Here is a 451467-nt window from a genome sequence, read left to right as displayed (position 1 = left end):
TACGCGGGCGATGAAGCGGATCTGCAACGGATCATCATCAAGCCGGTGACGGTCAAGGCGCAGCCTTGCCTGTCTTTCGTCTATCGCTACAAGACCCGTGATATCACCAAGAACCTGCCGCTGGCCGAAGGCGTGGCGAGCATTGCCGGGTTGCTGCCGGCGTCGTTCAAAAATGCGCATTTGTTGTCGTTGACCGACGAAGCTCAGCTCGAATACAGCAAAAAGGGCAAGTCATCGCTGTTCAAGAGCAAACCTCAACAATTGCGCGAAGTGCCATCGGCCGAGCACAACCGTGAGAAAAACCGTTTTCTTGACCTGAGCCGGCCGTTTCTCGCCGACCTGGGGGTCACCAACAAGCAGCATGAACTGATCCCGGCGATGTCACGCAAGTGGAAGCAGATCAACAAGTTCATCGAGGTGTTCAGCCATGCACTGACCTCGTCACCCCTGGCGCTGGACAAACCGGTGCGTGTGGCGGACTTCGGTTCGGGCAAGGGTTACCTGACCTTCGCCATCCACGATTACCTGCGCAACACCTTGAAGGCCGAAGGCGAGGTGACCGGCGTCGAGCTGCGTGAAGACATGGTCACCCTGTGCAACACCGCGGCCGCCAGGCTTGAGCACCCTGGCCTGGTGTTCAAGTGCGGTGACGTGCGCAGCGTGGCGCCGAGCGAGCTGGACGTGATGATCGCCCTGCATGCCTGCGATATCGCCACCGACTATGCGATCCACACCGGCATCCGCTCAGGCGCGTCGATCATCATGTGCTCGCCGTGCTGCCACAAACAGATCCGCCTGCAAATCCAGAGCCCGGCGCTGCTCAAGCCGATGCTGCAATACGGCTTGCACCTGGGCCAGCAGGCGGAGATGGTCACCGACAGTTTGCGCGCGTTGTTCCTTGAGGCCTGCGGCTACGAAACCAAGGTGTTCGAGTTCATCTCGCTGGACCACACCAACAAGAACAAGATGATCCTGGCGGTCAAGCGCGCCGAGCCGGTGGAACCGGCCCAGTTATTGGCGAAGATTCAGGAGCTGAAGGATTTCTACCACATCAGCGAGCATTGTCTGGAAACGTTGCTGCGCGCTGATGGTTATTTGTAAACGCCACAATCGTGTAGGAGTCCGGCTTGCCGGCGATGGCGATCTCGAAGACGCCATCGCCGGCAAGCCGGACTCCTACAGGGTTATGCCGTAGCGACCCGCGCCGGGCGCACAGCTGTCTTGCGTCCCAGCATCACCGTCACAATGACCCCACCGGCAAACAGCCAGGTAATCGGCTCCACCTGTTCGCCGAAGAACAGTGCCGAGAAGGCGATGGTGAAGAAGATCTGCAGCAACTGAATCTGGCTGACCCGGGCAATGCCGCCCATGGCCAGCCCGGCGTACCAGGCGAAGAAGCCGATGAACTGCGAAAACAGCGAGACATAACCGAAGGCCCACCAGGTCCTGGCGGAAACCTCGCCCTGGTGTTGCAGCGCCAGATACACCACCGGGCCGATCAACAGTGGCGTCGACAGCACCAGCGCCCAGCAGATCACCTGCCAGCCGCCCATCTCCCTGGCCAGTCGGCCTCCCTCGGCGTAGCCCAATCCGCCCACGGCAATGGCGCCAAGCATCAGCAGGTCACCGGCCTGAATGCTGCCGGCACCGCTGATCAGCGCATAACCGAGCACCAGCGCACTGCCCAATGCGGCGCAGGCCCAGAACGCTTTCGAAGGCCGTTCATGGGACAGCCACGCGGCGTACAGCGCCACGCACAACGGCTGCAAACCATTGACCAGCGCACCGTGGGACGCCGGCAAGGTTTGCATGGCCCAGGCCGACAACACCGGGAAACCGAGGATCACCCCGGCCATCACCAGCGTCAGGCCTTTGACCTGTTTCCAGGTCGGCCATTTTTCCCGGTGCCACAGCAACAGCAACGCCGCCGGAACCGCCGCAAACAGTGCCCGGCCCAGGCCGTTGAGCAGCGGGTGGAGTTCCTGCACGACGATCCGCGTGAAGGGCAGGGTGAGGCTGAAGATCACAACGCCGAGCAGGCCCAGGGCCATGCCGGTGTTTTCGCGCGAGGACATGATGGCAACCAGAATCGTGGGTGATGGGGTAAGGCTCCATATAGCCATAAACCATGGGTTGTCCGCTGTTACAGCTAGGCACAGACTTATCCGTACAGTTTGCGGGCCTCTTCGCGAGCAAGTCGGATCGCCGCACCGCCGCTCCCACATTGGAATGCGTTCCCCTTGTGGGAGCGGGCTTGCTCGCGAAGAACGATAACGCGGTCCATCAGGTAGTAGCCGGTTGTTACCCGCCCCGCCCGATAAGGACTACCTTGAATACTCCTGCACGCCCACTTCCAGAGGAGTCCTCCCCATGGCTGCGAAAAAAATTCTGATGCTGGTTGGTGATTACGTCGAAGACTATGAGGTGATGGTGCCGTTCCAGGCGCTGCTGATGGTCGGCCACACGGTGCACGCCGTTTGCCCGGACAAAACCGCCGGCCAGACCGTGCGCACAGCGATCCATGACTTTGAAGGCGACCAGACCTACAGCGAAAAGCCCGGTCACCTGTTTGCCCTCAACTTCGATTTCGCCAAGGTCAACGCTGCCGATTATGACGCCGTGCTGATTCCGGGCGGCCGCGCGCCGGAGTATCTGCGCCTGAACGAAAAGGTCCTGGAACTGGTGCGCGCATTCGACAAGGCCGGCAAGCCGATCGCCGCCGTGTGCCATGGTGCGCAGTTGCTGGCGGCAGCGGGTATTCTCGAAGGTCGTGAATGCAGCGCTTATCCGGCCTGCGCTCCGGAAGTGCGCCTGGCGGGCGGTACGTATATCGACATCCCGGTGACGGACGGCCATGTTCAGGGCAATCTGGCCACGGCGCCGGCCTGGCCTGCGCACCCGAACTGGCTGGCCGGTTTCCTGGGGTTGCTGGGTACCAAAATCACGCTGTAACGAGGGACATGTCGATGTGCGAGCTGTACGTCAAAGCCGACCCGATTCTTTACGAATCGCGCTCCCGCTCGCTACGCATTTGCGGGGTGGTCACCACCCTGCGGCTGGAGAATCAGTTTTGGGACATCCTCAGCGAAATCGCCGAAGTCGACGGTATGACCACCAATCAGTTGATCGCCAAGCTGTATGAAGAGGTGATGGACTATCGCGGCGAGGTGGTCAATTTCGCTTCGTTCCTGCGGGTGAGTTGTACGCGGTATCTGAGCCAGCGGCGGACGCAGGCGCCGGAGTTGTCGGTGGTACGGGCAGTGGTGAAGTAGTCAAAACTGCGTCGACCCCTTCGCGGGTAAGCCCGCTCCCACAGGGATCGCGCTGAACCTGTGGGAGCGGGCTTGCCCGCGAAGGGGCCGGTACAGGCGACAGAAACACCTGGCTGGTCTTTACTGTGAAGCGCGCAACCTCCCAATCGCCAAGGAGAAACAGCATGTCCGGATGGTATGAAGTGAGCAAAAGCAGCAATGGCCAGTTCAGGTTCGTCCTCAAGGCGGCCAACGCCGAGACCATTCTGACCAGCGAGCTGTACACCACCCACGCCGCCGCCGACAAAGGCATCGCCTCGGTCCAGGCCAACAGCCCGCTGGATGAGCGCTACGAGAAGAAAGCCACCAAGGACGGCCATCCGTATTTCAATCTCAAGGCCGGCAATCACGAAATCATCGGCAGCAGCGAGACCTATTCCTCCGATGCCGCCATGGAGAAAGGCATCGCCAGCGTGAAGGCCAATGGCCCGACCAAGGTGGTCAAGGACAAGACCTTGCCGGTGCTTTGATCCCACCACCAATCCCTTGGAGCTGGCTTGCCGGCGATAGCGATCGTAAGGGCTCAAGACCGCTTCGCCGGCAAGTTTTTGACTAAACCTCAACCGGGACCGTAAGCTTCGGGCCACCCAACGCATGGCTCTTCGAATCGAAAAACCGCAACTCAACCCCCGTCTCCTCAAACACCTTCGCGTAATGCCGCTTCTGGTGCTGGATGAAGGCCTTGCTGCGCGGGTAGATCGAGATCGCCAGCACCTGCGGTTTCGCCAGGCGCAAGGCATGGATGATGTGGCTGTCCTGCTCCCTCAGCGCATGGCCGAAGATGCACAACGCCTGGCCGTGACCGAGCAATTGCTCGTAGCAGAACGACAGATAGTCCGAACTGCGAATGGTCTTGAGCTTGTCCGCACTCGGCCCTTCGTTGACGAACAGCGGCACGTCGTCGAGGGTCTTGATCGTGTTGTTGATGGCGAAATTGCCCAGCAACGTGCCCTCGGTCGACATCAGCTTGCGCGCCGTGCCGTCCTGGTTGCGCACCAGGTGCAGACCGCCGTGCAGGTACAGCAAGCGGGTTTTGTCGGTGGCCGTGTCGCTCAGGTCAAAAGCGGGTTCGGCCCCCTGGAACAGATCGGTGATCGCCTCGGGCTGGTGTTGCACCGCCCAGTAGTTGATCAGGTCGTAATTGGTGGTGAACACCGTGCGGTAGCGGGCCAGTTCCTGATTGATCGTCGCCAGCGTCGAAGGCACCACCAGTCGCCACGGGATATGCACCGCATGCACGGTGTTGATCAGCGCTTCCTTGATCGCGTAATAGCGATTGCGCGGGGCGGCGGAGCTCACGGCCAGGGCCTTGTTGACCCGACTGGTGGTTTTCAACGCGCTCAGTACCTGCTCGAAACTGCGGGTCTGCATCGCGTCGAACACGCTCAGCTCGGATGGGCTCAGGGGTTTTTCTTCAACGGTGCGGGCATTTTCGAACAGCGACTCGTAGCCGAAATCGTCCCATACCGCGCGACTGGCACCGTTGCCCACCAGCAAACCACTGAACGAAGCGGTGCTGCGCAAGGCGTTCCAGTCTTCTAGTTGGGCATCGACATCCTGGAAATCGGTCATTGCAGTCTTCGTCTCACGGCAAAAGGTCTTTGGGCGGCGACTTTATCACGACCGGATGCCCGGCCACGGCACGACACGGGCGAAGAACGCTATGCTGCGACTTCGCCCGAGCCGACTTCGCCGAGTACCCGATGCTGCAAAAAAGCCTGATCCGCCGTCTCGACCTGATCACTCTGCAACTGTTCGTCGCCGTCCATGAAGAGGGCACGCTGACCCGTGCCGCGTCGCGCGAAGCGATTGCCGTCTCGGCGGCGAGCAAGCGCTTGATGGAGCTGGAGGAGGCGCTGGGCATCAGCCTGTTCGTGCGCCAGGCCAAGGGCATGTCCCTGACACCGGCCGGTGAAACCCTGCTGCACCATGCCCGGCAGATGCTGTTCAATGTCGAGAAAATGGGCCTCGAACTGGGCGAGCACAGCCATGGCGTGCGCGGCTATGTGCGGATGCTCGCCAACCTGTCGGCGATCATTCAGTTTTTGCCCGAGGACCTGCGGGACTTTTCCGAGCGTCACCCACAGGTCAAGACCGACCTCGAAGAACGTCCCAGCGCCGGGGTGATTCAGGGCGTGCTCGACGGGGTGGCCGACCTCGGCATCTGTTCCATCGATAGCGACATCAAGGGCCTGCACAGCGTGTTGTATCGCCAGGACAAACTGGTGGTGTTGATGCCGCCGCACCATCCCTTGGCGAGCCGGTCGAGCGTGGCGTTCGCCGATACGCTGGGCAGCGATTACGTTGGGTTGCATGCCGCCAGTTCGATCAACATGCGTACCCATGCTGCGGCCCGTGAAGCCGGCAAGGTGTTGCGGGTGCGCATTCATGTGCCGGGGTTCGATGCCATGTGCCGCATGGTCCAGGCCAACATGGGGATCGGCATCCTTCCGCAGCGAGCCTATGAATTGTTTGGCCGGGCGCTGGGTTTGCACGCGGTGCCGTTGACGGACGAATGGTCCGATCGGGCGTTGATTCTGGTGGTGCGCGATGAGGCGCTGCTGTCGCCGGTGAGCCGGATGTTGTTTGAGTATTTGCGGGGTTCAGCCTGATAGTTCTCGGCTGAATGGGTGGGCCTCATCGCTGGCAAGCCAGCTCCTACAAGGATCTGCGGCGCACACGGATCCCTGTAGGAGCTGGCTTGCCAGCGATGGCGGACTACAGATCGCGATGATCTCTCAGAGCGTTCGCATTTGGCGAACGCCCGTTGCCAACTGAAGGTTGGATTCATCAGGCATCAGTCCTCTAGCCTTGGCTCATATTCCAAGAACAAGAGGTACCCCGCGATGACGGCCCCCCTGAGTGCAATCAAGGTGATCGAGATCGGCACGCTGATCGCTGCGCCGTTTGCCGCGCGCATGCTGGCCGAATTCGGCGCCGAGGTGATCAAGATCGAAGCCATGGGGCAGGGCGATCCCCTGCGCAAATGGCGCAAGCTGCATGAAGGCACCTCGCTGTGGTGGTACCTGCAATCGCGCAACAAGAAATCCCTGGCGCTGAATCTCAAATCCCCCGAAGGCATCGAACTGGTCAAGCAATTGGCAACCAGCGCCGATGTGCTGATCGAAAACCTGCGCCCCGGCGCCCTGGAGAAACTCGGCCTTGGCTGGGACGTGTTGCACGCCCTCAACCCCAACCTGACCCTGGTGCGGATTTCCGGTTACGGCCAGACCGGCCCGTACCGCGACCGTCCGGGTTTCGGTGCCATAGGCGAGGCCATGGGCGGCATCCGCTACACCACCGGCACCCCCGGTTCGCCGCCGGCTCGGGTCGGCGTGAGCCTCGGCGATTCCCTGGCTTCATTGCATGCGGTGATCGGTGCGCTGATGTCATTGCTGCGGGTCAAGACCGGGCAGGGCGGCGGGCAGATCGTCGATGTGTCCCTGGCCGAAAGCGTGTTCAACGTCATGGAAAGCCTGGTGCCGGAATACGACATGCTCGGCCATGTGCGTGAACGCAGCGGCGGCGCTTTGCCGGGGATCGCGCCGTCCAATACCTATTTGACCGCCGACGGCGCCTACGTGGTGATTGCCGGCAACAGCGATCCGATCTACAAGCGCCTGATGCACACCATCGGTCGCGCCGATCTGGCCGAGGCGCCGGAATTCGCCCACAACGACGGGCGTGCAGCCAAAAGCAACCTGCTCGACGCCGCCATCACCCACTGGACCAGCAGCCTGCCCATCGACGAGGTGCTGGCCGCCCTGGAGGCTGCCGAAGTCCCGGCCGGGCGCATCTACTCGGTGGCCGACATCGTCGCCGATCCGCACTATCAGGCGCGAGACATGCTGCTCAATGCCGAGCTGCCCGGTGGCGCCACGGTAAAAATGCCGGGCATCGTGCCGAAACTCTCCGAGACACCTGGCGGCGTGAACTGGTCCGGCCCCGGGCTGGGCCAGCACACTGACGGCATCCTCGCGCAGTTGGGCCTCACCGCGATGGACATCGAACGCCTGAAAGTCGAAGGAGTGGTGCAATGATCACCGATTATTCCGACAGCCTGATCGTGCAGGAAGTGTCCCCGCGCGACGGTTTGCAAATCGAGCCGACCTGGGTTGAAACCCACGACAAGATTGCTCTGATCGATCAATTGTCGCTGGCCGGATTCAGCCGCATCGAAGCCGGTTCGTTCGTGTCGCCCAAGGCCATTCCTGCGCTGCGCGATGGCGAGTTGGTGTTCAAGGGCATTACCCGGCAGCCGGGGGTGATCTACGTCGCCTTGATCCCCAACCTCAAGGGTGCGCAACGGGCGCTGGCGTGCAGTGCCGATGAGCTGAACCTGGTGATGTCCGCCAGCCAGACCCACAACCTGGCGAACATGCGCATGCGCTGTGAGGATTCATTGGCAGCGTTCGGCGAGATCGTGCGGTTCGTTGGCGAAAGCCCGGTGCGTCTCAATGGCAGCATCGCCACCACCTTCGGCTGCCCGTTCGAGGGCAAGATCGACGAGGACCGCGTCGTGCAAATCGTCGAGGCCTATCAGGAACTCGGCATCCGGGGCATCACCCTGGCCGACACCACGGGCATGGCCAATCCGCGCCAGGTCGACCGACTGGTGCGCCGGGTGCTGCAGCGGGTGTCCCCGGCGGATTTGACCCTGCATTTCCACAACACCCGTGGCCTCGGTCTATGCAATGTGCTGGCCGCCTACGAGGCCGGTGCCCGACGTTTCGACGCCGCATTGGGTGGCCTCGGCGGCTGCCCGTTTGCACCGGGAGCCTCGGGCAACATCTGTACAGAAGACCTGGTGAACCTGTGCGATGAGGTCGGCATTCATACCGGCATCGATCTGCCGCTGCTGCTGAAACTGTCCCGAGGACTGCCGGCGCTGCTCGGCCACGAAGTACCGGGGCAACTGGCCAAGGCCGGGCGCAATTGTGACCTCCACCCCGTGCCTTCCTGACCCACCGAACAACCTGTAGGAGCTGGCTTGCCAGCGATGAGGCCAGCCCAATCAACATCAATGTCGACTGACACGCCGCTTCGCCGGCAAGCCGGCTCCTACAAAAAACACACCTGACCAGACAACAAAAATAATCGGACACCCACGGGAAGTCCGCCTGGAGAACCGCAATGAGCCTGAATGCACTGGAGGCGAGCGCGAGCCCGTCCGTTAGCCACGACACCGAAAAAGCCCTGGTCAGCAAAGTCGCCTGGCGCTTGATGCCGCTGATCATGGTCTGCTACCTGTTCGCCTTTTTCGACCGCATCAACATCAGCTTCGCCAAGTTTCAGCTGCAGACCGACCTGAGCCTGAGCGACACCGCATACGGCCTCGGTGCCGGGTTGTTCGTGGTCGGATACGTGATTTTCGAAGTGCCGAGCAACATGATGCTGTACAAGGTCGGCGCCCGGCGCTGGATCGCCCGGATCATGATGTCCTGGGGGCTGGCCACGGCGGCCATGGTGTTCGTCAACAGCGAATGGCAGTTCTACGTGCTGCGCTTCGTGATCGGCGCGATGGAGGCGGGTTTTGCCCCGGGCGTGCTGTATTACCTGACCCTGTGGTTCCCGCAGCACTATCGCGGACGCATCACCTCGATGCTGTTCCTGTCGTCGGCGTTCGCGGGCCTGGTGGGCGCGCCGTTCTCGGGCCTGGTGCTGCAACACCTCGACGGCTTTCTGGATATGCGCGGCTGGCACTGGCTGTTCCTGCTCGGCGGCGTGCCGTGCATCGGCCTCGGTTTGCTGGTGCTGACCCTGCTCAAGGACCGCATCGAAGACGCCCATTGGCTGACGCCTTCGGAGAAGACCATGCTGGCCAGCCGCATCGCCCGGCATGAGCCGCACAAGAGCGGTGGCTCGCTGCTCGCCGCGTTGCGGATTCCGGGTTTCCTGACCTTGGGGCTGATCTACTTTCTGATCCAGGTGGCGTCCTACGGCCTGAATTTCTGGGCGCCGCAACTGATCCGCAGCGCCGGCACCGAAAGTCCGGTGATGATCGGTCTGCTGACCGCCATCCCGTACATCTGCGGCGCCATCAGCATGGTGGTGATCGGACGCCTGTCCGATGCTTCCGGTGAGCGACGCAAGTATGTTGCCGGTCTGGTGGCCGTCGGTGCGGTCGGGTTCTTCTGTGCAGGGATCTTCGCCAGCCACACGACCTTCCTGATTGTCGCGCTGGGCCTGCTCGGTGCCGGGATCATCGCCTCCATCCCGAGCTTCTGGACCCTGCCGCCGAAACTGCTGGCCGGTGCCGGCGCGGGCGCGGCGGGCGGGATTGCGGTGATCAACACCCTGGGCCAGTTCGGCGGCATCGTCAGCCCGGTGATGGTTGGCCGGATCAAGGACCTGACCGGCAGCACCACGCCGGCGCTGTATGTCATTGGTGTTTGCGCACTGATCGCGGTGGCGCTGTTGCTGTGGGGGTTGCCGCAGAAGTTGCGGACCCTCGACAAGGCCTGAATCTACGTTGCCAGATAAACCGCTTTCGCGAGCAAGCCCGCTCCCACAGTGACCGCATATCCCCTGTGGGAGCGGGCTTGCCCGCGAAGACTGACTTAAACACGACATCGCACTTTCGGTTGACCCTTCAACTCACCGTCGCCAGGCTTTTGGCCGGTGCATCAAAAAACTGAATCAACACCACCCCGCCCATCAACAGCACCACCCCGAACACCTTGGGCAAGGTGACCTGCCGCTCCACCAGGCCAAACCAGCCGAAGTGATCCAGCAACAACGACGCCACCACTTGCCCTGCCAGCGCCAATGCCATAAACCCCGCGGCACCGAGCCTGGGCAGCAGCACCAATGCCAGGGAAATGAAGCACACCCCAAAAGCGCCACCCGCCCACATCCACAGCGGCGCCTTGCTGATAAAGGCCAGTGATGGCAACGGCAAGCGCATCGCGACGATGATCGGCAACAGCACGATAACGCTCACCAGCAACGAGGCGAGCGTCGCCCACAACGGATGACCCAACCCGCGCCCGAGGTTGACGTTGATCGCGCTCTGAAACGGCACCACCACCCCGGCAATCATTGCCAGCACCACCAGACCCGCCCAATGCAACGTACTCATGATCGTTCTCCAACAAGTTTTGCTGGACTCTAGGGTATTCGTCGCGCAGATTTAAATTCCGTTTTGTTATCCAGAACATGCAGCAGATGAATGATCTTCGACGCATCGACCTCAACCTGCTGGTGATCCTCGACGCCTTGCTCACCGAGCAACACGTGACCCGGGCGGCCGAGCGTTTGCATTTGAGCCAGCCCGCGGTCAGTCATGCGCTGGCGCGATTGCGCGACCTGCTTGGCGATCCGCTGCTGGTGCGCGCCGGAGCCGGCCTTGTACCGACGCCGCGAGCGCTGGAACTGGTGGCACCGCTGGCCGAAGCCCTGGCTCAGGTGCAAGCGCTGCTGGCGCCGAACGCGTTTGATCCGGCTATCGCCAGGCGCACCTTCCGCCTGGCGATGTCCGACTATGGCGCCGCCATTGTCCTGCCGGGACTGATCCGGACCTTGCGCCGCGAAGCGCCGGGCATCGATCTGCAAATCAGCCATGGCAGCCGTGAAAGCATGCTCGACGGGGTGCTCCATGGAGACATCGATGTCGCTGTCGGCGTATTCCCGGAAATGCCCAACGAATTGCGCAGCACGCCGCTGTTCGAAGAGCACTACGCCTGCCTGGTGGACCGCAAAAGCCTGCCCGCCGACGGTGTGCTCGATCTGCCCGCCTACCTGGCTCGACCCCATGTGCTGCTGGAAATGCGCGGCAGCGGCACCCCGGAAATCGAGCGCGCGTTGACGGCAATGCGTGAACGTCGTCGTGTGGCTGTCAGCCTGCCGCACTGGAGCGTGGCCCCGGAGTGCATCAGCGGCACTGATCTTATTCTGACGGTGGCCTCGCGTGGTCTGCGCGATATTGATGAACAGTCGTTGATCGTCGTGCCACCACCCTTTGATATTCCGTCGTTCACCTTTGTGTTGGCGTGGCATAAACGGCGGGGCGGAGACCAAGCGTTGAACTGGCTGAATCAGCGGATTGGTGCAGGCGTAGACGGGTTTTATTTTCGGGGGTAATGATTCGCTGTAATCACCAATGGATCGGGGGAAGGCGTCGAGTGTGGAAGACCCTGAGCACTTGCAGACGACCTTGGCGAACTCGATACGGAATCAGATAGGGGCGGTCGGGCAAAATCCATTCACGAGTACCGGGCAATCGACCTTCCCGGCCTGTCGCCGGAAAGCACGCAAGTTGATCGACACTGGCGAGAATGGCTTGTACGAAATCTGCTGCTGCCTTTGGATTCTCTATCGCAATGTAAGCGGCTTCTTCATCAAGGTTCTTGAGTGCAGTACGCAGCCACTCAACGCGCATTGCTTATCCACTTATCAGCAATCGCACTGACCTCGTCTGACGAGGCGAAGTCGCCGGCATCGGCTTCTTTCAGCGCTTTCTGAATTTCTTCGATTTGCCATGCTTCCCTCGCGAGATACTCACGCAAGGCATCGACTGCGAGGAACGACTTGCTTCGGCCCGTGGCCTTGGAAAGACTGGCGAGGGTATCGGCGATTTCGTCTGGCAGGCGCAAGGACATGGTGGACATGGCGGTCTCGATGTAGTGGTTTGTAATACAACATACTACAGTGTCATGCAGGGTGGAGGCCGCCCCGTTCGTCTGTCGTAACAAATGGTCTTGGGGTCGTGCTGAATGCTGCAATCTAAAGCCTGCCGGCAGCGGCCGTATGCGGGGATGAAGTTCTTCGAAGATCTGTAAGTCGATGTTGCGGGACCTGATATAGACTGGCCACCATTCACCCAGCAGTACACAAGGACTTCCCATGACCCCATCGCTACTAATGGCCGTGCTTGCCTCGGGATTCATCTATGGCATCACCCCGGGACCGGGCGTGTTGGCGGTGTTCGGCATTGGCGCAGCCCATGGGCGACGGGCCGGGGCGGGGTTTCTGTGCGGGCATTTGCTCGGCGATGTGGTGTGGTGCAGCACGGCGTTGATCGCAATTGTCGGTGCGCGGGAGATCGGCAGCACCGCGTTCGACGTGCTGGGTGTGCTCAGCGGCCTGTACCTGTTCTGGCTCGGCTGGCGTGCAGTGCGCGCCCGGCGCAGAAACGGCGATACGCCACAGGGCCCGGCGCGGCAGCCGTTCTGGCATGGCATTCTGTTCGGCCTGACCAATCCCAAGGCTTATCCGGTGGCGGTGGCGACATTCACGGCGCTGCTGTCGAGCCGCGCGGAACTGCTCCACTGGTCAATGCTGCCAGCACTGATCGGCCTGAGCTTTGTCGGTGGATTGCTTGCCTACGCTATTCTCATCGGCATCGTTGGGGCACGGCGGGTGCGCACCTTGTATCAGCGTCATGAACTGGCGATCACCCGGTTGTGCGGGGTAATGTTCATCGGCTTTGCGATCAACGCGCTGGTCCATGCGTTGCCGGGGCTGATGCCGAACAAGGCTTGAAGGTGATGACAAGGAAGCAAGGCCGACCGGGCAGGGATGATTGATGAGCGCTGCATTATCGGGACACCCACGCTGAACCATGGAAAACCGGAATTCCGCGCCATTGGCGAGCTATATCGATCTGTTGCTGGACGCCGTTTGTGCAGTGGACAAGCAGGGCCGCTTCGTCTTTGTCAGTGCGGCGTGCGAGCGCATTTTCGGCTACAGCGCCGATGAAATGATCGGTCAACTGATGATCGACATGGTGCACCCCGCAGATCGCTTGCGTACCCTCGATGCCGCCCGGGAAATCATGGGCGGCGAGCCCAAGCTCAACTTCGAAAACCGCTACCTGCGCAAGGATGGCCGGGTGGTACACATCCTCTGGTCGGCACGTTGGTCTGAGGTCGACCAGTTGCGCATTGCCGTGGCGCGCGACATCACCGAACGCAAGCAGGCCGAATCCCGGCAGGCCGCGTTGTATGCGATATCCGAAGCGGCCCACGCGGCGGAGGATCTGCTGGCGTTGTTCAGGCGTATCCACATGATCATCGGCGAGTGGCTGCCGGCGCTGAATTTTTCCGTGGCGCTGTACGACGAGCACTGTGCGCAGTTGAATTTCCCTTATCACGTCGATGACCAGGAGCCACACCCCGAACTGCCCGGGACCATGACCGGGCGGGTGTGCACCGAAGTGATCCGCACGGGGCAGCCGATCCTGTTGACCCCGGACCCGTGCGCGCCGCCTGCCGGCTTCGAAGCCCTGATGACCGGGCAGAACGCACCGTGCTGGCTGGGTGTGCCGCTGAACTCGCAGAACGGCACCATCGGCGCATTGATCGTCAAAAGCGTTCCGGGTGGCGAGCGCTACACCGAGCAAGACAAGGAACTGCTGCAATACGTCTGCGCCCAGGTTGCGACAGCCATCGAGCGCAAGCAGTTGCACGCCCGTCTGCAACACATGGCCCAGTACGACCAACTGACCCAGTTACCCAACCGTGAGCTGTTGCGCGAGCGCCTCAAGGCGTCATTGCAATTGGCCCGCATGGACGGCGGACGCATGGCCCTGTTGTACGTCGACCTCGACCGCTTCAAGCAAGTCAATGACACCCATGGCCATGCGGTCGGCGACATGCTGCTGCAAGCAGTGGCCAACCGGCTCAAGGGCTGCGTGCGGGAAACCGACACCGTGGCCCGCATTGGCGGCGATGAATTCGTGGTGTTGCTGCACAGCATTCATGCCGCAGACGATACCGACATCGTGGTCGGAAAAATCCGTCAGGTCCTGGCCCGGCCCCTGCGTCTGGACGGGCACAACCTGAGCATCCATCCAAGCATCGGCGTCGCCCGATACCCCGATCACGGCACCGAAGAGAAGCAATTATTTCGGCATGCCGATGAGGCGATGTACTGCGCCAAACGTGAGCATCACCTGCGAATGGTCTGACCACCGGGCACCGTTCGTCGTGCTATCCATGCATTTTTCTAAACCTTTTGGCACGCGCAAATTCAGATTCTATGCGGGCGCCAGCTCGCCGCGACTATCACCAAGAGGAAGAGAATCATGCCTAATTCAAGAAACTCGAACTCGGGAAACTTCGCCAACGATCGAACGAAGGCGTCTGAAGCCGGTCGCAAGGGTGGGAAAACCACCACCACGACTGTCGATAAAGAACCTGCGAAACCCGACATGGGCCGCAAACCCGGACAGAAATCCAAGTAATGGATGCAGGTGGTTTTGATTGAGAAGCGGGGGCGCAAGCTCCCGTTTGAATTTGAAAAAGGAGGGCGCGACCATGAAACGGATGGCCACCCGATTATGTAATGCCAGTTTTGCCACGTTACTGGGCCTGTTTGTCAGCAACGTCTTCGCCCAGTCCCCCGCCGAATTCATCGACGATGCGTCGGCCCAAGGCATGGCCGACATCGAGGCCAGTCGCCTGGCACACCAGAAGTCCGAGTCCAAAGAGGTCAAGGACTACACCATCGTCGTCATCAACGACCGCACCACGGCGAACCAGCACCTGGCGAAGATCGCCAGACAACTGGATTTGCCGGTAGCGCCGCGCGAAGAAATTGTCGAAAAGGCCAAAGCCCTGATGCCACAAGTCATGGAGGGGGCGACCTTCGATGAGGCCTATACGGCCAGTCAGGTGAAGACCACGCAGGAGGCCATCGAGCGGTTGCAGCAGGAAGCGCAGACCACCGACGTACCGCAAATCAAGGCGTTCGCCGAAGAAACCCTGCCCAAACTGCAAAATCATCTGCAAATGGCCAAGGCCCTGCAAGCCAGAAGCTGATCATCAGCAATTCTTCAGGTTTTGCTGACCTTTTTCCTGGACGACGGTGCCGTCCAGGTCAATGGTCAGGCCTTCGCCAAGGCTGCGATAGTGCTTTCTGAGCTTCTCCAGCTCCTTGAGGTCCAGCGCTTCAAGCCCGAGCATCGCGTTCTGCGCCTCTTTCGTCACCCGAAGCAACTCATCGACCTTCAAATGCAAAATGTCCGTGTCGCGGTTCTGTGTGTTCTGGATCAGGAACACCATCAGGAACGTGATGATCGTGGTCGAGGTATTGATGATCAGCTGCCACGTATCGTTGAAATGAAAAATCGGCCCGCTCAGCCCCCACAGACAAATCAGAGTGATCGCCCCCAGGAACGTCTTGGGGCTACCGGACCAGAGGGCGAGTTTCTGCGCGATCTTTGCGAATTTCATGACCGTGTTCCTTATTGGGAGGACGCCTGAATTTGTGACAGCGACGGTGGGATGAAAATTCGGCTGGAGTTGCAACCCATTGAAGCAGGGGAGTGGGCAAGATCTGATTTCTCGGTGGGAATCTTCCTTTGTGTCGGTTTGTGTCTAGTATCAATGGCAGTCAATTTGCCAGCATGTGTTCATACGGATCGAAACCGAAAAAGAGGCTACTCATGGAATTCTTCGAAAAGTTAGCAAGTCTCGCTGCCAAAGTTCGTTTGCAGAGCTCTGCCATTCAAACGGAGGAAGCGACCAAGAATGCTTTTGTCATGCCCTTTATCAGCACGGTACTGGGCTACGACGTCTTCGATCCGACGGAAGTGACACCAGAATTCGTTTGCGATATTGGAACGAAAAAAGGCGAGAAAATTGACTACGCAATCATGAAGGCTGGCGAGGTTCAGATCCTCATTGAGTGCAAAAAAATTGGTGAGCCGCTGCACATCAATCACGCCTCCCAGCTGTTCCGCTACTTCCATGTCACCAGCGCTCGAATCTCCATTCTCACCAATGGTCAGGTCTATAAATTTTTCACTGACTTGGACGCACCCAACAAAATGGACGAGAAGCCGTTTCTCGAGCTCGACCTGCTGGATATCGACGAGTACTCCGTCCCAGAACTGGTGAAACTCACCAAATCTGCATTCGATGTGGAGTCAATTATCAGCGCAGCAGGTGAGTTGAAGTACGTCAGCCAAATCAAAAAGGTGATTGCATCCCAGGTCAGCAAGCCTGACGACGATTTTGTGAAAGTGTTTGCTTCGCGGGTTTATGACGGGGTGATTACTCAAAAGGTCCGCGAGCAGTTCCATGAGCTGACGAGAAAGGCTGTGGTGCAGTTTCTCAATGACCAAATCAATGACAGGCTAAAGTCGGCTATGAGTGGTGCCATCCAGCCTGCGCTGGCCTCTTTACCAGTCGCTACTGGTGACACTGAACAGACGGATGTTCGAGATGAATCAGAGGACAAGGTTCTGACGACATTGGAAGAACTGGAGGGCTATCACATCGTCCGGGCCGTGGTTCGGTCGGTTGTTGATGCCAAGCGGATTGTTCAGCGCGACACACAAAGTTACTTTGGCATCCTGCTCGACGACAACAACCGTAAACCGATCTGCCGACTGCACTTCAACCGATCGCAGAAATACATCGGCATATTTGACGAAGAGAAGAACGAAACCCGGCATGCAATCAATTCCGTCGATGACATTTACGAGTACTCGGATCATTTGAAGAAAACTGTCGGGTATTACGATTAAGGCCCGTATCAAGTAAAAAAAACCGGCTAATCACGCCGGTTTTTTTTTGAAACGCTTAGCGAAGATTCCCACCAAAAGTGGAATGGAGCAGAGCTTGTCAGTCGAGGTATCGTAGCGATCCGGTTGCTGGCCTCGGCCAGGACAACGCACCGACAGGAGAACGCAATGAGTTGGTCCGCCAAACAGTACGTCGCTTTTGAAGATGAACGCACCCGTCCCGCCCGTGACCTGCTGGCGGCCATCCCCGTCGGGGATGTGCGTTCGGCCATTGATATCGGTTGTGGCCCCGGTAACTCCACCGAGTTGCTGGTCGAGCGTTTTGCCAGCGCCACGGTCCGAGGCCTGGACAGTTCGACCGACATGATCGAGGCCGCACGCAAGCGCTTGCCGCAGGTGCAGTTCGATATCGCCGGTATCGACACCTGGAACGACAACGGCCCGTTCGACGTGATTTTCGCCAACGCGGTGTTGCAGTGGCTGCCCGATCACGCGGCGCTGTTTCCTTCACTGGTGAGTAAATTGGCACCGGGTGGCAGCCTGGCGATCCAGATGCCCGACAACCTCAATGAACCTTCGCACCGCCTGATGCGTGAAGTGGCCGCTGACGGTCCTTGGGCCAGCAAACTGGCAGGCGCCGCCGGGCAGCGGACCGAGATGGCCGATGCCAGTGGTTACTACTCGATCCTCAAGGCCTGTTGCTCGCGCGTCGATGTGTGGCGCACCACCTACCATCATCCGCTCGCAGGCGGCGCATCTGGCGTGGTGGAGTGGTTCAAGGGCAGTGGCTTGCGGCCGTTTCTGGAGCCGCTGGACGAGGCGGAACGGGCGCAGTATCTGAAGCAATATCAGGCGGCTATCGAGCAGGCGTATCCAGCCTTGGCCGATGGTTCGGTGCTGTTGCCGTTCCCGCGACTGTTTATCGTCGCGACTCGCTGATGCAAAAAAGGGACAGTTGATGCGCGTCTTCCGTCCCTCCCGGGAAACATGGATAGCGCAATACCTGTAGGAGCCGGCTTGCCGGCGATGGACTCAAGTACGCCGCGTGTATCCAGTTCGCCCGCGTTATCGTTGACGACCATCGCCAGCAGGCTGGCTCCTACTTTTTTTCGAGCGTCTGGCGCTCAAGTATTCAAAAGCAAACGAGGCAAAGCCGAACAACCCGATCAATGAAATGATCATGATTCCCAACTCTGAATTGTGCATGTCGATCTCGGTGCGAAGGATGAGCCGGGAGGATAAGGGATCTATTTCCGGGCTCAACGCCGCGCTACGGTTTCTTTATTCCCGTGCCGGGATCTATACGCAAAAGATACGCGCGTGGCTCAGCGCTGAACGCCGACCAACATCATCATCGGCCGCTCCCGCTCTTCGGCCAGCGCCGGTTGCGCCGCCACCTCGGCATCGCTCGGCCCCCATTCGTTGACATGGCGGATGCTGAAACCCGCTGCAATCAGCATATTGAGCAACGTGCCAATGGTGCGATGCTGCTTGATCACACCCTCGGCCAGCCAATTGGTCACGCGCTCGCCTTCACGCTGATAACCGTCCACCGGCCAACGCTTGCGGCCCTCGGCATCGATGATCCAGCCAGGGTTACGCGGTGCCATGAAGATCGGGTGCTCGATGGAAAACACGAACGGCGAACCTGGCTTGAGCGCCGCATGGACATTGGCGAACAACCCCGGCAAGTCCTTGATGTAGTGCAGCGCGAGGGAGCTGTAGGCCAGATCGAAACTGCCGGCCGGCAGATCGAGGGCTTCCAGGTCGGCGCGCTCATAGCGGATGTTTGATGCGGCGGTGGTTTTGCGCGCCTGTTCCAGCATCTTTTGCGAAACATCCAGACCGAGCACGCTGTCAGCGCCTTGCTCACTGGCCCAACGACAAAACCAGCCGTAACCGCAACCGAGATCCACCACCTTCAGCCCCTGCATGGGTGGCAGCATGGCCTTCAGCGCCGGCCATTCCGGCGCGGCATCGAGACCGCCGATGGAACGGGCCATCTGGCTGTAGCCCTGGAAAAACTGAGGGTCGTCGTAGATGTTTTGGGTCATGTTCGGGTTGCTCTGTTGAAGTGCTCACAAGCTCCCTCGCCACAACAGCATGCCGCCCGGTGCAATCTTAGGACGGCTCTGCATCCATACGTCGAGCGATCACATCCAGTACATCGCAACCATCGCGCAACGGCACGCAGCAGAGCAATGCGAAGTCGCTCAGCACCACGGTGTCAGAGGTCAGGTCGCCGCGCATTGCGAGGTTTTCGAGGAGCTGCGTTACCGCTCGCATGCGGTAACTGGCGGTGCTAAGCAGTGAGTGCAGAGGTTGTGTGGTGTTGACGAACAGCGAGGGCAAGTCGTCGGCGTTGCTGGTTAAAGCCATATATTCATTCATGAGTGATTACCATGTTGGAGGAGGACGCACCACTCAATCGTCGCCAAACAATAGGGTGGTAGCTGTACGCGGGTTGGCGAACCGGACCATGGTAAAACCGGCAGACCCGAAGGTCTCCCACGCACAGCTACCAAAAAACAGGTAGCCAACTGCGTTCAAAAGCGCTCCGAGAAACTCTCGGAGGCTCCTGTACCACGGCATCGAGTCGCCAAACCCGATACGCCATTTGGGCGCGGTCGGACTATAGGTCTCATGACAAAGGCACAGCAATGCGCAAGTGTACGGACAATTCCCAGTGTCGTGTAGGACGTTGCTTTTTCTGGCGTTGATCGCCTGCATGCCTTTTAAAATCGGGCTTTCATTCTGACTTTGGCGAGTACTTCGCCCAATCCCGCCCACAAAAAACCGGCCACTTGGGACCGGTTTATTCATGTCAAAAGCAAGGTTTTCAGCTCTGCTGCAACACCTTGAGCGCTGCCGATGCCAGAAAACCCGAACGGCTTTTCTCTTCCGGGTGATGCAGTACGTACTCATCAATCCGGTTGAGCAGGTAGCCCGGCAACGTGATGTTCAGCTTCTGGGCCTTGCCCAGATATTTGGTGACGTCGATGTCCACCAGTGCCCATGCACACCCGGCGTATTTTGGATTGGCTGCGTGCAGGGTCACTTTGTTGGCAGGGGGAATGGGCGAACCATCTTCAGCCAGAATTTCGAAGTGGCCTTCAATGGCTTCCCGTGCCATGGCCATCGCGTCATCCAGGTCTTCCCCAGCGGAAAAGCACCCCGGAATGTCGGGGACTTCCACGCCCCAAGCGTGTTGTTCGTCACCCATTGAAATAGCGATTGGGTACAGCATGTTCATTGTCCTCCGCGGACGCTGGCGCGTCGGGCTCCTTAGAGCAGCGCCTGTTGCAAAATACTGATGGCCGTTTTCTTGAGCAGGTCTTTCTTCGGGTGAGGGACCGTCACCAGCCCGGGCTTGGTCGGATGCTTGAAGTGGTGATGGCTGCCTCTGATTCGCACCAGATACCAGCCGTCCGCAACGAGTTGGCTTATCAAAAATCGGCTATTCACATCACCTCCCTGTGGTGTGCTTGTGGTTACTATACCTACTGAAATTTTGTAATCAACACTATAACCACCAAGCCATCCTCGGCTTGGCGAACTAAGCGACAGGAATCGAGTCTAGAAGGGCCCTGCGGCATAGGCCCTGGGCAAGCCTGCAATGACCTATTTTGTGTATTTCGAGGTTTTGCCGTGAACGCGCCGTACAAATGTCGAGCACAAAAAACCGGTCACATCGGACCGGTCTTTTTGTGTATTCATATCTCCCGTCACTCAACTCTCAAACGCTGAGCGCACCGCGTCCACAACACGTTGCGCCATTCGGTCATCTTCAAGTGGTGGATAGCCTTTCTTCAGCTTTCCGGACACCACCCAGCCGTTCTCCTTGATCGAACGGATGATCCGGTTGGCATCCTGATCCGCCATCTCGAGCACTTCTTTGAGTTGTTCCTGCGCTCGCTGAAAGATCATTAAAACGCGTGCTTCATCCGCCATCTCCGTACGAATCGTGTGCTCGACGACGCGAGCGGTGTACAAGACGTGTTCGGTCAGGTCTGGGTAGCGCCAGGCAAAGCTTGCGTCTACGTATTCATCGAAGATGAAATTGCTGAGAGTTCCGTCCTCATAGGTCACGAGTTCACTAAATCGATAAGCTGCCGCGTAACGGCGCATAAACGGTCGTGAAAACACCTCGAGCGTACGGTCGTAGCCTGCCCTGAAATCGATCGAACTGGTGATAGTGGCCGACACGGGCAGGATCACGCCGTCGGGCACTGCCTTGTCCCTGATCAAGGTGTCGTTGATCAGGAAGCGATGAATCCGGCCGTTGCCGTCACGCATGGGATGGATGTACACGAAGCCGAATGCTAGCACTGCGGCGCGTGCCACTGACTCGGCACCCCGCGTTGCGATCTCGAACTCGTTGAGGCCTTCCAGTAGAGGGGCAAGTTCTTCAAAGTGCGGGGCAATGTAATGCACGACGTCCTCGCGCATTGTGGCCTGACCTACAAATACCGGGGAGCGCCGCAAGCCGAGCCCAATGGCATCTCGACCCAGAATGCCGGCTTGCAGGGAGCGCAGGCTGTCATTGCTTAATGGGGCTTCGATATGGCCGCAGTGCTGGGCAATGACATGCGCAAAACGCTGGATGCGATCAGCCTGGTCGGCCTCTTTTTCGATGAGAAAGCTGGCTCGTGACTCCTTGAACGTCAACCAACTGGCCGTACGCATCAAGATACCGGCACCAAAGGTTCGATCCAACTCCTTCAACGCCGCGCCGAGATCGAATTGCAGAGCCTCTTTGACTGCCGTCGTACGACGAACCAAAGGGCAAAAACCGGGTGTCCCGGGCAGGTTGTTTTTGACTCGCCAACGTCGAACTCGTGGTGGTTCACTACGGGTGAGGTAGTCCTGCGCAGAAAGTGCATCGACATAGCCACCGTTGGTTACGTCTGGCACATCCAGACTTTGCCCTGTCAGCCATTCGTAGAGAAACCCCGTGCGGCGAGCATATTGGCCAAAAGGCTCTCGCCGACACCAGGCTTCGACAGGTTCGGGTCCGGTCTTTGCAAACAAGCGAGCAAAGAATTCGAGATGGATCTCTTCGTACTTGAGGCCGAATTCGAAATGCCCTGAGAAATCGTCAGCAGGCCGGTAGCTGGGGGGGTACTGATTCTGCGTATGCCCGCTGCTTTCGCGACTGACACGTGTCTTGCCAATCGTCGACTCGACGCGCAGTGGCTGTGCCAGAACGATGTCGTACTGGTTTGCGAGTGCCTTTAAACCGACCTGCATTAACAAAATCCTTTACTGGGACGATAGAAACGCTAACGAATACCTGATCCTACGCGAAAACGTTAATTTTTCTAGGGAGATGAAAAGGCCAATGGGTACCGAAATTCGCTAACAAATCCCCATCCAGAGAAAAAAACGCTAACGGAAGTTTTATAGTAGTCGCTTCTGCGCAGGAGCACTCTGCGTATGGATGGATGTCAGGTAAGCCGTCTGAACAAAAAATTTGCGGAAGGTTCGGATGAAGGGAGCCCCTATGCCTGCGAGCCCCGATGGCCACGAAAACTATACGAGCGCCGGGCCTTGCGGGTCGATTCCGCGCTTTTGCGAATGCAGGGTGAGCCTCGTGGCGCTACACGCCAACTGAGCTAGTCTTTGGGCAGCAGGTGGGTATCCGACGAGAACAGCTCAACTATGAAAATATCGGTAAAGGCCATCGATTATCCAATAAGAGTATTTAAAGCGGAATGGCCGAATTTAGTGTTGTGGGCGTTTTTGTTGTCACCGCTGATAGTTAGACTGATCACAAACCATCAATACTCGAAATTTGATTTGTTGGCCATCTATACCGCTGCGATTTCAGTGTTGTGGCTTTTGGCGATTCGATTTGCTTCGTTCAATCAATTCAAAACTCACGTCGTTCTGTTTCCGTTCTATTTATTGGCGGCCGTCGATCTATTCCTTGTTCTGAATTTCAATTCGAGATTCACGGCGGCCTATGTTTCTATCGGTTTGAATAACTACAAGGAGACAAGCGATTTTTTGTCGACTTATTGGCGGCCGCTTAGCGTCGTTTTGATAATATTCGTCGCTTGCTATGGGGTAGGGCTCACAGGCCTGTATAAGCGTGAGTTATATAAAAACAAGGGTGTTTTCGTTTTGGCCATTAGTGCTTTGCTTTTGGGGTATGGCGCGTATTTTTATAAAACGGTCAAGGTCAATTCTTTCGGGAAACATGCGGTACTGGATCTCGTTGCAAAAGATCAAAGCACCCCCATCGGGTACTTGTCGCAAATAGGCCTCACGGCTCACCTGTATTTGCAATCAGAGCAATTCATCAAGCAGCGCCAGGAATCGGAGGTGAAAATAACCAGTGTTTCGAATGAGTCAAATATAGAAACTGTTGTTTTTGTAATCGGTGAGTCATCGCGGCCGCAAAATTGGTCTCTCTACGGATATGACAAGCAGACCACCCCGAATCTTGACAAGCTGGCAGGGATTTACAAGTTCAATCGCATGTGTACGACAGCCCCCTATACGTCGGTCGCAGTACCCTCAATGCTCAGCCTTGAGCCCATATCGGATTGGAATGCCATTGCGTCAAAAAAATCCTTGGTGGGTATATATCGCGCAGCCGGTTACATGACCTATTGGTTGTCAGTGCAGGAAGTCGATAGTTTCGGCGGAATCATTCCGCAAATAGCAGCAGAGGCTCAAAATTGGCAATATTTTGAAAGGAGCTATGACGGAGCATTGATGCCGGAATATATAAAAATATTAAACAAAGGCAGTGCGCAAAAACAAGCCATATTTATCCATATCAAGGGCAGTCATTTCGATTACTCGCGCCGGTATCCAGATGATTTTAAAAAATTCAAGCCGTCAACCAATAGCGCAAAAGATAAAATGACCGCGGAATATGATAATACCATCTTGTATACGGACTGGTTGTTAAGCTCAATTATTGAACAGTTGAAATTGAGCAAAAAACCATCGATATTGGTTTATTCATCGGATCATGGCGAAAATATCATGGATGATAGTCGAGGGTTGTTGGGGCATGGGATTGGCAATAAGTATGATCTGCCGGTTTCGGCGTTTGTCTGGGCATCCGATAATATTTCAGGCCAGCAAGCGCTCAAGCTTTCAAAGTTGAAGGAGAGGGAGAATCAAAGAGTTAGCATTTCGTCCTTGCCGCATACGCTTTTAAATTTTACTGGTGTTCTCACGAGTGAATATAGGAGTTCGGATGATTTGCTTAGCAATGATTTTGTGACGTCGAAATGTCCATACCTGCTCGGCACAGGGTATGTTCCAGCGTTTGATTTTGATGCACTTTAAACCGGTCAGATCGTTTTTCGGCGGGGGCAGCATGAAGTGGCGTGGCGGGTATGGCGAGGGGAGGATTGGGTCTGCCGCTTGAGGGTGAGACTGAACGTCCCCCCAATGTATCCCTCAGCTCGTTGACGCGTACAGGCGCTGCTGGAAGCTTTGAAAATAGTGGAGCGGGTGAAGGGAATCGAACCCTCGTTATCAGCTTGGGAAGCTGGAGTAATGCCATTATACGACACCCGCTCAGAGCGGCTGACTTTGTACCAGATACGCGCGAGGATTTGAAGTTTTTCTTTGCCCCAGATGGCTTTAGCGCAGGTGAAACGATGCATGGACCGCATGACGGTCGATCGCGGGCAAGCCTCGCGTCTGCAGAATACGTTTGATTCAACAGGGCGGGGCTTGCTCGCGATGACTCTGTTTCAGAGTGCCAATGCATGGTGGTCCTGGACGTAGTGGTAACGCGGTCGGCTATCGTGTTGGGCCGGTTTCAGGAATCCCATCAGTGCGTTGCGGCTGTCTCGGCAGGCGGCTTTGTGCTCCATGTCGAGAAAGTGGCCGGTGGCCTGAAGGGTCGTGAAGGTGGCGTGTTGCACGTGGTTGGCGAACAACCGAGCGCCATCGGCGGCGGTGTATTCGTCCCATTCGCCGTTCATGAACAGCACCGGCACGTTGATTTTTTCCGCCGCTTTGAAAAAGCATTGGCGATCACTGTGCAGCAGGTCGCTGATGTGGAAGTGCATCTGCCCGTATTCATGATCGGCCAGGCTGCTGACGTGCCGATAGTTGAAGCGCTTGAACAGGGTCGGCAGGTGTTTGCCGATGGTGCTGTTCACCAGGTTGCCGACCCGGTCGCCATCCCGGCTGCCGAGGTAATCGACTCCGCGCTCGAGGTAGTCGAGCATGTGCGCGTTGATCTCCGGGGAGAATGAGCTGATCACGGCTTTTTCGATGCGTCGTGGCCGTTGGGCCAAGGCGACCAGAGTCGCGGCGCCACCCCAGGAAAACGACAGCACGTGTTCGGCGGCGAAGTGGTCGATCAGTTCCAGCAGGATCTGCCCCTCGACTTCCTTGGTCAGCAATTTCTCGTGCAGGTTGTGGGCTTTTGACCGGCCCGCGTAGGGCTGGTCGTAGCAGACGACGTTGAACTGCGGATGGAGGTTTTTCACGGTTTGTGCAAACGACGCAGTCGTGGCCATCGAGCCGTTGACCAGGATAATGGTCTTCTCTGCGGCGTCTGCGCGATAGAACTCCGTGTAAACCCGATACTGACCCTGTATATCCAACACAGCGATTTCTGGCCTCATGTCATAAGACTCCTGGCAAGCGGGTATGCGCGCAATAGAGATTGCACGAGCTTTGTGACAGGTAGGCATACGCCTGGAATTTGAGAGGCCCATGTCGATCCAATGCAGTCCGGTCGACGGGTATTGTTATTGGCGGGCAGTCTGCCGGGTGAGGCCGGAACCCTTGGGTTCCTACCGGCAAAAAGTTTCTTAGAAGTATGGGGTGACTCATCGGTCACATTTCGGCCGACGTCCTGATTCAAGCAGGGGTCACGTCATCGCGCAAGTGCCATTGGTAAATTGTTCGACAACTTCTGCTCAGCGGTCGCCTGCTTAGATCAATCCGATCTCTTCATCGCTCAGTGGGCGGTATTCGCCCGGTTTCAACCTGTCGTCGAGCACCAGCGGGCCCATGCGCTCGCGGTGCAGGCGCAGCACTTTGTTGTTGAAGTGGCCGAACATGCGCTTGACCTGGTGATAGCGGCCTTCGACGATGCTCAGGCGTGCGCTTTTCGGCCCGAGCAGTTCCAGCCCGGCGGGTTGCGTGGTGAGGTCTTCGAAGGCGAAGTACAGCCCTTCGCTGAACTTGATCGCGTATTCAGGGCTGATGTCCTGTTCGGTTTCGACGTAATAGACCTTGGGCAGTTTGGTCTGCGGTTGGGTCAGGCGCCGCGACCAGCTGCCGTCGTTGGTGATCAGCATCAGGCCGGTGGTGTTGAAGTCCAGGCGTCCGGCGATGTGCAGCTCGTCCTTGTCCGGCTCGTGGATCAAATCGAGCACGGTCGGGTGCTGCGGATCCCGGGTGGCGCTGACGCATCCGGCGGGTTTGTGCAGCATGAAATGGCGCAGGGGTTTGCCGACTTGCAGCACGTCGCTGTCGACTTCGACGCGGCTGAACTCGCGGACTTCACTGTGCGGGTCGCAGACGACTTTTCCGTCGATCCTGACGCGTTTTTCCACCAGCAACAGGCGCACCTGCTTACGGTTGAAGCACGGCAGGTTGCTGAGGAATCGGTCGACACGCATGACTTAAGGATCAGTGAAGAAAGGGCCGCGCATCTTACTTGATCGATTCGGACGCTGCCTGCAACTGCGCCTCGACCTCGGCGCAGCGCGGGCACAGGCACGAGGCGTTGCGCAGTTGCGCCGGCAGCGCCTGGAGCACGGCCGGGTCGATGCTGACGCCGTAGCACCAGCAGGCGCGGTCGGCGGTTCGCGGGTCGGCCAGGGTGCAGTCGTTGGGTGCGCCGCAGGCGGGGCAGAGGTCAGGCTGGTTCATGGATGGAGTGAGCCATTTCCACGCAGGTTCGGTTACGGCCACTTTGCTTGGCCCGGTACATCGCATGATCCGCCCGTGACAGCAGGCTGTGCAAGGTGTCATCGGGCTGCAGGGTGGTCAGGCCGATGCTCACGGTCACCTGCAGGGCCTGACCGTTATAGGCATAGCGCTGTTGTTCCACGTGCTGACGAATTTTCTCGGCAATCTTCAGGCCGGTCTTGCCGTCGGTGTCCTTGAGCAGCACGATGAACTCTTCACCGCCCCAGCGGCAGACGATATCGGAGTGCCGCAGGCAACTGTCCAGATCCCGGGCGAAACCGATCAGCACCTGATCGCCGGCCAGGTGGCCGTAGGTGTCGTTCAAGGCCTTGAAGTGGTCGAGGTCCAGCAGCAAGGCGGTCAGCGGTTTGGGCTCGCGCCGGGCTTCTTGCATGGCCTGCACGGCCAGCAGGTCGAAGCCGCGACGGTTGGGCAGTTCGGTCAGGCTGTCGAGGGTGGCCTGGGCCTGGATCTTGTCCTGAAAGCGCTTGATGACCTGGTTGAGCAGAGCCAGCACGATCAGCGTGACCAGCAGGCAGATCAGCAGGTTGAGGTACAGCGACTGGCGGATTTCACCCAGGGCGCTGTCCTCGCGTTTGTCGACGAACAGGTACCAGTTCAGTTCCGGGATGAACCGCACATTGAGGAAATGTCCCTGGCCCTGCACGGAATATTCGTAGCTACCGCTGTGGGGTTTGGGCAGCCGACTGACCAGGTCCTTCATGCTGTCCAGCTCACCGAGTTTCTGCCCGATGCGCGCACCCTGCGGACCGCCTTCGGCGCCTGTCAGCACCAGGCGTCCGAAGTTGTCGACGAAATACACGCTGCGCTGATAACGCTGCTGGTACTTGTCGATCAGCTTGATCACGGCGTCGACGGTCAGGCCAACCCCGGCCGCGCCGATGAACCGGTCGTTGTAGTCGTGGACCTTGTAGTTGATGAAAAAGGTCAGGTTGTCCTTGTTGGCGAGGTCCGGGTCGACGTTGATCTCGTACGGATCCTTCATGTCCCGCACGCGGAAATACCAGGCGTCGCGGGGCTCGGTGGTCTTGACCTGCTTGAGCACACCCTTGGCGTGGTAGTAGGTCAGGCTGGTGTTGGAGACGAAGAACGCGGTGTAGGCGCCGTAGTGGGTCATGACCTCGTTGAGGTAACGGGTCATTTGCTCGGAATCCTTTTCACCATTGACCACCCAGTCGCGCATGAAGGTGTCGCGGGCCATCATCGAGGAGATCAGGATCGGCCTGACCAGGTCTTTCTGGATTTCCGAGTAGACCGTGTCCGAGGTCAGCGGCAGTTCGGTGTTGACGATGTTGTCGCGGATCGAGGCCCGGGAGGCGTAGTAACTGAGAAAGGAGGTGGCGAGGAAGCCTGCGCCCAGCAATGCGACCAGCGTGAGCACCAACGAGCGTTGAGAGTACAGCGGCGAGCGAAGCGGCATGGCAGTTCCATTGGCAGTCATCCGATGGCAAGCATTCTAAGGGTACTGCCGGGAAATAACTGCTCCATGTGCGCTGCGAATGGTCGTTCCTGCGTTCCACAGAGGTTGCACAGTACAGGGTGGGAGCGAGCTTGCTCGCGATAGCAGTCTGTCAGTCACATCCATCGTGAATGTGCTGGCGTCATCGCCGGCAAGCCGGCTCCTACAGTGCGTGTGTTCTGTAGGAGCTGGCTTGCCAGCGATCATTGCGCGAGGTACATCCGCCAGCCGCCGAAATGACTGATGTTCACCGCACCCTCCAGTCCATACGCCTCGCAGATAAACCCGCTCTCCCAGCGACCATCCGCCAGTTGCACCTTGCCCAATCCCAGCGGTGCCGGAATCCCGGTCAGGAACGAGCCCAGTTCTCGGCTGGGCAACTCCCAGACTTCCACCGCAATCGCCACGCCGCCATCCTTCACGCGGACCATGCCTGGGCGCAACGGCGGGCCGCCGGGCAGGGCATAGAGTTGATAATCCGGCGAGCTGAAGGTCGTTTCCAGCAACCGGGCGCCGCGCTGCTTGAGCTGCCAGTTCAACGCCAGCCCGTCCAGATGCGCACCGCAGACCACCAGCCGGGCCCGATCATGGCGGGCAAACGGTGCCGGTGCGGGAGCGGCCAGGCCTTGCTGGCGCTGCAAGGCATCCGCCACGCTCAACAGGTACTGATCGGTGAAGGCACGACCAAACAATGTCACGCCCCATGGCAGGCCGTTGTCCATGAACGCGCTGGGCACGGCGACGGCGGCGTAGTCGAGCAGGTTCATGAAGTTGGTGTAGTAGCCAAGCTCCGAATTGCGCAGCACCGGTTCGGCCTTGAGTTCTGCCAGCGACACCGACCGGCCAATGGTGGGCGTGACGACACAGTCGAGGCCTTCCAGCGCTGCATCGCACAGGGCCTTGAGTGCCTGTAGCCGGTATTGGGCGCGGAAGGTCTGCACGCCGTCGACGGCGGGTGCCTTGGCCAATACAGCGCGAATCACCGGCAACACGGCTTCGGGGTTTTGTGCCATCAACTCCCCGGCCACGCTGTAGCGCTCGGCCACCCACGGGCCTTCATAGAGCAAACATGCGGCCTCCAGAAACGGCGATAGATCAAGCTCCACCGCTTCGCCGCCCAAGGCCTTGAGACGGTCGATGGCATCACCGAACAATAGCGGGCCTTCAGGGCAGCCAAAGAATTGCAGGTCTTGCGCACGTGGCACGCCGAACCGGAACGGCTGTGGTGTGCCGAACGCAGAGCCGTCGTTCCACAGCGGGTTGCAGCGGCTGTATTCGTCCCGTGGGTCGAGGCGTGCGGTGAGCGCCAGCAACCGGCTGGCCTCCCGCGCCGTGGCGGTGAACGTAGTGACGCAATCGAGCGTACGACAGGCCGGTACCACGCCGGCCGTCGAGATCAGGCCCTTGGTGGCTTTCATGCCGACCAGGTTGTTCAACGCCGCCGGCACGCGCCCGGAGCCGGCGGTGTCGGTCCCCAGGGAAAAGCTCGCGACCCCGAGCGCCACGGCCAGCGACGAACCGGCGCTGGAGCCGCCCGACGGATACTCCGGCAACACGCTGTTGGGGCACACACCATAGGGTGAGCGGCTGCCGTTGAGCCCGGTGGCGAACTGGTCGAGATTGGTCTTGCCCAACGGAATCGCACCCAGGGCCAGCAGCTGTTCGACGATGGTCGCGGAACGCTCCGGCACGTAGGCAAATGCCGGACACGCCGCCGTGGTCGGAATGCCCGCCAGATCGATGTTGTCCTTGATCGCGAATGGCACGCCGTACAGCGGAAGGCTGTCGAGGTCGCGACCGTCGAGGGCGGCGAGGTACGGCTCCAGTTCATCGGCGCTGAGCAAGTGGATGAACAGGTGATAGTCCGGATTCAGCGCGGCGGCTTTGTCCCGCAGGTTCGTCAGCAATTGCCGGGGGGTGAGGCTGCCGTCGCGGTAGGCGCTGCGCAGGGCGTCGAGTTGCAGATTGATATTCATGGCATGCGTCCTTTTCAAAATGGGTTCAGTCGAGTTCCAGCACCACGACGCGCTGTCCGGCGCGCACCGCCGAACCCGGTTGCACGCGCACCTCGCGCACCACGCCGGCCATGGGGGCGAGCAGGGGGATTTCCATCTTCATCGACTCCAGGATCACCAGCACATCACCGGCCGCGACGCGCTTGCCGGCCTCGACCTGAACCTGCCAGAGGTTGCCGGCGATGTGGCTGTCGATGCTCTGTTGACCGCTGGCCAGCGGCGCCTCTTCGGTCGTCTCCGGGGCCGGTTCCTCACTGTCGAAATGCGCCTGGCCGCTGGCGATCCAGCGTTCACGCTCGGCATTGAACGCGCCTTTTTGCTGCTCGCGAAACGCGCCGATGGTCTCGGCTTCCTGCGTCAGAAACGCCTGGTAATCGGCCAGGTTCAACTGACTGTGTTCGATGTTCAGGTTGAAACGCCCGAGGGGGAAATCCTGGCGAATACGCAACAGTTCTTCGGCGCTGACCGGGTAGAAACGGATCTGGTCGAAAAACCGCAGCAACCATGGCTTGCCATCGAACGCGGCGACTTCGCGGTAGCGGTTCCACATCTGTAACGTGCGCCCGACAAACTGATAACCGCCGGGACCTTCCATGCCGTAGACGCACATGTAGGCGCCACCGATGCCCACCGAGTTCTCCGCGGTCCAGGTGCGCGCCGGGTTGTACTTGGTGGTCACCAGGCGATGGCGCGGATCGAGCGGGGTGGCGACCGGCGCGCCGAGGTAAACGTCGCCCAGGCCCATCACCAGGTAACTGGCGTCGAACACCGTGCGTTGCACTTCATCGAGGTTCGGCAGGTCGTTGATGCGGCGGATGAACTCCAGGTTGCTCGGGCACCAGGGCGCGTCCTTGCGCACCGTGGTCATGTATTTTTCGATGGCCAACTGGCACGCGGGATCATCCCAGGACAGTGGCAGATGGACGATACGCGAGGGCACTTGCAGGTCTTTGGCGGCGCACACCGCGTCCCATTCGCCGGCGATGATGCCGAGCAGGTCGGCCAGTGGCAGTTGTTCGGGTTGATAGTGGACTTGCAGTGAGCGGATGCCTGGCGTCAGGTCGATCACGCCGTGCAGGTGTTGGCTTTCCAGCGCTTGCATGAGGGCGTGGGCGCGGAAGCGCAGGACCAGGTCGAGTTCGGGGGCGCCGATTTCAAGGAGCAGATGTGTGTCACCCGACAGCCGTGCAACCAGCCGCGTATCTCCCTGACCGATATCCAGCACCACAGGCGACACAACCCCCTGTAGGAGCTGGCTTGCCAGCGATGAAGTTGATGCGGTGTCTGATCGGGCCCCATCGCTGGCAAGCCAGCTCCCACAGGTATCCCATTTGCGGGCGAGATCGCGGGCGGTCTTGATGTCGACCGGGATGAATTGCACTTTGTCCCCGGCCTTCAATTGCCCCAACTGCCAAAGATCTGCCTCGATCACCGTCACCGGGCACACGAACCCGCCAAGGCTAGGGCCATCCGGGCCGAGGATGACCGGCATGTCACCGGTGAAATCCACCGCACCAATCGCATACGGATTGTCGTGAATGTTCGACGGATGCAAACCCGCCTCCCCACCGTCGGCCCGCACCCATTCCGGCTTCGGCCCGATCAGGCGCACACCGGTGCGGCTGGAGTTGAAATGCACTTCCCACTGGGTGGCGAAGAAGGTGCCGATGTAGTTTTCGGTGAAGTATTCCGGCGCACCGTGGGGCCCGTAGATCACGCGAATCTGCCGAACCGCCGGCAACTCGGTGACCTGCTCTTCAGCCAGTTGCTGACCGGCGCTGCGGTTATTCAGCGCTGGCAGGTGCAACACGTCGCCGGCCCGCAAGGCGCGACCACCGTGTCCGCCAAATTGCCCCAGGGTGAAGGTGCTTTTGCTGCCCAGATACTCCGGTACCTGCAGGCCGCCACGCAGACACAGATAACTGCGCGCGCCAGCGCCGGCGATGGTGCCGAGGCTCAAGCTGGCGCCTGCCGGAACCACCAGCGCAGTGTTCATCGGCACGCTTTGACCGTCGAGCAGCAATGGAATCACCGCCCCGGTCACCGCCACCACCGCCTCGCAATTGAAGCGCAGCAACGGCCCGCTCATGGTGATTTCCAGCGCCGCCGCGCCTTCGTCATTGCCCAGCAAACGGTTACCCAGGCGCAGCGCCCGACTGTCCATCGGTCCTGAAGGCGGCACGCCGACCGCCCAGTAACCGAGGCGCCCCGGATAATCCTGAACACTGGTTTGCGTACCGGCGCTCAGCACTTCAAGGGTGTTGGCCTGATAGACCAGGCCTTCCAGGCAACGGGTCCACGGCTGGCCGCTGGCGAAAGGCGCATCCAGCAGGATCTGCCGCAGGTAATCGCGGTTGGTTTCCACGCCATAGAGCAAGCTGGCGTCCAGTGCCTGATGCAGATTCTCAGTAGCCTCTTCGCGCGTCGGCGCCCAGCTGATGACTTTGGCGATCATCGGGTCGAAGTAGGGCGGGATCTCGCAGCCCGCTTCGACCCAGGTGTCTATGCGTAGGTGTTTGCCATCGGCGTCAGGGAAATTCACCGCCGTGAGCAAACCGGGGCTTGGCTGGAAATCCCGCCCCGGATCCTCGGCATACAACCGCGCCTGAATCGCATGACCCTGCGGTTTCAAACCCTGCACCAGATCGCTCAGTGGCGGCAGCTCACCGGCCGCCAGTTGCACCATCCAGCGCACCAGGTCGACGCCCCACACCTGTTCGGTGACGCCGTGTTCCACCTGCAAACGGGTGTTCACTTCCAGGAAATAGAAACGCCGGGCATCGCTGTCGAAGACGAACTCCACGGTGCCGGCGCTGCGGTAGTTCACCGCTTTGGCCAGTTTGACCGCCGCCACGCACAGTTCATCGGCCATGCCCTCGGGCAGGTTCGGTGCCGGGGTTTCCTCGAGGACTTTCTGGTTGCGACGCTGCACCGAACAGTCGCGTACGCCAAGGGCGATCACTTCGCCGCGACCGTCACCGAACACCTGCACTTCCAGGTGACGGGCACGCTGGATGTACTTCTCGATGAACACCCCGGCGTCGCTGAAATTGTTCTGGCCCAGGCGTTTGACCGCTTCGAAGGATTCGCTCAACTCGGCCGCGCTGCGGCACACGCGCATGCCGATGCCGCCACCGCCGGCTGTGCTCTTGAGCATCACCGGGTAGCCGACCTGTTCACCGGCGATCAGTGCTGTGTCGAGGCTCTCGAGCAACTCGGTGCCTTCAAGCATGGGCACACTCTGTTGCCTGGCCAGGGCACGGGCGGTGTGCTTGAGGCCGAACACCCGCAGTTGTTCCGGTGTCGGGCCGATGAAGGCGATGCCGGCGGTTTCGCAGGCTTCGGCGAATGTGGCGTTTTCCGAGAGGAAGCCGTAACCGGGATGGACCGCGGTGGCACCGCTGGATTTGGCGATGGCGAGGATTTTATCGACCGCCAGGTACGTGCCGGCGGCGGCGCCTTCACCGAGGCTGTGCGCCTCGTCGGCCTGCAGGATGTGCAGGCTGGCGGCGTCGGCTTCGGAGTAAACGGCGACACCCTGTACGTGCAGGTCACGCAAGGTTCGCAGGATGCGGCAGGCAATGGCGCCACGGTTGGCAATCAGGACTTTTTCGAACATGGCATAACCCCCGGAGGCGATTGCGCATCAGCCTCGACTGGGATGCGGGCCGTCCCGCAGTTTTTCGACAGGCGCCGGGGTCGTCCCCGACGGCAGAATCAATTCGTTCCAAAACACCATTGGCCCCTTGTAGGAGCGAGCTTGCTCGCGATGGTCGTGAACGATTACGCGTAAAATCAGATGCCCAGCGGCGCTCTTGGGTTTTTCGCGAGCAAGCTCGCTCCTACAAGGGGTGGTGGTGGTTTTTACTGTTTGAGGCACTGGCCTGAACGGGCCTGGCACAAGGTGAACAGCCAACGGCGCAAGCGCGCGAGTTTCAGTTCCATACCAGCAGCTCCGCAGGGGTGGGGTTGTAGGCGTTGCACGGGTTGTTCAGTTGCGGGCAGTTGGAGATCAGCACGATCACGTCCATTTCGGCGCGCAGGTCGACGTATTTGCCCGGCGCGGAAATCCCGTCTTCGAACGTCAAGCCGCCGTCAGCGGTGACCGGCACGTTCATGAAGAAGTTGATGTTCGGCCCGATGTCGCCCTTGCCCAGGCGTCCGTCGTGGACACAGGCCCGCAGGTAGTTGTCGCGGCAGCTGTGCATGTAGCGCTTCTCCAGGGCGTAGCGCACGGTGTTGCTCTCTTGCGCACAGGCGCCGCCGAGGGTGTCGTGGCGCCCGCAAGTGTCGGCGACGATGGTCAGCATCGGTTTGCCGAGGTTGGAAAACAGCACGCTGCCGGTGCTCAGGTACACGCTGTTCTGCCGGCGCAGTGTGCGCTGCACGTCGTAGCGTTCCTTGGGATTGGCGACGCTGTAGAACAAGGTGTCGACGGCCTGATTGCCCTCAAGGTCGAGGATGCGCAGTGTCTGGCCGGCCTTGACCTCCATCAGCCAGGGTTCGCCGGCGGGGATGGTGGCGCGGTAGATCGCGGTGTCTGGTTGCCTGCTTGTGTGAACGGCAGCGGTAGCGATTGCGAGTGACATGGCAGCGATCCTCAGGCGAACAGACGGTCGGTATTGATGAAGCCGCGCTCGTTTTCCGGGCGCGAGGTGCGGCAGTGTTCGGCGACGCTGGTGTCGGCGTTCATCCAGCTGAGCTTCAGTGGTTTCGGCGCGTATTCCGGCGACGGGTCCATCGGATGCTGCAGGGCGGTGAGCACCACCAGGGTGTCCATCGGTGCGTACAACTCGATGTAGTCGCCAGCCTTGGAATTGCCCTCGACGAAATGGAAGCGCCCGGCGTCATCGACGTTCACGCGGCTGAACAGGTTGAGCGTCATCAGCAGGTCGGACAGGCCCAGTCCCCACTTGCCCAGTTCCACCAGCAGGTTGTCGGTGCCGTTGCGGAAGAAGCCGTTGCGCAGTTCCTGGTAGCGGCCCGCACCGTACTTTTCTGCCACTTCTTCGGCGCAGAGCACGCCGCCCAGGCTGTCGCTCCAGCCGCAGGTGTCGGCGGTGATGGCGGCCAGCACGCGGCCCATGTCCGAGTACAGGCAGTGGCCGGCGGTGAGCTTGGCGGTGTGTTGGCATTTGAGGCTGTCGGGCAGGTTCAGGCGCTCGGTTTTTTCATTGGCATTGAGCAGTGTCAGGCTGACGTTGGCGCCGCCGCGCAGGTCGGTCAGGCGCAGCAATTGGCCGCGCTTGAGCACGAAGGAACGATGGCCGCCGCCGGGGAGCATTTCTTCGGCGAAGGGCGGGAACAATTGGGTCGAATCAGTCATTGTGAAAAATCCTCTAAGCGATACGAAGCGTGCCCGCCACCGGCAGCGGCAGGGCGTCGACGGCTTTGCCCAGGGCGCGGCGGTCGCTGTTCAAAGGGATGTCGTAGGTGATACGCGCGCCATAGCGACCGGGCGCATGCGGGTCGAGACGGACCTTGTCGAACACCAGCAGGCGGGTGCCGAGGCTGAAACCTTCGGACAGGTCGTGGGTGACCATGAACACCGTCAGTCGGGTCTCGCGCCACAGCTCCAGGAGCAAGGCGTGCATGTCTTTGCGGATGCCCGGATCGAGGGCGCCGAAGGGTTCGTCGAGCAGCAACACCCGCGGCTTCATGATCAGCGCCTGGGCGATGGCCAGCCGTTGTTGCATGCCGCCGGAGAGCTGCGCCGGGTACTTGTCCAGTGAATGGCCGAGGCCGACCTTGTGCAACAGCACCGAGGCCTGTTCGCGGGCCTCTTTTTTCGCACTGCCGAACAGGCGCCCGAGCAAGGGCGAACGCGGCAGCTCGAGGCCGAGGGCGACGTTGTCCAGCACGCTCAGGTGCGGGAACACCGAGTAGCGCTGGAACACCACGCCACGGCTGGCATCCGGTTCACCGGCCAAGGGCTGGCCGTCGAGCAGGATCTCGCCGCGACTGGCGCGTTCCTGACCGAGCAACAGGCGCAGGAAGGTCGATTTGCCGCAGCCGGACGCACCCACCAGTGTGCAGAACTCACCCTCGTTGACGTTCAGGTTGAGGCCTTCAAGCACCACCTGATCGGCGTATTGCTGCCAGACGTTTTTAACGGTGATGAAGCTCATTTGGCGGCCCCCTCATACCAGGGGAACGCACGCCGGGTCAGGCGTTTTAGGCCCCAATCCATCAGCCAGGCGAGCAGGGTGATCCACACCACGTAGGGCAAGATCACGTCCATCGCCAGGTAGCGACGCACCAGGAAGATCCGGTAGCCGAGGCCATCAGTGGAGGCAATGGCTTCGGCGGCGATCAGGAACAGCCATGCCGAGCCGAGCATCAAGCGCAGCGAGATAAGCAGGCGCGGCAGCAACTGCGGCAGCACCACCCGCAGCATCAGGGTCCAGGTGGAGGCGCCGAGGGTCTGGGCCTTGATCAGCAGTTCCACGGGAATTTCCCGGGCACGCTGTTCCAGGTCCCGGGCCAGCGCCGGGGTGATACCGATGACGATCAGCATCACTTTCGACAATTCCCCCAGGCCGAAGACGATGAACAGGATCGGCAGGATCGCCAGCGGCGGCACCATCGACAGCACGGTCAGCAGGGGTGACAACGGCGCACCGAACAGCGGCAGGGTGCCGGCGGCGATGCCCAGGCACAGCCCGGCCAGGGCGCTGATGCCCAGGCCGATGGCCAGACGTTGCAGGCTGGAGGCCGTGTCCTGCCAGAGCAGGTAGTCGCCGGTGCGGGTATCGGCCACGAAGGCCAGGCGTTTCACCGCATCGGTCATCTGCACGGCGCTGGGCAGCAGCTTGTCGTTGGGGTTGTCCGTCAGCCGCTCGGCCGAGCCCATGAAGTAGGCGAACAGCACCAGGGCGAACGGCAGGATCACCAACAACAGGCGACTCGGGCGGTCCGGGTGACGGTTGATCAGGCGCATGGCCAAGTCCTCTGTTTACAACTTGGCGTCGGCAGCCAACTGCACGTAGCTCGGGTCGAAACGCAGCTTGAGGTTGCCTTTGTCGCCGCTGGTCACACCGTTGGCGAAGGCCATGCCGACCGCGCTGGTGTCCTTGGCGCCTTCACCCAGCAAGCCGTGCTGGAAGGAGAACTCGGCGACTTTGCGCATGGTATCCGGCAGTTGCTTGCTGGTGCTGAATGCCAGGGCTTCCTTGGGCGTGGCGAACAACTTGGTGGTGTCCAGTTGCGCCTGGAAACCGGCCAGATCGGTGCCCGAGGCTTTGGCCATGTGTTCAAGTGCGGTTTTGCCGGCGGCGTTTTTCGCGTTCATCAGCTCGACCACTTCGAACCACGCGCCGGTCAGAGCTTTGCCCAAGGCCGGGTTGTCTTTGAGGGTCTCGGAGTTGACCACCATCATGTCCATGATTTCGCCGGGGATCTGGCTGGAGTTGAACACTTCAGTCACCGCGGGCTTGGCCTTGATGTCCGAGAGCATCGGGTTCCAGGTGGTGACGGCGCTGACCTGTTCGGTGTTGAAGGCGGCCGAGATGTCGGCGTCGGAGGTGTTGACCACTTTCAGGTCTTTCTCGGTGAGGTCCACCGAGTCCAGGGCCCGGGCCAGCAGGTAATGGGAGACCGAGAGCTCCACCAGGTTGACGTCCATGCCCTTGAGGTCGGCGACCTTCTTGCCTTCGCCCTTGAGCACGATGCCGTCGTTGCCGTTGGAGAAATCGCTGACGATCAGCGCGGTGCTGTCGACGCCGCCGGCGGCCGGAATGGTCAGCGCGTCCATGTTGGTCATGGTGCAGCCGTCGAACTGGCCGGCGGTGTACTGGTTGATCGATTCGACATAGTCATTGAGCTGCACCACATCGATCTGGATGCCGTACTTTTTCGCCCATTTGTCGACGATGCCCTGGCTGCCGGCGTACTCCCACGGCATCCAGCCGGCGTAAATGGTCCAGCACACGCTGAAGTGGTCTTTCTGGGCAGCCTGGGACGAGAGGCTCACGAGGGCGGCGAACGCAGCGGCGAGCAAGGCGGGTAAACGAAGCTGGGACATGGTGGTTCTCCAGTTGATCAAGGACGCACAGGACGGCAGCGGCACCGCTAACGGTGGCTTGTCTCCCGGGCTTTTGTCCCGCCGTGTAACCTCAACTGGAGGTCGCCAACTCTCGGACCAGTCACTCGCGATTGCGAGCCGGAACCCTAGTCAGCCATTTGCAAATTGTGGTGCCGCGAACCTGTAGTGACTCCTGCACGGGGTTGTTAAAGCGAGAGGCGTGCCAAGTTGGCCCGAGCGCTCTAGCGTGGGGGACAGGGAGGTCGACGGTGTTGATGGGAGGGGCGCACTGCCTTGTGATGGTGCGCGGGTGCACCGCATTGGACCCTGTCCGCCGCTGATCAGAAGGTGGGTGCAACATCGCACTTGGCAGGGGATTGCCAGTCAAAACAGATGTCAGTCGGTGTGTGCCGACTGCTGTCACAGGTCTTTACGGAGGCCGCCATGTTACGTCGATTGTTGTTGGGGGCAGTGCTCGGTCTCGGACTGTCTGGCTGCTACTACTACGACGGTCCTGCCGACGTCTACGGGGGATCTTATTACTACCCCGGTTACTACTCGCCCTATTACTACGGTTACTACGGTCCGCGTTATTACGGTGGTTATCGCTCCTATTACTACGGTGGGCATGGTTACTACCGTGGCCACGGGTATTACGGCGGTGGACATCACGGTGGTGGATATCGCGGTGGGCACCGTTAATCAGGGCGTGAATAGATGAAAAACCTTTCATCGGGCAGATGTTTCTACTTGTTTCAGGAGCGCACCAGATTCCGAATTCGGTGTCTGATCTTTCGACAGTCAGCGAACATTTGACTGTCGCCTGCCAGCGTCGCTGGTGTGGCTCACCCGCGGTCCAGGAGGCCGCCATGCTCTGTCAAAAAATGCTGCGGCCAATTCTTCTGCTTGCTGTATTGGGATTGTCACTGGGTGGGTGCGTGCCTTACTACGATGAAGGAGGCAGTTACTACAGTTCCGAGGTCTATACCTCGCCATCGCCAACCTATTACGCCGGAGGGAGTTCCTACTACTCCAATGGTGGCGGTTACTACACACCGCCGCCCCGGTACTACATGCCTCCAGCGCGGTATTACCAGCCGACACCGCGTTATTACTCACAACCGCGGATGTATCAACCGTCGCGCCATTACCAGTCGGCCCCTCGTTATTATCAGCCGTCGCGGGGTGACTACCGCGCGCATCAGAACCATGGCTGGGACGGCCGTAACCGCGGAGGCTGGAACAATGACTATCGCGGTCACGATGGGCGCAGCAATCGTGGTGGGCGTGGCGATCACAACGGACGGGGCGGTCACCGCTAGCCCGTCGCAGTTCTAATGTGGGAGCGGGCTTGCTCGCGAAGGCGGAGTGTCAGTCAACATCAATGTTGCTGAAATGACGCCTTCGCGAGCAAGCCCGCTCCCACAGTGTTGTGTGCAGTTTTCAGTATTCGGACAAATCCGCCAGCGGATGCCGACCTTCCCAGGCCTTGTGAAAATGCGCCTCGACCACCGCATCCGGCACGTTGTTGATGTCCGGCCAGTGCCAGTGCGGCTTCTGGTCCTTGTCGATCAATCGCGCACGTACGCCTTCGCTGAATTCCGGATGACGACAGCAGTTGAGGCTCAGGGTGTATTCCATCTGGAAGACTTCGGCCAGCGACAGGTGCCGGGCCCGGATGATCTGCTCCCATACCAGATGCGCGGTCAGCGGCGCACCTTCACTCAGGGTCCTGGCCGCGCGGCTGAGCAACAGATCGCTGTGGTCGCGCAGGGCGCTGACGGCCTTCCAGGCGCAACGCACATCGCTGACATCCAGTAGCTCGTCGATCTGCCGACGGCGCGGCAGCCACTGGGCGTCAGGCATCCGCGCCACGGCTTCCTGCTGCAAGGCCTTGAGCAGGCTGTTGAGCTGCATGGGTGTCTGTTCCTGCCAGTTCAATTGCAGCAGGCCTTCGATCAACTCCGGCTGCTGTTCATCGAGCATAAAACGATCCGCCAGGTCCAGATCGATGGCGTCCCGGCCGTTCATGTGCGCGCCGGTCAGGCCCAGGAACAACCCGAGCTTGCCGGGCAGGCGTGACAGGAACCAACTGGCGCCAACATCCGGGTACAGGCCGATGCTGATCTCCGGCATGGCCAGGCGGCTGCTCGGCGTGACGATACGGGTGCTCGCTCCTTGCAACAGTCCCATGCCGCCGCCGAGCACATAGCCATGCCCCCAGCAGATCAACGGCTTGGGGTAGGTGTGCAGTTTGAAGTCCAGGCGATACTCCGCCGCAAAAAACTGCGCAGCCAGTGGCGGTACTTCACCCGGATGGACGCGACAGGCTTCCACCAGGCTGCGTACTTCACCGCCGGCGCAAAAGGCCTTGGCGCCATTGCCGCGCAACAGGACGCAGACGATCTGCGGGTCCTTGGCCCAGGTTTCCATGCGGTCGCGCAGGGCGTTGATCATCGGCAGGGACAGGGCGTTCAGGGATTTTTCGGCATCCAGGCTGGCGATGCCGATGCGCGCGCCGTCGGTGCCGGTGAGTTCTTCGAAGTGCAGATTCATCGTGACCTCGATCGGGAATTTGAGGGTTAAGTATGATCGCTGTGTGGGAAAGTGCCGGATCTGCGTCAGATCAATTGACAAGCGTGGTGAGCTTTCCTAGGGTTCGCCCCATTGTTTTTGCCGGATGTAACCATGACTGCTGACGACCGTATCAAACTCGAACCGGGCTGGAAGGAGGCACTGCGTGCCGAATTCGACCAGCCTTACATGGCAGAGTTGCGAAATTTCCTGCAACAGGAGCGGGCGGCCGGCAAGGAGATCTATCCGCCGGGGCCGATGATTTTCAACGCGCTCAATTCCACGCCGCTGGACAAGGTCAAGGTGGTGATCCTCGGCCAGGATCCTTATCACGGCCCGGGCCAGGCCCACGGTTTGTGCTTCTCGGTGCAACCCGGCGTGCCGGCGCCACCGTCGCTGGTGAACATCTATAAAGAGCTCAAGCGCGACTTGAACATCGACATCCCCAACCATGGCTACCTGCAGAGCTGGGCCGATCAGGGCGTACTGATGCTCAACACCACCATGACCGTCGAGCGCGCCAACGCCAATGCCCACAAGGACAAGGGCTGGCAGTTTTTCACCGATCGGGTCATTGAGGTGGTCAGCCAGCAGCAGCCGCACCTGGTGTTCATGCTTTGGGGCGCCCATGCGCAGAGCAAACAGAAGTTGATCGATGCGACCAAGCACCTGGTGTTGACCTCGGTGCACCCGTCACCGCTGTCCGCCTATCGCGGCTTCCTCGGTTGCGGGCACTTCAGCCGCACCAACAAGTTTCTGGAACAGAATGGCGAGACGCCGATCGAGTGGCGGTTGCCGCCGGTTTAAGCGTTAATTTCGAGGGCCTCTTCGCGAGCAAGCCCGCTCCCACAAGGATCACGCGAACCCTGTGGGAGCGGGCTTGCTCGCGAAGAAGGCGACTCGGTCCATCAGTCTGAATCCGGGTTGCGGTTCCAATACTTGAACAACGGCTCCGCCAGAAACAGCACAAACAACAACCTCATCACCTGCATCGCCGTCACCAGCGGCACCGACAATTGCAGGGTCTCCGCGGTCAGGCTCATTTCAGCAATACCGCCGGGCATCATGCCCAATGTCAGTGAGCGCAGATCCAGGTGGGTCAGCGCACTCAAACCCAAGGCCGCTGCAGTCGCAATCAGCATGGTCAGCACCGTGCCGATCAAGGTGCGGCCCATGAACGATGGGGCACGCCGGAAAAACTGCCGGTTGAAGTGACAGCCCAGGCCGCTGCCGATCAACCACTGGCCGACCTGGCTGCCGCCGTTGGGCAAGCCGATGTGCAGGTCCCAGCCGATGCTGACTGCCGCACTGACCAGCAAAGGTCCGAACAGCCAGGGGTTGGGTTGACGCAGGCGTTCCCAGATCCAGGCGGCCAATGCGCCAGCAGGAAACAGCACCGCCAGCCAGCGCCAATCGATGCTGGCCGCGTGGGCAATCGGCGCACCGTCACCCAACAAATACTTGAAGGCTGCCGGTACGCACAGCACCACCACCAACACCCGCAAACTTTGCCCCGCCGCCACACGGCTGAGTACCGCGCCATTGCGGGCGCCGAGGTTGACCATCTCCCCGGAACCGCCGGGCATGCTGGAAAAGAACGCGGTGGCGCGATCTTCACCGGTGCGGCGCATCAGCCATACGCCGACCACGGCGGACAGGCTGGTGACCAACGCCCCGAAGAAGATCAGACCGAAATGACTCAGCACCTGCTCCATCACCAGCGGGGTGAAGTGCAGGCCGATACCGATGCCGACGATCCACTGGCCGCATTTACGGCCACCAGGGATTTCGGCCAATTGCCAGGGGGTCAGGCAGCGCACGAGGATGATCGCCAGCAACGAGCCGACCATCCACGGCAAAGGCCAGCCGACCTGGCTGGCGAGGTAACCGCCCAACAGGCCGACCAGCGGGGTTCCCCACCAGGCTTTGAACGGTGTTCGATCAGACATCGGGGATGACGCGTTGCGCGGCCGAGCGTTTGCGCCAGATACGGATGAGTGGCATCAGAAGCATGAACGCCGTCAGGATCCAGCAACCGAAGGTGATCGGGCTCGACCAGAGGATTTCCAGCGCACCGTTGGAAATCGACAGGGCGCGGCGCAGGTTTTGTTCCATCAATCCCCCGAGGATGAAGCCCAGCAATACCGGCGACAGCGGGAAGTCCAGCTTGCGCAGGATATAACCGAAGATACCGATGCCGATCATCAGGAACAAATCGAACGTTGTCGCGTGCACCGCGTAGACACCGATCCCGGTGATGATCGCGATCACCGGCACCAGCGCCCAGTTCGGCACGGCGAGGATGCGGGTAAAGATGCGGATCATCGGGATATTGAGGATCACCAGCATCACGTTGGCGATGAACAACGAAGCGATCAGACCCCAGACAATGTCCGGTTGCTGCTGGAACAGCAGCGGGCCCGGGGTGATGTTGTACAGCGACAATGCACCGATCATCACCGCCGTGGTGCCGGAACCTGGAACGCCGAGGGTCAGCATCGGCACCAGCGCACCGCAAGCCGCGCCACCGATGGCGGTTTCCGGCGCTGCGAGGCCGCGCATGTCACCCTGGCCGAAAGTACCCTTGGCACCCGCCATGCGTTTTTCGGTCATGTAGGCCACGGCACTGGCCAGGGTCGCACCGGCACCCGGCAATACGCCCATGATGAAACCCAGTACACCGCAACGGATGTTCACCACGAACACCGACGCCGCTTCCTTGAAGTTGAACATCATCCGGCCGGTGGCTTTAACCGCTTCCTGGCCGTGGTGGGTTTTTTCCAGCAGCAGGAGGATTTCGCTGATAGAGAACAAGCCCAGCACCAGCACGACGAACTGGATGCCGTCGGTCAGGTGAATGTTGTCCCCGGTGAAGCGATACACACCGCTGTTGGCGTCGATGCCGACGGTCGACAGGAACAGACCGATCAGCGCCGCGATGAACGTCTTCAACGGACGGTCACCGGCCATGCCGCCGAGGCAGACAATCGCAAACACCATCAGTACAAAATATTCCGCGGGGCCGAAGGCAATCGCCCATTTCGCCAGCAGCGGGGCGAACAGCACCATGCCGCAGGTCGCGATAAAGGCACCGATGAACGAGCTCCATGCCGACAGCGACAGTGCTACCCCGGCCAGGCCTTTGCGGGCCATCGGGTAACCGTCGAGGGTGGTCATCACGGTGGACGCTTCGCCCGGAATGTTCAGCAGAATCGAGCTGATCCGGCCGCCGTATTCGCAACCCAGGTACACCGCCGCCAGCAGGATCAGTGCCGACTCCGGTGGCAGGCCGAGGGCGAATGCGATCGGAATCAGCAACGCCACGCCGTTGATTGGCCCCAGGCCCGGCAACAGGCCGACCACTGTACCGATCAGGGTTCCGCAGAGTGCAGTCACCAGGTTGTACGGGCTCAGCGCGACGCCGAAACCCTGACCCAAATAGCCAAGAGTATCCATATCAGTTCTCCAGAACGTCGAGCACGCCCAAGGGCAGCGGTACGTCCATCAACTTGTCGAACAGCAGGTAGAGGCCGACGGCCATCAAGCTGATGATCACGATGCTTGGCACCCAGCGACCGCCATACAGTCGCGCCATGGGCACGCCGATCAGGATGCTGGCGACGATGAAGCCCAGGGGTTCGAAGGTACCGGCGAACACCAGCAACAGCACCACGCAGATGCCGATCTTGGTCAGGGTTTCGCGATCCAGCGGCGGCTCGTCAGCACTGTGCTTGATCGGTGCCGGACGGAACACCATGTACAGCAGCGCTGAGCCCATCAGGCCGAGCATCAGCAATGGAAAAGCCCGAGGCCCCACCGGTTCGTAGGAAAAAGCCGCTTGGTACGGCCACGCCATCAATGCCAGGCCGAGACAGGCCAGCAACAGCACCGAAGCAAAAATGCGTTGTAAGAGCATGAGGAACTCCTGTGCTGCGACTCCCCAAACGGAGTCGCAGCCGCTAGACAGAGGCGATCACTGGATCAGGCCGAACTCTTTGGCCAGGACTTTGTAGTCCGCGACCTGCTTCTTCACATAGGTGTCCAGCTCCGGGCCGGTCATGGCGAACGGGAACAGTTCACGCTGGTCGCGCAACTTGGCGAACTCCGGTGAAGCCAGCAGTTTGTCGAAGGAGTCCTTCCACCAGGCGTAGTCCTCGTCGCTGACCTTCGGCCCCAGGTAGAAACCGCGAACCACCGGCCAGACGATGTCGTAGCCTTGTTCGCGGGCGGTCGGGATGTCCTTCATTTCCGGTTCGTCCAGACGCTTGTCGGAGAACACCGCCAGCAGGCGCATATCACCGCTCTGGATGTGTGGCATGGAGTCGGAAATGTCGGTGCTGCCAACCTGGATATGACCGCCGAGCAGGGCCGTGGCGATCTCGCCGCCACCTTCGAGGGCAACGTAACGCAGGTCACGCGGGTTGATCCCGGCGGCCTTGGCGATCAGCGCGGTCTGCATCCAGTCCTGGCTGCCGACGGTGCCGCCGGAACCGATCACCACTTTGCTCGGATCTTTCTTCAGGGCCTGGACCAGATCGTCGAGGGTCTTGTAGGGCGAATCGCTCTTCACCGCAATGGCGCCATAGCTGGTGCCAACGGCGGCCAGCCAGCGCACATTGCTTTCATCGAAACGACCGAACTTGCCTTGGGCCAGGTTCAGCAGCGAACCACTGGACCAGGCCACCAACGTACCGGCATCGGCCGGACGCTGGGCGACCACCGCGTTGTACGCCACCGCGCCGACACCGCCGGGCATGTAGGTCACCCGCATCGGTTTGGTCAGCAGTTTTTCGTTGATCAGCGCGCTTTGCGCCAGTTTGCAGGTCAGGTCGAAACCACCACCGGGCGAGGCCGGGGCGATGCATTCCGGGCGTTTAGGCTCGGCCATGAGTTGGCCGGCGAACAGCACACAGCTGGCGGCGAGGGCGAAACGGCGCATTGAACGATTCATTTTTGTCTCCAGTGGAGTTTTTGTTTTTCGGGATGATTCAGGTGCGACGATTTCGCGCGGTGCCGGCGTGTTCGGATCCGCACGGATCGAGCGACGGGCAGCCGGCTTCGGCGCGGGCAAGCGTAAACATCGGGGAGCAAGAGAAAGGGCGGGGCGGGCAAGCCTGAAGCTGTGTGGACAGCATGGTGCAGTACCTCGTTTATTGTTCTTATTGGCGAAAACGCTTCGAGGCGTTTTTCGGTAGTTACATGTCAAAGCACGTTTTCAAACTACGATTCGATGGTCGGCAGTCGAAACCATCCGTGGGGCGACTCTAACGACCCAACCTTTCGCTAACCTTTCAGTGGGCTTTCACGGTTTTTCGGGCTTCACAGCGGTGATTGCGGCTGTAAACTCCGCGCCAAAGAATGGCGTCGGCCATCCCTGAACGAGGTATAGATCCATGCGTGTCCTGCTCGTCGAAGACCATTTGCAGCTCGCCGAAAGTGTCGCCCAGGCGCTCAAGAGCACCGGGCTGACCGTGGACGTCCTGCACGATGGCGTGGCCGCCGACCTGGCGCTGGGCAGCGAGGAATACGCCATGGCGATCCTCGATGTCGGCTTGCCGCGCATGGATGGTTTCGAAGTGCTGGCGCGCCTGCGGGCGCGGGGCAAGAACCTGCCGGTGTTGATGCTGACCGCCCGCAGCGACGTCAAGGATCGGGTCCATGGCCTGAACCTCGGCGCCGACGATTACCTGGCCAAGCCGTTCGAACTGACCGAACTCGAAGCCCGGGTCAAGGCGTTGCTGCGCCGCAGTGTGCTGGGCGGTGAACGTATCCAGCGTTGTGGTGTGCTGGCCTATGACCTGGAAACCCGGCGTTTCACCCTCGGTGATGAATTGCTGACCCTGACCTCCCGCGAACAAGCGGTACTCGAAGCCCTGATCGCGCGCCCCGGTCGGGTGATGAGCAAGGAGCAACTGGCGTCGCAAGTGTTCGGTCTGGATGAAGAGGCCAGTCCCGATGCGATCGAAATCTACGTGCACCGCCTGCGTAAGAAACTTGATGGCCAGCCGGTCGCCATCGTGACCTTCCGTGGCCTTGGTTACTTGCTGGAAAGCCGCGATGCATAAGCCCAGCAGCCTGCGCTGGCGGTTGTTGTGGAACCTGGCGCTGCTGCTGGTGGTGTTAATGCTGGCCAGCGGGTTGAGCGCCTACTGGAACGGTCGTGAAGCCGCCGACACGGCCTATGACCGGACCTTGCTGGCCTCGGCGCGCACCATCGCCGCCGGCGTCTCCCAGCGCGACGGCACCCTGAGTGCCGACGTGCCCTACGTGGCCCTCGATACTTTTGCCTACGACAGTGCCGGGCGAATTTTCTACCTGGTCAACGACATCAATCAGAAGCTGATTTCCGGTTACGAAAACCTGCCCGCGCCACCGCCGGGAACGCCGCGCACCGATGACTATCCGGCGCTGGCACGTTTCTACAACGCCCAGTACCGCGGGCAGAACGTGCGCGTGGTGAGCCTGCTCAAGCCCGTGAGCGAGCCCAACATGAACGGCATGGCGGAAATCCGCGTGGCGGAGACCGATGAAGCGCGCGTCAGCATGGCCCGCAGTCTGGCGGCGGATACATTGCTGCGCCTGGGCATGCTGGCAATCGGTGCGTTGATGCTGGTGTGGTTTGCGGTGAGTGCCGCGTTGCGCCCGCTTGAGCGCCTGCGCACGGCGGTGGAAGAGCGCCAGCCGGACGATCTGCGCCCCTTGCCCTTGGTGGAAGTGCAGCGCGAATTGTGGCCGCTGGTGCGCGCCCTCAATCACTTTACCGAGCGTCTACGTGGACAGTTCGAGAAGCAGGCGCAATTCATAGCCGACGCCGCCCACGAGCTGCGCACGCCGTTGGCAGCCCTCAAGGCGCGATTGGAACTGGGCATGCGCTCGGCCGAGCCCGATACCTGGCGCAGCACGCTGGAGACCGCCGCCCAGGGCACTGACCGCTTGACCCATCTGGCCAATCAGTTGCTTTCCCTGGCACGGGTCGAAAATGGCGCCCGCGCGATTGCCGAGGGTGGCGCGCAGTTGCTCGACCTCAGTCAACTGGCTCGGGAGCTGGGCATGGCCATGGCGCCGTTGGCCCACAAGCGCGGCATCGCGCTGGCGCTGGAAGCGGATGAACCTGTCTGGTTGCGGGGCGAGCCGACGCTGTTGAACGAACTGCTGAGCAATCTGGTGGATAACGCACTGGCTCACACGCCGCCGGGCGGCAATGTGATTTTGCGCGTTTCGGCCCCCGCCGTGCTGGAAGTCGAAGATGATGGCCCCGGTATCCCTCTTGAGGAGCGCGATCGGGTATTCGAACGCTTTTACCGGCGCAATCAGCAAGTGGCCGGTTCAGGGTTGGGATTGGCGATTGTCGGCGAGATCTGCCGCGCGCATCTGGCGCAGATCAGCCTGCACGATGGAGAGCGGGCGGGGTTGAAGGTGCGGGTGAGTTTTGTTGCAGGGGAGTGATGCGGTGTCTGTTCTGGCCTCTTCGCGAGCAAGCCCGCTCCCACATTGAACCGAGTCGCCGCAGATCAAATGTGGGAGCGGGCTTGCTCGCGAAGAGGTCGACGCGGTCCTTGATCAGTAAAACATCGACCGTGTTTCTTCCAGGTCGGCGCACATCGCCTCGTCGTCGATGTCGATGCCCAGTGCATTGAAGGCCGGCACGCTCAACGGGTCAATACGAGCGAACGGATGGTCGGTGTCCTTGTGGCAATACAGGCTGGCCACCTGCACCAGATCCACATAGTCGACCTGCGCCGACTGGCGTTTGAAATTCAGGTAAAGCTGCGGCACCTGCACCAGCATGTCGGGAAAGTCCCAGACCTTGAGCAGTTTTTCGCCGATCAGCGGATGAATCTGGTCGATCACATGGTTGAGGCTGACCGGGTCGGACAGCAGTTCATAGTGATCTTCGGCGTAGGTCAGGATCGGCAGTACGCCGATCTGGTGCACCAGCCCGCCAAGGGCGGCCTGGTCGGGCTTGAGCCGGGTGTAACTGCGGCACAGGGCATAGCTGACGCCGGCGATTTCCAGGCTTTTGCGCCAGACTTCGCGCATTTTCTGTTCCACCACGTCGGAGCGGGCGTGAAAAATCTGCTCCATGACCAGGCCGATCGCCAGATTGCAGCTGTAGTTGATGCCCAGGCGAGTGATCGCGGTGTGCAGGTCGGTCACTTCCTGGGTCGCGCGCAACAGCGGGCTGTTGACCACTTTGATCAGGCGCGCCGACAGCGCGGTATCACGGCCGATCACTTTGCTCAGGGTACTGACGCTGACTTCCGGGTTTTCCGCGGCCTTGCGAATTTGCAGGGCCACTTCCGGTAACGTTGGCAGAACCAGGTCATCGTTATTGATGGCCTCAACCAAATCCTGTTGGACCTTTTCCGCCAGCTCGCTCATTGAGTCTCTCTAGGTGTTGCGCCAAGTGCTGCCGGTTATTGCTGGATTTCGCGATCGCGGTCCAGTTCATAAGGCAGGTCGAGCAGCTGCAAGGACGGCCCTTCGAGCGCCCCCAGGTGGATGTCTCCACTGTCTGCTGCTTCGGCTTGCAACACCGCCAGGAGCTCAATGCCTTGCTCGGCGCGGGCAGCCAGCACCACTTCGCCGATAGAGCTGCCATGGGTCGGGGAGAACAGCGCCATACCCGGTTCCGGCAGCTCGCCGGCAGCCAGTTGAAGGCGATACAGGCGACGCTTGAGCTTGCCCAGGTACTGCATGCGCGCGACGATTTCCTGGCCGGTGTAGCAACCTTTCTTGAAACTCACGCCACCGACCGCTTGCAGGTTGAGCATCTGCGGGATGAACAACTCGCGGGTGCCGGGCATGACCTGGCCGATCCCGGCACGGACCTGGCCCAGCAACCATTGATTCAGGTCACCTTCGCTCAGCACCGCCGACAGCTTGCCTTTGACCGCATCGGCAAGACTTGCGGCGACCCACAACTCGGCGCGTTGCGGCGAAACACGGATGGCGATCAGCCCGTCGTTGCGCACGACGCTGTCGGTTTCTGCCGGCAGGTCCAGACCGAGGCTGGCCAGTGCGGCGTCGCTATGGTCAATGCCGAAGCGGACCCAGGCGGCACTTTCGTCGGTCAGTTTCGATTTGGAAAACACCGCGTATTTTTTCAGGTCCGCCAATTGCGGTTCGAGCAATTCGCTGGCCATGGCCAGGACCACGCCGTCACCCTCGAGCAGGATGCGAAAGCTCGATTGCATCCGGCCTTTCTGTGTGCAGCGCGCACCGAGGCTGGCCCGGGAATCGCTCAGGTAGTTGAGATTGCAGGTCAGTTGGCCTTGCAGGAATTTGCTGGCGTCCGCGCCGCGGACCGCGAGAACACCTTCATGAGAAAGCGTGCAGAAAAAAGCAGAATCGGCCATGGGTCATCGCAGGGTAAAAAGTCTGGTGGACATCATAAGGGGCTGCCTTCGAAATGGGTAGTTCACAAAGGATCACCGGTGCCCGACCAAAGCCGACTGTTCGACCGGGCGCGGGCCTGTATACTTGCGGCCTATTTGAGGAGCGCTCCATGGTCGAAGATGTTGAACTGAACCGCCTCTTTTGGCACAGCCGCCGTGGCATGCTTGAGCTTGACGTGTTGCTGGTGCCGTTCACGAAAGAGGTTTACGCAACGCTCAACGAAGTGGATCGCGCGTTATACGTCCGACTGCTGACGTGTGAGGATCAGGACATGTTCGGCTGGTTCATGGAACGCAGCGAATCGGAAGATCCCGAGCTGCAACGCATGGTTCGCATGATCCTGGACCGTGTCCAGCCCAAGTAACGGGTTCGAATGCCGCTGGCATGCCTCGCGGCAGTTGCTGGCGGCGTATCTCCTGGCCCAGCTGTTCGCGTTGGGTTCGTTGTTTTTACTGTCAATTCCGGTCTGGGCCAGTTTGCTCGGTGTTTTTGGCTGTCTGCTGCATGGCTTTTGGGTGCTGCCGCGTCAGATTTTGCAGACGCACCCGCAGGCATTTTGCGGCTTGCGGCGCGATGCCGATGGCTGGCAGTTGTGGAGTCGGGCCAAGGGTTGGCAGCCCGTGCAATTGAGGCCGGACAGCCTGGCGCTGCCGTTGGTGGTGGTCTTGCGTTTCCGTCTGCGGGGCGAGCGCAGGGTCAGGGCCATTTGCGTGCCCCGGGATGCGCAGGCGGCGGATGTGCACCGACGCCTGCGGGTCCGGCTCAAATTCAGCCGACGTAGGTGGGCGGCACCAGAATAGTGTCCAGCGCGACCGGCAACAGGTCCGGGTAGTCGAGGGTGTAATGCAGGCCACGGCTTTCCTTGCGCTCCATGGCTGACAGAATCATCAGCTCGGCCACCTGGGCCAGGTTGCGCAGCTCGATCAAATCCCGGCTGACCTTGTAGTTGCTGTAGAACTCGTCGATTTCATCCAGCAACAGTTGCACGCGGTGTTGTGCCCGTTGCAGGCGTTTGTTGGTGCGCACGATGCCAACGTAGTCCCACATGAACCGCCGCAGCTCATCCCAGTTGTGCGCAATGATCACGTCCTCATCGGAATCGGTGACCTGGCTCGCATCCCAGGCGGGAAGGGGGGCGGGCATCGGAACCTGGGGCAACTGTTCGAGTATGTCCGTGGCTGCCGAGCGGGCATAGACGAAACATTCAAGCAGCGAGTTGCTGGCCATGCGGTTGGCGCCGTGCAGGCCGGTGAAGCTGGTTTCGCCAATGGCGTACAGCCCCGGCACGTCGGTGCGGCCCTGTTGATCGACCATCACGCCACCGCAGGTGTAGTGCGCCGCCGGGACCACCGGAATCGGCTGTCTGGTGATGTCGATGGAAAATTCCAGGCAGCGTTCGTACACCGTCGGGAAGTGCGTCTTGATGAAGGCTTCGGGCTTGTGGCTGATGTCCAGATAGACGCAGTCGATACCCAGGCGTTTCATTTCATGGTCGATGGCGCGGGCGACGATGTCCCGTGGCGCCAGCTCTGCCCGTGGGTCGAAGCGCTGCATGAAGCGCTCGCCGTTGGGCAGCTTGAGGTGGGCACCCTCGCCGCGCAGGGCTTCGGTGATCAGGAAGCTCTTGGCTTGCGGGTGATACAGGCAGGTGGGGTGAAACTGGTTGAATTCCAGGTTCGCCACCCGGCAGCCCGAGCGCCAGGCCATGGCGATGCCATCACCGCAGGCACCGTCAGGGTTACTGGTGTACAGGTAAACCTTGGCCGCTCCCCCGGAGGCGAGGATCACAAAGCGGGCGCCATAGGTATCGACTTCGCCGGTGCCGCGATTGAGCACATAAGCACCGAGGCAGCGGTCGCCTTCGAGTCCCAGGCGTTTCTCGGTGATCAGGTCTACCGCAACCCGCTGTTCCAGCAGTTCGATGTTCGGCCGTTTCCTGGCCTGTTCGAGCAGGGTTGTGAAAATGGCAGCGCCCGTGGCATCGGCGGCGTGGATGATGCGCCGATGGCTGTGACCGCCTTCGCGGGTCAGGTGGAATTCGAACCCGCCATCTTCAGTGCTCGACTGTTCATCGCGGGTAAAGGGCACGCCCTGGTCGATCAGCCATTGAATCGCTTCCTTGCTGTGCTCGACAGTAAAGCGCACCGCGTCTTCATGGCACAGGCCGCCGCCGGCATTGAGGGTGTCATCGACATGGGATTCAACGGTATCGGTGTCGTCCAGCACGGCGGCAACGCCACCCTGGGCCCAGAACGTCGAGCCATTGGCGAGGTTGCCTTTGCTCAATACGGCAATGCGCAAATGACCGGGCAAGGTCAGCGCAAGGCTCAAGCCGGCAGCACCGCTGCCAATTACCAGAACATCGTGTTGAAACTGTTGGCTCATTTCAGGATTCCGCTCAAAGCGACCCGGGTCGGGGGTGGCGCAGCTGGACTGGCGAGTCAAGTCAGCCGCACAGCCCACTAGTATATAGAGGGGGGGGACGGCACAATACCCGAGCCAGCATGGCATTGTGAAACTACTGTGACGCAAAATGTCGGGCGCTTCGTCGGATGTTTTTCTGCCCGTTGCGCGCGAGAATGACTGTATCGCCGATTTAACAGTCTTTTTCGCTTCAGGGTTGCACAATGTCGGTTCGGCGCAGCTATAAATATTTGGAACTTTTGCCAAAGTGCCAAGATCAATAGACCGTTGCCTGAAACAAGGGACAGCGTCGGATTCAGTACAGGATTGCAGTTCGATCCCTGGCGAAGAATCCGATGACAAGATTATTCGCGCAGCCGGGCCCACTCGCGCTGCGCTTTTCGTGCGTGCCAAATCAGAGCCCGCAGGAAACTTGCCTGGAGGGGGAGAACTTTTGCGAAAAGCCCGAGTCTATGTTTGCAAGTCTGGTGGTTTACTTCTGCAAGCCTCCTCCGAGCTCATCGAGGAGTGTTCATGCTAACCCAGGAAGAGGATCAGCAACTGGTCGAACGCGTTCAGCGCGGCGACAAGCGTGCTTTCGATCTGCTAGTGCTGAAATACCAGCACAAAATTCTCGGGTTGATCGTGCGTTTTGTGCACGACACCCATGAAGCCCAGGATGTGGCACAAGAAGCCTTTATCAAGGCATACCGTGCACTTGGAAATTTTCGCGGAGACAGCGCGTTTTATACGTGGCTTTACCGCATCGCCATCAACACGGCGAAAAACTATCTGGTTTCACGCGGCCGCCGGCCGCCGGATAGCGATGTCAGTTCCGAAGATGCAGAGTTCTACGATGGCGATCATGGCCTCAAGGATCTCGAGTCGCCAGAACGGGCTTTGCTGCGGGATGAGATCGAAGGCACCGTCCATCGAACCATTCAGCAACTGCCGGAAGATTTGCGTACGGCTTTAACTTTACGTGAGTTTGATGGTCTGAGTTACGAGGACATTGCGAGCGTCATGCAATGTCCGGTAGGCACCGTGCGCTCCCGGATTTTCCGCGCCCGGGAGGCCATCGACAAAGCCCTGCAGCCGTTGTTGCAGGAAAACTAAAGACAGCGGCGACAGCCAAGAGAGGAACGCCATGAGTCGTGAAGCCCTGCAGGAATCGCTGTCCGCAGTGATGGATAACGAAGCGGACGAATTGGAATTGCGTCGGGTATTGAATGCCTGTGACGATGTTGAAACCCGTGACACCTGGGCTCGTTATCAGATCGCTCGGGCAGTGATGCACAAGGATCTGCTGCTTCCACGCCTGGACATTGCCGCGGCTGTTTCTGCTGCTCTGGCTGACGAAGCCTCACCGGCAAAAGCGTCCCGCGGTCCATGGCGCAGCCTGGGTCGTCTGGCGGTCGCAGCTTCGGTGACCCTGGCCGTACTGGCCGGCGTGCGTCTGTACAACCAAGATGAGATCGCCGGTGCCGAACTGGCCCAGCAATCCGCCCAACCCGCACTGGCCGTTCCTCAAGTAAAAGGCCCTGCTGTTCTGGCAGGCTACAATGAGAGTTCGGAAGCTACAGGCCCAATGGCCAATGGCGTTTTGCAAGGTCAGCCAGGCTGGCACGATCAGCGTCTGCCAGGCTACTTGCGCCAACATGCACAACAGGCTGCACTGAAAGGTACTGAGAGCGCTCTGCCTTACGCTCGTGCAGCAAGTCTGGAAAACCGTTAAGGAGGATCATGCGCGCCATACCTCTACTTTCGCTTCTGCTCAGCGGCTGGTTCATCGTTCCAGCCCAAGCCGATGATGCCCAGGACTGGTTGACTCGCCTGGGCCAGGCAGAGCAGCAGCAAAGCTTTCAGGGTACTTTCGTCTACGAGCGTAACGGTAGTTTTTCTACCCATAACATCTGGCACCTGGTCCAGGATGGAAAGGTCCGCGAGCGATTGATCCAGCTCGACGGCTCCGCTCAGGAAGTCGTTCGCATTGATGGGCATACTCAATGCGTCAGCGGCACACTGATAGCAGGGCTGGGGGATTCCCCCAACTCCGCTGCCCGTGCACTCGATCCCCAAAAGCTCAAGAATTGGTATGACCTCGCCGTCATCGGCAAGTCGCGTGTCGCCGGGCGTTCGGCGGTGATCGTATCGCTGAAACCCCGCGATCAGCACCGCTATGGTTTTGAACTGCATCTGGACAAGGAAACCGGCCTGCCTCTGAAGTCTTTGTTATTGGACGACAAGGGGCGGTTGCTGGAGCGCTTCCAGTTCACGCAACTGGATACGGCCGACGTTCCTTCCGAAAAGGATCTGCAGGCCAGCAATGATTGCAGGCCGGTCAACCTTGACAGTGACAAGGCTTCTGCCGTCAAGGCTGCCCAGGTCTGGCGTTCCGACTGGTTGCCACCGGGCTTCGAGCTGACCAGCAGCACCGCTCGCAAGGATCCGCAGACCAAGACCCAGGTCAATAGCCTGATGTACGACGATGGCCTGGCGCGTTTTTCAGTGTTCCTCGAACCGTTGAATGGCGCAACCGTCACCGACACCCGTACTCAGTTGGGGCCGACCGTTGCGGTTTCCCGGCGCTTGAGCACGGCACAGGGCGACATGATGGTGACCGTCGTCGGCGAGATACCGGTCGGTACTGCTGAGCGGATAGCGCTTTCGATGCGTACCGACGCCACTGCAACCAAGCAGTGAGCTGAATTCGAAATGTTTCGTGAGCATTTCAATTTGCAAAAAACCCTTAAATTTCTTATAGGTCAGAGCCCCTCGGCTCTGGCCTTGTTTGTTGTTCCCGGAACAAAAATACCGGCGTATTGTTCCCGGTGTTCCTTGCTCCATATCGCTTAACCCTGCTCGTCGTAACGGGAGCCGTATGTCGATACCACGCTTGAAGTCCTACCTTTCCATTATTGCCACCGTGCTGGTGCTCGGTCAGGCGGTCACCGCCCAAGCGGTCGAATTGCCTGACTTTACGCAACTGGTCGAACAGGCCTCGCCCGCGGTCGTGAACATCAGTACCACGCAAAAGCTGCCGGATCGCAAAGTCAGTCAGCAAATGCCCGACCTCGAAGGCCTGCCGCCAATGCTGCGCGAGTTCTTCGAGCGGGGCATGCCGCCGCAATCGCGTTCTCCTCGCGACCGTCAGCGCGAGGCAACGTCCCTGGGCTCTGGTTTTATCATCTCGTCTGACGGCTATATCCTGACCAATAACCACGTGATCGCCGACGCAGACGAAATCCTCGTCCGTCTGGCCGATCGCAGCGAAATGAAGGCCAAGCTGGTCGGTACCGACCCACGTTCCGACGTGGCGCTGCTGAAAATCGAAGGCAAGGATCTGCCGGTGCTCAAGCTCGGTAAATCCCAGGACCTGAAGGCCGGCCAGTGGGTGGTTGCTATCGGCTCACCATTCGGCTTTGACCACACGGTGACTCAAGGCATCGTCAGCGCCGTCGGTCGCAGTCTGCCAAATGAAAACTATGTGCCGTTCATTCAGACCGACGTGCCGATCAACCCGGGTAACTCGGGCGGCCCGCTGTTCAACCTGAACGGTGAAGTGGTCGGGATCAACTCGCAGATCTATACCCGCTCCGGTGGCTTCATGGGCGTGTCGTTTGCAATCCCGATCGACGTGGCCATGGATGTGTCCAATCAGCTGAAATCCGGTGGCAAGGTCAGCCGTGGCTGGCTGGGCGTGGTGATTCAGGAAGTGAGCAAGGACCTCGCCGAGTCGTTCGGCCTGGAGAAACCGGCAGGTGCGCTGGTGGCCCAGATCCAGGATGATGGCCCGGCTGCCAAGGGTGGCCTGCAAGTGGGCGACGTGATCCTGAGCATGAACGGTCAACCAATCGTCATGTCGGCTGACCTGCCGCACCTCGTTGGCGCATTGAAGGCTGGCGCCAAGGCCGATCTGGAAGTGATTCGTGACGGCAAGCGCAAAAATGTCGAGCTGACCGTCGGTGCCATTCCGGATGAAGACAAGGAAATGGGCGCCGAGCCAAAATCCAGCATCGAACGCAGCAGCAATCGCCTGGGTGTTTCCGTGGTCGAACTGACTGACGACCAGAAGAAAACCTACGACCTCAAGGGTGGTGTGGTGATCAAGGAAGTGCAGGACGGTCCTGCCGCCATGATCGGCTTGCAGCCGGGTGATGTGATCACCCACTTGAACAACCAGGCCATCGGTTCCGCCAAGGAGTTCGCGGACATCGCCAAGGCGCTGCCAAAGAACCGCTCGGTGTCGATGCGGGTACTGCGTCAAGGTCGTGCGAGCTTCATCACCTTCAAACTGGCTGAATAACCCGGTTGATGGCTGAATAAAAAACCGCCTCGAAAGAGGCGGTTTTTTTATGTCCGGACTTATTGTCTGCGATGGCGTCAGCCCATCATGTCCTTGATCATGCGCTCTTGTTCCATCAGCTCGCGTTGCCGTGCGTCGATCCGCGAAGACAGCGGGAAGTTGCTGCCGGCCTTGCGTTTGGCGAAATCCAGTTGCTGAATGGCCTGTTTGTAGTCCCCGACCAAGGCAAAATATTCGGCGCGCGCCTGATGCAGGCCGATGATGTTGCCCGACAGGCCACGCGTCTCGGCAACCTGATACCACACGTCCGGATCATCCGGCCGTGACTTGAGCAGGCCTTCGAGGGCTTTTTCCGCATCCGCAGTACGGTTTTGCTTGAGCAGCAGGTCGACGCGCACCTGGTTCAGCGGGTAGTTGCCAGGGTACTGGGTCATCAAGCGGTCAACCCGGGACTGGGCATCCGGCAAGCGATTGTTGGTGATGTCCAGGTCGACCTGAGCCAGGTTGTAAATGATTTCGTTGGGTGCCTTGGCCAGCAACTGCTTGAGGTTTTCCCGGGCTTCATTCAGTTGGCCGCCCTTGATCTGGGCGATCGCCAGGCCGTAGCGCGCCACGTCGTTTTTCGGGTTCTCGTCGAGTTGGGCGCGGAAGCGCTTGGCGCCGAGCCCTGGGCTTTCCTCGTAGATCAGCTGTACGCGTGCGCGGATCAGTTGGTAGCGCATGCTGTCTTCAATACCGCCCGTTGGAAACTGTTCGGCGCGGTTGCGGGTGTCGGCAATACGCGATTCGGTGACCGGGTGAGTCAGCAGGAATTCCGGTGGTTTGGCATCGTAGCGGTACTGACGCCCCAGGCGCTCGAACATGGTCGGCATCGAGCGGGGATCGTAACCGGCCTTTTCCAGATTGAGGAGGCCGATACGGTCGGCTTCCTGTTCGTTCTGGCGGGAGAATCGTCGCTGTTCCTGAATGGCCGCCGCCTGTGTGCCGGCAATGGCTGCAATCCCCGCGTCACCGCCACCTGCGGCTGCTACCACGATACCCGCCAGCAATGCCGCCATCATCGGCACTTGCATGCGTTTTTGCGCTTCGATACCCCGGGCAAAGTGGCGCTGCGACAAGTGAGCCAGTTCGTGCGCCAGTACCGAGGCATATTCGCCTTCGGTCTGGGCGTTGAGGAACAAGCCACCGTTGACCCCGACGATCCCGCCCGGCGCCGCAAAGGCGTTGAGCTGCGGGCTGTTGATCAGGATGAACTCAAGGCGCCGGTCAGTAACCTGACTGGTCTCCACCAGACGGTAAACGCTGGATTCCACGTAATCCTTGAGTTGCGGATCGTTGAGCTGTGAGACCTGGCTGCGCAACATGGCCAGCCAGGCGCGACCGAGCTGGTATTCCTGTTGTGGCGAGACAATGGCAGAACTGGCGTCGCCGAGTGACGGCAGGTCGTCGGCGAAGCCCGGTGAGGCGAGCAGGCAAGCGAGCGTCAGCAGGGTAGGGCGCAAAAATGTCATGCACAAAGCCTTAGTCGACAAAGACCTTACTGTAGCCGGACACCGACGTTGCGACCAGATATTCTAGGCAACTCAACCACCTGAACCGGAGTGATGCAATGACCGATGCTGTAGAGCATGACGTTGAACTGGATGCCAGCGGCCTGAATTGCCCGTTGCCATTGCTCAAGGCCAAGATGGAGCTCAACCGGCTGGCCAGTGGCGCGGTACTCAAGGTCATCGCCACCGATGCGGGTTCGCAGCGTGACTTTCGCACCTTTGCCCGATTGGCTGGTCATACCCTGCTTCGTGAAGAGGATGAGGCGGGTGTTTACCGCTACTGGTTGAAAAAAGCCTGAAGTCTGCTGCGTTTGCTCCTAAGGAATATTGATGTTCAAAGTGTTACGCGACTGGATTCAGCGCTATTTTTCCGATGAAGAAGCGGTGGTGCTGGCTGTCCTGCTGTTTCTGGCGTTCACCGCCGTATTGACCCTGGGCGGCATGCTGGCGCCGGTGCTCGCCGGGATGGTGTTGGCGTACCTGATGCAGGGACTGGTGGTGACGCTTGAACGCCTGCGTGTGCCGGGCGGGGCCGCGGTGGGGCTGGTCTTTGCGTTGTTCATGGGGCTGTTGCTGGTGTTTATCGTGGTGGTCGTGCCGTTGCTGTGGCATCAACTGATCACCTTGTTCAACGAGTTGCCCGGCATGCTCGCCAAGTGGCAGTCACTGTTGCTGCTGCTGCCCGAGCGCTATCCGCACCTGGTGTCTGATGAGCAAGTACTGCAGGCCATTGAAGTGGCGCGCGGCGAAATCGGCAAGTTTGGTCAGTGGGCACTGACGTTCTCGCTGTCGAGCCTGCCCTTGCTGGTGAACATCATGATCTACCTGGTGCTGGTGCCGATCCTGGTGTTTTTCTTCCTCAAGGACCGGGCCATGATCGGCCAGTGGGTGCGCGGTTACCTGCCCCGTGAGCGGGCGCTGATCACCCGGGTCGCCCATGAGATGAACCGGCAGATCGCCAACTACATTCGCGGCAAGGTCATCGAGATCTTCATCTGTGGTGGCGTGACCTACATCGCCTTTGTCGTTCTTGAACTCAACTACGCGGCGTTGCTGGCACTTCTGGTGGGGATTTCGGTGGTGGTGCCTTATGTCGGCGCCGTGGTGGTGACTGTGCCCGTGTTTCTGATTGCGCTGTTCCAGTGGGGCTGGAGCGATCAGTTCATCTACCTGATGGCGGTCTACGGAATCATTCAGACACTCGATGGCAACGTGCTGGTGCCCTTGCTGTTCTCGGAGGCGGTCAACCTGCACCCGGTGGCGATCATCTGCGCAGTGCTGCTGTTTGGCGGGTTGTGGGGCTTCTGGGGGGTGTTCTTTGCGATTCCCCTGGCGACGCTGTTCAAGGCTGTGCTGGATGCCTGGCCGCGCAAGGAGCCTGTGGTGGCGCCGTTGCTTTAATTCTTCGGTGAGGCTGATGGCCTCTTCGCGGGCAAGCCCGCTCCCACAGTTGACCGAGTTGTTCAGGCGAACAAGGTCCAATGTGGGAGCGGGCTTGCTCGCGAAAGCGCCCTCACAGGCGCTGATAAAATCAGGCCTTGTTCAGTGCCTGAGCCGCAGCCAAAACCGCTTCCACATGCCCCGGCACCTTCACACCACGCCATTCCTGACGCAGCACGCCATCCTTGTCGATCAGGAACGTGCTGCGATCCACGCCCATGTATTCCTTGCCATACAGCTTTTTCAGCTTGATCACGTCGAACAGCTGGCAGATGGCTTCGTCCTTGTCGCTGATCAGCTCAAAGGGGAATTCCTGTTTGCACTTGAAGTTCTCGTGGGATTTCAGGCTGTCGCGAGACACACCGAACACTTCGGTATTGGCGGCCTTGAACGCAGCATGCTGGTCACGAAAGCCCTGGCCCTCGGTGGTGCAGCCCGGCGTGCTGTCCTTCGGATAGAAGTAGATCACCACCTGCTTGCCCTTCAGGCCTGCAAGGCTGACGGTCTGCCCGCTGGTGGCGGGGGCTTCGAAATCGGCAACCGGTTGGTCGATGGCAACGGCCATGAAAGCTTCCTTACATTGGGTTCTGTGGGCGCCAGGGTTCGATCAGGGCATCGAGGTTCAGTGCGTCGGCGAAATCCAGGAACTGATCGCGCAACCAGCTGATCTGCACACCGGCCGGCAAGGTGACGGTGAACGTGGCGTTGAGCATGGTGCCGCCGGTCTGCGGAGCCTGATAGGTGTCGCAGGTCAGGTTCTCCAGCTCGACATTGTGGTCCATGAAGAACTGGCACAGCTCGTTGATGATGTCCGAGCGGTAGGCCGAGCTGACATAAGCGACGTACGGCAGGGCCTGTGGGCGGTTTTCCAGGGCGGCGCTGCGCACCACGTTGACCGTGAACGCATGACGCTTGGCCAGCACTGGCAGGCTGCCTTCCAGGCGCGCCAGGGCATCCCAGCTACCGGAGATTTCCAGCACCAGGGCACTGCATTCGCCATGACGGGTCAGGCGAGAGGTGACAACGGCGCAGCGGTTTTCATGGCTGGCGCGGCACAGGACGTTGGTCAGCTCCATGGGGTTGGCGCCGAGGGCACTGATAACAAGGAATTGTTCGCGAACTGTGGGGGTGGACATGCAGCATTCCTAAAGCGATGAGCGGTCGGTACGTCTAAGGGCTGATTGGTCGGGAGCGAGCCTGCGGATGCGAACTCAGAAAGTCCCCAGTGACAGGTTGCGAACAGGCTCCGCCGGAGCGGGAGCGAGACGTGGCAACGCTGGATCAGGACTTGTGATGCCGAAAATGGAGGCTGAAACCCGACGGACGAGCTTGTCTGTAACGATCAAAGTCTGAAGGGTAGCGAAAACCGGCGCCAAGGGGAATGGCGGCAGCACAGTACTTCGCTTGTGCAAGCAACTTGGCGCCAGTACCATTACGGCTCTCTTTTTCCGGCAGGAGCGGTTTCATGATTGCGGGCAGTATGGTGGCACTGGTCACTCCCATGGATGCACAGGGGCGTCTTGACTGGGACAGCCTCAGCAAACTCGTGGACTTCCACCTTGAAAACGGCACCCATGCCATTGTCGCCGTCGGTACCACCGGCGAATCGGCAACCCTTGATGTCGATGAACATATCGCCGTCATCAAAGCGGTAGTCAAGCAGGTCAATGGTCGCATTCCGGTGATTGCCGGTACCGGCGCCAATTCGACCCGCGAAGCCGTCGAGTTGACCCGCAATGCCAAGGAAGCCGGCGCCGATGCCTGCCTGCTGGTCGTGCCGTACTACAACAAGCCGACCCAGGAAGGCCTGTACCTGCACTTCAAGCACATCGCCGAAGCGGTCGACATCCCGCAGATTCTCTATAACGTGCCAGGCCGCACCTCCTGCGACATGCAGGCCGAGACCGTGATCCGCCTGTCGACCGTGCCGAACATCATCGGTATCAAGGAAGCGACCGGCGACCTCAAGCGCGCCAAGGCCATCCTCGATGGCGTCAGCAAGGACTTCATCGTGCTGTCCGGCGATGATCCGACCGCGGTCGAGCTGATCCTGATGGGCGGCAAGGGCAACATCTCCGTCACCGCCAACGTCGCGCCCCGTGAAATGGCCGACCTGTGCGAGGCCGCCCTCAAGGGTGATGCCGAGACTGCACGGGCAATCAACGAAAAACTGATGCCGCTGCACAAGGACCTGTTCATCGAAGCCAACCCGATTCCGGTGAAGTGGGCTTTGGTCGAAATGGGCCTGATGCACGAAGGCATTCGCCTGCCGCTGACCTGGCTGAGCGCACCTTGTCACGAAACGCTCCGCACGGCCCTGCGCCAGTGCAGCGTCCTGGTTTAATTGAGGAAGTACAACGCATGAAGCGAATGGCCGGACTTTCCGCACTTGCCTTGATTATCTCCAGCACCAGTGGCTGCGGATGGATCTGGGGCCCGGAAGGTTATTTCCGTGACCGTGGTAGCGATTACCTGGAAGCGCAACAGACTGCACCGATGCAAATTCCGCCGGATATCCATACCGCCAAGCGTCTGGATCCGCTGTTGCCGATCCCGCGCAACGTGGCCGATGACACCGCCACGGGCGAATACGTCGTTCCTCGTCCCCAGCCGCTGACGGCGGCTGCCGATGCCAGTCCCTATTCGCTGCAGAAGAGCGGCGGCACCAGCTCGATCCTGGCGCAGAACCCACCTGCCGAAATCTGGCCTGTGGCCGTTCAGTTCTTCCAGGACAACGGTTTCCGTCTGGATGAACAGCGCCCGCAAACCGGCGAATTCACCACGACCTGGCAGCATTCCGATGAACTGTCTGCGGCCATGGCCAAGCGCCTGAGTGCGGCCGGTGTCAGCACCGACAGCGAAACCCGCGTGCGGGTGCGCATCGAGCCGGGCGTGCAGCGCAACACCAGTGAAGTCTACGTGGTCAGCGCCGAGCGTCCTGCCGGCAGCACCGCCGACGTCGAGTTCACCAACCGTTCGGTCAACACTGGCCTGGACGCGGCACTGGTCGACGACATGCTCGCGAGCATGAGCCGTATCTCGGAGAAGGGCGGTTCGGTCTCCATGCTGGCTTCGCGTGATTTCGACGCGCCCAGCCGTGTCAGCCTGAGTGAAGACGGTAGCGGCAACCCTGTACTGAACGTCGGTACCGACCTTGACCGTGCCTGGTCGAGCGTAGGTCGGGCGCTGGAGCAAGGCGAATGGCGCGTTGAAGACATCAACCGCAGCCTGGGCCTGTACTACATCAACCTGGCCGAAAAAGCCGAGAGCAAAGACGACAAGCCAGGCTTCTTCAGCAGCCTGTTCGGCAGTGCGCCGAGCAAGGAAGAGCGTGAAGCCCGTGCCGAGCGTTATCAGGTTCGCCTGAGCAAGGTTGGCGAGAACGTCCAGGTCACCGTCGAGAAGAACATCAACACCGTGGCGCCGGCAGATGTGGCGCGTAAAGTGTTGAGCAAGATTCAAGACAACCTGGGCTGATCCTATGCGTTTTGCCGTTCTCGGCAGCGGCAGTCAAGGGAACGGCACGCTGATAGCCAGCGCTGATACGTACGTGCTGGTGGATTGTGGTTTTTCCCTGCGGGAAACCGAAAAACGCCTGCTGCGACTGGGTGTGAACCCTGCGCAGCTGAGTGCGATACTCGTGACCCACGAACATGCCGACCACGTGCATGGCGTGGGTTTGCTGTCTCGGCGCTACAATCTGCCTGTCTACCTCAGTCGCGGGACCTTGCGCGGGATGCGCAAACCGATTGAACCCGCAGGCTTTCTGGCCGGCGGCGAGCAGTTGCAAATCGGCGACTTGAGCATCGGTGTCATTGCCGTGGCCCACGATGCACAGGAACCGACGCAGTATGTCTTCAGTGACGGTTTACGGCGTTTTGGCCTGTTGACCGACCTGGGCTCCTATTGCGACAAGGTGCTGGACGGTTACCGGGACCTCGATGCATTGATGATCGAGTCCAACCATTGCAGGGACATGCTGGCTCGCGGTCATTACCCGTACTTTCTCAAGCAGCGGGTGGGCGGTGAACTGGGACATTTGAACAACCATCAGGCGGCATTCCTGGTGGCCGAGCTGGGCTGGAAGGACCTGCAACACCTGGTCCTGGCCCATCTGAGCAGCAAGAACAACCTGCCGCAGCTGGCCCGGCAATGTTTTGTCGACACCCTTGGGTGCGACCCGGACTGGCTGCAACTGGCCGATCAAGATTCAGGGCTCGACTGGCGTCACATCGCCTAGCCCATCTACTTAGCAAGCGGAGCCCATCATGGAAAAACGTGAAGAACTCTACCGCGGCAAAGCCAAGTCGGTTTACAAGACCGATGACGCTAACCGTTTGATCCTGCTGTTTCGCAACGACACTTCGGCGTTCGACGGCAAGCGTATCGAACAGCTCGACCGCAAGGGCATGGTGAACAACAAGTTCAACGCCTTCATCATGCAGAAGCTCGAAGCGGCCGGCGTGCCGACCCAGTTCGACAAACTGCTGGGCGACAACGAATGCCTGGTGAAGAAGCTGGACATGATCCCGGTCGAGTGCGTCGTGCGTAACTACGCCGCTGGCAGCCTGGTCAAGCGCCTGGGTGTCGAAGAGGGCATGAAACTCAACCCTTACACCTTCGAACTGTTCCTGAAGGATGACGCCAAGGGCGACCCGTTCATCAACGAATCCCACGTTGTGGCTTTCGGTTGGGGCACCGCCGAGCAACTGGTTCGCATGAAAGAGCTGTCGCTCAAGGTCAACGAAGTCCTGAGCAAACTGTTCGACGACGCCGGCCTGCTGCTGGTCGACTTCAAACTGGAATTCGGCGTGTTCCACGATGGTTCCATCGTGCTGGGCGACGAATTCAGCCCGGACGGCTGCCGTCTGTGGGACAAGGCTACCGGCAAGAAAATGGACAAGGACCGCTTCCGTCAGGGCCTCGGTGACGTCATCGAAGCCTACGAAGAAGTCGCCAACCGTCTGGGCGTACCGCTTTAACCGACGCAAGCATCTGAAAGCACAGAAATATTTCGCTTAGGGGGTTCGCTTCCGGCGAAAGTGTTGTTATGATGCGCGCCGTTGGAGAGATGCCAGAGTGGCCGAATGGGACGGATTCGAAATCCGTTGTACCTTCACCGGTACCTAGGGTTCGAATCCCTATCTCTCCGCCATTATTGAATACGACTAAGCCCCTGTAATCGTCAGAGATTACGGGGGCTTTTTCGTTTTCGGCCTGTCGGCCAGGGTATCAACCCTGGCCATGTAAAGTCGCCGGAGCGCGACAATCCGGTTTACCCATCTCGGACGAACGGCTGCTCAGCGATCTGGAGGCATGCACAGCCACTTATCGGGCGCTACGCGAGAGATGCAGGATTTGGGTGAAGGTGCCATCGGCATTGGGCTCCGTACTCATTTCACCGCTGAACCCGGCATATTCCCCCGTAGCGCCAATTACCGCGACAATCGACTGGCCTGATTCATGCTCCTGTCCGGCCACGACGATGCTACCGGCGGTTTTGCCAGTTGCGTCGCTGAACAGAAGGGTCCATTGGCACTGGCTATGCTTTTCGGGGAGGGTATTGACGCAGTAACCGCTATTGCTGCCGATATCTTGTCGTTGCTCGTTCATCAGCGGCTGATCGAACACAAACAAGTCACCCTGCGATGGGCCGGGCGGACCAATGTCAATCGGGGTCTTGATGCCGCGGGTGCCGTCGGCATAGGTGATCAGGGTGAGTGTCTCTGGTTCATGGGCGTGCGCAATGACTGGCATGCTTATCAATATCAGGCCTAACGCGCGAAGGGTAAAGACGTTCATGTTTTTCGGCTCGGGTTTTGAAATAGTGAGCAGCCAAGAGTAACGGGCGGACTTGGGCGCGGCGACCCCTGCAATGTGAGTGCATATGACGGCGGCGTAGCTGATTCAGTGGAACCCCGACGATCAGACCCCGATCAAGGAAATCTGAATTGCAGCGGTGAAGCTGCTCGTTCGAGGCCACTTTCTTTCGAGCTGGAAACGGTCTGCATTCCTGCTCAATCCATTAAGTGTGAACCTCATCAGGCTGTTGAACTTGAGTTGGATAGACGGCAGTTGCCCCGGCTACCTAAACTGTCAGCAGATTTGGGGAATGGGGGCACTGGATGAATCGCAACGAACTTCGCAAGGCGGACATCAACCTGATGGTCGTGTTCGAAACACTGATGCTGGAGCGCAATGTCACTCGGGTGGCGGAGAAGCTGTTTCTCGGTCAGCCGACCATCAGCTCGGCGCTCAACCGCTTGCGTGCGATGTTCAATGATCCGCTGTTCATACGCGTTGGCCATCGCATGGAGCCGACGGCTCGGGCAGAGGAGATCATCAGGCACCTGTCGCCGGCGCTGGATTCCTTGTCCGTGGCCTTGAGCCTGACCCATGATTTTGACCCGGCCAGCAGCACGATGACGTTCCGCATCGGGTTGTCCGACGATGTCGAGTTCGGCCTGTTGCCGCCGTTGCTGCGAACGCTGCGGCAGGAAGCGCCAAACGTGGTGTTTGTGGTGCAGCATGTCGATTACTGGCGGATTCCCGACTTGCTGGCGTCCGGCGATATCACGGTGGGTATCAGCCAGACCCGTGGCTTGCCGGCCAATGCCAAGCGCAAGTTGCTGCGGCACATCCAGCCCAGCATTTTACGCGCCGATGCCTCCGACACTCCGCTGACGCTCGATGAATATTGCGCGCGACCGCACGTGCTGGTGTCCCATACCGCCAACGTCAGTGGCTACGCCGACGAGTGGCTGGCGGAAATCGGCCGCACGCGCCAGGTGGTGCTCTCGGTACCGCAATACAGCTCGTTGCCGGCACTGCTCGCCGGGACGGACCTGATCGCCAGCCTGCCGGACTACACCGCCGAGGCGATGGCTGCTTCGGGAATGCTGTTCAAGGAGCCCTTTCCGTTCAAGACACCGACCCTGGACTTGTCCATGGTCTGGCTCAGTCATGTCGATACCGACCCTGCCGAGCGCTGGTTACGTTCGCGCCTGGAGGCGTTCATGAGTGAGCGTGCCGTTTTGCCGCTGCCCGAATGACCAGGGCATGTTATACGTACGAGCTTTCCATCCCCTTCCAGGAGCCAACTCATGCCTCACCTGCACATGGAATACACCGCCAACCTGACTGACCTGAATGCCGATGTGGCGTTGATGCGGTTGAACAATACGCTGGTGGGTTCCGGTCAGTTTGCTGCCGAATTCGACATCAAGAGCCGCGCGGTCAGGGTCGAGACGTTCAAGGTTGGTACCGCTCTGGGTGAACGGGCATTCGTGCATGTGAAACTGGCACTGTTGAGTGGGCGTTCCGCACAGATCAAGAAACAACTCTCCGAAAGCCTGCTGGCGGTGGTTCAGGAGCTGTGTGAGTGGCCGAGCGGCGTTGAAGTCCAGTTGTGTGTGGAAATTCTCGACATCGATCGCGATTCCTACAGCAAGACCGCCATCAGCCACTGAGTATCAGGCCGTTTCCTGCGCGGCGCAGGCCTGGATCACGTGCGCTCGCAGCCAGGTGTTGGCGCTGTCCTGATCGATGCGCTGGCTCCACTGCATGTCGAGGGTGAAACCCGGCAAACCCTCGGGCGCTTCACAGTGATTGAAGGTGTCGGTACTGGCCAGCAGCCGCTGGATGCGCCGGGGCAGGGTCAAGGCATAGTCGGTGCCGGTAATCAGCTTCAGCGCTGCACTGTAACTGTTGGCGCGTGCGACGATCTGGCGCTGTGTGGCCTGCTGCGCGAGCCAGCCGTCGACCATGTTGGTGGCGGATGTCCAGGGTGTCGGGAACACGTGTCGACGTTCGACATAGGTTTGCAGGCTCAAACGTGGTTCCGCCGGGGTGGCGCGTTTGTCGAAGACACAGACCAGATCATCTTCGAGCAGCGTCCGGGATTTGAAATCGACGTGGCTGCGATGAAAGTTCGGACCGAAACACACCACCAGGTCGACGCTGCCTTCGCGTAACGCTTCGGCAGGGATGTCGGCTTCGAGCTTGAGCACATTGACCGTCACCGGAAGATCGGCGAGGGCGAAGGTTTTCAACAGGCGCGGCAGGATCAACTGCTCGAAATATTCCGGTGCGCAGAGGTTGAACGTCACGGCTTGCAGGCCTGGGTCGAACGCGGGTGAACCGGCGTGACACAAGTTGATGCTTTCCAGGATTTTCAGCACGTGAGGGTACATCGCGCTGGCTTTGCCGGTGGGTTGCATGCCGCCGGTACGGGTATTGATGAAGAGTTCGTCCTCGAAGCTGTTGCGCAGTTTTTTCAGGCAGTAACTCACTGTGGACTGGCTGACGCTAAGCGTCTCGGACACGCCGGTGACGCTGTTCTGCTCGTACACGGCGACGAACACCATGAGGTCCTGCATGTCGAGTTTTCTAAGCGAATTACTGTTCAGCATCCATTGCATCTCGCTGCGCCCCTTGCGCTTACCATGTGCAAGGGTGGGTGAATTATCCTAATGGAATGAGCGAACAGGGAAAATGCCTTGCAGGAAGTTTCGCCCTGGAGCCTTTCAACTCTGGACCATCGCCGACACGGCGCGGCGGCTGGAGATCAACAGCGCGAACATGCCGATGCCCACCAGCAGCGCACCGGCCAACTCCAGCGGCAGCGGCATCTGGCGGCCCCAAAGCCAATGAAACAAGGTGATGAACAGCGTGCTCAGGTAGATGTAGGAAATCACCGAGGATGGCGCGATCACACCGATGGCCCGATGCAGCAGCCAGAACGTCGCCAGGGTGGCGAATACCGCCAGGTACATCAGCCAATAGAAATCGTTGAGCGTCAGTAATGATGCCGAGCGCCAACCGCCACTGAATCCACAGAACACCAGTAGAAACAGCGCACCGAACAGCATGTTCCAGAACGTCATGGGCACCGGCCCGCGTCCCTTCAGACTATTGGCTTTCAGGCGTTGGCTGAGCGGAGCATAGAGCGCCATCGCCAGGCAGCCGATGCCGTACACGGTCAGCGCATACGGCGATGGCAACTCGCCGGGGCCGGCGTCTTTCATGATCAGTAACACCGCTCCGGCAGCGGCGAGCAGCATCGGCACAATGCGTTGTTTCAGGCGGCTGTCAGGTATGAGCACGGCTTCGAAAGCCAGGGTCATCAGCGGCACCAGCGTAAACATCGTCCCGGTATTGACGGCGGAGGTGTAGCGCAATGCTTCGAACAGCGATCCGAAGTACAACGCCAGCAGCAGGCCGAGCACCGCGTGACCAAGCAGCCCGCGGGCGGTCATGACGGCATTGCCTTCACGCAGCAACAGCGGCAGAAACACCAAGGCGCAGAACAACAGGCGCAAACCGGTCAGCAGGATCGGGTCGATGGCCTGGCTGACTTGCGCCGCTGCGGAAAACGATGCTGCGATCAACAAGGCCCAAAGCAGCATGCTGGCGTGAGCGGCGGCGAAGCCGGTGGTTTTCATGGCAGGCTCCGGGTCAGTGGATGTGGCGCTGTAGTGCCTTGGGTTGAAGCGCAAAACCATCAACATCATCAGCGCCATGACCGCCGTCAGCGACCACCAGGCCCATTCAAAGCTGCCGAGCCGGTCGCGGATTATCCCCGCCAGCAGAGGCGACAGGCTGGCGATCAGGTAGCCGATGCCTTGCACGAATGCGGTCAGGCCACCGGCGCGCAATGGATTGTCCAGGTGATCCAGCGATACGATCAGGCTCATCGGGAATAGCCCGCCAATGCCCAGCCCCAGCAGGCATGGCCACATCAGGCTCAAGTGCTGCGGACTCAGAATCAGCCCGCAGAAACCGGCGATGATCAGTGCCAGCAAGACCATCAGCACGACGCGGCGGTCGCGGCTGCGATTGGCGATGAAGGGCGTCAGCAGGCCCGACAGCACTTCCATTGCGGTGAGAAACCCGAGCAGCAATCCGGCGTGCTGCTCGTTCCAGCCCTTTTCCACGTAGTACGGTGCCAGCCAGGCCAGAACGCAGGTGTAGGACGCAGTGCCCAGGCCAAAGAAGATCGCGAGTAACCACGCGCGGGAATTGGCGAAGAACGAACCTTTGCGGGGTGCCCTCGAGTCCGGTGTTGGCATCCCCGCGCTTTGGCTGCGCCAGAAGAGCAATGCCAGCACGGCGAGTACGACCCAGATCGCCAGGCCCATACGCCAGCTGCCGGTAGACGCCATCACCAGTGGCGCAAAGGACGCACCCATGGCGGCACCGCCCATGATCGATGTGACGTAGAGACCCATGCACAGGGCAACGTGGTCGCTGAAGCGGGATTTGATCAGCGCAGGCATCAGGGCCTGGATCAGGGCGATGCCGATACCTGCCAGCACGGCGCTGAGGATCAATTCGGCTACCGAATCGAGAAACAGGCGCGACACCGTGGCCATGCCGATGATCAGCAACGAAAGTACGACAGTGCGCTGTTCTCCGAGACGCTCGCTGACACGCAGCCCGAAAAACATCGCCAGTCCCATGGCCATGACCGGCAACAGGGTCAGCAGTGAAGCCAGGCTGAAACTCAGCGGGATGTCCTCGCGAATCGCCGAGAGCAACGGCCCGACGGCGGCCATGGAGGGACGCAGGTTCAGGGCGACGAGAGCAATGCTGAACATCAACCAGAGGGCAGGGCGGGTAGTCGCGCGGGTGTTTTCCATGATCGGACCTTGAACGGTAGGGTTGCGATTAGGCGCGCGAGGTCGCAAGGCCGCAAATCAGAAAGTCTGGTGATGTATTTGGAAATTAAATAAGAGTGCGGTCATACGGATGCCGTTGAATGTTTAGCCATTCGACATCCAAGGTTCTTCAAATCCCGATTTAACGACTGAACCCGTCGTGTGACGCTGCGGGTCATCTGTTTTCTGCGGTTCTCTCTATGGACGGTTGGCCAGTCGCAATCCACCTCAAGGCAACCATCGGCGCTCGCGCGTCGAGCCTTGGTCGTCGATTCACGCCCGCCACCGCGCCAAGCCTCTCTGCACTTCCTTCTGAACTGGCCTTCTGGGCGCTGTGGCATTGCCGACATGCGCGCCCGCCGGATTTCCGCTTTTTCCGCTGATTGTTCCTACATATTCCGGTAGGTACCGGAATTAAAGTGCGGGTGCCTTTGCGCACCCGTCAAACACGGAAAAAAGAGAGTTCCCATGAGTACTGCCACGACCTCGTTCGCCACCCGGCTTGAAGCCCTGACTTTTCTGGAGCAGAACCCGGATATTGAAATGTTCGAGCTGTTCATCCTCGACAACAACGGTGTGCCGCGGGGCAAGCTGCTGCACCGTGACGAGCTGCTGGCGGTGTATGAAAGCGGGCGGCCATTGCCGAGCACCATCCTCGGGCTGACCATCAACGGCGATGACGTGGAAAACTCCGGACTGGTCTGGGATGTCGGCGATATCGACTGCCGGGCCTACCCTATCAGCGGCAGCCTCACGCGTATGCCGTGGCGTCTGATACCGACCGCGGCCGTGCAGGTCAGCATGCACCCGACTGAGGGGATGCCCGCTACCATTGCCGACCCCCGTCACTTACTGGCGAAAGTCATCGAAGGTTTGCAGGCTGACGGCTATTACCCGGTCATGGCGGCGGAACTGGAGTTCTATCTGCTGGATCAGCAACGCGACAGCAATGGCCGGCCGCAACCGGCTCGGGATGTCGATGGCGGGCGTCCGCGCGGCACTCAGGTCTATGGATTGCGCGAGCTTGAACAGATCGAACCCTTCCTCGCCGATCTCTACAGCGCCTGCAAGCTCCAGGGGATTCCGGCGCGCACGGCCATTTCCGAATACGCGCCGGGGCAAGTGGAAATCACCCTCGAACACCGCACCGACGCGTTGCAGGCAATGGACGAAGCGGTGCGCTACAAGCGCCTGGTCAAAGGGGTGGCCCACAAGCACGGCATGACAGCGTGCTTCATGGCCAAGCCATTCGATGATCTGGCCGGCACCGGGATGCATATGCACGTGAGTCTGGCGGACAAGGACGGCAACAATCTCTTTGCCAGCGAAGCCCCGGATGGAACGCCCCTGCTCAAGCAGGCTGTCGCCGGCATGCTCAGTACCTTGCTCGACTCGCTGTTGCTGTTCTGCCCCAACGCCAATTCCTACCGTCGATTCCAGGCCAACAGCTATGCGCCGCTGGCAGCCACTTGGGGTGTGGACAATCGCACCGTGAGTTTGCGCGTACCGGGCGGGCCGGCGTATTCCCGCCACATCGAGCATCGAATTTGTGGCGCGGATGCCAACCCCTATCTGGCGGCGGCGGCGATTCTGGCCGGTATTCATCGCGGTATCCGCGAACAGCTCGACCCGGGTACGCCGGTGGAGGGCAATGGCTACGCCCAGGCCGCGAAACTGTTGCCCACGGACTGGCTGACCACATTGCGTTCGCTGGAAGGTTCCAGTTGGGCCCGGGAAGCCTTCGGCGGCGAGTTCCTCGGTGTCTACCTGGCGGTGAAACGCGCCGAGTATCGCCAATTCATGGGGGAGGTGGGTGAGCAGGACTGGCGCTGGTACCTGCACCAGGCTTGAGCCGAAACTGAACCCGAGCTGAACCATTCTCAAATAGTCTGAAGTTTCTGGCAGGTGTTATAAGCCAACTAATTGTTGGCTTCTTTTTCACAAAAAATTGATGGTTGGCTACCTAAAATTAGAATTGTCTCGGTCAATGAAATTTTCACATTGACCGAAGGCACTTCTTTTCAGGACTCGCCGAACCTCATGTTTAAGATTAAAGCCGTGCGCCCCGAATGGGTGACACTGATTGCCAGTGCATTTTTGTTGGTTGGCTTCAACTTTGTACTCTGGCAACACCTGTTCGAAATCACCACGTCCGATGGCAAAGGCATCGTCATGCGCGTGGCCTTCGGGGCGATGATATTCGCGGCCTTCAACATCGTGCTGACCCTGCTGGCCTTCCGGCCGGTACTCAAGCCGCTCCTGACCCTGCTGTTCATGGTCAGCGCGGGCGTGGCGTATTTCATGAGCCAGTATGGTGTCCTGATCGACACCGGCATGTTGCGTAACTTCGCTGAAACCAATGCTACGGAAGTGCGCGACTTACTGTCGCTCAAGTTGTTTGTTTATATTATGCTGCTCGGTGTATTGCCGTCATGGCTATTGTGGAAGGCACCGATTAATTATCGTCGCTGGCACCGTGAACTGCTCAGTAAAGTCCTGGTGACGTTTGCTTCTGCGGCCGTTATTGGTGGAGTTGCACTGGTTAACTATCAAGGCCTGTCTTCGCTGTTTCGCAATCACCACGAGTTGCGCCTGATGGTGGTACCAAGCAACTACATTGGTGCCTCGGCTGGTTTCTTGCGCGAGAAAGTAGCGACGGCGCGGCAACCCTTTGTCAAGCTCGGTGAAGATGCCCAGCGCAATACGGTCTGGCAAACTCATGGACGCAAATCCCTGACTGTTCTTGTCGTCGGGGAAAGTGCCCGGGCAGAGAACTTCGGCATCCTTGGCTATAGCCGCGACACCACGCCGAAACTGAGTAAGGAAGATGGTCTGATCGCTTTCACCGATGTGCATTCCTGCGGGACTGAAACCGCCGTATCGGTGCCTTGCATGTTCTCCAACATGGGGCGCAAGGACTACAACGCCAGCAAGGCCAAGAACGAAGAAGGCCTGCTGGATGTGCTCAAACATGCGGGTATCGACGTGATCTGGCGTGACAACCAGTCGGGCTGCAAGGGTACGTGCGATCGCGTCACCATCCAGGACGTCAGCAATCTGAAAGACCCGGCGCTGTGCGCCAACAGTGAATGCCGCGACGAAATCCTGCTGCAGGGGCTGCAACATTTCATCGATACCCTGGACAAGGACACCGTACTGGTATTGCACCAGATGGGTAGCCACGGTCCGGAATACTTCAAGCGTTATCCGAAAGAGTTCGAGCGCTTCACCCCGGTTTGCGAGAGTAATGCCCTGAACAATTGCAGTCGCGAAAGTATCGTCAATGGTTACGACAACACCTTGGTCTATACCGACCATGTGCTGTCGACCTTGATCGATCTGCTGCGCAGTAACCAGTCCAAAGTGGACACCGCGATGCTGTATCTGTCGGACCACGGTGAATCCCTGGGCGAGTACAACTTGTTCCTCCACGGCACGCCTTACATGCTGGCACCGGAGCAGCAAAAGCATGTAGCCATGTTTGCCTGGTTCTCCGACAGCTATAAACAGTCGTTTGCGGTCGATACCCGCTGCCTGCAACAGAGTCGTGAAAAGCCCCTGAGCCAGGACAACCTGTTCCATTCGATGCTTGGACTGCTGGAGGTCAACAGCAAGGTCTACAACCAGGACCTGGACATGTTTGCCGGATGTCGTGGCCCGGTGACCGACGGCGTGCTGGCCAAGGATTGAGTGCTCCGGTTTTGCTTCACTCGGTGGCTGCCGACCTGCGGCCTGTTGAACGTTTATCAAGAGCCATTGCACATGTCCGCTCAACCCCCATCCGCCATCGAGCTTGAGATTGCCCGGCGCTACGATCAGGAACACGCGCGCGTCTGCCTTCAGCCGCAAGCGCCGGGCCTGGCCGGGCGGCTGACGCTCTGGCGTGAGGCGCGTCTGGTGCGCAATGCACTCAAGGTCGCTGGCGAACCGGGGCTGATCCTCGACGTGGCCTGCGGGGTGGGACGTTTCTGGTCGGTGCTGGCCGAACATGCCAATCGGGTGATCCTCGCGACGGACCCGTCCCAGGACATCCTCGATCATGCCCGCACACATCACCCGCAAAGCCTGCTGAAGCGGATCAAGACCTTTCAAAGCTCCGCCTTCTCGATTGGTTTGTCGGAGAACGCGGTCGACTGCATTTTTTGCATGCAACTGTTTCAGCACCTTTACAGCCCGGAACATCGTTTGGCGATGCTGAGCGAGTTTTACCGGGTCAGTCGCGATACGGTGATTGTCGCGGTGCGCCTCGACGGACGTTTCAAAGGCGCGCATTCAAGCGTGGAGGGGCCGTTACCGAGCAAGGCCGGGGTCGAAAGCGAGTTCAGGCAGGCGGGATTCCGCTTGCTCAGCCATCAGGATTTTTTTCCCGGTTGTGCGCAGATGCGGGTCTACGTGCTGGGTAAGACCAGCTAGGCTGAGCTTGTCGGACTATTCTTCATGTCACGCAGTCATTTTCGCTAACGCTCTTGTTCAGTGGATGCGCGGAAATCGCCGGGGGCGATATATACTGCGCGCCATTCTTCAAGGGAGAGCCGTGTGGCCATCGATATTCACTGGATTCGCGACAACGATAGCCTCGGTCGGTTTTGTGCCGAGTGGCAGCAACTGCCATTCGTTGCCCTCGATACCGAATTCATGCGGGTCGACACCTTCTACCCGATCGCAGGCCTGCTGCAGGTCGGCGATGGCAAACGTGCCTACCTGATTGATCCGCTGACCATCGACAACTGGCAGCCTCTGGCCGCGTTACTGGAAAACCCGGCCGTGCTCAAGGTTGTCCACGCGTGCAGCGAGGACCTCGAAGTCCTGTTACGCCTGACCGGTAGCCTGCCGGCGCCACTGTTCGATACGCAATTGGCAGCCGCTTACCTGAACCTCGGTTTCTCCATGGGCTATTCGCGCCTGGTGCAGGAAGTGCTCGGCATCGACCTGCCCAAGGGGGAAACCCGTTCCGACTGGCTGCAACGTCCGCTCTCCGACACCCAGATCAGCTATGCCGCCGAAGATGCCGTGCACCTGGCTGAAGTGTTCGTAAAGCTGCGTCCAAAGCTGTCTGACGAGAAATACGCCTGGGTTCTGGAAGACGGTGCCGAACTGGTGGCCAACCTGCGCCGCGAGATCGATCCGTACGAGGTCTATCGCGATGCCAAGCTGGCCTGGAAGCTGTCCCGTGCCCAACTCGCGGTATTGCGTGAGCTCTGTGCCTGGCGCGAAAAGGAAGCCCGTGCCCGCGACCTGCCGCGCAACCGGATCATCCGCGAGCATTCGTTGTGGCCGCTGGCGCGTACGCAACCGGATAATCTCGGCGCCCTGGCGAAAATCGAAGACATGCACCCGCGTACCGTGCGTCAGGATGGTGAGTTTCTGCTTGATCTGATCAAGCGCTCTGGCAGTGTGTCGCCAGATCAATGGCCGCCAGCCGTGCCGGAGCCGCTGCCGGTAGACGCTGCCGTATTGCTCAAGCAGCTCAAAGCCATCGGCCAGGCCGAGGCCGAGCGCCTGAACATTGCGCCGGAACTGATGCTGCGCAAGAAAACCCTGGAAGCGCTGCTCAAGAGCGGCTTCCCCAATGGTCCCTACCAATTGCCTGATTCGCTGCGTGGCTGGCGCCGCGAATTGATGGGCCAGGCGCTGCTCGACAGCCTGGTCACCGCCGGAGAACAGCCTTGAAACGTATTTGTTCCATCTACCGCAGCTCGAAGAGAAACGAAATGTACCTGTATGTGCTCAAGAGCGATGCTCTGGAGCGCGTGCCGGATCCCCTCATGGCAGCCTTCGGCAAGGCCATCCATGCGTTCGACCTGGTGCTGAGTCCCGAGCGCAAGCTGTCGCGCGAAGACATCACTGTCGTGCTGGAAAACCTCGAAAAACAGGGTTATCACCTGCAAATGCCGCCTGCCGAAGACGAGTACATCGAGCACTTGCCGGAAGAATTGTTGCGCCGCAACGATCCGGTGTGAATGGCCGACAGGCTCTGTTCAGAGTGGTTATGAAACACTGATTGATTTTAGCGATGGCAGCATCGACGGAGCACGGCTCTGTCGGCTGCCGTCTGCACCGTTTTTGAAAGGTTTGAAGCATGCGCGTCCTGATTGCTGAACACGACCACCCCGTGTACGCCCAACTGTTGCGCGAGGCGGCACCGGATCTGGAGGTGCTGACCAGCGGTGATTCTGCCGAACTGGCCAGCCAGGCCGCCGATTGTCCGGTGTGGCTCGGCCAGCCTGATCTGCTGGCGACCCTGTTACGCCAGGGCCATCAACCGCAATGGCTGCAATCGACGTGGGCTGGCATTACGCCGCTGCTGGCCGATGGCTTGCCACGGCACTATCGATTGACCCGTGCAGTCGGCATCTTCGGGCAGGTCATGGCCGAGTACGTGCTCACCTATATGCTCGGTCACGAACGTGAAGTGCTGGCGCGACTGGTCAGCCAGGTCGAACGCAAATGGGACAGCCGCCATGGCCAGAGCCTGGCGGGGCGCAAGGTGTTGATCGTCGGCACCGGTGATATCGGCCAGAGTGTCGCGCAGTTCCTCCTGCCGTTTGGTGTCGAGTTGTATGGCGTTGCCAGCAGCGCGCGGGAACAGGCGCCGTTCATCGAAGTCGGTTCACTGGCGGATCTGCCGCGGCTGGTCGGTGAGGTCGATTACGTGGTCAATCTGCTGCCGAACACGCCGGAAACCCACGATATCTACGACGCGGCGCTGTTCAAGCAATTCAAGCCGACCGGGTTGTTCATCAACGCCGGGCGCGGTGTGGCGGTGGTCGATGCGGATCTGGTGGAGGCCTTGAAGGAAGGGCATCTGGCGGGCGCGGTGATCGACGTGTGCCGTCAGGAGCCATTGCCCCAGCGGCATCCATTCTGGACCGCCTGGGGCCTGCTGCTCACGGGCCACAGCTCGGCACCGACTTCGCCGTCGATGATGGTGAAGCTGTTTGTCGAAAACCTGCGGGCGTTTCAGGCGGGAGAGGCGTTGCGTGGGGAAGTGGATTTCGATCGCGGGTATTAAATCCAATGCGATCAAAGTGTGGGAGCGGGCTTGCTCGCGAAGGCGGTGTGTCAGTCGACAATTACAGTGGCTGATACACCGCATTCGCGAGCAAGCCCGCTCCCACATTGGTTTTTCGGTGTGGCTTAGAGACTGAAGTCGCCTTCAGTCGCCAGCTCGCTCAACGGACGACGCGGGCTTGGTACTTCACGGGCCTGCAGGTATTCCGCCAGGCCGGCCTTGTCCCCCAGCTTGCCCACCGCGACGGCGGCGTGCAGGGCGTAGCCTTCAGGAATGTTCAGCTCCTTGCGGGTCAGTTCCTGGTCGAAGCCGGCCATGCCGTGGGTGTGCCAGCCGCTCAGGCTCGCTTGCAGGGCCAGGTGGCCCCAGGCGGAACCGGTGTCGAAGGTGTGCCACAGGGCCGGGGTTTCTTCAGTGGCGCCAGGCGCGACGAAGGTGGTTTTCGAAATCACGATCACCAGGGCCGAGGCATGTTGCGCCCAGCTACGGTTGAATTCGTTCAGCAGTCCCAGGTAGCGCTCCCAGTTCGGCGTGTCGCGACGAGCGTAAAGGAAACGCCAGGGTTGCGAGTTGTAGGCCGAAGGTGCCCAGCGTGCGGCTTCGAAGAAGCTCAGCAGGGTTTCTTCGGCAATGGCTTCGCCAGTGAAGGCGCGGGGCGACCAGCGATCGGTGAACTGAGGGTCAATGGTGTAATCGGCAACGCGTGGGTTGGCACTCATCAAGAGATTCCTTGCTGGTTTTGAAAGTGGGAGCGACGAAAAACCCTACTTGGCAGCGCAGAAACTGACAAGCCCGTTCTACCGACAGTCGCCAATGCTTGGCCCAAGGGGCTTCGGGCACTAGACTGGCGGCCTTTTCACCACCTGATGTCGATGCTCGAACCATGGCCGCCAAAGTAGAACCGTTCTGGATACGCAAGACCCTCGATCAACTCGATCAGGAGGAATGGGAGTCGCTGTGCGACGGCTGTGGATTGTGCTGTCTGCAAAAGCTTGAAGACGAAGACGACAACAGCGTCTATTACACGCGCATCGCCTGCAAACTGCTGGACCTGAAAACCTGCCAGTGCACGGACTATCCTAACCGTCGCGACACTGTGCCGGACTGTATCCAGCTCACGCCGGGCAAGGCCGACGAATTCAAATGGCTGCCGCCGACGTGCGGCTATCGCCTGGTCAGCGAGGGCAAGGACCTGCCGTTGTGGCATCACCTGGTGTGCGGTGATCGCGATGCCGTGCATCACGAGCGGATTTCCCAGTCCGGGCGCATGCTCGCCGAAGGCAGCGTGCCGGAAGACGACTGGGAAGATCACCTGATTTTCCGCGCGGGCTGACTGCCAGAGGCTCAACCTTTCACGAAGGAGTGTGTATGGCTGTGGGATGGCGGCAGGCGTGGGGCGTTGGATTACTGGCCGTGAGTGCGCCCGTATGGGCAGCGAACAAAGTCGATCTGGATTATCACGTGCGCCTGTTGCCGCAGAGCGATCAGGCCGAAGTGCGCCTGACGCTCGCCCAGGGCTCGGCGGTACGCAGCCTGGATTTCGACCTCGGCGACGGCAGCCACTACAGCGATTTCAAGGCCGACGGCCAATGGCAACTGACCCCTGGCAAAGCGGCGCGGGGTGTCTGGCGTCCAGCGGCCGACAAGGCCAGCCTGACGTATCGGGTGAATATCGACCACGGGCGCAAGAACGGCAGCTTTGACACGCGCATGACGCCAAACTGGGCATTGATGCGCGGCGACGATCTGGTGCCGGCTGCCAGGCTCGATCAACAGGATGGCATCGAACTGGTTTCACGCCTTGAATTCGAGCTGCCCGGTGGCTGGAAAAGCGTTGAAACCGCGTGGCCACGGATTGGTCAGAACAAGTTCCGTATCGATAACCCTTCCAGGCTGTTCGACCGGCCCACGGGCTGGATGCTCGCCGGCCAGCTTGGCAGCCGCCGGACCCGTCTGGGCGAGACTGAAGTTACCGTCGCCTCGCCGCTGGGGCAGGGCATGCGGCGTATGGATGTGCTGACGCTGCTGACCTTCGTCTGGCCGCAAGTGCAGGCGCTGTACCCGCGACACCCGGGCAAACTGCTGATCGTCGGGGCCAATGATCCGATGTGGCGTGGCAGCCGGTCGGCGCACGAGTCGATCTACCTCAACAGTCACCTGCCATTGCTCAGCGAAAGCGGCACCAGCGCCCTGGTCCGCGAGTTGGCCCAGGTATTCGGTCGGATCAACGGCACAAAGCGCAGTGACTGGATCGGCGAGGGCTTTGCCGAGTATTACGCCATCGAACTGGTGCGCCGGGCCGGCGGCATGAGCGATGAACGCTACGAGAGCCTGCACGGCAAACTGGTCAGGACCAGCCAGAAAGTCAGCACGCTGCGCAGTGATCGGGTCAACCCGGTGCAGGTGGCCAGGGCGGTGGTGTTGCTGCAGGAGCTGGATCGCGAGATTCGCCTGAAAACCCACAACAAGCGTTCACTGGACGACGTGTTGCGCGGGGCGATGCGCTTGGGGGATATCGATACCGAGGGGTTTGTTCAGCTCAGCGAGAGTGTGATTGGTGGGTCTTCGAAGGTGTTGAATACCGAGTTGATCCAGTAAAACCGCCATCGCTGGCAAGCCAGCTCCTACACCCGATTATGTGTACAACCCAGATCAAATGTGGGAGCTGGCTTGCCAGCGATGAGGCCAGTAGCCCCACCGAAACTTACGGATCAAACCCCGGCTTTCGGCGACTTCAACGAATCATTGCCGGTCACAGTGGCGGTTTTGGTCGCCGCCTCGGCATTGGCTTTCAACTGGCTCAGTTCCTCACCAGCCCGCTGGATCTTCGCCCGCACGTTGTCCATGTCCTGACGGCTTTTTTCCAGCAGGCTTTTCGCCGAGCTGTGGCCGGTAATGCCGCGCGCCAGGGCTACGCCGCCGATGGCCACCTGGATCAGGCCGAAGATCCCGCCACGACGCAGGCCCTTGCCCACCATCACCACACCGCCGGCCAGGGAGCCGATGCGTTCCCAGCCCTGCACGTTCTGCTCGGAAGGGCTCTGGAAGGGGGTGGATTCGATACGCTCGACGCGTTTGAGTTCGCTCATGGTCTGTCTCCAGGCTTCAGTGGTCGATAGTCAAGCTGACCGCCGGGGCGGGCAGCTCGTTCAATCGGATGTGCGGCGATTCAGCGGAATTTTGGCCCGGAGCGGGTATTGAGCCCCTTGGCCATGCGGTCGTAGAGCACGACGTTGACCGTGGCGGCCAGGTTCATGCAACCGGTGGTCGGAATGTAGACCACGTCTTCGCACCAGTCGCGAATCTCCTTATCCAGCGAGCCGTCTTCCGGGCCGAAGATGTAGAGCGCGCGATCCGGGTGGGTGTATTCCGGCAGAGGGCGTGCACCCTCAACCAGTTCCACGGCGACGGGCACACAGTTGAGCGGCAGGATTTTCTTCAAGTCCTCGATGCCGATCAGCGGGATGTCGTAGTGCACGCGCTTGGTATCGGTGACGAAGTCGGCGGCGCGCTCATAGCGCTTGCCGGTGTAGAACACCGATGCCACGCCATAACAGCCAGCGGCGCGCATCACCGAACCGACGTTCTCCGGTGACTTGGGGTTATACAAACCAATGCAGCTGTACCGTTTGTCTGCCACGAGCGGGGTGCCTTTCGGGAAAAAAGCGCGATTATACGGGGATTGGGCGGCAGTGGTCAGTTCGGAGATTGGCGGTGTAGCTGAGGCCGCCTTCGCGAGCAAGCCCGCTCCCACATTTGATCTGCGTCGTACACAAAACCAATGTGGGAGCGGGCTTGCTCGCGAAGGGGACAGATCAGGCGCTGAAAATATTCAGTCTTCCTTCTTCATCAACCCAGCCAACGCCGCAAACGGGTTATGCGTGGCCTTGGCGATTTTCGGCGTGCTCAGCGAGCCTTCACCGAAATACTGCTGGTCGGTATAGCGCGAGTGTTCGTTATCGTGGCAGTACAGGCACAACAGCTCCCAGTTCGAGCCGTCCTGCGGGTTGTTGTCGTGGTTGTGGTCGCGGTGGTGCACGGTCAGTTCGCTCAGGCGCTTGCCGGAGAACTCACGGGCGCAACGGCCACAGACGTGCGGGTACATCTTCAGGGCCTTGTCGCGGTAGCCCATTTCCTTGTCGCGCTGGTTGTCGGCGAGGATGCGATCCAGCTTCGAAGTGTTGGTCGGGGTGGACGAACTCATGGGTTCACCTTTGTAGAAAGACTGATGACGGTTATAGGGTGAAGTTTAGCCTAGCCCTTGAGCTTCTCGGCAATCCAGATGGTGTGGCGGGTGCCCTTGTTGCCGTGGGCGAAGACCTGGACTTCCTCGGCCTTGAAACCGGCTTTCTTCAGTTTGTCGGAAAATTGCCGATCAGCGCTGGCCGACCAGACCGCCAGCACGCCTTTGGGGCGCATGGCCCTGGCGCAGGCGTTCAGGCCGGCGGCGGAGTACAGCCAGCTGTTGGCCTTCTGGGTCAGGCCTTCGGGGCCGTTGTCGACATCGAGCATGATGGCATCGAAGCCCTGGGGTTCGGCTTGCAGGACCTTGGCCACATCTTCCATGCGAATCACCGTGCGCGGGTCGAGCAGCGGGTTGCCGGCCTTTTCGCCCAGTGGCCCACGGTTCCACTCAACCACACCGGGGACCAGTTCGGCGACCACCACTTCGGCGGTCTTGCCCAGGTGCTTGAGCGCCGAGGCGAGGGTGAATCCCATGCCCAGGCCACCGATCAGCACCCGTGAATTCGGTCGACCAGCGACTTTGCGGCAGGGGATCTCGGCCAGGGCATCTTCGGAGCCGTGCATGCGCGTGTTCATCAATTGTCCGCCGTCGCCACCCTGGATCTTGATGACGAAATCCTCGCCATATTCGAACAGGCACAGGGCACCGCCGTTTTCAGGAATGGGGGTGGTGTCCAGCAGAACGAAACGTTTCATGGGGCTCACTTGAAGAAAATTGGCAGAACTCGGGAGGGCAAACAGACGCAGTTGGGAGTAGCCTGTTCATGACGACAAGGCCAACGGAGCCATTGATGAAGCGCACCATTCTAACGGTCATTGCCCTGGCCGCGCTCTCGATAACTGCAGCGCAGGCCCAACAGTTGCAAACGATTCCCGTCAGCCCCGCGCCGATACCCGGTTCGCCTGGCACCGCCACACCCACGCCTTACCCGCAGATCAGCCCGGCGCCGTTGCCGAAAGTCGGTCCCGGCAGTAGCGGGCCGCCGTTGGTGCCGATTGAAATGCCCAGCCCGCCAACCAAGGATCAGCCCGTGCCGGGAATCGAACCGAACCCGCCGAAAGTCAAATCACCGGGTGGCTAGACCTGCTGCGAAAGCAATTGACCGTCGGCCATGCGCAGGCGTTTGGACAGGGAGACGGCGAGGGCACGGATGATCTTGGCGGCGATTTTCGGTGCATCGTTGAGCATCTTTTCCAGCGAGTCCTTTCCCAGGTTGAGCAACTGGCAGTTGCTGGCGGCCACGCAACTGGCCGAGCGCCGTTCGCCGTCGAGCACGGCCATTTCCCCGAACGAGCGGCCGCTGCGCAACGTGGCGATGGTGACTCGTTGCCCGTCAGCGGTAGTTTTCTGCACCGCCACCTGACCGGTATGGATGATACACATGAAGCTGCCGGCATCGCCCTCCTGGAAGATCTCCTCGCCCTGGGCAATGGTGCTGATACTGAAGTAACCCGAGGCTGCGGCGAAGTCCGCCGGCAACAGTTGATTGAACAGGCCGCAATCCATCAGCCAGTCGCGAATTTCGTTGTTCAGAAAGGTTGATTCAGGCATGTCGTCACGGTCTTTATTGTTGTGTCTGTTTTTTCGGGTATTGAATGGCCTTTGTAGGAGCGAGCTTGCTCGCGATTGCGGTTTCACAGTCAACGGTGAGGTTGATTGTGCAGACGTCATCGCGAGCAAGCTCGCTCCCACAGGGAGACGGGTTGTATCGGCGTCCGGCGTGCGGAATTAAGACCGGTGCCTCGGCCCAAGTTCCTCAGGCAATGGCCAACACCTTGAACAAAAATGCATATTCGAGCGCTACGTCACGCAATCCCTGATATCGACCGCTCATCCCGCCATGCCCGGCTCCCAGTTCAGTCTTGAGCAGCAGCGGATTGCTGTCGGTCTTGGTCGCGCGCAGTTTCGCCACCCACTTGGCCGCCTCCCAGTACTGCACGCGGCTGTCGTTGTAACCGGCGATCACCAGGGTCGCCGGGTAAGCTTGCGCGGTGACGTTTTCGTACGGGGCGTAGGCCTTGATCCGATCATAAACGTCCGGCTCTTCAGGGTTACCCCACTCGTCGTATTCCGTCACGGTCAATGGCAGATCGGGGTCAAGCATGGTGTTGAGGACGTCGACGAACGGCACTTCGGCGATGGCGGCGCCAAACAGCTGCGGCCGTTGATTGAGCACCGCGCCGATCAGCAAGCCGCCAGCGCTGCCGCCGCTGATTGCCAACTGCGGTGCAGTGGTGAAGCCTTGGGCGATCAGGTGTTCGGCGCAGGCGATAAAGTCGCTGAAGGTGTTGTGCTTGTGCTCCTGCTTGCCGGCGCGATACCAGGCTTCCCCCAGTTCGCCGCCGCCACGCACGTGGGCAATGGCAAACGCCATGCCGCGATCCAGCAGGCTCAGGCGCGCATGGGAAAACCATGGGTCGAGGCTTTCGCCATAGGCGCCATAACCGTAGAGGTACAGCGGCACCGGTTTGCCGAGGTCTGTGCGTTTGATCACCAGGCTGATGGGCACTTGCGTGCCGTCCGGCGCCGTGGCCCACAGGCGCTGGCTGATGTAGGCGTCGGCGTCGAACGGGCCGAGCACCGGGGTTTGCTTGAGGACTTTCTGTTCGCCGGTCGCCAGTTCAAGCTGGCGGATTTGCGCCGGACGGTTCAACGCTTCGTAGCGCAGGCGAATCCTTTCGCTTTCGAACTCCAGGCTGTTTTGCACGTGCAGGCTGTAGGCCGCATCCGGCAGTTGCACGCGATAAGGCGCCAGGCCTTGCGGGTGAACTTCAATGACCGGCAAGCCGCCGAGCCGCAGGCTGAGGGTCATGGCCCCGGTGTTCAGGCTGATGCCGTCGATCATCACCGTGTCGCTATGGGGGATCAGGTTCTGCCAGTCGGCTTCGGTGGGCGCGGCGCCGGTATCGATGGCCGTGTACAAGGCGAAATTGATGCCGTCGCGGTTGGTGCGGATGAACCAGGTCCATTGCCCGTCCAGTGCGCCGTGATCCACGTCGTACTCATGATCCTCGACCCGTGGCGCCAGGCAGGTAAACGCCTGCTGGGGCCGGGAGGCATCGAGGACCCAGACTTCGCTGGTGGTCTTGCTGCCCACGGACAGCAGCAGTTGCTGCTCGGAGCTTGAACGATAGCAATGCATGAAGAAGCGACCGTCCGGCTCATGGAACACTTCTTCGGCCGCCGTACCGTCCAGTCGATAGCGATACAGCTTGTGTGGGCGATGGGTGTCGTCCAGCTCGCCAAAGAACAGCGTCAGGCTGTCGTTGGCCCAGGTCATGCTGCCGTCACAGTCCTGGAACTCCAGCTCGCTGACGCGGCCGTCGGACAATTCCTTCACGAACAGCGTGTAAATCTCATCGCCACTGGAGTCGATGCTGTAGGCCAGGCGCTGATGGTCCGGGCTGATGCTGAACGCACCCAGGGAAAAGAAGCCGCCGTTGGCCAGTTCGTTGGGGTCCAGCAGCAGTTGTTCGCGGCTTTCGTCGAGGGTCAGGCTGTCATCGGCCGGACGCGGGCAGCGATAGTGCCGGGCATACTCATCGCCTGCGGTGGTGCGGGTGTAGTACAGATACGGTCCCCAGGGCGAGGGCAGGGACAGGTCGGTCTCGAGAATCCGCCCCTTGATCTCCTCGAACAGGGTTTCGCGCAGCCCGGCCTGGTCGGCGGTATGCGCCTCCTGATAGCTGTTTTCGGCTTTCAGGTAATCGAGCACTGCATCGGTGTCGCGCTCCTGCAGCCAGGCATACGGATCGGAGCCATCAGCCTTGTGGGCAATCGGAGCGTCGTGAATGTTGGCGGGTAGGGGCATGAAGGACTCTCGAGCAAGGGGCTTGGCAACCTGTGGGAGCGGGCTTGTGTGGCGAGGGGGCTTGCCCCCGTTCGGCTGCGAAGCAGTCGTAAAACAGGTACCGCGTTATTGACTCAATATCGCAATGACTCGTTTTAGGGCCGCTTTGCGACCCAACGGGGGCAAGCCCCCTCGCCACACAAGCCCGCTCCCACATGGACTGCACTCAACTGTCAGGCATTGATGCAGCCTGACGGGCGAAAAGCCGTTATCATAAGCGCCTCTTTGCCTGCCTTGCCATGGACACCATGACCGAGAACGACTATCTGATCGCTTGGGGCCTCTACGCCTTTGCTGCTTTGGGCTGCCTGTTGGTGTGGATGCGCTTGACCCGCTGGATGTGGCGTTGGCTGCGTGAGCCGCTGCGGCTGGTGATGGCCGTGTTGCTGTTCAGCCCGACCATCATCGACCCGGTCAAGGATAAAGTCGCACCGGCCGTCGCCATTACCGCACTCGACCTGCTGTTCAAGGTCGGCAACAACGCCTGGCGGGCGATTTCCGATCTGTTCATGTACGGCATGATCGCATTCGGCCTCTATCTGGTGCTGGTGGCGATCCGTTTCCCCATCGAACGCGCCGCCAACGCCCGCAAGGAGCGTGAGGCTGCCACCAAAGCCGCCGTCCGCGCCGAAGAGCCTGAGGATGATCAACCGTTTGGCGGTGCCGGCGATGATCGTTACGGTCGTCCGCCCGTGCCGAGCAATCCTCAGCGGATGCGAGTCGAACCCCGTCTGTAACCTTGCCCCTGCGATTGAGCGAGAGTCCGAACATGTGTGAGTTATTGGGCATGAGCGCCAATGTCCCGACCGATATCGTGTTCAGCTTTACCGGGCTGATGCAGCGCGGCGGCCGCACCGGCCCGCATCGCGATGGCTGGGGCATTGCCTTCTATGAAGGCCGTGGGCTGCGGCTGTTCCAGGACCCGGCGGCCAGCTGCGAGTCGGAAGTCGCCAACCTGGTGCAGCGCTATCCGATCAAGAGCGAGGTAGTGATCGGGCACATCCGCCAGGCCAACGTCGGCAAGGTCTGCCTGTCCAACACCCATCCGTTCGTCCGCGAGCTGTGGGGGCGCAACTGGTGTTTCGCCCATAACGGCCAGTTGGCGGATTTTCAGCCAACGGCCAGTTTCTACCGCCCCGTGGGCGATACCGACAGCGAAGCGGCATTCTGCGATTTGCTCAACCGTGTGCGTGCGGCGTTCCCCGAGCCGGTCGAGGTCGAGGCGTTGCTGCCGGATCTGGTGGCCGCTTGCGCCGAGTACCGCAGCAAAGGCGTGTTCAACTGCCTGCTCAGCGATGGCGACTGGCTGTTCTGCTATTGCTCGACCAAGTTGGCGCAGATCACCCGTCGTGCACCCTTTGGCCCGGCGCGCCTGAAAGATGTCGACGTGATCGTCGACTTTCAGGCCGAAACCACCCCCAACGATGTGGTCACCGTCATCGCCACCGAACCTTTGACCGAAAACGAAACCTGGACCCGCTACGAACCGGGTCAATGGAGCCTGTGGCGACGCGGCGAATGCGTCAGCCAGGGCATGACCGAATAAGGACTCCTTTGCATGTTGCTCAGTTATCTAAGGCTGGTGTTGTTTGCGGCGGGCCTGTTGATCGGTGTCCAGGTGCCGGGGTTCATCAACGATTACGCCAAGCGGGTCGAAGCCCATCTGATCGAGGCGCAAGCCGGGTTGAGCGGCTTCCAGAACACCGCCAATCAGTTCTTCAAGGGCGACATGCAGGCGCTGGTCGCGCATTACCGCGCCAGCGAGGACCCGATCTTTCGCAGCGACGCCGACAGCCTGAGCAACCTGCTGACCCGTCAATTGGCCTTGGATAAACAGTTCCAGGCGATGCAGGGGCCGTGGTACATCCGCTTCCTGCAAGTGGTACTGGCCGCCGATCCGGACATCCGCAAGGAAACCTGGAACGGCTACAGCTACCAGATCCTGTTGACGCCCGAAGCGATGATCTGGGGCATGAGTGGCGCCTTGCTGCTGTCGTTCGGGATCGAGTGCCTGTTCCGGCTGATCGACTGGGTGGTGCTGGGCGGCAAGCGTCTGCGCCAGAGCCGGCCGATCGAAGAGCGGGATTTGCGCGGGTTGTAAAAATGAACCTGTAGGAGCTGGCTTGCCAGCGATCCAGGCGGTGCGGTGAGTCAGGCAGGACGCCATCGCTGGCAAGCCAGCTCCTACAGGGGGCTTCAGCGATTCAGGGTGATGTAGTCCTCACCCACCTTCAACGCATACCCCTCCAGCACCTGCTGACACAACGCCACAATCTCCTCGACCCACTCCACACCTACCCGCCATGACACCACCACCTGCAAATCGGGAGGTCGCTGATCGATGTCCAGCAGGGTCAACTCCCCTCGCGCCAGCTCTTCGGCCACCAGCACCGGTGGCAACGCGCCGATACCGAAGCCGTCGCGCAACAAGCGAGTAATCGCCGACACCGAGTTCACGCAGTTCAGTCGCGGCGCCATTACGCCATTGGCCTGCATCAGGGCCAGCACTTCCTGGTGCGGATGGGAGTTTTTCGAATAGGTGATGACCCGCTCGCCTGCCAGGTCAGCGATGCCCGAGTACTCGCGGTTGTAAATGGAATTGCTGGCGACGATCCAGCCCATGGGGTGGCTGGCCAGTTCCAGGCTGCGCACGCTTTCCTGGCGCAGCAGGTCGGTTTGCAGGATCACGTCGAGAAAGCCTTTTTGCAGCTGATCGCAGAGGTTGAGCGAGGTATCGGCCACCAGCTCGATTTCCACCAGCGGGTAGTGATCGGTCATCTGCGCCACCAACGGGCTGAGCCAGGTATGGATCACCGTGTCCATCACGCCGATGCGCACCCGTCCGGCCTTGCTCGAACGGGTCTCGATCGACTGCTTGAGTGCCTGCATGGTGTCCAGCATCTGCTCGGCGTAATCGAGCACTTTGAGGCCTTCGGGCGTCAGGCTCACGCCCCGCGAATCACGCAGAAACAGCTTCACCCCGAGCTCGCCTTCAAGCACCGCAATTCGGCTGGAAATCGAAGCCTGAGTGGTGAAGAGCTTGTCGGCGGTCAGGCGGAAACTCTTGAGTCGGGCAACCCAGACAAAGGTCTCGAGAAACTTCAGGTTCATGGGATAAAGAATTCTTATGTCTAAGGCGGGTTTTTATTAGTTGGACGCAGCAGGGGCGCGCGTCCAAAAATCGGCGCATCCGGTTCCCACGATAGGCGTCGTCGGGGCTTAGAACAATACCAATAAAATCAGCGCGGAGATTTGCCATGAGTGCGCCCGACACCCCCGTCATTGCGAAAGCCACGGCTCGTCCGGGACCTTTCGACTGGTATCGCAACATCAATCAGCAGGAACGCCGCACCTTCTGGAGCTGCAAGATCGGCTATGGCCTGGACGGCATGGACACGCAGATGCTCAGCTTCGTGGTGCCGACCCTGATTGCCATGTGGGGCATCACCACCGGCCAGGCCGGGCTGATTCACACCAGCACCCTGATCGCTTCGGCCATCGGTGGCTGGGTCGCAGGGATACTCTCCGACCGCATCGGCCGGGTGCGCACCCTGCAACTGACCGTGTTGTGGTTTGCCTTCTTCACCTTCCTCTGCGGCTTTGCCCAGAGCTACGAGCAACTGCTGATTGCACGGACCCTGATGGGCTTCGGTTTCGGCGGTGAGTGGACGGCCGGCGCCGTGCTGATCGGCGAAGTGATCCGCGCCAAGGACCGCGGCAAGGCTGTGGGCATGGTGCAATCCGGTTGGGCGCTGGGTTGGGGGCTGACGGCGATCCTGTATGCGCTGCTGTTCTCGGTATTGCCACCGGAAGACGCTTGGCGCGCGCTGTTCATCCTTGGCATCGTGCCGGCAATTTTTGTGATTTTTGTCCGCCGTCTGGTCAAGGACCCGGAAATCTATCGTCAAGCCAAAGCCCGGCAGGAACCGAGCAATCCGTCGAAGTTCTATGAGATCTTCGCCCCCGGCATGCTATTCACCACGATTCGCGCTTCGTTGCTGACCACCGGCGCATTGGGCGGCTACTACGCCATCACGTCCTGGCTACCGACTTTCCTGAAAAACGAACGCGGTTTGAGCGTACTCAACACCAGCGGTTATCTGGCGATGGTGATCGTCGGTTCCTACGTGGGTTATGTCATCAGCGCCTATTTGACCGACATCCTCGGCCGCAAGAAGAACTTCATCCTGTTCGCCGTCGGCTCGTTCACCATTGTCTTGTTGTACACGCAACTGCCGGTCAGCAACGGCGTGATGCTGTGGCTGGGCTTTCCGCTGGGGTTCTTCGCCTCGGGGATTTTCAGTGGCATGGGCGCATTCCTGACCGAATTGTTCCCCACGCGCATTCGCGGTTCGGGCCAGGGTTTTTGCTACAACATCGGCCGTGCGCTCGCGGCGTTGTTCCCGCTGCTGATCGGCCTGCTCAGCCAGACCGTACCGCTGAGCGTGGGTATCGGTGCCTTCGCGGCGGTTTCCTACGGGGTGGTGATCCTTGCGGCCCTGAGCCTGCCGGAAACCCGTGGCAAGCAACTCGACGCCCAGTAACTGATAACCTGCTGGACTGTCCTATAGATATGTCCCGCAGCTGAAAAGAATAAAGCCTACAGGAGTGTTCAGTGTGAGCCGCCTGCTATTGAACTGTGACATCGGCGAGAGTTTCGGCAGCTGGACCATGGGTCTGGACGCCGAAATCATGCCCTTCATCGATTGCGCCAACATCGCCTGCGGTTTTCACGCCGGCGACCCGAGCATCATGCGCAAGACCGTCAGCCTGGCCCTCAGCCACGGTGTGCAAATCGGCGCCCATCCGGCCTATCAGGATCTGGTGGGCTTCGGTCGTCGCTCCATGGCCTATGCCACCCAGGAACTGCAAGACATCCTGCATTACCAGATCGGCGCCCTCGACGGCATCTGCCGGGCCCAGGGCGGCCGGGTCAGTTACGTCAAACCCCATGGCGCGATGTACAACGACATGATGACCAACCCGGCGCAGCTGCGCGCCGTTTTGCAAGCGGTGGCGTCCTACGACCGCACGCTGCCATTGATGCTGATGGCGACCCGCGACAACAGCGCGGCCCAACAAATGGGCGATGAATACGGCGTGACCCTGTGGTTCGAGGCTTTTGCCGATCGCGCTTACGACAGTGCCGGCAAGCTGGTCTCGCGACAACTGCCGGGCGCGGTGCATCGCGACCCGGAAAAAATCATCGAGCAGGCGCTGACCATTGCCCGTGGCGATCAGCTCACCGCCAGTGACGGCAGCGCCCTGCATTTGCAGGCCAACACCCTCTGCGTGCACGGCGACAACGCCAGTTCGGTCGCTGCCGTGCAACGCATCCGTGAAGCCTTGAACCGGCAGAGTGCGTCATGAAGCTGCGGGTGGAAGTGGTGGCACTGGATTGCCTGATGGTGCGCCTGTTCGATGAAATCGCCGAAAGCAACATGCCGTGGATGCTCGCGGCCAGTGAAAGTCTGCGCATGGCATTTGCCGGGCACCTGATCGATCTGGTGCCGTCCTACACCACATTGATGGTGCATTACGACCTGACGGCATTGAGCCCGAGCCAGGCACGGGAATTGATCGCCCAGGCACTGATCGATCTGTCGCCCAATGCGCGTACTCGCGGTACCTGTCATGTGTTGCCGGTGTGGTACGACTTGAGTGTCGGACCGGAATTGACGCTGTTGTCGCAGCGCAGCGGATTGGCGGTAGAGGAGGTGATCCGCCGCCACAGTGAGCGTGAATACCAGGTGTTCGCCCTGGGTTTTGCACCGGGTTTCGCCTTCATGGGGCTGGTGGAAGAAGCGCTCGCTGCGCCGCGTCTGAACACGCCACGCAAGAAAGTCGCGGCCGGCAGTGTCGGCATCGCCGAGCGGCAAACGGCGGCTTACCCGGTGGTGTCGCCGGGCGGCTGGAACCTGATCGGCCGCACGCCGGCAAGATTGTTCGACCGCAACCGTGACGGCTACAGCCTGATGCAACCCGGTGACACCGTACGGTTCGAAGCGGTCGGCCATGCCGAGTTCATTAACCTGGGGGGTGACGATACGCCTCTGGAGGCCCAGGCATGAGCCGTCTGATGATTGAAGCGAGTACGCCGCTGTGCCTGTTGCAGGATGCTGGTCGATTCGGTGTGCGGCATCTGGGCGTGACCCAGGGCGGAGCGGCCGATTGGCGTTCGATGTCCTGGGCCAACTGGCTATTGGGCAACGGACTGGATGCGCCGGTGATCGAAATCACCCTCGGCGGATTCACCGTGGTGGCTGAGGAAGAGTGCGTGCTGGCCTTGGCCGGGGCGGATCTTGGCGCGCGGGTGGACGGCGAGGCTTTGACCCCGTGGCGCAGTTTCAGGCTGCACAAAGGTCAGCGTTTGCAATTCACTCAGCCGTTGCTCGGAGCCCGGGCTTATCTGGCGGCGCCGGGTGGGTTTGATGCGCCGAAAGTGCTGGGCAGTAGCGCGACGGTGGTCCGGGAGGAACTCGGCGGGCTGGACGGCATGGGCCGTGCGTTGGGTAAAGGGGCGAGCTTGTGCTATTCGGGCAACCCGGTGATGTTGCTGCGCGAGTTGACCGCAGACCAACGGCCGGACCTGAACCTTGATGCGCCGTTGGACCTGGTCCTCGGTGCACAGATCGGCGAGTTCAGCGGGCAGAGCCTGTTCGACGCGTTCAACAGCGTATGGCATCTCGACAGCCGTGCCGACCGGATGGGTATTCGCCTGCTGGGTACGGCGCTGCAGTACCAGGGCAAGCCGATGATTTCCGAGGGCATACCTTTGGGTGCCGTGCAGGTGCCGCCCGACGGGCAGCCGATTGTGTTGCTCAATGATCGGCAGACCATTGGTGGTTATCCGCGATTGGGAGCGTTGACGCCGTTGGCACTGGCGCGGCTGGCGCAGTGCCTGCCGGGGACACAGGTACGGTTGAAGCCGGTGGTGCAGGATGTCGCTCATCGTGAGCATGTCGAGTATTTGCAGCGCTTCACACGCAGCTAAAAGCTTCGCGAGCAAGCCCGCTCCCACATTTGACCTGTGTCGTGCACAAAACCAATGTGGGAGCGGGCTTGCTCGCGAAGAGGCCTTCACAGGCGACGCATTTCTACTTGGACAGAAACCGCATCCCTTCTTCCAGCCCGCGAAGGGTCAGCGGATACATCTGGTCCTCGATCAAATCCCGCACAATATTGGTCGACGAGGTATAGCTCCAGGTGTCCTTCGGATACGGGTTGATCCAGATGAGTTTCTTGTACTTTTCCTTGAACCGCTGCATCCACACGTAACCGGCTTCTTCGTTCCAGTGCTCGACACTGCCGCCCGGCTGGGTGATTTCATAGGGCGCCATGGCGGCGTCGCCGATGAAGATCACTTTGTAGTCGGCGCCGTACTTGTGCAGCAGGTCCATGGTCGAGGTGCGCTCGGAGGTGCGGCGCATGTTGTTCTTCCACACCGATTCATAAATGAAGTTGTGGAAGTAGAAGTACTCCAGGTGCTTGAACTCGGTCTTGCAGGCCGAAAACAATTCCTCGCAAATCTTCACATGGGCGTCCATCGAGCCGCCGATGTCGAACAGCAGCAACAGCTTGACGGTGTTGCGCCGCTCCGGCCGCATCTGGATGTTCAGCAGTCCGGCATCCTTGGCGGTGTGGTCGATGGTGCCATCGATGTCCAGCTCTTCCGCCGCGCCCTGGCGGGCGAACTTGCGCAGGCGGCGCAGGGCGACCTTGATGTTGCGCGTGCCCAACTCCACCGAATCGTCGAGGTTCTTGTATTCGCGCTGGTCCCAGACCTTGGCCGCCTTGCCCTGGCGCTTGCCGGCATCGCCGACCCGGATGCCTTCCGGGTTGAAACCGCCGGAGCCGAACGGGCTGGTGCCGCCGGTACCGATCCATTTATTACCGCCGGCGTGACGTTCCTTCTGTTCTTCGAGGCGTTTCTTGAACTCTTCGATCAGCTTGTCCAGGCCGCCGAGGGACTGGATCGCCGCCCGTTCTTCGTCGGTCAGCGAGCGTTCGAATTCCTTGCGCAGCCAGTCTTCGGGGATCAGCGCCTGAAGATGGTCGTCGAGCTTTTCCAGGCCATTGAAGTAGGCACCGAACGCCCGGTCGAACTTGTCGAAATGCCTTTCGTCCTTCACCAGGATCGCCCGGGACAGGTAATAGAACTCGTCCATGTCGGCGAAGGTCACGCGCTGTTTCAGCGCGTTGATCAGGTCCAGCAGTTCACGCACCGAGACCGGCACCTTGGCTGCGCGCATTTCATTAAACAGGTTGAGCAGCATGGCATCAGCCTCTTAGCGGGTGCCGCGACGGCTCATGAACGCCAGACGCTCAAGCAATTGCACGTCCTGTTCGTTCTTCACCAGGGCGCCGGCCAGCGGCGGGATGGCCTTGGTCGGATCGCGTTCGCGCAGCACCGCTTCACCGATGTTGTCGGCCATCAGCAGCTTGAGCCAGTCCACCAGTTCGGAGGTCGAAGGCTTCTTCTTCAGGCCCGGCACCTTGCGCACGTCGAAGAACACGTCCAGCGCTTCGCTGACCAGGTCTTTCTTGATGTCCGGGTAGTGCACGTCAACGATCTTTTGCAGGGTGGTGCGGTCGGGGAACGCGATGTAGTGGAAGAAGCAGCGGCGCAGGAAGGCGTCCGGCAGTTCCTTTTCGTTGTTGGAGGTAATGATGATGATCGGACGCTTTTTCGCCTTGATGGTCTCGTCGATCTCGTAAACGTAGAACTCCATCTTGTCGAGTTCTTGCAGCAGGTCGTTGGGGAACTCGATGTCGGCCTTGTCGATTTCGTCGATCAGCAGGATCACCCGCTCGTCGGACTCGAAGGCTTCCCAGAGCTTGCCCTTTTTCAGGTAGTTACGAACGTCGTGGACTTTTTCGTTGCCCAGTTGCGAGTCGCGCAGGCGGCTGACCGCGTCGTACTCGTACAGGCCCTGGTGAGCCTTGGTGGTGGACTTGATGTGCCAGGTGATCAGTTTGGCGCCAAAGGATTCGGCCAGTTGCTCGGCGAGCATGGTCTTGCCGGTGCCCGGTTCGCCCTTGACCAGCAATGGCCGCTCCAGGGTGATGGCGGCGTTGACCGCCAGCTTCAGGTCATCGGTGGCGACGTAGGCCTGGGTGCCTTCGAACTTCATCTGCTAATCCTCGAACGGTAACGCCGACCTGAACGAGGCAGGGCGGGGGGGCGCAATAAAAGGGTCAGCCCCGACTATAACGCGCTGCCCGGTCGACTGTGAACGCAGACGGCTTATTCAGTCTCTGAATGGAGCGTCACATCTTGACTCAGTCTCGGCGGCTGGCCAGCATTGATATATCGCCATTTTGGCGATAGCGTGCCGGGCATGTCTACTAAATACCGATTTCGAGATACGTATCGCATTCAGTTGCGCGAAAAGGATCATCCACCACCCCACGTTCATCTGACGGGTGGCGGGCTGGACGTCATGCTGAGCCTGGAAACTGTCGAAGTGATGGTGGGCAAAGCGCTGCCGCTGATCATCAAGGAAGCGCTGGAGTGGGTCAGGGCCCATCAGGTGCAATTGCTGGAGGATTGGAAACGATGTTACCCATGAAACGACCAAGGTTATCAGCAGTGCAAGCATTGCCGGATTACCGATTGGCGCTGACGTTTATCGATGGCCAGCAACTGCTGCTCGATTTGAGCCGCGACCTGCAGGCCTATCCAGGCCTGCAACCTTTGCAGGGAGACGCTTTTGATCATGCAGCGTTGGGTGACGATGGCTGGAGTGTCGAATGGCCTGAGCTGGATATCCAGATCGGTGCAGACACGCTCTACCTGGATGCCCTGGCGCAGAATGCAGCCGACGAAAACACCCGAATCTTTATCGATTGGCGTGCTCGCACCGGATTATCGCTCAATCAGGCGGCTCAAGCGCTGGGGGTCAGTAGCCGCAGTATCAGCCGATACAGCAGTGGTCGCGAAGCGGTGCCCCGATCGTTGGCCCTGGCTTGCCTGGGTTGGGATTTCCTTCAACAGCAGTCGAATTCGCCCCGCGCGGCAGAAGACACTGGCCGGTACATCATCACGCGCAAAAATTAGCCTGCATCCGGCTTGGGCCGTTCATACCGTGCATTGAACGCCTGGATGAAACCATTGCGTAAAATCTGCAAAAAAGCCTGGAACGCGCTGACATCCTTCTGGTGAACGTTGCCGCTGAGTTCGACCTTTGTCGCAAACTGGTTTTTGCCCTGGTTTTTCAGGACCGTCTCGGTTCCACCGACGAGGGCTTCCCATATCGAGCGGAACAGCCCTTTGTCCTTGTTTTCCACGTCCTGCTGCCAGTTGAACACGTCAACATCGCGCATCAGCGGCTTGATATAGCCGGTCAGTCGGCCCTTGTTGGCCTGGGCTTCGATCACCACGTCGCCATGGCCGGCATTGAAATCGAACTTGCCGTAGGCCGCGGCGAAGTCGTTCAGGCGCTTGAGTTCGATATCCGTGGTGCGCAAGCGAAACTCGAAGTCTTCGAAATCGCTCAAGGGATCGAAAGTGGCCGAGGTTTCCAGTGGTGCATGCCCCAGCAGCAAGGCTTTACCTTCAAAACGTGCGTCGCGTTTGCCTTTGGTGTCGACCACGTTGGTCAGGTTGAAAATACGGGCATCCACCTTTGTGGCATTCATGTTCACCGGTGGTTTGGAGTTGAAGTTGCGAAAACTGATCTTGCCGTCGTTGATCCGCACTTCGTTCAGGGTAATGGGCAGCAGCTTGCCTAATTGGGCACGCCAGTCGGTGCCCTGGCCGGTCTGGGAATTTCGCTTGTTGGCCCCGCCGTCGACGAAGTTGACCTCGGGCGTGATGAACTGCACTTCGGCCACCACTGCGTGGTCGTGCCACAGTGAGTGCCAACTCACCGAGAGGTCGATCAATGGCGCGTTGACGAAAGGCACCGGAACCTTGCCATCGACCTTGACGATTTTCAGTCCGTTGATCTTGTAGGCCCCGCGCCACAGGGCCAGGTCCACGTCGGTGATCTGGCCCCGGTAGTCGCCCATGTCCGCCAACCTCTCATTCAGGTAATCGCGCACCAGATAGGGCAAGGCGATGTGCAGCGTTATCAGCAGTACAACGAGGCCGATGAGGGTCCACAGGGGCCAGCTATATCGACGTTTCATGGTGGCAAATCTCTGGCGATCTATAGCCATTGACTGCACTGACAGGCGGACGTTCGACCCGACTGGACGCCTGCGGGCAAGAGGGCTTACCTTGATGCCCTATTTCAATGCTGTCGTTAAGGACCCAGCCATGAGCCGCATTTTCGCTGACAACGCCCACTCCATCGGCAACACGCCGCTGGTGCAGATCAATCGCATTGCGCCGCGTGGTGTGACCATTCTGGCCAAGATCGAAGGGCGCAACCCCGGTTACTCGGTCAAGTGCCGGATCGGCGCGAACATGATCTGGGATGCCGAAAGCAGCGGCAAACTCAAGCCGGGCATGACCATCGTCGAACCCACCTCCGGCAATACCGGCATCGGCCTGGCGTTCGTGGCCGCCGCCCGTGGCTACAAACTGATGCTGACCATGCCGGCGTCCATGAGCATCGAACGTCGCAAGGTGCTCAAGGCACTGGGTGCCGAGCTGGTGTTGACCGAACCGGCCAAAGGCATGAAGGGCGCTATCGAAAAAGCCGGTGAAATTGTTGCCGGCGACCCGTCGAAGTACTTCATGCCGGCGCAATTCGACAACCCGGCCAACCCGGCCATCCACGAAAAAACCACCGGCCCGGAAATCTGGAACGATACCGATGGCGCGGTGGACGTGCTGGTGGCAGGCGTTGGAACCGGCGGAACCATCACCGGGGTTTCACGGTATATCAAGAATACCCAAGGCAAACCGATTCTCTCGGTGGCGGTGGAGCCGGCGGCGTCACCGGTGATCACCCAGGCTCTGGCCGGTGAAGAAATCAAGCCGAGCCCGCACAAGATCCAGGGCATTGGTGCCGGTTTTGTGCCGAAGAACCTCGATTTGTCGATCGTCGACCGGGTAGAACTGGTCAGTGACGAAGAGTCCAAGGCCATGGCCTTGCGCTTGATGCAGGAAGAAGGAATTTTGTGCGGGATCTCCTGCGGCGCTGCCATGGCGGTGGCCGTAAGATTGGCGGAGACCCCGGAAATGCAGGGCAAGACCATCGTCGTGATCCTGCCGGATTCCGGTGAACGTTATCTGTCGAGCATGTTGTTCAGTGATCTGTTTACCGAACAGGAGAACCAGCAGTAAGTGCTGAACAGGCACGGATCGTGGCTGGCGGTGATTGCTGCGGCGTGATCGCTGGTTACACCCGGTTGATGAGGGATTCGCATCAGCCGCCGTTCAGGTGTCTCGTGTTAAGAAACGCTTTGTTGCAGATCTGTTAACGTTGAATGTTGAAAAGTGCAGGTTTTTTACCGGATCGGCAGTGTTTATCATGCCGCAAGCCTCGTCGGACAATGGACCTGGTGCAAAGTCGCTTATCTTCAAAGGAGTTGTTGATGACCTTTTCGTTTGCCGCGAAAGCCTTGCTGTTGCTGCTGTTTCTCGGCAGCACCCTCTTTGTACATTTACGCGGCAAGGCGCGTCTGCCGGTTTTGCGCCAATTCGTTAACCATTCGGCACTGTTCGCACCCTATAACGCCTTGATGTACCTGTTTTCCGGCGTGCCTTCCAAACCGTATCTGGATCGCAGCAAGTTTCCCGAACTGGATGTGCTCAAGGACAACTGGGAGGTGATTCGCGACGAAGCGATGCACTTGTTCGACGAGGGGTATATTCGTGCGGCGGCAAAGAACAACGACGCCGGTTTTGGCTCGTTCTTCAAGAAGGGCTGGAAGCGTTTCTATCTCAAGTGGTATGACAAACCGCTGCCTTCTGCCGAAGTCTTGTGCCCGAGAACCGTGGCATTGGTCAGCGGCATTCCCAACGTCAAGGGCGCGATGTTTGCGCTGCTGCCGGGCGGCAGCCACCTCAACCCGCATCGCGACCCGTTTGGCGGCTCCCTGCGTTATCACCTGGGGCTGTCCACCCCCAATTCCGATGATTGCCGCATTTTTGTCGACGGTCAGGTTTACGCCTGGCGCGATGGTGAAGACGTGATGTTCGACGAGACCTACGTGCACTGGGTCAAGAATGAAACGCAAAAGACCCGGGTCATCCTGTTCTGCGATATCGAACGTCCGTTGAGCAATCGCTTCATGACCCGCATCAATCGCAGTGTCAGCGCCTGGCTGGGGCGCGCCACCGCCCCTCAGAACCTGGATGACGAGCGTGTGGGCGGGATCAACAAGGCCTACGCCTGGAGCAAGAACTCCAGCGATAGATTCAGTGGTGTGGTCAAGCAATGGAAGCGGCGCAATCCCAAGGCTTACCGTGTTCTGCGTCCGGTGCTGGCGGTGGTGGTGCTGACGTTGTTGGGGTATTGGTTGTTTGGTTGAGGCCGGATACGGCCTTTTGACCAACTCGTTGCAATCCATATCGAACGCTGGTTATAGTCGACACACGGTGAGTTTCGGACTCACTTTCTTATCCCTCGAGCAAAGATCAGCCCAATGCCTGCATCCCTCCTCAACGCGGTAGTCGATTCAGCGGTCAACGCTGGCGTCGTGCCGTGCGGGAATCAGCAGCCCGGGCAGATCAGTCATTACCCCCCACCTGTCAGTAGCACGCCGGTGTGCGCAGTCGTATCACCGCCAGGCGTTGGCATTTCGGGCTGATCAGCTGTCTTCTGCTGTTCCCGCGCCCGCCTGAAAAACTACTGGATTTCAGCTTTTGCTGAGTTGGCTTTTTGCCTGACTACAGGTGGTATTCATGTTTGTCCTTTCGAAAAAATCCGCGCTCGCGGCGGCGTCCACGAGCCTGTTCGTGCTGCTGTGGAGCAGCGGGGCGATCTTCTCCAAATGGGGGCTGGCCCACGCGTCACCCTTCGCCTTCCTGATGTTTCGTTTCGTCATTGCGCTATGCGGGCTGGTGTTGCTGGTGCCGTTGTTCAAGCTGAAGTTGCCCAAGGGCGGCAAGCCGATGCTGTATGCGATGGCCACCGGCGTGGTGTTGTTGGGGGCCTATCAGATTTTCTATCTGCTGGCCCTGGACCTGAAAGTCACCCCCGGGGTGATGGCGACCATCATGGGCGTGCAGCCGATCCTCACGGTGGTGCTGATGGAGCGTCAGCGTTCCTGGAGCCGGATGTTCGGTCTGATCCTGGGGCTGACCGGTTTGATCATGGTGGTCTATCAGGGCATCGGCCTGGCCGGGATGTCGCTGGCCGGAATGCTTTTCGGTCTGCTGGCGCTGGTGAGCATGACGTTCGGTTCGATCATGCAGAAACGCATCACTGAAAACCCTCTCGGCACGCTGCCGGTGCAGTACCTCGCCGGACTGCTGTTGTGCGGGATTTTCGTCCCTTTCCAGCCGTTTCACTTCGAGCACAGCAGCGGTTTCATCCTGCCGGTGCTATGGATGGGGCTGGTGGTGTCGGTGCTGGCGACGCTGTTGCTGTACCGCTTGATCGCCCGGGGCAACCTGGTGAACGTCACCAGTCTGTTTTACCTGGTGCCGGCGGTGACGGCGGTGATGGACTATCTGGTCTTCGGCAACCGCCTGGCGCTGTTGAGCCTGTTCGGCATGCTGTTGATCATCGTCGGGCTGGTGTTTGTGTTCCGTAAGTCGGCTTAAAACCGGAAAGGTCCGGAGCAATGCTCCGGGCCTTTTTCATTTGGCCAGCGCATGCTCGGCCCGCACCGAATTCATGAACGCCTGCATCGCCGACGATTGAATGCGATGACGCCGGGTGATCAACCCGTACGGTGGCAGCCGCGCCTCGAACTTGATCGGCAACACCGCCAGCAGATCCCGACCGGGATAGTCCTCGACCACCGACACCGGGGTGACACCGAGCATGTCGGTCTGCTGAATCAACGACAGCAAGGTCATGATCGACGTGGTTTCGACGATGCTGCTCGGGATGTCGACCCGCGCGTTGTGGAACACCTGATTGATGATTGCGCGCATCGGGCTGGGCTGCTGTTGCAGCACCCAGGTCATGTTCTGCAATTCGGCCCAGCTCAACTGCGTGGCTTTGGCCAGTGGATTCTGTGCGCCGGAAATCACGCACAGCGCTTCCTCGCCAAGGCTGTCGAACAGCAACTCCTCTGCCCGGGCACCGGCGGGAATCCGCCCCAACACGATATCCAGCTGATCTTGCAACAACGCCTGCACCAGCACGTCGCTGGTGTCGACCTGAATGCTCATCGACAAGCGTGGATGGCTTTGTTTCAAGGTGGCGATGGTGCGCGTCAGCAGCCCCGAAGCCAGTGCCGGAATGGCCCCGACCGCGACCCGGCCAAGGTTGCCGGATTCGAGGGCGACCAGCTCTTCACGCATGCCGCTGAGTTCGGCGAATACCATGCGTGCGTAATAAATGACCGTTTCCCCGAACGGGGTAGAGCGCATGCCCCGGGGCAGGCGTTCGAACAACTCGACGCCCAACAGGTCCTCGGCCTCATGCAGCATTTTGGTCGCGGCCGGTTGGGTCATGCCGATGTGATCGGCGGCGCGGCGCAACGAGCCGAATTCCTGCAACGCCAGCATCAGCCGCAGTTGGCGCAGGCGCAGTCGGCTGTGGATTACGTTGGCAGCAGGAATTCGGGTCATGGGCCGTGCTCGCAAAAAAGTCCTGCGGCAAGCCTGACAACAAATGCCAGGCGTTGCCAGCCTTGGCGTATCACAGCACCGATTTTGGCTTGGCGACCTGGGGTTTGCGCAGGCCGATCAGGGTTTGCAGCGCTTTGGAAATCAACGGCCAGAACAGCATCAGCAGCGCCGCGGTGGTCAGGCTGCCGACCAACGGGTTGGACCAGAAAATCCCCAGGTGCCCGTCGGAGAACAGCATCGACTGGCGGAACGCATCTTCTGCCTTGTCACCCAGCACCGCCGCCAACACCAGCGGCGCAATCGGGAAGCCGAGTTTCTTGAACAGATAACCCAGCGCACCGAAGCCCAGCATCAGCACCACGTCGAAGAACGAGTTGTGCACCGAGTAGGCACCGATGGCGCAGACCATGATGATGATCGGCGCGATGATCGAGAACGGGATGCGCAGGATCGAAGCGAACAGCGGCACGGTGGCCAGCACCACGATCAGGCTCACCACGTTGCCCAGGTACATGCTGGCGATCAGGCCCCAGACAAAATCGTGTTGCTCGACAAACAGCGTTGGCCCGGGGTGCAGGCCCCAGATCATCAGGCCACCGAGCATCACCGCCGCAGTCGCCGAGCCGGGAATGCCCAGGGTCAGCATCGGCAGCAGGGCACTGGTGCCGGCCGCGTGGTCAGCGGTTTCCGGGGCGATCACCCCTTCGAGTTCGCCCTTGCCGAAGTTGTCGCGGTTTTTCGAGAAGCGCCGGGCCAGGCTGTAGCTCATGAACGACGCGGCAGTCGGTCCGCCAGGGGTGATGCCCATCCAGCAGCCGACCAGGGTGCTGCGCACAATCGTCCACCAGTAACGCGGCAATTTCGCCCAGGTACGCAGGATCACCATGGGCGTGATCCGCGCATGCTCGCCGCGGAACACCAGTCCCTCTTCCACGGTGCAGAGGATTTCGCCGATGCCGAACAGGCCGATCACCGCCACTTCAAAGCTGATGCCGGTCATCAGGATCGGCTGGTCGAAGGTCAGGCGCAGGTTGCCGGACACGGTGTCCATGCCGACGGCGGCCATGGCGAAACCGATCATCATCGCCACCACGGTTTTCAGTGGCGGGTTCTTGCTCATGCCGATGAAGGTGCAGAACGCCAACAGGTACACCGCGAAGAACTCCGGCGAACTGAACGACATGGCGAACGCGGCAATTTTTGTCGAGAGAAAGGTCAGCAACAACACGCCGGCCAACGCACCCAGCAACGCCGAACTGAACGCGGCGGTCAGGGCTTCGGCGGCACGGCCTTCGCGGGCCATCGGGTAACCGTCGAAGGTGGTTGCCACCGATGAAGGCTCACCGGGGATGTTGAACAGGATCGAGGTGATCGAACCGCCGAACAGCGCGCCCCAGTACATGCACGACAGCAGGATGATCGCCGACACCGGCGACATGGTGAACGTCAGCGGCAGCAGCAACGCCACGCCATTGGGGGCCCCGAGACCGGGCAGTACGCCGACCAGAATGCCCAGCAGCACGCCGATCACCATCAGGCCGATATGGCCCGGCGTGAGGATCAGGTTCATGCCTTGCAGCAGGGAATCGAACTCGCTCATTTGAAATGTCTCCCGGCCAGGGCAATCCAGTCGCCCATTGGGCCGGCATCCAGCGGCACTTTGAACCACAGCGCGAAAATCAGGTAACTGGCCAGCACCGCGCCCAGGGACACGCTACCGATCATCCATTTGCCGTAAGGCTTGGCGCGGACCTTGTCACGCCACATGAACCAGGCAATGAAGCAGGCCGAAGCGACGTAGATGCCGGTGAACGGCATCGCACCGACGAATAGCGCAATGGGCACGAACACCGACAGCACTTGCCTGAACGCACTGCGGCTGACGAATGAGATGCCCAGGGCTTGCCAGCGCACCAGGGTCAACACGCCGTTGGCCACACTGGCGGCGCTCAACATCAGGCCGATGTAGAAGGGAAAGTAACCCGGCTCGGGGCCGGCATCACCCCAGCCGATACCCTGTTCAACGCTGCCGTACATCACCACCGCACCGATCAGCGTGGTGAAGAGTGCCAGGCCGAGTTCGACCCAGCGCGTACCGACCAGCGGTGGTGAATCCGAAGAATGGGACATGAAAGCACCTCCAGAGGTGACGGCCGTACGCAGGGCGGGCGGCCGTGAGCAACTCAGTTTTTCAGCCAGCCGGCCTCTTTGAACACCGGCGTGACGCGGGCGGTGTCTTTTTCGATGTAGGCGGTCAGCGGCTCGCCCTCGAGGAAGGTTGGCACCAGAGCGTTCTGCTTCACGTAAGCCTTGAACTCATCGGTCTGGGTGACTTTGCGCATCAACTCGACATAGAACGCACGCTGCTCGGCGGTGACATCGCCAGGCATGAACACGGTGCGCGGGAAGCGGTACTGATCGATGCCCAGGCCTTGTTCATGACAGGTCGGGACGTCGGCCCAGGATTTGTCGCCGGCGACTTTGTCGGTATAGCCCATGCGCTCCTTACTGAACACGCAGAGCGGCTCGACCTGATCACCACGCCATTGGCTGATGCTCTCGCTTGGATTGTTGACGTTGGCGGCGATGTGCTTGCCGGCCAGTTGCGTCGCGGCTTCGCTGCCGCTCTTGAACGGGATGTACACCAGTTTGCTGTTGTTGGTCTGGTTCAGCAGCAGGGTCAGGGTCTGGTCGACGTCCTTGGACTGGCTGCCGCCCATGCGCAGGTTCGACGGGTCGGCCTTGACCGCTTCGTAGAAGCTTTTAGCGTCTTTCCACGGCGCACCCTTGTAGCTCCAGAGAATGAAGTCATCCTCGGCCACGGCGGCGATCGGGGTCAGTTCCTGCCACTCGTAGCCGAGCTTGGACACCAGCGGCAACAGGTAGATGTTGTTGGTGCCGATCACCAGTTTGTCGGCATCGCCCTTGCTCATTTTCAGGTCGAGGAAGGCTTCGGCGCCGTTGCCACCGCCCTTGTTGAGGACGATGGTGTTCACGTCGAGCAGCTTGTGCGTGGTGATGATCGACTGGATCAGGCGACCGAGCTGGTCGGTACCACCACCGGGACCACCGGCGACGACGATTTCGACGTTTTTGTCCGGTTGCCAGGCGGCGTTGGCGAGAGCGGGAAGGGTACCGGCGGCGATCAATGCGCAACCAAGAAACAGACGGGAGGTGCGACGGACGAATGCATTTCGCATGATGGAAGAGCCTCGTATTTATGTTCTTGTAATTGTTATGAGCGGCTTGTTTGCGCGGTAAAGCCGCAAGCCTGGCCCGAGTGTGTGAAGGTGCGGGCACGGCGTCTAGTCAAAACAATACATACACCGATAGCCTGGGGTTATAGCTCGGCAAACAACTGACTGCTGTAGGAGCGAGCCTCCTCGCGATGGACTCAAGGGCACCGCGTTAATTCAGGAAGCACGCGTTTTCGTTCAAGACCATCGCGAGCAAGCTCGCTCCTACAGAAAAGAATGCGTGCCCACGTTGAAAGGTCGTTGAAAGCAGGGCATGACATAACCCGAGGCTATCGCCTGATTTCAAGTTTTGATTAGACGGTTATCAGCGAGCCTTCGATAGTGCTTATCAACACCTGCATCTCCACAAAAATAATAAATGAGGTATGCACCATGGTTCGTCCCAGTGCTTCCCTGCATCTGCCCGGCGCAGTTGCCCAGCCCAACGAAGCGCCCATGCCGGTGGCCGGTACCGCCAAAGCCAGCAGCGTGCGCTGGCGGATCTTCGCCATCATCTTCGCGCTGACCATGGTCAACCTGATCGACCGGGTGTCGCTGTCCATTGCGATGCCAACTATCGCCCATGAGTTTTCCCTGTCACCGAGCCTGCAAGGGCTGATCCTCAGCAGCTTTTTCTGGGCCTACGCACTGTTGCAGATTCCCGGCGGCTGGTTGATCGACCGCTTCGGCCCGCATCGGGTCATCAGTTGGTCCACCGGGTTGTGGGGCACGTTTCAGGTGCTGGCGGCGTTCGCCACCGGCGGCTTGTCGTTGTTGTTTGCCCGGGTTGCACTGGGCGCCGCCGAAGCACCGCTGTTCCCGTCGGGTGGCAAGCTGATTTCCCTGTGGCTGGCCCCGAGCGAACGCAGTCGCGGCGCGGTATTGATGGACAGCGGCAGCCCGTTGGGCGTGGCCCTTGGCGGGTTGATCATTGCCTGGCTGATTGCCTCGCTGGACTCCTGGCGCCTGGCCTTCGTGATCGCCGGTATCGCCACCCTGGTGCTGGCCTGGCTGGCACGGCGTTATCTGCGCGATGACCCGGCCGGTCACCCGCAAGTCAATGCGGCGGAGCTTGAGAGAATCAACGCTGGCCGCGCAACGCCCGCCGCCGAGGCGGCCCGGGCGCCGGTCAAGGGGTTGGGTATTGCGCCACGCTCGCTCAGCGGTTTGCTGATCGGCCGGGCGAGTTGGGCGATGGTGTATTTCGGCCTGCTGACCTGGGGCCCGAGTTACCTGGCCCAGGCCCGGGGTTTCGATATCAAGGGGATTGGTGCGGCGACCTTCGTGATTTTTGTCTGCGGTGCACTGGGTTCGTTGACCGGAGGTTTCCTCTGTGATGGCTTGATTCGCAAAGGCGTGAGTCGCGGGGTGGCGGTCAAGAGCCTGCTGGCGTTTTCCGGGCTGGTGGCCCTCGGCGCATTCCTGTTGCTGCCGACGTTGAGCCATCCTTTTGCGGCGGTGGCGCTGTTGGCCATGACCGCGTTCTTCCTGATGTGGGGCAGCCTCTACTGGAGCTTCCCGGCGCTGCTGGCGGCGCCGGCGCGGGTCGGTTTGATCGGCGGCGTGATGAACATGGCCGGTAGCAGCGGCGGCATCGTGGTGCCGATCCTGGTGGGCGTGATTCTGCAAGCGGCCGGTGGTTTTGCCCCGGTGCTCGGGTTCTTCGCGGCGTGCTCGGCAGTCTTCGTGCTCGCGACGTTGTTCATCAGCCTGGATGAGGTGCGCCATGACTAACGCGTTGTGGAACGGCCCGATCATCGACGCCCATCATCACTTCTGGGACCCGACCGTTAACGACCACCCATGGCTTGCCCCCGAGGCCAACATACCGTTTCGCTACGGAGACTACAGCGCGATCAAGCGCCGCTATTTTCCCGAGGATTACTTCGCCGATGCAGGTTCGCATAACGTCGTGCAAACGGTGTACGTCGAGACCGAGTGGAACCCGCAGGACCCGATCGGCGAAACCCGTTTCATCGAACAACTGGCCGCCCGCTACGGCGTACCCAATGCAGTCGTGGCGCAAGCCTGGCTCGATCATCCGGACGCTATCGATGTGCTCACTGAACAGGCGCGTTTCAAGCATGTGCGCAGCGTGCGCCACAAGCCCGGTGGCCCGATCGCGCCGGCGCAGGTGGGGCACCTGCGCAGCCTGATGAGTGACGAACACTGGCGCCGCAGTTACGCCGCGCTCGAAGCGCTGGGCCTGCATTTCGACTTGCAGACGCCCTGGTGGAACCTGCACGAGGCCGAACGCCTGGCGCGGGATTTTCCAGGCATCACGCTGATTCTCAACCACGCCGGTTTGCCCAATGACCGGAGCGCCGAAGGCCTGGCGGGCTGGCGTCTGGCGATGGCGCGGCTGGCGCAGTGGCCGAACGTGCAGGTGAAGATTTCCGGCCTGGGGCAGGGCGGCCAGCGCTGGCGCGCCAAGGACAACGCCTGGATCGTGCGCGAGGTGATCGCCATGTTTGGCAGCCACCGGGCGATGTTCGCCAGCAACTTCCCCGTGGACAGCCTGTGCGGCTCGTTCGATGACATCTACAGCGGTTTCAAATCCATCGTCGCCGATCTGCCGACAGCCGATCAGGAACGACTTTTCTACAGCAACGCACAGCGGGTCTATCGCTGTGAGCCTTGCGCCATTGAGCGGGCGCAGCCTGAACCCTTGAGGAGTGAAGCATGAGCAAATCCACCATCGCGATGGTCCTGGGGGACCCGGCGGGCATCGGCCCTGAGCTGATTGCGCGCCTGCTGGGCGAGCCTGAAGTGCGTGCCCAGGCCAATGTGATCCTGATTGCCGACGAAGCGGAAATGCGTCGCGGCATGCGCATTGCCGGGATGGAATTTCCCTATCGTCGCGTCGAGTCCCTGGAGCAGTTGGCATTTGTCGATGACACGCCGCTGTTCTATGACTTTCGCGGCGACACCCTCGGTGAGTTTGCGCGGAGCGAGGCCAGCGTCATCGGTGGCCGCTACAGCCTCGACACCCTGGAAAAAGCCCTGCGCCTGACCGAAGCGGGCATCACCGACGCCGTGTTGTTCGGGCCATTGAACAAGACTTCACTGCACATGGCCGGCATGGCCCACAGCGATGAGCTGCACTGGTTCGCCGAGCTGCTGGATTTCCATGGACCGTTCTGCGAATTCAACGTGCTCGACAATCTCTGGACTTCGCGGGTGACCTCCCATGTGGCCCTGGCCGATGTGCCGGGCCTGCTCAGCCAGCAACGGGTGGTGGAAGCGATTCAACTGATCGACACCGCGCTCAAGCGCAACGGGCTGGAAAAGCCGCGCATCGGCGTCTGCGGGCTGAACCCGCATAACGGTGATAACGGTTCGTTCGGTCGCGAGGAACTGGACATCATCGGCCCGGCGGTGCGTTCGGCGCAGGCACTGGGGATCGCGGCGGACGGGCCTTATCCGGCCGACACGATCTTCCTCAAGGTCCAGGGTGATGCCTGTGCCTTCGACGCGGTGGTCACCATGTACCACGACCAGGGGCAGATCGCGATCAAGTTGATGGGCTTCTCCCGTGGCGTCACGGTGCAGGGCGGACTGCCGATCCCGATCACCACCCCGGCCCATGGCACCGCGTTCGACATCGCGGGGCAGGGCAAGGCCAACGTCGGCGCGATCCGCCAGGCGTTCGAGATCGCGTGCCGGATGGGCACCCACAACCACTGACACAACACCCACCCCCTGTAGGAGCTGGCTTGCCAGCGATAACTGACTGACAGACACCCTTGAAGTGACTGTCAGGCCGCTATCGCTGGCAAGCCAGCTCCTACAGTTTTATGTGCTTCCTGATAACCCAATCTGTCGAATAACTACTTTTTGCTATCACTCCAGGTTATCGCCGGATACGCATAAGTGATTATCCGCAGCCCTTGGCCGCTGGCTAAAGTCGCTCCATCGAATGCGCAAGACCGCCGCCCGAGCGGCATTGCGCAGCGACTCACAATGACAAGAAGCCGGCAGCGCAAGGAAACTCTATTCATGAAAATCAAAGCGATCCGTACCCGCGTTTTCGAGTGGAAAGGCAAAGTCGTGCCACCCCAGGCGCACTTCTGCACCAATGCCAGCGACATCCTGTTCGAGCGCGGCGACGCCATGGGCTCGTTCCGCTTCCACGGCTGGCTGGTGGTGGAAGTCGAGACCGACACCGGCCTCGTCGGCATCGGTAACTGCGCCCTGGCGCCGCGTGTGGCCAAGGAAATCATCGACACCTACCTGGCGCCGATCGCCATTGGCGAAGACCCGTTCGACAACGAATACATCTGGCAGAAAATGTACCGCCAGAGCCACGCCTGGGGCCGCAAGGGCATCGGCATGGCGGCGATCTCGGCCATCGACATCGCGATCTGGGACATCATGGGCAAAGCGGTAAACAAACCCGTGTTCAAGCTGCTGGGCGGGCGCACCAAGGAAAAGATCTGGACCTACGCTTCCAAGCTCTACGCCAACGACAACCTCGACCTGTTCCTCGAAGAAGCCCAGGGCTATCTGAACCAGGGTTTCACCGCGCTGAAAATGCGCTTTGGCTACGGACCGAAAGACGGCCCGGCAGGCATGCGCCGCAACATCGAACAAGTGCGCGCCCTGCGTGAGTTGGCCGGCCCCGACGTCGACATCATGCTTGAATGCTACATGGGCTGGACCCTCGAGTATGCCCGGCGCATGTTGCCGAAACTGGCCGAGTTCGAGCCGCGCTGGCTCGAAGAACCGGTGATCGCCGACGACATTGAAGGCTACATCGAGCTGAAGAAGATGGGGATCATGCCGATCTCCGGCGGCGAACACGAGTTCACTTCCTACGGCTTCAAGGACCTGCTGGAACGCCGCGCCGTCGACGTGATCCAGTACGACACCAACCGCGTCGGCGGCATCACCGCCGCGCGCAAGATCAACGCCATGGCCGAGGCCTGGTCGGTGCCGGTCATCCCGCATGCCGGGCAGATGCACAACTACCACCTGACCATGTCCACCACGGCTTCGCCTATGGCCGAGTTCTTCCCGGTGTTCGACGTCGAAGTCGGCAACGAGCTCTTCTACTACGTGTTCAAGGGCGAGCCGCAACCGGTCAACGGCTACATCCAGCTGGATGACAACAAGCCGGGCCTGGGCCTGGAAATCTCCGATGAGTACCTGAGCGATTTCAACATCATCGAGTGACCGTCCGGCGCCGCTCTCTCGCGGCGCCCACCACGACTTTTCGGAGGGCCGACATGCGCCTGATTCAGTTTGAAAACACCGACGGGCAACGCCAGGTGGGAGTGGTTGAGGGCGCTCGGGTCCAGGTGCTGCGCGATACCCGCAGTACCCGTGAACTGGCCCTGGCCGCCATCCGTGCCCAGCGCAGCCTGCAGGAAGAAATCGCCCGGCGCGGCAGCGAACCCGGTCCGGATTACGCGCAGCTGTTGCAGCAGCACAAGGTCCTGCCGCCACTGGACCACGAAGACCCGGCCCATTGCCTGATCAGCGGCACCGGCCTGACCCATCTGGGCAGCGCCGCGACGCGGGACAAAATGCACCAGCACGACGGTGAAGTCGAAGCCGGCATGACCGACACCATGCGCATGTTCAAGTGGGGGTTGGAGGGCGGCAAACCGGCGGCGGAGCAGGTCGGCGCGCAACCTGAGTGGTTCTACAAGGGCGACGGCAGCATCGTCGTGCGTCCCGGTGCGGATTTCCCGGTGCCGCCCTTTGCCGAGGACGCCGGTGAGGAGCCGGAGCTGACCGGCCTGTATGTGATCGGCGACGACGGCCAACCGTACCGTGTCGGTTACGCGCTGGGTAACGAGTTCTCCGACCACGTCATGGAGCGGCGCAACTACCTGTATCTCGCGCATTCGAAGCTGCGCTGCTGCTCCTTTGGCCCGGAGCTGCGCGTCGGTGAATTGCCCAGACATCTGGTCGGCACCAGCCGCATCACGCGCAACGGCCAGACGATCTGGGAAAAAGAGTTTCTCAGCGGCGAAGACAACATGTGCCACAGCCTGGCCAATCTCGAATTTCATCACTTCAAGTACGTGCAGTTTTTGCGTCCCGGCGATGTTCACGTGCACTACTTCGGTACCGCCACGCTGTCGTTTGCCGACGGTGTGAAGACCCAGCCGGGGGATAGCTTCCAGATCAGTCTCGATGAGTTCGGTGCGCCTTTGGTCAACGGCATCGGCGAGAGCGCCCAGCCGCTGGCTATCGGTCAGGTACGCACACTCTGACTCCCGTAGGAGCCGGCTTGCCGGCGATAGCGATTTTGCGCGCGACATTGATGTTGAAGTGATTGTTCTATCGCCATCGCCGGCAAGCCGGCTCCTACAGGTCTGCAATCGATCAAGGAATCCACATGAGCCTATATCCTGGACACAACTACATCGGTGGTCGCCGCAGCGCCAACGGCACGTTGCAGTTGCAAAGCCTCGACGCCACCACCGGCGAACCCTTGCCCGGCACTTTCTTCCAGGCCAGCGAAGCCGAAGTGGATGCCGCTGCCAAAGCGGCGGCTGCGGCATACCCGACCTACCGCCACCTGAGTGCGGAAAAGCGCGCGCGGTTTCTCGACGCCATCGCCGATGAAATCGACGGGCTGGGCGATGAGTTTGTCGCCACCGTGTGTCGCGAGACAGCGTTGCCGGCCGGGCGTATCCAAGGTGAGCGTGGCCGCACCAGCGGCCAGTTGCGCCTGTTCGCCAAGGTGCTGCGTCGCGGCGACTTCTATGGTGCGCGCATCGACCGTGCCTTGCCGGATCGCCAGCCGTTGCCGCGTCCGGATCTGCGTCAGTACCGCATCGCCCTGGGGCCGGTGGCGGTGTTCGGTGCGAGCAACTTCCCCCTGGCCTTTTCCACCGCCGGTGGCGATACCGCCTCGGCACTGGCCGCCGGTTGCCCGGTGGTGTTCAAGGCCCACAGCGGGCACATGGCAACCGCACAGTGGGTGGCTGACGCGATCATCCGTGCCGCGGAAAAAACCGGTATGCCGGCCGGTGTGTTCAACATGATCTACGGAGGTGGTGTCGGCGAATGGCTGGTCAAGCATCCGGCGATTCAGGCAGTGGGCTTCACCGGTTCGCTCAAGGGCGGCAATGCCCTGAGCCACATGGCCGCAAACCGGCCGCAGCCGATCCCGGTATTCGCCGAGATGTCGAGCATCAATCCGGTGTTCCTGCTGCCGCAAGCCCTCGCAGTGCGCGGTGAGCAGATCGCGGCGCAATTGGCAGGTTCGGTGACCCTGGGCTGTGGCCAGTTCTGCACCAATCCGGGGTTGGTCATTGGTGTGCGCTCGCCGCAGTTCAGTGCTTTTCTTGAGGCGTTCTGCGCCCACATGAACCAGCAGCCGGCGCAAACCATGCTCAATGCCGGCACGCTGGCCAGCTACAACCGGGGCCTTGGCGAACTGCACGAGCATCCGGGCCTGAGCCATCTGGCGGGCCGGCCGCAACAGGGCAATCAGGCGCAGCCACAGGTGTTCAAGGCCGATGCCGGCCTGTTGCTCAAGGGCGATGAATTGCTGCAGGAGGAAGTGTTCGGGCCGACCACCATCGTCATCGAGGTCGAGGATCGGGCGCAGTTGGCGGCAGCATTGCAGGGCTTGCGCGGGCAATTGACCGCGACCTTGATTGGCGAGGCCGACGAACTGCTGGAGTACCGCTGGCTGGCGGAACTGTTGCAAGAGAAGGTCGGGCGGATCTTGCTCAACGGCTATCCGACCGGGGTCGAAGTCTGCGAGTCGATGGTGCATGGCGGGCCGTATCCGGCGACATCCGACTCACGGGGCACTTCGGTCGGCACCCTGGCGATCGATCGTTTCCTGCGGCCGGTGTGCTTCCAGAATTATCCGGACGCGCTGCTGCCCGAGGCATTGCAGAACGGCAATCCGCTGGGGATTCGGCGACTGGTGGATGGGGAGATCAGTGATTCAGCCTTGTAGTGCCTGAGCGGACCCCTTCGCGGGCAAGCCCGCTCCCACAGGGTTTGCGCGGACCTTGTGGGAGCGGGCTTGCCCGCGAAGGCGTCATCCGCCACGCAACCATTCTACCGTTCAACCACCAAACCCGGCTTCACCGCAGCCGGCTTCAACACCAGCCACAACGCCAACGCAATCAACACCCCGCCATAGATATGCGCCATCGACAGCGGCTCATCGAGAAACAGCGCCCCCCACAACACGCCAAACAGCGGGATCAGGAAGGTCGTGGTCATCGACTTCACCGGACCGATCGAACTCAGCAGCCGGAAGTAAATAATGTAGGCAAACGCCGTGCAGCCCAGCCCCAAGCCCAGCAACGACAGCCACACGCTCCAGCCGCCCCAGCTCGTCGGTGGCTGGCTGATCACGCTGTAGCCGAACAGCGGCAGCAGGAACAAAGTCGCGCCGAGCATGCTGCCCAGTGCCGACAAACGGCTATCGAGACCGCCGGCCTGATCGAGCCAGCGGCGGGCGAGGAATCCGGCAAATCCGTAGCACGTGGTGGCGAGCAGGCAGGCGACGGCCCCCATCAGCAGTGCCATATCGAACGCTACCGGACCGGCACGGGTCAGCACGCCCACGCCGAACAACCCCAGGAACACGCCACCGAGCTTGGCGCCAGTGAGCCTTTCATGGAAAAACAGGCCGCCGATCAGCACGCCCATCAAGGGGGTCGTGGCATTGAAAATCGACGAATAACCGGCAGGCAGCACCTGCGCGGCAACGGAGTACAGGGTCGCCGGGATGCCGGAGTTGATCACCCCGAGCAGCATCACGGTCTTGAGTTTGCCCTTGAAATCCCAGCTGATGCGCATCAGGCCAAGAATCACCAGCAACCCGGCGGCGGCAATCGACACGCGGAAAAACGCGGTGGGCAGGGAGCCGATCACCGGGGCGATGATGCGCATGAACAGAAAACTCGCACCCCAAATGGCCGCCAGGGACAGTAAACGGAAAATATCGACGGGGTTCACAGCGCGTTCCTTCCTTGAGGGAGGGGCGAAAGTGTTGCTGAGTGTGTGATCGATGGCAACCGAAAACCGGGCGTTGAACTCTTCAGGGCGTCGATGACGCGCGGCTGGAAAATTACGCTTCTCCTGCACCCGGTTCACTGGCTAAGCTCAAGCCTTCCGAATTCCCGCAGAGGTCTCACCATGCCGCAGCAATGGCCAGCCGCCGACATCGCCCGCTTGATCCTCGATGGCTTTGACGATTACCGCGAGCATTTCCGGCAGATCACCGACGGCGCCCGGGCCCGCTTCGAACAGGCCCGGTGGCAAGAGACGCAATCGGCGTCGGCGGCGCGGATCAATCTGTACGAAGATAAAGTCAGCGAAACGGTAGAACGACTGCGCACCGCGTTTGACGCCGACACCCTGGACGTCAGCTGCTGGCCACTGGTGAAAAGTGCCTACATCAGCCTGATCGACCTGCGCTTCGACGATGAATTGTCCGAGACCTGGTACAACTCGATCTTCTGCGGATTGTTCAGCCATGACCTGATCAGCGACGGCTGCATGTTCATCCACACCACCCGGCCGAGCCTGCGCCGGGCAAGGGCCGCGCAAACCCGCACCTACAAGCCGCAAGGCCAATTGTCGGCGATGCTTGCCAGCATCTTCGCCGACTACCGTTTCAGCGAGGATTACGCCGACCTGTCCGGTGACCTGAAGCGCCTCGAAGCGCAACTGCGCGAGAACCTGCCGGACTGGGTGTGCAAGGACCCGGAGCTGAGCGTCGAGCTGTTTTCCTCGGTGCTGTACCGCAATAAAGGTGCGTACCTGGTGGGGCGCATCTACACCGCCGACGAGCAATGGCCGCTGGCAATTCCCTTGCTGCACCTCGAAGGTCGCGGCATCCAGATCGATGCGCTGATCACCGACGAAGCGGACGTGTCGATCATTTTCTCCTTCACCCGCTCGTATTTCATGGTGGATGTGCCGGTGCCGGCGGAGTTCATCGGCTTCCTGCGGCGCATCCTGCCGGGCAAGCACATCGCCGAGCTGTACACCTCGATCGGCTTCTACAAGCACGGCAAGTCGGAGTTCTACCGGGCGCTGATCAATCACCTGGCCAATACCGACGACCAGTTCATCATGGCCCCCGGTGTGCGCGGCATGGTCATGAGCGTGTTCACCCTGCCGGGGTTCAACACCGTGTTCAAAATCATCAAGGACCGTTTCTCGCCGTCGAAAAACGTCGACCGCGCCACGGTGATCGAAAAGTACCGCCTGGTGAAAAGCGTCGACCGCGTCGGGCGCATGGCCGATACCCAGGAATTCGCCGACTTCCGTTTCCCGCTGAGCAAGTTCGACCCGGCGTGCCTTGAGGAGCTGCTGGACGTCGCGCCGTCCACGGTGTCGGTGGAAGGCGACACGGTGCTGATCCGTCACTGCTGGACCGAACGTCGCATGACTCCGCTGAACCTGTACCTGGAAAACGCCAACGAAGCGCAGGTGCGCGAAGCCCTGGAAGATTACGGCCTGGCGATCAAGCAACTGGCGGCGGCCAACATCTTTCCCGGCGACATGCTGCTGAAGAACTTCGGCGTCACCCGTCACGGCCGGGTGGTGTTCTACGACTACGACGAAATCTGCTTTCTCACCGAGGCCAACTTCCGCCACATTCCACAACCGCGCACGCCGGAAGATGAGATGGCGTCCGAGCCCTGGTACTCGATCGGGCCGCTGGATGTGTTCCCGGAAGAGTTTCCGCCGTTCCTGTTTGCCGACTCGGGGCAGCGCCGGTTGTTCGATCAACTGCATGGCGAGCTGTACAACGCCGACTACTGGAAAAGCCTGCAGGAGGCGATTCGCGCCGGCAAAGTGATCGACGTGTTCCCGTATCGGCGCAAGGGGCTGGATAACGAGTAACGCCTCAACCCCTTGTAGGAGCTGGCTTGCCAGCGATGACGGCCTGACAGCCACCCAAGAAGTGACTGTGACACCGCTATCGCCGGCAAGCCGGCTCCTACAAGGGATCTCGCTCATCCTTTAAATCTGCGACAATCCGCACCCTGCGCCACTAGACGACTGAATTGCGTACCCGATGACCGACGAATCGCCCTCCATCGACAAACTGCTGAAAAACCTCGATCACGCCATGCTCGCCGACCGCCACCGGCTGCGGCGGCAGTTGCTTGAGCTGCGCAAGAAACCCGACGAGGCCAAGCTGGGCCAGTGGGTGGCGCGCATGCAGGCGTCCTGTGACCAGGTGCTGGCGCGCCGCGCCAGCCTGCCGGTGATTCGTTACGACGACAGTTTGCCGATTGCCGCCAAGCGCGACGAAATCAAGAAGGCGCTGGAAAAACATCAGGTGCTGATCATCGCCGGTGAGACCGGCTCGGGTAAAACCACCCAGTTACCGAAGATCTGCCTGGAAATCGGGCGCGGCCAGCATGGCTTGATCGGCCATACCCAGCCACGGCGGATCGCCGCGCGCAGCGTGGCCAGCCGGGTCGCCGAAGAGCTGGGCACGCCGTTGGGTGCACTGGTCGGCTATCAGGTGCGCTTCGAGGACCAGAGCGATTCCAATACCCTGATCAAACTGATGACCGACGGCATCCTGCTGGCGGAAACCCAGAACGACCGCTATCTGGAACGCTACGACACGATCATCGTCGACGAAGCCCACGAACGCAGCCTCAACATCGACTTCCTGCTCGGCTACCTGAAAACCCTGCTGCCGCGCCGCCCGGACTTGAAGGTCATCATCACCTCGGCGACCATCGACCTGGAGCGTTTCTCCAGGCACTTCGACGATGCACCGATTGTCGAGGTGTCCGGTCGCACTTTCCCGGTGGACACCTGGTATCGCCCGCTGACCCTTGAGCAGGACGAAGAGGGTAACCGCGTCGAGGACGACCTGACGGTGGATCAGGCGATTCTCGCCACCCTCGACGAAATCGCCGCTCATGAGCGCAGTGAGCGCCGCAGTCCCGGTGACGTGCTGGTGTTCCTGCCCGGTGAGCGCGAGATTCGCGACGCCGCCGACATGCTGCGCAAGGCCCAGCTCAAGCACACCGAAATCCTGCCGTTGTACGCGCGCCTGTCGCCGGCCGAGCAGCAGCGGATTTTCCAGTCGCACCCGGGGCGTCGCGTGGTGCTGGCGACCAACGTCGCGGAAACCTCGCTGACGGTGCCGGGCATCCGTTACGTGATCGACAGCGGCACCGCGCGCATCAGCCGCTACAGCTATCGGGCCAAGGTCCAGCGCCTGCCGATCGAAGCCGTTTCCCAGGCCAGCGCCAATCAGCGCAAGGGCCGTTGCGGACGGGTCGAGCCGGGCATCTGCGTGCGCCTGTACAGCGAAGAGGATTTCCTCGGTCGCCCGGAATTTACCGATCCGGAAATCCTGCGGACCAACCTCGCGGCGGTCATTTTGCAGATGTTGCACCTGCGCCTTGGCGAGGTCAGCGCGTTCCCGTTCATCGAACCGCCGGATGGCAAGGCCATCAGCGACGGTTACAACCTGCTGCAGGAACTCTCGGCTGTGGATCGCAATAGCCAGTTGACGCCGCTCGGTCGCCAATTGGCGCGGCTGCCGGTGGACCCGCGCATGGGGCGCATGCTGCTGGAAGCGGCGAAGCTCGGCAGCTTGCAGGAAGTGCTGATCGTCGCCAGCGCCATGTCGATCCAGGACCCGCGCGAACGACCACCGGAGCGGCAGCAAGCGGCGGATCAGGCCCACGCCCAGTGGAAAGACGCCGACTCGGATTTCGCCGGTCTGGTCAACCTGTGGCGCGGATTCGAAGAGCAGCGCCAGGCGCTGACCGCCAACCCGCTGCGTAACTGGTGCCGCAAGAATTTCCTGAATTACCTGCGCCTGCGCGAATGGCGCGACTCCCATCGCCAGTTGAGCCTGATCTGCCGCGACATGCAGTTGAGCCTCAATAAAGAGCCGGCCGATTACCCGAAACTGCACAAAGCGGTGCTGGTGGGTTTGCTCAGCCAGATCGGCCAGAAAACCGAAGAGGGCGATTACCTCGGCGCGCGTCAGCGGCGGTTCTGGATTCACCCGTCGTCGGGCATCGGCAAGAAGCGTCCACAGTGGCTGATGACCGCCGAACTGGTGGAAACCACCAAGCTCTACGCGCGCATGGTGGCAAAGATCGACGCCGACTGGATCGAACCGCTCGCCGGGCACCTGATCAAGAAAAACCACTTCGAGCCCCATTGGGAGAAGAAGCGCGGCCAGGTGGTTGCGTTCGAGCAGATCACCCTGTTCGGGTTGATCGTGGTCGGCCGGCGGCCGGTGCATTATGGTCCGGTGGACCCGGTGGTTTCGCGCGAATTGTTTATCCGCGAAGCGTTGGTGCGTGGCGAGATTCAGTCCAAGGCCAAGTGCCTGACGGCCAACAAACAGTTGCTGGAGCAACTCGACGAACTGGAAGCCAAGGCCCGCCGTCGCGACATCCTGGCGGATGAAGAAACCCTGTATGCCTTCTACGACGCGCGCCTGCCGGCGGAGATTCATCAGACCGCGACCTTCGACAGCTGGTACCGGATCAACAGTCAGAAAGATCCACAGCTGTTGATCATGCGCGAAGAGGACGTGCTGGCCCGTGAAGCCAGTGAGGTCACCGCGCAGCACTACCCGGATACGCTGCACATCGGCGATCTGGAGTTGGCCCTCAGCTACCACTTCGAACCGAATCATCCACGGGACGGCGTGACCCTGCGCGTGCCGGCACCGCTGTTGCCGATGCTGCCACCGGAACGCCTGGACTGGCTGGTGCCGGGTGTCATCGAAGCCAAGTGCATTGCCCTGGTGCGCAACCTGCCCAAGGCCCTGCGCAAGAACTTCGTGCCGGTACCGGACTTCGTCAAGGCCGCCCTGCAGCGCATGACCTTTGCCGAGGGCTCGCTGCCCCAGGCCTTGGGTCGCGAGCTGCTGCGCATGACCGGCGCGCGGGTCAGCGATGAAGCCTGGGCCGAGGCGGCACAGCAGGTCGAAAGCCATCTGCGGATGAACCTGGAAATCGTCGACGGCCAGGGCAAGTTCCTCGGCGAAGGGCGCGATCTGGCTGAGTTGACGGCGCGTTTCGCCGAGGCCAGCCAGGCCGCATTGGCGGTGCCGCAAACCGCGAAGAGCCAGCTGCCGGTGGAGCCGAAAGTCTTCGCCGCCGTGGCCGAGAAGACCCAGCAGAAGATCGCCGGACTGTCGATGACGGTCTATCCGGCACTGGTGGAAGAAGCCGGCACGGTCAAGGAAGGGCGTTTCTCGACACCGGCCGAGGCCGAGTTCCAGCATCGCCGTGCCCTGCAACGCTTGCTGATGCAGCAACTGGCCGAGTCGGCAAAATTCCTGCGCGGCAAGTTGCCGGGCCTGACCGAACTGGGCCTGCTGTATCGCGACATGGGGCGTGTCGATGCGCTGGTGGAAGACATTCTGCTGGCCAGCCTCGACAGCTGCATTCTCGAAGGTGAAGACCCGCTGCCACGCGATGGCGCCGGATTGGCGTCCCTGGCCGAACGCAAGCGTGGCGCCTGGACCGAGCACGCCGAGCGTGTGGCGAAGTTGACCCTGGAAATCCTCAAGCTCTGGCACGGCTTGCAAAAGCGCTTCAAGGGCAAGATCGACCTGGCGCAGGCCGTGGCCCTGAACGACATCAAGCAGCAGCTCAGCCACCTGGTCTATCCGGGGTTTGTCCGGGAAACACCGATGCAGTGGCTCAAGGAGTTGCCGCGTTACCTCAAGGCCATTGAGCAACGCTTCGAAAAAATCGCTGCCCAGGTGCAGCGCGACCGGGTCTGGAGCGGTGAATTGAGCGGCCTGTGGACGCAATACCAGACCCGAGCCAATAAACATGCCCAGGAAGGCAAGCGCGATCCGCAGCTGGAGTTGTATCGCTGGTGGCTGGAGGAGTACCGGGTTTCGCTGTTTGCGCAACAGCTGGGAACCAAGGTGCCGATTTCCGACAAGCGCCTGAACAAGCAGTGGAGCCAGGTCGAACCGTAGACCAGAGACCACTGCATTACTCTGTGGGAGCGGGCTTGCCCGCGAAGGGGCCGTCAGTTTCAACATCAGCGTTGACTGACCCATCGCATTCGCGGGCAAGCCCGCTCCCACAGGTTGCTGTGGTGCCTGTAGCAAATGGTTCATCCAGCAAAAAGGCGCCAAAACCCAAGGATTATGGCAAACTTCGCGACCATAAATGCCGGTTTCGCGACCTGGAGCCTTCGGCCAGGTGGCGTCACGGAATAAAGCGATGCCAGGTTTGCGTCCCCAGACGGGAATAGACCCTTTGTGTGTTGGTACGACGGTGCCAATGCTTTCTGCCTGAACAGATTAGAGACACGACCATGCATAACGTCGTCATCAGTGGCACCGGCCTGTACACCCCGGCCAACAGCATTTCCAATGAAGAGCTGGTCCAGTCTTTCAATACTTACGTCGCGCAATTCAACGCCGACAACGCCGACGCCATCGCACGCGGTGAAGTGCAAGAATTGACCGAGTCCAGCGCCGCATTCATCGAAAAGGCCTCCGGCATCAAGAGCCGCTTTGTCATGGACAAGGACGGCATTCTCGACCCGCAACGCATGGCCCCACGCCTGCCGGAGCGTTCCAACGACGAGTGGTCGGTGCTGTGCCAGATGGCCATCGGCGCGGCCGAACAAGCCCTGCAGCGTGCTGGCAAGACCGCAGCGGACATCGACGGCGTGATCGTCGCCTGCTCCAACCTGCAACGTGCCTACCCGGCCATTGCCATCGAAGTCCAGGAAGCGCTGGGCATCCAGGGTTTCGGTTTCGACATGAACGTGGCGTGCTCCTCGGCGACCTTCGGTATCCAGGCCGCCGCCAACAGCGTGCAACTGGGCCAGGCCCGCGCGGTCCTGATGGTCAACCCGGAAGTCTGCACCGGCCACCTGAACTTCCGTGACCGCGACAGCCACTTCATCTTCGGCGATGCCGCCACCGCGGTGATCATCGAGCGTGCCGACCTGGCGACGTCCAGGTACCAGTTCGACATCGTCAGCACCAAGCTGCTGACCAAGTTCTCCAACAACATCCGCAACAACTTCGGCTTCCTCAACCGCGCGGCGGAAGAGGGCATCGGCGCCAAGGACAAACTGTTCGTGCAGGAAGGCCGCAAGGTGTTCAAGGAAGTCTGCCCGATGGTGGCCGAGCTGATCGCTGAGCATCTGCAAGAGAACCAGCTCAACATCAGCGACGTGAAGCGCTTCTGGCTGCACCAGGCCAACCTCAGCATGAACCACCTGATCGTCAAGAAACTGCTGGGCCGCGATGCGACCGAACAGGAAGCCCCGGTGATTCTCGACACCTACGCCAACACCAGTTCCGCCGGTTCCGTGATTGCGTTCCACAAGAACCAGGACGATCTGGCCGCCGGTTCGCTGGCGGTGCTCAGCTCGTTCGGCGCCGGTTACTCGATTGGTAGCGTGTTGCTGCGCAAGCGCTGATTCTACGATCTTTTTTTTGCGTGGGCTTTTGTGGCGAGGGGGCTTGCCCCCGTTCGGCGACGCAGTCGACGTAGAGCCGGCTGATACGGTATGTCTGTCAAATCGCAGTGAGCGGGTTTGGGATCGCTTCGCGATCCAACGGGGCGGTGCGGCGTTCCGACAAGCCCCCTCGCCACAATGAATATGTGCAGGCGGGGAATTGAAAACAGCCTGGCGTTGATGCATCGGAGGATGATGGGGACCGATACATCAACGCCAGGCTGTAAAAGGGGCCCGGGCTTCCTTGCCCGAGTCGTGTAGCGGGTTGAATCAGAACTTGGCTTCGGCATCCAGTTGCAGGGTGTTGATGTCCGAATCCTTCTTGTTGATGTTGGCGTTGGTCTGGTCCGAGGTCGCCATGTAGTAGGTCGCGCCCAGGGCAAAGTTCTTGTCCAGGTCGTAGCTCACTTTCAGCTTGCTGCCGCGCGAACCGGTGAAGCCGTTGGCGAAGTCGGAGTCGGTGAAGGCACCCACCACAGCGTTACGCTGCACGTCGCGGTAGTTGTAGTCCACGTTGAAGCCGTAGAGCTTGGACTTCACACCGGCCAGCCAGCCAGTGTCCTGGTCGTTGCTGGCATCGGTGTTGTTGACGTACTGACCGTAGATCGACAGTGGAACCGGCAGGTTGCTGAAGTCCAGCTGACCAAAGCCTTCGTACAGTTTGAACCGTTCGCCCGGGCTGTTGCCGTTGACGGCCAGTGCGCATGGTGCAGTAACGGTACCCGAGGTCGGGCAGGCGCTGCTGTCGTCGTTGTCGTAAGAGTAGAGACTGCCGCCCAAGGTCATTTTCATGCTGTCGGTGATGCCGAAGCGCGCGCCCAACTGGCCAGCGTACAGACGCAGGTCGTGCTTGAATTGCACACCTTCGCCGTCGACGTTGTCCTTGAGGGTGTAGTGACCGGCGCTACCGAACAGCTCGGTGCTGCCGCTCAGCGGGTACTTGTAGGTGACAGCCAGGCCTTCCGGGTTGATATCGCTATCCCAGATGATGTCGCCCATGCTCACCCATTGTTGCGGCATCTTGCCGCCAACCAGGTGCAGGTTCTTGATCGCGTCCGGGTGGTAGTCGATGTAACCCTGGTCCAGCCAGATCTGCTTCTTGTCGAAGTAGTTGTTCAGGTCCTGGTTGGTCGAGCGAGCGTCGTCGTTGCTGCCGGTGGCGATACGGATGCCGGTGTCGACCTGCGGGTTGATTTCGCTGTAGGCACCCAGGCGGGCACGAATGCGCTGACGATCCTGGTCCTTGTTGTTTGGCACGCCATCGTTGTGGACGTTTTCCTGACGGAAGCGCACGTCACCCTTGAACTGGGTCTTTGCTGCCCATGCAAGCTTCTGGTCGAAGGCGCTCAGTGTGTCGGTTTTCTTCGCGGTGGCCGCGATTTGCTCGTTGGTCTCTTGCTGAGCCTGACGGGCAATCTGCTGTTCTTTCTGATCCCTGGCCAGCTCGGCTTGCAGTTCGCTGTACTGCGCGTTGGTGATCGAGCCGTTAGCCTTGAGCATGTCGAGCAGTTTGGCGTCGACTGCGGCACTGGCCGGAACACTCAGGGCCAGCAACAGGCCACCGCACAAGGCCGCCGCAGTTTTCGTGGAAGCAAGACGCATATCAATCTCCGAAGATGAGAGGGGATGACAGAGCCATCCGGGGCACAACCGACCGTAAGGGGCGGAAAACTGTGGCCGGGTATAACCCGGCGCTCTAAAAACAGGCGCCAGTATCGCGATGGTTTATTACAGGGCGGTGGCAATGTGATGTCATGTCCATGACGATACAAAGCAGCCGTGAACTATTGAGTTAGAGCGCTGTCGTCGCTTTGCCCGTGTGCAATGTGGAGCGATAGGCGATACTCGCGGGGCTTTCACGCCACGAAGAGTGAGGATGGTGATGCCGTTGCAACGCCTGCAAAAACTGTCAGAAATCGCCCCGCAGACTTGGGATGCCATGGTGCCGGAGAGTCAGCCTTTTCTGCGTCACGCTTTTTTGAGCGCACTGGAAGACAGCGGCAGTGTCGGCCCCCATTCCGGCTGGCAGCCCGAGCATCTGCTGCACGTTGAAGGTGAGCGCCTGATCGCCGCGCTGCCCGCTTATCGCAAGTGGCACTCCTACGGCGAGTACGTGTTCGATCACGCCTGGGCCGATGCCTGCGAACGCGCCGGCATCGATTACTACCCCAAACTGTTGAGCGCGGTGCCGTTCAGTCCGGTCACCGGGCCGCGACTGTTGGCGGCCACGGTCGAAGACGGTTTTGAACTGTTGAACAGCCTGCCGGGCTATCTTGAACTCGAAGGGCTTTCCAGCGCCCACATCAACTTCACCGATCCATTCACCGATGCGGCATTGAGCGAGCAGCCCGGCTGGCTGCAGCGCGTTGGCTGTCAGTATCACTGGCAGAATCGCGGTTACCGGGATTTCCAGGACTTCCTCGACGTGCTCAGTTCGCGCAAGCGCAAACAGATGCGCAAGGAGCGCGAACAGGTGGCCGGCCAGGGTTTCGAGTTCGAATGGCTGGAGGGGCGGGATCTGAGTCAGGCGCAATGGGACTTCGTCTATGCCTGCTACGCCAATACGTACGCGGTGCGCCGGCAAAGGCCGTATCTGACGCGGGAGTTTTTCAGCCTGTTGGCCGAACGCATGCCGGAGTCGATTCGCGTGGTGCTGGCCAGGCAGGGTTCACGGCCGGTGGCGATGGCGTTCAGCCTGGTGGGGGGCGACAGCTTTTATGGCCGTTACTGGGGATGCCTGGCGGAGTTCGATCGCCTGCATTTCGAGACCTGTTTCTACCAGGGAATGGACTACGCCATCGCCAACGGTTTCCAGCGTTTCGATGCCGGTGCGCAAGGCGAGCACAAACTGATTCGTGGATTCGAGCCCGTCATCACCCATTCCTGGCACTACCTGCGGCATCCGGGGTTGAAGGCGGCGGTGAAAGACTTTCTGGAGCAGGAGCGGCTGGGGGTGCTGGCTTATGCAGAGGATGCGAAGTCAGCCTTGCCTTATCGACAAGGCTGATCTTCACCGCATGGCGTGTCAGTTGTCTTCCTTGCCCAGCCAGCGATACAGCACGCCGCCGACCACTGCGCCGAGCAGGGGGGCGACCCAGAACATCCACAATTGTTGAATCGCCCAGCCGCCGACGATCAGCGCCGGGCCGGTGCTGCGCGCCGGGTTGACCGAGGTGTTGGTGACCGGGATCGAGATCAGGTGGATCAGCGTCAGCCCCAGGCCGATGGCAATCGGCGCCAGTCCTGCCGGTGCACGTTTGTCGGTGGCGCCGAGGATGATCAGGATGAACATCGCGGTCATCACCAGTTCACAGACAAACCCTGCCGCCATCGAGTAGCCGCCAGGCGAGTGTTCGCCGTAGCCGTTGGATGCAAGACCTCCTGCCAGTTCGAAACCGGGTTTGCCGCTGGCAATGAAGTACAGCAGGGCGGCTGCAATCACGCCGCCAATGACCTGGGCAATGATGTAGGCCGGCAATTCCTTGGCCGGAAACCGCCCACCCACCACCAGGCCGAGGGATACCGCAGGATTGAGATGACAGCCGGAAATATGGCCGATGGCGAAGGCCATCGTCAGTACGGTCAGGCCAAACGCGAAGGACACCCCGAGCAAGCCGATCCCCACCTCTGGAAAAGCCGCCGCCAACACCGCACTGCCGCAACCACCCAATACCAGCCAGAACGTACCTACCAACTCAGTCGCCGAACGTTTTAACAGAGACATAAGAGAGTGTCCTTTCGAGATTATGCTGCCTTGAGCCTCCAGCCGATGGACTGCAGAACCACCTCCAGAACGTTGAAGTGAGTACAGCACGGTTTTTTCAGAATTCCAGCAGGCATAAAAAACCGCCAGGCCCCGTTGTTGACGGGGCCTGGCGGTTTTTTGTGATCGATCGGCTTCACTGCGTCCCCTGTAGGAGCGAGCTTGCTCGCGATGGTCGTCAACGATAATGCTGAGCACCTGACACCACGCGGTGTCCCTTCATCCATCGCGAGCAAGCCCGCTCCCACAGGTTTTGTGGCCCCTGCATGCTCAATCGATCCCGACAAACCCACCGGTCTGGTGTTGCCACAACCGCGCATACAAGCCGCCATGGGCGAGCAACTCGGCGTGGGTTCCGGTTTCGGCGATCTTGCCGTTTTCCAGCACCACCAGCCGGTCCATTCGGGCGATGGTCGAGAGCCGGTGAGCGATGGCGATCACGGTCTTGCCCTGCATCAGGGTTTCGAGACTTTCCTGGATCGCCGCTTCGACTTCCGAATCCAGCGCCGAGGTGGCCTCGTCCATGATCAGGATCGGCGCATCCTTGAGCAGCACACGGGCAATGGCGATGCGTTGGCGCTGGCCGCCGGAAAGTTTCACCCCGCGCTCACCGACATGGGCATCGAAACCGGTACGGCCTTCGGCGTCCGACAGGGCTGGAATGAAACCGTCAGCCCGGGCCTTGTGCACCGCTTCCCAGAGTTGCGCTTCGGTGGCGTCGGGTTTGCCGTACAGCAGGTTGTCACGGATCGAGCGGTGCAGCAGCGAGGTGTCCTGGGTGATCATGCCAATGCGCTCGCGCAGGCTTTCCTGACTGACGTCGGCGATGTTCTGGCCGTCGATCAGGATACGTCCGCCTTCGACGTCGTACAGGCGCAGCAGCAGGTTCACCAAAGTCGATTTGCCCGCGCCGGACGGGCCGATCAGGCCGATTTTCTCGCCAGCCTTGATGGTCAGGTTGAGGCCGCCGATGATCCCGCTCTGCTTGCCGTAGTGGAAGTCCACCTGCTCGAAACGCACTTCGCCACGGGCCACCGCCAGGGGTTTGGCCTGGTCGCGGTCGGTAACGGAGACCGGTTGCGAGATGGTCTGCAGGCCGTCCTGCACCATGCCGATGTTTTCGAAGATGCCGGTCACCACCCACATGATCCAGCCGGACATGTTGACGATGCGGATCACCAGGCCGGTGGCCAGGGCGATGGCCCCGACGCTGATCAGCGACTGCGTCCACAGCCACAGGGCCAGGCCGGTGGTGCAGACGATCAGCAGGCCGTTCATGCTGGTGATGACCACGTCCATGCTGGTGACCACGCGGCCGGCCAGTTGGGCTTTTTCGGTCTGTTCCTTGATCGCTTCGCGGGCGTATTGCTGCTCGAAGTTGGTGTGGGCGAACAGCTTCAGGGTGGTGATGTTGGTGTAGCCGTCGACAATGCGCCCCATGAGCTTGGAGCGCGCATCGGACGCCACCACCGAGCGATCCTTGACCCGTGGCACGAAGTACCAGAGGGCGCCGATGAAAGCGAAGATCCACGTCAGCAGCGGGATCATCAGGCGCCAGTCGGCTTCGGCGAACAGCACCAGCGAACTGATGGCGTAGATCAGCACATGCCACAACGCATCCACCGCTTGCACGGCGGAATCACGTAGCGAGTTGCCGGTTTGCATGATGCGCTGGGCGATGCGCCCGGCGAAGTCGTTCTGGAAGAAATTCAGGCTCTGCTTGAGCACGTAGCTGTGGTTCTGCCAGCGGATCATGCTGGTCATGCTGGGGCTCAGGGTCTGGTGTACCAGCAGGTCATGCAGGCCCACGAATATGGGGCGCAGCACCAGCGCCACCACCACCATCCAGGTCAGTTCGAGGGCGTGCTCGCGAAACAGATTGGCGTTCGGCGTGCCTTGGGCCAGGTCGATGATGCGGCTCAGGTAGCTGAACAGCGCGACTTCGATCAATGCACCAATCAGGCCGACGATCAACAGGGCGGCGAAGCTCGGCCAGACCTGCTTGAGGTAGTAGGTATAAAAAGGGAATACACGATCCGGCGGGGACGCCGTCGGTGCTTCACGGAAAACGTCGATCAGTTTTTCAAAGCGGCGATAAAGCATGGGTCGTTCGCCCGCGAGCGGGCTCTCCTTTTAACGGTTTGAGCGTTGCCGGCAAACACCGGCAACGGCTCGGACATCCTTGTCCAGCTTAGTCTCAGTCGATGCGCTTGGCCGACTTGATGAACACCGGGTCGGCCGGCACGTCCTTCATGCCGCTACGAACGGTGGTTGGCGAATTGACGATGATGTCGACCACGTCCATGCCTTTGACCACTTTGCCGAACACCGCGTAGCCGTCACCTTGGTCAAGGAAGTCGTTGTCCTTGACGTTGATGAAGAACTGGCTGGTGGCCGAGTCCGGCACCGAGGTACGGGCCATGGACAAGGTGCCGCGAACGTTGACCAAACCGTTGTTGTGCTCGTTCTTGATCGGCGCCTTGGTTTCTTTTTGCGTCATCTGTTGATTGAAACCGCCGCCCTGAACCATGAAGCCGGGGATTACGCGGTGGAAAATCGTGTTGTTGTAGAAGCCGCTGTCGACGTACTCAAGGAAGTTCTTGGTACTGATCGGCGCCTTGACCGGGTCCAGTTCGATTTCGATCTGGCCGTTGGTGGTTTCCAGCAAAACGTGCGGCGCCTTGGCGGGCGTTGCGGCCATCAGGTTGGCGGCAAACAGGACGGTGCCAGCGGCGAGGGCGATTTTTTTCAGCATGGGTCAGTGATCCTGAGTGGTGGTGTCGACTGCGGTCAGAAAATCCAGCAGCGTTTGGTTGAAGTGTTCCGGCTGGTCCAGTGGCGTGGCGTGGCGTGAATCGGCGATCACTACCAGCCGCGCATCGGGCAGCAGTTTTACGTAGTTTTCCTTCAGCGCCACCGGTGTGTAGTCACGGTCGGCACTGACGATCAGGGTTGGACAGGTGACCTTGGAAAGTCGTTCCTGGACCCCCCAGCCAACAATGGCATTGAAGCTGGCGAGATAAGCATGTTTGTCGTTTTTTGCCCAGCGCTCGGCCATTTTTTGTCGCAAGTCGGCCTGCTCGGGCTTCGGGAACAACTTGCTGCCCAATGCCTTGCCGATGGTGCGCAGGCTGAGTGCGTGCATCAGGCTCCAGCGCTTGAACCACTGCCAGTAATCGTCGCGGCTGCGCAGTTTGACCTCTGGCGCACTGTTGACGATGCACAGGCTCTTGAGCAGTTTCGGCTGGTCCACACCCAGCTGGAAGCCGATCATGCCGCCCATGGACAAGCCGACGTAGTGCGTCGGGCCGAGATTGAGGTGCTCGATCAGTGCGATCAGGTCGGCGCTGAAACCGGCAATGCTGTAGCGCTCCCGGGGTTTGTCCGAACGGCCGTGACCGCGTACATCCGGGACGATCACCCGGTAGCGGGTGGCCAGTGTCGGGATCTGCTTTTCCCAGTCCAGGGTGCTGGAACCGAGGCCGTGGACCAGCAGCAGCGGCGTGCCGTGACCATATTCCTCATAGTGCAGGTTGCAACCTTCGTGTTCGAAATAGGCCATGCATACACTCCGTGTCAGGCTTGTTCGGGGGCGGCGAACGGGGCGTCCAGTGGTGCGGTGTCAAAGGTGCGCAGCAGTTCGATGAGAATCTGCGTGGCCGGTCCCAGCGGTTTGTCCTTGTTCGAATACAGGTAAAAGCTCGGGTTGCGGCTACCGCCCTGATCCAACGGTAGCAGCTTGAGCGTACCTTCCTTGAGTTCCCGTTCGATCAGGTGCCGGGGCAACCAGGCAAAACCCAGGCCGCTGCTGACGAAGGTCGCGGCGGTGGCGAGGCTGCCGACGGTCCAGCGTTGTTCGGCCCCGAGCCAGCCGACGTCCCGTGGTTGCTGGCGGCCCGAGTCGCGGATCACCACTTGCATCTGGCTTTCCAGGTCCTGGAAGCTCAGTTCGCGGTTGAGGCGGTGCAGGGGATGCTCGGGGTGGGCGACCGCAACGAACTCGACGTCGCTCAATTCCGCGCCCAGGTAACCGGGAATACTGAAGCCCGTGATGGCCAGGTCGGCCACGCCTTCGAGCAGGACTTCCTCCACGCCCGACAGCACTTCCTCACGCAGGCGCACCCGGCAACCACGGCTTTGCGGCATGAACGCGGTCAAGGCGCGGACGAGGCGGGCGCTTGGGTAAGCGGCATCGACCACCAGGCGCACTTCGGCCTCCCAACCCTGTTCCATGTGATGGGCCAGGTCTTCGAGTTGGCTGGCCTGTTTCACCAGTTGCCGGGAGCGGCGCAACAGCACGCCGCCGGCTTCGGTCAGCACGGCTTTGCGTCCGTCGATGCGCAGCAACGGCACGCCGAGCTGATCCTGCATGCGTGCCACGGTGTAGCTGACCGATGATTGCGAGCGATGCAGCGCCTCGGCGGCCTGGGCGAAACCACCGTGATCGACCACGGCTTGCAGCGTTCGCCATTGATCAAGGGTCACGCGGGGCGCTTTCATGTTGAGCTCCTCTTGTCCTAAGCTGGCAGCCCTTACTGGAGGCTGCTGAATGAAAAAAATCTGTTGTGTGCTGCTGGCGCTGCTGCCGCTGACGGCGATGGCTTACCCGATCGATGTGAAGAAAGACCTCAACGGCATGAAGATCGACTACCAGACCTACGACACGGATAGCGACATCGGCTCCATCCAGGTGGCCAACTACGGCGACGTCGATGCAAGCTGCAAGGCCGTCTTCATCAATGGCCCGGAAGCACCGCGTACCCGCAAGATCGACGTACCGGCCGGCAAGCACAAAAATGCCACCGCCAAATTCAGCCGCAACATCATCAAGCTGCGTATCGAGCTGAGCTGCACCCCGAAATGACAGCAATCTCCTGTGGGAGCGGGCTTGCTCGCGAAAGCGGTGTGTCATTCAACGTTGATATCGACTGACACGGCCTCTTCGCGAGCAAGCCCGCTCCCACAGGGTATGTTGAGTTTATAAACGAATTTATTGATGGGTTATAGCAGTTATTTGCGCTTTTTCATCGATATGACTCTGTTTAACCTTCACTCCATCGACCTACAGCATTCTCAGATGGAGGCTACATCCCATGTCCCGCGTCCTGATCATCGAAAGCAGTGCCCGTCAGCAAGACTCGGTTTCCCGTCAATTGACCCAGACCTTCATCAGCCAGTGGAAAGCCGCTCACCCGAATGACCAGATCAACGTCCGGGACCTGGCCGTCAATCCGGTGCCGCACCTGGATAGCAACCTGCTGGGTGGCTGGATGAAACCTGCCGAGCAGCGCAGCGACATCGAGCAAGCGTCCCTGGAACGCTCCAACCAGTTGACCGATGAATTGCTCGCCGCCGATGTACTGGTCATGGCCGCGCCCATGTACAACTTTGCGATCCCCAGCACCCTGAAAGCCTGGCTCGACCACGTGCTGCGTGCCGGCGTGACTTTCAAGTACACCGAAACCGGTCCGCAAGGCCTCCTCACAGGCAAGCGCGCCTATGTGTTGACGGCTCGTGGCGGCATCTATGCCGGTAGCACCGCCGATCACCAGGAACCGTACCTGCGTCAGGTCATGGGCTTCATCGGCATCCACGACGTGACGTTCATCCACGCCGAAGGCATGAACCTGGGCGGTGACTTCCAGGAGAAAGGCCTGAACCAGGCGAACGCCAGGCTTGCGCAAGTGGCCTGACCCGTTAATCGCCAGATAATCGCTGGATGGTCTAGTGATCTGGCGCAACCCTTCAAGCCTGTACGCGCATCGAACCTCCCTTCGCACTTGTTGCTCCTGAGTGCTCTGGCCCGATTGAACGCTTTAGCGAGATCGGGCTTTTTTTTGCCCGGGATTCAATGCCCCCGCAAATCCCTGTAGGAGCTAGCTTGCTAGCGATGTCGGTGGATCAGCCAACATCATTGTTGCCTGACATTCAGCTATCGCCAGCAAGCTGGCTCCTACAGGAGATTGGGTGTTTTCCGACAGCTTTCGGGGATCGCGATTCAAGGCAAAACCCGCTATCGTCGCCGCCATTCGAAACGAGGCGAGCATGGGCTATCTACTTTTTGTCACGCTGATCCAGGCGTTTTCCTTCAGTTTGATCGGCGAATACCTGGCCGGTCATGTCGACAGTTACTTCGCGGTGCTGGTGCGTGTGCTACTGGCTGGGCTGGTGTTCATCCCGCTGACCCGCTGGCGCTCGGTGGAGCCGGCGTTCATGCGCGGCATGCTGCTGATCGGCGCCTTGCAGTTCGGCGTGACCTACGTCTGCCTGTACCTGAGCTTTCGCGTACTGTCGGTGCCGGAAGTGCTGCTGTTCACCATCCTCACGCCGCTGCACGTGACCCTGATCGAGGATGCACTGAATCGTCGCTTCAACCCCTGGGCCCTGGTCGCGGCGCTGGTGGCGGTGGCGGGGGCAGCGGTGATTCGCTTTGACCGGATCAACCCGGATTTCTTCATGGGGTTCCTGTTGCTGCAACTGGCGAACTTCACCTATGCCGCCGGGCAGGTGCTGTACAAACACCTGGTCGCCCGCCACCCGAGCGACCTGCCGCATTATCGACGCTTCGGTTACTTCTACCTCGGCGCACTGGCGGTGGCGTTGCCGGCGTTCCTGCTATTCGGCAAACAGAACTTCCTGCCCGAAGCGCCTTTGCAATGGGGCGTGCTGCTGTTCCTCGGTCTGGTCTCCACTGCACTGGGTTTGTATTGGTGGAACAAGGGGGCGTGCATGGTGAATGGCGGGACCCTGGCGGTGATGAACAACCTGCATGTGCCCGTGGGCTTGCTGATCAATCTGCTGATCTGGAACCAGCATGAAGAACTGGGGCGATTGTTGCTCGGCGGGTCGGTGATTTTACTGGCGGTGTGGATCAGTCGGTTGGGTATACGCAAGCCTTTGGCCGTTCATTGAGCCTTGTGGGAGCGAGCTTGCTCGCGATGACGGCATGACAGTCGGAAAAGATGTCGGCTGTGAAATAGCTATCGCGAGCAAGCTCGTTTCCACAGGAAGTTGTGTGAACTAATAAATCACTTCAGCGCCAGTTGCCCCACCAGAAACTCGATAAACGCCCGGGTCTTTTGCGGCACCCGCCGCGCCGACGAATACACCGCGTTGATGGTGATCGCCGGGGCCTGCCATTCGCACAGCACCGGCACCAGCCGCCCGCCCGCCAGCGCATCCTCGACGATGAAGTCCGGTAGCAGGGCGATGCCCATGCCGGCTTCGGCGGCCTGGGCGAGCAGGTCGCCGTTGTTGGCGTGCAGCGGGCCGGTGACGTTCACTCGCTGGGTTTCCTTGCCATTGCACAGTTGCAGGCTGACACCGCTCTGCAGATACCCGTAGTTCAGACATTGATGGGTGCGCAGATCCTGCGGAGTCTGCGGAACGCCCGCACGTTCGAGATAAGCCGGGGACGCCACCATGATGCGCGGTGCGGGCGCCAGTTGCCGGGCGATCATGGTCGAGTCGGGCATGCTGGCGATGCGGATGGTCACGTCAAAGCCGCCCCGCACCGGGTCGACCTGCTGGTCGCTGAGCACCAGTTGCAGTTCGATGTTCGGGTGCTGTTCATGAAACAGCGGAATCAACGGCCCCAGCCGCCGAAGACCGAACGACATCGGTGCATTGACCCGCAACACACCGCGTAACTCGCCGATGCCGTCACGGGCACGTTGCTCGGCCTCCTCCAGTGCCGCCAACACTTCCCGTGCTGCATCGAAATACTCGGCTCCGGCCTCGGTCAGGTGCAGGCTGCGGGTGGTGCGTTGCAGCAATTGCACACCGATGGCTTCTTCCAGCGCCTGAATCTGTTTGCTGACTTTCGAGCGCGGCACGTCCATGGTCCGGGCGGCTGCGGCGAAGCCGTTCTCGCCGACCGTGACGACGAAGGCGCGCATGCATTCGATGCGATCCATATTGTCCCTATTTTAGAATCAATGATTCTCGATTTTAGGTAATTGTCCCTTTTATCGCCAGCCCCTAAAGTGACATCCAAGCCGACAACAACGCCGCTGAAGGCAACGTCGACTAACCCCTTACCCATTCGAAGTCTCGACATCAAAAGGAACGCGCCATGTCTATTCGTGAACTGCTCAACCCAACCAACTCCGCCCTGATCCTGATCGACCACCAGCCGCAAATGGCTTTCGGCGTGCAGTCCATTGACCGTCAGACCCTGAAGAACAACACCGTGGGCCTGGCCAAGGCGGCGAAGATCTTCAACGTGCCGACCATCTACACCTCGGTCGAAACCGAAAGCTTCAGCGGCTACATCTGGCCCGAATTGCTGGCGGTGCACCCGGATCAGAAGCCGATCGAGCGCACTTCGATGAACTCCTGGGAAGACAAGGCACTGGTCGACGCGGTGAAAGCCACCGGCCGCAAGAAACTGATCATTGCCGCGCTGTGGACCGAGGTCTGCCTGACTTTCCCGGCATTGGAAGCCCTGGCAGAAGGCTACGAGGTGTACATCGTCACCGACGCTTCCGGTGGTACCAGCAAGGAAGCCCACGACATGTCGGTGCAACGGATGATTCAGGCCGGCGCGGTTCCGGTGACCTGGCAACAAGTGTTGCTCGAATACCAGCGTGACTGGGCACACAAGGACACTTACGAGGCGGTGATGGAACTGGTGCTCGAACACAGCGGCGCGTACGGCATGGGCGTGGATTACGCCTACACCATGGTGCACAAGGCACCGCAGCGGCAGGTCAAGTAACTCGCAATTTCTGAAAACGATGTAATTCCTGTGGGAGCGGGCTTGCTCGCGAAAGCGGACTGTCAGTCGACATCAATGTTGAATGACGCACCGCATTCGCGAGCAAGTCGGATCGCCGCACCGCCGCTCCCACATTTGTTTTTTGTGGTGTTACACCCTGCGCTTTTCAGCTTCGGGAATATGGCTCGCGCCCAGTACCGCCGGCCATATCCCCGCCCGCAAATCCGTTCCGCTCGGCTGCTGATAAAGACTCAAGCCAAATTCCGGCAGCACCGCCAGCAGGTAGTCGAAAATATCCCCCTGGATCCGCTCGTAGTCGGCCCATGCCGTGGTGCGGGTAAAGCAGTAGATTTCCAGTGGAATGCCCTGGGCGGTGGTCTGCATCTGGCGGACCATGCAGGTCATGTTCGGCTGGATCCCCGGATGACTCTTCAGGTAGGCCAGCGCATAGGCGCGCAAAGTGCCGATGTTGGTCATCCGCCGGCGGTTGGCCGACATGGCCGCGACGTTGCCCTGGGCCTCGTTCCAGGCCTTGAGTTCGGCCTGCTTGCGGGTCATGTAGTCGGTGAGCAAGTGCACCTGGGACAGCTTCTGCTCCTCGTCGTCGCGCAGGAAGCGCACGCCGCTGGCATCGATGAACAGGCTGCGCTTGATCCGGCGGCCACCGGAAGCCTGCATGCCGCGCCAGTTCTTGAACGACTCGGACATCAGGCGCCAGGTCGGAATCGAGACGATGGTCTTGTCGAAGTTCTGCACCTTGACCGTGTGCAAGGTGATGTCCACCACATCGCCGTCGGCGCCCACCTGGGGCATCTCGATCCAGTCGCCGACCCGCAGCATGTCGTTGCTGGTCAATTGCACGCTGGCGACGAACGACAGCAGCGTGTCCTTGTAGACCAACAGAATCACCGCCGACATGGCGCCCAGACCCGAGAGCAGCAACAGCGGCGAGCGGTCGATCAAGGTCGCGACGATGATGATCGCGCCCAGCACGTACAACACCAGTTTTGCCAGTTGCACATAGCCCTTTATCGAGCGGGTGCGGGCGTGCTCGGTGCGGGCGTAGATGTCCAGCAGGGCATTGAGCAGGGCGCTGACCGCCAGCAGCAGAAACAGGAAGGTGAAGGACAGCGCGACGTTGCCGAGGAAATTCAGACTGGTCTTGCTCAGGTTCGGCACCAGATTGAGACCGAACTGGATCACCAGCGAAGGGGTGATCTGCGCCAGGCGATGAAACACCTTGTTCTGCAGAAAATCATTGACCCAGTGCAAGGCCGGCTGGCGACCGAGCATTTTTGCCGCGTGCAGAGTGAGGTAACGCGCCACCCGTCCGAGGAACAACGCAATGGCCAGCAACAGCAGCAACGCCAGGCTGGAATGTACGAGCGGGTGCTGGTCGAGGGCACCCCAAAGGTCCAGGACGTTGATCCAGAGCTGTTTGATATCCATGGTCAAAACGATTCTTCTGTAGGGCGCGAGAGGCGATTAGAGCATTTAAGACGCTTTGTATTGCGTTTTGAGAAAAACAAGGCAACAAAAAACCAACTGTTTACCGCCATTTGCATAAAGAAACTCGGCCTGAGCGTTCGAAACCGTTACCCTATGCAGCTGTTTTTTTGCATTTCTTCGAGGTAGCACCCGTGTTTTCCCAATTCGCCCTGCACGAACGCCTGCTCAAAGCCGTGGCCGAGCTGAAATTTGTCGAGCCAACGCCTGTGCAAGCCGCGGCCATTCCGCTCGCGCTCCAGGGGCGTGACCTGCGGGTGACGGCGCAAACCGGTAGCGGCAAAACCGCTGCATTCGTTTTGCCGATCCTCAACCGTCTGATCGGCCCGGCGAAAATCCGCGTCAGCATCAAGACCCTGATCCTGCTGCCGACCCGCGAACTGGCCCAGCAGACGCTGAAGGAAGTTGAGCGTTTCTCGCAGTTCACCTTCATCAAGTCCGGCCTGATCACCGGCGGCGAAGACTTCAAGGTCCAGGCCGCGATGCTGCGCAAGGTGCCGGACATCCTGATCGGTACGCCGGGCCGGATGATCGAGCAACTGAACGCCGGTAACCTCGACCTCAAGGAAGTCGAAGTCCTGGTGCTCGACGAAGCCGACCGCATGCTCGACATGGGCTTTGCCGAAGACGTGCAGCGTCTGGTGGACGAATGCACCAACCGTCAGCAGACCATGCTGTTCTCCGCCACCACCGGTGGTTCGGGCTTGCGCGAGATGATCGCCAAGGTCCTGAACAACCCGGAGCACCTGCAGCTCAATGCGGTCAGCCAGCTGAACGACACCACCCGCCAGCAGATCATCACCGCTGACCACAACCAGCACAAAGAACAGATCGTCAACTGGCTGCTGGCCAACGAGACCTACCAGAAGGCCATCGTTTTCACCAACACCCGGGCCATGGCCGACCGCATCTACGGCCGTCTGGTGGCGCAGGAATACAAAGCGTTCGTGCTGCACGGCGAGAAAGACCAGAAGGATCGCAAACTGGCGATCGACCGTCTGAAGCAGGGTGGCGTGAAAATCCTCGTGGCCACCGACGTCGCCGCTCGCGGCCTGGACGTGGACGGCCTGGACCTGGTGATCAACTTCGACATGCCGCGCAGTGGCGACGAGTACGTGCACCGTATCGGTCGTACCGGCCGCGCCGGTAACGATGGCCTGGCCATCTCGCTGATCTGCCACGGCGACTGGAACCTGATGTCGAGCATCGAGCGCTACCTCAAGCAGAGCTTCGAGCGCCGCACCATCAAGGAAGTCAAAGGCACCTACGGCGGACCGAAGAAGGTCAAGGCCTCGGGCAAGGCCGTCGGCGTGAAGAAGAAAAAGACCGACGCCAAGGGCGACAAGAAGAAAACTGCCGCCAAGACCCCGACCAAGCGCAAGAGCGCCAACCGGCCGAAGAGCGATTCCCTGGTCAGCAAGGACGGCATGGCGCCGCTCAAGCGCCGCAAGCCGGAAGCGCCAGCGGCTGAGTAAGTCGTTGTAAGCGACCCAGGAAAAACCCGGACAGTGTCCGGGTTTTTTTATACCTGGCGTCTATCAGCCTTCGGTTTTCTTCTCGGCAGAGCCCAGCTCCTTCAAGCGCTGGTCGATCAACTGGCACTTGTCCGGCAAGTCTTTCGAGGCAGTGCCCAGATCCATTTTTTGCAACTCGTCATTGATCTCTTTGGCCTTGGTCGGGTTCTGCTCAGTGAGCTTGGCCACTTCCTGGGCCAGTTGTTCGCGTTTGGCGGTGGCTTCCTCGGGAGTGCAGGCCCAGGCGGGCAGGGCACAAGCGAGGGCAGCGGCGAGAGTCAGCTTCTTCAGCAGTGGTTTCATGGGCAAGGGCCTCAGCTTCGGTCAAGGCGGGTTATCCGGTTGAGCGCTGGCCCCTGGGGAAAGTTCAGTCTGTGATATTTGCGTGGGTTGTCAGGGCCCTTCGCGGGCAAGCCCGCTGCCACAGGTTTTGTGAACAGCACGGAAAACTGTGGGAGCGGGCTTGCCCGCGAAGGCCGCGCCTCGGTGTGTGGGGCTAACCACCATGGCAGCAACTCGACCTCGCCTGTTCCTCATATTTGTCATGGTGGCGCACCCACTCCATGATCTCCTCCTCGTTACGCCCCTTGGGCGTCAGGTCGAGGTAGTTGTAGGCGCCGACCAGCATGTCCAGCCCCCGGGCATAGGTGGAGTAGGTGTGGAATATTTCACCGGCTTCATTGCGATAAAACACGCTGAGACCGGGGAGTTCTTCCTCGGCGCCGTCGGTTTTTTCGTAGTTGTACGTAGCCTTTCCTGCGGCGACCTCTTCGGCCCGGGCACACACACCAAAGTCATAGTTGAAGTCGCATCCTGCCGACGACACCCAGTCGAACTTCCAGCCCATGCGTCGCTTGAACGCCTGGAATTCAGCGAAGGGTGCGTGGGAAACCGCCACCACGGCAATGTCGTGGTGGGCCAGGTGCTGGTTGGCGCCGTCGATGTGATCGCTGAGGTACGAGCAACCGGGGCAGCCCTCGTCCCAGCCCTCGGCGAACATGAAGTGGTAGATGACCAACTGACTGCGGCCGCCGAACAGGTCCGCCAGTTTCAGTTCGCCATTGGGCCCCTGGAAATGGTAGTCCTTGTCGATTTTCACCCAGGGCAGGGCGCGGCGTTCGGCGCTGAGTTTGTCCCGTTCCCGGGTGAAGGCTTTCTCGTGGATCAGGTGCTGTTTGCGGGCGGCGAGCCATTCTTCCCGCGACACGACGGGGTGATTCTGGATGTTCATGTTGTTTTCTCCTGCGTGGGGCCGGGGAGGTGACGTACACAGCCTAGTCGTTTGGCTTGGGTGGAATTCGACATGCCGCCGGTCGGTCGTCAGCGAAAGGCCGGCTGAACGGCTGTCGGGCGTACCTGTCACAACCTGTAAGGCCCGTTCAATTGCACGGGCATCCATCGAACGGACACCGGAGGTTGAATCAGGATGACGACTTACAACTGGGACTTGATTGAGCGCTTGCTGCATGAAGCGCAAAACAGTGCGGGCCATAATTTCACGCCGCGGCCTTACGCCGAACAGCATGCGGCGCAGAAGGCCGCGGAAGGCGAGTCGATTGAAAATCTTGATCATTTGAAAACGGTGGCTGGCGAGTACGAAAAGCTGCTGCTGATGCGTGGCTATATCGAGCCGCGACCGGAGGACGAAGGTGGTACGGGTGCCAATTACATTCTGACGGAGCGGGGTTCGCGTTTATTGAGCCTGCTCGATAGCAGCATTCCCGGTAATGATCACCCGCGGCAGGTACTTGATGAGCAGGAAGATGCGCTGGATGAGATGACGTTTGATGAGGTGGCGTCGAAGGCGCAGATTGCCTGAGGACTTTGTAGGAGCTGGCTTGCCAGCGATGGCGTCGTCCCATTGAACAATGACGTGAATGTGACGGCCTTATCGCCGGCAAGCCAGCTCCTACAAGGGATTCTGGCTGTCCGTTCAATCCTGCCCCGATCAGGCTTGCTTTGCCGCTTTCAGGCACTTCAGATCACTGAAGTCCTTTCTCACACCCTCGATTTTCTTCAGCAATCGCTCACGCTGGCTCGGTGTGCTTGCAGCCATGAGATCCACGAACAGCGAACGTGCCTGGGCCTCGGTGCTGGCAAAGGCCTGACGATAGGCGGGCGTCCACAAACTCTCGCGATTGATCAGAAGTGTCTCGATTCGTTGTGGGAATTGTGGACTGTGGCGTTGCGCAACGGCCGCGCTGAACTGTTTCTGCCAATGGACACGATTGGTCAGCCACTGCGTATTCTGATCACCCAAGGCGCTGGACCATGCGGTGACCCGCTGTTGCTGGGTGTTGCTCAGTGGGCCGAGCCAGTCGTTCAGGCGCTTCTCCATGCGCGCGCTGCGCTCCTTGATCTGCTGGTCGAGGGTGGGCTTGAGGTATTCCTCCTGGCGCTTGCGCCGGTCCTTGGCGAAGGCTTCATTCATATCGGCGACTTGCTTGTCATCCAGCCCTTGCAGCAACTCGATGGCTGACGGGGTGATTTCCCGCGCGGTCTCGGTGATCGCCTGTTCGGCTTCGTGGGCGCGGGCCTGCAAGGCGGCATCGGTGACCTGGTTGGTCGCGATCATGGTTTGCAAGCGGTCCAGCCAGTCGAGGTAGCCGGGCAGTTGGGTGGTGCAGTGCCAGCTCAGGTGTTCCTTCAGGCGTTCGTCCAGCCAGCTTTTCTGCTCGCCGTTCATGTCCAGGTAGTCGCTGAGCGTCCACGGGATGATCACATCGAGATTGCGGTAGGCCAGGCCCACGCGGCTGCAGGCACCGAGCGCGAGGGCAACGGTCAACACAACAGCGATATGTTTGAACCAGCGGGACATGGGCGAATCCTTGCGAAAGCCAGTCTTCGGGGTCTGATTCTCTTGTGAACCCATGAGGGGGCCGGCAGTTCAGCCGATCAATAGAATGCGTGTTCGGCCTTGAGCGTCACCAGCCCGTCGCATTGGCTGTTGTGCCCGGCATAGGCCGAGCAACCGCTGCCGCTCAGGCTGGAGTCACTGTAGATCAGGTCGAGGTCGATGCCCATGAACGGGCGGGACAGTTTCAGCGACCAATCGGTAAAACTGCCTACATATCCGCCATCCACCGCCACTGGCGTATTGAATTGGTGGGTGGTGTATTTCAGGCTGATGCCGACACCAAACGGTTGATTGCCGCTCAAGTCAGCGAACAGCGTGTTGTTCTGTTTGTCCGGGTCATTGCTGAAGGCGATGCCGAAACGGCTGCCGAGCAAGGTCAGGCCGCCGAACAGTTCCCGGCTGTCAGGGGTGGTGACTTCGGGGTAGCTGTAGCGGATCAGGCCGACTTCGTAGCCGAGGGTTTGGTCGAAGGGGTGTTTAAAGCCCGCGTAGGAGTCGATCTCGAGGTCTTTCCCCGGGCTGATGCCCATGCTGGGTGACCATTGGCCCACGTAGAAACCGTTGTCGTGGCTCAGGTCCAAGCCTCCGTGGAACGAGCCGACAGCCGAAGGTTTGACCAGGCCCTGGGCCATGCTACGGGTGGGGGTCGTGCCGAGCTTGAGGTCGAAGCTACCCAGCTCACGCTGAAAGATTTGTGCGTGTGCTGCGGAGCAAACCAACAGACCGCCGAGCAATGCCGATAAACAGAAAGGTTTGAACATGCGTCACTCCATGAACAGCGAGGGCAGGCTGGCGAGCCCGCTGAAACGCTTGATCCAGACGCGTGCAAGGATACCGGCGAATGATCGGCAGCGAAGGCCGTTCGTCGATTTCCATGGATTTGAAGGGGGGTCGGAGGGAGTGACGAGGGTTCCAGTCCAAGCGCTTCGAGGCTCAAAGCGCTTTGGGACCAGGTGACGCGAGGGGGTTACTTTTTGCCCAGGGTGATCTGCTTGGACGGGCCGAACGTCTGGCCGCTGACGCCTTTGGCAATTTGCTGGATTTCACCGCCGGATTTGAGAAACGCTGCGATCTGGCTGTTGATCGACTCGCTGGTTTCAACGGCTGGAGCTGGCTTTGCTTTGCTGGTGGATGCTTTTACGCGCATGGCGGCCATTAACCTGTAGAAAATTAACTTGGCCAGGCATCGTACAGGAATTACCTGATAATTGCTTGGCAAATATCCCCTCGCAATAATCCTGAGGTCGGGGTAATCAGCCCTCGGACAATATTCGAAATATACGTCTAAGCCGCTGTTTTAAATAAGAACATGCCTTGAAAAATGCCGAGTTACGCTTGTCTGGGCATGGCGTAAATGCCCGGATCGGTCTGACGAGCGGCCGGGCATGCGATGAAAGCCCGTGAAAATCAAGGCCTTCAGAGGATTTTCTCGCGTCACCGGGCCGGGGGCCGAACGCGGCGCTTAAAACCGGGTAGAATGCCGCCCACGCAATGAGGGTATTGGACATGGCTTTAGTCGGGCGTTACAACAGTTTGCAAGTGGTTAAACACACTAACTTCGGTTTATATCTGGACGGTGGCGCGGATGGCGAAATCCTTCTGCCAAATCGTTATATTCCAAAAGATATTCCTAGCGAAGATGAAGACTGGCTCAACGTTTTTATATATCTGGACAGCGATGACAAACTCATCGCCACTACTGAAAAACCGAAAGTTCAAGTGGGTGAATTCGCCAGTTTGAAAGTTGTTGAAGTCAACAGCATCGGCGTATTCCTGGACTGGGGCTTGCCCAAGGATCTGTTGCTGCCGTTCTCCGAAGAGAAGCGTCAGATGACGGCGGGCGAGTATGTGGTGGTACACGTCTACCTCGACAAGCACACCCGCCGCATCACCGCGACCGCGCGCCTGGACCGCTACCTGGACAAGACCCCGGCCAACTACACGGCTGGCCAGGAAGTGGACTTGCTGGTGGCCGAGGCCACGGACATGGGCTTCAAGGCCATCATCAATAACAAGCATTGGGGCCTGATCCACAAAAACGAAATCTTCAAGTTCATGCGCGCCGGTAAAGAAGAAAAGGGTTTCATCAAGGAAGTTCGCGCCGACGGCAAGATCAGCCTGAGCCTGCAGCCGGTTGGCCAGGAAGCGGCCACCAGCCTGAACTCGAAGATCCTCGCCAAGTTGCGTGAAAACAACGGCACCCTGGCCGTGAGCGACAAGAGCGATCCGGCGTTGATCAGCAGTCTGTTTGGTGTCAGCAAGGGTAACTTCAAGAAGGCCATTGGCGCGTTGTACAAGAATGGCCAGATTGTCATTCATGCCGATCGCATTGATCTCAGTTGAGGTTCTGACAATACAGAGAGCCAGGATGGCGCAGGCGGAGAAGTAGAGGTCTCTGGCAGGCGGCATTTTCTGGCCTGCTGGCTGATAATCGACAACATGATTTCTCGCCCCGGTGGTTTCTTTTCTACGAGAAGACCGGGGCTTTGCTTTTACTGCCGAGTCTTTGCCATGGATTGTGTCTTCGAGGTGTTCCGGTGAGCGCCACCCGGCGCAGTACCGACGGGTTTGCCCTGCAGGTGATGGTCGGGTTGTGCCTGATCTGGGGCGTTCAGCAGGTGATGATCAAGTGGGCGGCGGCCGATATTGCGCCGGTGATGCAGGCGGCCGGGCGTTCCGGCATGTCGGCGTTGCTGGTCGGGCTGCTGATCTGCTGGAAGGGCGGCTGGAGCCAGGTGAGTACGACCTGGCGCGGCGGCCTGCTGGCCGGTGCCTTGTTCGGCCTGGAGTTCTTCTTCATTTCCGAAGGCCTGCAACTGACCACGGCGGCGCACATGTCGGTGTTCCTCTACACCGCGCCGATCTTCACGGCATTGGGTGTGCACTGGTTATTGCCCAGTGAGCGTTTGCGACCCCTGCAATGGCTGGGGATTGTCCTGGCCTTTATCGGGATTGCCATCGCGTTTGCCGGCGGGGTGTCCTGGGACAACCTTGATTACCGCATGTTGATGGGCGATGCCTTGGGGGTGCTGGCGGGGGCCGCTTGGGGCGCGACCACGGTGGTGGTGCGCGCCTCGCGCCTGTCGGAAGCGCCGGTGACCCTGACGCTGTTCTATCAGTTGATTGTCGGTTTCTTCGGTTTGCTGTTGATCGCGCTGCTCAGCGGCCAGATCACCCATGTCAGCCTGACGCCCGTGGCAGTCACCAGTGTGCTGTTTCAGGGCGTGGTCGTGTCGTTCTTCAGTTACCTGGTCTGGTTCTGGCTGTTGCGCCGTTACCTGGCGGCGAACCTCGCGGTGTTTTCGTTCATGACGCCGTTGTTTGGCGTCACCTTTGGTGTCGTGCTGCTGGGCGAGAAACTGAGCCTGAACTTCATCCTCGGCGCAGTGCTGGTGTTGGCGGGCATCACCTTTGTCAGCGCTGAGCAGTGGCTGCGCCGTCGTTTGCGCAAAGCTCTGGGGCAGCACTGACCGGCGCGAGCAACAGACCGCCGGCGACCAGCAAGCCGCAGCCGGCCACCACCAGTGCCGGCTGCAGGCCGCCACTGAAATGACTGCTGAGCGCCGCCAGCAATGGCCCGCTGAGTTGGCCTACGGCAAAACAGGCCGTCAGCAGGCCGGCATTGCGTTGGGTGGCATGGGGGGCCAGTTCCCGGGAACGCTGGATCACCAGTTGCATGCAGGCCAGGAACGGCGTGCCGCACAGGATCACACCCAAGGCCAGCCCCGGACCGTTGGCCAGCAGGCAGGCAAACACGCCCGCAGCTTGCAGCCATAACGTTGCCATCAACCAGCGCCGCGTTGCGCCCGCTTTTTGGCGACGCAGACTCACCAGTACCACACCCGTAGCCGCCGCAAGTCCGAAGCACGGCCAGAACAGGTCGGCCTGCCATTGACCCTGGAATTGCGCATTGGCCATTTGCGACAGAAAGGTCGCCGGGATGATGTAGCCCAACCCGTACAAGCCGTAGATCAAGCCCAGGCGAGCGATGCCTTGAGTGCCCGATGCGCTGGCGCCGGGCGCAGCGGTCGCGGTTGCGCTCGCTTGTGGCAGGAACGGCAGAATCCCCAGCAGCATCGCCAGCCCTGCGCCGGCGTACACCAGCCACAAGGTGGCGGAAGTCTGGCCCAGCAGATTTGAGCCCAGGGCCAATAAACCTGTGAGAAAAATCCCCAGGCCCGGTCCGGCGAAGACCAGAGCGCCGAGCCGGGGACGACCGGCCGCTGCCGCGAGCGGCTGGCTCAGTGCGGTGATCATCACCAACACCCAGGCGCTGGCCACGCCGGTGCCGAAGCGCAGCAGCAGGTGCGACCAGAACCCGTTGGCCCAGAATGACGCCAGGGTCAGCAGCACGCAGAGCCACAACCCGCCCAGCAAGCGCCGTCGCACTTGCGGTGGACGCCGGGAAAACATGGCGTCTACCGCACCGATGAGATAACCGAGGTAGTTGGCGGCAGCAATCAGCCCGGCGGCGGTCAGGTCGATCTGACCTTCACTGAGCAGGTGTGGCAGTTGCGGCGTCAGGGCAAAACGGCCGATGCCCATGGCCATCATCAGGGCAACGAAACTGGCGGATAAACGAATCAGGGGAGACATGGTCTGGATACCGTTCAGAGGATCGATGACCGTCAGGCTAGGGCTGATTGACTTTCTTTAAAAATGAATAATAGTGAGTAACTTGTTCTTTTTTGGAGAATGTCGTGGAGTTCAGCCAATTACGCATCTTCCAGGCGGTTGCAGAAGAAGGGTCCATCACCCGGGCCGCCGAACGGCTGCATCGAGTGCCGTCGAACCTGTCGACCCGGCTCAAACAGCTGGAAGAGCAACTGGGTGTAGAACTGTTCCTGCGCGAGCGTCAGCGCTTGCAGCTGTCGCCTGCGGGAAAAGTCCTGCTGGACTACACCGCCAAGCTGTTTGCGCTGCGCGACGAAGCCAACGCGGCCGTGCAGGGCGGGCAGCCGGCGGGCGACTTCGTGCTCGGCACCATGTACAGCACGGCCGCTATTCACCTTCCGGGGCTGTTGGCGCGCTATCACCGGTTGTATCCGGCGGTGAACCTGCAAGTGCAATCCGGTCCCAGCGGTGAATTGCTCGAAGGCCTGCTCACAGGTCGACTCGATGCGGCGCTGGTGGATGGGCCTATGGAACTGGCCGGGCTCGACGGTGTGCCCTTGTGCGAGGAGCGCCTGGTGCTGATCAGCGAGGCCGATCATCCGCCCGTGCGCAACGCGCTGGATGTGGAAGGTCGTGCGGTGTTCACCTTTCGCCAGGGCTGCTCCTACCGCATGCGCCTGGAGGCCTGGTTCGCCCATGACCATGCGGCGATGGGCCGGGCGATGGAGATCGAGTCCTATCCGGGAATGCTTGCGTGTGTGATTGCCGGTTCCGGCGTGGCGCTGATGTCGGAGTCGATGCTCGCCAGCCTGCCGGGCCGCGAGAGTGTGGCCGTGCACCCGTTGGCCGAACCGTTTGCCAGCGCGACCACCTGGTTGATGTGGCGCAAGGGCATGGTCGGGGCCAACCTGAATGCCTGGATCGAGCAGCAGCAGGCGGTATTTCCGCCGACACCGGTGCAGGGGCGGGAAATTGCCTGAACGCCGGCTGATTGTGATGGATTCAGTAACAGATCATTGCGACTTTGCACGAGCATTGCGTAGGACTTCGGACTATTATCAGTGCGAAGGGGCTACAGAATTTTGGCCGCTCGGCACTACCCTGAAGGGGGCACCATGAAAGAGAAAATCCAAAACTGGCTGCATGACCTGGGCGTGGCGCTCGGCTTGATCGAACCGCCTCTGCAACCCGTGCCTGTTCGTACTGACGACGAGCAACGTCGGCGCCAGCAGCGACGCCGGTAATGGCTCCGGATCGCCAGTGAGAAGGGCTTGCTGTGGCGAGGGGGCTTGTCGGAACGCCGCACCGCCCCGTTCGGCTGCGAAGCAGTCGTAAATCGCCTGACGTGGTCTGCCAGATATAACCGGATTGTAGGGTTTTGGGGCTGCTGCGCAGCCCAGCGGGGCGATGCGGCGTTCCGACAAGCCCCCTCGCCACAGAACAGCATCCTGCCATTCAGTCCTGATTATCATTGGCAACATACTTGGCATTCAGCCTCAATGCCGCCCAATCTCCCGCAAAAACCGGCTCAAATCATTCACCGTGCTGGCGGTCTTGAGTATCCGGTCTTCCTCGGCCGTAAACGCCGTCACACCCAGTTCATCTTCCAGATGGAAGATCAGTTCTTCGATATCTTTTCTGTCCAATCCCAACTGCGCCAGGCTGGCGTTGTCGTCGAAGTCATCCCGGCCTTCCAGCAGGCGGCTGATGTAGCGATGTACGACAGCACGAAGGGCGGCTTCTTTCATGATCGTTCTTCGAGGAGGTGGGTGCAGTTCTCCCTGTCGTTGAGTACAGCAGGCTTTAGCCGTGTGAGCGCTGCCATTCGTCAATCATGCCGCGCAAATGCTCTCCGGAAAAACTGCCGAAATGCCCGCCATGCACCGTGCGGATCGGCAGCGCATGCAGGCGTTGCAGGCTGCGTGCGTAGTCCTCGAGGTTGGAATGGTAGGCGTCTTCGATCAGCGGCCCGTCGTAGATGATGTCGCCGCTGAACAAGGTCTCGGTGGCGGCTTCGTACAGGCAGATGCCACCCGGCGAGTGTCCCGGTGTGTGCACGACCTGCAAAACGCGGTTGCCCAGGTCCAGCACATCTCCATCTTCGATAAACCCCGTGGCCGGCGCGGCCTTGACCCGGTATTCGGCGTAGCACAGCGGGCAATCGGGGTGCGCCTCGAACATGTCGTCGCCGACAAAGGCTTTGCTCAAGTCGTTGTCGCCATCCGGCGCGGCCAGAATGTCCGCCTCGGCCGGGTGCACCAGGCGCTCGGCGAATTCGTGATGACCGGCGATGTGATCGAAATGGCAGTGGCTGGCCACGGCCACCAGTGGCCGCTCGGTGATCCACGGCAGTTGCTCGCGCAGGCTGACCAGGCCCGAGCCGCTGTCCAGCAGCAGGTCCTTGTCACGGCCCTGGATGTGCCAGAGGTTGCAGCGGTAGAAAGGCCGGATGTACGGCTCGTGAATCAGGCGGATGCCGTCGCTGAGATGTTTGACTTCGAACCACTGGTCGCGGCTGACGATCTTCATGAGCAGTTTCCTTCAGACGAAAAAAAACGAGTGTGGCAACCGACGCCACACTCGTCGAAGAAAGCATCGAGTCGTTATGTTTCAGCTTAGGCGGCGCTCGCCACCACAGCCGTGCGACGGGACAGCAGGCTGACCAGCACGAAGCTCACCAGGCCTACACCGAGGCTGTAGTAGATCGGGGTGTTGGCATCCAGGCCGTCCTTGAACATGAACGGCAGCGCGGTGGCGAAGCCCATGCCCATGCTGGCGATGGCGCCGGCGGTGGTGGCGCGTTTCCAGAAGATCGCGCCCATCAGCGGGATCAGCATGCCGCCCACCAACAGGTTGTAGGCCAGGGTCAGGGCGCTGATCACGTCGTTCACCACCAGGGCGATACCCAGCACCACAATACCGGTCAGCATGGTGACCAGACGGTTGAGGCCCAGGCTCGACTGTTTGCCGCCACGCAGTTTCGGCAGCAGGTCTTCGGTCAGGGTGGTGGCAGCGGCCAGCAGGCCGGCGCTGGCGGTGGACATCATGGCGGCCAGTGCGGCAGCGATCACCAGGCCACGGATTCCGTCCGGCAGGGACAGTTTGACGATGGCGGCGAAGGCGTTGTTGACGTTGTCCAGATCAGGGATCAGTACGTGCGCAGCCATGCCGATCAGGGCGCAGGCCAGGCCGTAGAGGATGCAGTAGATACCGGCAGCGGTACCGGCAACCTGAGCCACTTTGGCGGTCTTGACAGTGAACACCCGTTGCCAGATGTCCTGACCGATCAGGATGCCGAAGAAGTAGATCATGAAGTAGGTGATGATGGTGTCCCAGCCGATGGTGGTGAAGCTGAAGCTCGCCGCCGGCAGTTTCATGACCAACTCATCCCAGCCGCCGACGCGGTACATGCAGATTGGCAGCAGGATGAACATCAGGCCCACGGTCTTGATCACGAACTGGACGATATCGGTCAGGGTCAGGGACCACATGCCGCCAATGGCCGAATAGATCACCACGACGCCACCGCCCAGCAGTACCGAGACCCAGAACGGCAGGCCGAACAACACTTGCAGAACGGTGCCGATCGCCAGGATCGAGGTCACGCCGATCATCAGCGCGTAGGCCAGCATGATCACCGCGCTCGCGGAGCGGGCCATCGGGTTGTAGCGTTTTTCCAGCACCTGGGTAACGGTGTAGATCTTCAGTTTCAGCAGCGGTTTGGCAAGGAACAGGTTCAGCGCCACGATCCCGCAACCCAGCGCGGCACACAGCCAGAAGCCGGAGATGCCATGCACGTAGCCCAGACGCACGGTGCCCACGGTGGACGCGCCGCCCAGAACGGTGGCAGCCATGGTGCCCATGTACAGGCTTGGGCCGAGGTTACGACCGGCGACCAAAAAGTCTTCGTTGGTCTTGGCCTTGCGCATGCCGTAATAGCCGAGCAGCAGCATCGCGGCGGCGTAGATGAGTACAACGAATAAATCCAAAGCCATTATGGCGTGTCTCCGATTGTCTTTTTTATGTGAAACAAAGGCGTTTCTGTGGGGCAGCTCTTTGTGGGAGCGGGCTTGCTCGCGAAAGCGGTCTGTCAGTCACATCAGTTTTGAATGTGCCGCCGTCTTCGCGAGCAAGCCCGCTCCCACAGATCTTGTGTTACATCAGGCGACTTGACGCATCGCCGGTTTAGCGAGCGAGTCCGTGCTCTTGCTGCGCGAGTCGTTCGGGCCGAACACTTCGCGCGATTCCGGGAACAGGCTCAGCAGCGTCAGGTACACCAGCGAAGCCAGGCCCAAGGTCACTGGCAGGCTGATGTCGATGCCACCGGCCATTTCGCCCAGCGGCCCGACAAACTGACCCGGCAGGTTCACGAAGCACAGGCCGACGGCCGCGCTCGGGATCCAGGCACCCAGGCCACGCCAGTTCCAGCCGTGGGTGAACCAGTAACGGCCACCTTTCTCGCCGCGGGTGAACACTTGCAGGTCATCCGGGCAGTAGAAGCCGCGACGTACCAGCAGGCCGATGATCATGATCACCATCCATGGCGTAGTGCAGGTGATGATCAGCACAGCGAAAGTCGACACGCTCTGCACCAGGTTGGCCGCGAAGCGCCCGATGAAGATGAACGCAATCGACATCACACCGATCAGCAGCGTGGCCTTGACCCGCGACAGTACCCGTGGGAATACGCTGGACATGTCCAGGCCGGTGCCGTACAGCGAAGTGGTGCCGGTGGACATGCCGCCGATCACCGCGATCAGGCACACCGGCAGGAAGAACCAGCTCGGCGAGACAGCCAGCAGGCCGCCGACATAGTTGTTGGCCGCGATGTAGTCCGGTGCCTTGATCGCTACGATGGTGGCGGTGGTCAGGCCGAACAGGAACGGGATGAACGTTGCGATCTGCGAAATCACCACCGCCGCCATGATGCGGCGCTTGGAGGTGTCACGCGGGATGTAGCGCGACCAGTCGCCGAGGAACGCACCGAAGGAAATCGGGTTGCTCATGGCGACCAGTGCTGCACCGATGAAGGCTGCCCAGAAACCTGGCTGGCCCATGTTCACAGTCCCGGCGTAGTTCACGTCAAAAGGACCGGCGAAGGCGAAGATCCCCAGCAGGAACAGCAGGCTGGCACTCCACACCGCGATCTTGTTGACCCACAGCAGGAAGCGGAAGCCATAGATGCACACGGTCAGCACCAGGATCGCGAACAGACCGTAGGCCAGGCCCAGGGTCAGGTCGGTTTCCGGCAGGCCGATCAGGCGTTTGGCGCCACCGATCAGCGCATCACCCGAACTCCACACCGAGAGCGAGAAGAAAGCGATGGCGGTCAACAGCGACAGGAACGAACCGACGATCCGCCCGTGCACGCCGAAGTGCGCACCGGAAGACACGGCGTTGTTGGTGCCGTTGATCGGGCCGAACAGGCCCATTGGCGCGAGGATCAGCGAACCCAGCAACACGCCCAGCACAATCGCCCAGACGCCCGCCTGGAAAGACAGGCCGAACAGGACCGGGAAGCTGCCGAGGACAGCGGTAGCAAAGGTGTTGGAACCACCGAAGATCATCCGGAACAAGTCCGTCGGGCCTGCGGTGCGTTCGTTGTCAGGGATTTGTTCGACCCCGTAGGTTTCAATTTGCGTAAGGCTTTGGTCTTTGTTGTTGTTATTCATGATCAGCTCCGATCATAAAGGCGCGCTCATCGTGCGTGAGCGTCACCTGTGTTGGCTAAGGGGGTGGCAGCCCTTCCGGCATCGCGGACAAATGTTCGTGGCAGGCCAGCCATAGGCCTTGTTGTTCTTGGCCAGACGCTTGTTTCTTGAAAACAATCGTCTCGCGCTCCTGGCTAAAGTGCTGCTCCCCTTGCATGCGCAGCTCGGTGGCTACGTCATGGATGAAAATCGCCACGTCACCCTGCAGGCTGACGAAAGCGTTGCTCGAGGTGCACGAGAGCACCTCGAAGCCATCCTCGGCGCGCCAGCCGTCCCACATCGCCTGGTAGGCGTCGCGCGACAGCAGGGGCTTTTCGAGGGTGTAGAAGACGAAGCTGGCTTCAAAGCTGAAAGCGCCGAAGTAGGCTTCGCGATCGTTACGGGCAAAAGCGGACACCAGATCGGCGGCGGCTTTCAGAACCTGATCGCGTTCGTTCATGAACCATCCTCAGCGGTGGACTACGCCAGGCAGTACGCAGAGCATTTCGTACAGCAGGTTGGCGGCCAGCAGCGAGGTGTTGCCGGTGGTGTCGTAAGCGGGCGAGACTTCTACCAGATCGCAACCGACCAGGTCGAGGCCTTGGCAGCCACGAACGATCTCGATCGCCTGAATGGTCGTCAGACCGCCGATTTCCGGGGTGCCGGTGCCTGGTGCCCAGGCCGGGTCGATACCGTCGATGTCGAAGCTCAGGTAGACAGGACCGCCACCGACTTTCTCGCGGACTTCAGCCATCAACGGCTCCAGCGATTTGTGCCAGCACTCTTCGGCCTGAACCACACGGAAGCCCTGGTTGCGGCTCCAGTTGAAGTCGTCAGCGGTGTAGCCCTGGGCGCGCAGGCCGATCTGCACCACGCGGTCCGGGTCAATCAGGCCTTCTTCAACGGCGCGACGGAACGTGGTGCCGTGGGCGATTTTCTCGCCGAACATGTGATCGTTCACGTCAGCGTGAGCGTCGATGTGCACCAGGCCGACCTTGCCGTGCTTCTTGTGGATGGCACGCAGGATCGGCAGGGTGATGGTGTGGTCGCCGCCCAGGGTCAGGGGGATCACATCGTGTTCGAGGATGTTGTCGTAGGATTCTTCGATGATCCGTACGGCATCCAGCAGGTTGAAGGTGTTGATCGCGATGTCGCCGATGTCGGCAACCGACAGCGAGTCGAACGGCGCAGCGCCAGTGGCCATGTTGTACGGGCGGATCATCACCGATTCAGCGCGGATTTCGCGAGGCCCGAAACGGGTGCCAGGGCGCAGCGAGGTACCGATGTCCAGCGGCACGCCTACGAAGGCAGCGTCCAGGCCGGCAGCGGTATTCAAGTGGGGGAGTCGCATCATGGTGGCGATGCCGCCGAAGCGCGGCATTTCGTTGCCGCCCAGTGGTTGGTGAAGAATCTTGTCCACGGGTAGGGCCTCATCGTCGTTGTTTTATTTATAGGGTTGCGCCGTTCACGGAAGGTACGGCCACCGTTGTGGGGCAATTCTGCGAAATGTAGTGGCCGGGAAGAATCGCTACGGGCAAATACTTAGTTCAGATTTTTCTAAACTAATGGCGGGCGCGGAGATAGACTTCTCGACTTGAGGGGCGCGTTGTCTGGGCTGGCCCCTCGCCGGCAAGCCGGCTCCTACAGGTTCTGTGTTGATCTGTAGGAGCCGGCTTGCTGGCGATCGGTTGCGCAGCAACCGCCCTTCAGACAAAGCGGACTCAACTGACACTTTGTACGGAGCCCCCATGGCCAACGCTTTACCCGACCTGAAACTATTGCGCATCTTCGTCAGCGTGGTGCGTCACCAGGGCTTCGCCAACGCGCAGCAGGAGCTCAACCTCTCGACGTCGGCCATCAGCACCTATATGAGCCAGCTCGAAGCGGCCCTCGGCCTGGTGCTCTGTCATCGCGGCCGTGGCGGGTTCAGCCTGACCAGCAAGGGTGAGTTGTTCCATCAGGAAACCCTGCGTCTGTTGGGCGAACTCGAAGGCTTCGAGCAGTACGCCGCCGCGCTGAAGGGCGAGTTGCGCGGCACCTTGAACCTCGGGGTGATCGACTCCACGGTCAGCGACAAGGCCCTGCCGTTCGCCGAAGCCATCGGCGCCTACAGCCAGGAACACCCGGCCGTGCACTTGCACCTGTCGGTGATGAGCCCTTACGAACTGCAACTCGGCGTGCAGGACAACCGTCTCGACCTGGCCATCGGTGCGTTTTCCACGCGCATGAGCGGTCTGGTGTATATGCCGCTGTACCGTGAGCAACACTGGTTGTATTGCAGCACGCGGCATCCGCTGTTCAACGAGCGGCGCATTCCCGAGCAGGTCATCACCCAGCAGCGCATGGTCGGCCGTGGCTACTGGAGTCAGGCCGAGCTGGCGCGTCACGGCTTCAAGCACAGCGCTGCGACCGTGGAAAGTATGGAGGCCCAGTTGATTCTGGTGCTGTCGGGCGCCTACATCGGCTATCTGCCGGAGCACTACGCCCAGGCCTGGGCCGACAAGGGCGACTTGCGGGTGCTGCTGCCGGCGACCTTTGGTTATCAGGCGCCGTTCTCGATGATCGTGCGCCGGGGCCGTAGCCGCGAGCCACTGATCCAGACCTTCCGTGATTTGCTTAAAGCCCAACTGAATCAGGCCTGAAACGATGTCCAGAATCCAATGCCCGCGCTGCCTGCGTCCGCAATCTCACTGCCTGTGCCCGTTGATCCCGAGCCTCGACAGTCGCACCCGGGTGTTGCTGTTGCAGCATCCGAGCGAAGTGAACCATGCGCTGAATACGGCGCGGTTGGCGGCGTTGGGCTTGAACAATGCCGAGTTGATCGTGGGTGAGGTGTTCGAGAATTTGCCGGTGTTGTTGAATCAGCCGGGATATCAGGCGCGCTTGCTGTTCCCCGGAGACGGTGCGCAGCCGATGCAGGCCTATGCCCCGACAGATGAATCGATGTTGCTGGTCGTCCCGGATGGCACCTGGCGCAAGGCGCGCAAGATGCTGCACCTCAATCCGCTGCTGGCGGCATTGCCGAGGGTGACGCTGGCCGAAGGCGGTGTGTCCCGTTATCGGCTGCGCAAGGCACCGGGACCGGGGGCGTTGTCGACAGTGGAGGCGATTGTGCAGGCGCTGGAAGCCCTTGAAGCACCGACTTCGTTTGCGCCGTTGTTGAAGCCGTTCGAAGCGTTGATCGAGGGGCAGATTGCGGCGATGGGGGAGGAGGTTTACCAGCGTAATCATGCCGACAGGTGATCGGTGTATGGACCGGCCTCTTCGCGGGCAAGCCCGCACAGTGTTCGTGTTGTACATAAAATTTGCGAACGCCAATGAACCTGTGGGAGCGGGCTTGCCCGCGAAAGCGGCAGATCAGTCACAGCAGATTTTGGAGGCTGCCTACCTTTCCCGCATCGCCTCAGTCCGCGCTTTCAACACCGGCTTGAGCAAATAATCGAGCACCGTTTTCTCCCCGGTAATAATGTCCACCGTCGCCACCATCCCCGGGATGATCAGCAGCGGTTTCACATCCCCGCCCAGATGGTTTTTGTCAGTGCGCACCTGAATCAGATAAAAACTGTTGCCCTTGTCGTCAGTGATGGTGTCGGCGCCGATCAGCTCCAGCTTGGCGCTCAGGCCGCCGTAAATGGTGTAGTCGTAGGCACTGAACTTGACCATGGCTTTCTGGCCGGGATGCAGGAATGCAACGTCCTGCGGGCGGACCTTGGCTTCGATCAGCAGGTTGTCTTCCAGTGGCACGATTTCCACCATGTCACTGCCGGGCTGGACCACACCACCGATGGTGTTGACCTTCAACACCTTGATGATGCCGTGCACCGGCGAGACCACGGTGGTGCGGGTCACGCGGTCGTCGATGGCGATGCTCGACGCCGTGATTTTTGACAGGTCGGTGCGTTTCTCGTTCAGCTCTTTGGCGGCTTCGGAACGGAAGGTCTGTTCCGATTCGTCGATCTTGCTTTTGATCTCGTTGATCGCCGATTCCGCCCGGGGAATCGCCAGGGTGGTGGCGTTCAGCGAGCCGCGAATCTCCACGGCGCTGCGTTTGAGGCGCAGGATTTCCACCGGCGACACGGCGCCGGTGCTCACCAGCGGCGTGGACATGTTCATCTCTTGCTGCAACAACGCCAGGCTTGAACTGAATTGACCCTGTTTCGAGCGGAACTCTGCCAGTTCCTGGGTTTTTTGCCGAAGTTGCTCCGACAGTGTGCGCTGTTCGCTCGCGAGTCGACGTTGCCGCTGCTCGTACAGCGAGCGCTCGTCTTCGGCCACTTGCGGAGCCTTGGCGATCACTTCTTCTGACAGCTTGAACGGCCGGCCTTCGGCTTCGGCCGAGAGCCGTTCGACCTGCGCGGTCAAGGCGTAGCGATCGGCTTCGCTTTCACCCTTGTTCGACAGGTAGCGCGTGTCATCCAGGCGCAGCAGGGTGTCGCCCTTGTTCACCATCTGCCCTTCGCGCACAAAGATCTCGGTGACGATGCCGCCCTCGAGGTTCTGGATTACCTGGACCTTGCTCGACGGAATCGCCTTGCCTTCGCCCATGGTGACTTCCTGCAGCACGGCGAATTTGGCCCAGACCAGTGCGCTGATCAGCAACGCCGCCGCCAGCCACACGGTGATCCGCGACCAGCGCGGTGAGTCCTGCAACGAGGCGCCGGCGGTTTCCGGCATGAAGTCGACTTCGGCGCTTTTGCCGAAGCTGTTGAAGTAGCCTCGTCCTTTCGTTGTTGCAGGCAGGTCAGCAGACATGGCCAACTCCTAGACAGCCGCAGAGCCGACACGGCCCTTGCGCAGTGCATCGATGACTGCTTCTTTCGGCCCGTCGGCGACGATCCGTCCGTTGTCCAGCACCACCAGCCGATCCACCAGGCTCAGCATCGAGGTGCGGTGAGTCACCAGCAGCACGGTTTTGCCCTGGACCCAGCCGTGGAGTTTTTGCCGCAGGACGTCTTCGCTGCTGTTGTCCATGGCGCTGGTAGGTTCGTCGAGCAACAGGATCGGCGGGTCGAGCAACAAGGCCCGGGCCAGCAAAACCGCCTGACGCTGCCCCCCGGACAGCAACTGTCCGCGCTCGCCCACAGGCCGGTCGAAGCCTTGCGGGTGTTGCCGGGCCAGTTCGGTGACGCCGGTGAGTTCGGCCACTTCGAGCATGCGTGAGTCACTGATGTAGCGCGCGCCGAGGGTCAGGTTATCGCGCAGGCTGCCGGCCAGCAGCGGCAGGTCGTGAGCGACGTAACCGATCTGATGGCGCAGGTCGGCGACGTCCAGCTGTCGCAAGTCCAGGCCATCGAGCAATAGCTGGCCTTCTTCCGGTTCGTAGAAACCCATCACCAGCCGCGCCAGGGTGCTTTTGCCCGAGCCGCTGCGACCGATCACGCCGATTCGCTCACCGGGTTTCACACTGAAGCTGACATTGGCCAGGGCGGGAGCGTTCTGGCCGTTGTAGTGGAAAGTCACGCCGACAACATCCAGCGCGCCTTGCAGTTGGGTGCGCTCCAGAGGCCGTTGTTTGACGTCGCGCTCCTGAGGCAGGCCCATCAGCGCGTCGGTGCTTTTCATGGTCAGTTGCGCTTGTTGGTAGCGGGTGATCAGGCCGGCAATTTGTCCCAGTGGCGCCAGCACCCGACTGCCGAGCATGTAGCTGGCCACCAGGGCACCGACACTGAGGTTGCCGGCAATGATGCTGTAGACCCCGGCGACGATGGTCGCCATGCCCGACATCTGCTGGATGAACAGCGTGCCGTTGGTGGCCAGGGCCGAGAGGTTGCGCGCATGGCTGTCGAGGCGGGTGAGGGCGCCGTGGGTACTTTCCCATTTGTGCTGGCGTTCGCTTTCGGCGCTGCAGGCCTTGAGGGTTTCCAGGCCGCTGAGGGTTTCGATCAGCAATGCCTGGCGTTCGGCACCGAGGCTGAGGCTTTTCTGTACGGTGTCGCGCAGGCGTACCTGGATCACCATGGCGAATATGATGGTGATGGGAAACGCCAGAATCGGAATCACCACCAGCCAGCCACCGAGCAGGCCGATCACCAGCAGCATCAGCAGGCAGAAGGGCAGGTCGATCAGGCTGGTGAGGGTCACGGCGGTGAGAAACTCCCGCAGGCCCTGGAAGTCATGAATGCTTTGGGCAAAACCACCGATGGTCGCCGGCCGCGCTTTCATCGCCATGCCGGTGATGCGCTCGAACAGGGTGGCGGACAGGATCACGTCGGTTTTCTTGCCGGCGGTATCCAGCAAGTGCGCGCGAACGACCCGCAGCACCAGTTCGAAAGCGGTGCCGATCAGCAGACCGATCGCCAGCACCCACAAGGTCGAAGTGGCCTGGTTCGGCACCACGCGGTCGTAGGTCTGCATCACGAACAGCGGCACCATCAGCCCCAGCAGGTTGATCAGGAAACTCGCCAGGATCGCGTCGCTGTACAGCCATTTCGACAGCTTCAGCGTATCGCGGAACCAGGCCTGGACCCGAGGCACCAGCGGCGAGCGCAAGTCTTCGAGTTCGTGGCGTGGCCGGGCAAACAACGCCTGGCCACTGTAGTGTTCGGCCAGCTCTTGCGGGCTGAGCCATTGTTCGCCGCCGTCGGCTTCGCTGGGCAGGATCAGCACCTTGCCGTCCTCGGCATAACGACGCAGGACGGCCGTGCGGCCGTTGTTGAGCAACAGCAGCACGGGCAGGTTGAGCGGCGAGATGTCCTTGAGGTCACGGCGCAGCAGGCGCGCCTGCAAACCGGCCCGGGCCGCTGCTCGGGGCAGCAGGTCCAGGCTCAGGCGTTGGTGTGCCATGGGGAGCCCGGCACTGAGGCTGGCGCGACTGACCGTCGCACCGTGGAGTTTGCAGAGGATCAGCAGACCGTCCAGAAGCGGGTCATCGAAGCTCAGGCGCGGATCGACACCGGTGTTGCCGGGTTCCATGCTGGTCAAATTGATTGCTCCCGTTGCACTACGGCAACTGACAGATATCTGCATATCTCATTGTAGGAGCTGCCGCAGGCTGTGATCTTTTGACTTTGCTTTTCAGCAAACACGTTCAAAAGATCACAGCCTGCGGCAGCTCCTGCACGGGTACTTCGTTATTTCATTTCAGGCAGACGAGCTTCGTTTTTCACTTCGCTCTGGGCGATCGCGTCGGCGGGCAGTACGACCCGTTGTTTGCTCAACAACTGACCCATGTTCGCCAGGACGCGGTACATGGAAAACTCTTCGGTGTAGCGCACTTCGGTGTAGCGACGGTTGGCGTTGTAGAGTTCGTTTTCGCTGTCGAGCAGGTCAAGCAGCGTCCGCTGGCCGAGGCCGAACTGATCCTGATAGGCAATGCGTACACGCTTGCTGGTGTCGGCGTATTCACGGGCGGTCGGGGTTTGTTTCTTGGCATTGACCATGGCGTTCCAGGCCAGGTGAATATTCTCGTTGAGCTGGCGCAGGGCATTGTTGCGGATGTCCATGGCCTGGTTGATCTTGTGCGCGTCGGAGGCCAGGCGCGCCTTGTCGCTGCCGCCGCGGAACAAGTTGTAGTTCATCACCACGCCGACCCGCCACTCGTTGTCGTGGCCTTCGTCACCCTGCACGTTGTTGTTCGCGCCCACTGCCGCCTCGGCGTCAAGGCGTGGGTAGAAGGGCGACTTGGCAACTTCGTATTGGCTTTCGGCCGACTGCACATCGGCCTGGGCGGACTTCAGGTAAGGGTTGTTTTCCACCATGCTCTGCTGGGCTTCGGGCAGGGAGGTTGGGACTTCACCGCGAATCGACGGCGGGGCTTCGAGCTCATCGGGCATACGCCCGACAACGGCGTAAAAGTTCGACTCGGCGTCAGCCAGATCGACTTCGGCGGTGTCGAGGTTGTTTTCTGCCAGTGCCCGACGAGCGCTGGACTGGTCGGCATCGGCGTTGCTCCCCACGCCACGCTGGGTGCGCAGGCCGATTTGGTCGTTGACCCGCAAGTGCGCTTGCAGGTTGTTCTTGGCCAGGGTTACCAGTTCGCGGCGCTTGAGCACTTCGAGATAAACCTCGGTGGTGCGCAGGGCCAGATCCTGAGCCGTACCCTGAGCGTAATAGGCTCGCGAGTTGACCACGTCTTTGGTGCGAGCCACTTCGTTGGCGGTGTTGAACCCGTCAAAAAGCATTTGCCGCAGGCGCAATTCCGACTGGGTGTAGTTGAGGGTTTCGGTGTGGTGATTGCCGAGCGCCCGGGTATTGGTGTTATCGCTGTACCCGCGCCCGTAAGCGGCGTTCAGATCTACCGATGGATAAAAGCCCCCTTTGGCGACCTTCACGTCTTCGTCAGCCGACAGACGGCTGTCCACCCGCGATGCCAGTTCCGGGTGAGTCGCGATGGTGCTCTGGATCGCTTCGGTCAGCGTCATGGCCTGAGCCTGGGACGAGCAGGCCATGGCCAAAAGAACCGCGCTGCAGAGGGGGGTTAATAGGCGCATGTACATCTCCCTGATTCCTGATGGTGCTTATCAGTCGCCAATTATTTGACGACATTTATAGGTAAAGTTGTTTCATGACATTAACAAAAGAGCTAAGAACATTCTGAAGCGTAGCTAAGAAATTTTTTTCATAACGGCTATGCCAAAAAAAACTTATGCGCTCTGCGAAATCCAGCACATTGTTCAATTCGAAAGCCCTTGTTTTATGAGCTCTGGGGCGCTCATCGGGGGCTTGAAAAAAGTTCCAATCCACTTATCGACATAGAGCGGAGAAGTGCTGGAGGGGAGGGACGCTAACGATCCTGGGGTGACGGTTTTTTGTCACTTGAGTGATTCAAGATCGTTACGCATCGTTCACAGGCAACGTTGTTGCGCACAGGGATCCGATGCCATTGATTGCAGAGGCGTTTCCCCCAAACCGTAAACAGCGCCGTGAACGAATGGCTGGGCGAGATCGTTGCCGGGACCACGGCTTACTCAAGTAAACCGGGACCCGGAACACGATCCGCCAGACAACCCGCTTGAGCCATGAGCACGTTCTTCGCACAAACAAGGTGCCGACAGCGGTTGGCAGCGGAGGAAGTGCACATGGCTACGCTCATAGGAATCGTCAGTAAGGTCATCGGTCAGGTGTTCGCGGTTGCAAGCGACGGCACCCGGCGCGCGCTGGTCGAGGGGGACAAGCTGTTCGCCGGCGACCAACTGAGCACCGGCGCCGAAGGCGCGGTAGCGGTGCATCTGCAAAATGGCCAGGAACTGACCCTCGGGCGCGGCAGCAGCATGCAGATGACCCCGCAATTGCTCGCCAATCAGATTCCCCATGTGGACTCGTCCGAGGCGGTGACGCCGAGCCAGGCACAGCTGACGGATGTCGAACAGCTGCAAAAAGCCATTGCGGCGGGCGACGACCCGACCCAGACCGCTGAAGCCACCGCTGCCGGGCCTACCACGACTGCCGGTGTACCGGGTGGCATCGCGGGCAGCGGCCATAGTTTCGTCATGCTCGAAGAAGTGGGTGGGCGAGTCGATCCCATCATCGGTTTCCCCACTGCCGGTTTCAACGGCATTCCCGAACTTCCCGAAGAACGCCTGAACGCTAACCCGGACAATAACGCAGTAGCGGCCGATACCCCTGTGGTGCCGCCAGTGACGCCTGAGGTGCCGAACAATCCGGTCACCCTTGATGGCCTGTCGGTGGAGAATGGCGAGCTGACCGTCATTGAGGCCAACCTGGCCGACGGCTCGGCGAGCAACCCTGGTGCGCTGACCCAAAGCGGCACCTTCACCGTCAATGCACCCGATGGGCTGACCAGCCTCAGCATCGGCGGCATCAACGTGATCAGCGGCGGCGTGGCGGCAGGTTTTGCGCAGTCGATCACCACCCCGCTGGGCAGCACCCTGACCGTCACCGGCTATAACCCGGCCACGGGCGTGGTCAGTTACAGCTACACCCTCAACGGTGCCGAAACCCATGCAAGCGGTGAGGGGGGCAATACGCTCGGCGAACACTTCGCCGTGGTGGCCGGCGACAGCAATGGCGATAGCACCACCAGTTCGCTGGATATCAACATCGCCGACGACGTGCCCCAAGCGGTCGACGACAGCAATGGCATTGCCTCGGAAACCTTGCTGACGCTGAACGGCAACGTGCTGACCAACGATGTGCAAGGCGCTGACCGTGTGCCGGTCGGTGAAAACAGCGGGCCGATCACTCCCGGTACTTTCACCGGCATCTACGGCACCCTGGTGCTGAACGCCAATGGCACCTACACCTACACGCTGAACACCAGCGATGCCGATTTCAAGGCGTTGCACGGCGGTGGCGACGGCACCGACACTTTCACCTACACCCTCACCGACGCGGACGGCGATACCAGCACCGCCAACCTGGTGCTGCAGATCCACAACAACGATGATCCGGTGACGATTGGCGGCTTGAACGTAGAGGGCGGCGAACTCACCGTCTTCGAGAAAAATCTCAGCGATGGCAGCGCACCGGATGCCACCGCGCTGACTCAGAACGGCACCTTCACCGTTACTGCACTGGACGGCGTCACCAGCCTGACCGTGGGTGGCATCGCCGTGGTCACTGCGGGTGTGGCGGCGGGCTTCCCGCAGTCGATCACCACCCCGTTGGGCAGCACCCTGACCATCACCGGCTTCAACGCCGCCACCGGTGTCGTGAGCTACAGCTACACCCTGAACGACAACGAAGCGCATCCGACCGCCAACGGCGCCAACACATTGCCTGAGCAGTTCACTGTGACCGCGGTCGACGACAACGGCACTACCGCGACCGGTTCACTGGACGTCAATATCGTCGACGACCTGCCGAAGGGCGTGAACGACAGCAACGCTTCGACCGCTTCGGAAACCTTGTTGACCCTCAACGGCAACGTATTGACCAATGACGTGCAAGGCGCTGACCGGGTAACCATTGGTGAAGGCACTGGCCCGATCACCCCCGGCACTTTCACCGGTACCTACGGCACCCTGGTACTCAACGCCAACGGCACCTACACCTACACGCTGAACACCAGCGATGCCGATTTCAAGGCGTTGCACGGCGGTGGCGACGGCACCGACACTTTCACCTACACCATCACCGACGCGGACGGCGATACCAGCACCGCCAACCTGGTGCTGCAGATCCACAACAACGATGATCCGGTGACGATTGGCGGCTTGAACGTCGAGGGCGGCGAACTCACCGTCTTCGAGAAAAATCTCAGCGATGGCAGCGCACCGGATGCCACCGCGCTGACTCAGAACGGCACCTTCACCGTCACTGCCCTGGATGGCGTCACCAGCCTGACCGTCGGCGGTATTGCCGTGGTCACTGCGGGTGTGGCGGCCGGCTTCCCGCAATCGATCACCACCCCGTTGGGCAGCACGCTGACCATCACCGACTTCAACGCCGCCACCGGTGTCGTGAGCTACAGCTACACCCTGAACGACAACGAAGCGCATCTGACCGCCAACGGCGCCAACACATTGCCTGAGCAGTTTGCCGTGACCCTGGTCGATGACAACGGCACCACGGCCACCGGTTCACTGGACGTCAACATCGTCGATGACCTGCCACAAGGCGTGAGCGACAGCAACGCTTCGACCGCTTCGGAAACCTTGTTGACCCTCACCGGCAACGTGCTGAGCAATGACGTGCAAGGCGCTGACCGGGTAACCATTGGTGAAGGCACTGGCCCGATCACCCCCGGCACTTTCACCGGTACCTACGGCACCCTGGTACTCAACGCCAACGGCACCTACACCTACACGCTGAACACCAGCGATGCCGATTTCAAGGCGTTGCACGGCGGTGGCGACGGCACCGACACTTTCACCTACACCCTCACCGACGCGGACGGCGACAGCAGCACGGCCAAGTTGGTGCTGCAGATCCACAACAACGATGATCCGGTGACGATTGGCGGCTTGAACGTCGAGGGCGGCGAACTCACCGTCTTCGAGAAAAATCTCAGCGATGGCAGCGCACCGGATGCCACCGCGCTGACTCAGAACGGCACCTTCACCGTCACTGCCCTGGATGGCGTCAACAGCCTGAGCGTCGGCGGTATTGCCGTGGTCACTGCGGGTGTAGCGGCGGGCTTCCCGCAATCGATTACCACCCCGTTGGGCAGCACGCTGACCATCACCGGCTTCAACGCCGCCACCGGTGTCGTGAGCTACAGCTACACCCTGAACGACAACGAAACGCACCCTACGGCCAACGGTGCGAACACCCTGCCTGAGCAGTTCGCCGTGACCGCGGTCGACGACAACGGCACCACCGCGACCGGTTCACTGGACGTGAACATCGTCGACGACTTGCCTCAAGGCGTGAACGACAGCAACGCTTCAACCGCTTCGGAAACCCTGTTGATCCTCAACGGCAACGTGCTGAGCAACGACGTACAAGGCGCCGACCGGGTAACCATTGGTGAAGGCACTGGCCCGATCACCCCCGGCACTTTCACCGGTACCTACGGCACCCTGGTACTCAACGCCAATGGCACCTACACCTACACGCTGAACACCAGCGATGCCGATTTCAAGGCGTTGCACGGCGGTGGCGACGGCACCGACACTTTCACCTACACAATCACCGACGCGGACGGCGACAGCAGCACGGCCAAGTTGGTGCTGCAGATCCACAACAACGATGATCCGGTGACGATTGGCGGCTTGAACGTCGAGGGCGGCGAACTCACCGTCTTCGAGAAAAATCTCAGCGATGGCAGCGCACCGGATGCCACCGCGCTGACTCAGAACGGCACCTTCACCGTCACTGCCCTGGATGGCGTCACCACCTTGACTGTCGGCGGTATTGCCGTGGTCACTGCGGGTGTGGCGGCCGGCTTCCCGCAATCGATCACCACCCCGTTGGGCAGCACGCTGACTATCACCGGCTTCAACGCCGCCACCGGTGTCGTGAGCTACAGCTACACCCTCAACGACAACGAAGCGCATCCGACCGCCAACGGCGCCAACACATTGCCTGAGCAGTTCACCGTGACCGCGGTCGACGACAACGGCACCACCGCCACCGGTTCACTGGACGTCAATATCGTCGACGACCTGCCGAAGGGCGTGAACGACAGCAATGGCACCGCCTCGGAAACCCAACTGACCCTCAGTGGCAACGTGCTGAGCAACGACGTACAAGGCGCCGACCGGGTAACCATCGGTGAAGGCACTGGCCCGATCACCCCCGGCACCTTCACTGGCACTTACGGCACCCTGGTGCTGAACGCCAACGGCACTTACACCTACACGCTGAACACCAGCGATGCCGACTTCAAAGCCCTGCACGGCGGTGGCGACGGCACCGACACCTTCACCTACACCCTCACCGACGCGGACGGCGACAGCAGCACGGCCAAGTTGGTACTGCAAATCCACAACAACGACGATCCGGTAACCCTCAACGGCCTCAACGTGTACGGCGGCGAGCTCACGGTTTACGAGAAAAACCTCACTGACGGCAGCAACCCCAACACACCAGCCCTGACCCAAAGCGGCACCTTCACCGTCACCGCGCTGGACGGCGTCACCAGCTTGACCGTCGGCGGCATCGCCGTGGTCACCGGAGGCGTAGCGGCGGGCTTCCCGCAGTCGATCACTACGCCGTTGGGCAGCACGCTGACCATCACCGGCTTCAACGCCGCGACCGGTGTCGTGAGCTACAGCTACACCCTCAACGACAACGAAGCGCATCCGACCGCCAACGGCGCCAACACATTGCCTGAGCAGTTCACCGTGACCGCGGTCGACGACAACGGCACCACCGCCACCGGTTCACTGGACGTCAATATCGTCGACGACCTGCCGAAGGGCGTGAACGACAGCAATGGCACCGCCTCGGAAACCCAACTGACCCTCAGTGGCAACGTGCTGAGCAACGACGTACAAGGCGCCGACCGGGTAACCATCGGTGAAGGCACTGGCCCGATCACCCCTGGCACCTTCACTGGCACTTACGGCACCCTGGTGCTCAACGCCAACGGCACTTACACCTACACCCTCAACACCAGCGATGCCGACTTCAAAGCCCTGCACGGCGGTGGCGACGGCACCGACACCTTCACCTACACCCTCACCGACGCGGACGGCGACAGCAGCACGGCCAAGTTGGTACTGCAAATCCACAACAACGACGATCCGGTAACCCTCAACGGCCTCAACGTGTACGGCGGCGAGCTCACGGTTTACGAGAAAAACCTCACTGACGGCAGCAACCCCAGTGCATCGGCCCTGACCCAGAACGGGACCTTCACCGTCACCGCCCTCGATGGCTTGCAAACCCTGACCGTGGGCGGCATCACTGTCGTCAGCGCTGGCGTGGCCGTCGGCTTCCCGCAAACCGCCGTCACGCCGCTGGGCAGCACCCTGACCATCACCGGCTTCAACGCCGCCACCGGTGTGGTGAGCTACAGCTACACCCTCAACGACAACGAAGCGCACCCGACGGCCAACGGCGCCAACACCCTGCCTGAACAGTTCACCGTGACTGCGGTCGATGACAACGGCACCACGGCCACGGGCAGCCTCGACGTGAACATCGTCGACGATCTGCCGAAAGGCGTGAACGACAGCAATGGCACCGCCTCGGAAACCCTGCTGACCCTCAACGGCAACGTATTGACCAATGACGTGCAAGGCGCTGACCGTGTGCCGGTCGCTGAGAACAGCGGGCCGATCACCCCCGGCACCTTCACTGGCACCTACGGCACTTTGGTGCTCAATGCCAATGGCACCTACACCTACACCCTCAACACCAGCGACGCTGATTTCAAAGCCCTGCACGGCGGTGGCGACGGCACCGACACTTTCACCTACACCCTCACCGACTCGGACGGCGACAGCAGCACGGCCAACCTGGTACTGCAGATCCACAACAACGACGATCCGGTAACCCTCAACGGCCTCAACGTGTACGGCGGCGAGCTCACGGTTTACGAGAAAAACCTCACTGACGGCAGCAACCCCAACGCACCAGCCCTGACCCAGAACGGGACCTTCACGGTGACCGCCCTCGATGGCCTGCAAACCCTGACCGTGGGCGGCATCGCCGTGGTCACCGGAGGCGTAGCCGCCGGCTTCCCGCAGTCGATCACCACCCCATTGGGCAGCACGCTGACTATCACCGGCTTCAACGCCGCCACCGGTGTCGTGAGCTACAGCTACACCCTCAACGACAACGAAGCGCATCCGACCGCCAACGGCGCCAACACATTGCCTGAGCAGTTCACCGTGACCGCGGTCGACGACAACGGCACCACCGCCACCGGTTCACTGGACGTCAATATCGTCGACGACCTGCCGAAGGGCGTGAACGACAGCAATGGCACCGCCTCGGAAACCCAACTGACCCTCAGTGGCAACGTGCTGAGCAACGACGTACAAGGCGCCGACCGGGTAACCATCGGTGAAGGCACTGGCCCGATCACCCCCGGCACCTTCACTGGCACTTACGGCACCCTGGTGCTGAACGCCAACGGCACTTACACCTACACGCTGAACACCAGCGATGCCGACTTCAAAGCCCTGCACGGCGGTGGCGACGGCACCGACACCTTCACCTACACCCTCACCGACGCGGACGGCGACAGCAGCACGGCCAAGTTGGTACTGCAAATCCACAACAACGACGATCCGGTAACCCTCAACGGCCTCAACGTGTACGGCGGCGAGCTCACGGTTTACGAGAAAAACCTCACTGACGGCAGCAACCCCAACACACCAGCCCTGACCCAAAGCGGCACCTTCACCGTCACCGCGCTGGACGGCGTCACCAGCTTGACCGTCGGCGGCATCGCCGTGGTCACCGGAGGCGTAGCGGCGGGCTTCCCGCAGTCGATCACTACGCCGTTGGGCAGCACGCTGACCATCACCGGCTTCAACGCCGCGACCGGTGTGGTGAGCTACAGCTACACCCTCAACGACAACGAAGCGCACCCGAACGCCAACGGCGCCAACACCTTGCCTGAACAGTTTGCCGTGACTGCGGTCGACGACAACGGCACTACCGCGAGCGGTTCACTGGACGTCAATATCGTCGACGACCTGCCGAAGGGCGTGAACGACAGCAATGGCACCGCCTCGGAAACCCAACTGACCCTCAGCGGCAACGTGCTGAGCAACGACGTACAAGGCGCCGACCGGGTAACCATCGGTGAAGGCACTGGCCCGATCACCCCCGGCACCTTCACTGGCACTTACGGCACCCTGGTGCTGAACGCCAACGGCACTTACACCTACACGCTGAACACCAGCGATGCCGACTTCAAAGCCCTGCACGGCGGTGGCGACGGCACCGACACCTTCACCTACACCCTCACCGACGCGGACGGCGACAGCAGCACCGCCAACCTGGTGCTGCAGATCCACAACAACGACGATCCGGTAACCCTCAACGGCCTCAACGTGTACGGCGGCGAGCTCACGGTTTACGAGAAAAACCTCAGTGACGGCAGCAACCCCAACACACCAGCCCTGACCCAAAGCGGCACCTTCACCGTCACCGCGCTGGACGGCGTCACCACCTTGACTGTCGGCGGCATCGCCGTGGTCACCGGAGGCGTAGCGGCGGGCTTCCCGCAATCGATTACCACACCACTGGGCAGCACCCTGACCATCACCGGCTTCAACGCCGCCACCGGTGTCGTGAGCTACAGCTACACCCTGAACGACAACGAAGCGCATCTGACCGCCAACGGCGCCAACACCTTGCCTGAACAGTTCACCGTGACCGCGGTCGACGACAATGGCACCACGGCCACGGGCAGCCTGGACGTCAGCATCGTCGACGACCTGCCGAAAGGCGTGAATGACAGCAATGGCACCGCCTCGGAAACCCAACTGACCCTCAACGGCAACGTGCTGAGCAACGACGTGCAAGGTGCCGACCGGGTAACCATCGGTGAAGGCACTGGCCCGATCACCCCCGGCACTTTCACCGGCACCTACGGCACTTTGGTGTTGAATGCCAATGGCACTTACACCTACACGCTGAACACCAGCGATGCCGACTTCAAGGCGCTGCACGGCGGTGGCGACGGCACCGACACCTTCACCTACACCCTCACCGACGCGGACGGCGACAGCAGCACGGCCAAGTTGGTACTGCAAATCCACAACAACGACGATCCGGTAACCCTCAACGGCCTCAACGTGTACGGCGGCGAGCTCACGGTTTACGAGAAAAACCTCACTGACGGCAGCAACCCCAACACACCAGCCCTGACCCAAAGCGGCACCTTCACCGTCACCGCCCTCGATGGCTTGCAAACCCTGACCGTGGGCGGCATCACTGTCGTCAGCGCTGGCGTGGCCGTCGGCTTCCCGCAAACCGCCGTCACGCCGTTGGGCAGCACGCTGACCATCACCGGCTTCAACGCCGCGACCGGCGTGGTGAGCTACAGCTACACCCTCAACGACAACGAAGCGCATCCGACCGCCAACGGCGCCAACAGCCTCACCGAGAACTTCAACGTCGTCGCTACCGATACCGATGGCGACATCGCGAACGGGCAGATCAATGTCAACATCGTCGACGACCTGCCGAGCGCCAAACCTGACTCGTCGTTGGTAACGGAGGGCGGCACGGTCAATATCAGTGTGCTGGGCAATGACATCAACGGCGCCGATGGTCCGGCGACGGTGGTCGGCGTGCGCGCCGGCAGCAATACCTCGACCTCGGCCGTCGGCGGGCTGGGCAACCCGATCAACGGCACCTATGGTTACCTGACGCTCGATGCCAGCGGTAACGCGGTGTATCACAGCAACCCGAATTCGGTCGGCGCTGCCGGGGCCACGGATACGTTCACCTATACCGTGCGCGACTCCGATGGCGATGAAAGCACCACCACCATCACCATCGACGTGGCCAACAGCAATATCAAGGCCAACCCCGATAGCGACGTGACCGTCTACGAAAAAGCCCTCGACCTGAGCCAGGGCGGCCAGGATCTGGCCGCCGGTACGGTCACCGGCAGCGACCCGGGCAATACCGGTGAAACCGCGTCCGGCACCCTGGTCGGATCCGTCTCGGGTGCCAGCGGCGCGCTCACCTACACCCTGGTCGGCAGCGCCACCGGCGCCTACGGGCAGATCCTGCTCAACCCCGACGGCAGCTACACCTACACCCTGACCTCGGCGCCAAAAACTTCGCCGAATGCCAACGACGGGCCGAACAGCCTGAGTGAAAGCTTCACCTACAAGGCCACCGATGCGGCGGGCAACAGCAGCACCAGCACCATCGTGGTCAACATTGTCGATGACGTGCCCAAGGCGGTGGCATCGGATCGCTCGGTGGCGGCAGTGGAGATCGATTCCAACCTGCTGATCGTGCTCGACGTCTCCGGCAGCATGGCCGACGCTTCCGGCGTATTGGACGGGTCGGGCGCATCTCTGTCGCGGCTGGCTCTGGCCAAGCAGGCCATCAGTGCCTTGCTGGATAAATACGACGACCTCGGCGATGTGAAAGTGCAACTCGTCACCTTCAGCAGCAGTGCCACGGACAGGACCTCGGTGTGGGTCGATGTCGCGACCGCCAAGACACTGCTCACCGGCCTCACCGCGAACGGCGGGACCAACTACGACGCGGCCGTGGCGACCATGCAGACCGCCTTCAACACCTCGGGCAAACTGACCGGCGCGCAAAACGTCGGCTACTTCTTCTCCGACGGCAAGCCCACCTCCGGCCAGGAAATCGGCACCGCCGACGAAACCGCGCTCAAAGCCTTCCTCGATGCCAACAACATCAAGAACTACGCGATCGGCCTGGGCAGCGGCGTGAGCAACGCCAACCTCGATCCGCTGGCCTATGACGGCAGCAGCCACACCAACACCAATTCGGTGGTGGTGACCGACCTCAATCAGCTCAACTCGGTGCTGTCCGGCACTGTGATCGGCGCCCCGGTGACCGGTTCGCTGCTGGCCGAGGGCGGTACATTCGGCGCCGACGGCGGCTTCATCAAGACCATCACGGTGGACGGCATCACCTACACCTACGATCCGAGCGCCAACAGCAATCAGGGCTCGCTGAACTTCAGCGGCAGCGTCAACCACGGCACGTTCAACACCGTGGACAACACGCTGAGCATCGCGACCAACAACAGCGGTACCTTGCTGGTCAATCTCGACACCGGCGAATACACCTACATTTCGCAGAAAGCCACCTCGGTGGTGATCACCGAAAACATCGGATTCACCGTCAGCGACAACGACGGCGACCTGGCCAGCTCCATCCTGACGGTCAAAGTCATACCGAACGCACCGCCAGTGGCTGCCGATGACCATGTCATCACCAACGTGCTCTCGGGCAACATCGTGGTGCCGGGCGAGCTGTTGCTGGCCAACGACACCGATCCCAATGGCGATCAGCTCTCGGCGACTCCGACCTCCTTCAACACCGGCTGGATAGGGAGGGGGGCGGATTTCACCGGCACCAACCAGAACTTCAATTTCAACGGCAAGACTGTGACCCTGGCCCGCAGTGCCTTCGTCGCCGACGCGGCGGCCATGACCGCTATGCTGGTGGTCAGTGGCGCGCTGGGTTCGGTCGGCGGCAATAACGCTGACGATTTCATTACCGTCACCCTCAAGGATGGCGAAACCCTCAACCTGAACCACGACCTGGCGGCCGGGCGTATCAGCATGGAGTACTCGGCCAACGGCGGCGGGTTCACCTCCATTGCGGACGGCCAGACCATCACCGCGACAGGGAATACGACCTACCAGATCCACATCAGCAACATCCCCAACGGCTCGAGTGGTGGCAACGGTTCTGAAGACTATGAACTGACCATGACCGTCAACTACTCCGGGGCTCACGACATCGCCCCGGACTACCACGGCACCTACACCGCCAACGACAACCACGGCGGCAGCGACTCGGCCAACCTGACCATCAGCTATCAGGACGGCCACACCCTCACCGGCACCAGCGGGGATGACGTCATGGTGGCGGGCACGGGCAACAACGTCATCAATGCCGGCGACGGCAACGATGTGCTCACCGCCGGCTCCGGCAACAACGAGCTGCATGGCGGCGCCGGCAATGATCTGCTCTTCAGTGGACCGGGCATTGACACTCTGGATGGCGGCACGGGCATCGACACAGCCAGCTATGCCCACGCCACCGCCGGGGTCACGGTCGACCTCAGCCTGCTCGCTGCGCAGAACACCTTCGGCGCGGGCACGGACACCCTGACGGCTATCGAAAACCTCACCGGGTCGAACTTCAACGACGCCCTGAGCGGCAATAACACCAACAACGTGATCAACGGCGGCCTGGGCAACGACATCCTCAATGGCGGGGGCGGCGATGACTTGCTGATCGGCGGTCTGGGCAACAACACCCTAAGCGGCGGGGCAGGGGCCGATACCTTCCAGTGGCTGAAGGACAACAGTGGCCATGACGTGATCACCGACTTCACGCCCGGCACCGACAAGCTCGACCTGTCGCAACTGCTGCAAGGGGAAAACGGCACCACGGCTTCGCTGGACGACTACCTGCACTTCACCGTCACCGGCAGCGGGGCGTCGACGGTGACCAGCATCGACGTCAGCGCCATGGCCGGCGCCGCGCCGAACCAGACCATCGACCTGGCCGGCGTCAACCTCGCCAGTCAATACGGTGTCACGCCGGGAGCGGGTGGGGTGGTCGCGAGCGGGCATGACACGGCGACCATCATCAACGGCATGCTCAACGATCATTCGTTGAAGGTGGATACCGTGTGATCTGAAAACCTCAACGAAAAAACCCGTCATCCCTGTGCAAGTGATGGCGGGTTTTTTATTGTCCGAGACATAGACGAATATCCGACCAGTGGTAGCAAAACCTGTAATTTCTGACAGTAGCCAGCCATTTGTAACTGCCTTTTAATCGAGTCAACGATCAGTCGAATCGAGAGTTCATTTTCCTCGTACTGCGCTTCGAACAGGCGCCGATCACTCTGGATTGGGCGTTGAGTCGCTACGTGGGCTGAAGGCCCAACACTGAAAGGAGCTTTGAAATGACCGTCCCTGAAAAGCTGTCAAGCAAAGAAAAAAGACTGCTCAGTTACAGGAAAAAAACGCGTAATGGTCCTCTGGATAAATTGGGAACGCCCACACTGGAAACGATCGTATTGCTACCAGCAACGGCCGATGACCCGGGTAATCAACTTCATTCCAGGGATCAAGGTCTTGAGATGAAGCTGAAGATCCCACGGATTCCAGTGTCACTCTATCCGGAAGGCTCAAATATCACCGTACAAGCACTGTTTAATGACGACCCGGTAGGGGTCACACTGACCGGGATTACGCCGTTAGATGATGCGTGGTTCGAACAAACTCTGACGGTGCCGGCAGGCAATACGGCCACTGAGGGTGAGCACACGGTGGGGTATCGTGTTTTCTATCGACTGAACGAAGACGATTCGGATCCGCTGTTGGACATCCGGGTAGACACTACTCCCCCTGCTCCTGCCACCGAGGCCATTGTTCCTGCCAGGATCAAAGCCGAGGGCATTACGGCCGAGTACTTTGACGAGGAAAAAGTCGACCATGTCCTGGTGGGATACTTGCCGACCTACGCCGTTGCAAAAATCGGAGACGTCGTTGAGTTCATGTTCAAGGAAGTCGGGAAACCGGACGATCAGGCGACGCTCATCGAGCGCATTGAGCGCCTGAACCTTTCGGATCCGTTGAACACAAGAAAACTGACTAAATCCTTGATCGGGATAGACGAAGGAGAAATCGAGTTATTTGTCTATGTGACTGATCGCAAGGGAAACAAAAGTTCTGCTTCGCCGAAACTTAAAGTTGATGTGGCACTATTCCCTGCCCCGGCTGGAGAGGTGGTGACCGTTGCGCTGCATGATGATGACAACATCATTTTGTTCGAGGATGCACGCCGGCCAGTGAGCGCCATGCTCGACTATTTGAATTTCAAGCCTAATGATAAATGGCGGTTGGTGGTTGATCACCAAACGCCGCCATTGGAACCTGATGTGAGTGCTGTTCCGTTTTCCCATACATTGACTTATCGGTATCTTTACAATGATAACGATGGTCCGAAGGATGTTGATTTTGAATGGCAAATAAGGCGCGGCAACAAGCTCTATCCGACTGTACCCCATAGCCGTAAACTGAAGATCGACCTGAGAAAGCCGGGCGAACAGCCCGATCCCGATAATCCCGGTTTACCTGGCTCGCCTGATCCGAAGTTGCCGCTGATAACGGTTCAGGGCGTAGATGTGTTACGGCCAAACTACCTGACCAAGCTGGATGGAGAACTGGGCGCGAACGCATACGTCAATATCTATAAAGGACACAAAAAAGGCGATGTTGTACAGCTTATTTATCACGGAGCAGAAGTCGATGAAGCCGATGGTGGTGTTGTCGAACTGGACGGCAGCGAAACCGACACTACAGTTCTGAAGTTTAAAATCCCCGCTGCTTATATCAAGGCCACCCCAAACAATACGCAAATACGTGCCGAATATTTTGTCAGTCATGATCAAAATGCCACGGTGGCGCGCTCGAGAACGCAACACGTCGAGGTTTATGTTAACGAGATTCCCCTGCCACAGCCTGATTTTGCCATTACTGGCGATGCTGGCGATGGCCCGGAGTTGTATTGCGGATCTTTAAAACACAATGCGGATCTGGGCACGATGGCCGTTGAAGTCAAGTTTCCGGCAAAGGCAAATCTAAAAGACACCCTCGTTATCTTTCACGTTAAGGGGTACGAAAACACACAGGATGAGAATGGCAAAAATGTGCCGGGCCTGAGGTTGCCAGAAGCTGTGGATACCGTGACAAAAACGCCGAACGAGGCAGAAGCCGCGGCAGGTTTTAGCGTATTTTTCACTTATCACGTCTTCCAAAAAATCAAGAACGGTTGGTGTGACATCGTGTGCAGTGCCGTTCAGGAGGGGCATGACACAACGTCCGATGCTCGGTTGTTCCGGGTGGGCATGGAGCTCCCGGGGGGGGATTTCTGCCGTATTTCATGATCGAAAAAAACGAGAGGCGCTTAGGCGCCTCTCGTTTTTCATTACGTTATCCACTGTGTTGAAAGTCAGTTTAGGTAATGAGGGTTTTGCAAGTGCGATTGGAGATTAATCCTACATTTTTTTGTAGGAAGTAACGCTATCTTGCGCCCCCCTTCATAGTCCTCCAGTTGGTTTCATTCGGTGAGGACGGATTGATCAACAGGACATGAGCATGACAACTGACAACGTAACGTTACGCCGAACTTTTGTTTCAGCTTCCAATGGGATGCTGGCATTAGTGCCGGCATTTTTTTTGATGAGTTCGACAGCGTTCGCTGCCGTGATCGTCGACAACGGATCCACCCTGGATATCGATTCAACGGCTGCACCTGACAGCTATTCGGTGAAAAGCAACAGCACGCTGAAGATGACTGATGCGACCACCCGAAGTGTCAATGTCCAGACCGGTTCTACCCTGAACATCAATGGCGCGACCGTCACCGGCAATCCGGGTCAGGCGGGGATAACCATCAATACCAGCCGCGCAACCATTGATCGGGCGACGGTCAGCAGCGACACCATTGCGTTGCTGGTCAATCGCACGGCCCGAGGAACCTCAGGGTCGACGGTGACTGCAGCCAACAGCATTTTCAGTGGTGCCACCGCTGGTGCCGCGGTGACAGGTTTCAGTACCCTCGCGCTGATCAACTCCGAAGTCACCGGAACGGACGCAGGCAGCTTTGGCCTGATTGTGGCGGGAGGCTCCGTCACCGCATCCGCCGATACGCGAATCAGCGGTGAAGCCGCAGGCGTGCGATTTGAAACGGATCCGCTCGTTGGCACTGCGTCGCTGGTGCTGGACGACTCAAGCGTCGTGGGCCGCGATGGGCCGGCGATTCAAGTGGACGACGGTGTCGACGCCAGTATCGAAGTGTTGAACGGTTCCACGCTGGCGGGCGGTAACGGCAACCTGCTGGAAGTGCTGGGGGCATCGACGGCCGCCATGAGAGTGGCCGGCAGCGCCTTGCAAGGCAACGTGCAAGTCACTGACGCCAGCACCGCCAACCTGACGTTTGATCGAGGTCAGATGATTGGTGACGTGGTGGTCGAGGACGGTTCTACCGCCAATGTCACCCTGCAAAACGGTTCGCAGTTCACCGGTCGCCTGGATAACGTCACGGGCGTCACCCTCAGCCAGTCGAACTGGACCATGACCGGCAATGACACCATCGGCAGCCTGAGCATGGATGGCGGCCGGGTCGATTTCGGTGATGCCGGGGGCGCATTTCGTCAACTGAACGTGGGAACCCTCGATGGCACCGGCACGTTTGCCATGAAGGGCGATTTCTCTACCGGTGCCGGTGATTTTCTCAATGTGACCGGCGCAGCCAATGGTCAATTCGGCCTGGAAGTCGCGGCTTCCGGCACGGATGCGGTGGCCACGCAACCATTGGCACTGGTGCGCACCGCCAGTGGCACTGCACAGTTTTCGCTGGTCGGCGGGCGGGTGGATCTGGGCACCTGGTCCTATGATCTGGCGAGTGCCACCGATGGCAGCGGTGGTACAGAGTGGTTCCTCGACCCCGCCACCAAAACGGTCAGCTCCGGTGCCCAGACAGCGATGGCGCTGTTCCGCACCGCGACGACCATTTCCTATGGCGAGCTGAAATCACTGGAAAACCGCATGGGTGACTTGCAGTCGGACGGCAAGTTGCATGGCGTTTGGGTACGACCTTACGGCAACAAGTACAACGTTGGCGAGGGCGCGGGCGTGGCCTATCAACAGCGGCAACAGGGTGTTTCCATGGGCGCCGACACCCGTCTGGGCGATGGTCCGTGGAGCGTCGGGGTGCTGGCCGGTTACAGCCAGTCGGACATTGATCTAAAAGGCGGAAGCAGCGCAACGGTCGATAGCTTCTACGCCGGTCCGTACGTTGGCTGGCAGGCTCCGGACACCGGCTACTACGTCGAAGGCGCGCTGAAATTCAACCATTTCCGCAACGACTCGAAAGTCCGCTTGAGCGACGGAACCCGCGCCAAAGGCGACTACAGCAACTCGGCGGTCAGCGCCCTGGTGGAAGTCGGCCGCAACATCCGGCTGGAGGATGACTGGCGGGTCAAACCTTCCGCCCAGTTGTCGGCGGCAGTCATCGAGGGCGCGAGCTATGACCTGGACAATGGCATGGACGCCGACGGCGACCGGACACGTTCGTTGCGCGCCAAGCTGGGTGTCGCTGCCGGTCGTGACTTCAAGCTGGGCGGCGGTACCGTCGTGCAGCCATACGGGCGGGTCGCGATGGTTCATGAGTTTGCCAACAATGACAACGTGCATGTCAACGGCAACGAACTGAACAGCGATTTGTCGGGCAGTGGTGTTGAGGTGGGTGGCGGAGTGGCTTTTTCCCTGCGATCTAATGTACGGCTGAGTGCGGACCTCGACTACGGCAAAGGGAAAAACTACGAGCAGCCATGGTCGATGAGGCTGGGGGTGAGCTACGGGTTTTGATGGCCTGGTATAAAGGAATGAAAAAAACCGCGTTAAGCGGTTTTTTTCGTTTTTCAGATACTGCTTTTACAATCTGGTTTGCGAGTCACAGCTTATTAACGTGATATACGAATGTACCAGTCTCGCGAAGCCCGGCCATCCACACCTTTCAGGTAAAACTTGTAAGGGCCTCCGAGTGGATGCGAGCCAGTGTTTACATGAAATGTCCCATCTTCTTCAGCCAATTTTCTACCCGCAAAAATATCGTTGTCACGGTACAGGCTGACATAGGTGTTTGGCGGGGCCCCGCGGCCGTTGAAAGTAAACGCTTTGTTTTCAGATACACTTCCTCCATCTGGAATTTCAATTCCATTGGGGTCGGTAACATTGTCGATGGATAATTCACCTTTTGTAATGATGCTGAAACGATGAACAGCAGAGTACGGTAGGTCGCTGCCGTATAGCGGTTTGATTCTCAGGTCGTAGTTTTTAAAGCGCAATCCGCCAAGTTCAGCTTTAAAAGTATTATTGCCTTCGACCGACACCTCACGCAAAAAGTCGTCGCCGTCAAATATTTGCACTTTCTGCAGTCTGTGGGCTTGGCCTTCGACAGTCACGGTCGTTTCGTATGTGTAACCGTCCGGGTCAATATCGTTTGTGGAGTCAAAAATGCGCCTGATAGTTGGCCTGACTGCCTGTTCAATGGTGAACGTCCAGTGTTGAGTGCTTTCCGGGTTACCGGTGTACAGGCCCCTGATTTTGATGTTGTAGGCAGTTTCAGGTAATCCGAGAATAACTTTTCGGAAGTCACCCTTTTCATCGGCCGTGGCTTCACCGAGACGGGAGGTACCATTCAGTATCTCGACTGTTCCATGTGGTTTGGCTTGGCCAGTAAAAGTCAGTTTCGTATGAAGTGTGGTTCCACCTCCACTTCCTCCGACTTTGTTACCCTCAGGGTCAGTCACTTCATCAAGGATCGGCACGATGGTGGGCGCTTCGGGATTAATCGTCCAAGGATTTGACTCGGCATTGTCACCATAGTCTGCCACCGCAATGAATTGATAAGTGGTTCCGTAAATCAGATCTTGAACGAGTTTGGCCCATTTGCCCGTATCGTCGGTCGGTTCTGGCGTCAGGTCGGTGACTCCGTTGATCTGTAGCTTGATCGCCGCTAGCGGCGCCGCATCACCCCTGACAATTACATAGTTGTATGGGGTTGTACCGTTGTCCTCGATCAGGCCGTCCGAATCGAATACACGGGTATTGTGCGGCTGGATGATGGATTCCACCGTAAAGGTGCGAGGCGGATTGGTGGTTTCGTTGTCGCCATATTCCGCCCGAGCGGTCAGGCTGTAGTCACCGTCTGTCACATCGAGCAGAAATTTCCAGACGCCATCGACGAGATCGGCAGTTGCGATGGCGTCTTTTATCGGGACGTCGCTATTGAGTAGCTGAATGCTCTCACCGGGCAGAGCATGTCCCGTGATGAACAACGGACTCTTGTCGGTGGTCCCACCTTCATCGACAGGGGGGCCGTCTTCGGATTCGCGGACGTCGTCCAGGCTCAGCTTGACGTCCAGCGCCACGTGAAAGGTGCGGGCCGGGGTGGAAATCTCGCCATTGCCATAAAGCGCCTCGACGGTAAGGCGGTACTCATTGGGGGCGGACACCTCAAGTTCGATTTCCCAGTATCCGGTCTCCTCGTCGGTGGGTGTGATTGCTTCGCCGATGGGCTTGTCATGATTGCGCAATTGCACACGTCTGCCGGGCCTGGCATAGCCGTAGATCTTTACCTTTTTATCGTAGGTAGTGTCGCCGTCAGGGATCGGCCCCTTGGAGCCGACGACTTCATCCAGGCTCAGCTTGACGTCCTCCTTTACGGAAAAGGGATAGGGCGGCTCGGAAATTTCACCCTCGCCATAAAGCGCCTTGGCTCTAAGGCGGTACTCATTGAAGCCGGACACCTCAAGTTCGATTTCCCAGAGTCCGTCTTCCTCCCGAGCGGTCCCTGTTGCTCCGTCGATAAGGGTGTCGTAATTGAGCAGCTGCACCTGTTCGCCGGGCCAGGCATTGCCGCGGACCGTAACCATTTCGTCGTAGGTGGAGCCGTCTTCAGGGATCACCCTCTGGGAATCGGAGACCTCATAGAGAATCAGTTTTACATCCGATACGACACGGAAGTTGAATACATCGGACTCTTTACCATTGGCTGCCCTGATCTTGATCTTGTAGGTGCCAGCGGCGAGTCCATCGAGGGTGAGTCTGAAAAAACCGTCAGGATTAACGTTGATTTTCTTGCCCGTGGTTGTGTCGTCATTGAACGCTTCAACTTCCATACCGGGAGGTGCGAAGCCGGAGAACTCCAGCGAATCACCGGTGTAGGGATCGCCATCGTCAATCGGGCCATCCTTGCCGATGACTTTGTCGATGATCGGCGTCTCGCTCGCCAGGACGATCTCGTACGGAGTGGAGTAGTTAAAATCCGGTTGTAGCTCCATTGCGACAAGCTTGTAGCGCTTGAAGTCCGACAGTGTGTGCAATTTGCTCCAGTTTCCTGAACCTCCGCTGGTCACCGTAGTGAGTTGATCCATGTTATGGCGAATCTCGAGATCCGTATCTCGGCCGGCCGTACCCTTGAAGGTCAGGGTTTTGGAATAGGTTGCGGTGTTTCGGCCAACGGTTTGACCATCTTTGTCCAGGACTGCATCGAAGGTTACTGGTTCTGTTGTTTCACTCTGCGTGTCTGACGTAAGTGTTGAGGTATTCGGTGGTTTAGCAGTCATGATGATGACTCCGGGCATGAAAAGTGAATGTGCCCGAGTGATTTAAAACCTAGTCCGATAGCTTGCCTACTGTCATAAATAACAGGTGCGAGGTGGTTTCCGATCAATGGTCGATACGCATTGGCTGCATTGGTTTCGGCGGCCCGATCAGTTGCCTCCCGTCCCGAATACAATCAACTCCCGGATGAGACTTTGAGGTGGATTTTTATTGATGACAGCCAAGGCTGTAGTGCTGGAGGGTCGACAGGGCCGGCGGCAGTCCACCAGGCAATCTCAGTTCACCATTTTTCCGCTCGGTGTTTTTCTGGAGATATTGAACTCCATTTGCTATTGAAGGAAACGATGTCAACTAAGACTCGAAGTGTTTCGGGTGGCTACTGTGATAGTTGCCAGGTGTTTATTGTCTTTGGAGAATGAGTGGTGTTACTGGTATGGAAAGATGTTTTGTATTGCGATTTATTCTGGTGTAACTGGTATTTTTGACAGTGGCGCTTGTGTGTATGTCTTTTTAAAGTGGTGTTTCTTCTTTTGAATGCATTGATTTTAAGAGGTGGCATCATGACGGCTGTAGCTGGTTTTTCAAAAACTGAAAGTTCTCCCTGGGAACTGGCAAGTTTTCGCATTAATGGTGAGGACGTGCCGTGGAACTCGCCAGGCATCGGACTTCGTCGCGGGCAGTCAAATGAATTAACCGTCCAAGCGCCTTGGCTGAGCGGAACTAAAATCAATCTGGGATTGGTGAGTGACGAAGGGCTGGTCATCAGAGCCTCGCCTGAATTCGGTGAGTGGGTGCCGGAAGAGGGCAATACAGCAAAGTGGACACTGACGCCTGACAATATAAGCGGGCGTGTCAGGCTGGTGTTTTTTAGCCGGAAGTTTGAGCAGGTTCATAATTTTCCGTGTTGGGTGTTGTCGTCCAACCTGTCCGATGAGGGGTTCGCTACATTGGGTAGCACCGTCACACCAATACCTGCAGACTCGAAAAAGTTTTGGCCGGCCATAGGCAGAACCCTCAATTTTCAGGCTAAACCCGGTAGCCCCATCGCAGGCTTTCCACTGATGTTGAAGGTGCAAGCCAAACAGCCCGGGGCCGATCCGGTGACCAGCATCCCCCTCGTGATGGCGCCCACCACGAATCAGCAGTGGTCTGTGACCGCTGTAACGGAAGCCCGAGAGGTAGCTTTTGATCTCATCATTTCGGGTCAAGGGATGACGCCGCTTACCGTATCGGACTGCGTCAGGTTCTCCTCAAACCTTCTGGATTACGCCACGATCAAGCTGAATGACGTGGATGTTCCTGCTGACGGAGCACGGTTCAAGGGCGATACACCAGGAACGCTGAGTGTCGTTGCTAAACCGGGCAGCCCATCACTGGATTCAATGTATCTATACTGGGAAAAAGGCGGTGGACAGCTCAATGGAAATGACTTCAAGAGCGATCCTGGCTTCACTTTTCCAAACGGCAGTATGACTTGGGATATAACCTGTCCTGCGCGAACGAGTGGTGAGTTTGCATTGAGGATTAGAAAGGTTTTTGGTGCCACACAGACCAGCTTTCGTTGTTTGCTGGTGCCATAATCCATGTAGTTGATGCGTTTGGGGATGGCTCCGTTGATTGGGGCATCCCCAAATACTTCACATCGGCTGCGGCGGTCCGATCAAACGCCCCATGACGCCAAATACCCCCAGTGCCCTGATCTCCTCCAACTCCCCTTGGGTTTCTACTTGCTCCGCAATCAGCGGCAAATCAATGCTGTGGGTCGCACGAAAGATCGCGTCGATGAACAGCCGCTTGTCAGGCTGTTCGTCAATGCCGCGAATGTATGCCCCATCGATTTTCAGGTACGCCAAACCCAATTGGGTGAGGTTGCCGATCTGGCTGAAGCGCCCGCCGAAGTGTTGCAGGCCGATGCGATAACCGGTGTTCAGCAGGCTGTGGCTCAAACGCTGCAGTTCTTCGGGGGAGGGCAACTGGCGCTCGTCGATTTCCAGGGTCAGCAGCGGCGCCAGTTCCGGAAGGGAGTCGAGCAGGTCGAGGATTGTTCGCCATTGCACCGGGTCACGCAGGGTGCTCCCGTACAGGCTCAGTGCCAAGGGCCTGCGGTTGACCACCAGGTCGTCCAGCGTGGCTTCGAGCATGGCCAGGTCGAAGCGTGCCGACCAGCCGAGACGCTCGATCCATGGCAGGAAATGCCCGGCGGCAATCGCTTCGCCCTGTGGGTCGAGCAGGCGTGCGAGCACTTTGTGATGCAGCACCTGGCGGGTGTCGGCGCATTGCACGACGGGCTGGAAGTACAACTGCATTTTGCCTTCGGTCAAGGCATCGTCGATCCAGGTGCGCCAGTCGTGCTGGGAGTGATTCGGCGCGGTGTCATGGTGGCCCAGATACACCCAGGGTCGCTCGGGGCGCTGCCGGGATTCGGTCAATGCCTGATCGAGGCGCAGCAGTACGTTGCCGATCGGCTCTCCGGGGCGATAGGCGACAACGCCCAGATGGGCGACCGGCATGCAATCGCTGGCACCGGTCAGGCGCAGGTTCTCCAGGCTGATGCTGACATCGGCGGCCAGGCGCGCGGCGCTCTCGGCGTCCAGGCCCGGAGTCAGCAGGCTGAATTCACCACCGCGATTGCGCGCGGCCAGCCAGGTGCGACGTTCCGGCAATTGAGTCAGGCGCCTGAGCAGTTCGCCGGCGGCGCTGATCAGCGCGTCCGTTCGTTGGCCGCCCAGTCGCTGGTTAAGCCCGTTCAGGTCGTTGATCCGCAACATCAGCAGATGGCCATCGCGGCTCTGTTCGCACACGCTCAAGTGGTCGGCCAGTTGTTCGTCGAGCAGGCGCCGGTTGGCCAGACCGGTAAGGCTGTCCAGATAGGATTCGGCCCGCAGTTTTTCGCTGCGCGCAGCTTCTTCGACAAATAGAGCCTTGAGCTTTTCGACCATCTGGTTCATGGCCAGCACTACCCGTTTCAGCTCCGGTGTGCGTGGCAGGTTGGGCAGGCTGAGAAACTCGCGTTTACTGATGGCTTCGGCTTGTCGAACCATGCTGTCGAGTGGGCGGAACTGTCTGCGCAGCATCCATCCTCCAATCACCGCACTGAACAGCCCGCACAACAGCAGCCAGATCAGGCTGCCGAGGGTACTGTCCCAGAGCTTGGCCAGGGCGAATTGCGGATTGCTCAGCACTTCGACCCGTGCCAGCTGTTCCCAGCCGCGCATGACCAAGGCGTCGCCCCCTTCCGGGCGCAGGTTGACCAGGTTGACGAACCAGTCAGGCACACCGTCGATTTGTGTCGGTGTGCTGCGCTCCACCAGGGTGTGCTGATCCTTGAGCCTGATCACGCGGATGCTGCTGAAATAGCCGCTGTCGAAAATCGAACTGACCATCAGCTCCATCATTGCCGGGTCATCGACCTGTGCCGCCAGCGACAGTCCCAGCGCGGTGGCCGCGTCCTGGGCATGGGCACGCAGTTGACTGAGCGTTTGCTCGCGGGAGCTTTCCAGGCTGGAAAAAAAACTGCCGCTGAACGCCACCAGCAGGAACAGGCAGATGGCCAGGAACAACTGTTTACGCAGTGTCATGTCTCGCTCCTTGCCATGGCGGTTAGCCGTCGCCGATGTCGAACCCTTCGCTCTGCATCTTTTTCAACACGTCCTGCCAGCGCGACAGCTTTTTCGAGTCGCTGCTGCGTTGCCCGCCGTTCTTGCCCGGCAGGTACAGGCCTTCGGCGTTGAAGGCGTACACCGGCAGCAAGTCTTTGCGTTGGGAGGCGGGGCGGATATCGCCGATCAGGTTGTCCAGCACCAGTGGATCGGCCGTGGGGGTGCTGTAGAACGTCAACACCATGTGCGCCTGGTTCTGGCTCAGGGCCTTGACGTAGGTGATGCGCAATTTTTCGCTGGGAAAACCGAGTCGGCGCAGGCTGAAATACTTCGCCAGCGCGTAGTCTTCGCAATCGGCGGCACCCTTGATCAGGGCTTCGACGGGCGTGGCCCAGTAATCGGTCTGTTGCCAGATGCGCGTGTCGTCCTGGAAATTCAACTGCTGATTGAAGAAGCGGTTCACCGCGTTGAGCTGCTCACGTTCGGGCGCACCGCGTGCACTTTGCAGCATCTGGCTCCACGCCTCGATCCGGTTGCGTGCCGGTCCCAGCGGGCCGTAGCGTTTTTCCACGGTTTGCAGGATCTGCGCAAAATCCCAGTCGGCCCGGACGCCACTGAAAACGGTCAGTAGCAAACCGGCCAGCAGCAACCATCCGCCGAGCCGAAGTCGGAGCGCTGGCCATCCTGGACTACGCAGACTGCGGGCCATGTCTGGCTGCTCGAGTGTAGGTTCGTGGAGTTTAGGTGGAGATTGTGCAGGGGGTGGGCAGGTCGTCGGGTTGCCTACAGCACCTGTGGCGAGGGACACTTCAGGATTTGCGCAGGGTTTTTTGCCTGAGGATGTAGATCGTCACCAGCACCGCACTGGTCAGCATGAACCCCCGTGCCCAAGGCAGCGGCACCAGAAAGCAGGAAAACAGGATGCTCGCCCACATCAGGCCGATGGCGTAGACCTTGCCCTTGAGCGGAATGCCGTTGCCGTCGAGGTAATCGCGAATCCACGGACCCAGCCGCGGATGCTCGACCAGCCATTGATAGAAGCGCGGCGAACTGCGGGCAAAGCAGGCGGCTGCCAGCAGCAGGAAGGGGGTGGTGGGCAATACCGGCAGGAAAATTCCGATGACCCCCAACGCTACGCTCAGCCAGCCGATGGCCAGCAGCACGTAGCGCAACATCAGGGGGCGGTTGCCTATGGGATTGTCCATAGGCAGAACCTTAGTGGTGACGGGGTTTGAGAATCGCCGGTTTTTCGTCTGGTGCGTTGCACAGCAGGTACAGCGCAGTCAGGGCTTCCGGGATCTGCACGATCATGTCATCCATCAGGTTGGCGTCGGCGGCAATGTCGGAGAACTCCGGTTGCTCGTCGAACAGGCCCGAACCGACCATGATCGGCAGCAGCATTTCGCTGACTTCGTCTTCGGCGGTTTCAAACCAGGCTTCTTCGCGCAGGAACACGCCCTCCATGAAACCGATGCACCAGCCGCGCAGTTCGGAATCGTCCGGGTCGTCGCCCAGGTCCAGGTCGCACGGCAACTCGAATTCCTCGTCGGAGGCCAGTTGACGGGCGATGTGGGCCTTGAGGCCGATCAGCGTGGCTTCGATCTCTTCGCGCTGGGCTTCGCCACTGTAATGAGGCTCTTCGGCGAACAGCGCGTCGATCCATTCACGGTCCGGGACCACTTCGGAACAGATCGACAGCGCAGTGAGGTAGCCGTGGGCGGCCACGTAGTCCAGCGCCTCGTCATGCAGTTCATCAGCGTCGAGGAAGACTTGCAGGCGGGTTAGTTGCTCAGCGAAGGACATTAAAGGACTACCTTGGGGAATGTTCGATGCGGGAATTCTAGGCCTTCTTGAGCGCTTGGGCCAGCCGCACGGCAAATGTGGGAGCGGGCTTGCTCGCGAAAGCGGTGGGTCAGTCAACGTAAATGTTGAATTTGAAGCCGCTTTCGCGAGCAAGCCCGCTCCCACAGATTGTATTGCGTGTCTTATCAGCGGTGCCCAATGCCTGCCGGGGCTCGGGTATACTCGCGCGTTTTGTGATGCCCTGCTGGCTTCAAGGCTGAAATGTGAAGCGTCATGCAATGCGCACTTACGATTTGTCGGTGCAGCGTCGCGGGTTCTGAACCAGCCTTGCAGGGATGTTTCGGTGATTTTTGGAGTTTTTATGCTCGAACAGGCTCAACGCGTCCTCAAGGACATCTTCGGCTACGACAGTTTCCGTGGCCGCCAGGGTGCAATCATTGAGCGCGTGGCCAGCGGTGGCGATGCCCTGGTCCTGATGCCTACCGGTGGCGGCAAGTCATTGTGTTTCCAGGTCCCGGCGCTGCTGCGCGAAGGCTTGGCCGTGGTGGTCTCGCCGCTGATCGCACTGATGGACGACCAGGTCGCCACCCTGGAAGAGCTGGGCGTGGCCGCCGCCGCCTTGAACTCCACCCTCAGCGCCGAGCAGCAGCGCGACCTCGCTGCCCGCATCCGCCGCGGCGAAGTGAAAATGCTCTATCTGGCGCCGGAACGTCTGGTCCAGCCGCGAATGCTGTCCTTTCTGCAGGGGCTGAACATTTCCCTGTTCGCCATCGATGAAGCCCACTGCGTGTCGCAATGGGGACATGACTTCCGTCCGGAATACCTGCAACTGGGCCAGTTGGCGGAAATGTTCCCCGACGTGCCGCGCATCGCCCTGACCGCCACGGCCGACAAGCGCACCCGGGAAGAAATCGTCACCCGGCTGCACCTGCAAGACGCCGAGCGCTTCCTGTCGAGCTTCGACCGACCGAACATCTTTTATCGCATCGTACCCAAGGAACAGCCGCGCAAGCAGTTGCTGGCGTTCCTCGCCGAGCGCCGCAGTGATGCCGGCATCGTGTATTGCCTGTCGCGCAAGAAAGTCGAGGAAGTCGCCGCGTTCCTCAGCGAGCAGGGCTTTCCGGCGCTGCCGTACCACGCCGGTCTGCCCAACGATTTGCGGGCTTACCATCAGAAGCGCTTCCTCAACGAAGAAGGCCTGATCATGGTTGCCACCGTGGCGTTCGGCATGGGCATCGACAAGCCCAACGTGCGTTTTGTCGCGCATCTCGATTTGCCGAAATCCCTGGAGGCCTATTACCAGGAAACCGGTCGTGGCGGTCGTGACGGCCTGCCGGCAGACGCCTGGATGGCCTACGGCCTGCAAGACGTGGTGATGCTCAAGCAGATGTTGCAGAACTCCGAAGGCGACGAGCGCCACAAACGCCTGGAGCAGCACAAGCTCGACGCCATGCTTTCCCTGTGTGAAGAAACCCGCTGCCGTCGGCAAACGCTGCTGGCCTACTTCGACGAGGACATGCCCCAGCCTTGCGGTCATTGCGACAACTGCGTTGACGGCGTGCAGACCTGGGATGCCACCGAGCCCGCGCGGCAGGCGCTTTCGGCGATCTACCGCACCGGCCAGCGCTACGGCGTCGGGCACTTGGTGGATGTATTGCTGGGCAAGGACAACGAAAAGGTCCGTAACTTCGGCCATCAGCATCTTTCGGTGTTTGGTGTGGGCAAGGCGATGGCGGAAGGCGAGTGGCGCTCGTTGTTCCGCCAACTGGTGGCCCGTGGTCTGGCCGACATCGACCTCGAAGGCTACGGTGGCCTGCGCCTGAGCGACAGTTGCCGGCCGCTGCTCAAGGGCGAGGTGACCCTGGAACTGCGCCGCGATCTCAAGGCGCAAACCGTAGCGAAAAGCAGCAAGAGCCAGGCGAGCCAGCTGGTCCGGGGCGAGGAGCGCGAACAGTGGGAAGCCCTGCGTGCCCTGCGGCGCAAGCTCGCCGAAGAACATGGCGTGCCGCCGTATGTCATCTTCCCCGACTCGACCTTGCTGGAGATGCTGCGCAGCCAGCCGACCTCGCTGGCGCAAATGGCCACGGTCAGCGGCGTCGGCGCGCGCAAGCTGGAGCGTTACGGCGAGGCCTTCCTCGAAGTACTCGGCGGTCAGGTCGAGGCGCCGAAACCGGTGGCCGACGTACGTCACGAACTGATCACGCTGGCGCGGGCCGGTATGACACCGGTGCAGATCGCCGGTCAGTTGCAGTGCTCGGAAAAGAACGTCTACACCATGCTGGCCGAAGCGATCGGCAAGCAGCAGTTGTCACTGGAGCAGGCGCTGGATCTGCCTGAAGACCTGATGGGCGAAGTCCAGGACGCCTTCCTCGACGGCGAAGGCGAATTGCCGCCGGTTTCCGAGATCGCTGCGCTGTTCGCGGGCCGGGTGCCGGAAGGGGTTTTGTACTGTGTTCGCGCTGCCTTGCAATCGGAATTCGAGATTTGAGACATCCGTAGTGCTGATGTAACGATTCAGTGCAGATCAAGCCTTGCCTCGGATCGAGGCTCATGCTTAGCTGACTAATAATTAGTTTTTATTTATTTCAGTCTAATCATGAGTGTTTTATGCCGTTAACCGATCAACACCGCTTTGGCATGCAATTGGCCCAGATGTCCCGTGGCTGGCGTGCCGAACTGGACCGCCGTCTGGCGGGCATGGGGTTGTCCCAGGCGCGCTGGCTGGTGCTGCTGCACCTGGCCCGTTTCGAAGAAGCTCCGACCCAGCGGGAGCTGGCACAAAGCGTTGGCGTCGAAGGGCCGACCCTGGCCCGTTTGCTCGACAGTCTGGAAAGCCAGGGTCTGGTGCAACGCCAGGCGGTGCTGGAAGACCGTCGGGCGAAGAAAATCGTGCTCTGCGCCCCGGCGCGTCCCCTGATCGAACAAATTGAAACCATTGCCACGCAACTGCGTCACGAACTGTTCGAAGGCGTCGATGAGGCGGATTTGAAGGTGTGCATGCGGGTTCACGGGCATATCTTGGGCAACCTTGAAAAATCCTGAGGCATAACCGACGGCCAGGCTTTTGAGAGACCGCATTGCGCAGACTATAAGAACTACTCGGCAATATCGTGTTCGTAACGGATGTACGAACGCGTACGGGTAATTTTTGTAGATCTCAAGGATGCTCATGCTCAAGTGTTGGCGGTTGGTTGTGCGCGGTTGTTCACAGGGGTTGCTGGCTGGGGCGGCGATCACTTACTCGGCATGGGCTCCGGCGCTGGGCCTGGGTGAAATCACCTTGCATTCGGCGCTGAATCAACCGCTGCGTGCCGATATCGCCCTGGTGGATGCGGCTGGCCTGGAGGAGGGCGAGCTGTCGGTGAGCCTGGCATCGGCAGACGAGTTCAGCCGTGCCGGGGTCGACCGGGTCTTTTTCCTCGACAATCTGACATTCACCCCGGTCCTGCGCGGCAAGCGCAGCGTGATCCAGGTGACATCCAGCAAACCGGTCAGTGAACCCTTCCTGAATTTCCTCGTGCAGCTCGATCAGCCCGGCGCCCGATTATTGCGCGAGTACACGGTGCTGATCGATCCGCCGGGTTCGCCAGGCATTGTTGCCACCACCGATAAACCGGTTTCCAGTTCCGCCGCGTCCGCATTCCCCAAGGTTCAACCGATCGAAACGCCGCCCCCCGTGGCAAAGACGACGCCAGCAACTGACGTCTCCATGGTCGATCCCGCTGTGGAGCAACTGGCTGTCAGCACCCTGCAAAACCACATGTTGCAATCCACTGTCGATGAGCTCACTGCGAAGCTGCAAAGCCAGGATGAGCTGATCGACGGCCAGAAACAGCAGTTGGCCGAGCTGCAAACCCAGCTGGCTGAACTCAAGAAGGTAAAGGCGCAACCCATGGTTTCTGATGCAGTGGCACCGGCCCCCGCCATTGCTGAACCTCCCGGGGTTGGCTGGTTGCAGATTGCCGGCGTGTCAGCGCTGATGGCGTTGCTGGCGCTGGGCTGGTTTGTTCCTCGCCGGCGCCAGCAGCATCAGGCCACAGCTTCAGAGGTTCTGCCGTCGCCGCACGAGCCGTCGGCTGAGTTTTTTACCGAGCCAGTGATCTGGCCGCCCGTCACGCAATCGCCCACTGTGCAGCGCGACGGGGTGCCAGCCAATGATGAACTTGAGTGGGTCGATAACCGTCACTCCATCCCGGTCGCTGCTGCCGTGGCGGTGGCTCCCGGTTTGGCGATGTCCGGCGAATCCGCCATTGACGATGAGTACCGGCTCAACCTGGAGGCGCTGTCCATGGCGTCGAGTTGGGACGTGATCAGCCCAGGCGAGACCAGGCAACCGGTTGCTCTGGCCATGATCGAGCCTGCGTTCGGGTTGGAGGCACAACCTGATCAGCCGACTCGACAGGCACCGGCCGGGCTATCATAGCGGCGTCGTCAAACTCTGGAGTCAAGCCCCATCATGACCGCCCACAAACCGGAAATCGTCATCACCTATTGCACGCAATGCCAGTGGCTGTTGCGTGCCGCCTGGCTGGCCCAGGAACTGCTCAGCACCTTTGGTGACGACCTGGGCAAAGTTTCCCTGGTGCCGGGCACCGGCGGGGTCTTCCATATTTTCTGTGACGCCGTGCAGATCTGGGAGCGCAAGGCGGACGGTGGCTTCCCTGAAGCCAAAGTGCTCAAGCAGCGGGTCCGCGATCAGATCGACCCGGACCGCGACCTGGGACACAGCGACCGCACTCAGTGAGACGCAGCCTCGGCGGTTACGGCTTTCTTGCTCGAACTGCTTGAGAGCCTGCTGGATACCACTATTGCCACAATGATCAACGCACCTCCCAGCAACATGCGCAGGGTCGGGTTTTCGTTGAACAGCAGCCAGGCGACGGTGATGCCATAGACCGGCTCCAGGGCGAACACCACGGCGGCGGTGCGTGCCTTGATCACCGCCAGGCTGGCGACGAACAGACTGTGGGCGACACCGGTACAGAACACACCGAGCAGGCCGATCCACAGCCAGTCGATGGCGCGTACTTCGCTCAATTGAGGCGCCGCCACCGGCAGCAGGCACAGGGCAACCACCACGTTCTGACACAGCGCGGCCTGCACGGGCGGGACTCGCCCGGAGCCGGCACGGTTGGTCAGCGACAGCAGGGCGAACAACAAGCCGGAACCCACGGCCCACAGCAGGCCCGTGGTGGCGCCGCTGGCCAGATCAAAATCGGGCGTGACCAGCACCAGGCCGACGCTCACCAGCAGCACCAGCACAATCTCATTGGCGCGAATGCGCTCGCGGAAGATCAGCCCTTCGAGGATCACGGTGAAGGCCGGGAAACTGGCGAAGCCGAGCGTTGCAATCGCCACGCCTGCGACTTTCACCGCAATGAAGAAACTCACCCAGTGCCCGGCGAGCAACAAGCCGCTGAGCAGCAACCGACGCCAGTCCACGGCCTCGAGTTTCTGCCAGCGCGTCTGGCTGGCGAACCGCGCAAAAAACGCCAGTGCGAGCACGGCAAAAGCGGCACGGCCGAACACGATGATCGCCGGTGATGCGACAGCCAGTTTGCCGAACACGCCGGTCAGGCCGAACATCAATGCGCCGATATGCAAGGCGCCAAGCGCGGTACGGGGAGTCATTGCAATCCTTGATGACAAACGAACAGAGGCCTCATTGAAGCGCGTAATGGCCCGTCAAGTCTGTCGGCAGACTAGCGTTTTTTGTCGCCAGCCTCGCGCCGCAGTTTCCCGGGCGATGCCCCGAACTCGCGCAGCACCGCCGCCGCGAAGGCACTTTGGGAGCTGTAGCCGACGCGGCTGGCAATCTCGCCGATGGGCAGCGCCGAGTTGCGCAGCATGCCCACCGCGATATGCAGGCGTCGGCTGCGGATGTAGTCCATCGGTGTCTGCCCGCATTCAGCCACGAACCGCGCATGCAAACGGGCACTGGAAAGGCCGGCCACCCGGGCCAGGTCGGCCACCTGCAGCGGGTACGCCGCGTACTGGTCGATGTGTGCATTCAGCGCGGCATAGGGCAGGCGCCGACCGCCGACGGCGTCGGGCCTGGCGTTGTTCAGGCTGGCCAGCAACAACACCGCACCTTGTTGTGCGATCAGCGGGTCATCGACCGGACTGTTCGCCAGCCAACTGACCAATTGGCTTTGTCCCGCGTCCAGGGGCAGGCGGCCGGCGTTGTCGAGCAAGCGTCGGCTGGACTCGGCATGATCGCCCAGCGACTGTGCAACCCATTGTTCGCTGGGCACATCCAGCACCAGGCAGCGACTGCCATTGGCGCTGCCACATGCGTGATGCGCGCCTGAGGGCACCACCACGAAACTCTGCTGGACCACCTGGCTGCCACGCCCGTCGACCTCGAAATCCAGGGCGCCCGAAAGCCCGAACACCAATTGCGCGTGGTCATGGCTGTGGACGATCAGGTCGTGGCTGTATTGGCGGAGCGTGAGGATCGGTCTCATCGCGGGTCTCCCGGTTCAGGGCGTCAGTCTACACCGAGCCGGCCAACAAGCGTTGTCACAGGACTGACTTGACGCTGTCATGGACCATTAACCGGGCCGCGGCAGACTTGGCAAAACTTGCCAGAGGGTTGCCCATGACCAGCGCCGAGCTCGCCAAACCCACCCGTAAGCAACGCGTACGGACGCTATGGATTTCCGACGTGCATTTGGGCACCCGGGATTGCCAGGCTGAACACCTGTCGCAGTTTCTCAAGGGCTACCACGCGGACAAAATCTATCTGGTCGGCGACATCATCGACGGCTGGAAACTGCGCGGCGGCATGTACTGGCCGCAGGCGCACACCAACGTGATCCGTCGCCTGCTGACCATGAGCAAGCGTGGCACCGAGGTGATCTACGTCACCGGCAACCACGATGAATTCCTGCGCCGCTATTCGAAGTTGATCCTGGGCAATATCCAGTTGGTGGACGAAGCCGTACACGTCACCGCCGATGGCCGGCATCTGCTGGTGATCCATGGCGACCAGTTCGATGTGATCACCCGGTACCATCGCTGGCTGGCCTTTCTCGGTGACTCGGCCTACGAATTCACCCTGACCCTCAACCGCTGGCTCAATCATTGGCGCGCGCGATATGGCTATGGCTACTGGTCGCTGTCGGCCTACCTCAAGCACAAGGTGAAAACCGCGGTCAGCTTCATCAGCGACTTCGAGGAAGCCATCGCCCATGAATGCGTCAAACGCGAGCTGCACGGCGTGGTGTGCGGGCACATTCACCATGCCGAGATTCGCAAGGTGGGCGAGGTGGATTACCTCAATTGCGGCGACTGGGTAGAGTCGTGCACGGCGCTGATCGAGCATTGGGATGGTTCGATCGAGCTGTATCGACTGGCGGACGCCCAGGCGCGGGAGGCGCAGATGAAGGCGGTGAAGGTCGCCGAGCCTGCTTAGACTGTAGGAGCCGGCTTGCCGGCGATGGGGCTCACACGGACGCTATCGCCGGCAAGCCGGCTCCTACAAGTCCCGCTGGATCTTTCAGGCCGGCGAGTGCTCTTCCATCGCCGCCTTGTAGATCGAGTTCCTCGGCCTGGCAAACAACCGCTCCATCATCGGCTCGAAGAAACTCAATGGCAGCGTGTCATACGCCGGATCAAACGCCGCCGCATCGTATTTGGCACAGAACTCGACGGTCGCCTGGTATTGCGGATGGTCCTGGAACTGCTCGCGAAGATGCCGATCCATGCCCAGGTGATGAAAGAAGTAGTAGCCCTGGAAAATCCCGTGTTTCTCCACCATCCACAGGTTCTCGGCGCTGACGAACGGCTTGAGGATCGCTGCGGCGATGTCCGGGTGGTTGTAGGAACCCAGGGTGTCGCCGATGTCATGGAGCAGGGCGCAGACCACGTATTCTTCGTCGCGACCATCGCGAAAGGCGCGGGTGGCGGTTTGCAGGGAGTGGGTCAGGCGATCCACCGGGAATCCGCCAAAATCACCCTCCAGCAACTTCAGGTGCGCCACAATCCTTGTCGGCAATTGTCGCGCGTAGGCACTGAAGTCTGCGGCGATGATCGCCCAGTCTTCCTGCGTGCCGTCCTTCATGTGGGTGAAGCGGGCATTGGCATTCATAGGCAACTCTCTTGTGACGGATGTTCTCTAGAACGGAACGCGCCCCAGCACCATGTCCCGGTACATGACAAAATCGCCGAGCAGGCTATAGAAGGGGTGTTGGAACGTTGCCGGGCGGTTCTTCTCGAAGAAGAAGTGACCGGCCCAGGCAAAGCTGTAGCCCGCCAGAGGCAGGGCCCACAACAGCATCCAGGCTCCGCGACCAATGGTCAGCGCCAGTATCAAGATAACCAGCGTCGTGCCGATAAAGTGCAATCGGCGGCAGATACTGTTGCTGTGCTCGCTGAGGTAGTAAGGGTAAAACTCAGCAAAGCTGTTGAAGCGTTTGATGTTTTCCACGACTGCGATCTCTGTGGTTATTGTTCTGACTGCAAGTTGTTCTGCGGGTAGCTTATTTGAGTCTAGAGTGATCAATGGCATCAGCCAGTGACAATAGGCGCCACTTTAGTATCCTTCGGTCAATAGCCGTCGCATGCGGCTCACCATGTAAGAAAACGCCATGAGCGAACGAACGACTTCTGCAAGCTGGACGATGGGGATTGTCAAAGCGCTGGAGATGGACGGCCTGGATTGCCGGGTTCTGTTCAAGCAACTGGGGCTCGACTACGCGGCACTGGATGATCCGGATGCACGCTTCCCGCAAGATTCCATGACACGGCTGTGGCAACGCGCGGTCGAACTGTCCGGTAACCCGGCCATCGGCCTGAACATGGGCAAGGTGGTGCGACCGGCGCAGTTTCATGTGACCGGTTATGCCTTGATGTCCAGCCAGACACTGGCCCAAGGTTTTCAGCGTCTGGTGCGCTATCAGCGGATCATCGCCGAAAGTGCCGACCTGAGTTTCCAACTGCTGGACGAAGGCTATGCGCTGATTCTGACGGTGCATGGCGACCACCTGCCGCCGACCCGGCAGAGCGCCGAAGCTTCTCTGGCCTGCGCCCTGGCACTGTGCAGCTGGTTGACCGGGCGTACGCTGCATCCACGCAAAGTGCTGGTGCAAGGCGCCGAACCGGCCAATCCGGAACCCTATAAACAAGCCTTCCATGCCCCGCTGGTGTTCAACGCGCCTTACGATGCGCTGATTTTCGAGCGTTCGGACATGGAAGCACCCTTGCCGACGGCCAATGAAGCCATGGCGTTGCTGCATGATCGCTTTGCCGGCGAGTACCTGGCGCGCTTTTCCGAAAGCCGCGTGACGCACAAGGCGCGGCAGGTGTTGTGCCGCCTGTTGCCCCAGGGCGAGCCCAAGCGCGATACCGTGGCGCAGACGCTGCATCTTTCCCAGCGCACCTTGCAACGGCGCTTGCAGGAAGAGGGCACGAGTTTTCAGGCGCTGCTGGACGATACCCGGCGCGAACTGGCCGAGCAGTATCTGGCGCAACCGAACATGACCTTGCTGGAAATCGCTTACTTGCTGGGGTTCGCCGACCCGAGCAACTTCTTCCGCGCTTTCCGCCGCTGGTTCGATGCCACGCCCGGTGAATACCGGATGCGGCTGATGCAGGCACCTGAAGCGGTCAATGACGCCAAAATGCCGGAATACACAGTACAAACACAGTGATGATCTCCAGTCGGCCGAGCAGCATGCCGAACGACAGAATCCACTTGGCGGCATCCGGCAGGGTCGCGAAGTTGCCTGCAGGGCCGATGGTCTCGCCGAGCCCCGGGCCGACACCGGACACGGTGCTGGCCGCGCCGGTGAGGGCGGTCATCCAGTCCACGCCGAGCAGCGACAGCAGCAGCGCAATCACGCAGATGGTGATCGCAAAGAAGAACGAAAAGGTCAGGATCGAACGCACGATTTCTTCGTCGAGGCGGTGACCGTTGTACTTCTGCTTGATCACCGCGCGCGGGTGAATCAGCTGGTTCAGGTTGGCCTTGAGCAGGATATAGGCCACCTGGAAGCGGAAAATCTTGATACCGCCCGCGGTCGAGCCGGAACAACCACCGACAAACCCCAGATAGAAAAACAGCATCAGCGAGAAATTGCCCCAGAGGCTGTAGTCCCCCAGCGCGAAACCGGTGGTGGTCACCACCGACGTCACGTTCAGCGCCACATGCCGCAACGCCTCCAGCCAATGCAGCTGGGTTGTCCACCAATACCAGGTGCCGAGCACCAGCCAGGTCACCAGCAGCATGCCGAGCAGGCCTTGAACCTGTTCATCCTTGATCAGCGCCCGACGGTTGCCCCGCAATGTGGCGACATACAGGGTGAACGGCAGGGCCCCGAGAATCATGACGACGATCGCGACCCAATGCACCGCAGGCTGCGGCCACTTGGCCAAAGACTGGTCGGAGGTGGAGAAACCGCCGGTGGAAATCGCCGACATCGCGTGGTTGATCGCGTCGAACAGGCTCATCCCGGCCCACCAGAACGCCAGGCTGCCGACAATGGTAATGCCGACGTAGGTCGCCACGATCAGGCGCGCCACCATGTGCGAGCGGGGCATGACTTTTTCCGAGCGGTCCGACGATTCGGTCTGGAACAGCCGCATGCCGCCGATGCGCAGCAGCGGCAGGATCGCCACCGCCATGCCGATGAAGCCGATGCCGCCGAGCCAGTGCAGCAACGAGCGCCACATCAGGATGCCGGGGGACATGGTGTCCAGGCCGCTGAGTACGGTTGCGCCAGTGGCGGTGATGCCGGACATGCTTTCGAAGAACGAGTCGGTGTAGCTGATGTGTTGGGTCAGCAGGAACGGCAGCGCGGCGAAGATGCACACCACCAGCCAACTGCTGACGGTCAGCAGGTACATGTCCCGGGGGCGCAGGTGAATGTGTTCGGGGCGTCCGGGAATCACCAGCGCCAGCCCGGCGACAAAGGTGATCATGCTGGCCCAGAGGAACGACGGCAGATCGCTGGTGCGGTCGAAAATGACCAGCGTGGCCATCGGTATGACCATGGAGATCGCCAGCGTGATCAGGAAGATGCCGATGATGAAACCAATGATCCGTAAGGTCGGCAACGCCATGAGGTCCGCTCGGCTGATAGAGGAAAGGGCGCCATTCTACCCGTGAGGCAGGGCATGTAAACCGGCACTGCTGCGGCAGTTACAGCTAGAATAGCCGCACAAATTTTTCAGGAGGTGGCCGATGCAGGCTCTCGACGCTTTGCTCAACCGTGTTTCCGTTCCGCGACTGATTGACCCTGCACCCACTGCCGCGCAGCGTGAGGTGCTGTTCGGCGCCGCCATGCGCGCCCCGGATCACGGTCACTTGCAGCCTTGGCGCTTCCTGACGGTGGAAGGCGCGGCACGTGAGCAAATGGGCGAGCTGCTGGTCGAAGCGGCGAAGCTTTCGGACAGCGAAGTCAGCGAAGCGGCCATCGACAAGGCGCGTAACAATCCGCTGCGGGCGCCGTTGGTGGTGGTGGTGATTGCGCGGTTGCAGGATCACGTCAAGTATCCGAAGTCCGAGCAGTTGCTGGCGGCGGGCTGTGCGGCCCACGGGATCTTGCTGGCGGCCTATGCGCAGGGCATTGGCGCGGTGTGGCGTACCGGTGACCTGGCGTATTCGCCGCATGTGGCCAAGGGGTTGGGCCTGGCGGAGGGGGAAGAGGTGATTGCTTTCCTGTACCTGGGCACACCGCAGAAAGAACCGCGGGTGGCCGAGAAGGTCGACCTGGCCGAATTCGTCAGCGCCTGGCCGGGTAAGGCCTGAATCCGTCAGGACATTGAACTGTAGGAGCCGGCTTGCCGGCGATGGCGTCGGATCGATCACGATCGATGTCGGCTGTGATATCGCTATCGCTGGCAAGCCAGCTCCTACAGAGGTTGTGTCTTGGCCGGCACTCCCACATTAGGCCCCTTCTTTCAGAGCTGCACCACTGCCCCCGGCACCAACGGCAATTCCAGGCTGGCAATGAACCCGCCTTCAGGGTGATTGGCCAGCACCAGGCAGCCGCCATGGCGCTCCGCCGCTCGCCGGGCGATGGCCAGGCCCAGGCCGTGTCCGGCTGCGGTCTGCCCCGGCGCCCGATAGAACGGCTCACCGAGCTGGCTCAAATATTCGGCACTGACCCCGGGCCCGTGATCGCGCACGGTCACGACGATCCGTTCACCCTGACGCAGTGCCTGCATTTCGATCGGCAGGCCACCCACCGGATTGAAACGCTGGGCATTGCGCAGCAAGTTGTCGACGGCCCGTTCGATCATGGTCGGCCAGCCCTTCAGATTCAGTTGCGACTCGGCTTCGAGGTGTACGAGTTGCTCGGGTGAACCGAGTTGAGCATCCTTGTGCAAGGTGTTGAGCAAGGCATTCAGATCCACCTCTTCGGCGCTGGCGTTATCGGAGTCGACCCGCGCCAGCACCAGGATTTCGCTGATCAGCGCTTCCAGTCGGTCGCATTCCCGGGTCAGGCGCGGCCATAACTGTTCCCGTTCCTGTGGGCCGGCCCGTTCGGCAAGCGCCAGCGCGATACGCAGACGGGCCAGAGGCGAGCGCAGTTCGTGGGAGACATCGCGCAGCAGTTGCCGCTGGCTGCCAATCAGACTCTGCAGGCGCGCACCCATGCGGTTGAAGTCATTGGCCAGGACGCCAAACTCATCGCGACGGTTGGCCAGCTTGACCAGGCTGTTCTGTTGATACGTGGTTTGTCCCAGGTCATGCACCGCTCCGCGCAGACGGCTGAGCGGACGAGTGATGGAGAAGGTCACCAGCAGGCTGAACAGGGTCAGCACCACCAGGGCGATTCCCAGGGCACTGAGCGGCCAGAGCAGGCTCTCGCGGTGCCAGGCGTCCAGTTCCGGGTGCGGGATGCGGTAGATGAACAGGAAGGTGTCACCGGTTTTTTCGCTGGTGAACTCATCGGTCAGACGCCGCCATGGCAGGCGCCGGTCATCATTGTTCTGGCGCGCCTCAAAGGCCGCCGCACGTCTGGGGAAGGTGCCGCGCACCACCGGATCGCCGCTCTCGTTAAGCACCTGAACGTCGATGTGATACTGGCGTTTGCGCTGTTGGAGAATATCCTGGGCGGCGTCTTCGCCCTGACTTTCGTAAGTTTGCGTCCACTGTTCGGCCAGCGTGTTGAGGCCCGGGTGGCGGCTGAGAATCCAGGCGTCCTGGTTGAGCATGTGCCCGAGCAGGATGGAAAGCCCTGCAACCAGAGCGATGGCCAGCCAGAAGCTGGCCAGGATACGCCAGAACAATGAACGCACAGGAAATCCTCAAACAAACACAGAATCCCATGTAGGAGCGAGCTTGCTCGCGAAAAACGAATAGACAACACGGGCTGCCTGATGCCGCGCGTTATCGTTGACGTCCATCGCGAGCAGGCTCGCTCCTACAGTAGATCAAAAGCATCAGACCCAACGGTGTTCAGCCGTCGGGTCCGGGGTCAGCGCATTATTGCGCTTTTTGCGGTTGTTGCGCTTTCCAGGCTTTGAACTCGGCCCACTCGGCGCGACGTTCAGCCTGTTTTTTCTGGATCTCGTCGAATTTCTTCTGTTGATCCGGTTTCAGCACCGCACGCACATCGGCTTCAGCTTTCTGGTGCTTGGCGGCCATTTCGTCTTTCATGGCTTTCTGGTCGGCTGGCGAGAGTTTCTCCAGGTACATATCGACCAGTTGCTTACGCTCGTGCATCTGCTCGCCCATGATCTTGCGGATCTGCTCGCGCTGTTCACGGCTCAGGTCCAGTTCACTGTATGGGCCTTTGCCGTGCATGCCGTGCATCTGACCACCGTGGCGTGAACCGTCCATCGGCCCATCCATGGGGCCAGTGCCTTCAGGCATGGCCATGGCAACGGTCGGCAGGGCCGCCGCGAACATCAGAGCGATAAGAGTCTTGCGCATGGTGAATCTCCTTGTCTCGTTCCCGGTACGTTCCGGATGAGTACAGATTACGCAGATCAAGGTCAGCGGCGGTCAGCGGAGGGTAAAGCTTGGGTAAAGACGGTTTTGTATCTTCCTGACAAAACACAACCCTTGTAGGAGCTGGCTTGCCAGCGATGGCGTCATGGTTTACGACGCAGGACTCGCGGGCCTCATCGCTGGCAAGCCAGCTCCTACAGGGGGCGGGCTCAGAGGCTGTAGTAATAGCCGCGGCTGCGCAGGGCCACGATGCGCGGACGGCCATCGGGGTGTGGGCCGATCTTCTTGCGCAGGTTGCTGACGTGCATGTCCAGGCTGCGGTCGTACAGGGTCAGCTTGCGGCCGAGGGCAATCTGCGCCAGTTCCTGTTTGTCCAGGGGTTCGCCGGGCTGCTTGAGCAGGGCTTCCAGCAGGCGGCTTTCGGAAACGGTGAGGGTGAATTCCTGTTCGTCGATGTTGACCACCCCGCGCACCGGGCTGAAACACAGGTCGCCCAGCTCCAGCTGGCTGGATACCGCTGCCGGGTGGCTACGGCGCAGGACGGCGCGCAGGCGGGCGGTCAGTTCCCGTGGGTCGCAGGGTTTGGCCAGGTAATCATCGGCGCCCAGTTCCAGACCGAGGATACGGTCCAGGGGCTCGCCCCGGGCCGAGAGCATCAGCACCGGCAGATCCGGGTGATCGCTGCGCAACTGCTTGAGCAGCTCCAGGCCGCTGCCATCAGGCAACATCACATCCAGTACCACGGCCGCCGGAGCGGTTTCGGCCAGCGCACGGCGAGCGCTCTGGCCGTCGTGACAGGCTCGTACCTGAAACCCTTCCTGGCTCAGCCAACTGCTCAGGAGCTCACACAGCTCCTGGTCATCATCAATCAGTAACAGCTCGCTCATGACTCACTCAATTTAGCCATTGTCGACGTTTTCGACTTGCTCCACTGGCGAAGATACCGCAGAGCAGCGCCAATAGCGCTACTCCGGCGCCAATGACAAACCATTGTTGCTGGTCGGTCAGCAGGCGCGGCAGCGGACTGCTGGCCTGGGCTTCCTTGAGTTGCAGCTTCAAGCGCTGGTTCTCCTGGCGCAACCGGGCCAGCAGCGGGCTTTCGCGTTCGCCATCGGCAGTTTGCAATTGTTTGCTCAGTTCTTCCCGTTGCCGTTCGCTTTCTTTCAAGCGTTGCTGCAACTCGGTGATCTGGCTGCCGGCGCTCAAGGAAAGCGGCGTCGAGTTTCCACCCTCGGCATATTCTTCACCGTGGGCGGGCGCCACGATCGACAACGTGACCAACATCAGACACAACGGACCCTTGCGCATCGCGACTCCTGATTCCAATACGAGTATTGGGCAGGTTGTCGGCCGATAAACAGGAATAATGAGCGACTGAGAACGCGATGAACCGACAAGGTTCATCGCTTGGGGGATTTGTTACGGCAGGACTTGCTTGAACGGCTTGACCAGAACGTTGGCGTAGACACCTGCAGCGATGTACGGATCGGCGTCGGCCCAGGCCTGGGCGGCACTCAGGGAATCGAATTCGGCAACGATCAGGCTGCCGGTGAAACCCGCCGCGCCCGGATCATTGCTGTCGACGGCCGGGTGTGGGCCGGCCAATACGATGCGACCTTCGCCCTTGAGCACTTGCAGGCGCTCGAGGTGCGCAGGCCGTGCGGCCAGGCGGGCTTCCAGGGAGTTGGCGACGTCTGTGGCAATGATTGCGTAAAGCATGTCAGTCCTCGGTTTTTGGCGTAGTGGTGTCGGCATCGTGCAAATGGCGGGACAGGTAGATGCCCTGGCCGACCAGGAACAGCAAAGTCATGCCCAGGCTGCCGAAGACCTTGAAGTCGACCCAGTAGCTCTGGAAAGTGAACGCGACAAACAGGTTGGCGGCACCGCAAAACAGGAAGAAGGCGATCCAGGCGATGTTCAGGCGTGTCCAGACCGGCTCCGGCAAGGTCAGCGCGTGGCCCATGATGCGTTTGATCAGCAGGCTGTCACCGACGAAGTGGCTGCCGATGAACGCCAGGGCGAACAGCCAGTTGACCACTGGGGCTTTCCACTTCAGGAATGTCTCGCTGTGGAACGCCAGGGTCAGGCTGCCGAAGACCAGGCAGGCGATCAGGGTCAGCCACTGGCTCTTCTCCAGCTTGCGCTGCTTGATGAACAGCGTGCCGTAGACCACCAGGGAACTGACGATCAGCATCGCGGTGGCGCTGTAGATACCGCCTACAGTGACCTCATGGCCGGCGATGTCGACAACCCGTGGATCGATTTTGAAGACGATGAAAAACAGCAGGAGCGGGATGAAATCGATGAATTGTTTCACAGTGGCAGCCAGAAGCAGGATGTGGCGGCATAATAACAAACATATGGGCGCGCGATAGCGCCAGCTGATTTGAGGTTACAAAGCCCTGTGAATGTTGATTTGCACTGCCATAGCACGGCCTCCGATGGCGCCCTGGCGCCTGCGGTTCTGGTGGCGCGGGCGTTCGAGAAAGGCGTGCGAGTCCTGGCCTTGACCGATCACGACACCCTTGAGGGCCTCGACGAGGCCCGGCACGCGGCTGCCGCGCTGGGGATGCAACTGGTCAACGGCGTCGAATTGTCCTGCACCTGGGGCGGCGCGACCATTCATGTGCTGGGCTACGGTTTTGACGTGAACGCCGCGCCGTTGGTCGAGGCCATCGCCAGATTGCATGATGGCCGCTGGCTGCGCTCCGAGGAAATCAGCCGCAAACTGGCGCTCAAGGGCATGCCGGGGGCGCTGGATGGCGCCCGGGAGATCCAGCAGGCGTTGGGCGACAGCGGAAACGCGCCGGCCCGCCCGCATTTCGCCGACTGGATGGTGCGTGAAGGTTTCGTCAAGGATCGCGCCGAGGCGTTCCGCAAATGGCTGGGTGCCGGCAAGCTGGGCGACGTCAAGCAACACTGGCCGACCCTGGAAGAAACCGTCGAAACCCTGCGCGCGGCCAAGGCCTGGGTCAGCCTGGCACACCCCTGGCACTACGAATTCACTCGAAGCAAGCGACGTCGCCTGATTGCCGACTATATTCAAGCAGGGGGCCACGCCATCGAAGTGGTCAATGGTTACCAGCCTGCCGAACAAGTGGGCAGCCTGGCCATTCTGGCCCGCGAGTTCGGTCTGCTGGTCAGCGCCGGCAGTGATTTTCATGGCCCCGGAGGCTGGTCGGAGATCGGTGAATACCGGCCACTCCCCGAGGATCTGCCACCGCTATGGTGTCGATTCAAACATGACCCAGTTATTGCCGCCGTCTGAACAGGTAGAGAATGTGAGTCAATTTTTCCAGATTCATCCGGAAAACCCGCAAGCGCGCCTGATCAAACAGGCCGTCGAAATCATCCGCAAGGGCGGGGTGGTGATTTACCCCACAGACTCTTCCTACGCCATTGGTTGCCAGATCGGCGACAAGGTGGCTGTGGAGCGTGTTCGGCGTTTGCGCGGGCTGGATGAAAAGCACAACTTCGCGCTGATTTGCTGTGATCTGTCGCAACTGGGTCTGTTCGCCAAGATCGATACCGGCACTTTCCGCTTGCTCAAGGCCCATTTGCCGGGGCCTTACACTTTCATTCTCAACGCCACCCGCGAAGTACCGCGACTGTTGCTGCACCCGAAAAAACGCACCATTGGCCTGCGGGTGCCCAGCCATCCGATTGCCCTGGCATTGCTGGAGCAGCTCGGCGAGCCGTTGATGAGCGTGAGTCTGATCATGCCCGGTGAAACCGACCCGATGTATGACCCCCATGAAATGCGCCAGTTGCTCGAGCACCAGGTCGACCTGATCATCGATGGCGGCTTTGGCGGGATCAAGGCGTCCACCGTGATCAACCTCGCCGACGGCGAACCGGAAGTCATCCGCGTCGGTTGCGGCGACCCTGCGCCGTTCATGGTCGAGGCCTAGATGTCCGCTGTAGAACCCGTCGACAGTCAGGCCGGAGCCCAGCAGGAACTGCCCTTCGCCATGGTCTATGGCCAGGCGGTCATGGAAATGCCGCTGGACCTGTACATCCCGCCGGATGCCCTCGAGGTCTTCCTCGAAGCTTTCGAAGGCCCCCTCGACCTGCTGCTGTACCTGATCCGCAAACAGAACATCAACATCCTCGACATCCCGGTGGCGGAAATCACCCGCCAGTACATGGGCTACGTCGAGTTGATGCAGTCGGTGCGCCTGGAACTGGCCGCCGAGTACCTGGTGATGGCCGCGATGCTGGCCGAGATCAAGTCGCGGATGCTGCTGCCGCGGGCCGAAACCATCGAAGACGAAGAGGACGACCCGCGCGCCGAACTGATCCGCCGCTTGCAGGAATACGAGCGTTTCAAGGCCGCCGCCGAAGGCATCGATGGCTTGAGCCGCGTCGGTCGCGACGTGGTGGTGCCCAAACTCGACGCCCCGGAGGCCCGGGCTCGCAAGTTGTTGCCGGACGTGCGGCTGTCCGAGTTGCTGTTGTCCATGGCCGAGGTATTGCGCCGTGGGGACATGTTCGAAAGCCATCAGGTCAGCCGCGAGGCGCTGTCTACCCGGGAGCGCATGAGCGATGTGCTGGAGCGCCTCAAGGGCGGCGGTTTCGTGCCGTTTGTCGAGCTGTTCACCGCTGAAGAAGGGCGCCTTGGCGTGGTGGTGACCTTTATGGCGATCCTTGAACTGGTCAAGGAATCCCTGGTCGAGCTGGTGCAGAATGAGCCATTTGCCGCGATCCACGTGCGAGCCCGAGCCGAATAACGAGTCGAAACATGAACCTGACTGAACCCCGTGACCTGGCACCCTTGCTTGAAGCCTTTCTGCTGGCCTCGGGAAAGCCGCAATCCCTGGAAAGCCTGTTCGAACTCTTCGAGGAGGGCGAGCGCCCGGAACCGCCGGTCTTCAAGAAGGCCCTGACGATTCTCGCCAAGTCTTGCGATGGTCGCGCGTTTGAACTCAAGGAGGTGGCCTCGGGGTATCGCCTGCAAATTCGCGAGAAATTTGCGCCGTGGGTCGGGCGTCTGTGGGAGGAGCGCCCGCAGCGCTATTCCCGCGCCATGTTGGAAACCATGGCCCTGATCGCCTATCGCCAGCCGATCACCCGCGGCGAAATCGAAGACGTGCGGGGGGTGGCGGTCAACAGCAACATCGTCAAGACCTTGATGGAGCGCGAGTGGATCCGCATCGTCGGCTACCGCGACGTACCCGGAAAACCGGCGATGTTCGCCACCACCAAGGCGTTCCTCGATCACTTCAACCTGAAAAACCTCGACGACTTGCCACCGCTGGCGGAACTGCGCGAGCTGGAACCGGACCCGGTGCTCGATTTCGACGACGCCCCGGTACCCGCCGGGTTGCAAGCGTTGGCCGACGCCAGCGCGGAACCGGAAGAGCCGAAGGAAGAAACCAGTTTCCACACGCTGTTGCTGGAGCTGGACAGCATGGAGGAGGGGATCAAGACCGACTTCGATGACTTGTTGCGTGATGGCGCGGTGACTGAGTTTGATTCGGAGCAGCCCGACATCGAGCCTGAACCTGAGCCGGAAATGGAACCGGAGCAGGAAGACGACATCCTCGGCGTTGCCGAAGCCCGGGGAAAACTCCTGGCCGCCGTGGCAGCCCTCGAACAGCCGAAACCCGAGCCGGAACTGTCGGACGAAGAGGCCGAAGCCCTCGCTCTGGCCGAAGCCATCGAAGCCGAACGCCGTCAGTTCGAAGACTGATCTCGACCCTGTAGGAGCCGGCTTGCCGGCGATGGCATCGCAACGGCCTCCCAGATACACCGCGTTGGATGCATCGCTGGCAAGCCAGCTCCTACAGAAGGCCGACATGTCACCGGCCGGCGGAAAAACCAATAACCTTGCCTTGATCAGCTAGTCTCTGATGCGCAATCGCCCGCATGCGCGTATGATTCTCGACCCTTCGGCGATCCCTTCGCCAAAGTACCCAGATTTCAGACCACACCGGGAGGTGCCCAGATGAGTATCAAAGACCAGCAAGACGACCAGCCAATCGGCCCAGCAGGCGAAAAACTGCAGAAAGTCCTCGCCCGTATCGGCGTCGGCTCGCGCCGTGACGTGGAAGCCTGGATCAGCCACGGCCGCATCAAGGTCAACGGCAAAGACGCCACCCTTGGCCAGCGCGTCGACATGCACGACGCCATCACCATCGATGGCAAGGTGATCAAGCGCGAAGAGGCCGCCGAATCGGTGCGCCGCGTGATCATGTACAACAAACCCGACGGCGAAATCTGCACCCGTGTCGATCCGGAAGGCCGTCCGACCGTGTTCGACAAGATGCCGCGCCCTAAAGAGGGACGCTGGATCAACATCGGTCGCCTGGACATCAACACCACCGGTCTGCTGATGTTCACCACCGACGGTGAGCTGGCCAACCGCCTGATGCACCCTTCCTACGAAATGGACCGTGAATACGCGGTACGTGTGCGTGGCGAAGTCGATGACGAGATGATCGAGCGTCTGAAGGCTGGCGTTGTCCTTGAAGATGGCCCGGCCAAGTTCACCGACATCAAGCAGGCGCCAGGTGGTGAAGGTTTCAACCACTGGTACCACTGCGTGGTGATGGAAGGTCGTAACCGCGAAGTTCGTCGCCTGTGGGAATCTCAGGGCCTGGTGGTCAGCCGTCTGAAGCGCGTACGTTTCGGTCCGGTGTTCCTCAACTCCGACCTGCCGATGGGCCGCTGGCGCGAAATGAGCCAATACGAAGTCGACATTCTGAGTGCCGAGGTCGGCCTGACGCCGGTCGCCATGCCGCAGATGAACGCCAAGAGCAAAGACAAGCTTGACCGTATGCAGCGCAAGTCGTCGCGTCCGATGGCCAAGACCGAGCGTGTGCGTACCCTGCGTCCAGCCGCTGGGGCTCCTGCCGCTCCTGTCGCTCCACGTGCCAGCCGCGAGCCGCAGATCGAAGGCGAGCGTCCAGGGCGCAAGCCTGCTGCGCGCCCGGACGGCGAACGCGGTCCACGCACGCCACGTCCGGCCAATGGCCGTGCCGAGCGTGGCGAAGGTCGTGGTACGCCGGTAGCCGATCGCCCGGCCGACACCAAGCGCCCGGCCAAGCCGGCGCCGAAGCGTCCGGGGATCAAGCTGGTCGACGGTGACACGCCATCGGGCAAGCGCCGTGGCGCGCCGGCCGGATCCGGCCAGCGTCCGGGCTTTGGTCGTCGCAAGCCGGAATAATCGGCTGAGCGCTTCATAAAAAACGCCAACCTTCGGGTTGGCGTTTTTTTTGCCTGGCTTTAAGTCTGTGTCGTTTTTGAGGGCCTCTTCGCGGGCAAGCCCGCTCCCACAGGAGACCGGGTTGTTCTGGAGAAATGCGATCCACTGTGGGGGCGGGCTTGCCCGCGAAGGCGTCAGCGGCAACACCACACTCTCCCGAATGGAAACCCGATGTTACGGTCTGTAAAGAAAACCTGACGAAATTCACCGATTAGCCCCGTGGATTCGCCATTCCCAGAATGCCGTAAGAAAACGCTTACGCTTCAATGCCTTCCTTCCTTCTTCCAGCTCTCTGGCCCGCTTGTTTCACCGCTCCATGCAGGGTGTTATGCGCGCCATGCCTGTCGTGCAGGTGCATAACAAAAAGGAGGCGCAATGAACGCCGTATTCCATCTCCATCTCTCCGCGAGAGGCGGTTTTCCTGCCTTTCCCGTCGATGATCCGCAAGGATCTGACCCATTTTTTGCAGCCGCCCGGGCCTTCCGGGGCGGACACAGGCAATCCCGGCCATAGACACGCTTGTCCAGCGGGTCTGGCAGCAGGGGGTTACAGGTGTACAATGCGCCGCGTTTTACCTGTGACCTCCTGCGCATCTGCGCAACCCTCAAGGCTATCCGCCTTGTTCACTCCGCCGCGTCACGAGCGTGTCGGGTTCGATTTCGTCACAGATAAAAACAAACAGGTGACGCATGACCGTTGTAAATACGCTGAACTCCTGGTGCCTGCGCTGGGGTTTGATCGGTGCCGCTTAACGCCTTTCTTGAGCAGCAACGTCGACTGAACATCATCAAACCTTGCGTGAGACCCTTTTCATGAGTGGACAAAACCCGCAATCAGGCGAGCTGAAACGCGGCCTGAAAAATCGCCACATTCAATTGATTGCCTTAGGTGGCGCGATCGGTACCGGTCTGTTCCTCGGCTCGGCCGGGGTACTCAAGTCCGCCGGCCCGTCGATGATCCTCGGCTACGCCATCTGCGGCTTCATTGCTTTCATGATCATGCGCCAACTGGGCGAAATGATCGTCGAAGATCCGGTTGCCGGCTCCTTCAGCCACTTCGCCCACAAGTACTGGGGCGGCTTTGCCGGTTTCCTGTCGGGCTGGAACTGCTGGATTCTGTACATCCTGGTGGGCATGTCGGAGCTGACCGCGGTCGGCAAGTACATCCACTACTGGGCGCCGGACATCCCGACCTGGGTCTCCGCAGCGGGCTTCTTCGTGCTGATCAACGCCATCAACCTGGCGAACGTCAAAGTGTTTGGCGAGGCCGAGTTCTGGTTCGCGATCATCAAGGTCGTGGCGATCGTCGGCATGATTGCCCTGGGCAGCTACCTGCTGGTCAGCGGCAATGGCGGCCCGCAAGCGGCGGTGAGCAACCTGTGGTCCCACGGTGGTTTCTTCCCGAACGGTGTCAGCGGTCTGGTGATGGCCATGGCTTTCATCATGTTTTCCTTCGGCGGCCTGGAAATGCTCGGCTTCACTGCTGCCGAAGCCGACAAGCCGAAAACCGTGATCCCGAAAGCGATCAACCAGGTGATCTACCGGATCCTGATTTTCTACATCGGTGCCCTGGTGATCCTGCTGTCGTTGACACCATGGGACAGCTTGCTGACCACCCTGAACGCCTCCGGTGACTCCTACAGCGGCAGCCCGTTCGTGCAAGTGTTCTCGATGCTGGGCAGCAACACCGCGGCGCACATCCTCAACTTCGTGGTCCTGACCGCGGCGTTGTCGGTGTACAACAGCGGCACCTACTGCAACAGCCGCATGCTGCTGGGCATGGCCGAGCAGGGCGATGCGCCGAAAGGCCTGGCAAAGATCGACAAGCGCGGCGTGCCAGTGCGTTCGATCCTGGCCTCGGCCGCCGTGACCCTGATCGCGGTGCTGCTGAACTACCTGATCCCGCAAAACGCGCTGGAATTGCTGATGTCGCTGGTGGTTGCCACCCTGGTGATCAACTGGGCGATGATCAGCTATTCGCACTTCAAGTTCCGCCAGCACATGAACAAGACCAAGCAGACGCCGCTGTTCAAGGCCCTGTGGTACCCGTACGGCAACTACATCTGCCTGGCGTTCGTGTTGTTCATTCTCGGTGTGATGCTGTTGATTCCGGGGATCCAGACATCGGTGTACGCGATTCCTGTATGGCTCGTGTTCATGTGGGTCTGCTACGGCATCAAGAACAAGCGCAGTGCACAACCTGCGTTGCAGGCGGCAGTGAAGTAACTCCCCGCAGAAACGACAAACCCGGCCATGCGCCGGGTTTGTTGTTTTCAGGCTCATACAAATCCCCGGTGGGAGCGGGCTTGCTCGCGAATGCGGTGTGTCAGCTAAGTAAATGGTGACTGACACTCCCTCTTCGCGAGCAAGCCCGCTCCCACAAGGACCGCGTCTGCCCAGTCTATTCAAGGTATCCTGCACGCTCTGAATACGGACGCTTTTCCATGCTGGTGATTTCCAACAACGTGCATCTGCCGGATGCCGAGATCGAGTTGACGGCCATTCGCGCCCAGGGCGCGGGCGGGCAGAACGTCAACAAGGTGTCGAGCGCGGTGCACCTGCGCTTCGACATTCCGGCGTCGTCCTTGCCCGAGTTCTACAAGGAGCGGCTGCTGGCGCTGCGCGACAGCCGCATCACCAGCGACGGTGTGTTGATCATCAAGGCTCAGCAGTACCGGACGCAGGAGCAGAACCGCGCCGATGCGCTGTTGCGCCTGACCGAGTTGATCCAGAGTGCCGCCAAGGTCGAGAAAAAGCGCCGTCCGACCAAGCCGACCCTCGGCTCGAAAACCCGTCGCCTCGAATCCAAGAGCAAGCGCGGCAACATCAAGGCCGGGCGCGGCAAGGTCGACTTCTAGCGGGCGTCCCGCGCTTCGCGTTGCTTCGGTGCCTGCCGGTACAGGTAAAGGCTGAGTATCAATCCGCTCAACGCGGCGAGGGCCGCAAACAGGAAGATCGAAGCAAAACCAAAGCCCGCCGCAATGGCCCCGGCCAGCGGCCCGGTGATCCCCAGCGACAAATCGATGAACAGCGAATAGGCGCCGACGGCTGCGCCACGGCTGGAGGCGGGCACCAGGTTGACCGCTTCCACGCCGAGCGCCGGAAACACCAGCGAAAAGCCGAAGCCGCTCAGCGCCGCACCCGCCAGCGCCCAATGTGCATCCGGTGCCAGCCACAGCAACAGCAAGCCCAGGGTTTCCACCGACAGGCAGGCAATGGCGACCCGAAAGCCGCCGAGACGGTTGATCAGGTTGCCGAACAGCAGGCGCGCGCCGATGAAGCTGGCGCCGAACAGGCTCAGGCACAGCACCGCGTTGTCCCAGTGTTGCGTGGCGTAATACAGGGTGATGAAGGTGGCGATGGTGCCAAAGCCGATGGAGCCCAGAGCCAGGCCGCAGCCGTGTGGGAAGACGCGCCCGAGCACATGCATGAACGGCAGGCGCTCACCGGCAACGATCGGCGCGGCGGTTTTCGGCCAGGCCAGCAGCAGGCCGAGCACGGCCAGCAGCACAATGCTCACGCCCATGCTCCACAAACCCAGTTGATGGACGATCAAAACGCCCAAGGGCGCGCCGACGGCCAGTGCGCCGTAGCTGGCGATTCCGTTCCAGGAGATGACCTTGGCCGTGTTCGCCGCGCCGACCCGGCCGATGCCCCAGCCAATCGAGCCCGAGCCCACCAGGCTTTCCGCGCTGCCGAGAACCAGACGGCCGATCAACAGGCTGATCAGGCTCAAGGTCGGCAGGCTCTGGGTCCAGGCCGAGATCAACATGAACACGCCGCTCAGGCCGCAACCGGCCAGGCCATACATCACCGCCAGTTTGCTGCCCTTGTTGTCGATGATCTTCCCGGCATAGGGGCGGCTGAGCAGGGTGGCCAGGTATTGCACGCTGATCACCAGGCCCGCGACCACCGCGCCGAAGCCCAGGTCGCTGTGGACGTAACCGGGCAATACGGCCAGGGGGATGCCGATGTTCAGGTAGCCGATGAAGGTGAAAAGGACGATGGAAACGACTTGCAGCGTGACCGCCAGGGGGCGCTGGTTTTCAGGCATGGGTAAAGGGTCCACGGTAAAGCAGGATAGATAGGCTGCTTATGATAGCGGTGCGGACGGTCGTTGGTTGTGAAAAAGTAAAACTATTTGCCGGGCGGCGTCATTCAGCTTTGACGGGCGCAACCAGTTGCGTAGTGACCAGGGCGGCCAGCGCATTTTCCTGGGTGCCGAAGCGGGCGAGCAGGGCGGCTTGTTTCTCGGGGGTGAGGCGATTCCAGATCTCGATCATTTTCTCGGCGGTGCCGATCAGGACGCTTGCCTGCTTTTCATCAAAGGTTTCGCTGAGTTCATCGGTCATGGTGCGGGCTCGCGTTTCAGGCAGTGTGGAAAGCGCATGGTAGCGCTTTCCACACGGTCTGTACGGCGGGTGTTTCAGTCTTCGCTGTCAGCCTGGCGGCGGTCAGTGGCTTCTTTCGGCTCGGGCTGTTGGGCTCCGGCTTGTTGCGTGGTCGTCTGCTCAGGTACGTGCAGGCTTGGGAAGGGGAGATTAGGAATCTCGTGCATGGTTGCGCTCCTCGCTAAGTCTGTTGATAGATCTGGTAGATCCGCGCTTTAAAAAAGCCTGGGCAGGATACAGCACTGAAAATGACAAACGGACTTTTATATCCATTTGTTTCGACGGATGGGATTGTAAAGACAGGTCTAGAGGGGGCAACACACAGCAAATGTGGGAGCGGGCTTGCTCGCGAAGAGGTCTGATCAGCCGACATTTGCATCGCCTGACACACCGCATTCGCGAGCAAGCCCGCTCCCACAGGGGGGTTACTTGCAGACCTTGGCAATCGCTTCGGCCAGCAGATCCAGGCGCGTGGCATCAATCCCCGCCACGTTGGCCCGGCCCGAGCTGACCATGTACACGCTGTGATGATCCCGCAGGTTCTTCACTTGCTCAGGTGAAAGGCCGGTGTAGGAGAACATCCCGCGTTGCACGCCAATGTGCGCAAAGCGCTCGCGCAAACCGTGAGGCTCCAGTGCTTCCACCAGACCGCTGCGCAGTTGGGCGATACGCAGGCGCATGCCTTCCACTTCGTCAGCCCAGAGGTTTTTCAACTCCGGGTCGCCGAGGATGGTCGCGACCACGGCGGCACCATGATCCGGCGGCGTCGACCATAGGTTGCGGGCGATGTTGGCCAGCTGGCTGCGGATATCGGTGAGCTTGTCGGCGCTTTTCGCGCAGACAATCAGCGCGCCGGTGCGATCGCGGTACAGGCCGAAATTCTTCGAGCAAGAGCTGGTGATCAGCAGTTCCGGCAACTCGGCGGCGAACAGCCGGGTCGACCAGGCATCCTGCTCCAGGCCATCGCCGAATCCTTGATACGCGAAGTCGATCAGTGGCAGCAATTCGCGCTTGCGTACTACCTCCAGCACCCTCTGCCAGTCGTCGTGGGACAGATCGAACCCGGTCGGGTTGTGGCAGCAGGCGTGCAGCAACACCACGTCACCCTTGGGCGCTTCGTTGAGCACTGCCAGCATGCCGTCGACATCCAGGCGGTTGTCGCTGCCGACGTAGGGGTAATGGCTGACCTTGACCTTGGCGGCCGCGAAAATGCTTTCGTGGATCGGCCAGGTCGGGTTGCTCAACCAGACGCCGCGCCCCGGCAGGCACTGGGCGATGAAGTCCGCGCTCAGGCGCAAGGCCCCGGTACCGCCCGGAGTCTGGGTGGCGCCGGCGCGTTGTGCGCTGATCAGCTTCGAATCGGCGCCCAGCACCAGCTCATTGATTGCCTTGCCGAACGCCGGTTCGCCATGACCACCGATGTAGGTCTTGGTGGACTGGCCGTCCACCAGGCGCTGCTCGGCAAGTTTCACCGACTCGAGAATTGGCGTCAGGCCCTGGGCGTCTTTGTAGACTCCCACGCCCAGATCGAACTTGCGCGGGTTCGGGTCCTGCGCGTAGGCCTCCATCAGGCCCAGAATCGGGTCGCCGGGCACTCGGCCGATGGCGTCGAAGTGCATTACTTGCGCCCCTCAGCGTCCTTGGCCACTTCGTCGGTGCGCGCGGCCATGATGAAGTCGTTGCGGTGCAGGCCCTTGATCGAGTGGCTCCACCAGGTCACGGTCACTTTGCCCCACTCGGTCAGCAGGCCCGGGTGATGGCCTTCAGCCTCGGAGATCTCACCGACGGCGTTGGTGAAGGCCAGTGCATGTTTGAAGTTCTTGAACAGGAAGACCTTTTCCAGCTGCATGATGCTGTCGCGTACTTCGATGTTCCAGTCCGGGATCTGCTTGATCAGGATCGGCAGTTCTTCGTCGCTGACTTGTGGGGCGTCGGCGCGGCAGGCTTCGCAATGGGCTTGGTTCAAAGTGGACATGGTGTGTTTCCTGTAATCGAGTGTTTTTATATCGGTCGACAGTACCGTCACGCTAAACCAAAGCGACGGTGACTGACAGACTCACTTGTCAGCAAAAGTCGCGGTTCACGCAGCTTTTGGTTTTGGCGGAAATTTCGGCGTGTGCAGACCCATCTGCATCGCTTGCTTGACCATGCCCATGATGTCTTCGTGGGCCAGGTCGAACAGGCGCTTGAGGTTCGGCAGAGCGAAATACAGGGGTTGCAGGATGTCGATGCGGTACGGTGTGCGCATGCATTCCAGCGGGTCGAAGGCTTGATGTTCAGGCTCGTTCGACAGACAGTAAACGGTTTCCTTCGGTGAAGACAGAATGCCGCCGCCGTAGATGCGCTGGCCTTGCGGGGTATCGACCAGGCCGAACTCGATGGTCATCCAGTACAGGCGCGCCAGGTACACGCGTTCTTCCTTGGAAGCCTTCAGGCCGAGCTTGCCGTAGGTGTGGGTGAATTCGGCGAACCACGGATTGGTCAGCAGCGGGCAGTGACCGAAGATCTCGTGGAAAATGTCCGGCTCTTGCAGGTAGTCCAGTTCTTCGCGGGTACGAATAAAGGTCGCCACCGGAAACTGCTTGCTGGCCAGCAATTCGAAAAAGGTCTGGAAGGGAATCAGTGCGGGAACCCGGGCAACCTGCCAGCCGGTGGTTTCACCGAGGACCTTGTTGATTTCGCCGAGTTGAGGAATGCGGTCGTGGGGCAGACCGAGTTTTTCGATACCGTCCAGGTATTCCTGGCACGCACGCCCTTCGATCACTTTCAGTTGGCGAGTGATCAGCGTGTTCCACACCGCGTGTTCTTCGGCGGGGTAGTCGATAAAACCTTGCGCATCGGGCTCGCGAGCCACGTATTGCGTCTGCTTCATACTGCTCTCCTGCTAGGGGATGTCGTTCTTGTTATGTACTGCTATTGACCTAGAAATACCCCAAGGATTGCACTGTTGCAGCAGGTGTTCGGCGTCAAACGTAGGAAAATCCCCCGATAATCGTAAAGTTTTCGTTACGAAGTGACCGTGACCGCGCAGGTATTGAGATTTCTCGGTTTGAAAAACCCTTTGACTGTCACATAATCTTGACGACTATCTGAGCGCGTCGAAAGAAAAATGCGATCGAGCGCGCACCGCAAAACCCCCTGTGGGAGCGGCGGTGCGACGATTCGACTTGCTCGCGAAAGCGGTCTGTCTGATACGTCAATGTTGGCTGTGCGGACGCTTTCGCGAGCAAGCCCGCTCCCACAGGTTGCGCGCCAGGCGTCACAACCTCAATCACTGCTTTTTCAGGCCTTTTATATGCGTATCAAAGTCCACTGCCAGAACCGCATCGGCATACTGCGCGACATTCTCAACCTGCTGGTGGAGTACGGGATCAACGTGGCCCGCGGTGAAGTGGGGGGGGAGCATGGCAATGCCATCTACCTGCATTGCCCGAACCTGATCAACATTCAGTTCCAGGCCTTGCGTCCGAAATTCGAAGCGATTGCCGGGGTCTTCGGCGTCAAGCGTGTAGGGCTGATGCCCAGCGAGCGTCGGCACATGGAACTCAATGCCCTGCTCGGTGCGCTGGAGTTTCCGGTGCTGTCGATCGACATGGGCGGTTCCATCGTCGCGGCCAACCGGGCAGCGGCGCAGTTGCTGGGGGTGCGGGTCGACGAGGTGCCGGGTATTCCCCTGTCGCGCTACGCCGAAGATTTCGATTTGCCGGAGCTGGTGCGCGCCAACAAATCGCGAATCAACGGGCTGCGGGTCAAGGTCAAGGGTGACGTGTTCCTGGCCGACATCGCGCCCTTGCAGTCGGAGCACGACGACAGCGAGGCCATGGCCGGTGCTGTGCTGACGCTGCATCGCGCCGACCGGGTGGGTGAACGCATCTACAACGTGCGCAAGCAGGAATTGCGTGGCTTCGACAGCATCTTCCAGAGCTCGAGGGTGATGGCCGCAGTGGTGCGCGAAGCGCGGCGCATGGCGCCGCTGGATGCGCCGCTATTGATAGAAGGCGAAACCGGCACCGGCAAGGAATTGCTGGCGCGGGCCTGCCACTTGGCCAGTCCGCGAGGGCAGTCGCCGTTGATGGCGCTCAATTGCGCGGGGCTGCCGGAGTCCATGGCCGAGACTGAATTGTTCGGTTATGGCCCCGGTGCCTTTGAAGGGGCACGGGCCGAAGGCAAGCTCGGGCTGCTGGAGCTGACGGCGGGCGGTACGCTGTTTCTCGATGGCGTCGGGGAAATGAGCCCGCGCTTGCAGGTGAAACTGCTGCGCTTTTTGCAGGATGGCTGCTTCCGTCGTGTCGGCAGTGACGAGGAGGTCTACCTCGATGTGCGAGTGATCTGCGCGACCCAGGTCGACCTGTCCGAATTGTGCGCGCGCGGCGAGTTCCGCCAGGACCTCTATCACCGCTTGAATGTGTTGTCGCTGCACATCCCGCCGCTGCGCGAATGCCTCGACGGTTTGACGCCGCTGGTGGAGCACTTCCTCGATCAGGCCAGCCGGCAGATTGGATGCCCATTGCCCAAACTCGCCCCGGCGGCCATGGAGCGGCTCAGCCACTATCACTGGCCGGGCAACGTGCGGCAACTGGAGAACGTGCTGTTCCAGGCGGTTTCCCTGTGCGATGGCGGCACGGTCAAGGCCGAGCATATTCGCCTGCCGGATTATGGCGTGCGTCAGCCCCTTGGCGATTTTTCGCTGGAGGGTGGGTTGGACGAGATTGTCGGGCGTTTCGAAAAAGCTGTGCTGGAACGGCTGTATTCCGAGCATCCAAGCAGTCGGCAACTGGGCAAACGGTTGGGGGTTTCGCATACGACCATTGCCAACAAGTTGCGCGATTATGAGGTGGGCAAGACCGAGACCTGACTTAAGCTCGCTGTGTTTGTGCCGGCCTCTTCGCGGGCAAGCCCGCTCCCACAGGTTTTGTGAACGCCACAGATCACTGTGGGAGCGGGCTTGCCCGCGAAGGCGACAGATCAGTCACTCAAGAGGCCGGCACTTGCCACCCACCGGCATGACACCGCCGGTTTTTCGTCTTTGACACAAATCACCAATCCCCTCTGATCTCCTCAAGTCCCCTGTTTGCCGGGCCTCGCGCCGCCAAAAACAAGTTGGTCTGCAAATTGCTTATGGCTCAGCAACACAGCAGTGGGCGGCAAACGTCCGGCAGGCAGAGGAAAGAGTGTGGACAAGTACCTTTATGTGGCAATGACCGGCGCCAGCCAGAATGCACTGGCGCAAAAGGCGCATGCCAACAACCTCGCGAACATCTCCACCAATGGCTTCCAGAAAGACTTGGAGCAGGCCCGTTCGATGCCGGTGTTCGGTGACAGCTTTCCGGCGCGTGCGTTTGCCATGTCCGAACGCCCGGCCACGGATTTCTCCCCGGGCTCACTGGTGGAAACCGGGCGCGACCTCGACGTTGCCGTGCAAGGCGGCGGCTGGATTGCCGTACAGAATCCCGATGGCGGTGAAAGCTACGTGCGCACCGGCAGCCTGAACGTTGACGCCCTGGGCGTGCTGCGTGCCGGCAACGGCATGCCGGTCATGGGCAATGGCGGGCCGATTGCCGTGCCGCCAGAGCAGCAAATCGAAGTCGGCGAGGACGGCACCATCAGCATCCGCGCGATGGGCGAAGGTCCGCGGGTGATGGCTGAAGTGGACCGCATCAAGCTGGTCAATCCGGACCTGAAGAACATGACCAAGGGCCTGGATGGTTCGATCCACACCAAGGACGGCACGCCGGCGCAGGCCGATGCCAACGTCAAGCTGGTGTCCGGGTTCCTCGAGTCGAGCAACGTCAATGCCGTGGAAGAGATGACCTCGGTACTGGCCCTGTCCAAGCAGTTCGAGCTGCACATCAAGATGATGAACACCGCCAAAGACGATGACCAGGCCATGGCTCGGGTCTTGCAGATCAGCTAATTACCAGAACGTCGCGCCGTAAAACAGGCGCACGAGGAGAATCGAATGCTTCCGGCTCTATGGGTTGCCAAAACAGGTCTGTCCGCCCAGGACACCAACCTGACCACCATTTCCAACAACCTGGCGAACGTGTCGACCACGGGTTTCAAGCGTGATCGCGCCGAGTTCCAGGACCTGCTCTACCAGATCAAGCGTCAGCCAGGCGCCCAGTCGACCCAGGACAGCGAACTGCCGTCGGGTCTGCAACTGGGTACCGGTGTGCGCATCGTCGGCACCCAGAAGAACTTCACCGCCGGCAGCCTGCAAACCACCGAGCAGCCACTGGACATGGCCATCGACGGTCGCGGTTTCTTCCAGATCCTGCAACCGGACGGCACCACGTCCTACACCCGTGACGGTACCTTCCACCTGGACTCCAACGGCCAGATCGTCAACGCCAGCGGCTTTGCCCTGGAGCCGGCGATTGTCATTCCGAACGACGCGCAGACCTTCACCGTCGGCCGCGACGGCACCGTGTCCATCACCGTTGCCGGCAACCCGGCTGCCCAGGTGATCGGCAACCTGCAGACCGCCGACTTCATCAACCCGGCCGGCCTGCAGGCAGTGGGCAACAACCTGTTCCTGGAAACCGCCGCCAGTGGCGCGCCGCAAGTCGGCACACCGGGCCTGAACGGTTTCGGCACCACGCTGCAGAACACCCTGGAAACGTCCAACGTCAGCACCGTTGAGGAAATGGTCAACATGATCACCACCCAGCGCGCCTACGAGATGAACTCCAAGGTGATCTCCACCGCCGACCAGATGCTCTCGTTCGTAACGCAGAATCTGTAATCAAGTCTATGGGGCGGCCATGAGGCTGCCTGCAACACCGTGAGGTAGGGTCATGAATCGCTATGTATCTGTTCTGGCACTGAGTGGGATCACCGCGCTCGCAGGCTGCGTCCCTTCGACGCCCAAGCCTAATGACCCTTACTACGCTCCGGTGTTGCCGCGCACGCCGTTGCCGGCGGCCGCGAACAACGGCTCGATCTATCAGGCCGGTTTCGAACAGAACCTCTACAGCGACCGCAAGGCGTTCCGGGTCGGTGACATCATCACCATCACCCTGAACGAAAGGACCCAGGCCAGCAAAAACGCCAACTCGCAAATCGGCAAGAACAGCAAGGCCAACATCGGCCTGAGTTCGCTGTTCGGCAGCAGCGCCACCACCAACAACCCGTTCGGCGATGGCGACCTGAGCCTGAGTGCCAGCTACGAAGGTGACCGCGCGACCAAGGGTGACAGCAAGGCGGCGCAGGGCAACACCCTGACCGGTTCGATCACCGTGACCGTTGCCGATGTGTTGCCCAACGGCATCATCGCGGTGCGCGGCGAGAAGTGGATGACGCTCAATACCGGCGATGAACTGGTGCGGATCGCCGGCCTGGTTCGCGCCGATGACATCTCGACCGACAACACCGTGTCGTCGACCCGTGTCGCCGATGCGCGCATCACCTACTCGGGTACCGGCTCGTTTGCCGATGCGAGTCAGCCAGGCTGGTTCGACCGTTTCTTCCTCAGCCCGCTGTTCCCTTTCTAGGTGGCTTTCCAGTTGAGCATGTTGAATTTCAGAAGTCTCATGATGGCTGCGTTCATGATGTCCGCAGCGTTCAACGTTCAAGCAGAGCGCCTGAAGGACATCGCCAGCATTTCCGGCGTGCGTTCCAACCAGTTGATCGGCTACGGCCTGGTGGTCGGGCTTAACGGCACCGGCGACCAGACGACGCAGACCCCCTTCACCCTGCAGACCTTCAACAACATGCTCTCGCAGTTTGGCATCAAGGTGCCGCCGGGTTCGGGCAACGTGCAGTTGAAGAACGTGGCGGCCGTGTCGATCAGCGCCGATCTGCCGGCGTTTGCCAAGCCGGGTCAGCAGGTCGACATTACTGTTTCCTCCATCGGCAACTCCAAGAGCTTGCGCGGAGGCACCTTGCTGCTGACGCCACTCAAGGGGATCGACGGCAACGTTTATGCGGTGGCCCAGGGCAACCTGGTGGTCGGCGGTTTCGATGCGGAAGGGCGCGACGGCTCGAAGATCACCGTCAACGTTCCGTCAGCCGGCCGCATCCCCGGTGGTGCATCGGTGGAGCGCGCGGTGCCGAGCGGTTTCAACCAGGGCAACAGCCTGACGCTGAACCTCAACCGTTCCGACTTCACCACGGCCAAGCGCATCGTCGACAAGATCAACAACATGCTCGGCCCTGGCGTGGCCCAGGCCATCGACGGCGGATCGGTTCGCGTCACCGCGCCGCTCGATCCAAGCCAGCGGGTCGACTACCTGTCGATCCTGGAAAACCTCGAGATCGATCCGGGACAGGCGGTGGCGAAAGTCATCATCAACTCCCGTACCGGCACTATCGTGATCGGCCAGAACGTCAAGGTTTCTCCGGCCGCGGTGACCCACGGCAGCCTGACCGTGACCATCACCGAAGACCCGATCGTCAGCCAGCCCGGCCCTCTGTCCAATGGCACGACGGCGGTGGTGCCGCGTTCGAAGGTCAATGCCCAGCAGGAAGCCAAGCCGATGTTCAAGTTCGGCCCTGGCACCACCCTCGACGAGATCGTGCGGGCGGTGAACCAGGTCGGCGCGGCACCGGGTGACCTGATGGCTATCCTCGAAGCGCTGAAGCAGGCCGGCGCCCTGCAAGCCGACCTGATCGTGATCTGAGGACGGCCATCGTGGATATGCGCAAGAGCGGTCTGGTCAGCAGCAGCGATTCGGGTTCCTACTCGGACCTCAATCGTCTGAATCAGCTCAAGGTCGGCGACAAGAACAGCGACGGCAACCTGCGCAAGGTGGCGCAGGAGTTTGAATCACTGTTCCTCGGGGAAATGCTCAAGTCCATGCGTTCGGCCACTGAAGCGCTGGGCCAGGACAATCCGATGAACACCCCGGCAGCCAAGCAATATCAGGAAATGTACGACCAGCAACTGGCCGTTTCCATGTCCCGCGAGGGCGGTGGTATCGGCCTGGCTGACGTGCTGATGCGCCAGATGTCGAAGAACAAACCGCTGGCGCCGGGTGAAGCCGCCGCAGCGTCGCTGGCGAAGCAAGAGGCCGCGAAGGCAGCCGTGCAAACGCCGGTGGCGGCTGGCACGGTGGCAATCAACGGACCGCTGTCGCGGGTCAATGGGCAGCGTCCGTTGTGGGCTTCGCGCTCCGTCCATGCGCCGCAAGAGGCGGCTGAGGGTGGTCATCGCAATGACATGGCGCTGATCAATCAGCGACGCCTGGCATTGCCGCCGAAGCTGGCTGATCGTCTGTTGGCCGGGCTGGTACCTTCGGCGACGCCCGCTGCCACGACGATCAACAAGACACCGTTGCCTGAGCGCGCGACAAGCACCGGCACGGGACCGCTGTACAACGGCGACTGGCTGGCGACTGCGCAGCAATCCTCCTCGGGCGGCATGCAGATCTACGGTCGCGCCATGGCGCAGATTCCACTGGCGCCCCCGAAGAAAGCCTTCAGTTCCGCCGACCAGTTCGTCAACACCATGTTGCCGATGGCCAAGGAGGCAGCGGCGCGGATTGGTATCGATCCGCGTTACCTGGTGGCCCAGGCGGCCCTGGAAACCGGTTGGGGCAAATCGGTCATGCGCCAGCAGGACGGCAGCAGCAGCCACAACCTGTTCGGCATCAAGGCCGGCAACAGTTGGCAGGGAAATTCGGCGCGGGCGATCACCAGCGAATTCCGGAACGGGCAGATGGTCAAGGAGACGGCCGAGTTCCGTTCCTACGACTCCTACAAGGACAGTTTCCATGACCTTGTAACTTTGCTGCAGACCAATAATCGCTATCAAGATGTCGTGAAGTCGGCCGATAACCCGGAACAGTTTGTACGCGAGTTGCAGAAGGCCGGTTACGCAACCGACCCGGACTACGCGAGCAAGATTTCGCAGATAGCCAAGCAGATGACGAGTTACCAGAACTACGCTGCGGCGGGCGTTTCCACTACGCCTTTATAGGCACAAGGAATAAGGTCTGAACCATGAGTTTGCTCAATATCGGGATGTCGGGGCTCTCTGCTAGCCACGCTTCGTTGGTGACTACCGGTAACAACATTTCCAACGTCGATACCGTCGGGTACTCGCGCCAACAAACTGTACAGGGCACCAAAGGCTCTATTCAGTACGGCAATGTGTTCATCGGCACCGGCACGACGCTGGCCGATGTGCGTCGGGTGTACAACAGCTACCTCGATGCGCAGTTGCAGACCACTACCTCGCTCAACGGTGATGCGCAGGCTTATCTGGGGCAGGCCACTCAGGTGGACAAACTGCTGTCCGACAGTGGTACCGGCATCACCAAAACACTGCAGTCCTTCTTCTCGTCGTTGCAGACGCTGTCCGCGAACTCCAACGACAACGCTGCACGCCAGGCGCTGTTGACCAATGCCCAGGGTTTGAGCAGCCGCTTCAATGCCATGTCCCAGCAGTTGACGCAGCAGAACACCTACATCAACGATCAGTTGGGCTCGATGGCCGAACAGGTCAACAAGCTGGCGTCGACTGTCGCGGCGTACAACAAGAGAATCAGTGAAGTCAGCAGTTCGAGTGGCACGCCCAACGAACTGCTGGACCAGCGCAACGAAACCATTCGCCAGCTCAACGAGCTGGTCGGCACTCAGGTCACCGAAACCGAAGGCCGACTGGATATCTACCTGGGTAGCGGCCAGCCGTTGGTTGTCGGAGACACGGTCAATAAATTGCGCATGGCGGCAGACCCGACCGACCCGACCCGTTCCTCGATCATCATGGATCGTGGCAGTTCGTCGATCGACATCACAGGTGTGATGAGCGGCGGCCAGATGGGTGGACTGTTGCGCTATCGCTCTGAAGTGCTGACGCCGGCGGTCAATAGCCTGGGTCGCATCGCCATGGTTGTGGCGGATCAGGTCAACAAGCAGTTGGGGCAGGGCCTGGACCAGAACGGCAACTTCGGCGCCGCACTGTTCAACAACATCAACAGCGCGGCGGCCATCAGTCAGCGCAGCATCGCCAATGCGAACAACAACCCGGCCTCCGGCAACCTGAACGTCACCATCAAGGACACCAGCAAGCTGCAGGCCAGTGACTATCAGGTGACCGTCACGGCCACGGGCTACAACGTGCGTCGCTTGTCGGATAACACCGACATGGGCAACTTCGCGTTCGCTACACCTCCTGCTGCCGAACCGGTCATCGATGGCTTCAGCCTGAGCTTGAACGCAGGTTCGGTCACCGCTGGCGACAGCTTCAAGATTACCCCGACGCGCAGCTCCGCCGCGGATATGAGCACGGTCATGACCGACGCCAAAACCCTGGCCACGGCCGCTCCGCTAACCTCTTCCAAGGCCTCGGGCAATGACGGCACCGGTGCTGTCAGTCAGCCGACACTGAACACGGCCCTGGATATCTACGATCCGGTCCAGCGTCTGGAAGTGCAGACGGCGGTCAAGGCATCGATGCCGGTTCGCATGCTCATGACCAGCGCCACGGCCTATGAAGTGTTCGACGCCAAGGGCAACAGCATCGGTACCGGCAACATCGTGCCAGGCCAGAACAACGACCTGAACATTGCCGTGCCTTACACCGATGCCGGTGGCAATGCCAAAACCTTCAGCGTAGGGATGACCGTCAGCGGCAGCCCGGCTTCGGGTGACAGTTTCAACATTTCCATGACCGCGGCCGGCAGCACCGACAACCGCAATGCTTCGGCCTTGCTCGGTCTGCAAACCAAGGCAACGGTGGGGGCCACTGCCACGAGCCCGGGTGTGAGTTTTACCGAGGCTTATGGTGGCCTGGTGTCGAGCGTCGGCTCTCAGGCCAAGCAGGCTCAACTGGACGGCACAGCCACTGACACCATCCTGACCGGGGCGCGAAACGCCCGTGACTCGCTGTCGGGGGTCGATCTCGATGAAGAGGCCGGTAACCTGACCAAGTATCAGCAGTACTACACGGCGTCTTCGCAGATCATCAAGACTGCGCAGGAAATTTTCAGCACTCTGATCAATGCCCTCTAAGGAGCCGTAGAACATGCGCATTTCTACAGCACAGTATTACGCCACGACGGCTGCCAACTACTCTCGCAACCTCAATAACGTGATGAAGACCGCCGAGCAGGCCAGCAGCGGCGTCAAGCTTGAGACCGCAGCGGATGATCCGGTCGGCGCGGCCCGCCTTCTGCAACTTGAGCAGCAAAAAGCCATGTTGGGTCAGTACACCACCAACATCAATTCGTTGAACACGGCTCAAGCGCAAGAAGAGAGCGTGCTGGACAGCATCAACAACGTGCTGCAGAAAGTCAGCGAGTTGGCGGTACGTGCCGGTGGCGGTTCGTTGAACGACGATGACCGCAAATCCATTGCCGCAGAACTCAAGCAGTCCGAAGAGCAATTGCTGAGCTTGATGAACAGCAAGGACGCCAACGGCAAGTACATCTTCTCTGGCGCCAGCAACAATACCCAGCCGTTTGTGCGCAACAGTGACGGCACCTACAGCTATCAGGGTGACCAGACTCAGCTGGAGCTGAAGATCGGTGACTCGATGTCGCTGGGCCTTAACGATACCGGCTGGGACGTTTTCCAGCAGGCGATCAACGCCGCTCGTAGCTCGACCACCATGCTCACGCCGCCCGTCGATGACGGACGTGTCAGGCTGTCGCCAGGCCTGGTGAACTCCGGTCCGGCCTTCGATGCGAACTTCCGCGGCGGCGAGCCTTACAAGTTGCAGTTCACCAGCAGCACCCAGTTCGTGATCACCGATGCCACCGGCGCCGACAGGACCGCCGAGGCGACTGGCGGCGGGGTGTTCGACCCGAATGCCAAGGGCGGCTCCGACATCAACTTCCGCGGCGTGACGTTCAAACTGGACATCACCCCCCAGGCTGGCGATAACGCCACCAACATCGATGGCTTCATTGCCACGCACAGTTTCGAGTTGTCGGCCAAACCGGACAGCTTCGTCAGCAACCGTGCCCCGAGCAACGTATCGACGGTTGTGGTGAGCAATGCAGCGGTGAGCAACGCCGCTGATTACAACAGCTTTTTCCCTGAAGGCGGGGCGGTCCTGAAGTTCACCGGTCCCGGGACCTTCGATCTATACGCTCGTCCATTGACCAGCGGCAGCACGCCGGTAACCTCCGGGACCGTGGTGGCCGGCGTGGCGACAGCGGCCGGTGTCGACTTTACCCTGAGTGGCGGCACTCCTCCCGGCGTGCTCAATCCGGGTGATCAGTTCGATATCGCGGTCAATACGCACCAGACCCAGAACGTACTCGACACCATCAGTCAGCTGCGTTCGGCGCTCGACGCACCGACCCAAGGCAACCCGACCGCCCAGCGTTTTATGGAGAACACGGTAGCCTCGTCCATTGCCAACCTGAACAACGGCAAGAACCAGGTCGACCTGGCGCGTGGCGCGATCGGTGCCCGGGGTAACGTGATGGACATGCAGACCGACCAGAACTCCAGCGCCGGCCTGATCAACGAATCGACGGGCAACTCGATCAAGAACGCCGACCCGGCGGAAGTACTGACACGTCTGACCTTGCAGCAAACCATGCTGCAGGCCGCGCAACTGGCCTTCGCCAGGGTTTCCCAGTTGAGCCTGTTCAACAAGCTTTGAGTCGGTCTTGACCGCTCGCGGCCAGCCCTTGTCACAGGGGGCTGGCTTTTTTTGCTTTTTTTGGGGTAGGGCGAGGCCGGACAGGGCGGGATCCGGACCACAAAATCAAATAAAGCAGCGATGTCTGAGTGACCCGTCAGTCAAAACGCGCATCTTCACTGTATCCTGTCTGCGGGCGGTGAAGGTGGCGGGCTGTTCAAGGTGTTGTTCTTGAGCCCCGATGTTGCCTCCTCTGGGGTCCAGGCCCTGACTGTAGACGCCCTCGATTCAGCGAGCGGCGATGTTCAGCTGTTTATTATTGGGAAGCCATAATGATTGGCATAAAAAATATAGCGAGTTACGTGCCGGCAGCCGGGATTGATAATTACGCCCAGGGTGCAAAGTTCGACAAGGACGAAACCTTCATCCTTGGCAAAATCGGTTCTGCGTTTTTGCCGCGCATGGATGCCGATCAGGAAACGTCCGATCTGTGTGTCGAAGCAGCCAATGCGCTGTTCGCCGCCAGTCCAGAACTCAAGCGTGAATCCATCGACTGCTTGATCGTCGTCACCCAGAACGGTGATGAAGAAGGATTGCCGCACACCGCTGCGATCGTTCAGGACAAGCTGGGCTTGCCGACCCATGTCGCTGCTTTCGATATTTCCCTGGGCTGTTCCGGTTACGTCTACGGCATCTATGCGATCAAAGGCTTCATGGAAGCGGCAGGGCTGAAAAATGGCCTGCTGATCACTGCCGATCCTTATTCGAAGATCGTCGACCCGGAAGATCGCAACACCACGATGCTGTTCGGTGATGCCGCTACCGCCACCTGGATGGGCGAAAACGCTGTCTGGCAACTGGGCAAGTCGAAGTTCGGTACCGACGGTTCCGGCGCGCCGCACCTTAAGGTCAGCGACGGTGTGTTCTTCATGAATGGTCGCCAGGTGTTCAACTTTGCTTTGTTGAAAGTTCCTGCGCATTTGCATGAGTTGTTGGATGAGTCCAACTTGCAGGCGAGCGACATCGATGCCTTCTGCATTCACCAGGGCAGTGCGGCCATTGTCGATGCCGTGGCGCGCCGCTTCGAAGAAGGTGAACCGGAGAAGTTCGTCAAGGACATGCTCGAAACCGGTAACACGGTCTCCTCGAGCATTCCGCTGTTGTTGCAGAACCACGTCTTCGACTCCAAGTGGACCCGAGTTGCCATCAGCGGCTTTGGCGTGGGCCTCTCGTGGGGTTCGGCCATTCTCTATCGCGGTTGATTGACGGATTCGACGCTACAAAAACAACGCCCGGAAATTTAAACTTCCGGGCGTTTTGCGTTTTTTCTGACGCCGACTTTCTGGCTCTAAAGCCTTGAAAATAAAGGGCTGGCAAGCTGCCACTAAAAAATTCGAAAAAACCGCTCAAGCAAAGCCTCTTCACGACGATAACTATTACGTAGGTTCTCTAGGCCACACCAGGCGGTTGCCAGGGCCGGAAGCCGCAGTATCCATCCAACGAGGATTTCGTCATGGCTTTAACCGTAAACACCAACCTTGCTTCCTTGACCGTTCAGAACAACCTGAACAAAGCTTCCGGTAATCTGCAAACCTCCATGCAGCGCCTGTCCTCCGGCCTGCGTATCAACAGCGCTAAAGACGACGCTGCCGGCCTGCAAATTTCCAACCGTCTGACCAGCCAGATCAACGGCCTGGGCGCGGCTATCAAGAACGCCGGTGACGGTATCTCCATCGCGCAAACAGCTGAAGGCGCGATGCAGGAATCCACCAACATCCTGCAGAAAATGCGTACCCTGGCTCTGGCTTCCGCGAACGGCTCGCCAAGCGATGACGACCGTAAGTCGAACAACGCCGAATACTCTGCACTGACCGCTGAACTGACTCGTATTGCTACCACCACCACCTTCGGTGGTCGTAACCTGCTGGACGGCTCCTTCGGTACTACCCAGTTCCAGGTAGGCGCCAACGCCAACCAGACCATCAACATGACTCTGGGCGACGTATCGGCCAACAACATCGGCTCCCAGCAGCTGAAAAGCCTGGCGATCGCGCCGAGCGCAACCGGTGTAGCTGGTGGTGCTGTGACTCTCGTTGGTGGTGGCCAGACCGCAAACTTCACCATTACAGCGGGCGATTCGGCCAAGACTACCGCTTCGCAGATCAACAAAGCCGCTGTGGGTGGCGTGACCGCGACTGCCAGCACTGAAGCTCAATTCACTGTCAACAGTGCTGCGATCACTACCAGCGCCAACTTCACCATCAAAGTAGGCACGGGTGCCGCGGTGAGCATGGTGGGTGTGACCAACACCGGTGAACTGGCTGACCAACTGAAATCCAACGCCGCCAAACTGGGCATCAGCGTTAACTACGATGCCAAGGCGGGTACCCTGTCGGTTAAATCCGATACCGGTGAGAACATCACTCTGGACAACGGTGACGCAGACGCAATCGCCGGTATCTCGGTTGCAGCCAAAGACGGTTCCGGTGTCTATGGTGCTCCAGTTGCCGCCCTTGCTGGTCCTCTGCAGATCACTGGCGCTGTTTCCCTGAACTCCGCCAACAGCTACTCGATGAGCGGCGCGGGCGTGACCAACCTGTTCAACGCCGGTACTGCTGCCAGCTCGGTTAAAACCACTGTTGCGGCCACTGACGTTACCACTGCAGCCAACGCTCAGAACGCTATCGACGTGATCAGCCAGGCGATCTCGGCTATCGACTCCCAGCGTGCTGACCTCGGTGCGGTACAAAACCGTTTCGACAGCACCGTAGCCAACCTGCGCAGCATCTCGGACAACTCCACTTCTGCTCGTGGCGTGATCCAGGACGTTGACTTCGCAGCAGAAACTGCTCAACTGACCAAGCAACAAACCCTGCAACAAGCTTCCACTGCGATCCTGTCGCAAGCTAACCAGCTGCCATCGGCTGTACTGAAGCTGCTGGGTTGATTCCAGCGCTTGGTAACTGACGGAAGGGCGCGTTTACGCGCCCTTTTGTTTTTTTCATGATGAGGAGATCAGGCATGGACATGAGCGTCAAATTGAACCAGTCCTATCCCGCGGTTGCCCATCAGGGCGTAACGCCGAATGTCACTGGAAAACCGGAGCAGCCCAAGACTGAAACGCTGAAGGCCTCGAACCCCGAGCCAAAGCGTGACGAGCTGGAAAAAGCGGTTACCGATATTCAGGAGTTTGTCCAGGCTGCCCAGCGCAATCTGGATTTTTCCATTGATGACTCCACTGGCCGGGTCGTGGTCAAGGTCATCGCCACCGAAACGGGTCTGGTGATTCGTCAGATCCCGTCGGAAGCTGCACTAAAACTGGCCCAGAGCCTGTCGGACGCCAGTAGTTTGTTGTTTGACGGCAAAGTCTGAACTGGCATGAATTTTGTTGCTGTCGCTGTTTAAGACGATTCCGGTCAAGAAAACGGCAGCCACTGGATAAGGAGAGAGATGATGGCGGGTACAACGGTCAGCGGTATTGGTTCGAACATCGATACCCAGGCGATTGTTAAGTCTTTGGTGGACTCCGAAAGAGCGCCAAAACAGACGCAAATCAACAATCAGACGCTGAAAGCAACCACCTCGCTGTCGTCGATCGGCAAAATCCAGGCGGCGCTGGATGCCTTCCGTGGGGCGTTGGATAACATGAAAACCACCGCCAGCTTCAGCGGGTTGAGCGGCACGTCCTCCGATGAAAAAGTGGCCACGGTGACCACCGGAAACGGTGCGGCGGCGGGCAATTTCTCGCTGCTGGTCACCCAGTTGGCAACCGCATCGAAAATTTCCACCAAGGTTTACGCCGATGGCGCTTCCGCGGTGGTCAATGCCGGGGCGGTGCCGTCCACACTGAGCATCAAGCAGGGCACTGACACCTTCGACGTCAGCATTCCTGCGGGCGCGACGTTGCAGCAGGTGCGCGACTCGATCAACTCCCAGTACGCGAACCAGGGCTTGAGCGCCAACATCCTGACCGATGCCAATGGTTCTCGAATGGTGCTGACGTCCAACAAAACCGGGGTCGGTTCGGACCTGACCCTGTCGGGCAACTCCGGTCTGGAAACCGGCACCTCGATCCTCGCCACGCCGCAGAATGCCAAATACACGCTTGACGGCGTGGCGATGGAATCGAAGAGCAACACCGTTGCCGACGCCGTGAGCGGTATCACGCTGAAATTGACCGGGGTTTCTCCGGTCCCGTCTGGCGGCGGTGCGGCAACACCAACCACTATCACCGTGTCGGCCGACACTACGACGCTGAAGTCCTCGGTCAAGGGGTTTGTCGACACCTATAACGCGCTGATCAAGGCTGCCAACACCGAAACACAGGTCACGACCAATGCCGATGGTTCGTTGACGACAGGTGCGCTCACGGGCGACGCGTCGCTGCGTTCGTTGCTATCGTCGGTACGTACCGAATTGAACGCCATGGGTGGCACCGGTCAGATGAAATCCCTCGCCCAGTTTGGTGTCGAGACCGATCAGAAGACCGGATTGCTGTCGATCGACGATAAAGTGTTCAGTGCTGCGGCAAAGACCAATGCCGCCGATATCAACGGGATTTTTACGGGCGATACCGGTTTGCTTGCGCGCATGAAGACTGCTACCGACACCTTCGCGCAGAAAACCACCGGGGTCTTTGCCGCGCGTTCGGCGAGCTTGAGCGATAGCCTGAATGACCTGAAGAAGCAGCAGGACTCCCTCGATGCACGGATGGCCAGCCTGCAAACCAGTCTGACCGCCAAGTACACCGCGATGGACTCCCTGGTGGCCAGGCTGCGCGCCCAGAGCGACAGCATCATGACCACGCTCAATGCGCTGAACAATCCCAAAGACAGCTGATTTGGATCAGGCATGAAAAACCCGGGCCGCCTGCAAAGGCAGCGCCAGGGTTTTTTCACGGGAGCGGGTCTGCATTAAAGTTTTGTGTCGACCAGTCGACATAAAGATCAGAGCCTTCCCAATTTCAAGCTGTTGTCTGTCACGAGGTAGAAACATGAACCCCATGAGAGCCCTTCGCCAATATCAGAAGGTCAATTCCCATGCCCAGATCTCTGAAGCCAGCCCCCATCGCCTGGTGCAGATGCTGATGGAGGGCGGGCTGGACCGCATGGCCCAGGCCAAGGGCGCCATGGAGCGGGGCGATACCGCGCTCAAGGGGTTGATGATGGGCAAGGCCGTGGACATCATCATCGGCCTGCGTGACGGCTTGAACCCGGAAAAGACCGACGATCCGGCGTCGCTGCAACAGCTCGACAATTTGTACGCCTACATGATGACCCGGCTGATGGAAGCCAATCGCGATAACAACGCGGCGATCATCGACGAGGTATCGGGTTTGCTTGAAACCCTGAAAAGCGGTTGGGATGCAATTGCCAATCAATAGGCCCGAGGGTCTGAGGATGACGTCATGAGTCAAGCACTGCGGCGCATAGAAGAAACCCGCGAAGCCCTGATCGACGCCCTGGCGGCGCGTAACTGGGACGCGATCGGCGAACTGGATTCGACCTGTCGTGAATGCGTCGACGAGGTGCTCAGTGAAGCGCCGATCGATGAAGACGCGGTGCGGAGCAATCTGGAAGGGTTGTTGGCAGTGTACAAAGAGTTGCTGACGGCGACGATGGGCGAGCGTCAGGCGATAGTCGACGAGATGTCGCAGATCAACCAAGCACAAAAGGCATCAAAGGTTTACCATCTGTTTGGTTAATTGACGCCAGTTAATCCAAACATAGTGCGCCATAAATTTGACTGTGCGCGGTTTTTTGACTTAACTAGTGGCTGGTTCCAGAATTCAGTCGTCTTCAGGCATATCAGGCCTGCAAGCGTTTAGCTTGCCCCAGCATTTTGGGCATTGAGTTGACTAGGGAAGTTGCTATTGCATGTGGCGTGAAACCAAAATTCTGCTGATTGATGACGATAGCGTCCGCCGCCGCGACCTGGCGGTGATTTTAAATTTTCTCGGCGAAGAAAATTTACCCTGCGGTAGCCATGACTGGCAGCAGGCTGTCGGCTCTTTGTCGTCAAGTCGTGAAGTAATCTGTGTCCTGATCGGGACGGTCAACGCTCCTGGTGCACTTCTGGGCTTGCTTAAGACACTCTCGACCTGGGATGAGTTCCTTCCGGTTTTGTTAATGGGCGATAATTCTTCCATTGACCTGCCGGAAGACCAGCGTCGCCGGGTACTTTCGACCCTCGAAATGCCGCCCAGCTACAGCAAGCTGCTCGATTCGCTGCACCGTGCCCAGGTCTATCGCGAGATGTACGACCAGGCCCGCGAGCGCGGTCGTCATCGCGAGCCCAATCTTTTCCGCAGTCTTGTCGGCACCAGCCGGGCGATCCAGCACGTCCGCCAGATGATGCAGCAAGTCGCCGATACCGATGCCAGCGTGCTGATCCTCGGTGAGTCCGGCACCGGCAAGGAAGTGGTTGCGCGCAACCTGCATTACCATTCCAAGCGCCGCGAAGCGCCGTTCGTGCCGGTCAACTGCGGGGCGATTCCGGCCGAGTTGCTGGAAAGCGAATTGTTCGGTCATGAGAAGGGCGCCTTCACCGGGGCAATCACCAGCCGTGCCGGTCGATTCGAGCTGGCCAATGGCGGCACCCTGTTCCTCGATGAAATCGGCGACATGCCGCTGCCGATGCAGGTCAAGCTGCTGCGCGTATTGCAGGAGCGCACCTTCGAGCGCGTGGGCAGCAACAAGACCCAGAGCGTCGACGTGCGCATCATTGCCGCGACCCACAAGAATCTCGAAAGCATGATCGAGATCGGCACTTTCCGCGAAGACCTGTATTACCGCCTGAATGTGTTCCCGATCGAGATGGCGCCGCTGCGAGAGCGCGTCGAGGACATTCCGCTGCTGATGAACGAACTGATCTCGCGCATGGAGCACGAGAAGCGCGGTTCGATCCGTTTCAACTCGGCGGCGATCATGTCGCTGTGCCGCCATGGCTGGCCGGGCAACGTCCGTGAGCTGGCCAACCTGGTGGAGCGCATGGCGATCATGCATCCATACGGCGTGATTGGTGTGGTCGAGCTGCCGAAGAAATTCCGCTACGTCGACGATGAAGACGAACAAATGGTCGACAGCCTGCGCACCGATCTGGAAGAGCGCGTGGCCATCAACGGTCATACCCAGGACTTCACGGCCAACGCCATGTTGCCGCCGGAGGGCCTGGACCTGAAGGACTACCTCGGTGGCCTGGAGCAAGGGTTGATCCAGCAGGCGCTGGATGATGCCAACGGCATCGTGGCTCGCGCGGCCGAGCGCCTGCGTATTCGTCGTACCACGCTGGTGGAAAAGATGCGCAAGTACGGCATGAGCCGTCGTGATGGAGACGAACAGGCGGATGATTGACGCCTGTTTTTCAATCCATTCATTTATAAGAGGTTTTTTTTAGGCATGGGTATTGCTTTGTCCCTCGCAACGTTCCGTTTCACTGACGGTCAGCCAAGCGAGAGAGCACCATGCCCCCATCCGCCCAGATATCGCCTGCCTCAGATGCTTTTGCGGATGCTTTGCGGCAACCGTCGTCCGTAGAGCAGGCGAGCCGGCTGGGCCTTGAGCAGACATTCGCGCTGTTCAATCAGATGTCCAGTCAGTTGACCGATTCCTACAGCATGCTTGAAGCCCGGGTCACCGAGCTCAAGGGTGAACTGGCGGTGGTCAGCGCCCAGCGCATGCAGGAACTGGCGGAAAAAGAACGCCTGGCCAACCGCCTGCAAAATCTCCTTGATCTGTTACCCGGCGGTGTCATCGTCATCGACGCTCAGGGCATCGTGCGCGAAGCCAATCCGGCGGCGTGCGAGTTGCTGGGCCTGCCGCTGGAAGGTGAATTGTGGCGCCACGTCATTGCCCGCTGTTTTGCACCTCGCGAAGACGATGGCCATGAGGTCTCCCTCAAGGATGGCCGGCGCCTGTCGATCGCCACGCGCTCGCTGGACGCCGAGCCTGGCCAGTTGGTGTTGCTCAATGACCTGACTGAAACCCGCCATCTGCAGGATCAATTGGCTCGCCATGAGCGTCTGTCGTCGTTGGGGCGCATGGTCGCTTCCTTGGCTCATCAGATACGCACGCCGTTGTCCGCCGCGTTGCTGTACGCCAGTCATTTGACCGAGCAAGCGTTGCCGGTCGCTACCCAGCAGCGTTTTGCCGGACGTCTCAAGGAGCGCCTGCACGAGCTCGAGCACCAGGTGCGCGACATGCTGGTGTTTGCTCGTGGCGAGTTGCCGCTGACCGACCGCGTAACCCCAGGCCAATTGATGCAATCGCTGCAGGCGGCCGCACTGACCCACGTGCAGGATCTGCCGATCCGCTGGCAGTGCGACAGTCATTCGGGGGAGTTGCTGTGCAATCGCGACACCCTGGTCGGCGCGATCCTCAACCTGATCGAGAACGCCATTCAGGCCGGTGCCGGTCAGTTGCGCCTGAAGATTCACCTCTACACCCGCGGCAATACCCTGCGCCTGTGTGTCAGTGACAGTGGTTCGGGTATCGATACCACGGTTCTGGCGCGATTGGGCGAACCCTTTTTTACCACCAAGCCCACTGGAACAGGTCTTGGCCTGACCGTGGTCAAGGCGGTGGCCCGTGCGCATCAGGGAGAATTGCAGCTGCGTTCGCGGCTCGGTCGCGGCACTTGCGCGCAGGTGATCCTGCCGCTGTTCAGCAACGCTCAGGCAGCGGAGTGACAGAGATGGGCATCAAGGTTCTGTTGGTCGAGGACGACCGCGCGTTGCGCGAGGCACTGGCTGATACGCTGTTGCTCGCGGGGCACGATTACAAGGCGGTGGGTTCGGCGCAAGAGGCACTGGCGGTTGTCGGCGGCGAGGCCTTCAGCCTGGTGATCAGTGACGTCAACATGCCAGGCATGGACGGCCACCAATTGCTGGGCATGCTGCGAGCGCGGCAGCCACAGTTGCCGGTATTGCTGATGACGGCTCACGGTGCGGTCGAGCGTGCGGTCGATGCGATGCGCCAGGGGGCGGCGGACTACCTGGTCAAGCCATTCGAGCCCAAGGCGTTGCTCGATCTGGTGGCGCGCCATGCCCTGGGCAGTCTTGGCCTGGCCGAGGGTGAGGGGCCGGTAGCGTTCGAGCCGGCCAGCGCGCAGCTGCTCGAGCTGGCAGCGCGGGTTGCGCGCAGTGATTCCACGGTGTTGATCTCGGGTGAATCGGGCACGGGCAAGGAGGTGCTGGCGCGTTACATCCATCAGCATTCTCATCGGGCCAGTCAGCCGTTCATTGCGATCAACTGCGCCGCGATCCCGGACAACATGCTTGAAGCGACGTTGTTCGGTCACGAGAAGGGTTCCTTTACCGGCGCCATTGCCGCGCAAGCCGGCAAGTTCGAGCAGGCCGACGGCGGCACTCTTTTGCTCGACGAAATTTCCGAAATGCCCCTGGGGCTCCAGGCCAAATTGCTGCGTGTACTGCAGGAGCGGGAGGTCGAGAGGGTTGGCGCGCGTAAACCGATCACGCTGGATATTCGCGTGGTCGCAACCACCAACCGCGACCTGGCGGGTGAAGTGGCGGCGGGGCGCTTTCGCGAAGACCTCTATTATCGCCTGTCGGTGTTTCCGCTGGCCTGGCGTCCGCTGCGCGAGCGCACCGCTGACATTCTGCCGTTGGCCGAGCGTCTGTTGGCCAAGCACGTCAATAAGATGAAGCATTCGGCTGCCAGGCTGTCGCCCGAGGCTCAGGCGTGCCTGATCGGTTATCCGTGGCCAGGTAACGTGCGTGAACTGGACAACGCGATTCAGCGCGCGCTGATTCTGCAGCAGGGCGGTGTGATCCAGCCGCAGGACTTCTGCCTGGCCGGGCCGGTGGCCTGCGCTCCGTTGCCGGTGTCGGTTGCGGCGCCGGTGCGGCCTGTGGAGGTTGAGTCCGAGTCGGCCGGTGCGCTGGGTGATGACCTGCGTCGCCGTGAGTTCCAGATGATCATCGATACCCTGCGCGCGGAGCGCGGTCGGCGCAAAGAGGCGGCCGAGCGCCTGGGGATCAGCCCGCGAACCCTGCGCTACAAGCTGGCGCAGATGCGCGATGCCGGCATGGATGTGGAAGCGTATTTATTCGCCACCTGACCGCTAGCCCGTGCCCCGGCCCTGTAGGAGCGAGCCTGCTCGCGATGGTCGTTAACGATAACGCGGGGCTTCAGGATAAACACGTCGTTCTTGGGTCCATCGCGAGCGAGCTCGCTCCTACAGAAGATCGCGAGCTGATGAAGGCGTTTTGTTCGGCGTGGCCATGGAGCTGGCACCCTTGTTGCTAACACCTCATAACCCGCCGAGTGAGTGTCAAAAAATTGCGGGTCGTCAAAGAGAGAGACCATGAGCCAAGGTATTGAATTCAATCGGTTGATGCTGGATATGCGCGCCATGCAAATGGATGCCATGTCTGCGCCGAAAGCGACTGCCGTTCCTGAAGTGTCGGGCAGCAGCTTTTCCGACATGCTCGGCCAGGCCGTCAATAAAGTGAACGACACCCAACAGGCTTCCACTCAGTTGGCCAGCGCCTTCGAAATCGGCAAAAGCGGCGTCGACCTGACAGACGTGATGATTTCCTCGCAGAAGGCCAGTGTGTCATTCCAGGCGTTGACCCAGGTGCGCAACAAGCTGGTTCAGGCCTACCAAGACATCATGCAGATGCCGGTTTAAAGGACGAGATTGAGTCATGGCAGAAGCAGTCGCCGATAATGTTCCGGTCAAGGCTACTCCAATAGACGGCAAACCGCCGCTGTTCGGGTTGTCCTTCCTGGAAAACCTCTCCGAGATGACCATGTTGCGTCAGGTGGGCCTGTTGGTCGGTCTGGCGGCGAGCGTGGCGATTGGTTTTGCCGTGGTGTTGTGGTCCCAACAGCCGGACTACCGGCCTCTGTACGGCAGCCTTGCCGGCATGGACGCCAAGCAGGTCATGGATACCCTGGCCTCCGCCGATATTCCGTACACCGTCGAACCCAATTCCGGTGCCTTGCTGGTCAAGGCCGATGACCTGTCCCGTGCGCGGCTCAAGCTCGCGGGCGCTGGTGTCACTCCCAGCGACGGCAACATCGGTTTTGAAATCCTCGACAAGGAACAGGGGCTGGGCACCAGCCAGTTCATGGAGGCGACCCGCTATCGTCGCGGCCTCGAAGGCGAACTGGCCCGCACCATCTCCAGCCTGAACAACGTCAAGGGTGCCCGCGTGCACCTGGCGATCCCGAAGAGTTCGGTGTTCGTGCGCGACGAGCGCAAGCCGAGCGCTTCGGTGTTGGTCGAACTCTATTCCGGTCGCTCCCTCGAGCCAGGCCAGGTCGTGGCGATCATCAACCTGGTGGCGACCAGCGTTCCCGAACTCAGCAAGTCGCAGATCACCGTCGTCGACCAGAAGGGCAACCTGCTCTCGGATCAGGCGGAGAACTCCGAACTGACCATGGCCGGCAAGCAGTTCGACTACAGCCGCCGCATGGAAAGCATGCTCACCCAGCGCGTGCACAACATCCTGCAGCCGGTGCTGGGCAACGATCGCTACAAAGCCGAAGTGTCCGCCGATGTGGACTTCAGTGCGGTCGAGTCGACTTCCGAGCAGTTCAATCCGGATCAACCGGCGTTGCGCAGCGAGCAGTCGGTCAACGAACAACGCACCGCCAGCAACGGTCCGCAAGGCGTGCCGGGTGCCTTGAGCAACCAGCCGCCATCGCCGGCCTCCGCGCCGCAAACCACCGGTGGCGCGACTGCGTCGGCCGGCATGGTGCAGCCAGGGCAGCCTCTGATCGACGCCAACGGCCAGCAAATCATGGACCCGGCCACCGGCCAGCCGATGCTTGCTCCGTACCCTGCGGACAAGCGTCAACAATCGACCAGGAACTTCGAACTCGACCGCTCCATCAGCCATACCAAGCAGCAGCAGGGCCGGTTGAATCGCCTGTCGGTGTCGGTGGTGGTCGATGACCAGGTCAAGATCAACCCGGCCAACGGCGAAACCAGCCGTGCGCCGTGGACCGCCGATGAATTGGCGCGCTTCACCCGTCTGGTGCAGGACGCCGTCGGTTTCGACGCCAGCCGTGGCGACAGCGTCAGTGTGATCAACATGCCGTTCTCCGCCGAGCGCGGCGAGGTGATTGCCGATATTCCGTTCTACTCCCAGCCGTGGTTCTGGGACATCGTCAAGCAAGTGCTGGGTGTGCTGTTCATTCTGGTGTTGGTGTTCGGTGTCCTGCGTCCGGTGCTCAACAACATCACCGGTGGTGGCAAAGGCAAGCAGCTGGCCGGTATCGGCAGCGACGTCGAGTTGGGTGGCATGGGCGGTCTGGATGGCGAGCTGGCCAACGACCGTGTCAGCCTTGGTGGCCCGACCAGCATTCTGCTGCCGAGCCCGAGCGAAGGTTATGACGCTCAGTTGAACGCAATCAAGAGTCTGGTGGCCGAAGACCCGGGTCGTGTGGCCCAGGTCGTGAAAGAGTGGATTAACGCAGATGAGTGATAACCGAGCCGTTGCCGCCAAACTGTCCAAGGTCGACAAAGCCGCAATCCTGTTGCTGTCCCTGGGCTCCACCGACGCGGCCCAGGTGCTGCGCCACATGGGCCCCAAAGAGGTTCAGCGCGTGGGCGTGGCCATGGCCCAGATGGGTAATGTGCACCGCGAGCAGGTCGAGCAGGTGATGAGCGAGTTCGTCGATATCGTCGGCGACCAGACCAGCCTGGGCGTCGGCTCCGACGACTATGTGCGCAAAATGCTCACCCAGGCCCTGGGCGAAGACAAGGCCAACGGCCTGATCGACCGCATCCTGCTCGGTGGCAACACCAGCGGCCTCGACAGCCTGAAGTGGATGGAGCCGCGCGCCGTCGCCGACGTGATCCGTTATGAGCACCCGCAGATCCAGGCGATCGTGGTGGCCTACCTCGATCCGGACCAGGCCGGTGAAGTGCTCGGCAACTTCGACCACAAGGTGCGACTGGACATCATCCTGCGCGTGTCCTCGTTGAACACCGTGCAACCGGCGGCCCTGAAAGAACTCAACCAGATTCTCGAGAAGCAGTTCTCCGGCAACTCGAATGCCTCGCGCACCACCCTGGGTGGCATCAAGCGCGCGGCGGACATCATGAACTTCCTCGACAGCTCGATCGAAGGCCAGCTCATGGATTCGATCCGCGAAGTTGACGAAGACCTGTCCGGTCAGATCGAAGACCTCATGTTCGTGTTCAACAACCTGGCCGATGTCGATGACCGCGGCATCCAGGCGCTGCTCCGCGAGGTGTCCTCCGATGTGCTGGTGCTGGCCCTCAAGGGGTCGGACGAAAGCGTCAAGGAGAAGATCTTCAAGAACATGTCCAAGCGTGCCGCCGAACTGTTGCGCGACGACCTGGAAGCCAAGGGCCCGGTGCGCGTCAGCGACGTCGAAACCGCGCAGAAGGAAATCCTCACCATCGCCCGCCGTATGGCCGAAGCCGGAGAAATCGTTCTCGGCGGCAAGGGCGGCGAGGAAATGATCTAACACCATGGTCAAGAATGATGATGCCCCCACTGACCTGATCCGGGCCAGGGATGTCAGTGGCTTCGATACCTGGGCGCTGCCCAGTTTCGACCCGCCGGAACCCGAGCCGGAGCCTGAACCGGAACCCGAGCCGCCGGAAATGGAGGAGGTGCCGCTGGAGGAAGTCCAGCCACTGACCCTCGAAGAACTCGAAAGCATTCGCCAGGAAGCCTACAACGAAGGTTTCGCGGTGGGTGAGAAGGAAGGTTTCCACAGCACCACGCTCAAGGTCCGCCAGGAAGCCGAAGTGGCCCTGACCGCCAAGATCGCGGCGCTGGAGCAATTGATGACCCATCTGTTCGAGCCCATCGCCGAACAGGACACCCAAATCGAAAAATCCCTGGTCGACCTCGTGCAGCACATCACCCGACAGGTGATCCAGCGCGAACTGGCCATCGACTCGACGCAGATCGAACACGTCATGCGCGAGGCACTGAAGCTCTTGCCGCTGGGCGTGGACAATGTGCGGCTGTACATCAACCCGCAGGATTTCGAACAAGTCAAAGCCCTGCGCGAACGCCATGAAGAAACCTGGCGCATCGTCGAAGACGAGTCGTTGTTGCCGGGCGGTTGCCGGGTCGAGACAGAACACAGCCGTATCGATGCCACGGTGGAAACCCGCGTCGCGCGGGTGATGGACAAGCTGTTCGATCAGCTGCACGAGCAAGCCTTGCACCCGGCTGCGCCGGACCTGAGCCTGGAACTGCCGATCGAAGGCAAGCCTGCAGTCGCTCCGGCTCCGGATGTTCCCGATGCGCCTTGAACGCACCAGTTTCGCCAAACGCCTGGGCAGCTACGCCGAGGCCACGGGGCTGGAGGGCGCACCGATCCTCGAAGGCCGCCTGCTGCGCATGGTCGGCCTGACCCTCGAAGCCGAAGGCCTGCGCGCCGCCATGGGCAGCCGCTGCATGGTCATCAATGACGACAGCTATCACCCGGTGCAGGTGGAAGCCGAGGTCATGGGTTTCTCTGGCAGCAAAGTCTTTCTGATGCCGGTCGGCAGTGTCGCCGGCATCGCACCCGGTGCCCGAGTGGTGCCCCTGGCGGATACCGGTCGCCTGCCCATGGGCATGAGTATGCTCGGAAGGGTGCTCGACGGCGCCGGGCGTGCACTGGACGGCAAGGGCGGGATGAAGGCCGAAGACTGGGTGCCAATGGACGGCCCGACCATCAACCCGCTCAAGCGCGAGCCGATCAGCGAGCCGCTGGACGTGGGCATCCGTTGCATCAACGGCATGTTGACGGTCGGTCGTGGTCAGCGGCTCGGCCTGTTTGCCGGCACCGGTGTCGGTAAATCGGTGTTGCTGGGGATGATGACGCGCTTTACCGAGGCCGACATTATCGTCGTCGGTCTGATCGGTGAGCGGGGTCGTGAAGTCAAGGAATTCATCGAGCACATCCTCGGTGAAGAAGGACTCAAGCGTTCCGTGGTCGTGGCGTCCCCGGCGGACGATGCGCCGCTGATGCGACTGCGCGCCGCCATGTACTGCACGCGCATTGCCGAATATTTCCGCGACAAGGGCAAGAATGTCCTGTTGCTGATGGATTCCCTGACCCGTTTTGCCCAGGCCCAGCGGGAAATCGCCCTGGCCATCGGCGAGCCACCGGCGACCAAGGGCTATCCGCCATCGGTGTTCGCCAAACTGCCGAAACTGGTGGAGCGGGCCGGTAACGCGGAGAAGGGCGGCGGTTCGATCACCGCGTTCTACACCGTGCTGTCCGAAGGCGATGACCAGCAGGACCCGATTGCCGACTCGGCACGGGGTGTACTCGACGGGCACATCGTGTTGTCCCGGCGCCTGGCCGAGGAAGGACATTACCCGGCCATCGATATCGAAGCGTCCATCAGCCGGGTCATGCCGGCGGTGGTGTCGCCGGAGCACATGGCACGTGCGCAATATTTCAAGCAGCTGTGGTCGCGTTATCAACAGAGTCGCGACCTGATCAGCGTCGGCGCCTATGTCGCCGGCGGCGATCGCGAGACCGACCTGGCGATTTCCCTGCAACCGCAACTGGTCAAATACCTGCGCCAGGGCCTCAACGACAGCATCAGCCTGGGTGAAAGCGAAGCGTATCTCGCCTCGATCTTCGCGCCCGCGGCGGGCGGTTAAGCGGTCATGGCCCAGAGTCGGGCAGGCAGGCTGGCGCCGGTGGTGGAAATGGCCGAAAAGGCCGAGAAAACCGCGGTCCAGCGCCTGGGGCACTTTCAAGGGCAGGTTCGCCTGGCGCAAAGCAAGCTCGCCGACCTCGAAGCCTTCCGCCTCGACTATCAGGAACAATGGATCGTACGCGGCAGCGGCGGCGTCTCGGGCCAATGGTTGCTGGGGTATCAGGGCTTCCTGGCGCAACTGGGCACGGCCATCGACCAGCAGCGGCAAAGCCTGGCCTGGCATCAAAACAACCTGAACAAGGCCCGGGAAACCTGGCAGCAGGCATTTGCCCGGGTCGAAGGTCTGCGCAAACTGGTTCAGCGCTATGCCGATGAGGCGCGGGCGCTCGAAGACCGGCGCGAACAGAAATTGCTGGATGAGCTGTCCCAGCGCTTGCCACGGCAGGATCAGTATTGAATCGGGTGGACCGCGTTATCGTTCATCGCGGGCAAGCCACGCTCCCACAGGACTTGCGCCATTTCCAGCCTTGCCCCAACCTCTACCAACTGCTAAACCTTGTACAAGCAGGTTTACAAATGACAAGGAAGCCATGACATGCCAGTTGTTACAGAAGTCTCCCCCGATGGGCAAAAGCTGACGATCTCGGTCAAGGGGCGTTTCGATTTCGCCAAGCATCAGGAATTTCGTCAGTCCTACGAAGACAAGAAGCTATCGGCGGTGGTGGTCGACCTGAAAGACGCCACTTACCTCGACAGCTCGGCCTTGGGCATGCTGCTTTTGCTGCGCGATCATGCCGGTGGAGACGACTCCGATGTGCGCGTGGTCAACAGCAGTACCGACGTGCGCAAAATCCTCGCCATCTCCAACTTCGACAAACTGTTCGACATCAGTTGATTGCCATGCAGCCACTGGAGCCGCTGACGATCCTGATTGCCGAGGACAGCGCCGCCGATCGCCTGCTGTTGGCGAGCATCCTGCGCCGCCAGGGGCACGAAGTGCTGACGGCGGCCAACGGCGCCGAAGCGGTCGACGCGTTTCGCGAGCAACAGCCGCACCTGGTGTTGATGGATGCGATGATGCCGGTCATGGACGGCTTCGAGGCGGCCCGGCAAATCAAGGCCCTGGCCGGGGAAACCCTGGTGCCGATCATCTTCCTCACGTCCCTGTCTGAAAGCGAGGCGCTGGCCCGTTGTCTGGAGGTCGGCGGTGACGATTTTCTGGCGAAACCCTATAACCAAGTGATTCTCGCGGCCAAGATCAAGGCGATGGATCGCTTGCGGCGCTTGCAGGACACCGTTCTGCAGCAGCGTGACCAGATCGCCAGGCACCACGACTACCTGCTCAACGAGCAGCGCGTGGCCAAGGCGGTTTTCGACAAGGTGGCGCACGCCGGCTGCCTGAACGCCGCGCCGAATATCCGTTATCTGCAATCACCCTATGCGCTGTTCAACGGCGACCTGTTGCTGGCCGCGTTCACCCCGGCCGGCGACATGCACGTATTGCTGGGTGACTTCACCGGCCACGGTCTGCCGGCGGCCGTGGGCGCCATGCCCTTGGCCGAAGTCTTCTACGGGATGACCGCCAAGGGCTATGGCCTGGCGGAAACCCTGCGTGAAATGAATGCCAAGCTCAAGCGCATCCTGCCGGTGGACATGTTCTGCTGTGCCACGATGCTGTGCCTGAGTTTTCAGCGTCGTGCGGTGGAGGTCTGGAACGGTGGAATGCCCGACGGTTACCTGTATCGCATTGCCAGTGGCGAGCGCACCCCTCTGCCGGCGCGGCACCTGCCTTTGGGGGTGCTGAGTCCGGAATCCTTCGATGAGCGCACCGAAGTGCTTCCCATGGCGCTCGGCGATCGGGTGTTCCTCTTGTCCGATGGGGTGATCGACACCTGCGGCGCCAATGAACAGTTGTTTGGCGTGCAACGATTGCAGCAGGTGTTCGCCGCCAATCGTCAACCGGATGCGCTGTTCGAAGAGATCGAGCAGGCGCTGCGCGATTTCGGTGGTGAGGCGCGCGACGATGTCAGCATGGTCGAAATCAGCCTGCTGGAGCCGGAGCAGGTCACGCCACCGGCATTGGTCTACTCCGACAGCGGCCAGTCGTGCCCGCTGGACTGGTCGGTAAGCTTCGAGTTCCGCGCCGCCACGCTCAAGCGATTCAATCCCTTGCCCTATCTGTTGCAGTTGCTGCTTGAGGTGCATGGTCTTCGGGCTCAGAGCGGTGCCCTCTACAGTGTGTTGGCGGAGCTCTATTCCAACGCGCTGGAGCACGGCGTGCTGGGGCTGGATTCGAGCCTCAAGCGCAATGCCTCGGGTTTTGCGCGATATTATCAAGAGCGCAATGCCCGGCTTGGCGAGCTGCAGGAAGGCTATGTGCGGGTCCATTTGCAGGTGGCGCCGACAGACGACGGCGGTTGCCTGACGATACAGGTCGAAGACAGCGGTGAGGGGTTCGATATCGAGCGGGTGATGGAGAGGCCTTTGGACGCCATCCGCCTGTCGGGACGCGGGATCAGTCTGATCCGCCAGTTGGGGCGTAATGCCCGCTGGACCGACAATGGTCGAAGTGCACGCGTGGAGTTTATCTGGGAGGCTCTGGCATAATCCGCGCATTCTTGATCAAGGAGTGAGCAAGTGGACGACGACACACATGTGGATCGCAGCGTGCTGAGTGCATTGCGAGAAGTGATGGAAGAGGCTTATCCGGATCTGCTGGATATCTTTCTTGCGGACTCCGAAGAGCGCCTGAAAGTCTTGAGAGCGGCTGACAGTGCCGCACTGCTCGTTGAAACCGCCCATAGCTTCAAGGGCAGCAGCAGTAACATGGGGGCTCTCAAGCTGACCGAACTCTGCCACCAGCTTGAACAGCAGGCCGCCAGTTTGCCATGCTCGGCCGTTCTGGAACTGGTCGGCAAAATCGACCGCGAATTCGCCGGTATCCGCCCTCTGTACGAAGCTGAGCGACAGCGTTGCCCGGCGAAAATCTGAGCAAACGCTGCTTTTGGTCTCTATCGAGTGAAACTGGCTCGACCTTTGCAGTTATCTAACCCAACTGTACTTACGAGCCCTGTGCAGCGGAGACCGTTTCATGCCCGTTACCCCCAATATTCTGCTTCAGGCCTCCAGCCAGGCCAAGACTCAGGCTGCCTCCGCCAATCCCCCGGCAGTGGCCGCAGAGCCCGGGGACAAGGCCGCAAGCTTCGCCCATGTCTACGCCAATCAGGCCCAAAACAAGCCGACTGCGTCGGCAGATGCTCCGATCAAACCTGATCGTGAGACAACCTCCGGTGTCGGCGCAAAGAAAGACGCTGGCGACGACAAGTCTGCCGCCGGGGAGCCGGTGGTTGCCGATGGCGGCAAATCCTTGCCTGCCGACCAATCGGTGCAGGCTGACGACAAGACCGCCGGCGATGATGCGGCAGAGGTCGACCCGGCTCAAGTCGTCGATGCCGCGCCGGCCGATCCGGCGCTTGATCCCGCATTGCAGCAAGCCATACAGCCAGTAGTGTCGGCGCCAGTAATGCCAGCGCCAGCAGCGCCTGTCGTAGCCGATGCGGTGCCGCCAAAGGTTGAAGCGCCGGTAGCGGCGGCGATCGCGGCTACCAGCATTCCGGCGCCGACCCGCGCTGACGGCGACTTCGATCCCGAGGCCGATCCACTCGACGCCCTGCCGGCGTTACGCCTGGCGATGGAGCAGAGCGGTCACGTGTCGGCTTCCAGTCAGGCGCAGCCAAAGGCCGCACCGACACAGGCGCAAGTCCAGGCTGACGGTGAGCTGACGTCGGCGCAAAACTTTGCCGCCGGCATGTCGACCCTACTGGATGTTCAGGCCGACAAGGAGAGTGCCGGCAAAGGTGACGACAAGGCTTTCAGCGGCTTGATCGACGACGGTCTGAAAGATCTCAAGTCTGCCGTCAGCGACACCCGTGTCGATGATTTCGCCAACCGTCTGGCCGCGCTGACCCAGGCGGCCACACCGAAGACAGCCAATGCCTTGCCGGTGAACCAGCCGATCGCCATGCACCAGAGCGGCTGGACCGAAGAGGTGGTGAACCGGGTCATGTACCTGTCCAGTGCCAACCTCAAGGCCGCGGACATCCAGTTGCAGCCCGCTGAGCTGGGGCGTCTGGACATTCGGGTGAACATGGTTCCCGATCAGCAGACCCAGGTCACGTTCATGAGTGCGCATCCGGGCGTCCGTGAGGCGCTGGACAGCCAGGTCCATCGCTTGCGCGACATGTTTGCGCAGCAGGGCATGGGGCAGGTCGATGTCAACGTTTCGGACCAGTCCCGTGGTTCGCAACAAGGGCAGGAACAAGCCCGGCAAAGCCAGACCGGACGGACCAGCGCCAGCGGCGGCCGTATCGATTCAATGGATGACGACCTGACGCCGGGCGTCGCTGAAGTGGCTGCCACTACCACCAGCGTGATCGGCTCCAGCGCGGTCGACTATTACGCCTGATCCGGGGCACCGCACTTGTAGGCGCTGGCTTGCCAGCGATCGCGGTCTGTCAGTGACATTGTTCTTGCTGACACGGCCGCATCGCTGGCAAGCCAGCTCCTACGGGTCGGCGCACGTCGATCACTGGTTGTCTCCAATACCTCCCGATAGTTCTGGCATAACACTTGCTCTTGCCTTGCCGTGCGACTGTGAAACCCCGAATAGTGACGGATTATTGGCATGGCGAAGAGCGACGCAGCAGTAAAAGACCCCGCATCCAAAGGCAAACTCAAGCTGATCATCCTGATCGTGGTGGCCCTGCTGCTGGCGATCGGTGTGTCCGTGGGCGCGACCTGGTACTTCATGCACAGCGCTCAGAGCAAGCCTGCCGCCGTAGCGGACATCGCTCCCATCGGCAAACAGCCGGCGATATTCGAGCCGATGGCGCCGGCTTTCGTGGCCAACTTCAACCAGAACGGCCGCCAGCGCTACATGCAGGTGAGCATCACCATGCTCGGCCGCAACCAGGCGGATCTGGATGCACTCAAGGCCCACATGCCGGTGATCCGCAACAACCTGGTCATGCTGTTCTCCGGGCAGGACTTTGCGACCCTCGCGTCGCCGGTCGGCCAGGAAATGCTGCGTCAGAAGGCCACTGCCAGCGTCCAGGAAGTGGCGCAGAAAGAGCTCGGCAAAGTGGTGATCGAACAGTTGCTTTTCACTAATTTCGTACTGCAGTAGGAACACGACATGGCCGTGCAGGACCTGCTGTCCCAGGATGAGATCGACGCGCTGCTGCATGGCGTCGACGATGGTCTGGTACAGACCGAAAACGCTGCCGAACCCGGCACCGTCAAAAGCTACGACCTGACCAGCCAGGATCGCATCGTCCGTGGACGCATGCCGACCCTGGAGATGATCAACGAGCGTTTCGCCCGCTATACCCGCATCAGCATGTTCAACATGCTGCGTCGCTCGGCAGACGTGGCGGTCGGCGGCGTGCAGGTGATGAAGTTCGGCGAATACGTGCACTCGCTGTACGTGCCGACCAGTCTCAACCTGGTCAAGATCAAACCCTTGCGTGGCACCGCGTTGTTCATTCTCGACGCCAAGCTGGTGTTCAAGCTGGTGGACAACTTCTTCGGTGGCGACGGCCGGCACGCCAAGATCGAAGGGCGTGAATTCACCCCGACCGAACTGCGTGTGGTGCGCATGGTGCTGGAGCAGGCGTTCGTCGATCTGAAGGAAGCCTGGCAGGCGATCATGGAAGTCAACTTCGAGTACATCAACTCCGAAGTGAACCCGGCCATGGCCAACATCGTCGGCCCGAGCGAAGCCATTGTGGTGTCGACCTTCCACATCGAACTCGATGGCGGCGGCGGCGACCTGCACGTGACCATGCCGTACTCGATGATCGAGCCGGTGCGCGAGATGCTCGACGCCGGCTTCCAGTCGGACCTCGACGACCAGGACGAGCGCTGGGTCAACGCCCTGCGCCAGGACGTGCTGGACGTCGACGTGCCGATCGGTGCGACGGTGGCCCGTCGTCAACTGCGCCTGCGCGACATCCTGCACATGCAGCCGGGGGATGTGATCCCGGTCGACATGCCGGAAGAAATGATCATGCGCGCCAACGGCGTGCCGGCCTTCAAGGTCAAGATGGGTTCGCACAAGGGCAACCTGGCGTTGCAAGTGATCGAGCCGATCGAGCGCCGTTGACCGGCGCTCCTACCCATTCGCGGTTAACCGAATTCTGAACTTTTGCTCGCCGAGGACACTGACATTATGAACACGCAAGACGACCAGGCCCTGGCCGATGAGTGGGCCGCGGCCCTGGAAGAAACCGGTGATGCCGGGCAGGCCGACATCGACGCATTGCTCGCCGCCGACTCCGGCAACTCCGCGTCCAACCGCCTGCCAATGGAAGAGTTCGGCAGTGTGCCGAAAAACAACGATCCGGTGAGCCTCGAAGGCCCGAACCTGGACGTGATCCTCGATATCCCGGTGTCGATTTCCATGGAAGTGGGCAGCACCGACATCAACATCCGCAACCTGCTGCAACTGAACCAGGGCTCGGTGATCGAGCTGGATCGCCTGGCCGGCGAACCGCTGGACGTGCTGGTCAACGGCACGCTCATCGCCCACGGCGAAGTGGTGGTGGTGAACGAGAAGTTCGGCATCCGCCTGACGGACGTGATCAGCCCAAGCGAACGCATCAAGAAGCTGCGCTGAGTGAAAAAGTTTCTCGGGGCTGTGCTGGGGAGCGCGCTGGCCATGTCGTTCAGCGTGCTGGCGGCCGAACCGGTTGCAACGGCGACCACGGCTGCCGCGCCGGCGGTGAGCAGCGGGGTGGGTGGCCAACTGACGCAACTGGTGTTCGGCCTGTTGCTGGTGCTCGGGCTGATCTTTCTCCTCGCCTGGTTGCTGCGTCGGGTCCAGCAGGCCGGTCCGGCCGGCAAGGGGCAGGTGATCGAGATTGTCGGCTCCCGCGCGCTGGGGCCTCGCGACCGCCTGATGCTGGTGCAGGTCGGCAACGAGCAGATTCTGCTCGGCCTGAGCCCTGGCAGCATCACGGCGCTGCACGTCCTCAAGGACCCGGTGCAGGTGCCGAGCAGCGAGAAGCCGACGCCGGAGTTTGCGCAGCGCCTGTTGGAGATGTTGGGTAAAGATCAGAAGGATAAGAAGTAATGGGTGCGCTACGCATCGTTTTGACACTGGCCCTGATGCTGGCCGCGCCGCTGGCGTTCGCCGCCGATCCGCTGTCGATCCCGGCCATCACCCTGGGCACCAATGCGCAGGGTGCTCAGGAATACTCGGTCAGCCTGCAAATCCTGCTGATCATGACCGCGCTAAGTTTTATCCCGGCGTTTGTCATGCTGATGACCAGCTTCACCCGGATCATCATTGTCTTCTCGATCCTGCGTCAGGCGCTGGGCCTGCAGCAGACGCCGTCGAACCAGATCCTCACCGGCATGGCGCTGTTCCTGACCCTGTTCATCATGGCGCCGGTGTTCGACCGGGTGAACCAGGACGCCTTGCAACCGTATCTGGCGGAAAAACTGACGGCCCAGGATGCGGTCGCCAAGGCGCAGGTGCCGATCAAGGATTTCATGCTCGCCCAGACCCGCACCAGCGACCTGGAGCTGTTCATGCGCCTGTCCAAGCGCACTGACATCGCGACACCGGATCAGGCGCCGCTGACCATCCTGGTGCCGGCCTTCGTGACTTCCGAGCTGAAAACGGCGTTCCAGATCGGCTTCATGATCTTCATTCCGTTCCTGATCATCGACCTGGTCGTGGCCAGTGTGCTGATGGCCATGGGTATGATGATGCTCTCGCCGCTGATCATTTCCCTGCCGTTCAAGATCATGTTGTTCGTGCTGGTGGATGGCTGGGCATTGATCATCGGCACCTTGGCCAGCAGCTTCGGCGGTGTCTCGCCATGACGCCGGAAGTTGCGGTCGATATCTTTCGTGAAGCGCTGTGGCTGACCACTTTGATGGTGGCCGTGCTGGTGATTCCAAGTCTGCTGGTGGGGCTGTTGGTGGCCATGTTCCAGGCGGCCACCCAGATCAACGAACAGACCCTCAGTTTCCTGCCGCGTCTGTTGGTGATGCTGGTGACGCTGATCGTTGCCGGCCCGTGGCTGGTGCAGACCTTCATGGAATACATCCAGCAGTTGTACGGCAGTATTCCGCAGGTCATCGGCTAAGCCATGTCATCGCTGCTGCAGTTGACGGATACCCAGATCAGCACTTGGGTAGCGACGTTCATGTTGCCACTGTTCCGCGTCGGTACCTTGCTGATGGTCATGCCGGTGTTCGGCACCTCCCTGGTACCCAGGCGCATCCGACTGTATTTCGCCCTTGCCATCACCGTGGTCATCGCGCCGGGGCTGCCGCCGATGCCGCCAGTGAACGCGCTGGATTTGAGCGCGCTGCTGCTGATTGCCGAGCAGATCCTTGTCGGCGCGATACTGGGCTTCTCCCTGCTGCTGTTTTTCCAGGCGTTCGTGGTGGCGGGGCAGATTGTCGCGATCCAGATGGGCATGGGCTTTGCCTCGATGGTTGACCCTACCAACGGTGTGTCTGTCGCGGTGATCGGGCAGTTTTTCACCATGCTGGTGACACTGATGTTCCTGGCCATGAACGGTCATCTGGTCGTGTTCGAGGTGCTCACCGAAAGCTTCACTACGCTGCCCGTGGGCAGCGGCTTGATGGTCAATCATTTCTGGGAGCTGGCCGGCAAACTCGGCTGGGTGCTCGGCGCGGCGCTGTTGCTGGTGCTGCCGGCGATCACCGCGCTGCTGGTGGTCAACATCGCGTTTGGCGTGATGACCCGCGCCGCACCGCAGTTGAACATCTTCTCCATCGGCTTCCCGCTGACCCTGGTGCTCGGGCTGTTCATCGTCTGGGTCGGGCTGGCGGACATCGTTAATCAGTATCAACCGCTGGCCACCGAGGCCCTGCAGTTTTTACGCGAACTGGCAAAGGCGCGCTGAGTCATGGCTGAGAGCGAAAGCGGTCAGGACAAAACAGAAGACCCCACGGATAAAAAGAAAAAGGACGCCCGTGAAAAGGGTGAGATTGCCCGCTCCAAGGAGCTCAACACCCTGGCGATCATGCTCGCCGGTGCCGGTGCGCTGCTGGTCTTCGGTGGGGCGCTTGCCCAGGAGATGATGGACCTGATGCGCCTGAACTTTTCCCTGTCGCGCGACGTGGTGCTGGATCAGCGTGCGATGGGCACCTATCTGCTGCACTCGGGACAGATTGCCTTGCTGGCGATTCAGCCGGTGATGATCACCTTGCTCCTGGCGGCGTTGATCGGGCCGATCTCCCTCGGCGGCTGGCTGTTCTCCGCCGGCACCATGGCGCCGAAGTTCAGCCGTATGAACCCGGGTGCCGGCCTCAAGCGTATGTTCTCGGGCAAGGCTGTGGCCGAACTGCTCAAGGCGCTGGCGAAGTTCTTCATCGTCCTGTTCGTGGCCCTTGTGGTGTTGTCGGCGGATATCGACGACCTGTTGCGCATCGCCCATGAGCCACTGGACCGGGCGATCACTCACAGCCTGCAAGTGGTGGGCTGGAGCACGCTGTGGATGGCCTGCGGGCTGGCCATTATCGCCGCCGTGGATGTGCCGATACAGCTGTGGGAAAGCATCAAGAAACTGAAGATGACCAAGCAGGAAGTGCGCGACGAGCACAAGGATCAGGAGGGGCGGCCGGAGGTCAAGCAGCGGATTCGACAGCTGCAGCGCGAAATGTCCCAGCGGCGGATGATGGCCGCGATTCCCGAGGCTGACGTGGTCATCACCAACCCGACCCACTACGCCGTGGCCCTCAAATACGATCCGGAGAAGGGCAGTGCGCCGGTATTGCTGGCCAAGGGCTCCGACTTCCTGGCCCTGAAGATCCGCGAGATCGCCGCGGCCAACGAGATCCTGTTGCTGGAGTCGCCGGCTCTCGCGCGTTCGATTTATTACTCCACCGAGCTGGAGCAGGAAATCCCCGGCGGGCTCTATCTGGCGGTTGCGCAGGTACTGGCCTACGTCTATCAGATTCGACAGTACCGGGCGGGCAAGGGCAAGCGGCCTGATCCGCTCAAGGACGACCTGCCTATTCCACCGGATCTGCGCCGCGATTCCTGAGTCTAGCGCTGTCGCTGATGGCCCCTTCGCGGGCAAGCCCGCTCCCACAGGTTCGGCGAAAACCTTGTGGGAGCGTGGCTTGCCCGCGATGACGTCAGTCCCGGCAATACATATCCCCCTGAAAAAACTCTCTATTTCTCCCTTTGCAAAAGTTGGAAAGCTTCTTGCAATAGCCGCCCTGCGCCTGCTTCAGGCGTCAAAAGTTTGCTTTAAAGGAACGGGGAAAACCGGTGGATCGCTCTCAGTTAATCAACAGTGCCCGCAGCAACATTGCCGACCTCAGTCGAGGCAATCTGGGCGTGCCGCTGTTGCTGCTGGTCATGCTGGCGATGATGATGCTGCCGGTGCCGCCGTTCCTGCTCGACGTGTTCTTCACCTTCAACATTGCCCTGTCCATTGTCGTGCTGCTGGTGTGCGTCTACGCCTTGCGCCCGCTGGATTTCGCGGTGTTCCCGACCATTCTGCTGGTGGCGACGCTGTTGCGCCTGGCATTGAACGTGGCCTCCACGCGGGTGGTGATGCTCCACGGCCAGGACGGTCACGCGGCCGCCGGCAAGGTGATCCAGGCGTTCGGCGAGGTGGTGATCGGCGGTAACTACGTGGTGGGTATCGTGGTCTTCGCGATCCTGATGATCATCAACTTCGTCGTGGTGACCAAGGGTGCGGGGCGGATTTCCGAGGTGAGCGCGCGTTTCACCCTCGATGCGATGCCCGGCAAGCAAATGGCGATCGACGCCGACCTCAACGCCGGCCTGATCGATCAGGCCCAGGCCAAGGCCCGCCGCTCGGAAGTCGCCCAGGAAGCCGAGTTCTACGGTTCCATGGACGGTGCCAGCAAATTCGTCCGTGGTGACGCGATTGCCGGCCTGTTGATCCTGTTCATCAACCTGATCGGTGGCATGGCGGTCGGTATCTTCCAGCACAACATGAATTTCGCCGACGCCGGCAAGGTGTACGCACTGTTGACCATCGGTGACGGTTTGGTGGCGCAATTGCCATCACTGTTGTTATCGACAGCAGCGGCCATCATGGTGACCCGTGCGTCCGGCTCGGAAGACATGGGCAAACAGATCAATCGCCAGATGTTCGCCTCGCCCAAGGCACTGGCGGTGGCGGCAGGCTTGATGGCGGTCATGGGCCTGGTGCCCGGCATGCCGCACTTCTCGTTCCTGACCATGGCGGCCCTGGCGGCCGGTGGCGCTTACCTGTTCTGGAAAAAGCAGAACGTCGCCAAGGTTCAGGCCCTGCAAGAGGTCAAGCGCCAGCAGGAACTGCTGCCGTCGCCGGCCCGCGCCCAGGAAACCAAGGAGCTTGGCTGGGATGACGTGACGCCCATCGACATGATCGGCCTGGAAGTGGGCTATCGCCTGATTCCGCTGGTGGACCGCAACCAGGGCGGCCAGCTGCTGGCGCGGATCAAGGGGGTGCGCAAGAAGCTGTCCCAGGATCTGGGCTTCCTGATGCCGACCGTGCATATCCGCGACAACCTCGACCTGGCGCCGAGTGCCTATCGCCTGACCCTGATGGGGGTGATTCTGGCGGAGGCGGAAATTTACCCGGATCGCGAGCTGGCGATCAACCCGGGGCAGGTCTACGGTACGCTCAACGGCATTACCGCCAAAGATCCGGCTTTCGGCCTGGAGGCGGTCTGGATCGAAATCAGCCAGCGTGCCCAGGCGCAGTCCCTCGGTTACACGGTGGTGGATGCCAGCACAGTGGTGGCCACCCACTTGAACCAGATACTCTACAAGCACTCCAGTGAACTGATCGGTCACGAAGAAGTGCAGCAACTCATGCAATTGCTGGCCAAAAGCTCGCCGAAACTGGCGGAAGAGCTGGTGCCGGGCGTGGTTTCGCTGTCGCAGCTGCTCAAGGTGCTGCAAGCGCTGTTGGCCGAGCAAGTGCCTGTTCGCGATATCCGCAGCATTGCCGAGGCCATCGCCAACAATGCCGCCAAGAGTCAAGATACCGCCGCACTGGTGGCTGCTGTGCGGGTTGGCGTCTCCCGTGCAATCGTCCAAAGCATTGTAGGGACTGAGTCGGAGCTGCCAGTCATCACGCTGGAGCCAAGGTTGGAACAGATATTGCTCAATAGTCTGCAAAAGGCAGGACAAGGCTCGGAAGAGGGCGTTCTGCTGGAGCCAAGCATGGCTGAGAAGCTGCAACGCTCGTTGATCGACGCGGCGCAGCGTCAGGAGATGCAGGGTCAGCCGGTGATTCTGCTGGTGGCCGGTCCGGTTCGCGCGATGCTCTCGCGATTCGGCCGGCTCGCAGTCCCGGGTTTGCACGTGTTGGCTTACCAGGAAATCCCTGACAACAAGCAAGTGACCATCGTTGCGACAGTAGGGCCCAACGGCTGAGGTAGTGGTTTATGCAAGTTAAGCGTTTTTTCGCCGCCGATATGCGTCAGGCCATGAAGCTGGTTCGCGATGAGCTGGGCGCTGATGCAGCCATTATCGGCAACCGCCGGATTGCCGGGGGCGTCGAGCTGACGGCTGCGCTGGATTACAAGTTGTCGGCGCTGGCGCCGCGTGTTCCGAACATGGAGCTCGAAGACGAGCTGCGCAAGACTCAGTCGCGGATCGTCACCGCCCAGGCCGAATTGAGCCTGCGCAGCGATGGCGAGAGCGACAATGCGACCAACCGCCAGTTGTTCGCCGGCCTGCCGTTGACCGCCGCCGAGCCGCTGATCGAACCGACCTACGCCGAACCCCGTCGCCCCGCACCGGTTGCTGAGCCTGCGTCCAGTGGCGTGGACCCGCGTGCGTTCGACTCGATGCGCTTCGAGCTCAATAGCCTGCGCGAACTCATGGAAGTACAACTCGGGTCCCTGGCCTGGAACCAGCTGCAAGGCAGCCGTCCGGACCAGGCCAACCTCTGGCGTCGCCTGCAACGCATTGGCCTGTCCGGCCCGCTGTCGCGCGACCTGCTGGCACTGATAACCGAAATCCAGGAGCCTCGTCAGGCCTGGCGTATGTTGCTGGCGCACCTGGCGCGCATGATCGTTACCCCGGACGTCGAGCCGCTGGAAGAGGGCGGAGTCATCGCCATGGTCGGCCCTGCCGGCATGGGCAAGACCACGACCCTGGCCAAGCTGGCTGCCCGTTACGTGCTCAAGTACGGCGCGCAGAACATTGCGCTGGTGAGCATGGACAGCTTCCGCATCGGCGCCCAGGAACAACTCAAGACCCTGGGGCGCATTCTCAATGTGCCGGTGACCCACGTCGATCCGGGCCAGTCCCTGGTGCAGGCGCTGGATCCATTGCTGCGCAAGCGCGTGGTGCTGATCGATACCGCCGGCCTGCAGGCCAGCGACCCGGCCCTGCGCATGCAGCTCGAAAGCCTGGCCGGTCGTGGCATCCGCTCAAAAAATTATCTGGTCCTGGCAACCACCAGCCAGAAACAGGTTCTAACCGCCGCTTATCACAGTTACAAGCGTTGCGGGCTCGCCGGCTGCATCCTGACTAAACTGGATGAAACGGCAAGCCTGGGCGAGGTGTTGAGCCTGGCCATCAGTCATGAGCTGCCAGTGGCGTACCTGACCGATGGCCCGCGGATTCCGGATGATCTCCATCTGCCGCGCCGTCATCAGTTGGTCAGTCGCGCCGTCAGCGTGCAAATGCAGGAAGAACCCAGCGAAGAAGCCATGGCTGACATGTTCGCTGACATCTACCACAGCCCGACCAAGCAGGTCGGCTAAGGTAATAATGAATCGTTTTTGTACCTACATCGATGGTCTGCCATGCATTGTTCCGTTTGTGAACGCGCAGCCAGTAATGTGGCCTCCGTCTATGCAAGACAAGGTAAAGAAATAACATGGGCAGCATGCATCCCGTACAGGTGATCGCGGTGACCGGCGGCAAAGGTGGCGTCGGGAAAACTAACGTGTCAGTGAACTTGTCCCTGGCTTTGGCTGAGCTTGGCCGGCGCGTCATGCTGCTGGACGCCGACCTGGGACTGGCGAACGTCGACGTTCTGCTGGGGCTGACACCCAAACGTACCCTGGCCGACGTGATCGAGGGCCGCTGCGAACTGCGCGATGTACTGCTGCAGGGGCCAGGCGGCATCCGTATCGTTCCGGCCGCATCCGGCACACAGAGCATGGTGCATCTGAGTCCTGCGCAACACGCAGGCCTGATCCAGGCCTTCAGTGATATCGGCGACAACCTCGACGTATTGGTGATCGACACCGCTGCGGGCATTGGTGAGTCGGTCGTCAGCTTCGTTCGTGCAGCCCAGGAAGTGCTGCTGGTGGTGTGCGATGAGCCGACCTCGATTACCGATGCCTACGCCTTGATCAAGTTGCTCAATCGCGACTACGGCATGAACCGCTTCCGCGTCCTGGCCAACATGGCCCAGAGCCCGCAGGAAGGGCGCAACCTGTTCGCCAAGTTGACCAAGGTCACGGATCGCTTCCTCGACGTCGCCCTACAATACGTCGGCGCGGTGCCCTACGACGAAAGCGTGCGCAAGGCTGTGCAGAAGCAGCGCGCCGTCTACGAGGCCTTCCCGCGTTCCAAGTGCTCGCTGGCGTTCAAGGCCATTGCGCAGAAGGTCGATACCTGGCCGCTGCCTGCCAACCCGCGCGGGCACCTGGAGTTTTTCGTCGAGCGCCTCGTGCAGCAAACAGCAGGACCTGTGCTATGACAGCCAGCGGTTACAACCTCTACAAAAAATCGGCTCGTGATGCGCAGTACGAACTGATCGAGCGTTACGCGCCGCTGGTTAAACGCATTGCTTACCACTTGCTGGCGCGTTTGCCGGCCAGTGTCCAGGTCGAAGACCTGATCCAGGCCGGGATGATCGGCCTGCTTGAGGTATCGACCAAATATGACGCCAGCAAAGGCGCCAGTTTCGAGACGTACGCGGGCATTCGAATCCGCGGCGCCATGCTCGATGAAGTGCGCAAGGGGGACTGGGCGCCACGTTCGGTTCACCGCAATACGCGCATGGTCAGCGACGCCATTCGCTCGATTGAAGCGAAAACCGGCCGTGACGCTAAAGATCACGAAGTTGCGGCCGAACTCCAATTGAGTCTCGACGATTACTACGGAATTTTGAACGACACCCTGGGCAGCCGGTTATTCAGTTTCGACGATCTGTTGCAGGACGGCGAACACGAAGGGCTGCACGAGGATGGCGCGAGTGCTCATACCGAGCCGTCACGCGATCTGGAAGATGAACGCTTCCAGGCGGCGCTGGCGGATGCGATTGCCAATTTGCCGGAGCGTGAGCGACTGGTGTTGGCGCTGTACTACGACGAAGAGTTGAACCTCAAGGAAATCGGTGAGGTCCTGGGGGTCAGCGAATCGCGGGTCAGCCAGTTACACAGCCAGTGCGCGGCCCGCTTGCGGGGGCGTTTGGGGGAGTGGCGAGCGCGCTGAAGGCAGTGTGGGGGCACTGCGAAAGAGGCTGGTGTGGAATTGAACTGCGCCGGTCCCGATCTGTTGTGCTCCAGACAGTCATTGAGTGCTTTGCCGGATTGATTGAAATGGCGCGTCCAGGTGCTGGGCGCGTTTAAGACTGCTTGGAGGTCGAATTGGACAAGAACATGAAAATCCTCATCGTTGATGACTTCTCAACGATGCGGCGGATCATCAAGAACCTGCTGCGTGACCTTGGGTTCACCAACACCGTCGAGGCCGACGATGGCACTACCGCCATTCCGGTGCTCAACAGCGGAAGCATCGACTTTCTGGTAACGGACTGGAACATGCCGGGCATGACCGGTATCGATCTGCTGCGCCACGTGCGTGCCGATGAAAAGCTCAAGCACCTGCCGGTGCTGATGGTGACCGCTGAAGCCAAGCGTGAGCAGATCATCGAAGCGGCCCAGGCCGGCGTTAACGGCTATGTGGTCAAACCCTTCACGGCCCAGGCGTTGAAAGAAAAAATCGAGAAGATTTTCGAACGCATCGGTTGATGACTGCGCCACGGGGGAGCTATGGGCAATAACGAAACTTCATTGGGCGATTTTGAGTCGACCCTGAAAAAACACGCCGTCGAATTGGTCGAGAGCCTTGAAAAAGGCAAGTTCGGCGACGCGGTGCAATTGATCCATGAGCTCAACCAGACCCGTGACCGCGGCCTGTATCAGGAAGTGGGAAAGCTCACTCGCGAACTGCATAGCGCGATCGTCAATTTCCAGATTGACCCGCACATGCCGCAAGCCGAAGAAGTGTCGCAGATCACCGACGCCACTGAGCGTCTGGGTTATGTGGTCAAGCTGACCGAGGCCGCGGCCAACCGCACCATGGACCTGGTGGAGAGTGCCACGCCGCTGGTCAATAGCCTGGCGGATGAAGCCCAGGCCTTGAGCACGGACTGGGGGCGCTTCATGCGTCGCGAAGTCGGCGCTGAAGAGTTTCGTGAACTGGCCCGGCGGGTCGACGGCTTCCTGGTGCGCAGCGGCACGGACAATCGCGCGGTGTCGGGCAACCTCAACGACATCCTGCTCGCCCAGGATTACCAGGACCTCACGGGGCAAGTGATCAAGCGTGTGACCCAACTGGTCACCGAAGTTGAAAGCAACCTGCTCAAGCTCGTGCTGATGGCCAGTCAGGTGGACCGCTTTGCGGGCATCGAACATGACCGTGAAGCAATGCTTGCTGAAAAAGATCCACAAAAACATCTCTCTCAGGGTGAAGGTCCGCAGATTCATGCCGATAAAAGAGAAGACGTTGTGTCCGGTCAGGACGATGTGGACGATTTGCTATCCAGCCTAGGATTTTAGGTTTTTTGGGTTTTTAGACCTTTAGGAGCACCCCCCCTGATGAGCTTCGGCGCCGATGAAGAGATCCTTCAGGATTTCCTGGTTGAGGCCGGCGAGATTCTAGAGCAACTGTCCGAGCAACTGGTCGAGCTGGAAAGCCGTCCGGACGATGCGGATTTGCTCAATGCAATTTTTCGCGGTTTTCACACTGTAAAAGGGGGCGCCGGCTTCCTCCAGCTCAACGAGTTGGTGGAGTGCTGCCACATTGCCGAGAACGTGTTCGACATCCTGCGCAAGGGTGAGCGTCGCGTCGATTCGGAACTGATGGACGTGGTTCTCGAAGCGCTGGACGCGGTGAACAGCATGTTCAGCGAAGTCCGCGAGCGCAGCCCGATCACGGCAGCGACACCTGAGCTGCTGGCGGCGCTGGCCCGTCTGGCCGAGCCGCAATCGGCTGACGAAGGGGTTGCTGCGCCTGTTGCCGCCGTGGTTGAAGCGCCGGTGGCCGAAGCCGATTCAGGCGATATTACCGATAACGAATTCGAGCAATTGCTGGACTCGCTCAATGCTGTCAAGGCACAGGCCGAGGCGCCGGCGGTTGCCCACGCACCTGCAAGAGACACACCTGCCAGCGATGCGGCTGCCAGCGACGAAATCACCGATGCCGAGTTCGAGTCGTTGCTCGATCAGTTGCACGGTAAAGGCCAGTTTGCCGTCGATGCGATTGCGCAGGCTCCGGCTGCGCCAGAAGCACCGAAAGCGCCGGGCGACAGTTCCGATATTACTGACGACGAATTTGAAGCACTGCTCGACCAGTTGCATGGCAAGGGCAACTTTGCTGTCGAGGCCCTGGAGTCGGCCATTGCGTCGGTGCCTGCACCCGCGGCCCCAAGCGCGGCGGCGGCTGGCAGCGATCTGATTTCCGATCACGAGTTCGAAGCGCTGCTCGACGAATTGCACGGCAAGGGCAAGTTCAGCGAAGTTGGCACCGCGACAGCGGCCAACGGTTCGAACGCTGCGGTTGCGGCACCGGCAGCCAAGGCTGTGGCGCCCAAACCTGTGGCCAAGGCTCCCGAGCCAAAAGCCGAAGCTCCGGCAGCCGCCGCACCGGCTGCTGCCCGCGCCCCGGCCGCGCCACCGGCAGAAAAACCGACGAGCGAAGCCGAGACCACCGTACGCGTCGATACCGCGCGTCTGGACGAGATCATGAACATGGTCGGCGAGCTGGTGCTGGTGCGTAACCGCCTGGTCCGCCTGGGTCTCAACAGTGGCGACGAAGCCATGTCCAAGGCCGTGTCGAACCTCGACGTGGTCACCGCCGACCTGCAAACCGCGGTCATGAAGACCCGGATGCAACCGATCAAGAAAGTCTTCGGGCGCTTTCCGCGCCTGGTTCGCGACCTGGCTCGCCAGCTCAAGAAAGAGATCAACCTGGAACTCGTCGGCGAAGAAACCGACCTCGACAAGAACCTCGTCGAGGCTCTGGCCGACCCGCTGGTCCACTTGGTGCGCAACGCGGTCGACCACGGCATCGAGTCGCCGGAGGAGCGCGAAGCCTCGGGCAAGGCCCGTGGCGGCAAGGTGATCCTGGCGGCCGAACAGGAAGGAGATCACATCCTGCTGTCGATCTCCGATGACGGTAAAGGCATGGACCCGAATGTCCTGCGTTCCATCGCGGTCAAACGCGGCGTGATGGACAAGGACGCGGCCGATCGACTGAGCGACACCGAGTGCTACAACCTGATCTTCGCCCCGGGTTTCTCGACCAAGACCGAGATCTCCGACGTGTCGGGTCGCGGCGTGGGCATGGACGTGGTGAAAACCAAGATTTCCCAGCTCAACGGTTCGATCAACATCTACTCGGCCAAGGGCCAGGGTTCGAAGATCGTCATCAAGGTGCCGCTGACCCTGGCGATCATGCCGACGCTGATGGTCATGCTCGGCAACCAGGCGTTCGCGTTCCCGCTGGTGAACGTCAACGAGATCTTCCACCTCGACCTGTCGACCACCAACGTCGTGGACGGCCAGGAAGTGGTGATCGTGCGGGACAAGGCACTGCCATTGTTCTACCTCAAACGCTGGCTGGTCAGCTCCGCCGCTCACGAAGAGCAGCGCGAGGGCCATGTGGTGATCCTTTCGGTGGGCACGCAGCGGATCGGCTTTGTCGTCGATCAACTGGTGGGCCAGGAAGAAGTGGTCATCAAGCCATTGGGCAAAATGCTCCAGGGAACGCCGGGCATGTCCGGCGCCACCATCACCGGTGACGGCCGCATCGCGCTGATTCTCGATGTTCCGAGCATGCTCAAGCGTTACGCCACACGGCGTATTTGATTCTGGTGGAGCGGGGCGCCTGGCCTCGCTCCATCTAATGGAGTGTTTATGGCAGTCAAAGTCCTGGTGGTGGACGATTCGGGGTTTTTCCGCCGCCGCGTCTCGGAAATTCTTTCAGCGGATTCGAATATCCAGGTCGTCGGCACGGCGACCAACGGCAAAGAGGCGATCGATCAGGCGCTGGCCCTCAAGCCCGACGTGATCACCATGGATTACGAGATGCCGATGATGGACGGCATCACGGCCGTGCGGCACATCATGCAACGCTGCCCGACCCCGGTCCTGATGTTCTCCTCGCTGACCCATGAAGGCGCCCGGGTCACCCTCGATGCGCTGGATGCCGGTGCGGTGGACTTCCTGCCGAAGAATTTCGAAGACATCTCGCGCAACCCCGAGAAGGTCAAACAGTTGCTGTGCGAGAAGATTCTCAGCATCTCGCGCAGTAATCGTCGTGTCAGTCACTACAGCGCTCCGGCGCCTGTCGCTACGCCAGCACCGACGCCTGCGCCTTCCAGCGTGGGCAGTTTTACCAGCAGCGCACCCGCGCGTCCGGCACCGGCACCGATCCCGGTGCGTACGCATGCACCCGCTACGTCGTCGCCCGCGCCAAAACGCAAAAACTACAAACTGGTGGCCATTGGTACGTCCACCGGCGGCCCGGTCGCCCTGCAACGGGTCTTGACCCAGTTGCCGGCCAACTTCCCGGCCCCGATCGTGCTGGTTCAACACATGCCGGCCGCCTTCACCAAGGCCTTCGCCGAGCGCCTGGACAAGCTCTGCCGCATCCGCGTCAAGGAAGCCGAGGATGGCGACATCCTGCGTCCGGGCCTGGCGCTGCTGGCGCCGGGTGGCAAGCAGATGATGATCGACGGTCGCGGCGCGGTGAAAATCCTCCCGGGTGACGAGCGCCTCAATTACAAGCCGTGTGTGGACATCACCTTCGGTTCGGCAGCCAAGTCCTACGGTGACAAAGTTCTGGCGGTCGTCCTCACCGGCATGGGCGCCGATGGCCGTGAAGGCGCGCGCCTGCTCAAGCAGGGCGGCAGTTCTATCTGGGCACAGGACGAAGCCAGTTGCGTGATCTACGGCATGCCGATGGCCATCGTCAAAGCTGAACTCGCCGACGCGGTGTACAGCCTCGACGACATTGGCAAGCATCTGGTCGAGGCCTGTCTCTGATGGATGTTCTAAGCCTGATCGGCATCATCATGGCCTTTGTCGCCATCATCGGCGGCAACTACCTTGAAGGCGGTCACCTGGGCGCCCTGGCCAACGGCCCGGCAGCGTTGATCGTGCTCGGCGGCACCATCGGCGCGGCGCTGCTGCAATCACCGATGAGTGCCTTCAAGCGCGCCATGCAGATCCTCGCCTGGATCCTGTTCCCGCCTCGCGTCGACCTGGCCGGTGGCATCGATCGGGTGGTGAACTGGAGTCTGACCGCCCGCAAGGAAGGCTTGCTGGGTCTTGAAGGCATCGCCGACGCCGAGCCTGACAATTACGCCCGCAAAGGCCTGCAACTGCTGGTCGACGGCGCCGAGCCGGAAGCGATCCGCAGCATTCTGGAAGTGGATTTCTACACCCAGGAAAGCCGCGATATCGAAGCGGCCAAAGTGTTCGAAAGCATGGGCGGTTACGCGCCGACCATCGGCATCATCGGTGCGGTGATGGGCCTGATTCACGTCATGGGCAACCTGGGTGATCCGTCGCAACTGGGTAACGGCATTGCCGTGGCCTTCGTCGCCACCATCTACGGTGTGGCCAGTGCCAACCTGGTGCTGCTGCCGATTGCCGCCAAACTCAAAGCCATCGCGCTGCGCCAGTCGCGTTATCGCGAAATGTTGCTGGAAGGACTGCTGTCGATCGCCGAAGGTGAAAACCCTCGCTCCATCGAGTTGAAGCTTCAGGGCTTCATGGATTAAGGGAATAAGCTCATGGCTCGCCGTCGCCAGCATGAAGAACACGTCAACCACGAACGCTGGCTGGTGTCCTACGCGGACTTCATCACTTTGCTGTTCGCCTTTTTCGTGGTGATGTACTCCATCTCTTCGATCAACGAAGGCAAGTACAAGGTTATTTCCGAAGCCCTGATCGGGGTCTTTACCGATTCCGATCGCGCGCTCAAGCCGATCCCCATCGGTGACGAGCGGCCGAAGACCGTGACCCCGGCCAAGCCGCTGGTCAAGGACAGTGACCAGGTCGATGCCGGCGTCTCAGGCGCCAGCGATCCACTCAAAAGCATCGCCGACGACATCAGCGCGGCGTTCGGTGACCTGATCAGCTCCAACCAGATGACCGTGCGCGGCAACGAGCTGTGGGTCGAGATCGAGCTCAATTCCAGCCTGTTGTTCGGCAGTGGCGACGCGATGCCCAGCGACATCGCGTTCAGCATCATCGACAAGGTCGCGGCGATCCTGAAGCCGTTCGACAACCCGATTCATGTCGAAGGTTTCACCGACGATCAACCGATCCGCACCGCGCAGTACCCGACCAACTGGGAGCTGTCCTCGGCCCGCTCGGCCAGCATCGTGCGCATGCTGGCGATGCAGGGGGTGAACCCTGGTCGCCTGGCGTCGGTGGGCTACGGCGAGTTCCAGCCGGTGGCCAACAACGCCACCGCTGAAGGCCGCGCACGCAACCGTCGCGTGGTGCTGGTGGTGTCGCGCAACCTCGATGTTCGCCGCAGCCTGACCGGTACCGGAACCGCCCATGCGCAACCGGATGCCGCATTGAAGCGTGCTGGCACACAAACTGCACCGACCCCGGTCAAGTCGCCGGTACGAGAGAACGCCGTCAATTCTCCGTCACCCGCATTAACACGTTGAGCTATTTCTCGGTCGATCCGTGCGACCGGGAGGAACAATCCGAATGAGAGTCTGGGCAGTCGCCAATCAAAAGGGTGGTGTCGGTAAAACCACTTCCTCCATCGCTTTAGCCGGGTTGCTGGCCGAGGCGGGCAAGCGCGTGGTCGTGGTCGATCTCGACCCCCACGGCTCCATGACCAGCTACTTCGGCTACGATCCCGACAGCCTGGAACACAGCAACTACGATCTGTTCCTGCACAAAGGCAACGTGCCGCAAGGCCTGCCGGGCCAGCTGTTGCTGTCGACCAGCGACGAACGCATTTCCCTGTTGCCGTCCAGCACCGCGCTGGCCACCCTCGAGCGCCAGTCGCCCGGGCAGAGTGGTCTGGGCCTGGTGATTGCCAAGAGCCTGGCGCAACTGTGGCAGGACTTCGATTACGCCGTGATCGACAGCCCGCCCTTGCTCGGCGTGCTGATGGTCAATGCCTTGGCGGCGAGCCAGCAACTGGTGATCCCGGTGCAGACCGAACACCTGGCGGTCAAGGGCCTCGAGCGCATGGTCAATACCTTGGCGATGATTAACCGCTCGCGCAAACAGGCATTGCCGTTCACCATCGTGCCGACCTTGTTTGACCGCCGCACCCAGGCGTCTCTCGGAACCTTGCGCGTGCTGCGCGACAAATTCCCCGACGAAATCTGGCAAGGCTATATCCCGGTGGACACGCGCCTGCGCGATGCCAGCCGTGCCGGGCTGACGCCTTCGCAGTTCGACGGCAAGAGCCGTGGCGTTCTCGCTTACCGAGCGTTGCTCAAGCATTTGCTGGCGGCGCAACTCGTTGCGCAGGTGGCGTGAGATGAACTCGATCCCTGTAGGAGCGAGCCTGCTCGCGATGGTCGTCAACGATGACGCGGGAAACCTGGCACCCCGTGGCGCTCTCAGGTTCATCGCGAGCAAGCTCGCTCCTACAGGTGAGCGTTCATGAACCGGCCATTGAAAACCACTTCGCGCCCGCAACTGGCATTGCAGTCCTACCTGGACAGCTTGCTGCAGGACATGACCGAAGAATTGACGCTGCCGATAGAGGCAGTGGCCGAGGAGATCGCCACCGAAGCGGTGCTGGACGAGTTCCAGGCAGCGGTGCTCGAAGAGCAGGCCCGTGATGCCGCGGCGGCCGCGCCGGTGCCGGCATCCGCAGCGCCAGTGTTCAAGGCGCCGGTGATCGAAGCCCCGGTGCCGGTCATGGCGTCCGTTTCGACCATCGCTCCGCTGCTGCAAGCCTTGGTACCGCCACCTGTTGAAGCGCCGCCAGTCGCTGTCGAAGTGCCGCAAACCCTGGTGCCGCCCGTCGTCGAAGTGCATCTGCCACCGAGCAATACGCCGCCACCGGTGGACACCGAGGGTCGTCCGTCCTGGGCCGCCGAGCCTTTCGAATGCCTGCTGTTCGATGTCGCCGGCTTGACCCTGGCGGTGCCGCTGGTGTGCCTGGGATCGATCTATTCCCTGGCCGGTCACGAGCTGACGCCGTTGTTCGGCCAGCCGGAATGGTTCCTGGGCATCCTGCCGAGCCAGGCCGGCAACCTCAAGGTGCTCGATACCGCGCGTTGGGTCATGCCCGACCGTTATCGCGACGATTTCAAGCAGGGCCTGCAATACGTGATTTCGGTCCAGGGCTATGAATGGGGCCTGGCGGTGCATCAAGTCAGCCGCTCGTTGCGACTGGACCCGAATGAAATCAAATGGAGAAGTCATCGAGGTCAGCGGCCATGGCTCGCCGGCACGGTGATTGAACACATGTGCGCCTTGCTCGACGTCGCCTCGTTGGCGGAGTTGATCGCCAGTGGCGGGGCAAAGCACATGTCCGGCAGCAAGCCGAACCACAAACCGACAAACATCAAATAAACAACAGGCGACGTCACTCGATGACGTTGCACGGAACACACACCGCCAGGGCGGTTTCTTGAGGGGGCAGGGTATGAATGACAAGGCAACGGCGGCAAAAGGTTCCGAAGATCCGATCCTGCAATGGGTCACCTTCAAGCTGGACAACGAGACCTACGGCATCAACGTGATGCGCGTCCAGGAAGTCCTGCGCTACACCGAAATCGCCCCGGTCCCGGGTGCCCCGAGCTACGTGCTGGGTATCATCAACCTGCGCGGCAACGTCGTCACCGTGATCGACACCCGTCAGCGCTTCGGCCTGATGAACGCCGAGATCAGCGACAACACCCGCATCGTCATCATCGAGGCCGACAAGCAGGTTGTCGGGATCATGGTCGACAGCGTGGCCGAAGTGGTTTACCTGCGTCAGTCGGAAATTGAAACCGCGCCGAACGTGGGTAACGAAGAGTCCGCCAAGTTCATTCAAGGCGTGTGCAACAAGAACAACGAATTGCTTATCCTGGTCGAGCTGGACAAGATGATGAGCGAAGAAGAATGGTCGGAACTGGAGAGTATCTGATTGATTCTCGAGGTGGCGGTCATTGTCCTGTTCCTGTTCTGGGCAGGCACGCTGGCGATGTTCCTGGCGTACATTCGCGCCCAGAAGCAGATCGCCGCGCAACAGGCCCAGGGCGATGCGCAGCGCGACCAGCGCATCAAGGACCTGGGCAAACGCGTTGACAACTACCAGAACGGCAACGTGCGCATGGGCGAAGACCTGCATGAACTGCGGGCGATCGTTGCGCCGTTGCCGGACAAACTGGCGCAGCTGGAACAGCGCGACCCGACCAGCCTGTCGTTTGCCCAGGCAGCACGATTGGTCGGGATGGGCGCCAGCGTCGACGAACTGACCCAGTCCTGCGGCTTGACCCAGGCTGAGGCGGAGTTGATGAGCAAAGTGCACAAGAACTGATTCTTGTGATTGGCCTGAGATCCCTTTCGCGGGCAAGCCCGCTCCCACACTGGATCAATGTCGTACACAACATTTGTGTTCACAGAAGACCAAATGTGGGAGCGGGCTTGCTCGCGAAGGCGTCCTCGAATGCGCAGCAATCTTCCCCGCGATCCGACTCATTCCTCTCTATCCTCAGACAGGAATTACGCTGTCGTGGTCTCCTGCCTATAACATTCTCAGATCCCACCGTCTTGTGATCGCAACCAGCGATCAGTAGTTTGATCTGCTCAAACATACACAGTGCCAGGAAGGCTTATGATCGACATTTTGCGTGGTACACCGCTGTGGGTTTATGTGGTGTTTTTTATTCTGAGTTACTACGGCGTCATCGCCTGTTTCAGGAGCCACGTATCGAAAAGGTCATTGCAGATATCACCCGTGATATTCGTGGCTTTGTCCCTCGCATCGCTCAATCCCTCCCAGGAAATTGCAATCCAGCTTTCAGTCTATGCATTGGGATTGCTCGCGGGGTGGTTGCTGGCACTGCGTTTTTTCTCGTACAACAATGTGCAGTGCGAGGGGCAACATCTGGTTCTACCCGGTACGATCAAGGTACTGATTGTGTATTGGGGCTTTTTTGCCTGGCGTTATTACGAAGGTTACCAGGCGGCCATGTACCCGGAACTGGCCAATGAAATGTCGGCGGTTGCAGGGGCGGCGCTGGGGGCAGGGCTCATCAATGGATTGATTATTGGTCGCAGTTTCAAGCTATTGCGTTTCGTAGGTGCCGGCTTGCCAGCGAAGGCGGCTAAATGATCGCTGCAATATTCAAGTTCGTATTCGCCGGCAAGCTGGCTCCATAACGGGTTCATAAGCTCAATAATCATCCCCGCGTCCAGTGATGTCCTTCTTCACCATCAGCGCATCCGGACCCATCCCCGCCGGAAACTTCCCCTTCAAGCTCCACGCAAACGCAATAATCTCGGCAATCGTCAGATACAGCTCCTGCGCAATGCTGTCCCCCAGCTCCATGCGCGCCAGCAGTCGCACAAACTCGGCATTTTCGTAGATCGGCACTTCGCAGTTGCAGGCGATCCGTAGGATTTCCTCCGCCAGTTCTTCGTCGCCCTTGGCGGGGAAGGTAGGGACGGTTTGCCAGATGACTAATCGATTGATAGATAAAATACGTCACTTTGAGTGTTGCAGAATGATTCAAAAGTTTTCCTTTTCAGGGAATCCTAGTCCTACTTTAAGAAGTCCTGAATAGACCGTCGCGGTCAACTAAGTCCTACAGGATGAAGTATGAACATTCCTACAGCTAAATCTGTGTTTTAACGGCTTGTTTATTTTGGCGGTAATGGACTTGTCGTTTGTGCGTTGACAGGTGGAAACACAATTCTTTAAGTTTTGTTAGCGAGGGGTGATCAAAAGTAATCGATAAAGGAAAGGGTTGGATGAGGAAAATTAATATTCTGGGCGCTGGTCATATGGGTGGCGCAATATTGTTCGGGTTGAGAGAGGAGTATGGAGCTGGCCATCTAAGGGCGGTTGAAACTAACGCAGGTCGAGCTGCATATCTCACGGCCTGTGGGTTCGAGGTAAGTGAACGGATTGAACACGTTGATTGCAATGATATTGTTGTTTTAGCAGTCCCGCCACAGCGGTTTCAGATTGCAGTTCGGGATAATCAGGTACTGCTTTCTCACAAAGGTCCGGTCATATCCGTAATGGCCGGCGTTACGACTAAATCGCTTTGCAGGACTTTAGGTCATTCACGACTCATCCGTTCGATTCCAAACACGCCATCAGAAGTGCGGGAAGGAATTACTATTTACTACGCTCAAGAAAATGCTGACACTGATTTGATTGCAGCTGCGCAGATGGTTTTTGGCGCGATTGGGAGCTATACAAAGGTTGATGATGAGTGCCTGATTGATTCAGGTACTGCACTCGCGGGGGGTGGCCCCGCACTGGTCGCGTATTTTGCTAACGCATTACAGCAGTACGCGGAGAATGAGGGGTTTGACTCCGAGGTCGCTCGGCAAGTTTGTACACAGTTGTTGTATGGAACTTCATTATTGATGAGATCGACTGGTAAAGCGTCGATGCAACTATGTGAAGAGGTGCAAACGGCTGGCGGTACAACTGAGCGGGCTATCCAGATTTTCGAACGGAATGAGTTGAATAGGACTGTCGCACTGGCTTTAACAGCTGCTGCTGAGCGGTCGGTAGAGTTGGGGAACAGTGCTTTGTAAGGGAGGGGTTATGAAAAGTGAACAACTGCCGTTTAAGTTTAGTCGAGCCAGTACCCCAGGCATGGAGGGGAGTTTCTATAGTGTTTATTTTGGAATGGGGCTCAGTTTTAACCTGATTGATGAGCCTGGAGTTTTTAAAGTCAGTCGCGCCGGGTTGGCGTTTGGCTCGCTGTTGATACGTTATTTAAATAAAGAATGCATTGGTTCCAGGTTTTTGGATCTTGGAACTGGGAGTGGTGTGCATTCTTTTTTGTTGAAAGGAATGGGTGTTAAGTCCGTGACCGCGACTGATATCTGCAAGGAAGCAGTTTTTGTAGCACGGAGGAACGAGTTGTGTAATTTTGAGGTAAATACTATCGAATTTGCATCTGGTGATCTTTTTCAAGGGCTTTCAGGCGGTTCAGAAAAATACGATGTTGTCTTGTTTAATGCGCCAGGCTGGAGAACTCCTTCTGCTTCCTTTCTGAAGGCTCTCAAAAAGTCAGTCGGTGGAGAAGGGCTTCCAATTGATTCGATGTTTTATGGCGACAGAACATTGGAGAGGTTTTTTGAGGAATTGCCAGGTCATTTGAGCGATGGTGGCAAGGTCATCGTAGGGCTAAATTCATTAGTCGGTATTCGGCAGGTAATGAACAGGCTTCAAGAGTTGCATGCAGAAAAATATGTGATCGATTGTAGGCTTTTGGAACGACATGACTTTCCATTGCTTTTCTATACAGAAGAATGGGCACGGATACGAAATATTTTGGTTGATGAAGTAATGAATTGGACAAGGAAGGGCGAAGCCTATTGCAGCATGCAGGAGGGTGGCAAAATAATATGGTCGTATGAAATAGTTGAAATAACTTTGTGGAAAAGGTAGAGGGATGCTGCCTTCAAATAGAGGTCAACATTTTTTTATCGGCGCGCTCAGTGGGATATTGGCGAACGTACTATTGGGGTTGTCTTCAGTTTTTTGGAAGTATATTGGGGCTTTGAGTGCATTGGCATTGCTCAGCTATAGGGTTTACTTGTCTTTGGTCACAGTGTTTCTTGTCGTGTACGCTGGTCGGGAACTAAGGCCGCTTTTTGCTCAACTTAACATTAGGCTACTATTTTTACATGCCGTCGCAGCCATTCTGATAGCGATCAACTGGGGGGTGTTTATATGGGCATCTGTCCACGGTCGGGTACTTGAAAGCAGTCTCGGTTATTTGGTGGCGCCAATTTTAAGTATCGCGATGGGTGTCATTGTTTATAAAGAGCCAGTCACGGTGTTTAAAGCTGTGGCAGTGTTGGTTATGCTGATTAGTGTGGTGAGTCTTTTTGTGTTGAGTAACGATCTTGATATGAGAGTTTATCTAGGTATCGGCCTTGCTTGGGGTTTTTATTCGTGTCTGAAAAAAATGACATCTTTGAATGTTTTTAGCGGTTTGTTGTTGGAGTCTCTTGTGCTTTCTATTTTTTGCACTTTGATTTTTGTTTTTTTAGATCTCGGTATGACGATTCCTGATGATTTTGGTTTGTGGCGCACGCTTCTTGTTTTTAGTTGTGGGATCGTATCAATTGTTCCGTTGGCGCTGTTTTCGTTTTCAGCTAAAAGGCTTTCTGTGATGTCTATGGGGTTGTCGCAGTTTGTATTGCCACTCACGCAGTTTTTTGTGGCGACGATGATTTACAAGCAAGCTGCTTCTCCAGTAACTGTAATGGCTCTTTTAGCCGTAATAGTTGGATTGTTAGTGGTTGTGTTCGAGCCAATTCTTAAAAAGCTTTGTTTTTGTAGTGGCGGGGGGCAAGATGAAGTGTAAATACAAAGTCGTCGTAGTTGGCCTGGGTATTGTTGGAAGTGCTTCGCTTTGGAGGCTTTCGTGCTCTGAATGCGAGGTGCTTGGCGTCGATTCAGGGGCACCTGTAAACCTGTCGGCATCATCGCATGGCGCTTCCCGGATTTTTAGGCGTGCTTATTGGGAAGGTCAGTCTTACCTGCCATTGCTTTCCCAATCAGATAAATTGTGGCGTGAGCTTGACAGAACTTGTAGCAGGCATCTGATTTTTCATACTGGAGGGCTGTTTATTGGGCCGGTTACTTCAGGTGTTGTGCCAAAAAGTGCAGCCACCGCTCAGCAGGGTAATATCAATCATGCGTTGTTTTCTGCGGAGCGGACTGCTGAATTTTTCCCCGCGTTTCACATTCTTGAGGGGATGGAAGCGGTTTATGAAGACGGTGCGTACACTATTGCAGCGGATGATTCAAAGTTACATATGCTTAATTTGGCTGTGAGGAACGGTGCTGAAGTCCGATTTGGAACTTCAGTGGCGAGTATTATTAAAACCTCGCAGGGTATGGCGGTGCAGTTCGGTGGAGGGGAGCTTGTCCACACTGAACGAGTTATCTTGTCGACAGGCGCTGCTTTAGGTAATGCCCTGATTAGCGATCTCTCGGGATTGCTACAACCTAAAAGCGTACCCGTTTACTGGTTTAAACCAAAATCCAAGGAGGATTTGGATTTTTTAAAGGGATTCCCCGCTTTTTTGTATCAATTGCCAGACGGGCGCCTGCTTTATGGTACACCGGAAATCGGCACGGAAGAGCCAGGAGTAAAAATTGGGTTTCATAATTATCAACAGCTCCGATTTGATGCTGGCACGCACGCCCAGCCGGTAAAGGATAGTGATGTTGAGCAGATATCTGCCTGTGTCGAGCAGATATTTCCTGGATTGAATTCGATTCCATTTGCATCTAAAAAGTGCATATATACGATGAGTCAGGATGAGTCTTTTATAATCGGCGAGTCAGTGGATTTGTCAGGCGTATTTTACGTTTCTGCATGCTCCGGGCATGGATTTAAATTCGCCACGGGTTTGGGGGATGTGCTTGCGAGAGCTGCTTTAAATGGTTTTCTTTCAGAGGAAGTGTCGATATTTTGCGCAAGCAGGTTTTCTGTTAACAATAAGTAATGGTATTCAATAGTTACGAGGGAGTATGTGCTGGTCTCCGTTGTTGAGTGTTTCTCAGTGTTGATCAATAGTCGTCCCCACGATCCGTCACATCCTTCTCCACCATCAGCGCATCCGGACCCATCCCCACCGGAAACTTCCCCTTCAGATTCCAAGCAAACGCAATAATCTCGGCAATCGTCAGATACAGCTCCTGCGCAATGCTGTCCCCCAGTTCCATGCGCGCCAGCAGCCTCACCAATTCGGCATTTTCGTAGATCGGCACTTCGCAGTCGCGGGCGATCCGCAGGATTTCTTCCGCCAGTTCTTCGTCGCCCTTGGCGGTGAGGGTGGGGGCTTGGGTGCCGTCGTATTTGAGGGCGATGGCCTGGCGTGGGGCATTGGGGTTTTTCATGCGGTTTCGTCGACCCAGCGTTGTTCGAGGCGGGTTTGGGGGCCTTGGGGTGGTCTGCCGAGGTGGCAGTCCAGGTCGCCGACGTTCAGGCCGGCGGACAGCAGGCGGTCACGCAGCCCGGCCAGATTGCTTTCGATCAGGCTGGCGGTGTACGGCCGTTCGGCCCAGAGCTGGCCGCAGAGGCTGCCCTTGATCAGTTGTGCCTGGATTTGCAGGGGCCCCAAAGGCTCCATGGCGAAGGCCAGTTCGACTCGCCACAGCTGTTGCTTGGGTTCGCGTTCTTCGCGACGCTCCTTTGGCTGTTCTTTCTCGGGGGCGTCCTCGCGCTGGAACTTGACCTGCAAGGGCACGATGTCCTGCAGGTTGCGCATCGGGATTTCCAGTTGCCAGGTGCTCATCAGCCGTCCGTCGGCAGTGACGCCGGTTTGTTCCAGGCTCGACAGCTGATGGCTTTGCAGGCGTGAAACCGCAGCGGCGGCCAGGCGTAGCAAGTGTTCGAGGTCGTCTTCACCCTCGGCGCTTTGCAGCAGGCGTTCGGGCAGCGGGAAACCGCTCGGCGACGGTTTGGCACTGACCTGACCGAGCATGCCCAGGGCATTGCGGACAAAATTCGGCATGGCCTGGGCCAGGGTGTTGGCGGCGATGGTCGCGCCGAGGTTGGTGTGGGCCGGTAAGCCCTGACTCAACTGCGCAACCAGTTTGAGCAGGTCGCCTTTCATGTCCGGTGCGAGTGTCGGGTTTTGCCCTTTCAGCAGTTTGCTTTCGAGGAACGCACCACTGCTGGCCAGCGCCAGGGCCAGGCCCTTGGGGGTGCTCAGTTGCTGGACATCCGGCAGGCCTGCGAGCAACCGGGCAGCGGCGCTGCGCAGTTCGGTGGAGGTCTGGTCCGAGGGCGCAAGGTTCTGCAGGAGTTTGAGCAAGCCATCCAGCGAACCTTGGCGGCTTTGCTGGTCGACCAGTTGCCGGGTGACCGCGAGTTGTTCCTGGCGGCTGCTCAGTGGTACGAATTTCAATGTCTGGCTGTCTTGCACCTGCGCGCTCAACAAGGTGCCGATGCGCAAGGGCTGCGGACTGTCGATGCTCAGGGTGCTGCCGCTCAACGCGGTGTTGAGCAGGCTCACCATCGAGCGAAACACCATGGGCTGTCCGGGCACTTGCGGCAGCACTTGCGAGGTCAGCACCTTGCCCTGCAGCAGGGTGCCAACGGGCAGTTGCGCGGTGTCGAGGCGGGTGAGGGTGGCGACGCTGGAGGCGATGGCCTGTTGCACCGTCACGGCCAGGTTGCCGGCCGAGGGCTGGGTGACGAGCAGCATGGTGCCCAGGGCCAGCGGTTGATTACTGGTGGTCTGGACCGTGGTCTGGCGGCCGCTGTCGAGGGTGACCTTGAGCAGCATTTGGAAAGTCTGATCCGCCTGCTTGAGTGACAACACTTCGGCCTGGGCGGTTTGACCGACGCTGATCAGCCCCTCCACGGGCGTCAGCAGCTTGAGCAGCTCACCGCTGAGCACCTGCGGGCGTGAGGTCGCCGGGAGGGCCTGCGGCAGCGGGAGGATGTTCATTTCGCCTGTCATACGCGGTCACAACCTGAGGAAAATGCACTCTTTAGAGTAGGGCCTGGCATGTATAATGCCGCGCCGTTGTATCCAAAAATGGCGAAAACTTTGCAATTGTTTGACGCAGCTCTCTAGAACAAGACGTCATTGCAACTATGCTGCATCTCTTTAACGGCCGCGCCCGTGCCGACTTGAACCGTATAAGGCCCGTGAACCCTTGACCAGTCCTGTCCTGCAAACCGTTGCCCTTGCCTGTGAGCGAGACCTTCGGCTGCTCTTCGAAAATCTCGATTTGAGACTGGCCAGTGGCGAAATGGTGCAAATCAGTGGCCCCAACGGCAGTGGCAAGACCAGCCTGCTGCGCCTGCTCTCGGGGCTGATGCAGCCGACCGCCGGTCAGGTGCTGCTCAACGGCCAGCCGCTGAACGAGCAACGCGGCGAACTGGCGCGCAACCTGCTGTGGATCGGCCACGCGGCCGGGATCAAGGATTTGCTGACGCCGGAAGAGAATCTGAGCTGGCTGTGTGCCTTGCATCATCCGGCGACCCAGGAGGCAATCTGGCAGGCGCTGGCTGCGGTGGGGCTGCGCGGATTCGAGGATGTCCCTTGTCACACCCTGTCTGCCGGTCAACAGCGCCGCGTCGCGCTGGCGCGTCTGTATCTGGATAGCCCGCCGCTGTGGATCCTCGATGAACCCTTTACCGCCCTCGACAAGCAGGGCGTGGCGCAGCTCGAAGAACACCTGGCCGGCCACTGCGAACGCGGCGGCATGGTGGTGTTGACCACTCATCACACGCTGAGCCGGATGCCGGCCGGTTATCGCGACATCGATCTGGGGAGCTGGGCCGTATGAGTGTGTTCGGCCTGTTGGTCGCCCGCGAGGCGCGTCTGCTGTTTCGCCGTCCGGCGGAGCTGGCCAATCCGCTGGTGTTCTTTGCCATTGTCGTTTCGCTGTTCCCGCTGGCCGTCGGACCCGAGTCTCAATTGTTGCAAACCTTGTCTCCGGGGTTGGTCTGGGTGGCGGCACTTTTATCGGTTCTGCTCTCGCTGGACGGGCTTTTCCGCAGTGATTTCGAAGACGGATCCCTTGAACAGTGGGTCCTTTCGCCGCACCCCCTGCCTCTTCTGGTTTTGGCCAAGGTGCTGGCACACTGGGCTTTCTCCGGCTTGGCACTGGTTTTGCTCGCGCCCTTGCTGGCGCTGATGCTCGGTTTGCCTGCCGCCTGTCTGCCGGTGTTGCTGCTTTCGTTGCTGCTCGGTACACCGGTACTGAGCCTGCTCGGTGCGGTGGGCGCGGCGCTGACGGTCGGTTTGAAGCGCGGTGGCCTGTTGCTGGCCCTGCTGATTCTGCCGTTGTACATCCCGGTGTTGATCCTTGGCAGTGGCGCCTTGCAGGCAGCCTTGCAGGGGATGCCGGCGACCGGTTATCTCCTGTGGCTTGGTAGCCTGACCGCCCTGGCGATAACCCTGACACCTTTTGCAATAGCCGCTGGCCTGAAGATCAGCGTCGGCGAATAATGAGGTCTGGTCGTTTTTTGACCAGTAAAGGCCCTGGCTCTTCACAGTAAAGAGCAACCGTGATGGAAACAGTATGAACTGGACGTGGTTTCACAAGCTCGGCTCGCCCAAATGGTTTTACGGCATCAGCGGCAAAATGCTGCCCTGGCTGAGCGTTGCGGCCTTGCTGCTGATCAGCGTTGGCGTGGTCTGGGGCCTGGCCTTCGCGCCGCCGGACTATCAGCAGGGCAACAGCTTTCGCATCATCTATATCCACGTTCCGGCCGCCATGCTGGCGCAGTCCATCTACGTGATGCTGGCGGTGTGCGGCATCGTCGGGCTGGTGTGGAAGATGAAACTGGCCGACGTCGCCCTGCAATGCGCGGCGCCCATCGGTGCCTGGATGACAGCGGTTGCGCTGATCACCGGGGCGATCTGGGGCAAACCGACCTGGGGCTCGTGGTGGGTCTGGGATGCACGCCTGACGTCCATGCTTATCCTGCTTTTCCTGTACTTCGGTCTCATTGCGCTGGGCAACGCGATCAGCAATCGTGACAGCGCGGCCAAGGCCTGTGCGGTGCTGGCGATTGTCGGCGTGATCAACATCCCGATCATCAAGTACTCGGTGGAGTGGTGGAACACCCTGCACCAGGGCGCGACCTTCACCCTCACCGAAAAACCGGCAATGCCCGCCGAGATGTGGCTGCCATTGCTGCTGACGGCGCTGGGTTTCTACTGTTTCTTCGGTGCGGTGCTGTTGTTGCGCATGCGTCTTGAAGTGCTCAAGCGCGAAGCCCGGGCCAGTTGGGTCAAGGCCGAAGTGGAAAACAGCCTGGAGGTCGCTCGATGAGTTTTGCTTCATTCGGCGACTTCATCGCCATGGGTCATCATGGCCTGTATGTCTGGTCAGCCTATGGCATCTGCCTGGCGGTATTGGCCCTCAACGTGGCGGCGCCGATCCTGGCCCGCAAGCGGTATCTGCAACAAGAGGCGCGTCGTTTGCGCCGGGAGAACGGCAAGTGAATCCGCTGCGCAAAAAGCGTCTTATCATCATTCTCGCTATCCTGGTCGGGGTCGGCGCTGCCGTCGGCCTGGCCCTGAGCGCCCTGCAGCAGAACATCAATCTGTTTTACACCCCCACCCAGATCGCCAACGGCGAAGCCCCGCATGACACGCGCATCCGCGCCGGTGGCATGGTCGAGAAGGGCTCGCTGGAGCGCTCCAGCGATTCCCTGGATGTGAAATTCGTCGTCACCGACTTTAATAAGTCCGTAACCATCACCTATCGCGGCATCCTTCCGGACCTGTTCCGCGAAGGGCAGGGCATCGTCGCCCTGGGCAAGCTCAATGCCGATGGCGTGGTGGTGGCCGATGAAGTGCTGGCCAAGCACGACGAGAAGTACATGCCGCCGGAAGTGACCAAGGCGTTGAAAGACAGCGGTCAATCGGCTCCAACGCCCGCGAAGGAGGGTTGATCCATGACATCCGGCATCTTTATTCCCGAACTGGGTCATCTGGCGATGATCCTGGCCCTGTGCTTCGCCCTGGCCCAGGCCGTGGTGCCGCTGTTCGGTGCCTGGCGCGGTGACCGCCTGTGGATGAGCCTGGCCCAGCCGGCCGCGTGGGGGCAGTTCAGCTTTCTGTTGTTTGCCTTCGGTTGCCTGACCTACGCCTTCATGGTCGATGACTTCTCCGTGGCCTATGTGGCCAACAACTCCAACAGCGCCTTGCCGTGGTACTACAAGTTCAGCGCGGTGTGGGGCGCCCACGAAGGTTCCCTGCTGTTGTGGGCCTTGATTCTCGGTGGCTGGACCTTCGCGGTGTCGGTGTTCTCCCGGCAGTTGCCACAGGTCATGCTGGCCCGCGTGCTGGCGGTGATGGGGATGATCAGCACCGGTTTCCTGCTGTTCCTGATCATGACCTCCAACCCGTTCAAACGCATCCTGCCGCAAATGCCCAGCGACGGTGCCGACCTCAACCCGCTGCTGCAAGACATCGGCCTGATCGTGCACCCGCCGATGCTGTACATGGGCTACGTCGGCTTCTCGGTGGCCTTCGCCTTCGCCATCGCCGCGCTGATGGGCGGTCGCCTGGATGCCGCGTGGGCGCGCTGGTCGCGTCCGTGGACCATCGTGGCCTGGGCGTTCCTCGGCATCGGCATCACCCTCGGTTCGTGGTGGGCGTACTACGAACTCGGCTGGGGCGGCTGGTGGTTCTGGGACCCGGTGGAAAACGCCTCGTTCATGCCATGGCTGGTGGGTACCGCGCTGATTCACTCGCTGGCGGTCACGGAAAAACGTGGCGTGTTCAAGAGCTGGACCGTGTTGCTGGCCATCGCTGCGTTCTCGTTGAGCCTGCTGGGCACCTTCCTCGTGCGTTCCGGCGTGTTGACCTCGGTGCACGCCTTTGCCTCCGATCCGGAGCGCGGCGTGTTCATCCTGATTTTCCTGCTGTTCGTGGTCGGCGGTTCATTGACGCTGTTCGCCCTGCGCGCGCCGGTGGTCAAGAGCCAGGTCGGCTTCAATCTCTGGTCCCGGGAAACCCTGCTGCTGGGCAACAACCTGGTGCTGGTGGTGGCCGCCTCGATGATCCTGCTGGGCACCTTGTACCCACTGATTCTCGATGCCATGACCGGTGCCAAGCTGTCGGTCGGCCCGCCGTACTTCAACGCGCTGTTCATTCCGTTGATGGCGTTGTTGATGGTGGTGATGGCGGTCGGCGTGATCGTGCGCTGGAAAGACACCCCGGTGAAATGGCTGCTGAGCATGCTGACTCCGGTATTGCTCGGCAGTGCGGCCATGGCCGTGGTGGCTGGTGTCGCGTACGGCGACTTCAACTGGGCAGTGCTCGCGACCTTCATGCTCGCCGCCTGGGTGCTGTTGGCCGGTGCGCGTGACATTGTCGACAAGACCCGCCACAAAGGCCTGATCAAAGGCCTGCCGACCCTGACCCGCAGCTACTGGGGCATGCAGATCGCACACCTGGGCATTGCCGTGTGTGCGCTGGGCGTCGTGCTGTCGAGCCAGAACAGTGCCGAGCGTGACCTGCGCCTGGCGCCGGGCGAGTCCATGGACCTGGCCGGTTATCACTTCATCTTCGAAGGCGCCAAGCACTTCGAAGGCCCGAACTTCACGTCCGACAAGGGCACCGTCCGGGTGATCCGCAACGGCAAGGAAATCAGCGTGCTGCACCCGGAAAAACGCCTGTACACCGTGCAGAACTCGGTGATGACCGAAGCGGGCATCGACGCCGGTTTCACCCGCGACCTCTATGTCGCCCTCGGTGAACCGCTGGGTAACGGTGCCTGGGCTGTGCGTGTACACGTCAAACCGTTCGTGCGCTGGATCTGGTTCGGTGGTTTGCTTACGGGTTTCGGTGGTTTGCTGGCGGCGCTGGATCGGCGTTATCGGGTCAAGGTAAAAAGCCGCGTGCGCGAAGCACTGGGTATGTCGGGAGCCACTGCATGAAGCGTTGGTTGATGTTGTTGCCACTGGCGATTTTTCTGGTGGTTGCCGTATTTCTCTACCGTGGGTTGTACCTGGATCCGGCCGAGTTGCCTTCGGCCATGATCAACAAGCCGTTTCCGGAGTTTTCCCTGCCGGCGGTGCAGGGCGACAAGACCCTGACCCGTGCCGACATTCTGGGCAAGCCAGCGCTGGTCAACGTCTGGGGCACCTGGTGCATTTCCTGCCGGGTCGAGCACCCGGTGCTGAACAAGCTGGCCCAGCAGGGCGTGGTGATCTACGGCATCAACTACAAGGACGTCAACGCCGATGCCTTGAAGTGGCTGACGGACTTCCACAACCCGTATGTACTGGACATCCGTGACGACCAAGGCTCGCTGGGTTTGAACCTCGGCGTGTACGGCGCGCCGGAGACCTTCTTCATCGACGCCAGGGGCATCATCCGTGACAAGTTCGTCGGCGTGATCGACGAGCAGGTCTGGCGCGAAAAACTGGCGGGCAAGTACCAGGCGCTGGTCGACGAGGCCAAGCCATGAAGCGCTGGATCGCTGCCGCTGTCCTGGGCTTGAGTTTGGCCGGTGTGGCCCACGCGGCCATCGACACCTATGAGTTTGCCAAGGAAGGTGACCGCGAGCGTTTCCGCGAACTGACCAAGGAGCTGCGTTGCCCCAAGTGCCAGAATCAGGACATCGCCGATTCCAACGCACCGATTGCCGCCGACCTGCGCAAAGAGATTTTCCGCATGCTTGGCGAGGGCAAGGACAACCAGCAGATCATCGACTTCATGGTCGACCGCTACGGTGACTTCGTCCGCTACAAACCTGCGTTGAACGCCAAGACTGCCTTGCTCTGGTTCGGCCCCGCCGGCCTGTTGCTGGGGGGCGTCGTGATCATCGCGGTGATCGTCCGTCGTCGTCGCGTGCAACGCGCCGGCACCCCGGGCTCGCTGTCTGCCGAGGAGCGCTCGCGCCTCGACCACCTGTTGGATAAAACCAAGAATGATTGATTTCTGGCTCGCTGCAGGTCTGCTGCTTCTGGTTGCCCTGAGTTTTCTGTTGATCCCGGTGCTGCGCAGTCGTCGTGCCCAGCGTGAAGAGGATCGTACCGCCTTGAACGTCGCGCTTTATCAGGAGCGCGTGGCTGAGTTGCAGACTCAGCAGGAAGAGGGCGTGCTCGATGCGGCGCAAATGGACGCCGGTCGCGCCGAAGCCGCCCGTGAGTTGCTGGCGGACACCGAAGGCGTCGACGCGCCGCGGGTGTCACGACTGGGCAAACCCTTGCCGTTGCTGGCCGCCGTTCTGGTGCCGGTGCTGGGCCTGGGGCTGTACATGCATTACGGCGCCAGCGACAAGGTCGAACTGACCCGCGAATTCTCTCAGGCACCCAAGTCGATGGAAGAGATGACCCAACGCCTGGAGCGCGTGGTCGCCGCTCAACCGGATTCCGCCGAAGGCATGTATTTCCTCGGTCGCACCTACATGGCGCAGGATCGCCCGGCGGACGCGGCGAAGATGTTCGAGCGCACGGTGAACCTGGCTGGTCGTCAGCCCGAACTGCTCGGTCAATGGGCCCAGGCGCAGTACTTCGCCGATGGCAAGAAGTGGTCGGACAAGGTCCAGGCCCTGACCGACGAAGCGCTCAAGGCCGATCCGAAAGAAGTCACCAGCCTTGGCCTGCTCGGCATTGCCGCGTTTGAAGGCGAACATTATCAGGACGCCATCGATTACTGGAATCGCCTGTTGGCGCAGTTGCCCCCGGACGACCCGTCCCGGGAGGCGCTGCAAGGCGGGATCACCCGGGCCACGGAGAAACTGGTGGCCAGTGGTGGCAAGGTTGCGCAAGCACCGGCGCCCAAGAGCGCGGCGCTGCTCAAGGTCAGCGTCGATCTGGCGGCGGAGCTCAAAACCAAGGTCCAGCCTGGCGACAGCGTGTTCATCTTCGCCCGTGCGGTCTCCGGTCCGCCGGCCCCGCTGGCGGTCAAGCGCATGACCGTGGCCGACCTGCCGGTGACCGTCGAGCTGAGCGATGCCGACGCGATGATGCCGCAATTGAAACTGTCGAACTTCCCTGAAGTCCAACTGGTTGCGCGCATTTCCCGAGCCGGCAAACCGACCGCCGGCGAGTGGATCGGTCGCAGCCAGCCTTTGGCCAGCAGCACCACCGCGCAGCAAACACTGACTATCGACAGCCCGGACAAATAACAGGAAAACGCTACCATGACCGCCATCGCTCGTATTGCCCTGCTCAGCGTCGTTTTGGGGTTAAGCGCTTGTGCGGTCCAGCGACCACCGGAGCAAACGGCTCCGCCGCCGATACCGCCGTCGCAGCCCAGCCCCACGCCATCGACGTCGCCGGTACCGAGCAAGCCGTCTGTTCCGGTAAAACCCTCCAAGCCGCTGCCACGCACGTCTGCCAGCTTTGCGCCACCACCGGGGGGCAATAGCCATTGGGATCCGAAGCTTGGGGTTTATGTGCTTGATGATCAGCCCAATACCTTTTATCGCCAGCGCACCTATTACCGTTGGGATAACGGCTGGAGCCGGTCGATCAGTCCGAAGGGGCCGTGGGAGGAGACTGATATTCACGGTGTACCGGGTGGGCTTGGGCGGCAATTCGGGCAGTGAGGCACTAAGGCGACTTTCGGGTCGCCTTTTTTGTGCCTGCTGAAATGTGATTGTTGGGTTAGTGCTGAACCCCTGTGGGAGCGGGCTTGCCCGCGAAGGCGGCCTGATAGCCGACCTGTCTTTTGTTGACTGTGTACATATCCGGTTCTTCGGTAACGGCGGCTTATGGTTTCGCCCTTACGGCGACTCCTTTTTTTACAAGCGCCTAAAAAAGGAAGCAAAAAACGCTCGCCCCGAACGTACGGCCCCTCGCTGAGGCTCGGGGTTCCTTCGCTCCGGTGTCCATCCGGGGGCATTGCCCTCCGGTCGGCTTCGCTTCGACCTACATGCAATGAGTTCGACTGCGTCGAACGGCGCTGCGCGCCCATCCCCGGATGAACACCTGCGCTCAGCCTGCCGAGGGGGCGGGTGGATCAAGATCAAGAGCGGCAGGCGAGCTAACGCTCGGCCTGTTGAGTGGTGAAGAGCGTTTGTGTACGCCGACCAACTGTAGGAGCCGGCTTGCCGGCGATAGCGGTGTGTCAGGTGCTGCAGGGGTGGCGCCATCGCCGGCAAGCCGGGCTCCTACAGGGAGATGTGTGAAGCCTCGCGACCAGGCCGGTCGGTAGGTCGCCTCGCTTTGGCTTTAGCCAAACACCGCCCGCAACTGCGCTGCGAGCTGTGTCATCCGAACCTGAGCCTATACCGTGATCGAGTGGAAAACCTGCTGGTGCAACGGGTGCAGGTGATGGATCATTCGCCGGGCCAGCGGGCTGATCGGGTGCAAGCGCAGTCAGGATGGTTTGCCGGTGTTCCAGCAAGTGTGGCGGCAAATGAAGAGGGTGTTTTGATGGCGGGCAGGTTGATCTATCTCATCGGGCCTTCAGGTTCGGGCAAGGACAGCCTGCTGGATGCCGCGCGAACGCGGTTGGCCGAACGCGGCTGCCGGATCGTGCGCCGGGTCATTACCCGCTCGGCCGAAGCCGTGGGCGAGGCGGCGCTGGGTGTCAGTGCGCAGCAATTCACCGATATGGAAGCTCAGGGCGCGTTTGCCCTGAGCTGGCACGCCAATGGGTTGTCCTATGGCATCCCGCGGGAAATCGACGATTGGCTGGCCGCCGGCGAGGACGTGCTGGTCAATGGCTCTCGGGGGCATTTGCAGAGCACGCGCCTGCGCTATCCAGACGTATTGGTGCTGTTGTTGACTGTGGATCAAGCGGTACTGCGCCATCGCTTGCTGGAGCGCGGGCGAGAATCGTTGATCGAGATCGATCAGCGCTTGGCGCGCAATGCCCGCTTCAGCGAGCAACTTCTGGCGGACGACCCGACCGTACACGTGCTCGACAACTCTGGGTCGCTTGAGCAAACGGTCGAGCGTTTGCTGGTCTGCATTGACGAGTGACTGCCGGGATCGGACGACGAGCAATTACCTTCGTACGCCGCCAATGCAGGCAATGGCGCAGCCTGTGATCTTTTGATCTTGATTGAGCTGCCTGTCAGGCTTTCGTGCCCAACAACCCATGCACATACTCCACAAATGCCCGAGCCTTGGCGCTGGCCATTCTCCCGGTGGGGAACACAGCCCACAGGTCCTGGTTCGGCACTGTCCAGTCCTTCATCACTTCCCGGACCGAACCGTCGGCCAGTTCGGGCGCGAACATCCATTGCGAGGCCATGGTCAGTCCTTGATGGGCCAGCACGGCTTCACGCAGGCCTTCGGCGGCGTTGACACGGATCCGGCCGCTGACGGTCACCGATCGCTCCTCGCCGGCCTGGTTGAACTGCCAACTGGCACCGTCACCGAGGGTGTAGACGATTGCCTGATGCTTGCACAGGTCGGCGGGGCAGGTGGGGGCGCCGTGTTTTTCGAAGTACGCCGGTGTACCCAGTACCATGCGCCGGGATTCGGCGATCTTGCGCGCGGTCAGGCCTGAGTCGCTCAACGCGCCCATGCGCAGGGCGATATCGACGCCTTCTTCCACCAGATTGACGTTGCGATCGTCGAGCATCAGGTCGATGTTCAGCTCCGGGTGTTGCGCAAGGAAGGGGCCCAGGTGCGGAACGATGTGCAGCCGACCGAAGGTGACCGGCGCGCAGATACGCAGGTTGCCACTCAGCCCGCTGGCGCAACCGCGTGCGGCGTTGTCGGCCTCGTCGGCTTCTTCGATGGCACGCTTGGCCCGTTCGAAAAAGGCCAGCCCGGCCTCGGTGGGCGTCAGGCCCCGGGTCGAGCGCAGCAACAACCGTACCGCCAGCCGCGCCTCGAGTTGCGCGATGGTTTTCGACACGGCCGGCTGGCCGATGTTCAGGCGTCGTGCCGCGGCGGAAAACGAGCCGGTTTCCACCACGTAGACGAAGGTTTCCATTGCGCCGAGGCGGTCCATTGAGGGTCCTTGTGCAAAATCTTGAGGATGTCGCAAGTCAATGGTGTTAAGCCGTCGCCAACGATGCCTTTGGCGAAACGCTCAAGAACCGCAATAACGCCAGCAGTGGAAATGCACTACCGACGATCACGATCCACAGCCAGCCGCCCTGTTCGTACACGGCGCTGGCCACCGAAGAGCCGAAGGCGCCGCCGATGAAGATGCTGGTCATGTACAGGGCATTCAGGCGGCTGCGGCTTTTGCCGTCGAGGGCGTACACCGCACGCTGGCCGAGGACCATGTTCATCTGCACGCAGAAGTCCAGCACCACGCCAGTCACGGCCAGGCCGATGACGCTGTAGGCCGGATGGATGAACGCCGGCATAAAACTCAGGCTGGCGAACAGCAGGGCCAGCAACGACGCGATGCGGGTGTGGCCGGCATCGGCCAGGCGTCCGGCGATCGGGGCGGCAATGGCGCCGATGGCCCCCACCAGCGCGAAAACCGCGATCTCGCTTTGCGACAGTCCATGATTGCGTGCCAGCTCCAGCGGCACGGCGGTCCAGAACAGGCTGAATGTGGCAAACATGCAGCCCTGGTAAAACGCACGCTGACGCAGCACCGGTTGCTTGCGCAGCAGCGTCCATAGCGAACCCAGCAACTGGCCATAGGAAGCGCTGTGATCAGGCTCACGCTTGGGGATGGTCATGGCCAGCACGATGCTGATGGCCGCCATCAACACGGCGGCAATCACAAACATCGCGCGCCAGCCGAAGTGGTCGGCCACCACGCTGGACAACGGCCGGGCCAGCAGAATGCCGAGCAGCAAACCGCCCATGATCCCGCCCACTACACGGCCTCGGGTTTCTTCCGGCGCCAGGTGTGCGGCCAGTGGAATCAGGATCTGCACCGAAACCGAGCTGAACCCCACCAACAGCGAAATCAGCAAGAACACGTTCGGCTGATCGGTAAACGCCGCACCCAGCAGGCTGGCAATCGCCACCAGGGTGGTGATGATCATCAACCGGCGGTTCTCCAGCAGATCCCCCAGCGGCACCAGGAAAAACAGCCCCAGCGCATAGCCGATCTGGGTCAGGGAAACGATCAGGCTGGCCATGGTGTTGGTCAGGCCAATGTCCGGGGCAATCAGGCCGATGATCGGCTGGGCGTAGTAGATGTTGGCGACAATCGCGCCGCAACAGAAGGCGAACAGCAGCACCATGCCTCGGGTCATTGTCGCGGTGCCGTGGGGCACTTGGGTCGCTGGGTTCATAACGGGTCTCGCTCTACGGAAAGGAATGCGCGCAGGCTAACGGGCTGACTGAAACGGCGGAAGCGGGATTGGAGTGATAGCTATCATTCCATTGCGGAATGACTGACGAACGCATGTGTCGTGCGCCTAATGGCCTTGCGTCAAAAGGTCGAAGGTCAATGATACATTCACTACATCTTGTTCGATAGCGTGCTTATGTTCTCTCTCCACGTCTCATGACCTGAGGGCCGCTCCATGAATGTGAAGTTTCGTCAGCTGATTCGCCGGGTTTCAGTCGTCACCTTGATCAGCGTGTTCAGCGCTGGCCTGGCGCAGGCAGAAGACGCGCCAGGCACGCGCATCGGTGTGCGCGGCGAGATCACCGGTGTCAGTCCGGACGTTGTGAAGGTCCGCGCCAACAGCGGCGACAACCTGGTGATCAACCTGACCCAGGACACCAAGGTCCGCGCCGTGACCCTGGCCAATATCGAAGACATCAAGCCCGGCAGCTACATCGGCTCCGCAGCCATTCCCCAGGAGGACGGCACTCTCAAGGCCCTGGAGGTCCATGTGTTCCCGCCGGAGCTGGCCGGCAGTGGCGACGGTCATCGACCCTTCGATCTGGTCAAGGGCAGCAGCATGACCAACGGCAGCGTCGGCGACCTGGTGGTGAGCAATGGCCGGGTGCTGACCGTCAACTACAAGGGTGGCCAACAGAAGATCCTGGTGCCCGAAGACGTTCCCATCGTCAACCTGATGCCGGCCGATCGCAGTCTGTTGAAGGTGGGCGTGAAGATCGTGACCTTTGTCACGCAGGGTGCTGACGGCACGCTCACCGCTCAATCCATCTCGGCGGGCAAGGATGGCGTGACGCCGCCGATGTAGCCGACACATGGCAGAAACATACACGGAACACTGTAGGAGCGAGCCTGCTCGCGATGGAGTCACGGTCAACGCGTTTATTCAGAAAAAACGCATTATCGTTGACGTCCATCGCGAGCAGGCTCGCTCCTACAGGTGTTTATTGCGCATAAATCTGGTCGAAAATCCCGCCATCGTTGAAGTGGGTCTTCTGCACGGTACGCCAGTCACCGAAGGTCTTCTCGACGGACAGGAAGTCCACTTTCGGGAAACGGTCGGTGTACTTGGCCAGCACGGCCGGGTCACGCGGGCGCAGGTAGTTCGCTGCTGCAATCTCCTGGCCTTCCGGCGACCACAGGTACTTCAGGTATTCCTCGGCGGCGGCGCGGGTGCCTTTCTTGTCGACGGTTTTGTCGACCACCGACACCGGTGGCTCGGCTTCGGCGGAAACGCTTGGGTAGATGACTTCGAACTGATCGCGGCCGAACTCGCGGGCGATCATTTCCGCTTCGTTCTCGAAGGTCACCAGCACGTCGCCGATCTGGTTGGTCATGAAGGTGGTGGTGGCGGCGCGGCCACCGGTATCGAGTACCGGCGCTTGTTTGAACAGCTTGCCGACGAAGTCTTTGGCCTTGTTCTCGTCACCGCCGTTTTTCAGCACGTAGCCCCAGGCCGAGAGGTAGGTGTAGCGACCGTTACCGGAAGTCTTCGGGTTCGGCACGATGACTTGCACGCCGTCCTTGAGCAGGTCCGGCCAGTCTTTCAGGGCTTTCGGGTTGCCTTTGCGCACGATGAACACGGTGGCCGAGGTGAACGGCGCGCTGTTGTTCGGCAGGCGCGTGACCCAGTTGTCCGGGACCAGTTTGCCGTTGTCCGCCAGGGCGTTGATGTCAGTGGCCATGTTCATGGTGATGACATCCGCCGGCAGGCCGTCGATCACTGAGCGGGCCTGTTTGCTGGAACCGCCGAAGGACATCTGCAGGGTGATGTTTTCGTTGTGCTCGGCTTGCCAGTGTTTCTGAAACGCAGTGTTGTAGTCCTTGTAGAAATCGCGCATCACGTCGTACGAGACGTTGAGCAGCGTCGGTGCGGCTTGAGCCACGCTGGTCAGTGCCAGGCCAGCGGCCAGAAGAGAGGCGCCAAAGAGTTTTTTCACTGCGCAATCCTTGTTCTATTTAAAAGATGGGGCATTTTGCCAGCGACTATAACCGGGCTCGCATAGTCCTTTAAAGATTAAAAAACTATTTGCTTATTCCAGTTTTTTGAACAGTGCGTTGCCGCAACGGGAGCAGAATGCAGCACCCTGTTCGTGGCTGTTTTTCTTGCACACCGGGCAGTCGTGTTGAAGTTGATCGCCGCGCATGGCGTTGGCCAGTTCAGCGGTGAAAATCCCGGTTGGCACGGCGATGATCGAGTAACCGGTGATCATCACCAGCGACGAAATCACCTGGCCCAGGGGCGTCTTCGGCACGATGTCGCCGAAGCCCACGGTGGTCAGTGTCACGATAGCCCAATAGATGCCTTTGGGAATGCTGGTGAAGCCATGTTCGGGGCCTTCGATCACATACATCAGCGTGCCGAATACCGTTACCAGCGTGCAGACGCTGACCAGGAACACCACGATTTTTTGCTTGCTGCCGCGCAGCGCCGACATCAGGTAGTTGGCTTGCTTGAGATAAGGGCTGAGCTTGAGCACACGGAAGATCCGCAGCATGCGGATGATCCGGATTATCAGCAGATACTGCGCATCGGCGTAATACAGCGCGAGGATGCCGGGCACGATGGCCAGCAGGTCCACCAGTCCGTAAAAGCTGAAGGCGTAGCGCAGGGGTTTGGGCGAACAGTACAGGCGCAGGATGTACTCGCCGAGGAAGACCGCCGTGAAGCCCCACTCGATATAGGCGAGCACATCGGCGTAGTTGCGGTGAACGCTGTCGATGCTGTCGAGCATCACGATCACCAGGCTGGCGAGGATGATCAACAGCAGGATGCCGTCGAAGCGCCGACCCGCCTGGGTGTCGGTCTGGAAAATCATGACGTAAAGGTCTTCACGCCAGTGTTTGTTGCTGTCCATGGATAACGCCTGACTCGATGATCAGCGCAGCCTAGGTTGATTCTCCCCGGTAGCGCAAGGCGCGCTTTCGACCCTGGCTTTGCCGAGCATCTGAACAACCGTGCGGATCAGCCAGCAGGCAAGAATGAACGGCGCGGTCAGCGTGGGCAGACCCATGGCGGCAAACATCGGCGTCAGCAACAGCGCCAGGCCGATGCCGGCCAGCGGCAGCCACGGTTGGCGACGCTGGGAGCTGAAGGCGAGGGCGGCGAGTACGGCGTTGTAGCCGCCGAGGCCGAGCAGTGCGGTGTAGAAGTCGTGCTGCAGCAGGCTCCAGCCCATGCCCGCCACAGACGCCAACAACGCCCAGCAGAAGGCGCGGCGATCAGCGATCAGCAAGCCGGCGGCAATCATCGCACCGGCCAGCGGATGACCGAGGAACATCACCTGACCGATGCCTTTGAAAGGGGCGGCGAGCATGTTCAGGGGGCTGACCTCGATCAAATGCGCCTCTGTCGAGGGTGTGGCGAAGCACAGCAACACCCAGCTCAGCACCACGAATGGCGTGGTGTAGGCGGGGAGGTATTGGCTGAGGCGGACGCGCTTGAGCCACTGCTGGGTGAACATCGCGCTCAGGCCACCGGCGGCCAGAATCAGCGGCGGCATCATCGCCGACCAGGGGAAGTACAGGCTCAGCAACAGACCGAGCAGAACGCCGTTGTAGCTGAACAACCCGGCCTGACGGTCAGCCTTGGCGTAGTTGCGACGTTGCGCGGTGAGCAACCCGGCGACACCGCCGAGCAAGGCGCCGCCCAGTAAGGCGGGCGCGGTGAACAGGATTGCCAACAGGCACAGCAGGCCGCACAGCGGATTACGCTGGAGAAAGATCTGGCTGAAGCCGTTAAGCAAGGCTTCGGCCCAGTCGGGGCAGTGGGTGTTGAAGTGATTGGCAGGCATGGCAGGTCTGAATGTCAGTGAAACCGAGTTGCCTGCATCGCCGGCAAGCCAGCTCCTACAGAAATACGCTGTCCCTGTAGGAGCCGGCTTGCCGGCGATGAGGCCGGTATGGGCGCTAGATCAATGTCTCGATACGCAGAGAGTTAGTCGATCCCGGCTGCCCAAAGGGCACACCGGCGGTGATCAATAAGGTGTCACCACGCTGCGCCATGCCTTGGGCCTGGGCGATCTCCAGCGCGGTGGAGCAGACTTCATCGACCTGGCGCAGGCGATCGTTGACCACCGAGTGCACACCCCACGCCACGCTCAGGCGACGGGCGGTCTGCAGGTTCGGCGTCAGGTTGAGGATCGGCACGGTCGGCCGCTCCCGCGCCGCACGCAGGCTCGACGCGCCGGACTCGCTGTAATTCACCAGCACCGCCACCGGCAGCACGTTGCTGATGCGGCGAATGGCGCAACTGATCGCGTCGGAAACGGTGGCTTCGGCTTTCGGTCGGCTGACGTCGAGTTGAGTCTGGTAGTCCGGACCGTTTTCCACCTGGCGGATGATCTTGCTCATCATCTGCACGGCTTCGAGCGGGTATTCGCCGGACGCGGTTTCCGCCGACAGCATCACCGCGTCCGCCCCTTCGGCCACGGCGTTGGCGACGTCTGTGACTTCGGCGCGGGTGGGCGCCGGTGAGAAACGCATCGACTCCAGCATCTGCGTGGCCACCACCACCGGTTTGCCGAGCTGGCGGCAGGTGCTGATGATGTTCTTCTGGATCTGCGGCACGCTTTCGGCCGGCACTTCCACGCCCAGATCACCCCGGGCGACCATGATCGCATCGCTCAACTCGGCGATCTCGCGCAGTTGTTCAACGGCCGAGGGCTTCTCGATCTTGGCCATCAGGAAGGCCTTGTCGCCGATCAGGGTACGGGCTTCGCGGATGTCGTCGGGACGTTGCACGAACGACAGCGCGACCCAGTCCACGCCCAGCTCCAGACCGAAGGTCAAGTCGCGGCGATCCTTGGCGGTCAGCGGGCTCAGGTCGAGCACCGCTTGCGGCACGTTCACGCCTTTGCGGTCCGAGAGTTCGCCGCCATTGAGCACGGTGGTGTCGATGGCGTCGGCGTATTTGGTCACGACCCGCAGGCGCAACTTGCCGTCGTCCAGCAGCAGGTCCATGCCCGGCTCCAGTGCGGCGATGATTTCCGGGTGGGGCAGGTTGACCCGGCGCTCATCGCCCGGCGTGGCGTCGAGGTCCAGGCGCAAGGCCTGGCCGCGTACCAGTTGCACCTTGCCTTCGGCGAACTTGCCGACCCGCAGTTTCGGGCCTTGCAGGTCCATCAGAATGCCCAATGGATAATTCAGTTGGCGCTCGACTTCACGAATCCACTGGAAACGCTGGGCGTGGTCGGCGTGATCGCCATGGCTGAAGTTCAGGCGGAAGATATTGACCCCGGCCAGCACCAGCTCACGGATGTCGTCGATACCGTCGATGGCCGGGCCGAGCGTGGCGAGGATTTTGACCTTTTTGTCAGGCGTCATGTTTAGTGCTCTCAAGGATCAGAATGGCGCGGAAGTCGTTGACGTTGGTTCGGGTCGGCTCGGTGACGATCAGGGCGTCGAGTGCCTCGAAATAGCCGTAGCCATTGTTGTTGTCCAACTCGTCGCTGGCGCTCAGGCCCTTTGCGGCGGCGCGGGCGTAGCTGTCCGGGGTCATGATTGCGCCGGCGTTGTCTTCCGAGCCGTCGATGCCGTCGGTGTCACCGGCCAGCGCGTAGACGCCGGGCAGGCCTTTGAGGCTGTCGGTCAGGCTCAGCAGGAACTCGGCGTTGCGCCCGCCACGGCCATTGCCGCGCACGGTGACGGTGGTTTCACCGCCCGAGAGAATCACGCAGGGCGCCGCCAGCGGCTGACCGTGCAGGACGATCTGACGCGCGATGCCGGCGTGGACCTTCGCCACCTCGCGGGATTCGCCTTCGAGGTCGCCGAGGATCAGCGGGCTGAACCCGGCCTGACGGCATTTCACCGCCGCCGCTTCAAGGGATTGCTGCGGACGGGCGATCAATTGGAAGTGACTGCGTGCCAGGCTCGGGTCGCCGGGTTTGACGGTTTCCGACTCGGGGCTTTGCAGCCAGGTGCGCACCGAGGCCGGAACCTCGATGGCGTAGCGTTTGAGGATCGCCAGGGCTTCGGCCGAGGTGCTCGGGTCGGCCACGGTAGGGCCGGAGGCGATGACCGTGGCCAGATCGCCCGGTACATCGGAAATCGCATAGGTGTAGACAGTGGCCGGCCAGCAGGCTTTGCCCAGGCGGCCGCCCTTGATCGCCGAGAGGTGCTTGCGTACGCAGTTCATCTCGCCGATGGTCGCGCCGGACTTGAGCAGGGCTTTGTTGATCGACTGTTTGTCGGCCAGGGTGATGCCTTCGGCCGGCAGCGCCAGCAGGGCAGAGCCGCCGCCGGAGAGCAGGAAGATCACGCGGTCGGATTCGTTGAGGTCGCTGACCAATTCCAGCACACGCTTGGCCACGGCCAGGCCGGCGGCATCCGGTACCGGGTGCGCGGCTTCGACCACTTCGATTTTTTCGCAAGGTGCGCCGTGACCGTAACGGGTCACCACCAGACCTGACACTTCACCCTGCCAGCAACGCTCGACCACCTGGGCCATGGCGGCTGCGGCTTTGCCGGCGCCGATGACGATCACGCGACCGCTGCGGTCGGCAGGCAGATGGGCTTCGAGGACTTGTTGCGGATGCGCCGCGTCGATGGCTGTGGCAAACAGCTCGCGCAGCAATTGTTGCGGATCGACCGACATGGCGGGCTCCCGGAATTCTTGTTATTTGAAGGGCAACTCGGTCCAGTGTGGGAGCGGGCCCTGTGGCGAGGGGGCTTGCCCCCGTTTGAGTGCGTAGCACTCACAAGATCTTCGGTTCATCAGAGATTTTGGGGCTGCTTCGCAGCCCAACGGGGGCAAGCCCCCTCGCCACAGGCCCGCTCCCACATGGGGATGGGGCAGGACTTACTTCTTGTCGCGAATCGAGAAGTTCGCCATGTGTTCCAGACCCTTGATCAGCGCCGAGTGATCCCAGTTGCTGCCACCGATAGCCGCGCAGGTGCTGAACACTTGCTGGGTGTTGGCGGTGTTCGGCAGGTTGATGTTCAGCTCTTTGGCGCCTTGCAGGGCAAGGTTCAGGTCCTTCTGGTGCAGGCTGATGCGGAAGCCTGGATCGAAGGTGCCCTTGATCATGCGCTCGCCGTGCACTTCGAGGATCTTCGAGGAGGCGAAACCGCCCATCAGTGCTTCACGTACCTTGGCTGGATCGGCACCGTTTTTCGATGCGAACAGCAGGGCTTCGGCCACCGCCTGGATGTTCAGGGCCACGATGATCTGGTTGGCCACCTTGGCGGTTTGACCGTCGCCGTTGCCACCGACCAGGGTGATGTTCTTGCCCATGGCCTGGAACAGCGGCAGGGCGCGTTCGAAGGCGTCGGCATCGCCACCGACCATGATGCTCAGCGTCGCCGCCTTGGCGCCGACCTCGCCACCGGAGACCGGAGCGTCGAGGTATTGCGCGCCTTTTTCGTTGATCTTCGCGGCGAAAGCCTTGGTGGCGGTCGGCGAGATCGAACTCATGTCGATCACCACTTTGCCTTTGCCTACGCCGGCAGCGATACCGTCGGCGCGGAACAGCACGTCGTCGACCTGCGGGGTATCCGGCACCATGACGATGATGAACTCAGCTTCCTGGGCGACTTCTTTCGGGTTCGCCAGAGCAACGGCGCCAGCAGCGACCAGATCGGCAGGGGCGGCGTCGTGGTGCGCCGACAGGAACAGGCTGTGACCGGCTTTCTGCAGGTTCAACGCCATTGGGTGGCCCATGATGCCGGTGCCGATAAATCCGATTTTAGCCATGAGAAAATCCTCGTTTTATTTGTTTTTTGTAGGAGCCGGCTTGCCGGCGATGCGGGCGACACGGACTGTCTGATGCACCGCGGTGATGCCATCGCCGGCAAGCCAGCTCCTACAGAAATTGCGTTTAGATTGCGTTATGGGTTTTCAGCCAGCCCAGGCCTGCTTCGGTGGTGGTCAGCGGCTTGTATTCGCAACCGACCCAGCCCTGATACCCGATGCGGTCCAGGTGCTCGAACAGGAAGCGGTAGTTGATTTCACCGGTGCCTGGTTCGTTGCGCCCCGGGTTGTCCGCGAGCTGCACATGGTTGATCTCGCCCAGGTGCGATTGCAGGGTGCGGGCCAGGTCGCCTTCCATGATTTGCATGTGATAGATGTCGTATTGCAGGAACAGGTTGGCGCTGCCGACCTGCTCGCGAATCGACAGGGCTTGCGCCGTGTTGTTCAGGTAGAAACCTGGAATGTCACGGGTGTTGATCGCTTCCATCACCAGCTTGATGCCCGCCGCTTGCAGCTTGTCGGCCGCGTACTTGAGGTTGGCGACGAAGGTTTTCTCCACGGTGGCATCGTCAAAGCCCTGCGGCCGGATACCAGCCAGGCAGTTGACCTGGGTGTTGCCCAGCACTTGCGCGTAGGCGATGGCCAGATCGACACCGGCACGGAACTCTTCAACCCGGTCCGGCAGGCACGCGATACCGCGCTCGCCCTTGGCCCAGTCGCCAGCCGGCAGGTTGAACAGCACTTGGGTCAGACCGTTGGCGTCGAGCTTGGCCTTGATTTCGGCGGAGCTGAAGTCGTACGGGAACAGGTACTCGACACCACTGAAGCCGGCTTTGGCGGCCGCTTCGAAACGGGCAAGAAAGTCCTGTTCGGTGAACAGCATGGACAGGTTGGCTGCGAAACGCGGCATGGTGGTCTCCCGTAAATGTGTGAAGGCCCCCCTGTAGGAGCCGGCTTGCCGGCGATAGCGGTGTATCAATCGACATCAATGTGGCTGATGTATCGCTATCGCCGGCAAGCCGGCTCCTACAAGGGGAACGATCAGTAGTTAATCAAGCAACGAAATCGCCGTTGGTGCGTCGTCGCCGACCAGCGCCAGGTCTTCGAATTCGTTGACGGCGTTGATCTCGGTGCCCATGGAAATGTTGGTCACGCGCTCCAGGATGATCTCGACGATCACCGGAACCTTGAACTCCTCGATCAGTTCCTGGGCCTTGCGCAGGGCAGGCTGGATCTGAGCCGGTTCAAACACACGCAGTGCCTTGCAGCCCAGGCCTTCGGCCACCGCGACGTGGTCGACACCGTAGCCGTTGAGTTCCGGGGCGTTGAGGTTGTCGAAGGACAGCTGTACGCAGTAGTCCATGTCGAAACCGCGCTGTGCCTGACGGATCAGGCCCAGGTACGAGTTGTTCACGACAACATGGATGTACGGCAGCTTGAACTGCGCGCCCACCGCCAATTCCTCGATCATGAACTGGAAGTCATAGTCCCCCGACAGGGCCACGACTTTACGGTTCGGATCAGCCTTGACCACGCCCAGCGCTGCCGGAATGGTCCAGCCCAGAGGGCCTGCCTGACCGCAGTTGATCCAGTGGCGCGGCTTGTAGACGTGCAGGAACTGCGCGCCGGCAATCTGCGACAGACCGATGGTGCTGACGTAGCAGGTGTCTTTGCCGAACACCTGGTTCATTTCTTCGTAAACGCGCTGCGGCTTGACCGGCACGTTGTCGAAGTGAGTCTTGCGCTGCAGGCTGGCTTTACGCTGCTGGCAGTCCTGCAGCCAGGCGCTGCGGTTCTTCAGTTTGCCGGCGGCTTGCCACTCGCGAGCGACTTCGATGAACACGGTCAGCGCGGCAGCGGCGTCGGACACGATGCCCAGGTCCGGGGTGAACACGCGGCCGATCTGAGTGCCTTCGATGTCGACGTGGATGAACTTGCGGCCTTCGGTGTACACGTCGACCGAGCCGGTGTGACGGTTGGCCCAACGGTTACCGATGCCCAGCACCACGTCCGACTTGAGCATGGTCGCGTTGCCGTAGCGGTGCGAGGTCTGCAAGCCAACCATGCCCACCATCAGCGGGTGATCGTCAGGGATGGTGCCCCAGCCCATCAAGGTCGGGACAACCGGAATACCGGTCAGCTCGGCGAACTCCACCAGCAGGTCGCTGGCGTCGGCGTTGATGATGCCGCCACCGGCCACCAGCAATGGGCGTTCAGCCTGATCGAGCAAGGCCAAGGCCTTCTCGACCTGAACCCGGCTAGCGGTCGGCTTGGCCAGCGGCAGTGGCTGGTAAGCGTCGATGTCGAATTCGATTTCCGCCATCTGTACGTCAAACGGCAGGTCGATCAGCACCGGGCCTGGACGGCCGGAGCGCATTTCATAGAAGGCTTTCTGGAACGCGTAAGGCACCTGGCCCGGTTCCAGAACAGTGGTCGCCCACTTGGTGACTGGCTTGACGATGCTGGTGATGTCGACAGCCTGGAAGTCTTCCTTGTGCATACGGGCGCGGGGTGCTTGCCCTGTGATGCAGAGGATTGGAATCGAGTCGGCCGAGGCGCTGTAGAGCCCGGTGACCATGTCGGTGCCGGCTGGGCCGGAAGTGCCGATGCACACGCCGATGTTGCCGGCCTTGGTGCGGGTGTAGCCCTCGGCCATGTGCGAGGCGCCTTCAACGTGGCGAGCGAGTACGTGATCGATGCCGCCGACCTTTTGCAGGGCGGAGTACAGCGGGTTGATGGCGGCACCCGGGATGCCAAAAGCGGTATCGACCCCTTCACGGCGCATCACCAGAACGGCGGCTTCGATTGCTCTCATTTTGCTCATGGTTTTGTGCCTCTTTACGTTTTGTAATTGTATACAAGTGGCTTTGCGCAGAGTGTATTCACGGCGGACGGCGCAGGTCAATCCATTTTCTCAAGCGCTTGTTTCATTCGTCGGAAGCCCTTTCTACTGTGGCTTTTCGTCGCATGTGGCGCCTTTCGAGAATTATTGTATACAAAAAAATAATTCATTGTGTTCTATTTGTTGCATCGAGCTGCGACGCAAGCGCGCAGCCCACCGACTTTCCGAAAAACAAAATGAGGACGGCACCATGAGCGCTTTAACCTTGAAAGTCGCAGTCAACCTGGTCAACGAGGCCATCACCGCCGGGCGTGCAATCGCTGCGGCACCTTTGACCATCGCGGTACTGGATGCCGGCGGGCATCTGATCACCCTGCAGCGCGAAGACGGCGCCAGCCTGCTGCGTCCGCACGTCGCCATCGGCAAAGCCTGGGGCGCCATTGCGCTGGGTAAGGGTTCACGCCTGCTGGCGCTGGACGCCCAGCAACGCCCGGCATTTATCGCCGCGTTGAACAGCTTGGGGCAGGGCAGCGTCGTGCCGGCACCGGGTGGTGTGCTGGTGCGGGATCAGGACGGGAACGTGCTGGGGGCGGTGGGGATCAGCGGCGATCTGTCGGATGTTGACGAGCAGTGCGCGATCAATGCCATCGAGGCGTTGGGGTTGGTGGCGGATGCGGGGGTGGCGGCTTGATCTTCGCTGACTGAACTAGCGCTTTCGCGAGCAAGCCCGCTCCCACATTGGATCTATGGTGTTGCAAATCCCAATGTGGGAGCGGGCTTGCTCGCGAAGGCGATCTCCCAGACACATCCAGCTAAAGGTCTGCCCCATAGGCCCGCAGCCGCTGAACTAGCCTTTTCATGACTTCAACATGAGAGAGGGCAAGGAATGCCTGAGCTGTCAGCATCACACCGCCTGCGTATCGGCCGCTACGCCGAGCAAAATCGCATCTATCTACTGACTGCCAATACCTTGAATCGAGAACCTGTTTTCAGGGATTACACCCTTGGCAGACTGGTTGTTCATCAATTCAGGCAAGCACAGGATGACGGCTTTGCCGACACGCTGGCCTGGGTGGTCATGCCGGATCATTTCCATTGGTTGATTCAGTTGCAAAAGGGGACGCTGGCGCAATTGATGTGTCAGGCGAAATCCCTGAGCACTCGTGCAGTCAATTCGGCGCTCGGTAGAACAGGTAGCCTTTGGCAGCAAGGCTTTCATGATCATGCGCTACGAAAAGAGGAAGACCTGGTGAAGCTGGCTCGATATGTCGTGGCTAACCCATTGCGGGCAGGGCTGGTCGGGAAGCTTGGTGACTATCCGTTGTGGGATGCGATCTGGGTTTGATCTAAAACCGGGTTGCCGCCATTCGCGAGCAAGCCGCTCCCACATTGGATCTATGGTGTTGCAAATCCCCTGTGGGAGCGGGCTTGCTCGCGAAGGCCGCGACTCGGTCTACCGCTCCGGCTCACACCCCTTCAACACCAACCGGATAATCGTCTGCGTCGCCGCTTCGTAATCTTCTTCATCCAGCCTGGCCTTGCCGGTGATGGCGGTGATCTGCCAGTCGAAGTCGGCGTAGGTCTGGGTGGCGGCCCAGATGCTGAACATCAGGTGGTTGGGGTCGATGGGGGCGATTTGTCCGCGGTCGATCCAGGTCTGGATGCATTCGATGTTGTGTTTGGCCTGGCCATTGAGCTGTTCGACCAGATCGCTGCTCAGGTGGGGCGCGCCGTGCATGATTTCGCTGGCGAACACCTTGGAGGCGAAAGGCAGATCGCGGGAGATGCGGATTTTCGAGCGAATGTAGCCGCTGAGCACTTCACCGGGTTCGCCGTCGGGGTTGAACGGCGTCGAAGCCTGCAGGATCGGTTCGATGATGCTTTCCAGGACCTCGCGGTAGAGGTTTTCCTTGGATTTGAAGTAGTAGTAGACGTTGGGCTTGGGCAATCCCGCCTTGGCTGCGATGTCGCTGGTTTTGGTCGCAGCGAAGCCTTTGTCAGCGAACTCCTCACTGGCGGCACGCAGGATCAATTGTTTGTTGCGCTCGCGGATAGTGCTCATAAACCCGGTGATTCCTTGCCTGTTCTGGCGGTTGCGCATGGTATCACCGGCCTCGCGCGGCGCTCAAGAATGGACCGCAGCCCGTGATGCCGCGCTATGCTGCTGCGCATTCATTGCAGAAGGAAACAAGATTCATGGCAGGAAGCAGTTTGCTGGTACTGATCGACGACATCGCGGCCGTGCTGGATGACGTCTCATTGATGACCCAAATGGCCGCCAAGAAAACGGCCGGCGTACTCGGTGACGACCTGGCACTCAATGCCCAGCAAGTCAGCGGCGTGCGGGCCGAGCGGGAAATCCCGGTGGTCTGGGCAGTCGCCAAGGGTTCGTTCATCAATAAACTGATCCTGGTGCCGTCGGCATTGGCGATCAGTGCGTTCATTCCGTGGTTGGTCACACCGCTGTTGATGGTCGGCGGCGCTTATCTGTGCTTCGAAGGGTTTGAGAAGCTCGCCCACAAGTTCCTGCACAGCAAGGCTGAAGACGCCGTCGAGCATGCGCAGCTGGTCGAGGCGGTGGCCGATCCTGCCACTGACCTGGTGGCGTTCGAGAAGGACAAGATCAAAGGCGCGATCCGCACCGACTTCATTCTTTCGGCGGAAATCATCGCCATTACCCTCGGCACCGTGGCCGGTGCGCCATTGACTCAGCAAATCATCGTGCTTTCGGGCATTGCCATTGTCATGACCATCGGCGTTTATGGCCTGGTGGCGGGTATCGTCAAACTCGACGATCTGGGCCTGTGGTTGACCCAGAAACCCGGGCGGATGGCGAAAAGCATCGGCGGCGGGATTCTGCGTGCGGCACCGTACATGATGAAGAGCCTGTCGGTGATCGGCACGGCGGCGATGTTTCTGGTGGGCGGCGGGATCCTCACCCACGGCGTGCCGGTGGTGCATCACTGGATCGAAAGTGTCGGTGCGGCGGCGGGTGGCGGCGGATTTATCGTGCCGGTGTTGCTCAATGGCGTGGCGGGGATTGTGGCGGGTGCGGTGGTGTTGGTTGGGGTTATGGCTGTCAGCAAGATCTGGAAAGCGCTGAAAGGCTGAAGACAACACATAACAAATGTGGGAGCGGGCTTGCTCGCGAAAGCGGTGTGTCAGACAACCTTTTTGGTGACTGACACACCGCTTTCGCGAGCAAGCCCGCTCCCACATTGATTTACAGCTGCCTTATTTATTCGGCGATTTGCAACTTGCGCGCTTCAGTGTACACGTAGCGCACTTTCTCGTACTCGAACGGCGAGTTCATCTGGCCATAGCGGAAGCTGGTCTGGTTGCGCTTGTCGATGCCGCGCAGGACCCAGACTTCCGGATGGTTGGAGCTGACCTCGGCCACGTTGAGGAAGTTGATCGCATTCTCGGCCGTGTAATCCACTACCAGGCCGCTGGTATCACGCAGGTTCGACGGACCGAGGATCGGCAGGACGAAGTAAGCGCCGCCCGGCACGCCGTAGAAGCCCAGCGTCTGGCCGAAGTCCTCGCTCTGGCGCGGCAGGCCCATGGCGGTGGCCGGGTCCCACAGCCCGGCGATGCCGAGGGTGGTGTTGAGCAGCAGTCGCCCGGTGGTTTCCAGCGAGCGCTGGCCCTTGAGTTGCAGCAGGCTGTTCAACAGGTTCGGCACGTCGCCGAGGTTGTTGAAGAAGTTGCTGACGCCGGTGCGCAGGAAGCTCGGGGTGACGTAGCGGTAACCATTGACCACTGGCAGGAATACCCATTGGTCGAAGCGGTAGTTGAAGTGGTAGACGCGCCGGTTCCACTCTTCCAGCGGATCGTAGACGGCCAGTGCGCTGAGCGTCGAACGCTCGAATTCGCGCTGGTCCAGGCCCGGATTGAACTTGAGTTTGCTCAACGGTTCCTTGAAGCCGTCACTGTCGACGACCACGGGGGCGTTGGCTTTGCTGTTGTCTGCATGGACGACGCCTGCACAGAGTAACGCTGCGAAAAGCAGGAGAAATTTAGCCACGGAAGAACTCCAGCATGGCGTCGCTGTTGACGCGGTAATTAATGTTGCCGCAGTGGCCCCCGTGCGGGTAAACGGTCAGGCGATCACCGAAGGTCTTGCGCAGGAAGCCCAGGTCGCCAGGACCGAGGATCACGTCGTCGGCGTTGTGCATGACGGCGATTTTCGGGCTTTCGTGCAGATAGTCCTTCAGCGCATACAAGCTGACCTGATCAATCAGTTGCAGCAGGCTGCCGCCATCGGTGCGGGCGCGCCACATAGGGATGACTTGTTCGGTGATGTAGCAGTCGAAGTCGCATTGCAGCGCACGCTTGAGGAACGGCGTGAGGCTGGTGCCCTCGGTGATCGGGAACTTGGGCGGGGTGATCAGGCCGCGACGGTTGATCAGGTCCGAAGTGAAGGCGATGTCCGCCGCTGAAAAGCGGAACGAGGTGCCGATCAGCATGGCCATCTGTTCGTTGGTCAGGTGCTGTTTGGACTGCTGGAAGTCGTAGAGCAGGGCGTCGTTGAGGTCGATGTAGCCCTTCTGCTGGAAGTAGCGGGTCAGTTTGTTCAGTACCAGTTCATAGAACGTGGTGCTGGTGTTGATGCCCTTGACCTCGGTCTGGACCAGCTTGTCGAGGTTGGTGATCGAGGTGTAGAGGTTGACCGGCGGGTTGAGCAGCAGGACTTTCTTGAAGTTGAAGCTGCGGCGGGTTTCGTCCAGGTGCGCGACGAAAGCGGCGTCCAGCGCCCCCAGGCTATACCCGGTCAGGTAGTAATCGGTGACGGGCACTTTCGGGTTCTGTGCCCGCACGGCCTGCATCACCCGGTACATGTCTTCGGCGTCTTCCTTGGAAACGCCCGGCGTGGCGAAGCGCGAGGCGGCGCTCATGAAGTCATAACTGGTGGGCGATGACAACTGCACCACGTGGTAGCCGGCTTTGTAATAGAGCTTCTTCAGGTATTCGTTCAGGCTGCTGTCATAGCGCGCACCGGTGCCGGCGATCAGGAAAATCAGCGGCGCGGCGTGATCCTGCGTGGCAATGCGGTAGTCGAGTTTCTTGACGGCCCAGAAATTGTCCGGCAATTCGAACGCCCGTTCCGGACGCAAGGTGACGCTGCGCACTGTCTGATCGATGTCATCGTCCAGGGGCAGCTCCGGACGCAGGTCCGGCGGCGTGGTCGCGATGGTCGCCTCGAACGGGTTGGTCAGGGGGTAGCCATAACTGGCGGCGTCAATGTCGACCGCCAGTGCGGACGCACTCAATATAAGGCCGCCAAACAGGGCGGCGAAGCGCAAGGAGCGGAGCATGACTAAATCCCTTGGAAGAAGGTGTCAAATGAATTTCGCAGGCTATGACCACCGGATATGCGCCAAAGTGCCAACCCTCGGCACCAAACAGGCCTGATTTCGAAGTTATAGTAGCTGGACGATACACTTTGCAGCGATTGAATGCCCAGTTAACAGTTGTTATAGCTTGCGAAACGTTCAAGGGCGATTAAGCTGGCCGCCGTTTTTCGCCAATTGGAGTGTTTCATGTCCCGCCGCCTGCCCGTGATCCTGCTGCTTGTTTTGCTGCCTGTATGGCTGGCCGCCAGTTATGGCGCACGTTATGGCTTCATGGAGGATGCGCAGTGGGTCGGCATTTGCGTGGATGAGGCGAGTCGCTGGGAATGCCAGGTGCGTTCGAACCTGGGCCTGATGATTCACTTCGGGGTTCTGGGCTGGGCAGCGCTGGGCGCGGCGATCGCCGGTTTTGTCGTGCCGGGGTGGGCAGGCTGGTGGCTGGCGGTACTGGCGCTGGTGTTCGGGTTGCCGGCACTGGCGTTGTACAACACGACGCTGGCGGTGTTTGCGGTGGTGATTGCGGGGTTGCGGTTGGTCAGGGCTTCCCGTAGCGCCTGATAGTCAGCCTTCGCGAGCAAGCCCGCGAAGAGGCCCGTAAGGTTGATGAAAATTAAACCTTGCGAACCCGCAAGCAGCGCCACAACGCCGCCACTATCAACACACTCACCAGCGCCCAGCCCCAGGCCTGCTGGTTCAGTAAACCTTCACGAAACAGTTGCGGCGCGATGCCGGCACCAATGATGAAGGTCAGCAGGGCGATTTCCCGGCGCGGCACGCTCACCGGGCGGCACAGGTAGGCCAGCGCCGGCACGATGAACGCCACGCTCGGAAAACTGCGATAACGCGGGTCGAATACCAGTTCCAGCATCATCACTGCCGCCGCGAAACCTGCCGTTGCAACCAGCCAGCCAGCACGGCGCTCCAGTAAATCGAAAGTCCGCCCGCGCCACCCGTCACGCGGACTCAGCGCCAGTGCAGCATGGGCCAGCACCAGCAGATTCAGCACGGTCAGCAACCCGACCCACAGCCATTCACTGGTGAAGCGAGTGGTGACGCGTGCCAGGTCGCCCCAGGCGCCAATCGAGCAAGCGGCCAATGCGCCGAGCAGTGGCAGCACCAGCGCCGCGCGCGTCGTGCGAACCCGGCCGCCAAGCAGGAGGGTGCCGATAAAGATCAGGCCGCCCACCGCCAGCCATTGCGACCAGTACGGGACGTTTGTCACTGGCCCGGCCAGCACGCCCTTGTCCTGGCGATCGGCATCGAACAGTCCCCAGTAGCCGCCGACTGCACCTTCACTGGCGCGCTTCCATGGCTGGTCGAAGGCTTCGATCAGGTTGTAATGCCAGCCTTGCTGCTCGGCCATGGCGACAAAACCACGAATGAATTTGGCTTCATTGACCCGGCTTGGTACGGCGATTCTCCGTTGACGGCCCTCACTGGGCCAGCCGGTTTCTCCAATGAACACTTCTTTCGGGGCGAACATGCCCGCGAACGTCTGGCGTACTGCAGCAAGTTGCCCCAGCGAGACCTCGACATCCCAAGGGTAGTCGCCCCAGTAAGGCAGCAAATGGATGGTCACGAAGTCCACCGCCGGGGCGATTTCCGGGTGCTTTTGCCAGAACTCCCAGACGTCGGCATAGGTGACGGGCTGTTTGACCTGGCTTTTGACCCGATCAATCAGTTTTACAAGCTGTGTGCTGGTGACTTCCTTGCGCAGTAGGGCCTCGTTGCCAACGATTACCGCGGTCACCACGTCCGGGTTGGCATTGGCTTCGGCGATCAGTAGCTCTACTTCCTTGGCGGTGTCCACCGGGTTGCTGTTGACCCAGGCGCCGATCATCATTTTCAGCCCGTGCTTTCGCGCAAGATCCGGTAGAGCCTCGAGCCCCGTCATCGAGTAGGTTCGGATGCATTCGAAGCGAGTTGCCAGTAACGCGAGGTCCGCGTCCATGCGCTCGGGACGAAGGTTGAACGGCACATCGAACGGTGACTGATCCTTGTCGAACGGCGTATAGGACGCGCATTGCAGCTTGTGCGTGGCGCTGGCCGCGTCCGGCAGGATCACCGGTTTGCCGAGGCCGTACCAGAAGCCGCCAAGGGCAAACAGCCCGAGCAGGCAGGCGAATAGATAAGCAGCAAAAGGGAAGCGGTATGTCGCGGACATGGTCAGGCCGTGTGGGAGCAAAGCGGCGCATGTTACCTGCATTTACCGCGTGCCTGGTGGCCTGCATGATTTTGACATGCAAAGTTTGGGCGGTTTGGCGGGTGCGTTTGCCGTGGTCAGGATTAATGGCTTTCTGATGTCGTTTCTCGATGCCTTGAGGTCGCTGGCAGAGCAGGTCGCGATGAGCGTCAGGTTGATCATCGAAGGCGTCAGTACTCCGCTGATGTCGGGACGAGTTTGCTGTGAGGCGTGATGGGGGCGCTGTGCACCATAACAATACGTTTAAGCGACTCGGCATCCGTCGAGCGCAGCACTTTCGGGGAAGTAACGATGAAGATGCGACGACTCTTGGGCGCAGGTGCCGCTTTGGTGCTGGCGATCAGCTCTACCGTGGCCAGTGCCGCCGGAAAGGAAGTGACGATCGGTTACGTCGACGGCTGGTCGGACAGCGTTGCCACGACCAACGTGGCCGCCGAAGTGATCAGGCAGAAACTCGGTTATGACGTGAAGCTGCAAGCCGTTGCCACCGGGATCATGTGGCAGGGCGTGGCGACCGGTAAACTCGACGCCATGCTGTCGGCCTGGCTGCCGGTGACCCACGGCGAATACTGGACGAAGAACAAGGATCAGGTCGTCGATTACGGCCCGAACTTCAAGGACGCAAAAATCGGATTGATCGTGCCGGAGTACGTCAAGGCCAAGTCGATCGAGGACCTGAAAACCGACGACACCTTCAAGAATCGCATCGTCGGCATCGACGCCGGCTCAGGTGTGATGCTCAAGACCGATCAGGCCATCAAGGACTACGACCTGACCGGTTATCAACTCAAGGCCAGTTCCGGCGCCGGCATGATTGCCGAGCTGACCCGTGCCGAGAAGAAAAACGAATCCATCGCCGTCACCGGCTGGGTGCCGCACTGGATGTTCGCCAAGTGGAAGCTGCGCTTCCTCGAAGATCCGAAAGGCGTGTATGGCGCGGCAGAAACCGTGAACAGCATCGGCAGCAAAGGCCTTGAGGCCAAGGCTCCGGAAGTGGCCAAGTTCCTGAAGAACTTCCAGTGGGAATCCAAGGATGAGATCGGCCAGGTGATGCTGGCGATCCAGGACGGCGCCAAACCTGAAGCCGCGGCGAAGGACTGGGTCGCCAAGCACCCTGAGCGCGTGGCTGACTGGACCAAGTAATTTTGAGCTGACGCGTCTGGTCAGCATCTTCCAGGGTCGCTCGGCAAACTCATGCCAAGCGGCCCTTTGCTTTTCTGTAGGAGCGAGCTTGCTCGCGAAGAACCTGAGAGCACCGCGGGGTGTCAGGCTCCCCGCATCATCGTTGACCTCCATCGCGAGCAAGCTCGCTCCTACAATTGGCAGTTCTGTCATGTGGTTCTAAGACTAAGGTCGTCTGGAACCTGCCCCGCAGCCGCATAGAGTGGATACCGTTCCACTTCAATCTGTGCTGCGAGGATAAAAACAATGAACGACAGCATTTACCTCTCGATTCAAAACAGCCCGCGCTTCAAGGAGCTGGTTAGCAAGAGGGAACGATTCGCCTGGATTCTTTCGGCGATCATGCTAGGGCTTTACTCCGGATTCATTCTTCTGATTGCCTATGGGCCGCATTTGCTGGGGGCGAAGATCAACCCTGAGTCCTCGATTACCTGGGGCATACCGATAGGCGTCGGGCTGATTGTCTCGGCCTTCGTCCTGACCGGTATCTACGTACGACGCGCCAATGGCGAATTCGACGACCTGAACAATGCGATTCTCAAGGAGGCTCAGCAATGATCCGGCGTCTACTGGCTCTATTGAGCATCGCAGCTTTTGCACCGGGCGCCTGGGCGGCTGACGCCCTGACCGGTGCCGTGCAGAAGCAACCGCTTAACGTCGCCGCGATCCTGATGTTCGTGGTATTCGTGGGGGCAACCCTGTGCATCACTTACTGGGCCTCCAAGCGTAACAAGTCGGCTGCCGACTACTACGCGGCGGGCGGCAAGATCACCGGTTTCCAGAACGGCCTGGCGATTGCCGGTGACTACATGTCGGCGGCGTCTTTCCTGGGTATTTCCGCGCTGGTGTTCGCTTCAGGCTACGACGGGCTGATCTACTCGATCGGCTTCCTGGTGGGCTGGCCGATCATTCTGTTTCTGATCGCCGAGCGCCTGCGTAACCTGGGCAAGTACACCTTTGCCGACGTGGCGTCCTACCGCCTTGGGCAAACCCAGATCCGTTCGCTGTCCGCCTGCGGTTCGCTGGTGGTGGTGGCTTTCTACCTGATCGCCCAGATGGTCGGTGCGGGCAAGCTGATCCAGCTGCTGTTCGGCCTCGACTACCACGTCGCGGTGATTCTGGTGGGCGTGCTGATGTGCCTTTATGTGTTGTTCGGCGGCATGCTGGCGACCACCTGGGTGCAAATCATCAAGGCGGTACTGCTGCTGTCCGGCGCTTCCTTCATGGCGCTGATGGTGATGAAGCACGTCAACTTCGACTTCAACATGCTGTTTTCCGAGGCGATCAAGGTTCACCCTAAAGGTGAAGCGATCATGAGCCCGGGCGGTCTGGTGAAAGATCCGGTCTCGGCGTTCTCCCTCGGGCTGGCTCTGATGTTCGGTACCGCGGGTCTGCCGCACATCCTGATGCGCTTCTTCACCGTGAGTGATGCAAAGGAAGCTCGCAAGAGTGTGCTGTACGCAACTGGCTTCATTGGCTACTTCTACATCCTGACCTTCATCATCGGTTTCGGCGCGATCCTGCTGGTCAGCACCAACCCGGCCTTCAAAGACGCGGCCGGCGCATTGCTCGGCGGTAACAACATGGCGGCGGTGCACCTGGCCAATGCGGTCGGTGGCAGCATCTTCCTGGGCTTCATCTCGGCCGTGGCGTTCGCGACCATTCTGGCGGTAGTGGCCGGCCTGACCCTGGCGGGTGCTTCGGCGGTGTCCCACGACCTGTATGCCAGTGTGATCAAGAAGGGCAAGGCCAACGAGAAGGATGAGATTCGTATTTCGAAGATCACCACCGTTGCCTTGGCTGTATTGGCCATCGTTCTGGGCATTCTGTTCGAAAGCCAGAACATCGCGTTCATGGTGGGCCTGGCGTTCTCCATCGCGGCGAGCTGCAACTTCCCGGTGCTGCTGCTTTCCATGTACTGGAAAAAGCTGACCACTCGCGGTGCGATGATCGGCGGCTGGATGGGCCTGATCAGTGCCGTAGGCCTGATGATCCTTGGCCCGACCATCTGGGTGCAGATCCTGCATCACGAGAAGGCTATCTTCCCGTATGAGTACCCGGCGTTGTTCTCGATGATGATTGCCTTTGTCGGGATCTGGTTCTTCTCGGTCACTGACAAGTCGACTGCGGCTGACAATGAGCGGGCGCTGTTCTTCCCGCAGTTTGTTCGTTCGCAGACTGGCCTTGGGGCGAGCGGGGCGGTATCGCACTAAGTCTTGATGCTTTGATATAGCTGGCGATGTTTTATGAAGTGCTCCGGTCGAGAGATCGGGGCACTTTTTTATTGTGCGTTAATCGACCTGAATTTTGCGGATGTACCGAATTACTGTGGGAGCGAGCTTGCTCGCGATGGCGGTCTGTCAGCCGACCTGTCTCTTGTTGATCGTGTACATATCCATTGCTGCGGTAACGGCGGCTTATGGTTTCGCCCTTACGGCGACTCACTTTTTTACAAGCGCCTAAAAAAGTAAGCAAAAAACGCTCGCCCCTTACGTACGGCCCCTCGCCTAGGCTCGGGGCTCCTTCGCTCCGGTATTCATCAGGGCGCATCGCCTCCGGTCTGCTTCGCGACGACCTCCTCTCGATGTGTTCGACTTCGTCGAACGGCGCTGCGCGCCTGCCCCCTGATGAACACCTCCGCTCAGCCTTCCGAGGGGGCGGGTGGATCAAGATCAAGAGCGGCAGGCGAGCTAACGCTCGGCCTGATGAGTGGTGAAGAGCGAAGATGTACGCCGACCTGCCTTTGCTCTTCTGTGGGAGCGAGCTTGCTCGCGATGGCGGCCTGTCAGCCGACCGAAATCTCGCGGATCCAAGCCAGCAAACAGGCCGGCCGGTAGGCCGCCTCGGGCGTTGTTGCGGTACACGCCCCCTCGTGAGGCCGAGCGCAGGTCCTGCGCAGTGGGCAACCCGGCCATGGATGGCCGATGGCGGCGGGCTCTGTAGGAGCGAGCTTGCTCCGGGCGGCGTTCCGACGAAAAACCTGAGAGCACCGCGGGGTGTCAGGCTTCCCGCATCATCGTTGACCTCCATCGCGAGCAAGCTCGCTCCTACAGGCCGGGCGGCGTTCCGTTTTTCCAAGTGACCCGCCGTAAGGGCGGAACCATAAGCCGCCGTTACCTAAATAACGGATATGCCCACGATCAAAAAACCGCCAAACACAAACAAAAACGGCCTCTATATAAATAGAGGCCGTTCCCGGTACAACTCAACGCGCTACAGCAAGACAGATCTTACTTGCGGTCTTCCAGCTTGGTGATGTCACGCGACTCGTAGCCGGTGTACAGCTGGCGCGGACGGCCGATCTTGTACGGGCTGGAGAGCATTTCCTTCCAGTGGGAGATCCAGCCGACGGTCCGCGCCAAGGCGAAGATCACGGTGAACATGCTGGTTGGAATGCCGATCGCCTTGAGGATGATCCCCGAGTAGAAGTCGACGTTCGGGTACAGCGAGCGCTCGATGAAGTACGGGTCGGTCAGGGCGATCTCTTCCAGGCGCATGGCTAGTTCGAGTTGCGGATCGTTCTGGATGCCCAGTTCCTTCAGTACTTCGTCGCAGGTCTGCTTCATGACGGTGGCGCGCGGGTCGCGGTTTTTGTAAACGCGGTGACCGAAGCCCATCAGTTTGAACGGATCGTTCTTGTCCTTGGCCTTGGCGATGAACTTGTCGATGTTCGAAACATCGCCGATTTCATCGAGCATGGTCAGTACGGCTTCGTTTGCACCGCCGTGGGCAGGGCCCCACAGTGCAGCGATACCGGCAGCGATACAGGCGAACGGGTTGGCGCCCGAAGAGCCTGCCAGGCGCACGGTGGACGTCGAGGCGTTCTGCTCGTGGTCGGCATGGAGGATGAAGATCCGGTCCATGGCCTTGGCGAGTACCGGGCTGATCGGTTTGATCTCGCACGGGGTGTTGAACATCATGTGCAGGAAGTTTTCCGCGTACGACAGGTCGTTGCGCGGGTACATCATGGGTTGGCCCATGGAGTACTTGTAAACCATCGCTGCCAGGGTCGGCATCTTGGCAACCAGGCGGATCGCGGAGATTTCGCGATGCTGCGGGTTATTGATGTCCAGGGAGTCGTGGTAGAAGGCCGAGAGGGCGCCGACTACGCCGCACATGACGGCCATCGGGTGGGCGTCGCGACGGAAGCCGTTGAAGAAGGTCTTCAACTGCTCGTGAACCATGGTGTGGTTCTTCACGGTGCTGACGAACTGGGCCTTCTGTTCTGCGGTCGGCAGTTCGCCGTTGAGCAACAGATAGCAGGTTTCCAGGTAGTCCGACTTTTCAGCCAGCTGTTCGATCGGGTAGCCGCGGTGCAGCAGGATGCCGTTGTCACCGTCGATATAGGTGATCTTCGACTCGCACGAGGCGGTCGACATGAAGCCTGGGTCAAAAGTGAAGCGGCCCGTGGCCGTCAGGCCCCGAACATCGATAACATCGGGACCAACGGTGCCGGTTAAAATGGGCAGCTCGACGGGGGCTGCGCCCTCGATGATCAACTGCGCTTTTTTGTCAGCCATGTGGCCTCCTATTTATGCTTGAAATCATCAGACAGACCCCCCACGCAGGGCCCGCACCACTATAGTGAGATAAATCCGAATGTCAATTTGCCTAAAGTCTTGCTCCAGAAGGCTTTAACCGGACTTTTTTCTCGAAATTGGCTGCCATTTACGCCTTTTATGTCAGTTGCGCAATCCGCTGTTTGGGTTAGGTCTTTGCGTTGTCATTAGTAGCCTAACTGTCTATACTCGGCCACCGACCGCCAGGGGCTTTTGGGCCTGCTTTATTGGGGGTCGCATCCCTGGGTGGTGGTTACCTGACCAGTGCACTCCCCAACAACTTTGCCCTGATTGTTAGGGGCTCTTCAGTGTGAAAAAAAAGCCGTGAAAAGCCAACGACCTGTAAACCTAGACCTAAGGACCATCAAACTCCCCATCACCGGCGTTACGTCGTTTCTTCACCGTGTTTCCGGCATCATCCTCTTCCTGGGCCTTGGCTTCATGCTTTATGCATTGGGCAAATCCCTGGGTTCCGAGGAAGGTTTTGCCGAGGTGAAGGCATGCTTGACCAGCCCGCTGGCCAAGTTCGTAGCATGGGGCCTCCTGTCCGCTCTTCTGTATCACCTGGTAGCCGGTGTGCGCCACTTGATCATGGATATGGGCATCGGTGAGACGCTGGAAGGCGGCCGCCTGGGCTCGAAAATTATCATCGCCGTTTCCGTGGTGTTGATCGTTCTGGCAGGAGTTTGGATATGGTAACCAGCGTTACGAACCTTTCGCGTTCCGGTCTTTATGACTGGATGGCGCAACGTGTGTCTGCGGTCGTTCTCGCGGCTTATTTCATCTTCCTGATCGGATACCTCGCGGCGAACCCGGGCATTGGCTACGACCAATGGCACGGCCTGTTCGCCCACAACGGGATGCGTATCTTCAGTCTGCTGGCCCTCGTTGCCCTGGGCGCTCACGCCTGGGTCGGCATGTGGACCATCGCGACCGACTACCTGACGCCAATGGCGCTGGGCAAGTCCGCGACTGCAGTACGTTTCCTTTTCCAGGCGGTATGCGGCGTTGCGATGTTCGCTTACTTCGTCTGGGGTGTGCAGATTCTCTGGGGTATCTGATTCATGGCTAACATTCCAACGATTTCTTTCGACGCCATCATTATTGGTGGTGGCGGTGCCGGCATGCGCGCAGCGCTGCAACTGGCGCAAGGTGGTCACAAGACTGCCGTGATCACCAAAGTGTTCCCGACCCGTTCGCACACTGTATCCGCCCAGGGCGGCATCACCTGCGCGATCGCGTCTGCGGATCCGAACGATGACTGGCGCTGGCACATGTACGATACCGTCAAGGGTTCCGACTACATCGGTGACCAGGACGCTATCGAATACATGTGTCAGGAAGGCCCGGCTGCCGTTTACGAGCTGGACCACATGGGCATGCCGTTCTCGCGTACCGAGCAAGGTCGTATCTACCAGCGTCCATTCGGCGGCCAGTCGAAGGATTACGGTAAAGGCGGGCAGGCTGCCCGTACTTGCGCTGCGTCCGACCGTACCGGTCACGCGCTGCTGCACACCCTTTATCAGGGTAACCTGAAAGCCGGTACCGTGTTCCTGAACGAGTACTACGCTGTCGACCTGGTGAAGAACGGCGAAGGCGAGTTCGTCGGCGTGATCGCCATCTGCATCGAAACCGGTGAAACCACCTACATCCGCGCCAAAGCCACCGTGCTGGCGACCGGCGGTGCAGGCCGTATCTACGCCTCGACCACCAATGCCCTGATCAACACCGGTGACGGCGTTGGCATGGCGCTGCGTGCCGGCGTACCGGTACAAGACATTGAAATGTGGCAGTTCCACCCGACCGGCATCGCCGGCGCCGGTGTACTGGTTACAGAAGGCTGCCGTGGTGAAGGTGGATACCTGATCAACAAGCACGGCGAGCGTTTCATGGAGCGTTATGCTCCGAACGCCAAGGACCTTGCCGGTCGTGACGTTGTTGCCCGTTCGATGGTTAAAGAGATCATCGCCGGCAACGGTTGCGGTCCGAATGGCGACCACGTGATGCTCAAGCTCGACCACCTGGGCGAGGAAGTGCTGCACAGCCGTCTGCCAGGCATTTGCGAACTGTCGAAGACTTTCGCACACGTTGACCCGGTGGTTGCTCCGGTTCCGGTTGTTCCGACCTGCCACTACATGATGGGCGGCGTTGCCACCAACATTCATGGTCAGGCGATCACCCAGAACGCCGAAGGCGAGGATCAGATCATTCCGGGTCTGTTCGCTGTGGGTGAAGTGGCTTGCGTATCGGTTCACGGTGCCAACCGTCTGGGCGGCAACTCGCTGCTCGACCTGGTGGTATTCGGCCGCGCTGCCGGCCTGCACCTGGAAAAGGCGCTGACCGACGGTATCGAATACGACGACGCCACCGACGCTGACATCAATGCCGCCCTGGCCCGTCTGTCCGCCCTGAACGAGCGTACCGAAGGCGAAGACGTGGCTACCCTGCGTCGCGAGCTGCAAAGCTGCATGCAGAACTACTTCGGTGTATTCCGTACCGGCGAATACATGCAGAAGGGTATTGCCCAGCTGGCTGACCTGCGCAAGCGCATTGCCAACGTCAAGATCAACGATAAGTCGCAGGCGTTCAACACTGCCCGTATCGAAGCGCTGGAACTGCAAAACCTGCTGGAAGTGGCCGAAGCTACCGCCATCGCTGCCGAAGTACGTAAAGAGTCCCGCGGCGCTCACGCCCGTGAAGACTTCGAAGACCGTGACGACGAAAACTGGCTGTGCCACACCCTGTACTTCCCGGGTGACAAGCGCGTCACCAAGCGTGCCGTGAACTTCTCGCCGAAGACTGTTCCGACTTTCGAACCTAAAGTCCGGACTTATTAAGGGTGACCGCCATGTTGCAAGTCAGTGTTTATCGTTACAACCCTGATCAGGACGCTGCGCCGTTCATGCAGGAATTCCAGGTCGATACCGGTGGTAAAGACCTGATGGTGCTGGACGTGCTGGCCCTGATCAAAGAGCAGGACGAAGGTTTCTCCTATCGTCGCTCTTGCCGTGAAGGTGTTTGCGGTTCCGACGGCATGAACATCAACGGCAAAAACGGCCTGGCGTGCATCACGCCGCTGTCTGCTGTCGTAAAAGGTAACAAGTTGATCGTTCGTCCTCTGCCAGGTTTGCCGGTTATCCGTGACCTGGTCGTCGATATGAGCATCTTCTACAAGCAATACGAGAAGGTTAAGCCATACCTGCAGAACGACACGCCGGCTCCGGCCATCGAGCGTCTGCAGTCCCCTGAAGAACGTGAAAAGCTGGACGGTCTGTACGAGTGCATCCTGTGCGCTTGCTGCTCGACTTCCTGCCCGTCCTTCTGGTGGAACCCGGACAAGTTCCTGGGCCCGGCTGCCCTGCTGCAAGCGTACCGCTTCCTGGCAGACAGCCGTGACACCAAGACGTCCGAGCGTCTGGCTTCGCTGGATGACCCGTTCAGCGTATTCCGCTGCCGCGGGATCATGAACTGCGTCAACGTATGTCCGAAAGGCCTGAACCCGACTAAGGCCATCGGTCACATCCGTAACATGTTGCTCTCGAGCGGCGTGTGATTCAGCTGCTGTACCCGCTGTACCCGTAGATGCTACGGCGCAGGCTTCAACCGGCGCCGTAGTTTTAACCTGAGCAGCAGCTTAAAAGGCTGCGGCTCTTATTTTGAAGAAATGAGACAAGCAGGGGCATCCGGGCTGGTACCCGGACTATCAGTGTGATCCTAGTGGCTTGTTTTGGTCGCTGCATTCGGACTTCTGCAAGTTTGCTCGGTGTCGACACCGGTGGTGTTCCCCTAACCGAGGGTGACCAAGCATGCAAGAAAGCGTGATGCAGCGCATGTGGAACAGTGCCTACCTATCCGGTAGTAACGCTGCCTATGTGGAAGAGCTTTATGAGCTCTACCTGCACGACCCTAACGCTGTGCCAGAAGAGTGGCGCACCTACTTCCAGAAGTTGCCTGCTGACGGCAACTCTGCCACCGATGTTTCGCACTCCACAATTCGCGATCATTTCGTCTTGCTGGCAAAGAACCAGCGCCGCGCCCAACCGGTTTCCGCCGGCAGCGTGAGCAGTGAGCACGAGAAGAAGCAAGTTGAAGTGCTGCGATTGATCCAGGCCTACCGTATGCGTGGCCACCAGGCAGCCCAGCTTGACCCGCTGGGACTGTGGCAGCGTCCTGCACCTGCAGACCTGTCGATCAATCATTACGGCTTGACCAATGCCGATCTTGATACGACCTTCCGTGCCGGCGACCTGTTCATCGGCAAAGAGGAAGCGAGCCTACGCGAAATTCACGAAGCGTTGCAGCAGACATATTGCCGCACCATCGGCGCTGAATTCACGCATATCACCGATTCCGAGCAGCGCCAGTGGTTCCAGCAGCGTCTGGAAAGCGTGCGCGGCCGTCCGACGTACTCCGCCGACATCAAGAGCCACCTGCTCGAGCGCGTGACCGCCGGTGAAGGCCTGGAAAAATACCTGGGCACCAAATACCCAGGTACCAAGCGTTTCGGTCTGGAAGGCGGCGAAAGCCTGATTCCGATGCTCGACGAGCTGATCCAGCGTTCCGGTTCCTACGGCACCAAGGAAATCGTCATCGGCATGGCCCACCGTGGCCGTCTGAACGTGCTGGTCAATACCTTCGGCAAGAACCCGCGCGAGCTGTTCGACGAGTTCGAAGGCAAGAAGAAGGTCGAGCTCGGTTCCGGTGACGTGAAATACCACCAGGGCTTCTCGTCCAACGTGATGACCACCGGCGGTGAAGTTCACCTGGCGATGGCGTTCAACCCGTCCCACCTGGAAATCGTTTCCCCGGTGGTCGAAGGTTCGGTTCGCGCCCGTCAGGATCGTCGCAACGACCCGACCGGCGAGAAGGTTCTGCCGATCTCCATCCACGGTGACGCTGCTTTCGCAGGTCAGGGCGTGGTCATGGAAACCTTCCAGATGTCGCAGACCCGCGGTTTCAAGACCGGCGGTACCGTGCACATCGTGATCAACAACCAGGTCGGTTTCACCATCAGCAATCCGCTGGACTCGCGTTCCACCGAGTACGCGACCGACGTTGCGAAAATGATCCAGGCGCCGATCCTCCATGTGAATGGTGATGATCCGGAAGCCGTATTGTTCGTGACCCAGCTGGCCATCGACTACCGCATGCAGTTCAAGCGTGACGTGGTGATCGACCTGGTCTGCTACCGTCGTCGCGGCCACAACGAGGCCGACGAGCCAAGCGGCACCCAGCCTCTGATGTATCAGCAGATCACCAAGCAGCGCACCACCCGTGAGCTGTATGCCGATCGCCTGACTCAGGCCGGTGTGCTGGATGCAGAGCGTGTTCAGGCGAAAGTCGACGAATACCGCAACGCGCTGGACAACGGTCTGCACGTTGTGAAGAGCCTGGTCAAAGAGCCGAACAAGGAACTGTTCGTGGACTGGCGTCCGTACCTGGGTCACACCTGGACCGCGCGTCACGACACTCGCTTCGATCTGAAGACCTTGCAGGAACTGTCCGCCAAGCTGCTGGAAATCCCGGAAGGCTTCGTGGTTCAGCGCCAGGTTGCCAAGATCTACGAAGACCGCCAGAAGATGCAAGCCGGTGGCCTGCCGATCAACTGGGGCTACGCCGAAACCATGGCGTACGCGACCCTGGCGTTCGAAGGTCACCCGATTCGCATGACTGGCCAGGACATCGGCCGCGGTACGTTCTCGCACCGTCACGCTGTCCTGCACAACCAGAAAGACGCGGGCACCTACATCCCGCTGCAGAACTTGTACGACGGTCAGCCGCGTTTTGACCTGTACGACTCGTTCCTGTCCGAAGAAGCGGTATTGGCGTTCGAGTACGGTTACTCGACCACCACGCCGAATGCCCTGGTTATCTGGGAAGCCCAGTTCGGCGACTTCGCCAACGGCGCCCAGGTTGTAATCGACCAGTTCATCACCAGTGGCGAGCACAAGTGGGGCCGTCTGTGCGGTCTGACCATGCTGCTGCCGCACGGTTATGAAGGTCAGGGTCCGGAGCACTCCTCGGCTCGTCTGGAGCGTTACCTGCAGCTGTGCGCCGAGCACAACATTCAGGTGTGCATGCCGACGACGCCGGCTCAGATCTACCACTTGCTGCGCCGTCAGGTGATTCGCCCGCTGCGCAAGCCACTGGTAGTCCTGACTCCGAAGTCGCTGCTGCGCCACAAGCTGGCCATCTCGACGCTGGAAGATCTGGCCGAAGGTTCGTTCCAGACCGTCATCCCGGAAATCGATGCCCAAGACCCGAAAAAGGTCGAGCGCGTTGTTCTGTGTAGCGGCAAGGTCTACTACGACCTGCTGGAAAAACGCCGTGCCGAAGGTCGTGACGACATCGCCATCGTGCGTATCGAGCAGCTGTACCCATTCCCTGAGGACGACTTGAAAGAAGTCCTGGCTCCTTATACCAACGTCAAACATGCCGTCTGGTGTCAGGAAGAGCCGATGAACCAGGGTGCGTGGTACTGCAGCCAACACCACATGCGTCGCAGCATCAGCAACCTCAACAAGTCTCTCGTACTCGAGTACGCGGGCCGTGAGGCTTCTGCTGCACCGGCATGCGGTTACGCATCGATGCACGCCGAACAGCAGGAAAAACTGCTGCAAGACGCCTTTACTGTTTAACGCCTTCGCGCACCTGAAACCGAATTTAAGGAACCACAGACAATGGCTATCGAGATCAAAGCCCCCACTTTCCCGGAATCGGTTGCCGATGGCACCGTTGCCACCTGGCACAAACAACCGGGCGATGCGGTCAAGCGCGACGAACTGATCGTCGACATCGAAACCGACAAAGTCGTGCTGGAAGTGTTGGCTACCGCTGACGGCGTGCTGGGCGCTATCGTCAAGAACGAAGGCGACACCGTTCTGTCCGACGAAGTCCTGGGCTCCATCGTTGAAGGCGGCGCTGCCGCTGCCGCTCCGGCTGCCGCTGCTGCTGCTGCTGCTGCTCCGGCCGCTGCTGCCGCAGCTCCGGCTGCCGGCGCTGACGAAGACGCTATCGCCGCTCCAGCTGCTCGCAAGCTGGCCGAAGAAAACGGCATCAACCTGGCTTCCGTCAAAGGCACCGGCAAAGATGGCCGTGTAACCAAGGAAGACGTGGTTGCCGCTGTCGAAGCCAAGAAAGCGGCTCCTGCTGCCGCACCTGCCAAGGCTGCTGCTCCGGCTGCCGCTGCTCCTGTGTTCGCTGCTGGCGACCGCATCGAGAAGCGCGTACCGATGACCCGTGTTCGTGCCACCGTGGCCAAGCGTCTGGTTGAAGCCCAGTCGAACATGGCGATGCTGACCACGTTCAACGAAGTCGACATGACCGAAGTCATGGCACTGCGTTCGAAGTACAAGGATCTCTTCGAGAAGTCCCACAACGGCGTGCGCCTGGGCTTCATGTCCTTCTTCGTGAAAGCGGCTACCGAAGCACTGAAGCGCTTCCCGGCTGTCAACGCCTCGATCGACGGCGGCGACATCGTTTACCACGGTTATGCTGACGTCGGCGTTGCAGTTTCCAGCGATCGCGGCCTGGTTGTACCGGTTCTGCGTAACGCCGAACTGATGAGCCTGGCAGAAATCGAAGGCGGCATCGCCACCTTCGGCAAGAAAGCCCGCGACGGCAAACTGTCGATGGACGAAATGACCGGTGGTACGTTCACCATCACCAACGGCGGTACTTTCGGTTCGATGATGTCGACCCCGATCGTCAACCCGCCACAAGCCGCCATCCTGGGCATGCACAACATCATCCAGCGTCCTATGGCCATCAACGGTCAGGTCGTTATTCGTCCGATGATGTACCTGGCACTGTCCTACGATCACCGCCTGATCGATGGCAAAGAAGCTGTGACCTTCCTGGTGACCATCAAGAACCTGCTGGAAGATCCGGCTCGTCTGTTGCTGGATATCTGATAGAAGCAGCCATGAGCTGCAAGCCCGTGCTGTCGGAAAACCCGCAGCCTGGCTTGCCGCTCGCGGCTTGAAGCTTTTCGCTAAAGAGGATTTTTTGAATGTCGCAGAAATTTGACGTAGTAGTGATCGGTGCGGGCCCTGGCGGTTACGTCGCTGCCATCAAGGCCGCGCAGTTGGGTCTCTCCACTGCCTGCATCGAGAAGTACACCGACAAGGAAGGCAAACTGGCTCTGGGCGGTACTTGCCTGAACGTCGGCTGCATTCCATCCAAGGCCCTGCTGGACAGCTCGTGGAAATTCCACGAAGCCCAGGACGGTTTCGCGATCCACGGTATCAATCACGCTGGCGTGACCATGGACGTGCCAGCGATGGTCGGCCGCAAAGCCAACATCGTCAAAGGCCTGACCTCCGGCGTTGCGACCCTGTTCAAAGCCAACGGTGTGACCTCCATCCAGGGTCACGGCAAGCTGCTGGCCGGCAAGAAAGTCGAAGTCACCAAGCCTGATGGCTCGGTAGAAATCATCGAAGCCGAAAACGTCATCCTGGCACCAGGTTCGCGTCCGATCGACATTCCGCCAGCTCCGGTTGACCAGAATGTGATCGTCGATTCGACGGGCGCCCTGGAATTCCAATCCGTTCCAAAACGTCTGGGCGTGATCGGCGCTGGCGTGATCGGTCTGGAACTGGGTTCGGTCTGGTCGCGTCTGGGTGCAGAAGTGACTGTCCTGGAAGCCCTGGACACCTTCCTGATGGCAGCCGACACCGCTGTTTCCAAGGAAGCGCTGAAAACCCTGACCAAGCAAGGTCTGGACATCAAGCTGGGCGCTCGCGTCACCGGTTCCAAAGTGAACGGCGACGAAGTCGTGGTGAACTACACCGATGCCAACGGCGAACAGAACATCACTTTCGACAAGCTGATCGTAGCCGTTGGTCGCCGTCCGGTGACCACTGATCTGTTGGCTGCCGACTGCGGCGTGACCCTGGACGAGCGCGGTTTCGTGCACGTTGACGATCACTGCGCCACCACCGTACCGGGCGTTTACGCCATCGGCGACGTGGTTCGCGGCATGATGCTGGCGCACAAGGCGTCCGAAGAAGGCATCATGGTTGTCGAGCGCATCAAGGGTCACAAGGCCCAGATGAACTATGATTTGATCCCTTCGGTTATTTATACTCACCCGGAAATCGCGTGGGTGGGTAAAACCGAACAGGCCTTGAAAGCCGAAGGCGTTGAAGTTAACGTCGGCACCTTCCCGTTCGCAGCCTCCGGCCGTGCCATGGCTGCCAACGACACCGGTGGTTTCGTCAAGGTCATCGCAGATGCCAAGACAGACCGCGTACTGGGCGTCCACGTGATTGGCCCAAGCGCTGCCGAACTGGTTCAGCAGGGCGCGATCGGTATGGAATTCGGCACCAGCGCTGAAGACCTGGGCATGATGGTTTTCTCCCATCCGACCCTGTCTGAAGCCTTGCACGAAGCTGCTTTGGCAGTGAATGGCGGCGCCATCCACATCGCCAACCGCAAGAAGCGTTAAGACATAATAAGAAACCACGGCGGTTTGGCCCGTCGTGAGCCTTGCACGCAAGACTCACCGCGGAATATCCGCTGGACGCAGTCTTGCATAGCTTAGCTATGCAAGCAGCAGTCACAGGTGGTGCGGCACTTGAACGAGTGCAGCACCGAATGCGCAGTACCTAACGAAGACGGTAATAAGCATGAATCTTCACGAGTATCAGGGTAAGCAGCTGTTCGCTGAGTACGGCCTGCCAGTATCCACCGGTTACGCGGTAGACACCCCGGAAGCAGCAGCAGAAGCTTGCGACAAAATCGGCGGCAGCGAGTGGGTTGTCAAAGCCCAGGTCCACGCCGGTGGTCGCGGTAAAGCGGGCGGCGTCAAGCTGGTTCGCAGCAAAGAAGACGCCAAAGCCTTCGCACAGCAGTGGCTGGGCAAGCGTCTGGTGACTTACCAGACTGACGCCAATGGTCAGCCAGTCACCAAGATCCTGGTTGAATCGTGCACTGATATCGCTAAAGAGCTGTACCTGGGCGCTGTCGTTGACCGTTCGAGCCGTCGCATCGTGTTCATGGCTTCCACCGAAGGTGGCGTGGACATCGAGAAAATCGCTCACGACACTCCAGAAAAAATTCTGAAAGCCACTATCGATCCACTGGTTGGCGCTCAGCCATTCCAAGGTCGCGAGCTGGCATTCCAGCTGGGTCTGGAAGGCAAGCAAGTTGCTCAGTTCGCCAAGATCTTCGTAGGTCTGGCCAAGCTGTTCAAGGATCACGACCTGGCTCTGCTGGAAGTGAACCCGCTGGTGATCAAGGCTGACGGCGATCTGCATTGCCTCGACGCCAAGATCAACATCGACGCCAACGCCATGTACCGTCAGCCTAAGCTGAAGACTTTCCACGATCCGTCGCAAGACGATCCGCGCGAAGCGCACGCTGCCAAGTTCGAACTGAACTACGTAGCGCTGGAAGGCAACATCGGTTGCATGGTCAACGGTGCTGGCCTGGCCATGGGTACCATGGACATCGTCAACCTGCATGGCGGCAAACCAGCCAACTTCCTCGACGTGGGCGGCGGTGCTACCAAAGAACGCGTAACCGAAGCGTTCAAGATCATCCTGTCCGACACTAATGTCGCTGCAGTACTGGTCAACATCTTCGGCGGCATCGTTCGTTGCGACATGATTGCCGAAGGCATCATCGGCGCGGTGAAAGAAGTCGGCGTGAAAATCCCGGTTGTTGTTCGCCTTGAAGGCAACAACGCTGAGCTGGGCGCTAAAGTACTGGCAGAAAGCGGTTTGAACATCATCGCTGCTACCAGCCTGACCGACGCTGCTCAACAAGTCGTTAAAGCTGCGGAGGGCAAATAATGAGCGTCCTGATCAATAAAGACACCAAAGTTATCTGCCAGGGTATTACCGGTTCGCAAGGTAGTTTCCACACCCAGCAAGCCATCGAGTACGGCACCAAGATGGTTGGTGGTGTAACTCCGGGCAAAGGCGGCACCGAGCACCTGGGCCTGCCAGTGTTCAACACCGTGAAAGACGCCGTAGCTGCCACTGGCGCCACCGCCAGCGTGATCTACGTTCCGGCTCCTTTCTGCAAAGACTCGATCCTGGAAGCTGCTTTCGGCGGCATCAAGCTGATCGTCTGCATCACCGAAGGCATTCCTACCCTGGACATGCTGGACGCTAAAGTTAAGTGCGACGAGCTGGGTGTTACCCTGATCGGCCCTAACTGCCCAGGCGTGATCACACCAGGCGAATGCAAGATCGGCATCATGCCAGGTCACATTCACTTGCCAGGCAAGGTCGGTATCGTTTCCCGTTCCGGCACCCTGACCTACGAAGCTGTGAAGCAGACGACTGACGCCGGTTTCGGTCAGTCGACTTGCGTCGGCATCGGTGGTGACCCGATCCCGGGTTCGAACTTCATCGACATCCTGAAGCTGTTCCAGGAAGACCCGAAGACCGAAGCGATCGTGATGATCGGTGAGATCGGCGGTTCGGCTGAAGAAGAAGCGGCTGCCTACATCAAGGCACACGTGACCAAGCCGGTTGTTTCCTACATCGCGGGTGTGACTGCTCCTCCGGGCAAGCGCATGGGCCATGCTGGCGCAATCATCTCTGGCGGCAAAGGCACTGCAGACGAGAAATTCGCTGCTCTGCAAGACGCAGGCGTTAAAACCGTGCGTTCGCTGGCAGACATCGGCAAGGCCCTGGCCGAGCTGACCGGTTGGGCTGTCAAGTAAGCCTCGTGCTTGGCTGACGCTTTACCAAACAAAGGCCACCTTCGGGTGGCCTTTGTCGTTTCCGGCATTTGTGTTGGCTCTGCTGGCCCCTTCGCGGGCAAGCCCGCTCCCACATTTTGTACGCGTTCCAATGTGGGAGCGGGCTTGCCCGCGAAGGCGGACTTACAGGCACCAACCATTTATATGTATAAACGCGACACGGAAATGTCGCGTATCGGATAGTTCGCCCTCTAACAGTGCGTTTCTGGTCCAAATTCGTTAGGCTACGCGCCATTTTTGCGTCTGCGGCCCACAAGGCACCAACGCGCTAAAAGGGTCGGTCTTATACGGACTGACAGCATTTCCCTCACCCATAGGGAAATCCCTCTCTAAATTCCGATTCAGTAGTGTGGTATTTCCTTAATGAAAGTGTTGAAAGGCCAGGACATCCTGGCACTTGGTTTTATGACGTTTGCCCTGTTCGTCGGGGCTGGCAACATCATCTTCCCGCCTATCGTCGGTTTGCAGTCCGGGCCCAATGTCTGGATGGCGGCGCTGGGTTTCCTGGTCACGGCCGTTGGTCTGCCGGTGATCACCGTTGTGGCGCTGGCCAAGGTCGGTGGGGCAATGGATGCCTTGAGCAGCCCGATCGGTAAAGTCGCCGGTGGCCTGTTGGCAGCGGCCTGCTATCTCGCTGTTGGCCCGCTGTTCGCGACGCCACGTACCGCGACGGTATCCTTCGAAGTGGGCCTGGCGCCGCTGACCGGCGAGAGCCCGCTGGCATTGTTCCTGTACAGCTCGGTTTACTTCCTGCTGGTGTTCTTCATCTCGCTGTACCCAGGCCGTCTGCTGGATACCGTGGGGCGCTTCCTCGCTCCGCTGAAGATCATCGCCCTGGCCGTGCTGGGCATTGCAGCATTCGCCCTGCCGGCCGGAGACATTGGCCAGGCCACGCCTGAATACGTGGCGGCGCCGTTTTCCCAAGGTTTCATCAATGGTTACCTGACCATGGATACCCTGGGCGCCCTGGTGTTCGGCATCGTCATCGTCAACGCCATCCGTTCCCGCGGCGTCGAGTCGCCGGCACTGATCACCCGTTATGCGATCATCGCCGGCCTGATCGCCGGCGTCGGCCTGGCACTGGTTTACGTCAGCCTGTTCCGTCTCGGTTCGGGCAGCCATGAAGTGGCCGCTGGCGCTACCAATGGCGCGGCGGTATTGCACGCTTACGTGCAGCACACCTTCGGTTCGCTGGGCAGTGGTTTTCTTGCCGTGCTGATTTCCCTGGCGTGCCTGGTGACCGCGGTCGGCCTGACCTGTGCCTGCGCCGAGTACTTCAGCCGTGTGGTGCCGCTGTCCTACAAGACACTGGTGATCATCCTCGCGGCGTTCTCGCTGCTGGTGTCCAACCTGGGCCTGACCAAGCTGATTGCGTTCTCGATCCCGGTGCTCACCGCAATCTACCCGCCGTGCATCGTTCTGGTGGCGTTGAGCTTCTGCAAGGACTTCTGGCATGAGCAGGGTCGTATCCTCGGCCCGGTGATGCTGGTGTCGTTCATCTTCGGCCTGATCGACGCCCTCAAGGGTGCAGGCCTGGCGGACTGGATGCCGACGCAAATGGCCCACCTGCCGCTGAGCGAGCAGGGCCTGGCCTGGCTGGTGCCTTCGGTGATGACGCTGGTGGTTGCCGTTGTCTGCGACCGCCTGCTGGGCAAGCGCGAAGAAGCGCTGGCTTAAGCTTTACCGGCCCGTCACAAGCGGGCCTGTGAAAAAACAGAAATGCCCCGTATCAATCGATACGGGGCATTTTTTTATGGGGGATGCGGTGTCTTTTCTTCTGCGCTAACGTCGAAAGACTGCGCAATCCACTTGTAGGAGCGAGCTTGCTCGCGAAGAACCTGAGAGCGACGCGTTTATCCAGGTAACACGCGCCATGGTTCGCGACCTTCGCGAGCAAGCTCGCTCCTACAGGGGGACGGTGTTCCGCCACTACATCACAAGGACCTGCATGTCGTTCATCCAAGCCAACCTGATCCACATCCTTGCCGCCATCTGGTTTGTCATCTGCTGGGGCGGGTACACCCGCTATGCCACCTGGAAAGGCCGTGACACCGCGTGCCTGGCCAGTGTGCTGCACCTCTATCGTGAAGACTGGATGCGCCGCATGCTGCTGCGCGACAACCGCATCGCCGATGCCAGCGTGATCGGTAACCTGGAGCGCAACGCTTCGTTCTTCGCCTCCAGTACGTTAATCATCCTGGCCGGTATTCTCACGGTGCTGGGGGCTTCGGAAAGGGCGGTGTCGTTGCTGGCGGATATCCCGATGGTGCAACAGGCGTCCCAGGGCATGTCGGAAATCAAGTTGCTGTGCCTGGCGCTGGTGTTTGTCTATGCGTTCTTCACGTTCAGCTGGTGCATGCGCCAGTACAACTTTGCGGCGGTACTGGTAGGTTCGGCGCCAATGGTCGGCGAGCGTCTTGTGTCGGAACAAGAGCGCAAAGCGTTTGCTTCCCGCGCGGCTCGCGTTATCTCCATGGCCGCCAACCAGTTCAACTTCGGGCTGCGTTCCTACTACTTCGGCATGACCATGCTGGCCTGGTTTGTCAGCCCCTGGTTGTTCATGTTGATGAGTGCCGGCGTGGTATTCGTGTTGTACCGCCGCGAGTTTCACTCTGACGTTCTCGACGTGATGGTCTATACCCCTACAGAGGCGCCATTGCCCGAGGTGATCAAAGAGGCAGCTTGATGAGTATTCCGTTCTGGTGTGTGTTTATCAGTGCCGTGCTGATTTACGTGGCGCGTATGCCCGTGACCAAGGCCATGAAAGAGCAGGGCGGTTACAACAATCACCTGCCGCGCCAGCAGCAGGGCCAACTCACAGGTTTCGGTGCCCGTGCGCTGGCGGCGCATGAGAATAGTTTTGAAGCCTTCATATTGTTTGCGGTGGGTGTGTTGATGGCGCATACAACGCAGACGGCAGGCTGGCTCATCGATTTGCTCGCGATCATCTTTGTGATCACTCGGGTTATTTATCTGGTGTGTTACTGGAAGGACCTGGCCTGGCAACGCAGTCTGGTCTGGCTGGTGGGATTAATCTGTTCGCTGTTGCTGATGATTAGTCCGACTTTTCGAACGATTTTGCTCTAAGCATTTTTTGAAGGCAAAAGAAAACCCGCACTTGGCGGGTTTTCTTTTGTCACGCTAAAAACCGGATTAGTTCTTAGGCGCTTCCGGAGCGGCTGGAGTGGCCGGAGCAGCCTCTTTTGCCGCTTCCGCGTTCGATTCAGCCTGAGCTTTGGCAGCTTCGGCGTTTTCTTTCGCCGCGTCGTTCACTTTATCCTGAGCTTTGCTCATGTCTTGCTGAGCTTGCTCAGCATGTTTGTTAGCTTCTTGAGCTTTGTCCTCGGATTTTTTATCGCAGGCAGCGAGACCGAGGGAAGCGGTCAACATCAAGGCAATAGCTAAAGTCTTACGCATGGGGTGTTTCTCCTGATGAAAAGCATGTACTGGCATTAAGAGCTCACACATCAGGGTTAAGTTCCTTAATTCTTTCAGATATATAAGTTTTGTTCTAATGCGGAACTTTTACCCGGACTGCCACCGCATTGCACGAACGTAAACAAGAGTGTTTATCAAATGGCTGAAAACCCCGTTTTTGAGCGAGCGCAGCGCTTTTTGTCGGCGCTGCGACATTGTCAGGTACTTGGACTAAGCGTTCACAGCGCCAGCAGCGAAGGGCTGACGATTGTGCTGCCGTACAGCCCACAGATCGTTGGCAACCCCGAAACCGGCGTGATTCATGGCGGGGCGCTGACCTCGCTGATGGACACGGCCTGTGGCATGGCGACGCTCTGTGTGCTCCCGGAGTTCGAAGTCTGTCCGACCCTCGACCTGCGCATCGACTACATGCACGCCGCCGAACCGCACAAGGATGTCTATGGCTTCGCCCAGTGCTACCGGGTCACCACCGACGTGATTTTTGCCCGTGGCTTCGCCTATCAGGATGATCCCGGGCAACCCATTGCCCATGTGACGGGCGCATTCATGCGCATGGGCAAGGGCATCAAAGGCACCAAAGGCTTTGGTAGCGCCGTCGCCGGAGGTGCGCAATGAGCGAGTCGCTGAAGGATCAATTGCAAAAGGCCCATGAGCAGGGCGATTACGCCTCGCTGCTGGATTTGATTCCCTATGCCCGGCTGATTGGCGTCGAATGTTCACGGGTGGGAGATGAGCTGCTGTTCAAGCTGCCGGCGAACAAGGACAACATTGGCAACCCTTTGCTGCCGGCGATTCATGGCGGGGTGATCGCCGGGTTCATGGAATTGGCAGCGGCGCTGCACCTGCTGGTGTTTACCGGATCATCCGGGGTGCCGAAGATCATCGACTTCTCCCTGGATTACCTGCGAGCCGGGCAGTTTCGCGACACCTGGGCCCGATGCCAGGTTTGCCGCCAGGGACGACGGGTTGCCAACGTGGCGATTACCGCCTGGCAAAGTACCGAAGCCGAACCCATCGCCACGGCCCGTGCACATTTCAAACTCGAGGAGCCCTTGAAATCCTGAACTCAGCCCCAAACTCTGATGACAACCCGCCGCCGACCCTCAAGGTCGCGGCTTATGCCATCTGATTGGAGTTTGATGACCATGAGTGTGGAAACTCAAAAGGAAACCCTGGGCTTCCAGACCGAGGTGAAGCAGCTGCTGCATCTCATGATCCATTCGCTGTATTCCAACAAGGAAATCTTCCTTCGCGAATTGATCTCGAACGCCTCTGACGCTGTCGACAAATTACGTTTCGAAGCCCTGGCCAAGCCAGAGCTGCTGGAAGGCGGTGCCGAACTGAAAATCCGCGTGAGCTTCGACAAGGACGCTAAAACCGTCACCCTCGAAGACAACGGTATCGGCATGAGCCGCGAAGACGCGATCACCCACCTGGGTACCATCGCCAAGTCCGGTACCGCCGATTTCATGAAGCACCTGACCGGCGACCAGAAGAAAGACTCGCACCTGATCGGCCAGTTCGGTGTCGGTTTCTACTCTGCCTTCATCGTCGCCGACAAAGTCGATGTGTACAGCCGTCGTGCCGGCAGCGCTGCCAGCGAAGGCGTGCACTGGTCGTCCAAGGGCGAAGGTGACTTCGAAGTTGCGACCATCGACAAGGCCGAGCGCGGCACTCGCATCGTCCTGCACCTGAAATCCGGTGAAGACGAGTTCGCCGATGGCTGGCGCCTGCGCAACATCATCAAGAAGTACTCCGACCACATCGCCTTGCCGATCGAGTTGCCGAAAGAAGTGGCGGCCACTGAAGGCGAAGACAAGCCGGCCGTTGAATGGGAAACCGTCAACCGCGCCAGCGCTCTGTGGACCCGTCCGCGTACCGAGATCAAGGACGAGGAATACCAGGAGTTCTACAAGCACATCGCTCACGATTTCGAAAACCCGCTGAGCTGGAGCCACAACAAGGTCGAAGGCAAGCTGGAATACAGCTCGCTGCTGTATGTGCCGACCCGCGCTCCGTTCGACCTGTACCAGCGTGAAGCGCCGAAAGGCCTGAAGCTGTACGTGCAGCGCGTGTTCGTCATGGATCAGGCCGAGTCCTTCCTGCCGTTGTACCTGCGCTTCATCAAGGGCGTGGTCGATTCCAACGACCTGTCGCTGAACGTGTCGCGGGAAATCCTGCAGAAAGACCCGATCATCGACTCCATGAAGTCGGCGCTGACCAAGCGCGTGCTGGACATGCTGGAGAAACTGGCGAAAAACGAGCCTGAGCAATACAAGGGCTTCTGGAAAAACTTCGGTCAGGTCATGAAGGAAGGCCCGGCAGAAGATTTCGCCAACAAGGAAAAGATCGCCGGTCTGCTGCGTTTCGCATCGACCCATGGCGATGATGGCGAGCAGGTTGTCGGCCTGGCCGAGTACCTGGCGCGCGCCAAGGAAGGTCAGGACAAGATCTACTACCTGACCGGCGAAACCTACGCGCAGGTCAAGAACAGCCCGCACCTGGAAGTCTTCCGCAAGAAAGGCATCGAAGTGCTGCTGTTGACCGACCGCATCGACGAGTGGCTGATGAGCTACCTCAGCGACTTCGACGGCAAGAGCTTCGTCGACGTGGCGCGCGGTGACCTGGACCTCGGCAACCTGGACTCGGAAGAGGACAAGAAGGCCGCGGAGGAAGTCGCGAAGTCCAAAGAAGGTCTGGTTGAGCGTCTGAAAACTGCACTGGGCGAATCCGTTGCGGAGGTCCGGGTGTCCCATCGCCTGACCGATTCGCCGGCGATCCTGGCCATCGGTGAGCAGGACCTGGGCCTGCAGATGCGCCAGATCCTCGAAGCCAGCGGGCAGAAGGTTCCGGATTCGAAGCCGATCTTCGAATTCAACCCGGCTCACCCGCTGATCGAGAAGCTCGACAACGAGCAGAGCGACGAGCGCTTCGGCGATCTGTCGCACATCCTCTTCGATCAGGCAGCCCTGGCTGCCGGCGACAGCTTGAAAGATCCGGCGGCCTATGTGCGCCGCCTGAACAAACTGTTGGTCGAGCTATCCGCTTAACTGTGTTGCAGAAAAACCCGCTTCGGCGGGTTTTTTCATTCTGGTGTTCAACAATCAGGAGTCAGAAATGAGCCAAATCACTGTACGTTCCGTTGCCTATCAGATTGATGGCCAGGCCTACGAAAGCCGTCTGGCCTTCGATGCCGACCATAAAGGCCCGCGTCCGGGTTTGTTGATGGCGCCGAACTGGATGGGCGTCAGCGCCGGTGCCGAGGAGATCGCCAGGTCCGTGGCAGCCAAGGGCTACGTGGTGCTGATCGCCGACCTTTACGGGCAATCGGTTCGTCCGTCGAACAATGACGAGGCCGGGGCGGCAATGATGCCGTTGAAGAATGACCGTGGGTTACTGCGCAAGCGCATGCAGGTAGCGTTCGAACAGTTGCAGAGCCAGGGCGAGGCGGCCGTCGATACGTCGAAGCTGGCGACCTACGGTTTCTGTTTCGGTGGCTGCTGTGCCCTGGAGTTTGCCCGTACCGGGGCGCCGGTGAAGGCCGCGGTATCCTTCCACGGCACGCTCGATACACCGAATCCGGCCGACGCGAAAAATATCAAGGGTAAGGTCCTGGTCCTGCACGGTGCTTCCGATCCACTGGTGCCGAAAGAGCAGTTGCCAGCGTTCGAAGATGAAATGAACGCGGCCGGTGTGGACTGGCAGTTGCTGAGCTATGGCGGTGCGTTTCACTCGTTCACCGACCCGCACGCCAAGGTGCCGGGCATGATGATGTATGACGCCAAGGTGGCTGCCCGGGCCTTCACTTCGATGCATAACTTGCTGGATGAAGTGTTCAAGGGCTGATCGCAGTCCTTGTAGGAGCTGGCTTGCCAGCGATGGCAACCTCAAGATCGCCATCGCCATCGCCGGCAAGCCGGCTCCTACAGGGTTTTGTGTGAGTTGAGGAGGCCTATTTCAAAGGCAATTCGATCCTCTCGCTTTCCCCCGGCACCGTCGGCCAGTCCCCGGCCGCCCAACGCCGCCGCGCTTCATCAATCGCCGCCGGATCGCTTGCGACAAAATTCCAGTTGATCCGCCGTGGCCCGTCCAGCGGCGCGCCGCCAAACAACACGGCGTGACTGTCGCTTTCAGCAAACAGGGTCAACTCTTCTCCGGCAGGCAGTACTACCAACGAAAGCGGTTCTATCAGCTCGCCATCCAGTTGCACCTCGCCGCTCAACACATACAGCGCACGTTCTTCATGCTCGGTGGGAATCAGCAATGTCGTCGCTGTTTGCAGGTGCAGTTCCGCGTACAACGTAGGAGAAAGCACCGGCACCGGTGACTCCAGGCAAAAGCCCGACCCGGCAATCATGCGGATCTTCACCCCCAGGTTTTCGCTGACTGGCAAGGTGGACGCCGGATGGTGGCTGTAATGCCCCGGACCCTGTTCTTTATCCTTGGGCGATGCCAGCCAGATCTGCAAGCCGTGCATCGTGAAGCCGCTCTCCTTGAGTGCTTCGGGCGTGCGTTCGACGTGGGCAATGGCGCTGCCGGCCGTCATCCAGCTGACATCGCCGGTATCAACAACCTGGTCGGAACCCAGGCTGTCCTTGTGCTGGATTTGCCCCTGGAACAAATAGGTCAGGGTGGACAAGCCAATGTGCGGATGCTGGCGGATGTTCATGCCTTTGCCCGGCGGATAACGGGTTTCCAGCATGTGATCGAAAAACACGAATGGCCCGACGCTGCGGCACTTGGCGGATGGCAGTGGACGCAGGATCGGCTGACCTTCGACGTCTTCGGTGCGGGGGCGGATCACGAGCGGAGTGTTCATGGTGCGTTCCAGGCTGAGCGGGTGATGCGTTCGAGCATAACCCGCTTGCGCAGCCGTTGCCGCTATTGGCTGAAGGCGCCTTCGGACAAATGCGTTTCGATGCTGACTTCAGACGTGGTCATCAGCTTGTGGATCGGGCAGCGATCGGCCACGCGGTGCAGCTCGTCGCGCTGGGCGTCGCTGAGTGCGCCTTTGAGGGTCAGTTTGACGTGCAGTGTGTATTGGCCTTTCTGTTCCAGGCTGTTGTCGCGCTTGACCTCGACACCGACACCGGTCAACGGGATGTCCTTCTTCTTCGCATAGAGCTTGAGGGTCAGGGCTTTGCAGGCGCCGAGCGCGGCATCGAAATAATCGTGCGGTTCCGGGGCAGTGCCTTCACCGCCCGCCGTGACGGGCACGTCGGCGAAGAGTTCATGGTCATCGATTTGTACGCTGTGGCGAAAGCCTTCGGCAGAAACGGTGTTGACGGTAACGGTCATGGGAAACCTCGCAGGTAACAGGAAAACTCATTCGATCAAAAAAGACCTTGAAGGTATAGAGTCATCGCGCTTGTCGGGTGTTCCAATCTGTAGGAGCGAACTTGCTCGCGATGATCTCACCGGCACTGCGTGTATCCGCAAGGGCGAGTCATCGTTAAAGTCCATCGCGAGCAAGCTCGCTCCTACAGAAGAGCAAAAAAAAAACCCCGCGATGGCGGGGCTTTTCGTGTCGATCCGGATCAGCTGCCTTTGACAGTCTTGCCGTTGACCTTGCCGTCCAGGAGCATGATGTTGTACTCCTTGCCGTCGTTTTCGACCTGTTGCAGGCGGACCAGCAGGTAATCCCAGTCCTTGGCGAACCACATCACGGTGATGCGTTTGCTCTGCGTCGGGTCGCGCACGCGCTCAACCTTGATCGCATCGATCTGACCGGCCTTGGTGTCGACTTTTTCCGAACCCAGCACGCGGAAGTCATAGGTGTCGACTTCGCCGCCATCGACCACTTGATAGCTCATGGTCTTTTTGCCGGCAGCGACATCATGTTGCAGCGCCAACTGGTAGGTGGACTTGTCGACCATGCCGCGGTTGAGGGGAAGCTTGACGGCGTCACCTCGATCGGTGCCGGTGATCATCTTGGTGTTCCAGTCGAAATCCAGATCCGATTTCTTGGCCTTGCCCAGGCCGCCACGCTCAAAGTGGTACGACTCCGGAAGAAGCGTGTCCTTGTCCAGGGTCAGGGTGCTTTCCTCGGACAGGCTGGCAATCATCATCGATGCCTTGAAGCTCAGTTTCCATTTGCCGTCGCTGGTTTTTTCAAGGCTGCGCTCGGCAGTGCCGCTCATGGGGAGCTGTTTCCAGTCGGCGGTGTAGCTGGCGGAGAAGGGTTGAAGTTCTGCCGCCTGAGCGAAGGGCAAAGCGAGCAGAGCGCAAGCGAAGAGCAGGGCGCGACGCATAAAATCTCCTAGTTTCGAATCAAGTGGCCGCTGGCCGCGAGTAGCTGTCCATCCAGTAAAGCACCTTGCTCGCCGAGGGCCAGACGACCGTCGGCAAACCAGCGTACGGCCATCGGGTAGATCAGGTGTTCCTGAACATGGACCCGTTGCGCCAGACTCTGCGGCGAATCCTGTAACTCTACCGGTATTACAGCCTGTACGACCAGTGGTCCGCCATCGAGTTCCTCGGTGACGAAGTGCACGGAGCAGCCGTGCTCGGCGTCGCCGGCCTCCAGCGCGCGCTGATGAGTGTGTAACCCTTTGTATTTGGGTAGCAGCGAGGGGTGGATATTGAGCAGGCGACCCTGATAGTGGCGTACGAAACCCGCGCTGAGAATGCGCATGAATCCGGCCAGTACCACGAGTTTGGGATTGAAGGCGTCGATCAGTTCGATCAGCGCGGCATCGAAGGCCTCGCGACCTTCGAAAGCCTTGTGATCCAGGGTGCGGGTGTCGATACCCGCGTCCCTGGCGCGTTGCAGGCCGTAGGCGTCGGCGCGGTTGGAGATCACCGCAGCGACGCGGACCGGGCTGTCGCCGGTCCGCGTGCTGTCGATCAGGGCCTGCAAGTTACTGCCGGTGCCGGACAGCAGCACCACCACATCACAGGTCTGAGACATCAATGAGCCTTGAGGTTCTTCAGTTCTACCTGAGCCGCGCCTTCGGCAGCGGTGGAGATCTGACCGATGACCCAAGGTTGCTCGCCGGCTTCGCGCAGAACGTTCAGGGCGGCTTCAACGTGCTCCTGAGCCACGCAGATGACCATGCCCACGCCGCAGTTCAGCACGCGGTGCATTTCGTTCTCGTCGACGTTGCCTTTCTCTTGCAGCCAGTCGAACACGGCCGGACGGGTCCAGCTGGCCACGTCAACCACAGCCTGCGCGCCTTTTGGCAGAACGCGCGGGATGTTGTCCAGCAGGCCGCCGCCAGTGATGTGGGCCATGGCTTTGACCGCGCCGGTTTCCTTGATCAGCTTGAGCAACGGCTTCACGTAGATACGGGTCGGGGCCATCAGCAGGTCGGTCAGCGGCTTGCCGTCGAGCTGGGTGTTTTCGATGTCGGCGCCGGACACTTCGATGATCTTGCGGATCAGCGAGTAGCCGTTGGAGTGCGGACCGGAAGACGGCAGGGCGAGCAGGGCGTCGCCGGCAGCAACCTTGGAGCCATCGATGATTTCGGATTTTTCCACGACGCCGACGCAGAAGCCGGCCAGGTCGTAGTCTTCGCCTTCGTACATGCCCGGCATTTCAGCGGTTTCACCGCCAACCAGCGAGCAGCCCGACAGTTCGCAGCCAGCGCCGATGCCGGTAACAACCTGGGCAGCGGTGTCGACATTCAGTTTGCCGGTAGCGTAGTAGTCGAGGAAGAACAGTGGCTCGGCGCCGCACACCACCAGGTCGTTGACGCACATGGCAACCAGGTCGATGCCGATGCTGTCGTGCTTGTTCAGGTTCAGTGCCAGGCGCAGCTTGGTGCCGACGCCGTCAGTACCGGAAACCAGCACAGGCTGTTTGTAGCCGGCCGGGATTTCGCAGAGGGCGCCGAAACCGCCCAGGCCGCCCATGACTTCCGGGCGCGCAGTGCGCTTGGCGACGCTCTTGATGCGTTCGACCAATGCTTCACCGGCGTCGATGTCTACACCGGCGTCCTTGTAGCTCAGGGAGGGTTGCTTGCTCATGATCCAGGCCTTTAGGGGGGATTCAGGGGTAACGACCGAGTCCAGCGGGGCCGCCGAAATCGACGAAGGCGATTGCCTCACGCGAATTTCGAAAGTGCCCGGCTGTTGCCGGTCTGCGAAGGCGCGCGATTTTATCAGGCTTGAGCCGCAGCGGCCATCCTCAGGCCGACAGCAGGGCCATATCCGTTAAAAAAAACCGTTGATGCGCGGTGTCGGTGGCATCCTGCATGGCTGTATAAAGTGTCGCGATTAACCGTCTATCGTTATGACAGTGCGAAAACTTACCCGGAACGTGTGAATGTTTTGCGTCGGGCAATGGTCACAGCCTTGCTCGATCGTCTTCATGCGGTCTGTTCCAGCCGCTCTTGTCGTCAGGAATCTTCCATGCGTTTTTGTAAATTCTTGCTTGTGAGTTGTTTGTCAGTGGTCAGCCTGGTCAGTCATGCCGAAACCGTCAAAGGCCTGTATCAGGTGCGCGAGCCGGTGAATGGCCAGTCGCCCGAGGAGCGTGACCAGGCGACTCAACGTGCATTGGACACTTTGGTGTTGCGCCTGACGGGCGACCCCAAGGCCGCTGAAAATCCGGGGCTGGCGGCAATTCGCAAAGATCCGCAACAGATCATCAGCCAATACGGCTTTGAAGCCGGTCCGCCGGAAGTCCTGAAAGTCGATTTCGACCCGGCTACCACCGAGCAGGCCCTGCGCCGCGCCGGCCTGGCCGTGTGGGGGGGCAATCGGCCGTCGATCCTCGGCTGGTGGCTTAACGATTCCACCGAGGGTTCAAGCCTGGTGGGCGACGGCCAGGCCAGCGCGGCGCCGCTGCGTCGGGCTGCCCAGCACCGGGGCTTGCCATTGCGCTTGCCACTGGCGGACCTGAACGAACAGATCGTCGCGACCGCGCCGAATCTGGAAGGCGCAGATTCCGGCCCTTTGCTTGCGGCATCGGAACGCTACAACGCCGACGCCCTGCTCGCGGTACACGCCAAAGAGGAGGGCGGGCAGTGGCAAGCCAAGTGGCAATTGTGGCTGGGGGATAAAAAGGAGGCAGGCAGCGTGCAGGGCGCCGATCAGGCCGCCGTGGCCGATGCGGTGATGCTGGCGGTCAATGAGCGCCTGGCGCCGCGGTTTGTCGCCAAGCCCGGTGCTTCGAGCGCGCAATTACTGGAAGTGCAAGGCATGAATCTTGAACACTACGCGGCCCTTGGGCGCTTGCTGGAGCCATTTGGCGGGCGCGTGCAAAGCGTCGATGGCGACCGGATCGTCTACCGGGTCAATGGCAGCGCCGAGCAGTTGCGTGCGCAACTGTCGCTGGCACGGTTGCAGGAAGCGCCGGCGGCTCAGGCACCGACTCCGGCAGTGCCGGTTCAACCGGCCGCCGGAGGTGCGGTGCCAGCCCCGGCACCTGCGCCAGCGGCGACACCGCAACTGCGGTTTCGCTGGTAGTTTTTCTCTCTTTATATAGAAGCAATGGAGTGGTTCATGGCCGATACGCGGCGTTGGTTCTGGCTCGGTGGGGTGGTCCTGCTTTGTGTTTTTGTCTGGTTGTTGCATCCGATCCTGACGCCGTTCCTGGTGGCCCTGCTGTTGGCCTATCTGTTCGACCCGCTGGTGGATCGACTGGAGAAGGCGGGGCTGTCTCGAACCTGGGGTGTCGTGGCGGTGTTTGCCCTGGTGACGTTGATCCTCACCGCGCTGCTGTTGGTCCTGGTGCCGTTGCTCGCCCGGCAGCTGTTTCGTTTGTATGAGCTGGCCCCGCAGATGCTCGACTGGCTGCAGCACACGGCGTTGCCCTGGGCGCAATCGAAGTTCGGCCTGTCGGAGGGCTTCTGGAAGTTCGACCGGCTCAAGGCAGCCATCGGCGAGCACATGAGTCAGACCTCTGATGTTGTCGGTGTGGTGCTGAGTCATGCGACGGCCTCGGGGTTGGCATTGATTGGCTGGTTGGCGAATCTGGTGTTGATCCCGGTGGTGAGCTTCTATCTGTTGCGCGATTGGGACCTGATGATGGCCAAGGTCCGCAACCTGCTGCCCCGTGATCGTGAGGAGCGCGCGGTATCGCTGGCGGGTGAATGCCATGAAGTGCTCGGTGCGTTCATTCGTGGCCAGTTGCTGGTCATGGTGGCCCTGGGGGTGATCTACGCGGCAGGCCTGATGCTGGTCGGGCTGGAGCTGGGCTTGCTGATTGGCATGATTGCCGGTCTGGCGGCGATCGTGCCGTACATGGGGTTTATCATCGGCATCGGTGCGGCGCTGATTGCAGGGTTGTTTCAGTTCGGTGGTGATCTTTACCCGATGCTCGGCATTGTCGCGGTGTTCATGGTCGGCCAGGCGCTGGAGGGTATGGTGCTGACGCCGTTGCTGGTCGGTGACCGGATTGGTCTGCACCCGGTGGCGGTAATTTTCTCTGTTCTGGCCGGGGGGGAGCTGTTTGGCTTTACCGGTGTGCTATTGGCATTGCCGGTCGCCGCGGTGATCATGGTGCTGGTGCGCCATGTGCAAGATTTGTATAAGGATTCCGATATCTACGGGGGCGCCGACGACCCGCAGCTGTAAAAGGTGTCGATGGGCGATGGCGAGCTGCCCCGGGTTCGTGCCGGGTCAGCCTGATTACACAGCGCGACTGTCACATGCACCGCCAAAGAAACTGTCATAAAACCGGTGCGTTAACGCAAACCTTTGATTTTGCTTGTGGTCTATCGCATTGTGCGGCCCGCTTCACGGGTATAAACTTCGCAAACTTTACACAGAGGCCACTAACGGTTCCTTTGGAACTGTTCAGTCAGCATGAAACCGATTCAGCTGCCCCTAGGTGTGCGTCTGCGTGACGACGCCACCTTTATCAACTACTACCCAGGCGCCAATGCCGCTGCACTCGGCTATGTCGAGCGGCTATGCGAAGCCGACGCCGGCTGGACCGAAAGCCTGATCTACCTTTGGGGCAAGGATGGGGTAGGGCGTACGCACCTGTTGCAGGCTGCCTGCCTGCGCTTCGAGCAATTGGGAGAGCCTGCGGTGTATCTGCCGCTGGCCGAGCTGCTCGATCGCGGTATCGAGATTCTCGATAACCTTGAGCAGTACGAACTGGTCTGCCTCGATGACCTGCAGGCGGTTGCCGGCAAGGCGGACTGGGAAGAGGCGCTGTTCCATCTGTTCAATCGCCTGCGTGACAGCGGCCGGCGCCTGCTGATTGCCGCGTCGACATCCCCGCGCGAGTTGCCGGTGAAGCTGGCGGACCTCAAGTCGCGCCTGACCCTGGCCTTGATCTTCCAGATGCGCCCACTGTCCGACGAGGACAAATTGCGCGCCCTGCAATTGCGCGCCTCCCGTCGCGGACTGCACCTGACCGATGAGGTCGGGCATTTCATCCTGACTCGCGGTACCCGCAGCATGAGTGCGCTGTTCGAGCTGCTTGAGCGTCTCGATCAGGCCTCCCTCCAGGCTCAGCGCAAGCTGACAATCCCGTTTCTGAAAGAAACCCTCGGCTGGTAAACCCGCTGAAACCGGGGCTTACAGCCGTTTCGGCATATTTCAGGCGCCAGAAATTGCGCTTTCCTGCAAGGTTGCAGGCCGCGTGCATGTTTAAAATGGGCTTAAGCGCTTAGATGTAAACGAGAAACCAATAAGTCACAAAAAGATTGATTGAATTTGCAAATGAGGTCGATAGCGGGCATAGTCTCGACTTCTTTACAACTTCAGCCACGGTCGTGCCCATGCTAAATCGCTTCGCACCCCTCGTGCCTCTCGCACTCGTCACCCTGTTGTTCGGTTGCGCTGCCCACACTCCAGTGGCCCAGCAAGCGCCGCAACAGCAGGTTCAAAACTCGGCCACTGCCCAGTCTTCCGCCCTCTTTCAGGAAGAACTGGCCACCGAAAAAGAACTCGCAGACTTCGCTGGCGGCAAGTCCTACCAGCTTCCGGTCCTGGCCGACAGCATCCTCGAACGCGGCATGTCCCTGATCGGTACCCGTTACCGTTTCGGCGGCACTTCTGAAGCCGGTTTCGATTGCAGCGGTTTCATCGGTTACCTGTTCCGCGAAGAAGCGGGCATGAACCTGCCACGCTCCACCCGCGAAATGATCAACGTGGACGCTCCGCTGGTCTCGCGCAGCAAGCTTGAGCCGGGCGATCTGCTGTTCTTCGCAACCAACGGTCGTCGTGGTCGCGTCAGTCACGCCGGGATCTACCTGGGTGACAACCAGTTCATCCATTCCAGCAGCCGCCGCAGCGGTGGTGTGCGCATCGATAGCCTGGGCGACAGCTACTGGAGCAAGACCTTCATCGAGGCCAAGCGCGCCTTGGCGATGGCACCTAACGCGTCGCCAATCGTCACTGCCCGCAAATAAGTGCACAGTTTGTAGGGTGAACTTAAAGTCTTACTTGAAGTTTGCCCCATAACAGCTAAAATCCTGATGTATGAATGATGGCAAACCGCCTGCGTCCCGCGCAGGCGGTTTTCTTTTCTGCACTCCCGGCAGAAAAAAGCCGCAGCCAGATCAGGATGCTCTGCTTATGACGACGTCGGCCCGCCTCGCAATCATGTTCTTCGCCGCGCTGCTCAGTGCCTGCGCCAGCCGCACACCGCCTCCCGCGCCGGTGGTTCGCGTGCCCATCGTATTTGGTTCCCCCCAAGCTTTTTCGCCCGAGGCGGAAGACGTGCTGTTTCGCGCGCTCGGCCTGGTGGGTACGCCTTATCGCTGGGGTGGCAACACGCCGGATTCCGGATTTGATTGCAGCGGCCTGATCGCCTATGTGTATCGCGATGTCGCCGGTATTGCCTTGCCGCGCACCACGCGCGAGATGATCTCCATGCAAGCGGCGAATGTCGGCAAGGAAGGCCTGGAAACCGGCGACCTGCTTTTCTTCGCCACCAATGGCGGTTCCCAGGTCAGTCATGCCGGCATCTACGTGGGGGAGGGGCGTTTCGTCCATGCACCGGCCACCGGCGGCACGGTAAAGCTCGACAGTCTGTCCAAGGCCTATTGGCAAAAGGCTTACCTGAGCGCCAAGCGTGTTCTGCAGCCTGAACATCTGGCGCGCAACCCGTAACGTCCGGAGCTGCTGCTCATGACTGCTCGCACACTGAATCTCGACGACGACCTGTACCAATACCTGCTTGATGTTTCCCTGCGCGAAACACCGCTGCTCAAGCGCTTGCGCGATGAGACCCAGGCGCTGCCGATGGCCCGCTGGCAGGTGGCACCGGAGCAGGGACAGTTTCTCGCCTTGCTGGTGAAGCTGACCGGCGCCAGACGCTTGCTCGAAGTCGGTACATTCACCGGTTACAGCGCGCTGTGCATGGCGGCGGCATTACCGGCTGACGGTTCGCTGATGTGCTGTGATATCCCCGGCGACTATAACGCCATCGCACAGCGCTACTGGCAGGAAGCGGGACTCGCCGGGCGGATCGACCTGCGCCTGGCGCCTGCACTGGAAACCCTTGCCGAGCTCGAGCGGCAAGGGCAGACCGAGCAGTTCGACCTGGTGTTCATCGATGCCGACAAGGCCAACTACCCCAGTTATCTGGAGCACGCCCTGCGTTTGCTGCGGGTCGGTGGGCTGGCGGTATTCGACAACACCCTGTGGAGCGGGCGTGTGCTTGAGACCATCCCCGAGAGCGCGGATACCCGGGCGATCCAGGCGCTCAACCTGGCGTTGAAGGAGGATGTGCGGGTGGATCTGTCGCTGTTGCCGTTGGGTGACGGGCTCACACTCTGTCGCAAACGCTGAACCCTGTGGGAGCGGGCTTGCTCGCGAATGCAGGCTGTCAGTCGACTGATGTTTTGACTGATGCACCGCCTTCGCGAGCAAGCCCGCTCCCACAGGTTAGGTGACCTATTTCACTGCCGACACCCGCCACACCTTGTTCCCCACATCATCGGCCACCAGCAGATCGCCCTGCCGGTCGATCACCACGCCCACCGGGCGGCCCATGGCCTCTTCCTTTTCGTTGAGAAAGCCGCTGAGCACTTCAATCGGTTGTCCCGCAGGTTTGCCTGCGCTGAACGGCACGAAAATCACTTTGTAGCCACTGTGGGGTTTACGGTTCCAGGAGCCGTGCTGCCCGATGAAGGCCCCTTGGGTGAACGGCGCCGGCAGCTTGCTGTTTTCAGCGAAGGTCAGGCCCAGTGATGCCGTGTGTGGGCCGACGGCATAGTCCGGAGCGATGGCCTTGGCCACCAGGCCGGGGTTTTGCGGCTCGACGCGAATATCGACATGCTGGCCGTAGTAGCTGTACGGCCAGCCATAGAATGCGCCGTCTTTCACCGAGGTGATGTAGTCCGGGACCAGGTCGCTGCCGATTTCATCCCGCTCGTTGACCGCGGTCCACAGCGCGCCACTGCGCGGTTCCCAGGCCATGCCGTTGGGGTTACGCAGGCCGGAGGCGAAGATCCGGTGCTGGCCGGTGGCGCGGTCCACTTCCCAGATCGCTGCGCGCCCTTCTTCCTTGTCCATGCCGTTTTCCGCGACGTTGCTGTTGGAGCCCACGGTGACGTAGAGCTTGCGGCCGTCCTTGCTGGCGATGACGTTTTTGGTCCAGTGGTGGTTCAGCGGGCCACCCGGCAGGTCGACCACTTTGACCGGCGGCGACTTGAGCGACGTATCGCCGTTTTCATAATGGAATCGCAGCAGGCTGTCAGTGTCGGCTACATACAGGTCATTGCCGACCAGCGTCATGCCGAAGGGCGAGTTGAGGTTTTGCAGAAACACCGTGCGGGTTTCCGCGACGCCATCGTGGTCCTTGTCGCGCAGCAAGGTGATGCGGTTCGCGCTGGGTACCCTGGCCCCGGCGCGTCCCATGACTTTCTTCATGACCCAGCCGCGAATGCCTTTGCCGTCTTCGGGTTTGGGGGGCGCGTTGGTTTCCGCCACCAGTACGTCGCCGTTGGGCAGCACATAAAGCCAGCGGGGGTGATCCAGGTCTTCGGCAAAAGCGGCCACTTGAGTGCCCGCGGCGGCGACGGGTTTCGCGCCCTGTGGCCAGCCGATGGCCGGGGCGATGTTCAGAGTCGGGATCAGGGTTTTGTTGGGGGGCGGCAGTTGAGGTGAAGGGCCGGTGCCGTCGGAGACTTGCAGGCCGGCGGTCTCACTGCAACCGGCGAGCCCTCCGCAGATCGCGATAACGAGAACGAGCGGGGGCGTGCGCATACGGGTGTTCCCTATGAGTGCCTTGTTCTAATCATAGAGATGTGTTGTCGTCCAATGGTTCAACGGCTAGCCACGTGCTTCCTTGAACAGCACCGCAATGCCGGGGTGATAGTTGCCGGCTTCATTGCGCAACTTGCGGTAGGCATACGGGAAATACCAGGCGACCGCGCAGGTGTGTTCCTTTTGCAGGTCGTCGACCATGTCCTGGAGTTCTTCCGGTGTCGCACCTTGCTGGGCTTTTTGCGGGGCGACGAACAGGCAGCCGAGTTTCAGGTCGCTGGCGTGGCTCAGGCGCTTCGCATCGCTGGCGATGTCGAGCAGGGCCTGGGTCAGATTGAGGCTGTTGACCCGTGGCCAGCGCTGGCTGGTCTGGATGTAGGCGCGGGTTTCGGGCGAGGCGAGGAACAAGTCGGCGCGGCTGTTGCGTTCGCCTTCTTCGGTCTGCTTGCGGGTGGGTGTCTGTTGCAGTGTGACCATCTCAGCCATCCAGGCGGCGGCCGACAACAGTCCGAGATTGGCTTTTTCGTCGTGCCAGTAGGGGGTGTCGCCATCACCGCGGACGGCGTTATAGCGGTCGATGCATTCGAACCAGCGCTCGAGCACAGGGCGCAGGAATTCCAGCTTTGGATTGCTGATGATCATGCCTTGCATGGGCTCACCCTTATTATTGTGTTGTGAGGTTATGGCTCTTTGATATCACTGCTGAGAGCGAGGCACAAGATTGACGTCAGTTTTTTGCTTGACGACCGTTATTCGGAGGATGGCCTCCCGGCTTTAATTGACGCTCCACCCCCAACCCTCTAACCTTCGCGGCTTGTTTCAGGTGCTCTGTGACTTGGGTCGACAGAGTGAAACAGGGAAGCCGGTGAACGCGTTCTTCTGTTGGTCGAAGACCCGCCATTCCGGCGCTGCCCCCGCAACGGTAAATGAGTGAAAACTGTGTCTGATGCCACTGTGTCGATTCGATGCGGGAAGGCGCGCAGTCTGGCTTCGCGCCACTCATGAGCCCGGAGACCGGCCTGATTCATCCAGCGGCATCACGGTGGGCGATGCCAGGCTTGTTGCCTTCTATTGCTGTGCCTGCCCGCCGTTATTCCTGTCTCAACGGAGAGCTCCCCCATGACTGATACCCCCGATCGTGACGAACGCCACCTGGCGCGCATGCAGCGCAAAAAAGCCGTGATCGACGAGCGCATCGCCAATTCCCCGAACGAGTGTGGTCTGTTGCTGGTGCTGACCGGCAACGGTAAGGGCAAGAGCAGTTCGGCCTTCGGCATGCTCGCCCGCGCCATGGGGCACGGCATGCAATGCGGCGTGGTGCAGTTCATCAAGGGCCGCAACAGTACCGGCGAAGAGCTGTTCTTCCGGCGCTTTCCCGAGCAGGTGCGATTTCATGTGATGGGCGAAGGGTTTACCTGGGAAACCCAGGACCGTCAGCGCGACATCGCTGCCGCCGAAGCGGCGTGGGCGGTGTCCCGGGAACTGCTGCGCGATCCGTCCATCGGCCTGGTGGTGCTGGATGAGCTGAACATCGCCCTCAAGCACGGCTACCTCGATCTTGATCAGGTGCTCAGCGACTTGCAGGCCCGGCCGCCGATGCAACACGTGGTGGTCACCGGGCGTGCCGCCAAGCCGGAAATGATCGAGATGGCCGACACGGTCACCGAAATGGGCATGATCAAGCACGCCTTTCAGGCCGGGATCAAAGCGCAGAAAGGCGTCGAGCTGTGAACCAGCCACGTCATTGCCCGGCGGTACTGATTGCCGCGCCGGCCTCCGGCCAGGGCAAGACCACCGTCACCGCGGCGCTGGCCCGGTTGCATCGCAATCAGGGGCGCAAGGTCCGTGTGTTCAAGTGCGGCCCCGACTTTCTCGATCCGATGATCCTCGAGCGTGCCAGCGGTGCACCGGTGTATCAACTGGACATGTGGATGGTCGGCGAGCAGGAGAGTCGCCGGTTACTGTGGGAAGCCGCCGCTGAAGCCGACCTGATCCTGATCGAAGGCGTCATGGGGCTGTTCGACGGTACGCCGTCGAGCGCCGATCTGGCGCGGCATTTCGGTGTGCCGGTACTGGGGGTGATCGACGGCACCGCCATGGCCCAGACCTTCGGCGCACTGGCCCTGGGGCTGGCGCGTTATCAGTCGGACTTGCCGTTCGCCGGCGTGCTGGCCAACCGCGTCGGTACACTGCGCCACGCGCAACTGCTCGAGGGCAGCCTGACTGAAGGATTGCGCTGGTACGGCGCGCTGTCCCGGGAAACAGGGATTGAACTGCCGAGCCGACACCTGGGGCTGGTTCAAGCCAGTGAGCTGAATGATCTCGACCTGCGCCTCGATGCCGCGGCCGATGCCCTGGCCAGCAGTTGCGAGGTCGCGCTGCCCCCGTCAGTCGAGTTCGCCGCCCCCGATGTCATCGTCGCCGAACCGCTGCTGGCCGGTGTGCGCATTGCTGTGGCCCGTGATGAAGCCTTTGCGTTCACCTACGGTGCGAGCCTGGATTTGCTGCGGGCGATGGGCGCCGAGCTGTCGTTTTTCTCGCCGATCCGCGACCGCCAATTGCCGGAGGCGGACAGCCTGTATCTGCCGGGCGGTTACCCGGAGCTGCACCATGTCGCGCTGGCGCAAAACACGGCGATGCTCGAGGCGATCCGCGCCCACCACCGGGCGGGCAAACCCTTGCTCGCCGAGTGTGGCGGCATGCTGTATCTGCTCGACTCCCTGACCGATGTCGAGGGCACTCGCGCCGAACTGGCGGGCCTGCTGGCCGGTGATGCGGTCATGCAAAAGCGTCTGGCGGCGCTGGCGTTGCAAGCGGTGGAGCTGCCGGAAGGTTCGCTGCGCGGGCACACCTATCACCATTCGCTGACCAGCACTGAACTGGTGCCGATTGCCCGGGGCGTGAGCCCGAATGGCGGGCGCGGAGCGGAGGCGGTTTACCGTGACGGGCGGATGACCGCCTCCTACGTGCACTTTTATTTTCCGTCCAATCCCTCGGCAATTGCCGCGCTGTTTGCGCCGGACCTTGAAGCCGCCATCGCTGGCAAGCCAGCTCCTACAATGGATCACCTAACCCCTGTAGGAGCTGGCTTGCCAGCGAAGAGGCCATGACCGACAACGCATTCACCGAAGCCGAACGCGCAGCGGTCTACCGCGCCATCGGCGAGCGCCGCGACATGCGCCACTTCAGCGGCGGCACCGTCGAGCCCGAGTTGCTCCAGCGCCTGCTCGAAGCTGCACATCAGGCGCCCAGCGTCGGCCTGATGCAGCCCTGGCGCTTCATCCGCATCAGTGATCGCGCCTTGCGCGGGCAAATCCAGGGGCTCGTGGAAGAGGAGCGCATCCGCACCGCCGAAGCCCTCGGCGAGCGCAGCGACGAGTTCATGAAGCTCAAGGTGGAAGGCATCAACGATTGCGCCGAAGTACTGGTCGCCGCACTGATGGACGACCGCGAGCAACATATCTTCGGCCGCCGCACCTTGCCGGAAATGGACATGGCCTCGCTGTCCTGTGCCATCCAGAACCTGTGGCTCGCGTCCCGCGCCGAAGGGCTGGGGATGGGCTGGGTGTCGCTGTTCGAACCCAAGGCACTGGCGGACCTGCTGAGGCTGCCGCCGGGAGCCAAACCGCTGGCGGTGTTGTGCCTGGGGCCGGTAAAAGCGTTCTACCCGGCGCCGATGCTGGTGCTCGAAGGCTGGGCGCAGGCGCGTCCGCTGCATGAATTGCTGTATGAGAACTATTGGGGAGTGAGTCAATGAGTGTGGCGTTGTTGAGTGTCGCCGCGGTTGCGCTGGATGCGCTACTGGGCGAACCCAAACGCTGGCATCCGCTGGTGGCGTTCGGCCGTTTTGCCGATCGCATCGAACAACGTTTCAACGGCGGCGGTCGCGGCTGGCGCAGCCATGGCGTCACCGCGTGGGTGATCGCCGTACTGCCGCTGGTGCTGTTGGTCACGGCATTCTCCTGGGCGCCGTACGTTGGCTGGATCGTCGAGATTCTCGCGCTCTATTGCGCCCTCGGCATGCGCAGCCTCGGTGAACACGTCACGCCGGTGGCCAAGGCTTTGCGCGGCGATGATCTTGATGAAGCGCGCAAGCGTGTGAGTTATCTGGTCAGCCGAAAAACCAGTGACCTGGATAAAACCGAAGTCGCCCGTGCCGCCACCGAGTCGGTGCTGGAAAACGGCAGCGACGCGGTGTTCGCCGCGTTGTTCTGGTTTGCCGTGGCCGGTGCGCCGGGCGTGGTGCTCTATCGCCTGAGCAATACGCTGGATGCGATGTGGGGCTATCGCAATGAGCGCTTCGAACGGTTCGGCTGGGCGGCGGCGAAGATCGACGACGTGCTCAATTACATTCCAGCGCGTCTGGTGGCACTGACTTACGCGCTGCTGGGCAAAACCCGGCTGGCGTTGAAATGCTGGCGCACCCAGGGCCCTACCTGGGACAGTCCGAACGCCGGCCCGGTGATGGCGGCAGGGGCGGGTGCCCTTGGCGTCGAATTGGGCGGAGCGGCGATTTATCACGGCGAACTGCACCAGCGTCCGCAACTGGGCGAAGGCGTGCCCGCGGATGCCGACTCCATTGACCGGGGCTGGCAACTGGTCCAGCGCGGGGTATGGTTATGGCTGCTGATTCTCTGCCTGGGGGCTGAATTTTATGCTTGAACACGGTGGACGATTGCGCAAGGCGGCGCTCGAATACGGCATAGATGAAGCCGACTGGCTGGACCTGTCGACGGGCCTTGCGCCCTGGCCGTTCCCGGTGCCGGATATTCCGCTGCGGGCCTGGGCCCGTTTGCCGGAGGCGGACGATGGTCTGGAACAGGCCGCCTGTGATTACTACGGCACCTTGCAGGCATTGCCGGTGGCCGGTTCGCAAATGGCGATCCAGTTGCTGCCGCGATTGCGTCGGGCGGGCAAGGTCGGCGTGCTGTCGCCGTGCTACGCCGAGCACGCCGAAGCGTGGCGTCGCAACGGCTACATCGTGCGGGAAGTGCTGGAGCAGGAAGTCGACTTCTTTATCGACAGCATCGACGTGCTGGTGGTGGTCAATCCGAATAACCCCACGGGCCTGAGCCTCACCCCCAGTCGACTGCTCGACTGGCACACGCGACTGGCCCAGCGCGGTGGCTGGCTGGTGGTGGACGAAGCGTTCATGGATAACACGCCGCAACTGAGCCTGGCACCGTTTGCCCATCAAGTCGGGCTGATCGTCTTGCGCTCCTTCGGCAAGTTTTTCGGCTTGGCCGGCGTGCGTCTGGGGTTTGTGCTGGCCGAGCGCAAGTTGCTCAAGTTGTTGGCTGAACAAGTGGGGCCCTGGGCCGTGAGCGGGGCAACCCGGGTAGTGGGGCAGGCCTGCCTGCGCGATACCGAGGGGCAAACGCGGCAACGGCTGCGCACCGAAGAGGCCAGCGAGCGCCTGGCGTCTTTGCTGCAGCAACACGGCTTTGAGCCCCAGGGCGGCTGTGCGCTGTTCCAGTGGCTGATCACCGAGCGCGCCGAAGCACTGCATGAGTTCATGGCCCGGCGCGGCATTCTCCTGCGGTTGTTCGCGCACAACAGCAGCCTGCGATTCGGCCTGCCCGGTGACGAAGCCGCCTGGGGGCGGCTGGCGCAGGCATTCGAAGATTTCGCCAAGGAAAACCAATGACCACGCTGATGGTGCAGGGCACCACGTCGGATGCCGGTAAAAGCACGCTGGTGACTGCGTTGTGCCGTTGGGCCACGCGTCAGGGCATTAGGGTAGTGCCGTTCAAGCCGCAGAACATGGCACTCAACAGTGCGGTGACCGCCGACGGCGGCGAGATTGGTCGTGCCCAGGCGGTTCAGGCCCAGGCCGCACACCTCGAACCGCACACCGACATGAATCCGGTATTGCTCAAGCCCAACAGTGACACCGGTGCCCAGGTGATCATCCATGGCCGCGCCGTCACGAGCATGAACGCCGTCGCCTATCACGACTACAAAAGCATCGCCATGCAAGCGGTGCTGGCCTCCCACGAGCGCTTGAGCGCGGCGTATCCGCTGGTGATGGTCGAAGGTGCAGGCTCTCCGGCGGAAATCAATTTGCGTGCTGGCGACATCGCCAACATGGGCTTCGCCGAAGCGGTGGATTGTCCGGTGTTGCTGATTGCCGATATCAATCGCGGCGGGGTTTTCGCCCATCTGGTGGGCACCCTCGAACTGCTGTCGCCGAGCGAACAGGCGCGGGTCAAAGGTTTCATCATCAATCGTTTTCGCGGTGACATCGCGTTGTTGCAACCCGGTCTCGACTGGCTTGAAGAGCGCACCGGCAAACCGGTGATGGGTGTGCTGCCGTACGTGATGGACCTGCACCTGGAGGCCGAGGACGGCATCGATCAACGCCAGACCGATAAAGCCGAGCGGGTGCTGAAAGTCGTGGTGCCGGTGCTGCCGCGCATCAGCAATCACACCGATTTCGATCCGCTGCGCCTGCATCCGCAGGTGGACCTGCAATTCATCGGGCCCGGCCAGGCGGTTCCGCCCGCCGACCTGATCATTCTTCCCGGTTCGAAAAGTGTCCGCAGCGACCTCGCGTACCTGCGGGCCAACGGCTGGGAAACCGCGATTGCCCGGCATCTGCGATACGGCGGAAAACTGCTGGGGATCTGTGGCGGCCTGCAGATGCTCGGTGAGCAGGTGCATGACCCTCTGGGCCTCGAGGGGGCGCCGGGTTCCAGTGCCGGTTTGGGGTTGCTGGCGTTCCAGACCCGGCTCGAACAAGAGAAACAGCTGCGCAATGTCTGCGGTCGCCTGGCGCTGGAAGATGCGCCGGTATCAGGCTATGAAATTCATGCTGGCGTGACCACCGGAGCGGCCCTGGAAAATGCCGCCGTGCATCTGGATGACGGCCGCTGTGATGGTGCGCAAAGTGCGGATGGACAGATTTTCGGCACCTACCTGCACGGGCTGTTCGAATCGCCGGCGGCGTGCAGTGCGCTGTTGCGTTGGGCCGGTCTGGAGGAGGTGCAGGACGTGGATTACCACGGCTTGCGCGAGCGCGATATCGAGCGGCTGGCGGATCTGGTGGAGAAGCATCTGGATACCGGGCTGTTGCGGCAGCTCTGTGGGATTTGAGGCGTCTGTGCTGGCCTCATCGCGGGCAAGCCCGCTCCCACAGGGGATTGCAACCAGACACAAATCCCGGGAACGCCCAATAACCTTGTAGGAGCGGGCTTGCCCGCGATGAGGTCAGTCGCCTCAGCGAAAATTTCAAGGAAACAACCATGCTCCAACTGATCCTCGGCGGCGCCCGCTCCGGCAAGAGTCGCCTGGCTGAAAAACTCGCCACCGACAGCGCCCTGGCCGTGACCTACATCGCCACCAGCCAGCCACTGGATGGCGAAATGAGCGAGCGGGTGGCCCATCACCGTGCCCGTCGTCCTGCCGAATGGGCACTGATTGAAGAACCTCTGGAACTGGCCCGGGTACTGCGTGAAAGCGCCCGTGCCGACCACTGCCTGCTGGTGGATTGCCTGACCCTGTGGCTGACCAATCTGCTGATGCTCGACGATGCCGGGCGCCTGGCTGCCGAGCGTGATGCCCTGCTGGACTGCCTGGCATCGTTGCCGGGGGAAATCATTTTTGTCAGCAACGAGACCGGAATGGGTGTCGTGCCGCTGGGCGAATTGACTCGCCGCTATGTCGATGAAGCCGGTTGGCTGCATCAAGCTCTGGCTGAGCGCTGTCAGCGTGTCGTCCTGACCGTCGCCGGCCTGCCCCTGACTCTGAAAGGAACTGCGTTATGACTCAATCCTGGTGGCTGAACCCGTGCAGGCCGGTCGATACCCAAGCGCTCGAACAGGCCCGGGCGCGGCAACAGCAACTGACCAAGCCGGCCGGCTCCCTCGGTCAGCTGGAATCGGTGGCGGTGCAGCTGGCGGGGTTGCAGGGGCGGGTCAAGCCGAGTCTGGAGCAGGTGTGGATCGCGATATTTGCCGGCGACCATGGTGTCGTCGCCGAGGGCGTGTCGGCCTATCCTCAGGAAGTCACCGGGCAGATGCTGCTCAACTTCGTCAGCGGTGGTGCGGCGATCAGTGTACTGGCGCGACAACTGGGCGCTTCCCTTGAGGTGGTGGACCTTGGCACGGTGACGCCGTCGCTGAACCTGCCCGGTGTGCGTCACCTGAACGTCGGCCCGGGCACGGCCAATTTCGTACAGGGGCCGGCCATGACCGAAGCCCAGGGGCAACTTGCTTTGCAGGCCGGTCGTGACAGCGTGCAGCGGGCGATGGCCAGCGGTGCGCAGTTGTTCATCGGTGGCGAAATGGGCATTGGCAACACCACCGCCGCCAGCGCGCTGGCCTGTGCCTTGCTCGATTGCCCGGTGGGCCATTTGACTGGGCCTGGCACCGGGCTCAACGCCGAAGGTGTCAGCCACAAAGCCCGGGTGATCGAGCGTGCCCTGGCATTGCATGGCGCACAGCGTGAGGATGCCTTGCAGACCCTGTTCAACCTTGGTGGCTTCGAGATTGCCGCGCTGGTCGGTGCCTATCTCGCCTGTGCTCAAGAAGGTGTCGCGGTGCTGGTGGACGGCTTCATCTGCAGTGTCGCTGCGCTGGTCGCGGTGCGCTTGAATCCTGAATGCCGGCAGTGGCTGTTGTTCGGTCATCGCGGCGCCGAGCCGGGACACCGTCATGTGCTGGACACCCTGAGTGCGCAACCCTTGCTCGATCTTGGTCTGCGGCTTGGTGAAGGCAGTGGCGCGGCATTGGCTGTGCCGCTGTTGCGTCTGGCGTGCGACCTGCACGGGCAGATGGCGACCTTCGCCGAAGCCGCCGTGGCAGATCGTCCGGCATGACCCTGCGCGTGGATCTGTTGCGTCACGGTGAAACCGAATTTGGCGGTGGCCTGCGCGGCAGCATCGATGATGCCTTGACCGACACGGGCTGGGCGCAGATGCGCGCCGCCGTGGTCGGGCAGGGGCCATGGGATCGGTTGGTCAGTTCGCCGTTGCAGCGTTGTGCGCGGTTTGCCGAGGAGCTCGGGGCTCAACTGGGTGTGCCGGTGCAATTGGATAAAGACCTGCAAGAGTTGCATTTCGGCGCCTGGGAAGGGCAAAGCGCGGCAGCGTTGATGGAAACCGACGCGCAGGCGCTGGGTTTGTTCTGGGCCGATCCTTACTCGTTCACGCCGCCTCAGGGCGAGCCGGTTGCAGACTTTTCGACACGGGTGCTGGCAGCGCTGGAGCGTTTGCACGCGACCTGTGCCGGTGAGCGCATTCTGCTGATCAGCCACGGCGGGGTGATGCGCCTGTTGCTGGCACAGGCTCGCAGGCTGCCGCGAGAGCAACTGCTCAACGTTGAGGTTGGGCATGGCGCAGTGTTTTCACTGAGGATGGAGTCCGCTGGTTTGTTGAAGGAAGTGCTCTGACCATGTTGCCATTCTGGATCGCCCTGCAATTTCTCAGCAGCCTGCCGATTCGCCTGCCGGGCATGCCTGAGCCTGGGGAGCTGGGGCGGTCACTGCTGTTTTATCCGCTGGTGGGATTGCTCTTTGGCGTGATTTTGTGGGCAGTGAGCTGGCTGTTGCAGGGTGCGCCAGCGTTGTTGCACGCGGCGTTGTTGCTGAGCGTTTGGGTGCTGCTCAGCGGCGGGTTGCATCTCGATGGCCTGGCGGACAGCGCCGATGCCTGGCTCGGCGGTTTTGGCGACCGTGAACGTACGCTGACCATCATGAAAGACCCGCGCAGCGGACCGATCGCCGTGGTGACGCTGGTGCTGGTGTTGTTGCTCAAGTTCACTGCGCTGCTGGCGCTGATCGGGCAATCGAATTCGCTGGCCTTGATCATCGTGCCGTTGATCGGTCGCAGCGCCTTGCTCGGCTTGTTCCTGACCACACCCTATGTGCGTGCCGGTGGCCTGGGGCAGGCCTTGGCCGATCATCTTCCGCGTTCGGCGGGCAGGCAGGTGTTGGCGGTCAGTGCACTGGCCTGTGTGTTGATTGCCGGTTTGAGTGGTGTGGTGGCGGTGGTGTTGGCGGTTCTCGGGTTTGTCTGGTTGCGGCAGGTGATGTTGCGGCGGCTCGGTGGAACGACGGGGGACACGGCGGGGGCAATGCTGGAGTTGCTGGAAGTTGCAGTGCTGGTAGGCTTGGCGCTGTTCTGATGGGGTTGTATTGAATGTTCTGGCCCCTGCGCGGGCAAGCCCGCTCCCACAGGGTTTCTGTTTTGTTGACAAAATGGTGGGCACACCGAAAATCTCTGTGGGAGCGGGCTTGCCCGCGATGGCGGTCTGCCAGGCGCCGCTCAATCATTGAAGAAACCATGTAACTTGATTTAACACGCTCGCGGGTATATACACGCACCATGCTCGATTCCCAATGTTTATGCATCAACCTGCGTCGCGCCGCCCGTGGCGTCAGCAGGCATTACGACGGCGCTCTCGACGGCTTCGGGATCAACGTTGCGCAGTATTCTTTGCTGTGTAATCTGCAGCGTCTGGATCAGCCGAGCATTTCAACCCTGGCCGAGGCCATGGGCCTGGATCGCAGTACCTTGGGGCGTAATTTGCGGGTGCTGGAGGGTGACGGCCTGGTGACGCTGGTCGAGGGCGAGGACATGCGCAACCGCATCGTCCTGCTGACCGAGGCCGGTGCAGAGCGTCTCAAGGCTGCCTTGCCGGCCTGGGAAGCCGCGCAGCAGCGCTTGATCGATCGCCTGGGGGCCGAGAAGCGCGAAACCTTATTGAAGCTGCTGGACGAACTGGCGTGATGCCGGTTTTTCCGAACATAAGCGGGTATATACCCGCTACCGGAGAACAACAATGACATCGATGTGGCGTACGTGCGGTTGGGTTCTGTTGGGGAGTGCGCTGATCCTTGCGTTGTCTCTGGGGGTTCGACATGGCTTCGGGCTGTTTCTGGCGCCGATGAGTGCCGAGTTCGGCTGGGGGCGTGAAGTCTTTGCCTTCGCCATCGCCTTGCAGAACCTGATCTGGGGCCTCGCCCAGCCATTCACCGGCGCGCTGGCCGACCGCTTGGGCGCGGCGAAAGTGGTGCTGGTCGGTGGCGTCCTGTACGCGGCCGGGCTGATTTGCATGGGGCTCTCCGACTCGGCAGTGACCCTGTCCCTGAGCGCCGGCCTGCTGATCGGCCTCGGGCTGTCCGGCACGTCGTTCTCGGTGATCCTGGGGGTGGTCGGTCGCGCAGTACCGCCGGAAAAGCGCAGCATGGGCATGGGGATCGCCAGTGCTGCCGGCTCGTTCGGCCAGTTCGCGATGTTGCCCGGCACGCTCGGTTTGATCGGGTGGCTTGGCTGGTCCGCGGCGTTGCTCGCGCTCGGCTTGCTGGTAGCGCTGATCGTACCGCTGGTGAGCATGCTCAAGGACAAGCCGTTGCCGGTCCTGGGCCACGAACAAACCCTTGGCGAAGCACTGCGCGAAGCCTGCTCGCATTCCGGATTCTGGTTGCTGGCGTTCGGTTTTTTTGTCTGCGGATTCCAGGTGGTGTTCATCGGTGTGCACTTGCCGGCCTATCTGGTGGACCAGCACCTTCCGGCGACGGTCGGTACCACGGTGCTGGCGCTGATCGGCCTGTTCAACATTTTCGGCACCTATACCGCCGGGTGGCTCGGCGGGCGCATGTCCAAGCCGCGTTTGCTCACCGGTTTGTATTTGCTGCGGGCGGTGGTCATTGCGTTGTTCCTGTGGGCACCGGTGACCACCACCACGGCCTACCTGTTCGGCATGGCCATGGGCTTCCTGTGGCTGTCGACGGTGCCGTTGACCAACGGTACGGTGGCGACCTTGTTCGGCGTGCGAAACCTGTCCATGCTCGGCGGGATTGTTTTCCTGTTTCACCAGCTCGGTTCGTTCCTGGGCGGCTGGCTGGGCGGGGTGGTGTATGACCGAACCGGGAGTTATGACTTGATCTGGCAAGTGGCAATTCTCTTGAGCCTGTTGGCCGCCGCCCTCAACTGGCCGGTGCGTGAACGGCCGGTGGCGCGCCTGCAAACACAGATGAGTGCGACATGAACAGCCTTTGGCCACGGATCGCTGTAGCCGCCGTCTGCGCCTTGTTGCTGGCGTTGTCGTGGTGGGGCTGGCATCAGGGCGGGCTGGCGCTGATGCAGTTGGGCATGGGTGCTTGCTAGTGAGCGGCGAGGGCGAGTAACGTCGCTTTTGACGAATCATCAAGGATGCTCGAGATGCTCAAGCGCTGGTGTGCTGTTCCCGCGTTGCTGATGGCGTTGTCCGGGCTGGCTTGGGCTGCTGACTGCCCGGAGGTGCTGCAGGGCTCGCTGCCGAAGTTGCGGGCCAAGGAGTCCATCGACCTGTGCCAGCGTTACGCCGACAAACCGCTGGTGGTGGTCAACACCGCCAGTTTCTGCGGCTTCGCGCCGCAGTTCGAGGGCCTTGAGGCACTCAATCAGCGCTACAAGGCGCAAGGGCTGGAAATACTCGGCGTGCCGTCGAACGACTTCAAGCAGGAGTCCAAAGACAGCGCCGAGACTGCGAAAGTCTGCTATGCCAACTACGGCGTGACCTTCACCATGACTGAACCACAAAGGGTTCGTGGCGACGATGCGACGCACTTGTTCAAAGTGCTCGCCCGTCAAACCAGTGCGCCAAAGTGGAATTTCTACAAGTATGTGGTGGATCGCCAGGGCAAGGTGATCGCCAGTTTCTCCAGCCTGACCAAGCCGGATGATCCCGAGTTCATCGCCGCGGTAGAAAAAGCCCTGGTTTCGCCACCGCTGGCCTCCGCTCCCTGACCTGTAGGAGCGAGCTTGCTCGCGAAAATCTCAAGGCGCTTCGTTCATCCAGTAAGCACGCGTCATCGTTCGCGTCCATCGCGAGCAGGCTCGCTCCTACAAATGAAAAGCCCCGCCTCTGTGAAGAGAGCGGGGCTTTTTTGAATCTGATGGCGAGCGGTTCAGGATCGCCGGGAATCATCAGAAGCGGTAGGTTGCACCGAGACCGAAACCGTTCGCGTAGTTTTCATACTTGGCGTTGTAGCTCTGGCCACGGTCGTTGCTGTTGTTGACCTTGACCGACTCTTCGCGCAGGTACGAATACGCCAGGTCGATGGTCAGGTCGTCGGTTGGACTCCAGCCGGCGCCCACGCTGAAAATCTTGCGATCGCCCGTCGGGATGCGCGGAGAGCGGTCGACGTTGTTGGTCGGTGCCTGGTCAACGGACAGACCGGTACGCAGTACCCATTGCTTGTTCAACTGATAGGACGCACCGATGGCGTGAGCCCAGGTGTCGTGCCAGTTCTGTTCTTCTGTGATGGTGCCGAACTGACCGTTCAGGACGGCTGGAACACCTGTGTTTTCAACGGTGATTTCTTTCAGGCGGCTCCAGCGGGTCCAGGTGCTGCCTGCGTACAGAGTCCACTTGTCGTCGAGCTGGTGAGTGACCGAGAAGTCCACCGATTCAGGTGTGGTCAGGTCCAGCGAAGCGTCGTATTTCTGGTTAGGGTTCTGGCCGATCAAGCCCAGCACGTTGTAGTTGACCTTGGTGTTGCCCTCAAGCTTGTACTTCACTTTCGAGTGGTAGGTCAGGCCGACACGCGTGCTGTCGGTGGCTTGAACCAGCACGCCGATGTTGTAGCCCAGCGCAGTATCGTCACCTTCGATCTTGACCTTGCCGTCTGGCGCGGCCTGGGTGATCGACAGGTTCGATTCCAGGGTGCCGTCGATGCGGTTGATGGTCGGGCCGAAACCGATGGAGACCTTGTCGTTGAAGGCGTAGCTGACAGTCGGTTGCAGGGTGACGATTTTAACTTCGCTCTTGCTGCCGAAGTAACGACCGGCAAAGCCGTTTTCGTAGTCGGTTACCAGGCCGAACGGTGCGTACACGCCGATACCGAATGCCCAGTGGTCGTCGATTGGTTTGACGTAGTAACCCATCGGCACGCCCATGAAAGGGACCATGTCACCTTTGTTGGTACCGCCGTTCGGGCGGGAGCTGGCGTCACTGATGTCAGTGTGCGCGTCGATGAATGCAACACCGCCGGTCACTTGTTCGCGCTTGATGCGGGACATGCCGGCAGGGTTGCCAGCAATGGTTGATGCGTCGTCGGCAGCAGAAGATCGCCCGGCAAAACCTGTTCCCATCCCGCTGATGCTTTGTTCGTTGAGGGCAAAGCCACTTGCAAAGAGCTGGGTGGATGCCATGGCAACGGCGAGACTAAGGGTGGTTTTGAGCATTACTTTTTTCATTATTAGAACTCCTGGTGATCACCGGGGCGAAAATTACCAACATTTTCGTCCCGGCGCCATAGGCTGTATGCCTTGATTTAGAGCGGTTTTGTAGGACAATCAGACCAAAATCGCGACTTGTTGCGCGATGTTTGGATCCAGAAGAGTCAGCAGGCTTCCTGATTCAGGGGTGAAACACAGGTTTGCCAGGCGCTGGTGAAATCACGCAGCCGCCCCTGGGGATGAAATGTCTGGCGCCAGATCCTGGCCATGCCCAATAGATCATCAGGGGAGGGGAGGGGAGTATTCTGTTCCTCCACCAGCAGCCAGGCGATGGCTGTGGCGTAACGCAGGTTGACGGTCAATTCGAGGTGCGGGCCGCTCAGAAACGCATGCTGGCTGGCCAGGCCGCGGACCAGGCTTGCTCGCTCCGGATCAAGGGCCAGGTAATGGTCCCAAAGGGCCTGGTGGCGGGGCTCGGCAATGCGGTACAGGCCGTGCCCACGGCGGTCATGCAGGGCGGAACCAAGGGCTGACTGGCTGGCGGCAATGCCCAGCAGCAGGGATTCGGCAGTAGCGCTATGGCGTCCGAGGTAGATCAATGTCGGACGAATCACATAGCGGCACAGTTCGCTGGCAGCGATACCCATAAAACCCTCGAAACCTGAATTGGACGGCGATACCTGAAGGGGGGGCTTGGCAGCTGTGAATCGGCTCAGGCTCGCCGCAAGCGGGTCAAGCCGCTTGAGTTGAAGTGTAGTGTCATATTCGCGCTGTAAAGGACTGTTTTTACAATATTTCCAGCGACCAGTTATAACCCTTATATCGGATCGTGCTTAGTCGTGGTTCGAGGACAGGGAAACATCGGGCAATAAAAAGCCCTGCTTTTCGGGCAGGGCTTTCGGGTTTTTCAGCCTTTCTGGCGTTTCAGGCAACCAGGGCCTGACGGGTACGCTCGATCACGGCCTGCAGCGGCTCGGCGCTGGAGTATTGATCGGGGTACAGGCGTTCGCTGTGACGAGCGATGCCGTGTTCGTTGACCAGGGTGAAGCTGAAGCAGCCTTTGCGAGCGGCCATGATCAGGCAGTTCATTGGTGCAAAAGCGTTGGTTAGGGTGCGAATGGCATCCTGAGTGTGGATTTGAGTAGACATTATTGGGTGTTCCTACAAATGACACGGATAAGAACCGTGCAACGTTAAAACGTTCCAGTAACGTCGATCACCATTGATCGAACGAAGAACCCGACTGGAACAAAGCAGCCAGTTTGAAGCGCTGATAAGTGGGCGCGCTTGGGCTGGCAGGTAGGTACTTAGGAGGGCAGGCAACACATCGAGGGCAAAGGTTCTGGGCCCGGGGTGAAGATCCTGATCAATTTGCAGGTTGGTTCGAGCAGAGTAGGCAGGCGGAGCAACACCCTTTGTTTTCGATTCAAAGGTCGTGTCGGCGCAAGATTTACCTGGAAACCATCGAGGTGGTCGATCCCGCTTGTTCGGTGGAGGCTTCCGTGGGGAAGGCTGACCGGGGGGATTTGTTCGACCAGAATTGACTTTCAGCTTGGTACTAACGCCGCGGATACTAACGGATTGAACTGGATAAGGGAAGTGTGTTAGCAAAAAGAATTTCCCGGCGGGGCTTGATCGGGCTGTTTTACCTTGCAGATCAGCGTATGAAGCGGCGCTGCCTCCGATGGATAGGCCCCTAGCAGAACAAAATCCGACCATCGGTCATCGACGTTGATAGCAACGCAGCCGTCTAAAAACCGGGTTTGCCAGGGCTTATCCCCAGCCATGACCAAAAAACGCGCCGAAAAAGTGCATTGATATAACCGTCGCAAAGGCACTTGTGCACATTAGTTGCAGAGTCTGTCACTCCGCTGTCATCTCACGTTCAAGCGTAATGGCTGCCTGTAACCAAAATTTAAGTCAATGAAAAACATCGCTTTTTTTTACTGGTGAAAAAATCGTCAGTTTGACTGCGAACCCCATTCCACAGGGCTTTGAGCGGGTTCAAGGACGGTTGTCCACTGAGTTATCCACAGCTTCTGTGGATTGTCCCGAGCGCTTGCTCTAGGACGGGCGTGCCGGGACATTTTCAGCTTTACCTGTAAGAAAAAGAGAGTAAAGTTGCGCGCCTTCCGATCTGCCCCACAGTGCTTTATGAAGTTTCGCTCAGCCCCTGTTTCCTCTACCTCCACACCACCCTCTGTTGCCCCTACCAAGCGCTTTTCCATGCGCGTGGCAGAGTGGCTGTTGGACAGTCCGCACCTGGGCGAAAACCCTAACGTCAAACACATCGCCGGACGTCTGCTCAAGCAACCGGCCCGTGAGGGCGTGGTGGCTGCGCAAAGTCGCCTTGGCCAGTTGATGTGCCGCGAATGCGGGAATGCCCGGGACCGCCGCATCGGTCAGGACCTGTTGCGCCAGGCCGCTCGGGCAGGCGATCGCCGCGCTCAACAGGAACTGGGGCTGATCGAAGACTGAGCTGTCCAAGACCGGACGCCTTGGTTAACCTTCAGGCTTTACCCGAATGGCAGGAGTGGCTATGGCAATGGACTTGACCAGCGTATTGCTGGGACTGGCAGCGGCAGGGTTGCCGTTGCTGGTATTGGCCTGGCAACTTCAGCGCCGGGCCAGTACCACGCAGGCAGACGTTGCACTGCTGCAGGAACGCCTGGCCATGGCGCAACTGGCACAGGACGGCTTGAATGCACAACTCGAGTCCAGCCGCGATGAAATCGCTGATCTGACCCAGGCCAACTCCGCCAAACAGGCTGATCTGGCTGCACTGCGTCGTGAAGTCGAACTGCTGCAGATCGAGCGCGACGACGCCCGGGACGCCGCCCATGCGTGGAATATCGAGCGCGCCGGCAAAGACGCCGAACTGCGCCGTCTGGATGCCCAGGCCGCGTCGCTCAACGCCGAATTGCGCGAGCAGCAGGACAGCCATCAGCAACGCCTGAACGACCTGCAAGGTTCGCGGGACGAATTGCGCGCGCAGTTTGCCGAGCTGGCGGGGAAGATTTTCGATGAGCGCGAGCAGCGTTTTGCCGAAACCAGCCAGCAGCGCCTGGGGCAGTTGCTCGATCCGCTCAAGGAGCGCATCCAGTCCTTCGAAAAGCGTGTCGAGGAAAGCTATCAGAACGAGGCCCGTGAGCGTTTCTCCCTGGCCAAGGAGCTGGAGCGCCTGCAACAGCTGAATTTGCGCTTGAGCGACGAAGCCACCAACCTGACCCGCGCCTTGAAAGGGCAGAAGACCCAAGGCAATTGGGGCGAACTGATCCTTGAGCGCGTGCTCGAGCATGCAGGGCTGGAGAAGGGGCGCGAGTACCAGACCCAGGTCAATCTCAAGGGACCGGACGGCGAACGCTTCCAGCCGGACGTGATCATTTACCTGCCGGGGGACAAGCAGGTGGTGGTCGACTCCAAGGTCAGCCTGACGGCCTATCAGCAATACGTCGCGGCTGAAGACGAGGCCATCGGCCAGATCGCCATCAAGCAGCACGTACTTTCATTGCGCAATCACGTCAAAGGCCTGGCCGGCAAGGATTACAAGCGCCTCGATGGCTTGCACAGCCTGGACTTCGTGTTGCTCTTCGTGCCGATCGAGGCGGCGTTTTCTGCCGCGTTGCAAGCTGAGCCGACGCTGTTTCAGGAGGCATTCGATCGCAACATCGTGATCGTCAGCCCCACCACGTTATTGGCGACCCTGCGTGTCATCGACAGCCTGTGGAAACAGGAGCGCCAGAGCCAGAACGCCCGGGAAATCGCCGAGCGGGCCGGGTGGCTGTACGACAAGTTCGTGCTGTTCATCCAGGATCTGGACGAGGTCGGCAATCGCCTGCAGCAACTGGACAAGGCCTACAGTTCGGCACGCAACAAGCTGACAGAGGGGCGTGGCAACCTGGTCAGCCGCAGTGAACAGCTCAAGCTGCTGGGGGCACGGGCGAGCAAGAGCCTGCCAGCGGATTTGCTGGAGCGGGCGATGACCGATGTCGACGGGTTGGTCGAGTTGCCGGAGTAGCCCCCGGCCGAGCACGGATCCTGTGGCGAGGGGGCTTGCCCCCGTTGGGCCGCGCAGCGGCCCCCATACCATTTGGATTGTCTGACGACTGCTACGCAGCCGAACGGGGGCAAGCCCCCTCGCCACAGGAGGCTGTGTTAAACCTCGCTACAACGGCAAATACCGACTCAACAACGCCCGCAACGCCGCCGGTTTCACCGGTTTGGCCAGGTAATCCAGCCCTGCTGCATGCACCTTGTCGACCGTCTCCGGCCGGCCATCGGCGCTGATCACCACACCAGGAACCGGCTCGCCCATTTGCGTGCGCAGCCAGGCCATCAGATCGGTACCGGTTTCGCCATGATCGAGGTGGTAATCCACCAGCGCCAATTGCGGGCGCATGCCTTCGCCCAGCAGCGTTGCGCATTCCTCGCGATTGCGTGCGGTCCAGACCTGGCAACCCCAGCGGCTGAGCAAGCTGTTCATGCCGATCAGGATGCTGTCCTCGTTATCGATGCACAGCACCTGCGCGCCATTGAGCAATTTGCCATTGAGCTCGGCGACTTTGACCGGCGCTACGGTTTGCGCCGGGGCCAGCGGCACGCTGACGCTGAACACGCTGCCGCGTCCCGGCCAGGAGCGCACGCGCAAGGTATGACCGAGCACGCGACATAGCCCGTCGGCAATGGCCAACCCCAGGCCGAGGCCTTTTTCGGCCCGTGTCTGGTGGCTGTCGAGGCGCTTGAACTCTTCGAAAATCACCTGTTGTTTATCTTCCGGAATACCCGGCCCACGGTCCCACACTTCCAGGCTCAATGCTTCCTTGTGCCGGCGAACGCCCAGCAGTACCGGCCCTTTGCCGTAGCGAAACGCATTGGTCAGGAAGTTCTGCAAAATTCGCCGCAGCAGCTTGATGTCGCTGTCGACCCGCAGCGTGCTGCCGCGAACGCGGAACTCCAGACCTTGTTCCTGCGCCAGCACCTTGAACTCTGTACCGAGGGTATCGAACAGTTCGTTGAGCGCGAACGGCTGGCGATTCGGGTTGATCTTGCCGTTCTCCAGGCGGGAGATGTCCAGCAGGTCGCTGATCAGGTCCTCGGCCGAGCGCAGCGAGCTGTCCAGGTGCCCGACCAGTTTCTGTGCTTCGCCGGAGAGTCCATCGTTCTGATGGGAGAGGGCGGCGGAGAACAGCCGTGCCGCATTCAGCGGTTGCATCAAGTCATGGCTGACGGCCGCGAGGAAACGGGTCTTGGACTGGTTGGCCGCCTCGGCGGTGCCCTTGGCTTCGGTCAGGGCGACGTTGAGCTGCGACAATTCGTGGGTCCGTTCGGTGACCCGTTGCTCCAGGCCTTCGTTGGCTTCGGTCAGCGCCTGCTCGGCTTCGCGGAACGCGGTGATGTCGGTGAAACTCATGACGAAGCCGCCGCCCGGCATCGGGTTGCCGATCAGCTCGATGACCCGGCCATTGGGGAACAGGCGCTCGGAGGTATGCGCGCGGCCCTGGCGCATCCAGTGCAGGCGACGCGCGACGTGAACTTCGGCTTCGCCGGGGCCGCACAGGCCGCGCTCGGCATTGTGGCGAATGATGTCGGCGATCGGCCGACCGACACTGATCAAGCCGTCCGGGTAGTTGAACAACTCCAGGTAGCGACGGTTCCAGGCCACCAGTTTCAGCGACTGGTCGACCACGCTGATGCCCTGGGTGATGTTCTCGATGGCGCCTTGCAGCAAGGCGCGGTTGAATTGCAGCACCTCCGAGGCTTCGTCGGCGATGCGCACGACGTCTTCCAGTTGCATCTCCCGGCCTTCAATGGCGGCTTTTACCACCGCGCGGGTTGAAGAGGCACCCAGCACACCGGCCAGCAGGCGTTCAGTGTGGGCGATCCATTCACCGTCCGCGTTCTGGTTCGGGTTGAAGCCTTTGCCCTGGCGATAGGCAAAGCGGATGAAGCTCTGACGGGCGCGCTCTTCGCCGACGAAGCGCGCCGCCAGTTGCAGCAGGTCGTCGATCTGCACCGCCAGCATCGAGCGTGCGCTGGGGCGGGCACTGATTTCCTGGCCGATGAAGCGGCCCGCCTGCCAGTGCTCGGAAACCCGGGTGCGCGACAGCACCGAGACCCAGGCGAACAGCGTGAAATTGCCAGCCAGCGACAGCACCACGCCCTGGGTCAGCGGGGTGATCGGCAGGTTCAGTGGGTTGCTGTGCAACCAGGCCAGCCCCGGGAATGTGCTCAAGGAAAGGCCGAGGCTGAGGGCGGCGATCGGCAGGATCAGGGTGTAGAACCACAGGAAGGTGCCTGCGGCGAGGCCGGCGAAAACGCCGCGGCGGTTGGCCTGTTTCCAGTACAGCGCACCGAGCATGGCGGGGGCCAGTTGGGTCACGGCGGCGAAGGCGATCTGGCCGATGGTCGCCAGGCTGGCGGTCGAACCCAGCAGGCGGTAACTGACGTAGGCCAGCAGCAGAATGACCACGATGCTGACGCGGCGCACCGACAACATCCACTGGCGGAACACTTCGAACGGGCGCTCGGCGTTGTTGCGACGCAGCAGCCAGGGCAACAGCATGTCGTTGGACACCATGGTCGACAGCGCCACGCTGGCCACGATTACCATGCCGGTGGCCGCCGATGCGCCACCAATAAACGCCAGCAGGGCCAGCGCCGGATGCGCCTGCGCCAGGGGCAGGCTGATGACGAACGAGTCCGGCAACACCGAGCTGGGCAGCAGCATCTGGCCGGCCAGGGCGATCGGCACGACAAACAAGGCAGCGAGGGCGAGGTAGGCCGGGAATACCCACTTGGCCAGGCGCAGATCCTGGGGATCGATGTTCTCGACAACGGTCACGTGGAACTGCCGCGGCAAGCAAATGATCGCCATCATTGCCACACCGGTCTGCACCACCATCGATGGCCAGTTGATGGTTTCCTTCCAGTACTGTTCGAGACGCGGCGCCAGCATGGCCTGGTCGAACAGGTCGTCGAAACCGTCGTACAGGCCGTAGGTCACGAACGCGCCGACGGCAAGAAACGCGAACAGCTTGACCAGTGATTCGAAGGCAATTGCCAGCACCATGCCACGGTGGTGCTCCGTGGCGTCGAGGTTGCGGGTACCGAAGACGATGGTGAACAGCGCCAGCACCAGCGACACGATCAGTGCCGTGTCCTGGGCCCGGGTGCCCATGGCGTCGGCGCCGGCGCCGATCAGCAGGTTCACGCCGAGCACAATGCCTTTGAGCTGCAGCGCGATGTAGGGCAACACGCCGACCAGGCAAATCAGCGCCACCACCACCGCCAGCGACTGGGATTTGCCATAGCGCGCGGCGATGAAGTCGGCGATCGAGGTGATGTTCTCCTGTTTGCTGATCATCACCATTTTCTGCAGGACCCACGGCGCGCCGACCAGCAACAGGATCGGCCCGAGGTAGATCGGCAGGAACGACCAGAGCTGTTCGGCGGCCTGGCCCACGGCGCCGAAGAACGTCCAACTGGTGCAATAGACCGCCAGCGACAGGCTGTACACCCAGGCGCGCACACGCGGCGGCAAGGGCGCGCTGCGACGGTCGCCATAGAAGGCGATGGCGAACATGATGGCCATATAGGCCAGGGCGACGGCGGCAATCAGCCCGGTGGACAGCGACATGGGGACTCCAGACAAAAGACTCCCGGGCCTCACACCCGGACAGACAGTCTCGCACGACCGCCAGTGTTAGTCAGTGTCGACCAAGGTCGTGGCGTGGCGGGGTGTCGCAGGGGGATTTGCAGTGTCTGGGTGGGCCTCTTCGCGAGCAAGCCCGCTCCCACATTACGACCACGTTCAACCAGGAAAAACGCGATCACCTGTGGGAGCGGGCTTGCTCGCGAATAGCGGTATTACGCAGTCAACGCAATCTCGATCAACCGATGCAGCTCTTCAACCTCCAGCGCGGCCTCGGAAAATAGAATGCGGAAAACGATGGGGGCGGCGATCAGGTTGATCAGCCGATCGACACCCGGCACGGGCTCGTCGGGAAAACGGTCGAGGATTGTCTGCAACTGCCCGCCAATAATCGTCGCGCAGTAACTTGGCTTGAGCGCCGCCTGTACGTCGCGCAGCATGTTGCGGCCAGGTTCGGAGCTCATTTCGTCCAGGTACTGTTCCGCCCAGGCTCGAATATCGCCGCGCAGGCTGCCGGTGTGGGTGGGGTCGTTGTCGGGCTGCATACGGGCGAGGGCGACGTCGGCCAGCAGCGCCGACAAATCACCCCAGCGACGATAGATGGTCGAGGGTGTAACGCCTGCGCGCGCAGCAATTTGCGGCACGGTCAGGCTGGCGCGGTCCTGCTCCTCGAGGAGTTGACGCACGGCTGTATGAATCGACTCTTGTACCCGCGCGCTGCGTCCGCCCGGGCGTAAGGTGGGAGCTGTCATCCTGGGGTTCCTGTAAAAGCCATGCCTCGGACCTTAACACAAAGAATTTGCTTTAAGAGAGATCCGGTAGCACACTCCGCAAAAGCAAAAAGTTAGCTTTTGTGGAGCGCGCCCATGTCCAGTTCTCATTCAAACCGTGCCAGCCTGTGGTTTCTTGCCGTTACCTTGCTCAGTTTCCTCGCGGCCTCCACGGCGCCGACGCCGCTGTATCACCTGTATCAGGAGCAGATGCAGTTTTCGGCCGCGACCCTGACCCTGATTTTTGGCGTGTACGCCCTCAGCCTGTTGGTGGCGTTGCTGACCGTCGGCTCGCTGTCGGATTACCTGGGGCGCAAACCGGTGATTTTCACGGCGGTGGTGCTGAATATCCTGGCGATGTTGCTGTTTATTCACGCCGACAGCGTCACCTGGCTGATCAGTGCCCGAGTCCTGCAAGGTTTTGCCACCGGCATGGCGACCGCCGTGCTGGGTGCAACGCTACTGGATACCGACCGCGAACGGGGGCCGCTGGTCAATAGCGTTGCACCCTTGACCGGTATGGCCATTGGCGGGTTGGGCTGCGGTGTGTTGGCCGAGTTCGCCCCGGCGCCGTTGCACCTGACGTTCTGGCTGCTGCTGGCGTTGTTTGTGATGCAGGCGTTGTATGTTTGGCGCTTGCCGGAAAGCGTCTCGCGGCAGGCCGGGGTTTGGGCTTCATTGCGACCGACTCTGCATGTACCGCTGCAAGCGCGCTCGACTTTGTGGCGGGTGCTGCCGCTCAATACTGCCCTGTGGGCCCTCGGCGGTTTCTACGCTTCCCTGGCGCCTTCGTTGGTGCGCACGGCCACGGGCTCGACCTCGAACATGATCGGCGGGGCGACCGTTGCCGCCTTGACGTTGACCGGTGCGCTGATGATTTACAGCATGCGCAACCGACCCGCCGGCAAGTCATTGTTATTGGGCGCCAGCCTGATGCCAGCGGGTGTCGTGATGATTTTGCTGGGTGTGCACAGTGCCAGCCTGCCGCTGTTCTTCCTTGGCACCCTGGTCGCAGGCTGTGGTTTCGGCTCCGGTTTTCTTGGCACCTTGCGTAGTCTGGTGCCGCTGGCCTTGCCCCATGAGCGTGCCGGGCTGGTGTCGACGTATTACGCGCTCAGCTATCTCGCCTTCTGCCTGCCATCGCTGCTGGCCGGGAACCTGAGCCGAACCCTCGGTTTGGTGACGACCGTCGACGGTTATGGCGCGGTGTTGATACTCCTGGCCCTTGGCGCTTTGGCAGGTTTGATGCGCCCGCGTTCAGGCAGGGCATGCGAGGCCAGTTCCTGATTAAATATCTATGTAATAGATAACATATAGAGATATTACCCGTTATATAGATATTCGATCCGGATCTAAGATGGGCTCTACCTCACGAGAGGACAGGAGTTCGCCATGACATGCGCCAATAGCATCAAGCCGGGAAACAAACCGTTCAGCCACCTGCAGCACCCACGCGAAGTGATCCGCCAGTTCACGCCTAACTGGTTCGCGGCCACCATGGGTACCGGTGTGCTGGCGTTGGCACTGGCGCAATTGCCGGTCGCCATGCCCGCCTTGCACGCCTTTGCCGAAGCCCTGTGGCTGTTCAACATCGCGTTGTTCCTGCTGTTTACGGCGCTGTACGCCGCGCGTTGGCTGCTGTTTTTCGACGAAGCACGACGGATCTTCGGCCATTCCACGGTCTCGATGTTTTTCGGCACCATCCCGATGGGTCTGGCGACCATCATCAACGGTTTCCTGGTGTTCGGCCTGCCGCGGTGGGGCGAAGGTGTGATTCACCTCGCCGAGGTGCTGTGGTGGCTGGATGTGGCGATGTCGCTGGCCTGCGGCGTGCTGATTCCCTACATGATGTTCACGCGTCAGGAGCACAGCATCGACCAGATGACCGCTGTCTGGTTGTTGCCGGTGGTCGCGGCGGAAGTGGCAGCCGCCAGCGGTGGCCTGTTGGCGCCGCATTTGGCCGACGCTCACTCGCAACTGGTGATGCTGGTGACCAGCTACGTACTCTGGGCATTTTCCTTGCCAGTGGCCTTCAGCATCCTGACCATTCTGTTGCTGCGCATGGCCCTGCATAAACTGCCCCACGAAAACATGGCCGCCTCGAGCTGGCTGGCCCTTGGCCCGATCGGCACCGGCGCGTTGGGCATGCTGGTTCTGGGCGGCGATGCACCGCTGATTTTCGCGGCCAACGGTTTGCCGGGCGTCGGTGAGATTGCGGCGGGGCTGGGCCTGGTGGCGGGCATCACCCTGTGGGGCTTCGGCCTGTGGTGGATGCTGATGGCGCTGCTGATCACTGTGCGCTACCTGCGTGCCGGCATCCCCTTCAATCTGGGCTGGTGGGGCTTCACCTTCCCGTTGGGCGTCTATTCTCTGGCGACGTTGAAGCTGGCCAGTACCTTGAACCTGACGTTTTTCAGTGTGTTTGGCTGTGTGCTGGTGGCGTTGCTGGCGGTGATGTGGCTGATCGTCGGCAAGCGCACGGTACTGGGCGCCTGGCGTGGTGAACTGTTTGTCTCGCCGTGCATTGCCGGATTGAAGAAATAACCGGCAAAGATTAGGTAAGGTGTGGCCTGGATCGAGTTTCGATACTCCAATTACAGTATCCAGGCCACTCTCTACATAATCAGGGACACATGGAAGATGAGTCACCCCTCACAGTTCACCTTGTTGCGTACCCGGCGCTTCCTGCCGTTCTTCATTACCCAGTCGCTTGGGGCATTCAACGACAATGTGTTCAAGCAGTCGTTGATCCTGGCGATTTTGTACAAGCTGACCCTCGAGGGTGACCGCTCTGTCTGGGTCAACCTGTGTGCGCTGCTGTTTATCCTGCCGTTTTTCCTGTTTTCGGCCCTGGCCGGGCAATTCGGGGAAAAGTTCGCCAAGGATGCGTTGATCCGCCTGATCAAGCTTGGGGAAATCGCCATCATGGCGGTCGGCGCGGTCGGCTTTCTGTTCGATCACCTGTCGCTGATGCTGCTGGCGCTGTTCGCCATGGGCACCCATTCGGCGCTGTTCGGGCCGGTGAAGTACTCGATCCTGCCGCAGGCCCTGCGTGAGGATGAACTGGTCGGCGGCAACGGCCTGGTGGAGATGGGCACCTTCCTGGCGATCCTCGCCGGCACCATTGGCGCCGGGGTCATGATGTCTTCGGCGCATTACGCACCGGTGGTGTCCACGGCGATCATCGGCATTGCCGTACTCGGCTACCTGGCCAGCCGCAGCATTCCCCGGGCGGCGGCTGCCACGCCGCAAATGCGCCTGAACTGGAACATTTTCAGCCAGTCCTGGGCCACATTGAAACTGGGCCTGGGGCAAACACCGGCGGTGTCACGCTCGATTGTCGGCAACTCATGGTTCTGGTTTGTCGGGGCGATCTATCTGACGCAGATCCCGGCCTATGCCAAGGAATGGATGCACGGCGACGAAACCGTGGTGACGCTGATTCTGACGGTGTTCTCGGTCGGCATCGCTTTGGGTTCGATGCTGTGCGAGAAGCTCTCCGGGCGCAAAGTCGAGATTGGCCTGGTGCCCTTCGGATCGTTCGGCCTGACCGTCTTCGGGCTGCTGCTGTGGTGGCATTCCGGTGGAATTCCGGACAGCGCCGCCGGCCATGGCTGGATCGACATCCTCGGTTTCGGCCACACCTGGCTGGTGTTGCTCGACATCCTCGGCCTGGGCGTCTTCGGCGGTTTCTACATTGTGCCGCTGTACGCGCTGATCCAGTCGCGCACCGCGGAGAACGAGCGGGCGCGGGTGATTGCCGCCAACAACATCCTCAACGCGCTCTTCATGGTGATGTCGGCGATTGTCTCGATCGTCTTGCTGAGCGTGGCCAAGCTGTCGATCCCGCAGTTGTTCCTGGTCGTGTCGTTGCTGAATATCGGTGTCAACGCCTACATCTTCAGGATTGTCCCCGAGTTCACCATGCGTTTCATGATCTGGCTGCTCAGCCATTCCATGTATCGCGTCGAGCATCGCAATCTGGACCTGATCCCCGACGAAGGCGCGGCGCTGCTGGTGTGCAACCACGTGTCGTTCGTCGACGCCTTGCTGATTGGCGGCGCGGTACGTCGGCCGATTCGCTTTGTGATGTATTACAAAATCTACAACCTGCCGGTGCTGAACTTCATCTTCCGTACCGCAGGGACGATTCCGATTGCCGGGCGCCAGGAGGACATCCAGATATATGAGCAAGCCTTCACGCGCATTGCCCGGTATCTGAAGGACGGTGAGCTGGTGTGCATCTTCCCCGAAGGCAAATTGACCGCCGATGGCGAGATCAACGAGTTCAAGGGCGGCTTGACGCGGATTCTCGAGGAGACACCGGTGCCGGTGATTCCGTTGGCCTTGCAGGGGTTGTGGGGGAGTTTCTTCAGCCGCGATCCGAATAAAGGGCTGTTTCGCCGGTTGTGGTCGCGGGTGACGTTGGTGGCCGGGCCGGCGGTGGCGATTGAGGTGGCGCAGCCGGTGAGGTTGCAGGCGTTGGTGGGGGATTTGCGCGGGGCAGTTAGATAACAGTTGTAGTGCAGGCCCCATCGCGGGCAAGCCCGCTCCCACAATAATCGCAGGTGTACACAAAATGTGTGATTCACCTCCGGCCCTGTGGGAGCGGGCTTGCCCGCGATGGCGTCAGTGGCCTAAGCGCTGATCTTGAGCCCAACCAACCCGCTAATGATCAACGCCACACTCGCCAGCCGCACCAGCGCCATCGACTCGCCAAACAGAATGATCCCGGCGATCACGGTGCCAACGGCGCCGACACCGGTCCAGATTGCATAGGCTGTGCCCAGCGGCAACTCCTTCATGGCAAGGCCGAGCAGGCCAAGGCTGATAGCCATGGCCGCAACGGTCAATACAGTGGGGAGCGGGCGGGTGAAACCGTCGGTGTACTTGAGGCCGACGGCCCAGCCCACTTCGAAAAGGCCGGCGAAAAACAGAATGATCCAGGACATGAAGACCTCCATCGTCTGACGGGGTCGTCCCCTGATTAATGACTCGATCGAGCCGCGAGGTCGTCCTCGCGATGGGCAATATAGTGCCCAGCATTAACCCGGGGATCAAGTTTCCCAGTCAGTCGCTGACCTGTTGCGCCGCCATTTCCCGATCCTGTTTTTCACTCATGCGACGGAAATACGTCGAGAGCAATGCCCCGGAAATGTTGTGCCAGACACTGAACAATGCACTGGGCACGGCCGCCAGCGGCGAGAAGTGCGCACTGGCCAACGCGGCGCCCAACCCGGAGTTCTGCATGCCGACTTCCAGGGCCAGGGACTTGCGCTGGGCCAGAGGCAGCTTGAACAGGCGCCCGGTGAAGTAACCCAGCAGGTAGCCAAAGCTGTTGTGCAGCATGACCACGGCCATGATCAACAGGCCCGACTCGGCAATCTTCGCCTGGCTGGCGGCCACCACTGCCGTGACGATGATCACTATGCTGACCACCGACACCAGCGGCAACACGTCCACGGCGTGGCGAACCTTGTCGCCGAGCACCCGTTGGGCAACCACGCCCAGCACGATCGGCAGCAGCACCACTTGCAGGATCGACCAGAACAACTCCATGAACGACACCGGCAACCAGGCCGAGGCCAGCAGCCAGATCAGCGCCGGCGTCAGCAGGGGGGCGAGGAGGGTGGTGACGGCGGCGATGGCCACCGACAGCGCCAGGTCGCCACGGGCCAGCCAGGTCATCACGTTCGACGAGGTGCCGCTTGGGCAGCAGCCGACCAGAATCACACCGACGGCGATTTCCGGCGGCAAGTGGAACGCCTGGCAGAGCAACCACGCCACGCCGGGCATGATCACGAAATGGGCAACCACGCCCAGGGCCACGCGCCAGGGATGGCGAGCGACTTCGGCGAAGTCTTCGAGCTTGAGGGTCAGGCCCATGCCGAACATCACCAGCCCCAGCAGCGGCACGATAGCGCCTTTGAGGCCGAGGAACCATGCTGGCTGCAGGAACGCCACGACAGCGAAAATCAGTACCCAGTAGGCGAAGGTGTTGCCGACAAAACGACTCAATGCAGCCAGTACGCGCATGGCTTGATCCTTGTTATGAGAGCTACGCAGTTCTGTAGGAGCTGGCTTGCCAGCGATTCAGGCAACTCGGAGTGCCTGACACACCGCTTCGCCGGCAAGCCGGCTCCTACAATAGTCACTACCGGGCTTAGATCCCTTGCGGCGTCTCTTCTCCACCCAATGCTTCAACCAGCGCCGGCAGGAAGTCGCCAAAGGTCAGCATCATCAGGGTGAAGCTGGCGTCCAGTTGGCCCAGGGCTTCGTCGCCGCCGTCCTGTTCCGCCTGGTCTTGCAGCAGGTCTTCGAACTTCAGGCGCTTGACCACCATCTTGTCGTCGAGGACGAACGACAGTTTGTCCTGCCAGGCCAGGGACAGTTGAGTGACCACTTTGCCGGTGCTCAGGTGCAGCTGGATTTCTTCGCTGGTCAAGTCCTGGCGCTTGCAGCGCACAATGCCGCCGTCTTCGTGGGTGTCGCGCAGTTCGCACTCGTCCAGCACAAAGAAATCGTCCGCGGCTTTCTGCGTGGTGACCCACTCGGTCATGGTCGCGGTCGGCGACATTTTCACGGTCAGCGGACGTACCGGCAGGGTGCCGATCACTTCACGCAGGGTCGACAGCAAGTCTTCGGCGCGTTTCGGGCTGGCCGAGTTGACCAGGATCAGGCCCTGTTTCGGCGCGATGGCGGCGAAGGTCGACGAGCGGCGGATAAAGGCGCGGGGCAGGAAGGCCTGGATGATTTCATCCTTGATCTGATCGCGTTCCTTCTTATAGACCTTGCGCATTTGCTCGGCTTCGATCTCTTCGACTTTTTCCTTGACCGCGTCACGCACGACGCTGCCCGGCAAAATACGTTCTTCCTTGCGCGCGGATACCAGCAGGAAGTCACCGCTGACGTGCACCAGTGGCGCATCTTCGCCTTTGCCAAACGGCGCGACGAAACCGTAGGTGGTCAACTCCTGGCTTGCACATGGGCGCGCCAGTTTGGTGGCCAGTGCAGTTTCCAACGCCTCGGCATCAACAGGCAGATCTTGGGTCAGGCGATAGATAAGCAGGTTTTTGAACCACATGGGGTGAGTCTCTCCTTTATACAAAGGGGGGCATTATTGTCTTCGCCGTGCCATAGGCCAACCTTTCTCTAAGCCTTTGGAAGGCCTGAGAAAATTATTTAAAAAAGTGCTTGCCAGAGGTTGGGTCGCTCCGTAGAATGCGCGCCACACCGAAGCGAAGGGTGATTAGCTCAGCTGGGAGAGCGTCTGCCTTACAAGCAGAATGTCGGCGGTTCGATCCCGTCATCACCCACCATTCGTTTCATGTGTTTAGCGCAGCGGTAGTTCAGTCGGTTAGAATACCGGCCTGTCACGCCGGGGGTCGCGGGTTCGAGTCCCGTCCGCTGCGCCATATTCGGTAACCTGGAACACTGAACGCCAGGTCACCACGGAAAAACCCGCAATAGCGGGTTTTTTTCTGCCTCAAGTTTGTACGTTGTACCCGCGGGATGTGTCGTTTTACCGGTTTTCGGATTTATTTGAAAAAAACTTCAATTAAATCAACACTTTACGAAAACTTGTGGCATAATGCGTCCCGTAACGAAGCGAAGGGTGATTAGCTCAGCTGGGAGAGCGTCTGCCTTACAAGCAGAATGTCGGCGGTTCGATCCCGTCATCACCCACCATTCGTTTCAAGCGTTTCGCGCAGCGGTAGTTCAGTCGGTTAGAATACCGGCCTGTCACGCCGGGGGTCGCGGGTTCGAGTCCCGTCCGCTGCGCCATATTCGGTAGCCTGGAACACTGAACGCCAGGTCACCACAGAAAGCCCGCCTTGTGCGGGCTTTTTGCTGTCTGGCGTTTGGCCATTCCTCAAAGCGATCCCGGGATCGCTTTTTTTGTGTCTGCCCGGTTATTGCTCGGCGTTGCGGCTGTGCCGGTAGTCGCTGACAGCTTCATAAACGGCTTTGCGCAGGCGATTGATTCCGCCGATGGGGCGGTGTGCCTCGATACCGAACCAGGGATTGAATGACTGGTTGTCGCATTGCAGGTTCAGTGCCGGTGTATCGAAGTCCTGCGCCGGCACCTTGATCTGCGCCACCGTCTCGAAGGGCGCATCGCTTTCGCGCCATTCAATGCTGGTGTCTTCAATCGGCATGTACTTGTTGGCGTCCTGTCGCTGGATTTGCAAGACGAAACACGCGGGTACCCGGTCGGTCGACAACTGTTGGTTCAGCGCATTGCGCAGGAAGTTCGGCAACTTGCGGTTTTGTTCCGGCAGGTTGTAGGTCGGGCAACTGCCTGGATCGGGCATGACCCGGAACTTGGCATTGGCCTCGCCGAATTTGTAGGGTGAAACCGAAAAGTATGTCGTCCGGGTTGGGCTCGATGGAGCAGGGGACAAGGTCGCCAGGGCAATAAACAGGTGGCGAACCTGCCACGAACGCGGATCCCACCCCGGAAAGAACGCCATCATTTTTTTACCCTCGGCCTGGGCAGCGACGTTCTGACGGTATTCGGCCACGTTACTTACAAAGAAATTCGGATGGCTGAACATCACAAAGTCCTGTTCGCTTCGCCCCGCCTGATCGCTCAATAGTTGTGTGCCCGCAACATCGAGCAGCTTGATCGCCATGCCCCGGGCATCGCGGATGCTGTCGAACTGCGGGTAGGCGTTGCCATTGGACAGGCGCATCGTCGCTTGCCAGGTTTTGCCCGGCTCGCTGAACACGCCCTGGCGCAATTCGCTGGCCAGTTCCGGCAATACCTGAACTTCGGCTTTGACGCAGCCATGGGCTTTGGCGTGGGCATCGCGCAAGTAGCGGGTGCTTTCGCGGTGCTGATCGACGATGCGCACGGCGGTCTGGATGATGTCCCGGGTCATCGCGGCTTCATCGTCCGCAATCGACTCCTGCGCCGAGACCGGTCCGCGCTGCTGCCAGGCAAACCAGGCGGTGGCCAATGCCCAGCCCAAAACGCCGAGAACCAGCAGCCACAGCAACAGCTTGCCGAGGAAGGCGCCCAGGCGCAGCCAGAGTGTAATCAGCATGAGAGCGTCCTTTTGGCTGAGTCCGTGGTCATGGCAATTGCGCTTCCAGCGGGCCGTCCAGCACTTTCAGATATTCCAGCAGTGCCCAACGCTCCTGCGGCTGCAACCAGCGGCCGATCACGCCATTGCCGAGTTTGCCGGCACGGAATTCATGACCACTGTTGTGGTTGCCGGTGATTCGCGTGTCGAACAGAAAACCATTGGTAAAGGCTTCGGTGCGGTAACCCAGGTGTCCCGGGTCATATTCGAAAGTGCCTTTGTAGAACGTGGTTGCACGCTCATCCTGCGGCGACAGCAATTGATAAATGCTCGGTACCGAACCGTTGTGCAGAAACGGTGCTGTCGCCCAGACACCCGCCAACGGCCGGGCCTTGTACGAACGTAGTTCGCGCACACCGATTGGCAGGCCGAATCCGTCCATTTCCGGGCGCTCGGCCGGGGTGACACTGGCGTCCTGATAGGCGCGGTCGCGGACGAATGCCGTGACATAGGCCAGCCCCGTGGCCACGGACACCTTGCTCAGGTCCAGTGGTTCGTCGGGTTTTGGCTCTACATCGAGTTTTTCCAGTTCCGCCTGCTTCCATTGCAGTGCTGTCAGGTCGAAGCGATGGTCGGCGATGTTGTTGGCCGCGCCCGGGTCTGTGCCGATGTCATCCACCGGGAGCATTTTCAGGTGCTGAACGTATCGTCCCTCGCCCTGGTTGGTACGCGGTACATGGCAGCCCGCGCAGTTTTCCGCGAACAGGGTGCGCCCCTTGGCGGCCAGCGGCTTGTCGATCGCGCCCAGCAGGTCTTCCGGCCAGGCCGGCGGCGAGAGTCGTTGCAGGGTTTCTTCGATCAGGTGCAGGTCGCGCACACGGACGCTGGAGGGATAGCGGGCATCGCCTATCAGCGGCTGGCCGTTCTGGTCGAAGAAGTTCAGCGTGGCGCCGACGCCCAGCGCCTCGCCGATGTTGCGGGCCATCGGTTGTTTCGCCGAGCCGTTCCACTGCACCCATTCGAACGTCCACATGTCCCACAACTGCGGATAATCGACCGGAGCATTGGCCACGCGGTAGTTGTCGGGGGAAATCGCGTCCCCGAAGCTGGCGTTGGCAATGCGTCCGAAGGCATCGGTGCGCCCCGGGCCTTCCTCGGTTGGATAGAGCCCGCGATGGGTGTCGTTCCAGGCCACTTTGAGGAAAATATCGAGTGAAGCCTTGAACTCTTTGCGCAGTTGCTTGTGGCGCGTCTCGTAGTCCTGGCCCAGTACGTTGCGTGCGAAACGTTCGAATTTCCACGGGTTGTAGTAGGTCGAGACCAGGCTGGCGACCAGCGCTTGTCCGAAACTGCCCCCCTTGAGCGTAGGAACGCTGGACGGCAGGACATGCTGCGCCGAACCGCCGTCGATACGCACGGCTTGCCCCTTGAAGCGCAGTTCACCGGTGTGGCAGGCCGCACAGGTGATATCCAGAAACACGTCCGGGCTGCCGGCATTCTGATGCCGGGTAAAGCCGGCGGGGAGGTTGCCGGGGTTGTTCGGTGTCGGTTTCTGGCCGGGGTCCACCAGAAAGCCGAAGCGCGCAAGGTATTCGGGGGCGGCGAAGCGTTGCTGCGAGAAGGGCAGTTCGAGGGCCGTGAACCAGTCATAGCGCAAGCCTTTGACCTGGGTGCCCTGGGGTGTGAAGTAATAAGTCTCTCGGTCGACGGCGCTCCATTGGTCCAGGTAATGCACCTGTTGTGCAGGCGACCAGGCCGGCAGTTTCGGGTTGGCGACGTAATAAAGAACCACGGCCAGGGCCAGCCCGAGCAGGACTGCGATGAGAACCAGCAAGCGTAGGAAGAGGCGCAAGATAAACATCCTTGTCGAATTACCATGCCGTTATGCCCGAGTACCCAAGGTGCGGCAAGAGGCCATTACGCCAGATTGCAGGTTCAGGAATCAGCCTCTGTAGGAACAAGATGAAAGAAGCTTCATCACTCCAATTGTGAAAAGCGTTTAAACGCCTGAACTTATCAATTGTTTCCGGCTCTCATGCCGGTAGCCATTGGTCGTGGCGGCCTGATAAGCTCGCGGCTTTACTCGATTGCCCTTTAGGCGCATGAACAAGGAAATAGCATGAAACAGCATCGGTTGGCGGCGGCGGTGGCCCTGGTTGGCCTGGTACTCGCGGGTTGTGATTCGCAGACCAGCGTAGAGCTGAAAACTCCGGCGCAAAAAGCTTCCTACGGCATTGGCCTGAACATGGGCAAGAGCCTGGCTCAGGAAGGCATGGATGACCTGGATTCCAAAGCTGTAGCCCAGGGCATCGAAGACGCCGTCGGCAAGAAAGAGCAGAAGCTCAAGGACGAAGAGCTGGTCGAGGCGTTCGCCGCACTGCAAAAGCGTGCCGAAGAGCGCATGGCCAAGATGAGCGAAGAGTCGGCCGCTGCCGGCAAGAAATTCCTCGAAGAAAACGGCAAGAAGCCTGGCGTGACCACCACCGCTTCGGGCTTGCAGTACGAAGTCGTGCAGAAAGCCGATGGCCCTCAGCCAAAGCCGACTGACGTAGTGACCGTTCACTACACCGGCAAGTTGACCAACGGCACCGTATTCGACAGTTCCGTCGAGCGTGGCAGCCCGATCGATCTGCCGGTCAGCGGTGTGATCCCGGGTTGGGTCGAAGGCCTGCAACTGATGCACGTTGGCGAGAAGTACAAGCTGTACATCCCTGCTGACCTGGCTTACGGTGCTCAAAGCCCGAGCCCGGCGATTCCGGCCAACTCGGTGCTGGTATTCGACCTGGAACTGCTGGCCATCAAGGACCCGGCAAAAGAAGACGCCGCTGCCAAGTAACCAGCGCCTGCTTCGACAACAACGCCTCGCTCATGCGGGGCGTTGTTGCATCTGGCGTTCGGCAGGGGCAAACAAAACGAACAGACGCTCTAGGCCGGAGTCTTAGGCATAGTAGTCTCGGCGGTAGACGCACAAGGTCGCCAAGTCAATGAAATTATGGGTTTTTTTTGATGAGTAAAAAACGCCCGATCTGAACGCAGGCCTTGTAAAACGGGGCTTACAGCGATGAAATGCAGCTCTGTTCACAAGGTTATCCACAATTTGTGTGGATAACATTTCAACGGGAGGAATGATGAAAGCACCCTGGAATTTCGCTCGTTTCCTGCCCCTGGCCGGACGTCTGCTGGCACGCGGTCGATTGCCGACCCTGTTGTTCGCCGTCGCCAGTAAAGGCGCAAGCCAGGGCAATCGACTAGGCAAGATCAAGGACGACCTGAAGCTGTTGCAGGCACTCTGCCTGGCCTACTGGCGGGGCGAGTATCGCGCCATCAGCCCCAAGGCGCTGGTGTCGGTTGTCGCGGGCCTGATGTACTTCCTCAGCCCGGTGGATGCGATCCCGGATTTCATTCCGGTGTTCGGCATGTTCGATGACATCGCAGTCCTGGCATGGTTGATGAAAGTGCTCGACGACGAGCTCAATGCCTTCCGCGCCTGGCGCAAACGGCAGGTCCCGGAGAAGCTCGCGGTGGTTGAGCGCCTGCCCGATACCGCCGAGCAACTTCAACTGCAAGGCCCGAAAAAACGCTGAGTCGATTTTGACGACTTCATAGATTGATGCCCCCCGCGACCTTGGCCGCTGTTAGGATTACACTTCTAGGGAAAAGTGCCGACTCGCTAAGTGTTGTTGTCCTACGGGGTAGTGATGGATATTCAGATAATTACACGCGAAGGCGAGCCCGAGTATGCGGTTCTGCCATGGGCTCAATATCAGGCGTTATTGAAAGCAGCGGGCATCAAGGAGCAAGCGTCGCCTCAAGCCACGAAGCCTCAGGCGGCGACACCAGACGCGATTCTTCCGGGTCTGGATCAACTACGCAGTTTGCGCGAGGGGAAGGGCATCGCCATCGAGGCGCTGGCCCGCACGGTAGGCATCAGCCCGTCTTACCTGGCCATGATCGAAAGTGGCGAGCGTCTGCCCGACGCCGCGATTCGCCGCAGCCTGGCTTGGGAATTGACGGTGCCAGGGTGGAGGGATGAATCGTGAGTGTACGCATCAGTCGTCAACACTGGGACGGATTGTTGGGCGAACTGGATCAGGCGCGGCGCCAGCGCCATCTGTTGACGTATCGGGCGTTGCTGGAACGTTTGCAGCTGCCGACCCCGGCCATGCAGACCCTGACGGCAGCCCTTGAGCATCTGGCGGCTCTGGACGCCAAGGCGGAGCAGCCATTGCGCAGTTCGCTGGTGATCAGCCAGGGCGCCAGCCGTTTGCCTCGCACCGGATTCTTTGAGTGTGTCGAGCGCCTCGGGCGTTTTTCCGGGCCGTCGGACGGCGTTGCCGCCGCGTCCTGGCACGCTTCGGAAGTGGTGCGGGTGTTCGAGTACGAATACCCGGAATCGGCCGAGGCCTGAATGTTTTTGCAACTCAAGGCGCGAGCCGGGTACTGGCTCGCGCGCCGGTTGTTTCACTGGTCGTGGTTTGTTCGCCAACCGCAGGGCTGGCGCTGGCTCGAAGGCCAGTTTGCACGCATGGCCAACCTGGGCGACGTCGGCGCCCAGAGCTTCTATGGGCACATCCTGACGTTTCGTGGTGTCGGCCTCGGCGCTCGTGAGGAGGGCGTGCGTTTGTTGCGCCTGGCGGCGTTGGCGGGCGATGGCAAGGCGGCGTATCAAGTGGGCGTGATCTGTTTGGCCGGGACGGCGAGCAAGGCTCCGGATCCCCTTGAAGCGGCGCGATTCTGGGAGATCGCGGCGAAGGCCGGGCATCCGTTGGCGTCGATCAAGTTGCAAGAGTTGGCGTCTCGTGAGTCTGAGCTATAACCCTGGGCTGACCGGGGGATGGCTATTTGGGGAGTTGTCCTGCGCCTGTCTGCAAGGCGGCTTGTCTTTTGTTGACTGTGTACATATCCGTTTCTTCGGTAACGGCGGCTTATGGTTTCGCCCTTACGGCGACTCCCTTTTTTACAAGCGCCTAAAAAAGGAAGCAAAAAACGCTCGCCCCGAACGTACGGCCCCTCGCTGAGGCTCGGGGTTCCTTCGCTGCGGTATTCATCCGGGGGCATTGCCCTCCGGTCGGCTTCGCTTCGACCTACATGCAATGAGTTCGACTGCGTCGAACGGCGCTGCGCGCCCATCCCCGGATGAACACCTCCGCTCAGCCTGCCGATGGGGCGGGTAGATCAAGAGCTGCAGGCGAGCTAACGCTCGGCCTGTTGAGTGGTGAAGAGCGAGGATGTACGCCGACCTGCCTTTGCTCTTCTGTGGGAGCGGGCTTGCCCGCGAAGGCGTCCTGTCAATCACCGCTGCCCCATCAGGCAAGCACCTTCACGTTCCTGCACCACCCGGCTATCAATCACATGCACGCTATAGCCCTGCACATTCTTCGCATGGTGCTTGGCTTGTGACGCCATTTCCGCCAGCTGGCTCGCATCGAGTTGTCCACAGGCCTGTGGATGAAGATGCACCACGCCGATCGACAGCGACAACAGCGCAAACTCCTGCCGCACGCCCTGGCGATTCGGTGCGATGAAGCAGCCGGCTTCCAGGTGCTCGCTGCGGTAGAAGCGCCGGCATTGGCTCTGGAAGTCGTCGAGCAACTGGTTCAACCGTTTGCGCCAGTCTTCCGGGCCGAGCACCAGCAGGAAATCATCACCGCCGATATGCCCGACAAAGTCGCGGGACGGGTCGATGCGGTCGTTCAGGCATTGCGCCAGGCACAGCAGGACTTCGTCGCCGCGGCCGTAGCCGTAGATGTCGTTGAAAGGTTTGAAGCTGTCGATGTCCACATAGCAGATCACCGATTCCCGTTGCTGTTGCAGCAGCCGCGTCAGGCATTGCTGGATCGGTACGTTGCCGGGCAGCAAGGTCAGCGGGTTGGCGTAGCGGGCTTGCTGGATCTTCAGTTCGGTGATCAGTTTGAGTACGTCTATCACGCGGCCCAGCCCGAGATAGCCGCCATTGAGGGTGATGATGAAGTCTTCTTCGATGCGCTGGCGGGCACGGCCTGTGATCAGGCGGCTGACTTGTTGCAGCGACTGACTCAGCTCGACGGCGAGGAAGTCATCGTTCATCAGGCGGCTGATGGGTTTGCGGGCGAACAGATCGGTGGCAAAGGGCTTGAGCAGGGCATCGGAGAGCGAATGTCGATGGACGATACCGCAAGGCTGACCCTGTGCATCCAGGACCGCCAGCGAGTTCAGGTTGGCCTGGCGGCGGAAGGCTTCGAGCACCGTGGCGGTCGGGGTGTCCCGGTTTACGGCGGGTTGCTCGTTGAGCAGTGCGCTGAGGTCGCTGCCGTCTTCGCTCAGTACAACGCTGGTGCTGTCCTGGCGGGGCATCATTGCCCGGGCATCCCGTGGCGCGTGCTCCTGGGGGCGGCAGAGCAGATAGCCCTGGACCAGATCGACGCCCATCTCGGTCAGTACCGTGAGCTCTTCCGGTAACTCGATACCTTCGGCAATGACTTGCGCCCTCGAGGCCTTGGCGATTTGCAGGATCGAGCCGACGAACTCGCGCTTGAGCGCATCCTGATGAATGCCATCAATGAAATGCCGGTCGATTTTCACGTAATCCGGCCGTAACTCAGACCACAAGCGCAAACTCGAATAACCCGCCCCCAGATCGTCCAGCGCAATCGAAAATCCCATCGCCCGATAGTGATGCAGGGCGGTTTGCAGCAGCTGGAAATCATCCGTCGGCGTCTGTTCCGTGAGCTCGATGACCACCTGGCTCGGCGCAATGCCGAAGTCCTGCAGCAATTGCAGGGTGCGTCCCGGTTGATGGGCCGCTTCGAGCAGGGATTCCGGGGATACGTTGAGGAACAACAGGCCGGGCAGCTGTTGTTCATTGAAGCGTCGGCAAGCGCTTTCGCGGCAGGCAATTTCCAGCTCGCTCAAACGACCGGCCTGGCGGGCGACGGCGAACAGCGCGACAGGGGAGTGCAGAGGGCTGTTGGACGGCCCGCGACTGAGGGCTTCGTAGCCGAGAATGCGTCGCTCAGAGAGGCTGATGATCGGTTGGAACAAACTGTGCAAACCGCCTTGAGTCAGGATCGAGCTCAATGCACTCAGCTGTTCGGTTGTGGTCATGGCGATCTCTGGCGATAAAAAAAGGACTGGCGTGGTCCCTTTCTACAAGGAGCACGCCAGTCCCGTATTTCACGACAGAATGATGACTGTTTGATGACGCCCTGGAGGGCGTTAGCATTAAATTGCCATCAGCTGCTGGTTAACACTCAGTGCTTCGCCACTGCCGTGTTGAGTTTCAGGTAGTCCAGCAGAATCCGCCCGGTTTCGCTCAGGTAGGCATCGTCTTCAGGTTTGGTCTTGTCATCCTCGGCCGCGATGGCATCTTCGTCTTCTTTCTTCAGCTCTTTGAGCGGTTCTTCGCCCTTGGCCTTGCGACGGATGTTTTCCATGGTCAGCTGTTTGGCTTCGATGTCGGCGTGCTGGGCACGACGCTCGGCTTCATTGAGGCTGACGGTTTTTTCGGCCATCAGTTTCTGCGCCAGGGCCAGCTTGTCGCGGATGAACACGAACTCCGCATCCTTGGCTGTACGTATGTCATGCTCGGACTTGAGCTGCGAAATGTACGGCTTGAACGGATCCAGCGACGGCTTGATCGCTGCCTTGATGGTGTCCCACGGCATGGCTTCGGGCAGGGCGCTTTCGCCGATTTCCTTGGTGTCGATGATCGACGGGTAATCGATGTCCGGCAGAACGCCCTGATGCTGGGTGCTCTGTCCGGAAACCCGGTAGAACTTGGCCAGGGTCAGTTTCAGCTCGCCATGATTGAGTGGCTGAATGGTCTGCACGGTACCTTTGCCGAAGGTCTGGCCGCCGATGATCAGTGCGCGGTGGTAGTCCTGCATGGCGCCGGCAAAAATCTCCGAAGCCGAGGCGGACAGGCGGTTGACCAGCAACGCCATCGGGCCTTTGTAGAACGCGCCCGGGTTTTCATCTTCCAGCACGTCTACACGGCCATCGGCGTTACGCACGAGCACGGTCGGGCCTTTGTCGATGAACAGGCTGGTCAGCTCGGTGGCTTCCTGCAAGGAGCCGCCGCCGTTGTTGCGCAGGTCGATGACCACACCGTCGACTTTGTCTTTCTGCAGTTCAGTCAGCAGTTTCTTGACGTCGCGGGTGGTGCTCTTGTAATCCGGGTCGCCGGCACGGAAGGCCTTGAAGTCCAGATAGAACGCCGGGATCTCGATGACGCCGAGCTTGTAGTCCTTGCCGTCCTGCTTGAGGTTCAAGACCGATTTCTTCACGGCCTGGTCTTCGAGCTTCACCGCTTCACGGGTGATCGGCACGATCTTGGTAGTCTGGTCGTTCGGCGCATTGCTGGCCGGGATCACTTCCAGGCGCACCACGGTGCCTTTCGGACCACGGATCAGCTTGACCACTTCGTCCAGGCGCCAGCCCACCACGTCGACCATTTCCTTGTTGCCCTGGGCAACGCCGATGATCTTGTCGGCCGGTGCAACCTGCTTGGTCTTGTCTGCCGGACCTGCCGGCACCAGGCGCACGACTTTCACCTGGTCGTTATCGCTCTGCAACACGGCGCCGATGCCCTCGAGGGACAGGCTCATGTTGATGTCGAAGTTCTCCGCGTTATCCGGCGACAGATAGTTGGTGTGCGGGTCGTAGGACATGGCGAAGGTATTGATGTACGCCTGGAAGATGTCTTCCGCACGGGTCTGGTCCAGGCGCGCCAGCTGGTTCTTGTAGCGCTTGGTCAGGGTTTCCTGGATCTGCTTGGAATCCTTGCCGGCGATCTTCTGGCGCAGGACCTCGTCCTTGACGCGTTTGCGCCACAGGTCGTCGAGTTCCGCGGTGGATTTGAGCCAAGGGGCGTCCTTGCGGTCGATCAGCAGGGTTTCCTTGGTATTGAAGTCAATCTTGTCGACGCCCTTGTTCAGCTCGGCAAGGGCAAAGTCCAGACGCGCCTTTACGCGGTCCAGGTAGCGCTTGTAGATGGTGAACCCGGCGTTCAGGTCGCCGCTCTTGAGGAAGTCGTCGAACTGCGTCTTCCACTTGTCGAATTCGGCAATGTCGCTGGCCATGAAATAGCTGCGCGATGGATCCAGCAGCTTGAGGTAGCTGTCGTAGATGATCACCGAGCGCGCGTCATCGAGTGGCGGCTTGCTGTAGTGGTGGCGTTTGAGCAATTCCACGACGTTCAGACTGGCGATCACTTCGTCACGATCGGGCTGAAGCTTGTCCCAGCTATTGGCTGCGAATGTATTGCTCGACATCGGCAGCAAGCCGATACCGATGAATAAGGCGAGGGCAGTGCTGGGGAACAGATGCTTCATGCTGATTCGACGCGGGGACAATTGATAACGCATATTAGGCCGTCTTTGAAGTCGCCGGCTCTTTGGGAGCCGGTCGCATAATGCAAAAAGCCCGGCGCTATAGCTTCGGGCTCAGTCCAGACTCACTATGGAGGCACTGTGAAAGCATTGCAAGGCGTTGACGGTCAAGTGGTATGGGTTGATGAACCCAGTCCTGCATGCGATGTAGGGCAAGTTCGTATTCGAGTGGCGGCAGCGGGCCTCAATCGCGCCGATTTGTTGCAGAAGGCCGGTCTATATCCGCCGCCGCCAGGGGCCAGCCAGGTGCTTGGTCTAGAGTGCTCGGGGGTCATCAGCGAGGTTGGCGCCGGCTCCTCCTGGCAGGTGGGCGATCGGGTTTGCGCCTTGCTGGCCGGGGGCGGGATGGCCGAAGAGGTGGTTGTCGACGGGCGGCATGTATTGCCGGTTCCCGACGGAATGTCACTGGTCGAAGCGGCGGCATTGCCTGAAGTTTATGCAACAGTCTGGCTGAATGTGTTTCAACTGGCTGCGCTCAAGCCGGGACAGAAGGTTCTGCTGCATGCCGGAGCAAGTGGCATTGGTTCAGCGGCCATTCAGCTGTGCAAGGCCTTCGGTAACCCGTGCTGGGTCAGCGTCGGCTCTGCCGAGCGACTGGCGTACTGCGAAGCGCTGGGTGCCCAGGGCGGCGTGGTGCGTAACGGTGATCTGGAGAGCTTGCGGGATCTGGGTCCGTTCGACGTGATTCTCGACCCTGTGGGTGGCAGTTACGCGGCCTTGAACCTGAAGTTGCTGGCTCAGGATGGTCGCTGGGTGTTGATCGGCCTGATGGGCGGGCGCGAGGCCAAGCTGGATCTGGCCCAGGTGCTGGCCAAGCGCGTGCAGTTGCTGGGCTCGACCCTGCGCAGCCGGGATGATCAGTTCAAGGCAGATCTGTTCAGTGATCTGGGCCTGCACGTGTGGCCGTTGTTCGCCGAGGGGCGCTTGAGTGCGCAACTGGCCAGGACATTCCCGATCAAGGATGCCGAGGCAGCGTTTGCCGAGTTGGCGAGCAATACCGTGGCGGGGAAGGTGGTGTTGGTGATTGATGAAAGCTTGAGCTGACCTGTAGGAGCTGGCTTGCCAGCGATTCAAGCGACGCGGTCAGCCTGTCGACCGCGTTATCGTTCATCGCTGGCAAGCCAGCTCCTACAGGTACGTGGTTATTTCCAGTCGTGGATCGGCCAACCGGCCTTTTCGGCCTGCTCGCGCAACACCGGATCCGGATTGACCACATGCGGGAAATCCACCTTCAGCAACAGCGGCAGGTCATTGCGAGAGTCGGAATAGAAACTCGCGCCTTCGAGGTTTTCCTCTTCCGCATCCAGCCACTCCAGCAAGCGGGTGATCTTGCCTTCGCGGTAGGTCAGGGTGCCCACGGTATGGCCGGTGTAAACGCCCTGAGCCACTTCCAGTTCGATGCCCAGAATCTCGTCGATCCCCAGGCGTTCGGCGATGGGGCCGACCAGGTGAGTGCCCGAGGCCGAGATCACCAGAATCCGGTCGCCGGCCTTGCGGTGTGCCGCGATGGCTTTGGTGGCGTCACTGAATATGATCGGCTCGATGTAGTCTTCCACCCACGGGCCAACCAGATGCTCGACCTCTTGTGGCGTGCGGCCGATCATCGGCTCCAGGCTGAAGGTCATGAAATCTTCCATGCGCAATTTGCCGTGGCTGTAGGCATCCATCAGCTCGTTGTTCTGTCGCATGAACGACTCGGGGTCGACCCAGCCCAGGCGGCCCATCTGCTCGCTCCAAAGGGTGGCGCAGTCGCCGTGGATCAGGGTTTCGTCCAGATCAAAAATTGCCAGGGCCATCAGTGCAGTTCTCTCTTCAGCATAAGCAAAGGCATCAGGCTACCTCACACAGGGCCGTCGGATCGATGGAAAGCGCCAGGCGCTGACCATCGGGATGCAGGTCGGCCGCCGAGCGGTTCAGCACATCCACCACCAGTTCCACGCCCCGGGCTTCGACCCGGTAGCGGATTACGTTGCCCAACAGGCTATGGCTGCGCACCTGCGCGTCCAGTTCACCGTTGAGGCTCAGTTCGATGGCTTCCGGGCGAATGGCGATGCGCTTGTTGATTGGCCGCTGCAGCAGCTTCGAGGCGCTGTCGGCGTCCAGCAGGTTGTAGTTGCCGATGAAACCGGCAGCGAACACATCCACCGGCGCAGTGTAGAGGGTTTCGGCGTCGCCGCTTTGTACGATTTTTCCCTGATTCATCAGGAAAATCCGGTCAGACATGGTCAGGGCTTCTTCCTGATCGTGTGTGACGAAAATCGTGGTCAGGCCCAGTTCGCGCTGGATCTGACGGATCTGTTCGCGCAGGTGCTTGCGAATGCGCGCATCCAGCGCCGACAGCGGTTCGTCCAGCAGCAACAGGCGTGGCCGGGTCACCAGCGAGCGGGCGAGGGCGACGCGCTGGCATTGGCCACCGGACAGCTGATGTGGATAGCGTGCGGCGAAGTCTTGCAACTCCACCAGTTTCAGTACTTCGGCGACACGTTTCTGGCTGTCATCGGCATTGACCTTTTGCATGCGCAGACCGAAGGCGACGTTTTGCTCCACGGTCATGTTGGGGAACAGCGCATAGCTCTGGAACACCATGCCGATCCCGCGTTTCTGCGGGCTCACCGGCACGATATCGGCACCATCGAGCAGGATTTTTCCGCCATCCACCGAAGTCAGGCCGGCGATGCAGCGCAGCAGGGTGGATTTGCCGCAACCGGACGGGCCGAGCAGGGTGACGAACTCACCTTTCTGGATTTCGCAATTGATGTCGCTGAACACCGTGGTGCCGGCGAAGCTTTTCTGAAGATGTTGGACGCTGACATAGCTCATTCGCTTTTGTCCCTGTTCAAGATATTGGCAATCCAGGTCAGAACCAGCACAAAGAAGAAGTAGGAAATCACCAGCGCACTGGTGAAATGACCGCTGCTGTTGCGCATGTTGTTGAGGTAGACCTGCAGGGTTTCGTAGCGGGTGCCGACGAGGATGTTGGCGAACACGAACTCACCGAACAGGAACGAGAACGACAGCAGCAGCGCCACCATCAGGCCCTTGCGCAGGTTCGGCAGCACCACCAGGAGGGCGGCTTGCCAGGTGCTGGCGCCGAGCAACTGGGCGGCGTCCATCAGGTCGCGCAGGTTGATCGCTTGCAGGTTGTTGGTGATCGCCCGGTACATGAACGGCAGCGCCACGGTGAAGTAGCAACCGATCAGGATCCAGGGTGTACCGACCATGGCGAACGGCCCGGAACCATAGAGCTGCAGCAGCCCCACCGACGACACCACCGGTGGCACGGCGAAGGGCAGCAGGATCAGGATGTTCATCAGCGCATCGAGTTTCGGGAAGTGGTAATGCACCACGAACAGCAACGGCAGGATCAGCACCACGGAAAGAATCAGTGAGCCGACGCAGACCAGCAGCGATTGCCCGAACGCATGCAGGAAGCGCGGATCGCTCCACAGCTGGATGTACCACTTGAGGGTGAAACCGCTGGGCAGAATGGTTGCCGACCAACTGCTGGCGATCGAGTAGACCAGCGTGCCGGCCAGCGGCAACAGCAGGATGGCAAACAACAGGTAAACCACGACGCGGTGGTAGACATCGGCAGGCCCCAGTTCAGCGCGAGACATGGTAGCTCCTCTTCAACAGCAACTGATGCACGATGGTCACCAGGGTCATCAAGGCCACCAGTACCACGGCCAGGGCGCTGGCCAGGTTCGGGTCCAGGGAAATGTCACCGGACACCATCGCCGCAATGCGAATCGGCAGCACGTTGAAGTTGCCGGTGGTCAGGGCGTACACCGTGGCGTAGGCACCGAGGGCGTTGGCCAGCAGGATCACGAAGGTGCCCAGCAGTGCCGGCGTCAACACAGGCAATCCGATGTGCCGCCAGTACTGCCAACCGTCGGCGCCCAGTAGCGCAGCGGACTCACGCCAGTCTTCGCGCAGCGCATCGAAGGCCGGGTACAGCAGCAGCACGCCGAGGGGAATCTGGAAGTAGGTGTAGAGAATGATCAGCCCGGTTTTCGAGTACAGGTTGAAATCCTGAATGATGCCGGCCTGCTTGAGCATGATGGTGAAGCTGCCATTGAAACCGAGCAAAATGATGAACGCAAAGGCCAGGGGCACGCCGGCGAAGTTGCTGGTCATGTTGGCGAAGGCGTTGACAAAATTGCGCAGTTTCGAATCGACCCGGCGCAGGGAGTAGGCGCCCAGTATCGCGATGATGATCCCGAACACGCTGGACCAGAAGCTGATCTCAAGGCTGTACTGGATCGCCTGCAGGTAAAACTTCGAACTGAAGATTTTGCTGAAGTTGGCCAGGCCCCAGCCGAATTCTTCCGATTGCAGGCTGTTGATCATCACCCAGGTCAGCGGTGCGATCTCGAACACGATGAAGAACAGTGCGAACGGGACCAGGCATAAGGCGGCCAGCCATTTACTGCGGGTCATGGCATTCACTTGAGCAGCTCCCGGCAGACCGGTTTGTCGTGGGGCGCGCCCAGCAACTCGCAGACGGTGCCGCAGATCTCGGTCTGTTTCGGCGTTGCGCCGGCGTCGAAGCTGAACGCATCGCCGAGAACGAACAACGGCACCTCACGTTCTTCCGGCAACAGGCCGTTGTGGGAGCGGTCGTTGTTCATGCCGTGGTCGGCGGTGACCAGCACCTGATAACCGGCATCGAGCCAGCCTTGCAGGTAGTCGGCCAGGATGATGTCGGCCGAGCGCGCGCTGTTGCGGTACTGCGGGGTGTCGAGGCCGTGCTTGTGCCCCGCGTCGTCGATGTTCATCGGGTGGATCAGCAAAAAGTGCGGTGCATGGCGCTGGCGCAGGTTTTCGGCGTCGGCGAACAGGTGCGAATCGGGGTAGTGGTCGTTCCAGTAGAAATGCCCATGCTGGATCGGCAGTTGCGGGTCATCGGTGTGGCGGTCCCGTGCCGCCACGAAGGGCGAACGGTTATACAGTTCGCTGACCCAGTGATAGGCCGCCGCGGCGGTGACTAGACCTGCGTCGGTGGCGTAGTGATAGATGCTGCGCTGGTTGGACAGGCGCGAAACGTTGTTGTGGACGATGCCGCTGTCGATGGGCGCAACGCCAGTCAGGATGCATTCGTACAGCGGGCGGGACAGGGCCGGCAACTCGCACTCCAGTTTGTAGAGTGCCGCACGTCCTGCACCGACGTACGCCTGCAGGTGCCCCATGGCGTGACGGGCGACCTCGTAGTTGAGGCCGTCGAGCACCACAAGGATGACGTTGTGCTTCATAGGGGCAAAAACTCCGTGTAACAGATATTCGAAGCTCATTCGATCCACTGTGGGAGCGGGCTTGCTCGCGAAAGCGGTGTGTCAGTCGACATCGATGCTGGATGTCAGTCCGCTTTCGCGAGCAAGCCCGCTCCCACATTTGGATCGCCATCAGATCCCGAAATGGGGATCTTCCCGGTTATTGCATATTGATGATGACTTCTTCCTGCCATTTCTGAGGAAGGGCCTTGGAGGTCTTTTCCCACGCATCCGCGTCTTTGATCGGCGTCACTTTCTTGTACTGCTCGTTAGGCAGCAGCTTGGCCTTCACGTCGGCTGGCAGTGTGATGTGCTCGGCACGGATCGGACGGGCGTTGCCCTTGGCCAGGTTGATCTGGCCGGCGTCGCTGAAGATGTATTCGCGGGTCAGCTTGGCGGCGTTCGGGTTTTTTGCGTACTTGTTGATGATGGTGGTGTAACCGGAAATCACCGAGCCGTCGGACGGGATCAGCACTACGTAGTCATCCGGGTTGGCCATCTTGGCCTTGTAGCTCAGGCCGTTGAAGTCCCAGACCACGCCGACTTCGATTTCACCTTTTTCCATGGTGGCAATCGTCGGGTTGGACATCGACAGGCGACCTTGCTTGGCGATGTCGGCGAACAGCAGCAGGGCAGGCTGCAGGTTTTTCTCGTCGCCACCGTTGGCCAGTGCCGCGGCCAGTACGCCGTTGGCTGCCTGGGCCGCGGTGCTCACGTCACCGATGGACACCTTGTATTTGCCGCTCTTGAGGTCAGCCCATTTGGTCGGGGCTTCGGAGCCGTGCAGCAACTTCTTGTTGACGATGAAAGCGATGGTGCCGGTGTAGGCCAGTGCCCAGTTACCGTCCTTGTCCTTGGCCCAGGCTGGCACTTGATCCCAGGTGGAAGGCTTGTAGGGCTGGACCACGCCTTGCTTGACTGCGATCGGGCCGAACGCTGCACCGACGTCGCCGATGTCGGCGCTGGCGTTGTCTTTCTCCGCGGCGAACTTGGCGATCTCCTGGGCCGAACTCATGTCGGTGTCGATGTGCTTGAGGCCGTACTTGTCGCTCAGGTCTTTCCAGGTGCCGGCCCAGTTGGCCCAGTCATCGGGCATGCCGACACTGTTGACGGCGCCTTCCGCTTTCGCGGCGGCTTCCAGGGTTTTCAAATCATCGGCCGCCATGGCGGCAGTGCACATTGCGATGGTCGAGCCTAACAGTGATGCCAGGAAAAGCTTTTTCATTCCGAAGCTCCTTGGGTCGTGTTCAACGCTGCGATTGCGGTTTGTGTTGGTCTAGGTCAGCAATACCTGAGCCAATTTAAGTGGGCTGGATGACACTTTGATGTCGCTCGTCGCCCTGGGGGACTTTTTGTTCAGCGGTATCGCGACTGGCCAGATAAGCGTAGACCATGGTCAAGGCCTCGGCTGGCAAGGGACTTGGCCGATGAATTGCAGGTTTTCGAGTTCGCAGAATGGCGACCGTTGGGCAGCGTTGTCACATCGCGGTCATCTACGCTGCCTACGCTTGCAGACTATTGAATGAGCCGGTTTGCGCGGCGGTTCTGCCCTGAATTGGTGCTGGTCTAGTCCAGATAGGAAACATTGATGCGTGACGAGGCAACAAAAGCGGTAACAGCCATCGGCCAGGTGCTTCAGGAGCAGATCGACCACGGCCTGTTGGCGCCGGGCAGCAAATTGCCGGCCGAGCGCAAACTCAGTGAATTGTTCGGCACCACGCGGATCACTTTGCGTGAGGCGTTGTTGCAGCTGGAGTCGCAGGGGCAGATTTATCGCGAGGAGCGTCGCGGCTGGTTCGTCTCGCCGCCACGCCTGGCGTACAACCTGATGCAGCGCAGCCACTTTCACGCGATGGTCAGTGCCCAGGGGCGAGTGCCGTCCACAGAGGTGATTTCGGCGCGGTTGCAACCGGCGTCGGCGGCGGTGTGTGCCTGGCTGCAATTGCCGGCGCTGTCGAGCGTGATCCAGATCTGCCGCTCTCGGCGGATCGACGGGCGGCTGGTGCTGTATGTGGAGCACTATCTGAACCCGCAATACTTTCCGGGAATCCTCGATTTCGACTTGAATCAGTCGATCACCGAGTTGTATGCGCGGCATTACGATTTGCACTATGGGCGGGTGCGCTTCGAGATTGTGCCCACGGCGTTGTCGGTGGATGCGGCAGCGGCGCTGAAGGTGTCGGCGGGGAGCCCGGGCTTACGGATTGCCCGCGTCAACTATGACCAGCATGAACGCCTGATCGACTGCGACCTGGAGTTCTGGCGACATGATGCGATTCATGTCGGGGTGGATGTTGTCTAGCGTCCGACCTTCCTGTAGGAGCGAGCTTGCTCGCGATGGTCGTTAACGATTACGCGTGTTTACTGGCTAAACGCGGTGTTCTTGAGTTCATCGTCGGAACGCCGCCCGGAGCAAGCTCGCTCCTACACGGGCTATTCACCCTGCGGGCCACCCCCCGCGGTAATCACCTGAATGCTCATCCGCGGTGTCGCCAGGTCCAGTCCGGCTTCATCCATGTGCCGCTTGAGTGACAGGTTGAACGCTCGCGACACTTCCCACTGCTTGATTGGTGCGGTCTTGAAGCGGGCGCGCAGGATCGCGTTGCCCGACTCGAAACTTTCCACCCCCTGGAACTCCAGCGGCGACCAGATATTGCGGCGCTGCAACGGATCGGTGCGCATTTTCTGGCCGACTTCGCGCATCAGTTTGATGGCGTTGTCGATGTCCATGTTGGCCGGTACCGCGACCCGGAAGATCGCGTAGCCGAATTCCCGGGAGTAGTTCTTGATGCTTTTGATTTCACTGAACGGGATGGTGTGGACGATGCCGTCGATGTCCCGCAGGCGCACGGTGCGGATGGTCAGGCCTTCGACCGTGCCGAGGTGGCCGCCGACATCCACGTAGTCGTCGATGGCCAGTGAATCTTCGATGATGATGAACAGCCCGGTAATCAGGTCGGCTACCAGCGATTGCGCACCAAAGCCGATGGCCAGGCCGATCACCCCGGCACCGGCCAGCAGCGGCGTGACGTTCATGCCCATGTTCGCCAGGGCAACGATCAGCGCGACAATGAAAATGGCCACGAACAGCACGTTGCGAATCAGCGGCATCATCGTCTGCGCGCGAGCATTGGCCAGGCCTTTGCGCGAGCGGGTCAGTGCGTGGTGCACGGCGGTGTCGCTGAGAATCCAGATCAACCAGGCGAACAACAGCGTGCCGGCGAGGCTGAACAACTTGACGCTGACTTCGTGGCCGTCGCCTTCGGTAAAGCGGATCAACGACATGCCCCAGACCCGCAGGCCGAGCTCGATAAAGGCCAGCCACACCAACAGGTGGAGGATGGTGTAGAAGAAGTTTTTCAACCGTTCCGAATACACGGCGTAACGCCGGATGCCGCGCTGGGGCTTGAGGGCGTGGCGGCGTACCAGACCGTTGATGACCATGCACAACACCAGCAACACGGTGCAGATCAGCGACTGGCGCAGGGCTGTGCTGGTGTCGCCAGCGGAAATGAACGTCGCGAACAGGGAAATGGCCACCAGCACCAGCGCCGGCACGTACCAGAAGGTGCCGAGAATCGACAGGGTGTCGTTGAGGGCGCGGCGGGTCAGGCGTCGGGACAGCGGCTGGTTGCGGATCAGGTGGGCGATCGGGCGGCGGAAACGCAAGATGAACCGGGCGGTGGACAAGGCTGCCAGGACGTTGGCGATCGTGGCTGCCGTATGGGCCAGATGGCTGCCGAGGCTGTCGACCAGTTTTGGGTCGCTCAGCGCTTCGCCAAATGCGGCGAAGCTGCCGATCAGCCACAGCGGCCGAAACGCCTGGTGCCGCAGAATGTACAAGGCGCGGTGGCGGTGTGGGCCGTCGAGCAGGGAAAAGGCAATCACGCAGATGGCCGAGAAGCAGGTGCCGACGACCAATGCGTAGGCCAGCACCATGGCCAGGCTTTTGCCCAGGGACGAGGGCAGGGCATAGCTCATGTAGATCGTGATCACCAGGGCGATCAGCCAGGGCCCGAGTTTGCGCAAGGCAAAGCGCAACATGTCCAGGGCACGGGGGTGTTGCGGCAGTTCTTCAGTCAGGCCGAAACGCATGCGCACACGGTGGCTGATCCAGATCAGCGCGGCGGCCAGCAGGCTCCAGACCATCAGGATCATGGCGAACGCAAAGAGCATCGGCAGCCATTCATTGGCCGGCAGCGCCAGGGCCATCAACTCTTCCTGGGCCTGGTCGAACTCGCTGGACCAGCGCGTGAGCGGACTGTCGTCACCGGAAAATTTCTTTTCGATCGTGGCCAGGGTTCCGCCAATCAGGCCCAGCACGCCTTCTTCGGTAATCGGCTGGGCCTGTTTGGTGGTGTCACGCAGCCTCTTCAGATCGGCCAGCAGCTTGGTGCGCTGCTGATCGTTTTCCAGTGACTTGATCACTTCGTCCAGGGACTGCCCCAGCGGTTCCTGCGCTTCGGGCTGCGCCTTGGCCTGGCTGCCGAGCAGGCTTGGCAGGCCGGCCGCCTGGGCAGGTGCCACTGGCAGCAGCATCAGGCAGGCAAGGAAAAAATACGGAAGGGCAAAAAGACGAGCGAACACTAGGCGGTCAACCTCGCAAGGAGCGGATCGACCGAGTGTACGAGGCCGTCAAAATCAATGCGAGCCAAGGGCGATGAATTATTCGTTGAGTTTGGCGAGGATCTTGATCACCACGGTCGCGAGGATGGTCAGCATGCCGATCCACATGGCGAACACACCGGCATTTTTGTCGCGAAAGTTGAAGCCGACGGCCAGCAGGAGCATCCCGGCAAGAATCGGGATCAGCATGGCGTGAAAGGTGGACATCGAAATCATGGAGACAGCCTTGTCGAAGGGATACTTGAAGTCTAGGCGGCTTTTGAAGCAGCCGAAGTGATGTGTGTAGGAGCGAGCTTGCTCGCGATGGATTTCAGGGCGCCGCGTCTATCCAGAAGGCACCCATAATCGTTCACGTCCATCGCGAGCAAGCTCGCTCCTACAGGGTTTACGGCAACTCGCGACAGGCGTAGAACGCGCTCAGTACCTTGACCAGGTGCGCCAGGTCGTGGCTACCGCACAGTTCGCGGATCGAGTGCATGGCGAACGTCGGCAGGCCGATGTCCACGGTGCGCACGCCCAGGTGGCTGGCGGTGATCGGGCCGATGGTCGAGCCACAGCCCATGTCGCTGCGCACCACGAAGCTTTGCACCGGCACTTCTTCAGCCATGCACAGGTGACGGAAGAACCCGGCGGTTTCGCTGTTGGTGGCGTAGCGCTGGTTGCTGTTGACCTTGATCACCGGGCCAGCGTTAAGTTTCGGGCCGTGGTTGGCATCGTGCTTGTCGGCGTAGTTCGGATGCACGCCGTGGGCGTTGTCAGCCGAAACCAGCAGGGATTTCTGAATGGTGCGTACGAATTCATCCCCTTCAGGCAGCAGGCGACGCAGGGTTTGCTCAAGCATCGGGCCGTCGGCACCGCAAGCTGAGCAGGAACCGACTTCTTCGTGGTCGTTGCAGACCAGCACGCAGGTTTCGTCTGTGTCGGCCGTCAGCAGCGCTTGCAGGCCGGCATAGCACGACAGCAGGTTGTCCAGGCGTGCGCCGGCGATGAAATCGCCATGCAGGCCAATGACCGCAGCGCTTTGGGTGTCGTAGAAACTCAGCTCGTAATCAAGCACCACATCGGCATTCAGGCCGTGTTCGCGGGCGAGCTGGTCGGTGAGCACCGCGCGGAAGTCCACGCGCTCGTCCCCGGCGAATTGCGCGAGGATCGGCGGCAGTTCGGTCTGGGCGTTGATGGCCCAGCCCATGTTGGCTTCCCGGTTGAGGTGAATCGCCAGGTTCGGAATGATCGCGACCGGGGCCTTGAAGTCGATCAGCTGGCTCTCGACCTTGCCGTCACGCCGGAAGGTCACGCGGCCGGCCAGGGACAGGTCGCGGTCGAACCACGGTGCCAGCAGTGCGCCGCCATAGACTTCGACACCCAACTGCCAGAAACCCTGGCGTTGCAGCTCCGGTTGCGGCTTGACGCGCAGGCACGGGCTGTCGGTGTGGGCGCCGACCAGGCGAATGCCGCCGTGCAGCGGTGAATGGCGGCCCATTTTGATCGCGACAATCGAAGAGTCATTGCGGGTGACGTAGTAGCGACCGTTGGCTTCGGTATTCCACGGCTCGCGCTCGTCGAGGCGTTGATAGCCCGCCGCTTCCAGGCGCTGAACAAGGCTGGCGGTGGCATGGAACGGGGTAGGGGAGGCCTTGAGGAAATCGATCAGGCCTTGGTTCAACTCTTCGCGCATAAAGTAGCTCCAGACAGCAGTGGCGCCAGTTTAACGTATTGGTTGCAGAAGTGGCGGTGGGCTGATGTTGGGGTGGACACCCAGTTTGAGCATGCAGGACTCCTGTAGGAGCTGGCTTGCCAGCGATTGCGGTGGATCAGTCGACATATTTATCGCCTGAATGGACGCCATCGCTGGCAAGCCAGCTCCTACAGGGGGAGTGTATGGATCTCAGAACGGTGCCGGGCACTCGAAACGCAGGCGCTCGCCACTTTGCGGATGGGTGAAGGTCAGCATGCTCGCGTGTAGGCACAGGCGCGGCCAGGCCGCCAGCGCCTGCTCGTGGGCATAGAGCCCGTCACCCAGCAGCGGATGACCGATCGACAGCATGTGTACGCGCAACTGGTGGGAGCGGCCGGTGATCGGTGTCAGCTCAACGCGGCACCAGTCGCCGCAACGCTCCAGCACGCGCCAGAAGGTCAGCGCATGTTTGCCGAACTCATGATCGACCACATGCCGCGGCTTGGTCGGCGGGTCGTAGCGCAAGGGCAGGTCGATGCTGCCGCTGTCCAGTTCCGGCTGACCCCAGCACAGGGCGGTGTAGGCCTTTTCGGTCTCGCGGTCGTGAAATTGCCGGGACAGCTCGCGATGGGTGTCCGGGTCGCGGGCCAGCAGGATGATGCCGGACGTCTCCCAGTCCAGCCGATGGACGATTCGCGCTTCCGGGTAGCCGTTTTCCTGCAGGCGGGTAATCAGGCAGTCCTTGTTGTCATCGGCCCGGCCAGGGACAGAGAGCAACAGGGTCGGTTTGTTCACCACCAGTACGGCAGCGTCCTGATGGATGATGTGGATGTTGGACAACGGCATTGAAACAGCCTCGTAACAAACGCCAACGGCGGCTCGATCATTCTCACGCCCCTCTTTCGTAGGAGCCGGCTTGCTGGCGATGCAGGCAACGCGGTCTGACTGTTACAACGCGTTGAAGCTATCGCTGGCAAGCCAGCTCCTACAGGGAGGGCGTTTCGAATGATCGAGCCGCCGTGGCTCCTGGCGGATCGACTCAGCGATCAGGCAGGGTGATGTTGAGTTCCAGAATCGAGCAGCTGCCCTGGCTTTCCAGTGCGACGTGCACGTCATCGGACCCGATGTTGACGTACTTGCGGATCACCTCGACCAGTTCCTTCTGCAAGGCCGGCAGGTAGTCCGGGGTGCTGCGTTGGCCGCGTTCGTGCGCCACGATGATCTGTAGACGCTCTTTCGCTACCGACGCGGTGCTTTGCTTTTTGTTGGCACGAAAGAAGTCAAAAAGGTTCATTGCTTAGTTGCCTCCAAACAGGCGCTCGAAGAATCCCTTCTTCTGTACATCAAGGAATCGATGATCCACGGTCTTGCCCAGCAGGCGGTCAACGGTATCGCTGTAGGCCTGGCCGGCATCGCTCTGGTCGTCGAGAATCACCGGAACGCCCTGGTTGGATGCCTTGAGCACCGCCTGGGATTCAGGGATCACGCCGAGCAGGGTCACCGAAAGGATTTCCTTGACGTCTTCTACGCCGAGCATTTCGCCTTTGCTCACACGCTCCGGGTGATAACGGGTAATCAGCAGGTGTTCCTTGATCGGGTCTTCGCCGCGCTCGGCACGACGGGACTTGCTGGCCAGCAGACCGAGCATGCGGTCGGAGTCACGCACCGAGGAGACTTCCGGGTTGGTCACGACGATCGCTTCGTCAGCGAAATACATGGCCAGGTGGGCGCCTTTCTCGATGCCGGCCGGGGAGTCGCAGACCACGAACTCGAAGTCTTCCTTGAGTTGCATCAGGACTTTTTCCACGCCTTCGACGGTCAGCGCGTCTTTGTCGCGGGTCTGGCTGGCGGCCAGCACGTAGAGGTTTTCCAGGCGCTTGTCTTTGATCAGGGCCTGTTGCAGGTTGGCTTCGCCGTTGACCACGTTGACGAAGTCATACACCACGCGGCGCTCGCAACCCATGATCAGGTCAAGGTTACGCAAGCCCACGTCGAAGTCGACGATCACTGTTTTGTGGCCGCGCAGAGCGAGGCCGGTACCGATAGCGGCGCTGGTGGTGGTCTTACCCACACCACCCTTGCCGGATGTAACCACGAGAATCTTGGCCAAGGTGTTTCACCCCTAAGGAAAAAGGACTTTTCAGCCCCTGAAAAACATCTCCTGAAAAACTACTGCAGTCGGACAGCCTTGGCTGGAATCTGGTTTTGAGCGGCGCTTACCCCCGGTAAACACTGCTTTCGGCCTTTTTCCTACTTCGTTTGAGCCGTTTTCGCTACGTTTTAGAGATGCTTGGAAAATGCGGCAGTATCCGTTAAAGCCGAATGATGTTCAACACGTCGCCGGACAGGCTGACCTGCACACCCGAACCCCACAGAGGATCGCGGCGCAGATCTTCGGAAACCTTGTAATGTCCGGCAATGGAAATCAGTTCAGCACTCATTTGCTGACAGAAAATCCGCGCCTTGGTGTCGCCCTTGACGCCGGCCAACACGCGACCACGCATCGGGCCGTATACATGGATGTTGCCATCGGCGAGAAGTTCCGCCCCCGGGCTGACCGAGGAGATCACCACCAGATCGCTGCCCTGGGCATAAATCTGCTGGCCACCACGTACTGGCGACGTGATGATTTTTGTCGGTTTGATGGTTGGTTCAGGCGGTTTTTCCGGTTTTTTCTTCGGTTCCCCTTCGGTCAGGTCCAGTGGACGCTCCCGGGCACCGGACGGCGGCAACACCGGCAGGTCGACCGCAATGGCGGCGGCAATGTCTTCGATGCGGCTGGCGCGGATTGCCAGGGTGCGCAGGCCATGTTGGCGGCACACGCGCATCAGGCCGGGCAGATCGACGGCGCCTTCGTTGGCCGGGAGTTTGTCCAGGGCCAGTACCAGCGGCGCGTTGCTGAAGAAGTTGGGCGCCTGGGCGACCTTGGCGGCCAGTTGCCGATCAAGGCTTTCCAGGTCGTTACGGGCCAGTTCCAGCACCGTAATGGCCAGCATGCTGCCCTTCAACTGGAACACGGGATCTTGGTCTAGCGGTTCGGTTTGGCTCATGGTCGGCATACAACGACTTGTCACTAAAAGTGCCGAGACTTATAACGAGAACGCCCGCAGGCCGCAAGCCGGGTCGAACGATGTAGAATGCGCGGCCATTGTCATTCCGGAAGCATTAATGGACCGCCCGCGTTTTCGAAAAGCATTTCTATCTCCACGTTTCTGGCCGCTGTGGTGTGGCCTGGGGCTGTTGTGGCTGATCGTCCAGTTGCCGTATCCGGCCCTGCTGTGGATAGGCCGCGTCCTGGGTTCATTGATGTATCGCGTGGCCGGCGACAGACGGCGCATTGCCAAGCGCAACCTGGAACTGTGTTTTCCGGAAAAAACCGCCGCCGAACGCAAACGCCTGCTCAAGGAAAACTTCGCCTCCACCGGTATCGCATTTTTTGAGATGGCGATGAGTTGGTGGTGGTCGCGCAAGCGCCTGGCAAGTCTCGCTCACGTTGAAGGGCTGGAGTATCTGCAGCAGGCCCAGCGCGAAGGCAAGGGCGTGATCCTGATGGCGCTGCATTTCACCACGCTGGAAATCGGCGCGGCGTTGCTCGGTCAGCAGCACACCATCGACGGCATGTACCGCGAGCACAAGAATCCGCTGTTCGACTACATCCAGCGCCAGGGCCGCGAGCGGCACAACCTCGATTCGCTGGCGATAGAGCGTGAAGACGTGCGCGGCATGCTCAAATTGCTGCGCTCGGGCCGCGCGATCTGGTATGCGCCGGATCAGGACTACGGCGCCAAGCAAAGCATCTTTGTGCCACTGTTCGGCATTCAGGCGGCGACCGTCACCGCCACGAGCAAGTTTGCGCGGCTGGGCAAGGCGCTGGTGGTGCCGTTCACCCAGGAGCGTCTGGCGGACGGCAGCGGTTATCGCCTGGTGATCCATGCGCCGCTCGAAGGCTTCCCCGGAGAAACCGAGGAAGAAGACTGCATTCGCATCAATCAATGGATCGAAGGCGTCCTGCGCCAATATCCCGAGCAATACTTGTGGGCCCACCGCCGCTTCAAGAGCCGTCCACCGGGCGAGCCGAAGCTGTACGCCAAACGCGGTTGAATCCCGATCCCCCGTAGGAGCGAGCCTGCTCGCGATGGACTGGAGAGCGCCACGGGGCGTCAGGTTACCCGCGTTATCGTTGACGTCCATCGCGAGCAGGCTCGCTCCTACAAGGCAACGTCATCCCATCAAGCACCATGGAGAGTTGTGCATGAGTCCAGGCGAACCGGTTACAGGGTTGATTCTTTCCGGGGGCGGGGCTCGGGCGGCTTATCAGGTCGGGGTGCTGGCGGCGATAGCCGAACTGCTGCCGCCGGGGGCGAGCAATCCGTTTCCGGTGATCGTCGGCACCTCGGCGGGCGCGATCAACGCCGTCAGCCTCGCCAGCGGGGCAATGGACTTTCGTCATGCCATCCAACGCCTGACGGCCTTCTGGCAGGGCTTTCGCAGCCCTCTGGTATTGCGCAGCGACTGGCCCGGGGTCATTCGCCAGGCCAGTCGCTTTGTCAGCCACAGTTTGCTCGGCATCGGTGCCCAGGTTCCGGTGGCGCTGCTCAACAGTTCGCCGCTGCGGGATCTGCTCAACGACAAGCTGCATATGGGCGGCATCGCCGAAGCGATCGCCCAGCAACAATTGCATGCGGTGGCGGTCACGGCGTTCGGCTATGAGTCCGGCCAGGCCGTCACTTTTTATCAGGGCGGCGGCAAGATCGATGCCTGGTTGCGCCATCGACGCATCGGCGTTCCCACCCGACTGTCGGTTGAACACTTGCTCGCCAGTTCGGCGATTCCGCTGCTGTTCGCCCCGGTGAAAATCGGCGAAGAGTATTACGGTGATGGCGCGGTGCGTCAGTCGGCGCCGATCAGCCCGGCGCTGCATCTGGGCGCCAGTCGGGTGCTGGTGGTGGGCGTCAGCGGCAACCCCCGTGGTATCGACCCGCAACAACCCTTGCAGCGCAGCTACAGCGGTCAACAGCCGACCCTGGCGCAGATCGGCGGGCACATGCTCAACAGTACGTTCATTGACAGCCTGGAAAGTGACATCGAGCTGTTGCAGCGCCTGAACCAGTTCAGTCACCTGATGCCCGACGGCACACCGACCCGCGCATTGGGCGTGGCACCGGTGGACGTGCTGGTGATTTCACCGAGCCAGCCGATCGACGAGATTGCCGCGCGGCATCGTCAGGAATTACCGGCGGCGCTGCGTCTGTTCCTGCGGGGGCCGGGTGCGACCAAGACCAGCGGGGCAGGGGTGCTGAGTTACCTGCTGTTCGAGGCGGGATATTGCAGCGAGTTGATCGAACTGGGGCGACGCGATGCGTTGGCCAAGCGCGGGGAGTTGAGCCGGTTTCTGGGGCTGAAGTAGGAGCGAGCAAGCTCGCGATGGACGTTAACGATGACGCTGGGTGCCTGACACCCCGTGGCGCTCTCTAGTCCATCGCGAGCAGGCTCGCTCCTACAGGATCAGAAATGAACCTTAACCAGGAAACTGGTCACGCTCTGATCCGTCTTGAAGCCCTGGCTGTCTTCAATCCCGTACTTGTTTTTCCAGTAGTCATACTCGACACCGACGTACAGCTGCTTGGCACCCAGGTTCAGCGCCTTGCCCAGGTCGTATTTGACCTGTGGGTTGAAGTGCAGGTTGGCGTGGTATTCGCCTTTGCTGTTGACGTCGTTGTCGACGACCCAGTCCATGAAGCCGTCGATCAGCACGTCCGATTCACCCACCGGGATGGTGTAGGACCAGACCGGCGAGACCTGCCAGATGTTGTCGCCCGGGCGGTCGCCTTCGGTGTGACGGTTGTAGAAGTTCAACTGGAAGTAGTCGAAGCCCGGGATGGCCAGGTCGAAGCCAGGGCCGATCAGGTACGACTCGGTGTCGTCTTCGCCGAACTCGTAGGTCATGGCCAGCAGGACGTCCTTGATCGGGCCTAACTCGAACTTCTGGTCGAAGATCTTGTTGAACGACAGGCGTGGGCTGAGCTCGCCATAGTGGCTGTTCTTGCCCGCGAAGGCGTCTTCCTTGCCGTTGTAGAAGATCTTGTCGATGAAGAAGAAGTTGTCGCCGTACTTCCAGCCATCGGCGTGTTCGAAGGTCACCGTCTGCTGGATGCGCGGGTTGACCTGGAAGTCCTTGCCATACAGGTAGGTCAGGCTGTTGGTCTGCCACTGCAGCAAATCGCCGGCCATGGCCTGGCCCCCGGCCAGCATCGATCCCGCCAGCATCAGGCTAGTGCACGTACGTTTCATTCGGTTGCTCCCAAAAAGTAGGTGGTTCCACGTTATTTTTTTAAGATCGGCGCTCTGGTGTGGCGCCTGTTTCCGTAGCGGTAAAAAATGATCCAATCGGTCAGCTTTGGTGCTTTTAGCAAGAGCTGAGCCAAGGCTTTCAAAAAGCAAAAAAACTCCCGCTCGACGGCTCAAGAGCAGTCGATTGAGAGGGGTTTTGGGGTGCCTTGGTGCCTGCCAGCGCCGGGATAAGTTGGCCTGCTGGTCAGGTTTTACATCCGGGCTTTTTTTTAAACCGGATTCGGGCGGCCGCGGAGAATACTGACTCCTCGGCCAGGTCTCAAGTGCTCCGCAACGGCGCACCGACGACAGGTTTGGCGCACGGTTGCGGGGCTGCATCAGAAATGCACCTTCACCAGCAGGCTGGTGGTGTTTTCATTGGTGTCGAATTTGCCGCTGTTTTCGATGCCGTACTTGTCTTTCCAGTAGCTGTATTCGGCGCCGACGTACACCTGTTTCTCCCGCCAGCCCAGGGCTTTGCCCAGGTCGTATTTGATCTGCGGGTTGAAGTGCAGGTTGGCGTGATAGGTGCCATGGGCGTTCTGGTCGTTATCCACTACCCAGTCGATGTAGCCGTCGATCAACAGGTTCGAATTGCCCAATGGCAAGGTGTAGGACCAGGCCGGCGTGATCTGCCAGACGTCGTCGCCGGGACGCGAGCCTTCGGTCTGGCGGTAGTAGAAGTTCAGGGTGAAAAAATTGAAGCCCGGTACCGCCAGGTCGAATCCGGGGCCGATCAGGTAGGCCTCGGTGTCGTCTTCGCCGTTCTCGTAGGTCATGGCCAGCAGCACGTCCTTGATCGGGCCGAATTCGAAGCGACGGTCGAGGATCTTGCCCAGGGAGAGGCGCGGGCTGAACTCGCCGTAGTAGGCGTGGACGCCTTTGTTCCTGTCTTTCTCGCCGTTGTAGTAGGTGCTGTCGATGAACATGAAGTTGTCGCCGTACTTCCAGCGGTCGGCGTGCTCGAAGGTGATCGTCTGCTGGATCGACGGGTTGACCGCGAAATCCTTGCCGTACAGATAGCTCAGGCTGTTGGTCTGCCACAGCAGTAAATCGCCGGCCATGGCCTGACTCGCGGCCAGCAGGCCAGCACCCAACAGCAGGTTGGTTTGTGTCCGAATCATCTGTTGCTCCCTCTTGTTTTTATTTTCAAGGCGCAGGAAACCCCTACCCCTGTAGGAGCGAGCTTGCTCGCGATGGTCGTCAACGATTACGCGTGTTATCTGGATAAACGCGGTGTTCTCGGGTTCATCGCGAGCAGGCTCGCTCCTACAGGGGGGGGCGTTTCTGTCTTAGTGGGCGTGGCAGTCGTTGTTGGCCGCGCGTTCGGCGCCACCGAGGATGTTGAACAGCAGGTTCAGCGTCAGCGCGCTGAGGGTGGCCATGGCAATGCCGCTGTGGGTGATCGGACTCATCCACACGGGCAGGTGGGCGAAAAACTCCGGGCGCACCACCGGGATCAGGCCCATGCCGATGCTCACCGCCACCAGCAACTGGTTGCGACGGTCACCGATGTCGGCCTCCTGGAGAATCTTGATGCCGGTGGCGGCGACCATGCCGAACATCGCAATCGCGGCGCCACCCAGGACGGCCGGAGGGATAGAGGCCACCAGGAACGCGGCCTTGGGGAGCAGGCTCAGGACGATCAGCAAACCGCCGGCGACGATGGTCACGGAGCGGCAGCGCACACCGGTCATCTGCACCAGGCCGATGTTCTGGGCAAAGGAGGAGTGGGTGAAGGTGTTGAAAAAACCGGCGAAGAACGAGGCGCCGGCATCGCACAGCAAACCGCGACGCAACATCCGTGGGCAGACTTCCTGGCCGGTGATCTTGCCCAGCGCAAGAAACATCCCGGTGGACTCGACGAAAATGATCACCACCACCAGGCACATCGACAGGATCGGTGCGAGTTCGAATTTCGGCAGGCCGAAGTGCAGCGGGGTGACGAATTGCAGCCATGGCGCCTGAGCCATGCCGCTGAGGTCGACCATGCCGAGCAGGCCGCAGAGCACGTAGCCCAGGCACATGCCGATCAGCACGGAAATATTGACCCAGAAGCCGCGCATGAAGCGGTGGACCAACAGGATGGTGCCCAGCACCAGGGCGGCGATGGTCAGGTAGATCGGCGAGCCGAATTGAGCGGCGCTGGCACCGCCGCCGGCCCAGTTCACGGCCACGGGGAACAGCGACAAACCGATCGAGGTGATGACCGTGCCGGTCACCAGCGGCGGGAAGAAACGTACGACCTTGGACATGAACGGCGCGATGAGCATGCCGAAGAACCCGGCGGCGATGGTCGCGCCGAAGATCCCCTGCAGGCCGATACCGGGCATGCCGGCCATGGCGACCATGCTGCCGACGGCGGCGAAACTGGCCCCCATCATCACCGGCATGCGAATGCCCATGGGACCGATGCCGAGGGACTGGACGATGGTGGCAATACCGGCCACCAGCAGGTCGGCGTTGATCAGGAAGGCGATTTCTTCACGACTCAAGCCAGCGGCCTGTCCGATGATCAGCGGCACCGCGATGGCGCCACCGTACATCAGCAGAACATGTTGCAAACCGACCAGGATCAGTTGCAAGAGGGGCAAACGCTGAATGGCGGGTGCGTCGGGGATGCGCGCTGCGGATAGCTCGGACATGCAACACCTCGGATCTTTTTTATTCTTGTGATTTTGTGCATCGGGCAAACCTGTGGGAGCGGGCTTGCTCGCGAAGAGGCCATAACATTCAACATCGTTGTTGACTGACCCTACGCCTTCGCGGGCAAGCCCGCTCCCACAGGTTCTGTGTTGCCTGTGTGGGAGCGAGCCTGCTCGCGAAGCTTTTAACGATCAGTTGGTCTGGGCTCCCTGCACAATCCAGGCACCGATCAGGTCACGTTCCTGCTGGGTCATCTGCGTGATGTTGCCCAGTGGCATGATCTGGCTGGTGACGGCTTGCGCCTGGATCCGCGGTGCGTTCTGGCGGATCTGCTCGGGGGTGTCGAACATCACACCGGCAGGGGCCGCACTGAACAGCGGGCTGGTGGGCTTGGCCGAGTGGCAAACCGCGCAACGTTCCTGAATCACGCTGTGCACTTTGTCAAAGGCAGGGCCGGCGTTGGACGCTTGCACCGGAGCGGCGGCTGGCGCTTCTGCAGGTTTGGCTTCAGCGGGTTTCAAACCACCGCCCACTGCGGTTTCCGGCAGCGGCTGGTATTCGATCTTCGCCGGTGCCTTGGCCACTTCCGGGCTGTTCAGCGGCGCAGGGCCGGTGACGTAAGCCAGGCTGATCATGCCGACGGCTGCGACTGGAAGCGTCCAGGCAAACTTGTGGCTGTCGTGACGGGTGTTGAAGTAGTGACGCACCAACACCGCCAGTACCGCGATCCCGGCCAGGATCAACCAGTTGTACTGGCTGCCGTAGGTGCTCGGGAAGTGGTTGCTGATCATGATGAACAGCACCGGCAAGGTGAAGTAGTTGTTGTGACGCGAACGCAGCAGGCCTTTGGCCGGCAGGGCCGGATCCGGCGTGCGGTTCTCGGCGATCGCCGCCACCAGTGCGCGCTGTGCCGGCATGATGATGCGGAACACGTTGCCGACCATGATGGTGCCGATGATCGCGCCGACGTGCAGGTACGCACCGCGACCGCTGAACACTTTGCTGAAGCCATAGGCCGCGCCGATGATCAGCACGAACAGGATTCCACCTAGCAGGGCAGGGCGTTTGCCCAGGGCCGAGTCGCACAGGAAGGAGTAGACGAACCAGCCGATGAACAGCGAGCCGATACCGATGGCCACGCCTTCAGGACCGCTCAGGGTGCTGCCCGGAGCCAGCAGGTAGAGCGTCGGGTTGGAGTAGAACACCACGCACAGCAGCGCGATACCCGACATCCAGGTGAAGTAGGCTTCCCATTTGAACCAGTGCAGGTTGTCCGGCATGGTCGGTGGAGCCAGCTTGTATTTTTCCAGGTGGTAGATACCGCCGCCGTGGATCGCCCACAAATCGCCGGCCAGGCCGGTTCTCGGGTTGACCCGGTTGAGGTTGTTTTCCAGCCAGACGAAATAGAACGACGCACCGATCCAGGCCACGCCAGTAATCATGTGAACCCAGCGCACGCTCAGGTTCAGCCATTCCAACAGATGTGCTTCCACAGTCTTTACCTCTCGCCCGTCACTCTTGTTGTCGAGTGATCGGACCTTCTCTTATTGGTGGGGGGCGAGGATCAAACGCTCATCCTCTTTGAAAAAATGCTCATCGCAGTTATTGCCTGTGCCACTGCGATCAACCACCAGGAAGTCATCCCGCTTTTCGATCGTCAGCACCGGGTGGTGCCAGACGCCGCGATGGTAATTAATGCCCTGCCTGCCGTTGGTGACGAAGGCGCGGACCAAGCCTGATACAGGTTCATCGCCAAGTGGCGCGACCACGATCAGAAAGGGGTTGCCGAGCAGCGGAATGAAAGCCTGGCTGCCCAGCGGATGGCGCTCCAGCATGCTGACGGTCAGCGGCATGTCCTGCGCGTCGGCGCGGAAGATGCTGATGATCGCGTTGTCCGCCGGCGTAGCGGTTTCGACCGTCGCCAGTTTATGGAAGCGCATGGTCGAACCGTTGTTGATCATGAAGTGATCGCTGCCGTCGGTTTCGATCACGTCACCGAAAGGGGCGAAGGCTTCTTTGGTCAGCGGTTCAATCGTCAGTGTGCGCATGCTGTTCTTCTTAATCTCAGATGTGTTGGGGTGCTGCTTTTGTAGGAGCCGGCTTGCTGGCGATGGCGTCAGTGAGGGCGCTATCGCCAGCAAGCCGGCTCCTACAGGCTCAGCTTTACTTCGCAACCTTGCCCAGAACACGCAGGCGGCTCACACCACCATCCGGGAACACGTTCAGGCGGATGTGGGTGATCGGGCCCAGTGCCTTGATCTGCTCGGCGAAGGTGTGTTCGGCGTGCATTTCCAGCTTCTGGCTTGGCAGCAGTTCGCGCCAGAACAGCGATTGGGTTTCGATCTGGCTGTCGGTGCCGCCCTTCACGAAGGCGCCCTGGATCGAGCAGCTGTCCGGGTAGTTGCCCTTGAAGTGCAGGGTGTCGACGATGACTTTCTCGACTTCGCCGGCATGACCCAGCGCGACGATGACCCAGTCATTGCCCGGCGTACGGCGACGCGCGGTTTCCCAGCCGTCGCCCATGTTGATGCCACGGCCCGGGTTGAGGATGTTGCTCATGCGGCCGAAGTGTTCATCGGAGCAGGCGAGGGCGCGGCCACCGTTGAGGGCGGCGGCCAGGTCGACTTGCTCGTTGTCGCCGATGGCCGACCAGTCGCGGAACGGCACGCCGTACACACGCAGACGGGCCACGCCGCCATCCGGGTAGATGTTGAAGCGCAGGTGGCTGAAGGCCTGGTCGTTGCTGATTTCGTGGTAGTGGTGGCTGTTGCCTTGCAGCTCGACAGCGGACAGCACTTCAGTCCACTGGGTGTTTTCATCAGGCTCGCCCGACGCCAGGAAGCAGGCTTCCAGGGACGCCGATGGCGGGAAGTTGCCGGTGAAGAATGAAGTGTCGATGTCGACGCCCTTGATCGAACCCGGTACGCCCAGGCGGATCACGGCGCTGTCGAAGCCTTCGAAGCGCTTGCGGCGCGATTCCCAGCCGTCCATCCACTTGCCGTTGTCATCGAACACGCCCTCCTTCCATACGGCCGGGGTCGGTTGGAACAGACGGTTGGCGTCTGCGAACCAGTCATCGGTGACCGAGATGATTTTGGTGCCCAGGCGGGCGTCGGCCAGGTTGACGAACTTCTCGAAAGGTACGGCGTAAGCTTTCATTCTTCTTGTCTGCCTTTAATAAGTTGGCTTGGGATGCTTGCAAGGCCCTGGGCGTTTTCGGCGTTCATGAAATCGCTGGGCCAGGCTTGCTATAGGGTCAGTAATCGGAACAGGGCGATCTTGTTGATCTCCGCCAACGCGCATTTGAACTCGGTGTCGACCGGGTTGTGGATGCGCGTTTCGAACGCTGCGAGGATCTGATGCCGGTTGCTGCCTTTTACCGCCATGATGAAGGGAAACTTGAACTTGGCTTTGTAGGCGTCGTTCAGCTCGGTGAAGCGCTGGAACTCTTCGGCCGTGCATTGGTGAATACCGGCGCCAGCCTGTTCATGGGTGCTGGCTTCGGTCAACTGGCCCTGGACGGCGGCTTTGCCGGCCAGGTCCGGGTGAGCGTTGATCAGAGCCAACTGGCTTTCGTGATCGGCGCTCAACAGGATGTCGCTCATGCGCTGGTGCAGGGTTTCGATCTCGTCGATCGAAGCGTCCTGGCCCAGGTCGAAGGCCTTTTCGGCCACCCATGGCGAATGTTCGTAGATATCGGCGAAGACGCTGACGAACGCGTCGCGGCTCAAGGTCGATGGTTTGATCGATTGAAAGGTGCTCATTTGGCAGCCCCTTGGTACGGGTGGGTTTCCTGCCAGTGACGCGCGATGTCGACGCGACGGCTGAACCACACCTGTTCATGACTTTTAGCGTATTCGATAAAGCGCTTGAGCGAAGCCAGACGCGCCGGACGGCCGATCAGGCGGCAGTGCAGGCCGATCGACAGCATCTTCGGTGCTTCGGCGCCTTCGGCGTAGAGCACGTCGAACGCATCCTTGAGGTATTCGAAGAAGTCGTCGCCCTTGTTGAAACCCTGGACCTGGGTGAAGCGCATGTCGTTGGTGTCCAGGGTGTACGGAATCACCAGGTGCGGCTTGCCCGTCGGGTTGTTCGGCTCCCAGTAGGGCAGGTCGTCGTCGTAGGTGTCGCAGTCGTAGAGGAAACCGCCTTCTTCCATCACCAGGCGACGGGTGTTCGGACCCGTGCGGCCGGTGTACCAGCCCAGCGGGCGTTCGCCGGTGATTTCGGTGAGGATGCGGATCGCTTCGAGCATGTGCTCGCGTTCCTGGGTTTCGTCCATGTACTGGTAGTCGATCCAGCGGTAGCCGTGGCTGCAGATCTCGTGGCCGGCATCGACCATGGCGCGGATCACGTCCGGGTGACGCTGGGCGGCCATGGCCACGGCGAAGATGGTCAGTGGAATGTCGAATTCCTTGAACAGCTTCAGGATCCGCCATACGCCGGCACGGCTGCCATACTCGTAAAGGGATTCCATGCTCATGTTGCGCGCGCCTTGCAGCGGCTGGGCAGACACCATTTCCGAGAGGAAGGCTTCGGACTCTTTGTCGCCGTGCAGGATGTTGCGCTCGCCGCCTTCTTCGTAATTGAGTACGAACGACAGGGCAATGCGGGCATTGCCCGGCCAGTGTGGATGAGGAGGGTTACTGCCGTAACCGACCAGGTCGCGTGGGTAGTCAGCGCTCACTGCAGGCTTCCTTCTTGTTCGATGATGACGGTTGGTGTGACGCAGCTGAAGAATGGTTGGCAGGCTGGCGTCACAGCGATGGGCTGATTGTATACAACTTTATATTCACTTTGTAAGCCTGAATTTTCGCATTTTTAACCGACTGTCATCTTTTACTGCTATTGGCGTGAGCCTGCAAGAAATCTGCCTGACTGGTCAGTAATTTGATGAAGGGTTCATAGAGTGTGCAGTTCGGCGGGAAATCGGCGGTAAATGTGCAAGTGGTGGGTATAACGCGAAAAATGTCGTTTTTATTGTGTACAATTTTTTTGAAAAGTGTCTTAATCAATCGCTCGCCGCAGCTTTTCGTGCTCCGAATCGGTGCGGTCTCCTTTTCAACTGACTTCGGGAGGCGCGAAGTCTGACTGCTCCACGCAGGCAGGCGCGCAGAATCAATGGGACGTTTGACTACACACGTTTTGGACGCAGCACACGGTTGCCCGGGCAGCTCGATCAAGGTCGAGTTGTACCGCGTTGAAGGATCGCACCTGGAATTGGTCGCCAGCGCGATAACCAACAGCGATGGCCGTGTCGATGCACCGCTGCTGCAAGGCGATGACTACCGCACCGGGGTCTATCAGGTTCAGTTTCATGCCGGCGATTACTACCGCGCCCGCGGCGTCAAGCTGCCGGAGCCGGCCTTCCTGGATGTCGTGGTGCTGCGTTTCGGCATCTCTGCAGAGCAGGATCACTACCACGTGCCGTTGTTGATTTCGCCTTACAGCTACTCCACCTATCGCGGCAGCTGATCCCCCAAGCAGCTGCTGCACCCTGGAAGCGACTGCGCATATAGCTTCTTTGGTTTTTCGCCCGCTCACACTGCGGGCTTTTTTTCGTCCTTGGAAAAGGTGGTGTCTGATCTGGCGCTATCGCCGGCAAGCCGGCTCCTACAGAGGTTGAGTGGTGCCCAAGACCTTGTAGGAGCTGGCTTGCCAGCGATGCTTTTAGCGGCTCAGCAGGGACGCTGCCCCCGCTCCGCTGAACAACCCCGCACTGATCCGGTTAAACCAGCTCTGGCCCTTGCCGCTGCGCAGATAACGTGCCGCGCCATGGGCGCCGAGGCCATAAGCCAACTTGCAGGCCAGATCCAGCAACGTCCAAGTGACAATCATCACCAGCAACTGCGGCAGGAACGGCTGTTCGGCACTCAAGAACTGCGGCAGGAAAGCGGCGAAGAACAGAATGTCTTTCGGGTTGCTCGCGCCCAACATGAACGCACGCCCGAACAGTGCACGAAAGCGCGGCACCGGCGCGGCCTGCGGCACTTCAGCACCGTGGGAAGGCTGGCGCGATTGCTGCCAGCTCTGCCAGGCGAGATAGAACAGGTACAACGCACCGAGGATTTTCAGGGCACTGAACAGCTGTTCCGAAGCCAGCAACAACGCACCCAGGCCCAGCGCCGAAGCACTCAGCAGGCAGATCGAAGCCGATACGCCGCCCAAAAAGGCCGGATAAGAGCGGCGCAGGCCGTAATTCAGACTGTTGCTGATCATCAGCAACGACAGCGGCCCCGGGATCAGGATCACTATCAGCGCGGCGCCGCTGAACAGCAGCCAGGTTTCCAGACTCATCACTTTCCTCCATTTGCACAAAAGCCTCACCCGACGGGGTGAGGCTGTTTTGAAGCGGGTCCCGCGTAAGGTTTACAGGAAGATGAACTTGGCGATGAAGATCGCGCAGAGCACCCACAGACTGACGGAGATTTCCTTGTACTTGCCGGTGCCGGCCTTCAACGCCACGTAGGTGATGAAGCCCAGCGCGATGCCATCAGCGACCGAGAAGGTCAGTGGCATCATGATTGCGGTGACGATCGCCGGGATGCTGTCGGTCGCTTCATCCCATTCGATGTGGGCCATGCCGCCCATCATCAGCATTGCCACATAAATCAGTGCACCAGCGGTGGCATAGGCGGGAATCATGCCGGCCAGTGGTGCGAAAAACATTGCCGCTATAAATAGCACACCCACGGTGACTGCGGTAAGACCAGTCCGACCACCCGCAGCGACACCTGCAGCACTTTCTACATAGCTGGTCACTGGCGGAACACCCACCACTGCACCGAATACGCTGGAAGCACTGTCGGCTTTCATGGCGCGGGAGAGGTTTTCGATGCGGCCATCGGCGCCCACCAGGTTGGCGCGCTGGGCAACCCCCATCAAGGTACCGGCGGTGTCGAACATGTGTACGAAGAGGAACGCCAGGACCACGCTGATCATGCTGATGTTGAACACGCCGGCGACGTTCATGGCCATCCAGGTCGGAGCCAGGCTTGGCGGGGCCGACATGATGCCCTCGTAGTGCACCAGGCCCAGACCCCAGCCAGCGAGGGTCACGGTGATGATGCTGATGAGGATCGCGCCGAACACCTTGTGATAGCTGAGGATGGCGATCATCAGGAAGCACACGGCGGCGAGCAATGGGCCGGGTTCGCGCAGGGAGCCGAGCTTGATCAGCGTGGCCGGGCTATCGACGACGATACCCGCGGTTTTCAGGCCGATCAGCCCCAGGAACAGACCCACGCCGGCGCCCATGGCGAAGCGCAGGCTGACCGGGATGCTGTTGAGCAGCCATTCGCGGATCCGCGAGAAAGTCAGGATCATGAACAACACACCGGAAACGAACACCGCGCCGAGGGCGGTTTCCCAGTTGTAGCCCATGGTGCCGACCACGGTGTAGGTGAAGAAGGCGTTGAGCCCCATGCCTGGCGCCAGGCCGACCGGCCAGTTGGCGTACAGGCCCATCAACAGGCAACCGAGTGCTGCGGCGATACAGGTAGCGACGAAAGCCGCGCCATGATCGATCCCGGCGTCGGCCATGATGTTGGGGTTGACGAAAATGATGTAAGCCATCGTGATGAAGGTTGTCAGACCGGCAATCAGCTCGGTCTTCACCGTGGTGCCGTGCAAGCTGAGTTTGAACAGACGTTCCAGCAAGCCATTGCGTAATGGCGGCGAGAGATCCAGCGTCGATGCTTCGGATTTGCGGCTTTCCACAGCGAATACTCCTCAAGAGTTTTATTGTTATTTCCAGGGCCGGACCCATGAGGGTGGCAGCGGCCCTTTGAGGCACTTGCGAATTTGTTGACCGCTTGGTCAGGAACTCGCACGAAGTGGATTATGCTTTTGTATACAAAGAATGCAAATAATGTTTTTGATTTTGTCGACGAAAAGTTTGGCAATAGGGATATATCGCCTGTACCGGCCCCTTCGCGAGCAAGCCCGCTCCCACAGGAAACCCGGTCAGGCACAAGGTTTGTGGACACCATCCATCACTGTGGGAGCGGGCTTGCCCGCGAAGAGGCCGGATCAGCCAGCATCAAAATCAGCAACTCAGTCGGTATGCGCCTGACTTTTCCCCAACGCCAGATTCACCGCCAGCCACCCATTCACCGCCGTCTCCCCAGCCTCGGCAAACACGCGCTCCAGCAATTTCACCTGCTCACGCCTCAACGCCTGCTCAAACCGCGCGCCTTCCGCAGTCAACTCCAGCAAACGCTTACGCTTGTCCGTCTCGGACGCGACGCTGTCGACCAGATGCATCTCCAACAATTGCCGCAAGGGCATGTTCAGCGCTTGCTTGCTCACGCCAAGCAAGGTCAGCAACTCCTTGACGCTCAGGTTCGGATAGCGGGCGATGAAAAACACGATGCGTTGATGCACCCGGCTCAGGCCGCGGCGCTCGAGCATTTCATCGGCCTTGGCGGTGAAAGCCTGGTAGCCGAAGAAAAACGCTTCCATGGCTTGCTGTTGGGAAAGTGGGTTTTTAAGGTCAAGCATATTGACGTATCCGTTCGAGGAAGCGTAATTTCGGTCAACAAGTTTGACTCATTTTCCTCATGTCTCGCTACCGGTGATCCCCATGGCTTTTTCCGAACGTGTCTCACGCCTTAAAAGTTCTTTGATCCGTGAAATCCTTGCCGCCGCTCAGCGCCCGCAGGTGATGTCGTTTGCCGGAGGTCTGCCGGCGGAAGCCATGTTGCCGAAGGTCGACTGGGCCGAGATGCCGCTTTCCATGGGCCAGTACGGCATGAGTGAAGGCGAACCGGCACTGCGTGAAGCGTTGGCCGCCGAGGCGCGAGCGTTGGGTGTGGCATGTGAGGCAAGTCAGGTACTGGTGGTCAGTGGTTCACAGCAAACCCTGGATCTGGCCGCCAAGCTCTACATCGACAAGGGCACCGAAATCCTGCTCGAAGCGCCGACTTATCTGGCGGCATTACAGATTTTCCAGCTGTTCGGCGCCGATTGCCTGACCGTGCCGCTGGAGGCTGACGGGCCGAACCTTACGGAGCTGCGTGCTCGCCTGGAGCAACACCGCCCGGCCTTCATCTACCTGATCCCGACCTTCCAGAATCCTTCGGCGGTGCGTTACAGCGAAGCCAAACGCGACGCGGTGGCAGCGCTGCTCGACGAGTTCGGCGTCACCCTGATCGAAGACGAGCCTTATCGCGAGCTGACCTTCGACGGCGGCAGCGCCACGCCGATTGCCGGTCGTTTGAAAAAAACCAGCTGGATCTACACCGGGACCGTGTCGAAAACCCTGTTGCCAGGTTTGCGCGTCGGCTATCTGATCGCCAGCCCGGACCTGTTTCCCCATCTGTTGAAACTCAAGCAGTCGGCGGATTTGCACACCAACCGGGTAGGCCAGTGGCAGGCGCTGCAATGGATCGGAACCGAGAAGTATCAGCAGCATCGCAGTGAACTACGCGATTTTTACCGGGTGCGCCGGGATGCGTTCCAGCTGGCACTGCAAACCCACTTCTCTGATCTGGCGGACTGGAACGAGCCACAGGGCGGGCTGTTTTTCTGGTTGAAACTCAAGCAGCCGCTGGACACTCGAACCTTGCTCAATGCGGCGTTGGCCAACGATGTGGCGTTCATGCCGGGTGAGCCGTTCTTCCCCGATCCGGACAAGCATCACGGGTATTTGCGGTTGAACTTCAGCCACATTGACCCGGCGCGGCTGGAGGAGGGGCTCAAGCGGCTGGCGGCGGTGGTGCGACAGGCGCAGGCGGCGCAAGCGGCCTGAAAACAAATAAACCGGCGCAAGGGCCGGTTTATTTTTGTCTGAGTCATGTGTCGTTTTAGCGGGCCTCATCGCTGGCAAGCCAGCTCCCACAGGGTTTGTGAGCGCCACTGATCACTGTAGGAGCTGGCTTGCCAGCGATGGGGCCATCAGCAACACCACAAGCAAATCAGGCTGCCGCAAATCGCTTGTCCAGATAATCAATGATCACCTTGGACTCATACATCCAGGTGGTCTGGCCATTTTCTTCGATACGCAGGCACGGCACCTTGATCTTGCCGCCTTGCTCGAGCAAGGTCTGGCGGTCCTGTTCGTTGTTCTTCGCATCGCGCAGGGCCACCGGCACGTTCAGGCGGCGCAGGGTGCGGCGAGTCTTCACGCAGAACGGGCAGGCGTGGAATTGATACAGCGTCAGGCCCTTGGCGGCCGTTTCGACCTGGGCCTGAGCCGCGGCGGGGCGCTTTTTCTTGCCCGGACGCGTGATGAAGTCGATGAAGATGATCAGTTGGCCAAGGCCGACACGAAGCGCTTTTACGAACACGTTGAAAGCCTCACGGTGCAAATGAAGAAGGGCGCGCAGCTTACCTGATTTTTCTCGGACGAAAAAAACCGGCGATGAATGCCGGTTTTCTTCGTGCCGCGAATTACTTGATGAGGCTGAGGAATTCGCTGCGGGTGGCGGCGTTCTCGCGGAATTCACCGAGCATCACCGAAGTGATCATCGTCGAATTCTGCTTCTCCACACCGCGCATCATCATGCACATGTGCTTGGCCTCGATCACCACTGCAACGCCCAGGGCGCCGGTGACTTGCTGGACCGCATCGGCGATCTGGCGGCTGAGGTTTTCCTGGATCTGCAGGCGGCGGGCGTACATGTCGACGATCCGCGCCACCTTCGACAGGCCCAGGACCTTGCCGCTCGGGATGTAGGCAACGTGCGCCTTGCCGATGAACGGCAGCAGGTGGTGTTCGCACAGCGAGTACAACTCGATGTCCTTGACCAGCACCATTTCGCTGTTGTCGGAGCTGAACAGGGCACCGTTGGTGACCTCTTCCAGTGTCTGTTCATAGCCGCGGCAGAGGTACTGCATGGCTTTGGCGGCACGTTTTGGCGTGTCGAGCAGGCCTTCGCGGGAAACGTCCTCGCCGAGCTGGCCGAGGATCGCCGTGTAATTCTGTTCCAGGGACATGAAACTACCTGTGGGATTTTACGCAAAGGGCAAGGGTACGGTGACGGACACGACGCTGCAAGCGTGGCGCATCAGCTTTACTCGTCGCGGCCTTCCATCATGGTGCGTTTGAGTATCACATAGACCGCCCCGGCACCGCCGTGTTTCGCCTGGCACGAGGTGAAGCCGAGCACTTGCGGATGCTGGCGCAGCCAGGTGTTGACGTGGCTTTTGATCATCGGCCGCTTGCCGTCCAGGCGTACCGCCTTGCCATGGGTGACGCGCACGCAGCGGATTTCGAATCTGGTTGCTTCGGCGAGGAACGCCCAGAGGGTTTCCCGGGCCTTTTCCACGCTCATGCCGTGCAGGTCGAGGCTGCCTTCGAATGGAATCTGGCCGATCTTGAGCTTGCGCATCTGGCTTTCCTGCACGCCGTCACGCGCCCACATCAGCTCGTCTTCAGGGCCGACGTCGATGACGAATTGATCGGACAGACCGTCAACGGTGGTGGATTCGGTGCGCACGGTGGCCGCTTGACGCAGTTTGGCAATCTGCGCACGGTCAGCCTTGGGTTTGCCGGTTTCGGCGCGATCGTGCTTGATCGGCTTGACGCCTTGGATCGCGCTTTTGAACAGGGAAAAATCGTCGTCTTGCATGTCAGCCTCCGCGAAGGGCGGCCAGTTTACCCAACTCGAAGCGAATCGGGCGCGACAAAAACGCGCGCAGCGCTTGGCTCAGTCGTGTTTTTTCATCAGGTGCGGAGACATGGCCAGTTCCCGCGACTGCCGCGAGCGACGGCGGCAACGGCGCCACAGCCAGACACCGAGGTACAGCACGAACAGACCGATGGCCAGGATCACGGCAGCACCGGTGCGGCTGGTGTTCAATTCACCCAGGGCGGGTGCGTGGCCGAGCAGGCCGGCGGCACCGGCCATGGCGAGCAACACGCCGCACATCGCCAGCAATGCCGCGAACGTCGCGCCGATTCGAAAACGCCAGTTGCGTTGGCCTTTGGGCCGCAAGCGGCGAGCGTCAAAACCATCGGATAACTTCATTCCGACCTTCCTCAATGGGTATCGGCCCTTCGACCGGGAGTTGACCGGGATGTTCCTGAGGCTAAGACAATTACGGCAAATGAGAGGTTTTTGCGGATGAGCGGCGTTCCAGGCCGCTCATTGAGCGTCGATCAGATCAGTTCACAGGTCAGCGCGAGGGTGGCGAAGTTGTCGCCCATGATCGCCATTTCGGTCTGATGAACGTGCGCGGCGCTCAGGACGCCACCCTTGTAGGGCAGGTCGCGTGTGGCGCAGGCGTCTTCGATAAGCGTGCAGCGGAAACCCAGGTTCTTCGCGGCGCGCACCGTGGTGCTGACGCTCGAGTGACTCATGAAGCCGCAGACGATCAGGTCGAGGGCGCCGAGGTCCTCCAGGCGTTTGGCCAGTTCGGTACCGTGGAACGCGCTCGGCAGCAACTTGCCGATGATGGTTTCGTCGCTTTGTGGCTCAAGACCTGGAATGAATTCACCACCGACGCCTTGCGGGTTGAACATGCCACCGAGCGTGCCGAGGTGGCGGACATGCACGATCGGCCGGCCGGCGGCGCGGGCCGCGGCGAGTAACTGCTTGATGTTCGCGACGGCCTCATCCATGCCGCTGAGGGCCAGCGGCCCGCTCAAATACTCTTTCTGGGCATCGATGATGATAAGGGTCGCATGACTCAGTTTGGCTGCCGGATAACCGCGGCCGCTGAGTTGAAACATCGTTTTTGGAACGGACATTCTGGGGCTCCTTGGTGTGGGGCTTTTGCGCCATTGTCCTCTGGCTGAGCGGTTCTGTGAATCGCTACGATCGTAGGTGCCGTGGTTGCTGGTCTGTAGCCTTGTCAATAGTCACGTTTTGTTCAATAGCCTGGCGAAAAAACGGATAACTCCTACATTCGAGTCGGTCGTTTTCCCGCGTCGTCGTGGCGCCGTTTGACTGGTAGAATCGCCCGTCGATTTTTCTGGAGTTTGCCGTCGTGATCACTTCCCGCCTTCGCACCCTGCGTGACCATATCCGTTGGGCCGTCAGCCGCTTCCATGGGGAGGATCTGTTTTTCGGCCATGGCACCGACAACGCCTGGGACGAAGCCCGTCAACTGGTGCTGGGGGCGCTGCACCTGCCGTGGGAAATCGCCGACAGCTACCTCGACTGTAATCTGGAAGAAGACGAAGTGGTCCACTTGCAGTTGCTGCTCAAGCGCCGCATCGAAGAGCGGGTGCCAACCGCTTATCTGCTGGGCGAGGCCTGGTTCTGTGGCATGTCGTTCATCGTCGATGAGCGCGTGTTGATCCCGCGTTCGCCGATTGGCGAGTTGATCGAAAACCGTTTTACCCCGTGGCTGGCCAACGAGCCGGCACGGATTCTCGACCTGTGCACCGGCTCCGGCTGCATCGGCATCGCCTGCGCCTACGAGTTCCAGAACGCCGAAGTGGTGCTGGCCGACCTGTCGTTCGAAGCGCTGGAAGTGGCCAATCAGAACATCGAGCGCCACGGTGTCGATGAGCGCGTGTACACGGTGCAGGGCGACGGTTTCGAGGGCTTGCCGGGACAACGTTTCGACCTGATCGTGTCGAACCCGCCCTACGTCGATGCGGAAGATTTTGCCGACATGCCGGACGAATACCAGCACGAACCGGAACTGGGCCTGGCGTGCGGCGATGACGGTTTAAACCTGGTGCGTCGCATGCTTGCCGAAGCGGCGGATCATCTGACCGAGAAAGGTTTGCTGATTGTCGAAGTGGGCAACAGCCAGGTGCACGTCGAGGCGTTGTACCCGGAAGTCGACTTCGCCTGGCTGGAGTTCGAGCGCGGTGGTCACGGTGTGTTCATGCTGAGCGCGCAGCAGTGCCAGGAGCATCAGGCGTTGTTCGCTTCCCGCGTCTGATTGGTTGAAACCCATCGCTGGCAAGCCAGCTCCCACAGGCTCAGTGTGTGCCGCATCATTTGAGTACGGCGCAAATCCTGTGGGAGCGTGGCTTGCCCGCGATAGCCGCGCCGCGGTCTCAAGCCTTCAGCGGTGCGTAGCAATCCAGATCAGCAACCCCGCCTGAAACACCGCAAACGCCACCAGGCACGTAATGGTGAAGCGCAGCCCTGCGTCTTCGCGTTTGTATTTGCTGACCTTCTCTTCGTGTTTCTTGAGTTTGACTTCCTGCTCGGCCAGGTTCTGCTCGGCTTGCTGGAGCATCTGTGCCGCCTCGAGAATCTCCACGACCTGCAGTTTTTCGCTGTTCCAGTCCCCCGCGAGGTCGCCGACCTTGACTGCTTTGACGCTGCCTTTCAAATGCTGGGCATCGGCATACACCACGTCGAAACCGTGCATGCGCAAAAAATGATCGCGGCGCTGGCGGGTATCTTCGTTGAGCGCTTCCTTGTTGTTCAGGTCAAAGCCGTCGACGGTGTAGGTGGGCCAGCGCTGCTTCGCCCAGTTGATGCCCTGAGCGATCATGAACCGGCCGATGCCGCGGTTCAGCGGTTCGACCTGCAAACCGCTTTCCGGTCCGAAATGCACGCGCTTTTCAGCGTGATCGACCCACACATCCAGATGATTCTGTTCCTTGCGCACGCGCTGGGCGGGCAGGGTGATGCTCATGCGCATCAGGCTGCGCGCCTTGTCGTTGCGCTCGGCATAGCCGAACTCGACAAAGCGCAATGGTCGCCCGCCTGTATTGCGGTCAGTCTGCAGCGGCGCCAGACGGAGCATCTTGTGGTGCTCGACGTGGACGTCCGCCCAGGGCAGCTCGACCGCTGGCGGTGCTTCTGTTTCAGCGGGGGTGTCGGGTGAAGTCTGGGTGTCAGTCATAACGGCGAGATCCTGTCCAAGCTCAGCTTGTCGCCAACCAATGTGTTGGCGACAAAGGCTTATCGGCCGTTTTTCCCAGGACTGGAGGGTTAGGGGCGTTCTCAACTAGTTTTCACATCGCGCCGTGCCTGCTGTTGTGCAGGGCAAGGCGCGAGAAGCGTGGTTTGGTCATTCCAAATAAGCTTCGAGCAACGCAGCCCTGCACAACAGCAGGCACGGCCCTTCGGGTTGTGCCTTAAAGCGGGCCAGGCTGCGTTGCAGGCCTTGGAAAGGGAAAAACCATTCCCAGCGGCCTGCGCCTTGCCTGGCCCGCTTTAAGGCACAACGCGGTGCGAAAACTAGTTGAGAACGCCCCTGAGCCGTTAACTGGTGCGAAGTCCGTCGATAAACCCGAGGATTCGCGTGCCCAGTTCCGCCGCCAGAGGCAATTGCGGGTCCTTATAGGAAGCCAGCTGGCGTTTGACGTCGTTGGGCACGATGCGCATGACGTGGTTCATGCCTTCGATCAGGGCCAGTTCGGCGTCCGGTTTGGCGGCCTTGAGCAGCCTGGCGTCATTGATGCCGACCTGGATGTCGTTGCTGCCCTGGATGATCAGCGCTGGCATCTTCAACTGGCCAAACGCTGCAGCCGGATCCTGGCGGAACAGGGAAATCAGGTACGGCTGCACGCTCGGACGGAAAATGGCCTGCAAGGGTGGCGGCACATTGTCGTCGGGCTTCCCGGCCTTGAGGCTGTCGAGCAATTGGTTACTGCGCAGCAACAACGGCGGTGGCAGGCGATTGCCCAGTTGCTCACGGATCACCTGATCGACCGGTCGCGCGCTGCCCGAGACGGAAATCACCGCATCGGCGTCGATGGTTGGCGCGGCCAGGCTGGCGATCAAGGCGCCTTCGCTGTGTCCGAGCACGATCAGTTTGCCGAAACGCGGATCAGTCTTGAGCTTCTGGCCCCAGGCCTCGGCGTCGGAAACGTACGCGTCGACTGTCAGATTGCGTTCGTCCGGCGTCGCGGCCAGGCTTGCTGCAACGCCGCGCTTGTCGTAACGCACGCTGGCGATGTTGTGTTTGGCCAGCACCCAGGCCAGGCGCTTGAGGCTATCGTTACGCCCGCCGTCAGGATTGTTGCCGTCGCGATCCGTAGGGCCGGAGCCGGAAATGATCAGGACAACGGGTACCGGGTTGTCGGACTTGGGCAGCAGCAAAGAGCCGAAAAGCTCGCCGGTGCCGGTGTCCAACGTGATCGGCCGTTGCAGGACAGTCGCCTGGGCGAAGCCGGAAATCAGGGTAAGGCTCAAGGCTAGAACTCGCAGCATCATCACGCCATCATCAAGAAGATGCCGGTTGGACTCACAGGCACCCATAAGGTTCGAGGATGAACTACTTGGGTAGCCTGCGTATACTGGCGCGCATTACGTATTCAGGTTCATTTCACGGAGCGTCCTGCATGTCCGGCAATACCTACGGCAAGCTGTTCACTGTCACCACCGCGGGCGAAAGCCATGGCCCGGCGTTGGTCGCCATTGTCGATGGCTGCCCGCCGGGGCTGGAGATATCCCTGGAGGATCTGCAGCGTGACCTGGACCGCCGCAAGCCCGGCACCAGCCGCCACACCACCCAGCGCCAGGAAGCCGACGAAGTCGAAATCCTCTCTGGCGTGTTCGAAGGCCGCACCACGGGGTGCGCCATTGGCCTGTTGATCCGCAACACCGACCAGAAGTCCAAGGACTACTCGGCGATCAAGGATCTGTTCCGCCCGGCCCACGCCGACTACACCTACCACCACAAGTACGGTGAGCGCGATTATCGTGGTGGCGGTCGCAGCTCGGCCCGGGAAACCGCGATGCGCGTCGCGGCCGGTGCGATTGCAAAAAAATACCTGGCCAGCCAGGGCATCGTGGTTCGCGGCTACATGAGCCAGCTCGGGCCGATTGAAATCCCGTTCAAGACCTGGGACTCGGTCGAGCAGAACGCCTTCTTCAGCCCGGATCCGGACAAAGTGCCTGAGCTGGAAGCCTACATGGACCAGTTGCGCCGCGACCAGGATTCGGTCGGCGCGAAAATCACCGTAGTGGCCGAGGGTGTGATGCCAGGCCTCGGCGAACCGATCTTCGACCGTCTCGATGCTGAACTGGCCCATGCGCTGATGAGCATCAACGCGGTCAAGGGCGTGGAAATCGGCGCCGGTTTCGCCAGCGTTGCCCAGCGCGGTACCGAGCATCGCGATGAAATGACCCCGCAAGGTTTCCTCAGCAACAACGCCGGCGGCATTCTCGGCGGTATTTCCTCCGGGCAGCCTATCGTTGCGCACCTGGCGCTGAAGCCGACGTCGAGCATCACCACGCCGGGCCGTTCCATCGACATCCATGGCAACCCGGTGGAAGTGATCACCAAGGGCCGTCACGACCCGTGCGTGGGTATCCGTGCCACGCCGATCGCCGAGGCGATGATGGCCATCGTGCTGATGGATCATCTGCTGCGTCACCGTGGGCAGAACGCCGATGTGCGTGTGAGCACGCCGGTGCTGGGTCAGCTGTAAATGGCTGACCTCCTGGTCGCAGCCGTCTGATGGCGACTGCGGCGCTCCCGTACTGGCGGCTCTCCAGTTTCTATCTGTTCTATTTCGCCTTGCTCGGTTCGACAGCGCCGTTTCTGGCGCTGTATTTCGATCACCTGGGATTCAGCGCCGCGCGCATCGGCGAGCTGGTGGCGATCCCGATGCTGATGCGCTGCGTGGCGCCGAACATCTGGGGCTGGCTGGGCGACTTCACGGGGCGGCGGCTGGCCATCGTGCGCTTCGGCGCGGTGTGCACGCTGCTGACCTTCTCGCTGATTTTCGTCAGCAAGACCTACGCCTGGCTGGCGATGGTCATGGCCTTGCATGCGTTCTTCTGGCACGCGGTGTTGCCGCAGTTCGAAGTCATCACCCTGGCGCACTTGCAGGGGCAGACCTCGCGCTACAGCCAGATTCGCCTGTGGGGATCGATCGGTTTCATCATCACCGTGGTCGCGTTGGGCAGGTTGTTCGAATGGCTGAGCCTCGACATCTACCCCGCGGCGCTGGTGCTGATCCTGGCCGGCATCGTGCTCAGCAGCCTGTGGGTGCCCAATGCCGAACCGACACCGGGCAACCGGGTGGCGGGGGACGGATTTCTCAAGCAATTGCGCAGCCCCGGTGTCTTGGCGTTTTACGCCTGCGTGGCGCTGATGCAGATGAGCCATGGACCGTATTACACGTTTCTGACCCTGCACCTTGAGCGGCTGGGTTACAGCCGCGGCGTGATCGGCATGCTTTGGGCGGTCGGCGTAGTCGCCGAAGTGCTGATGTTTCTGGCCATGAGCCGGATACTCGCGCGCGTCTCGCTGCGTCGGGTGCTGATGGCCAGTTTTCTGCTGGCGGCGTTGCGCTGGCTGTTGCTGGGTTCGCTGGCGGAGTTTCTTTGGGTGCTGTTGTTTGCCCAGGTGTTGCACGCGGCGACGTTCGGCAGCTTTCACGCCGCTGCCATTTCATTCGTGCAACGTAGCTTCGGCGCACGCCAGCAAGGTCAGGGGCAGGCGTTGTACGCTGCCCTGGCCGGTACCGGCGGTGCATTGGGTGCGTTGTATTCCGGCTACAGCTGGAACGCCCTTGGCGCCGCATTGACCTTTAGTATTGCCAGCCTCGCAGCGCTCGCCGCTGCCGTTATCATTGCCACATGTATGCAAGAGGACAGGCCATGAGCCTTACCCGTGAACACCTCGCCCAGGAAATCATCGACGCCGGGCGTTTTCTCTATGGCCGCGGTTGGTCGCCGGCCACCAGCAGCAATTACTCGACCCGCCTGTCGCCGACCGAAGCCTTGTTGACCGTCTCCGGCAAGCACAAGGGCCAGTTGGGCATGGACGACGTGCTGGCCACCGACCTGTCAGGCAATAGCCTGGAGCCGGGCAAGAAGCCGTCCGCCGAAACCCTGCTGCACACTCAGCTTTACAGCTGGCGGCCCGAGATCGGCGCGGTGCTGCACACCCATTCGGTGAATGCCACCGTGCTGTCACGCCTGACGCCGCAAGACTTCATCGAATTCGAAGACTACGAACTGCAAAAAGCCTTCAGCGGTGTGACGACCCACGAGTCCCGGGTGCGTGTGCCGATTTTCGACAACGACCAGGACATTGCGCGCCTGGCCGCCAAGGTGCAGCCTTGGCTGGACGCCCATCCCGATTGCGTCGGCTACCTGATCCGCGGCCATGGCCTCTACACCTGGGGCGCACGCATGAGCGATGCCCTGCGGCAGATCGAGGCCTTTGAATTTTTGTTCGAGTGCGAGTTGAAGATGCGCTCGCTCTTGAACGTTAAAGCATGAACCGTTAAGGAGTTGCCCTGATGAGCAGCCTGTCCGTTTATCACGTCTCCAGCCCTGAAATCCCCAACAAGGTGCTGACCCATTTCGAAGACATCGCCTCGACCCTGGCTGAACAAGGCGTGCGTTTCGATCGTTGGCAAGCCGCCACCCGGCTGCAGCCGGGCGCCACCCAGGAAGAAGTGATTGCCGCCTATCAAGCGCAAATCGACCAGCTGATGACCGAGCGCGGTTACATCACCGTCGACGTGATCAGCCTCAACAGCGATCACCCGCAAAAAGCCGAACTGCGCGCCAAGTTCCTCAACGAACACCGCCATGGCGAAGACGAAGTGCGATTTTTCGTCGCCGGCCGTGGCCTGTTTACCCTGCACATCGACGATTACGTCTACGCCGTGCTGTGCGAGAAAAACGATCTGATCTCGGTTCCGGCTGGAACCAAACACTGGTTCGACATGGGCGAGCACCCGCATTTCATTGCGATCCGCCTGTTCAACAACCCGGAAGGCTGGGTGGCCAATTTCACCGGTGAAGACATCGCCAGCCAATTCCCGCGTCTGGAGGACTGAGTCGATGCCGATCAAAGCGATTCTCACCGACATCGAAGGCACCACCAGCGCGGTGAGTTTTGTCTTCGACGTGCTGTTTCCCTATGCCGCCAAACACCTGCCGGCGTTTGTTCGTCAGCAGGCCGGGCGCGCTGACGTGGCCGAACAACTGGCCGCCGTACGCCGCGACAGCAATGAGCCGCACGCCGACGTCGAACGGGTCGTCGAGATCCTGTTGGGCTGGATTGCCGAAGACCGCAAGGCCACGCCGTTGAAAACGTTGCAGGGCATGGTCTGGGAGCAGGGCTATCAGGCCGGGCAGTTGCAGGGCCACGTGTACCCGGACGCCGTTGAAGCGCTCAAGCGCTGGCATCAGGATGGCTTTCAACTGTTTGTTTATTCGTCCGGTTCTATCCAGGCTCAGCGGTTGATCTTCGGCTGTTCGGTGGCGGGGGACCTGACGCCGCTATTCAGCGGCTACTTCGATACGACTTCAGGGCCAAAGCGCGAGGCGCAGTCCTACGTCAACATCACCCGGGCGATCAACCTCGAGGCGGGGCAGATTCTGTTCCTGTCGGACATCGTCGAAGAGCTCGACGCGGCGCGCTCGGCAGGAATGGCCACTTGCGGCCTGGCTCGCGAGGGCGGGAAGCTGGCGGGGCATGTGACCGTGGACAGCTTTGCGCGGATCGATCCCGCTATTTTCTAAACGCCTCAAAACCTGTGGGAGCGGGCTTGCTCGCGAAAGCGGAGTGTCAGTCAACATTCACGTTGGATGACACTCCGCTTTCGCGAGCAAGCCCGCTCCCACATTGTTTTTACAGCGAGTGATAAGTCGGCAAGGCAAACCGTTGCTGGCTTTGCAGCAAGGAAATCTGCGGCAGTTCACTGGCTTGTTCGGCGAGGTCGCGGCGAATCGCACTGATGACCCACGTCAGTTGGTCGCCATTGTGCAATTGCTGGTAGGAAATCGAGCGTTTGAACACTTTGCCTTCGCCGCCGCTCAGTGTCAGCAGGATCCCGCCATCAGGACGGGCCTGGGTGGTGACTGTGTAGTTGGAGAACAGGGACGTAAATTTTTCCTGAATCAGGCTCATGTCGTTCAGCTCCGTGATGACTTGAATGGCGTGGAGAGACCGTTGCAGCCTTTGTGCCAGTGTTTTTACTTGTACAATATCAATAAAAATCAATGACTTACTGTTTTTGGTGATTTTTGCATTCGTGCAATCTGCATGAATGGCCATCGTGCATCCTGCATTTTGCGAGGTCGCTCGGCGATTCGATGGAACCATTGCTCAAGGCAGGGTTCACGCCGGGCAACCTGGCGATCGCCGATCAAGATCACGGATACAAAACATTTCAAAAACCGCGTGTACAGCTCAAGAACCGTTGACGTATTTTCGGCCTCAGACATCGCCGCCCGACAATAAAAATACAGCGAACGGGAGCATCATGAGCCGCACGTCGAACGACACGATTACCTGGGGCATGATGCTCCGCAAGCTGCCTTCCATCGCCAAGGCCATCCCTCGGGTGGTCAAGGGCATGAAGGCCGCCAACGTCAAGGACCCGACCCAGGCGTGTGGTTTGGGCTGGAGTTTCGAGCAAGCCACATTGCGCAACCCGGATGGCCCGGCGCTGCTGCAGGACGACGTCACGCTCAGTTACTCCGAGGTCAACCAGTGGGCCAACCGCATCGCCCATCACCTGATCGGCCAAGGTATCGGCAAGGGTGACGTGGTCGCGGTCTTCATCGAGAACCGCCCGGAACTGCTGGTGACGATTCTGGCGGTGGCCAAGGTCGGCGCGATCAGTGCCTTGCTCAATACCTCGCAGACCCGCGACACCCTGGTGCACAGTGTGAATCTGGTGGCGCCGGTGGCGATCATTGTCGGTGAGGAGCTGGTTCCGGCGTACCAGGCGATACGAGATCGGGTGGCGATCCAGCCTGCCCGAACCTGGTTCGTCGCCGATCAGGACACCTCTCGCCAACCGGGTATCGCGCCTGAAGGGTTCATCAACCTGATGACCGTCAGCCTCGACGACGCCAGTGACAACCCGGCCAACAGCCAGCGGATTTTCTTCGACGATCCCTGCTTTTATATCTACACCTCGGGCACCACGGGGCTGCCCAAGGCCGGAGTGTTCAAGCATGGCCGCTGGATGCGCAGCTCCGCGAGCTTCGGCATGATCGCGTTGGACATGCGCCCGGAGGATGTCGTCTATTGCACCTTGCCGCTGTATCACGCCACGGGCCTTTGCGTGTGCTGGGGCTCGGCCGTCAGTGGTGCCAGCGGGTTCGCCATCCGCCGCAAATTCAGCGCCAGTCAATTCTGGAGCGACGTTCGCAAATACCAGGCAACCACCATCGGTTATGTCGGCGAACTGTGCCGCTACCTGGTCGACCAACCACCGAGCGCCAACGACAGCCGGCACGATGTGAAGAAGATGATCGGCAACGGCCTGCGTCCCGGCGCCTGGAACGAGTTCAAGACCCGCTTTGCGGTGAATCACATTTGTGAACTCTATGCCGCCAGCGATGGCAATATCGGGTTCACCAATATTCTCAATTTCGACAACACGATCGGGTTTTCCCTGATGTCCTGGGAACTGGTCGCCTATGACCACGACAGCGGCGCGCCGATTCGTGAAGCCAATGGCTTGATGCGCAAGGTCGCCAAGGGCGAGCAAGGGCTGTTGCTGGCAAAAATCGACGACAAGGCTCCGCTGGACGGCTACACCGACCCGCAGAAAACCGCCAAGGTCGTGCTTGAGGATGTGTTCGAAAAGGGTGATCGCTACTTCAACACCGGCGACCTGTTGCGCAACATCGGCTTTGGTCATGCGCAGTTTGTCGATCGCCTGGGCGACACCTACCGCTGGAAGGGTGAAAACGTGTCGACCACGGAGGTCGAGAACATCCTCCTGCAACACCCGCATATTTCCGAAGCCGTGGCCTACGGCGTGGAAATCCGCAACACCAATGGCCGGGCCGGGATGGCAGCGATCACGCCCGCCGAATCCCTGGCCACCCTGGACTTCAGTGAACTGCTGGCCTTTGCCCGTGAGCAAATGCCGGCCTATGCGGTGCCGTTGTTCTTGCGGGTGAAAGTGAAAATGGAAACCACCGGGACTTTCAAGTATCAGAAGACCCGGCTCAAGGACGAAGCTTTCGACCCGGGTAGGACCGGTGATGACCCGATCTATGCCTGGCTGCCGGGAACCCAGACTTACGTGCAGGTCACGGAGCAATTGTTGTCCGACATTCACGGCGGCAAGTACCGCTATTGAATCTGGCTATGGCCGTCCATGAGAAAAAACAAGTGACAGTGCCGGGACCGCTCGGGAAACTGTCGGCTTTTACGAATGACAGAAAAGGGAGTGCCCAATGTCAGACAAAAGCCGCCAGATGACCCCCGAAGAAGCCGCCGAATTTGCCGAACAGGTATTCAACAAGGCACGGGAGGGCGATGCGGCGATGATGGCCGCGCTGCTGACCAAGGGTTTGCCGCCGAACCTGCGTAACCACAAGGGCGATACCTTGCTGATGCTGGCCGCGTACCACGGTCATGTGGACACGGTAAAAGTCCTGCTGGAGCACAAGGCCGACCCGGAGATCCGCAACGACAACGGCCAGAGCCCGATTGCCGGCGCCGCCTTCAAGGGCGACCTGGCGGTGATCAAGGCCTTGGTCGACGGCGGCGCGCAGGTGGAAGGCTCGTCCTTCGACGGCCGCACGGCGCTGATGATGGCGGCGATGTTCAACCGCGTCGAAGTGGTCGACTACCTGATCAGCAAGGGGGCCGACCCGCAGGCCAAGGACGCCAATGGCATCACCGCGCTGGAGGCCGCCAGGACCATGGGGGCTGCCGATACGGTTGCTCAACTGGAAAAACTGCTGGGCTGACGTTGAACCCTTGGGTGAGGGAGCTTTTGTGGCGAGGGGGCTTGCCCCCGTTCGGCTGCGAAGCAGTCGTAAAGTCAGCATATGCGGTCTTTCTGATGTACCCCAATTGAATGTTTCGGGGCCGCTTCGCGACCCAACGGGGGCAAGCCCCCTCGCCACAGGGATTGCATCGCTACAGGACCGCATTTCACGCATTAATGCGGTATCCTTCGCGCCCTCAAAATTCACCTCGCTACAGGATCCTCCCCATGAAAGCCGCACTCGTCGAACTCATCAGCAAAATCAGCTCCGGGTGCATGGGCGAAGACGAAATCCTCAAGGTCGCAGACGAAGCGGCCCAGGCCTACGCCGACCCGCAGGCTTTTCTGAGCGCCAATCCGGACATCAACTACGACGAAACCTTCCCGATCCCGTTGGGTGAATGGGTGGTGGTCGGCAGCCTGCCGGACACGGTGCTGTTCCAGGCTGATACCTACATGGACCTGTTCGCGCAGATCGTCGCCTCGTTCGGCCCGGGCGTGGAGTTCAATCTCAAGCCCAAGCAACTGGCCAAGACCGAAGCCTTGACCGCGCTCAACCGCATCCAGGTGCAAATGAGCAGCCTGAACAAGGAAAACGGGGGCTACACGCTGATGAACTTCAGCCAGTTGCTCGATGACGAATTGCAGGTGGTACTGGTGTACGGCAATGACGTGCCCCGCGTGCTGCAATTGTGCGCAGAAGCCGGCATCGCAGCCGCGCCCTCCCTGGAAGCCCTGAAAGTGGCAATCCACGTCTGATAGCCAAATACTGTCAAATCAAAGGGAACCCTCACGACGACCGTCTATCCTAAGAGGGCAAATCACTCTTCAGGAGCGTCACCATGGGTTCCACGTTCAACAGCCTGGTTGCCTTGATCATTTTTGCCCTGGACATCTGGGCCATCATCAACGTATTCAAAAGCAGCGCCGAGACCGGGATGAAAGTCCTCTGGGTACTGTTGATCGCACTGTTGCCGGTGCTGGGGCTGATCATCTGGGCCATCGCCGGGCCGCGGGGCAACGTCAAATTCTGACGGATTTCCCACAAACAACACCGACCCTGTGGGAGCGGGCTTGCTCGCGAAAGCGGTGAATCAGTCAACATTGATGGTGACTGACACTACGCCTTCGCGAGCAAGCCCGCTCCCACATTCGACCTGTCATGTTCCGCGACGTAGAATGCGCGCCTTTCCCGGTCATTCGAGACGAACGAATGGCCATCATGGGCGGGTAACCGTCCGTTGCCACCCGCATTCATCGGAGCACTTCCCATGAGCAATACCCCGACCAGCCACTACCTGGAAACCCTCTACGAAGGCTACGGCCAGCGTTTTCGCATGGAAAAACTGCTGCACGAAGTGCGCACCGAACACCAGCACCTGGTGATCTTCGAGAACCCGCGCATGGGCCGGGTGATGGCGCTGGACGGCGTGATCCAGACCACCGAAGCCGACGAGTTCATCTATCACGAAATGCTGACCCACGTGCCGATCCTCGCCCATGGCAGCGCCAAGCGCGTGCTGATCATCGGCGGCGGCGATGGCGGCATGTTGCGTGAAGTGGCCAAGCACCGCAGTGTCGAGCACATCACCATGGTCGAGATCGACGGCACCGTGGTCGACATGTGCAAGGAATTCCTGCCGAATCACTCCAAGGGGGCATTCGATGATCCACGCCTGAACCTGGTGATCGACGACGGCATGCGTTTCGTCGCCACCACCACTGAAAAGTTCGACGTGATCATTTCCGACTCCACTGACCCGATCGGGCCGGGCGAAGTGCTGTTCTCGGAAAACTTTTACCAGGCTTGCCACCGCTGCCTGAACGAAGGTGGCATCCTGGTGACCCAGAACGGCACGCCATTCATGCAGATCGAAGAAGTGAAGACCACCGCCGGTCGCCTGCGCAGCCTGTTCCCGGACTGGCACTTCTACCAGGCCGCCGTGCCGACCTACATCGGCGGCTCCATGACCTTCGCCTGGGGCGCGACCGATACCGCTTATCGCAAGTTGTCCCGCGAAACCCTGCAACAGCGTTTCACGGGCAGCGGCATCGTCACTCGCTACTACAATCCTGAAATCCACATCGGCGCGTTCGCTTTGCCGCAATACGTGTTGCAGGCCGTGAACAAGCCCAGCAACGACTGATTGGATGAAATGCAACACCTGTGGGAGCGGGCTTGCTCGCGAATAGGCTGTATCAGTCAGCAATTCTGTCAACTGACACCCCCTATTCGCGAGCAAGCCCGCTCCCACATTGAATTGCGGCGGAACAAGGCGGAACAATTAGCCAGCTAACAAGGTCGAGATAGAGGTAAGCCCATCCATGGGTTTTATCGAGGAGGCTTCAATGCAAAAGTGGAAAATCACTTTCGTGGATGATCATGGCGAAACCGTTAACGAGGTCTTCGAGTGCACCGAGCGCCCGGATAACGAGTGCGCCGCCAAGCTCATCAAGGCCCGGCTTCTTCCTGTCGCTGCCGAGCTGGATCTGAACGATCTGGAGGGGCGGACCGCCGATGCGAGCGTCAAAGAGCTCAAGTCCCAGAACAGCATTCAAATCCTCGACATAACTCCAATCTGAACGGCACCTGTCGCATTCACATCGAGACCTTGGCAGCGGCTCTATCTTGAGGCTACTCTGCAAGCGAGATCAGCGAATGAATCGCTAAGGTCTGGTCTTGTCAGCTCCATGCTTGTTTCCCGCCGGCACATCGGTTGCCGTCGCTCGCGCTGTTCGGTTGCGGGTGAGGGAGTACGGAAAGTCTATCCATCGTTTTGAGGAGGACGTTTCATGAGCACAGCCTATCAAGAAGACATCAGCAGCAGCGTGTTGCGCCGCATGAAAGAAGGCGGTTTTGACTTTTCGCGGTTTCATCCCATCGAGTTCTACGCCATTTTCCCGGATGAGGAGCGGGCACGCAGGGCGGCAGGTCATTTCCACCGGGGTGAATCCCTGGATGCGCAAGTCAGTGTGCGCGACGACGGCGCTTGGGCGCTGGAGTTGTGCAAAGTCATGTATGCCACCTACGACGATATCGGCGACTTCGAGCAGGGTTTCGAAGCGGTTGTCGAACCGTTGGGCGGAATCATCGAAGGCTGGGGTGTGAAACAGGAGGTACGAGGGCGACTCGCATAAACTTATGAACAGTGACAACCGGCATTGACGGCTAACCTTCGGGTTGGCCGTTTTCGTTTTTGCCGCCAGGAAATTGAACATGACCCCCTGTAGGAGCTGGCTTGCCAGCGAAAGCGTCCTCCTTGAGCAGCACATGACTTAACGACCCCTTCGCCGGCAAGCCGGCTCCTACGGACTATGCTGGTGATAGGCGATAGCCACGCCTTGCAATGAAGCGGGGGCGATCAGATTGGAGCAATTGCCGCACAGGAATGGTGCGGTCCTTGCGCATTGATTATCCAACTGATTGATATCAAAGCGTTTATGCCGCTGGCACGGGCCTTGCGAAGGTCTGGACGTCCGAGTGACAAGGAGTACGGCATGATCCGCACCTATTTTGATGAGATGTACGATGCCGGCGGCCAGGTCCGCCCGCATTATCGGGAGTTTGCCCGTTGGCTGGCCGAGACGCCTGACGAGCTTCTGGCACAACGGCGACGCGAGGCCGATCTGCTGTTTCATCGCGCCGGGATTACCTTCACGCTCTACGGGGACGAGCAGGGCACAGAGCGCCTGATTCCCTTCGACACCATCCCCCGCAGCATCCCCGCCAGTGAATGGCGGGTCGTCGAGCGCGGTTGCATCCAGCGGGTCAAGGCGTTGAACATGTTCCTCGCCGACCTGTATCACGAGCAACGCATCATCAAGGCCGGCATCATTCCGGCTGAGCAGGTGCTGGCCAACGAGCAGTACCAGTTGGCGATGCAGGGGCTGGACCTGCACCGCGATATCTACTCGCACATCTCCGGCGTCGACCTGGTGCGCGACGGTGACGGCACCTACTACGTGCTCGAAGACAATCTGCGCACACCGAGCGGCGTCAGCTACATGCTCGAAGACCGCAAGATGATGATGCGCCTGTTCCCCGAATTGTTCGCGGCGCAACGCATCGCCCCCATCGACCACTACCCGAACCTGTTGCTCGATACCCTGAAAAGCTCAAGCCCCATCGACAACCCCAGCGTGGTGGTGCTGACGCCGGGGCGCTTCAACAGTGCGTTCTTCGAGCATGCGTTTCTGGCGCGGGAAATGGGTGTGGAGCTGGTGGAAGGCGCGGACCTGTTCGTGCGTGACGACAAGGTCTTCATGCGCACCACCGACGGGCCGAAAGCGGTCGACGTGATTTATCGTCGCCTCGACGACGCCTTCCTCGATCCGCTGGCCTTCAACCCGGAGTCGATGCTCGGCGTGCCGGGGCTGCTGTCGTCCTACCGTTCCGGCAACGTGGTGTTGGCCAATGCCATCGGCACGGGGGTGGCGGACGACAAATCGGTGTATCCGTTCGTGACCGACATGATCCGTTTCTACCTTGATGAAGAGCCGATCCTGAAGAACGTGCCGACCTGGCAGTGCCGTAATCCGTCTGAGCTTTCCCACGTGCTGGCCAATCTTCCAGAACTGGTGGTCAAGGAAACCCAAGGCTCCGGCGGTTACGGAATGCTGGTGGGGCCGGCGGCGACGGCGGCGGAAATCGAAGCCTTCCGCGCGCGGATCATCGCCAAGCCCCATGCCTATATCGCACAACCGACGCTGTCGCTGTCGACCTGTCCGACCTTTGTCGAAAACGGTATCGCGCCACGCCACATCGACTTGCGGCCGTTTGTCCTGTCGGGTCGCGAGACCCGGGTGGTGCCCGGCGGTTTGACCCGTGTCGCCCTGCGCGAAGGCTCCCTGGTGGTCAACTCCTCCCAGGGTGGCGGAACCAAGGACACCTGGGTGGTCGAGGATTAAAGGAAGCCTGCCATGTTAAGTAGAACTGCCTCGGATTTGTATTGGATGTCGCGTTACCTGGAGCGGGCGGAAAACCTCGCACGGATGCTCGATATCAGCTATTCGCTGTCGCTGATGCCGCAAGACGGCCGTGGCGACGGTTTGCACGAACTGGCCATGCCGCTGTTGATCACCGGCACCCTGGACGATTACCTGGAGCGCCATGGCGAACTGCATGCCGAACGGCTGCTGCATTTCTTCGCCCTGGATGCGGCCAACCCGGCGAGCATCTACAGCTGCCTCGGTGCCGCACGGGCCAGCGCCCATGCGGTGCGTGGGCGCATCACCGCCGACATGTGGGAAAACATCAACGCCACCTGGCTGGAAATTCGCGGCATCGCCGAACAGGGCCTCAGTCGCTACGGCATGAGCCGTTTCTGCGAGTGGATCAAGGAACGTTCCCACCTGTTCCGGGGCGCGTCCTACGGCACCATCATGCGTAACGATGCGTTTCGCTTCATTCGTCTGGGGACCTTCATCGAGCGGGCGGACAACACTTTGCGCCTGCTCGATGCCCGTTACGAAATGGCCGGCGACCAGGCCGAAGCGGTCAGCGATGGCACCGCTCACGCGTATTACCAATGGAGCGCGTTGTTGCGGGCGTTATCGTCGTTTGAGGCCTACACGGAAATCTACCGCGACGCCCCTGGCGCCCGACATGTCGCCGAATTGCTGTTGCTGCGCGCGGATGTGCCGCGCTCCCTGCGCGCCTGCACCGAAGAAATCGACCAGATCCTCGCACAATTGCCGGGGGCCAACGGTCGTCCGGCACAGCGCCTGGCGGCAGAAATGGACGCACGCCTGCGCTACACCGGCATCCATGAAATTCTCGAAGAAGGCCTGCACGCCTGGCTGACCGAATTCATCCCGCTGGTGCGCCAGTTGGGTAACGCGATTCACAGTTCTTATCTGGAGGCCGCATGAGACTTTCCATTAGCCACGAGACCACCTATCACTACGAAGACAAGGTGCGGGCGAGCATCCAGTACCTGCGACTGACACCCCACGACAGCGAGCGCCAGCACGTGCTCAGTTGGCAGCTCGACCTGCCGCGCCCGGTGCGGGCGCAACTCGATCCGTTCGGCAACATCCTGCATGTGCTGACCATGGACGAGCCTCACGAGGCGATCATCATCGGTGCCCGCGGCCAGGTCGATATCGATGAATGGCGTGAGGCCGAACACGAAAGCCAGTCGGCATTGCCGTTTCTGCGCTTCACTCGGTTGACTGAAGCCGATGCCGCCCTGCGTGCGTTCGCCGAGAAGGCGTGTAAGCAACGCCGCGACCGCACGGCGTTGATCGATCTGATGCATGGACTCAACCAGCATATGACCTACACGCCGGGTTCCACGGAAGTGGACACCAGCGCGGCCCAGGCCTTTGCCGGACGCTCTGGCGTCTGTCAGGACCATACCCATGCGTTTCTTGCCTGCACCCGCAGCCTGGGCATTCCTGCACGTTATGTGTCGGGCTATCTGTACAGCGAAAGCAGCGAACACCTGGCCAGCCACGCCTGGGCCGAAGCCTGGCTGGATGACGCCTGGTACAGCTTCGACGTGACCAACGAACTGGCCCGGCCAGAACGTCACCTGAAACTGGCGGTGGGCCTGGATTATCTGGATGCCTGCCCGGTACGCGGGATGCGCCGGGGCGGCGGGTGTGAGCAGATGCACGCGAAGGTGCTGGTCTCACCGACGCCCGCGCCAGTGATCTCGGTGCAGCAGCAGTAACAAGTATCACTGCTCATCCTGTGTAGGAGCTGGCTTGCCAGCGATAGCGGTCTGACATTCAACATTGATGTCCGACTGTGATGACCTCATCGCTGGCAAGCCAGCTCCTACAAGGGGAATGCATCAGGGCTTGATCTTGCGCCCGACCATATGCTGCAAATACCCCACCAGCATCCCCAGATCCCCATCCGGCAACACCTCGGCCGAGAACCCGGGCATCTTCGCTTGCGGCCACTGGCGCAAGCTCTGTGGATCGCGAATGTAGCGCTTGAGGAAGTCCGCGCCGAAGTATTCGGTCGGGCTGTATGGAATATTCAGGTCCGGCCCGAACTGCGCATCCCCGGCACCATTGAGTCGATGGCACGCCAGGCAGTTCTTCTGGAACAACGCAAAACCCTTGTTCACCGGATCATCGGCCTTCAAGGACGGATCGGGCAGCAGGGCAGGGAAACGCTCGGCCACGGGCGCCAGGCGCTTGATGCTCGCCACCTGGAACGGCCATTGCTCGGGGCTGATGTTGTCGGCCTGTGGATCGGTCCAGACCAGGTAGAACGGCCCGGCCCCCGGTTTGCCTTCCGATAGCGCTGGCCACGGTTTGGCCGGGTCTTCAATCGCCAGCCAGGCCCGTGCCCCTTGGGTATTGAGCAACGGCGCCGCGGCCATTTCGGCGGCAAAGCCATCCAGGGCCACGGCTTGCAGGTGGTCGTCAGGCTTGATGCCGGTCAGCAGGGCGGACAGAGGCACGGCGCGGTAGCTCATGTCCCGTTTGTAGGAAACGTCGTTGCTGATGTTGAGGGTTTGCACCTGGGGATGCTTGAGCAATTCCTCCGTCTGCCAGGTGCGACTGTTCGCGCCCAGCTCCAGATTCAGCTGTGCGGCCAAAAGGGGCGAACCGAACAGCAGGGCCCCGAGCAGAATGAGCATTTTCAAAGTGATTGCCGTCCTTGTCGTGGAAGTGCCATGAAGGGTGGCACAGCCACGCTGGCCCGGGTAGCGGGCCAGTCACATTTTGATAGTGGCAATTAAAAAACTGTGACGCCGTATCTTTCAGACGCGACTAGCCGATGACCTTGGTCAGGTTCGGCAATATCAACAACAGCGTGGTGGCAAAAAGGATGAGCCCGGCTTGACGTACTTTCGATTGTTTGAACATGGCTTGACCGCCTTTATTGTTATTTCCTGATGCCTGCCTGCATAGCTCCATGTTGGCAGCGCGTTGCACTTCCTGTAATGACGAGCGCCTCGGCAAAACCCGACGACAACTTCGTACAACTTCACCTTAGAGCCCGCGCTGCGCTTGGTTTAGATCCATTTCATATGGTTAGGTTGCGATTAGCTTTAAAAAAGGCATGAGGCCTATTGCCAGCTTCTTTGCCGCCCTTTGGCTAGACAGGTTGGTGTCCTGAATCGGTTAATCCGGTCGTTCACGACCGTCCGTCTGAGCGTGTGCGTCAACATCTGTGAGCGCTGCGGTCATTGAATCAAACGCGGCTCGGGACAAGAGTGAGCGCTCTGCCTTTACTCTCCTGCACTGCGGTTCGAGGACGTCATGACCCAAGCATTGATTTTCGACGCATTACGCACGCCCCGTGGCAAAGGCAAGGCCGACGGCGCCTTGCACAGTATCAAGCCGGTGAACCTGGTGGCCGGTTTGCTCAGCGCGCTGCAGCAGCGCACGGCGCTGGACACCAGCCAGGTCGATGACGTGGTGCTCGGCTGCGTGACGCCGATTGGCGATCAAGGCTCTGACATCGCCAAGACCGCCGCCCAGGTGGCCGATTGGGATGTCAGTGTGGCGGGGGTACAAATCAACCGTTTCTGCGCTTCGGGGCTGGAGGCGGTCAACCTCGGCGCAATGAAAGTGCGTTCCGGCTTCGAGGATCTGGTGGTGGTCGGCGGTGTCGAGTCGATGTCCCGGGTGCCGATGGGCAGCGATGGCGGCGCCTGGGCGCTGGACCCGGCGACCAATCTGCACAGCCACTTCACGCCGCAAGGGGTGGGTGCCGACCTGATCGCCACCCTTGAAGGCTTCAGTCGTCAGGACGTCGATGCCTACGCCCTGCATTCCCAGCAGAAGGCAGCGCGGGCGCGGGCCGACGGTTCGTTCAACAAGTCGCTGGTGCCGGTGCAGGACCAGAACGGCATCATCCTGCTCGATCATGATGAATTCATCCGCGCCGACTCGACCCTGGAAGGCCTGGGCAAGCTCAAGCCGAGTTTCGAGATGATGGGGCAGATGGGGTTCGATGCCACCGCACTGCGGGTCTACAGCCATGTCGAACGGATCAATCATGTTCACACCCCGGGCAACAGCTCCGGGATTGTCGATGGCGCGGCGCTGATGCTCATCGGCTCCGAAGCCAAGGGCCGGGAGCTGGGGCTGCAACCCCGGGCGCGGATTGTCGCCACGGCGGTCACCAGTACCGACCCGACCATCATGCTCACCGGCCCTGCGCCAGCGACCCGCAAGGCATTGGCCAAGGCCGGGCTGCGGGTCGAAGACATTGACCTGTTCGAGGTCAACGAGGCGTTCGCTTCGGTGGTGTTGAAATTCATCAAGGACATGGCGGTCGACCCAGACAAGGTCAATGTCAACGGCGGTTCCATCGCCATGGGCCACCCGCTGGGCGCTACCGGTTGCGCCATTCTCGGCACGCTGCTGGATGAACTGGAAGCCCGACGCCTGCGTTATGGCCTCGCGACCCTGTGTGTCGGCGGCGGCATGGGTATTGCCACCATCATCGAACGCCTCTGAGCCCGGACTTCAAGGAACCCCGTTATGAGCGAAGCCATTCGTTACGAAAAAGGCCAGGACCAAATCGTCGTCCTGACCATCGACCTGCCGGGCCAGAGCGCCAACACCATGAACGCGGTGTACCGCGAGGCCATGGCCGACTGCGTCGCGCGCCTGGTGGGCGACAAGGACAACATCGCCGGTGTGATCATCACGTCGGCCAAGAAAACCTTCTTTGCCGGCGGCGACCTCAATGAATTGATCAAGGTCGGCAAGCCCGAAGCCAAAGCCTTCTACGACATGGTGCTGACCCTCAAGGGGCAGTTGCGCACCCTGGAAACCCTCGGCAAACCGGTGGTTGCGGCGATCAACGGCGCGGCACTCGGCGGCGGCTGGGAGATCTGCCTGGCCTGCCATCATCGGGTGGCGCTGGATAATCCTGCGGTGCAACTCGGCCTGCCGGAAGTCACCCTCGGCCTGCTGCCGGGCGGTGGTGGCGTGGTACGCATGGTGCGTATGCTCGGGATTGAAAAAGCCCTGCCGTACCTGCTGGAAGGCAAGAAGGTGCGGCCGCAACAGGCATTGCAGGCGGGTTTGATCGACGCGCTGGCGACCGACCGCGAAGATCTGTTGGCCAAGGCGCGGGCGTGGATTCTCGCCAACCCGGTGGCGGTTCAGCGCTGGGATGTGAAGGGCTATCAGATTCCGGGCGGTACACCGTCAAGCCCGAAAGTCGCCCAGATGCTGGCGATTGCCCCGTCTATCCTGCGCAGCAAAACCCAGGGCACGATGCCCGCGCCGGAGAAAATCCTCTGCGCGGCGGTCGAGGGCGCGCAGGTGGATTTCGACACCGCGCACCTGATCGAAACCCGCTACTTCACCGAACTGACCACCGGCCAGGTCTCGAAAAACCTGATCGGTACATTCTGGTTCCAGCTCAACGAAATCAATGCCGGCGGCTCGCGGCCGCAAGGTTTTGTGCCTTATGTCACCCGCAAGGTCGGCGTGCTCGGCGCCGGGATGATGGGCGCCGGTATTGCGTTTGTCAGCGCGTCGGCGGGTATTGAAGTGGTACTCAAGGACATCAACCTCGCCGCAGCCGAGAAGGGCAAGGCCCATTCGGCAGCGCTGCTGGACAAGAAAGTCGGCCGCGGACAAATGAGCATCGAGCAACGTGACGCGGTGCTGGCGCGCATTCAAACCACCGAAAACGATGCTGACCTGGCCGGTTGCGACCTGATCATCGAGGCGGTGTTCGAGGATCGTGACCTCAAGGCAAAAGTCTCGTTGGCCGCGCAGAAGGTCGTCGGCGTGGACGCGGTGATCGCGTCCAACACCTCGACCTTGCCGATCAGCGGCCTGGCGTGCGCCGTGCCCGATCAGAGCAAGTTCATCGGCCTGCACTTTTTCAGCCCCGTGGAAAAAATGCCGCTGGTGGAAATCATCAAGGGTGCCAATACCAGCGACGAAACCCTGGCCCGCGGATTCGATTACGTCCTGCAAATCAGGAAGACCCCGATTGTGGTCAACGACAGCCGCGGTTTCTTCACGTCGCGGGTGTTCGGCACCTTCACCAACGAAGGCATTGCCATGCTGGGTGAAGGTGTGAACGCGGCGATGATCGAGACTGAAGCACGCAAGGCCGGCATGCCTGTAGGACCGCTGGCGATCTCTGACGAAGTTTCCCTCAGCCTGATGAGCCATATCCGCCTGCAAACGGCCAAGGACCTGCAAGCAGAAGGCAAGCCGCTGACAGAACATCCTGCGTTTGCCGTCATCGACTTGCTGCTCAATGAGTTCAAGCGTCCGGGCAAGGCGGCCGGTGGAGGTTTCTACGAGTATCCGGTGGGGGGCCAGAAACACCTGTGGCCGGAGTTGAAAAAACGCTTCGAGAAAGCCGACGGGCAGATTTCGCCAGTGGATGTGCGTGATCGCCTGCTGTTCGTGCAAGCCATCGAAACCGTGCGTTGTGTGGAGGAGGGCGTGTTGACCTCGACGGCGGACGCCAACGTCGGCTCGATCTTCGGCATCGGTTTCGCCGCCTGGACCGGCGGTGCACTGCAGTTCATCAACCAGTACGGCGTACAGGACTTTGTCGCCCGCGCCCAGTACCTCGCCAAGCAGTATGGCGAACGCTTCGCGCCACCTGCATTGCTACTGGAAAAAGCGGCGAAAGGGGAGGCCTTCTAAGGGCGCGATGACACATTTCGGGGCTTGCCTTGTCACCGTGTTTCGAGGCAGGCTCTGGGGTGTGCATTATTCCCATCACGTGTCAGGTATTTTTTATGTCGTTACGCATCTGCATTCTGGAAACCGACCACCTGCGTCCGGAATTGGTTGACCAATATCAGGGCTACGGGCAGATGTTCAAACACCTGTTTTCGCAGCAGCCGATTGCCGCCGAGTTCACCGTCTACAACGTGGTGCAGGGTGAGTACCCAAGCGACGACCTGACATTCGACGCCTACCTGGTGACGGGCAGCAAGGCCGATTCCTTCGGCACCGACCCGTGGATCGAAACCCTCAAGAAGTACCTGTTGTCCCGCTATGAGCGTGGCGACAAGTTGCTCGGCGTCTGCTTCGGTCATCAGTTGCTGGCATTGCTGCTCGGTGGCAAGAGCGAGCGTGCCTCCCAGGGGTGGGGTGTCGGCACCCACAACTACAAACTGGCCGCCAAGGCGCCGTGGATGAACCCGGTGCGCGAAGAACTGACACTGCTGATCAGCCACCAGGATCAGGTCACGTCGCTGCCGGAGAACGCCACGGTTATCGCCTCCAGCGATTTCTGCCCGTATGCCGCCTATCACATCAACGATCAGGTGCTGTGCTTCCAGGGGCATCCGGAATTCATTCACGACTACTCCCGCGCCCTGCTGGAGATTCGCCAGCAGGCACTGGGTGAGCAGATCTACTCCAAAGGCATTGCGAGCCTGGAGCAGGAGCACCACGGCACCACGGTTGCAGAGTGGATGATGCGGTTTGTCGCGCACAAGCCGGCCGCTGTTTAAAACCTGTAGGAGCGAGCCCTGCTCGCGATGGTCGTGAACGATAACGCGCCAAACCTGACAGCCCGCGGTGCTCTCAGGTTTTTCGCGAGCGAGCTCGCTCCTACAACCAGCCGGACTTCTTGAAACTGGCCCACAACCCCAGACAGCCCAGCGTAATAAACCCCAGCACCCCGAAATACCCGTAGTGCCAGCTCAACTCCGGCATGTTCTGGAAATTCATCCCGTAAATCCCCGCCACCGCCGTCGGGAAGGCCAGAATCGCCGCCCAGGCCGCAAACTTGCGTTGCACCACGCTCTGACGAGAGGCCTCCAGCAGCACTCCGACCTCAATCGTCTGGCTGGCAATATCCGCCAGGGTCGTCAGGTCTTCCATCTGCCGCGTTACATGAATCTGCACATCGCGAAAGTACGGACGCATGTTCTTGTCGATGAACGGGAAGCTCAGCTTTTGCAGTTCCTCGCCAATCTCCACCATCGGCGCCGCGTAACGACGCAGGCGCAAGACATCCCGGCGCAAGCCATGAAGTTTCTGAATGTCATGCTCATTCAGCGCACTGCAAAGTACGTTGCGTTCCAGCTCATCGATTTCAGCATGGATGGCTTCACCCATTGGCTGGTAGTTTTCGATGACGAAGTCGAGGATGGCGTAAAGTACGAAATCTTCTCCGTGCTCCAGCAGAATCGGACGTGCCTCACAGCGCTGTCGGACATAGGCGTAGGAAGCCGAATGGCCGTTGCGTGCGGTAATGATGTAACCCTTGCCCGCAAAGATATGTGTTTCGATGAATTCGAGTTTGCCTTCATTACGAATCGGCGAGTACGTAACGATGAACAGCGCATCGCCGAAGGTTTCCAGCTTCGGCCGGCTGTGCTTTTCCAGGGCGTCTTCAATCGCCAGTTCGTGCAGGTTGAACTGGCGTTGCAGATTGCTCAGTTCCTGGGCGTTCGGCTCTTCCAGGCCGATCCAGACAAAGTGCCCGGGCTTTGCCGCCCAGGCTGCGCCTTCGTCGAGGGTGATATTGGTGACTTTCTTACCGGCGCTATAAACCGCAGCAGCAACAACTCTACCCATGATGGTGATTCACTTCTTATTGGCAGCTTTCTATTAGCGATAAACGCAATGGCAGGCATTGTTCAGCTTAGCCTTGGCGATGCTTGAGAGTCAGCTAAATCTGCAGCGTTCAGGGGCAAAAGAAAACCCGCACTTGGCGGGTTTCATTCAGGCGGCTTGCAGTTGCCGGTCCATCGACTCGATGCATTCACGCATCTGCTCGCGGCACTGGGCAATCAGCAGGGGCATGTCGTCCAGGCTCAATCCGGCGGTGGGAATCGCCGGCAACGAGCGAATCAGGATTTTCCCGCTGCGCCAGCGGTTCAATCGCATGTGTTTGACGTAACTGCTGACACACACCGGCACGATGGGTACCCCGGCGGCAATGGCCATCTGGAAGGCACCTTTCTTGAAGGGCAGCAACTCCTCGCCCAGGTTGCGCGTGCCTTCCGGGAACACCCAGATCGAGGTGTCTTTGTTTTGCAGGGTGTGGGTGGTGGTCAACATCGATTTGCGCGCCTTGTGCGCATTGCCGCGGTCGATCAGCACATTGCCGGCCAGCCAGAACAGCTGCCCGAACAGTGGCACCCATTTCAGACTTTTTTTGCCGATGCACACGGTTCGGCGGGGCACCACGTTGCCAAACACGAACAGGTCGTAGTTGGACTGATGATTGGCGACGATCACGCAGCTGTCAGGTTTATCCATTAACGGCCCGACTTCGGCCTTCACCCGCAAACGCAAAATACACATGGCCGGCCACGCATACAGGCGTGCGCACAGGCGGCTGTTGTCCGGGTTGAAAGGCCGGCACAGGCCGAGGATGACACCCAGTACACCCGCCACGATAAAATGCAGGCCCATCAATGACATACGAAACAAAAACAGCATTTACAGGCCCCACCGGGACAAAAGGTGGCGCAGTGTACGGATGTGCACTGTTTTCGGCAATTGCTGCCAGAGTAGTGAGAGATAGCCGATGTTTGTGCTGATGTTTCCGACTAATGGGTCAGACGCGGTCTAGAGCGGTTACAGGTGTTTAACCAGGACAGGTACGAAAAAGCCCGACACGACGGTCGGGCTTTTCTTTGCCGCAGATCCGGGCTTAACCCAAATGCTCCTGGTCCTGGATGATCGCGTTGTCCAGGGCCTCCAGCAGTGCTTTGCGCACTTTCAGTTTGGTGTTCTTGTGCGCGGTCATGTTGATCTTCTTCAACTGACGAGCCGCCGCCAGTGCCGTGCCTTGCAGCTCTTCAGCTGACACCACGACATCCAGGAAGCCGGCAGCCACGGCGCCTTGCGGGTTGAACATCTCACCGTTGACCACCGAGCGCTGAAGCGCCACCTTGTTCAGGCGGTCACGGGCGATCTCGATGCCCGCGTGGTGCATGGTCATGCCTATCTGCACTTCGTTCAGGCCAATGCTGAACGGACCGTCTACGCCGATGCGATAGTCGGCCGACAACAGCAGGAACGCACCCTTGGCCACCGCATGTCCCGGGCACGCCACGATCACCGGGAAGGGGTGCGACAGCAGGCGGCGGGCCAGGGTCGAGCCGGAGGTCACCAGTGCCACGGCTTCTCTAGGGCCGGCCGTCATCACCTTCAAGTCATAACCGCCAGAGAGAATGCCCGGCTGGCCGGTAATGATCACCACCGCACGATCAGTCACTGCCCGATCCAGCGCAGCGTTGAACTCGGCAATCACATCCGGGGAGATGGCATTGACCTTGCCATTGCTCAAGGTCAGGGTCGCGATACCGTCTTCGAGATGGTAGGAAATCAACTCACTCATGACGCTATTCCTTTCAATAAAGTTGGGCAGACGTTACCCACCGCCGCAGGCCAGGTAAAGCGCCGTGACTGACCCGCCAGTCACCCTTTGCCTGCCCGCCAGGCGCAGCCCGCCGCGCCTGCTGCGCATTCCCCTCTATATAGAGGAGGGCACGAAGCCGGAGATTGGCCGGTTTGCCATGGCCCGGAGGGAGCGCAAACGCTGAATCGCGTTAACCGCATGAAAATTCTGAAAAAAATGTTTGCCATCGGAAAAGCTTTCGACTACATTAGCGCGCCTCGACAGACAGAACATGTTTGAAGAGATACGGTGAAGTGTCCGAGTGGCTTAAGGAGCACGCCTGGAAAGTGTGTATACAGGAAACTGTATCGAGAGTTCGAATCTCTCCTTCACCGCCAAATTCGAAATGACTAAACCCCTGAAAACGTTAAAGTTTTCAGGGGTTTTGTTTTTTTGGGCGTTAAAAAAGGCCTGTATGGGAACATCCATGGGAACACTTGAGGATTTTACGCAAGCGACCTATCTCCGACTTCTCTCTCAGCAGTGCAGGGCCGGGTGGACCCAAACCTACGACTCTCCTGGAAGGCAAGGGAAACGGTCTCTCAACTATCCGCGGCATTAAAATGCAATTACTCTGCTTCGTTTGACCGATGCTCAATTTGATCATCTACATGCGGGGGAGCGATGACAGTATCCAATTTAGAAAAGTACCGGAAGGATCTGAAGGCGTTACTTCTAGAGGGGGGGGCAGTACTTCAGGCGCTTAGCCGTGCCGCGGACGGTGAGGAAAAATGGCGAGCCCGTTTGGCAAGGGGGGGATGGACCGAGGAGAAAATTGAAAGTTACGGCAAAAAGCTCAAACCCTTTCGGGTTTGCTACAACCACTGGTATTCGGAAGCTCTGGTCGTTGTAAAGCAGCTACTTCCCGACCGGTATGCGGACTTCGTAAAATTTTATGAACGACCAAAAACGCGAAAGTCATTTGATGTCGAGAGTTATCGAATCGAGGATGCGTGCCAATCCCTTTCGTCGACTCGGTATGGCGGGGAAGTGGTCGTTGACATGTCTGCCGCTGTTCCGTTGCTGCAGCAGCAGATAGCTATCCTTGAGTCCATAGAAAAACGTTTCGAGAGTTCACTCTTTGACATCAAGCAATTGGTACAGGCTGATCTCTTTGATTCCGAACTTGATGTTGCTAGAGAGCTGCTAAAAAACAAATTTGCTCGCGCTGCGGGCGCTGTCGCCGGAGTCGTGCTGGAAGGCCATCTGAAGCAGGTATGTGACAACCACAATTTGTCCAAGAAGTCTGGAACTATCGCAGTGCTCAACGATGCGCTAAAAGCAGCCGGTGTCATTGAACTGTCGCAGTCTAGGCATATCCAGTTTCTTGGCGATATTCGTAATAAATGTGGTCATAAAAACCCGACCGAGCCAACAGTTGACGAAGTAGGCGAACTGATTGCTGGAGTCGACAAGGTTATAAAAACCATCTTCTGAACCATTTGTTGGGGCCAATTTGGCCCCTTTGAGAAAATGCCTAAAGGTTCAGGGCAAGTTGAAGCATTCCGATGACATCTGGTCCATCCTCATTAATCCACGTCCCATAGTGCTGGCGGATCATATTTGCGCTGGTGTGGCCCATCTGCTCCGCGATCCAATCAACTGATGCTACGCCGGTGGTCAGCAACTGGCTGGCGTAGGTGTGCCTGCATTGGCCTGGCCCGCGATAGCGAACGTCGGCCGCTTTCAAGTGCGCTTTGAAGAATCTGTCTCTCACGACAAAGTCGCTGACGTGCGGCAGACCGCTCTTGATTCAGGAGTACGAAGTGCAGCTTGTGCTTACGGACTGTCTTGTTGTCCCGCTCGACGACATCCACCGTGTCCACGGTCTTGAGTTGGTTGATGGCGTCCAGCTTACGCAGGGCGTCCCACGCTGGTTCCAACAGTCGCACTTTGCGTGTAGAGCGCCGGGTTTTCGTCACTCGATAGGCCCCCCGCGCCTTTGATCGGCGGAATGTCACCGTCCCCTGTTTCAGATCGACGTCCACCAGATTGCAGCCCCTGCGGCAGGCCCGCCATGGTGAAACCGCCCAGCCTGCGGATTCCGCCGCAGTTGATGGGCATCGTGCCGCAGAACGCTGGGGGCTTTGGATCAATCAGGGAGGCGGCGCAGATCTATGCGGCGAACGAACTGGAACCCCTTCAGACTCGGATGCTTCAGCTGAATGATTGGGTTGGGGAGGAGGTAATCCGGTTCAAACCCTACGAAATCATCGGGGAGGCAGTAAGCCCCCCTGCGTAATAAACGAGGAGACGGGTCAGTACCTATGTAGGACATGGATTCATGCCAGCGGAATCTTCCAAAGTTCTTCCAGATTGACGTCATCACTACTAGGGCGATGGCCCTGGAGAAGCGGATCTATCTTTAGGATCATGGGTAGATCAAACGCAGTTCCGGTGACTACGCAACAGCCCTTAGCAAGGGTAGGTATCAATGCTTTCGAGGAGGAATCAAGTGTGCTGATGGTGTTGTCCAGCAGCATGAGATCACGGTCATTGACGAGTCGATGGATGAAAAAATTGTGGATCTGGGAAACGATTGTCGGTGAGATGTCGGCGGGGCGCTGACTGGAGAGTGTGAGGTAAACCCCGTATTTTCTGCCCTCCTTGATGATTTCTTCAAACAACTCGAGTCGATAGTCTTTCCAAATTTCATGCTCGCGTGTGGACTGCTCAGATAAAATATTATGAGCTTCGTCAATGATAAGGTGAAGTGTGCGATTGGGCGGGCTCTTGAGGGTCTCTGAATCTTTATGGTTGATATAGAAATTTTTGGCGATGAGTAGAGGCAGGATTTTTTTTATTTCGTTTTTGCATTTTTTCAACGAGATAACATGTAATAGCGTAGGGGGAGACGGGATATCTACAATTTTTAGCACGTTGCGAAGTGCTGAAATTGACGATTTTGCTCGTGAAAGCACAGGTTGGATGTGTTCATATTGTGCATAACCTAAGACGACATCCGAGCAGAGTTGAAGATAACACCGGAGGATTAGTTCGCTAAACTGGTCCATTTCAGTTAAGTCGATATACTCAAGTAATGGCTTTAGATGTTGCTCAAAACCATCGCTGTCAGAGTTGTAGTAGTTTCCATAAGTATCCCTGAAGTGTTTTCTCTGCGCGTTGTAAACAATTCCCTTCAAATGTTCTTGTAATGGCTCGCAGTCGAGAATTCTCGCAATTTCTCGACTCAATTCTAATGCGTCAGGTTTTGGCTCGCTAGCGCTGAAAGCTTTTTCGAATGTCCTCTCAATGTAACGCTCAAGCGAAATATTTTTGAAGCGCTCTTTGCCGCTAAGAACACGCCTTAGAAATGGTTGCTGAGTATTTGTAGTTGCCTGGAATAAAAGGCTTAGTGTTTCTGCGTCCCAGAAGTGTACTGCTTCAATCGGAAATTTGTGGCCGGCTTTCTTGTGGTCAAGAATGGTTATCTTCTTGTCCTTCGCTGGAAGGATTTGTCCTTCAGTATATTCACCGTTGAAATCAATAATAACAAATTGGCTTTTATGTCTGAGGGCGTCCAGTTTTTCGTTGAACAAAGTTGTGTACAGTTTTGCGAGTGTATTCGACTTGCCGCTTCCGGTATTGCCGAAAATGCCAATGTGACTGTTGAAGATTTTTGTCCAAGGCAAGTTGATCGGAACGTTTTCCTTTAGCATAGAGCCTATGGAAAAAGAACCGGCACCTTCGGTGCCATAAATTTTGGCGACCATGAGTTCGCTCAGAAGATATGCTTTGTCTCTGATCATTGGCATAAACTTTATACCCTCAAAGAACATGTCATCCACGATGTAGCCAATGGGGCGCACATCTACCTTGCGTACATAGAGAGTCTTTTCAGCATCGGCATCCAACTTTCGCTCATCGAGATATTCGCCTTCGACTAGGCAAACAATATCGATAAAACCGCGCTGAATCGTGATGTGCTCCCGAAGTGATACTCCTCTATACCTAATGCCATCGAAAAAAATTGTCTCATGACTGGAATCTTCAAAGATGCGAAGAGATATGCGAACTCCGGAGACGGCAATGACTTCACCAACGACAATGCTCATACAAGATCCTCGGTTTGAGGAGGTACGTACCGCTGCGGCTTCAGTGAGAAGACATATTTATTGAAGTTGGTGAAGTCGAGTTTCTCGCCATCAGGTGGCGAAATAATTGTAACGTTTTTCCAAAGTTTGAATTCTTCGACTAGAGTTTCCGCGCTTTTTTTTGCTGTAACAGCAAATGAAGGTCTGAAGTTGTGGGTTCGCGAGTGAACGCTGAATCAGTTTAAGAATGTGCTCGTCGGCGAACGAGAAACCGAAGACGATGAGAATTGAGTTTGGTTTCTCAAGTTCATAACTCAGAAGCCTCAGCATCTGGTAGTAGTGCTCTTCAAAAACTGTTTCGTGAAACTTCCATTTTGTGGGGTTTACGATAGGGAGCTTGTTGTAGGCCTTCCAAAAATTATCCCTCTGCTGTGAAGTGAAATCTACGCGCGGAATTCTTGTTGTAATACCGCCTTCAGTAACAAGGTAGTCAGAGAATTTTTGGATCTTTTCTAATGTTCTTGGGTGGATTAAGTTGTTGAAGTTATTTACATACTTAACTTCTATTTTCTCGCTGATTTTTGACCAGTAGACAGATCCGTGAAGGTGGATAAGGTTGATCTGCGGAATGCCATAATGGGATCGCTCGAATATACCCGTCTGGCATTGGAATGTGCTGAAGTTTTTCGAGTGTAACAGTTTTGTATGGAAGCCAGAAGTTCCGTCGTTTATGACGAAGTCATGAGAGCCTTTGGCAAGGATGTTGTCGGCGCTATGTGCCAAGCAACCATCATAGTTTGTTGTGAAGATATTGATTTTTCTGTTGAGGTCTTTTCTTCTTTCAAGCAAGCCTAGGGTTGTTGTTAAAAAGATTTCATAGTTTTCGAGGTTTGTCAGGCCCTTCGCGTTTTTCACGGTTTTTGGTGAAAAGTTCTGAACTGGGTAAATGCATGTATTGTAATAATGCATAAATAGAGCGGTATGCCTGTCGGGCCAGTTGGCATACGTTGTGGCAAGCGTCTCAATAGTCTGCCATTTGCCCAAAGGGCATTTAACTTTCAAGGCCAGTGTCGGGAACAAATCTGCGGAAGCACCCGAGCCTAATAGGATGTTGATATTTTTGTTGTAAACATCCAATGGCTCAATCGACTCAAACATATGCGACCCTATTATTGGTTTTCCGTAAAAATAGAGCGTCTTACAACGCAGTTCTACTCCGACCCCGGCCCGCTCCCACCAGGTGGCTCGTATAGATGTCGGTAGGGTTCCGCACCCTCCTGGTTTTTTTCGAAAAACCCTCTGAGACCCTTTCTTTCATAGCCCTTCCACTGGGTTGCATAACCAATGCCCGAAGGTAACTCAGTAGATGGCATTTTGTCATCCAAGTGGGAAGTGACCAAGCAATACCTTCAGATCTTGTAGCGCGCTCTACATATTCACGCGCTTGCGTTGTTCTATGCCTGTCTAGGCCAGTCCTATGAGATTTCATCATGCAGGGTGATCCGCAGAGGTTGGGGCGCGTGCCAAGGGGGGCATCAAAATGGTGCATCCAGGCATTTTGGCGAGTCAGTTCTCTTGGCGCGCGCCGTCGTCCCCCCACCTCGCCTGCGGGCTAAATAGGTCTTTTTTGCTGCGCCCCTGCGGACCACTCCCGGCGGCTCAGGCTGGGCGCTTGCTTGCCGTATTGGAGAGGACAAAAGCCTGCGGAACCCTGCACCGAGGGGGGTATTTCGTTGAAGGGGTTGGAGGCTTTGTTGTTCAGGGGGAGGGGGGGAAGTCTCAAAAAGAGTAATTTCCGTAATCTCCCCACGGGAACGGTCTGGAGGCCATGGATTCCGTGGGGTTGGAGATTACAAAAAGGAGTAATAGAGAAGTAATTGAAAAAGTAACTATTTATCAAGTCATTGATTTTGAAGGGGGTTGTGAGAGGGGAGGATTACATTTATAAGGAGTAATCAGATTACTTCAATATTACTTAAAGATTGCCTTTTTCAACTCAAATAAAACCTATGTATTTCAAAGGCTTGCGGCTTAAAATTGAGCGAGGTTACTAATGTTACTCTTTTTTTTGCCCCCCCTCTAGATTTTGAATTTCAGGCCCCTATACGTGTGATGCGCACGCGTACTGAGGTGCATGCTGATGCTCGTGGGAATGGCGTGGGAATGCTTTCGTGCATCCGGCACCGCTGGAGCCCTTGTATTCCGGTGCGTCGGCTGCGCGATCGAGGGGGCGGGCACTTTCGAATCTCTCCTTCACCGCCACATTCTGAAAACCCCCGCAAGCTAACGGTTTGCGGGGGTTTTTCTTTTTCAGTTGTGCCACTCAATACATCCCGCCACTTCCCGAGTCTCCACTACGTCAGCTCAAACCGCTCTTGCGCATAATCCTTACCTGCCAGGGTAAGTTCAAAAATGGTGGCGCCGAACGTACCCCGAGTCACTTTTTGATTCACAAGACGTTTAGCCTGGAGTTGCTTCAGACCCTCTTCAACTTCCAGCTTGCTGAGTGAGACCAGTTTGCAAATCGAGTCCAGGTTTGCAACTTTTCTGAAGTTTGCGTGATAGGCCAAAGCTTCCATCAGCAGCGTTTGGTTATCTGTCAGCTGTGGAAACTGTGGGTTGTTCTTTTTGTAAATTTTTCGCTCTATCTCATGTAGCTCGCTGTAGGCTCCGTCGTTGCTGCGGTAGTAGTAAATCACTAAAGTCAGGATGCTGACGAAAGCCCCGATAATCATCAGTAGCGACCAGTTCGGCATTGGCGTTTCCAGTTGAAGCCAGCTCCATGTACGTAGCAGCCAGCCCTTGATCTCTGCCAATAACGTCAGCTCGAAGTAAGTGTCGAGCAGCTTTGTGGCAATGATCAGGGCAATAAGGAAGCCTGCAACCGTGTAGGCCATAGCCTTGCAAGTGAACGGGGAATGATTGCCTTCTGCCGCCATGCTGATGGTCTCCAGCGCAGGGAACCGATCTTTCAGCATAGCAGCAGGGCACTCTGGCATTGACCACGCAAGCAGTGAACAAGGCGAGCCGGCTGTTAGACTGTCCGGATTCTTCGAATGGAATCGACATCATGCTTCCTCCTTGCTCCAGTTTTTGTGGTACAGCCAGGTTCATAGCGACTGTGTGGATGGTCGCCCTGTCATCACTGGCCCTCGCTTCCGCTCCTGCAACCTTTCCCGACGCCGAAGCCAGCGACCCCGCCAGGCTGGGCTGGATGGTCGGGTCTCCACCTCCCGCTGATCGCACTGTGCGTTTTGAAGACGGCGAATACCTGAACAGGAATAAACAGCAATGATCACCACCACAACCCACTCCATTGAAGGCCGGCAAATTACCGCCTACCTGGACATCGTCAGTGCCGAGTCAGTGCAAGGGATCAACGTTGTTCGTGACGTATTCGCTGGCATGCGCGACATTTTCGGCGGGCGCTCCCAGACGCTGGAGCGAGCGTTGAAGGAAGCACGCATTCAGGCCACCGATGAGATCAAGGAGCGGGCACGGGCGCTTCAGGCGGACGCGGTGGTGGGGCTTGGCTATGAGATCAGCATGCCGGCCGGCAAGGGCGGGATGGTCGTCGTGTTTGTGACCGGGACAGCGGTCAAGTTGCGATGAGGGATCGCAGCCATTCGTCGGTCACATGGAAATTCGAACGGAAAGTCCATTAGTGACCGGCTAGTCTGAAATCCTTGGCGGTCGATATTTTTCAGGCAAAGGGCTTGCCGGTGTCGATCCCGCTCGTTGAAAGGGGTGAAGAGATGGCTGATCCGTATATCGAGGACGATGGCGCAGAGTTTCCGATCAACAATTGCGTGCAGTGTGGCCAGACCCAGTATGTGGCCAGTTTCGGCGAGGACCAGACAGAGGTCGACAAGATCAAGACCAGGGCGTGCCGGGTCCTGAAGGGCAAGTTCCTGCCCAAGGTGACAGCACCGGTCAGGAAGTAGGCGAACGCAGGCAGACCCCGTCATTGAGCGGGGTTTTTCATGTCTGAAAGGTTTTCATGACTAATTTTTTAAAGTGGCGATCTTTCACAAACTTTTCACAACAACCTCCGTAGTCTCGACTCATCCGTTAGAAAGCAACACCTGGCCCGTTTCCCCAGCGGGCTTTTTTTTTGTCCGTCGTAAAACCTTTTCCATAAACGCTGTCCAACCGTCGCCAATCGCGAAGTTGGACCGGCGTGCTGGACTCTATCCGCGCAAAAGCATTCAATCTCGCCTCCTTTGTGTGTACCCCTATTTTTTGAGGTTTTTGTCATGCGTTTAACACTGCCTGCTCTGGTTCTGGGGCTTCTGGTTGCTCAAGGTGCAATGGCCGGTGACGGTACTGCCGCGCTGGGTGGTGGCTTGGGCGGCGCATTGGGTAACGTGGTCGGCCAGAAGATGGGCGGCAGCACCGGCGCAGTGATCGGTGCGGGCGTTGCTGGCGCGGCGGGCAGCGCAGTTGCCGCCAAAAAAGGTCATCGCACCAGCGCTGCCATCGGTGGCGGTGTCGGCGCAGCCGGTGGTTCGGTGATCGGTAAAAGCCTGGGTGGCAATTCCGGTGCCACCATTGGCGCAGGCCTGGGCGGTGCATTGGGCGGCGGTGTAGGCAGCAACCTGGCCAACGGTCACAAGCGTCACTGATGCTGATCCAGATGTGAAAAAGCCCGGCTTGATGCCGGGCTTTTTCATATATGAACGATTTACGCCGCAACGGCTCAAATCTTCCATACCCCTGAAGAATGCGAGGCGTGCCATGAACCCCAAAACCGACGGCAAACAAAACGCAAGCCCGATGACTCGACGATTGATGTTGCCTGCGATTGTTTTTGGATTGCTGCTCTCCCAGGTGGCGCTGGCAGGCGGTAATGGAGATGCCGCGGTGGGCGGTGGTCTTGGTGGGGTGCTGGGCAACGTGGTCGGTGGCCAGGTGGGTGGCAGTACTGGCGCAGCAATTGGTGCGGGTGTCGGCGGAGCGGCTGGCAGTGCTGTTGCCGCACCGAAGCACAATCGCACCGAAGCGGCGGTAGGCGGTGGTTTGGGCGCAGCGGGCGGATCGGTGGTCGGCAACAGTCTTGGCGGTTCGACCGGATCGGCCATCGGTGCCGGTCTTGGCGGTGCGGCCGGCGGTGCGATCGGCAATGATCTGGGGGATGGCAGTGGTCATTCCCATTCCGGTGGCGGACATAAACACTCGAACAAGCACCACAAAAAGCATCACTGATTGAGTGAGGCATACCATGACTCTGGAATCCGAAGACACGGAAGACAAAGACCCAAGCGCACAGCCATCCATCAACGATCCCGGCAATGAAGATCCGGGGTCGCTGATGGATGATGCGACGGTGCCACTTAACGATGCTGATGATGCAGGCGATGTGGGAAATATCGAGTTTGATGATGAGGAAGAGGACGAAGACTGATTGAGTCCTGTTGCCGAATCAACCGATCGTCTACCGGGTCGAACGCGTCCATCGCGCAGTCCTCGATATGTCATGACCTGCGCTTGAGGTCAGATGAGAGGTGCGATATGAACACTGATCCAAAGGCCTTCGACGATGATGAAACGCCGGAATATCCACTGCCGTCACCTACCGATTCCTTGAGCCGCGACCAACGGCCCCCAGACGACGATGCCGGCGTGGAGCAAGTGCCGAGCGACGAGAGCGACGAGAATGTCGAGGCAGATCCGCACGATCGGCGCGATGCAGATACCGATGGCTCGGAAGACTTGGCTACTTCGAAGCGGCGGTGAGGATGTCCGGGGCTCGAATGCTTCCTGAGCGAATCGATCCGAGGGGATCGCCCGATCCCAGCGGATCCACCCATCCCGTCGGGTTGCGGGTGTACCGATACGGGTTCAACCCACCGCCCGGCCTGAGCGGATCCGGCGTCAGAAAACGACCGAAGTCCGGATGGTAATAGCGATGCCGGTTGTAGTGCAGTCCACTCTCAGCGTCGAAATATTGCCCCTGAAACCGTAAGGGTTGTTCGAGCCGTTCGCGGCTCGACTCGCGGAGTTTGCCGTGGGCGGTGTATTGGGCCGACCAGACGATCGCACCGCCGTGGCCGGTCAGTTCCTGCGGGGTGCCGAGGTGGTCGAGTTGAAAGTAGTAGGGGCAGGCGTGTGCCCGGCCTTTGCCGTCGAGCAGCGCCAGCGGGCGGAAGCTACCGGGCTCGCCGGGTTCACTGCGTTCGTAGATGTAGCTGCGGTAGTGCCGGGGGCCGCTTTCAGCGATCAGCCGGTCGTCTTGCCAGAAGTATTGCGTGGTGTAGCCATCAACCGTTTTGTGGATGCGCCGGCCGAAAGCGTCGTAGCGATAGCTGACACTTTTACCGTCCGGGGGGCTGACGCCGATCAGGCGATGCTGGCTGTCGTAGGCGTATTCGGTGACTTGGGGCGGCAGGCCGCGGCGTTCGCGGATCAGATTGCCGAAGGCGTCGTAGTCGTAGCAGCTGCCGTCATTGCCACTGCCACTGCGCTGCAGGCGGTTGCCCTGGAAAACACATGGGCCGGGACGCCCGTGGATCAGCAGGTTGCCGGCCGGGTCGTGGGTGAAGTGCTCTGCGCACTGGTCGCGGGTGTGACGTACGCCGGTCAGGCGGTCGAGTGCATCGTATTGATAGCGGCGTGAACCGTGGCGGCTGTCGGTAACCTTCAAGAGATTGCCTTTGGCGCTGTAGGCATACTCGCGGCGGTACAGCGGTCGTTGTTTTTGGCTGATGACATGGGCCAGTAAACGGCCTTGCTCGTCGTAGCCGTAATCGCTGAGCAGAAGGCCCTGTTGGCGCTGCTGTTCGCGCCCGCCGACAAAGCGATGGCGGGTCAGGGGTGTGCCGTTGAGGTCGATGGCCGTGAGGGCGCCTCCCGTGGCGCGGTGGTAGACGAGGATACAGGCGTCCGGCAGGCGCAGGCACTTGAGCCGTCCGCAGACGTCGTAGTCGTAACGCAGGGTGCCCCAGCCCTGATACTCGGTGATCAATCGGTCCTGAAGGTCGTATTCGAACTGCAATGGAGCAGCCCGGCCGTCATCGACGCTGACCAGTCGCCCGAGCGTGTCGTAGTGGTACTCGACCCTGACCCCATCGGGCAAGGTTTTGCCCCGTAAGCGCCCGGCGCTGTCACGCTGATAGCCGGTGACCAGCTGCGAGCCGTCGTCGCCAAACTCGGTTTTCTTCAGCAATTGGCCATTGAGGTCGTAGCTGTAAGCGGTACGACGTCCATCGAAGGCGGTTTCCTGTCGGATCAATCCTTCCGGCGTGTAGTCCAGACGGTAAGTGTCGCCCACCTCGTTTTCGATCTCGGTCAGCAGCAATTGCGCATGGTCGTAGCGGTACTTCAACGTGCTGCCGTCGGGGTTGATCCGACGGCTGATCAAGTGCAGGTCGTCGGCGTATTCGTAACGGGTTACTCGTCCCAGTTCGTCGGTCTCGGCGGTGATCCGGCCGTAGGCGTTGTAGCGCCAGGCACGGCAGGCCCCCATGGGCAGCGTGGTCCGGTTCAGTCGACCTACGGCGTCCCACTCATAACGGGTGATGGCACCGTGTTCGTCCTGCCCGGTCATCCGCCGCCCTAACGCATCGTAGGAAAACATGCGCTGAGAACCATCGGGCAAGGTTTCTTCCAGCAATTGTCCCAGGGCGTTCCAGGCAAACCGCTGAATACTCTGGTCTGGAAACCGGATCGTCAGCAAGCGCCCCAGCGAGTCGTAGGAATAGTGGGTGATCTGTCCCTCGGGATCGATGACGGTCGTGATGTCTCCCTGGGCATTGCGCTGGCAGCTCCACGTCGCCCGACCGCGAGTGCGGGTGTGCAGGAAGCCGTGGCGATACTTGTAGGACGTGGGCGTCTCATCCGGCGCAAGCCGCGTGATCAGTCGCCCGGCTTCGTCATAATGGTATTGAGTGACGGCGCCGAGAGCGTCCTGCTCGAAGATCAACCGGCCCAGATTGTCGTAGGCCTTGTGCCGTTCGCCGCCGTCCAGCCCGATCTGGCGCACCAGTCGCGCGTTTGGGTCATGAACGTAAACCTCTTGGCTGCCGTCGGCGTTGTTCACCGTCACGGTGCCTTGATCGTCCCAGACGTATCGCGCCTCCATCTGCGCAAACGAGGCCCAATGATGGACGCAGCGGGCGGTTTTGCCGGAGCGTTCCCATGCCCAGAAGAAACTCGCGCCGCCCGCCAGTTGCCGTTGCAGGACCACGTGCTGCTCGTCGTAGTCATAACGCTCGCTTTCACCCACGGCGTTGGTCGCCTCGACCAATCGCTGGCGGGCGTCGTAGCGGTAGCTGACCAGTGTCTGTTCGGTGCGCCAGGTGTGCGCCTCGGGCCCGCAGCGCTGAAACACCTGATAGTCGACGGCCACCAGGTGCTTGAGGTCATAACGCAGCAGCAAGGCACGGTCGGCGCCGTTGTCCAGGCGCTGAATCCGCTCAAGGCCGTCCCGCTGTACCGTCAGGCGGTTGTCGTAGGCGTCGCTGATCACGGCCAGTCGGCCGTCGCGGAAATGAAAAAAGCGCGCCGCGTCGCCGGCCTGGGCGAGGATCAGCTCGCCCGGTTCTTCGCCGAGGTAAATCGCCGCCCGCGACAGTCTGTTACGGATCAACGGGCGAGCCGTCGTCGGCCATGGAAATGGCGTGCGGTGGTTTTCGGCGTCGATCCACAGCACCTGCTCGCCGTTGAATTCCAGATGCTGGCACAGCGAGTGCCGCCAGCCGAAACCGAGCCCGCTGTCGAGTTCGACGGCACGGGTGCGATAGAAGCGGGTGAAGTCGAACGGCAAGATCCCGTCGAGGGTGCCGTCCGTGAGGGCCAGTGATACTTCACCGGTGACCGTGGACACCGGGCCGTTGTGGGGGGCGGAGCGCTCGAGGGTATCGATACAGGCGGCGAATCTGTGCACCTGTGTCGGGGGACCGCTGGCGGGACATGCCAATACCTTTTGGGGATCGAACATCTGCAGACTTTCGCTTGGCGGAATGTAGGACGTGAGACTCTGCGGAGGATCTTCAAGGAAAGAAGTCGGGAAAGTTGGCGTGTGATGTAGGGCGAATCGCCAAATCACGAGAGCCATTCGGCGTAGATCGGGATTTCATCGTTGCTCTGAGACGGCTGCGCTCGCTATGCTGCTGAATCCTTTAATCCATTCGGGTGCGGGCCTCACCGGCGCCGCCCGGGATGCCTTGGAAAACGGATCAGATGCGATGAATGCACCGCTCAAAACATTCGGCCCGATCAAGGCCGTGATTTTCGATATGGACGGCTTGCTGCTGGACACCGAGGGCATCTACACCGAAGTCACGTCCATCATCGCCGCGCGCTACGGCCGAACGTTCGACTGGAGCATCAAGCAGAACATCATTGGCCGGGGCGCAGGGGATCTGGCGCGTTATGTGGTTGAAGCGCTCGACCTGCCGATGACCGCCGAAGAGTTCCTGGTGATCCGCGAGCCGCTGATGCGCGAGCGTTTTCCTACAGCGCAAGCTATGCCTGGCGCACAGGAACTGGTGCGGCATCTGAAGGCCAACCACATTCCGATTGCCGTGGGTACCAGTTCATCGAGCCAGTCGTTCGGCCAGAAAACCACCCTGCACCGCGACTGGTTCACACTGTTCGACTTTATCGTCACCGCCGATGATCCCGAGGTGGGGGCGGCGAAACCGGCACCGGATATCTTCCTGACAGCGGCGCGGCGTCTGGGCGTCGCGCCCGAGGATTGCCTGGTGTTCGAGGATTCGCCCTTTGGTGTCACCGCGGCGAAAGCGGCGGGGATGACGGCGATTGCGATTCCGGATGCGGCAATGGCCGACGCCAGGTACGCACACGCCGATGGCATTCTTCGTACGTTGAAGGCGTTCGAGCCGGGCGCCTTTGGTTTGCCTGTGCTTGAGTGGGCCTGACAAAGGAAAGTGTGGGAGCGGGCTTGCTCCCACATTTTGCTTTGCGTTCAACGCATCAGGCGCCGAAGCCGCCGTCGATGGTCAGGCTGGCCCCGGTGATGTAGCCGGCTTCCGGGCTGACGAGGTAGGCGACGAAGCTGGCGATCTCTTCGGCCTTGCCGTAACGGCCCACGGCCATCAACGGGATCAGGCTCTCCGCAAAGTCACCCTCGGCCGGGTTCATGTCGGTGTCGACCGGACCCGGCTGTACGTTATTGATGGTGATGCCTTGCGGGCCGAGGTCACGGGCCAGGCCTTTGGTCAGGCCGACCAGTGCCGACTTGCTCATGGCGTACGGGCCGCCACCGGCAAAGGGCATGCGATCGGCGTTGGTGCTGCCGATGTTGATGATGCGACCGCCTTCGGTCATGTGCCTGGCGGCGGCCTGGGTGGCAATGAACACGCTGCGTACGTTGATGGCCAGGGTCTGGTCGAAGTCTTCGAGTTTGAACTCGGCCAGCGGTGCGACGGCCAGTACGCCTGCATTGTTGACCAGGATATCCAGGCGACCGAAGGTTTCCACCGTGGCGGACACGGCACCGCGGATCGCATCGGCGTCGGCGCTGTCGGCCTTGATGGCCAGGGCCTTGCCGCCCTTGGCGGTGATGCTGTGTTGCAACTCTTCAGCCTTGGCTGTCGAGCTGACATAAGTGAAGGCAACGGTCGCGCCTTCAGCGGCCAGGCGCTTGACGATGGCTGCACCGATACCGCGGGAACCACCTTGAATCAATGCCACTTTGCCGCTGAGGTTCTGAGTAGTCATGTCGATCTCCAAGTCCCGAGGCGAGATGTCCCGGTTGATGGAGCCTAGTATCGATTCAGGATTACGAGCTGTGTAGACCATAATTGCGATAGTCTGTGTAAACCAAAAGTTTATAGTGGCGCCTATGGAAACCTTCAGCAGTATCGAATGCTTTGTGCGCAGCGCCGAGGTCGGCAGCTTCGCCGAAGCGGCGCGACGCTTGAGCCTGACGCCGGCGGCGGTGGGCAAGAGCGTTGCCAAGCTTGAGGCGCGCCTGGGCGTCAGATTGTTTCAGCGCAGCACGCGCAGCCTGACGCTGACCGAGGCCGGTCAGTTGTTTCTCGGCGAAGTCAGCACCAGCCTGCATACCATCCAGAATGCCGTGGCCAATCTCGCCAGCGCCGGTGGGCAGCCAGCGGGTACATTGAAGGTCCGCATGGGGACGGTATTCGGTTGCCTGTACATAGTGCCGATGCTCGGCGAGTTTCTGCAGCGATTCCCGGCGATCAACCCGGACTGGCACTTCGACAACCGCCAGGTCGATCTGATCGGGCAGGGGTTCGACGCGGCCATCGGCGGCGGCTTCGAATTACCCCAGGGCGTAGTCGCACGCAAGCTGAGTCCGGCGCATCGGGTATTGGTGGCTTCGTCGAATTATCTGCAGGCACATACGTCAATCACCGAACCGGACGACCTCAAGCACCACGACGGGATTCTGATCCGCTCACCACAAACCGGTCGCGTGCGCTCCTGGCAGTTGACCCATCGCAATCAGCAACACAGCCCGTTGACGCTCAAGGCGCGGATGACCATGAGCGATTCCGAGGCTGCTTGCGTCGCCGCCGCACAAGGTCTGGGCATTGCGCTGGTGAGTATGCCGTTTGCCTCGGGTTACCTGGAGACGGGCAAGTTGCAGCGGGTGTTGCCGGACTGGTACATCGACGACGGCTACACCTCTATCTATTACGCCGAACACAAACTGCTGCCAGGCAAGACCCGGGCGTTTGTCGATTTCATCATCGAGCAGTTTGCCGAGCGGGGGGTGGGGCAGAGGTTTAGTGCGGTTTGAGTCAGGCTTGGGACCGAGGTGCCCCCTTCGCGAGCAAGCCCGCTCCCACAAAGGGGGGGGCAGTGTGGGAGCGGGCTTGCTCGCGAAGAGGGCGCCGCGGTCTACCGGGCAAACCGCCCCGGCCAGCCAATGATGTTTTTCGGCCGCGGCGTCGCATAGGTCCGC

General features: G+C 60.1%; 428 protein-coding genes, 7 tRNA genes, 4 pseudogenes and 2 riboswitches (2 of these 441 cut by a window edge). Of the genes and pseudogenes, 259 read left to right on the top strand and 180 right to left on the bottom strand.

Going from position 1 to position 451467, the window contains the following annotated elements:
• Nucleotides 1-1101 carry the 3' portion of a class I SAM-dependent methyltransferase gene (locus tag AB7M25_RS23425; RefSeq protein WP_454238054.1) on the top strand. Its footprint begins 114 nt before the window's first position, so 1101 of the gene's 1215 nt are visible here — the last part of the coding sequence; the start codon falls outside the window, past its left edge; the stop codon is at nucleotides 1099-1101.
• Nucleotides 1102-1184: 83 nt separating this feature from the next.
• On the opposite strand, the gene AB7M25_RS23420 is transcribed toward AB7M25_RS23425, so the two are convergent.
• Nucleotides 1185-2075 (bottom strand): DMT family transporter, encoded by an 891-nt coding sequence (locus AB7M25_RS23420; RefSeq protein ID WP_454238053.1) that lies wholly within the window; start codon nucleotides 2073-2075, stop codon nucleotides 1185-1187.
• Between the two features lie 295 nt (nucleotides 2076-2370).
• Between AB7M25_RS23420 and AB7M25_RS23415 the strand changes: the two genes are divergently transcribed.
• The 3 genes from AB7M25_RS23415 (at nucleotide 2371) to AB7M25_RS23405 (ending at nucleotide 3781) form a co-directional block, all read left to right on the top strand.
• Nucleotides 2371-2952, top strand: coding sequence for a DJ-1/PfpI family protein (locus tag AB7M25_RS23415; RefSeq protein WP_095966235.1), 582 nt, complete (start codon nucleotides 2371-2373; stop codon nucleotides 2950-2952).
• A 14-nt stretch (nucleotides 2953-2966) separates the two neighbouring features.
• Nucleotides 2967-3272 carry a ribbon-helix-helix domain-containing protein gene (locus tag AB7M25_RS23410; protein ID WP_110662480.1) on the top strand — a complete coding sequence of 102 codons (306 nt, stop codon included), beginning with the start codon at nucleotides 2967-2969 and terminating at the stop codon, nucleotides 3270-3272.
• Between the two features lie 164 nt (nucleotides 3273-3436).
• Nucleotides 3437-3781: a YegP family protein gene (locus AB7M25_RS23405; RefSeq protein WP_429560216.1), complete on the top strand. Its 345-nt coding sequence runs from the start codon at nucleotides 3437-3439 to the stop codon at nucleotides 3779-3781.
• Nucleotides 3782-3863: 82 nt separating this feature from the next.
• On the opposite strand, the gene AB7M25_RS23400 is transcribed toward AB7M25_RS23405, so the two are convergent.
• Complete coding sequence (locus AB7M25_RS23400; RefSeq protein ID WP_454238052.1) at nucleotides 3864-4883, bottom strand: DUF4917 family protein; 1020 nt, start codon at nucleotides 4881-4883, stop codon at nucleotides 3864-3866.
• Between the two features lie 131 nt (nucleotides 4884-5014).
• Here AB7M25_RS23400 and AB7M25_RS23395 point away from each other — a divergent pair, with 131 nt between their 5' ends.
• The 4 genes from AB7M25_RS23395 to AB7M25_RS23380 all read left to right on the top strand — a co-directional run bounded on the left by AB7M25_RS23395 (nucleotide 5015) and on the right by AB7M25_RS23380 (nucleotide 9776).
• Nucleotides 5015-5923, top strand: coding sequence for a LysR family transcriptional regulator (locus AB7M25_RS23395; RefSeq protein ID WP_429386558.1), 909 nt, complete (start codon nucleotides 5015-5017; stop codon nucleotides 5921-5923).
• 234 nt (nucleotides 5924-6157) lie between these two features.
• Entirely contained in the window at nucleotides 6158-7351 is a 1194-nt protein-coding gene (locus tag AB7M25_RS23390; protein WP_454238051.1) for a CaiB/BaiF CoA transferase family protein, read from the top strand.
• Nucleotides 7348-8274 carry a hydroxymethylglutaryl-CoA lyase gene (locus tag AB7M25_RS23385; RefSeq protein WP_454238050.1) on the top strand — a complete coding sequence of 309 codons (927 nt, stop codon included), beginning with the start codon at nucleotides 7348-7350 and terminating at the stop codon, nucleotides 8272-8274. The genes AB7M25_RS23390 and AB7M25_RS23385 overlap by 4 nt, the downstream gene beginning before the upstream one ends.
• 170 nt (nucleotides 8275-8444) lie before the next feature.
• Nucleotides 8445-9776: an MFS transporter gene (locus AB7M25_RS23380; protein ID WP_454238049.1), complete on the top strand. Its 1332-nt coding sequence runs from the start codon at nucleotides 8445-8447 to the stop codon at nucleotides 9774-9776.
• Nucleotides 9777-9903: 127 nt separating this feature from the next.
• Here AB7M25_RS23380 and AB7M25_RS23375 read toward each other — a convergent pair whose 3' ends face one another.
• A complete protein-coding gene (locus tag AB7M25_RS23375) occupies nucleotides 9904-10392 on the bottom strand; it encodes a DMT family transporter (protein WP_454238048.1) in 489 nt (162 codons plus the stop codon).
• Between the two features lie 77 nt (nucleotides 10393-10469).
• Between AB7M25_RS23375 and AB7M25_RS23370 the strand changes: the two genes are divergently transcribed.
• On the top strand, nucleotides 10470-11393 hold the full coding sequence (locus tag AB7M25_RS23370; protein WP_429395835.1) for a LysR family transcriptional regulator: 924 nt from the start codon (nucleotides 10470-10472) through the stop codon (nucleotides 11391-11393).
• 13 nt (nucleotides 11394-11406) lie between these two features.
• On the opposite strand, the gene AB7M25_RS23365 is transcribed toward AB7M25_RS23370, so the two are convergent.
• Together AB7M25_RS23365 and AB7M25_RS23360 are read right to left on the bottom strand one after the other, a co-directional pair.
• Nucleotides 11407-11691, bottom strand: coding sequence for a type II toxin-antitoxin system RelE/ParE family toxin (locus AB7M25_RS23365; RefSeq protein ID WP_454238047.1), 285 nt, complete (start codon nucleotides 11689-11691; stop codon nucleotides 11407-11409).
• A complete protein-coding gene (locus AB7M25_RS23360) occupies nucleotides 11681-11920 on the bottom strand; it encodes a CopG family ribbon-helix-helix protein (RefSeq protein WP_429516982.1) in 240 nt (79 codons plus the stop codon). Before AB7M25_RS23360 ends, AB7M25_RS23365 begins: the two co-directional genes overlap by 11 nt.
• Nucleotides 11921-12155: 235 nt before the next feature.
• On the opposite strand from AB7M25_RS23360, the gene AB7M25_RS23355 reads away from it, so the two are divergent.
• The 4 genes from AB7M25_RS23355 to AB7M25_RS23340 all read left to right on the top strand — a co-directional run bounded on the left by AB7M25_RS23355 (nucleotide 12156) and on the right by AB7M25_RS23340 (nucleotide 15073).
• Nucleotides 12156-12794 (top strand): LysE family translocator, encoded by a 639-nt coding sequence (locus tag AB7M25_RS23355; protein ID WP_429395829.1) that lies wholly within the window; start codon nucleotides 12156-12158, stop codon nucleotides 12792-12794.
• 79 nt (nucleotides 12795-12873) lie between these two features.
• Nucleotides 12874-14220: a diguanylate cyclase domain-containing protein gene (locus AB7M25_RS23350; RefSeq protein ID WP_454238046.1), complete on the top strand. Its 1347-nt coding sequence runs from the start codon at nucleotides 12874-12876 to the stop codon at nucleotides 14218-14220.
• A gap of 117 nt (nucleotides 14221-14337) precedes the next feature.
• Nucleotides 14338-14496 (top strand): KGG domain-containing protein, encoded by a 159-nt coding sequence (locus tag AB7M25_RS23345; protein WP_007976786.1) that lies wholly within the window; start codon nucleotides 14338-14340, stop codon nucleotides 14494-14496.
• Nucleotides 14497-14569: 73 nt separating this feature from the next.
• On the top strand, nucleotides 14570-15073 hold the full coding sequence (locus AB7M25_RS23340) for a DUF4142 domain-containing protein (protein WP_429386537.1): 504 nt from the start codon (nucleotides 14570-14572) through the stop codon (nucleotides 15071-15073).
• A gap of 3 nt (nucleotides 15074-15076) precedes the next feature.
• Here the strand turns inward: AB7M25_RS23340 and AB7M25_RS23335 are convergent, their stop codons facing one another.
• Nucleotides 15077-15487 (bottom strand): low affinity iron permease family protein, encoded by a 411-nt coding sequence (locus tag AB7M25_RS23335; RefSeq protein ID WP_104450565.1) that lies wholly within the window; start codon nucleotides 15485-15487, stop codon nucleotides 15077-15079.
• 212 nt (nucleotides 15488-15699) lie between these two features.
• Between AB7M25_RS23335 and AB7M25_RS23330 the strand changes: the two genes are divergently transcribed.
• Both AB7M25_RS23330 and tam read left to right on the top strand, forming a co-directional pair.
• A complete protein-coding gene (locus AB7M25_RS23330; RefSeq protein WP_454238045.1) occupies nucleotides 15700-16785 on the top strand; it encodes a type I restriction endonuclease in 1086 nt (361 codons plus the stop codon).
• 165 nt (nucleotides 16786-16950) lie between these two features.
• Nucleotides 16951-17721 (top strand): trans-aconitate 2-methyltransferase, encoded by a 771-nt coding sequence (gene tam / locus AB7M25_RS23325; protein WP_454238044.1) that lies wholly within the window; start codon nucleotides 16951-16953, stop codon nucleotides 17719-17721.
• Nucleotides 17722-18107: 386 nt separating this feature from the next.
• Here tam and AB7M25_RS23320 read toward each other — a convergent pair whose 3' ends face one another.
• The 5 genes from AB7M25_RS23320 to AB7M25_RS23300 form a co-directional block, all read right to left on the bottom strand.
• Nucleotides 18108-18836 carry a class I SAM-dependent methyltransferase gene (locus tag AB7M25_RS23320; RefSeq protein ID WP_454238043.1) on the bottom strand — a complete coding sequence of 243 codons (729 nt, stop codon included), beginning with the start codon at nucleotides 18834-18836 and terminating at the stop codon, nucleotides 18108-18110.
• Between the two features lie 67 nt (nucleotides 18837-18903).
• Nucleotides 18904-19173, bottom strand: a complete 270-nt coding sequence (locus AB7M25_RS23315) for a short-chain dehydrogenase (RefSeq protein WP_454238042.1) — start codon at nucleotides 19171-19173, stop codon at nucleotides 18904-18906.
• Between the two features lie 448 nt (nucleotides 19174-19621).
• A complete protein-coding gene (locus AB7M25_RS23310; protein ID WP_007984688.1) occupies nucleotides 19622-20029 on the bottom strand; it encodes a type II toxin-antitoxin system HicB family antitoxin in 408 nt (135 codons plus the stop codon).
• Nucleotides 20030-20067: 38 nt separating this feature from the next.
• Nucleotides 20068-20247, bottom strand: a complete 180-nt coding sequence (locus tag AB7M25_RS23305; protein WP_077184214.1) for a type II toxin-antitoxin system HicA family toxin — start codon at nucleotides 20245-20247, stop codon at nucleotides 20068-20070.
• Between the two features lie 264 nt (nucleotides 20248-20511).
• Nucleotides 20512-22032 (bottom strand): Fic family protein, encoded by a 1521-nt coding sequence (locus AB7M25_RS23300; protein WP_454238041.1) that lies wholly within the window; start codon nucleotides 22030-22032, stop codon nucleotides 20512-20514.
• A 411-nt stretch (nucleotides 22033-22443) separates the two neighbouring features.
• Between AB7M25_RS23300 and AB7M25_RS23295 the strand changes: the two genes are divergently transcribed.
• Nucleotides 22444-24090 (top strand): phosphoethanolamine transferase, encoded by a 1647-nt coding sequence (locus AB7M25_RS23295; RefSeq protein ID WP_454238040.1) that lies wholly within the window; start codon nucleotides 22444-22446, stop codon nucleotides 24088-24090.
• Nucleotides 24091-24250: 160 nt separating this feature from the next.
• Here the strand turns inward: AB7M25_RS23295 and AB7M25_RS23290 are convergent.
• The 12 genes from AB7M25_RS23290 to AB7M25_RS23235 all read right to left on the bottom strand — a co-directional run bounded on the left by AB7M25_RS23290 (nucleotide 24251) and on the right by AB7M25_RS23235 (nucleotide 38203).
• A tRNA-Gly gene (locus AB7M25_RS23290) sits at nucleotides 24251-24324 on the bottom strand.
• 179 nt (nucleotides 24325-24503) lie between these two features.
• Complete coding sequence (locus AB7M25_RS23285) at nucleotides 24504-25388, bottom strand: alpha/beta fold hydrolase (RefSeq protein WP_007979844.1); 885 nt, start codon at nucleotides 25386-25388, stop codon at nucleotides 24504-24506.
• Between the two features lie 312 nt (nucleotides 25389-25700).
• Complete coding sequence (locus AB7M25_RS23280) at nucleotides 25701-26393, bottom strand: pseudouridine synthase (RefSeq protein ID WP_454238039.1); 693 nt, start codon at nucleotides 26391-26393, stop codon at nucleotides 25701-25703.
• 34 nt (nucleotides 26394-26427) lie between these two features.
• On the bottom strand, nucleotides 26428-26646 hold the full coding sequence (locus AB7M25_RS23275; protein WP_007979840.1) for a cysteine-rich CWC family protein: 219 nt from the start codon (nucleotides 26644-26646) through the stop codon (nucleotides 26428-26430).
• Nucleotides 26633-28126 (bottom strand): sensor domain-containing diguanylate cyclase, encoded by a 1494-nt coding sequence (locus AB7M25_RS23270; RefSeq protein WP_454238038.1) that lies wholly within the window; start codon nucleotides 28124-28126, stop codon nucleotides 26633-26635. Before AB7M25_RS23270 ends, AB7M25_RS23275 begins: the two co-directional genes overlap by 14 nt.
• Before the next feature lie 242 nt (nucleotides 28127-28368).
• A complete protein-coding gene (gene atzF, locus AB7M25_RS23265) occupies nucleotides 28369-30141 on the bottom strand; it encodes an allophanate hydrolase (protein WP_429386519.1) in 1773 nt (590 codons plus the stop codon).
• Between the two features lie 25 nt (nucleotides 30142-30166).
• Entirely contained in the window at nucleotides 30167-33799 is a 3633-nt protein-coding gene (gene uca / locus AB7M25_RS23260) for an urea carboxylase (RefSeq protein WP_454238037.1), read from the bottom strand.
• A 316-nt stretch (nucleotides 33800-34115) separates the two neighbouring features.
• Complete coding sequence (locus AB7M25_RS23255) at nucleotides 34116-34769, bottom strand: urea amidolyase associated protein UAAP2 (RefSeq protein ID WP_454238036.1); 654 nt, start codon at nucleotides 34767-34769, stop codon at nucleotides 34116-34118.
• An 11-nt stretch (nucleotides 34770-34780) separates the two neighbouring features.
• On the bottom strand, nucleotides 34781-35506 hold the full coding sequence (locus AB7M25_RS23250) for an urea amidolyase associated protein UAAP1 (RefSeq protein WP_454238035.1): 726 nt from the start codon (nucleotides 35504-35506) through the stop codon (nucleotides 34781-34783).
• Nucleotides 35507-35519: 13 nt separating this feature from the next.
• On the bottom strand, nucleotides 35520-36308 hold the full coding sequence (locus AB7M25_RS23245; protein WP_429395786.1) for an ABC transporter ATP-binding protein: 789 nt from the start codon (nucleotides 36306-36308) through the stop codon (nucleotides 35520-35522).
• Complete coding sequence (locus AB7M25_RS23240; protein WP_454238034.1) at nucleotides 36305-37120, bottom strand: ABC transporter permease; 816 nt, start codon at nucleotides 37118-37120, stop codon at nucleotides 36305-36307. Before AB7M25_RS23240 ends, AB7M25_RS23245 begins: the two co-directional genes overlap by 4 nt.
• A 15-nt stretch (nucleotides 37121-37135) precedes the next feature.
• Nucleotides 37136-38203 carry a putative urea ABC transporter substrate-binding protein gene (locus tag AB7M25_RS23235; protein ID WP_454238033.1) on the bottom strand — a complete coding sequence of 356 codons (1068 nt, stop codon included), beginning with the start codon at nucleotides 38201-38203 and terminating at the stop codon, nucleotides 37136-37138.
• Between the two features lie 60 nt (nucleotides 38204-38263).
• A riboswitch (guanidine-I (ykkC/yxkD leader) is annotated at nucleotides 38264-38364 on the bottom strand.
• Nucleotides 38365-38647: 283 nt separating this feature from the next.
• On the opposite strand from AB7M25_RS23235, the gene AB7M25_RS23230 reads away from it, so the two are divergent.
• Both AB7M25_RS23230 and AB7M25_RS23225 read left to right on the top strand, forming a co-directional pair.
• Nucleotides 38648-38905 carry a hypothetical protein gene (locus tag AB7M25_RS23230; RefSeq protein ID WP_104450549.1) on the top strand — a complete coding sequence of 86 codons (258 nt, stop codon included), beginning with the start codon at nucleotides 38648-38650 and terminating at the stop codon, nucleotides 38903-38905.
• 167 nt (nucleotides 38906-39072) lie between these two features.
• Nucleotides 39073-39525: a hypothetical protein gene (locus AB7M25_RS23225; RefSeq protein ID WP_429386506.1), complete on the top strand. Its 453-nt coding sequence runs from the start codon at nucleotides 39073-39075 to the stop codon at nucleotides 39523-39525.
• A 121-nt stretch (nucleotides 39526-39646) separates the two neighbouring features.
• Here the strand turns inward: AB7M25_RS23225 and AB7M25_RS23220 are convergent, their stop codons facing one another.
• Nucleotides 39647-40759, bottom strand: a complete 1113-nt coding sequence (locus tag AB7M25_RS23220) for an enoyl-CoA hydratase/isomerase family protein (protein WP_429386504.1) — start codon at nucleotides 40757-40759, stop codon at nucleotides 39647-39649.
• 132 nt (nucleotides 40760-40891) lie between these two features.
• Here AB7M25_RS23220 and ung point away from each other — a divergent pair, with 132 nt between their 5' ends.
• Nucleotides 40892-41584, top strand: coding sequence for a uracil-DNA glycosylase (gene ung / locus AB7M25_RS23215; protein WP_008050720.1), 693 nt, complete (start codon nucleotides 40892-40894; stop codon nucleotides 41582-41584).
• 101 nt (nucleotides 41585-41685) lie between these two features.
• Here ung and AB7M25_RS23210 read toward each other — a convergent pair whose 3' ends face one another.
• The 4 genes from AB7M25_RS23210 to AB7M25_RS23195 are packed head-to-tail and all read right to left on the bottom strand — an operon-like array spanning nucleotide 41686 to nucleotide 45728.
• Complete coding sequence (locus AB7M25_RS23210; protein WP_429386502.1) at nucleotides 41686-42726, bottom strand: AbrB family transcriptional regulator; 1041 nt, start codon at nucleotides 42724-42726, stop codon at nucleotides 41686-41688.
• A complete protein-coding gene (locus tag AB7M25_RS23205) occupies nucleotides 42719-44233 on the bottom strand; it encodes a tripartite tricarboxylate transporter permease (protein WP_429386500.1) in 1515 nt (504 codons plus the stop codon). The genes AB7M25_RS23210 and AB7M25_RS23205 overlap by 8 nt, the downstream gene beginning before the upstream one ends.
• Before the next feature lies 1 nt (nucleotide 44234).
• The gene (locus tag AB7M25_RS23200; RefSeq protein WP_007979809.1) at nucleotides 44235-44693 is read right to left on the bottom strand and encodes a tripartite tricarboxylate transporter TctB family protein; all 459 of its coding nucleotides are present in this window, start codon (nucleotides 44691-44693) and stop codon (nucleotides 44235-44237) included.
• A 57-nt stretch (nucleotides 44694-44750) separates the two neighbouring features.
• Nucleotides 44751-45728: a Bug family tripartite tricarboxylate transporter substrate binding protein gene (locus AB7M25_RS23195; RefSeq protein ID WP_218501686.1), complete on the bottom strand. Its 978-nt coding sequence runs from the start codon at nucleotides 45726-45728 to the stop codon at nucleotides 44751-44753.
• 442 nt (nucleotides 45729-46170) lie between these two features.
• Between AB7M25_RS23195 and AB7M25_RS23190 the strand changes: the two genes are divergently transcribed.
• Both AB7M25_RS23190 and AB7M25_RS23185 read left to right on the top strand, forming a co-directional pair.
• Nucleotides 46171-46842, top strand: coding sequence for a response regulator (locus AB7M25_RS23190; protein WP_095966275.1), 672 nt, complete (start codon nucleotides 46171-46173; stop codon nucleotides 46840-46842).
• Nucleotides 46835-48223 (top strand): sensor histidine kinase, encoded by a 1389-nt coding sequence (locus AB7M25_RS23185; RefSeq protein WP_007979803.1) that lies wholly within the window; start codon nucleotides 46835-46837, stop codon nucleotides 48221-48223. The genes AB7M25_RS23190 and AB7M25_RS23185 overlap by 8 nt, the downstream gene beginning before the upstream one ends.
• Before the next feature lie 114 nt (nucleotides 48224-48337).
• Here AB7M25_RS23185 and AB7M25_RS23180 read toward each other — a convergent pair whose 3' ends face one another.
• Both AB7M25_RS23180 and ygfZ read right to left on the bottom strand, forming a co-directional pair.
• Nucleotides 48338-49159: an HDOD domain-containing protein gene (locus tag AB7M25_RS23180; protein ID WP_429386495.1), complete on the bottom strand. Its 822-nt coding sequence runs from the start codon at nucleotides 49157-49159 to the stop codon at nucleotides 48338-48340.
• Between the two features lie 35 nt (nucleotides 49160-49194).
• The gene (ygfZ, locus tag AB7M25_RS23175) at nucleotides 49195-50136 is read right to left on the bottom strand and encodes a CAF17-like 4Fe-4S cluster assembly/insertion protein YgfZ (RefSeq protein WP_454238032.1); all 942 of its coding nucleotides are present in this window, start codon (nucleotides 50134-50136) and stop codon (nucleotides 49195-49197) included.
• A 149-nt stretch (nucleotides 50137-50285) separates the two neighbouring features.
• On the opposite strand from ygfZ, the gene AB7M25_RS23170 reads away from it, so the two are divergent.
• Entirely contained in the window at nucleotides 50286-50540 is a 255-nt protein-coding gene (locus AB7M25_RS23170; protein WP_007979797.1) for an FAD assembly factor SdhE, read from the top strand.
• Nucleotides 50524-50976, top strand: a complete 453-nt coding sequence (locus AB7M25_RS23165) for a protein YgfX (protein WP_429386491.1) — start codon at nucleotides 50524-50526, stop codon at nucleotides 50974-50976. Before AB7M25_RS23170 ends, AB7M25_RS23165 begins: the two co-directional genes overlap by 17 nt.
• Here the strand turns inward: AB7M25_RS23165 and nadB are convergent.
• Nucleotides 50945-52561 carry an L-aspartate oxidase gene (nadB, locus tag AB7M25_RS23160; protein WP_429517006.1) on the bottom strand — a complete coding sequence of 539 codons (1617 nt, stop codon included), beginning with the start codon at nucleotides 52559-52561 and terminating at the stop codon, nucleotides 50945-50947. The two genes, AB7M25_RS23165 and nadB, sit on opposite strands and share 32 nt — an antisense overlap.
• 552 nt (nucleotides 52562-53113) lie before the next feature.
• On the opposite strand from nadB, the gene rpoE reads away from it, so the two are divergent.
• The 4 genes from rpoE (at nucleotide 53114) to AB7M25_RS23140 (ending at nucleotide 56885) form a co-directional block, all read left to right on the top strand.
• Nucleotides 53114-53695 carry an RNA polymerase sigma factor RpoE gene (gene rpoE, locus AB7M25_RS23155; RefSeq protein ID WP_003172477.1) on the top strand — a complete coding sequence of 194 codons (582 nt, stop codon included), beginning with the start codon at nucleotides 53114-53116 and terminating at the stop codon, nucleotides 53693-53695.
• 31 nt (nucleotides 53696-53726) lie between these two features.
• Complete coding sequence (locus AB7M25_RS23150; protein ID WP_104450530.1) at nucleotides 53727-54314, top strand: sigma-E factor negative regulatory protein; 588 nt, start codon at nucleotides 53727-53729, stop codon at nucleotides 54312-54314.
• A gap of 8 nt (nucleotides 54315-54322) precedes the next feature.
• Nucleotides 54323-55282 carry a MucB/RseB C-terminal domain-containing protein gene (locus tag AB7M25_RS23145; RefSeq protein WP_429517008.1) on the top strand — a complete coding sequence of 320 codons (960 nt, stop codon included), beginning with the start codon at nucleotides 54323-54325 and terminating at the stop codon, nucleotides 55280-55282.
• A gap of 178 nt (nucleotides 55283-55460) precedes the next feature.
• Complete coding sequence (locus tag AB7M25_RS23140; protein WP_095966283.1) at nucleotides 55461-56885, top strand: DegQ family serine endoprotease; 1425 nt, start codon at nucleotides 55461-55463, stop codon at nucleotides 56883-56885.
• 77 nt (nucleotides 56886-56962) lie between these two features.
• Here the strand turns inward: AB7M25_RS23140 and AB7M25_RS23135 are convergent, their stop codons facing one another.
• The gene (locus AB7M25_RS23135) at nucleotides 56963-58396 is read right to left on the bottom strand and encodes a M48 family metalloprotease (RefSeq protein ID WP_429386484.1); all 1434 of its coding nucleotides are present in this window, start codon (nucleotides 58394-58396) and stop codon (nucleotides 56963-56965) included.
• 98 nt (nucleotides 58397-58494) lie between these two features.
• Here AB7M25_RS23135 and AB7M25_RS23130 point away from each other — a divergent pair, with 98 nt between their 5' ends.
• Both AB7M25_RS23130 and AB7M25_RS23125 read left to right on the top strand, forming a co-directional pair.
• Nucleotides 58495-58734, top strand: coding sequence for a sulfurtransferase TusA family protein (locus AB7M25_RS23130; RefSeq protein WP_007979782.1), 240 nt, complete (start codon nucleotides 58495-58497; stop codon nucleotides 58732-58734).
• 31 nt (nucleotides 58735-58765) lie between these two features.
• The gene (locus AB7M25_RS23125) at nucleotides 58766-59836 is read left to right on the top strand and encodes an AI-2E family transporter (protein ID WP_429517010.1); all 1071 of its coding nucleotides are present in this window, start codon (nucleotides 58766-58768) and stop codon (nucleotides 59834-59836) included.
• A 130-nt stretch (nucleotides 59837-59966) separates the two neighbouring features.
• Here the strand turns inward: AB7M25_RS23125 and AB7M25_RS23120 are convergent, their stop codons facing one another.
• Both AB7M25_RS23120 and AB7M25_RS23115 read right to left on the bottom strand, forming a co-directional pair.
• Nucleotides 59967-60440, bottom strand: coding sequence for a peroxiredoxin (locus tag AB7M25_RS23120; protein ID WP_429517012.1), 474 nt, complete (start codon nucleotides 60438-60440; stop codon nucleotides 59967-59969).
• A gap of 10 nt (nucleotides 60441-60450) precedes the next feature.
• Nucleotides 60451-61011: a glycine cleavage system protein R gene (locus AB7M25_RS23115; RefSeq protein WP_007979776.1), complete on the bottom strand. Its 561-nt coding sequence runs from the start codon at nucleotides 61009-61011 to the stop codon at nucleotides 60451-60453.
• Between the two features lie 329 nt (nucleotides 61012-61340).
• On the opposite strand from AB7M25_RS23115, the gene dapA reads away from it, so the two are divergent.
• The 5 genes from dapA to AB7M25_RS23090 all read left to right on the top strand — a co-directional run bounded on the left by dapA (nucleotide 61341) and on the right by AB7M25_RS23090 (nucleotide 65030).
• The gene (gene dapA, locus AB7M25_RS23110) at nucleotides 61341-62219 is read left to right on the top strand and encodes a 4-hydroxy-tetrahydrodipicolinate synthase (protein ID WP_007979774.1); all 879 of its coding nucleotides are present in this window, start codon (nucleotides 61341-61343) and stop codon (nucleotides 62217-62219) included.
• 17 nt (nucleotides 62220-62236) lie between these two features.
• Nucleotides 62237-63352 (top strand): outer membrane protein assembly factor BamC, encoded by a 1116-nt coding sequence (gene bamC / locus AB7M25_RS23105; RefSeq protein WP_429386476.1) that lies wholly within the window; start codon nucleotides 62237-62239, stop codon nucleotides 63350-63352.
• Between the two features lie 4 nt (nucleotides 63353-63356).
• Nucleotides 63357-64115: an MBL fold metallo-hydrolase gene (locus tag AB7M25_RS23100; protein ID WP_116580246.1), complete on the top strand. Its 759-nt coding sequence runs from the start codon at nucleotides 63357-63359 to the stop codon at nucleotides 64113-64115.
• Between the two features lie 28 nt (nucleotides 64116-64143).
• Nucleotides 64144-64857: a phosphoribosylaminoimidazolesuccinocarboxamide synthase gene (purC, locus tag AB7M25_RS23095; RefSeq protein ID WP_007944067.1), complete on the top strand. Its 714-nt coding sequence runs from the start codon at nucleotides 64144-64146 to the stop codon at nucleotides 64855-64857.
• Between the two features lie 83 nt (nucleotides 64858-64940).
• A tRNA-Ser gene (locus AB7M25_RS23090) sits at nucleotides 64941-65030 on the top strand.
• A 173-nt stretch (nucleotides 65031-65203) separates the two neighbouring features.
• Here the strand turns inward: AB7M25_RS23090 and AB7M25_RS23085 are convergent.
• Nucleotides 65204-65677, bottom strand: a complete 474-nt coding sequence (locus tag AB7M25_RS23085) for an allene oxide cyclase barrel-like domain-containing protein (RefSeq protein ID WP_454238031.1) — start codon at nucleotides 65675-65677, stop codon at nucleotides 65204-65206.
• 323 nt (nucleotides 65678-66000) lie between these two features.
• Between AB7M25_RS23085 and AB7M25_RS23080 the strand changes: the two genes are divergently transcribed.
• Nucleotides 66001-66927 carry a LysR family transcriptional regulator gene (locus tag AB7M25_RS23080; protein WP_429386470.1) on the top strand — a complete coding sequence of 309 codons (927 nt, stop codon included), beginning with the start codon at nucleotides 66001-66003 and terminating at the stop codon, nucleotides 66925-66927.
• A gap of 51 nt (nucleotides 66928-66978) precedes the next feature.
• Nucleotides 66979-67344, top strand: a complete 366-nt coding sequence (locus tag AB7M25_RS23075; protein WP_454238030.1) for a 5-carboxymethyl-2-hydroxymuconate Delta-isomerase — start codon at nucleotides 66979-66981, stop codon at nucleotides 67342-67344.
• A 3-nt stretch (nucleotides 67345-67347) separates the two neighbouring features.
• On the opposite strand, the gene AB7M25_RS23070 is transcribed toward AB7M25_RS23075, so the two are convergent.
• The 3 genes and pseudogenes from AB7M25_RS23070 to AB7M25_RS23060 all read right to left on the bottom strand — a co-directional run bounded on the left by AB7M25_RS23070 (nucleotide 67348) and on the right by AB7M25_RS23060 (nucleotide 70515).
• Nucleotides 67348-68286, bottom strand: coding sequence for a LysR substrate-binding domain-containing protein (locus AB7M25_RS23070; RefSeq protein ID WP_454238379.1), 939 nt, complete (start codon nucleotides 68284-68286; stop codon nucleotides 67348-67350).
• A 114-nt stretch (nucleotides 68287-68400) separates the two neighbouring features.
• Nucleotides 68401-69318, bottom strand: coding sequence for a DMT family transporter (locus AB7M25_RS23065; RefSeq protein ID WP_454238029.1), 918 nt, complete (start codon nucleotides 69316-69318; stop codon nucleotides 68401-68403).
• A gap of 13 nt (nucleotides 69319-69331) precedes the next feature.
• A pseudogene (locus AB7M25_RS23060) lies at nucleotides 69332-70515 on the bottom strand (cyanate transporter).
• A 486-nt stretch (nucleotides 70516-71001) separates the two neighbouring features.
• Here AB7M25_RS23060 and AB7M25_RS23055 point away from each other — a divergent pair.
• The 6 genes from AB7M25_RS23055 to AB7M25_RS23030 all read left to right on the top strand — a co-directional run bounded on the left by AB7M25_RS23055 (nucleotide 71002) and on the right by AB7M25_RS23030 (nucleotide 77545).
• Entirely contained in the window at nucleotides 71002-72384 is a 1383-nt protein-coding gene (locus tag AB7M25_RS23055; RefSeq protein ID WP_454238028.1) for a glutamine synthetase family protein, read from the top strand.
• Between the two features lie 189 nt (nucleotides 72385-72573).
• Nucleotides 72574-74223, top strand: a complete 1650-nt coding sequence (locus tag AB7M25_RS23050) for a phosphoethanolamine transferase (protein WP_429386458.1) — start codon at nucleotides 72574-72576, stop codon at nucleotides 74221-74223.
• A 72-nt stretch (nucleotides 74224-74295) separates the two neighbouring features.
• Nucleotides 74296-74946 (top strand): class I SAM-dependent methyltransferase, encoded by a 651-nt coding sequence (locus tag AB7M25_RS23045; RefSeq protein WP_429386457.1) that lies wholly within the window; start codon nucleotides 74296-74298, stop codon nucleotides 74944-74946.
• A 123-nt stretch (nucleotides 74947-75069) separates the two neighbouring features.
• Nucleotides 75070-76203, top strand: a complete 1134-nt coding sequence (gene rnd, locus AB7M25_RS23040) for a ribonuclease D (RefSeq protein WP_104450512.1) — start codon at nucleotides 75070-75072, stop codon at nucleotides 76201-76203.
• Nucleotides 76200-76493, top strand: coding sequence for a YcgL domain-containing protein (locus tag AB7M25_RS23035; protein ID WP_429386454.1), 294 nt, complete (start codon nucleotides 76200-76202; stop codon nucleotides 76491-76493). Before rnd ends, AB7M25_RS23035 begins: the two co-directional genes overlap by 4 nt.
• 119 nt (nucleotides 76494-76612) lie before the next feature.
• On the top strand, nucleotides 76613-77545 hold the full coding sequence (locus AB7M25_RS23030; RefSeq protein ID WP_454238027.1) for a D-2-hydroxyacid dehydrogenase: 933 nt from the start codon (nucleotides 76613-76615) through the stop codon (nucleotides 77543-77545).
• A 125-nt stretch (nucleotides 77546-77670) separates the two neighbouring features.
• Here AB7M25_RS23030 and AB7M25_RS23025 read toward each other — a convergent pair whose 3' ends face one another.
• On the bottom strand, nucleotides 77671-78264 hold the full coding sequence (locus AB7M25_RS23025) for a nitroreductase family protein (protein WP_429517019.1): 594 nt from the start codon (nucleotides 78262-78264) through the stop codon (nucleotides 77671-77673).
• 164 nt (nucleotides 78265-78428) lie between these two features.
• Here AB7M25_RS23025 and AB7M25_RS23020 point away from each other — a divergent pair, with 164 nt between their 5' ends.
• Both AB7M25_RS23020 and AB7M25_RS23015 read left to right on the top strand, forming a co-directional pair.
• Complete coding sequence (locus AB7M25_RS23020; RefSeq protein ID WP_007984794.1) at nucleotides 78429-78878, top strand: YcgN family cysteine cluster protein; 450 nt, start codon at nucleotides 78429-78431, stop codon at nucleotides 78876-78878.
• A gap of 35 nt (nucleotides 78879-78913) precedes the next feature.
• Nucleotides 78914-80143, top strand: a complete 1230-nt coding sequence (locus tag AB7M25_RS23015; protein ID WP_429517020.1) for a hypothetical protein — start codon at nucleotides 78914-78916, stop codon at nucleotides 80141-80143.
• A 113-nt stretch (nucleotides 80144-80256) separates the two neighbouring features.
• On the opposite strand, the gene AB7M25_RS23010 is transcribed toward AB7M25_RS23015, so the two are convergent.
• The 4 genes from AB7M25_RS23010 to AB7M25_RS22995 form a co-directional block, all read right to left on the bottom strand.
• A complete protein-coding gene (locus AB7M25_RS23010) occupies nucleotides 80257-80634 on the bottom strand; it encodes a YgaP family membrane protein (protein ID WP_007972408.1) in 378 nt (125 codons plus the stop codon).
• Between the two features lie 80 nt (nucleotides 80635-80714).
• Nucleotides 80715-81185 (bottom strand): RNA methyltransferase, encoded by a 471-nt coding sequence (locus AB7M25_RS23005; RefSeq protein WP_429386445.1) that lies wholly within the window; start codon nucleotides 81183-81185, stop codon nucleotides 80715-80717.
• Between the two features lie 192 nt (nucleotides 81186-81377).
• Nucleotides 81378-81749 (bottom strand): YajD family HNH nuclease, encoded by a 372-nt coding sequence (locus AB7M25_RS23000; protein WP_007944009.1) that lies wholly within the window; start codon nucleotides 81747-81749, stop codon nucleotides 81378-81380.
• Nucleotides 81750-81799: 50 nt separating this feature from the next.
• Nucleotides 81800-82486: a spermidine synthase gene (locus tag AB7M25_RS22995; protein ID WP_007972413.1), complete on the bottom strand. Its 687-nt coding sequence runs from the start codon at nucleotides 82484-82486 to the stop codon at nucleotides 81800-81802.
• Nucleotides 82487-82581: 95 nt separating this feature from the next.
• Between AB7M25_RS22995 and AB7M25_RS22990 the strand changes: the two genes are divergently transcribed.
• Nucleotides 82582-82872 (top strand): hypothetical protein, encoded by a 291-nt coding sequence (locus tag AB7M25_RS22990; RefSeq protein WP_104450506.1) that lies wholly within the window; start codon nucleotides 82582-82584, stop codon nucleotides 82870-82872.
• Here AB7M25_RS22990 and AB7M25_RS22985 read toward each other — a convergent pair.
• Together AB7M25_RS22985 and AB7M25_RS22980 are read right to left on the bottom strand one after the other, a co-directional pair.
• A complete protein-coding gene (locus tag AB7M25_RS22985) occupies nucleotides 82869-83342 on the bottom strand; it encodes a cyclic nucleotide-binding domain-containing protein (protein ID WP_258684732.1) in 474 nt (157 codons plus the stop codon). The two genes, AB7M25_RS22990 and AB7M25_RS22985, sit on opposite strands and share 4 nt — an antisense overlap.
• Before the next feature lie 205 nt (nucleotides 83343-83547).
• Entirely contained in the window at nucleotides 83548-85602 is a 2055-nt protein-coding gene (locus AB7M25_RS22980) for a S9 family peptidase (protein ID WP_429560155.1), read from the bottom strand.
• Nucleotides 85603-85880: 278 nt separating this feature from the next.
• Between AB7M25_RS22980 and AB7M25_RS22975 the strand changes: the two genes are divergently transcribed.
• The 3 genes from AB7M25_RS22975 to AB7M25_RS22965 are packed head-to-tail and all read left to right on the top strand — an operon-like array spanning nucleotide 85881 to nucleotide 87742.
• Nucleotides 85881-86378, top strand: a complete 498-nt coding sequence (locus AB7M25_RS22975; RefSeq protein WP_454238026.1) for an MFS transporter — start codon at nucleotides 85881-85883, stop codon at nucleotides 86376-86378.
• Nucleotides 86379-86410: 32 nt separating this feature from the next.
• A complete protein-coding gene (locus AB7M25_RS22970) occupies nucleotides 86411-87187 on the top strand; it encodes a class II glutamine amidotransferase (RefSeq protein WP_429560154.1) in 777 nt (258 codons plus the stop codon).
• 12 nt (nucleotides 87188-87199) lie between these two features.
• Complete coding sequence (locus tag AB7M25_RS22965) at nucleotides 87200-87742, top strand: DUF2937 family protein (protein WP_007972421.1); 543 nt, start codon at nucleotides 87200-87202, stop codon at nucleotides 87740-87742.
• Between the two features lie 95 nt (nucleotides 87743-87837).
• On the opposite strand, the gene AB7M25_RS22960 is transcribed toward AB7M25_RS22965, so the two are convergent.
• Nucleotides 87838-88752, bottom strand: a complete 915-nt coding sequence (locus AB7M25_RS22960; protein WP_429517029.1) for a LysR family transcriptional regulator — start codon at nucleotides 88750-88752, stop codon at nucleotides 87838-87840.
• A gap of 146 nt (nucleotides 88753-88898) precedes the next feature.
• Between AB7M25_RS22960 and AB7M25_RS22955 the strand changes: the two genes are divergently transcribed.
• From AB7M25_RS22955 to AB7M25_RS22940, 4 genes are all read left to right on the top strand, one after another.
• Nucleotides 88899-90185: an MFS transporter gene (locus AB7M25_RS22955; RefSeq protein WP_429517031.1), complete on the top strand. Its 1287-nt coding sequence runs from the start codon at nucleotides 88899-88901 to the stop codon at nucleotides 90183-90185.
• Between the two features lie 73 nt (nucleotides 90186-90258).
• Nucleotides 90259-91011: a 5-oxoprolinase subunit PxpA gene (locus AB7M25_RS22950; protein ID WP_429386434.1), complete on the top strand. Its 753-nt coding sequence runs from the start codon at nucleotides 90259-90261 to the stop codon at nucleotides 91009-91011.
• Complete coding sequence (locus AB7M25_RS22945) at nucleotides 91008-91712, top strand: 5-oxoprolinase subunit B family protein (RefSeq protein WP_102698967.1); 705 nt, start codon at nucleotides 91008-91010, stop codon at nucleotides 91710-91712. The genes AB7M25_RS22950 and AB7M25_RS22945 overlap by 4 nt, the downstream gene beginning before the upstream one ends.
• Nucleotides 91709-92635: a 5-oxoprolinase subunit C family protein gene (locus AB7M25_RS22940; protein ID WP_429386431.1), complete on the top strand. Its 927-nt coding sequence runs from the start codon at nucleotides 91709-91711 to the stop codon at nucleotides 92633-92635. The genes AB7M25_RS22945 and AB7M25_RS22940 overlap by 4 nt, the downstream gene beginning before the upstream one ends.
• Nucleotides 92636-92738: 103 nt before the next feature.
• On the opposite strand, the gene AB7M25_RS22935 is transcribed toward AB7M25_RS22940, so the two are convergent.
• The gene (locus AB7M25_RS22935; protein WP_429517039.1) at nucleotides 92739-93917 is read right to left on the bottom strand and encodes a vWA domain-containing protein; all 1179 of its coding nucleotides are present in this window, start codon (nucleotides 93915-93917) and stop codon (nucleotides 92739-92741) included.
• Nucleotides 93918-93929: 12 nt separating this feature from the next.
• Nucleotides 93930-94775 (bottom strand): AAA family ATPase, encoded by an 846-nt coding sequence (locus AB7M25_RS22930; protein ID WP_007972431.1) that lies wholly within the window; start codon nucleotides 94773-94775, stop codon nucleotides 93930-93932.
• 207 nt (nucleotides 94776-94982) lie between these two features.
• Between AB7M25_RS22930 and AB7M25_RS22925 the strand changes: the two genes are divergently transcribed.
• Nucleotides 94983-95213, top strand: coding sequence for a DUF4160 domain-containing protein (locus AB7M25_RS22925; protein WP_429386426.1), 231 nt, complete (start codon nucleotides 94983-94985; stop codon nucleotides 95211-95213).
• Nucleotides 95201-95701 carry a DUF2442 domain-containing protein gene (locus AB7M25_RS22920; RefSeq protein ID WP_429386424.1) on the top strand — a complete coding sequence of 167 codons (501 nt, stop codon included), beginning with the start codon at nucleotides 95201-95203 and terminating at the stop codon, nucleotides 95699-95701. The genes AB7M25_RS22925 and AB7M25_RS22920 overlap by 13 nt, the downstream gene beginning before the upstream one ends.
• On the opposite strand, the gene AB7M25_RS22915 is transcribed toward AB7M25_RS22920, so the two are convergent.
• The gene (locus AB7M25_RS22915; RefSeq protein WP_429386421.1) at nucleotides 95698-96774 is read right to left on the bottom strand and encodes a DUF748 domain-containing protein; all 1077 of its coding nucleotides are present in this window, start codon (nucleotides 96772-96774) and stop codon (nucleotides 95698-95700) included. The two genes, AB7M25_RS22920 and AB7M25_RS22915, sit on opposite strands and share 4 nt — an antisense overlap.
• Nucleotides 96775-96904: 130 nt before the next feature.
• Between AB7M25_RS22915 and cysK the strand changes: the two genes are divergently transcribed.
• The 3 genes from cysK (at nucleotide 96905) to AB7M25_RS22900 (ending at nucleotide 100306) form a co-directional block, all read left to right on the top strand.
• A complete protein-coding gene (gene cysK, locus AB7M25_RS22910) occupies nucleotides 96905-97879 on the top strand; it encodes a cysteine synthase A (protein ID WP_429386418.1) in 975 nt (324 codons plus the stop codon).
• 251 nt (nucleotides 97880-98130) lie between these two features.
• Entirely contained in the window at nucleotides 98131-99069 is a 939-nt protein-coding gene (locus tag AB7M25_RS22905) for an aspartyl/asparaginyl beta-hydroxylase domain-containing protein (protein WP_429386417.1), read from the top strand.
• Between the two features lie 373 nt (nucleotides 99070-99442).
• Nucleotides 99443-100306 (top strand): DMT family transporter, encoded by an 864-nt coding sequence (locus AB7M25_RS22900; RefSeq protein WP_429517041.1) that lies wholly within the window; start codon nucleotides 99443-99445, stop codon nucleotides 100304-100306.
• A 36-nt stretch (nucleotides 100307-100342) separates the two neighbouring features.
• Here the strand turns inward: AB7M25_RS22900 and AB7M25_RS22895 are convergent, their stop codons facing one another.
• The 4 genes from AB7M25_RS22895 to AB7M25_RS22880 form a co-directional block, all read right to left on the bottom strand.
• Complete coding sequence (locus AB7M25_RS22895; protein ID WP_102698961.1) at nucleotides 100343-101284, bottom strand: LysR family transcriptional regulator; 942 nt, start codon at nucleotides 101282-101284, stop codon at nucleotides 100343-100345.
• A gap of 70 nt (nucleotides 101285-101354) precedes the next feature.
• On the bottom strand, nucleotides 101355-102884 hold the full coding sequence (locus tag AB7M25_RS22890; protein WP_454238025.1) for a tripartite tricarboxylate transporter permease: 1530 nt from the start codon (nucleotides 102882-102884) through the stop codon (nucleotides 101355-101357).
• Nucleotides 102881-103414, bottom strand: a complete 534-nt coding sequence (locus AB7M25_RS22885) for a tripartite tricarboxylate transporter TctB family protein (protein ID WP_454238024.1) — start codon at nucleotides 103412-103414, stop codon at nucleotides 102881-102883. The genes AB7M25_RS22890 and AB7M25_RS22885 overlap by 4 nt, the downstream gene beginning before the upstream one ends.
• 53 nt (nucleotides 103415-103467) lie before the next feature.
• A complete protein-coding gene (locus AB7M25_RS22880) occupies nucleotides 103468-104484 on the bottom strand; it encodes a Bug family tripartite tricarboxylate transporter substrate binding protein (RefSeq protein ID WP_007972451.1) in 1017 nt (338 codons plus the stop codon).
• Nucleotides 104485-104976: 492 nt separating this feature from the next.
• Here AB7M25_RS22880 and AB7M25_RS22875 point away from each other — a divergent pair, with 492 nt between their 5' ends.
• From AB7M25_RS22875 to AB7M25_RS22850, 6 genes are all read left to right on the top strand, one after another.
• Entirely contained in the window at nucleotides 104977-106254 is a 1278-nt protein-coding gene (locus AB7M25_RS22875; RefSeq protein WP_454238378.1) for an MFS transporter, read from the top strand.
• A complete protein-coding gene (locus tag AB7M25_RS22870; RefSeq protein WP_454238023.1) occupies nucleotides 106247-107206 on the top strand; it encodes an amidohydrolase family protein in 960 nt (319 codons plus the stop codon). The genes AB7M25_RS22875 and AB7M25_RS22870 overlap by 8 nt, the downstream gene beginning before the upstream one ends.
• On the top strand, nucleotides 107203-108207 hold the full coding sequence (locus tag AB7M25_RS22865) for a 4-hydroxythreonine-4-phosphate dehydrogenase PdxA (RefSeq protein WP_429386404.1): 1005 nt from the start codon (nucleotides 107203-107205) through the stop codon (nucleotides 108205-108207). The genes AB7M25_RS22870 and AB7M25_RS22865 overlap by 4 nt, the downstream gene beginning before the upstream one ends.
• A gap of 312 nt (nucleotides 108208-108519) precedes the next feature.
• Nucleotides 108520-109695 carry an L-rhamnonate dehydratase gene (locus tag AB7M25_RS22860; RefSeq protein WP_007972458.1) on the top strand — a complete coding sequence of 392 codons (1176 nt, stop codon included), beginning with the start codon at nucleotides 108520-108522 and terminating at the stop codon, nucleotides 109693-109695.
• A gap of 53 nt (nucleotides 109696-109748) precedes the next feature.
• Nucleotides 109749-110744, top strand: a complete 996-nt coding sequence (araD1, locus tag AB7M25_RS22855) for an AraD1 family protein (RefSeq protein WP_429517048.1) — start codon at nucleotides 109749-109751, stop codon at nucleotides 110742-110744.
• 125 nt (nucleotides 110745-110869) lie between these two features.
• Complete coding sequence (locus AB7M25_RS22850) at nucleotides 110870-112450, top strand: aldehyde dehydrogenase (NADP(+)) (RefSeq protein WP_429517050.1); 1581 nt, start codon at nucleotides 110870-110872, stop codon at nucleotides 112448-112450.
• Nucleotides 112451-112554: 104 nt separating this feature from the next.
• Here AB7M25_RS22850 and AB7M25_RS22845 read toward each other — a convergent pair whose 3' ends face one another.
• Complete coding sequence (locus AB7M25_RS22845) at nucleotides 112555-113463, bottom strand: DMT family transporter (RefSeq protein WP_429517052.1); 909 nt, start codon at nucleotides 113461-113463, stop codon at nucleotides 112555-112557.
• Between the two features lie 180 nt (nucleotides 113464-113643).
• On the opposite strand from AB7M25_RS22845, the gene aceK reads away from it, so the two are divergent.
• The 3 genes from aceK (at nucleotide 113644) to AB7M25_RS22830 (ending at nucleotide 120915) form a co-directional block, all read left to right on the top strand.
• Complete coding sequence (gene aceK / locus AB7M25_RS22840) at nucleotides 113644-115362, top strand: bifunctional isocitrate dehydrogenase kinase/phosphatase (protein ID WP_102698952.1); 1719 nt, start codon at nucleotides 113644-113646, stop codon at nucleotides 115360-115362.
• Between the two features lie 175 nt (nucleotides 115363-115537).
• Entirely contained in the window at nucleotides 115538-119449 is a 3912-nt protein-coding gene (gene hrpA, locus AB7M25_RS22835; RefSeq protein WP_454238022.1) for an ATP-dependent RNA helicase HrpA, read from the top strand.
• Between the two features lie 344 nt (nucleotides 119450-119793).
• Nucleotides 119794-120915 carry a beta-ketoacyl-ACP synthase III gene (locus AB7M25_RS22830; protein WP_429386395.1) on the top strand — a complete coding sequence of 374 codons (1122 nt, stop codon included), beginning with the start codon at nucleotides 119794-119796 and terminating at the stop codon, nucleotides 120913-120915.
• 309 nt (nucleotides 120916-121224) lie between these two features.
• Here AB7M25_RS22830 and AB7M25_RS22825 read toward each other — a convergent pair whose 3' ends face one another.
• A complete protein-coding gene (locus tag AB7M25_RS22825; protein ID WP_429386394.1) occupies nucleotides 121225-122556 on the bottom strand; it encodes a putative porin in 1332 nt (443 codons plus the stop codon).
• A gap of 280 nt (nucleotides 122557-122836) precedes the next feature.
• Between AB7M25_RS22825 and AB7M25_RS22820 the strand changes: the two genes are divergently transcribed.
• The gene (locus tag AB7M25_RS22820; protein WP_429560145.1) at nucleotides 122837-123961 is read left to right on the top strand and encodes a GNAT family N-acetyltransferase; all 1125 of its coding nucleotides are present in this window, start codon (nucleotides 122837-122839) and stop codon (nucleotides 123959-123961) included.
• An 18-nt stretch (nucleotides 123962-123979) separates the two neighbouring features.
• On the opposite strand, the gene aqpZ is transcribed toward AB7M25_RS22820, so the two are convergent.
• The 5 genes from aqpZ to AB7M25_RS22795 form a co-directional block, all read right to left on the bottom strand.
• Nucleotides 123980-124678, bottom strand: coding sequence for an aquaporin Z (gene aqpZ / locus AB7M25_RS22815; RefSeq protein WP_218477163.1), 699 nt, complete (start codon nucleotides 124676-124678; stop codon nucleotides 123980-123982).
• A gap of 309 nt (nucleotides 124679-124987) precedes the next feature.
• Nucleotides 124988-126820: an ABC transporter ATP-binding protein gene (locus AB7M25_RS22810; protein ID WP_429560144.1), complete on the bottom strand. Its 1833-nt coding sequence runs from the start codon at nucleotides 126818-126820 to the stop codon at nucleotides 124988-124990.
• 94 nt (nucleotides 126821-126914) lie between these two features.
• Nucleotides 126915-127472: a peptidylprolyl isomerase gene (locus AB7M25_RS22805; protein ID WP_218477175.1), complete on the bottom strand. Its 558-nt coding sequence runs from the start codon at nucleotides 127470-127472 to the stop codon at nucleotides 126915-126917.
• Nucleotides 127473-127475: 3 nt separating this feature from the next.
• The gene (locus tag AB7M25_RS22800) at nucleotides 127476-128279 is read right to left on the bottom strand and encodes an alpha/beta fold hydrolase (RefSeq protein ID WP_429560143.1); all 804 of its coding nucleotides are present in this window, start codon (nucleotides 128277-128279) and stop codon (nucleotides 127476-127478) included.
• A 14-nt stretch (nucleotides 128280-128293) separates the two neighbouring features.
• Nucleotides 128294-129217: a LysR family transcriptional regulator gene (locus tag AB7M25_RS22795; RefSeq protein ID WP_007972479.1), complete on the bottom strand. Its 924-nt coding sequence runs from the start codon at nucleotides 129215-129217 to the stop codon at nucleotides 128294-128296.
• Nucleotides 129218-129266: 49 nt separating this feature from the next.
• On the opposite strand from AB7M25_RS22795, the gene AB7M25_RS22790 reads away from it, so the two are divergent.
• The 3 genes from AB7M25_RS22790 to AB7M25_RS22780 all read left to right on the top strand — a co-directional run bounded on the left by AB7M25_RS22790 (nucleotide 129267) and on the right by AB7M25_RS22780 (nucleotide 131629).
• Nucleotides 129267-129581, top strand: a complete 315-nt coding sequence (locus AB7M25_RS22790; protein ID WP_007972481.1) for a hypothetical protein — start codon at nucleotides 129267-129269, stop codon at nucleotides 129579-129581.
• Nucleotides 129582-129810: 229 nt separating this feature from the next.
• Complete coding sequence (locus tag AB7M25_RS22785) at nucleotides 129811-130410, top strand: FMN-dependent NADH-azoreductase (RefSeq protein ID WP_429386386.1); 600 nt, start codon at nucleotides 129811-129813, stop codon at nucleotides 130408-130410.
• A 352-nt stretch (nucleotides 130411-130762) separates the two neighbouring features.
• The gene (locus tag AB7M25_RS22780) at nucleotides 130763-131629 is read left to right on the top strand and encodes a carboxylate/amino acid/amine transporter (protein WP_429386385.1); all 867 of its coding nucleotides are present in this window, start codon (nucleotides 130763-130765) and stop codon (nucleotides 131627-131629) included.
• 116 nt (nucleotides 131630-131745) lie between these two features.
• Here the strand turns inward: AB7M25_RS22780 and AB7M25_RS22775 are convergent, their stop codons facing one another.
• Nucleotides 131746-132633 carry a LysR family transcriptional regulator gene (locus AB7M25_RS22775; protein WP_429560142.1) on the bottom strand — a complete coding sequence of 296 codons (888 nt, stop codon included), beginning with the start codon at nucleotides 132631-132633 and terminating at the stop codon, nucleotides 131746-131748.
• Between the two features lie 158 nt (nucleotides 132634-132791).
• On the opposite strand from AB7M25_RS22775, the gene AB7M25_RS22770 reads away from it, so the two are divergent.
• Entirely contained in the window at nucleotides 132792-133436 is a 645-nt protein-coding gene (locus AB7M25_RS22770) for a hydrolase (RefSeq protein ID WP_008018228.1), read from the top strand.
• Nucleotides 133437-133586: 150 nt separating this feature from the next.
• Here AB7M25_RS22770 and AB7M25_RS22765 read toward each other — a convergent pair whose 3' ends face one another.
• Entirely contained in the window at nucleotides 133587-134885 is a 1299-nt protein-coding gene (locus AB7M25_RS22765; protein ID WP_429560141.1) for a mechanosensitive ion channel family protein, read from the bottom strand.
• Between the two features lie 191 nt (nucleotides 134886-135076).
• On the opposite strand from AB7M25_RS22765, the gene AB7M25_RS22760 reads away from it, so the two are divergent.
• On the top strand, nucleotides 135077-136417 hold the full coding sequence (locus AB7M25_RS22760; RefSeq protein WP_007972492.1) for a DEAD/DEAH box helicase: 1341 nt from the start codon (nucleotides 135077-135079) through the stop codon (nucleotides 136415-136417).
• Between the two features lie 63 nt (nucleotides 136418-136480).
• Here AB7M25_RS22760 and AB7M25_RS22755 read toward each other — a convergent pair whose 3' ends face one another.
• Complete coding sequence (locus tag AB7M25_RS22755; protein ID WP_104450474.1) at nucleotides 136481-136759, bottom strand: hypothetical protein; 279 nt, start codon at nucleotides 136757-136759, stop codon at nucleotides 136481-136483.
• 193 nt (nucleotides 136760-136952) lie between these two features.
• Nucleotides 136953-137687 (bottom strand): DUF899 domain-containing protein, encoded by a 735-nt coding sequence (locus AB7M25_RS22750; protein WP_429560140.1) that lies wholly within the window; start codon nucleotides 137685-137687, stop codon nucleotides 136953-136955.
• A 195-nt stretch (nucleotides 137688-137882) separates the two neighbouring features.
• Between AB7M25_RS22750 and AB7M25_RS22745 the strand changes: the two genes are divergently transcribed.
• Nucleotides 137883-138275: a transcriptional regulator gene (locus AB7M25_RS22745; RefSeq protein WP_429386378.1), complete on the top strand. Its 393-nt coding sequence runs from the start codon at nucleotides 137883-137885 to the stop codon at nucleotides 138273-138275.
• A 129-nt stretch (nucleotides 138276-138404) separates the two neighbouring features.
• On the opposite strand, the gene AB7M25_RS22740 is transcribed toward AB7M25_RS22745, so the two are convergent.
• From AB7M25_RS22740 to AB7M25_RS22730, 3 genes are all read right to left on the bottom strand, one after another.
• Entirely contained in the window at nucleotides 138405-139274 is an 870-nt protein-coding gene (locus AB7M25_RS22740; RefSeq protein WP_429517061.1) for a DUF6279 family lipoprotein, read from the bottom strand.
• Between the two features lie 77 nt (nucleotides 139275-139351).
• On the bottom strand, nucleotides 139352-140074 hold the full coding sequence (locus AB7M25_RS22735) for a TorF family putative porin (RefSeq protein WP_429386376.1): 723 nt from the start codon (nucleotides 140072-140074) through the stop codon (nucleotides 139352-139354).
• 206 nt (nucleotides 140075-140280) lie between these two features.
• Complete coding sequence (locus AB7M25_RS22730; RefSeq protein ID WP_015096330.1) at nucleotides 140281-140469, bottom strand: hypothetical protein; 189 nt, start codon at nucleotides 140467-140469, stop codon at nucleotides 140281-140283.
• A gap of 350 nt (nucleotides 140470-140819) precedes the next feature.
• Between AB7M25_RS22730 and AB7M25_RS22725 the strand changes: the two genes are divergently transcribed.
• Both AB7M25_RS22725 and AB7M25_RS22720 read left to right on the top strand, forming a co-directional pair.
• Complete coding sequence (locus AB7M25_RS22725; RefSeq protein ID WP_007972500.1) at nucleotides 140820-141656, top strand: CvfB family protein; 837 nt, start codon at nucleotides 140820-140822, stop codon at nucleotides 141654-141656.
• A gap of 194 nt (nucleotides 141657-141850) precedes the next feature.
• Nucleotides 141851-142783, top strand: coding sequence for a DMT family transporter (locus AB7M25_RS22720; RefSeq protein ID WP_429386375.1), 933 nt, complete (start codon nucleotides 141851-141853; stop codon nucleotides 142781-142783).
• Here the strand turns inward: AB7M25_RS22720 and AB7M25_RS22715 are convergent.
• Nucleotides 142728-143909, bottom strand: coding sequence for an MFS transporter (locus tag AB7M25_RS22715; RefSeq protein ID WP_429386373.1), 1182 nt, complete (start codon nucleotides 143907-143909; stop codon nucleotides 142728-142730). The two genes, AB7M25_RS22720 and AB7M25_RS22715, sit on opposite strands and share 56 nt — an antisense overlap.
• A 104-nt stretch (nucleotides 143910-144013) precedes the next feature.
• Between AB7M25_RS22715 and ptrR the strand changes: the two genes are divergently transcribed.
• Nucleotides 144014-144907, top strand: a complete 894-nt coding sequence (gene ptrR, locus AB7M25_RS22710; protein WP_429386371.1) for a putrescine utilization regulator PtrR — start codon at nucleotides 144014-144016, stop codon at nucleotides 144905-144907.
• Between the two features lie 135 nt (nucleotides 144908-145042).
• The gene (locus AB7M25_RS22705; RefSeq protein ID WP_007972508.1) at nucleotides 145043-145171 is read left to right on the top strand and encodes a PA1414 family protein; all 129 of its coding nucleotides are present in this window, start codon (nucleotides 145043-145045) and stop codon (nucleotides 145169-145171) included.
• Nucleotides 145172-145423: 252 nt separating this feature from the next.
• Here the strand turns inward: AB7M25_RS22705 and AB7M25_RS22700 are convergent, their stop codons facing one another.
• The 6 genes from AB7M25_RS22700 to speB all read right to left on the bottom strand — a co-directional run bounded on the left by AB7M25_RS22700 (nucleotide 145424) and on the right by speB (nucleotide 151037).
• Nucleotides 145424-145675, bottom strand: a complete 252-nt coding sequence (locus AB7M25_RS22700) for an acyl carrier protein (protein WP_429386369.1) — start codon at nucleotides 145673-145675, stop codon at nucleotides 145424-145426.
• 55 nt (nucleotides 145676-145730) lie between these two features.
• Nucleotides 145731-146456: an MBL fold metallo-hydrolase gene (locus tag AB7M25_RS22695; RefSeq protein ID WP_429560139.1), complete on the bottom strand. Its 726-nt coding sequence runs from the start codon at nucleotides 146454-146456 to the stop codon at nucleotides 145731-145733.
• Nucleotides 146457-146542: 86 nt separating this feature from the next.
• Nucleotides 146543-147922: a sodium:solute symporter gene (locus AB7M25_RS22690; RefSeq protein WP_454238021.1), complete on the bottom strand. Its 1380-nt coding sequence runs from the start codon at nucleotides 147920-147922 to the stop codon at nucleotides 146543-146545.
• Nucleotides 147923-148087: 165 nt separating this feature from the next.
• Nucleotides 148088-149599 (bottom strand): purine-cytosine permease family protein, encoded by a 1512-nt coding sequence (locus AB7M25_RS22685; protein WP_429386366.1) that lies wholly within the window; start codon nucleotides 149597-149599, stop codon nucleotides 148088-148090.
• 55 nt (nucleotides 149600-149654) lie between these two features.
• Entirely contained in the window at nucleotides 149655-150077 is a 423-nt protein-coding gene (locus AB7M25_RS22680) for a YybH family protein (RefSeq protein ID WP_429386365.1), read from the bottom strand.
• A 9-nt stretch (nucleotides 150078-150086) separates the two neighbouring features.
• Nucleotides 150087-151037 carry an agmatinase gene (speB, locus tag AB7M25_RS22675; RefSeq protein WP_007972517.1) on the bottom strand — a complete coding sequence of 317 codons (951 nt, stop codon included), beginning with the start codon at nucleotides 151035-151037 and terminating at the stop codon, nucleotides 150087-150089.
• A gap of 328 nt (nucleotides 151038-151365) precedes the next feature.
• Between speB and AB7M25_RS22670 the strand changes: the two genes are divergently transcribed.
• The gene (locus tag AB7M25_RS22670) at nucleotides 151366-152259 is read left to right on the top strand and encodes a LysR family transcriptional regulator (protein WP_007972518.1); all 894 of its coding nucleotides are present in this window, start codon (nucleotides 151366-151368) and stop codon (nucleotides 152257-152259) included.
• 4 nt (nucleotides 152260-152263) lie between these two features.
• Nucleotides 152264-152860, top strand: coding sequence for a tRNA-uridine aminocarboxypropyltransferase (locus AB7M25_RS22665; RefSeq protein WP_454238020.1), 597 nt, complete (start codon nucleotides 152264-152266; stop codon nucleotides 152858-152860).
• A 141-nt stretch (nucleotides 152861-153001) separates the two neighbouring features.
• On the opposite strand, the gene AB7M25_RS22660 is transcribed toward AB7M25_RS22665, so the two are convergent.
• The 3 genes from AB7M25_RS22660 to AB7M25_RS22650 form a co-directional block, all read right to left on the bottom strand.
• Nucleotides 153002-154369, bottom strand: a complete 1368-nt coding sequence (locus AB7M25_RS22660) for an HlyD family type I secretion periplasmic adaptor subunit (protein ID WP_454238019.1) — start codon at nucleotides 154367-154369, stop codon at nucleotides 153002-153004.
• 9 nt (nucleotides 154370-154378) lie between these two features.
• The gene (locus tag AB7M25_RS22655; RefSeq protein ID WP_454238018.1) at nucleotides 154379-156538 is read right to left on the bottom strand and encodes a type I secretion system permease/ATPase; all 2160 of its coding nucleotides are present in this window, start codon (nucleotides 156536-156538) and stop codon (nucleotides 154379-154381) included.
• A gap of 149 nt (nucleotides 156539-156687) precedes the next feature.
• A complete protein-coding gene (locus AB7M25_RS22650; RefSeq protein WP_429386355.1) occupies nucleotides 156688-158046 on the bottom strand; it encodes a TolC family outer membrane protein in 1359 nt (452 codons plus the stop codon).
• A gap of 588 nt (nucleotides 158047-158634) precedes the next feature.
• Between AB7M25_RS22650 and AB7M25_RS22645 the strand changes: the two genes are divergently transcribed.
• The 3 genes from AB7M25_RS22645 to AB7M25_RS22635 all read left to right on the top strand — a co-directional run bounded on the left by AB7M25_RS22645 (nucleotide 158635) and on the right by AB7M25_RS22635 (nucleotide 175038).
• Nucleotides 158635-170292, top strand: coding sequence for a retention module-containing protein (locus AB7M25_RS22645; protein ID WP_454238017.1), 11658 nt, complete (start codon nucleotides 158635-158637; stop codon nucleotides 170290-170292).
• Between the two features lie 275 nt (nucleotides 170293-170567).
• Nucleotides 170568-172553 carry a hypothetical protein gene (locus AB7M25_RS22640; RefSeq protein ID WP_429385740.1) on the top strand — a complete coding sequence of 662 codons (1986 nt, stop codon included), beginning with the start codon at nucleotides 170568-170570 and terminating at the stop codon, nucleotides 172551-172553.
• A gap of 295 nt (nucleotides 172554-172848) precedes the next feature.
• Entirely contained in the window at nucleotides 172849-175038 is a 2190-nt protein-coding gene (locus AB7M25_RS22635) for an autotransporter outer membrane beta-barrel domain-containing protein (protein WP_454238016.1), read from the top strand.
• A 95-nt stretch (nucleotides 175039-175133) separates the two neighbouring features.
• Here the strand turns inward: AB7M25_RS22635 and AB7M25_RS22630 are convergent, their stop codons facing one another.
• Complete coding sequence (locus tag AB7M25_RS22630) at nucleotides 175134-177800, bottom strand: carboxypeptidase-like regulatory domain-containing protein (RefSeq protein ID WP_429516892.1); 2667 nt, start codon at nucleotides 177798-177800, stop codon at nucleotides 175134-175136.
• Nucleotides 177801-178328: 528 nt separating this feature from the next.
• Between AB7M25_RS22630 and AB7M25_RS22625 the strand changes: the two genes are divergently transcribed.
• Nucleotides 178329-179378 (top strand): hypothetical protein, encoded by a 1050-nt coding sequence (locus tag AB7M25_RS22625; RefSeq protein WP_429560603.1) that lies wholly within the window; start codon nucleotides 178329-178331, stop codon nucleotides 179376-179378.
• Between the two features lie 57 nt (nucleotides 179379-179435).
• Here AB7M25_RS22625 and lapD read toward each other — a convergent pair whose 3' ends face one another.
• The 4 genes from lapD to AB7M25_RS22605 all read right to left on the bottom strand — a co-directional run bounded on the left by lapD (nucleotide 179436) and on the right by AB7M25_RS22605 (nucleotide 183200).
• Nucleotides 179436-181376 (bottom strand): cyclic di-GMP receptor LapD, encoded by a 1941-nt coding sequence (gene lapD, locus AB7M25_RS22620; protein ID WP_454238015.1) that lies wholly within the window; start codon nucleotides 181374-181376, stop codon nucleotides 179436-179438.
• Between the two features lie 22 nt (nucleotides 181377-181398).
• Nucleotides 181399-182106, bottom strand: a complete 708-nt coding sequence (gene lapG, locus AB7M25_RS22615) for a cysteine protease LapG (RefSeq protein WP_258684816.1) — start codon at nucleotides 182104-182106, stop codon at nucleotides 181399-181401.
• A gap of 100 nt (nucleotides 182107-182206) precedes the next feature.
• On the bottom strand, nucleotides 182207-182602 hold the full coding sequence (locus AB7M25_RS22610) for a YbaN family protein (protein WP_429385747.1): 396 nt from the start codon (nucleotides 182600-182602) through the stop codon (nucleotides 182207-182209).
• Nucleotides 182603-182612: 10 nt separating this feature from the next.
• On the bottom strand, nucleotides 182613-183200 hold the full coding sequence (locus AB7M25_RS22605) for a UPF0149 family protein (protein ID WP_007975277.1): 588 nt from the start codon (nucleotides 183198-183200) through the stop codon (nucleotides 182613-182615).
• Nucleotides 183201-183561: 361 nt separating this feature from the next.
• On the opposite strand from AB7M25_RS22605, the gene recQ reads away from it, so the two are divergent.
• The 4 genes from recQ to AB7M25_RS22585 all read left to right on the top strand — a co-directional run bounded on the left by recQ (nucleotide 183562) and on the right by AB7M25_RS22585 (nucleotide 187944).
• Complete coding sequence (recQ, locus tag AB7M25_RS22600; RefSeq protein ID WP_429385749.1) at nucleotides 183562-185688, top strand: DNA helicase RecQ; 2127 nt, start codon at nucleotides 183562-183564, stop codon at nucleotides 185686-185688.
• 119 nt (nucleotides 185689-185807) lie between these two features.
• Nucleotides 185808-186242 (top strand): MarR family transcriptional regulator, encoded by a 435-nt coding sequence (locus AB7M25_RS22595; RefSeq protein ID WP_007984163.1) that lies wholly within the window; start codon nucleotides 185808-185810, stop codon nucleotides 186240-186242.
• 127 nt (nucleotides 186243-186369) lie between these two features.
• Complete coding sequence (locus AB7M25_RS22590; RefSeq protein ID WP_454238014.1) at nucleotides 186370-187623, top strand: type IV pilus assembly protein FimV; 1254 nt, start codon at nucleotides 186370-186372, stop codon at nucleotides 187621-187623.
• A gap of 33 nt (nucleotides 187624-187656) precedes the next feature.
• Nucleotides 187657-187944, top strand: coding sequence for a SelT/SelW/SelH family protein (locus tag AB7M25_RS22585; protein WP_429516881.1), 288 nt, complete (start codon nucleotides 187657-187659; stop codon nucleotides 187942-187944).
• Here the strand turns inward: AB7M25_RS22585 and AB7M25_RS22580 are convergent.
• Together AB7M25_RS22580 and AB7M25_RS22575 are read right to left on the bottom strand one after the other, a co-directional pair.
• Nucleotides 187938-188831: a DMT family transporter gene (locus tag AB7M25_RS22580; protein WP_429516879.1), complete on the bottom strand. Its 894-nt coding sequence runs from the start codon at nucleotides 188829-188831 to the stop codon at nucleotides 187938-187940. The genes AB7M25_RS22585 and AB7M25_RS22580 overlap by 7 nt on opposite strands.
• A gap of 71 nt (nucleotides 188832-188902) precedes the next feature.
• Complete coding sequence (locus AB7M25_RS22575; RefSeq protein WP_454238013.1) at nucleotides 188903-189667, bottom strand: AraC family transcriptional regulator; 765 nt, start codon at nucleotides 189665-189667, stop codon at nucleotides 188903-188905.
• A gap of 134 nt (nucleotides 189668-189801) precedes the next feature.
• Here AB7M25_RS22575 and AB7M25_RS22570 point away from each other — a divergent pair, with 134 nt between their 5' ends.
• A complete protein-coding gene (locus AB7M25_RS22570) occupies nucleotides 189802-190617 on the top strand; it encodes a UDP-2,3-diacylglucosamine diphosphatase (protein ID WP_429396861.1) in 816 nt (271 codons plus the stop codon).
• A gap of 84 nt (nucleotides 190618-190701) precedes the next feature.
• Here the strand turns inward: AB7M25_RS22570 and AB7M25_RS22565 are convergent, their stop codons facing one another.
• Nucleotides 190702-191292, bottom strand: coding sequence for an HD domain-containing protein (locus tag AB7M25_RS22565; RefSeq protein WP_104449941.1), 591 nt, complete (start codon nucleotides 191290-191292; stop codon nucleotides 190702-190704).
• Nucleotides 191293-191319: 27 nt separating this feature from the next.
• Nucleotides 191320-191631, bottom strand: a complete 312-nt coding sequence (locus AB7M25_RS22560; protein ID WP_429516874.1) for an Mpo1-like protein — start codon at nucleotides 191629-191631, stop codon at nucleotides 191320-191322.
• A 160-nt stretch (nucleotides 191632-191791) separates the two neighbouring features.
• On the opposite strand from AB7M25_RS22560, the gene AB7M25_RS22555 reads away from it, so the two are divergent.
• On the top strand, nucleotides 191792-192853 hold the full coding sequence (locus tag AB7M25_RS22555) for an AraC family transcriptional regulator (protein ID WP_429385757.1): 1062 nt from the start codon (nucleotides 191792-191794) through the stop codon (nucleotides 192851-192853).
• Here the strand turns inward: AB7M25_RS22555 and AB7M25_RS22550 are convergent.
• On the bottom strand, nucleotides 192810-194264 hold the full coding sequence (locus AB7M25_RS22550; RefSeq protein WP_429385759.1) for a TrkH family potassium uptake protein: 1455 nt from the start codon (nucleotides 194262-194264) through the stop codon (nucleotides 192810-192812). The genes AB7M25_RS22555 and AB7M25_RS22550 overlap by 44 nt on opposite strands.
• 121 nt (nucleotides 194265-194385) lie before the next feature.
• On the opposite strand from AB7M25_RS22550, the gene AB7M25_RS22545 reads away from it, so the two are divergent.
• Complete coding sequence (locus tag AB7M25_RS22545; RefSeq protein WP_429385760.1) at nucleotides 194386-194952, top strand: nitroreductase family protein; 567 nt, start codon at nucleotides 194386-194388, stop codon at nucleotides 194950-194952.
• Between the two features lie 152 nt (nucleotides 194953-195104).
• Here AB7M25_RS22545 and AB7M25_RS22540 read toward each other — a convergent pair whose 3' ends face one another.
• From AB7M25_RS22540 to AB7M25_RS22515, 6 genes are all read right to left on the bottom strand, one after another.
• Nucleotides 195105-196448, bottom strand: coding sequence for an ATP-binding protein (locus AB7M25_RS22540; RefSeq protein ID WP_454238012.1), 1344 nt, complete (start codon nucleotides 196446-196448; stop codon nucleotides 195105-195107).
• A gap of 187 nt (nucleotides 196449-196635) precedes the next feature.
• Complete coding sequence (locus tag AB7M25_RS22535; protein ID WP_454238011.1) at nucleotides 196636-197085, bottom strand: Spy/CpxP family protein refolding chaperone; 450 nt, start codon at nucleotides 197083-197085, stop codon at nucleotides 196636-196638.
• A 227-nt stretch (nucleotides 197086-197312) separates the two neighbouring features.
• The gene (locus AB7M25_RS22530) at nucleotides 197313-197990 is read right to left on the bottom strand and encodes a response regulator transcription factor (RefSeq protein WP_429385763.1); all 678 of its coding nucleotides are present in this window, start codon (nucleotides 197988-197990) and stop codon (nucleotides 197313-197315) included.
• A 7-nt stretch (nucleotides 197991-197997) separates the two neighbouring features.
• Nucleotides 197998-198411, bottom strand: a complete 414-nt coding sequence (locus AB7M25_RS22525; protein ID WP_104449933.1) for a translation initiation factor 2 — start codon at nucleotides 198409-198411, stop codon at nucleotides 197998-198000.
• Nucleotides 198412-198522: 111 nt separating this feature from the next.
• The gene (locus AB7M25_RS22520) at nucleotides 198523-198822 is read right to left on the bottom strand and encodes a YciI family protein (protein ID WP_007984134.1); all 300 of its coding nucleotides are present in this window, start codon (nucleotides 198820-198822) and stop codon (nucleotides 198523-198525) included.
• 1 nt (nucleotide 198823) lies between these two features.
• Nucleotides 198824-199420, bottom strand: coding sequence for a septation protein A (locus tag AB7M25_RS22515; RefSeq protein ID WP_007975298.1), 597 nt, complete (start codon nucleotides 199418-199420; stop codon nucleotides 198824-198826).
• Nucleotides 199421-199507: 87 nt separating this feature from the next.
• On the opposite strand from AB7M25_RS22515, the gene AB7M25_RS22510 reads away from it, so the two are divergent.
• The 7 genes from AB7M25_RS22510 to arfB all read left to right on the top strand — a co-directional run bounded on the left by AB7M25_RS22510 (nucleotide 199508) and on the right by arfB (nucleotide 207167).
• Nucleotides 199508-200371 (top strand): PHP domain-containing protein, encoded by an 864-nt coding sequence (locus AB7M25_RS22510; protein WP_015096293.1) that lies wholly within the window; start codon nucleotides 199508-199510, stop codon nucleotides 200369-200371.
• A gap of 13 nt (nucleotides 200372-200384) precedes the next feature.
• Complete coding sequence (locus tag AB7M25_RS22505; RefSeq protein WP_033047950.1) at nucleotides 200385-201014, top strand: L-threonylcarbamoyladenylate synthase; 630 nt, start codon at nucleotides 200385-200387, stop codon at nucleotides 201012-201014.
• Nucleotides 201015-201074: 60 nt separating this feature from the next.
• Nucleotides 201075-201833, top strand: a complete 759-nt coding sequence (locus tag AB7M25_RS22500; protein WP_172435665.1) for a segregation and condensation protein A — start codon at nucleotides 201075-201077, stop codon at nucleotides 201831-201833.
• Nucleotides 201834-201844: 11 nt separating this feature from the next.
• The gene (scpB, locus tag AB7M25_RS22495) at nucleotides 201845-202795 is read left to right on the top strand and encodes an SMC-Scp complex subunit ScpB (protein WP_454238010.1); all 951 of its coding nucleotides are present in this window, start codon (nucleotides 201845-201847) and stop codon (nucleotides 202793-202795) included.
• Nucleotides 202796-203050: 255 nt separating this feature from the next.
• Nucleotides 203051-204271, top strand: coding sequence for a 23S rRNA pseudouridine(2605) synthase RluB (rluB, locus tag AB7M25_RS22490; RefSeq protein ID WP_454238009.1), 1221 nt, complete (start codon nucleotides 203051-203053; stop codon nucleotides 204269-204271).
• An 851-nt stretch (nucleotides 204272-205122) separates the two neighbouring features.
• Nucleotides 205123-206535: an amino acid permease gene (locus AB7M25_RS22485; protein ID WP_429385766.1), complete on the top strand. Its 1413-nt coding sequence runs from the start codon at nucleotides 205123-205125 to the stop codon at nucleotides 206533-206535.
• Between the two features lie 218 nt (nucleotides 206536-206753).
• A complete protein-coding gene (arfB, locus tag AB7M25_RS22480) occupies nucleotides 206754-207167 on the top strand; it encodes an alternative ribosome rescue aminoacyl-tRNA hydrolase ArfB (protein WP_429385767.1) in 414 nt (137 codons plus the stop codon).
• Here arfB and AB7M25_RS22475 read toward each other — a convergent pair.
• The 6 genes from AB7M25_RS22475 to phhA all read right to left on the bottom strand — a co-directional run bounded on the left by AB7M25_RS22475 (nucleotide 207164) and on the right by phhA (nucleotide 211572).
• Nucleotides 207164-208363 carry an MFS transporter gene (locus tag AB7M25_RS22475; protein ID WP_007975306.1) on the bottom strand — a complete coding sequence of 400 codons (1200 nt, stop codon included), beginning with the start codon at nucleotides 208361-208363 and terminating at the stop codon, nucleotides 207164-207166. The two genes, arfB and AB7M25_RS22475, sit on opposite strands and share 4 nt — an antisense overlap.
• Nucleotides 208364-208463: 100 nt before the next feature.
• Nucleotides 208464-208661 (bottom strand): hypothetical protein, encoded by a 198-nt coding sequence (locus AB7M25_RS22470; RefSeq protein ID WP_007975307.1) that lies wholly within the window; start codon nucleotides 208659-208661, stop codon nucleotides 208464-208466.
• 74 nt (nucleotides 208662-208735) lie between these two features.
• Nucleotides 208736-208867: a hypothetical protein gene (locus AB7M25_RS22465; RefSeq protein WP_015096286.1), complete on the bottom strand. Its 132-nt coding sequence runs from the start codon at nucleotides 208865-208867 to the stop codon at nucleotides 208736-208738.
• Between the two features lie 258 nt (nucleotides 208868-209125).
• Complete coding sequence (locus tag AB7M25_RS22460; protein WP_429385768.1) at nucleotides 209126-210319, bottom strand: amino acid aminotransferase; 1194 nt, start codon at nucleotides 210317-210319, stop codon at nucleotides 209126-209128.
• A complete protein-coding gene (locus AB7M25_RS22455) occupies nucleotides 210319-210675 on the bottom strand; it encodes a 4a-hydroxytetrahydrobiopterin dehydratase (protein ID WP_007975310.1) in 357 nt (118 codons plus the stop codon). The genes AB7M25_RS22460 and AB7M25_RS22455 overlap by 1 nt, the downstream gene beginning before the upstream one ends.
• 105 nt (nucleotides 210676-210780) lie before the next feature.
• Nucleotides 210781-211572: a phenylalanine 4-monooxygenase gene (gene phhA, locus AB7M25_RS22450; RefSeq protein WP_007975312.1), complete on the bottom strand. Its 792-nt coding sequence runs from the start codon at nucleotides 211570-211572 to the stop codon at nucleotides 210781-210783.
• A gap of 423 nt (nucleotides 211573-211995) precedes the next feature.
• Here phhA and AB7M25_RS22445 point away from each other — a divergent pair, with 423 nt between their 5' ends.
• From AB7M25_RS22445 to AB7M25_RS22195, 51 genes are all read left to right on the top strand, one after another.
• Nucleotides 211996-213555, top strand: coding sequence for a sigma-54-dependent transcriptional regulator (locus tag AB7M25_RS22445; protein WP_454238008.1), 1560 nt, complete (start codon nucleotides 211996-211998; stop codon nucleotides 213553-213555).
• 318 nt (nucleotides 213556-213873) lie between these two features.
• Nucleotides 213874-214614, top strand: a complete 741-nt coding sequence (locus tag AB7M25_RS22440) for a flagellar basal body rod protein FlgF (RefSeq protein ID WP_429385771.1) — start codon at nucleotides 213874-213876, stop codon at nucleotides 214612-214614.
• 45 nt (nucleotides 214615-214659) lie between these two features.
• Complete coding sequence (flgG, locus tag AB7M25_RS22435; RefSeq protein ID WP_007975316.1) at nucleotides 214660-215445, top strand: flagellar basal-body rod protein FlgG; 786 nt, start codon at nucleotides 214660-214662, stop codon at nucleotides 215443-215445.
• Nucleotides 215446-215497: 52 nt separating this feature from the next.
• Entirely contained in the window at nucleotides 215498-216193 is a 696-nt protein-coding gene (gene flgH, locus AB7M25_RS22430) for a flagellar basal body L-ring protein FlgH (protein ID WP_007975317.1), read from the top strand.
• An 18-nt stretch (nucleotides 216194-216211) separates the two neighbouring features.
• Nucleotides 216212-217321: a flagellar basal body P-ring protein FlgI gene (locus AB7M25_RS22425; protein WP_429516903.1), complete on the top strand. Its 1110-nt coding sequence runs from the start codon at nucleotides 216212-216214 to the stop codon at nucleotides 217319-217321.
• Nucleotides 217322-217332: 11 nt separating this feature from the next.
• On the top strand, nucleotides 217333-218619 hold the full coding sequence (gene flgJ, locus AB7M25_RS22420; protein ID WP_429516863.1) for a flagellar assembly peptidoglycan hydrolase FlgJ: 1287 nt from the start codon (nucleotides 217333-217335) through the stop codon (nucleotides 218617-218619).
• 23 nt (nucleotides 218620-218642) lie between these two features.
• Nucleotides 218643-220655, top strand: coding sequence for a flagellar hook-associated protein FlgK (gene flgK / locus AB7M25_RS22415; RefSeq protein WP_454238007.1), 2013 nt, complete (start codon nucleotides 218643-218645; stop codon nucleotides 220653-220655).
• Nucleotides 220656-220668: 13 nt separating this feature from the next.
• Complete coding sequence (locus AB7M25_RS22410) at nucleotides 220669-222258, top strand: flagellar hook-associated protein 3 (RefSeq protein WP_454238006.1); 1590 nt, start codon at nucleotides 220669-220671, stop codon at nucleotides 222256-222258.
• Between the two features lie 311 nt (nucleotides 222259-222569).
• Nucleotides 222570-223499 (top strand): ketoacyl-ACP synthase III, encoded by a 930-nt coding sequence (locus AB7M25_RS22405; protein ID WP_104449921.1) that lies wholly within the window; start codon nucleotides 222570-222572, stop codon nucleotides 223497-223499.
• A gap of 251 nt (nucleotides 223500-223750) precedes the next feature.
• Nucleotides 223751-225184, top strand: a complete 1434-nt coding sequence (locus tag AB7M25_RS22400) for a flagellin N-terminal helical domain-containing protein (RefSeq protein WP_116580341.1) — start codon at nucleotides 223751-223753, stop codon at nucleotides 225182-225184.
• Nucleotides 225185-225258: 74 nt separating this feature from the next.
• Nucleotides 225259-225609, top strand: a complete 351-nt coding sequence (locus AB7M25_RS22395) for a flagellar protein FlaG (protein WP_429385779.1) — start codon at nucleotides 225259-225261, stop codon at nucleotides 225607-225609.
• An 81-nt stretch (nucleotides 225610-225690) separates the two neighbouring features.
• Nucleotides 225691-227076: a flagellar filament capping protein FliD gene (gene fliD, locus AB7M25_RS22390; protein ID WP_429516901.1), complete on the top strand. Its 1386-nt coding sequence runs from the start codon at nucleotides 225691-225693 to the stop codon at nucleotides 227074-227076.
• A 154-nt stretch (nucleotides 227077-227230) separates the two neighbouring features.
• Nucleotides 227231-227620: a flagellar export chaperone FliS gene (gene fliS, locus AB7M25_RS22385; RefSeq protein WP_258684864.1), complete on the top strand. Its 390-nt coding sequence runs from the start codon at nucleotides 227231-227233 to the stop codon at nucleotides 227618-227620.
• A gap of 24 nt (nucleotides 227621-227644) precedes the next feature.
• Nucleotides 227645-227941 (top strand): flagellar protein FliT, encoded by a 297-nt coding sequence (gene fliT, locus AB7M25_RS22380; RefSeq protein ID WP_077045766.1) that lies wholly within the window; start codon nucleotides 227645-227647, stop codon nucleotides 227939-227941.
• A gap of 172 nt (nucleotides 227942-228113) precedes the next feature.
• Nucleotides 228114-229589: a sigma-54 dependent transcriptional regulator gene (locus AB7M25_RS22375; protein ID WP_102699435.1), complete on the top strand. Its 1476-nt coding sequence runs from the start codon at nucleotides 228114-228116 to the stop codon at nucleotides 229587-229589.
• A gap of 128 nt (nucleotides 229590-229717) precedes the next feature.
• Nucleotides 229718-230923: a sensor histidine kinase gene (locus AB7M25_RS22370; RefSeq protein ID WP_454238377.1), complete on the top strand. Its 1206-nt coding sequence runs from the start codon at nucleotides 229718-229720 to the stop codon at nucleotides 230921-230923.
• 5 nt (nucleotides 230924-230928) lie between these two features.
• Entirely contained in the window at nucleotides 230929-232314 is a 1386-nt protein-coding gene (gene fleR / locus AB7M25_RS22365) for a sigma-54-dependent response regulator transcription factor FleR (protein ID WP_429385785.1), read from the top strand.
• A 246-nt stretch (nucleotides 232315-232560) separates the two neighbouring features.
• Complete coding sequence (gene fliE / locus AB7M25_RS22360; protein WP_007975335.1) at nucleotides 232561-232887, top strand: flagellar hook-basal body complex protein FliE; 327 nt, start codon at nucleotides 232561-232563, stop codon at nucleotides 232885-232887.
• Nucleotides 232888-232903: 16 nt separating this feature from the next.
• Entirely contained in the window at nucleotides 232904-234691 is a 1788-nt protein-coding gene (gene fliF / locus AB7M25_RS22355) for a flagellar basal-body MS-ring/collar protein FliF (RefSeq protein WP_429385787.1), read from the top strand.
• Entirely contained in the window at nucleotides 234684-235703 is a 1020-nt protein-coding gene (fliG, locus tag AB7M25_RS22350; protein ID WP_085723353.1) for a flagellar motor switch protein FliG, read from the top strand. The genes fliF and fliG overlap by 8 nt, the downstream gene beginning before the upstream one ends.
• A 4-nt stretch (nucleotides 235704-235707) precedes the next feature.
• A complete protein-coding gene (gene fliH, locus AB7M25_RS22345; protein ID WP_429516855.1) occupies nucleotides 235708-236505 on the top strand; it encodes a flagellar assembly protein FliH in 798 nt (265 codons plus the stop codon).
• Nucleotides 236495-237853 carry a flagellar protein export ATPase FliI gene (gene fliI / locus AB7M25_RS22340; RefSeq protein ID WP_429385789.1) on the top strand — a complete coding sequence of 453 codons (1359 nt, stop codon included), beginning with the start codon at nucleotides 236495-236497 and terminating at the stop codon, nucleotides 237851-237853. The genes fliH and fliI overlap by 11 nt, the downstream gene beginning before the upstream one ends.
• 6 nt (nucleotides 237854-237859) lie before the next feature.
• Nucleotides 237860-238309 carry a flagellar export protein FliJ gene (gene fliJ, locus AB7M25_RS22335; protein WP_015096248.1) on the top strand — a complete coding sequence of 150 codons (450 nt, stop codon included), beginning with the start codon at nucleotides 237860-237862 and terminating at the stop codon, nucleotides 238307-238309.
• 138 nt (nucleotides 238310-238447) lie between these two features.
• Nucleotides 238448-238747 carry an STAS domain-containing protein gene (locus tag AB7M25_RS22330; protein ID WP_454238005.1) on the top strand — a complete coding sequence of 100 codons (300 nt, stop codon included), beginning with the start codon at nucleotides 238448-238450 and terminating at the stop codon, nucleotides 238745-238747.
• 5 nt (nucleotides 238748-238752) lie between these two features.
• Nucleotides 238753-240459 carry an ATP-binding SpoIIE family protein phosphatase gene (locus AB7M25_RS22325; protein ID WP_454238004.1) on the top strand — a complete coding sequence of 569 codons (1707 nt, stop codon included), beginning with the start codon at nucleotides 238753-238755 and terminating at the stop codon, nucleotides 240457-240459.
• 84 nt (nucleotides 240460-240543) lie between these two features.
• Entirely contained in the window at nucleotides 240544-240843 is a 300-nt protein-coding gene (locus AB7M25_RS22320; RefSeq protein ID WP_429385909.1) for an Hpt domain-containing protein, read from the top strand.
• Nucleotides 240844-240943: 100 nt separating this feature from the next.
• Nucleotides 240944-242317 carry a flagellar hook-length control protein FliK gene (locus tag AB7M25_RS22315; protein ID WP_429516851.1) on the top strand — a complete coding sequence of 458 codons (1374 nt, stop codon included), beginning with the start codon at nucleotides 240944-240946 and terminating at the stop codon, nucleotides 242315-242317.
• A 219-nt stretch (nucleotides 242318-242536) separates the two neighbouring features.
• Nucleotides 242537-243037 (top strand): flagellar basal body-associated protein FliL, encoded by a 501-nt coding sequence (gene fliL / locus AB7M25_RS22310; protein WP_429516849.1) that lies wholly within the window; start codon nucleotides 242537-242539, stop codon nucleotides 243035-243037.
• Between the two features lie 9 nt (nucleotides 243038-243046).
• Nucleotides 243047-244015, top strand: coding sequence for a flagellar motor switch protein FliM (gene fliM / locus AB7M25_RS22305; RefSeq protein WP_103394738.1), 969 nt, complete (start codon nucleotides 243047-243049; stop codon nucleotides 244013-244015).
• A 66-nt stretch (nucleotides 244016-244081) separates the two neighbouring features.
• Nucleotides 244082-244528: a flagellar motor switch protein FliN gene (fliN, locus tag AB7M25_RS22300; RefSeq protein WP_015096241.1), complete on the top strand. Its 447-nt coding sequence runs from the start codon at nucleotides 244082-244084 to the stop codon at nucleotides 244526-244528.
• Nucleotides 244529-244984: a flagellar biosynthetic protein FliO gene (gene fliO, locus AB7M25_RS22295; protein WP_429516847.1), complete on the top strand. Its 456-nt coding sequence runs from the start codon at nucleotides 244529-244531 to the stop codon at nucleotides 244982-244984.
• A complete protein-coding gene (fliP, locus tag AB7M25_RS22290) occupies nucleotides 244984-245742 on the top strand; it encodes a flagellar type III secretion system pore protein FliP (RefSeq protein ID WP_090324267.1) in 759 nt (252 codons plus the stop codon). Before fliO ends, fliP begins: the two co-directional genes overlap by 1 nt.
• Nucleotides 245739-246008, top strand: a complete 270-nt coding sequence (fliQ, locus tag AB7M25_RS22285; protein WP_007975354.1) for a flagellar biosynthesis protein FliQ — start codon at nucleotides 245739-245741, stop codon at nucleotides 246006-246008. Before fliP ends, fliQ begins: the two co-directional genes overlap by 4 nt.
• A 3-nt stretch (nucleotides 246009-246011) precedes the next feature.
• Nucleotides 246012-246797 (top strand): flagellar biosynthetic protein FliR, encoded by a 786-nt coding sequence (gene fliR, locus AB7M25_RS22280; protein ID WP_429396808.1) that lies wholly within the window; start codon nucleotides 246012-246014, stop codon nucleotides 246795-246797.
• A 3-nt stretch (nucleotides 246798-246800) separates the two neighbouring features.
• A complete protein-coding gene (gene flhB, locus AB7M25_RS22275; protein ID WP_454238003.1) occupies nucleotides 246801-247940 on the top strand; it encodes a flagellar biosynthesis protein FlhB in 1140 nt (379 codons plus the stop codon).
• A 230-nt stretch (nucleotides 247941-248170) separates the two neighbouring features.
• Nucleotides 248171-250300, top strand: a complete 2130-nt coding sequence (gene flhA, locus AB7M25_RS22270; RefSeq protein WP_429385798.1) for a flagellar biosynthesis protein FlhA — start codon at nucleotides 248171-248173, stop codon at nucleotides 250298-250300.
• 11 nt (nucleotides 250301-250311) lie between these two features.
• Nucleotides 250312-251640 carry a flagellar biosynthesis protein FlhF gene (flhF, locus tag AB7M25_RS22265; protein WP_429385800.1) on the top strand — a complete coding sequence of 443 codons (1329 nt, stop codon included), beginning with the start codon at nucleotides 250312-250314 and terminating at the stop codon, nucleotides 251638-251640.
• Nucleotides 251641-251756: 116 nt separating this feature from the next.
• Nucleotides 251757-252587, top strand: coding sequence for a flagellar synthesis regulator FleN (gene fleN, locus AB7M25_RS22260; protein ID WP_007975361.1), 831 nt, complete (start codon nucleotides 251757-251759; stop codon nucleotides 252585-252587).
• Nucleotides 252584-253324 (top strand): RNA polymerase sigma factor FliA, encoded by a 741-nt coding sequence (fliA, locus tag AB7M25_RS22255; protein WP_007975362.1) that lies wholly within the window; start codon nucleotides 252584-252586, stop codon nucleotides 253322-253324. Before fleN ends, fliA begins: the two co-directional genes overlap by 4 nt.
• Nucleotides 253325-253491: 167 nt before the next feature.
• Nucleotides 253492-253863 carry a chemotaxis response regulator CheY gene (locus AB7M25_RS22250; RefSeq protein WP_003183998.1) on the top strand — a complete coding sequence of 124 codons (372 nt, stop codon included), beginning with the start codon at nucleotides 253492-253494 and terminating at the stop codon, nucleotides 253861-253863.
• Nucleotides 253864-253884: 21 nt separating this feature from the next.
• A complete protein-coding gene (locus tag AB7M25_RS22245; protein ID WP_429385805.1) occupies nucleotides 253885-254673 on the top strand; it encodes a protein phosphatase CheZ in 789 nt (262 codons plus the stop codon).
• A gap of 39 nt (nucleotides 254674-254712) precedes the next feature.
• A complete protein-coding gene (locus tag AB7M25_RS22240; protein ID WP_429385806.1) occupies nucleotides 254713-256983 on the top strand; it encodes a chemotaxis protein CheA in 2271 nt (756 codons plus the stop codon).
• Nucleotides 256984-257031: 48 nt separating this feature from the next.
• Complete coding sequence (locus AB7M25_RS22235) at nucleotides 257032-258162, top strand: protein-glutamate methylesterase/protein-glutamine glutaminase (protein ID WP_429560610.1); 1131 nt, start codon at nucleotides 257032-257034, stop codon at nucleotides 258160-258162.
• Nucleotides 258162-258902 carry a flagellar motor protein gene (locus AB7M25_RS22230; RefSeq protein WP_007980738.1) on the top strand — a complete coding sequence of 247 codons (741 nt, stop codon included), beginning with the start codon at nucleotides 258162-258164 and terminating at the stop codon, nucleotides 258900-258902. The genes AB7M25_RS22235 and AB7M25_RS22230 overlap by 1 nt, the downstream gene beginning before the upstream one ends.
• 12 nt (nucleotides 258903-258914) lie before the next feature.
• Nucleotides 258915-259805 (top strand): flagellar motor protein MotD, encoded by an 891-nt coding sequence (gene motD / locus AB7M25_RS22225; protein WP_008052273.1) that lies wholly within the window; start codon nucleotides 258915-258917, stop codon nucleotides 259803-259805.
• Nucleotides 259806-259848: 43 nt separating this feature from the next.
• Nucleotides 259849-260637: a ParA family protein gene (locus tag AB7M25_RS22220; protein WP_007980740.1), complete on the top strand. Its 789-nt coding sequence runs from the start codon at nucleotides 259849-259851 to the stop codon at nucleotides 260635-260637.
• A 1-nt stretch (nucleotide 260638) separates the two neighbouring features.
• Nucleotides 260639-260767 carry a hypothetical protein gene (locus tag AB7M25_RS22215; RefSeq protein WP_454238002.1) on the top strand — a complete coding sequence of 43 codons (129 nt, stop codon included), beginning with the start codon at nucleotides 260639-260641 and terminating at the stop codon, nucleotides 260765-260767.
• Nucleotides 260764-261684: a CheW domain-containing protein gene (locus AB7M25_RS22210; protein WP_429385810.1), complete on the top strand. Its 921-nt coding sequence runs from the start codon at nucleotides 260764-260766 to the stop codon at nucleotides 261682-261684. Before AB7M25_RS22215 ends, AB7M25_RS22210 begins: the two co-directional genes overlap by 4 nt.
• Before the next feature lie 73 nt (nucleotides 261685-261757).
• Nucleotides 261758-262243: a chemotaxis protein CheW gene (locus AB7M25_RS22205; protein ID WP_007980742.1), complete on the top strand. Its 486-nt coding sequence runs from the start codon at nucleotides 261758-261760 to the stop codon at nucleotides 262241-262243.
• The gene (locus AB7M25_RS22200) at nucleotides 262244-262636 is read left to right on the top strand and encodes a DUF2802 domain-containing protein (protein WP_007980743.1); all 393 of its coding nucleotides are present in this window, start codon (nucleotides 262244-262246) and stop codon (nucleotides 262634-262636) included. It abuts the gene before it with no gap.
• Nucleotides 262637-262933: 297 nt separating this feature from the next.
• Entirely contained in the window at nucleotides 262934-263434 is a 501-nt protein-coding gene (locus AB7M25_RS22195) for a hypothetical protein (RefSeq protein WP_454238001.1), read from the top strand.
• A gap of 60 nt (nucleotides 263435-263494) precedes the next feature.
• Here the strand turns inward: AB7M25_RS22195 and AB7M25_RS22190 are convergent, their stop codons facing one another.
• Nucleotides 263495-263803: an EscU/YscU/HrcU family type III secretion system export apparatus switch protein gene (locus tag AB7M25_RS22190; RefSeq protein ID WP_429385910.1), complete on the bottom strand. Its 309-nt coding sequence runs from the start codon at nucleotides 263801-263803 to the stop codon at nucleotides 263495-263497.
• A gap of 269 nt (nucleotides 263804-264072) precedes the next feature.
• Between AB7M25_RS22190 and AB7M25_RS22185 the strand changes: the two genes are divergently transcribed.
• From AB7M25_RS22185 to solA, 4 genes are read left to right on the top strand one after another with little or no spacing between them, the layout of a single operon-like run.
• On the top strand, nucleotides 264073-264873 hold the full coding sequence (locus AB7M25_RS22185; RefSeq protein ID WP_454238000.1) for a pyrroline-5-carboxylate reductase family protein: 801 nt from the start codon (nucleotides 264073-264075) through the stop codon (nucleotides 264871-264873).
• A 10-nt stretch (nucleotides 264874-264883) separates the two neighbouring features.
• Complete coding sequence (locus AB7M25_RS22180; RefSeq protein WP_454237999.1) at nucleotides 264884-265735, top strand: methyltransferase; 852 nt, start codon at nucleotides 264884-264886, stop codon at nucleotides 265733-265735.
• Nucleotides 265736-265739: 4 nt separating this feature from the next.
• On the top strand, nucleotides 265740-266660 hold the full coding sequence (locus tag AB7M25_RS22175) for an EamA family transporter (protein WP_429560613.1): 921 nt from the start codon (nucleotides 265740-265742) through the stop codon (nucleotides 266658-266660).
• A complete protein-coding gene (solA, locus tag AB7M25_RS22170) occupies nucleotides 266650-267810 on the top strand; it encodes an N-methyl-L-tryptophan oxidase (RefSeq protein ID WP_454237998.1) in 1161 nt (386 codons plus the stop codon). Before AB7M25_RS22175 ends, solA begins: the two co-directional genes overlap by 11 nt.
• A 64-nt stretch (nucleotides 267811-267874) precedes the next feature.
• On the opposite strand, the gene AB7M25_RS22165 is transcribed toward solA, so the two are convergent.
• Together AB7M25_RS22165 and fliK are read right to left on the bottom strand one after the other, a co-directional pair.
• On the bottom strand, nucleotides 267875-268204 hold the full coding sequence (locus AB7M25_RS22165; RefSeq protein ID WP_429385820.1) for an EscU/YscU/HrcU family type III secretion system export apparatus switch protein: 330 nt from the start codon (nucleotides 268202-268204) through the stop codon (nucleotides 267875-267877).
• Complete coding sequence (fliK, locus tag AB7M25_RS22160; RefSeq protein WP_454237997.1) at nucleotides 268201-269775, bottom strand: flagellar hook-length control protein FliK; 1575 nt, start codon at nucleotides 269773-269775, stop codon at nucleotides 268201-268203. The genes AB7M25_RS22165 and fliK overlap by 4 nt, the downstream gene beginning before the upstream one ends.
• A gap of 199 nt (nucleotides 269776-269974) precedes the next feature.
• On the opposite strand from fliK, the gene ccmA reads away from it, so the two are divergent.
• The 11 genes from ccmA to phnN all read left to right on the top strand — a co-directional run bounded on the left by ccmA (nucleotide 269975) and on the right by phnN (nucleotide 278723).
• On the top strand, nucleotides 269975-270610 hold the full coding sequence (gene ccmA, locus AB7M25_RS22155) for a cytochrome c biogenesis heme-transporting ATPase CcmA (protein WP_429385822.1): 636 nt from the start codon (nucleotides 269975-269977) through the stop codon (nucleotides 270608-270610).
• Nucleotides 270607-271275, top strand: coding sequence for a heme exporter protein CcmB (gene ccmB / locus AB7M25_RS22150; RefSeq protein WP_007983326.1), 669 nt, complete (start codon nucleotides 270607-270609; stop codon nucleotides 271273-271275). The genes ccmA and ccmB overlap by 4 nt, the downstream gene beginning before the upstream one ends.
• Nucleotides 271276-271348: 73 nt before the next feature.
• Complete coding sequence (locus AB7M25_RS22145; protein ID WP_258684896.1) at nucleotides 271349-272104, top strand: heme ABC transporter permease; 756 nt, start codon at nucleotides 271349-271351, stop codon at nucleotides 272102-272104.
• Nucleotides 272101-272277 carry a heme exporter protein CcmD gene (gene ccmD / locus AB7M25_RS22140; RefSeq protein ID WP_007980758.1) on the top strand — a complete coding sequence of 59 codons (177 nt, stop codon included), beginning with the start codon at nucleotides 272101-272103 and terminating at the stop codon, nucleotides 272275-272277. Before AB7M25_RS22145 ends, ccmD begins: the two co-directional genes overlap by 4 nt.
• On the top strand, nucleotides 272274-272729 hold the full coding sequence (ccmE, locus tag AB7M25_RS22135) for a cytochrome c maturation protein CcmE (RefSeq protein WP_116580366.1): 456 nt from the start codon (nucleotides 272274-272276) through the stop codon (nucleotides 272727-272729). Before ccmD ends, ccmE begins: the two co-directional genes overlap by 4 nt.
• 3 nt (nucleotides 272730-272732) lie before the next feature.
• The gene (locus AB7M25_RS22130) at nucleotides 272733-274721 is read left to right on the top strand and encodes a heme lyase CcmF/NrfE family subunit (protein WP_429385823.1); all 1989 of its coding nucleotides are present in this window, start codon (nucleotides 272733-272735) and stop codon (nucleotides 274719-274721) included.
• Nucleotides 274718-275254, top strand: a complete 537-nt coding sequence (locus AB7M25_RS22125) for a DsbE family thiol:disulfide interchange protein (protein ID WP_429516834.1) — start codon at nucleotides 274718-274720, stop codon at nucleotides 275252-275254. The genes AB7M25_RS22130 and AB7M25_RS22125 overlap by 4 nt, the downstream gene beginning before the upstream one ends.
• The gene (locus AB7M25_RS22120; RefSeq protein ID WP_223461425.1) at nucleotides 275251-275724 is read left to right on the top strand and encodes a cytochrome c-type biogenesis protein; all 474 of its coding nucleotides are present in this window, start codon (nucleotides 275251-275253) and stop codon (nucleotides 275722-275724) included. Before AB7M25_RS22125 ends, AB7M25_RS22120 begins: the two co-directional genes overlap by 4 nt.
• A complete protein-coding gene (gene ccmI / locus AB7M25_RS22115; RefSeq protein ID WP_429516833.1) occupies nucleotides 275717-276919 on the top strand; it encodes a c-type cytochrome biogenesis protein CcmI in 1203 nt (400 codons plus the stop codon). The genes AB7M25_RS22120 and ccmI overlap by 8 nt, the downstream gene beginning before the upstream one ends.
• 15 nt (nucleotides 276920-276934) lie before the next feature.
• A complete protein-coding gene (locus tag AB7M25_RS22110) occupies nucleotides 276935-277342 on the top strand; it encodes a hypothetical protein (RefSeq protein ID WP_015096214.1) in 408 nt (135 codons plus the stop codon).
• 829 nt (nucleotides 277343-278171) lie between these two features.
• Entirely contained in the window at nucleotides 278172-278723 is a 552-nt protein-coding gene (gene phnN / locus AB7M25_RS22105) for a phosphonate metabolism protein/1,5-bisphosphokinase (PRPP-forming) PhnN (protein ID WP_429516900.1), read from the top strand.
• Nucleotides 278724-278817: 94 nt separating this feature from the next.
• Here phnN and AB7M25_RS22100 read toward each other — a convergent pair whose 3' ends face one another.
• Together AB7M25_RS22100 and AB7M25_RS22095 are read right to left on the bottom strand one after the other, a co-directional pair.
• Entirely contained in the window at nucleotides 278818-279705 is an 888-nt protein-coding gene (locus tag AB7M25_RS22100; RefSeq protein WP_429560615.1) for a LysR family transcriptional regulator, read from the bottom strand.
• A gap of 46 nt (nucleotides 279706-279751) precedes the next feature.
• Complete coding sequence (locus AB7M25_RS22095; protein ID WP_429516829.1) at nucleotides 279752-280957, bottom strand: MFS transporter; 1206 nt, start codon at nucleotides 280955-280957, stop codon at nucleotides 279752-279754.
• A 234-nt stretch (nucleotides 280958-281191) separates the two neighbouring features.
• Between AB7M25_RS22095 and AB7M25_RS22090 the strand changes: the two genes are divergently transcribed.
• On the top strand, nucleotides 281192-281821 hold the full coding sequence (locus AB7M25_RS22090; protein WP_429385833.1) for a hypothetical protein: 630 nt from the start codon (nucleotides 281192-281194) through the stop codon (nucleotides 281819-281821).
• 136 nt (nucleotides 281822-281957) lie between these two features.
• On the opposite strand, the gene AB7M25_RS22085 is transcribed toward AB7M25_RS22090, so the two are convergent.
• The 8 genes from AB7M25_RS22085 to gcl all read right to left on the bottom strand — a co-directional run bounded on the left by AB7M25_RS22085 (nucleotide 281958) and on the right by gcl (nucleotide 291527).
• Complete coding sequence (locus tag AB7M25_RS22085; RefSeq protein ID WP_429385834.1) at nucleotides 281958-282953, bottom strand: sulfate ABC transporter substrate-binding protein; 996 nt, start codon at nucleotides 282951-282953, stop codon at nucleotides 281958-281960.
• A 93-nt stretch (nucleotides 282954-283046) separates the two neighbouring features.
• Nucleotides 283047-283871, bottom strand: coding sequence for an ion transporter (locus AB7M25_RS22080; protein ID WP_454237996.1), 825 nt, complete (start codon nucleotides 283869-283871; stop codon nucleotides 283047-283049).
• A gap of 21 nt (nucleotides 283872-283892) precedes the next feature.
• The gene (locus AB7M25_RS22075; RefSeq protein WP_429516827.1) at nucleotides 283893-284807 is read right to left on the bottom strand and encodes an urea transporter; all 915 of its coding nucleotides are present in this window, start codon (nucleotides 284805-284807) and stop codon (nucleotides 283893-283895) included.
• A gap of 115 nt (nucleotides 284808-284922) precedes the next feature.
• Nucleotides 284923-286338: a pyruvate kinase gene (gene pyk / locus AB7M25_RS22070; protein WP_007983282.1), complete on the bottom strand. Its 1416-nt coding sequence runs from the start codon at nucleotides 286336-286338 to the stop codon at nucleotides 284923-284925.
• Nucleotides 286328-287608 carry a glycerate kinase type-2 family protein gene (locus AB7M25_RS22065; protein WP_007971416.1) on the bottom strand — a complete coding sequence of 427 codons (1281 nt, stop codon included), beginning with the start codon at nucleotides 287606-287608 and terminating at the stop codon, nucleotides 286328-286330. The genes pyk and AB7M25_RS22065 overlap by 11 nt, the downstream gene beginning before the upstream one ends.
• 204 nt (nucleotides 287609-287812) lie before the next feature.
• A complete protein-coding gene (locus tag AB7M25_RS22060) occupies nucleotides 287813-288706 on the bottom strand; it encodes a 2-hydroxy-3-oxopropionate reductase (protein ID WP_095963879.1) in 894 nt (297 codons plus the stop codon).
• Nucleotides 288707-288830: 124 nt separating this feature from the next.
• A complete protein-coding gene (hyi, locus tag AB7M25_RS22055) occupies nucleotides 288831-289613 on the bottom strand; it encodes a hydroxypyruvate isomerase (RefSeq protein WP_007971414.1) in 783 nt (260 codons plus the stop codon).
• A 138-nt stretch (nucleotides 289614-289751) separates the two neighbouring features.
• Nucleotides 289752-291527, bottom strand: coding sequence for a glyoxylate carboligase (gene gcl, locus AB7M25_RS22050; protein ID WP_007971413.1), 1776 nt, complete (start codon nucleotides 291525-291527; stop codon nucleotides 289752-289754).
• 268 nt (nucleotides 291528-291795) lie between these two features.
• Between gcl and AB7M25_RS22045 the strand changes: the two genes are divergently transcribed.
• Both AB7M25_RS22045 and AB7M25_RS22040 read left to right on the top strand, forming a co-directional pair.
• Nucleotides 291796-292236, top strand: coding sequence for a GlcG/HbpS family heme-binding protein (locus AB7M25_RS22045; RefSeq protein WP_015096201.1), 441 nt, complete (start codon nucleotides 291796-291798; stop codon nucleotides 292234-292236).
• Nucleotides 292237-292431: 195 nt separating this feature from the next.
• Nucleotides 292432-292890, top strand: a complete 459-nt coding sequence (locus AB7M25_RS22040) for an REP-associated tyrosine transposase (RefSeq protein WP_429560618.1) — start codon at nucleotides 292432-292434, stop codon at nucleotides 292888-292890.
• Nucleotides 292891-292998: 108 nt separating this feature from the next.
• Here the strand turns inward: AB7M25_RS22040 and AB7M25_RS22035 are convergent, their stop codons facing one another.
• Nucleotides 292999-293607 carry a TetR/AcrR family transcriptional regulator gene (locus AB7M25_RS22035; RefSeq protein ID WP_429560619.1) on the bottom strand — a complete coding sequence of 203 codons (609 nt, stop codon included), beginning with the start codon at nucleotides 293605-293607 and terminating at the stop codon, nucleotides 292999-293001.
• 134 nt (nucleotides 293608-293741) lie between these two features.
• On the opposite strand from AB7M25_RS22035, the gene AB7M25_RS22030 reads away from it, so the two are divergent.
• Complete coding sequence (locus tag AB7M25_RS22030) at nucleotides 293742-294656, top strand: DUF808 domain-containing protein (RefSeq protein ID WP_429385840.1); 915 nt, start codon at nucleotides 293742-293744, stop codon at nucleotides 294654-294656.
• A 127-nt stretch (nucleotides 294657-294783) separates the two neighbouring features.
• Here the strand turns inward: AB7M25_RS22030 and AB7M25_RS22025 are convergent, their stop codons facing one another.
• Nucleotides 294784-295572, bottom strand: a complete 789-nt coding sequence (locus tag AB7M25_RS22025) for an MlaA family lipoprotein (RefSeq protein WP_429385841.1) — start codon at nucleotides 295570-295572, stop codon at nucleotides 294784-294786.
• A complete protein-coding gene (locus AB7M25_RS22020) occupies nucleotides 295565-296863 on the bottom strand; it encodes a serine/threonine protein kinase (protein ID WP_429385842.1) in 1299 nt (432 codons plus the stop codon). Before AB7M25_RS22020 ends, AB7M25_RS22025 begins: the two co-directional genes overlap by 8 nt.
• Before the next feature lie 225 nt (nucleotides 296864-297088).
• Between AB7M25_RS22020 and AB7M25_RS22015 the strand changes: the two genes are divergently transcribed.
• Nucleotides 297089-297457, top strand: a complete 369-nt coding sequence (locus AB7M25_RS22015) for a hypothetical protein (RefSeq protein ID WP_429385843.1) — start codon at nucleotides 297089-297091, stop codon at nucleotides 297455-297457.
• A gap of 52 nt (nucleotides 297458-297509) precedes the next feature.
• Here the strand turns inward: AB7M25_RS22015 and AB7M25_RS22010 are convergent, their stop codons facing one another.
• The gene (locus tag AB7M25_RS22010) at nucleotides 297510-299105 is read right to left on the bottom strand and encodes a glycoside hydrolase family 17 protein (RefSeq protein ID WP_429385845.1); all 1596 of its coding nucleotides are present in this window, start codon (nucleotides 299103-299105) and stop codon (nucleotides 297510-297512) included.
• A gap of 34 nt (nucleotides 299106-299139) precedes the next feature.
• On the opposite strand from AB7M25_RS22010, the gene AB7M25_RS22005 reads away from it, so the two are divergent.
• From AB7M25_RS22005 to AB7M25_RS21990, 4 genes are all read left to right on the top strand, one after another.
• The gene (locus AB7M25_RS22005) at nucleotides 299140-299316 is read left to right on the top strand and encodes a hypothetical protein (RefSeq protein ID WP_429385846.1); all 177 of its coding nucleotides are present in this window, start codon (nucleotides 299140-299142) and stop codon (nucleotides 299314-299316) included.
• 77 nt (nucleotides 299317-299393) lie between these two features.
• The gene (locus tag AB7M25_RS22000) at nucleotides 299394-300245 is read left to right on the top strand and encodes a glycine betaine ABC transporter substrate-binding protein (protein ID WP_429516823.1); all 852 of its coding nucleotides are present in this window, start codon (nucleotides 299394-299396) and stop codon (nucleotides 300243-300245) included.
• 285 nt (nucleotides 300246-300530) lie between these two features.
• The gene (locus AB7M25_RS21995; RefSeq protein WP_104449869.1) at nucleotides 300531-300842 is read left to right on the top strand and encodes a DUF485 domain-containing protein; all 312 of its coding nucleotides are present in this window, start codon (nucleotides 300531-300533) and stop codon (nucleotides 300840-300842) included.
• On the top strand, nucleotides 300839-302497 hold the full coding sequence (locus AB7M25_RS21990) for a cation acetate symporter (protein ID WP_429516821.1): 1659 nt from the start codon (nucleotides 300839-300841) through the stop codon (nucleotides 302495-302497). The genes AB7M25_RS21995 and AB7M25_RS21990 overlap by 4 nt, the downstream gene beginning before the upstream one ends.
• Nucleotides 302498-303514: 1017 nt before the next feature.
• On the opposite strand, the gene gltA is transcribed toward AB7M25_RS21990, so the two are convergent.
• Nucleotides 303515-304804, bottom strand: a complete 1290-nt coding sequence (gene gltA, locus AB7M25_RS21985; protein WP_007977501.1) for a citrate synthase — start codon at nucleotides 304802-304804, stop codon at nucleotides 303515-303517.
• Nucleotides 304805-305167: 363 nt separating this feature from the next.
• Between gltA and sdhC the strand changes: the two genes are divergently transcribed.
• From sdhC to AB7M25_RS21925, 12 genes are all read left to right on the top strand, one after another.
• Nucleotides 305168-305542: a succinate dehydrogenase, cytochrome b556 subunit gene (gene sdhC / locus AB7M25_RS21980; protein WP_015096190.1), complete on the top strand. Its 375-nt coding sequence runs from the start codon at nucleotides 305168-305170 to the stop codon at nucleotides 305540-305542.
• Nucleotides 305536-305904 (top strand): succinate dehydrogenase, hydrophobic membrane anchor protein, encoded by a 369-nt coding sequence (gene sdhD, locus AB7M25_RS21975; RefSeq protein ID WP_007977503.1) that lies wholly within the window; start codon nucleotides 305536-305538, stop codon nucleotides 305902-305904. The genes sdhC and sdhD overlap by 7 nt, the downstream gene beginning before the upstream one ends.
• A gap of 3 nt (nucleotides 305905-305907) precedes the next feature.
• The gene (gene sdhA / locus AB7M25_RS21970; RefSeq protein WP_102701986.1) at nucleotides 305908-307680 is read left to right on the top strand and encodes a succinate dehydrogenase flavoprotein subunit; all 1773 of its coding nucleotides are present in this window, start codon (nucleotides 305908-305910) and stop codon (nucleotides 307678-307680) included.
• Nucleotides 307681-307691: 11 nt separating this feature from the next.
• Entirely contained in the window at nucleotides 307692-308396 is a 705-nt protein-coding gene (locus AB7M25_RS21965; RefSeq protein WP_003223007.1) for a succinate dehydrogenase iron-sulfur subunit, read from the top strand.
• 253 nt (nucleotides 308397-308649) lie between these two features.
• Entirely contained in the window at nucleotides 308650-311481 is a 2832-nt protein-coding gene (locus tag AB7M25_RS21960) for a 2-oxoglutarate dehydrogenase E1 component (RefSeq protein WP_007977512.1), read from the top strand.
• A gap of 42 nt (nucleotides 311482-311523) precedes the next feature.
• Nucleotides 311524-312756, top strand: a complete 1233-nt coding sequence (odhB, locus tag AB7M25_RS21955; RefSeq protein WP_454237995.1) for a 2-oxoglutarate dehydrogenase complex dihydrolipoyllysine-residue succinyltransferase — start codon at nucleotides 311524-311526, stop codon at nucleotides 312754-312756.
• A 98-nt stretch (nucleotides 312757-312854) separates the two neighbouring features.
• A complete protein-coding gene (gene lpdA / locus AB7M25_RS21950) occupies nucleotides 312855-314291 on the top strand; it encodes a dihydrolipoyl dehydrogenase (protein ID WP_007977515.1) in 1437 nt (478 codons plus the stop codon).
• A gap of 181 nt (nucleotides 314292-314472) precedes the next feature.
• Entirely contained in the window at nucleotides 314473-315639 is a 1167-nt protein-coding gene (gene sucC, locus AB7M25_RS21945) for an ADP-forming succinate--CoA ligase subunit beta (RefSeq protein WP_007919879.1), read from the top strand.
• Nucleotides 315639-316520 carry a succinate--CoA ligase subunit alpha gene (sucD, locus tag AB7M25_RS21940; protein WP_003223019.1) on the top strand — a complete coding sequence of 294 codons (882 nt, stop codon included), beginning with the start codon at nucleotides 315639-315641 and terminating at the stop codon, nucleotides 316518-316520. Before sucC ends, sucD begins: the two co-directional genes overlap by 1 nt.
• 402 nt (nucleotides 316521-316922) lie before the next feature.
• Nucleotides 316923-318236, top strand: coding sequence for a branched-chain amino acid transport system II carrier protein (gene brnQ / locus AB7M25_RS21935; RefSeq protein WP_007977517.1), 1314 nt, complete (start codon nucleotides 316923-316925; stop codon nucleotides 318234-318236).
• Nucleotides 318237-318507: 271 nt separating this feature from the next.
• Entirely contained in the window at nucleotides 318508-319245 is a 738-nt protein-coding gene (locus AB7M25_RS21930; protein WP_007977519.1) for a DUF599 domain-containing protein, read from the top strand.
• The gene (locus tag AB7M25_RS21925; protein WP_429385852.1) at nucleotides 319245-319646 is read left to right on the top strand and encodes an MAPEG family protein; all 402 of its coding nucleotides are present in this window, start codon (nucleotides 319245-319247) and stop codon (nucleotides 319644-319646) included. Before AB7M25_RS21930 ends, AB7M25_RS21925 begins: the two co-directional genes overlap by 1 nt.
• A gap of 66 nt (nucleotides 319647-319712) precedes the next feature.
• Here the strand turns inward: AB7M25_RS21925 and AB7M25_RS21920 are convergent, their stop codons facing one another.
• Nucleotides 319713-319976, bottom strand: a complete 264-nt coding sequence (locus tag AB7M25_RS21920) for a hypothetical protein (RefSeq protein WP_104449973.1) — start codon at nucleotides 319974-319976, stop codon at nucleotides 319713-319715.
• Nucleotides 319977-320135: 159 nt separating this feature from the next.
• On the opposite strand from AB7M25_RS21920, the gene AB7M25_RS21915 reads away from it, so the two are divergent.
• The 4 genes from AB7M25_RS21915 (at nucleotide 320136) to AB7M25_RS21900 (ending at nucleotide 323843) form a co-directional block, all read left to right on the top strand.
• Entirely contained in the window at nucleotides 320136-320612 is a 477-nt protein-coding gene (locus tag AB7M25_RS21915) for a PaaI family thioesterase (protein WP_429385854.1), read from the top strand.
• Nucleotides 320609-321061: a PaaI family thioesterase gene (locus tag AB7M25_RS21910; RefSeq protein WP_218475279.1), complete on the top strand. Its 453-nt coding sequence runs from the start codon at nucleotides 320609-320611 to the stop codon at nucleotides 321059-321061. Before AB7M25_RS21915 ends, AB7M25_RS21910 begins: the two co-directional genes overlap by 4 nt.
• Before the next feature lie 81 nt (nucleotides 321062-321142).
• Entirely contained in the window at nucleotides 321143-323047 is a 1905-nt protein-coding gene (htpG, locus tag AB7M25_RS21905) for a molecular chaperone HtpG (protein ID WP_429385856.1), read from the top strand.
• A 67-nt stretch (nucleotides 323048-323114) separates the two neighbouring features.
• Nucleotides 323115-323843: a dienelactone hydrolase family protein gene (locus tag AB7M25_RS21900; protein ID WP_428604557.1), complete on the top strand. Its 729-nt coding sequence runs from the start codon at nucleotides 323115-323117 to the stop codon at nucleotides 323841-323843.
• A 106-nt stretch (nucleotides 323844-323949) separates the two neighbouring features.
• Here the strand turns inward: AB7M25_RS21900 and AB7M25_RS21895 are convergent, their stop codons facing one another.
• From AB7M25_RS21895 to purM, 5 genes are all read right to left on the bottom strand, one after another.
• The gene (locus AB7M25_RS21895; RefSeq protein WP_454237994.1) at nucleotides 323950-324816 is read right to left on the bottom strand and encodes a pirin family protein; all 867 of its coding nucleotides are present in this window, start codon (nucleotides 324814-324816) and stop codon (nucleotides 323950-323952) included.
• 62 nt (nucleotides 324817-324878) lie between these two features.
• Nucleotides 324879-325295, bottom strand: coding sequence for an OsmC family protein (locus AB7M25_RS21890; protein ID WP_429385860.1), 417 nt, complete (start codon nucleotides 325293-325295; stop codon nucleotides 324879-324881).
• A 239-nt stretch (nucleotides 325296-325534) separates the two neighbouring features.
• Nucleotides 325535-326248 carry a DUF3108 domain-containing protein gene (locus tag AB7M25_RS21885; RefSeq protein ID WP_007977541.1) on the bottom strand — a complete coding sequence of 238 codons (714 nt, stop codon included), beginning with the start codon at nucleotides 326246-326248 and terminating at the stop codon, nucleotides 325535-325537.
• An 8-nt stretch (nucleotides 326249-326256) separates the two neighbouring features.
• Complete coding sequence (gene purN / locus AB7M25_RS21880) at nucleotides 326257-326907, bottom strand: phosphoribosylglycinamide formyltransferase (protein ID WP_454237993.1); 651 nt, start codon at nucleotides 326905-326907, stop codon at nucleotides 326257-326259.
• A complete protein-coding gene (gene purM, locus AB7M25_RS21875; RefSeq protein WP_007977543.1) occupies nucleotides 326907-327965 on the bottom strand; it encodes a phosphoribosylformylglycinamidine cyclo-ligase in 1059 nt (352 codons plus the stop codon). The genes purN and purM overlap by 1 nt, the downstream gene beginning before the upstream one ends.
• Nucleotides 327966-328349: 384 nt before the next feature.
• Between purM and AB7M25_RS21870 the strand changes: the two genes are divergently transcribed.
• The 6 genes from AB7M25_RS21870 to AB7M25_RS21845 all read left to right on the top strand — a co-directional run bounded on the left by AB7M25_RS21870 (nucleotide 328350) and on the right by AB7M25_RS21845 (nucleotide 333692).
• A complete protein-coding gene (locus AB7M25_RS21870) occupies nucleotides 328350-329408 on the top strand; it encodes a DUF2066 domain-containing protein (RefSeq protein ID WP_429385864.1) in 1059 nt (352 codons plus the stop codon).
• A gap of 36 nt (nucleotides 329409-329444) precedes the next feature.
• Nucleotides 329445-330518: an AI-2E family transporter gene (locus AB7M25_RS21865; RefSeq protein WP_429392568.1), complete on the top strand. Its 1074-nt coding sequence runs from the start codon at nucleotides 329445-329447 to the stop codon at nucleotides 330516-330518.
• A 231-nt stretch (nucleotides 330519-330749) separates the two neighbouring features.
• On the top strand, nucleotides 330750-331454 hold the full coding sequence (gene hda, locus AB7M25_RS21860) for a DnaA regulatory inactivator Hda (RefSeq protein ID WP_007898944.1): 705 nt from the start codon (nucleotides 330750-330752) through the stop codon (nucleotides 331452-331454).
• Nucleotides 331455-331675: 221 nt separating this feature from the next.
• Nucleotides 331676-332308 carry a C40 family peptidase gene (locus AB7M25_RS21855; RefSeq protein WP_057715813.1) on the top strand — a complete coding sequence of 211 codons (633 nt, stop codon included), beginning with the start codon at nucleotides 331676-331678 and terminating at the stop codon, nucleotides 332306-332308.
• A gap of 166 nt (nucleotides 332309-332474) precedes the next feature.
• Nucleotides 332475-333011 (top strand): C40 family peptidase, encoded by a 537-nt coding sequence (locus AB7M25_RS21850; RefSeq protein WP_454237992.1) that lies wholly within the window; start codon nucleotides 332475-332477, stop codon nucleotides 333009-333011.
• A gap of 18 nt (nucleotides 333012-333029) precedes the next feature.
• Nucleotides 333030-333692 (top strand): class I SAM-dependent methyltransferase, encoded by a 663-nt coding sequence (locus tag AB7M25_RS21845; protein ID WP_429385868.1) that lies wholly within the window; start codon nucleotides 333030-333032, stop codon nucleotides 333690-333692.
• Between the two features lie 105 nt (nucleotides 333693-333797).
• Here the strand turns inward: AB7M25_RS21845 and AB7M25_RS21840 are convergent, their stop codons facing one another.
• Together AB7M25_RS21840 and AB7M25_RS21835 are read right to left on the bottom strand one after the other, a co-directional pair.
• A complete protein-coding gene (locus tag AB7M25_RS21840) occupies nucleotides 333798-335111 on the bottom strand; it encodes a PQQ-dependent sugar dehydrogenase (protein WP_429385870.1) in 1314 nt (437 codons plus the stop codon).
• Between the two features lie 66 nt (nucleotides 335112-335177).
• Entirely contained in the window at nucleotides 335178-335762 is a 585-nt protein-coding gene (locus AB7M25_RS21835) for a hypothetical protein (protein ID WP_429385871.1), read from the bottom strand.
• A gap of 153 nt (nucleotides 335763-335915) precedes the next feature.
• Nucleotides 335916-336148: riboswitch (cobalamin riboswitch) on the top strand.
• Nucleotides 336149-336230: 82 nt separating this feature from the next.
• On the opposite strand from AB7M25_RS21835, the gene cobO reads away from it, so the two are divergent.
• The 14 genes from cobO to AB7M25_RS21765 all read left to right on the top strand — a co-directional run bounded on the left by cobO (nucleotide 336231) and on the right by AB7M25_RS21765 (nucleotide 347841).
• Nucleotides 336231-336842, top strand: a complete 612-nt coding sequence (gene cobO / locus AB7M25_RS21830; protein ID WP_007984541.1) for a cob(I)yrinic acid a,c-diamide adenosyltransferase — start codon at nucleotides 336231-336233, stop codon at nucleotides 336840-336842.
• Nucleotides 336839-338221, top strand: coding sequence for a cobyrinate a,c-diamide synthase (locus AB7M25_RS21825; RefSeq protein ID WP_429560621.1), 1383 nt, complete (start codon nucleotides 336839-336841; stop codon nucleotides 338219-338221). The genes cobO and AB7M25_RS21825 overlap by 4 nt, the downstream gene beginning before the upstream one ends.
• Complete coding sequence (bluB, locus tag AB7M25_RS21820; protein ID WP_454237991.1) at nucleotides 338218-338868, top strand: 5,6-dimethylbenzimidazole synthase; 651 nt, start codon at nucleotides 338218-338220, stop codon at nucleotides 338866-338868. The genes AB7M25_RS21825 and bluB overlap by 4 nt, the downstream gene beginning before the upstream one ends.
• Nucleotides 338865-339773, top strand: coding sequence for an adenosylcobinamide-phosphate synthase CbiB (gene cbiB / locus AB7M25_RS21815; RefSeq protein ID WP_102701785.1), 909 nt, complete (start codon nucleotides 338865-338867; stop codon nucleotides 339771-339773). Before bluB ends, cbiB begins: the two co-directional genes overlap by 4 nt.
• On the top strand, nucleotides 339766-340758 hold the full coding sequence (gene cobD / locus AB7M25_RS21810) for a threonine-phosphate decarboxylase CobD (protein WP_429385878.1): 993 nt from the start codon (nucleotides 339766-339768) through the stop codon (nucleotides 340756-340758). The genes cbiB and cobD overlap by 8 nt, the downstream gene beginning before the upstream one ends.
• Complete coding sequence (locus AB7M25_RS21805; RefSeq protein WP_454237990.1) at nucleotides 340755-342206, top strand: cobyric acid synthase; 1452 nt, start codon at nucleotides 340755-340757, stop codon at nucleotides 342204-342206. The genes cobD and AB7M25_RS21805 overlap by 4 nt, the downstream gene beginning before the upstream one ends.
• Before the next feature lie 149 nt (nucleotides 342207-342355).
• The gene (cobU, locus tag AB7M25_RS21800) at nucleotides 342356-342877 is read left to right on the top strand and encodes a bifunctional adenosylcobinamide kinase/adenosylcobinamide-phosphate guanylyltransferase (protein ID WP_429385880.1); all 522 of its coding nucleotides are present in this window, start codon (nucleotides 342356-342358) and stop codon (nucleotides 342875-342877) included.
• Nucleotides 342874-343929 (top strand): nicotinate-nucleotide--dimethylbenzimidazole phosphoribosyltransferase, encoded by a 1056-nt coding sequence (cobT, locus tag AB7M25_RS21795; protein ID WP_454237989.1) that lies wholly within the window; start codon nucleotides 342874-342876, stop codon nucleotides 343927-343929. Before cobU ends, cobT begins: the two co-directional genes overlap by 4 nt.
• On the top strand, nucleotides 343926-344501 hold the full coding sequence (cobC, locus tag AB7M25_RS21790) for an alpha-ribazole phosphatase family protein (RefSeq protein WP_429385884.1): 576 nt from the start codon (nucleotides 343926-343928) through the stop codon (nucleotides 344499-344501). The genes cobT and cobC overlap by 4 nt, the downstream gene beginning before the upstream one ends.
• Nucleotides 344502-344503: 2 nt before the next feature.
• Nucleotides 344504-345235 carry an adenosylcobinamide-GDP ribazoletransferase gene (locus AB7M25_RS21785; RefSeq protein ID WP_429385886.1) on the top strand — a complete coding sequence of 244 codons (732 nt, stop codon included), beginning with the start codon at nucleotides 344504-344506 and terminating at the stop codon, nucleotides 345233-345235.
• Nucleotides 345236-345435: 200 nt separating this feature from the next.
• The gene (locus AB7M25_RS21780; RefSeq protein ID WP_046037619.1) at nucleotides 345436-345840 is read left to right on the top strand and encodes a MarR family winged helix-turn-helix transcriptional regulator; all 405 of its coding nucleotides are present in this window, start codon (nucleotides 345436-345438) and stop codon (nucleotides 345838-345840) included.
• A 52-nt stretch (nucleotides 345841-345892) separates the two neighbouring features.
• Nucleotides 345893-347101, top strand: a complete 1209-nt coding sequence (locus AB7M25_RS21775; RefSeq protein WP_429385889.1) for an MFS transporter — start codon at nucleotides 345893-345895, stop codon at nucleotides 347099-347101.
• A complete protein-coding gene (locus AB7M25_RS21770) occupies nucleotides 347098-347220 on the top strand; it encodes a hypothetical protein (protein WP_007977581.1) in 123 nt (40 codons plus the stop codon). Before AB7M25_RS21775 ends, AB7M25_RS21770 begins: the two co-directional genes overlap by 4 nt.
• A gap of 54 nt (nucleotides 347221-347274) precedes the next feature.
• Nucleotides 347275-347841 carry a glutathione peroxidase gene (locus tag AB7M25_RS21765; protein WP_429385891.1) on the top strand — a complete coding sequence of 189 codons (567 nt, stop codon included), beginning with the start codon at nucleotides 347275-347277 and terminating at the stop codon, nucleotides 347839-347841.
• 180 nt (nucleotides 347842-348021) lie between these two features.
• Here the strand turns inward: AB7M25_RS21765 and AB7M25_RS21760 are convergent, their stop codons facing one another.
• From AB7M25_RS21760 to AB7M25_RS21750, 3 genes are all read right to left on the bottom strand, one after another.
• Entirely contained in the window at nucleotides 348022-349293 is a 1272-nt protein-coding gene (locus AB7M25_RS21760; RefSeq protein WP_429385893.1) for an OmpP1/FadL family transporter, read from the bottom strand.
• A 146-nt stretch (nucleotides 349294-349439) separates the two neighbouring features.
• Nucleotides 349440-349922 (bottom strand): hypothetical protein, encoded by a 483-nt coding sequence (locus AB7M25_RS21755; protein WP_429385895.1) that lies wholly within the window; start codon nucleotides 349920-349922, stop codon nucleotides 349440-349442.
• A gap of 277 nt (nucleotides 349923-350199) precedes the next feature.
• The gene (locus AB7M25_RS21750; RefSeq protein WP_007898912.1) at nucleotides 350200-350424 is read right to left on the bottom strand and encodes a hypothetical protein; all 225 of its coding nucleotides are present in this window, start codon (nucleotides 350422-350424) and stop codon (nucleotides 350200-350202) included.
• A 1005-nt stretch (nucleotides 350425-351429) separates the two neighbouring features.
• Between AB7M25_RS21750 and AB7M25_RS21745 the strand changes: the two genes are divergently transcribed.
• On the top strand, nucleotides 351430-351753 hold the full coding sequence (locus AB7M25_RS21745) for an SEL1-like repeat protein (protein ID WP_015096151.1): 324 nt from the start codon (nucleotides 351430-351432) through the stop codon (nucleotides 351751-351753).
• Nucleotides 351754-351928: 175 nt separating this feature from the next.
• Nucleotides 351929-353293: a DNA recombination protein RmuC gene (gene rmuC, locus AB7M25_RS21740; protein WP_429385912.1), complete on the top strand. Its 1365-nt coding sequence runs from the start codon at nucleotides 351929-351931 to the stop codon at nucleotides 353291-353293.
• Between the two features lie 147 nt (nucleotides 353294-353440).
• Here the strand turns inward: rmuC and AB7M25_RS21735 are convergent, their stop codons facing one another.
• On the bottom strand, nucleotides 353441-356911 hold the full coding sequence (locus AB7M25_RS21735) for a hybrid sensor histidine kinase/response regulator (protein ID WP_429516805.1): 3471 nt from the start codon (nucleotides 356909-356911) through the stop codon (nucleotides 353441-353443).
• A gap of 230 nt (nucleotides 356912-357141) precedes the next feature.
• Nucleotides 357142-357678, bottom strand: coding sequence for a TetR/AcrR family transcriptional regulator (locus AB7M25_RS21730; RefSeq protein ID WP_429516804.1), 537 nt, complete (start codon nucleotides 357676-357678; stop codon nucleotides 357142-357144).
• A gap of 114 nt (nucleotides 357679-357792) precedes the next feature.
• Between AB7M25_RS21730 and AB7M25_RS21725 the strand changes: the two genes are divergently transcribed.
• From AB7M25_RS21725 to AB7M25_RS21715, 3 genes are all read left to right on the top strand, one after another.
• Nucleotides 357793-358983: an MFS transporter gene (locus tag AB7M25_RS21725; protein ID WP_429516802.1), complete on the top strand. Its 1191-nt coding sequence runs from the start codon at nucleotides 357793-357795 to the stop codon at nucleotides 358981-358983.
• 105 nt (nucleotides 358984-359088) lie between these two features.
• Nucleotides 359089-360240, top strand: coding sequence for a TDT family transporter (locus AB7M25_RS21720; protein ID WP_429385904.1), 1152 nt, complete (start codon nucleotides 359089-359091; stop codon nucleotides 360238-360240).
• A 96-nt stretch (nucleotides 360241-360336) separates the two neighbouring features.
• Nucleotides 360337-362211, top strand: a complete 1875-nt coding sequence (locus tag AB7M25_RS21715; RefSeq protein WP_429385906.1) for an MFS transporter — start codon at nucleotides 360337-360339, stop codon at nucleotides 362209-362211.
• 122 nt (nucleotides 362212-362333) lie between these two features.
• Here AB7M25_RS21715 and sugE read toward each other — a convergent pair whose 3' ends face one another.
• The 3 genes from sugE to rdgC form a co-directional block, all read right to left on the bottom strand.
• Entirely contained in the window at nucleotides 362334-362648 is a 315-nt protein-coding gene (gene sugE / locus AB7M25_RS21710; protein ID WP_429516800.1) for a quaternary ammonium compound efflux SMR transporter SugE, read from the bottom strand.
• A 118-nt stretch (nucleotides 362649-362766) separates the two neighbouring features.
• Complete coding sequence (locus AB7M25_RS21705) at nucleotides 362767-363732, bottom strand: bile acid:sodium symporter family protein (protein ID WP_429381279.1); 966 nt, start codon at nucleotides 363730-363732, stop codon at nucleotides 362767-362769.
• A 127-nt stretch (nucleotides 363733-363859) separates the two neighbouring features.
• Nucleotides 363860-364780 carry a recombination-associated protein RdgC gene (gene rdgC, locus AB7M25_RS21700; RefSeq protein ID WP_007969735.1) on the bottom strand — a complete coding sequence of 307 codons (921 nt, stop codon included), beginning with the start codon at nucleotides 364778-364780 and terminating at the stop codon, nucleotides 363860-363862.
• Between the two features lie 159 nt (nucleotides 364781-364939).
• On the opposite strand from rdgC, the gene AB7M25_RS21695 reads away from it, so the two are divergent.
• The 4 genes from AB7M25_RS21695 to AB7M25_RS21680 all read left to right on the top strand — a co-directional run bounded on the left by AB7M25_RS21695 (nucleotide 364940) and on the right by AB7M25_RS21680 (nucleotide 365481).
• Nucleotides 364940-365015 (top strand) — tRNA-Val (locus AB7M25_RS21695).
• Nucleotides 365016-365034: 19 nt separating this feature from the next.
• Nucleotides 365035-365111: transfer RNA gene (locus AB7M25_RS21690), tRNA-Asp, on the top strand.
• Between the two features lie 198 nt (nucleotides 365112-365309).
• Nucleotides 365310-365385, top strand: a tRNA-Val gene (locus AB7M25_RS21685).
• Between the two features lie 19 nt (nucleotides 365386-365404).
• Nucleotides 365405-365481, top strand: a tRNA-Asp gene (locus tag AB7M25_RS21680).
• Nucleotides 365482-365609: 128 nt separating this feature from the next.
• Here AB7M25_RS21680 and AB7M25_RS21675 read toward each other — a convergent pair.
• Both AB7M25_RS21675 and AB7M25_RS21670 read right to left on the bottom strand, forming a co-directional pair.
• Nucleotides 365610-366746, bottom strand: a complete 1137-nt coding sequence (locus tag AB7M25_RS21675; protein ID WP_454237988.1) for a catalase family protein — start codon at nucleotides 366744-366746, stop codon at nucleotides 365610-365612.
• Between the two features lie 28 nt (nucleotides 366747-366774).
• Complete coding sequence (locus AB7M25_RS21670; RefSeq protein ID WP_454237987.1) at nucleotides 366775-368577, bottom strand: di-heme-cytochrome C peroxidase; 1803 nt, start codon at nucleotides 368575-368577, stop codon at nucleotides 366775-366777.
• A gap of 267 nt (nucleotides 368578-368844) precedes the next feature.
• On the opposite strand from AB7M25_RS21670, the gene AB7M25_RS21665 reads away from it, so the two are divergent.
• From AB7M25_RS21665 to AB7M25_RS21645, 5 genes are all read left to right on the top strand, one after another.
• A complete protein-coding gene (locus AB7M25_RS21665; RefSeq protein ID WP_007974985.1) occupies nucleotides 368845-369561 on the top strand; it encodes an FKBP-type peptidyl-prolyl cis-trans isomerase in 717 nt (238 codons plus the stop codon).
• Between the two features lie 292 nt (nucleotides 369562-369853).
• Nucleotides 369854-370309: a YkvA family protein gene (locus AB7M25_RS21660; protein WP_429381285.1), complete on the top strand. Its 456-nt coding sequence runs from the start codon at nucleotides 369854-369856 to the stop codon at nucleotides 370307-370309.
• A 114-nt stretch (nucleotides 370310-370423) separates the two neighbouring features.
• Complete coding sequence (locus tag AB7M25_RS21655; RefSeq protein ID WP_007974980.1) at nucleotides 370424-370765, top strand: helix-turn-helix domain-containing protein; 342 nt, start codon at nucleotides 370424-370426, stop codon at nucleotides 370763-370765.
• Complete coding sequence (locus tag AB7M25_RS21650) at nucleotides 370762-371133, top strand: hypothetical protein (protein ID WP_003223109.1); 372 nt, start codon at nucleotides 370762-370764, stop codon at nucleotides 371131-371133. Before AB7M25_RS21655 ends, AB7M25_RS21650 begins: the two co-directional genes overlap by 4 nt.
• Nucleotides 371134-371541, top strand: coding sequence for an SEL1-like repeat protein (locus AB7M25_RS21645; protein WP_218475209.1), 408 nt, complete (start codon nucleotides 371134-371136; stop codon nucleotides 371539-371541).
• A gap of 476 nt (nucleotides 371542-372017) precedes the next feature.
• On the opposite strand, the gene AB7M25_RS21640 is transcribed toward AB7M25_RS21645, so the two are convergent.
• Together AB7M25_RS21640 and AB7M25_RS21635 are read right to left on the bottom strand one after the other, a co-directional pair.
• The gene (locus AB7M25_RS21640; protein WP_454237986.1) at nucleotides 372018-373808 is read right to left on the bottom strand and encodes a bifunctional diguanylate cyclase/phosphodiesterase; all 1791 of its coding nucleotides are present in this window, start codon (nucleotides 373806-373808) and stop codon (nucleotides 372018-372020) included.
• A 146-nt stretch (nucleotides 373809-373954) separates the two neighbouring features.
• Nucleotides 373955-376036 carry a carboxy terminal-processing peptidase gene (locus AB7M25_RS21635; protein ID WP_167399535.1) on the bottom strand — a complete coding sequence of 694 codons (2082 nt, stop codon included), beginning with the start codon at nucleotides 376034-376036 and terminating at the stop codon, nucleotides 373955-373957.
• A gap of 138 nt (nucleotides 376037-376174) precedes the next feature.
• Between AB7M25_RS21635 and AB7M25_RS21630 the strand changes: the two genes are divergently transcribed.
• Entirely contained in the window at nucleotides 376175-377137 is a 963-nt protein-coding gene (locus AB7M25_RS21630; protein ID WP_454237985.1) for an NAD(P)H-quinone oxidoreductase, read from the top strand.
• 98 nt (nucleotides 377138-377235) lie between these two features.
• On the opposite strand, the gene AB7M25_RS21625 is transcribed toward AB7M25_RS21630, so the two are convergent.
• The 6 genes from AB7M25_RS21625 to AB7M25_RS21600 all read right to left on the bottom strand — a co-directional run bounded on the left by AB7M25_RS21625 (nucleotide 377236) and on the right by AB7M25_RS21600 (nucleotide 382588).
• On the bottom strand, nucleotides 377236-377889 hold the full coding sequence (locus AB7M25_RS21625; protein ID WP_116582355.1) for an HAD family hydrolase: 654 nt from the start codon (nucleotides 377887-377889) through the stop codon (nucleotides 377236-377238).
• A gap of 34 nt (nucleotides 377890-377923) precedes the next feature.
• Nucleotides 377924-378913, bottom strand: a complete 990-nt coding sequence (locus AB7M25_RS21620; RefSeq protein ID WP_095964001.1) for an ABC transporter ATP-binding protein — start codon at nucleotides 378911-378913, stop codon at nucleotides 377924-377926.
• Nucleotides 378910-379710 carry an ABC transporter permease gene (locus AB7M25_RS21615; protein ID WP_454237984.1) on the bottom strand — a complete coding sequence of 267 codons (801 nt, stop codon included), beginning with the start codon at nucleotides 379708-379710 and terminating at the stop codon, nucleotides 378910-378912. Before AB7M25_RS21615 ends, AB7M25_RS21620 begins: the two co-directional genes overlap by 4 nt.
• On the bottom strand, nucleotides 379697-380533 hold the full coding sequence (locus AB7M25_RS21610) for an ABC transporter permease (RefSeq protein ID WP_165824810.1): 837 nt from the start codon (nucleotides 380531-380533) through the stop codon (nucleotides 379697-379699). Before AB7M25_RS21610 ends, AB7M25_RS21615 begins: the two co-directional genes overlap by 14 nt.
• Nucleotides 380534-380538: 5 nt before the next feature.
• A complete protein-coding gene (locus AB7M25_RS21605) occupies nucleotides 380539-381345 on the bottom strand; it encodes an alkaline phosphatase family protein (RefSeq protein ID WP_218481540.1) in 807 nt (268 codons plus the stop codon).
• Nucleotides 381346-381523: 178 nt separating this feature from the next.
• Nucleotides 381524-382588 carry an ABC transporter substrate-binding protein gene (locus tag AB7M25_RS21600; RefSeq protein WP_007974957.1) on the bottom strand — a complete coding sequence of 355 codons (1065 nt, stop codon included), beginning with the start codon at nucleotides 382586-382588 and terminating at the stop codon, nucleotides 381524-381526.
• A gap of 363 nt (nucleotides 382589-382951) precedes the next feature.
• Here AB7M25_RS21600 and phnR point away from each other — a divergent pair, with 363 nt between their 5' ends.
• The gene (gene phnR, locus AB7M25_RS21595) at nucleotides 382952-383665 is read left to right on the top strand and encodes a phosphonate utilization transcriptional regulator PhnR (RefSeq protein ID WP_102699330.1); all 714 of its coding nucleotides are present in this window, start codon (nucleotides 382952-382954) and stop codon (nucleotides 383663-383665) included.
• A 131-nt stretch (nucleotides 383666-383796) separates the two neighbouring features.
• Here the strand turns inward: phnR and AB7M25_RS21590 are convergent, their stop codons facing one another.
• From AB7M25_RS21590 to minC, 7 genes are all read right to left on the bottom strand, one after another.
• Nucleotides 383797-385950, bottom strand: coding sequence for a mechanosensitive ion channel domain-containing protein (locus AB7M25_RS21590; RefSeq protein ID WP_454237983.1), 2154 nt, complete (start codon nucleotides 385948-385950; stop codon nucleotides 383797-383799).
• A gap of 78 nt (nucleotides 385951-386028) precedes the next feature.
• A complete protein-coding gene (locus AB7M25_RS21585) occupies nucleotides 386029-386205 on the bottom strand; it encodes a hypothetical protein (protein WP_008048365.1) in 177 nt (58 codons plus the stop codon).
• Nucleotides 386206-386374: 169 nt separating this feature from the next.
• A complete protein-coding gene (locus AB7M25_RS21580; RefSeq protein WP_007974949.1) occupies nucleotides 386375-387664 on the bottom strand; it encodes a M18 family aminopeptidase in 1290 nt (429 codons plus the stop codon).
• A gap of 210 nt (nucleotides 387665-387874) precedes the next feature.
• Nucleotides 387875-388510, bottom strand: coding sequence for an RluA family pseudouridine synthase (locus AB7M25_RS21575; RefSeq protein ID WP_015096127.1), 636 nt, complete (start codon nucleotides 388508-388510; stop codon nucleotides 387875-387877).
• A 193-nt stretch (nucleotides 388511-388703) separates the two neighbouring features.
• On the bottom strand, nucleotides 388704-388958 hold the full coding sequence (gene minE / locus AB7M25_RS21570) for a cell division topological specificity factor MinE (protein ID WP_007974947.1): 255 nt from the start codon (nucleotides 388956-388958) through the stop codon (nucleotides 388704-388706).
• Between the two features lie 3 nt (nucleotides 388959-388961).
• Nucleotides 388962-389774, bottom strand: a complete 813-nt coding sequence (gene minD, locus AB7M25_RS21565) for a septum site-determining protein MinD (RefSeq protein WP_007974946.1) — start codon at nucleotides 389772-389774, stop codon at nucleotides 388962-388964.
• A 202-nt stretch (nucleotides 389775-389976) separates the two neighbouring features.
• The gene (gene minC, locus AB7M25_RS21560; RefSeq protein ID WP_007974945.1) at nucleotides 389977-390714 is read right to left on the bottom strand and encodes a septum site-determining protein MinC; all 738 of its coding nucleotides are present in this window, start codon (nucleotides 390712-390714) and stop codon (nucleotides 389977-389979) included.
• A gap of 118 nt (nucleotides 390715-390832) precedes the next feature.
• Here minC and AB7M25_RS21555 point away from each other — a divergent pair, with 118 nt between their 5' ends.
• Both AB7M25_RS21555 and AB7M25_RS21550 read left to right on the top strand, forming a co-directional pair.
• A complete protein-coding gene (locus tag AB7M25_RS21555) occupies nucleotides 390833-391765 on the top strand; it encodes a lipid A biosynthesis lauroyl acyltransferase (RefSeq protein WP_454237982.1) in 933 nt (310 codons plus the stop codon).
• Between the two features lie 151 nt (nucleotides 391766-391916).
• A complete protein-coding gene (locus AB7M25_RS21550) occupies nucleotides 391917-393071 on the top strand; it encodes a patatin-like phospholipase family protein (RefSeq protein WP_454237981.1) in 1155 nt (384 codons plus the stop codon).
• A gap of 98 nt (nucleotides 393072-393169) precedes the next feature.
• Here AB7M25_RS21550 and AB7M25_RS21545 read toward each other — a convergent pair whose 3' ends face one another.
• The 8 genes from AB7M25_RS21545 to puuE form a co-directional block, all read right to left on the bottom strand.
• Nucleotides 393170-393955 carry an outer membrane protein OmpK gene (locus AB7M25_RS21545; protein ID WP_428609010.1) on the bottom strand — a complete coding sequence of 262 codons (786 nt, stop codon included), beginning with the start codon at nucleotides 393953-393955 and terminating at the stop codon, nucleotides 393170-393172.
• Nucleotides 393956-394332: 377 nt separating this feature from the next.
• Nucleotides 394333-395118 (bottom strand): outer membrane protein OmpK, encoded by a 786-nt coding sequence (locus tag AB7M25_RS21540; protein ID WP_429381314.1) that lies wholly within the window; start codon nucleotides 395116-395118, stop codon nucleotides 394333-394335.
• 168 nt (nucleotides 395119-395286) lie between these two features.
• On the bottom strand, nucleotides 395287-396639 hold the full coding sequence (locus tag AB7M25_RS21535; protein ID WP_454237980.1) for a nucleobase:cation symporter-2 family protein: 1353 nt from the start codon (nucleotides 396637-396639) through the stop codon (nucleotides 395287-395289).
• A 192-nt stretch (nucleotides 396640-396831) separates the two neighbouring features.
• Nucleotides 396832-398133 carry a urate hydroxylase PuuD gene (locus AB7M25_RS21530; RefSeq protein ID WP_454237979.1) on the bottom strand — a complete coding sequence of 434 codons (1302 nt, stop codon included), beginning with the start codon at nucleotides 398131-398133 and terminating at the stop codon, nucleotides 396832-396834.
• Nucleotides 398134-398184: 51 nt separating this feature from the next.
• A complete protein-coding gene (locus AB7M25_RS21525) occupies nucleotides 398185-398688 on the bottom strand; it encodes an ureidoglycolate lyase (RefSeq protein WP_046054009.1) in 504 nt (167 codons plus the stop codon).
• A 115-nt stretch (nucleotides 398689-398803) separates the two neighbouring features.
• Nucleotides 398804-399799 (bottom strand): allantoicase, encoded by a 996-nt coding sequence (gene alc, locus AB7M25_RS21520; RefSeq protein ID WP_007974931.1) that lies wholly within the window; start codon nucleotides 399797-399799, stop codon nucleotides 398804-398806.
• Between the two features lie 89 nt (nucleotides 399800-399888).
• The gene (uraD, locus tag AB7M25_RS21515) at nucleotides 399889-400404 is read right to left on the bottom strand and encodes a 2-oxo-4-hydroxy-4-carboxy-5-ureidoimidazoline decarboxylase (protein WP_429381321.1); all 516 of its coding nucleotides are present in this window, start codon (nucleotides 400402-400404) and stop codon (nucleotides 399889-399891) included.
• On the bottom strand, nucleotides 400401-401327 hold the full coding sequence (puuE, locus tag AB7M25_RS21510) for an allantoinase PuuE (RefSeq protein WP_007974927.1): 927 nt from the start codon (nucleotides 401325-401327) through the stop codon (nucleotides 400401-400403). The genes uraD and puuE overlap by 4 nt, the downstream gene beginning before the upstream one ends.
• 434 nt (nucleotides 401328-401761) lie before the next feature.
• Between puuE and uraH the strand changes: the two genes are divergently transcribed.
• A complete protein-coding gene (gene uraH, locus AB7M25_RS21505; protein WP_007974925.1) occupies nucleotides 401762-402115 on the top strand; it encodes a hydroxyisourate hydrolase in 354 nt (117 codons plus the stop codon).
• A 195-nt stretch (nucleotides 402116-402310) separates the two neighbouring features.
• Here the strand turns inward: uraH and AB7M25_RS21500 are convergent, their stop codons facing one another.
• The 3 genes from AB7M25_RS21500 to AB7M25_RS21490 all read right to left on the bottom strand — a co-directional run bounded on the left by AB7M25_RS21500 (nucleotide 402311) and on the right by AB7M25_RS21490 (nucleotide 405142).
• Nucleotides 402311-402937 (bottom strand): LysE family translocator, encoded by a 627-nt coding sequence (locus AB7M25_RS21500; protein WP_223542321.1) that lies wholly within the window; start codon nucleotides 402935-402937, stop codon nucleotides 402311-402313.
• 72 nt (nucleotides 402938-403009) lie between these two features.
• Nucleotides 403010-404359, bottom strand: a complete 1350-nt coding sequence (locus tag AB7M25_RS21495) for an NCS2 family permease (RefSeq protein ID WP_258685016.1) — start codon at nucleotides 404357-404359, stop codon at nucleotides 403010-403012.
• 336 nt (nucleotides 404360-404695) lie between these two features.
• On the bottom strand, nucleotides 404696-405142 hold the full coding sequence (locus tag AB7M25_RS21490; RefSeq protein ID WP_429381325.1) for a MarR family winged helix-turn-helix transcriptional regulator: 447 nt from the start codon (nucleotides 405140-405142) through the stop codon (nucleotides 404696-404698).
• 82 nt (nucleotides 405143-405224) lie between these two features.
• Here AB7M25_RS21490 and AB7M25_RS21485 point away from each other — a divergent pair, with 82 nt between their 5' ends.
• Complete coding sequence (locus AB7M25_RS21485) at nucleotides 405225-406391, top strand: aminotransferase-like domain-containing protein (protein ID WP_454237978.1); 1167 nt, start codon at nucleotides 405225-405227, stop codon at nucleotides 406389-406391.
• Nucleotides 406392-406557: 166 nt separating this feature from the next.
• On the opposite strand, the gene AB7M25_RS21480 is transcribed toward AB7M25_RS21485, so the two are convergent.
• The 5 genes from AB7M25_RS21480 to AB7M25_RS21460 all read right to left on the bottom strand — a co-directional run bounded on the left by AB7M25_RS21480 (nucleotide 406558) and on the right by AB7M25_RS21460 (nucleotide 409334).
• Nucleotides 406558-406929, bottom strand: coding sequence for a glutathione S-transferase N-terminal domain-containing protein (locus AB7M25_RS21480; RefSeq protein ID WP_429381329.1), 372 nt, complete (start codon nucleotides 406927-406929; stop codon nucleotides 406558-406560).
• Nucleotides 406930-407032: 103 nt separating this feature from the next.
• A complete protein-coding gene (folE, locus tag AB7M25_RS21475; RefSeq protein ID WP_007988130.1) occupies nucleotides 407033-407578 on the bottom strand; it encodes a GTP cyclohydrolase I FolE in 546 nt (181 codons plus the stop codon).
• A gap of 77 nt (nucleotides 407579-407655) precedes the next feature.
• Nucleotides 407656-408213 (bottom strand): Smr/MutS family protein, encoded by a 558-nt coding sequence (locus AB7M25_RS21470; protein WP_429381332.1) that lies wholly within the window; start codon nucleotides 408211-408213, stop codon nucleotides 407656-407658.
• A gap of 78 nt (nucleotides 408214-408291) precedes the next feature.
• Nucleotides 408292-408612 carry a hypothetical protein gene (locus AB7M25_RS21465; protein ID WP_007974911.1) on the bottom strand — a complete coding sequence of 107 codons (321 nt, stop codon included), beginning with the start codon at nucleotides 408610-408612 and terminating at the stop codon, nucleotides 408292-408294.
• A 131-nt stretch (nucleotides 408613-408743) separates the two neighbouring features.
• On the bottom strand, nucleotides 408744-409334 hold the full coding sequence (locus AB7M25_RS21460; protein ID WP_007974909.1) for a cysteine hydrolase family protein: 591 nt from the start codon (nucleotides 409332-409334) through the stop codon (nucleotides 408744-408746).
• A 239-nt stretch (nucleotides 409335-409573) separates the two neighbouring features.
• Here AB7M25_RS21460 and prmB point away from each other — a divergent pair, with 239 nt between their 5' ends.
• Nucleotides 409574-410482 (top strand): 50S ribosomal protein L3 N(5)-glutamine methyltransferase, encoded by a 909-nt coding sequence (gene prmB / locus AB7M25_RS21455; protein ID WP_429381335.1) that lies wholly within the window; start codon nucleotides 409574-409576, stop codon nucleotides 410480-410482.
• Between the two features lie 126 nt (nucleotides 410483-410608).
• On the opposite strand, the gene AB7M25_RS21450 is transcribed toward prmB, so the two are convergent.
• Nucleotides 410609-411400: a hypothetical protein gene (locus AB7M25_RS21450; RefSeq protein WP_429381337.1), complete on the bottom strand. Its 792-nt coding sequence runs from the start codon at nucleotides 411398-411400 to the stop codon at nucleotides 410609-410611.
• A 362-nt stretch (nucleotides 411401-411762) separates the two neighbouring features.
• Nucleotides 411763-412761, bottom strand: coding sequence for an alpha/beta hydrolase (locus AB7M25_RS21445; protein WP_429381339.1), 999 nt, complete (start codon nucleotides 412759-412761; stop codon nucleotides 411763-411765).
• An 83-nt stretch (nucleotides 412762-412844) separates the two neighbouring features.
• On the opposite strand from AB7M25_RS21445, the gene aroC reads away from it, so the two are divergent.
• From aroC to mtnC, 5 genes are read left to right on the top strand one after another with little or no spacing between them, the layout of a single operon-like run.
• Entirely contained in the window at nucleotides 412845-413936 is a 1092-nt protein-coding gene (gene aroC, locus AB7M25_RS21440) for a chorismate synthase (protein ID WP_429381341.1), read from the top strand.
• Nucleotides 413937-413965: 29 nt separating this feature from the next.
• Nucleotides 413966-415117: an MFS transporter gene (locus AB7M25_RS21435; RefSeq protein WP_429381343.1), complete on the top strand. Its 1152-nt coding sequence runs from the start codon at nucleotides 413966-413968 to the stop codon at nucleotides 415115-415117.
• Nucleotides 415114-415740 (top strand): methylthioribulose 1-phosphate dehydratase, encoded by a 627-nt coding sequence (locus AB7M25_RS21430; protein WP_095964025.1) that lies wholly within the window; start codon nucleotides 415114-415116, stop codon nucleotides 415738-415740. The genes AB7M25_RS21435 and AB7M25_RS21430 overlap by 4 nt, the downstream gene beginning before the upstream one ends.
• A 20-nt stretch (nucleotides 415741-415760) precedes the next feature.
• A complete protein-coding gene (locus AB7M25_RS21425) occupies nucleotides 415761-416306 on the top strand; it encodes a 1,2-dihydroxy-3-keto-5-methylthiopentene dioxygenase (protein ID WP_104449805.1) in 546 nt (181 codons plus the stop codon).
• Between the two features lie 4 nt (nucleotides 416307-416310).
• Complete coding sequence (gene mtnC / locus AB7M25_RS21420; protein WP_429381346.1) at nucleotides 416311-416994, top strand: acireductone synthase; 684 nt, start codon at nucleotides 416311-416313, stop codon at nucleotides 416992-416994.
• Nucleotides 416995-417103: 109 nt separating this feature from the next.
• On the opposite strand, the gene AB7M25_RS21415 is transcribed toward mtnC, so the two are convergent.
• Entirely contained in the window at nucleotides 417104-417382 is a 279-nt protein-coding gene (locus tag AB7M25_RS21415) for a DUF3509 domain-containing protein (RefSeq protein ID WP_104449970.1), read from the bottom strand.
• Between the two features lie 355 nt (nucleotides 417383-417737).
• Here AB7M25_RS21415 and AB7M25_RS21410 point away from each other — a divergent pair, with 355 nt between their 5' ends.
• From AB7M25_RS21410 to AB7M25_RS21365, 10 genes are all read left to right on the top strand, one after another.
• Nucleotides 417738-419576, top strand: a complete 1839-nt coding sequence (locus tag AB7M25_RS21410) for a long-chain-acyl-CoA synthetase (RefSeq protein ID WP_429381348.1) — start codon at nucleotides 417738-417740, stop codon at nucleotides 419574-419576.
• A 97-nt stretch (nucleotides 419577-419673) separates the two neighbouring features.
• Nucleotides 419674-420192 (top strand): ankyrin repeat domain-containing protein, encoded by a 519-nt coding sequence (locus tag AB7M25_RS21405; RefSeq protein WP_429381350.1) that lies wholly within the window; start codon nucleotides 419674-419676, stop codon nucleotides 420190-420192.
• Nucleotides 420193-420440: 248 nt separating this feature from the next.
• Nucleotides 420441-420971 carry a hypothetical protein gene (locus AB7M25_RS21400; RefSeq protein WP_429381352.1) on the top strand — a complete coding sequence of 177 codons (531 nt, stop codon included), beginning with the start codon at nucleotides 420441-420443 and terminating at the stop codon, nucleotides 420969-420971.
• Between the two features lie 83 nt (nucleotides 420972-421054).
• On the top strand, nucleotides 421055-421246 hold the full coding sequence (locus AB7M25_RS21395) for a PLD nuclease N-terminal domain-containing protein (protein WP_429381354.1): 192 nt from the start codon (nucleotides 421055-421057) through the stop codon (nucleotides 421244-421246).
• 237 nt (nucleotides 421247-421483) lie between these two features.
• Nucleotides 421484-422359 (top strand): polyamine aminopropyltransferase, encoded by an 876-nt coding sequence (gene speE, locus AB7M25_RS21390; protein ID WP_429516777.1) that lies wholly within the window; start codon nucleotides 421484-421486, stop codon nucleotides 422357-422359.
• Nucleotides 422360-422561: 202 nt separating this feature from the next.
• Entirely contained in the window at nucleotides 422562-422795 is a 234-nt protein-coding gene (locus tag AB7M25_RS21385; RefSeq protein WP_429381356.1) for a hypothetical protein, read from the top strand.
• A gap of 210 nt (nucleotides 422796-423005) precedes the next feature.
• On the top strand, nucleotides 423006-423350 hold the full coding sequence (locus tag AB7M25_RS21380; RefSeq protein ID WP_007971898.1) for a ribonuclease E inhibitor RraB: 345 nt from the start codon (nucleotides 423006-423008) through the stop codon (nucleotides 423348-423350).
• Between the two features lie 360 nt (nucleotides 423351-423710).
• A complete protein-coding gene (locus tag AB7M25_RS21375) occupies nucleotides 423711-425120 on the top strand; it encodes a circularly permuted type 2 ATP-grasp protein (RefSeq protein ID WP_007971899.1) in 1410 nt (469 codons plus the stop codon).
• 12 nt (nucleotides 425121-425132) lie between these two features.
• Entirely contained in the window at nucleotides 425133-426083 is a 951-nt protein-coding gene (locus tag AB7M25_RS21370) for an alpha-E domain-containing protein (protein ID WP_007971901.1), read from the top strand.
• A complete protein-coding gene (locus tag AB7M25_RS21365; RefSeq protein ID WP_104449796.1) occupies nucleotides 426080-426889 on the top strand; it encodes a transglutaminase family protein in 810 nt (269 codons plus the stop codon). Before AB7M25_RS21370 ends, AB7M25_RS21365 begins: the two co-directional genes overlap by 4 nt.
• A gap of 123 nt (nucleotides 426890-427012) precedes the next feature.
• On the opposite strand, the gene AB7M25_RS21360 is transcribed toward AB7M25_RS21365, so the two are convergent.
• Nucleotides 427013-427813 (bottom strand): c-type cytochrome, encoded by an 801-nt coding sequence (locus AB7M25_RS21360; protein WP_429381758.1) that lies wholly within the window; start codon nucleotides 427811-427813, stop codon nucleotides 427013-427015.
• Between the two features lie 625 nt (nucleotides 427814-428438).
• Between AB7M25_RS21360 and AB7M25_RS21355 the strand changes: the two genes are divergently transcribed.
• The 3 genes from AB7M25_RS21355 (at nucleotide 428439) to AB7M25_RS21345 (ending at nucleotide 432631) form a co-directional block, all read left to right on the top strand.
• Nucleotides 428439-429644 carry an acetyl-CoA C-acetyltransferase gene (locus tag AB7M25_RS21355; RefSeq protein ID WP_429381359.1) on the top strand — a complete coding sequence of 402 codons (1206 nt, stop codon included), beginning with the start codon at nucleotides 428439-428441 and terminating at the stop codon, nucleotides 429642-429644.
• A 24-nt stretch (nucleotides 429645-429668) separates the two neighbouring features.
• The gene (locus tag AB7M25_RS21350; protein WP_454237977.1) at nucleotides 429669-431813 is read left to right on the top strand and encodes a 3-hydroxyacyl-CoA dehydrogenase NAD-binding domain-containing protein; all 2145 of its coding nucleotides are present in this window, start codon (nucleotides 429669-429671) and stop codon (nucleotides 431811-431813) included.
• Between the two features lie 95 nt (nucleotides 431814-431908).
• On the top strand, nucleotides 431909-432631 hold the full coding sequence (locus AB7M25_RS21345; protein WP_429381363.1) for an amidotransferase: 723 nt from the start codon (nucleotides 431909-431911) through the stop codon (nucleotides 432629-432631).
• Between the two features lie 100 nt (nucleotides 432632-432731).
• On the opposite strand, the gene AB7M25_RS21340 is transcribed toward AB7M25_RS21345, so the two are convergent.
• The 3 genes from AB7M25_RS21340 to AB7M25_RS21330 form a co-directional block, all read right to left on the bottom strand.
• Nucleotides 432732-433703: a magnesium and cobalt transport protein CorA gene (locus tag AB7M25_RS21340; RefSeq protein WP_104449792.1), complete on the bottom strand. Its 972-nt coding sequence runs from the start codon at nucleotides 433701-433703 to the stop codon at nucleotides 432732-432734.
• Nucleotides 433704-433850: 147 nt separating this feature from the next.
• The gene (locus tag AB7M25_RS21335) at nucleotides 433851-434573 is read right to left on the bottom strand and encodes a lysophospholipid acyltransferase family protein (RefSeq protein ID WP_102702386.1); all 723 of its coding nucleotides are present in this window, start codon (nucleotides 434571-434573) and stop codon (nucleotides 433851-433853) included.
• 214 nt (nucleotides 434574-434787) lie between these two features.
• Complete coding sequence (locus AB7M25_RS21330; RefSeq protein ID WP_102702387.1) at nucleotides 434788-435477, bottom strand: crotonase/enoyl-CoA hydratase family protein; 690 nt, start codon at nucleotides 435475-435477, stop codon at nucleotides 434788-434790.
• 308 nt (nucleotides 435478-435785) lie between these two features.
• Between AB7M25_RS21330 and AB7M25_RS21325 the strand changes: the two genes are divergently transcribed.
• Both AB7M25_RS21325 and AB7M25_RS21320 read left to right on the top strand, forming a co-directional pair.
• Nucleotides 435786-435875, top strand: a tRNA-Ser gene (locus AB7M25_RS21325).
• Between the two features lie 286 nt (nucleotides 435876-436161).
• Nucleotides 436162-436974, top strand: coding sequence for a hypothetical protein (locus AB7M25_RS21320; protein ID WP_454237976.1), 813 nt, complete (start codon nucleotides 436162-436164; stop codon nucleotides 436972-436974).
• Between the two features lie 40 nt (nucleotides 436975-437014).
• Here AB7M25_RS21320 and AB7M25_RS21315 read toward each other — a convergent pair.
• Nucleotides 437015-437522, bottom strand: a pseudogene (locus AB7M25_RS21315) (site-specific integrase); the annotation flags it as partial.
• A gap of 47 nt (nucleotides 437523-437569) precedes the next feature.
• Here AB7M25_RS21315 and AB7M25_RS21310 point away from each other — a divergent pair.
• A pseudogene (locus AB7M25_RS21310) lies at nucleotides 437570-437779 on the top strand (phage portal protein); the annotation flags it as partial.
• A 40-nt stretch (nucleotides 437780-437819) separates the two neighbouring features.
• On the opposite strand, the gene AB7M25_RS21305 reads toward AB7M25_RS21310, so the two are convergent.
• The 3 genes from AB7M25_RS21305 to AB7M25_RS21295 all read right to left on the bottom strand — a co-directional run bounded on the left by AB7M25_RS21305 (nucleotide 437820) and on the right by AB7M25_RS21295 (nucleotide 442510).
• Nucleotides 437820-439592, bottom strand: a complete 1773-nt coding sequence (locus AB7M25_RS21305; RefSeq protein ID WP_454237975.1) for an ATP-binding protein — start codon at nucleotides 439590-439592, stop codon at nucleotides 437820-437822.
• A 90-nt stretch (nucleotides 439593-439682) separates the two neighbouring features.
• Nucleotides 439683-440729 carry an SIR2 family protein gene (locus AB7M25_RS21300; protein WP_454237974.1) on the bottom strand — a complete coding sequence of 349 codons (1047 nt, stop codon included), beginning with the start codon at nucleotides 440727-440729 and terminating at the stop codon, nucleotides 439683-439685.
• Nucleotides 440730-441925: 1196 nt separating this feature from the next.
• Complete coding sequence (locus AB7M25_RS21295; protein WP_454237973.1) at nucleotides 441926-442510, bottom strand: hypothetical protein; 585 nt, start codon at nucleotides 442508-442510, stop codon at nucleotides 441926-441928.
• Between the two features lie 188 nt (nucleotides 442511-442698).
• Here AB7M25_RS21295 and AB7M25_RS21290 point away from each other — a divergent pair.
• The 7 genes and pseudogenes from AB7M25_RS21290 to AB7M25_RS21260 form a co-directional block, all read left to right on the top strand.
• Nucleotides 442699-442842, top strand: a pseudogene (locus AB7M25_RS21290) (6-aminohexanoate hydrolase); the annotation flags it as partial.
• Between the two features lie 20 nt (nucleotides 442843-442862).
• The gene (locus tag AB7M25_RS21285; protein ID WP_454237972.1) at nucleotides 442863-443183 is read left to right on the top strand and encodes a YbjQ family protein; all 321 of its coding nucleotides are present in this window, start codon (nucleotides 442863-442865) and stop codon (nucleotides 443181-443183) included.
• Nucleotides 443184-443326: 143 nt separating this feature from the next.
• Nucleotides 443327-443515 carry a hypothetical protein gene (locus tag AB7M25_RS21280; protein ID WP_033047548.1) on the top strand — a complete coding sequence of 63 codons (189 nt, stop codon included), beginning with the start codon at nucleotides 443327-443329 and terminating at the stop codon, nucleotides 443513-443515.
• Nucleotides 443516-443827: 312 nt separating this feature from the next.
• On the top strand, nucleotides 443828-444196 hold the full coding sequence (locus AB7M25_RS21275) for a hypothetical protein (protein ID WP_007971921.1): 369 nt from the start codon (nucleotides 443828-443830) through the stop codon (nucleotides 444194-444196).
• A gap of 112 nt (nucleotides 444197-444308) precedes the next feature.
• Nucleotides 444309-444776, top strand: coding sequence for a YMGG-like glycine zipper-containing protein (locus AB7M25_RS21270; protein WP_116582393.1), 468 nt, complete (start codon nucleotides 444309-444311; stop codon nucleotides 444774-444776).
• A 16-nt stretch (nucleotides 444777-444792) separates the two neighbouring features.
• On the top strand, nucleotides 444793-444975 hold the full coding sequence (locus AB7M25_RS21265; protein WP_116582394.1) for a hypothetical protein: 183 nt from the start codon (nucleotides 444793-444795) through the stop codon (nucleotides 444973-444975).
• A 107-nt stretch (nucleotides 444976-445082) separates the two neighbouring features.
• A complete protein-coding gene (locus AB7M25_RS21260) occupies nucleotides 445083-445307 on the top strand; it encodes a hypothetical protein (RefSeq protein WP_429381375.1) in 225 nt (74 codons plus the stop codon).
• Here the strand turns inward: AB7M25_RS21260 and AB7M25_RS21255 are convergent.
• Nucleotides 445288-448509: an RHS repeat-associated core domain-containing protein gene (locus AB7M25_RS21255; protein ID WP_454237971.1), complete on the bottom strand. Its 3222-nt coding sequence runs from the start codon at nucleotides 448507-448509 to the stop codon at nucleotides 445288-445290. The two genes, AB7M25_RS21260 and AB7M25_RS21255, sit on opposite strands and share 20 nt — an antisense overlap.
• A 247-nt stretch (nucleotides 448510-448756) precedes the next feature.
• Between AB7M25_RS21255 and AB7M25_RS21250 the strand changes: the two genes are divergently transcribed.
• The gene (locus tag AB7M25_RS21250; protein WP_429381379.1) at nucleotides 448757-449452 is read left to right on the top strand and encodes an HAD-IA family hydrolase; all 696 of its coding nucleotides are present in this window, start codon (nucleotides 448757-448759) and stop codon (nucleotides 449450-449452) included.
• Nucleotides 449453-449507: 55 nt separating this feature from the next.
• Here the strand turns inward: AB7M25_RS21250 and AB7M25_RS21245 are convergent, their stop codons facing one another.
• Nucleotides 449508-450254: a 3-oxoacyl-ACP reductase family protein gene (locus AB7M25_RS21245; protein ID WP_454237970.1), complete on the bottom strand. Its 747-nt coding sequence runs from the start codon at nucleotides 450252-450254 to the stop codon at nucleotides 449508-449510.
• A gap of 124 nt (nucleotides 450255-450378) precedes the next feature.
• Here AB7M25_RS21245 and AB7M25_RS21240 point away from each other — a divergent pair, with 124 nt between their 5' ends.
• Complete coding sequence (locus AB7M25_RS21240; protein ID WP_454237969.1) at nucleotides 450379-451302, top strand: LysR family transcriptional regulator; 924 nt, start codon at nucleotides 450379-450381, stop codon at nucleotides 451300-451302.
• 101 nt (nucleotides 451303-451403) lie between these two features.
• Here AB7M25_RS21240 and AB7M25_RS21235 read toward each other — a convergent pair whose 3' ends face one another.
• Nucleotides 451404-451467, bottom strand: partial view of an aspartate/glutamate racemase family protein gene (locus AB7M25_RS21235; protein ID WP_007988885.1) — the end only. The gene runs 665 nt beyond the window's last position; only the last 64 of its 729 coding nucleotides appear in the window; the start codon falls outside the window, past its right edge; it ends in the stop codon at nucleotides 451404-451406.

This window comes from Pseudomonas sp. AP3_22 TE3818 (genome assembly GCF_053628995.1).
The sequence above is the reverse complement of the archived record's forward strand: the minus strand, read 5'-3'. Positions and strand labels throughout refer to the sequence as shown.

Excerpts from the sequence above, each read along its gene's own strand:
- AB7M25_RS23420 (WP_454238053.1), bottom strand. The coding sequence starts at position 2,075 with ATGTCCTCGCGCGAAAACACCGGCATGGCCCTGGGCCTGCTCGGCGTT.
- AB7M25_RS23415 (WP_095966235.1), top strand. The coding sequence starts at position 2,371 with ATGGCTGCGAAAAAAATTCTGATGCTGGTTGGTGATTACGTCGAAGAC.
- AB7M25_RS23410 (WP_110662480.1), top strand. The coding sequence starts at position 2,967 with ATGTGCGAGCTGTACGTCAAAGCCGACCCGATTCTTTACGAATCGCGC.
- AB7M25_RS23405 (WP_429560216.1), top strand. The coding sequence starts at position 3,437 with ATGTCCGGATGGTATGAAGTGAGCAAAAGCAGCAATGGCCAGTTCAGG.
- AB7M25_RS23400 (WP_454238052.1), bottom strand. The coding sequence starts at position 4,883 with ATGACCGATTTCCAGGATGTCGATGCCCAACTAGAAGACTGGAACGCC.
- AB7M25_RS23395 (WP_429386558.1), top strand. The coding sequence starts at position 5,015 with ATGCTGCAAAAAAGCCTGATCCGCCGTCTCGACCTGATCACTCTGCAA.
- AB7M25_RS23390 (WP_454238051.1), top strand. The coding sequence starts at position 6,158 with ATGACGGCCCCCCTGAGTGCAATCAAGGTGATCGAGATCGGCACGCTG.
- AB7M25_RS23385 (WP_454238050.1), top strand. The coding sequence starts at position 7,348 with ATGATCACCGATTATTCCGACAGCCTGATCGTGCAGGAAGTGTCCCCG.
- AB7M25_RS23380 (WP_454238049.1), top strand. The coding sequence starts at position 8,445 with ATGAGCCTGAATGCACTGGAGGCGAGCGCGAGCCCGTCCGTTAGCCAC.
- AB7M25_RS23375 (WP_454238048.1), bottom strand. The coding sequence starts at position 10,392 with ATGAGTACGTTGCATTGGGCGGGTCTGGTGGTGCTGGCAATGATTGCC.
- AB7M25_RS23370 (WP_429395835.1), top strand. The coding sequence starts at position 10,470 with ATGCAGCAGATGAATGATCTTCGACGCATCGACCTCAACCTGCTGGTG.
- AB7M25_RS23365 (WP_454238047.1), bottom strand. The coding sequence starts at position 11,691 with ATGCGCGTTGAGTGGCTGCGTACTGCACTCAAGAACCTTGATGAAGAA.
- AB7M25_RS23360 (WP_429516982.1), bottom strand. The coding sequence starts at position 11,920 with ATGTCCACCATGTCCTTGCGCCTGCCAGACGAAATCGCCGATACCCTC.
- AB7M25_RS23355 (WP_429395829.1), top strand. The coding sequence starts at position 12,156 with ATGACCCCATCGCTACTAATGGCCGTGCTTGCCTCGGGATTCATCTAT.
- AB7M25_RS23350 (WP_454238046.1), top strand. The coding sequence starts at position 12,874 with ATGGAAAACCGGAATTCCGCGCCATTGGCGAGCTATATCGATCTGTTG.
- AB7M25_RS23345 (WP_007976786.1), top strand. The coding sequence starts at position 14,338 with ATGCCTAATTCAAGAAACTCGAACTCGGGAAACTTCGCCAACGATCGA.
- AB7M25_RS23340 (WP_429386537.1), top strand. The coding sequence starts at position 14,570 with ATGAAACGGATGGCCACCCGATTATGTAATGCCAGTTTTGCCACGTTA.
- AB7M25_RS23335 (WP_104450565.1), bottom strand. The coding sequence starts at position 15,487 with ATGAAATTCGCAAAGATCGCGCAGAAACTCGCCCTCTGGTCCGGTAGC.
- AB7M25_RS23330 (WP_454238045.1), top strand. The coding sequence starts at position 15,700 with ATGGAATTCTTCGAAAAGTTAGCAAGTCTCGCTGCCAAAGTTCGTTTG.
- tam (WP_454238044.1), top strand. The coding sequence starts at position 16,951 with ATGAGTTGGTCCGCCAAACAGTACGTCGCTTTTGAAGATGAACGCACC.
- AB7M25_RS23320 (WP_454238043.1), bottom strand. The coding sequence starts at position 18,836 with ATGACCCAAAACATCTACGACGACCCTCAGTTTTTCCAGGGCTACAGC.
- AB7M25_RS23315 (WP_454238042.1), bottom strand. The coding sequence starts at position 19,173 with ATGAATGAATATATGGCTTTAACCAGCAACGCCGACGACTTGCCCTCG.
- AB7M25_RS23310 (WP_007984688.1), bottom strand. The coding sequence starts at position 20,029 with ATGCTGTACCCAATCGCTATTTCAATGGGTGACGAACAACACGCTTGG.
- AB7M25_RS23300 (WP_454238041.1), bottom strand. The coding sequence starts at position 22,032 with ATGCAGGTCGGTTTAAAGGCACTCGCAAACCAGTACGACATCGTTCTG.
- AB7M25_RS23295 (WP_454238040.1), top strand. The coding sequence starts at position 22,444 with ATGAAAATATCGGTAAAGGCCATCGATTATCCAATAAGAGTATTTAAA.
- AB7M25_RS23285 (WP_007979844.1), bottom strand. The coding sequence starts at position 25,388 with ATGAGGCCAGAAATCGCTGTGTTGGATATACAGGGTCAGTATCGGGTT.
- AB7M25_RS23280 (WP_454238039.1), bottom strand. The coding sequence starts at position 26,393 with ATGCGTGTCGACCGATTCCTCAGCAACCTGCCGTGCTTCAACCGTAAG.
- AB7M25_RS23275 (WP_007979840.1), bottom strand. The coding sequence starts at position 26,646 with ATGAACCAGCCTGACCTCTGCCCCGCCTGCGGCGCACCCAACGACTGC.
- AB7M25_RS23270 (WP_454238038.1), bottom strand. The coding sequence starts at position 28,126 with ATGCCGCTTCGCTCGCCGCTGTACTCTCAACGCTCGTTGGTGCTCACG.
- atzF (WP_429386519.1), bottom strand. The coding sequence starts at position 30,141 with ATGAATATCAATCTGCAACTCGACGCCCTGCGCAGCGCCTACCGCGAC.
- uca (WP_454238037.1), bottom strand. The coding sequence starts at position 33,799 with ATGTTCGAAAAAGTCCTGATTGCCAACCGTGGCGCCATTGCCTGCCGC.
- AB7M25_RS23255 (WP_454238036.1), bottom strand. The coding sequence starts at position 34,769 with ATGTCACTCGCAATCGCTACCGCTGCCGTTCACACAAGCAGGCAACCA.
- AB7M25_RS23250 (WP_454238035.1), bottom strand. The coding sequence starts at position 35,506 with ATGACTGATTCGACCCAATTGTTCCCGCCCTTCGCCGAAGAAATGCTC.
- AB7M25_RS23245 (WP_429395786.1), bottom strand. The coding sequence starts at position 36,308 with ATGAGCTTCATCACCGTTAAAAACGTCTGGCAGCAATACGCCGATCAG.
- AB7M25_RS23240 (WP_454238034.1), bottom strand. The coding sequence starts at position 37,120 with ATGCGCCTGATCAACCGTCACCCGGACCGCCCGAGTCGCCTGTTGTTG.
- AB7M25_RS23235 (WP_454238033.1), bottom strand. The coding sequence starts at position 38,203 with ATGTCCCAGCTTCGTTTACCCGCCTTGCTCGCCGCTGCGTTCGCCGCC.
- AB7M25_RS23230 (WP_104450549.1), top strand. The coding sequence starts at position 38,648 with ATGTTACGTCGATTGTTGTTGGGGGCAGTGCTCGGTCTCGGACTGTCT.
- AB7M25_RS23225 (WP_429386506.1), top strand. The coding sequence starts at position 39,073 with ATGCTCTGTCAAAAAATGCTGCGGCCAATTCTTCTGCTTGCTGTATTG.
- AB7M25_RS23220 (WP_429386504.1), bottom strand. The coding sequence starts at position 40,759 with ATGAATCTGCACTTCGAAGAACTCACCGGCACCGACGGCGCGCGCATC.
- ung (WP_008050720.1), top strand. The coding sequence starts at position 40,892 with ATGACTGCTGACGACCGTATCAAACTCGAACCGGGCTGGAAGGAGGCA.
- AB7M25_RS23210 (WP_429386502.1), bottom strand. The coding sequence starts at position 42,726 with ATGTCTGATCGAACACCGTTCAAAGCCTGGTGGGGAACCCCGCTGGTC.
- AB7M25_RS23205 (WP_429386500.1), bottom strand. The coding sequence starts at position 44,233 with ATGGATACTCTTGGCTATTTGGGTCAGGGTTTCGGCGTCGCGCTGAGC.
- AB7M25_RS23200 (WP_007979809.1), bottom strand. The coding sequence starts at position 44,693 with ATGCTCTTACAACGCATTTTTGCTTCGGTGCTGTTGCTGGCCTGTCTC.
- AB7M25_RS23195 (WP_218501686.1), bottom strand. The coding sequence starts at position 45,728 with ATGAATCGTTCAATGCGCCGTTTCGCCCTCGCCGCCAGCTGTGTGCTG.
- AB7M25_RS23190 (WP_095966275.1), top strand. The coding sequence starts at position 46,171 with ATGCGTGTCCTGCTCGTCGAAGACCATTTGCAGCTCGCCGAAAGTGTC.
- AB7M25_RS23185 (WP_007979803.1), top strand. The coding sequence starts at position 46,835 with ATGCATAAGCCCAGCAGCCTGCGCTGGCGGTTGTTGTGGAACCTGGCG.
- AB7M25_RS23180 (WP_429386495.1), bottom strand. The coding sequence starts at position 49,159 with ATGAGCGAGCTGGCGGAAAAGGTCCAACAGGATTTGGTTGAGGCCATC.
- ygfZ (WP_454238032.1), bottom strand. The coding sequence starts at position 50,136 with ATGGCCGATTCTGCTTTTTTCTGCACGCTTTCTCATGAAGGTGTTCTC.
- AB7M25_RS23170 (WP_007979797.1), top strand. The coding sequence starts at position 50,286 with ATGGTCGAAGATGTTGAACTGAACCGCCTCTTTTGGCACAGCCGCCGT.
- nadB (WP_429517006.1), bottom strand. The coding sequence starts at position 52,561 with ATGAGCCAACAGTTTCAACACGATGTTCTGGTAATTGGCAGCGGTGCT.
- rpoE (WP_003172477.1), top strand. The coding sequence starts at position 53,114 with ATGCTAACCCAGGAAGAGGATCAGCAACTGGTCGAACGCGTTCAGCGC.
- AB7M25_RS23150 (WP_104450530.1), top strand. The coding sequence starts at position 53,727 with ATGAGTCGTGAAGCCCTGCAGGAATCGCTGTCCGCAGTGATGGATAAC.
- AB7M25_RS23145 (WP_429517008.1), top strand. The coding sequence starts at position 54,323 with ATGCGCGCCATACCTCTACTTTCGCTTCTGCTCAGCGGCTGGTTCATC.
- AB7M25_RS23140 (WP_095966283.1), top strand. The coding sequence starts at position 55,461 with ATGTCGATACCACGCTTGAAGTCCTACCTTTCCATTATTGCCACCGTG.
- AB7M25_RS23135 (WP_429386484.1), bottom strand. The coding sequence starts at position 58,396 with ATGACATTTTTGCGCCCTACCCTGCTGACGCTCGCTTGCCTGCTCGCC.
- AB7M25_RS23130 (WP_007979782.1), top strand. The coding sequence starts at position 58,495 with ATGACCGATGCTGTAGAGCATGACGTTGAACTGGATGCCAGCGGCCTG.
- AB7M25_RS23125 (WP_429517010.1), top strand. The coding sequence starts at position 58,766 with ATGTTCAAAGTGTTACGCGACTGGATTCAGCGCTATTTTTCCGATGAA.
- AB7M25_RS23120 (WP_429517012.1), bottom strand. The coding sequence starts at position 60,440 with ATGGCCGTTGCCATCGACCAACCGGTTGCCGATTTCGAAGCCCCCGCC.
- AB7M25_RS23115 (WP_007979776.1), bottom strand. The coding sequence starts at position 61,011 with ATGTCCACCCCCACAGTTCGCGAACAATTCCTTGTTATCAGTGCCCTC.
- dapA (WP_007979774.1), top strand. The coding sequence starts at position 61,341 with ATGATTGCGGGCAGTATGGTGGCACTGGTCACTCCCATGGATGCACAG.
- bamC (WP_429386476.1), top strand. The coding sequence starts at position 62,237 with ATGAAGCGAATGGCCGGACTTTCCGCACTTGCCTTGATTATCTCCAGC.
- AB7M25_RS23100 (WP_116580246.1), top strand. The coding sequence starts at position 63,357 with ATGCGTTTTGCCGTTCTCGGCAGCGGCAGTCAAGGGAACGGCACGCTG.
- purC (WP_007944067.1), top strand. The coding sequence starts at position 64,144 with ATGGAAAAACGTGAAGAACTCTACCGCGGCAAAGCCAAGTCGGTTTAC.
- AB7M25_RS23085 (WP_454238031.1), bottom strand. The coding sequence starts at position 65,677 with ATGAACGTCTTTACCCTTCGCGCGTTAGGCCTGATATTGATAAGCATG.
- AB7M25_RS23080 (WP_429386470.1), top strand. The coding sequence starts at position 66,001 with ATGAATCGCAACGAACTTCGCAAGGCGGACATCAACCTGATGGTCGTG.
- AB7M25_RS23075 (WP_454238030.1), top strand. The coding sequence starts at position 66,979 with ATGCCTCACCTGCACATGGAATACACCGCCAACCTGACTGACCTGAAT.
- AB7M25_RS23070 (WP_454238379.1), bottom strand. The coding sequence starts at position 68,286 with ATGCTGAACAGTAATTCGCTTAGAAAACTCGACATGCAGGACCTCATG.
- AB7M25_RS23065 (WP_454238029.1), bottom strand. The coding sequence starts at position 69,318 with ATGAAAACCACCGGCTTCGCCGCCGCTCACGCCAGCATGCTGCTTTGG.
- AB7M25_RS23055 (WP_454238028.1), top strand. The coding sequence starts at position 71,002 with ATGAGTACTGCCACGACCTCGTTCGCCACCCGGCTTGAAGCCCTGACT.
- AB7M25_RS23050 (WP_429386458.1), top strand. The coding sequence starts at position 72,574 with ATGTTTAAGATTAAAGCCGTGCGCCCCGAATGGGTGACACTGATTGCC.
- AB7M25_RS23045 (WP_429386457.1), top strand. The coding sequence starts at position 74,296 with ATGTCCGCTCAACCCCCATCCGCCATCGAGCTTGAGATTGCCCGGCGC.
- AB7M25_RS23030 (WP_454238027.1), top strand. The coding sequence starts at position 76,613 with ATGCGCGTCCTGATTGCTGAACACGACCACCCCGTGTACGCCCAACTG.
- AB7M25_RS23025 (WP_429517019.1), bottom strand. The coding sequence starts at position 78,264 with ATGAGTGCCAACCCACGCGTTGCCGATTACACCATTGACCCTCAGTTC.
- AB7M25_RS23020 (WP_007984794.1), top strand. The coding sequence starts at position 78,429 with ATGGCCGCCAAAGTAGAACCGTTCTGGATACGCAAGACCCTCGATCAA.
- AB7M25_RS23015 (WP_429517020.1), top strand. The coding sequence starts at position 78,914 with ATGGCTGTGGGATGGCGGCAGGCGTGGGGCGTTGGATTACTGGCCGTG.
- AB7M25_RS23010 (WP_007972408.1), bottom strand. The coding sequence starts at position 80,634 with ATGAGCGAACTCAAACGCGTCGAGCGTATCGAATCCACCCCCTTCCAG.
- AB7M25_RS23000 (WP_007944009.1), bottom strand. The coding sequence starts at position 81,749 with ATGAGTTCGTCCACCCCGACCAACACTTCGAAGCTGGATCGCATCCTC.
- AB7M25_RS22995 (WP_007972413.1), bottom strand. The coding sequence starts at position 82,486 with ATGAAACGTTTCGTTCTGCTGGACACCACCCCCATTCCTGAAAACGGC.
- AB7M25_RS22990 (WP_104450506.1), top strand. The coding sequence starts at position 82,582 with ATGAAGCGCACCATTCTAACGGTCATTGCCCTGGCCGCGCTCTCGATA.
- AB7M25_RS22985 (WP_258684732.1), bottom strand. The coding sequence starts at position 83,342 with ATGCCTGAATCAACCTTTCTGAACAACGAAATTCGCGACTGGCTGATG.
- AB7M25_RS22980 (WP_429560155.1), bottom strand. The coding sequence starts at position 85,602 with ATGCCCCTACCCGCCAACATTCACGACGCTCCGATTGCCCACAAGGCT.
- AB7M25_RS22975 (WP_454238026.1), top strand. The coding sequence starts at position 85,881 with ATGGACACCATGACCGAGAACGACTATCTGATCGCTTGGGGCCTCTAC.
- AB7M25_RS22970 (WP_429560154.1), top strand. The coding sequence starts at position 86,411 with ATGTGTGAGTTATTGGGCATGAGCGCCAATGTCCCGACCGATATCGTG.
- AB7M25_RS22965 (WP_007972421.1), top strand. The coding sequence starts at position 87,200 with ATGTTGCTCAGTTATCTAAGGCTGGTGTTGTTTGCGGCGGGCCTGTTG.
- AB7M25_RS22960 (WP_429517029.1), bottom strand. The coding sequence starts at position 88,752 with ATGAACCTGAAGTTTCTCGAGACCTTTGTCTGGGTTGCCCGACTCAAG.
- AB7M25_RS22955 (WP_429517031.1), top strand. The coding sequence starts at position 88,899 with ATGAGTGCGCCCGACACCCCCGTCATTGCGAAAGCCACGGCTCGTCCG.
- AB7M25_RS22945 (WP_102698967.1), top strand. The coding sequence starts at position 91,008 with ATGAAGCTGCGGGTGGAAGTGGTGGCACTGGATTGCCTGATGGTGCGC.
- AB7M25_RS22940 (WP_429386431.1), top strand. The coding sequence starts at position 91,709 with ATGAGCCGTCTGATGATTGAAGCGAGTACGCCGCTGTGCCTGTTGCAG.
- AB7M25_RS22935 (WP_429517039.1), bottom strand. The coding sequence starts at position 93,917 with ATGCTGCTCAACCTGTTTAATGAAATGCGCGCAGCCAAGGTGCCGGTC.
- AB7M25_RS22930 (WP_007972431.1), bottom strand. The coding sequence starts at position 94,775 with ATGAAGTTCGAAGGCACCCAGGCCTACGTCGCCACCGATGACCTGAAG.
- AB7M25_RS22925 (WP_429386426.1), top strand. The coding sequence starts at position 94,983 with ATGTCTACTAAATACCGATTTCGAGATACGTATCGCATTCAGTTGCGC.
- AB7M25_RS22920 (WP_429386424.1), top strand. The coding sequence starts at position 95,201 with ATGTTACCCATGAAACGACCAAGGTTATCAGCAGTGCAAGCATTGCCG.
- AB7M25_RS22915 (WP_429386421.1), bottom strand. The coding sequence starts at position 96,774 with ATGAAACGTCGATATAGCTGGCCCCTGTGGACCCTCATCGGCCTCGTT.
- cysK (WP_429386418.1), top strand. The coding sequence starts at position 96,905 with ATGAGCCGCATTTTCGCTGACAACGCCCACTCCATCGGCAACACGCCG.
- AB7M25_RS22905 (WP_429386417.1), top strand. The coding sequence starts at position 98,131 with ATGACCTTTTCGTTTGCCGCGAAAGCCTTGCTGTTGCTGCTGTTTCTC.
- AB7M25_RS22900 (WP_429517041.1), top strand. The coding sequence starts at position 99,443 with ATGTTTGTCCTTTCGAAAAAATCCGCGCTCGCGGCGGCGTCCACGAGC.
- AB7M25_RS22895 (WP_102698961.1), bottom strand. The coding sequence starts at position 101,284 with ATGACCCGAATTCCTGCTGCCAACGTAATCCACAGCCGACTGCGCCTG.
- AB7M25_RS22890 (WP_454238025.1), bottom strand. The coding sequence starts at position 102,884 with ATGAGCGAGTTCGATTCCCTGCTGCAAGGCATGAACCTGATCCTCACG.
- AB7M25_RS22885 (WP_454238024.1), bottom strand. The coding sequence starts at position 103,414 with ATGTCCCATTCTTCGGATTCACCACCGCTGGTCGGTACGCGCTGGGTC.
- AB7M25_RS22880 (WP_007972451.1), bottom strand. The coding sequence starts at position 104,484 with ATGCGAAATGCATTCGTCCGTCGCACCTCCCGTCTGTTTCTTGGTTGC.
- AB7M25_RS22875 (WP_454238378.1), top strand. The coding sequence starts at position 104,977 with ATGCCGGTGGCCGGTACCGCCAAAGCCAGCAGCGTGCGCTGGCGGATC.
- AB7M25_RS22870 (WP_454238023.1), top strand. The coding sequence starts at position 106,247 with ATGACTAACGCGTTGTGGAACGGCCCGATCATCGACGCCCATCATCAC.
- AB7M25_RS22865 (WP_429386404.1), top strand. The coding sequence starts at position 107,203 with ATGAGCAAATCCACCATCGCGATGGTCCTGGGGGACCCGGCGGGCATC.
- AB7M25_RS22860 (WP_007972458.1), top strand. The coding sequence starts at position 108,520 with ATGAAAATCAAAGCGATCCGTACCCGCGTTTTCGAGTGGAAAGGCAAA.
- araD1 (WP_429517048.1), top strand. The coding sequence starts at position 109,749 with ATGCGCCTGATTCAGTTTGAAAACACCGACGGGCAACGCCAGGTGGGA.
- AB7M25_RS22850 (WP_429517050.1), top strand. The coding sequence starts at position 110,870 with ATGAGCCTATATCCTGGACACAACTACATCGGTGGTCGCCGCAGCGCC.
- aceK (WP_102698952.1), top strand. The coding sequence starts at position 113,644 with ATGCCGCAGCAATGGCCAGCCGCCGACATCGCCCGCTTGATCCTCGAT.
- hrpA (WP_454238022.1), top strand. The coding sequence starts at position 115,538 with ATGACCGACGAATCGCCCTCCATCGACAAACTGCTGAAAAACCTCGAT.
- AB7M25_RS22830 (WP_429386395.1), top strand. The coding sequence starts at position 119,794 with ATGCATAACGTCGTCATCAGTGGCACCGGCCTGTACACCCCGGCCAAC.
- AB7M25_RS22825 (WP_429386394.1), bottom strand. The coding sequence starts at position 122,556 with ATGCGTCTTGCTTCCACGAAAACTGCGGCGGCCTTGTGCGGTGGCCTG.
- AB7M25_RS22820 (WP_429560145.1), top strand. The coding sequence starts at position 122,837 with ATGCCGTTGCAACGCCTGCAAAAACTGTCAGAAATCGCCCCGCAGACT.
- aqpZ (WP_218477163.1), bottom strand. The coding sequence starts at position 124,678 with ATGTCTCTGTTAAAACGTTCGGCGACTGAGTTGGTAGGTACGTTCTGG.
- AB7M25_RS22810 (WP_429560144.1), bottom strand. The coding sequence starts at position 126,820 with ATGCTTTATCGCCGCTTTGAAAAACTGATCGACGTTTTCCGTGAAGCA.
- AB7M25_RS22805 (WP_218477175.1), bottom strand. The coding sequence starts at position 127,472 with ATGCTGAAAAAAATCGCCCTCGCCGCTGGCACCGTCCTGTTTGCCGCC.
- AB7M25_RS22800 (WP_429560143.1), bottom strand. The coding sequence starts at position 128,279 with ATGGCCTATTTCGAACACGAAGGTTGCAACCTGCACTATGAGGAATAT.
- AB7M25_RS22795 (WP_007972479.1), bottom strand. The coding sequence starts at position 129,217 with ATGAAAGCGCCCCGCGTGACCCTTGATCAATGGCGAACGCTGCAAGCC.
- AB7M25_RS22790 (WP_007972481.1), top strand. The coding sequence starts at position 129,267 with ATGAAAAAAATCTGTTGTGTGCTGCTGGCGCTGCTGCCGCTGACGGCG.
- AB7M25_RS22785 (WP_429386386.1), top strand. The coding sequence starts at position 129,811 with ATGTCCCGCGTCCTGATCATCGAAAGCAGTGCCCGTCAGCAAGACTCG.
- AB7M25_RS22780 (WP_429386385.1), top strand. The coding sequence starts at position 130,763 with ATGGGCTATCTACTTTTTGTCACGCTGATCCAGGCGTTTTCCTTCAGT.
- AB7M25_RS22775 (WP_429560142.1), bottom strand. The coding sequence starts at position 132,633 with ATGGATCGCATCGAATGCATGCGCGCCTTCGTCGTCACGGTCGGCGAG.
- AB7M25_RS22770 (WP_008018228.1), top strand. The coding sequence starts at position 132,792 with ATGTCTATTCGTGAACTGCTCAACCCAACCAACTCCGCCCTGATCCTG.
- AB7M25_RS22765 (WP_429560141.1), bottom strand. The coding sequence starts at position 134,885 with ATGGATATCAAACAGCTCTGGATCAACGTCCTGGACCTTTGGGGTGCC.
- AB7M25_RS22755 (WP_104450474.1), bottom strand. The coding sequence starts at position 136,759 with ATGAAACCACTGCTGAAGAAGCTGACTCTCGCCGCTGCCCTCGCTTGT.
- AB7M25_RS22750 (WP_429560140.1), bottom strand. The coding sequence starts at position 137,687 with ATGAACATCCAGAATCACCCCGTCGTGTCGCGGGAAGAATGGCTCGCC.
- AB7M25_RS22745 (WP_429386378.1), top strand. The coding sequence starts at position 137,883 with ATGACGACTTACAACTGGGACTTGATTGAGCGCTTGCTGCATGAAGCG.
- AB7M25_RS22740 (WP_429517061.1), bottom strand. The coding sequence starts at position 139,274 with ATGTCCCGCTGGTTCAAACATATCGCTGTTGTGTTGACCGTTGCCCTC.
- AB7M25_RS22735 (WP_429386376.1), bottom strand. The coding sequence starts at position 140,074 with ATGTTCAAACCTTTCTGTTTATCGGCATTGCTCGGCGGTCTGTTGGTT.
- AB7M25_RS22730 (WP_015096330.1), bottom strand. The coding sequence starts at position 140,469 with ATGGCCGCCATGCGCGTAAAAGCATCCACCAGCAAAGCAAAGCCAGCT.
- AB7M25_RS22725 (WP_007972500.1), top strand. The coding sequence starts at position 140,820 with ATGGCTTTAGTCGGGCGTTACAACAGTTTGCAAGTGGTTAAACACACT.
- AB7M25_RS22715 (WP_429386373.1), bottom strand. The coding sequence starts at position 143,909 with ATGTCTCCCCTGATTCGTTTATCCGCCAGTTTCGTTGCCCTGATGATG.
- AB7M25_RS22705 (WP_007972508.1), top strand. The coding sequence starts at position 145,043 with ATGAAAGAGAAAATCCAAAACTGGCTGCATGACCTGGGCGTGGCGCTC.
- AB7M25_RS22700 (WP_429386369.1), bottom strand. The coding sequence starts at position 145,675 with ATGAAAGAAGCCGCCCTTCGTGCTGTCGTACATCGCTACATCAGCCGC.
- AB7M25_RS22695 (WP_429560139.1), bottom strand. The coding sequence starts at position 146,456 with ATGAAGATCGTCAGCCGCGACCAGTGGTTCGAAGTCAAACATCTCAGC.
- AB7M25_RS22690 (WP_454238021.1), bottom strand. The coding sequence starts at position 147,922 with ATGGCTTTGGATTTATTCGTTGTACTCATCTACGCCGCCGCGATGCTG.
- AB7M25_RS22685 (WP_429386366.1), bottom strand. The coding sequence starts at position 149,599 with ATGAATAACAACAACAAAGACCAAAGCCTTACGCAAATTGAAACCTAC.
- AB7M25_RS22680 (WP_429386365.1), bottom strand. The coding sequence starts at position 150,077 with ATGAACGAACGCGATCAGGTTCTGAAAGCCGCCGCCGATCTGGTGTCC.
- AB7M25_RS22670 (WP_007972518.1), top strand. The coding sequence starts at position 151,366 with ATGGCCAACGCTTTACCCGACCTGAAACTATTGCGCATCTTCGTCAGC.
- AB7M25_RS22665 (WP_454238020.1), top strand. The coding sequence starts at position 152,264 with ATGTCCAGAATCCAATGCCCGCGCTGCCTGCGTCCGCAATCTCACTGC.
- AB7M25_RS22660 (WP_454238019.1), bottom strand. The coding sequence starts at position 154,369 with ATGTCTGCTGACCTGCCTGCAACAACGAAAGGACGAGGCTACTTCAAC.
- AB7M25_RS22650 (WP_429386355.1), bottom strand. The coding sequence starts at position 158,046 with ATGCGCCTATTAACCCCCCTCTGCAGCGCGGTTCTTTTGGCCATGGCC.
- AB7M25_RS22645 (WP_454238017.1), top strand. The coding sequence starts at position 158,635 with ATGGCTACGCTCATAGGAATCGTCAGTAAGGTCATCGGTCAGGTGTTC.
- AB7M25_RS22640 (WP_429385740.1), top strand. The coding sequence starts at position 170,568 with ATGACCGTCCCTGAAAAGCTGTCAAGCAAAGAAAAAAGACTGCTCAGT.
- AB7M25_RS22635 (WP_454238016.1), top strand. The coding sequence starts at position 172,849 with ATGAGTTCGACAGCGTTCGCTGCCGTGATCGTCGACAACGGATCCACC.
- AB7M25_RS22630 (WP_429516892.1), bottom strand. The coding sequence starts at position 177,800 with ATGACTGCTAAACCACCGAATACCTCAACACTTACGTCAGACACGCAG.
- lapD (WP_454238015.1), bottom strand. The coding sequence starts at position 181,376 with ATGACACTGCGTAAACAGTTGTTCCTGGCCATCTGCCTGTTCCTGCTG.
- lapG (WP_258684816.1), bottom strand. The coding sequence starts at position 182,106 with ATGGCCCGCAGTCTGCGTAGTCCAGGATGGCCAGCGCTCCGACTTCGG.
- AB7M25_RS22610 (WP_429385747.1), bottom strand. The coding sequence starts at position 182,602 with ATGGACAATCCCATAGGCAACCGCCCCCTGATGTTGCGCTACGTGCTG.
- AB7M25_RS22605 (WP_007975277.1), bottom strand. The coding sequence starts at position 183,200 with ATGTCCTTCGCTGAGCAACTAACCCGCCTGCAAGTCTTCCTCGACGCT.
- recQ (WP_429385749.1), top strand. The coding sequence starts at position 183,562 with ATGCTCGAACAGGCTCAACGCGTCCTCAAGGACATCTTCGGCTACGAC.
- AB7M25_RS22595 (WP_007984163.1), top strand. The coding sequence starts at position 185,808 with ATGCCGTTAACCGATCAACACCGCTTTGGCATGCAATTGGCCCAGATG.
- AB7M25_RS22590 (WP_454238014.1), top strand. The coding sequence starts at position 186,370 with ATGCTCAAGTGTTGGCGGTTGGTTGTGCGCGGTTGTTCACAGGGGTTG.
- AB7M25_RS22585 (WP_429516881.1), top strand. The coding sequence starts at position 187,657 with ATGACCGCCCACAAACCGGAAATCGTCATCACCTATTGCACGCAATGC.
- AB7M25_RS22580 (WP_429516879.1), bottom strand. The coding sequence starts at position 188,831 with ATGACTCCCCGTACCGCGCTTGGCGCCTTGCATATCGGCGCATTGATG.
- AB7M25_RS22575 (WP_454238013.1), bottom strand. The coding sequence starts at position 189,667 with ATGAGACCGATCCTCACGCTCCGCCAATACAGCCACGACCTGATCGTC.
- AB7M25_RS22570 (WP_429396861.1), top strand. The coding sequence starts at position 189,802 with ATGACCAGCGCCGAGCTCGCCAAACCCACCCGTAAGCAACGCGTACGG.
- AB7M25_RS22565 (WP_104449941.1), bottom strand. The coding sequence starts at position 191,292 with ATGAATGCCAATGCCCGCTTCACCCACATGAAGGACGGCACGCAGGAA.
- AB7M25_RS22555 (WP_429385757.1), top strand. The coding sequence starts at position 191,792 with ATGAGCGAACGAACGACTTCTGCAAGCTGGACGATGGGGATTGTCAAA.
- AB7M25_RS22550 (WP_429385759.1), bottom strand. The coding sequence starts at position 194,264 with ATGGCGTTGCCGACCTTACGGATCATTGGTTTCATCATCGGCATCTTC.
- AB7M25_RS22545 (WP_429385760.1), top strand. The coding sequence starts at position 194,386 with ATGCAGGCTCTCGACGCTTTGCTCAACCGTGTTTCCGTTCCGCGACTG.
- AB7M25_RS22535 (WP_454238011.1), bottom strand. The coding sequence starts at position 197,085 with ATGCGCAAGACTCTTATCGCTCTGATGTTCGCGGCGGCCCTGCCGACC.
- AB7M25_RS22530 (WP_429385763.1), bottom strand. The coding sequence starts at position 197,990 with ATGAGCGAGCTGTTACTGATTGATGATGACCAGGAGCTGTGTGAGCTC.
- AB7M25_RS22525 (WP_104449933.1), bottom strand. The coding sequence starts at position 198,411 with ATGCGCAAGGGTCCGTTGTGTCTGATGTTGGTCACGTTGTCGATCGTG.
- AB7M25_RS22520 (WP_007984134.1), bottom strand. The coding sequence starts at position 198,822 with ATGCTTTACGCAATCATTGCCACAGACGTCGCCAACTCCCTGGAAGCC.
- AB7M25_RS22500 (WP_172435665.1), top strand. The coding sequence starts at position 201,075 with ATGGTCTATGGCCAGGCGGTCATGGAAATGCCGCTGGACCTGTACATC.
- scpB (WP_454238010.1), top strand. The coding sequence starts at position 201,845 with ATGAACCTGACTGAACCCCGTGACCTGGCACCCTTGCTTGAAGCCTTT.
- rluB (WP_454238009.1), top strand. The coding sequence starts at position 203,051 with ATGAGTATCAAAGACCAGCAAGACGACCAGCCAATCGGCCCAGCAGGC.
- AB7M25_RS22485 (WP_429385766.1), top strand. The coding sequence starts at position 205,123 with ATGAGTGGACAAAACCCGCAATCAGGCGAGCTGAAACGCGGCCTGAAA.
- arfB (WP_429385767.1), top strand. The coding sequence starts at position 206,754 with ATGCTGGTGATTTCCAACAACGTGCATCTGCCGGATGCCGAGATCGAG.
- AB7M25_RS22475 (WP_007975306.1), bottom strand. The coding sequence starts at position 208,363 with ATGCCTGAAAACCAGCGCCCCCTGGCGGTCACGCTGCAAGTCGTTTCC.
- AB7M25_RS22470 (WP_007975307.1), bottom strand. The coding sequence starts at position 208,661 with ATGACCGATGAACTCAGCGAAACCTTTGATGAAAAGCAGGCAAGCGTC.
- AB7M25_RS22465 (WP_015096286.1), bottom strand. The coding sequence starts at position 208,867 with ATGCACGAGATTCCTAATCTCCCCTTCCCAAGCCTGCACGTACCTGAG.
- AB7M25_RS22460 (WP_429385768.1), bottom strand. The coding sequence starts at position 210,319 with ATGCACTTCGACGCCATCGGCCGAGTGCCCGGCGACCCGATTCTGGGC.
- AB7M25_RS22455 (WP_007975310.1), bottom strand. The coding sequence starts at position 210,675 with ATGTCCACTTTGAACCAAGCCCATTGCGAAGCCTGCCGCGCCGACGCC.
- phhA (WP_007975312.1), bottom strand. The coding sequence starts at position 211,572 with ATGAAGCAGACGCAATACGTGGCTCGCGAGCCCGATGCGCAAGGTTTT.
- AB7M25_RS22445 (WP_454238008.1), top strand. The coding sequence starts at position 211,996 with ATGCGTATCAAAGTCCACTGCCAGAACCGCATCGGCATACTGCGCGAC.
- flgG (WP_007975316.1), top strand. The coding sequence starts at position 214,660 with ATGCTTCCGGCTCTATGGGTTGCCAAAACAGGTCTGTCCGCCCAGGAC.
- flgH (WP_007975317.1), top strand. The coding sequence starts at position 215,498 with ATGAATCGCTATGTATCTGTTCTGGCACTGAGTGGGATCACCGCGCTC.
- AB7M25_RS22425 (WP_429516903.1), top strand. The coding sequence starts at position 216,212 with ATGTTGAATTTCAGAAGTCTCATGATGGCTGCGTTCATGATGTCCGCA.
- flgK (WP_454238007.1), top strand. The coding sequence starts at position 218,643 with ATGAGTTTGCTCAATATCGGGATGTCGGGGCTCTCTGCTAGCCACGCT.
- AB7M25_RS22410 (WP_454238006.1), top strand. The coding sequence starts at position 220,669 with ATGCGCATTTCTACAGCACAGTATTACGCCACGACGGCTGCCAACTAC.
- AB7M25_RS22405 (WP_104449921.1), top strand. The coding sequence starts at position 222,570 with ATGATTGGCATAAAAAATATAGCGAGTTACGTGCCGGCAGCCGGGATT.
- AB7M25_RS22400 (WP_116580341.1), top strand. The coding sequence starts at position 223,751 with ATGGCTTTAACCGTAAACACCAACCTTGCTTCCTTGACCGTTCAGAAC.
- AB7M25_RS22395 (WP_429385779.1), top strand. The coding sequence starts at position 225,259 with ATGGACATGAGCGTCAAATTGAACCAGTCCTATCCCGCGGTTGCCCAT.
- fliD (WP_429516901.1), top strand. The coding sequence starts at position 225,691 with ATGGCGGGTACAACGGTCAGCGGTATTGGTTCGAACATCGATACCCAG.
- fliS (WP_258684864.1), top strand. The coding sequence starts at position 227,231 with ATGAACCCCATGAGAGCCCTTCGCCAATATCAGAAGGTCAATTCCCAT.
- fliT (WP_077045766.1), top strand. The coding sequence starts at position 227,645 with ATGAGTCAAGCACTGCGGCGCATAGAAGAAACCCGCGAAGCCCTGATC.
- AB7M25_RS22375 (WP_102699435.1), top strand. The coding sequence starts at position 228,114 with ATGTGGCGTGAAACCAAAATTCTGCTGATTGATGACGATAGCGTCCGC.
- fleR (WP_429385785.1), top strand. The coding sequence starts at position 230,929 with ATGGGCATCAAGGTTCTGTTGGTCGAGGACGACCGCGCGTTGCGCGAG.
- fliE (WP_007975335.1), top strand. The coding sequence starts at position 232,561 with ATGAGCCAAGGTATTGAATTCAATCGGTTGATGCTGGATATGCGCGCC.
- fliF (WP_429385787.1), top strand. The coding sequence starts at position 232,904 with ATGGCAGAAGCAGTCGCCGATAATGTTCCGGTCAAGGCTACTCCAATA.
- fliG (WP_085723353.1), top strand. The coding sequence starts at position 234,684 with ATGAGTGATAACCGAGCCGTTGCCGCCAAACTGTCCAAGGTCGACAAA.
- fliH (WP_429516855.1), top strand. The coding sequence starts at position 235,708 with ATGGTCAAGAATGATGATGCCCCCACTGACCTGATCCGGGCCAGGGAT.
- fliI (WP_429385789.1), top strand. The coding sequence starts at position 236,495 with ATGCGCCTTGAACGCACCAGTTTCGCCAAACGCCTGGGCAGCTACGCC.
- fliJ (WP_015096248.1), top strand. The coding sequence starts at position 237,860 with ATGGCCCAGAGTCGGGCAGGCAGGCTGGCGCCGGTGGTGGAAATGGCC.
- AB7M25_RS22330 (WP_454238005.1), top strand. The coding sequence starts at position 238,448 with ATGCCAGTTGTTACAGAAGTCTCCCCCGATGGGCAAAAGCTGACGATC.
- AB7M25_RS22325 (WP_454238004.1), top strand. The coding sequence starts at position 238,753 with ATGCAGCCACTGGAGCCGCTGACGATCCTGATTGCCGAGGACAGCGCC.
- AB7M25_RS22320 (WP_429385909.1), top strand. The coding sequence starts at position 240,544 with ATGGAAGAGGCTTATCCGGATCTGCTGGATATCTTTCTTGCGGACTCC.
- AB7M25_RS22315 (WP_429516851.1), top strand. The coding sequence starts at position 240,944 with ATGCCCGTTACCCCCAATATTCTGCTTCAGGCCTCCAGCCAGGCCAAG.
- fliL (WP_429516849.1), top strand. The coding sequence starts at position 242,537 with ATGGCGAAGAGCGACGCAGCAGTAAAAGACCCCGCATCCAAAGGCAAA.
- fliM (WP_103394738.1), top strand. The coding sequence starts at position 243,047 with ATGGCCGTGCAGGACCTGCTGTCCCAGGATGAGATCGACGCGCTGCTG.
- fliN (WP_015096241.1), top strand. The coding sequence starts at position 244,082 with ATGAACACGCAAGACGACCAGGCCCTGGCCGATGAGTGGGCCGCGGCC.
- fliP (WP_090324267.1), top strand. The coding sequence starts at position 244,984 with ATGGGTGCGCTACGCATCGTTTTGACACTGGCCCTGATGCTGGCCGCG.
- fliQ (WP_007975354.1), top strand. The coding sequence starts at position 245,739 with ATGACGCCGGAAGTTGCGGTCGATATCTTTCGTGAAGCGCTGTGGCTG.
- fliR (WP_429396808.1), top strand. The coding sequence starts at position 246,012 with ATGTCATCGCTGCTGCAGTTGACGGATACCCAGATCAGCACTTGGGTA.
- flhB (WP_454238003.1), top strand. The coding sequence starts at position 246,801 with ATGGCTGAGAGCGAAAGCGGTCAGGACAAAACAGAAGACCCCACGGAT.
- flhF (WP_429385800.1), top strand. The coding sequence starts at position 250,312 with ATGCAAGTTAAGCGTTTTTTCGCCGCCGATATGCGTCAGGCCATGAAG.
- fleN (WP_007975361.1), top strand. The coding sequence starts at position 251,757 with ATGGGCAGCATGCATCCCGTACAGGTGATCGCGGTGACCGGCGGCAAA.
- fliA (WP_007975362.1), top strand. The coding sequence starts at position 252,584 with ATGACAGCCAGCGGTTACAACCTCTACAAAAAATCGGCTCGTGATGCG.
- AB7M25_RS22250 (WP_003183998.1), top strand. The coding sequence starts at position 253,492 with ATGAAAATCCTCATCGTTGATGACTTCTCAACGATGCGGCGGATCATC.
- AB7M25_RS22245 (WP_429385805.1), top strand. The coding sequence starts at position 253,885 with ATGGGCAATAACGAAACTTCATTGGGCGATTTTGAGTCGACCCTGAAA.
- AB7M25_RS22240 (WP_429385806.1), top strand. The coding sequence starts at position 254,713 with ATGAGCTTCGGCGCCGATGAAGAGATCCTTCAGGATTTCCTGGTTGAG.
- AB7M25_RS22235 (WP_429560610.1), top strand. The coding sequence starts at position 257,032 with ATGGCAGTCAAAGTCCTGGTGGTGGACGATTCGGGGTTTTTCCGCCGC.
- AB7M25_RS22230 (WP_007980738.1), top strand. The coding sequence starts at position 258,162 with ATGGATGTTCTAAGCCTGATCGGCATCATCATGGCCTTTGTCGCCATC.
- motD (WP_008052273.1), top strand. The coding sequence starts at position 258,915 with ATGGCTCGCCGTCGCCAGCATGAAGAACACGTCAACCACGAACGCTGG.
- AB7M25_RS22220 (WP_007980740.1), top strand. The coding sequence starts at position 259,849 with ATGAGAGTCTGGGCAGTCGCCAATCAAAAGGGTGGTGTCGGTAAAACC.
- AB7M25_RS22215 (WP_454238002.1), top strand. The coding sequence starts at position 260,639 with ATGAACTCGATCCCTGTAGGAGCGAGCCTGCTCGCGATGGTCGTCAAC.
- AB7M25_RS22210 (WP_429385810.1), top strand. The coding sequence starts at position 260,764 with ATGAACCGGCCATTGAAAACCACTTCGCGCCCGCAACTGGCATTGCAG.
- AB7M25_RS22205 (WP_007980742.1), top strand. The coding sequence starts at position 261,758 with ATGAATGACAAGGCAACGGCGGCAAAAGGTTCCGAAGATCCGATCCTG.
- AB7M25_RS22195 (WP_454238001.1), top strand. The coding sequence starts at position 262,934 with ATGATCGACATTTTGCGTGGTACACCGCTGTGGGTTTATGTGGTGTTT.
- AB7M25_RS22185 (WP_454238000.1), top strand. The coding sequence starts at position 264,073 with ATGAGGAAAATTAATATTCTGGGCGCTGGTCATATGGGTGGCGCAATA.
- AB7M25_RS22180 (WP_454237999.1), top strand. The coding sequence starts at position 264,884 with ATGAAAAGTGAACAACTGCCGTTTAAGTTTAGTCGAGCCAGTACCCCA.
- AB7M25_RS22175 (WP_429560613.1), top strand. The coding sequence starts at position 265,740 with ATGCTGCCTTCAAATAGAGGTCAACATTTTTTTATCGGCGCGCTCAGT.
- solA (WP_454237998.1), top strand. The coding sequence starts at position 266,650 with ATGAAGTGTAAATACAAAGTCGTCGTAGTTGGCCTGGGTATTGTTGGA.
- AB7M25_RS22165 (WP_429385820.1), bottom strand. The coding sequence starts at position 268,204 with ATGAAAAACCCCAATGCCCCACGCCAGGCCATCGCCCTCAAATACGAC.
- fliK (WP_454237997.1), bottom strand. The coding sequence starts at position 269,775 with ATGACAGGCGAAATGAACATCCTCCCGCTGCCGCAGGCCCTCCCGGCG.
- ccmB (WP_007983326.1), top strand. The coding sequence starts at position 270,607 with ATGAGTGTGTTCGGCCTGTTGGTCGCCCGCGAGGCGCGTCTGCTGTTT.
- AB7M25_RS22145 (WP_258684896.1), top strand. The coding sequence starts at position 271,349 with ATGAACTGGACGTGGTTTCACAAGCTCGGCTCGCCCAAATGGTTTTAC.
- ccmD (WP_007980758.1), top strand. The coding sequence starts at position 272,101 with ATGAGTTTTGCTTCATTCGGCGACTTCATCGCCATGGGTCATCATGGC.
- AB7M25_RS22130 (WP_429385823.1), top strand. The coding sequence starts at position 272,733 with ATGACATCCGGCATCTTTATTCCCGAACTGGGTCATCTGGCGATGATC.
- AB7M25_RS22125 (WP_429516834.1), top strand. The coding sequence starts at position 274,718 with ATGAAGCGTTGGTTGATGTTGTTGCCACTGGCGATTTTTCTGGTGGTT.
- AB7M25_RS22120 (WP_223461425.1), top strand. The coding sequence starts at position 275,251 with ATGAAGCGCTGGATCGCTGCCGCTGTCCTGGGCTTGAGTTTGGCCGGT.
- ccmI (WP_429516833.1), top strand. The coding sequence starts at position 275,717 with ATGATTGATTTCTGGCTCGCTGCAGGTCTGCTGCTTCTGGTTGCCCTG.
- AB7M25_RS22110 (WP_015096214.1), top strand. The coding sequence starts at position 276,935 with ATGACCGCCATCGCTCGTATTGCCCTGCTCAGCGTCGTTTTGGGGTTA.
- phnN (WP_429516900.1), top strand. The coding sequence starts at position 278,172 with ATGGCGGGCAGGTTGATCTATCTCATCGGGCCTTCAGGTTCGGGCAAG.
- AB7M25_RS22100 (WP_429560615.1), bottom strand. The coding sequence starts at position 279,705 with ATGGACCGCCTCGGCGCAATGGAAACCTTCGTCTACGTGGTGGAAACC.
- AB7M25_RS22095 (WP_429516829.1), bottom strand. The coding sequence starts at position 280,957 with ATGAACCCAGCGACCCAAGTGCCCCACGGCACCGCGACAATGACCCGA.
- AB7M25_RS22090 (WP_429385833.1), top strand. The coding sequence starts at position 281,192 with ATGAATGTGAAGTTTCGTCAGCTGATTCGCCGGGTTTCAGTCGTCACC.
- AB7M25_RS22080 (WP_454237996.1), bottom strand. The coding sequence starts at position 283,871 with ATGGACAGCAACAAACACTGGCGTGAAGACCTTTACGTCATGATTTTC.
- AB7M25_RS22075 (WP_429516827.1), bottom strand. The coding sequence starts at position 284,807 with ATGCCTGCCAATCACTTCAACACCCACTGCCCCGACTGGGCCGAAGCC.
- pyk (WP_007983282.1), bottom strand. The coding sequence starts at position 286,338 with ATGACGCCTGACAAAAAGGTCAAAATCCTCGCCACGCTCGGCCCGGCC.
- AB7M25_RS22065 (WP_007971416.1), bottom strand. The coding sequence starts at position 287,608 with ATGTCGGTCGATCCGCAACAATTGCTGCGCGAGCTGTTTGCCACAGCC.
- AB7M25_RS22060 (WP_095963879.1), bottom strand. The coding sequence starts at position 288,706 with ATGGCTAAAATCGGATTTATCGGCACCGGCATCATGGGCCACCCAATG.
- hyi (WP_007971414.1), bottom strand. The coding sequence starts at position 289,613 with ATGCCGCGTTTCGCAGCCAACCTGTCCATGCTGTTCACCGAACAGGAC.
- gcl (WP_007971413.1), bottom strand. The coding sequence starts at position 291,527 with ATGAGCAAAATGAGAGCAATCGAAGCCGCCGTTCTGGTGATGCGCCGT.
- AB7M25_RS22045 (WP_015096201.1), top strand. The coding sequence starts at position 291,796 with ATGAGCGCTTTAACCTTGAAAGTCGCAGTCAACCTGGTCAACGAGGCC.
- AB7M25_RS22040 (WP_429560618.1), top strand. The coding sequence starts at position 292,432 with ATGCCTGAGCTGTCAGCATCACACCGCCTGCGTATCGGCCGCTACGCC.
- AB7M25_RS22035 (WP_429560619.1), bottom strand. The coding sequence starts at position 293,607 with ATGAGCACTATCCGCGAGCGCAACAAACAATTGATCCTGCGTGCCGCC.
- AB7M25_RS22030 (WP_429385840.1), top strand. The coding sequence starts at position 293,742 with ATGGCAGGAAGCAGTTTGCTGGTACTGATCGACGACATCGCGGCCGTG.
- AB7M25_RS22020 (WP_429385842.1), bottom strand. The coding sequence starts at position 296,863 with ATGCTCCGCTCCTTGCGCTTCGCCGCCCTGTTTGGCGGCCTTATATTG.
- AB7M25_RS22015 (WP_429385843.1), top strand. The coding sequence starts at position 297,089 with ATGTCCCGCCGCCTGCCCGTGATCCTGCTGCTTGTTTTGCTGCCTGTA.
- AB7M25_RS22010 (WP_429385845.1), bottom strand. The coding sequence starts at position 299,105 with ATGCAGGTAACATGCGCCGCTTTGCTCCCACACGGCCTGACCATGTCC.
- AB7M25_RS22005 (WP_429385846.1), top strand. The coding sequence starts at position 299,140 with ATGCAAAGTTTGGGCGGTTTGGCGGGTGCGTTTGCCGTGGTCAGGATT.
- AB7M25_RS22000 (WP_429516823.1), top strand. The coding sequence starts at position 299,394 with ATGAAGATGCGACGACTCTTGGGCGCAGGTGCCGCTTTGGTGCTGGCG.
- AB7M25_RS21995 (WP_104449869.1), top strand. The coding sequence starts at position 300,531 with ATGAACGACAGCATTTACCTCTCGATTCAAAACAGCCCGCGCTTCAAG.
- AB7M25_RS21990 (WP_429516821.1), top strand. The coding sequence starts at position 300,839 with ATGATCCGGCGTCTACTGGCTCTATTGAGCATCGCAGCTTTTGCACCG.
- gltA (WP_007977501.1), bottom strand. The coding sequence starts at position 304,804 with ATGGCTGACAAAAAAGCGCAGTTGATCATCGAGGGCGCAGCCCCCGTC.
- sdhD (WP_007977503.1), top strand. The coding sequence starts at position 305,536 with ATGGTAACCAGCGTTACGAACCTTTCGCGTTCCGGTCTTTATGACTGG.
- sdhA (WP_102701986.1), top strand. The coding sequence starts at position 305,908 with ATGGCTAACATTCCAACGATTTCTTTCGACGCCATCATTATTGGTGGT.
- AB7M25_RS21965 (WP_003223007.1), top strand. The coding sequence starts at position 307,692 with ATGTTGCAAGTCAGTGTTTATCGTTACAACCCTGATCAGGACGCTGCG.
- AB7M25_RS21960 (WP_007977512.1), top strand. The coding sequence starts at position 308,650 with ATGCAAGAAAGCGTGATGCAGCGCATGTGGAACAGTGCCTACCTATCC.
- odhB (WP_454237995.1), top strand. The coding sequence starts at position 311,524 with ATGGCTATCGAGATCAAAGCCCCCACTTTCCCGGAATCGGTTGCCGAT.
- lpdA (WP_007977515.1), top strand. The coding sequence starts at position 312,855 with ATGTCGCAGAAATTTGACGTAGTAGTGATCGGTGCGGGCCCTGGCGGT.
- sucC (WP_007919879.1), top strand. The coding sequence starts at position 314,473 with ATGAATCTTCACGAGTATCAGGGTAAGCAGCTGTTCGCTGAGTACGGC.
- sucD (WP_003223019.1), top strand. The coding sequence starts at position 315,639 with ATGAGCGTCCTGATCAATAAAGACACCAAAGTTATCTGCCAGGGTATT.
- brnQ (WP_007977517.1), top strand. The coding sequence starts at position 316,923 with ATGAAAGTGTTGAAAGGCCAGGACATCCTGGCACTTGGTTTTATGACG.
- AB7M25_RS21930 (WP_007977519.1), top strand. The coding sequence starts at position 318,508 with ATGTCGTTCATCCAAGCCAACCTGATCCACATCCTTGCCGCCATCTGG.
- AB7M25_RS21925 (WP_429385852.1), top strand. The coding sequence starts at position 319,245 with ATGAGTATTCCGTTCTGGTGTGTGTTTATCAGTGCCGTGCTGATTTAC.
- AB7M25_RS21920 (WP_104449973.1), bottom strand. The coding sequence starts at position 319,976 with ATGCGTAAGACTTTAGCTATTGCCTTGATGTTGACCGCTTCCCTCGGT.
- AB7M25_RS21915 (WP_429385854.1), top strand. The coding sequence starts at position 320,136 with ATGGCTGAAAACCCCGTTTTTGAGCGAGCGCAGCGCTTTTTGTCGGCG.
- AB7M25_RS21910 (WP_218475279.1), top strand. The coding sequence starts at position 320,609 with ATGAGCGAGTCGCTGAAGGATCAATTGCAAAAGGCCCATGAGCAGGGC.
- htpG (WP_429385856.1), top strand. The coding sequence starts at position 321,143 with ATGAGTGTGGAAACTCAAAAGGAAACCCTGGGCTTCCAGACCGAGGTG.
- AB7M25_RS21900 (WP_428604557.1), top strand. The coding sequence starts at position 323,115 with ATGAGCCAAATCACTGTACGTTCCGTTGCCTATCAGATTGATGGCCAG.
- AB7M25_RS21895 (WP_454237994.1), bottom strand. The coding sequence starts at position 324,816 with ATGAACACTCCGCTCGTGATCCGCCCCCGCACCGAAGACGTCGAAGGT.
- AB7M25_RS21890 (WP_429385860.1), bottom strand. The coding sequence starts at position 325,295 with ATGACCGTTACCGTCAACACCGTTTCTGCCGAAGGCTTTCGCCACAGC.
- AB7M25_RS21885 (WP_007977541.1), bottom strand. The coding sequence starts at position 326,248 with ATGCGTCGCGCCCTGCTCTTCGCTTGCGCTCTGCTCGCTTTGCCCTTC.
- purN (WP_454237993.1), bottom strand. The coding sequence starts at position 326,907 with ATGTCTCAGACCTGTGATGTGGTGGTGCTGCTGTCCGGCACCGGCAGT.
- purM (WP_007977543.1), bottom strand. The coding sequence starts at position 327,965 with ATGAGCAAGCAACCCTCCCTGAGCTACAAGGACGCCGGTGTAGACATC.
- AB7M25_RS21870 (WP_429385864.1), top strand. The coding sequence starts at position 328,350 with ATGCGTTTTTGTAAATTCTTGCTTGTGAGTTGTTTGTCAGTGGTCAGC.
- AB7M25_RS21865 (WP_429392568.1), top strand. The coding sequence starts at position 329,445 with ATGGCCGATACGCGGCGTTGGTTCTGGCTCGGTGGGGTGGTCCTGCTT.
- hda (WP_007898944.1), top strand. The coding sequence starts at position 330,750 with ATGAAACCGATTCAGCTGCCCCTAGGTGTGCGTCTGCGTGACGACGCC.
- AB7M25_RS21855 (WP_057715813.1), top strand. The coding sequence starts at position 331,676 with ATGCTAAATCGCTTCGCACCCCTCGTGCCTCTCGCACTCGTCACCCTG.
- AB7M25_RS21850 (WP_454237992.1), top strand. The coding sequence starts at position 332,475 with ATGACGACGTCGGCCCGCCTCGCAATCATGTTCTTCGCCGCGCTGCTC.
- AB7M25_RS21845 (WP_429385868.1), top strand. The coding sequence starts at position 333,030 with ATGACTGCTCGCACACTGAATCTCGACGACGACCTGTACCAATACCTG.
- AB7M25_RS21840 (WP_429385870.1), bottom strand. The coding sequence starts at position 335,111 with ATGCGCACGCCCCCGCTCGTTCTCGTTATCGCGATCTGCGGAGGGCTC.
- AB7M25_RS21835 (WP_429385871.1), bottom strand. The coding sequence starts at position 335,762 with ATGCAAGGCATGATCATCAGCAATCCAAAGCTGGAATTCCTGCGCCCT.
- cobO (WP_007984541.1), top strand. The coding sequence starts at position 336,231 with ATGACTGATACCCCCGATCGTGACGAACGCCACCTGGCGCGCATGCAG.
- bluB (WP_454237991.1), top strand. The coding sequence starts at position 338,218 with ATGACCGACAACGCATTCACCGAAGCCGAACGCGCAGCGGTCTACCGC.
- cbiB (WP_102701785.1), top strand. The coding sequence starts at position 338,865 with ATGAGTGTGGCGTTGTTGAGTGTCGCCGCGGTTGCGCTGGATGCGCTA.
- cobD (WP_429385878.1), top strand. The coding sequence starts at position 339,766 with ATGCTTGAACACGGTGGACGATTGCGCAAGGCGGCGCTCGAATACGGC.
- AB7M25_RS21805 (WP_454237990.1), top strand. The coding sequence starts at position 340,755 with ATGACCACGCTGATGGTGCAGGGCACCACGTCGGATGCCGGTAAAAGC.
- cobU (WP_429385880.1), top strand. The coding sequence starts at position 342,356 with ATGCTCCAACTGATCCTCGGCGGCGCCCGCTCCGGCAAGAGTCGCCTG.
- cobT (WP_454237989.1), top strand. The coding sequence starts at position 342,874 with ATGACTCAATCCTGGTGGCTGAACCCGTGCAGGCCGGTCGATACCCAA.
- cobC (WP_429385884.1), top strand. The coding sequence starts at position 343,926 with ATGACCCTGCGCGTGGATCTGTTGCGTCACGGTGAAACCGAATTTGGC.
- AB7M25_RS21785 (WP_429385886.1), top strand. The coding sequence starts at position 344,504 with ATGTTGCCATTCTGGATCGCCCTGCAATTTCTCAGCAGCCTGCCGATT.
- AB7M25_RS21780 (WP_046037619.1), top strand. The coding sequence starts at position 345,436 with ATGCTCGATTCCCAATGTTTATGCATCAACCTGCGTCGCGCCGCCCGT.
- AB7M25_RS21775 (WP_429385889.1), top strand. The coding sequence starts at position 345,893 with ATGACATCGATGTGGCGTACGTGCGGTTGGGTTCTGTTGGGGAGTGCG.
- AB7M25_RS21770 (WP_007977581.1), top strand. The coding sequence starts at position 347,098 with ATGAACAGCCTTTGGCCACGGATCGCTGTAGCCGCCGTCTGCGCCTTG.
- AB7M25_RS21765 (WP_429385891.1), top strand. The coding sequence starts at position 347,275 with ATGCTCAAGCGCTGGTGTGCTGTTCCCGCGTTGCTGATGGCGTTGTCC.
- AB7M25_RS21760 (WP_429385893.1), bottom strand. The coding sequence starts at position 349,293 with ATGAAAAAAGTAATGCTCAAAACCACCCTTAGTCTCGCCGTTGCCATG.
- AB7M25_RS21755 (WP_429385895.1), bottom strand. The coding sequence starts at position 349,922 with ATGGGTATCGCTGCCAGCGAACTGTGCCGCTATGTGATTCGTCCGACA.
- AB7M25_RS21750 (WP_007898912.1), bottom strand. The coding sequence starts at position 350,424 with ATGTCTACTCAAATCCACACTCAGGATGCCATTCGCACCCTAACCAAC.
- AB7M25_RS21745 (WP_015096151.1), top strand. The coding sequence starts at position 351,430 with ATGAAGTTTCGCTCAGCCCCTGTTTCCTCTACCTCCACACCACCCTCT.
- AB7M25_RS21735 (WP_429516805.1), bottom strand. The coding sequence starts at position 356,911 with ATGTCGCTGTCCACCGGGCTGATTGCCGCCGTCGCCCTGGCCTATATG.
- AB7M25_RS21730 (WP_429516804.1), bottom strand. The coding sequence starts at position 357,678 with ATGACAGCTCCCACCTTACGCCCGGGCGGACGCAGCGCGCGGGTACAA.
- AB7M25_RS21725 (WP_429516802.1), top strand. The coding sequence starts at position 357,793 with ATGTCCAGTTCTCATTCAAACCGTGCCAGCCTGTGGTTTCTTGCCGTT.
- AB7M25_RS21720 (WP_429385904.1), top strand. The coding sequence starts at position 359,089 with ATGACATGCGCCAATAGCATCAAGCCGGGAAACAAACCGTTCAGCCAC.
- AB7M25_RS21715 (WP_429385906.1), top strand. The coding sequence starts at position 360,337 with ATGAGTCACCCCTCACAGTTCACCTTGTTGCGTACCCGGCGCTTCCTG.
- sugE (WP_429516800.1), bottom strand. The coding sequence starts at position 362,648 with ATGTCCTGGATCATTCTGTTTTTCGCCGGCCTTTTCGAAGTGGGCTGG.
- AB7M25_RS21705 (WP_429381279.1), bottom strand. The coding sequence starts at position 363,732 with ATGCGCGTACTGGCTGCATTGAGTCGTTTTGTCGGCAACACCTTCGCC.
- rdgC (WP_007969735.1), bottom strand. The coding sequence starts at position 364,780 with ATGTGGTTCAAAAACCTGCTTATCTATCGCCTGACCCAAGATCTGCCT.
- AB7M25_RS21675 (WP_454237988.1), bottom strand. The coding sequence starts at position 366,746 with ATGCTGATTACACTCTGGCTGCGCCTGGGCGCCTTCCTCGGCAAGCTG.
- AB7M25_RS21665 (WP_007974985.1), top strand. The coding sequence starts at position 368,845 with ATGAAACAGCATCGGTTGGCGGCGGCGGTGGCCCTGGTTGGCCTGGTA.
- AB7M25_RS21660 (WP_429381285.1), top strand. The coding sequence starts at position 369,854 with ATGAAAGCACCCTGGAATTTCGCTCGTTTCCTGCCCCTGGCCGGACGT.
- AB7M25_RS21655 (WP_007974980.1), top strand. The coding sequence starts at position 370,424 with ATGGATATTCAGATAATTACACGCGAAGGCGAGCCCGAGTATGCGGTT.
- AB7M25_RS21645 (WP_218475209.1), top strand. The coding sequence starts at position 371,134 with ATGTTTTTGCAACTCAAGGCGCGAGCCGGGTACTGGCTCGCGCGCCGG.
- AB7M25_RS21640 (WP_454237986.1), bottom strand. The coding sequence starts at position 373,808 with ATGACCACAACCGAACAGCTGAGTGCATTGAGCTCGATCCTGACTCAA.
- AB7M25_RS21635 (WP_167399535.1), bottom strand. The coding sequence starts at position 376,036 with ATGAAGCATCTGTTCCCCAGCACTGCCCTCGCCTTATTCATCGGTATC.
- AB7M25_RS21625 (WP_116582355.1), bottom strand. The coding sequence starts at position 377,889 with ATGGCCCTGGCAATTTTTGATCTGGACGAAACCCTGATCCACGGCGAC.
- AB7M25_RS21620 (WP_095964001.1), bottom strand. The coding sequence starts at position 378,913 with ATGAGCTATGTCAGCGTCCAACATCTTCAGAAAAGCTTCGCCGGCACC.
- AB7M25_RS21615 (WP_454237984.1), bottom strand. The coding sequence starts at position 379,710 with ATGTCTCGCGCTGAACTGGGGCCTGCCGATGTCTACCACCGCGTCGTG.
- AB7M25_RS21610 (WP_165824810.1), bottom strand. The coding sequence starts at position 380,533 with ATGACCCGCAGTAAATGGCTGGCCGCCTTATGCCTGGTCCCGTTCGCA.
- AB7M25_RS21605 (WP_218481540.1), bottom strand. The coding sequence starts at position 381,345 with ATGAAGCACAACGTCATCCTTGTGGTGCTCGACGGCCTCAACTACGAG.
- AB7M25_RS21600 (WP_007974957.1), bottom strand. The coding sequence starts at position 382,588 with ATGAAAAAGCTTTTCCTGGCATCACTGTTAGGCTCGACCATCGCAATG.
- phnR (WP_102699330.1), top strand. The coding sequence starts at position 382,952 with ATGCGTGACGAGGCAACAAAAGCGGTAACAGCCATCGGCCAGGTGCTT.
- AB7M25_RS21585 (WP_008048365.1), bottom strand. The coding sequence starts at position 386,205 with ATGATTTCGATGTCCACCTTTCACGCCATGCTGATCCCGATTCTTGCC.
- AB7M25_RS21580 (WP_007974949.1), bottom strand. The coding sequence starts at position 387,664 with ATGCGCGAAGAGTTGAACCAAGGCCTGATCGATTTCCTCAAGGCCTCC.
- AB7M25_RS21575 (WP_015096127.1), bottom strand. The coding sequence starts at position 388,510 with ATGCCGTTGTCCAACATCCACATCATCCATCAGGACGCTGCCGTACTG.
- minE (WP_007974947.1), bottom strand. The coding sequence starts at position 388,958 with ATGAACCTTTTTGACTTCTTTCGTGCCAACAAAAAGCAAAGCACCGCG.
- minC (WP_007974945.1), bottom strand. The coding sequence starts at position 390,714 with ATGAGCCAAACCGAACCGCTAGACCAAGATCCCGTGTTCCAGTTGAAG.
- AB7M25_RS21555 (WP_454237982.1), top strand. The coding sequence starts at position 390,833 with ATGGACCGCCCGCGTTTTCGAAAAGCATTTCTATCTCCACGTTTCTGG.
- AB7M25_RS21550 (WP_454237981.1), top strand. The coding sequence starts at position 391,917 with ATGAGTCCAGGCGAACCGGTTACAGGGTTGATTCTTTCCGGGGGCGGG.
- AB7M25_RS21545 (WP_428609010.1), bottom strand. The coding sequence starts at position 393,955 with ATGAAACGTACGTGCACTAGCCTGATGCTGGCGGGATCGATGCTGGCC.
- AB7M25_RS21540 (WP_429381314.1), bottom strand. The coding sequence starts at position 395,118 with ATGATTCGGACACAAACCAACCTGCTGTTGGGTGCTGGCCTGCTGGCC.
- AB7M25_RS21535 (WP_454237980.1), bottom strand. The coding sequence starts at position 396,639 with ATGTCCGAGCTATCCGCAGCGCGCATCCCCGACGCACCCGCCATTCAG.
- AB7M25_RS21525 (WP_046054009.1), bottom strand. The coding sequence starts at position 398,688 with ATGCGCACACTGACGATTGAACCGCTGACCAAAGAAGCCTTCGCCCCT.
- alc (WP_007974931.1), bottom strand. The coding sequence starts at position 399,799 with ATGAAAGCTTACGCCGTACCTTTCGAGAAGTTCGTCAACCTGGCCGAC.
- uraD (WP_429381321.1), bottom strand. The coding sequence starts at position 400,404 with ATGAGCACCTTTCAATCGATCAAACCATCGACCTTGAGCCGCGACGCG.
- uraH (WP_007974925.1), top strand. The coding sequence starts at position 401,762 with ATGGGACGTTTGACTACACACGTTTTGGACGCAGCACACGGTTGCCCG.
- AB7M25_RS21500 (WP_223542321.1), bottom strand. The coding sequence starts at position 402,937 with ATGAGTCTGGAAACCTGGCTGCTGTTCAGCGGCGCCGCGCTGATAGTG.
- AB7M25_RS21490 (WP_429381325.1), bottom strand. The coding sequence starts at position 405,142 with ATGCTTGACCTTAAAAACCCACTTTCCCAACAGCAAGCCATGGAAGCG.
- AB7M25_RS21485 (WP_454237978.1), top strand. The coding sequence starts at position 405,225 with ATGGCTTTTTCCGAACGTGTCTCACGCCTTAAAAGTTCTTTGATCCGT.
- folE (WP_007988130.1), bottom strand. The coding sequence starts at position 407,578 with ATGTCCCTGGAACAGAATTACACGGCGATCCTCGGCCAGCTCGGCGAG.
- AB7M25_RS21470 (WP_429381332.1), bottom strand. The coding sequence starts at position 408,213 with ATGCAAGACGACGATTTTTCCCTGTTCAAAAGCGCGATCCAAGGCGTC.
- AB7M25_RS21465 (WP_007974911.1), bottom strand. The coding sequence starts at position 408,612 with ATGAAGTTATCCGATGGTTTTGACGCTCGCCGCTTGCGGCCCAAAGGC.
- AB7M25_RS21460 (WP_007974909.1), bottom strand. The coding sequence starts at position 409,334 with ATGTCCGTTCCAAAAACGATGTTTCAACTCAGCGGCCGCGGTTATCCG.
- AB7M25_RS21450 (WP_429381337.1), bottom strand. The coding sequence starts at position 411,400 with ATGACTGACACCCAGACTTCACCCGACACCCCCGCTGAAACAGAAGCA.
- AB7M25_RS21445 (WP_429381339.1), bottom strand. The coding sequence starts at position 412,761 with ATGGGTGCCTGTGAGTCCAACCGGCATCTTCTTGATGATGGCGTGATG.
- aroC (WP_429381341.1), top strand. The coding sequence starts at position 412,845 with ATGTCCGGCAATACCTACGGCAAGCTGTTCACTGTCACCACCGCGGGC.
- AB7M25_RS21435 (WP_429381343.1), top strand. The coding sequence starts at position 413,966 with ATGGCGACTGCGGCGCTCCCGTACTGGCGGCTCTCCAGTTTCTATCTG.
- AB7M25_RS21430 (WP_095964025.1), top strand. The coding sequence starts at position 415,114 with ATGAGCCTTACCCGTGAACACCTCGCCCAGGAAATCATCGACGCCGGG.
- AB7M25_RS21425 (WP_104449805.1), top strand. The coding sequence starts at position 415,761 with ATGAGCAGCCTGTCCGTTTATCACGTCTCCAGCCCTGAAATCCCCAAC.
- mtnC (WP_429381346.1), top strand. The coding sequence starts at position 416,311 with ATGCCGATCAAAGCGATTCTCACCGACATCGAAGGCACCACCAGCGCG.
- AB7M25_RS21415 (WP_104449970.1), bottom strand. The coding sequence starts at position 417,382 with ATGAGCCTGATTCAGGAAAAATTTACGTCCCTGTTCTCCAACTACACA.
- AB7M25_RS21410 (WP_429381348.1), top strand. The coding sequence starts at position 417,738 with ATGAGCCGCACGTCGAACGACACGATTACCTGGGGCATGATGCTCCGC.
- AB7M25_RS21405 (WP_429381350.1), top strand. The coding sequence starts at position 419,674 with ATGTCAGACAAAAGCCGCCAGATGACCCCCGAAGAAGCCGCCGAATTT.
- AB7M25_RS21400 (WP_429381352.1), top strand. The coding sequence starts at position 420,441 with ATGAAAGCCGCACTCGTCGAACTCATCAGCAAAATCAGCTCCGGGTGC.
- AB7M25_RS21395 (WP_429381354.1), top strand. The coding sequence starts at position 421,055 with ATGGGTTCCACGTTCAACAGCCTGGTTGCCTTGATCATTTTTGCCCTG.
- speE (WP_429516777.1), top strand. The coding sequence starts at position 421,484 with ATGAGCAATACCCCGACCAGCCACTACCTGGAAACCCTCTACGAAGGC.
- AB7M25_RS21385 (WP_429381356.1), top strand. The coding sequence starts at position 422,562 with ATGCAAAAGTGGAAAATCACTTTCGTGGATGATCATGGCGAAACCGTT.
- AB7M25_RS21380 (WP_007971898.1), top strand. The coding sequence starts at position 423,006 with ATGAGCACAGCCTATCAAGAAGACATCAGCAGCAGCGTGTTGCGCCGC.
- AB7M25_RS21375 (WP_007971899.1), top strand. The coding sequence starts at position 423,711 with ATGATCCGCACCTATTTTGATGAGATGTACGATGCCGGCGGCCAGGTC.
- AB7M25_RS21370 (WP_007971901.1), top strand. The coding sequence starts at position 425,133 with ATGTTAAGTAGAACTGCCTCGGATTTGTATTGGATGTCGCGTTACCTG.
- AB7M25_RS21365 (WP_104449796.1), top strand. The coding sequence starts at position 426,080 with ATGAGACTTTCCATTAGCCACGAGACCACCTATCACTACGAAGACAAG.
- AB7M25_RS21360 (WP_429381758.1), bottom strand. The coding sequence starts at position 427,813 with ATGCTCATTCTGCTCGGGGCCCTGCTGTTCGGTTCGCCCCTTTTGGCC.
- AB7M25_RS21355 (WP_429381359.1), top strand. The coding sequence starts at position 428,439 with ATGACCCAAGCATTGATTTTCGACGCATTACGCACGCCCCGTGGCAAA.
- AB7M25_RS21350 (WP_454237977.1), top strand. The coding sequence starts at position 429,669 with ATGAGCGAAGCCATTCGTTACGAAAAAGGCCAGGACCAAATCGTCGTC.
- AB7M25_RS21345 (WP_429381363.1), top strand. The coding sequence starts at position 431,909 with ATGTCGTTACGCATCTGCATTCTGGAAACCGACCACCTGCGTCCGGAA.
- AB7M25_RS21340 (WP_104449792.1), bottom strand. The coding sequence starts at position 433,703 with ATGGGTAGAGTTGTTGCTGCTGCGGTTTATAGCGCCGGTAAGAAAGTC.
- AB7M25_RS21335 (WP_102702386.1), bottom strand. The coding sequence starts at position 434,573 with ATGCTGTTTTTGTTTCGTATGTCATTGATGGGCCTGCATTTTATCGTG.
- AB7M25_RS21330 (WP_102702387.1), bottom strand. The coding sequence starts at position 435,477 with ATGAGTGAGTTGATTTCCTACCATCTCGAAGACGGTATCGCGACCCTG.
- AB7M25_RS21320 (WP_454237976.1), top strand. The coding sequence starts at position 436,162 with ATGACAGTATCCAATTTAGAAAAGTACCGGAAGGATCTGAAGGCGTTA.
- AB7M25_RS21305 (WP_454237975.1), bottom strand. The coding sequence starts at position 439,592 with ATGAGCATTGTCGTTGGTGAAGTCATTGCCGTCTCCGGAGTTCGCATA.
- AB7M25_RS21300 (WP_454237974.1), bottom strand. The coding sequence starts at position 440,729 with ATGTTTGAGTCGATTGAGCCATTGGATGTTTACAACAAAAATATCAAC.
- AB7M25_RS21295 (WP_454237973.1), bottom strand. The coding sequence starts at position 442,510 with ATGGCGGCAGAAGGCAATCATTCCCCGTTCACTTGCAAGGCTATGGCC.
- AB7M25_RS21285 (WP_454237972.1), top strand. The coding sequence starts at position 442,863 with ATGATCACCACCACAACCCACTCCATTGAAGGCCGGCAAATTACCGCC.
- AB7M25_RS21280 (WP_033047548.1), top strand. The coding sequence starts at position 443,327 with ATGGCTGATCCGTATATCGAGGACGATGGCGCAGAGTTTCCGATCAAC.
- AB7M25_RS21275 (WP_007971921.1), top strand. The coding sequence starts at position 443,828 with ATGCGTTTAACACTGCCTGCTCTGGTTCTGGGGCTTCTGGTTGCTCAA.
- AB7M25_RS21270 (WP_116582393.1), top strand. The coding sequence starts at position 444,309 with ATGAACCCCAAAACCGACGGCAAACAAAACGCAAGCCCGATGACTCGA.
- AB7M25_RS21265 (WP_116582394.1), top strand. The coding sequence starts at position 444,793 with ATGACTCTGGAATCCGAAGACACGGAAGACAAAGACCCAAGCGCACAG.
- AB7M25_RS21260 (WP_429381375.1), top strand. The coding sequence starts at position 445,083 with ATGAACACTGATCCAAAGGCCTTCGACGATGATGAAACGCCGGAATAT.
- AB7M25_RS21255 (WP_454237971.1), bottom strand. The coding sequence starts at position 448,509 with ATGTTCGATCCCCAAAAGGTATTGGCATGTCCCGCCAGCGGTCCCCCG.
- AB7M25_RS21250 (WP_429381379.1), top strand. The coding sequence starts at position 448,757 with ATGAATGCACCGCTCAAAACATTCGGCCCGATCAAGGCCGTGATTTTC.
- AB7M25_RS21245 (WP_454237970.1), bottom strand. The coding sequence starts at position 450,254 with ATGACTACTCAGAACCTCAGCGGCAAAGTGGCATTGATTCAAGGTGGT.
- AB7M25_RS21240 (WP_454237969.1), top strand. The coding sequence starts at position 450,379 with ATGGAAACCTTCAGCAGTATCGAATGCTTTGTGCGCAGCGCCGAGGTC.